We start from the raw sequence: 439,202 nt of genomic DNA, 5'->3' as shown, positions 1-439,202 counted from the left end.
TCACCCTCATGGATCAAGCCAAGAAGAATGTGCTCAGTACCGATGTAGTTGTGGTTGAGCATCCGAGCCTCTTCCTGGGCCAGGACGACAACCCGCCGCGCACGGTCGGTGAACCTCTCGAACATCTGCACTCCTCGCTGCGGCGTGACCTACAATCGGAGTCTCCACTTCGGTTACAGGCTATGAAGCGGCCGATCCGTGTGTCAATCGAGGCGTGGGGAGAGCCGAGGGATGCCGAAGGACCAGCGCGTTCCCGAGCCGGACATCTCCGGTGCGCCGGCCAGGACGCTGCGCGCCGACGCCCGGCGCAACCGTACGCGCATCCTGGAGGCCGCCGAGGCGGTCTTCGCGGCCAAGGGCCCCTCCGCCTCGACCGAGGAGATCGCCCAGAAGGCCGGGGTCGGGATCGGGACCGTCTTCCGGCACTTCCCCACCAAGGAGTCCCTGCTGAAGGCGATCATGCACGCGGTCGCGGTCAGGCTGACCGAGGAGACCCGGGCGCTCGCGGCCGAGGGCGACCCCGCCACCGCCTTCTTCGCCTTCTTCACCCGCACCGTCGAGCAGGCCGCGGAGAAGAAGACGGTCGTCGACCTGCTCGCGCAGGCCGGCATCCCGGTCACCGTCGCCAAGCCCGTCCTCGCCCTGCGTGAGGCCGTCGAGGTGCTCGTCGGAAAGGCCCAGCAGGCCGGGGCCGTACGTCCCGACGTCCGGGTGCCGGAGGTCATGGCCCTGCTGATCGGCGTGTGCCAGGCGTCTCTGCACACCCGGTGGGAGCCCGATCTGCGGGCCCGTACGCTCGCGATCGTCTTCGCGGGTCTGCGCCCCGCCGCCACGGCCGGCTGACCGCCGCCGATGGGCGGTCACACAAAACCGCAGCTCACCGGCGTGGCGGGCACGCCGTGTGAACCTTCGCGCGCCACAGCCGCAATGATTGGCTGCGCACGGTGCGACAAACCCGTCGACGAAGAGGGGTCCGGTGCGCCGGGCAGCGGTCACCGTTGTCAGAGAGGAGACGACGTGCGGCGCCAGGACGAGGCCGAAGATCTGGTCCAGTTGCTCACGCCCGAAGGCGAGCGTGTCGCGCACCCCGAGTACGACCTGGACCTGTCGAAGAGCCAGTATCGGGGGCTGTACCGCGACATGGCGCTGGTGCGCCGGATCGACCGGGAGGCATTCGCGCTCCAGCGTCTCGGCGAGCTGGGGATGTGGATCCCCTGTCTGGGGCAGGAGGCCGCCCAGATCGGTTCGGGCCGGGCACTGGAGCCGGACGACCACGTGTTCCCCTCCTATCGGGAGCACGGCGTCGCCTGGTGCCGGGGCATCGCTCCGCTCGCGCTCATGGGCATGCTGCGGGGCACGACGAACGGCGGCTGGGACCCCCGGGAGACCCGCTTCCACCTCTACACGATCGTCCTCGGCGCGCAGACGCTGCACGCCGTGGGGTACGCCATGGGGGTCCGCAGGGACGGCGACGACTCGGCCGTCGTGGCCTACTTCGGCGACGGCGCGGCGAGTGAGGGGGACGTCAGCGAGGCGTTCAACTTCGCGGCCGTGTTCAACGCGCCGGTGGTGTTCTTCTGCCAGAACAACCAGTGGGCCATCTCCCACCCCGTCGGGCGGCAGAGCCGGGCGCCGATCTACCAGCGCGCGCGGGGGTTCGGCTTCCCCGGCGTACGGGTGGACGGCAACGACGTGCTGGCCTGCCTCGCCGTGACGAGGGCCGCGCTGCGGCACGTGCGCTCCGGGGCCGGGCCGTTCCTCATCGAGGCGTACACCTACCGGATGGGCCCGCACACCACCTCCGACGACCCGGGCCGTTACCAGCCCGCCGAGGAGCTGGACGAGTGGCGGAAGAAGGACCCGATCGCGCGCATACGGGCGTACCTGCTGCGGGAGGGCATGGCCGACGAGGCGTTCTTCACCGAGGTCGACGAGGAGGGCGACCGCATGGCGCTCGAACTGCGCGACGGGATCATCGCCATGCCGGACCCGCCGGTGGACGCCATGTTCGACCACGTCTACGCCGATCGGCACGCGCTGGTGGAGGAGGAGCGCGCCTGGTACGCCGCCTATCTCGACCGCTTCGAGGAGCCCGGCGCCTGACCACCGGCGGCTCACGCGATCAGGACCCGGCGCGGCACACCGATCCGTACGGCGAGGCCGCCCTTCAGGCCGGTCCGCGTTCCGGCCGGTCCGCGTCAAACCGGCCGAGCTGCGCCGCGCGGTGACCGCGGTGGCCGCCGGCGAGGCGCTCCTGTCCCCCGGCGTCACCCGGCGCGTCATCGAGCGGTTCGCCGGCGGCAGGACCTCGCGCCCGACGCCGGGCGGCGGCTGGACGCCCTCACCACCCGCGAGCTGGAGGTGGTGCGGCTCGTCGCGCTCGGCCTGTCCAACGGCGAGATCGCCGAGCGCCTCGTCATCAGCCCCCTGACCGCCAAGACCCACGTCGCCAGGGCCATCGCCAAGCTGGACGTCCGCGACCGGATCCAGCTCGTGATCCTGGCCTACGAGAGCGGCCTGGTGCGGCCCGGCGGCTGACGCCGGTCACGCCGTCGTGACGGCGGATTCGACGCTGCGGTGCCGGGCGGCGCCGTGCGCGAAATCGGGCACGCCCGGCCTGCCGCCCTCGCGCAGGTCGTCCAGGAACCGCTGGTAGGCGTGGGCGACCGCGTAGGCCGGCGCGTCGGCGTGGGGGTCCAGTAGCGGGACGCGGACGTAGGACTCGGGCACCTCCAGCGGAGCGAGCCCGGTGGCCGTCCCCCGGCCGCCTTCGATCGTGATCGGGCTGAGCTGGAGATGGCCGACCGGGGCGGTGAGGACGAGGTCGCCCTCGGTGCCGTTGATCTCCCACCGGAAGTTGACGCCCCGGGACATGCCTCCGCGGTAGTGGAAGGTGGCCACCGCGCCGCCCGGCAGCCGTCCCGAGGCCACCACCTGGTCGGCGGCGGTCATGGGCACGGGCCGTCCGCTCTCGGTGTCCACGGCCGACGTACGCCGCGACGCCAGATGGATCCGCAGGTCCTCGGGCTCTCCCAGGACGGACGCGAGTCCGTCGAGGGTGTGGGCGAAGGGGACGGTCAGCAGTGTCATGCCGTTGGCGGCGTCGAGCACGTGGTGGTCGCCGGGGCCGACGGTGGCGCCCCAGGCGCCGCCGGAGCCGACGACCGTCGTGGACAGCACCTCCCCCACGTAGCCGTCGGCCACGAGATCCCGCACGTAGGCGAGGGCCGGGTGCGACCGCGCCTGGAGCCCGACGACGGTCGGCACCGCGTGGTCGCGCGCCTGCCGCGCCATGTCCGCGGCCTCCGCGAGCCCGTTGCCCAGCGGCCACTCGCACAGCACGCTCTTGCCGGCGCTCAGCGCCGTCCGCACCAGCTCCCGGTGGTGCGGCACCTTCACCGCCACGACCACGAGGTCCACCTCGTCGCAGGCGGCCAGTTCGGCCGCCGTTCCGAAGGTGCGGGGCACTCCGTGCCTGTGTCCGGAGCGCTCCGCCGACTGCTGCGAACTCGCGCTCAGGGCCCTCAGCTCGTAACCGGGGACGGCGCGCAGGGCCGGCAGGTGGGAGCGCCCGGCCCAGCCTCCGTTCGCCCCGAGCCCGATGATCCCTACTCCGATCGGCTTCCCGGACCGGGCACGTTCGGCAAGCGGTGACGCAGTTGTGTTCATTATTCGCAGCCTGTTCTTTCTGTAGACGGCACAGCGGTGCGTTCGCTGTCCAGCAGGGCCATGAGGGGTGCGGCATAACGGGTTCCGGCCACCGCGTCCGCCGGGACGGCCTCGTCGATCGTGCGGAGGTCCGTGTCGGTCAGGACGACGCCGGTCGCGGCAAGGGCCTCCTCGACGCGGTGCGGCCGGCGGGTACCCAGGACGGCCACGACGGCGCCGCGTTCGCGGCTCTGGGCGATGACCCAGGCGGTGGCGAGTTGCGCGACGCTGATACCGTGCGCGTCGGCGAGCGGCCGCAGCCGGTCCACGAGGGCGAGGTTCGCGGGGAGATTGCCGGGGTGGAAGCGGGGCAGCCAGCCGGCGCGCGGGTCGCCTCCGGCGGGTGGCCGGTAGGCGCCGGTGAGCAGGCCGTGCGCGAGGACCCCGTAGGCGGTGACGCCGATCCCCAGCTCGCGGCAGGTGTCCAGGATGCCGTTGGTCTCGGGGTCACGACTGAACAGGGAGTATTCGATCTGCACATCGCAGATCGGGTGCACGGCGTGGGCACGGCGGATGGTGTCCGGGCCCACCTCGGACAGCCCGATGTGGCGCACGTACCCGGCCCGGACCAGCTCGGAGATCGCGCCGATCGTGTCCTCGATCGGGGTGCCGGGGTCGAGGCGCGCGGGGCGGTAGATGTCGACGTGGTCGCTGCCGAGGCGGCGCAGCGAGTAGGCGAGCGCGTTCTTCACGTGGGCGGGCCGGCCCTCGATGCCGACGAAGGCTCCGTCCGGGTCGCGCAGACCGCCGAACTTGACGCTGAGGAGCGCCTTGTCGCGATCAGCGGCGCGGAGGGCGCGGCGGATCAGGTCCTCGTTGTGGCCCATGCCGTAGAAGTCGGCGGTGTCGAGGAGGGTGACGCCGGCGTCAAGGGCGGTGCGGATAGTGGCGACGGCATCGGCCTCGTCGGCGGGGGCGGTGTGGTCCGACATGCCGGCGCAGCCCAAGGCGAGAGGGGCGGCCCGAGGGCCGCCGGTACCAAGAGGTCGGGTGTGCATGGCGCCTCCAGTGGGCCGAGAAGTATGGACGCCGCCGACGGGGCCGGCGCGAACACGGCCCTCTGTTAGCGTTGATATCTCAACACTAGGAAGAGGAACGTTGATATGTCAACACAGGATGGAGAGACCGCGGAAACGGACGGGTCCGCGACCGGAGCCGCGCCGGAGCCCGTCGACTTCTGGGTCGCCTTCAAGCGCGCCCACGAGGTCGTCCGAGCCCGCGTGATCGCGGACGCCGCCGAGGCGGCGGGCCTGTCCGAGCCGGACCTGACGATCCTCGTCAACCTCAACAAGGCGGGGGGCGCCCTGCGCCAGAGCGAGCTCGCCGCGTCGCTCGGCTGGGACCGCACGCGCATCTCCCACCAGCTCACCCGCATGAGCGCCCGCGGACTGGTCGCCCGCGAGCGCGCCGGCGGCGTCATCGTCACCCTCACCGGCACCGGGCGCGCGGCCATCGCCGCCGTGCACCCCGGCCTGGACGCCGCCGTACGCCGCCACCTCACCGGCAAGCTCTCCGCACAGGAGATCGAAACGCTGACCTCCGTGTTCAGCCGGCTCTGACGTGCCCCCGGGCCCCGAAGACCAGGAGTGAACCGCCGCCCGCCGAACCCGGCCGTCCCCACCGCCGAGGATCAGCGCCGAGGATCACGCGCCCGCTCACCGCAACTCCCGGCTGTCGGCGACAGTGGATGTCGTAGGTCAAGATCGTTTCCTTGCGCACTAAATTCAAGTATTGACCTAAGTATCGAAGGCGATCATTGTCTGGGGCAGGGCTCGCCTCGTTCACCCCCCGAAGAGGAATCGCCATCATGAGACAGCGTTCGAGGATCCATCCCACGCGCCGCGCCCTGACGGCCGCGCTCAGCGCACTGGTCCTGGTCGTGGCCTGCGTCGTCGCCGCGGCGGCCGTGTCCACGCCGGCGACGGCCGCGCCCGCGCTGCTGTCGCAGGGCAGGACCGCGACGGCCTCGTCCACCGAGAACGCCGGCACACCGGCGTCGGCCGCCGTCGACGGGAACACCGGCACCCGATGGTCCAGCGCCTTCGGCGACCCCCAGTGGCTCCAAGTCGACCTCGGAACCTCCGCGACACTGAGCCAGGTCGTCCTCAACTGGGAGACCGCCTACGCCACATCGTTCAAGATCCAGGTCTCCGACAACGCCTCCGCCTGGACCGACCTCTACTCCACCACCACCGGCACCGGCGGCACGCAGACCCTCACCGTCAGCGGCACCGGCCGCTACGTCCGCCTGTACGGCACCGCCCGCGCCACCGCCTATGGCTACTCCCTGTGGGAGTTCCAGGTCTACGGCACGACGTCCGGCACCGCCTGCGGCACGGCCGACGCCGCCCAGGGCAGGCCCGCGACCGCATCGTCCACCGAGAACGCCGGGACGCCCGCGTCCGCCGCCGTGGACGGCAACAGCGCGACCCGCTGGTCCAGCGCGTTCAGCGACCCCCAGTGGCTCCAGATCGACCTCGGCTCGGCCAGGACGATCTGCAAGGTCGTCCTGACCTGGGAGACCGCCCACGCCACCGCATTCAAGATTCAGGCGTCCGGCAACGCCTCCACCTGGACCGACCTCTACAGCACCACCACCGGCACCGGCGGCACCCAGACCCTCACCGTCAGCGGCACCGGCCGCTACGTCCGCCTGTACGGCACCGCCCGCGCCACCGCGTACGGCTACTCGCTGTGGAGCTTCACCGTGAACACCACGGGCGGCTCGACGGATCCGACGACTGATCCGACGACCGGCCCGACGACCCCGCCCGACGCCTTCTGGGGCGACACCTCGACCATCCCGGCGGCCGGGAACGTCGTCATGGTCAAGATCCTCAACCGGACCAACGGGCAGTATCCCGACTCGCAGGTCTACTGGAGCTACAACGGCCAGGTCCACTCGATCGCCGAGCAGCCCTACTTCGACATGCCGGCCAACACGGCGGGCCGGATGTACTTCTACCTCGGCTCCCCCAACAGCCAGTACTACGACTTCATCGAGTTCACCGTCGGGCCGTCGGTGTTCAACGGCAACACGACCCGGGTGGACGCGTTCGGCCTGAAGCTCGCGATGCGCCTGCACGCCCGCGACGGCTACGACGTGGCGGTCGGCGAGGACTACGCCACGTTCGCCGAGTCCCGCGCGGCGACGTTCCAGCGGTTCATCGACGAGGTCCCCACCGAGTTCAAGCAACTGGCCCAGGTGCAGGCGCCGTACCGCATCCCGGCCCCGGGCAGCGCGTCGATCTTCCAGCCCGGCGGGGCGTACGCGAACTACTTCACCGGCTACGCCGCCCAGCAGGGCGTGACGGCGACGACCTCGCAGGTCACCGGGTGCGCCGGGCCGCTCTCCGAGGCGCCGAAGATGTGCGCGGCGCTGAACCGGCACGTCGCCGGGCTGTCCGACGCCCAGCAGTCGGACGCGTCGAACTACTACAAGGCCGCGCCGGCGAACTACTACGCGAAGTTCTGGCACGACCACGCGATCGGCAAGCTCGCCTACGGCTTCCCCTACGACGACTACGCGGGCCAGTCCTCGTTCATCTCGCACGGCGACCCGCAGTGGCTGCTGGTCGCGGTCGGCTGGTAGCGGCAGGCAGGAGACGCCATGACACACCCCCTCACGCTCCGGCGCGGGCTCTCCCTCGTCCTGGCCGCGGCGCTCGCGCTGTTCGCGAGCGTCGTCGCCGGGCCCGCGTACGCCGCGCCCGTCCTGCTGTCGCAGGGCAGGACGGCGACGGCCTCGTCCACCGAGAACGCCGGCACCCCCGCCTCCGCGGCGGTGGACGGCGATACGGGCACCCGATGGTCCAGCGCCTTCGGCGACCCGCAGTGGCTCCAGGTCGACCTCGGGACCACGGCGACGCTGAGCCAGGTCATTCTCAACTGGGAGACCGCCTACGCCACATCGTTCAAGATCCAGATCTCCGACAACGCCTCCGCCTGGACCGACCTCTACTCCACCACCACCGCGACCGGTGGCACCCAGACCCTCACCGTCACCGGCACCGGCCGGTACGTCCGCCTGTACGGCACCGCCCGCGCCACCGGCTACGGCTACTCGCTGTGGGAGTTCCAGGTCTACGGCACGACGGGCACGTCCTCGGGCTGCGCCGGCTCCAACGCCGCGCTGAACCGGCCTGCCACCGCCTCGTCCACCGAGAACGCCGGGACGCCCGCGTCGGCGGCCGTGGACGGCGACCCCGGCACCCGCTGGTCGAGCGCCGCCGCCGACCCCCAGTGGCTCCAGGTCGACCTCGGCTCGGCCAGGACGATCTGCAAGGTCGTCCTGACCTGGGAGACCGCCTACGCCACCGCCTTCAAGATCCAGATCTCCGACAACGCCTCCACCTGGACCGACCTCTACAGCACCACCTCCGGCACCGGCGGCACCCAGACCCTCACCGTCAGCGGCACCGGCCGCTACGTCCGCCTGTACGGCACCGCCCGCGCCACCGGCTACGGCTACTCGCTGTGGGAGTTCGCCGTCCACACCAGCGGCGGCGGCACCACCGACCCACCACCGAGCGGCACGCCGATCTCGGCGTACAAGCAGGTGACGGCCTCATCCTGGGAGGGCGGCAACGCCCCGGCGGCGGCGCTCGACGGACGGACGACGACCCGCTGGTCGAGCCAGTACTCCGACGACCAGTGGCTGCGGGTGGACCTGGGCGGCGCCGGGCACATCACCGGCGTCACGCTCAACTGGGAGTCCGCGTACGCCACCGGCTACCGGATCGAGGTCTCCGCGAACGGCACGTCGTGGACGCCGATCCACACCACCACCGGCGGCAGGGGCGGCGTCGAGAACCTGAACGTCACCGGCGACGGCCGCTACGTCCGCTTCGTCGGCACCGCCCGGGCGACGGGCTACGGGTACTCGCTGTGGGAGTTCCAGGTCTTCGGCACTGTGGACACGGCGGCCACGACCGCGCCCCTGCTGTCCGCGCCGACCAGGGCCCCGGCGACCACCGGTCAGTTCGCGCTGTCGGCCCCCGCCGACAGGGCCATGATCACCGACACCCGGCGGCCGGCGTTCTCCTGGGCGGCCGTCTCCGGCGCGGTGCGCTACGAAGTCTGGCTGAACGTCAGCCGCACCGACTACGACTTCACCGCCTCGGGCAACCTGATCGACCTCTACACCAAGGTCGCCGAGCCGACCGGCACGAGCTACACCCCCACCTGGGACATCCCCGACCGGTGGACGTACAAGTGGTATGTCGTCGCGGTGAGCGGCTCGGGCGGCAGGACGACGTCGAACATCCGCACCTTCAGCCTCTACCTGCCCGACGTCGAGCAGGTCGCCGACGGCGTCGCGATCGTCAACGGCGCCCGCGACCTCAACAAGAACGGCGCGATCGAGCCGTACGAGAACTGGCGGCTGCCCGTCGAAACCCGCGTCAACGACCTTCTCGGCAGGATGACCCCCGAGGAGAAGGCGTACCAGATGTTCTACAACGCCCAGACCTACCCGCTGTCGGGCTGGCACTTCGGCCCGGCGTTGCCGAACGACCTGCACGCCGTGCTGCTGAGCGCGTCCGGAACCCGGCTCGGCATCCCGCCCGTCTCGGCGGGCGACACCATCGCCGGATACCAGACCACCTATCCGCTGCAGAGCACGCTCGCGGCGGGCAAGGACTACGCGCTCGACTACAAGCTCGGCGACATGCAGCGCCGTGAGGAGCTGGAGGTCGGGGCGCGCGGCGTGCTCGGCCCGCTCGCCGAGGTCGGCACCAAGGTCCTCTATCCCCGCATCCAGGAGGGCAACGGCGAGAACGCCGACGTCGCGGCCGCCCAGGTCCGCGCGCTGGTGGCCGGGGTGCAGGGCGGCCCCGAGCTCAACCCCGCCTCGGTGCTGGCGACCGTCAAGCACTGGCCGGGCGAGGGCGCGGGCGGCGAGGCCGGGATCACCTACGACGCGGTGACGATCAAGTACCACATGATCCCGTTCAGGGCCGCGATGGAGGCGGGCGCGGTCAACATCATGCCGGGGTACGCCGGGAGCTCCTACCTCGACCCGGGCGGCTCGGGCGCGGGCGACAGCAAGCCGATCCTCGACTACCTGCGGACCAACCTCGGCTACACCGGTCTCATCACCACCGACTGGCTGCCGTCGTCGGTCTGGGTCAAGGCCGCGAACGCCGGCTCCGACGTGATGGGCGGCGCCGACCCCGGAGCCACCGGGTTCACCATGGCGGCCTTCCTCGCAGGAGTCCCGATCGCGCGGATCGACGACGCGGTCACCCGGATCCTGCGCCTGAAGTTCACGCTCGGCGTGTTCGAGCACCCGTACGGCGACCCGGTGAACGGGCCCTACCGCTTCCACCAGCCGTCGTACGTCGCGCTCGCCAACCAGGCCGCCCGTGAGTCCGTCACGCTGCTCAAGAACAACGGCGTGCTGCCGCTGAAGCTCAAGGCGGGCGACAACGTCGTGGTGGCCGGCCCACGGGCCGCCGACGGATCGGCCTGCTGCATCTGGACGAGCTTCTTCCACCAGGAGTACGGCTCGCAGACCCTCCTCGACGCGGTCAGGGCGCGGGCGGCCACCACGGGCGTCAACGTCTACCAGGACACCGGGCCCTCACCCACGCTCGCGATCGTGGCGGTCGGCGAGCCGACCTACACGCACGCCACCGCCTGGGTGAAGGAGCAGCCCCAGTTGCCCGCCGACCAGCTGGCCGTCATCCAGAACTTCAAGAACCAGGGCGTCCCGGTGGTGGTCGTGCTGACCCTCCCCCGGCCCATCGTCATCAGCGAGTGGAACGGCCTGGCCGACGCCATCGTCGTGACGTACCGGGGCGGTGAGGAGGTCGGCCCGGCCACGGCCTCGCTCCTGTTCGGCGACTACACGCCGCGCGGGCGCCTGCCGTGGCAGCTGCCGCGCAGCCTCGACCAGGTCCTCAAGGCGGGCGGCGGCGACGTGCTCGCCGACGCCGTCGAGGACTGGAACCTCCCCTACGACCTGGGCGCGACCGCCGCCCAGCGGTCGGAGATCCGGGCCCGCATCGACGCGGGCCAGACCGTCCCCACCACCTACGGCAACCCCCTCTATCCGTACGGAGCCGGCCTGCAGGGCTGGTCGTGACGCCCGCTTCAGACTGAAGTGGGCAGCGGCCCGCCGTTCCAGGTCATGGCGTCGCCCAAGGCGGCGAGGAGATCCACCTCGCCGCCTTCGGCTTCGGCGTAGGCGCGGTGCAGGTTGAGCACCAGGCGCTCGGCGTCCGCCCATCCGGCGAACTCCCCCAGGTCCACCGCCTGCGCGGCGGCCAGCGGGGTCAGCCCGTTCTCACGTCCCGCCTGGGCGGTGTCGAGGACGAAGCGGTAGTACCGCTCGTGCGCGGCCAGGACCTCCGGCAGCTCGGAGGCGGTGGCGAGCGGCCCGTGTCCCGGCACGACGTGCTCGGGTGCGAAGGCCGCCAGCCAGTCCAGCGACCGCAGCGCCCCCTCGACCGACCCCATCAGCACCATCGGGGTGAGCCCGTTGAACAGCAGGTCCCCGGCGAACAGCACCCGTTCGCCGGGAAGCCAGGCCACCACGTCCCCGGGAGTGTGGGCGGCGTAACCGGGATGCCGCAGCTCGACGCGGCGCGCCCCCACATGGACGGTCAGCTCGGAGGTGAAGACCACCGACGGCGGGCGGCGCGTCACGTGTCCCCAGTCGGGCACCGGCGTCCACGCCGGCGGGCAGCCGTCGATGATCGGATCGGCCAGCAACGCCTCCCGCATCGCCGCGTGCCCGAAGACGACCGTGTCGGACGGGAGCAGGCTGTTGCCGTAGCAGTGGTCCCCGTGCTGGTGGGTGTTCACCGCCATCCGGACCGGGGCGCCGCCGGTAGCCTCGGCGACCACGCCGAGAAAGCGCCGGGTGCGCGCCTCGGTCGCGCAGGTGTCGACGATCAGGACGCCGTCGTCGTCCGCCACGGCTCCGGCGTTGTTCACCCACCAGGTGCCGTCCGGCTGCACCCAGGCGAAGACTCCCGGCACCACTTCACGCAGCCCAGCCCCGTCGGCCCGCTCCATCACGTTCACGATCCCCCTCGTCGGCGTCCTACCCCAGGGGACCCTATCGACGGAGGCCCACGTCCCCGCTCGGGGGATGGCCTTGCGCTCGCCCGTCAGCTCCGGCCGTACAGAGCCGGGAGGTCGATCAGGTGCACATCGGGTGAGGCGCTCGCCTGGGCCGCCGCCTTGTCGTTGAATCCGGCGCCGCTGAAGCAGACGAGACGGGTACGCGTAGTGTCGTAACGGCCGGACGCGGCGATCAAGTCGCGGATGTGCCGGAGACGTTCGACGTGGGCGATTCCCATCGTGTCATTCCATTTGGCTTCGCCGATGGCCAGGAGCGGCGGCTTGCCGCCGTCAGCGATGCCGATCACGGCCACGTCCACCTCGTGACCGGTTCTGGCCTTGGAATCGTGGACGACACCGTGACCGACGCGGGCAGGCAGCCCGCCGAACAGGTCGGGATCGGCATGATGCAGCGACCACTCCCGGCAGATCTGCTCGAAATGCGGGCCGAGGACATTGCTGACGAAGCGGCGGCGGCTGGCCTGCCAGACCCGGGCGGCGCTGCCCGGTCGCTCCAGCTGGTCCCAGACCGGCCGCATGATGGCGTGGTAGAAGCGGATCAACGGTTCGGAGATGCGGTATGTGGCGCGGTTGTCCCGGAACGCATCCGAATCGCGGTGCAGCAGGCCTGCGTCTTCGAGCACGTTGATGGGATGCGCGATATCCGTCGCCTTGCGTTCCAGGTAGCCGGCCATGCCCCCGCGCGTGGCGTTGCCGTCGGCGACGGCCGCCAGCACGGACAGATACAGGGCGCTGTCACGCAGGTCCGGCTCCTCGGCAAGCAGATAGCGGGCTTCGCGGAACAGGGGTGTCTCCGGGTTGAGCACAGTGCGGACCACCCAGTCGTCGAAGTCTTCCGGTCCCGCCGGAGTGTCACCCCGTGCGAACTCGCGACGATAGGCGGGCGTGCCGCCGACAACGGCGTTGACCTTGAAAGCCAGCGCCGGATCGGAGATCTCCCAGAACTCGGCGGCCAGACGGTGGTCGAGCGGACGGACGAGCAGTTCCAGCCCCGCCCGTCCGCGCAACGGCGCGTTCCCGGACAAGAGCCGGCCCATGAAGGACAGCGCCGAACCACACAACAACAGACGCGTACGGGATGTGGTGCGCTGATCCCGCATCGGCCGGAACGCCTCCTGGATGAGGGAAGGCAACTCCGGGTTCGCCCGTGCGAGGTAGGGAAACTCGTCGATCACGACGGAGGTGGGCCGCTCGGAGCCAAGAGCCAGGAGTGCGTCGAGGGCTTCGGACCAGTCGGCGAAGTGATACGGGGTGGCAGGGCGGGCATGGGCGGTCAGCGCGGCACTCAACCGGCGCAGCGATTCGGCATCGGCCGCCTCGGTCGCTCCGAAGTAGAAGCCGCCTGCGGCACGACACGCCGCGTCCAGCAGGAAGGTCTTGCCCTGGCGCCGTCGCCCGGAGACCACTCCGAGAGTCGCGCCCGGTTGCTCGTCGGTGATGAACCGCGTCAAGGCGGACCATTCGTAGTCGCGGTCGAACATCCCGACCGGCTTGTCCATGGGCACACTCACAGGTATAGGACTACAGTTATATAAACTGTAGTCCTAAAAGAGCCGGGCTGTACGGACGCCCGCTCCGCGGTGTCCAGCAGTGCCGGTGAGCCTCCACGACCTCCTCCAGCGGGAACACGTGGTCCGCCACCGGGCGGAAGGCCTCGCACGCGGGCCCGAGGCAACGAAGGCGACGGCGCGGCGCAGCGGCTCCGAGTCCCTGGCGATCTCCAGCACCGCGACGCGGTCGCCGGGTCAGCCGGTGAGGAAGACCTGACGCTCCGCGGCCCTGTCGTCGAACGCCTCCAGCCGGGCCTGTCCCTCGGCGGCGAGGGTGTCCAGCATGGTGTGCAGCAGCGCGGTGCACAGGACCGTGGGGCCGGCGTGGGAGTCGAACGCGAAGCCCGAGCTCACCGGGGCCAGCAGGACCTCGTCCGCGAGTTCGGTGAGCCGGCCCACCGGCTGATCGGTGACGAGGGCGACCTTCAGCCGGACCCGCCGCGCCCAGACGAGCCCCTCCGCCAGCTCACGCGGATAGCGCGGCAGTCCGATGGCGAGCACCCACTGGGCACCCGACTCCGCCGCCCTGCTCAGCCGGTCTTCCAGGATCGAGCCCGGCACGTCCAGGACGCGTACGTCCGGGAGCACCTTCTCGGCGAGGTAGCCGAACAGATGCGCCAGCGGCGCGCTGATCCGCAGGCCCATGACCAGGAGCGGGCTCGACCTGGCCAGCCGGTCGGCCACCCGCCGGAGCTGACCGGGATCGGCCAGGCCGTCGCGCAGCCGTTCGAGGTCGCGGATCTCGGAGTTGACCAGCTCCTGGATCTCGTTGTAGCCGTCGCCCTTCTCGGCCGGCGGCCGTTCGCCGAACACGGAGGTGCGCAGCGCCTCCCGGAACTCCGGGAACCCGCGGAACCCGAGCGCGGCGGCGAAGCGCGTGACCGACGGCTGGCTGACGCCGGCGCGTTCGGCAAGGTCCGCACTGGTGAAGAAGACGGCCTCCTGCGCGTTGTCCAGCAGGTAGCGCGCGATCCGGCGTTGCGACGGCGAGAGACGGCGCCCGTCGAAGAGCGTGCGCAGGTTCGCGACGATCCGGGAGGCGTCCAGCACGGCGAGCGACCGGCCGGTCTCTGGGACGTGCCTCATCCTGGAACACTTCCCTTCTTCGAGGAGTGGCGAACCCGGCCCTCGGGCCGGTCGCCCTACTCATGAATCGCGAAGCGCCTGCCGGATGCAACGCCGCCGGGCGGCCCCCGCAGGGACCGCCCGGCTACGTCGCGTCGTGATGTCGGTCAGTTCTTCGGGCCGTTGCCGTTGAACCTCGTCTTGCACTCCTGCAGCCGCACGTCGACCTTCTCGCCCCGGTCGACGGTCACGTGCACCGTTTCCAGAACCTCGCCGGTCGGGCGGGCGCAGGTGAGCGTCCAACTCTCCTTGATGAAGTTACCCGGCCCGGTGGCGACGACGCCGGCCTCGGTGTAGGCCGGAGCCGGCCGTACGGACGGGTTGACGTGCCAGGCGAACTTGCCGTTGGTGGGCGCGACCAGCGTCGACTCCAGGTGGGTGGGGACCCTCTGGGGCGGGTCGAGGACGTCGCCCGCCTGCCGGATCGGCGCGGTCCACAGGTCGAAGTCCTTGGTGACCTTCAGGACCGCGCCCTTCGGCGCCTTGCCGGTGATGACGGAGTGCGCCGCCGGATCGGCCGCGTACTCCAGTGCCACCATGAACGCCTCGCGGTTCGACTTGCCCTCGTAGCGACCGGTGCCCGTGTAGTCCTCGATCACCTCGGAGTAGGTGTTGTTGGTCGACTGGGTCTTCATGATCTCGAAGGTGAACCCGAGGCCGCGGGTCGCGTAGTACGACCAGTCAGGGGTCTCGCCGGTCGTCTCGTAGTCGAAGCCCGACTTCATGCCGGTGTAGCCGTTCTGGGCCGTGATCGCGTCGGTCAGGGCGGCGTAGACGGCCTCGTCCGGGGCGTCGCCCGCGCGCTTCTCCAGCGGCGGGCGCAGGACGGTGTGGCCGGAGGTGTGGTTCGTGATCAGGACGGTGACCTGGTTGTTCTTGGTCAGGTCCATGATGTTCTGCACTTCGGGCTCGGAGCCGGGCCCCGGGCCACGCGTCGTCGCGTTGGAGCCGGCGTTGCTGCCCCAGCCGAAGGGGTAGTTGCGGTTGATGTCCACGCCGGCGTTGCTCGCGCACGTCGGGGACAGGCCACAGCTCGTACGCCGGTTGATGACGAACCCGTCGACGTTGACGACCGGGACGAAGATGACCCGCGCCGTGTCGAGCAGACGCGTGATCCGGGGGTCCTTGCCGTCGTTGCCGATGAGGTCGTAGGCGAACTCCATCGTGTGCTCGCCGGAGGGCCACTCGTTGCCGTGGTGGACGCCCATCATCAGCAGGACCGGCTTGCCGTCGGCGGCGCCGACGTCGTGGGTGACCTCGATGCCGTACACCTCCCGGCCCTGGCGGGTCTTGTGCGGCAGCGTGATGTGCTTGACGAGACCGGGATGCCGGGCGCTCAGCGCCAGCATCTCGTCGTTGTAGTCCGTGATCGTCCGGTAGGTGGTCCGCCCGCTGGGCAGGCTCGGCGCCTGCTCCTGGACGACCGCCTGGGGGCCCGGCGCGGCGGCGGCGACATCCGCGCCGGCGGCCGGAATGCCGAGACCTCCCAGAAAGCCGACGCCCAGCGCCAGCGTGACAACACGTTTCCTGACGACAGAGGCAGTGGAGGGGGACGTGCCTCCTGAAGACATACTGAAACCTTTCTCAGCCGCGGACGAGCGGGAAACGAAAACGCATCCTTTTCTCCGAGCCGTCTTTCGGCAGTACGCGACATCTCGCGAACAGTCGCTGACTGCAAAGTTTCAGTAAGTCTGTTGGGTGAATGTAAGCCTGTCAACCGCTGATCGGCGGCCTTCTCCGCACGTACCGACAATGCGTCGGTGATTTCTCGCACCCGGACGAAATACCGAAGGTGCGGGAAGAACCACGGCGGGAGCTCAGTCTCCGTTGAGCGCTGTCTGAGGAAGGCGTGAGACGGCTTTGCCAGGATCAGTGCCGTCCGCCGGATATGAGCCGCAGCACATCGGACCACGCTCGCGGCGCGAGACGGGACAACGCGTGCGGGGCCTCACGGAACGTGCTCTCGACACCATCGAACGACCTCGACAGATGCGACACGCACAGAAGGGCGTACGTATGACGAACGATTCCTCGCAGCAGCTCCAGGCCGACATCTCTCGCATAAAGGAAATCGCATGGGGCCTGGTCTCCACCGCCGCCCTGGTGGCCGCGGTGGACCTCGGCGTCGCCGAAGCCCTTGAGTCGGGACCGCGCGACCACCGCGAGGTAGCCCGCGAGGTCGGCGCCGATCCCATCGCGCTCCGGCAGCTGCTCGACGCCCTCGTCACCAGGGGCGTCTTCCAGCGGCTCGACGACGGGCGCTACACCCACACCGGTCTTTCGCTGCTGCTCAGGGAGAGCGACCCCAACAGCGTCACCTACCTGGTCCGGTGGATCGGCCACCCGTGCTTCTGGACCCTCTGGCCGCATCTCACGGATGCCGTACGCCAGGGCAAGGCGCAGTCCGTCGCCGTCCTGGGCAAGGACTTCTTCAGGTATATCCATGAGGACGACCCCGCCGCCGTGGACGTCTTCAACGCGGCCATGACGCAGGCGAGCAATCACACCTCGGCAGAGGTGGTCAAGGCCCTGGATCTGTCGCAGGCGCAGGTCGTCGCCGACATTGGCGGCGGCCAGGGGCACCTCATCCGGACGGTCCTCGACAGGAACCCCCACCTGAAGGGTTACCTCATTGACCTGGAGGGGGTCGTCGCCAGGGCGCTTCCCGAGTTGCGTCCGAGCGGCGAGTTCGCGGACCGCGTGACGCTGATCGGCGGCGACTGCCGGCAGGAGGTCCCCGCCCAGGCGGACGTCTACCTGCTCAAGAACATCCTCGAGTGGGACGACGAGAGCACGATCCGGACATTGGAGAACGTGCGCCGTAGCGCACGCCCGGGCGCCCGTGTCGTCGTCGTGGAGACACTGACCGACCACACCCCCGAGCCGCAGGTCACGACCTCGCTCGACCTCCTGCTCCTCCTCAACGTCGGTGGCCGGAAGCACTCGTCGGAGCACGTCGCGGAGCTGTTCGCACGTACCGGGATCCGATTCGACCGGGTCCGGCCGACCGGGACCTTCCTGTCCCTCGCCGAGGGCACCGTCGGCGCCTGACCACGATCCCCCTTCACGAGGAGAGGACGGAAATGACGATTCGTCTCGACGACCGGGTCGCAATCGTGACCGGCGCGGCATCGGGAATCGGCGCCTCGGCGGCCGTCGCGATCGCCGCCGCCGGCGCCCATGTCGTGCTGGCCGACATCGCCGGCTGCGAGGAGACAGAACACGCGATCAAGAACGCCGGCGGAGACTCCCTGACGATCACGACCGACGTCTCACGGGCGGACGACGTGAAGTCGCTCGTCGCACGGACGGTCGCCGCGTACGGCAGGCTCGACTACGCCTTCAACAACGCCGGCACGGAGGGCAGGGCCGAGCACGAGATTCACGAGGCGGACGAGGAGGCCTGGGACCAGGCGCTCGCGGTGAACCTCAAGGGCGTGTGGCTGGCCATGAAATACCAGGTTCCCGCGATGCTGGACAGCGGCGGGGGATCGATCGTCAACGGCGCCTCGGTCGCGGCCATGGTGGCCTTCGACAAGAACGGGTCCTACGTGGCCGGCAAGCACGCCATCCTCGGCCTCACCAAGACCGCGGCCCTGGAGTACGCGGACCGCGGGGTGCGCGTCAACGCGGTCTGCCCGGGAGTCGTCCGCACGCCCTTCATCGAGCGGTTCACCGGCAACGTCCCGGAGGTCGAGGCCCGCTACACCGAAATCATCCCGCTCGGCCGTATGGCGGAGCCCGAGGAGGTGGCCAAGGCGGTCGTCTGGCTCCTCTCTGACGAGTCCTCTTACGTGACCGGGCACGGCCTCGTCATCGACGGGGGCCTCGTCGCCCGCTAGATCAGGACGGGAGGCCGCGTCCTTATGAACCGGCGAGTCGTCATCACCGGAATAGGCGTCATGGCGCCGGGTGGAATCGGCACCAAGGAGTTCTGGGAACTGCTGAGCGACGGCCGTACGGCGACCCGGAGGATCTCGCTCTTCGATCCCGCTCAGTTTCGTTCTCAGGTCGCCGCCGAAATCGATTTCGCTCCGGAGGAGCACGGGCTGACGGCACGAGAGGTGCGCCGCATGGATCGCGCCGCCCAACTCGCCGTCGTGGCCGCGAGGCAGGCGCTGGAGGACAGCGGCATCGATTTCGATCGCATGAATCCCCACCGTACGGGTGTGACGATCGGCAGCGCCGTGGGAGCCACCATGGGACTCGAGGAGGAGTACCGGGTCGTCAGCGACGACGGCCGTGAGTGGCTGGTCGACCACCGCTACTCGGTCCCACACCTGTACGGGTACCTGGTCCCGAGTTCGTTCGCGGCCGAGGTCGCCTGGGCGGTGGGCGCCGAGGGGCCGGTGGCCCTCGTCTCCGCGGGATGCACCTCGGGGATCGACTCCGTCGGCCATGCCGTGGAGCTGATCCGCGAGGGCTCGGCGGACGTGATGGTCGCAGGTGCCGCGGACGCGCCGATATCGCCGATCACCGCGGCGTGCTTCGACGCCATTAAGGCGACGACGCCGCGCAACGACGATCCGGAGCACGCCTCCCGCCCCTTCGACGACAGCCGCAACGGCTTCGTGCTCGGTGAGGGGGCGGCGGTCCTCGTCCTGGAGGAGCTGACGGCGGCCCGGCGCCGGGGAGCGCACATCCGTGCCGAGATCGCGGGATACGCGACGCGGTCGAACGCCTTCCACATGACGGGCCTGCGGCCGGACGGGAAGGAGATGGCAGAGGCGATCCGCGCCGCTCTGGACGAGGCGAGGCTGGACGCCGGCGACGTGGACTACGTCAACGCCCACGGTTCCGGCACGAAACAGAACGACCGGCACGAGACCGCGGCGTTCAAGCGCAGCCTCGGAGCCCACGCCTACGAGGTGCCGATCAGCTCCATCAAGTCGATGATCGGACACTCGCTCGGCGCCATCGGCTCGATCGAGATCGCAGCGTCCGCGCTGGCCATCGAGAACGACCTCGTGCCTCCGACGGCGAACCTCCGTCATCCCGACCCGGAGTGTGACCTCGACTACGTCCCGATCACCGCCCGCGAGTGGCGGACCGAGACCGTCCTGACGGTGGGCAGCGGCTTCGGCGGCTTCCAGTCGGCGATGGTCCTGACCAACCCGGATCGGAGAGACCGGTGAACACTTCGGTGATCGTGACCGGCTTCGGGGTCACCGCCCCGAACGGGCTGGGGACGCGCGACTACTGGTCGGCGACGCTGGCCGGGCGCAGTGGCATCGACCGGGTCTCGCGGTTCGACGCCGGCCGCTACCCTTCTCGGCTGGCCGGCGAGGTTTCCGGGTTCGCCGCCGCCGACCATCTGCCGAGCCGGCTCCTCCCCCAGACCGACCACATGACGCGGCTGGCCCTCGTCGCCGCCGAGCTGGCGCTGGCCGACGCGAACGTGTCACCCGGCGACGCGGACTCGTACGGCATGGGCGTGGTCACGGCGAGTTCGGCGGGAGGATTCGAGTTCGGCCAGCGAGAGCTGCAGAACCTCTGGCGGCACGGCAGCAGGCATGTCAGCGCGTACCAGTCCTTCGCCTGGTTCTACGCGGTCAACACGGGCCAGATCTCCATCCGGCACGGCATGCGCGGGCCGAGTGGCGTCGTCGTCACCGACCAGGCCGGTGGGCTGGACACGGTGGCGCAGGCGCGCCGCCTGATACGCAAAGGTACCGACCTCGTCCTCGCCGGGGGCGTCGACGGCTCGATCTGCCCATGGGGATGGGTGGCCCAGATGGCCGGCGGCCGCCTCAGCCGCTGCGACGACCCGGGCCGGGCCTATCTCCCGTTCGACGCCCGCGCGGCCGGCCACGTTCCCGGTGAGGGCGGGGCGATCCTGGTCCTCGAGGACGCCGAGGCGGCGGCGCGCCGCGGCGCGGGGCCGGGCTACGGCGAGATCGCCGGTTACGGGACCGCCTTCGACCCGCGTCCCGGCTCGGGAGGCGCGCCGGCCCTGCCTCGCGCGATGGAACTGGCCGTGCGCGACGCCGGGCTGTCCCCGGGTGACATCGACGTGGTCTTCGCCGACGGAGCGGCGGTTCCCGCGCTCGACCGGATCGAGGCCGACGCGATCACCGCGATGTTCGGCGCCGGCCGCGTCCCCGTCACCGTGCCGAAGACCATGACCGGGCGGCTGTACGCGGGCGGCGCGGCGCTGGACCTCGCGACGGCGCTGCTGTGCCTGCGGGACGGCGTGATCCCGCCCACGATCAACGTGACACCGGAGGCGGCGTACGGCCTCGACCTCGTCACCCGGCGGCCCCGGACGGCTCCCGTGCGGACGGCGTTGATCGTCGCGCGGGGAGAGGGCGGCTTCAACTCGGCGATGGTCGTGCGCCGTCCTGACGACGAATGAAGGAGAGACAGTGAGCCAGGAAAGCACGGCGACCCCTCGCATGACCGCCGAGGACCTGCTGGGCATCCTCCGCACGTGCGCGGGGGTGGCCGACGACATCGTCCTCGACGATAAGGCGCTCGACACCGATTTCGGGAGCCTCGGCTACGACTCGATCGCCTTGCTGGAGGTCACCGCGAACCTCGAGCGGACTTTCCATGTCGATCTCGACGACGACGCCATCAAGGCGAGCGACACGCCACGCGACGTCATCTCCATGATCAACAGTAGGTAGGGTCATGCCCATCCAGAACGCGACCTCGGATACCGCATGGGTGATCTGCCCTGGATGCGGTGAGGTCCTCTACAGGAAACGTCTTGCCCGCGAACTGGACGTGTGCCACGGCTGCGGACACCATCACCGGGTAGGCGCACGGGCCCGCGTCGAGCAACTCCTCGACCACGCCGGCCTGGAATGGGTCGACGTGCCGGAGCGCAGCGCGGACGTGCTCGGTTTCGTCGACACTCTCCCCTACCCCGCCCGGCTGTCCAGGGCGCGGCGGGCCACCGGGCTGGGCGAGGGCGTGGTGGTCGTGACCGGCACCATCGCGGGCAACCCGCTCGTCGCGGCCGTCATGGACTTCGGCTTTATGGGCGGCAGCCTCGGCTCGGCGATCGGAGAGGCGGTCGTCAGAGCCGCCGACCTCGCCCTGCGGCGGCGTGTTCCGCTGGTCCTCGTGTGCGCGTCCGGAGGGGCGCGCATGCAGGAGGGCGCGCTCGCGCTGATGCAGATGGCCAAGACCAGCCAGGCCCTCGCCCAGCTGGACGAGGCGGGCATTCTGACGATCTCCGTCATCACGGACCCGACCTTCGGCGGCGTCGCCGCCTCGTTCGCGACGCTCGGCGACGTGCTCGTCGCCGAACCCCGGGCACGCCTCGGCTTCGCCGGCCCCCGGGTGATCGAGCAGACGATCCGGCAGAAACTCCCGCCGCGCTTCCAGACCGCCGAATTCCTGCTGGAACGCGGGCTCATCGACATCATCCGCCCACGCCGCGCGCTGCGGGCCACCCTCGCCCGGCTCCTGGCGGCCGGTGGCCCGGGGAGGCCCACGCCTTCGGGGACCGGGCCGGGCGGGGCCGGCGCGGCGGCGGAGAGCGTGATCCGCGACCCCGCGCGGCTGCCGTCCGTAGACGCGTGGACGGCCGTGCGGACGGCGCGCGACCTGGATCGGCCGACCACCCTGGACCACATCGCCCACGTGTTCGACGACTTCGAGGAACTGCGCGGCGACCGCGTGTCGGGTGACTGTCCCGCGATCGTCGGCGGCATCGCCGTACTGAACGGATGCCCGGTGATGGTCCTCGGCCATCAGAAGGGACACTCCTTCGGCGAACTCCGGGCCAGGAACCACGGGATGGCCACCCCGCAGGGATACCGCAAGGCGGTGCGCCTGATGCGGATGGCGGCCAAGCTGTCGCTCCCGCTGATCACCCTGATCGACACACCGGGCGCCTATCCGGGCCTGGCGGCGGAGGAATCAGGCCAGGCCATGGCCATCGCAGAGGCCATCCGGTGCATGGGAGGCCTTCCGACGCCGATCGTCTCCTGCGTCATCGGGGAAGGGGGCAGCGGCGGCGCTCTCGCGATCGGCGTGGCCGACGAGGTGCTGATGTGCTCGAACGCGACCTACTCGGTGATCAGCCCGGAGGGATGCGCCTCGATCCTGTGGCAGGACCGGGCGATGGCGCCGGTCGCCGCCGAGGCTCTCCATCTGACCGCGCCGCAACTGCTCCGGCTCGGAATCGCCGACGGCGTGATTTTGGAGCCCGAGGGCGGAGCCCAGCGCGACAGAGCGCTCATGGCGGAGCGGCTGCGCGCGGCGCTGACCGACTCCCTGCGGAACCTGTCTTTGATCGAGCCCGACGAACTGAGAAAGATCCGCCGGGCGCGATTCCGGTCGTTCGGCGAGACGGCGGACATCGGCGAGGCGGCCTTCACGTGACACGGACTGGAGCGACCTTGACCGCACACATCACTCACGATCCCGACGGCCCCGAGGCGACGGCGGGCGCCCGCGATCCTCGGCACGCGCCCGACGACCCCGGCGCGTTGCTGGACCAGGTACGGCACCAGGCCCTCGCGCTCCTCGCCGAGATGCCGGAATCGCCCCGGAGCCTCCGCATCCGGGTCGCCGACGTGGACATCGGCATCGAATGGGAGACGCCGGTCGCGGCCGGGGGCGCCGCGGGCTCCCCCGCCGAGCCCGCGCGACCCGGTGCCGGGGCCGCCGGCCCCGAGTCTCCCGCGCCGTCACGGGTCCACCACCTGACCGCGCCGACGGTCGGCGTCTTCTACGGGGCTCCCGAGCCCGGAGCCGAGCCGTACGTCCGCGAGGGAGACGTCGCCGCCGCGGGACAGCAGGTGGCCATCGTCGAGGCCATGAAGCTGATGATCCCCGTCGAGGCGGACCGCCCGGGGAGGATCGCCGAGGTGCTCAAGACGAACGGCGCCGCCGTCGAGTACGGCGAGCCGCTGTTCGCGCTGGCGCCGGTGGGTGACGAGGCGCCGGACCATGATCGATAAGGTGCTGATCGCCAACCGTGGCGAGATCGCTCTCCGCGTCGCGCGTACATGCCGGGAACTGGGCATACGGACCGTCGCCGCGCACTCCACGGACGACCGCGACTCGGCGGCGGTGCGTTACTGCGACGAGGCGATCCAGATCGGCCCGGCTCCCGCCAGGCGCAGCTACCTCAACATCGCCGCGCTCGCCGAGGCCGCTCTGCGCACCGGCGCGGACGCGGTGCATCCCGGGTACGGCTTCCTCTCGGAGGATCCCGACTTCGCCGAGGTCTGCGAAGACAACGGCATCGTCTTCATCGGCCCGCCGGCCCGAGTGATAGCCCGCCTCGGAGACAAGATCGCCGCGCGTGCCCTGATGGCGGAGGCGGGACTGCCTATGCTGCCGGGGAGTCCCGACCCCGTGTCCTCCCCCGAGGAGGCCCTCAAGGTGGCCGGCGACATCGGCTATCCCGTCGTCATCAAGGCCGCGGCGGGCGGCGGCGGCCGCGGCATGCGACTGGTAAGCGAGAGCGCCGAGATGCCTGTCGCGTTCAACGAGACCCGATCCGCGGCGCAGGACCTGTTCGGAGACGGCCGCGTCTTCATCGAGCGCTACCTCACCGGCAGCAGACACGTCGAGATCCAGGTGCTGGCCGACCGGCACGGCGACGTCGTCCACCTTGGCGAACGGGACTGCTCCGCCCAGCGCCGCTACCAGAAGCTCGTCGAGGAGAGCCCGGCGCCGGCCCTGCCGGCCGGACTTGTGAAAGAGATGGCCGATGCCGCGCTCCGGGGCGCCGCCGCCGCCGGCTACGTCGGCGCGGGCACCTTCGAGTTCCTCGTCGACGACGCGGGACACTTCTACTTCCTTGAGGTCAACTGCCGCATCCAGGTCGAGCATCCGGTCACCGAGATGGTCTACGGCGTGGATCTCGTGCGGGAGCAGCTGCGCATCGCCGCCGGGCGGCGCCTGTCCTGGCGGCAGGAGGATCTGGCGCCACGCGGTCACGCGATCGAGTGCCGTGTGAACGCCGAGGACGTGAGGCGGGGCTTCACGCCCGCCCCGGGGACCCTCGACGTCTTCGCACCTCCGGCCGGACCGTTCGTGCGAGTGGACACCCACGGCTACCCGGGGTACCGCATTCCCGCGTCCTACGACTCCCTGCTGGCCAAGCTCATCGTGTGGGGCCGGCGGCGCGACGAGGCACTGAGCCGCATGGACCGGGCCCTGGCCGAGTTCCGGATCACGGGCGTGCCGACCACGGTGAACTTCCTCCGCGAGATCATCCGCAGCCCGTCCTACCGGGCGGCCCGGCACGACACGAACCTCGTCCAGCACCTCCTCGCCGGCCGGACGGCCGCCGGGCACACGAACGGGAGCGACTCGTGATCGACAACACGCGACCGGCGGCGCCGGGCACCGAGCCGGAATGGCTGCGCCCGCTGCTGAAACCGGACGTGCCCGCACGCGTCAGTTCCGCGGGCTACCTCGATGTCCTGCCCGACCATGACGTGGCCGCCCCCAACCGCTCGCAGTCGCTGTGGCTCAGCGGTCTCGGGCCCAGGATCTATCTCAGCCTGGTCCAGCCGCTCGTCCGTCTCGTCGGCGCCCCGCCCGGCCCGGGCGCGCTCGCGTCCGGGCTGCGCCTGGCGCCGGGTGCGAGCGTCCTCGACGTCGGATGCGGTCCTGGCGTGATCGCCGCCGGGCTGGCGGAGGCCTCCGGCCCGGAGGGCCGCGCCGTCGGCCTGGACGTGTCGGCTCCGATGCTGCGGCAGGCGGCCGCCATGGCACGGCCGAACATGGGCCTGGTCCGCGGCGACGCGCAGGACCTTCCGTTCCGCGACGCCGTGTTCGACGCGGTCTGCTCCACCGCCATGATCATGATCCTTCCCGACCCCTCGGCCGCACTCACCGAGATGACCCGCGTCCTGCGCCCCGGAGGCAGGATCGCGATCGTGGTCCCGTGCCGCGGCGGCGGCCTCGTCGGCACGATCGGCGCGTACGTCGGCCGGTTCGCGGGCGGGCGCATGTTCGGTCCCGACGAGGTCGCGGCGCTCCTGGAGCCGCTCGGCTTCGACCTCATCCGCAGCCACGCGAACGACATGATCAGCACCACTTACGCACGGAAGGCGGACGCGTAGCGGCCGTCGCGATTCGAATCTTGGAGGCAGCCATGACGTCCTTCCAGGCGCTCAGCGAGGGCGTGAACGCCTGCAGAATCGTCGATCTGTCGAGCGACGTCGGCAATCACGCCGACGGCCCGTTCAAGACGGAGGTCGACGCGCTCGAGCCGGTGCCGGGCGCGAGGTTCTTCTGCGAGAACGTGCTCCCGAAGGTCGCGCCCCATGCCGTCGGGCGGCTCAGGCCCGAGAACTTCCCCAAGGGCGCGTTCCTGCGTCACGAAATGGTGCGCGCGTCGGTGCACGCGGGTTCCCACGTCGACGCGCCAGGACACTACGGCCCGGCGGACGACGGATCGCCCGGGCTCATCAACGAGGCCCCGCTCGGGTCCTTCATCGCCCCCGGCCTGATGTACGACGTGAGCCGGCTTCCGGACGACGTCGTCGGCCTGCGGCACGTCGACGTGCCGGGCCGCGGGAGCGAGGGCGCCATCGCGCTCATCAGGACCGGCGGCGGGAAGGCGATCGGGAGCGATCTGGTCGAGGCGTTCCTGGACGCCGGCATCACCGTGCTCGGCACGGACGGAGAGAGCTTCGACGGGCCCTTCGCCCCGATGATCGACAGATATCTCGCGAGCGGGGACGACGCCGCGCTGTGGCCGGCGCATGTCCTCGGCCGCAGCCGCCCCTACTACCAGCTGGAACGACTGCGCAACCTCGAGGCGCTGCCGGCTTCCGGATTCCTCGTCATCGCGTTTCCCGTGCTCATCGAAGGCGCCACCGCCGCGTGGACGCGAGCGGTCGCGCTGCTTCCCGAAGGCGGCGCCACACAGGCGCCCGGCAGAGAGGAGTGATCCATGCCCGTCATCACACGATCGGTGATCGTCAACGCTCCCGTCGAGGTGACCTTCGAGGTCTCCAACCGCATCGACAAGTGGCCCGAGATGATCCCGGAGTATCTGCGGTCCGAGATCCTGCGGCGCGAGGGGCGGAAGATCTGGTTCCGGCTGACCAACGCGGACGGAGCGTCTTGGGTGTCGTGGAGGATGCTCTATCCGCCCCACCTGGCCTACGCCGAGCGGCACGACCCCGTCGCACCGTTCACGTACAACCACCTGACGTGGATCTACCAGGCGCTCCCGGGCAACCGCAGCCAGATGACCTGGGACATGTGCTTCGAGCTCTCCGACGAGCTGAAGGACCAGGAGGAGGGGTGGCGCGAGCGGATGGCCGAGCACACGGCCGCCAACCAGGAGGCCCTCCGCAAGTACATCGAGTCCCTGGTGGAGGGCGCGTGATGCGCGAGGCGGAACACGTACCCGTCCTGATCGTCGGCGGGGCTGTCAGCGGCCTGTCCACGGCGGCCTTCCTCGCGCGTCAGGGGGTCGCCTGCCGATTGGTGGAGCGTCGCGGCCGACCCGCGTGGCACCCCCGTATGAGCGACGTGGGGCCGCGCTCCATGGAGCTGTTCCGGTCCCTCGGCATCGAGGAGCGGCTGCGCGCCCTCGACGAGGGACGCGAAAGCGTGATCATCCGGGTCGACAGGCTCGCGGGCCGGGAGATCGAGCGGCTGTCCATGGGCGGGCCCGAGGAGTACGGCGGGCTCACCCCGACGGGGCAGGTCTGGTGCGATCAGGACCAGCTCGAACCCGTCCTCCGCGCCCGCGCGGAAGAACTCGGAGCCGACATCCGCTTCGGTGTCGAACTGGTCGGCTTCACCCAGGACGAGGCCGGGGTCCGCGCCGTTCTCCGCGACACGGCCGGGGACGGCGAGCACACGGTGACCGCCTCATACCTCGTGGCGTGCGACGGCGCGCAGAGCCCGGTGCGCGAGCGCCTCGGCATCACCTGCGACGGACCGGGCGTGCTGTCGCACCAGGCCGGCATCCTCTTCCGGGCGGATCTCAGCTCGGCGCTGCGGGGCCGGAGCTTCGTGCTCTGCCTCGTCGACGACCTGGTGGACTCCGCGACCGGCGACCGCCTGAACATCCTGCTGGAGCGGAACCTGGGACGCTGGACGCTGAGCGTGCCCTGCGACGCGGCACGAGGCGAGGGCGCGGCGGACTTCACGCGGGAACGCTGCGTGGACCTCATCCGCCGGGCGGTGGGCCAGGACGACCTGAGCGTCGAAGTGCTCGGCACGGACGTCTGGCCGATGCGGGCCCTGCTCGCCGAGCGCTATCGCTCGGGAAGAGTGTTCCTGGTCGGGGACGCGGCCAAGGTCCTCCCGCCGACCGGCGGCTTCGGGGGCAACTCGTGCATCGAGGACGCGCACAACCTCGCCTGGAAGCTGGCCGCGGCGCTCGACGGCACCGCCTCCCCCGGCCTTCTGGACAGCTACGAGGCCGAGCGCAGGCCGGTCGCCCAGCTGCTCCTCCGGGAGTCCGTCGCACGTGCGGGCCTGTTCCTGGCCGGTGCCGCCCAAGGCGGATCCCGGCAGCCCGGCGACGGCCCGTCGAAGGCCGGCGTCGTCCTCGGCTACCGCTACAACTCCGGCGCGCTGATTCCGGACCCCGGCCCGGCGGACCCCGCCCCGGTCGAAGACCCCCGCCGGCCTTCCGGCCGCCCGGGAACGCGCGCCCCTCACGTCGTCGTGGAACGGCACGGCCGGACGCTGTCCACGATCGACCTGTTCGGCCCGGGCTTCGTCCTGCTGACCGGTTCCCGCGGCGCCGCCTGGCAGCGGGCGGCCGCCGAGGTGGCCGGCGACCTCGGGGTCGATATCACGGCCTACCGCGTGACGCCGCCGCCGTCCCCCTCCGCCGGCGGGGCGGCGGGCGATGCCGGCCTGCTCGACGTGGAGGACCGCTGGACCGGCGCGTACGGCGTGGGGGACGGCGGCGCCGTACTGGTGCGTCCCGACGGCTTCATCGCCTGGCGCCGTCCTGCGGAGGAAGACCGGCCGGGCGACGCGCTCAGGGACGCGCTCGTCAGGCTGCTGCGTCCCTCCGGGGCCCCTTCCACGGCCGGGGGTCCGCCACGCCCCCTCACGGTGACCGCGGACGCGAGCGCCACGGCGCCCGCGGCCTCGTGACGAAGGGACCGTCCGGTATGCGTGTGACCGTCTTCGGCGCCAGCGGCCGCACCGGCCGTCTGGTCGTGGAACGGGCGCTGGCGCGGGGACACGACGTGACGGCGGTCACGCGTGCCCCCGCCACGGTCGCCGGCGGAGCCGGCCGCCGTCACCCGGGCAGACTCGAAATCCTCCGCGGCGACGTCGGCGACCTCGCATCGGTCCGCGAAGCGGTACGGGACCGCGACGTCGTCCTCTCACTGGTCGCTCCGCCGCTGGCTCGCCATGTCCTGCGTTCCACCAGCCTCTACTCGGAGGCCGGCCGCAACCTCGTGCGGGCGATGCGGACGGCGGCCTCGGGACGGCTGATCACCGTGTCCTCCGCCGGAGTCGTCGACGGCGACCCTTCCCATCCCCCGCTCTACCGCCTGGTGCTGAAGCCGCTCCTCTTCGACCGCGCCCTGTACCGGGACATGCGGATCATGGAGAAGGAGGTGGAGGACAGCCGTCTGGAGTGGATCGTCGTCAGGGCCTCCGGACTCACGAACCGCCCGCCCACGGGGAAGTACCGCGTGGGACTGGGCCGGCTTCCGCAGGGAGGGTCACGGGTGTCGCGGGCCGACCTCGCCGATTTCCTCATCGCCCAGTTCGACGGCACGACGTACGTGGGCGAGCATCCGACGGTCGCGTACTGATCGCCCCCGGCCCGTCCACCGCCGTCCGGTGGCCGTGATTTCCTAGCAGTCGCCATGACAATCAGTTAGACTGATCGTCCGTTTGACTGTTCCATAGTGCGCCGCGCGCGTGCTTCGCCGTTCCCCACCCCGCCCAGGCCGACATGCCGGGCGGTCCGGGAACTCGCCGCCGTGCGCCCAGAGGTCGGCAGGGAGAGAGCATGCAGGTCGTACAGGCAGTGCGTTTCGGAGGCCCCGGCGTGCTGGAAGTCGGCGAGGCGCCGGATCCGGTCGCTGGCCCGGGACAGGTCGTGGTGGACGTGTCGTTCGCCGACACCCTCTTCCTCGACATCGTGATCCGCCGGGGCGTCCCCGGCCCGTGGGCGGTGCGTCCGCCGTACGTGCCCGGCTTCGGAGTGGCGGGACGCGTCCTCTCGGCCGGGGACGGGGTGGACCGTTCGTGGGTCGGCCGCGACGTGGTCGGGCGGCCGGGCGCGTTCGGCCCGGGGCCGGGCACCGGAGACGTCGAACAGGCGGCCGCCGGCTTCTCGCCGACGGGCGGGTACGCCGAACGGGCCACGCTCTCGATCGGCGCGATGTTCCCCGTGCCGGACGGGCTGGGCCTCGACCAGGCGGCGGCCCTCATCAACGACGGTTTCACCGCCATGCAGATCGCGGAGGCGGCGGGCATACGTTCCGGCGAGCGGGTGCTGGTCATGCCGGCGGGAGGCGGCCTGGGCAGCCTGCTCGTCCAGCTCGCCCACGCGGCGGGCGCCCAGGTGGTCGCGGCGGCCCGGGGCCGCCGCAAGTGCGAACTGGCGCGGTCTCTCGGCGCCGACGCCGCGATCGACTACGCGGAGGAAGGCTGGTCGGAACGCGTACGCGAGGCGACCGACGGCAAGGGCCTGGACGTCGTCCTCGACGGCGTGGGCGGCGAGATCGGCCGCCTCGCGTTCCCGGTGGCGGCGCCGGGGGGCCGCTTCTTCGCATTCGGCTCGCCCAGCGGCTCGTTCACGGAGGTGGACCCCGGCGAGGCGAGAGAACGCGACGTCACGGTGGTCGGTCTGATGCAACTGCCGATGCGGCCGGGAGACGAAAGGCGCCTGCCCGCCCAGGCGCTGGCTCAGGCGGCCGAGGGCCGTATCACGCCGGTCATCGGGCAGAGCTTCCCGCTGCGGGACGCGGCCGCCGCGCACGCCGGCATGGAGGCACGCGGAGTGATCGGGAAGACCCTGCTGTTGCCGGGAGACACCGCCGAGGCCGGCGTGTGACGAGAGCGGAGCGTCCGCGCCCGACGCCGGCGCGGACCGCCTCCGGACGGGACCCGGAGGCGGAAGACGGCACGGCGCGCGGGAGGACCTCCGGGGACGCTCCGCTCGCTACCGGGGCGGAGCGCCGGCGTCGCCGGGCCCCTGGCCCCAGACGGCCCGGCCGAGCAGATCGGTGAGCGTCCGCCGTTCGTCCTCGTCTAGCGTACCGAGGAGTTCGCCTTCCGCCCCGCCCACCAGGCCGCGCCCCTGCTCCCCCGCCCGTACGCCGTCAGGCGTAAGCGTCAGCAGGTAGGCGCGCCGGTCCGCGGGGCTACGTCGACGCTCGACGAGCCCCGCCCGTTCGAGGCCGTCGACAACCGTGACGACGGTGGTCCGGTCGATTCCGAGGCGCTGGCCCAGGTGCTGCTGCGTCATCGGGCCCTCGTCGGCCAGCAGCGCCAGGACGGCCTGCTGCTTCACGGTCACCCCCAGCGCCTCGAGTCGCCGGGCCTCCAGGTCGAGGGCGCGCATGTAGAGCCTGCCGAGCAGGAAGCTGAGACGGCCGGACAACGCCTGGGGCACCTCGGAGGTCATGCTGAGAGATTAGCAGCGGCGCAAATAAACCGTTGTTCTGATTGTCAGTTAAGCTGTTACAGTTGCGTTCGACGAGACCCTGATCCGTGCGGAAGGACGAGCCGAATGACGGAGAGCACCGAGCAGAGGACGGAGTCGTCGCACCCCAATCGCTGGCGATGGTTCGGGCTGGCTTCGGTCGCGCTCGCACAGCTGATGATCGTGGTGGACATGACGATCATCAATGTGGCGTTGCCCTCCATCAACGCCGACCTGGCGATCACGGCGGCCGACCGGCAGTGGGTCATCACCGCGTACACGCTCCCCTTCGCGGGACTCCTCCTGCTGGGCGGGCGGGTCAGCGACTACACCGGCCGCAGGCGAGCGCTTCTCATCGGGCTGGTCGGCTTCGCCGCGGCTTCGGTGGCCGGTGGCGCGGCGACGAGCCTGACGATGCTGCTGGCCGCCCGGGTGGCGCAGGGAGCGTTCGGCGCGCTGCTCGCGCCCGCGTCGCTCTCCCTGGTGGCCACGACCTTCACCGACCCCAAGGAGCGGGGTGCCGCGTTCGGGGTCTTCGGCGGGGTTGTCGCCGCGGGATCACCGATCGGGCTGATCCTCGGCGGAATCCTCACGACATCGCTGAGCTGGCACTGGGTGCTCTACGTCAACGCTCCCATCGCCCTCGTCGCCGCACTCGGCGTCGTGGTGTTCCTGCACGAGTCCCGCGCCGAGGTCAGGACCGGATATGACTTCCTCGGAGCGGTGCTCGCCACGGCCGGCCTGGTGGCGATCGTCTGGGGGTTCACCAAGGCGACGCAGGACGGCTGGACGGCGACGGCCACCATCGTGCCGCTCGCCGCGGGCGTCGTCCTGCTGGCCCTGTTCCTGCTCGCGGAGGCCCGGGTGGGCAACCCTCTGCTCCCTCTGCCGATCCTCCGCCATCGCGGACGCGGTGGCGCCTACCTCGTCGTCGTGCTGATGATGGCCGGACCGTTCGGCGCCTACCTGTTCATCAGCTTCTTCCTGCAGGACATCAAGCACTACTCCGCCCTGCGGACGGGGCTGGCCTTCCTGCCGCTGACCCTCGGCGTCATGCTGGCCGTGGGCCTCGGCAGCCGGCTGATGACGACCGTCGCGCCACGGTTCATCATGGGGACCGGCCTGCTCCTGGGGGCCCTGGGGATGGTGCTACTCACGCGCCTCGACGCCGACAGTGCATACGCGTCCGGCGTCCTTCCCTCCTTCATCCTGATCGGCATCGGGATGGGCCTCGTCCTGCCGGCCGCACTCGACCTGTCGACGTTCGGCGTACGGCCCAGCGAGGCGGGCGTGGCGAGCGCGATGTTCAACGTCTCCCAGCAGGCCGGCGCGTCGCTCGACACCGCGTTGCTGAACACCGTCGCGGCGAACGGCGCGGCGACCTACCTCGCCGCCAACGCCTCCAGCGTGCAGAGCCAGGTTCACGGCTACAACCTCGCGACGGGGTGGGCGGCGGGGATCCTGCTCGTGGCCGCGCTGGCCGCCCTGCTCCTGATCGATACACGGCTGGGAAAGACGGCTCCCATGGCGCCGAGCGCCGAAGCCGACGCGACGATCGCCCCCTAGCAGTCACCTTCCGGTCCTGAAACACCGCGATGAGGCGGCGCCCACCCCGGCACTCCTCATCGCGGCTTTTGCCGTGACCGGGATCATAATCGATCGCACAGTGAGACACCCGTCGCGTGAGGAGTTCGCTTTTGAATGGTTATGGACAGGACCAGTAAACCCCTTGCCACCTTTTAGGGCTGATGTCATATACTAAGGTAGCCTAAGGAAACATTACGGGGCATTCCGGGGAACCGAGCACAGGCCGGAACCATGTAAAAGGATGTCCGAAAACGGGGAGACATCGGCGGCGGGTAGCCCGCTCCATTCATTCGAGCACGTCTCCGTGACGGCATCCAATCCGGCACACGCTCTGAACAGACAGGGGGCCGGCGATGCGCTTTTCGGTGTTGGGAGACTTCTCAGTCACTATAGCAGGAAGAGACGTCACCCCGCGATCCGCGAAACTGCGCAGCATGCTCGCACTACTCACCATAAGGAATGGGCAGACCACCACCGTCGACTCCATAATCATGGAGCTGTGGAACGGCCGTCCGCCGGACCGGGCGATCGGAACCGTTCACACTTATGTCTACGAACTCCGCAAGGCGTTGAGCGCACCCGACGACGAGCCGGGCGAGAGCGTGCTCGTCACGGTTCCGCACGGCTATTGTCTCGACCTGAGCGGGGCGGATTTCGATCTCCGCCGGTTCGAGGAGCTCGCCGCGCGGGGATCGGCGCTTCTGAGCGAGGGCGCCAGGACGCGCTCGCCGGACAAGCTGGAGCCGGCGAGCGCTCATCTGACCGAGGCCCTCCGCCTGTGGCGGGGCGAGCCCCTGGCGAACGTGGCCTTCGGTGAACAGGTGAGGAGCCATGTCGCCTGGCTGGAGGAGCAGCACAAACAGGTTCTGTACATGCATCTGCATGCCGAGATGAAACTCGAGAGATATTCCTCCTTGATCGGCGAGGTCAAGCTTCTCATCGAGCGTCACCCCTTTCACGAGGAGCTCTACGAGATCCTCATGACCGCGCTCTCCCGCTCCGGCCGCCGACTCGAGGCGCTGAACGTCTACCACGAGATGCGCGAGCGCCTCAACAACGAACTCGGCCTGGATCCGGGCCCTTCGCTCCAGCGGCTGCAGCAGGCGCTGATCGCGGGAGGCCATGAAATCGACAGGCGTGATCCTCAGGTCCGCCCCGAACGGATCGCCCCGAAGGACAGGCTCGCCCAGTTGCCGCCGGACGTTCCCGATTTTCTCGGTCGCTGCGAAATCCTCCGGGACATCGTCCGGCGCATCACGGCCACGGACGGGACCGCCGCCCCGATCGTCTGCATACACGGCGCCCCCGGTATGGGAAAGAGCGCGACCGCGATACACGTGGCCAATCGGGTGTCCGGTGAATTCCCCGACGGCCAGATCTACATCGACCTGAAGCGCAAAGAGCCGGCAATGGAATTCGAGAAGGACGTGTTCGCAGAGATTCTGCGAACCCTCGGCGCCGCGGACGAGGAACTCCCGCGGACGTTGCCGGGGCTGGTGGGCGTCTTTCGCGCGCTGACACGCCAGCGCAGGATCCTGCTCGTCCTGGACGGCGCCGAGCCGCACATGGAGATAACGGGCTTCCTCCCTCTCGGCTGCCCGACGATCGTCACGAGCACCAGGCCACTGCACGGCCTGGCCGGTGCGACCATGGTCCAGCTCGACACTTTCACGCCGGAGGAGGGAATCGGCCTGCTGGAACGAATCGTCGGAAAAGATCGGGTGGACGCGGAGAGAGAGACGGCGCTGTGCCTGATCAACCAGGTCGACACGCTTCCGCTGACCATCCGGTTCCTGGGCGAGCGCCTCAGCTTCTCGCCGAGGTCGAGCATCGAACAACTGAGAAAGTCCATATTCAGATGCGAGGCCGACATTTGCCTGTCCCAGTTGGAACGGATAGGGCTTGACCTGTTCTCGCGCCTCGAGTCCGCGTACCGTCAGCTCAGTCCGAAGGAACAGACAGCCTTTCTCGCGCTGTCCTGCTTACGAGCTAATTCCTTCTCTCTCACGGAGGCCGCGCAGGCGTTCTCCTGCGGGGACACCGAGGCCGGCATCATTCTCACCAGTCTTGTGGACGCGGGCCTGGTGAAAGTGCTGGACGATGAGGGCGGGCAGACGTACAGGCTCCCCCGGTTCACCGGACTGTATCTCGTGGAACGCCTGGCCAGGAGATCGGACCAGGTCGGCCGGTGCCTGCCGCTCACCGCCATCTGACCTCCCGCACCACCACACCGCCTCATGCGCCGCTCGGCCCGCGAGCCATCGGCCGAACCGGGCGGCTCCGGGAGTCGGTCGCATCCCGTCGGCCGCACCGGGCGGTGTGGCGAGGCGGTCGCATCAGCGTCCTCCCGAACTCCGGCGGCTTGGTCATTTCGCCGATCCCTCGCGGAGGACCAATGGGCTCAGCGACGCTTGAGCGACCTTCTAGCCGCCGCTCAGTGACGCCGTAGGCCGCACCCGTAATCTCGCGCCCAAAAGCCTGGGAACAGGCTGCCAGGTGAATTGACCAGGAGGGGCGTCCCATGACGGTCGCGTATCTCGACATCGAGGATCCGGACTTCAGGCCCGACTCGGCCGACGTGCACAAGGCCCGCGAAGCCAACTGGTACGCACGGACCCCTCGGGGGTACGCGGTGCTGCGATACGAGCCCGCCGGCGAACTCATCGCCGATCGCCGGTTACGGCAGAGCACCTTGGACTTCTTCCACGCGCAGGGCATCACCTCAGGCCCGCTCTACGACTTCATGCGCCGTTTCCTGCCCTGCCTGGAAGGAGAAGACCACGCCCGGCTCCGTGGGTTGGTCAGTAAAGCGTTCACCCGCCGCTCCGTGGACGCGCTGCGTCCGTTCATGCGCGAGGTGACCCACGAACTCGTCGACACGTTCCACGCCTCCGGCCGATGTGATTTCATCACCGACTTCGCCGAGCCGTACTCCGCACGGATCATCTGCACCCTGCTGGGCGTACCCGAGGAACAGCACGACTCTTTCCGAGGATGGGGCGACGATCTCAGCCTGATGGTCAGCAATTTCGTCGCCCAACATCGAAACCGGATCGAGACCGCTCTCGCAGGTCTCGGAAGAGCCGTGGACGCGCTGCTCGCGAAGCGGCGCGAGGCCCCCCAGGACGACCTGATCTCCAGGCTGATCGCGGCGGAGGAGGCCGGCGACCGGCTCACCTCGGAAGAGCTGCGGGTGATGGTCATCGGACTGATGCTCGCGGGGCAGGACGCGACCCAGCACCAGCTGGGACTGGCGATGACGACCTTCATGAAGCACCCCGAGCAGTGGGCGTTGCTCGCCGAGCAGCCGGAACTGGTGGATCGCGCGATCGAGGAGTCGATGCGGGTGTCGCCGGCCTCCACAGTGATCATGCGAATCGCCGACGAGGACATCGTCTACCGCGATCTCGAGATCAAGGAGGGCACCTTCGTCAGCGTGCTTCTCGACCCCGCGCACAACGACCCGGCCGTCTTCAATGGAGAGGGATTCGACATCACCAAGCACCGGGCGACGCAGCTCACGTTCGGTGTCGGCCTGCACTACTGCCTCGGCGCCGCGCTCGCCCGCGCCGAGATGGGCGAGGCCCTGCCGATCCTCGCGAACAGACTCCGCTCCCCCGAGCCCGACGGCCCCGTCCCCTGGCGCCCGACCGTCGGTGTCACCGGGCCGATCACGTTGCCGATCCGCTTCGTGCCCCACTCCCCCACTCCGGCGCCGACGGCACTGCCGGGGACCCGCGCCGTCTGAGATCTCGGCGCGGTTTCGGCCCGTCGCCGAGCGGCGCCGGCCGCTCCCTCTCCGAAGCGCGGACGACCCGTCCGCGCCGTACGGGTCGCAGGAATCGTCATGACCACAGAAGCCCCTCACCCAGCGCGAGCCCGAGTCCCTCATCGAGTCCGAGCCCCTCGCCGTCCGGCGGAGTGTCCGGCGCATGCTCGGCGACGTAGCGGGTGGTCAACTCCTGGCCCGGCGGCTTCCAGGGTGAGGTCACGGTGCGCGCGGGCAACGCGGCGATCAGCGGCTGGACCGTGAACTGGGCCTGGCCCGGTTCACAGACCATCACCCAGCTGTGGGGAGGCGTGCGCTCGGGCTCCGGTTCGGCCGTGACGGTGCGCAACGAGGCGTGGAACGGCTCGCTCGCGGCCAACGCGACCACGACCTTCGGCTTCCTGGGCGGAGGATCCTCGGCCGCCCCGGCGCTCACCTGCACCAGCCCATGATGTGAAGCGGATCGACGAGGTCCCGTCCGGCCATCGGACGGAACCTCGTTGCGCAACGGGCGAATCAACCCACCTGACCGCGTGAGGACACCAGCGCCGACATCACCGTGAGCGGCAGCGACGGGTTGGCGGCGGCCGCCTCCACCACCTGCCACTCGTCGTCCGCGAGCAACTCGACGATGACCTCAGGTGGCAGGGCCGGGTGTCCCGCAGCGACCGGCCTGGCCTGGCAATCCTGCAAGCACGCCGACAGCGCCAGGGCCGTCGCGTTGGGATGGCGTGCGACCTCACGGAACGCCTTCTTCACCGGCGGCCGGTGCCGCACCAGGTCCTCCAGCAATGCCGCCGATGCGTCCGGATTGCTCGCCACTCTGACGAGAACCCGTACGCCGTGCCGGTCGGCCATGGCCCGCAGTCGCGCTTCGGACAGGCCCGGGTGCGGCGCGATGGACTTGAGCACTTTGGCGTCGGGGTCGGCGGCCAGCGCGTCGCGGATCCCGGACGGCAGGTCGCGCCGTTCGGCCACCAGCGTCCGCACGGCCGGATCCGCCGAGGCGGCCAGTTCTTCGACCTCGGCCGGCGTGGCCGTGACGATCCGCGGCAGCGGGGTGGGACCGATTCTGACGGTTCCGGCCACGCGGGTGAGCACGTCCAGCGGCACGCGCGGGTTGTGAGCCAGGCTGCGCCGCACGTCGTCACAGGGGTCGATGGCCAGCCTCTGCATCAGACGGTCGTCGATCTCGGGATTGTCCGCGAGAGTTCCGCGGACACCGGGCTCCGGGCTGCCGGCGAGGCGTTCGTACACCTCCGGAGGCAGGTCGGTGCGCCCCGCCAGCTCCCATCGCAGCAGCATCGAGGGATGACCGGCGAAGGCGAGCACGGCAGCGGCGGGCGTGGCCGGGTTTCTCAGCGCCTGTTGCTGCATGTCGTGGACCGTGGACTCGTGGGAGCCGTCACACGAGGCACCCGACGGCAGCTCGCAGTCGGGCTCCGCGCAGTCCGGATCGTGGACGAACGGCGGTTCCTTCCGATCGCAAACCAGGCACCGCCGAGCCGGGGGAAGCCCTTCACCGGTGAGCAGCGCGGCCAGCACCGAGGGCGGTGTCGCCTCGTTCGCGGCCACCGCACGGCGGACCTCCGCATGCGGGTGCTCCGCGAGCCGCTCCGCCATGTCCGAGGTCGTCCACAGTGCGAGCTCCGCGACGACCCGGATGGCGGTGTCGGCGGCGAGGGTCTCCGCCACGTCGGTCGGGAGGCCGGGGCAGGCGGCCAGCCGCTCCCGGCAGCCGGCATCCGGATCCGCCGCGACCAGGCGCGCCCACTCCGGGCGGCCTGCCCCCTCACTCAGCAGGGCGAGCGCGGCGAGCGGCTGTGCCACCGGATCGATGTCGGCGGCCGTCAGCAGCCCCCGCTCCGCGAGCCGCGCAGCGCTGTCTTCGACGCGTGAGACCAGCGCCACCGCCTGTGCACGGGTCAGGTCCGCACGCCAGGCCATATTGGAGGCGATGTCCTCGTCGGCAATCGTGACCAGCAGGTCCACCAGATCGCACGGCATAGCCGGATTCTCGGCGAGGCCACACAGGACATGATCCACGGGGACATGCTGCCCTGCCCTGATCACTTCGGCATGCGAGTTCTCGGCCGCCGCCACCCGGGACCGGCCCGGTCAGCTCTCCTTGGTGTGGACGTAGACGACCGCGTGTTTCACGGCGACCGGGGTCCACGGCACGATGACGACGGCGCCGTTCCGCTCGAAGACCCGCGCGTCGTCTCCCTCGGTGCCGTACTTCTGCGGCAGCTGCGCCACCTCGGCCGCCTTGCCGGTGGCGGCGTCCAGGCGGACGAGCCGGGGAGGCAGGTCGCGCCAGTCGCCGACCTCCAGCGCGAGCAGGCCGTGGTCGTCGGCGCGGACGGGATTCAGCATCGTGGGCTGGGTGCCGGACGACTCCCACACCTGCTTGCCGGTCTTGAGGTCGAAGGCGAGCACCTTGTCGCTCGACCGGGCCTTGCCCGGCACGTTCTGCGGGAAGGTCGTGAGGTAGAGACGGCCGCCCTGCACGAGGTAGCGGCGCTGCTCGAACATCCCGTCCACGAAGGCGACCGTGTTCATGGCGAGCATGTCCACCTTGCCGGTCGTGAACTCGCTGACCTTGGCGCCCCGGTCGTCGAGAACCGTGAAGGTGCTCTTGTCGCCTTCCTCCTGCCGGACGATCAGCGGGTCGGCCGACAGCATCAGGCTCATCAAGCTGAGCTCACCGATCTTGGAGCGTAATTCGGTCTTGCCGCTCTTCGGGTCGAGCACCTGCACGAGGCCGCCCGAACCCTCGAAAGTGCAGTCGAGGAGCAGGGCCACCCGGGTGGCCGCCGTGTTCATGTCCTTGATGTGGCAGCCCTGGGGAAGCTGGGCGGTCCACTGCTTCGCGCCGTCCGACAGGCGGTAGCCGGACAGGACGTCGTTCGCGTACACCACGGCGACATCGCCCGCATCCATGATCCGGGGCACCGTGAGCGAGTTGGCCAGCCGGGACTTCTCCGCCGGAATCTTGATCTTCCAGGTCATCTTTCCTGTCGCGGCGTCGACCCCGGCCAGGTGGTCGCACAACTGGTCGCTGCCGTACGCCACGGCGCCCTTGCCGTTCGTCAGGCCGGAGGTGGCGCCGCAGAGCTGGTCGCCGGGCGAGGGGGTGCCCCAGGCACGCTTGCCCGAGGTCAGGTCGTAGGCGAGCACCCCGTCGCGCTGCACCCGGATCACCGTCTTGTCCGTCAGCCAGCCCGCGAACGCGAGTCCCTGGGTGAAGTCCATGCTGTCGGCACTCGCGAGCGGGACGGACCATTCCCCCGCGCCCCCACCGGAACCGGAATCGGTGGCGGAGCCGCCGCCTGCGACGAGCCAGGCGGTCCCCGCGCCCACCGCAAGCAGCACAACCAGCCCGAGCACGACGAACAGCACCGGCTTGCCCTTGCCGCCAGGCGCCTGCGGCTGCGGCTGCGGCTGCGGTGGAAGCCCCTGGGCGGGCTGTCCCTGGGCGCCATAGCCCTGGCCAGGGTAGCCCCCCTGCTGACCTGGATAGCCCTGTTGGCCCGCGTACCCCTGCCCGCCTGGATACCAGGGCGTCTGGCCCTGCCCGGGTGGAGCGGGGGCCGGAGCGGCCGGGCCCGGCTGCCCCCAGGACTGCGGGTACGGCGAGCCCGGGTATCCCTGACCCGGCTGACCCGGACCCGGGTATCCCTGACCCGGCTGGGCTTGGCCTGGCTGGGCTTGGCCCTGACCCGGATGGGCTTGGCCCGGCTGAGGTTGACCCGGCTGAGGTTGACCCGGCTGAGGTTGACCCGGCTGAGGTTGACCTGGCTGAGGTTGACCCGGCTGGCCGTACGGCGCCGGTGCGCCTGGGGCGCCCGGACCCCACGGCGCGCTCTCGCCGGGCGGTCCGTACGCCGACGGAGCCTGCGGGCCCGGCCCGGCCTGCTCACCCCGCTGCCCCTGACCACCTAGCTGCCCCTGACCACCCGGCTGCCCGTACGTCGGCTGAGCCGGTGCCGGGTGACCATAGGCCTGCTGACCGTAGGTCTGCTGACCATAGGCCTGCTGAGCAGACACCGGCTGAGCAGACACCGGCTGACCGGACACCGGCTGACCGGACACCGGCTGTCCGGACGCGGGCTGGCCATAGGCCGGCTGGCCGTACGCCGGCCGAGCGGGTGCGGACTGGTTGAGTGCGGGCTGGCCCCAGCCTCCGGCGTCACCCGGTCGTCCCTGGCCGAGGTAGGGCTGTTCCTGTCCGCCGTAGGCCGACCCACCCGAACCGTTGGGGTGGTACGGCAAGAGCGGTGTGGGAGCTGATGGCGGTGTGGGCGGTGTGGGCCCGCCGTACGGGTCCCCGTTGTGCTGATCCGTCATGCTTCTCCCCCGATCACGCGAACTGGGCGCGGACGTAGCCCGCCCACTGCCGCTCGAAGTCCGCCATCGTCACGCCGAGCACCTTGAAGAGGGCGGCTTCGCTGTCGTCGCCCGGTGCCCGGTAAGCCGCGACCACGCCCTCGACCAGCTTCCGCTCGCCGTACTTCTGCGCGATGAACCGCATGGCCACATGCCCCATGAGGTAGTTGACGCTCGTCATCTGCTTGAAGTCCCAGAGGGCGTTGGACGGCAGCTTCCCGTCGAACGGCATGGCGAGCCGTCCTGCCACGTACGCACGGCCCTCGTCGGCCCGCCGGTTCTGCGCGATCGGCTGGCTGCGGCCGGCGACGTACTCGGCGAAGCCCTCGGTGATCCAGTTCGCCCTGCCGAACAGAGCGAACTGCGCACTGTCGAGCCCGGCGACGAGCGAGTGCGCGAGCTCGTGCTCGGAGATCTCCATGATCCCCTGCTTGTTCCTGAAGAACTCCGACGTCGTGTCCATGACGACGCGGGTGCCGCCGATCTTCACGGTGTCGTTCCCGACCCCCCAGCTCGGCATCGGGATCGAAACGCCGGCCTCGTTCGCCTTGGCCGTACGGAACAACTTGCCGAGCTGGGCCTTTCCCTCGACCAGCGCCACCACGAACCCGGTCGGCACCGCCGCGTCCGGATCGCCGTTCTTCTCCCAGAAGGCGAGGTCGCTCGCGGCGGCAGCGGAGACGGTCGGTGCGACGCGCCGGGCCAGAGCGGCGTCCTGCGGCCTGGCGAGGACGATGCTGTCGCCCGCCTTCGCGACCACGATGTCCGGCCAGACGTCCCACGGCCCGGGGAAGTACATCGTCTTCGACGCCTCGCCGCTGATCGTCGGCGGCGCGCCCTGCACCTTGGTCACGACAAGGGGCGCGTTCGGCGAGGCCTTCTCGATGGTCCAGCGATACCACTCGGACACCGGGCGCAGGTCGATGCCGTCGAACCGGTGGACGAACGCGACGTCCTGCGTGAACTTCACGCCCCGTCCGAAACTGTCCTGAGCCCGGCCTTGGCGGCGCAACACCTGGTAGGACTTCTCGGCCAGCGGCATCTTGCGCAGGTTGGCGAAGACTCTCGCCTGATCGCGGACCAGAGCGGCGTTCTTCTGGTCGAAGATCGAGGTGAATGCCTTGGCGTCACCCGAGGCCAGCGCCCTGCTGTGCGACTGGACCAGCTTGGTGATCTCGTCGTCCTTCACGACGACCGTGTTCGAGTCGGTGGCGGCCTTGCCCGTGGCGTCGTCGCCGGAGTCGCCGGAGCCGCCGCCCCGCAGGACAAGGCCCACCCCCGCACCCACCGCGACGACGAGGACGAGGGACAGGATCCCGAGCGTCACCCACAGCCCGGTCCTGCGTCCGGGCCCAGGAGGCGGAGGGGGAGGCGGAGCCTGCCACTGCTGCGGCGGAGGGCCGTACTGCCACTGCGGTGGCGGAGGTGGAGGCTGAGACTGCCACTGCGGTGGCGGAGGTGGAGGCTGAGACTGCCACTGCGGCGGCGGCTGAGGCGGATACTGCTGGTGATAACCGGGCCCCGTCGTCACTCTTGCCCCGTAAATGCTCAGAGTTACCGAAAGGTGTAAAGCGTATCAGTGGTTAAGAAGCGGGCACCGGCACTTCGCCGGATGCGCCCACGCACACTCTCGATATGTCGCTGACCAGGAGTTTCGAGCCCCTTCACCGAATGTGTCGGACCCTTTCCAGCTATTCGCGGAGGAGTGTGGCCATTTCACCTGGCCCGACATATCGAGGGACAGTCACACTGGAACGATCCATCAATCGCAGCGCCATGCCGTCCACCCTCTGTTCAGCGGATCAGCCGGAGTGAATCCACGCACCTCCAGCTCAATCGGCGATAACGGGCAGGGGCAGTCGCTGATCGGCGACGATCAACATCGCTCACCGACCACGCCGGTCTCAGCGATGCGTACTGTCCGCGGGTGCCGCACCCCCAGGGTCTCCATGCGGAGTGGTCAGTCCTTGACCAGGAGGCCCTGGAAGGTGACATCGCCCTCGTCGCCGTCCCATCGGTAGGCGAGCCCCTCACCGGTCTGGATCAGGGTGATCCTGCCTGGTGCGCACTTGTCCAGCCGGAAGACGAGTGCCGTGCCGGAGCTGCGCGTCAGCGTCAGACTCCCCCGGCATGAGCTGTTGGTGTCCTTCCAGCTTCCGGCGCGTCCGCCCGGCTCCAGCACGATCTGTACGTCGGTCTCGCTGGTTCCCACGAGCTGGTCGGGCTCGAGGTGGCCTCCCCAGGTGCCGGCGAACGCGGCCGGAACCGTTCCGCCCGGCGTCGTCGACGGCACGGCGGTGGCCTTCGGAGTCGCTGTGGCGTCCCCGGAGGAACCGTCCAAGGCGTCGTCCGTCGTCATGGTGTCGTCCTGGCCGGTGTCATCCTGCTCTCCGCCGTCCTGTCCCGTGTCGTCCTGGCCCGTGCCGCCGTAGTCCGTGACGGTCTCCCCCGGCGTGTTGCCGGCGGGCGGCGCCGGTGAGCCGGCGGGGTGCGAGACGGTCGTCGTCGTGGTGGCGTGCGTCGAGGTGCCAGCCGTTTCGCTGGACAGCAGGCGCGGCCCCAGCAGTGCGGCGGCGACCGACACCGCGGCCACGGCTGTCACCGCCCCGGCGACGATCCCGAAACGGGAGGCCTGCCGGCGGCCGCCCGCCCCGGTCGTCTCCGGGCCCGGCGAAAGCGTCCCAGCCGAACCCGAACCCGAACCCGGACCCGAATCCGGGGCCGGACCCGGGGCCGGACCCGGGAAGGCCGGGAGGATCGCGGTCGTCCCACCCCGCCGTACGCCCTCCGGCCTGGTGGTCGCTGCGGCCGCGCCCGCCCGCAGCGGGTCGGGGGCGGATCCGACGAGCTCCAGCAGCAGGTCGCGGGAGGCCGGCCGGCGCGCGGGATCCTTGGCGAGGCATCGTTCGACCACGCCACGCAGCGACCGGGGCAGTGCCGAGGCGTCGGGCTCGGCGGTCAGGATCCGGTGCAGGACGGCGGGGACGCTGGCGGCGCCGAAGGCCGGGCGGCCCGTGGCGGCGAAGACGATCGTGGCTCCCCAGGCGAACACGTCGCAGGCGGGCGTGGCCGGGTCCCCGGCGATCTGCTCGGGAGCCAGGTAGGCCGGGGTGCCGACCGGGCCCGCCGTGATCGTGTCACTCGCGCCGTGCCTGGCGATGCCGAAGTCCACCACCCGGGGGCCGTCCGGCCCCAGCAGCACATTGGCCGGCTTGAAGTCCCGGTGCACGATCCCGGCCGCGTGAACGGCCGCCAGCGCCGTGGCCGTGCCGACCGCGAGGCGTTCCAACTCGCCGCCCCGCAGCGGACCGCCGGCATCGACCCGCTGCTGCAGAGACGGCCCGTCGATGAACTCGCTCACCACGTACGGCATCCGCCCATCGACCACCGCGGTCAGCACTCGGGCGGTGCAGAAGGGCGCGACACCGCGCATCGCGTCGAGCTCGCGGACCAGCCGCTCCCGCACCGACGAGTCGAGCCCCGACTTGAGCACTTTCACCGCGACCGGTTCCCCGCGGGGCGACAGGCCGAGGAACACCACCCCCTGCCCGCCCTCGCCGAGCCGCCCCCTCAGTGCGAACTCACCCAGTACGCGCGGGTCGTCGGGGTCCAGAGGGGTGACCATGGCACCGAACCCTAGCGACGCGGGAGCGCGGGACGATATGCCTCGCAACAGCCGGACGCGGCCACGGAGGCGAGCCCGCACCACCCAGGTCGATCGGAAGAACCCTCATCGAGCGCTTCCGCCGCCCTCCTCTGGGCGTTCGCCCAGGCGGGCCGGCCCGGGCGGCACCTCGCGACGTCGTCGGGCCCTGGTCGAGGAGGTCACGCGCCGTCCGGAAGCGGCTCGCCGGTCTCCAGCAGCGACTTCAGGCTCGCCACCACGTTCGGCCAGCCGTGGCTGACCATCTCGGCCAGGCTCGATCCGGGCTCGAAGCCGTCGTGCACGACGGTGAGCTTCACGACCTGCCCGGCCTCCTCAAGCGTGAAGGTGACCTTCGAGCGGGCCTCGGCGGACAGCCGGGCGAGCAACTCCTCGTCCCAGCCGAAGCGCTTGGCGAGCTCGGGGGTGACGGCGTGCCAGGTGTAGGAGAGCCGGCTGTAGGGTTCGGCCTCCAGCACGACCTGCTCCGGGTCGCTGATCAGTACGCCGTGGTTGTCCCAGGTCATCGGTGAGCCGGCCGACCAGTCCGTGGTGAACTCCGTGGCCCAGTAGCGGCGGGTGAAGGCGGGCTCGGTCAGCGCCTGCCAGAGCTTCTGCGCCGAGGTGCGGATATAGGTGGTGTAGACGAAGGTCGGCGCATCCATCGGGGTCTCCTCAAGGGCGAGTTTCAGGTCCGCCAGGGCTTGGACCCTGGCCCGGTCGTAGCGGCTGATCCACCGATGGGCGATCTCGTGCACGGGCGCGGCGTTGAGGTAGTGCAGCTTCTCCCGGCCCCGCCGTACGGTGGCGACGAGCCCGGCCTCCTCCAGCACCGCGAGGTGCTTGCTGACGGACTGCCTGGTCATGTCGAGTCCGGCGCACAGCTCGCGCAGCGTCTGCCCGTTGCGGGCGTTGAGCGAGTCGAGCAGCGCACGCCGGCTCGGATCGGCCAGCGCCCTGAACACCTCGTCCAGGCCCGCGCTCGTACTCGGATTGCCATCCACGATATGCAGCCTTTCGGTTGCCTGTAACTTAGGCAACCGGATGGTTGCCTGTCAAGACGCGCGGCCACGCAGGCCCTTGTGAGGTCTGATCATCGTCAGCACGGCCTCCCAGGTGCCGGAGCGCACGCGCACCGGACTGGGCGGCGACAGGATCAGCGCGCCACGCGGTAGCGGAGGTAGACGACCTGCGAGCTGAAGGTGCGGGTTTCGACGAGTTCGAGATCCACCTGGCGCTCGCGCCGGGGAAAGAACGGAATGCCGCCGCCGACCAGCACCGGATAGACCCTGACCCGGTACTCGTCGATAAGACCCAGCGCCGCCGCCTCGGCGGCGAGAGTCGCACCGCCGACCGCGATCTCACTCTCCCCCGGCTCGGCTCGCAACCGCTCGATCTCCTCCGCCAGGCCCCCGGAGGCCAGGCGGGCATTGCCCTGCACCGCCGACAGCGTGGTGGAGAACACCGTCTTCGGGAGCCGCTTCCAGATCGCGGCCCACTCGAGCATCAAGTCGTCGAGCGACGGATCCTGGTCGGCGGTCTCCCAGTCCAGCATCGTCTCGTACAGCCGTCGTCCCAGCAGGTGGACGCCGACCTTTCGGATCTCGCCGGTGACGAAGCGGAAGACCTCCTCGTCGGGCGCCGACCAGCCGAAGTCACCGTCCGTCCCGACGATGTAGCCGTCAAGTGAGACGCTCATGGAGTACGTCACGCTGCGCATCAGAGGTCCTCCTCGCCAACGGGTTCGACAGTACGACCCCGGGACGTCCGGCGGCGCCTGCTTGGCGAAGATTGCGGGGCCCCTGAGAGAGCTCACCTGTTCGAGCGGGCCCTGAAAGCGTGGTGCGGTCACAGACCGCAACGTCGTCTACTTCTGGTGTCAATGATCCGAGTTCTGTTCTTTTGGGGCGAAAGTCGTTAATCTCGACGGAATTGGCCCCAGGGGCCCAAGCCGCATCTCCCCGCCCAGGGGTCGTACCGCATGGAGAGCAGAAGTGACGATGGCGCGCTGGTCGGGCAGGTTGCTTCTGCCAGTCGTCATCGGCGTGATGGCCATGGCCACCCTGGCGACGCCCGCTTTCGCCCACGGTCAGCTCGCGATGTCGACACCGGCGAAGGACGGCACGGTGCGCGAGCCGTTGGAGTCCCTCTCCCTCTACTTCACCGAGGCACCCGCCCCGAACGCGTACTTCGCGGTCACCGCTCCCGGCGGCGCCCGGGTCGACCAGCCCTGGACGCATGGTCAGCCGAAGCGTCTCGACAAGCCGGTCCAGGAGTACAACCTGGTCAACGGCTTCTGGGAACCGAGCGTGTACAACACCGGGTTCCCCGCGCAGGTCCCCGTCGCCTACTGGCCGGCGCGGGGCGAGTACGTCGTCCGGTATCTGTCGATCGCCTCCGACGGGGAGCCGGTGCAGGGAGAGCTCCGGTTCACGTACAAGGGCAAGACCTCGGCGCCGCCCAAGGGCTGGCAGGCCCCGGACAACGAGCCCGACCCCAGCCTGCTCGCCTCGGCCGAGCCAGGGAGCAGCCCCCAGTCCAATGAGCCGGCGGCCGGCGGCAGCCTTTCGGCGATGGGCCCCACGGTGCCAGAGGCCGGAGGCAGCCCGGCCTCGGTCACACAGGCCGGCGCAAGCCCGGCCTCGGTCACACAGGCCGGCGGCAGCCCGGCCGCGGCGTCCGAACCCGGCGGCGCTGCGGGCACTGCGGGCACTGCGGGCACTGCGGGCACTGCGGGCACTGCGGGCACTGCGGCCCGGGCAGCGCAGCCGGCCGACTCCGGCACCGGGCTGTCGGTATGGCTGGTGCCCGCGGTCCTCGTCCTGGGAGCGGGCGCCCTGGTGGTGCGGGCTGCGCGGCGGCCCGCGCCCGCCACGACGGCGGCCGAGCGGTCGTCCGGCCGCCCGCAGGCCAAGAAACCCTCACGCGCCCCGGCGCCACGCACCCCCCACCGCCCCAAATCCACCAAGCGACGCTGACACGCCTCGCCCTTTCAGGAGAACCCCCCATGGTGATCGCCCCTGCACGCCTGCGCCCGCTGCTCGCCGTGCTCCCACTCGGTGCGGCCCTGCTGATGGCCACGTCTGCCTGTGGCGGGTCGGATGCCGCCGCTCCCGCCCAGTCGGCCGCATCGGTAACCACCGAGGCCGCCGCACCGGTATCCACCGAGCCGGCCGCCCCGGCTGCTGCCGAGTCGGCTCCCGCCGCCCCCGGCGAGTCCGCCGCAGCCGCCCCCGCCGACCCGGCCGTGAAGGAGATCACCGTCACCATCGCCGGTAAAAAGGTCACCCCGCCGCCGGACCGGATCGAGGTGACCAAGGGCCAGACGGTGCGTATCACCGTCACCAGCGACACCGCCGACGAGGCGCATCTACACGGGTACGACAAGGAGGCCGAGCTGCAGCCCGGCACCCCCGCGAGCATCGAGTTCGTCGCCGACCAGACCGGCCTGTTCGAGATGGAAACCCACGGGTCGGGACTGCAGTTGTTCCAGCTCGTCGTGCGTTAGGCCGCCGGGATGCTGCTGGCTCACGGCGTCGGAGGCCGTCAGGACCTGCCGATCCCGTTCTCGGCCGTGTTGATCGGCGCGGCCCTCGCGTTGCTGGTGTCGTTCGTGGCGCTCGGCGCACTGTGGAAGGAACCGCGCCTGGGCGGCGACTCTCCTGGCGCCCGCTCGCTGCCGGCCGCCGTCCAGACAGCGATGAGCGCGCCCGCCTGGCGGTGGGTCTGGCGGATCGCCGGGCTCGTCGCCGCGGCGTACTTCTGCATCGGACTGATCTTCGGTCCCGATCAGGCCGACAATCCCACCGCTGGGGCGTTCTACGTCCTGTTCTGGGTCGGCCTGGTGCCGCTCTCGCTGCTGTTCGGCCCGGTGTGGCGCCGTCTGAATCCGCTGCGGACGCTGCACCTGCTGGCCTGCAGGGGACTCGGACGCGACCCCGAGCTCGGCCTGCGGCCGCTGCCCCCAGGCGTCGGATACTGGCCCGCCTGCGCCGGCCTGTTCGCCTTCGTGTGGCTGGAACTCGTCGCCCCCGAACGGGCCACTCTGCCGGTCATCGGGGCCTGGCTCGCGGCCTACGCCGTGCTCACGCTCGCCGGAGCCGTCGTCTTCGGCTCCCGGTGGTTCGACCACGGCGATCCGTTCGAGGTCTACAGCGGCCTCGTGGGCAGGCTCGCCCCGGCGGCCAGACGCGGCGACGGCGTCGTGGCCTGGCGCAACTCCCTCGACGGCATGGCCGGGCTACGACCGGCACCGGGACAGACGACGCTGGTGGTCGTGCTCCTGGGCTCCACCATGTACGACAGCCTGTCCAACGCTCCGGTATGGGTGCGCTTCGTGCAGGAAAGCGCGGTGCCGGCCCCGGTCACGGGCACCGCCGGCCTGGTCATCGTCATCGCTCTGGTGCTCGCGGCCTACCGGACCGCGACCGCGCTCGCCGGCCGATGGGGCGCGGCCCGGCCCGGCACGACGGCGGGCGAGATCGCCCACTCGATAGTCCCGATAGCCGTCGGATACATCGTCGCCCACTACTACACCCTGTTCCTCCTGGAGGGGCAGCGGACCATCGCCCTGCTGTCCGACCCACTGGACACCGGCGCCGACTGGCTGGGCACCGCCGGGTGGACCATCCAGGCGCTCGGCACCACCCCCGCGGGAGTCGCCACCCTCCAGGTCACGGTCATCGTCATCGGTCACGTGCTGGGCACCGTCCTGGCCCACGATCGCGCGCTGGCCCTGTTTCCCCGGCGGACCGCCGTCCTCGGGCAGATTCCCCTGCTCGTGCTGATGGTGGTCTACACCGTCGTGGGGCTGCTTCTCCTCTTCGCCGCCTAACAGCGAAGGATCGACGTCAAGGAAGACGGCGGTGCCGGGTCGACGCATGCGAGCCGACCCACCGGCGGCGCTATGCCCAACTCCTCCCGCAGCTCACGGAGCAAAGCGCTGACGGGGGACTGTCCCGCCTCGACGTTCCGCCGGGGCGGCCCATGACACATCGGTTGACGGCACCCCCAACCAGATAGGTTGGTCGGTATGAGCGCTCAGCCTGTGGATCACGTCGGGTTCCGTGATCCCGGTGAGGACCCAGCGGCGATCTTCGAGGCGCTTCCGCCGTCGCACCGGGTCCAGTTCCGCGCAGAGTACGACGAGGCACTGGAAGCCGCGCACGATCTGGCTCGCTTCAAGCAGGTGCAGACGCTGTTGCGCCAGTGGCGCCTGCGCGCGCTCGCCTACGCTCGCCCGGGTTATGAGGAGGCCGTCCAGGACGCCCTTCAGGAGCGTACAGAGATGTTCACTCGCTACACCCCGCCGGAGTGGGAAGACCGGGTGTGAGTTACAAGTTCGATGGCTTCCACGGACGCGCCCTATACGAGCTGAACGGTCTTCCTCAGCCAGGTGATGCTGACGTTCATCCTTGATGAGGAAACCCAGTCCCTGCGCGTCATCGACATCATCTGGGCTGGCTGACCCTGCAGCGCGGACCCGCTCGCCACGCCGCCCATCTGAGCGAGCGGGGCCGGTGACAGCACTCCGATCCGTCCTCGACGTCCGGCCTGCGGTCGAATCGCTTCGCAACACCGTGGGAGTCAATGCCGCCACAGCGACCCACTACTGCATCCGAGCTACGGAAGGAGGCGAATAAGGCCGTCCTCCAGGTAAGCGGTCTGGCGTGCGTCCGCCGCCGAGATCGCCGCATTCATCCTCCGCGCCAAGCCCGGCGGCAGGAGCTTGTCCAGGTCCGCGGGGCGGACGAATGCATATTCGTCGAGCTCCTCGGGCTGCAGCCGGAGCGTCGCGATTTGTGAGTCGGTGAGCACGCCTGCGTCGAAGACGAACATCAGCCCGGCGTCCCACGGCGGCGCCGGTGGCACCCAGTCGACACATGCGAGCCGACCCACCGGCGGCGCGATGCCCAGTTCCTCCCGCAGTTCACGGAGCAAAGCACTGACGGGGGACTCCCCCGCCTCGACGATCCCGCCGGGGATCTCCCAGCCGTCCTTGTAGACCGGATGCACGACAAGCACCCGCCCCTCGTTGTCTCGGAGCAATGCGCCTGCGCCGGCACGAAGGCGCGGTACGGAGGCGACGAAGGCCAGGTATGACGCGGAGTCGCTCATGACGGCTCCGACACTATGAGCCGCGCATGGCCTGACGCCGGTATATCTCCAACCTCAAGCGGAGGCAGCTCGTACAACCACTGAGCCGCATCGGTCGAGTACTCACGATGATGTGCCGTCCAGTGGGAGACGGTGACAGAACCCTTCCACATGGACGAAAGGTGGGATGATTCTCCGTGCGGCCGCGTCGCACCCACGGATGAACGAGGAAGGCAAGGCGCACACCTCGCGGTCACCGCTCTGGCGCTCAGCCTTCTGCCGATGAAAGTTTCATCCAGTTCCCACGAGAGTCGTCGGCCTTCCTGCCAAGCGGTGCCGGGTTGCCGGGCGCGCGCGATTGTTTCTTGACCCGACACATCAGACGTCATACGTTGTACGAAACCGAGCCTATTCATGGGATGTCCTCCGGACGGCCCAAATGCGTTTCTCGCCTTCGGAGGCACTCCTTTTGACCGGCCGCATGCCCTGCATCAGGGTGTCCCGGCGAATGGCGGCCGTACCGCGGCGGCGGACCAGCCGTGGCGGCGCGGCCGGCACTCGGCCGCAGGCATCGCCCCCCGACTCGTCACCAGGAGCTTCAGTGAGCGTGCCGCTGATCCGTGCCGCTGAACCTCGCCGCCTCATCACCACCATGGCGGCGGCCGTCGACGCTGCCGCGCTTCCTACGGCGATCTTCGCTGACCGCGCGGCACCGTCCAGACGACGAGCCTGCCGAGGCCCACGCTCCAGGGCGATTGCCGCGCATGGCGTGAGGGCGGCCGGCCCCTCGGCCCGCAAAGTGCACGGCCCTCCGTTCGACGTCCGCAACCGCACGACAAAGGCGCCCCGCCCGCGCAACGGCACATCCCGATGAGTTCTGTCACGGCGGAGTGATTTCGCGGAAAATCTGCTCGGAACCAGCGAAAGGAACAGAGCGTGAAGTCAGCCCTGTCCACCACTGAAAAGGCGTTAGCAGCGCTCGCGGTGTTCGTTGCCGCTGTGTTGCTGCCGACCTTCGCAGGTAGTACCCCGGCCTCAGCCGCGACCCAGGCAACCTACTACGTCGCCCCCGACGGCAATGACGCCAACCCCGGAACGGTCGCATCACCGTTCAGAACCCTCCAGCACGCGAGGGACGTCGTCCGTACGGTGAACGCCAACATGTCAGGCGACATCTACGTGTACCTCCGCGGGGGAAACTACCCGGTCAGCAGCACAATCGACTTCACGCCGGCCGACTCCGGCACGAATGGTTACCGGGTCATATACGCCGCCTACCAGAACGAGACGCCGATCCTCGATGGAGGCGTCCAGGTAACCGGATGGACGCAGCACAGCGGTAACATCTGGAAAGCCCCGCTGAACCGCAGCAACAAGCTCCGTGCGCTCTATGTCAACGACAAGCGGGCGTACATGGCTTCCAAAACGATAAGTTCACAGGGGTGCTACGGCACCTACACCATCACGGCGGGGCAGGCGTCCTGGGCATGGGAATCGGGTTCGCAGTGCGCGGGGGCGAAGTACAGTCTGAATGATTTTCCCGCTATCGCCGCCAATCAGGACGACATCGAAATAGAGACGTCGACGACCTGGACCACGGCCATCGTGGGAGTCCGGCAGGTCACCGCTGACGGCTCCAACCGTGTCGCCCTGTTCCAGCAGCCGGGAGCGGCCATCGCCCAGGGCGCCTTCAACGGAAACGCCCAGGTCGGCGGCACCCACAAGGTGATGAACGCCTACGAGTTCCTGGACACGCCGGGCGAGTTCTTTTTCGACAAGTCGAGCAAGACCTTGTACTACTACAAGGCAAGCTCGGAAAACATGACGACCGCGGCGGTCTGGGCACCGAACAACGTGTCCACCCTTATCAAGGTCGCCGGCACCTCCACGAGCAACCGCGCCCGCAACATCACGTTCTCCGGCCTCACGGTCCAGCACTCCGACTGGAACCTGTTCAACGTGGCCGGCTCGGTGCTCAAGCAGGCCCAGCAGGGCAACCTCGGCGCAATCGCCTATGCCAAGCAGAACTTCCACGCCTACTACTACCGCAATGTCGACCTGGCGCCAGGCATGATTCAGCTCGAGAACGCCGACGGGCTCGTGCTGCAGAACAACCGGATACAGCACACCGGCGTCGACGGAATCACCATGGCCAACGACGTGGTGAACTCGCAGCTGATCGGGAACTACACCAACGACGTCGCCGGATCCGCCATCTCGGTGGGCCACCCCCAGAATGTCTACATCGGGGACTACACCTCCACCAATCACGAGAAGTATCCCGCCCAGGTCGAAGGGGCGCCCAAGAACATCGAGATCAAGAACAACTACATCTACGACAGTGCCGTGTTGTTCAACGGGCACAGCCCCATCTCGGCGTACTTCGCCGACACCCTGACCATCCAGCACAACCGCATCGAGAAAACCCCGTGGTCCGGTATAACGCTCGGCTGGGGCTGGTGGAACTTCGACGGGTCGTCAGGCTCGATCGCGCCCAACCGGCCGACCACCACGGCGAAGAACAACAACATCAGCTACAACCACATCATCGACACGGTGCAGCGCCTGAGCGACACGGCTCCCATCTACACGCTGGGCAGCCAGCCGGGAACCACGATCAGCAACAACTATCTGCAGGGCGTCCCGTCCGGACACAAGTACGGACTCCACCCCGACGAGGGCTCCGCGTACATAACCTTCCGCGACAACGTCCTGAGCGTGGACAAGAATGTCACGTGGCTCATCAACTCCGACGACTTCGGACGTAAGCACGACCTGAGCATCACGCAGACGTACGGGGCTATCAACAAGGTCTCCAACAAGAACCTGCCGAACAGCACGGTCCAGGACATCCTCGTATCCTCCGACTACGTCTGGCCGTCGCAGGCCTACGGCATCGCCGTGAACTCCGGACTCGAGGACGCGTACAGGAACATCATCCCCCAGAGCAATCTTTCCCTGCCGGACTACGTCCTGCCCGCCAGCACGTTCACCAGCGCCGGTGTGACGTCGATTCCCATCCGCAGCACCGGCGACGCGAGCAAGACGGTCTGGCTGGCTCCCTCGGGCACGACCTCCTTCACCGCCGGCAACACGATGACCCGTGCAGGCGGAACCGCGACCTCCATCGCCGTTCCGACGTCGGCCGGTGAGTATCGGCTCTTCGTGGTGGACGCCCAGGGCAACCGATCGGCTGAGTCGAAATCGCTCGTCAGGCAGGGCAACGGCGGCGGGACCGGCCAGCAGAGCGGCTCGATCGTCGGCGGCCAGTCCGGCCGATGCGTCGACGTGCCGAACTCCAGCACCACCAACGGCACCCAGGTTCAGCTGTACGACTGCAACGGACAGACCAACCAGCGGTGGACGTACACGTCCGGCAAGCAGCTCCAGGTGTTCGGCAACAAGTGCCTGGACGCCTACAACCAGGGCACCTCGAACGGCACCCAGGTGATCATCTGGGACTGCAACGGGCAGAACAACCAGCAGTGGAACCTCAACTCCAACGGCAGCATCACCGGTGTGCAGTCCGGGTTGTGCCTGGACGCCAACGGCGCCGCCACCGCCAACGGCACGAAGCTCATTCTGTGGTCGTGCAACGGCGGCACGAACCAGCAGTGGAGCCTGCGCAGCTGATGTGAGGCCTCTACCGGGCCGCGGGCGGTCGTACGCACCGTCCGCGGCCCCACTCTGCCGACAGTCGGGATTCCCTCCGAGGCGTCGCAGCCCTCGTACACGATGGGAACGGCGATGCGGTCTCAAGGATCGATCTCGTCGCCGCGGATACCCCCGATCAGCTCCCGCGAGCTGTAGCGAGCCCCGATCATCGGCCCCACCCGCAACTACTGCCGCCGACCTGCGGGACCGTCGGCTAGGGCCATGCGAAAGCGTGTTCCGAGGCGGCCCAGCACGCCCAGGCCACGGTTGACCGATGCTTCTCACGCAAGCGGTAGGAATGCGTTCCTACTGTTCGCTATCGTGGAGCCATGACAGCTCGGAAGCTATCGATCTCAGTGACTCCCGAAATCGAGGAGACGATCAAGGCGGCAGCTGCCGAAGAGGGCAAGCCCGTGTCGGCGTGGCTGGCTGAGGCCGCCGTCGAAAAGGCTCACCTTGCCGCCCTGCAAGCGGCGGGCCGGGCGGCAGCCCGAGAGCTGGTGGCGGAATATGAGAGCTTGCACGGCGCCCTGCCCGAGCAGTCCCGGCAACGGGCCCGGGAGTTCCTGATGGAGGCGGGACTTCTCGAGCACGACACCTGGCCAGAGGCCGGCTGATGCGCGCCATCGTCTACGATGCGGGCGCCTTGCTGGCCGCCGAACGGCGCAACCCGGACTTCCTTGCCCTGCATGGTGAACTGACCGCCGCCCGTATCCGTCCACTCGTGCCGGTGGTGGCCCTTGCCCAAGCATGGCGCGGTGGCCCGCAGCACCAGATCTCCCGCGTGCTGAAGGGCTGCGACATTCGCCCGGATGACGAGCACGTCGGTCGTGCAGCGGGAATTGCGTGCGCTGCCGCAGGAACGGCCGACGCCGTCGACGCTATCGTCGTCGTGACGGCCGTCCGATACCAGGCCTCTGTGGTCACCAGCGATCCCGACGACCTGAAGCACCTCGCCGACTCCCTCGGCGTCAAGCTTCGGCTCTTCACGGTCTGACCACGTCAAACCGTCACCGAGAAGGTGCGCATGGCGGCTCTGAACGCGTCGAGTCGTGGCGTCGCACAGTAACTGATGGCCCACGTGCGAGGCTGCCACCCGACCCGGTGCCGCTGGTTCACCAGCGGCACACAGTCGTCACCCTGGGGATCGGCGGCCGGCTTCGCCACATCGGCATCGGACGAACCCATGTCATCCTGCTCATCGGACCCCACCCGCGACCACCAACCCAGTACACAAAGAAACCCCCGAACCCGTAGGTTCGAGGGTTTCCGATGTCTTGCGACATCAAATTGGTGCCCCCTGTAGGATTCGAACCTACGCACCCGGCTCCGGAGGCCGGTGCTCTATCCCCTGAGCTAAGGGGGCTCAACCGCTGATAAGGCTACCAGCACTGGAAGGCCGTTCGTGACATCAATACGGCCTCCGGAGGACGTGAGCATGTGGATCAGCGAAAACCGCGCGCCCACCCCGTCTCATTGGCTAGCTTTGCCGCCGTGGGCGAGCTTCTGGGACGCGTGCTGGTCGTGGATGACGACGAGGTCATCCGGCAGCTCATAGCGGTCAACCTGACCCTGGAGGGGTTCGAGGTCGAGACCGCGTACGACGGGCAGGACTGTTTGGACCGCGTCCATGACGTGGATCCCGATGTGATCACGCTCGACGTGATGATGCCGCGCCTGGACGGCTGGGAGACGGCCACACGGCTGCGGGAGGACCCGAGCACCCGGCACATCAAGGTCATGCTCATCACCGCCCGGGCCCAGGAGGACGATCGCAGGCGGGGGTACGACATCGGCGTCGACGCCTATCTCACCAAGCCGTTCGACCCGGCCGAGCTGATCCAGATCGTACGGGACCTCGCCACGGGCGCCGAGACGCTCTGAGCGCATTGGTCCACGGACACGGGCACCGATTGGCCCGGGCGCGCGTGCCGCGACGCTTCTAGCGTCGGCAAGCGTGATCGATACCTCGACGTTACTGGTGTACGCGGCCACCTCTGCGGCGGTGGTGGCCGTGCCGGGCCCCAACCATCTCTACATCGCCGCCCGGGGTGTGGCCCAGGGCCGCCGGGCCGGGGTCGCCTCGGCCCTCGGCGTGGAGACGGGCACGCTGCTCCACATCGCCGCGGCGGCGGCGGGCCTGTCCTATCTGCTCGCGCGGTCCGCAGAGCTGTTCGCGGCGGTGAAATGGGCCGGCGTCGCCTATCTCGCCTATCTCGGCGTCCGTGCCCTGACCGGCCGGGGCTCTTCCGGCGACGAGCCGAGGGCGCAGCCGCTGCGCCGGGTCTTCCTCGAAGGTGTCGTGGTCAACGTGCTGAACCCCAAGACCGTGCTGTTCTTCCTGGCGTTCCTGCCGCAGTTCGTGGATCCCTTCGGCGACGTGCCCGCGCAGGTCCTCCTGCTCGGGCTGGTCCTCGCCGTCATCGGACTGGCCTCCGACCTCGCGTACGCGCTGACCGCCGGCTCGCTCGGCCGCCGCCTGCGCGCGAGCACGCTCAGGTACGCCTCCGGGGTGGTCTACCTGGCGCTCGCCCTCGTCGCCGCGCTGAGCGGGGCCGGGCGTACGGCGCGGGGCTGATCAGGCCGCGCGGGCGGACACGTCCTCGGCCGCCTCGTCGATGAAGCGTGCTCGCCGGCGCGGTCTGGTTGCGGGTGGTATTCCGGCAAGTGCCTCTGGACGATGGCTTTACCGAGCGGGCGGTGAACGCCGTACTCGATGGGGTAGGGCGGCCAGGGGATCCGAAGGCGGGCCGACCGGCGCGGACCGGTGGCTGATCGGGCGGATCGACCCGGCTTTCGCGCACATCCCGGCCGCGCCGGCCACGTCAGGCCGCGCCATGTCGCAGTCCACACCGCGTCAGTCCACACCGCGTCAGGCCACACCATGTCACGTCGCACCGTGTCACGTCACACCTGTCGTGCCGTGTCATGTCGTGTCCCGGCGCCGAGTGGAGGGAGCACACCGATGACCATGTCCAGCAAGCCGCCCAAACCGCGCGGCAAGCGGCCCCGGCTTCTCCTCGGATTCGCCGCGGCGCTCACCCTCGCCACCGGCGCCGGCCTCGCCGCCGCGGGCGCGCCGGGCCACGACCAGCCGCAGTACGCCCAGGGGGGACAGTTCCGGCCCGGTCCGGAGCAGTTCGGCATGACCGAGCTCGGCCTGCTCCAGTTCGGACAGGCCCGGCAGCCGCGCACCTCCAGCGACTACCAGACCTTCACCAGCCAGACGGGCGCGGTGGAATCGGTGCAGAGCGGCACCCTGACGGTGGACGGCCGCGCCTACACGGTCGACGAGTCCACCAGGATCGTCGCGGACTACAAGGGTCTGCAGGGGATCCAGCAGGGCGACCAGGTCTGGGTCGTGGGCACGACCGGCGACAGCCCGAAGGCGATCATCGTCGCGGACGCCAGCCGCCCGGCGCTGCCGGGGCACGGCGGAGGCGGCGCGCCCCCGGGGCAGACGCCGCAGACGCCGCAGACCCCGACCGCACCCGCCACGCCCGGGGAGTCCGTGACGCCCAGCGAGCCGGCGGCGCCGGAGACGGTTTCACCCACCGAGTGACGTACGTCCGGCCGCGGGCGGGGACCCGCAGCGGCCCCGCCCACGGCGTGACGGTCAGGACGTGGCGAACGTGAACCAGTTGAGGTTGACGAAGTCGGCCGGCTGGCCGCTGCTGAAGGTGATGTAGACGGTGTGGGTGCCGGTCGTCGGCGTGATGTTGGCAGGGACGGTCGTCCAGCTCTGCCACCCGCCGGTGTTGCCGACGGCGAAGTCGCCGATCGGTGTCGCCGTCGGGCTGTCGAGCCTGACCTGTACGAGGCCGCTCACGCCGGCCGCCGCTCCGGACGCCACCCTGGCCTTGAACTGCCGCGCCGCGGTCGAGCCGAAGTTGACGCCGTCGAAGCGCAGCCAGTCGCCGTTGGAGATGTAGCCGACGTCCTGGCCGCCGCCGCTGTCCTGGGTCGTCTCCACCTGCGTGCCGCTCTGCGCCTGGTAGTTCTCCGCCTGGACGGTGGAGCGGGCGTCCACGCCGCCCGCCGGGGGTGAACTCGGCGACGGGCTGCTGGTCGCGCCGCCGCTCTGCCACACGGCCACGTAGTCGACCACCATCGGCCGCCCGGACACCGTGGCGGAGGTGGGCGTGGAGAACCCGGCCACGCCGTTGGGGAAGCCGCCGCCGACGGCGACGTTCAGCAGGATGAAGTATCCGGCGTGGGAGGTCATGTTCGACCACGTCGTCGCGTCGAGCTGGCTCTGGCTGATGCTGTGGAACTGCTGGCCGTCCACGTACCACCGGAGCTGGTTGGGGCTGACGCTGCGGTCCCACTCGAACCGGTAGGTGTGGAAGGCCGACTGGCAGGTCGAGCCGGGGCAGGCCCTGCTGGCGCCGATGCCGTTGGTCTCGCCGCACGCCCCGCCCGGGTTCACGCCGCAGTGGAGCACGCCCCAGACCGAGTTGATGCCGTTGACGTTCTCCATGATGTCGAACTCGCCGATGGCCGGCCAGTTCTGGTAGTTGCCCCGGTAGGGCGCGCCGAGCGCCCAGAAGGCCGGCCAGTAGCCGAGGGCGGCGTCGCCCGTGACGTTCGGCATCTGGATGCGGCCCTCGATACGCAGAACGCGGCCGTCGGCCGGCTTGAAGTCGGTGCGGCGGGTCTCGATCCGCGCGGAGGTCCAGTTCTGGCCGCTGCCGATCGGGGTGATGCGCAGGTTGCCGCTGCCGTCCAGGCTCAGGTTGGCGGTGTTGGACGTGTAGTTCTGAATCTCGCCGGTGCCCCAGTTGCCCGGGCCTCCGGGGTACGCGTGGCCGGTGTCGATGATCCAGTTGGTGGACGACGGAAGCGTTCCGGCCGTGCCGTTGAAGTCGTCCGACCAGACGAGCGACCAGCCGGACGGCGTCGAGGGCACCGACGCGTCGGCGGGCCGTACGGCGAGGGCCATGACGGCGGCGGCCACGGCGAGCAGCGCCAGAGCCGAGCGCCGCCATGGGGAGTGGAGCACACGCATGAGTACCTCTCTCCTCGGTCCGGTCGTCGCGGCGAGGGGATTGGGGGGTGCGGGCGGCCTCACGGAACGAAGACGGTGGACGTCTGAGAGCCGGACGGCGGCGTCCGGAGAGGGTCGTGAGGGCCCGCGCACCGCGATCGCGGACCGCTTGAGCGACACTTTCCCTCTGGATCTCACTCGCGTCAATAGGATCTGTGAAATCCGAGAGAGCGTTCTCAGCGACTGCCCCCCGGTGTGAGCAGTGATGAGAGAGCGCTCTCCAGTCCGCCTCCGGAAGAAGACCGCGTCCGCACAGGACGAGCGTGGTGAGCCACACGGGCGTGTCCGGCGTGAACAGTGCCATCGAACCGGTCATCACCGTCAGGAGCACCATCCGGAGCGGCGGTCAGGAGCCCCGGCCCCAGCGGTAGACGCCGTAGCCCATCAGCAGCAGGCTCACCGCGCCGGCCGCGGCCCGCCAGGTGTTCCAGGTGGTCCACCGGGCCGAGTAGTCCTGCCAGATCCGGGCGGCGGCCCCGGCCGGGTCGCCGTGGGCCGCCGCGGCGGCCAGGGCGTCGTTCATCGGCACGTTCACCGCGGCTGTGATCAGGATGACGCCGACGGCGTACACCGCGGCCGCCGCGAAGAACGGCCAGGCCGCGCCGGAGCGAGGGGTGGCCAGCAGCAGGGCCCCCGCCCCGGCGGCGGCGAGCGGGGCCAGGACGAACGCCGCCAGGAACACCGGGTTCTGGATCTTCACGTTGACGGCGATCATCGCGTCGATCGCCAAGGGGGCCGGCGCCGCGTTCAGGCCCGGCATGACCCCCACGGAGAACCCGAAGAAGGTGCCTGCCATCCCGGCGGTCATGAGCATGGACAGGGCCGCCGCGGCAGCGGCCAGGAGGTACGTCATGACGCCTCCGCCGCGGCCGGGGCGCCGATGCCGGCGGTGGTGACCAGAACGTTCGCTGTCGTCGTCATGGCGATCAGTCAACCGGCGGGCCGCCCCGGGCGACATCGCCGAGACGCTCGACCGCATATCCGGCCGTCTACGATCTGGGGCATGGACGCGCTGGCCGACCTTCTCGACGGGCCCCGGGCGCGGGGGGCCTTCCTGCTGCGGGCGACCCTGAGCCCGCCCTGGTCGGTCCGGATCCAGGACGAGGCGCCGCTGTGCCTGGTGGCGATGGTGCGCGACGAGGCGTGGATCACCCCGGACGAGGACCGCGTCTCAGAGGACAGGGCCGTACGGGTGGGCCCCGGCGACGTGGCGGTCGTGCGCGGTCCCGCTCACTACACGGTGGCCGACGACCCGGCGACCGCGCCGCGGGTCGTGATCCATCCCGGGCAGGTCTGCACCACGCCGGACGGCCGCGCCCTGACGGCGGAGATGGACCTGGGCACGCGCAACTGGGGCAACGACCCGGACGGCTCGGCCGTGATGCTCATCGGCACCTACCAGATGCGCGGCGCGGTCACCCAGCGGCTGCTGGCGGCGCTGCCCACGCTGCTGGTGCTGCGCGGCGACTCCTGGGACGGCTCCCTCGTCACGCTGCTCGGCAGGGAGATCGTCAAGGACGAGCCGGGCCAGGAGGTGGTGCTCGACCGCCTGCTCGACCTGCTGCTGATCGCCGTACTGCGGACGTGGTTGTCCCGCCCGGACGCGCGGGCCCCCGGCTGGTATCGGGCGCACGGCGACCCGGTGGTCGGGCCGGCGCTGCGGATGCTGCACGCCGACCCGGGCCACCCGTGGACGGTCGCCGAACTGGCCGGCCGTGTGGGGGTCTCCCGCGCCGCGCTGGCGCAGCGGTTCGCGAGACTGGTCGGCGAGCCGCCGATGGCCTACCTGACCGGGCTGCGGCTGGCGCAGGCGGCCGACCTGCTGCGGGAGACGGACGCGACGCTGGAGGCCGTGGCCCGGCGGGTCGGCTACGGCACCGCGTTCGCGCTGAGCTCGGCCTTCAAGCGGGAGCGCGGCGTGAGCCCGCAGCGATACCGGGAAGGCCTGGGCCGCCCGGCCGGCTGAAATCCGGGAGAGCTGAGATCCGGGAGAACCCTCTCGCGGTCCTGCCGCCCCCATACAGCGCCGACCGGCTGTGGGAGCGCTCTCACCAGCGACTACGACGTTCCGTCATAGCGGGAATCGTTACTGATAGACCCCTTGACGTCCGCAGTGACAGTTCACAATCTTGTGCGAGAGCGCTCTCTACCTCGTCACAACCCTGCCGTGGTCGCGGCGCTCGGCTTCTTCGTCCTGCCCGGCAGAACAGATCATCGGAGGCATCATGCGGGGAGCTGTGCAGGGATGACCGCGACGACCATCGCTTCTCGGGGGTCCGGATCGTCCACGTCGGTCTTTCCCGACGGCTTCGTCTGGGGCGCCGCCACGGCGGCCTACCAAATCGAGGGCGCCGCCGCCGAGGACGGCAGGAGGCCCTCGATCTGGGACACCTTCTCCCAGGTCCCGGGCAACGTGGTCGACGGCCACACCGGCGACGTCGCCTGCGACCACTACCACCGGTACGCCGAGGACGTCCGGCTCATGGCGGGCCTGGGCCTGGCGGCCTACCGGTTCTCGGTGGCCTGGCCGCGGATCCTGCCCACCGGGGCCGGGCGGGTCAACGCCGCCGGCCTCGACTTCTACGACCGCCTCGTGGACGAGCTGCTCGGCCACGGCATCACGCCCTACCCCACGCTGTACCACTGGGACCTGCCGCAGGCGCTGGAGGACGCGGGCGGCTGGGCGGCAAGGGACACCGCTGACCGCTTCGCCGACTTCGCCGCCGTCGTGCACGACCGGCTCGGCGACCGCGTCGGCACCTGGACGACGCTGAACGAGCCCTGGGTGGCCGCCTTCCTCGGCTACTGCTCCGGTGTCCACGCCCCGGGCAGGCGCGACCCGGCCGCCGCCTTCCGCGCCGCCCACCACATGCTGCTCGGCCACGGGCTGGCGGCGCGGGCCCTGCGCGCGGCCGGGGCCGCCGAGGTCGCGCTCACCCTCAACCTGTCGCCGGTCATCCAGAGCGGCGACGGCCACGAGGAGGCCGCACGGGTGGACGCGCTGATGAACCGGCAGTTCCTCGACCCGGCGCTGCGGGGCCGCTACCCGGAGGAGGTGCTGGAGATCGCCGCCCGCCACGGCGGCCTCGGCCACATCAGGGACGGCGACCTGGCCGTCATCCACCAGCCGATCGACCTGCTCGGCATCAACTACTACAACCCGTCCTTCGTGTCGGCCGCGCCCGGTGAGCCGGCCAACCCCGCCTTCCCCGGCACGGAGGGCATCCGGTTCGACCCGCCGACCGGCCCGACGACCGCGATGGACTGGCCCATCGAGCCGTCCGGCCTGGAGACCCTGCTCGTACGGCTGTCGCGCGACTATCCCGAGGTCGGGCTGCTCGTCACGGAGAACGGCGCGGCCTTCGACGACCACCTCGTCGATGACGTCGGCGGAGACGCCGTCAAGGGGACAGTGCACGACGACGACCGGATCGGCTACCTCGACGGCCACCTGCGGGCGGCGCACGCCGCGATCTCCGCCGGTGCGGACCTGAGGGGTTATCTCGTATGGTCGCTCCTGGACAATTTCGAGTGGGCCTACGGCTACCACAAGAGATTCGGCATCGTGTACATCGACTTCGAAACCCAGCGGCGCGTTCCCAAGGACAGCGCGCTGTGGTACCGAGACGTCATCGAACGCAATGGGCTGAGGAGTGCCTGACAAAATGCTGCCCGTCGCGAGCGTGGTTCCGGGTGGATGCGTCGTAAGGCGGAGGAGGAGCCGATGACAGCGTTGTCGGCGACGACGACAACGCAGCGAGGCGCCGCCTGGATCCACGCGCAGCAGGGCTTGATGTCAGACACGACTAGGGGGAATGAATGAAACGACCCACTCTGGAGGCGGTGGCGGCGCGGGCAGGGGTGTCCCGCGCCACCGTCTCCCGGGTCGTCAACGGGCAGATGACGGTGACACCGCAGATCAGGGATGCCGTGATGCGTGCCGTGGACGAGCTGGGATACGTCCCCAACTCGGCGGCGCGCAGCCTCGTCACCCAGCGGACCGACTCGATCGCGCTGGTCGTTTCGGAGCCGCCGACCAGGGTCTTCTCCGAGGACCCGATGTTCTCCACGGTGATCCGCTCGGCCAGCCTGGAACTCGAGGCCGCCGACAAGCAGGTCGTGCTCATGCTCGGCGGCTCGGCCCAGAGCCACGCGAGGATCGAGCGCTACATCGCCAGCGGCCACGTCGACGGGGTCATGCTCATCTCCATGCACGGCGCCGATCCGCTGCCCTCCGCCGTCGCGCGGATGGGCGTCCCCGTCGTCTCGTACGGCAGGCCGGCCGTGCCGGTGCCCCTGCCGTACGTGGACAACGACAACGTGGGCGGTGCGGAGAAGGCGGTGCGCCACCTGCTGGACGGCGGACGGCGGCGCATCGCCACGATCGCCGGGCCGCAGGACATGATCGGCGGCCAGGACCGGCTCAAGGGCTACCGCGACGCGCTGCGCGAGTCCGACCGGCGGTCGATCGTCGCCGTCGGGGACTTCACCCGGGAGTCCGGCGCCGTCGCCATGCGCCACCTGCTGCAGGACGACCCGGACCTGGACGCCGTGTTCGTCGCCAACGACCTCATGGCCGTCGGGGCGCTGCAGACCCTGCGCCAGGCGGGCCGCCGGGTGCCGGACGACGTGGCGGTCGTCGGGTTCGACGACATCGAGGCGGCCCGCTACACCGAGCCCCCGCTGACCACGATCAGGCACCCCATCGTCGAGCAGGCCGCCGCGATGGTCCGGCTGCTGCTGGACCTGTTCAAGGGCGGCCCGGCCGACCCGGTGATCCTCCCCACCGAGCTCGTCGTCCGCGACTCCGCCTGAACGCCCGCGACGATCAGGCCGCCTCCCGGCTGCCGGGGCGGGAGGGATTCGGGGCGGCAGGCGACGACATGCTCAGGCGAGCGCGTCGGTGATGCGGCCGAGCGCCTCGAAGGGCGCCAGGCCGTACGCGTAGAAGTCGGCGGCCCCGGCCCCGGCCGTACGGGCCACGCGCACCTTGGCGGCCAGCCGGTCGGCGGAGTCGGTGTCCGGGGCGCCCGGGCGCAGCACGACCCGCAGCTCCGGGTTCTTGCCCACCGAGCGCCGGTAGGCCGCGACGTCGTCGGCCACCCGGGCGGGGTCCCTGGCATACCCGAGGACCGCGAACGACGGGACCAGGTCGCCGAGCGCCACCAGGTCGATCCCGAGCTGCCAGGAGTCGTGCGCGGCCAGAGCCGCGGAGGGCAGCCCGTGGGCGTGGCCCTTGGCCGCGCCCGTCGCGTCCATGAACGTCAGCCGCGCGCCTTCGGCCGTCACCGCCGCCGCGACCTCGCCCACCAGTGACGTGACGCTCTCGGAACGGGCCCGCGCGTACGCCACCGTCTCCGGGCCGGCGTAGGCCGTCAGGGCCGCCCGCGTGACCTCGCCCTCCGCGGGAGGGTCGCCGTCGAGCACGCCTCCGACGATCCTGGCGCACTCCTGCCTGGCCACCTCGGCGTTCACCCCGAGGTCGGCGGCCCGGCGCATGCAGTGGGCGCAGAAGCACAGGCCGAACAGGAAGGCGTCCATCGGGCCGAGCGCCACGACGCACCGCTCGTAGGCGAAGGCCCCGAAGTGCAGCGACTCCGCGACGACCGTGTCCACCCCCTGCCGGGCGACGGCCCGGGCCAGCGCCACCGCGTACGCCCGCACGTCGGGATGCGAAGGGCACAGGTCGGCCGGGGAGCCGCGGTCGCCGAAGCAGTTCTCCACCGTCACGTCGGGGTGGGCCAGGCCGAGGGTGGCGTTGTGCAGGAACACGGCCCAGCCGTGCAGCCGCATCCCCCGGTCCGCGCAGGCGCGGCGCAGCTCGTCGAGCGGCCGGTCCTGCGCCCCCGGCTGCACGGGCGGGGTCAGGCGCAGCCCGTCGAACAGGTCGTCCGGAGGCGGGAAGTGCACGCCGTCGCGGCGCAGCGTCAGCCGCGACGCGCCGTGCGGCGTCACGTCCCTGGCCTGGTGGTAGGCGGCGGCCACCGCGACGCCTCGCACGCCGTACGCCGAGGCCCGGTCGAGCAGCCCCCGCACTCCCTCGGCGCGCAGGTCCTCGACGAAGACGTACAGGGCGCTGTCCATCGTCAGCGGCCCGCGTACGCCACGACGTCGATCTCGACGAGGATGTCCATGAGATCAGAGCCCACGGTGGTGCGCACCGGGGAGGGCCGGGTGAAGTAGGACTGGTAGACCTCGTTGGACGCGGCGAAGTCCTCCCTGTCGCCCACCACGAGCCCCTGGGAGTACGCGCCGATCGGCGGGGCCCCCGCGGTCGTACGGATCTCCTGCTTGCCAGCCATTGTCACCGCTCCATCAGAAACACGTATTGATCAGATCGATCACGATGTCGTCGTCGTCCACCACGGGGATGACGCGCCATTTGTCGAAGGCCGTACACGGATGGGACAGCCCGAACGACACCAGGTCTCCCGGGCGCAGTCCGGCGTCGCCGTCGAGATAGGCGTGCTGGTCCTGCACCTTGACGACCGTCACCCCGGTCAGCGGCTCGGCCGGACCCCGGCCGCCGCGCCGCACGGCCCTGGGAAACGGCAGGTGGATGTCGTGGGGAACGTCCCGCTTCCCCATGCCGGCCAGCACGAGACCTGGCTCGGGCACGGACAGGACCTGGGCCCAGACCTCCAGCGCCGGTCGCAGCTCGCCCTCCAGCCGGTTGTACGGCGTGTGCTCGGCGTAGTAGCCGTCGTCGTGGGCGATGTAGGCGCCGCTGCGCAGCACCACGGTGACGCCCGGCTCCCCGGTCAGCGGCGCGAGCTCCTCGGCCACCAGGTCGAACCACGAGCTGCCCCCGGCGGAGACCACCATGGGGCCGGCCGTCTGCGGAGCGAGCGTCCGGGCCGCGCGGGCCAGGTCGCGCAGGAACCCGCGCACCTCGGCGGCCTCGTGGTGGGTCCCCTCGTAGCCGGCGACCCCGGCCAGCTCGGTCCCCTGAGCCTCCCGCACCGCGCGGGCCACCGCCAGCAGCTCGTCCTGGCCGCGGCAGCCGGTCCGGCCACCCGGGTGGCCCAGCTCGACCAGCACGCGGAACGGCACGTCGCCGGCCATCTCGTCGAGCACCCGCACGCCCTCGACCGAGTCGGCGTAGCAGAGGAAGTCGAAGCACCCGATCTCGCCGGCCAGCAGGCGCAGCGCGCCGCGGTCGAAGATCTCGTTGGCCAGCAGCACGCGGGGGACGCCGAAGGAGCGGAGGGCGAGCACCTGCCCCGGCGTGGCGGCGCTGATCCCCCACGCTCCGGCGTCGAGCTGGGCGCGGACGAGCTGCGGCGACATCGTGGTCTTGGCGTGCGGCGCGAAGGCCAGGCCGTGCCGGTCGGCGAAGCGCGCCAGCGTCGCGATGTTGTGGTCGAGGGCCGAGCGCCGTGCCGTCATCACCGGCCAGGTGAACGCCCCGTCGAACAGGGAGTGCCGGGCCTCGGCGAACTCCCGTCCGCCGATCGGCTCGCCCGGCCACAGGAAACCGCGCGTACGCGCGTCGACGGCGATCTCCGGGAGCCCTCGTGGCGGCGTCGGCGGGTTGCCCCATGCGCCGTCCTGCGGGGGGCTGTCCGCGAAACCCACGCCGCCCCCTCGTTGTCCCGGTTCAGACCACCTTGTGGATCGTACTGGACCACCGCCTCGGAGGTAGACTCGCGACCTCACAGCGTGATGATCATGATAGGGGCCGGGATGCGCGGCGACGTACGACTCGAACGGGCCGGAACCCTCTACGAGCAGGCGGTCTTCGGCGGTGACGCCTCGGCTCTCACCGAGGCCGACCGGGAGCTGGACGGGGTGGAAGCCGACCTGGCCACGGCGGGAACCGGACAGGACGTCGGCGTGGTCGAGGCCGGGCTCGCGCTGGCCCGCGGCCGGATCGCCCACGCGCGGTTCCTCGAACACCACGAGGAGGACCCCCGCGAGCTCGATCTGTTCGAGCGGGCCGCCGATCTCTATCGGCGGCTCGGCGACGAGCGCGGCGAGGGCGAGGCGCTCTTCTGGACCGGCTGTTTCCACCAGGTCGTGCGGCACGACGACGAGGCGGCCGGGCCCGCGCTGCGGCGGTCGTACGAGCTCGCGGCGAAGGCCGGCGACCGGCTGACCATGTCCTACGCGCTCAGGCATCTGGGCATCGCCGAGCACGGGGCCGGGCGGCTGGAGGCGGCGCGGGAACGGCTGGAGGAATCGGTCCGGCTGCGCCGGGAGCTCGGTTTCGACGCGGGCGTCGCCGCCAACCTGGTCGGGCTGGCCTACATCGCCGCCGCCGAGGACCGCCGGGACGACGCCCTGCGCCTGCTCGACGAGGCGGCCGCGCTCGCGGAGGCGAGCGGGGCTCTGGGCATCGCGCGGCAGGTGGAACAGGCGCGTACGGCGGTGTGACGACGGCCGGACGGCGGCGGGTCACATCGCGGCCACCGGTTCCGCGAGTCGGCCCGCATTCGATGACACGTTCGAGATAGGGTGTGACCGCCCTCACCGGGCTCCGTGGTTCGCAGTTCAGACAGAGGAGCGCTCCCATGATCGAGCCCAGGACCCACACCCTTGAGGTGCCCGGCTGCGTTCTCCACTACGACGTGCGCGAGGCCGGGGCGACCACCGAGCCGATCCTGCTGCTGATCGGATCGCCGATGGGCGCCGCCGGGTTCGCCGCCCTGGCGCGGCACTTCCAGGACCGTACGGTGGTCACCTACGACCCGCGCGGAAGCGACCGGAGCACGCGGACCGACGGCGCCGCCGAGTCCACCCCCGGCCTGCACGCCGACGACCTGCATCGGCTGATCGACGCGCTCGGAGGCGGGCCGGTGGACATCTTCGCCAGCAGCGGAGGCGCGGTCAACGGGCTCGCGCTCGTCGCCCGGCACCCGGAACAAGTGCGCACGCTCGTGGCGCACGAGCCGCCCGCCGCCCAGACGCTGCCGGACCGGGAGCAGGCGCTGGCCGCCGTGGCGGACATCCGGCGGACCTACGACCGGGAGGGTTTCGGCCCGGCGATGATGAAGTTCATCGCGGTCACCGGCCACCAGGGCGAGATCCCGGCGGACTTCGCCGATCGGCCCATGCGGAGCCCGGCCGAGTTCGGGCTGCCGACGGAGGACGACGGTGCGCGCGGCGACGTGCTGTTCGAGCAGAACCTCATGACCTGCACGCACTACGAGCCCGACTTCGACGCGCTCCGCGCGGCTCCGACCCGCGTCGTCGTCGGCGTCGGCGTCGAGTCGGAGGGCCAACTGGCCCGCCGCGCGGGTGAGGCGGTCGCCGAGCGGCTCGGTACCAAGCCCGTGATCTTCCCCAGCAACCACGGCGGGTTCCTCGACGACACGTTCGGCATGCCGGGCGATCCGGACAACTTCGCCGTCACGCTGCGCCAGGTCCTGGCCGAGTAGGCCGGCGAGCCCGTCGACCCGGACCCGGGCGACGCGCCCCCGGGCACGCCCGTGCATGGGCTGTGCGCGACCCACGGCTGTGCGCGGCCAGGCCGGTGCTGGTCGAGCCGGGGGCGCGAAGGTTTCAGGCGTGTGCGGCCGGCGCGCGCCGGTCGCCTGCCGCACCCTCAGCACCCTCAGCGCCCCCGGTGTCTGTCGCACGCCGGGCGCCCGCAGCGCCCCCAGCGCCTGCGGCACTCCGGGCGCGGACCGCAGACGCGAATGCGAGCAACAGCAGGAGCGCGCAGGCCCAGGCGAACCAGTCGCCGAACCGTGTGTAGGGCGTATCGGCCGAGCCGGTGGGCAGCGCGGTGAGGGCGGACACGAGCGGCGCGTCCGCGCTGTGCGCCTCCATCCGGATCCGGCCGAAGGCGTCGCTCACGACCAGGTCGCCGTCCCGCGCCGCGCGCGCCACGGTGAGCCCGGTCTCGACACCCCGGGTGACCGCCATCCTGCCGTGCAGCCAGCGGTCCCGGTCGAAGTCCCAGGCGGGCACGAAGAGCGTCGTGGCGCCGCTCCTGCGGTAGTCGCGCACCAGGCCGGGCAGGTCCAGGTCGAAACAGATCGCGATCCCCCAGCGGGAGCCGGAACCGGGCACGAAGGCCTTGCGGTTGCCGGGCTGGAAGTCGCTTTCCAGTCCGGGGATGAGGTGGTGCTTGAAATACTCGACCGGCCGGCTCCCGTCTGCGGGGAAGTCGACGGCGGCGTTGCGGAGGCTGCCGGACCGCTTGAGGATCAGCCCGACGATGATGTCGACGTGGTGGTCGGCGGCCAGCCGCGCCAGCGGCGCCGCCAGGACGGGCAGCGTCGCGTCGTCGGCGACGAAGACCTTCTCCGGCATGACCACGACCCGCGCGCCGCGCGCGGCGAGGCCCGGAATCCGCGCCGTGTACTGCCCGAGCAGGGCACGTCCCTCCGCCGAGGCGACGGGGACCCAGCCGTCCCGGTCGGTGGCGAGCAGCGCCACCTTCTCCGAGCTCTCACCGTACGGCGAGCGCAGCCGCCAGGCGCCGTAGCCCAGCGCCAGGGTCAGGACGGTCACGGCGGTGACCGCCACCCGCAGCCGCCCTGCGCGCCCTGTCTCCCGCTCTGCCTCCCGGCCTGCCTCCCGGCCTGCCTCCCGGCCTGGCGCCCGCGGCGCGAGGACCGCGGCGATGGCCGCGGGAACCCCGAGGAGCAGGAAGGTGATTCCCCACGGCCCGGTGACCGAGGCGGTCTGCAGGACCGGAAGGACGCCGGCCTGGGTGTAGGCCAGGCTCCACCACGCCCCGTTCGGCGACAGCACCGAGAACGCGTACTCGACGGCGACCCAGGCCGCCGGCACGACGGCGACGGCCGTCAGCGGACGCCCCCTCAGCAGCAGCGCCCGCGACAACAGGACGATCAGCCCGAACAGCAGCGCCGACCCGATGATCAGCGACACGACCATCGGCGGCGGGATTTGCACGGTGTCGAGGAAGTAGCCCCACATCATCGTCTGACCGCCGAGCCAGGCGGCCGACGCCGCGAGGAACGCGGCCCGGGCGCCGACACGGTGAGCGAGGACGAGCACCGGCAGCGGTGCGAGCCAGGTCAGCCAGGGCACCGGCGTGAGCCCGGTGCCGAAATGGAACAGCGTCGCCGACAGCGCCGTGGCGGCGAGCGCCACGGCCGGACGCCGAATCGGTGAGTGCATCGTGCAGCCTCCTTCTCCAGTCGCCCCGACCCTCCCGGCTCCGGCCTGGACGCACATCACCGGCGGGAGCGATCCGGGCACCACTCGCAGGGACCGGGACCGCTCGGAGACTCGTGGCACCGGGTTTCACTCGAAGGAGTGAGACGGCCGTCAGCCGAACGGCGGAGGCGTGGGAGGGTGGCGCGCGCATAGTCTTGCCGGGTTCCCTCCGACAACCCCGGAGCCGGTCATGCGGGCGAGCATTTTCAGTCCATCAAGGGCCGACGTCACGATCGCCGCCGTCGTCACCGTGATGACGGTGACGCCCGTCCTCGTCCCTCACCCGCAGCCGTGGTGGGCCGTGGCGCTCGCCGCCCTGATGTCGGTGCCCGTGCTGTGGCGGCGCCGCGCCATCCTCTCCGTCGGGGCGGTCGTGGGGTGCGCCACGACGCTCATGGCGATCACGGCGAAGTCGCTGCCCCACTCCGGGGCTCTGGTGCTGCTGCTGCCATACGGCGTGCTGGTGTGCACCTACACGTTCGCGGAAACGAATCTCTCCCGGGCGCGGCGCGCCGTGGGCATCGCGGGTCTCGTCGCCGGCGTGGCCGTGTCGCTCGTCGTCCCGCACGAGAATCTGGAGACCTACCGTTACCTCCTCACCGCGATCGTCGCCGCGTACGCCCTCGGCGTGGGCGCACGGGCCCGGCGGGCCGGCCGGGACGCGGAACGGGAGCGCGAGGCCCGCATCCGCGAGGAACGCGCCGCCGCGGTAGCACGCGAGCGCACCCGGATCGCCCGCGACATGCACGACATCGTGACCCACTCGGTCGGCCTCATGGTGATCCAGGCGGAGACCGGGCCGCTGGTGGCGCGCGATCATCCGGAGAAGGCCGAGGCGGTCTTCGAGGCGATCGCGGCGGCCGGGCGGGACGCGATCGGCCAGCTCCGCCTGATCCTCGGCGCGCTGCGCGGAAGCGAGGCGCTCGGCGGCCCGGCTCCGGCCCGGGGGCCGCAGCCGGGGCTTGACGCCCTGCCCGGCCTGTTGGACAACGCCCGCCGGGCGGGCCTAGACGTCCGCGCCGACGTGCGTGGCGAGCCGCGGCGCCTTCCCTCCGACGTGGACATCGCCGCGTACCGGATCATCCAGGAGGCGCTGACCAACACGATCCGGCATGCCGGAGCGAGCACCGTCCGGGTAGGGCTCCGCTGGTCCGGTGACACCCTGGACGTCGAGGTCGCCGACGACGGCCGGGGAGCGCGGGAGCTACGGGAAGGACACGGCATGATCGGGATGCGGGAGCGGGTCACGGCGTGCGGCGGCCGGCTCGCCGTCCGGCCGGGAAACCCGGGTCTCACCGTCACCGCGACCCTGCCGATCGGCTGACGGCATGCTGCGCGTACTCGTCGCCGACGACCAGGACCTGTTCCGCGGCGGCTTCGCGATGATCCTCGACGCCCACGACGACATCACCGTGGTCGGCGAGGCGGCCGACGGCGCCGAGGCCGTCGCGAAGGCGGTCGAACTGGAGCCGGACGTGGTGCTCATGGACATCCGGATGCCCGGCCTGGACGGTGTGGAGGCCACCGCACAGGTGTGCCGCAGGACCGACGCGAAGGTGCTGGTCCTGACGATGTACGACGCCGACGAGTACGTCTACGACGCCCTGCGCGCCGGGGCCAGCGGCTTCCTGCTCAAGGACGTACGGCGGGACGACCTCGCACGCGCCGTCCGCCTGATCGCCACGGGGGAGTCGCTGCTGGCACCCGCGATCACCCGGCGCCTGATCGCCGACTTCGTCGGGCGCGGACATGCCCGGCCCGGGCTGCGGCAGCGACTCGGTGAGCTGACCGACCGGGAGATGGACACGCTGCGGCTGCTCGCACGCGGCCGGTCCAACGCCGAGATCGCCGCGGATCTGGTGGTCACCGAGCACACGGTCAAGAGTCACGTGAGCAACCTGCTGACGAAACTGGACCTGCGCGACCGCGCGCAGGCCGTCGTCTTCGCGTACGAATCCGGCCTGGTCGTGGCCGGCGACCAGGACGGGTTCCGCACCGATCGGCGGCGATGACCCCGGCGCCCGACCAGTGGCACGCATGCCCAGGGGTACGCATGCCCAGGGGTACGCCGCGGCTGCGGGCCGGGCATGCTGAGGCGCGGCGAACCGGCGGCGGACCGGCGGCGCTCCCGGGCTTCCCATGCCGGGCACGGCGCCGGCCCGCTTGCCGGTCCCTGCCGCGCTCGGGCCTTCAGGCGGGGCGCAGCGCGCGGCCGGGGGTGGCGCCGGTGAGTTCGCCGGAGCGCAGCACCGGCACACCACCGACGAGCACGTCGTCCACGCCCACGGCGAGCGACCGGGGCCGGTCGTAGGTCGCCGTGTCCGCCACCGCGGCCGGGTCGACGACGACCAGGTCCGCGACCTGGCCACGGCGTACGAGACCGCGGTCGGGCAGCCGGAAGCGGCGCGCCGGGTGTGAGGACAGGTGCACGGCGGCCTGTTCCCAGGTGAGGTCGCCGAGTTCGCGCACGTGCCGGCCCAGGTAGCGGGCGAACGCGCCGAAGCCGCGCGGGTGCGGATGGCCGCCCACGTAGATGCCGTCGGAGCCGCCGGTGTGGCCGGGGTCGCGCATGACGGCGCGCACCGACTCCTCCCCCGCCGGGCCCTCGTCGGGGCGGGCCTGCACGCAGCCCGCCTGGAGCCGGGTCTCCACCAGGAGCACCCGGCAGAACTCCGCGGGGGTGGCGCCGTACTCGGCCGCGGCGGCGGGCAGGGTCATCCCCTCGGCCCACTCGAACCCGGGGGCGTGCGAGAGGGTGATCCGCGGCCACAGGTCGTCGCGTCCGGCCCACTCCCCGGCGAGGCGGTCCCGCTCGGAGGACTGCTCTGCGGACAGCATCAGCACGGCGCGGTCGGGGTCGGCGGCGGGCACCCACGGTGGCAGCGTCACCATCGCCAGGATCGTGCTGGCGCGCAGGTAGGGATAGGTGTCGAAGGTCAGGTCGACGTCCTGCCGCCGGGCGTCCTCGACCAGCGGCAGCAGGATGGACGCCGGGCCGTGGAGGTGCGAGACGTGCACGGCCGCGCCGGACCGCTGGGCGATCTCCACGACCTCCGTCATCCCCACCTGCGCGGACGCGCCGTAGGCGCGCATGTGGGTCACGTACGGCAGGCCGCCCAGCGGTGCGCACAACGCCGCCAGTTCGGCGGCGTCGGCGTAGCGGCCGGGGGCGTACTCCAGGCCCGACGACAGTCCGGCCGCCCCTTCGGCCAGGCCCGTCTCGACCGCGCGCAGCATGGCGCGCAGTTCGTCGCCGTCCGCGGCGCGTTCCGCGGGGCCCATCGCGTCGAATCGGATCGTCGCGTGCGGCAGCAGGTAGACGGTGTTGAGCGCGGTCCCGCCGTCGTATCCGGCGAGCAGTTCGGCGACGCGCACCGGCCCGTCCACGTGCGGGTGCGGGCCGTTGACCGCCGCGAAGTAGCGGCTCGCGTACGCGAAGGCGGCCGGGGAGGTGGCCGGCGCGAACGACAGCCCGTCCTGTCCCAGCACGAACGTCGTGACCCCCTGCCGCAGTGCGGCGTGCTGCACGAGCGGGTCGAACACGGCCGCGTCGCCGTGCGCGTGGCAGTCGACCAGGCCCGGCAGCACGAGTCTGCCCGCCGCGTCGATCCGCACCGCCGCCTCGGCCTCGCCGAGTCGGCCCACCGCTTCGACCCGGCCCCCGCGCACGCCGACGTCGGCGCCGAACGCGGGGGCTCCGGTGCCGTCCACGACGCGGCCACCGGTGATCAGCATATCGAAGGTCACCTCCCCGATTAGATCAGTCGTGCGGGCCGGGCACACGTGACGAGACGGGGCAGTGGCCGGTCCGCACGACGGGCCGCCGCTCCAGCACCTCGCGGGCGCGGGCCCTGGCGAGGTTCCAGCCGTTCCAGGGGTCCGGCCTCCACAGGTCGTTGACCGCCACCACGTCGCTCAGCACGCAGCTGCGGTCCGGCTCGGGCAGGCGGTCGAGGATCGGCACGGCCTCCGCCCCCAGCTCGCTCAGGTAGCCGTGGTCGAGCCGCTCCACACCCCGGACCGTCAGCTGGGTCTCGGCCACCCGTGCGTCGGGGTCCCACACCGCGAACGCCAGCAGCGACACCCCGGTGAGCAGCACGAGCGCGCGGAAGAACCAGGACGTGCCGCCGCCGGACAGGCGCACCGCTCCCGCCGCCAGGACCAGCACGAACACCGCGGCGAGCCACCAGATCGTCGCCTCCACCGAGGCGCGCAGCCGCGACAGGCCGTACGCGTCGGTGTAGAGGCCGAGCCGGTGCAGCGCCGAGGCGAGGATGACCAGCGTGAACGCGCACAGCAGGCCGAGCAGCACGGCGAGCAGCCAGCGGTCGGCCCGGCTCTGGCGGCGCAGCAGGGCCACCGCGCCCGCCACGATGCCGAGCACGAAGAGGCTGACCGTGACGAGTTCGAAGAAGCCCGACCTCGCGTACTGCGCGTAGGTGAGGCCCGCCGTCGTCAGCACCCTGCGGCTCCCGCCGAACAACACCGTGATCTGCACGGTCACGAACGCCGCGAACAGCAGGTTCAGCCCGAGCAGCGGGATCACCCAGACCTGGCGGCCGAGGGACATCCGCAGATCGGGTGCGGCGGGCTCGGCCACCGGCCGCAGGCCCACCAGCACCGCCGCCCCTGCCAGCGCAGCGAACACGCAGAACACGAAGACCCGGTAGGGCAGGCTCCGCGCCCATTCCGGCGCGCGCAGCAGGTCGGTGAGGAATGCCGAGAAGACGGCGTCGGCGGAGGAGAACAGCAGGCCGAAGACGGCCAGCAGAACGATGGTCACCACGGCGCTGACCAGCGTGGGCAGCATCCGGCGCCGCCGCGTCAGCGTCCGGAGCGGCCCGGCCAGGAACCACGGCAACGGCAGCACCGCGAACAGGACCGAGACCCCTCCCCTGATCACCGCGAGCCATCCCCGCCCGCCGCCCGACACCGCGAGGGACCCGACTCCGAACGCGGCCAGCAGCACCGGCCCGACCAGCCAGTCGGCGTCGCGGAACAGCGCCACGGAGACCAGCGCGTACGCCAGGAGGCCGAAGGCCACCGTCCACGGCGCGATCCGTCCTCGCCGGAGCGGCAGCACCGCCGGGAACGCCGCCGCACCCATCGCGACCGCCGTCAGCGCGAATCCCAGTCCGGGCGACGCGTCCGGCAGCGCGACGGCGGCGACCAGGCCGGCCGCCGCGGCGGCGGGCAGCAGCCACCGGGGCGCGTCCGGCAGCTCCGGCCTCGGGAACAGCGGCGGCGGCACATACGCGGGCGGCGGCGGATATCGCCCCGGCCCCTGCGGGCCGGTCGCGGGCGGCTCCGGGGAGACCGGCCGCTGCTCCGCGGCTGCCGGGGTGGTGAGCACCGCGGGCGGCGGGGAGACTCCCACGCCCCGGGCCGCGGCCTCGGCGGAGCCCATACGAGCGACCGGCACGGGCATCGGCGCAGGCATCGGCCCGCGTGTGGGCCCGGACACCGGCGCGGACATCGGCCCGGGAACAGGCCCGGACATCGGCCCGGGAACAGGCCCGGACATCGGCCCGGGGGCGGGCCAGGGCGACGGCCCGGGGGCGGGCCAGGGCGACGGCGGCGCGCCCGCCGTCGCGGCTCGGTGGGCCGATGACGAGCCGCGCATCATTCCCGCGATCGTGCCGGCGACGGTGAACAGCAGCAGCGTCATGACGCCCAGGCCGAGGATGACCGAGACGATCAGCCCGGTGAGGAATCCGGCGAACATGCCGACGCCCGCCCCCAGCGCCACCCGCGCCAGGTGCCCGGCGCGGTCGTAGCCAGGAGGTGACATGGGCATGGGCGACCCGGGCACGGGCGACCCGGGCATAGGCGATGGGGACATGGGCGGCGCGGGCATCCGAGGGCCGGCACCGTCGGCCGACGCGGCCGCGGACTGCTGGTCCGCTCGTGCGTGGACGAGGTCGGGCCGCCGGGACTCCTCATGGTCCTCGCCGTCGCCGACGGCACCGATGCCCTCCGGAGAGACGCCCTGGTCACCGATCCGGGCGGCGGCGGCCTGCGCGCTCTCGGCCCACGGGGACGGAGTCTGGCCCTCGCGGAGGGACTCCGACCTAAGAGACTCCGACCCGAGCGACTCCAGCCTGCCGGACTCCGGCCTCTCCCCTGGGCTGTCCTCCGATCGCTCACCACCGTCCGAGCTCCCGGACGGCCGGGCATCCTCGTCCCGCGCGCCGCATGCGTACCGCTCCGCACCGCCGCCTGTCGGAGCGGGCACGGCACCGGTCTCCCCCCGCTCTTCGGCCACGACGAGAGCGCCTTCGGTGATGTCGGCACCGTCCACGGCACCGTCACCATCACCGCCGAGCTCGACACCGCGCAGCTCGGCACCGCGTAGCTCGGCACCCTCCAGCTCGGCACCGTCGCCCCCGGCTGAGTTCTTCCCGCCGGGCCGACCGGCGGTGCGGCCCGCGCCCGCTTTCCGGACGTCCATGTGTCCCCTTCCGGTGAGGGCGAGTCCGGCCGAGATCTCCCTGGGCGTGCTCTCCCCGGCCACGGTCTCCCTGGCAGTGCTCTCTCTGGCCGCGGCCTCCCCGTGACGTGGCAGCACGACGACCATCCGGCACCCCGGGGCCGTCCTCCGGCCTCCGCCTGCGGCCCGTCCCGCGGCGGGGATCGCGGTGGTGATCGCGGCCCGCATCGCGGCGTTGATCGCAGAGGGGACCGGGTCCGTCACCGCGATCGACCCGCCGTGCAATTCGACGATCTCCTGGGCGATGGCGAGCCCGAGCCCGGCCCCGCCCGCGTCGGCGGCCCGTCCGGCATCGAGCCGCGAGAAGCGTTCGAACACCCGGGCCCGCTCCGCCGCCGGGATGCCAGGGCCGTCGTCGGTCACGCTGATCTCCAGGTTCGGCCCGGCCGGCCGCGCCTCGACCCGGACCGTGCCGCCGGGCGGGCTGTGCCGTACGGCGTTGTCGAGCAAATTGGCCAGCACCTGGGCGAGCAGGGCCGCATCGGCGGACAGCACCGTCCCCGGCGTGACCGCGCTCGACACCGTCACGTCGTCACGCGCGAGAGTCGCCTCCGAAACGGCCTGCCGGCACAACGACGCCAGGTCCAGCTCCTCCGGCTCGATCAGCCGCGCCCCCGAGTCGAGCCGCGACAGGTCGAGAAGCTGGGCCACCAGGCGGCCGAGCCGCTGCGTCTGGGCGAGGGCCGTGCCCAGGGTGTCGAGGTCGGGCGGCGTGACGCCGTCCACGATGTTCTCCAGCACGGCCTGCAACCCGGTGATCGGCGTGCGCAGCTCGTGGCTGACGTTGGCCACGAGTTCGCGCCGTTGGCGATCGACCTCGGCGAGGTCGGCCGCCATGGCGTTGAAGGCCCGCGCCAGCTCCCCCACCTCGTCCCGGGAGGTCGCGCTCACCCGCAGGCCGTAGCGGCCCTTGGCGATCGTCTGCGCGGCGGCGGCCATCTCGCGCAGCGGCCGGGTCATGCCGCGGGCGAGGAGCTGCACCATGATCAGCGCCAGCACGACGGCGATGGCGATCCTGAGGTCCCGGGACAGGCCGGAGGTGATGCCGACCTCGTTGACGACGAACGCCGCGACCACGGCGAGCACGATCACGATGCCGAGCTTGACCTTGATCCTGCCGAGGAAGTCGAGCGGCCTCAACGCCTGGCTCTCCCTAAATAAGCGTCACGGACGGACGAGCGCGTATCCCACGCCATGGACGGTGCGGACGACCTCCGGGCCGAGCTTGCGGCGCAGCGCGCGGACGTGACTGTCCACGGTCCGGGTCGCGGCGGCCTCGGAGAAGCCCCAGATGTCCGACAGCAGCCGTTCGCGCTCGAAGACCTGGCCGGGCCGCTCGGCGAGACGCCGCAGCAGGTCGAACTCGGTGCGGGTGAGCTGGGCCTCGGCCCCGCGGACGAACACGCGGCGCTCGGCCGTGTTGATCTCCACCTCGCCCACCCGGATCACGGTGTCCTCGTGAGCCAGCAGGCTGGCCCGCTCCACCCGCCGCAGCAGCGCGTGGATCCTCGCGACGAGTTCCCGCATGCTGAACGGCTTGGTGATGTAGTCGTCGGCCCCCACCCCCAGGCCGACCAGCACGTCCGTCTCCTCGCCGAGCGCGGTGAGCATCAGCACCGGAACCGGCCGGGCGGCCTGCATCCTGCGGCACACCTCGAGCCCGTCCAGTCCCGGCAGCAGCCGGTCGAGGACGACGACGTCGGGCTCCGCCTTCGCGTAGGCGGCGAGCGCCCCCTCCCCGTCGCCCTCGACACGTACGTCGAAGCCCTCCGCCGCGAGGCGGAGCCGTACGGCGTTCGCGATGGTGTCGTCGTCCTCCACCACCAGGACGCGGCGTTGCTGAGGGGTAGCCATGGAGGGAAGCGTAGATGCCCTCTGTGCAGAGCTGTCGTCCGGAAGTGTGCAGATCCCGTGCATCGGTGAATATCCGCCGCCCACGCCGCCCACGCCGGGGCGCCGCGGACCATGGCATCGCTTCTGTGAGCCGGATCCGCAGGTCAGGGGTTTCGCTTCCCGGTTGCGGGTAGCCCCGATATGACCAGATAGGAGGCGCTATGGACCGCCAGTCAAGGCCGGAGACCATGCGGGAGAACGACGTGATCGATCTCCTAACACAGCAGCACGTGCTCATCCGCGAGTTGTTCGACGAGGTCGACAGATGCCAGGGGGAGCAGCGCAAGGAGGCGTTCAGCCGCCTCGTCCGCCTGCTCGCCGTCCATGAGACGGCGGAGGAGGAGATCGTCCACCCCTACGCGCGGCGCAAGCTGGTCGGCGGTGACACGATCGTGGACAACCGCCTCCAGGAGGAGGAAGAGGCGAAGGAGATGCTCAGCCGCCTCGACGACATGGACGTGACGACGCCGGAGTTCTCCCAGGAGTTGGAGAGGCTGCGGGCCGCCGTGTTCGCCCACGCCGCCGCCGAGGAGCGCTACGAGTTCTCCGAGCTCAAGGCGAGCACGTCCGAGGGCGAGCGCAAGGCGATGGCCGTCGGCGTCAAGGCAGCCGAGGCGATGGCTCCCACGCACCCGCACCCCGGGGTCGAATCGGCGACGGCGAACGTACTGATGGGGACGCCGATCGCGATGATGGATCGCGCTCGCGACGTGATCCGCAAGGCGATGGGCAAGTCGGAGTCCGGCGAAGGCTGAGTCTGCGGGCGGGCCGCCGTGCGGGAACAGAGTTCGTCCCGTCGACGTCGGGAGCGCGGCCCAGCCGGAGATCAGAGACCGGAGACCGGAGCGGAGAGCGTCGCGGCGCCGCGGAGCCGGGCGGAGGCGGCCACTCGTCTCCCGGGCGCCGCGGCGCCGCGACGCGAAAGGGCGCCGGCCGGGATCGCCGTCTCCTCGCGGGCGTTCGCGGAACTCCGCCGGGACTTCGGACGTTCTCCCAGGCGACGCGGGACGACGTCCCGCGTGGGACCCGACGCGAAAGGCCTGACGATGTCGCCACTGGGCAAGTACTACGTGGGCGCGGCGGTGGTGGCCGTGCTGGTCTTCATCCTTCCGGTGCCGACGCTCCTGGCCTGGCTGATCGCGATCGGCGCGCTGGGTGCGCCGGTCGTCGCCTACTTCATGCTCGACGAGTCGCAGCGGGCGCGGCTGCGGCGCATCCGCCGCCGCCAGATCGGCGGCTGAGACCCCGCCAAGACCCGCGAGGGAACACCGGCCGGGCGGCCGTCGCGGCGCCCGGCCGTTTCGCGATGCTCAGGAGGCGGTGGCGATCCTCCTGCGGACCCGCTCGGTGACGCTCCGCTCCAGGACGAAGGACAGGAACGGGATCGTCCCCGCGATGAGCACCAGCAGCAGGTAGCCCACCGACCAGCGGGCCTTGATCAGGCCCAGGTTGATCGCGGCCACGAGGTAGATCATGTACAGGAAGCCGTGGATCGGCCCGACGACCGCGACCATGGTGTCGCTGTCGAAGCCGTACTTGACGACCATGGCGGCACACAGCACGAGCAGCATCACGCCGACGATGTACGCCATGACGCGATAGAAGTTGAGCGCGGATTCCACGTCGATCATTACCTCTGCTGGGGAAACGGTCACCACACGATATCCGTGCCACCTGGTGGTCCAGGCTCCAGGGCCGCTCAGGCCTCCACCTGCGCGGCGGGCCCGGCGGGCTGCGGCTCCTCACTCTTACGCTCCCGCTGCCCGCGCAGGGCGTCGCGTACGAAGTGGAACCACATGTACACGGCGAACAGCGCGAAGATCCACCACTGGAGGGCGTAGGCCAGGTTGCGCCAGTTGAAGCCGCCGCCTTCGGTCGGCGCCGACACGGCCACCGGCGTGACGCGGGACGGCGGCTGCTGCGCGGTCGCGACGAGGAACCCGTCCCGCACCCGCGCCTCCGGCCACACGTTGATCAGCTCCGCCGTCGACACCGTCGCCACCTGGCCACGTGGCAGATTCCCACTGCGCACCACGTCGTCGGTCTGCTCGGCCGGCCGCAGCCGGCCCATCACAGTGACGGTGCCCTCGGGCACGGCCGTGGCGGGATCAGCCACCGTGGGGACCCAGCCGCGTACGACGGAGACGACCGTGCCGTCCGTGAGCCGCAGGGGCGTGAGCAGCCAGAATCCGCTCCCCCTGGCCGCCCGGCCGCCGGGGGCGGCGACGTCCGCGACCCGGTCGGCCACCAGCAGCTGGTTCGCGGCGTCGTAGGTCCCTGTGGCGGTCACCCTGCGGCTGATCGCGGTGCCGCCGATGTGCTGTCCCACCTGGGTCAGCTCGGTGACGGCCACCGGCGCGGGGTCGGGGGCCCGTCGCGGGCCGCCCGACGCCTCGAAGACGCCGAGTTGCCAGCGGCCGAGGAAGGTGAAGGACACGAGCACCCCGATGACCAGCAGGTGCAGGGCCACCAGCCGGGGAGCCAGGAGGGTGCGGAGCATGGATACAACGCTATCCGCCGCCCACACCGGTCCGGTATTCGCGCCGGTGCCTCGGGGGAACACCAAGCCACCACCAGGAGAGGGCAAAGTCCGACAAATCACAGCCAGGGCGCACCATGTGTCGCTAGAGTCATGCCCATGTCCGACCCTCAAATCGACCCGGCCGGAAACACCCAGGCATTCCGGGCGTTCGCGCACCAGCAGGACACAGAGGCCTCCACGGAGCAGCCGTCCTCCCGCCTGCCGATCTGGATCGCCGCCGGTGCGGCGGTCGTCGTGATCCTCGCAGTGGTGGCCTACCTGCTGGTTCGCTGACATACCTGTGCCAGCCGCCGACGACCGCGCCCGTCGGCGGCTTTGTCATGCCCGCCGACGACTCGGCGTACGTACAGTGAGGGGTGCCAAGGGCGTCCCCATGACGGACCTCCCCGGCCGCTCCGGCCGGACGCACCGGCCACTGGACCCGGCCCACGCGCCGGAATACGTTGGATAGATCTTCCAATAGGACGGGGAGGACGCATGCCCAGTCCGGGCGTCACGATCATCGGTTCCGGGTTCGCCGGGCTGTGCATGGCCATCAAGCTCAAAGAGGCCGGCTATCACGACTTCGTGATTCTGGAGAAGGCCGACGAGCTCGGCGGCACCTGGCGGGACAACACCTATCCCGGCTGCGCCTGCGACGTCCCCTCGCCGCTGTACTCCTTCTCCTTCGAGCTCAACCCCGGCTGGTCGCGACTGTTCTCCCCGCAGGAGGAGATCTGGGACTACCTGCGGGCCTGCGCCCGAAAGTACGGCCTGGAGCCCCACCTGCGGTTCGGCACGGAGGTCTGCGGGCTGGAGTACGACGACGAGCGGGCCCTGTGGCGGGTGTCGACCGGCGACGGGCAGACCTTCGAGACCCACGCCGTCGTCTCCGGCATCGGCGCCCTGCATGTGCCGTCGCTCCCCGAGATCCCCGGCCGTGAGCGCTTCACCGGCACCGCGTTCCACTCCGCCCGGTGGGACCACTCCGCGGACCTGAACGGCAAACGCGTCGCGGTCGTCGGCACCGGCGCGTCGGCGATCCAGTTCGTCCCGGTCGTCGCCGAGCAGGCGAGCCGGCTCACCGTCTTCCAGCGCACCCCACCGTGGATCCAGCCCAGACCGGACCTGCCGATCGACGGACGGCTGAAGCGGGCCATGGAGACGCCCGGCGGCGCCCGCCTGCTGCGCGACGCCGTCTACTGGCTGCTGGAGACCCGTGCCGTGGGCTTCACGATCGATCCCCGGCTGATGAAGGTCCACCGGGCGATGGCCGAGCGGCACCTGGCCCGGCAGGTGCCCGACCCCGGGCTGCGCGCGAAGCTGACGCCCGACTACACCATCGGCTGCAAGCGGATCCTGCAGTCCGACGACTACTATCCCGCGCTGACCAGGGACAACGTGGAGCTGGTCACCGACGGGATCACCGAGATCACAGAGCGGTCGGTCGTGGACGCCGCGGGGCGCGAACACGAGGTCGACGCGATCGTGTACGGCACCGGCTTCCAGGTGGTCGACTCCCTCGACGCGCAGCGAATCGTCGGCAGGAACGGCGTCAAGATCCAGGATGCGTGGCGCGACGGCATCGAGGCCTACTACGGGATCACGGTCGCGGGCTTCCCCAACCTGTTCTTCCTGCTCGGCCCCAACACCGGCCTCGGGCACACCTCGGTCGTCTTCATGATCGAGTCGCAGGTCCGGTATGTCATGGACTGCCTGCGGCTGCTGTCGAAGACCAGGGCGAAGGCCCTGGACGTACGGCCGTCGGCGCAGCGGGCCTTCAACGACCGCCTGCAGCGGCGGCTCGACCGGCTGGTGTGGAGCGCAGGCGGCTGCACGAGCTGGTACCTCGACGAGCACGGCAGGAACCGCACCCTGTGGCCCGGCTTCACCTTCGAATACTGGGCGCGGACCCGGAAGGTGAATCCGGCGGCCTACGAGCTCATCGGCGCCCAGGCCTGACCGAGGCGCCGACCCGGGGCGCCGACCGTTGGGGCGGCTGGGGGCCGACCGGGGGGCTGAGCGGTGGGCTGAGCGGTGGGCTGAGCGGTGGGCTGACCCGGGGAGGCCGACCGGGGCTGAGCGAATCAGCGGTGCGGACTGACCACGAGAGCGCTGCCTCCACCACGCCTGCCGGGCTCGGCGACCGCCTGGACCCGCCCGTTACGCAGAAACTCCAGGCCGGTCGCCGCGCCGATCTCCCCCACCGGCGACCCGGGGACGCTCGTCAGCGTGTGACCGAGCGCGGTCAACTCCGCGCCGTACCGCTCGGCGAACGCGGGCTCGGCCTGGGTGGCGGCGGTGTTGCGCTGCGAGGCGCGCGGCGCGGCCACGGCCTCCGGGAGCGACATGCCGAAGTCGAGCCGGTTCACCAGGATCTGCAGCACGGTCGTGATGATCGTCGCGCCGCCGGGCGAGCCGACGGCGAGCAGCGGCCTGCCGTCCTTGAACACGATGGTGGGAGCCATGGACGACCTCGGGCGCTTGCCGGGAGCGGGCAGGTTGGGGTCGCCCGGCGCCGGGCCGAAGGTGAAGTCGGTCAGCTCGTTGTTGAGCAGGATGCCGCGCCCCGGCACCACGATCCCGCTGCCGCCGGTCTGCTCGATCGTGATGGTGTAGGCCGCCACGTCGCCCCAGCGGTCGGTCACCACGAGATGGGTGGTCTCCGGCCCCTCCTTGTCCTCGGGGACCGACGCCTCCGACGCCCCCGACGCCCCCGGGATCGCCGAGGGGCACGGCGCGTAGGAGCCGTCGGGCGAACCCGGCGCGGCGGGGTGCGCCATCGCCCGCGGGCCGATCAGGCAGGCGCGCTCCTTGGCGAACCCGTCGGACAGCAGCTGATCCAGCGGCACGCCCACGGACGCCGGGTCGCCGACGTAGGCGTTGCGGTCGGCGAAGGCGAGCCGGGACGCCTCCAGATATTCGTGCGGGCCGATCTTCGGAAGTGCCTCAAGGATATTCAGCGCCTCCCCCACGGTGGATCCCCCGGACGACGGCGGCGCCATGCCGTACACGTCGAGGCCCTTGTACGTGACCTTGGCGGGCGGCCGTTCGATCGCCTGGTAGGCGCTGAGGTCGGAGACCTCCATCAGGCCGGCCCTGACGTTCCTGGTGGTTCCCCTGCGCACCGGCGGCTTCTTCACGGTGGTGACGATCTCCCGGCCGAGCGCGCCGCCGTACAACCAGGCCGGGCCGCGGATGCCCAGCTCACGGTAGGTGCGCGCGAGATCGGGATTGCGGAAGACCGAGCCGACCGGCGGCGGCTGCCCACCCGGCAGGTAGAGCGAGGCGGTCGAGGTGAAGTCGGCGAAGCGGACGGAGTTCTGCTGCGTCTGGTCGCGGAACGTCTGGTCGACGACGAAGCCCTTCTCCGCGATCTCGATCGCGGGGCGCAGCGCCTGCCGCAGCGGCATCGTGCCGTACCGGCGCAGCGCCATGTCCCACTGCGCCACGCTGCCCGGGACGCCGACCGACAGCCCGCTGGTGACGGCCTCGTCGAACGGAATGCCCTCGAACGCCGTCGAGGTCATCGCCCGCGGGGCGGTCTCCCGCCCGTCGATCGTGGTCACCTTTCGCTTGCGGGCGTCGTAGTAGACGATGAAGCCGCCCCCGGCCAGCCCGGCCGAGTAGGGCTCGGTCACGCCCAGCGCCGCCGCCCCCGCCACCATCGCGTCCATCGCGTTGCCGCCCTGGCGCAACACCGAGAGCGCGGCCTTGCTCGCGTCCAGGTCCACGGTGGCCACGGCCCCGCCGTACCCCTCCGCGACCGGCCGCTTGACCTCCGCCGCCGATCCCACCGATGCGGCGTGGACGGACGGCGCGAGGAAGCCCGCGAACGTGACCAGTCCCAACGACGCGACGACGACGCTCCTCATGCCCCGGCACCTCCACCACGACCAGACCGATTACCCCAGCATGACTCAACGTAGTCAATATTGCTGCTGGATTGTCCGCTTTTGGACGCCGGCGCACGCTACTCCTTCCGTCGTACGGCGGACTGCCGCGACGGGGGGATGCGGTGACCAGCGGCGATGGCCTAGCGTGCGGGGGTGCGTTCCCGTTCCGCGATGTATCACCGCATCGATCCCGTTCTACCGGTCATCATCGGGATCCTCCAGGTGTTCCTGACGATAGGCGCGCAGTACTGGCAGTTGCGGAACCCGGACCTCGGACGGGTGCCGCTGACCTGGTGGGGCTATGCGCTGCTGGTGGTCGGGCCGCTCGCGATCGCGCTGCGCCGCCGCGCGCCCGTCGCCGTGCTGGTCGTCACGCTCACGGCCACCTCGGTCTACATGCTGTTCGGCTACGCGTACGGGCCGGTGTTCCTCAGCCCGATCATCGTGATCTTCAATGCGGTGCTGTCGGGGCACCGGCGCGCGGCGTGGCTGTCGTCGGGGGCGTTCTTCCTGTTCGTGGTCGCCTACGCCACCTGGCTCATCCCCCATCGGGCGAGCCTCTTCCACCACACCGCGGTCGCAGCCTACCTGCTGCTCACGCTCACCGTCGCGGAGTTCCAGCGGGTGCGCCGCGAGCGCCTCGCCGAACGCGATCGGGTGGCGCGGGAGGAGGCCCGGCGGCAGGCGAGCGAGGAACGGCTCACCATGGCCCAGGAGCTGCATGACGTGCTCGCCCACAACATCTCGCTGATCCACGTCCAGGCGTCCACCGCCCTGCACATCCTGGACGACCACCCCGAGCAGGCCCGCACCGCGCTGACCACGATCAAGCAGGCGTCCAAGGACGTGCTGACCGAGATGCGCGGCGTGCTGAGCCTGCTCAGGGACGGCGCGCCGCGCTCCCCCACGGCCGGGATGGCCCACCTGTCCGACCTCGCCGAGCGCAGCGGCCTGCCGGTCACGCTGGAGGTCACCGGGCAGGCGCGCCCGCTGCCCGCCGGCATCGACCGGGCCGGCTACCGGATCGTGCAGGAGTCGCTGACCAACGTCTCGCGGCACGCGCCCGGCTCGCGGGTGACCGTACGCGTGGCGTACGCGCCGGAGGAGCTGACGGTGGTGATCGAGGACGACGGCGCGGGAGCGGCGCGGGCCGAGGCGGGCCTCGGCAGCGGCAACGGCATCCCCGGCATGCGTGAGCGGGCCGCGGCGCTCGGCGGATCGCTCGCGGCGGGCCCCCGGCCCGGCGGCGGCTTCCGCGTCGAGGCCCACCTCCCCCTGCCCGCCTCCGCCAACCAGAAGGAGACGAATTGATACGCGTCCTGCTCGCCGACGACCAGGCACTGGTCCGGGCCGGGTTCCGGGCCCTGCTCGACGCACAGGAGGGCATGACCGTCGTCGGCGAGGCCGGCGACGGCGAGCAGGCCGTCCTGCTCACCCGGGACCTGCGCCCCGACGTGGTGCTCATGGACATCCGCATGCCCGGCACCGACGGCCTGACGGCCACCCGCCACATCGGCGACGACCCCGCCCTCACCGACGTGAAGATCGTCATGCTCACCACGTTCGAGCTGGACGAGTACGTCTTCGAGGCCCTGCGCGGCGGCGCGAGCGGCTTCCTGGTCAAGGACACCGAGCCGGCCGAGCTGATCCAGGCCGTCCGGGTGGTGGCCTCCGGCGAGGCCCTGCTGTCCCCCGGCGTGACGCGCAGGCTCATCGCCGAGTACGTCGCCCGCGCCAAGGAGCCCGGCATCGTGACCCGCCTCGACCCGCTCACCGAGCGCGAGCGGGAGGTGCTCGCGCTCGTGGGCACCGGCATGACGAACGACGAGATCGCCGCCAGGCTCTACATGAGCCCGGCGACGGCCAAGACCCACGTGAGCCGCACGATGAGCAAACTCCACGCCCGCGACCGGGCCCAACTCGTCGTCATCGCGTACGAGTCGGGCCTGGTCAAACCCGGCTGGCTCTGAGACTCCGGCGTCCTTCAGCCGGCGAGCGGCTCCTGGAGTTCGGTGACCCACCGGGCGGGATCCTCCCCGGCCTCCAGGTAGAGCTCCCTGGCGTACCCGGCGGAGCGGTGGCCGCCGTCGGCGATCCAGCGGGCCAGCGTCTGCTCGGTCGGAAGGATGTCGTCCATCGGGCCGCGATGCACGATCGTGGCCGCCCGCTCGATCGCGGGCAGGTCCACGACCGCGAAGTCGTGACCGTCCTCGGGCGCGACCGCGACCGGCATCGCCACGTGCGCGAGGATCCCGTCGCCGCCCGGGGCGTCCTCGTAGTAGGCGATCGCCGGCCCCACCGGGGGCACCCCGGCCTCGTCCAGCCTGCGGCACAGCTCCTGGAACAGCGGGCCGACGACCGGGCTGATGTCCTCGGGTTCGTAGCTGCGCGCCACTCCGCTGAGTTCCGCCACCCGGACGGCGGGGATGCGCTTGATCACCACATCGTCGGTCTTCATGTGTCCCTCACTCTCGATCGTCCGGAGCCTCACCTCGACCTGGGCCAGCCGGGCCGCCGCGGCGGCCATCGCCGCCTCCAGCTCCGCCTGCCGCAACCGCAGCATCCCGCGCAGTTCCTCGGCGCTCACCTCCTCGTCCAGGACTTCCCGCACCTGTCTGAGCGTGAAGCCCAGGTCCTTGAGCGCGGTGATCCGGTTGAGGCGGGCGAGCTGGCCCGCCTCGTAGAAGCGGTAGCCGCTCACGGGATCGACGTGGGCCGGGCGGAGCAGCCCGATCGCGTCGTAGTGGCGCAGCATGCGGACCGACACACGGCCGTGCCTGGCGAAGTCTCCGATGCTGAACATGATGTGGCCGATTCCAGCGCCTCACACGGTGTCAGGGTCAAGCGGCGCCTGTCAGGCAGTGGGTGGCAGGGGCGGCAGGGGTGGCAGGGGCGGCAGGGGGCGCGCTCCCTCGGACCGCAATCCGTCGAAGATCAGGTGAAGGTATCGGCGCCAGGCCCCCGTGACGTCCCGCTCCGGCGCGGCGGCCTGGCAGGCCGCCGTCAGCATCCGGATCACGTCCTCCCCGGTGATGTCACCGCGGATGGCGCCCTCCCTACTGGCTCGGCCGGTGAGCGCCTCCGCGACGCCGGTCAGGCGGTCGGCGGCGGCGCGAACCACCGGATCCCCGCGGACGTCCGTGGTCGCCGCCTGGCAGAAGGAGCGGTCGCTCACGTGCAGGGCCACGCCCGCCGTCATGAACTCCAGCAGGGCCGCCTCCGGGTCCGCGTCCTCCAGCAGCGTGCGCCCCGTGGCCGCCAGCTCGTCGAGCCGGTCGGCCACGATCGCGGCCGCCAGCGACTCCTTGGTCGCGAAGTGGCGGAAGACCGTGCCCTTCCCGATGCCCGCGCGCTGCGCGATCTCGGAGATCGACACCTCCATGCCGTGTTCGGCGAACGCCTCACGCGCGGCGGCGAGCAGCGCCTGGCGGTTGCGGACGGCGTCGGCCCGCAGGCGGTGTGTCTGCGATGGGGTCGGCACGTGGCACCTCGCCTCCCAACTGGTGTTTCCGGCGACCCTAGCACAAGTTGACCGACCGGTCCGGTTATGCCAGATTCAACCTGACCATACGGTCCGCTTATCGGCCCGGCCCGCTCGACGTCGCCACGGCCGGGTGAGCGGCCGCGCATCGAGATGGACAGGAAGGTCGGATCATGGACGACAGACGGCATTCGGTCCTGGTCGTCGGAGCGACCGGCACCCAGGGATCGGCAGCGGCGCGCGGCCTGTTGCGCCGCGGCCACCGGGTCCGCGCCCTGACCCGCGAACCCGCTCGCGCCCGCCACCTGACCGAGTGGGGCGCCGAGGTGGCCGCCGGCGATCTCGGCGACGCGGCCGCGGTCGAAGCCGCACTCGACGGTGTGACCGCCGTGTTCGCGGTGCCGCTCCGCGATCCCGGCGACGACGGCGCCGAGCTGGCGAACGCCACCTTCCTCATCGAGGCGGCCAGGCGCTCAGGCGTCCGGCACTTCGTCCAGACCTCCGTGGCCGGCACCGGCGATCTGTCCCGCATGCCCCGCTGGGGCACAGGCCACTGGAACGAGGCGTACTGGGAGACCAAGCACCGGATCGAGGAAGCCGTTCGCGACGGCGGCCTGCCCGCCTACACCATCCTCAAGCCGTCGTTCCTCATGGAGAACCTCCTTCCGCCCAAGGCGCCGCTGATGTTCCCCGAGCTGGCCCGGGGCGAGATCGTCACCGCCGTCGGACGGCACGTCAGAGTGCAGATGATCAGCGCCGACGACATCGCGGCCTTCGCCGCCGCGGCGCTCGAACGGCCCGGCCGCTTCTCCGGGCAGAGCATCGAACTGGCCGCCGAGGCGCCGACCATGCACGAGGTGGCCGCCACGATCGGCGCCGCCACAAAGCGGACGGTCAGGGCGGTCTCGCTCACCCCGTCGCAGGCCGTCGCCGCGGGTCGTCCACCGGCGGTCGTCCGCGGCGAGGAATGGCTCAACGAGGTGGGATATCACGCCCCGATCGACGCGCTCGCCTCCTACGGCGTCGCCCTGACCGGCTTCCGACAATGGGCGCGGACGCACCGCTCCAGGCTCGGCCAGACCGGCGGCTGATCAGGACGTCCGTCTCCGATCCCGGCGCCTCACCCGGTGCCCGGCGCGACGGCGCTCATCTGGAGGCGGCGGGGCGGCAGGTCCAGCGGTTCCGGGAGCCGCAGCGGCCCGCGGCCCGGGGTGACGGCGCCGAGCACCCGCGATCCGGCCGCGCCGGTGCAGGCGGGCACCGTGCCGGGCAGGCCGTGCGCGGTCAGCCAGCCGAGGTAGGAGAACGCGACGGCCTCCTTCGCGTCCGAGGGCACGCCGAGGTCGTCGCTCGGCGGCAGCCGCACGCCTCGGGCCCGCTCGCGCAGCGCGCTCATCAGGGCCGGGTTGCGCACGCCGCCACCGGAGACGACGACCGTGCCGAGCCCGTGCCGCCGGATCCGCGCCGCGACCGTCTCGGCGGTGAGCGCCGTTAGCGTCGCCACCAGGTCCGGCAGGCCCAGCGCGTACGGCCCGGCGACCCGGTCCAGGTAGCCCGCGTGGAACAGCTCCTTGCCCGTCGTCTTGGGCGGCGGCCGGTGATAGTAGGGCTCGGCGAGCAGCTCGGTCAGCAGGCCCTCGTGCACCTTCCCCGCCGCGGCCAGCCTGCCGTCCTCGTCGTACGGCATTCCGGTGGCGGCGCGCACGGCCGCGTCCGTCAGCGCCGAGGCCGGGCCGGTGTCGTAGGCGAGCGGGGGCTCGCACACGGTGAGGTTGGCGATGCCGCCGAGGTTCAGCGCGCCGGTCCGGCCCGCCGAGGCGGGCAGCCCGGACAGCAACGGCAGGTCGAAGGCGGACACGAGCGGCGCGCCCTGCCCGCCTGCGGCCACGTCGCGCACCCGCAGGTCCGACACGACCGGCACGCCGAGCCGTTCGGCGATCCAGGCCGGCTGCCCGAGCTGCAGCGTCCCGCGCACGCGGCCGTCCTCCACCCAGTGGTACATCGTCTGCCCGTGTGAGCAGACGAGGTCGGCGGCGGGGCAGGTCGCCGCCGCCTCGGCGAACGCCCGGCCCACGAGCGTGTCGAGGCGGCAGACCGCGCCCATGTCCGTGCGGTTCGGCGGCAGCGCGGCGACGATCGCGGCCCGCAGGTCAGGCGGGTAGGGCACCGTGCCGGTGTGCTCCACGACACCGGTGAGCAGGTCGCCGTCCCGCGACCATTGGACGAGCGCGCAGTCGATCCCGTCGTGGGAGGTCCCCGACATCAGCCCGAGTACGCGCACGCCTGCCTCGCAAGGGTTCTTCAGCCGGCTCTCGGCGGGAGGCCGACGAGCTTGGTGAGGAAACGGTCGATCTGCTCCTCCGCGGGCGGCCAGGGCAGGTCGGGCTCGTTGATCCGCTGCGACAGCATGCCGTTCACCGCCGTGCGCAGGTCGATCGCGACCGTCGCCGCGTCGTCGCGCGGAGCGACCCCGGCGTCCATGCAGCGCTCGACCGCCTCCGCGGTCCTGACGAACAGCACCTCTTTGAACGGCATGCCGAGCCGGCGGTGGACCGCGCTCTCGTGCAGCACCTTGTAGAGGCCCGGATGCTCGTGCGCCCAGGCGACCTGCGCGAGGATGCGCGCCCGCAACCGCGCCGCGGGGTCCTCCTGCGCGGCGTCCGCCTCGTCACCGGTCCGCACCAGCTCCTCGTGGCAGCGCCCCAGCACCGCGAGCACGAGCGCGTCACGGTCGGGAAAGTGCAGGTAGACCGAGGTGGCGGCGATGGACACCTCGCGCGCCACGGCCCGCAGCGACAGCGCCTCGTCGTCGGCGAGGTCGTCGAGCATGCGCATCGCCGCCGCGACGATCTCCTCGCGCAGCCGCTCGCCCTGCCCCCGCGCGTTCGGACGGCGGCGGGCGGCGGGCGTCGGGGACGGAGTGGCTTCCATGACCGGCCTATTGTATGAGGACGACCATCGGGCTACAGTCGTAGCGCTACAGCCGTTCACCAAGGGAGCGATTCCTGTGACCGTCCACGCTTCGACGGACTTCGACACGATCAACGAGATGGACCCGGTGTTCGCCCAGATGGCGGCCGCCAGTGCCGGTCACTGCTGGGCGGTGCCCGAGCTGACCGACCGCGAGAAGGTGTTCCTGGCCCTGGTGGCGGACGTCTGCCAGCCGTCCCTCGGTCTCCCGTTCGAGAGGCACGTTCGCGCGGGCCTGCGGCTCGGCGTCTCCACCGCGGACATGCGGGCGCTGCTGCGCCTCATCTCCTATGACAGCGGGTATCCCGCGGCGCTGGCCGCGCTGGAGCGGCTCACCGAGATAGAGGCCGCGGCCGGGCTGTCCCGCCCGGACGCCGAGCCCCTGCCCCAGGAGCTGCTGGAGACCGGTCCCGGTGCGGCGCCGACCCCGCTGCCCGAGCCGGTCCGGGCCGAGCTGACCGAGCTCGACCCCTACTTCCTGGAGTACTTCGATCTGCAGTCGCGGATGCGGGGCGTCCAGGGTCCGGGCACGTTGAGCGTCCGCGAGCGGGCGTTCACGACGATGAGCGTCGACGTGCACTACCAGACGCTGGACGAGACGTTCCGCATCCACGTGGGCCGCGCCCTCGGGGCCGGCGCGTCACCCGAGGACGTGCGGGCCGTGCTGCGCTTCAACGCGCAGTTCGGGGCGACGCGGGCATGGCAGGCGTGGAAGGCGCTCAACGCCTGCCTCACCCCCGTCCACTGACGCCGCGTACGCCACCGGCCCGCACCGCCTGACCGTGCGGACCGGCGGGACCGGCGCTCAGCGGCCGATCTTGTCCAGCTCGGCGAGGTCCTCGTCGGAGAGCGAGAGCCCCGCGCCGGCGACGTTCTCGCGCAGGTGCGCCACCGACGAGGTGCCGGGGATCAGCAGGATGTTCGGCGACCGCCGCAGCAACCAGGCCAGGGCGACGGACATCGGCGTCGCGTGCAGCCTGGCGGCGACGGCCGACAGCGCGGAGGACTGCAGCGGGCTGAAGCCGCCGAGCGGGAAGAAGGGCACGTAGGCGATGCCCTGCTCGGCGAGCTCGTCGATCAGCTCGTCGTCGTGGCGGTGGGCGAGGTTGTACATGTTCTGCACGCACACGATCGGCGCGATCGAGCGTGCCTCGGCGACCTGCTCCGCCGTCGCGTTGCTGACGCCGAGGTGGCGGATCAGGCCCTGCCGCTGGAGGTCGACGAGCGTCTCGAACGCTTCGGCGAGCGACCCGGGCCGGGGGCCCTGGGCGTCGCCGAGCCGGAGGTTGACCACGTCCAGCGTCTCGAGGCCGAGGTTCTCCAGGTTCTCGTGGACGGCGCGGCGCAGGTCTTCGGGTCGGCGGGCCGGGGGCCAGCCTCCCTGCTCGTCGCGGGTCGCGCCGACCTTTGTCACGATGTGCAGCGAGTCGGCGTACGGGTGCAGCGCTTCGCGGATCAGCTGGTTGGTGACCCGCGGCCCGTAGGCGTCGGCGGTGTCGATGTGAGTGATGCCGAGGTCGACGACCTCGCGCAGGACGGCCAGTGCGCCGTCGTGGTCGGTGGGCGGGCCCATGACCCCGGGGCCGGCGAGCTGCATGGCGCCGTAGCCGAACCGGGTGACGGTCAGGTCGCCCAGGGTCCAGATGCCGCCGGGAAGCGAAATGGAGAGCGTGCTCATGCCTCTGTCTTTCGTCGTGAGCTGAATGGTGGTGCCTCACGGCCCCCTTGCTGCATTTTGGAGGGGTAACATCCTGACGGGAAGTACGCACTTCAGAGTGTGTAAGGCACCCCCGGGTCAGAGGAGCGGTCGATGGCGACGATGACGGCGGCCCAGAAGAGGGAGCAGGCCAAGATGGAATATGACGCTTTCCTGGCGGCGTGTCCCAGCCGCCAGCTGCTCGACCGGATCTCCAACAAATGGGTCACGCTGATCCTGGCCGCGCTGGGCGGAGACTGCGACGGTGAGCCCCGGCCGATGCGCTACTCGGAACTGTCCCGGCTGCTCGCCGGCGTCAGTCAGAAGATGCTCACCCAGACGCTGCGCTCCCTGGAACGTGACGGCCTGGTCGCCCGCACCGCGACGCCGACCGTGCCCGTCACGGTCACCTACGAGCTGACCGACCTCGGTCTCTCTCTGCGGCAGATGATGCGCGGCCTCAAGACCTGGGCCCAGGCGCACATGGACGACGTGCTCGCCCACCGCGCGACGTACGATGCCCGCACCGCCTGAGATTGCGTACACCGTCTGACGGCCCGTGGGCCCTGCTCAACGCGTCCCGCTGAGTGCACCCCCTCAACGCACCCCGCTCAACGCACCCTGCGTTCGCGGCTCGGCTCGCTGTGCCGGGATGCCCGGTCCACGGCCGTGACGTGGTAGCGGTGGCCGGGCGCGCCGTCCGGGTCGACCCAGCGGACGTGCCCGGCCGCCGGGACGACCGCGACCAGGTGCGCCGCGTCGGCGAAGTCCTGCCGCCGGGCGGGCCGGTCGAACCGGAAGACGGCGAACTGGAACGGGGCGCGCGGCCCCGTGGCCTCGACCTGCAGCTCCACGCCCCCGCTCACGCGGTGGGCCGAGGCGAGCACGGGACGGCGCGGCGGCTCGCCGCCCGCGAGCCTGGGCAGCAGCGGCGCGAGCGCCGGACGCGTGTAGTGCCCGCTCACGACCGCGCCGATCGACCCGAGCCGGTCGTCGCGGACGTCGGCCGCGTTGTACCAGATGTCCCCGCCGACCTCCGGATGGTCGCGGTTGAGCGTGAGGTGCCGGGACAGCTCGTCCGGCTGGAACCACTCGTCGGGCTGCCCGGCCGTCCCCGCCTTGTACGCCGCCTGGCCGATCCACAGCTGCACCCCGGTGCCGGCGGTCACGCCCGACCACCAGGGGACGAGCTTGGCGTAGTCGGCGTTCGACTGGCCGATGTACCAGTAGAGCTGCGGCGCGATGTAGTCGAGCCAGCCCTTCTTCACCCAGCCGCGGGTGTCGGCGTGCAGGTTGTCGTACGACTGACCGCCGCTGGTGTCGGAGCCGAGGGGGTCGGTCGCCTCGTTGCGCCAGATGCCCGACGGGCCGATGCCCCAGATCACCTCGGGCTTGGCCTGCCGTACGCGCTGCTGCATCTCCCGGACCAGCAGGTCGACGTTGCCGCGCCGCCAGGCGGCCAGGTCGGGGAAGCCCGCGCCGTACGCCGCGTAGGCCGCGCTGTCGTCGAACGCCGTCGTGTTGACCGGGTAGAAGTAGTCGTCGAAGTGCACGCCGTCGATGTCGTAGCGGGTGACGGCGTCCATCATCGCGTCCTGCACGAACGCCCGGACCTCGGGGATGCCGGGGTTGTAGTAGAGCTTGCCGCCGTACGGGACGATCCACTCGGGATGCCGCCGGCCGGGGTGGCCGGGGTGCAGCTTGGCCGGGTCCGCCTGCATGGACACGCGGTAGGGGTTGAACCAGGCGTGGAACGCCAGGCCCCTCCTGTGGGCCGCCTCGACGGCGAAGCCCAGCGGGTCGTAGCCCGGGTCCTGCCCCTGGACCCCGGTCAGATACTGCGACCACGGCTCGTACGGCGACGGCCAGAAGGCGTCGGCGGTCGGCCTGATCTGCACGAACACGGAGTTGAGCCGGCGCGCCACGGCGAGGTCGAGCCAGGCCGTGAACTCGGCCTGCTGCTGCTCGGGCGTCAGTCCGGTCCTGGACGGCCAGTTGATGTTGACGACCGAGGCGATCCACATGCCGCGCATCTGGCGCAGCGGCGGGACGTACCCGGCGGGAGAGGCGGAGAGGGCGGAAGCGGGGGATGCGGCGAGGGCGGAAGCGGGGGATGCGGCGAGGGCCGGCAGCGGGACGGCCGACGCCGCGGCGGCGAGGGCCAGGCCGCGCAGCACGGCACGCCGGGAGGGGGAGCTCAATCGGACCTCCGAAGGCCGGGGATGCGGCGATCACGAGACTGACAGAAACTTACTTTCAGATCAATGCGGATAAAAGAAAGTGTCATCGACGTGTAATCTGCCCCAAGAGCTCCTCATGTAGAGACAGCGGCGGGCGTCCAGGTCACGCCGTACATGTCTCGACATGTGGACTTCTGGTCCCGTTGTCCCGCACCGGTGGGCGCATGGATCTAAGCTGATCGCGCGACAGGAGAGGCTGCAGGTGATGAACGAGAACGAGGGCGCCGCACCGGTCAACCCGATCGCGACGGTGCGTGCGGTGCTGCCCTCGCTCACCCCCGCCGCCCAGACCATCGCGCGCCTCATCCTCGACGACCCCGCCATGGTGGCCCGCAGCACCATCACGGAGGTCAGCGCGGTCTCGGGGATCAGCGAGGCGACGATCGTGCGGACCGCGCGGGCGCTGGGCTTCGCCGGCTACTCCCAGCTGCGGTTCGCCCTGGCGGCGGCCGTTGCCAGGGACACCCCCGAGCGGCTCGTGCCCGGCGACCTCGCCCCGGACGACCCCCTGACCGACGTGATCGCCAAGGTCACCCGGGCCGAGTCGCAGGCGCTCGCCGACACGGCGGCCCAGCTCAACCCCGACCGGCTCGGCGCGGTGGTGGACGCCGTCGCCGGCGCCCGCCGCGTGGACGTGTACGGCGTGGGCGCCTCCGGCCTCGTCGCGGCCGACATGGCGCAGAAGCTGATGCGGATCGGGTTGCCCGGCCACTCCTACACCGACGCGCACCTCGCGCTCACCAGCGCCGCGCTGCTCCGCGAAGCAGACGTGGCCGTCGGGGTGAGCTGCACCGGCGAGACGCCCGACGTGCTCGGCCCGGCGCGGATCGCCCGCAAGGCCGGCGCGACGGTCGTGGCCATCACGAACAACCCGCGCTCGTCGCTGGCCGGGCTCGCCGACCACGTCCTGATCTCCGCCGGACGCGAGACGGCGTTCCGGCCGGGCGCGCTGGCCAGCCGGATCAGCCAGCTGCTCATCGTCGACTGCGTCTTCGTCGGCGTCGCGCAGCGCACGTTCGACACCTCCGACGCCGCCTTACGCGCGACCCGCGACGCGCTCGCCGACTACCTCGGCGACGCCCACCGCCGCGCCCGCTCGGCCTGACCCACCCGCAGGACGCCGTCCACTCCGCCCGGCACTCGTCAGGCGGCGCCTCCGGTGTGGCGGGCGGCCTCCAGCCGGTCGCCGTTGGCCTTCAGCAGCGCCCGGGCACCGTCCGGGCCGAGGTCGCGCTCGATCATCAGCACGGCCACCTTGACGTTCCAGTCCGCCGTCTCCAGCGCGGCCCGCGCGGCGGCGGGCCCGGCGCCGGTGATGTCGCCGACGATCCGTGTCGCCCTCCGCGCGAGCTTCTCGTTCACCGCCGAGACCTCGATCATGGCGTTCCCGTACGTCCTGCCCAGCCGGATCATCGCGATCGTCGAGATCATGTTGAGCACGAGCTTCTGGGCGGTCCCCGCCTTGAGCCGGGTCGAGCCGGCCACCACCTCGGGACCGACGACCACCTCGATCGGATGCTCGGCCCGCTCCGACAGCGGCGACCCCGGGTTGCAGGACAGGCTCACGGTCAGGGCACCGCGCCGGGCGGCCTCACCCAGCGCCCCGAGCACGAACGGCGCGCGACCGCTGGCGGAGATCCCCACGAGCGAGTCGAGCGGGCCCAGGCCACGGCCGGCGACGGCCGCCGCCCCGCCGTCGTGGTCGTCCTCGGCGCCCTCGATCGACCGGGTCAGCGCGGCCTCGCCGCCCGCGATGACACCCTGCACGAGTTCGGGGTCGGTGCCGAAGGTCGGCGGGCATTCCGAGGCGTCGAGGACGCCCAGCCTGCCGGACGTCCCCGCCCCCACGTAGAACAGGCGCCCGCCCCGACCCATGCGGCCGGCGATCGCGTCGATGGCGGCCGAGACGGCCGGAATGGCCCTGGCCACCGCGCCCGGCACCGTGGCGTCGGCCGCGTTCATCAGGCGGGCGATCTCCTCGGTCGGCAACCGGTCGATCTCGCGGTAACGCGGATCGCTCTGCTCCGTATAGAGCTCGCTCTGCTCTGTGTCCAGGCCGCTCTGCTCTGTGCCCAATCCGCTCTGCTCTGCGTCGAGACCGCTCCGCTGTGTGGACAGGCCCGTCAGTGGGTCAGTCATCTTGTCCCTGTCATCGGTTTCCAACTCCGGCCTCCCCGATCGCCGTACGTGTCCGAAGCGACTCCTCACCGGCGGCTCACCGGCACCGCGACCACGCTGCGGCGCTCGGGATGGAAGCAGGCGTGCTCCTGCGGCATGTCGCCGTTGCGGCTCAGCGCGGGCCGCTCGCGTTCACACCGCTCGGTTCTGAAGGGGCAGCGCGGCGCGAACAGGCAGCCGTCCGAGTACTCCCCCGACGCCCCCACCGACGCCTCCACCGGCACGACCCGCTGGTCGCCCGGCGACTCCAGGCCGTGCAGCACCGGGATGGCCGACAGCAGCGCCTGCGTGTAGGGGTGCACCGGAGCCGAGATGACGGTCTCGACCGGGCCGCGTTCGACGACCTGGCCGCGGTAGATGACGTACAGCTCGCCGTCCGTGCCGATGTAACGGGCGGTCGCCACGTCGTGGGTGATGAACAGCACGCTCACCCCGAGCCGCTCGCGCAGGTCCTTCAACAGCGCGAGGATGCCCAGGCGCAGCGACACGTCGATCATCGAGACGGCCTCGTCGGCGACCAGGACCTCGGGGTCGACGGTGAGCGCGCGGGCGATCACCACGCGCTGGCGCATGCCGCCCGACAACTGGTGGGGATAGCGCGGCAGCACGTAGCCCGGGTCGAGCCCGACCAGCCCGAGCAGCTCCCGGGCCCGCCCGTCCGCCCACGAGCGCGGGCGGCCGGTCTGCCTCGCCCGCAGCGCGAGCGGTGCGGCCAGCGCCTGGTGGATCGTGCGCGTCGGGTTCAGCGCGGAGTAGGGGTCCTGGTGGATGAGCTGGACCCGGCGGAAGTACGGCTGCCGCCTGCGGTGGCTCAGCGACGACATCGCCACGTCGTCGATGACGATCTCCCCGGAGTCGCAGGTCTCCAGCCCGGCGACGATCCGGCCGAGTGTGGTCTTGCCGCAGCCCGACTCGCCGATGAACGAGACGGCGCCGCCCTTCGGAACGGCGAAGTCCACGCCGCGCAGCGCGGGCACCTCCCGGGCGCCGAGCACGCCGCCTCGCTGCCGGAACGTCTTCGTGATGCCGGTCCCATTGATCATGCCTGCTCCTCCCCCGTGGCGGCGGCCACCACCGGCCCGTCCCCGTCGTCGTGCCCGTCGTCGTCGCGCAGTGCGTGGCAGGCCGCCGACCGGGAGCCCGAGACGACCACCGGTGGCCGGCCGGTCTCGCACACGTCCATGCGCAGCGGGCAGCGCCCGCGGAACACGCACCCGTCGGCCGGGATGTCGGCCAGCGTCGGCGGGCGGCCTGGCAGGGCGTGCGCCTCGCCGATGTCGCCGACGAGACGCGGGACGGCCCCCAGCAGCCCCCGCGTGTACGGGTGGCGCGGCCCGGCCAGCACCTCGCGGGTGGGACCCTGCTCGGCCACCCGGCCGCCGTACATGACCGCGAGCCGGTCGGCGACCTCGGCGACCACCCCGAGGTCGTGGGTGATGACGAGCGTGGTGAGGCCGCGCTCGGCGTGCACCTCCCGGACGATGCGCAGGATCGTCGCCTGCGTGATCATGTCGAGGGCGGTCGTGGGCTCGTCCAGCACGACGAGGCGGGCGTTCAGCACCAGGGCCAGCATGATGCCGACCCGCTGGCGCATGCCGCCGGACAGCTCGTGCTGGTAGGAGTCGAGCACCCGGGCCCCGTCCAGGCCCATCCGCCCGAGCAGGTCGCGGGCGTCCGCCAGCAGTCCGCGCGGGTTCTCGACGCCGTGCGAGCGACCCAGGTCGAGCACCTGTTTGCCGACCGTCTTGAGCGGGTTGAGGGAGTTCTGCGCCGCCTGGAAGACGTACCCGACGTGCCGTCCCCGGGCCCGGCGCAGCCCCTCGCCGCCGAGCGCGACGACGTCGCCGAGTCCGTCGATCTCGACGCTGCCCGCCGCGATCCTGCCGGGCGGCTGGACGGCGTTGAGCAGCGACAGCGCGAGCGTGGACTTGCCGGATCCCGACTCGCCCACGACGCCGGTGATCGTGCCGGGCGCGAGGTCGAGGTCGACGCCGGAGACCGCCGGCAACTCGCCGGCCGCGGTGCGGTAGACCACGGTCAGCCCGCGGATCCGCACGCCGGGAGGACCCTGCTCGGGAGCCATGCTCACTCCTCACGCAGCCGGGGGTTGAAGATCTCGTCCATGGCGTCCACGACCAGCACGATGCCGAGCGTGAGCAGCAGGATCGCCAGCAGCGGCGCCAGCAGGTACGGCAGCGCGGCCGTCGTGGTCAGCGCGCCCCCGCCGAAGACGGCGAAGTTGAGCATGACGCCCCAGTTGTTCGACTCGAACGGCAGCACGCCCAGGAAGAACAGGCCCACCTGCGCGTAGACCGCGCCGGTCACCGCGATGAGCGCGTTCATCGCGATGTACGGAGCCATGCCGGGCAGCAGTTCCCTGCCGACGATGTGCGTCGTGGACAGGCCGAGCCCCCGGGCGGCCTCGATGAAGCCGCGCTCGCGCAGCGACAGCGTCTGCGACCGCACGGCCCGGGCGATGCCGCCCCAGCCGAGCAGCCCGAGCACCAGGCCCATCTCGACGGCGCCGGTGAACTTCCACACCGTCGACAGCACCAGCAGCAGCGGCAGCCCCGGGATGGTGAGCTTCATGTCGGTGAACCGCATGAGCACGGTGTCCCAGCGGCCCCGCCGGAACCCGGCGAACAGCCCGACGCCCGCGCCGACCACGACCGTGATCACGGCCGTCACGACGGCGGTCAGCAGGACGTACCGGGAGCCGGTGACGACGAGGGCGAGCACGTCCGTGCCCTCGAAGTCGGTGCCGAACGGATGCCGCAGGCTCGGCGAGGCGTAGAGCGCGCTCGTGTCGCGGGGCAGGGGGTCGGGATAGAGCATCAGCCCGAAGATCCCCATGAAGGCGAACACCGCGAGGATGACCGCGCCGGCCATCCGGCTCGGCTTGCGCCGCATGACCCGCCAGACGCCCCGCCAGAAGTTGCGGCGGACCGCGGCGGCGCCCCCCGCCTCCGCCTCCGGCACAATGGTCGAGCTCATGCCGCCTCCCCTCCGCTGCGCACCCGGGGGTCGATGACCGTGTAGAGGAGGTCGGCGGCGATGTTCGCGACGACGACCGCCGCCGTGATGAGCAGGAACGCCCCGCCCATCAGGGAGTAGTCGCGGTTGTTGACGCTGTCGATGAGCATCAGCCCCAGGCCCGGGTAGTTGAAGATGCGCTCGATGAAGATCGCGCCGCCGAAGAGCAGGCCCAGCGAAAGCGCCAGGATCGTGAACAGCGGCAGGATCGCGTTGCGCGCCACATAACGGAAGACGATCGACCGCTTCATCCCGCGCAGTTCGGCGGCCAGGATGAAGTCGTCGCCGAGCACGGTGACCACGCTCGACTTCATCGCGAGGATCCACCCGCCGTAGCCGGCCAGCGCGTACGTGACGACGGGCAGGGTGGCGTGCTGGACCAGCGAGCCGATGTAGCCGGCGGTGAAGCCGGGGTCGATCATGATGTCGGCCGTCCCCCCGGCGGGGAGGATCGGGACCAGCGTGGTGAAGATCGCCCCAAGCAGCAGCGCCAGCACATACTGCGGGACACCGTGCAGCAGCGATCCGGAGACCGCGAGGAGGTCGCCCAGCACGCCGGTCCGTCTGATCGCCGCGTAGACGCCCATGACCACGCCGGCGAGGAAACTCAGCAGCGTCCCGGCGAGCACCGGGATCACGGTCCATTTGGCGGCTGAGAACAGCACGGTGGACACGCCCGCGCCGGGCACGGACAGCGACTGCCCGAGGTCGAGGTGGGCCAGCCCGCCCATGTAGTCGACGTACTGCTCCCAGAGGCTGCCCTTCGGCGTGAAGCCGTACAGCGCCTCGACCGCGCGCTGGGCGGCGTCGGGGGCCATGCCCTGCTCGACGAGCTTCTGGTAGCGCGCCGCGAGTGGGTCACCGGGGACGCTTCTGATGATCAGGAAGCTGATCGTCGTGACGACAAGGATCATGACGAACCCGCGGGCCACATGACCCGCGAACCGCCGGAGGAGAACCGCCATGGACTACTGCTTCTTCTTGATCATGCCGAGCTGGATCCAGACGCCGGAGGGCTGGCGCAGCAGGTCGCTGTCGTCTTCGGGGAAGCCGGTGAAACGGTTGGTGTTGACGAACTGGGTGTTCACGTAGTCCCAGAGCTGGATCACCGGCAGGTCCTGGTTGGCCGCCTTGGCGAGCTTGGCGATGACGGCCTTCTGCTCGTCGCCGCTGACGCTGTTGAGCTGGGCGGTCAGCTCACCGGGGTTGACCGCGCCGACGCCGTCGACGTCGATGGTCTCGGGGCCGCCCATCCAGTTGCCGTCCTTGCCGGGAGCCGAGTGCTTGACCTTGCCGCCGAGGATGTTCCAGCCGTTGGAGGAGCCGTACAGGCGCTGGAAGATGTTGTACGGCGCGGGGCCGAGCGCGATGAGCCAGAAGCCGAGGTCGTACTTGCCCTCGGCGAGCTCCGACAGATAGAGCGGATAGTCGGCGGTGGTGACCACCTCGGCGTCCACGCCGGCCGTGGTGAGCTGGCTGGTGATGGCCTTGGCCGCGGAGACCCAGTCGGAGAACGGCGCCGGGATGTGGATGGTCACCTTCCACGGCTTGCCGTCGGCCAGCGTCCACTTGCCGTCCTTCTTCTGCAGACCGGCCGCCGTGAACTCCTTGTCCGCCGTGGCCGGGTTTAGCGCGTACGGCTCCAGCGCGCCGAGTTCGGCGCCGAGCCATTCCGTGGCGGCCTTCTGGTGGATGCCCGAGGTGGTCACGGCCGCCGTGCCGCCCTCCGGAGAGGCGATCCGCGTGACCTCCTCGCGGTTGATCAGGTAGGCGAGCCCGCGCCGCACGTGCACGTTGTCGTACGGCTTGTTCGCCTGGTTGAACGCCAGCGAGACGGCCACCGGGGAGTAGCCCTTGACGACCTGGTTGCCGGGCGTCGCCTTGATACGCGTCATCACGTCGGCGGGCACCGCGGTGAACGGCGCGTTGTCGAGCGTGCCGGAGGTCAGGTAGTTCCAGATCTGCTCGTTCCCGGTGGTGTTGAGCAGTTTGAGCTGGTCGGGCGCGACGTTGGCGGCGTTGTAGAAGTTCGTGTTCTTCACCAGCAGCGCCTCGCCGGGGTTCATCCGCTTGAGGACGAACGGCCCCGCCGACACGTCCTGGGCCGGGGCGAACGCGAGCACCTTCTCCGAGAGCGCCTTGACCTGCCCGCGCGCCGCCTCCGCCTCCGGGCCCTCGCCGCGGGCGGCCGTGAGCGTGTCCCAGAAGCCGGCGGGGACGACGCTCTGCCACACGTGCTGGGGCACCACGAAGGCGTCCATGACTCCGCGCACGAACGTGACGCTGGGGTTCTTCATGTCCTGGGTGATCTTGATGGTCGTGTCGTCGACGACTTCGACGTCCGAGGCGGCGCCGGCCGCGCCGGGATCGACCGCGAAGGCGGTGCTGCCCTGGGTGTAGGCCAGCGCGATGGAGAACTTCACGTCCTCGGCGGTGACCGGCTGCCCGTCGGACCACTTGTTGCCCGGCTGCAGGTGCAGGGTGATGGAGGAGTTGTCGGGCGCGATGTCCCAGCTCGCCGCGATACCCGGATAGAACTGGTTCGGGTCGGTGAGGGTGTTCTTCGCCCAGGCGATCCTCATCGCGTTGTAGCCCCAGAACGCGTTGCCCTTGGGGTTCCACGGGTTGATCGGCGCGTTGACGTCGAGCGACGGCTTGTTGAGATCGACCGTGGTGTAGACGCCGCCACCGCCGCCGGTGGAGTTCCCGTTCGTGCCGCCGCCACTGCATGCCGCGACGGCCGCGAGGCTGAGCAACGCCGCGACCGCTGTCAGACGTTTCATTGACCGCTCCGGGGGGTTGTGCTGATGCGGATCTTGCCCGGACCTTATGCGGCCATCCAAGTGTCGGTCAATAATCTGCAAAGCTCGTGAAGGTTCTGCAACTTTCCTTCATCTCGATCCCGGCGAAACCGAGCGCCGCCATCGCTCGCCGGGAGTCGCGGCCTTCTCTCCGACCGGCCAGCAAACTGTTACTGGTCGCTTCCATGCGATCACATTACGTTGCGATCAGAAGGCCCCCGCAGGAGGAGGACTGGCGTGAAGTCCATCGCCCGATTCCGTGGCAGCCGCGGCTGCGGCTGCCACGAGCTGTTCGTGGACACGTCCGCCCCGGCGGAGCGTCAGGTCGTCATCACCGACGACTTCGGGCAGAAGGTGGAGATGAGCCTCGACCGGCTCGGCTCGCTCGTGGAGGCGGCGAAGACCGGCGCGCTGGACCTCGCGCTCACCGGCTGACCGTGAACCCGGCCGCTCTGTTCGCCGGGGGCCTCGTCGCCGGCCTGGCCGCGGGCACAGCGTCGTGCGCCGCGGTCCAGGGAGGTCTCCTCATCGGCCTGGTCTCCCCCACCGGCAACCGGCACGGCCCGTCGCGCGGCCTCCCGCCGGTGGCCGCGTTCCTGACCGGCAGGCTCGCCGCCCACACCGCCCTCGGGGCGCTGCTCGGACTGGCGGGCGCGGTCGTCCAGGTCGGCCCGCGCACCCGCGCAGCGCTGCTCGTCGCCGCCGGAACCGCGGTGGTCGTGCTCGCCGTACGGATGCTCCGCCGGCGCCGCGAGGCGGGCTGCGCACCGGCGGGGAAGGGGCCCGCCCCGGCCGGCGGCGACCCGCGCGGATGCCCGTGCCCGGACGGATGCCAGTGCCCGGACGGCGGGCGCGAGGATCACGCGCCGGTGCGTGGTGCGGCCCGGGGCACCGGCCCCCCGGGCAACGGCGCCCGTTGGCCGGTTCTCGCCAGGGCGGCGGCACTGGGCACGGCCACGATCTTCATGCCCTGCGGTGTCACGGTCGGCATGGAGGTCGTGGCCGTCTCCTCGGGGTCGGCGTCCGGGGGCGCGGCCGCGCTCGCGGGGCTCGCCCTCGGCACGGCGCCCGCCTTCGCCGCCCTGGGGCTGCTGCTGCGCACGCTCGCCTCGACCAGGCTGGCCGCCCTGGCGGGGATCGCGGCTCTGGCCGCCGGGCTGTTCACCGTCGGCTCAGGCCTGCGGCTCGGCGGCTGGCTGCCGGACTTCTCGCCGCCGCAGTTCGGCTCCCCCGCCGCCGCCGCGGGGCGCGCCCACACCGGGACCGACGGCGTCCAGCGGCTCACGATATGGGCGACCGCGGAGGGTTTCCGGCCCGGCATCGTCGTCGCCGCGGCCGGCCGGCCCGTCGAAATCGCGTTCAGGACCGACGGCAACCGGGGCTGCACGCGCACGCTCGCCATCGACGACCGCGACGTCGTGCTCCCCGTTACGGGCGAGCGCGTGGTGCGGCTCGCCGCCCATCCGGAGGGACGACTGCGCTACGCCTGCGGGATGGGAATGTACGTGGGCTTCGTCAGGTTCGAGCGCGTCCCTTGACACCAACGTCTCACCAATAACCCTCCGTGACGACTCGGTTACGTGTCACCCTGTCTCCCATGACACTAGTGGGAGCGACGGAGGCGACCGCGTGGCCCGGGATACCGGTCCCGCGTACCCCTGAACCCCTGGACCCGGCCGAGGCGTACCTGGTCGACAGGGCCCGCGACGGCGACCGCGACGCGGCGCACCGGCTGGGCCGGCTGTGCGCGGAGCGCGACGACCGACTGGGCGCCCGGCACTGGTGGGAACGGGCGGCGCGGGCGGGCAACGTCGACAGCGCCTACAACCTGGGGCTGTGGCACCGCACGCATGGGACGACCGAGGAGGCCATCGGCTGGTTCGAGCTGGCCGCGGCCACCGGCGACGCCGACGCGGCGACGAACCTGGCCTCGCTGCTGCTGGAGCGGCGTGGTGACACCGACGGAGCGCGCACGTGGTTCGAGCGGGCGGCCGAGGACGGCTCCCGCCACGCGGCCCGGCGGCTTGCCCTGCTGTGCGAGGACCAGGGCGACGGGATCGCCGCCCGGCGCTGGCACTTCAGGGCCGCCGTGGACGGCGACCTGCGCTCGGCCCACGACCTGGGCTTTCTGGGCTACGCCGCGGGTGACGAGCCCGAGGCGCTGCACTGGTGGGAGTACGCGGCGCGCGGCGGCCACGCGGAGGCCGCCTATCACATGGCCCTGCTCCTGCACGCGGCCCGCGACGAGAACGGCGCGGAGGCCTTCTACCGGCTCGCCGCCCGCGCCGACCACCCGGGCGCGGCCTTCCGGCTCGGTGACATGGCGCTGTGCCGGGGCGACCTGCACACGGCGCGCGTCTGCTTCGAACGGGCGGCGGAGACCGGGCGATCGGACGCGCGGCGGATGGCCGGCCTCGTCTGCGCCCGGATGGACGACAAGGCGGCGACCGCTCACTGGTACGGGCGGGCCGCGGCCGACGACCCCGAGGCCGCCTTCCGGTTCGGGCTGCTGCTCGTCGCGGAGCACAACGACCTGAAGGGCGGGCGCCACTGGTTCAGGCGGGCGGCCGAACGCGGGCACCACGGCGCCATGGTCGAGCTGCGGACGCTGCTGCCCCTGCTGGGCGCCTCGCCCGAGACCGAGGAATGCCTGCTCGACCCGGCCGCGCCGTACTGGAGCCGGCCCGCGGAACCCGGGCAGGCCGCGCGCGCGGAGCTCGCCGTGGCGGCGGCGCGCAGACGCGGCGATCCGGCGGCGGAGCCCGCGGACCTGGTCGAGATCCTCGGCACGTGGGATCTGGTCACCGGCGACCCGGTCACAGGGGACCTGATCACAGCAGATCTGTTCACAGGGGGTCTGTTCACAGGAGGTCTGGGGGCGGGCGACCCGGTCACCGGGGATCTCGGCGCCGGCAGCCTGTCGAGCGCTGACGTCCCCAGCGGGCCGTTACCCGCCGGCAACCAGGTGGGCGCGGCGGACACGGTGGGGTGGCTCGCCAGGGCGAGCGGGGTGCACCGCGCCGCCATCGAGCACCTCGGCCTGGTGCGCGCGACGCTGCTGCGGCCGGGCACGGCCCCATGGCCCACCCCGGCCGAGGTCGAGCACGTGCTCGGCACCGCGAGGGACCTGCGCAGACGCCTCGGACTGCGCTGATCCCCCACATCCTCCGCGGATGCGGTCAGGCGGCGAGGATCTCCGCGACCGGCGTGTACCGCAGGTCGTGCGCCGCCGCGACCGGCTCGTTGGTGAGCACGCCGGCGTGGGTGTTGAGGCCCAGACCGAGCGCCGCGTCGCCGCGCAGCGCGTCCTTCCAGCCCTTGTCGGCGAGCTTCACGGCGTAGGGCAGGGTCGCGTTGGTCAGGGCGTAGGTGGAGGTGTTGGCCACCGAACCCGGCATGTTCGCCACGCAGTAGAACACCGACTCGTGCACGCGGAACGTCGGCTGGTCGTGCGTGGTCGGGCGGGAGTCCTCGAAGCAGCCGCCCTGGTCGATCGCGATGTCGACGAGCACGGAGCCCGGCTTCATGCGGGAGACCAGCTCGTTGGAGACGAGCGTCGGGGCCTTGGCGCCCGGGATGAGCACGGCGCCGATGACCAGGTCGGCCTCGAGCACGGCCCGCTCGATCGCGTACGACGTGGAGACCAGCGTCTTGAGCCGGCCCTGGTAGATCGCGTCGATGAAGCGCAGCCGGTCGATGTTGACGTCGAGGATCGTCACCTCGGCGCCCATGCCGACGGCGATCTGCGCCGCGTTCAGGCCGGAGACGCCGCCGCCGATCACGACGACCTTGGCGGGGGCCACGCCGGGCACCCCGCCGGGGAGCACGCCGCGACCGCCGTTGAAGCGCATCAGGTTGTACGCGCCGACCTGGGGCGCCAGCCGCCCGGCGACCTCCGACATCGGGGCCAGCAGCGGCAGGTTGCCGCCGACCTGGACGGTCTCGTACGCGATGGCGGTGGTGCCGGCGGCGAGCAGCGCGTCGGTGCAGGGCCGCGAGGCGGCCAGGTGGAGATAGGTGAACAGGATCTGGTCCGCGCGGAGCCGGCGGTACTCCTCCGCGATCGGCTCCTTGACCTTGAGGATCATCTCGGACTCGGCCCACACCTCGTCGGCGGTCTCGACCAGCTTGGCGCCGGCCGCGAGGTACTCCTCGTCGGTGATGTGGGAGCCGAGTCCGGCGCCGCGCTGGACGTCGACCTCGTGGCCGTGGCGGACGAGCTCGTGGACGCCGGCCGGGGTGGCGGCGACGCGGTATTCGTGGTTCTTGACCTCGGCGGGCACGCCGATCTTCATGAGTGGTGTCCTTTCAAACGGTCACTCGTCACGGTCGCCCCCCTACCCGGCCGCACGAGCTCCATGGTCTACAAGCGGGCCCACGCTTCGGTGAGCACCGCACGGAGGATCGACTCGATCTCGTCGAACTCCTTGGGGCCGCAGATCAGCGGCGGGGCGAGCTGCACGACCGGGTCCCCACGGTCGTCCGCCCGGCAGTACAGGCCGGCGTCGTACAGCGCCTTCGAGAGGAAGCCGCGCAGCAGGCGCTCCGACTCCTCCTCGTTGAAGGTCTGCTTGGTGGACTTGTCCTTGACCAGCTCGATCCCGTAGAAGTAGCCCGAGCCGCGGACGTCGCCGACGATCGGCAGGTCCGTCAGCCGGTCGAGGGTCGCCTTGAACACCGGCTCGTTGGCCGTGACGTGCTCCAGCAGACCCTCCCTCTCGAAGATGTCGAGGTTGGCCAGGGCGACGGCGGCCGACACCGGGTGGCCGCCGAAGGTGTAGCCGTGCGCGAAGGTCTCGGTGCCGCTCTTGAACGGCTCGAACAGCCGCTCCGAGACGATCATGGCGCCGATGGGCGAGTAACCGCTGGTCAGGCCCTTCGCACAGGTGATGATGTCCGGCACGTAGTCGAACTTCTGGCCGCCGAACATCGTGCCCAGCCGGCCGAAGGCGCAGATGACCTCGTCCGACACGAGCAGCACGTCGTGGGCGTCGCAGATCTCGCGCAGGCGCTGGAAGTATCCGGGGGGCGGCGGGAAGCAGCCGCCGGCGTTCTGCACCGGCTCGACGAAGACGGCGGCCACGGTGTCCGGGCCCTCCATCTCGATGGCCTTGCCGATCTGGTCGGCGGCCCAGCGGCCGAACGCCTCGGGGTCCTTCTCCAGGCCGGGGAAGCCGGAGATCTCGTCGGCGCGGTAGAGGTTCGTATTGGGAGCCTTGATCGCGCCGGGCACCAGCGGCTCGAAGATCTGCTTGAGCGCCGGGATGCCGGTGATCGACAGCGCGCCCTGCGGGGTGCCGTGGTAGGCGATGGACCTGCTGACGACCTTGGTCTTCAGCGGCTTGCCCTTGATCTTGTAGTACTGCTTGGCCAGCTTCCAGGCCGACTCGACGGCCTCGCCGCCGCCGGTGGTGAAGAAGACGCGGTTCAGGTCGCCGGGGGTGAGCTCCGCGAGTCGCGCGGCGAGTTCGGCGGCCTTCGGGTGCGCGTACGACCACAGGGGGAAGAAGGCGAGCTCCTGGGCCTGCTTGGCGGCTGCCTCGGCGAGTTCGGCGCGCCCGTGGCCGACCTGGACCACGAACAGGCCGGCCAGCCCGTCGAGGTACCGCTTGCCGTGGATGTCGTAGACGTAGGCGCCCTCGCCGCGCACGATCATGGGCACCTCCCCTCCCTCGTAGGAGGAGTGGCGCGTGAAGTGCATCCAGAGATTGTCCTGTGCGGCCTTGAGAACGTCGGGGCGCGTCATCGCAACCTTCCCTCAGGTGATCCGTCGCTGTTGGACAGTCTGCATGCCACTTCCGCGTTTTGCCAAGTGATTACGTGGCGTCACTGTGAAAGAAGTTCGGATTCCGCGACATCGTCATGTAACGGCAACGAAATCCGTCACGGTAGATTGAGGCCGCCCGACCCCGGGAGATGGGTCGGCCGGACCTATGGTCAAATGGGGTCCACCCAGCCGGGAAGATCCGCGTACATCCGGGAGAACGCCGTGACACCAGAGGAGATCGAGCGCGCCGTCGAGGAGGGCATGCCCCAGACGGTCGAGGACCTCAAGCGCCTGGTCGCCATCCCGTCCGTCGCGTTCCCCGGCCACTCCGAGGCCCCGGTCCTGGAGGCCGCGGCGCTCGTGGAGCGGCTGCTGCGCGCCGCCGGTCTCCCGCACGTCCGGCAGATCCCCATCGAGGGCAGCTTCCCCGCCGTGTTCGCCGAGGCGCCCGCCCCCGACGGCGCCCCGACCGTGCTGCTCTACGCGCACTACGACGTGCAGCCCTCCGGTGACCTCGCCCTGTGGCGCAAGCCGCCGTTCGAGCCCACGGTCGCCGACGGCATCATGTACGGCCGTGGTGCGGCCGACGACAAGAGCGGCGTCATGACCCACGTGGCCGCGCTGCGCGCCTTCAACGGCCGCTTCCCGGTCGGTCTGAAGGTCATCATCGAGGGCCAGGAGGAGTACGCCGGCGAGCGCCTGGAGGCGTTCGTCGAGGCCAACCCCGACCTGCTGCGCGCCGATGCCATGGTCATCGCCGACGTGGGCAACCCCGAGGTGGGCGACCCCGCGATCACCACGTCTCTGCGCGGCATGGCCGCGTTCACCGTGGAGGTCCGCACGCTCGCCGAGGCCGTGCACAGCGGCTCGTTCGGCGGCGCCACGCCCGACGCGCTCGCCGCGCTCATGCGCATGCTGACCGCCCTGCACGACGACCAGGGGACCGTCCGGGTCCCCGGCCTCGAACCGGGCACCTTCCCCGGCGTGGCGGCGTCCGAGGAGGAGTTCCGCTCGCTCGCCGGGGTGCTCGACGGCGTGTCGCTGATCGGGAACGGCTCGCTCTCCGACCGGCTCTGGGCGTCGTACGCGATCACGGTGACCGGGCTGGACGTGCCGACGGTGACCGGCGCGATCAACGCGGTTCAGGCGGTGGCCCGGGCCCGCGTCACGATCCGCATCCCCGCGAGCGGGAACGCCAGGCAGGCGCTGAACGACGTGACGGCCTTCCTGGAGAAGGTCGCGCCGTGGGGCGTCAAGGTCTCCTTCAGCGACTTCGTCAGCGGCTCGGGCTTCCAGATCGAGCCGGGCGGCCCGGCGATGAACGCCGCGGAGCGCGCGATGGAGCGCGCCTTTGGGCGGGCGCCGCGCCAGGTCGGCCAGGGCGGCTCGATCCCGCTGGTGGCGGCCCTCGCCCGGCAGTTCCCCAAGGCCGAGATCCTGCTGTACGGCGCCGAGGACGACGGCGCCTCGATCCACGCTCCCAACGAGCGGGTGGTGCTGGAGGAACTGCGCCGCATCATCACGACCGAGGCCCTGTTCCTCGCCGACTACGGCGGCTGGAACGGCACGGCCTGACGCCGATCGTTCAAGCGGAAAGGCCCGGTGGCTGGGGAAGCCACCGGGCCTTCCGTCCTTTTCACACCGCCGGCACACGTGGCCCCGGAGATCTCGGGACCGGGTGGGGGCGTCTACTGGTAGTGGATGTCGGATGAGCTGTAGATGCAGTTCGTCCCGTCGGCGCCGCTACCGATCTCCGTCGGCTCGCTGCCCTTCGGCACACCCTTGTACTTCAGGCACACGATCATCTTGTGGTTGGGGTCGTTCTTGATCGTGATGTTGGAGAAGCGCGCGGTGTCGCCCCAGTTGGTGTTGATGCCCGCGAGCGCCTTGCCGGGGTAGGTCGCCACGATGTTCGACATCTGGACGTGCCGCTGGTAGGAGTTCGTGCAGTTGCCGCAGGCGCGGTAGAGCTTCCCGAAGTTGTCCACCTGGAAGTTCTTGATGACCATGGTGCCGGGGCCGTTGTGCTGGAACACCTTGTCGGAGGCGCTCTTGGCTCCGCCGCCGTCGATGGTCATGACCTGCGACGACGAGCTGCCCAGCAGGGTCGCGGCGTCCTCGCCGACGTCCTCCCACCAGACGTTCTGCAGGGTGCAGCTGCCCAGGCAGTGGATGCCGTCGGCGCCGGGCGAACCGATGATCACGTTCTTGAGCGTCGCGCCGTTGGCCAGCTCGAAGATCGGGTCCTGGCTCTCGCTCTGCCCTCCGTCACCCATGGCCCCGCCGGCGTAGTAGCGCTTCAGGCCGCCGTCCATGGTGCCGGAGACGCTGATCGTGCTGGTGACCGCCTGCGAGCCGTTCGCGCTGGGCCAGCCCGACGGCGACGTGGGGTTGCCGGTCGGCGTGGGCGACGGGCTTCTCGTCGGTGTGACGGTGGGGGTGGAGGACGGCTGGGATCCGGCGGGCTGGAGCGACCATTGCTTGGTGGACACCGAGTCGCAGGAGTTCTGCTGCGCGAGTGCGCCGGAGGAGGTGGAGTTGTCCTTGGTGTTGAGGCACTTGTCGCTGTTGGCGTTGACGAGGCGGTAGTTCGAGCCTGAGGCGGTCGGCTCCCAGGTCTGGGAGGAGGCGCCGGTGCAGGACTCCTGCTGGACGGCCTTGCCGGCGGAGGTGGAGGCGTCCTTCACGCCGGCGCACTTGCCGCTGTTGCCCGCGGCCAGGCGGAAGCCGCTGCCCTGGGCCGACAGGTTCCAGGTCTGGTTGCTCGCGCCGTTGCAGCTGGAAACCGTGAGTTGCACGCCGTCGGAGGTGCTGCCGCCGGGAACGGTGAGGCACAGACCGCTGGCGCCGTTCACGATGCGATAGGCGCCCGCGCTGGGTCCCGCACTGGGCGCCGCGTTGGAGACGCCGGCGAAGACGCCGCCGACCAGGGCGGCGACCCCGGCAAGGGTGCCGATCACCCCGACTCCGGTTCTGGTTCTCCTTCTCAAAGCCGAGCTCCTCGCAGGTCGTGCAGGACCCCTGACCGAGGCGGTGGCCGGCGCCACTCCTGGTCCCGCTGGGAGTTTCATGAATGTGAACAACATCCATGAGTCGGAACACGGCCAAAAGTACGGACCATGGGAACCCGGGTCAATGCTGCGTACCGACCGGCCGGCGGGTGAGCCGGGCACCCGCCGATTCGGGCAGGTGAGAGCCGACGCACCCCCTGGCCGGCGGTGAAATTTTCATGAAACACGGACACGCCGGAGGAGCCCCCCACGGAGCTTCGCCGCCACGACCGTCGAGCACCACGACCGCGTCCGCGCGGTATTCCACGGGGGCCAGTCGCGTGGCGTCCACCGCCTCCGCCGTGGCCATGGCGAACTCGGGCGGCTCGATGCCGCCGACCTCGCGCAACAACTCCACGGCGGCCATGGGCTGCTCGTGGAAGCAGTCAACGGTCTGCTGATGGATGAGTTTCGGCACCCGATGGGCTTTACTCTTTGTGTTCGATTGATTACGGGGAATTACCCTGCCCTGTGGATGGGCGTGGGAACGGCGCTGGGGCGTTAGCAGGACGAGATGATCGGCAACTAACGTGATCCGCCGTTCGTCGGGATACATGCAGGTATCCCGTGACAATGGAGGAGACCGGTGTATCCCCCACCGCAGCAGAAGCGCCGCCGCAGCGTGGCGCCGTTCGTCATCGCGGTCATCTTCGCGGGAGCACTCATCGTCGGGCTGAAACTGCTGTTCGGCGGAACTTCGGGCGGCGGGAACGCCGGTGACGAGAACGGCGGCAGTGCAAGCAGGCGCGCCTGCGGCGACGACGGGATCACGCTGACCATCGCCGCGTCGAGCGAGAAGGCCGAACTGCTGCGCACGATGGCCAACGACTACAACGGCCACGAGGTGGACGGGCAGTGCGTGGACGTGGTCGTGAACTCCAAGGCGTCCGGTGGGGCGATGCAGGCCCTGGCGCGCGGCTGGGACGAGCGGCAGGACGGCCCTGAGCCGGACGTCTGGACACCGGCGAGCACCGGCTGGGTCACCCTCCTGCGCCAGCGCGTCGAGGGCGGCGACCAGGCGTCTCCGGTGGCCGCGGACAATCCGACGATCGCCACGTCTCCGCTGGTCATCGCGATGCCCAAGCCGATGGCGCAGGCGCTCGGGTGGCCGTCGAAGAAGATCGGCTGGTCGGACGTCCTGGACCTCGCCAACGACCCCAAGGGCTGGGCGAAGTACGACCACCCGGAGTGGGGCGCGTTCCGCCTCGGCAAGACGAACCCGAACTTCTCCACGTCCGGCCTCAACGCCACCGTCGGGGCGTACTTCGCGGCCACCGGCCTGTCCGGCGACCTGACGGAACGGGACGTCGCCGCGGCGAAGACCCGCGACTTCGTGAGGGGGGTCGAGCGGTCCATCGTCCACTACGGCGACACCACCCTCACCTTCCTGTCCAACCTCCAGCACGCCGACGACTCGGGAACGGCCATGTCGTACATCTCCGCCGTGACGGTGGAGGAGAAGTCGGTGTGGGACTACAACCAGGGCAACCCCACGGGCGATCCCACGACGCTCGGCGACCACGCCAAGCCGAAGGTCCCGCTGGTGGCGATCTACCCGAAGGAGGGCACGCTCCTGTCCGACCACCCGTACGCCGTGCTGTCCTCGGCGGACGCCGCGAAGAAGGCCGCCGCGGCGGACTTCCTGAAGTATCTGCGGGAGCCCGATCGGCAGCGGGAGTTCGAGAAGTACGCCTTCCGGTCGTTCGACGGCAAGCCGGGCGACCTCATCACGACCGCCAACGGCCTCGACCCCAAGCAGCCGGCGACCACACTCAACACCCCGACTCCCCAGGTGCTGGACCGGATCCTCAAGAGCTGGGCCGAGCTGCGCAAGCCCGCCAACGTGCTGATGGTGATGGACGTCTCCGGCTCGATGGGCGCCGACGTCGCCGGCACCGGCAAGACCAAGCTCGACCTCGCCAAGCAGGCCGCCATCAACGCGCTGTCGCAGTTCGGCCCGAACGACCGGGTCGGGCTGTGGCTGTTCAGCCTCAAGCAGGACGGCGACAAGGACTACCGCGAGCTCGTCCCCCTGGGCAGGGGCAACCAGTCGCGGCTCAAGAGCCGTATCGGTGGCCTCATCCCCAGCGGCGGCACCGGGTTGTACGACACGGCCCTCGCGTCCTACCAGTACGTGACGCGGCACCAGAGTGACGACGCGATCAACGCGGTCGTGTTCCTGACGGACGGCAAGAACGAGGACAACAACTCCATCTCGCTCGACAACCTGCTCCCCGACCTGCGCCAGGAGGCCGGGCAGGAGACCGTGCGGATGTTCACCATCGCGTACGGCGCCGACGCCGACCTCGACGTCCTGCGGCGCATCTCGCAGACCACGGACGCGGCGGCCTACGATTCGCGCAAGCCGGGAAGCATCGACGAGGTGTTCACCGCCGTGATCTCCAACTTCTGAACGACCGCCACCTTCCGACCCGGGAGCCCCCTTGTCCCGCTTCACCGAGGAACTCCGCGACCCCTGGGCGCTGCTCCTGGGCGCCACCGCCGCGGGCGCGGCCTGGGCGGTCGGCGTCCCTCCTGTGGGGGTGCCCGTCGCCGGGGTCGCGGTCTGGCTCATCAAGGCGTTCGCCTCCGCGTGGCAGTCCACCGGAGGCGAGAGCCGTACGGAGCCGGCGCGGCCGGTCGCAGCCGGAAGCGCCGTAACACCGGGCAGCGCGGAGGAGGCGTGGCTGCGGCGGGCGGAGCGGGCCGCCGCGTCGTTCGCCGACCTGACCGCCTCGATGCGCGGACAGCTCCTGCTCGACCGGATCGCGGCGATGCGCCCCCAGGTGGACGACACCGTCGGCACGCTGCGCCGGCTGGCCGGACACGCCTCCGTCACCGCCTCGGCGCTGGCCCGCTTCGACCCCCGGTTCCTGGAGCAGGAGCGCGTACGGCTCGCGCAGGCGCGGCAGACGGCCCGGCAGGAGGTCGCGGGCGACCTCGACCGGTCGATCGCCGCCCTGGACGCGCAGCGCGAGGTGTACGACAGGTTGTCGGGCGCGCGGGAGCGGGTGCTGGCCCGGCTGCAGTCGGGCGCCATCAGCCTGGAGGGCCTGGTCGCGCGGGCCGTCGAGATCTCCGCCATGACGACGGCCTCCGACGGCGTGGGCGTGGGCGACGGCGCCCACGCACTCGACGAGCTGACCTCGGAGCTCGATCTGACCCGGCAGAGCCTGCACGAGGTCGAGAAGGCCGCCCGGCACGACATCGGCCCCTGAACCCCCTCGTTTCCCCGCTCAGCCCGGGGAGGCGGCCGGTCGTCTAATTCAGCGTGCCCAGAAGGCGGGCGAGCTCGGCCGGACCGGCGTTGCCGCCCGTGCAGACCACGGCCACCCTGCGCCCGGCGAACTCCTCGCGCCGGGCCAGCAGTCCGGCGAGCGCGGCGGCCCCCGCTCCCTCCGCCAGGGTGTGGGCCTCGGTGAGCAGCAGCCGCTGGGCCCGCAGGATGTCGTCGTCGTCCACCAGCACGAAGTCGGCCAGACCGTCCCGCATCACCGCCTGCGGGAGCGCGAACGCGGAACCGGTGGCGAGCCCCTCCACGACGGTCTTCATGGACCTGGTCACCGGTGTCCGCAACCGCCATGAGTCGTGCGCGGCCGGAGCCTGGGCCGACTGGACGGCGATCACCCGGCAGCCCGGCGCGAGCGCGGCGGCGGCGAGGCACGCGGCGGCGGCCCCGCTGCCGCTGCCCACCGGCACGAACACCACCTCCAGGTCCGGCCGTGCGGTGAACATCTCGACGTAGAGCGTGCCCACCCCGGCCAGGATGTCCGGCTCGTCGGCCGGGCTGATCAGCCTGCGTCCCGTGCGCTCGGCGAGGTCGCGCGCGTGCTCGGCGGTCTCCACCATCGTCGCGCCCCGGACCTCGACGGTCGCCCCGAGCGCCTCGACCGCGGCGACCTTGGCGGGGTTCGGGTTCTCCGGCATCAGGACGGCGCACGGCACGCCGTACAGGCGGGAGGCGTACGCGACGGACTGGGCGTGGTTGCCGGTCGAGTACGTGACGACCCCGCGACGGCGATCCGCCATGCGGGCCAGCAGGGTGATGCCGCCGCGCACCTTGAACGCCCCCGTGGGCTGGACGTTCTCGTGCTTCACGTGGACCTCGGCGCCGACCGCCGCGTCGAGCACGGGATAGGACCACATGGGAGTCTCGGGCAGGTGCGGGGCGATGAGCCGCCGAGCGTCCAGGATGTCGCGAATTTCGGTCATGACGCTCAGCCTGGCCGCCGACGGGACAATAGGTCCAACTGAAGTTCCGAGGCGAACCCATAGACGGGATCGATGAATGCCGCTCGACGTCGTACGACTGCGGGTGCTCGTGGCCGTGGCCAGGACCGGCACGGTGACCGCCGCGGCGCGGGAGTTGCACTACTCGCAGCCCTCGGTGAGCCACCACCTCGCCCGGCTGGAGGCGGAGACGGGCGCGAAGCTGGTGCAGCGCGCGGGGCGCGGCATCCGCCTCACCGAGGCGGGCCGCCTGCTCGCCGAGCGGAGCGCGGAGATCCTCGGCCGCCTCGACGCGGCGTCCGAGGAGCTCGCCGCGCACGTCGGGCTGCGGGCCGGACGCGTACGACTGGCGGCGTTCCCCTCCGCCCTCGGCACGTTCGTCCCGGACGCCGCCGCGCGGCTCGCGCGGGACCATCCGGGGCTGGACCTGCACCTGATGGAGGCCGAGCCGCCCGAGGCGCTGCGCCTGCTGCGGGCCGGCCGGGTGGACGTCGCCGTGGTCTTCCACTACGGCGAGAGCGCGCCCGAGGACGACGGCGTCCGCCTCGTTCACCTGCTCGACGACCCGAGCTTCCTTGTCACCCCCGCGGCGTACGGCGGCGCGGGGGATCTGGCGGCGTACGCGGACGGGCCGTGGATCGCGGGGTGCGAGCGGTGCCGCGCGCACCTGCTCGCGCTGTGCGCGCAGGCGGGCTTCGCGCCGCGCGTCTCGTTCACCACGGACGACTACGTGGCCGTGCAGGCCCTGGTCGCGGCCGGGCTGGGCGTGGCGCTCCTCCCTCGGCTGGCGCTGTCGGCCCACCGCCGCCCGGACGTGCGGGTGTCCGAGCTGCCGGGGTCGGACCGCGGGGTCTACGCCGCGACGTACGGCCGGCCGCCCGACCCGCCCGCCGTGGCCGCCCTGGTCGCCGCTTTGCAGGCAATCACGTGAATTGTCTGCGCGGCGAGTCAAAGATCCACTAGAAATTGGGACATGTGGAGAACGCCGCCGTACATGTCCGTATCTGAGGATCAGGGAGGCCTGAGCAGGAGGAGCTTCCTCCAGATGGGCGCGCTGACGGTGCCCGCCCTCACGTTCGGTGCGCGGGCGCTCCCCTCGCCCGTCTTGGAGACCACCGGAGTGGTGCCCACCGCGCTCGCCGGGTTCGACACGCTGATGAAGACCTACGTCAAGGAGCGGGGCATCACCTGCGCGCAGCTCGCCATCACCAAGAACGGCAAGCTGGTGCTCGCCAGGGGCTACCGCTACTCCGACGGCAGCCGGTACATCCCCCCGGTGTCGCCCACGTCACTGTTCCGGCTCGCGAGCCTGAGCAAGCACATCACCGCCATCGCGATCATGAGGCTCGCCCAGGACGGCAAGCTCAGCCTGACCGCCTCGGCCGCGACACTTCTGGGCCTGTCCACCACGGCCGACCCGCGGCTCGCGAAGGTGACCGTGTGGCGGCTGCTGCAGCACACCGGCGGGTGGGACCGCGACGTCTCGGGCGACTACCTGTACATGGACCACGAGATCGCGGCCGCGCTCGGCGTCCCGCTGCCGATCAGCCAGGACCACATCATCAAGTACGCCTGCGCCCGCCCGCTCGACTTCGACCCCGGCACGCGGTACGCCTACAGCAACTACGGCTACATGCTGCTCGGCCGCATCATCGAGAAGGTCTCGGGCATGAGCTACGAGGCGTACGTCAAGCAGAAGATCCTCGCGCCGCTGGGGATCACCCGGCTCCGCCTGGGCCGCACGCTCCGGTCGGAGGCCGCGCCCGGCGAGGTCGTCTACGAGTCGCGGTACACGAGCAAGACCGTCACCGACGCCTCGGGCACGATCGTGCCCACGCCGTACGGCGGGTTCAGCATGCCCAACCGCGCGCCCGGCGGGGGCTGGCTCGCCTCCGCCGTCGACCTGGTGCGCCTCGCGATGGTGCTCGACGCGCCGAACACCGTGCTCAACTCGACCTCCATCGGCAGGATGATCGCCAAACCGGAGACCGGCGTTACCAGCAGCGGCTCCTGGTACGGCGCGGGGCTGTGGGTCCGCCAGGTCACGGGGCACGTCAACACCTGGCACGACGGCTCGCTGCCCGGGACCTACACCTACACCGCCCGCCTGCAGAACGGCTTCACCTACGCCGCGCTGTTCAACCGCCGTGAGGAGACCGGCTCGCTCGACTTCGACGTGCTCAGTCCGCTCGTCAACGCGCAGATCGGCAAGGTGACCACATGGCCGGCCACCGACCTCTTCCCGCGCTACTTCTGACGCCGCCCGCTCATGACTCCGGTCAGCTCGGGCTCGGTGCGGGCGACGGCGTGGGCGCGTCGTTGTCCAGCTCGATGGCGCTCCACACGGCGACGCCGCTGCCCGGCAGCTGACTGATTTTGGACTCGAACGTGGCGGTGCCGTCCGTCGCGTCGTCGTCCTCCTCGGCGAAGACGAGGAGGGACTGCCATTCGCTGTACCGGTCCGCGGGGAAGAGCAGCCGGGGGCCGATCGACAGGTCCGAGTCGCCGGACAGCCGCTGGCTGTCGACGGTCACCCAGCCGTACGACGGCCTCTGGCTGAGCCGTACGTAGATGAGCGCCGAGCCTCCTTCGGGCACGACCACCTGGGCGGGCGTGACGATGACCCTCGGCGTGGCGCTCACACTCGGCGTGGGAGTGGGAGTGGGAGTGGGAACCGAACTCGGCAGCAGGCGGACCACGCCGGCCGATCCGCGCGGCGCGGCGTCGGCCGTGCCCGGGACGAGCCCGGTCACCGCGGACGCGGTGGCCACGACGGACGCGAGGACGGCCGAGCGACGTAACCGGCCGTGGGGGAATCGCATCGGCACCTCCATGGTGAGCTGACCAACCGCCTCGGGCCGGCTGCCGTTGATCGCCGGCGATGATCCCAGGTGATCCCAGGCGATCCCAGCGTCCGGTCTGCGTCGCGGCCTGTACAGCAAGCGCCCCACTGCGGCGACCCGGGGCCCCGGGCGTACGACCGGCGGCCGGTCGTTCACCTGCGGCTAACGCCACCCGGCACGAGTCGCCGCCCGGCGACGACCGGTGAAAGATTCAGAGGCAGGAGTCAGCCGGCTTGGCGGAATTCGCCGGCCTGCGCACCCTCTGCGCAGGCGGCGGCCAGTTCGTCCAGCGACAGGCCGAGCGCGGCGGCGAGCGCGGCGACGGTGAAGAAGGCCGGAGTCGGCGCGCGGCCGGTCTCGATCTTGCGCAGCGTCTCGGCCGACAGCCCTGCCGCCGCGGCGACCTCGACCATGCTGCGCTCACCGCGCGCCTGCCGCAGCAGGGCGCCGAACCGCTCCCCCCGCAGCCGCTCCTCGGGGGTCAGGGGCACTCTCACCATGACCGTGATACTAATACCGGTATTGTTATTGGTGCCACTTGGGAGGGCCGTGTCATGGTGGAAATCAAGACCGACGCCGCGCTGGACGCGATGCGGGAGGCGGGGCGCGTCGTGGCCCGCGCACTCGACGCCGTACGGAAGGCCGCGGCCGTGGGGGTGCGGCTCACCGGCCTGGACGAGGCGGCGCGGGCGGTGCTGCGCGAGGCCGGGGCGAGCTCCCCGTTCCTCGGCTACCGGCCGCCCTTCGCGCCGACCCCGTTTCCCGCCGTGATCTGCGTGTCCGTCAACGACGCGATCGTGCACGGCATCCCGACGGACTACCGGCTGCGTGACGGTGACGTCGTCGGCGTCGACTGCGGTGCCGAACTCGACGGCTGGACGGCCGACGCCGCCGTCACGTTCATCGTGGGCACGCCACGGCCCGGCGACCTTGAGCTCGTCGACACCACGCGCCGGGCGCTGGACGCCGGGATCGCCGCCGCCACCGTGGGCAACCGCATCGGGGACATCTCCGCGGCGATCGGCGCGGTCGCCGCGAATGCCGGGTACGGCATGCCCAGGGACTTCGGCGGCCACGGCATCGGCCGCCGCATGCACGAGGACCCGTCGGTGCCGAACCACGGCCGGCCCGGCCGGGGCTACCCGCTGCGGCACGGCCTCGCACTGGCCATCGAGCCGATGTTCGTCGCCGGAGGCCGGGACGGTTACCGCACGGCGGGCGACGGCTGGACGCTGCACAGCGTCGACGGCAGCCGGGCCGCGCACATGGAGCACACCATCGCGATCACCGAGGACGGCCCCCGCGTGCTGACCCTGCTCTAGAGACCTCGGGTGGACGACTACCCGGGACATTTGTACTGCCGCAATCGGGATCGCTGCATCTGCCCGGCTCCTCCGGCTTTCGAGACGCTAGATGCGCACACGGAGACGCGATGGAGGAACCGATGGCCCAGACCCTGACCGCCCCGGCGACGGCCGCGCAGCCCCGGCGGGGCAACCTCCGCACGGTGCTCATGCCGCTGGTGCTCGACGTCGCCGCGCCGATGGCGTGCTACTACCTCCTGCACGGCGCGCTCGGCATGAGCGAGGTCGCCGCGCTGACCGTGAGCGGCGTGATCCCGGCCGTCCGGGTGATCGCCGGGATCGTCAGGGACCGGACGCTGAACGGGCTTGCCGGGCTGACGCTGGCGGTCAACGTGGCGGGCATCGCGCTGAGCTTCGTCACCGGCGACGCCCGCTTGATGATCGCCAAGGACTCGGCCCTCAGCGGCGTGATCAGCCTGTTCATGATGCTCACGGCGTTCACCGCGCGCCCGGTGATGACGCCGGGCATGCGCGCGTTCATCACCCGGGGAAACGCGGTGCGGGAGGCCGCCTGGGAACGGCTCGCGAGTTCCACCCGGTTCCGCCGCGCCGAGCGCCGCTTCACCGGCATCTGGGGCGCGGCGATGCTCGCCGACTGCGTGGCCCGGCTGATCGGCGCGTTCACGCTGCCGGTGTCCACCATGGTCTGGCTGTCCAACGTGCTGCTGATCGCCGCCCTCGCGGTGGGGCTCGTGGTGGCGGGCGCGTTCGGCTCCGGCCAGATCATGTGGATGATCAACAACGAGACGAGGGACGCCCGATGAGGGGCAGGGGCATCAACTACGACACCGGATTCCTTCCGGGCGGGCACACCAGCCGGGAGACGTTCGACCCGGAGACGGTCCGCGCGGAGATGCGGGTCATCGCCGAGGAGCTGCACTGCACCGCGGTCCGCATCACCGGCGGCCATCCGGAGCGGCTCAGCGTCGCCGCTCGGCACGCCGCCGACGCCGGTCTGGAGGTGTGGTTCGCGCCGTTCCCCTGCGAGATGACGACGCGGGAGCTCGCGCCGTTCTTCGCCGAATGCGCCGAGCGGGCAGAGCAGGTGCGGCGCGACGGCGCGGAGGTGGTGCTCGTGACGGGGTGCGAGCTGAGCTTCTTCGCGGCCGGTTTCCTGCCAGGAGATACCTTCTTCGACCGCATGGCCGCGGTCGTCAAGAAGGATCCCGAGCTGTACGCCCGGTTCGCCGAGATCCCCGCGCGGCTGAACCCCTTCCTGGCGGAGACCGCCGAGGCCGCCCGCACGCTCTTCGGCGGCCGGGTGACGTACGCCTCGGGCGACTGGGAAGGCGTCGACTGGGGCCCGTTCGACATCGTCGCGGTGGACGCCTACCGCGACGAGCGCAACACCGCGTCCTACCGCGAGGAGCTGCGCTCCCGCTTCCGGTTCGGCAAGCCGGTGGCGGTCACCGAGTTCGGCACGTGCGCCTACACAGGGGCAGGCGCACGCGGCGGCATGGCGTGGGCCATCGTGGACCACACCGCGAATCCGCCCCGGCTGGACGGCGACTACCGCCGCGACGAGGGCGAACAGGTCCGCTACCTGCGCGAACTGCTCGGCGTCTTCGAGGAGGAGGGCGTGGACACCGCCTTCTGGTTCACCTTCGCCGGCTACAACACGACCTACGACCCGGACCCGCGCCGCGACCTCGACATGTCCTCCTACGGCGTGGTCCGGCTGCTGAAGGACGGCGGGTGGGAGCCGAAGGAGGTCTTCCACGCCCTCGCCGCCGCCTACTCCGGCTGACCCTCCCCACAGCTGACCCTCCCCACAGCTGACCCGCCCACGGCTGACCCAGCCCGGCGGCCGTCTCAGGGCCGGGCCTGGACCATGGCGTGAGTGCCGCCGGTACGCCAGGAGTTCGCGCTCCGGGGGCGGCCGGCCGCGTCCAGCTCGGCCAGCGTCCGCTCGGGCACGCCGGCGAGCGCGTCCGACTTCAGCGTGCGCAGCGCGACGACCGGCCCGGGAAAGTAACCGGTGACCGCCGCGAACGGTGTGCTCGCCGGCCACATCCGGTCGCCGACGAGCCGCCGGTAGTTCAGGTCGCCCTTCATGACGGTCAGCGAGGCCGACGCGAACTCCTCCCGCAGGTCGTCGGGCATCTCGGAGTAGGGCAGCGGAGCGCAGGCGAAGGGATGCGCCCGCAGCGAGAGGCGTCCCTCCTCCATCGCGCCCCAGAGGCGGGTGCCCGCCTGTCCGGCCGTGCCGGGCGCCGCGGCGAGCCGCCGCAGGCACGCGAGCACGTCGGCGGGGGTGGCGTCGGACACGAAATACGGGAAGGGCTTGACGTGGAGGACTACCTCGGCGGCGAGCCCGCGGTCGAGGAGGTGGTCGGCCAGCACGAGGTCCGGCAGCAGTTCGCGCCCGGCGTTGTCGGCGACCAGGCAGATCCTTCCCGGTGCGGCGGCCTCGATGAGCGACCACAGCAGCGGCCGGTCGTCCACCACCAGGTCCGCCACCCTCTCCTGGTCGCCCTTGAGGGTGACGCCGAAGGACAGGTCGGCGCGGTTGCCCCACAGCGAGCCGAGCAGCAGCGCCTCGGCCCGCTCGGCCGCGGAAAGCGTCTGCGTCTCGTCGAGCGCCGCCAGCTCCCCGTCCACGACCGGGCCGTCGAGTTCGGCCTGCTTCATTGGGCCGAACGGATCGACCCCGCGCCACGGGCCGTCGCCGAAGTATCCGGTGGCCTCAAGCAGCTTGCGGTAGAAGTAGCTCTCCCCCCACAGGAACGGCACGTCGACGTAGCGGCCTCCGATCTTGCCGCGTCCCCACTCGGCCCAGGCGGCGCCGTCGTACGCCGACGGCTCCAGCGGCTCCATGACGTCGTCCACGACCTCGTCGAGCAGCCGGTCGAGCGCGCGCCGACGGTCAGGCGGGTACGGCAGCGCCCGCGCGACCTGGCGGACGAGCACCGGATGCCGCTCCCTGAAGACGCTCAGGGCGTACGAGCCGGGGACGTTCCCCATGATCGGCGGGGCGTCCGCCACGGTCTCGTCGCGGGCACCACTCATCCCCGGCATCCTCCCTCGGCTCACGGAACGACACCGCCAGTAAATCGCAGCGGCCGAGCGACCGAGGGAGGCGGGGCGGCGGGCGGGCCTGCCGGTCCCGGCAGTGGCTGAAGGCGAAGACAGGGGACCCGATACCCAACAAGTCGGTGACACGTGTCCGCACGCCTCGACCGTACGACGCCCTCATCGAACGGAAACACGTTCTATCGAGCTCCGCCGGACAGGTCGCCGCCAGCCAGTGATCACCCGTAAACAAGCGGCCGACCGCCGAACGAGAACACGTTCTGCACAATGGCCGCCTCCCGGACGCGGCCCATCCGCACCAGGCGTCACAAGGGTGACGAGAGCTCACGGGTTAAAGTCAGATTTCATGACAATGCGGGATTGCGGCCATATCACCAGGGTCGTACCGTCCCTCTATGGATCTGGAGATCCGCCACCTGAGAATCGTGCACGCGGTCGCCGAAGCCGGGAGCGTCACGAAAGCGGCCACCCGGCTCGGCCTCGCCCAACCGTCGCTCACCGCGCAACTCAAGCGCATCGAGCGCTCACTCGGGGGCCCGCTGTTCGAACGCGACCGCAACGGCGCCCGCCCCACTCCTCTCGGCGAGATGGTGCTCGCCCGCGCCCGGGTGCTGCTGCCCGCCGTGCGGGACCTCCAGGAGGACGCGGTCCGGTTCGCCAACACCTCCGTCAAGCTGCCCGGCTACCGCCTCGGCGCGACGAACGGGCCGATACTCGGCGGGCTCGTCGAGCGTCTGACCGCCGACCAGCGGGGCGTCCCGGTCACCACCCGCACCTCGTGGTCGGCAGGTGAGCTGACCGCGCTCTCGGTGGCCGGCCGGCTCGACTTCGTGCTGCTCGGGACGTGCGGCGACAGCCCGCCTCCCCCGGCCGAGGCGATGATCTGGACCACGGTCGGGACCGACCCGGTCTTCGTGCTCCTGTCCGAGGACCACCCCCTCGCGGAGGAGAAGGAGCTGGAGCTGTCCAGGCTCGCCGACGAACGCTGGACGGTCGCCCCCGGCGACGGCTGCTTCGCCGACTGCTTCGCCGCCGCCTGCGCCCGGGCCGGGTTCGTCCCCGAATCCATCTACGAGACGGATGTGGCGACCTGCCTGCACCTGGTCGGAGTGGGCAAGGCGGTCGCCCTGTGCCAGGCCACCTTCCGGCTCACCTCCGGGCTGGTCATGATGCCGCTGGCCGGTGCGCCGCTGCGCTGGCGGCACCTGCTCGGCTGGCATGCCGACTCGATCGGCGCGCGGGCCGCCGCCCCCGTCGTCGCCGCCCACGCGCGGGCCGCGTACGCCGACGCGGTGCGGCGCAGCGCCCGCTACGCCGACTGGCTCGTCACCAACCCCGAATACGGAGCGGTTCCCCAGCCGTGAGCCGTGCGCAGGCGGCCAATTTCGGGCCAGCGAATCTTCAGACGAGGGCGGTTCCATAACTCGGTGATAGGGGCGAACTGATAGATCCACGTATCAGCGGAGGTCGGTTACGTTGACGGCACCCCCCAACGACAAGGAGAGCCCCACATGCTCCACAGACGCACCGTACTCGCCGGATGCGCTCTGGCCGTCACGGCCCTCGCCATGGTCGCCACCCCTGCCATGGCCGAGCCGAACGACTCTCCCGCCTCCTCCGCCGTCAAGCCTCCGCCCGCGATGATGGACGCCATGCAGCGCGACCTCGGGCTCACCCCCGCCCAGGTCGACGCCCGTCTGGCCAACGAGGCGAAGGCCATGTCCACCGACGCCAAGGTCCGTGTCGCGATCGGCGACGCCTACGCCGGATCCTGGGTCTCCGGCACCACCTCCGAGAGCTTCATCGTCGCCACCTCCGACGCCTCCAAGGCGAGCGCGGTGCTGGCCGCCGGCGCGCAGCCGAAGATCGTCAGCCGCAACCTCGCCGCTCTCGACGCCGCCGAGGCCGCGCTGGACCGGGCCGCCGCCGGCGCGCCCGCCTCCACGTCCGTCTGGTACGTCGACGTGCGCAGCAACAGCGTCGTCGTGCTGTCCTCCGACACCGCCGAGGCCGCGGCGTTCGTGGCCGCGAGCGGCGCCGACACCTCGGCCGTACGCGTCGAGCAGTCGAACGAGCAGCCGCAGACCTTCTACAACCTGCAGGGCGGCGACGCGTACTACATCAACAGCTCCGCCCGCTGCTCCATCGGATTCCCGGTGCGCAGGGGCAGCACGCCCGGCTTCGTCAGCGCCGGCCACTGCGGCCGCGCCGGCAACACCACGACCGGCTACAACCGTGTCGCGCAGGGCACCTTCCAGGGCTCCTCGTTCCCCGGCAACGACTACTCCTGGGTCTCGGTCAACAGCAACTGGACGCCCACGAACATCGTGTCGTACGGCAACGCGAGGGTGAGCGGCTCCAGTGTCGCCGCCGTGGGCTCCTCGATCTGCCGGGCCGGTTCGACCACCGGCTGGCACTGCGGCAGCGTCCAGCAGCTCAACGCCAGCGTCCGCTACTCACAGGGCACGGTCAGCGGGCTGACGCGGACCAACGTCTGCGCCGAGCCCGGTGACTCCGGCGGCTCGTTCATCTCGGGCAGCCAGGCGCAGGGCATGACCTCCGGCGGCTCGGGCAACTGCTCCTCCGGCGGCACCACCTACTTCCAGCCTGTCAACGAGGCCCTGTCGGTCTACGGACTGACGCTCGTCACCAGCTGACCCCAGCTGATCCCCGCCGACCAGAAGGCTCCCCCGCCGGTCCGTTTCCGGGCCGGCGGGGGAGCCTTCGCCGCGAGGGCCGGGGCAGCCGCCGCTCACACGAGGGTCACTTGCCCGGCTCGGGATCGCGGGGCAGGCCGAGCATGCGCTCGGCGATGATGTTGAGCTGCACCTCCGTGGTGCCGCCGTAGATCGTCATCGCGCGGGTGGCGAGCACGGCGCGGTTCCAGTAACCCGCGTCGCCAAGCTTCCAGTCGGCCGCGGTGACGGCGGCCGGGCCGAGCAGCGAGACCGCCACCTCGGAGACGTGCTGCGCGTGCGCGGTGGACAGCAGCTTGCGCACCGACGCGTCGGCGCCCGGCTCGCCGCCGGCGAGCTGCTTGAGGGTCACCCGCAGCGACAACGCGTTGATCGAGTGCGCCTCGCAGGCCACGCGGGCCAGGTCCTGCCGCTCGGCGGCGGTCAGCTCGCGGCCCAGCCGGCCGGCCAGGCCGAGCAGGTCGGGGACCGAAGCGCCGGTGCCGCCCGAGCCGGACGACAGCGAGACCCGCTCGTTCGACAGCGTGTTCCTGGCGACCCGCCAGCCCTCGTCGACCTCGCCGACGACCAGCTCGTCCGGCACGAAGACGTCGTCGAGGAACACCTCGTTGAACAGGTTCTCCCCGGTCATCTCGGTCAGCGGGCGCACGGTGACGCCGGGCCCCTTCATGTTCACCAGGAAGTAGGTGATGCCGTCGTGCTTCGGCTTGGAGGTGTCGGAGCGGGCGATGCAGATGGCCCACTCGGCGACGTGCGCCACCGACGTCCAGATCTTCTGTCCGTTGAGCTTCCAGCCGCCCTCGACCTTCTCCGCCTTCATCTGCAGCGACGCGAGGTCGGAGCCCGCCTCCGGCTCGGAGAAGAGCTGGCACCAGATCAGCTCGCCGCTCAGCGTCGGCGGCAGGAACCGCTCCTGCTGCTCCGGCGTGCCGTACGCGACCAGCGACGGCACCACCCAGGCACCGATGATCATCTGTGGCGGCTTGATCTTGGCCGCCCTGACCTCCTGGTGGATGAGCACCTGCTCCAGCGGGGAGGCCCCGCGGCCCCAGGGCCTGGGCAGATGCGGCATGACGAAGCCCGCCGTGGCCAGGGCCCGCTTCTGCTCGACGCCCTCCAGGGCGGCGATCTCGGCGAGCTCCGCCCGGATGGACGCGCGCAGCGGCTCCGACTCCTCCGGCAGGTCGATCTCCATCTCCCGGGCGACGCCCCGGAGCGCGAGCGCGGCCACCCGGTCGGACCACTCGGAGGAGGAGCCGAGCAGCGCGCGGACGGTCAGCGCCCGGCGGTAGTAGAGGTGGGCGTCGTGCTCGAAGGTGTAGCCGATGCCGCCGAACGTCTGAATCGCGTCCCGGGCGCACTGCACGGCCGCGTCGGGCGCCATCACGGCCGCGATCGCGGCGGCGTAGTCGCGCTCGGCGCCCTCCGCCCGGGTGGCGTCCCAGACCGTGGCCCGGGCCTGCTCCAGCGCCACCAGCATTCGCGAGAGCTTGTGCTTGATGCCCTGGAACTGGCCGATCGGGCGGCCGAACTGCACCCGGACCTTCGCGTAGTCGGCGGCGGCGGACACGCACCAGGCCGCCACCCCGGCCGCGTCCGCGCCGAGGACGATCGCGGCCACGTTACGCACCTCGGCGCCGGTCAGGCCGGTCAGCACCCGCTCGGCGGGCACCCCCGCACCGTCCAGCTCGACCTTGGCCACGCCGCGGGTGAGGTCGAGCGACTTGACCGCGGTGACCGTCACCTGGGCGGCGTCGACGGCCACCCACTCCTCGCCGGCGTCCGTGGCCACCGGCAGGACGAGCACGTCGGCGACCGCCGCGCCGAGGACGTACCCGGCCGTGCCGCTGATCGTCAGGACGTCGCCGTCGCGGACACCGGTGATCTCGCCGTCGAGCGCCACCGCGCCGGTCAGCGAGCCGTCCGCGAGCCCGGGCAGCAGGTCGGCCTGCGCCTTGCCCTCGGAGGCGAGGATCACCGCGCTGGCGAGAACGGTCGGCACCATCGGACCGGGCGCCACCCGCTCCGACAGCGCCTCGATCGCCACGGCCGCCTCCAGAAGGCCGTAGCCGGACCCGCCGAACTCCTCCGGGACGTGCAGTCCGAGCAGCCCCTGTCCGGCGAGAGCGGGCCAGAAGGCCGGGCGCTCCTCCGTACCCGGTTCGGCGAGGACACCCACCGCGCTTCGCACCAGGTCAGCGGGCACGGCACGCTCGGCCCATCCGGTCACCGACTCGCGAAGCGCCTCGTGCTCCTCGCTCAGCCCGATCGCCATAAGATCCTCCAGCACTCGGTCGTTTCCGCACATCAAGCCCTGCTGCGCGTGGCCCGGGCGGCGCCTCGCGACGGGCGGCATCCGCTGACGCTCCCCAGGTTCATGTAGAACCATATTCTAGAGGAATATTCGCTGGCTAGGCGCACCGGTGGACTCGGTCACGGCTCCGGCCGCTACGCCGGTGAGGACCGGGGCGGCGATCCGCCGGCCGGCCCCCGTTCGGTGCTCCCCTTGAGCCGGTATGACGCGTCCCGGGCCCCCGTCATGACCTGCGCCTGGCGCGGCGTGCCGCCTTGCGGCGGCCGTTCCCGCAGGTAGACAGGGGAATATGCAGCTCTCACGGAAGGTCCTCCGCACGGTCGCCGCCCCGGCCGTGGCCGTGCTGGTCGCGGGGGGATGCGCGCCCGGAACCACCCCGGGCGAGACCTCCCCTACGGCGACGCCGCCGAAGACGGGGACGGCCGCGCCCCTGCCGACCCGTCCGCTCGAGCTCGAGACGGCCTATGAGCAGGTCATCAAGAGGGTCCTTCCGTCGATCGTGCAGATCACCACAGGACAGGCGCTGGGCTCGGGCATCGTCTACGACACCGACGGCCACATCCTGACCAACGCCCACGTCGTGGGCGCCGCCACGGACTTCCAGGTCACGCTGGCCACCGGCGGCAAGCCGAGGAAGGCCAGGCTGGTGAGCTCCTATCCCCCCGGCGACCTGGCGATCATCCAGGTCGAGAACAAGAACGGACTGACACCCGCGACATTCGGCCGCTCCGCGAACCTCAAGGTCGGGCAGATCGTGCTCGCGATGGGCAACCCGCTCGGCTTCTCCGGCAGCGTGACCCAGGGCATCGTCTCGGCCCTGGGCCGCACCGTGACGGGCGAAAGGCACGCCGGCGGCGGGGCCGCGACCATCGCCAGCGCCATCCAGACCTCCGCGCCGATCAACCCCGGCAACAGCGGTGGCGCGCTGGTGGACCTGTCCGGCCAGGTCATCGGCATCCCGACGCTGGCCGCCGTCGATCCCAACCAGGGAACCGCGCCCGGCCTCGGCTTCGCGATCCCGAGCGACACCGCGACCGACATCGCCCGCCAGATCATCCATTACGGCCGGGTCGTCAACAGCCATCGGGCGGCCCTCGGCGTACGGGTCGGCACGGCGGTCGACGCGGCCGGCAATCCGGTCGGCGTGGCCGTCGGCTCGGTGTCCCCCGGCGGCGGCGCGGCCAAGGCGGGCATCCGCCCCGGCGACGTGATCGTGAAGGTCAACGGCACGTCCACTCCCACCGCCGGCGCTCTGTCGCAGATCCTGGCGACGCTCAAACCGGGCGACAAGGCCCGGGTCGAGCTGACGCAACCGGACGGAACCAGGAGCACGGTCACCGTCGTGCTCAGCGAGCTGCCGGCCGGTGGATAGCGCCCGATCCTGACAAAGTGGTGTGAGATACCACGGAATCGCTTGGTGGCGGCTCCCACTCGATTGTTACGTTCTGTCGGTGACCTCCCTGGAACTCAGCCGGTTCATCGCCGGGTTGCCCAAGGCCGAACTGCACGTGCACCACGTGGGCGCGGCGTCGCCGCGCATCGTCGCCGAGCTCGCCGCGCGGCACGAAGGACTCACACCCGTGCCCGCCGATCCCGCGCTAGTCGAGGAGTTCTACGACTTCCGCGACTTCCCGCACTTCCTGCAGGTCTACCTGCAGGTCGTGGACCTGGTGAGGACGCCCGACGACCTGTGGACGCTGATCCACGGGGTGGGCGGCGACATGGCCGCCCAGCAGGTGTGGTACGCCGAGCTCACCATCACACCGCACCTCCATCTGGTCCGCGGCTTCGCCCCGCAGGAGTTCTGCGAGGTGATCGAGGACGCCCGCCACAGGGTCGAGGCGGACTACGGCACGGTCCTGCGCTGGTGCTTCGACATCCCCGGCGACTTCGGAGTCCCGGCCGCCGACCAGACGCTCTCCCTCGCGCTCGACGAGCGGCCGGACGGCCTGGTCAGCCTCGGGCTCGGCGGCGGGGAGCACGGGGTGCCCCGCTCGCTGTTCGCCCCGCACTTCGCCGCGGCCCGCGCCGCCGGGCTCCACTCGGTGCCGCACGCCGGCGAGGTGACCGGCGCGCAGTGCGTCTGGGACGCCGTACGCGAGCTCGGCGCGGAGCGGATCGCGCACGGCATTCACAGTGTGGAGGATCCGGCGCTGCTGGAGCACCTGGCCGAGCACGAGATCACGCTGGAGGTCTGCCCCACCTCCAACGTCCGCACCAGGGCCGTGCCCAGCCTGGCCGAGCACCCGCTGCCCGCGCTGGTCGCGGCCGGGGTGCCGATCACGGTGAACACCGACGACCCGCCGATGTTCGGCACCGACCTGAACCGGGAGTACGCCGTGGCGGCCGAACTGCTCTCCCTCGACGAGCAGGGCGTCGCCGACCTGGCCCGGGCCGCGGTGAAGGCGTCCTTCCTCGGCGCCGAGGGCAAGTCGGCCCTGCTTGCAGCGATCGACGCCTACGCCGCTCAAAACTCGTCGGCGCCGCTCACCTGAACGATGTCGAAGACGTGCCGGGAGGCGGCGCAGACCGTCTCCAGCACGTGGATCGGCAGGTCGTCGGCCGAGTAGGCGGCCCGCACGATCTGGACCACCCACTCGCCCGCTTCGCCGCCGGGATGAGCGTCCAGTTCCAGCGTGGCCGCCTCGTCGCCCCGGGGTGGCCGGGCCACCAGGTGCTCCTCCGCCCGCCCGAACCGGTGGCCCAGCTCCTCGATGCGCGCCTGCAGGCTCGGCGCGAGGAAGCCCGGCTCGCACAGCGGCGTGTCCGCGAAGAGGTCGAGCCGCAGGAAGCTCGTGGCGACCCGCACCGGTACGTCACCGGCGAGCAGCAGCTTGCGCCGGGCCAGCACCGGCGTGCCGGGCTCGACCCGCAGCCCGGCGGCCACGTGCTCGGACGCGGGCTCCGGGCCGACGTACAGCATCCTGCGCCCGGCTCGCACCCCCTGCCGCTCCGCCTCGGTCAGGAACAACGAGGCCGAACCCCGTACGGCCGGCTCCGACGGCAGCGACCGCCGCACCACTGTCCTCGGCTGCCCCACGGCAGACCCCCTCCCACGTACCGCCTTCGGAAAACGACGGAAGGGCGGGGAGGAAGCGAACGCTTCCTCCCCGCCCTTCCGTGGAGATGTGGAGGTGGCGGGAATCGAACCCGCGTCCTTCAACACCAAGACAGGACTTCTCCGGGTGCAGCCTGTTACGTTTTTCTCGGCCCCGGCAATCTCACAGGCGAGTCGCCGACGGGCCCAGTCACTGTTTGGTTTCCCGTACGGTCCCGTGACCGGGCCGGACGGTTGAGCCTTCTAGCGATGTCAGTTCCGGGCCGAAGGCACTCCCGGGCTGACAGAGGTTTTTCGCTGCTTAGGCGGCGAGAGCCAGGGAACCCTGGCTCACCTCAGTGCTCTTCTTATTGGCACTTGTTGTTTGCGGTCACAGTGTTGACGGGGTTATGTCCGCAGTCCCCGACCCGCTTCCCCTGACTTGCAATGCCGAAGTCGAAACCGGTCACCCCCTGTGGAGTTTTCAACCCAGACCCGAGGGCCTGGTACATCCAGCTTACCCGTGACAGCACCGGCGACGCGACTCGAATTCCCTCGGCCGGTACGCGGGGGGCCGGTGAGACGCCGAAGCCCCCGGGGAACGCGGCCTCTGGCGCGCGCCCCCGGGGGCCGACCGGCAGGGTCGAGCCGGTCCGGACGGGCAGGGCTCCCCCCGAGATGGAGCCCTGTCCTCATCACGGTGACTGGGCCCGCAACCCCCCGAGCGGGTCCCAGTCACCTAGAAAGACGCCGGCCGCCGCCCTGATGGTTGCTCGGCTCCGAGCATTTTTCAGGTCTGGGGCTGGGCGTCGCGGAAGAAGCTGCCGGCGATCACGGAGGCGGCCGCCGTGTCACCGCTCTCCGCCAGCACCGCGACCGCGATGTCCCCCTGCCAGCCCACGAACCACGAGAGCCTGGTGCGCTCCTTCTTCTCCGTCTGCGTGACCTCGGCGGCCACGCCGTACACGGGGTCGCCGGGGGCGGAGGCGGCGGAGGCCGCGCCGGACGTGACACCGGCCCGCATGAGCGTGCGCAGCTTCGCGATGATCGCGGGATCGAGCGTCACGGGCTGCGTGGGGGCCTGCGTGACGGCGTCCCCGGCCGCCGGGTCGGGAGCGACGGGCGAGGTCACCAGCACCGGCGGCCGCCACGTGCCGGACTTGACGGCCGCGGCGACGAGGGCCATCGCCAGCGGGCTCACTCGGGCGCCCTGCCCCGCCATGATCTTCGCGATGGCGGCGTCCCCGTCAGGCGCGTCCATCGACCCGCTGAACGTCCTCAACGGCAGCTTCCAGTCGCCGCCGATGCCGAACTGGGTCGCGCTGGCCGACAGCCGCTGCCCGCTGATCCGCCGCGCCAGCGACGCCAGGGCGGTCACGCAGCCCTGCGCGAAGTCGGTCTGGAAGGTGGGCGTCGTCACACCGTTGACGCCGGGCTGCTGGAATCGGGCTCCGCCCACGGTGCGGTCGGCGCTGCACGGCACCTTCTGCTTCGGGTCGAGGCCCGACTGGAGCAGCCCTTCGGCCGCGACGACCGAGAAGGCGGTGCCGGCCGCGAACTTGCCGGCCAGCGCGTCGTTCTCCTGGTGCAGCTGGTTGGTGGAGACGGCGAGCAACTGGCCGGTGGACGCCTGCACCGCGACGAGCGCGGCCGGGCGGGGCCCCGCCACCGCGGCGTCCCCCACGCTCTGCAGGCGGCTGTCGATCGTGGTCTGGACCGACGAGTTCTCCCGCCCCGGCCACGCCTTGAGCTCCTTGACCTGTCGCCCGGTGGCGTTGTCGAGGATGACGACCCGGGTCTCGGTCGAGCCGGTGAGCTGGTCCTGGTAGGCCTTCTGCAGGCCGTCCCGGCCGAGCGTGTCGCCGGCCCGCTGCGGCCCGCCGAGCTTCTGCTCCGCCTCCGGGGTGATGGCCGTGACCACCCCGACGATCTGGGTGGGCGACTTGGGGGCGACCGGCGGATTGTCGACCTGGAACTCCAGACCTTGGATGGCCTCAAGCTTGGACCTGATCTGGGCGAACTTCGTCCGCCCGAACGTCGCGAGGGGGACGAAGTCCTGCGGGGGCGACGACAGGATGCGGCTCAGCAGACGGTCCTGGGCGAAACCGGTGACCTTCGACAGCTGGTCGCAGAGCCGGCCGGGGTCCTTGACCTTGGCGGGGTAGACCCCGGCCACGTGCAGGACGGTCTCGTCCTGCAAGGGGTTGCCGTTCCGGTCGAGGACCGGCCTGCGGCCCTTGGGGACGGTGGCGACCGCGAGCCGCTGCCCGGGGTGCAGGTCGGGGTGGATGACGCTCGGCGACCACCGCACCTTCCACTGGCCGCCGACCAGGTGCAGGGGCAGGTTCCCGTCGTACTGCCAGAGGGGGTTGTTCTCGCCGAGGTCCACCTCGGCGTGGTAGCCGGCCTGCGCGGCGTCGCCGTCCTGGCTGATGCCGCGCAGGGAGAAGCGGATCGAGGCGGCGTCCAGTTGCAGCCGGGCGCCCTCAAGCGCCTTGCGCACCGCCGCCTGGTCGCCGTCGGCCCGCCGCGCGGCGGCCGCGTAGTCCCCCGTCTGCCAGCCGACGAGGAAGTCGCGCACCGCCTCGTGCGGCGACGGCTCCTCGAAGCAGCCGGTCAGCAGGGGCGCGGTCAGCCCCAGCGCGAGCGCGGCCCGTACGGCTCTCGCCCGGACGACCCCGAATGATCGGAAGGACACCGCCACGGCCTAACGGCCCCCCCGGCGGCGGACCGCGTTCGACATGGCCCGTGCCATCTCCCGGCCGGCCTGCTTCTCCATGAGCGTCTGCCGCTTGTCGTAGTCCTTCTTTCCTCGGGCGATGCCGATTTCGATCTTCGCCCGGCCGTCCTTGAAGTACATCGACAGCGGGATCAGCGTGAGGCCCTTCTCCTTCAGCGTCGCGTCGAGCTTGCCGATCTCCTTGCGGTTCAGCAGCAGCTTGCGCGTGCGCCGGGCGGCGTGGTTGGTCCAGGTGCCCTGGCTGTACTCAGGGATGTACACGTTGATCAGCCAGACCTCGCCGCCCTCGACCGAGGCGTAGCCGTCGGTCAGGTTGGCCTTTCCCGCCCGCAGGGACTTGACCTCGGTGCCGGTCAGGACGAGCCCGGCCTCGTAGGTGTCCTCGATGAAGAAGTCGTGCCTGGCACGCTTGTTCTGGGCGATCAGCTTGCGCCCGGTCTCACGTGGCATAAGGGGAGCCTACCGTCGCCGCGAAGGGCGGAAACGAGCTGCGCGGCGGTGCGGGATCACACCCGCAGGTAGCGGCGCAGGGTGACGAATGAGGCGAGCACACAGATGAGCACGCCGACGGCCATGGTGCCGGTGATCACGCCGGCGACCGTGTCCCAACCGAGGGGCGCGGCCATGTAGGTCTGGATCGACTCGAAGATGAAGACCTTGACGACGATCAGGATCACACCGGACAGGACGCCGCCGATGAGGCCGGCGATCAGGCCCTCCAGCACGAACGGCAGCTGGATGTAGATGTTGGAGGCACCGACCAGCCGCATGATGCCGGTCTCTCTTCGGCGGTTGTACGCCGACAGCCGGACCGTGTTGCCGATCAGCAGTGTGGCCGCGATCACCATGAGGATCGCGATGCCGAGCGCCACGTTGCGCAGCGTGTCCATGAAGCCGAAGACCGACTGGAGCAGGTCGCGCTCGTTGACGACGTTGGAGACGCCGGGCTGCCCCTTGAGGCTGCTCGCGACGGCCGTCGCCTTCTCCGGGTCCTTCAGCTTGACCCGGAACGACTCCGGCATGTCCTCGGGCTTGGTCACCGACAGCAGCAGCGTGTTGCTCTCGGTGCTCTGGAAGTTCTTGAACGCCTGGGCCTGGTTCTCGAACTTCACCTGCTCGACGTCCGGGAGCGCCTTGATCGTCTGTTCCAGGGTGCCCTTCTCCTCCTGGGTGACCGCGCCTCTGTTCTTACAGGGCTCGAAGGGCGAGCCCTTGGTGCACAGGTAGACCGACAGCTCGACCTTGTCGCTCCAGAAGCCGGTCAGCTTCGAGACCTGGGAGTTGATCATCAGTCCGACGCCGAGCAGCGCCATGCCGACCGCCACTGTCACGATCACCGCGATGGTCATCGTGAGGTTGCGCCGAAGGCCGATCCAGACCTCGGAGAAGATGAAGTTGGCCCGCATGGTCCCAGTTACTCCTAATACGCCTGGCCGTACACGCCGCGCGACTGGTCACGGACGATCTTGCCGTCCTCGAGCTCGACCACGCGCTTGCGCATGGAGTCGACGATCGCGGCGTCGTGTGTCGCCATGAGGACGGTCGTGCCGGTCCTGTTGATTCGGTCGAGCACCTTCATGATGCCGATGCTCGTGGCGGGGTCGATGTTTCCCGTGGGCTCGTCGGCGAGCAGGATCATCGGCCGGTTGACGAACGCGCGGGCCATGGCGACCCGCTGCTGCTCGCCACCGGACAGCTCCTCCGGCATGCGGTGCGCCTTGCCCTCCAGGCCGACGAGCTCGATGACCTCGGGCACGACCTTGCGGATGAAGCGGCGCGGCTTGCCGATGACCTCCAGGGCGAACGCCACGTTCTCGTAGACGTTCTTGTTCGGCAGCAGCCGGAAGTCCTGGAACACGCAGCCGATGCGGCGGCGCAGGTGCGGCACCTTGAAGTTGGACAGCTTCGACAGGTCCTTGCCGGCCACGTGGATGGAGCCGTTGTTGGGTCGCTCCTCCTTCAGGACCAGCCGGAGGAAGGTGGACTTCCCCGACCCTGACGGACCGACCAGGAAGACGAATTCGCCCTTGTCGACATCCACGCTCACGTGGTCGAGGGCGGGCCGGTTTTGGTTCGCGTAGACCTTGGTGACATTATCGAAATGGATCACGGGCGCATCACGGCTAGCCAGTCTAGGGGGTGGGACGGCCGGTCCGGGGGTCGCCGGTCACTTTGCTCTGGATCGACGTTCCGTTTGGCCAGAGGCCAGTCTAGGGGTAACACTGGCATGGAACGTCCATAACGGAAACAAAACGATTAGCCCTTGGGCGATGGGGCGGTAAAGCTGCTATGAGCTGCGAACATCTGATCTGCGCCGCGTGCGCGGGCCCCGTGGTGGAAGGGCGCTGCCCCGTCTGCCGTGAGGGCCGCGCCAAGGTTCACCACCACGGGTTCATGGGGCTGTCGCCCCTGACCATCGCGCTTGTCGTGCTACTGGTCGTGGCGCTGGTCGCGCTCACGCACGTCAGCGGTTACTGATTGTCACCCGACTCCTGGCGGCGCGACCAGCGGATCTCACCTTCGATGAACTCGTCGAGGTCGCCGTCCAGCACGGCGGTGGGGTTGCCCGCCTCCACACCCGTGCGCAGGTCCTTGACGATCTGGTAGGGGTGCAGCACGTAGTTGCGGATCTGCGTGCCCCACGACGTCGTGGTCTCGCCGCGCAGCTCGTTCATCGCCGCGGCCTCCTCCTGACGCTTGCGCTCCAGCAGCTTGGCGGACAGGACGGCCATCGCCGTCGCCCGGTTCTGCAGCTGAGATCGCTCGTTCTGGCAGGAGACCACGATCCCGGTCGGCAGGTGGGTGATCCGCACGGCCGAGTCGGTGGTGTTCACGCCCTGGCCGCCCGGCCCGGACGACCGGTAGACGTCGATGCGCAGGTCGTCCTCGTTGATGTCGATGTGGTCGGTCTGCTCGACCACGGGCACCACGTCCACGCCCGCGAACGAGGTCTGCCGGCGGCCCTGGTTGTCGAACGGGCTGATCCGCACCAGCCGGTGGGTGCCGTGCTCGCCCCGGAGCGTGCCGTACGCGTAGGGGGCCTTGACCGCGAAGGTGGCGGACTTGATGCCGGCCTCCTCGGCGTAGGAGGTCTCGTAGACCTCCGCCGGGTAGCCCTTGCGCTCGGCCCACCGCAGGAACATGCGCAGCAGCATCTGGGCCCAGTCGGCCGCGTCGACGCCGCCCGCCTGCGCGTTGATGGTCACCAGTGCCTCGCGGGCGTCGTACTCGCCCGACAGCAGCGTGCGGACCTCGAGCGCGCCGACCTCGGACCTGAGCGCGGCGAGCTCCCTTTCGGCCTCGGCCAGCGCGTCCTCGTCGCCCTCCTCGGCCGCCAGCTCGAACAGGATCGGCAGGTCCTCCAGGCGGCGGCCCAGGCCGTCCACCCGGTTGACCTCGGCCTGCAGGTGGGAGAGCCGGCTGGTGACGCGCTGCGCCTGCTCGGTGTCGTTCCACAGGTCGGGAGCGGCAGCCTGGTCCTCCAACTCGGCGATCTGCTTACGCAGGGCGTCGAGGTCGAGCACGTCCTGAATGCCCTGCAGCGTGCCGCTAAGCTCGTTGATCTCTTCGGCTGGATCGATGACTGCCACGTCTGTAAAGGGTACGCGAATCGGAGACCCGGTCAGGCAGCACGCCTCGGTAGCATGTGAATCGATTGCATGGGGAGGCTGGCGTGAACGGGGTCGTTCGGAGTGCGCTGGCCCTTGCCCTCGTCACCTGTGCCGCCGCCGCCTGCTCGGGCGGGGAGCCGGCCCGGCCGACGGCCAGCCCGGCGGCGGCCACCTCGGCCCTGCCGAGTCCCGGCGACAGCCCGTCGCCGTCGCCCAGTCCCCCGGCGGTGACGCTTGAGGAGGCCTCGCAGGCGCTCGACGCGTTCCTCGACACCGACGACGTGCTGCGGCTGGCCGGGGCCGACCGGTGGGAGCTCCTGCTCACCCAGGACGGCCAGCGGCCCATCACGATCGCCGGCATCCACTCCCAGGGGAGCAAGCCCGCCCGCTACACCTGGGATCGCCGTACGGTGCTCGTGCCCCGGCAGAGCGGCCGCTCGACAGTCTGGTTCGCGGCCACCGCCCGGCGGCGCGACGCGTCCGGCGAGGTCCGCACGGGCGTGTTCACGTTCGTACGGCAGGGCCGGGACGGGCGGTGGCTCAACAGCTTCGCGTCCCTGCTCTACTCCGGCGAGCAACCGCCCGCGGTCGCCCTCGACGCGGACGGGTACGCCACGGCGCTGGAGCCGCGCGACGCCTCGGTGGCCATCAGCCCCAACCTGATGGGCCCGCTGCACGCCACGGTCGCCGAGGAGGGCCCCAAGGGGTACGCCTCGGGGCTGATCGCCCCCGGCCCGCAGACGACGGGCTTCTACGACGAGATCAGCGAGACCAAGGAGACGGCGAAGGCCGACGACTGCATGAACTACGAGTCGATCTTCGCCTCGGCCCCCAACTATCCGATCTTCGCGCTGCGCGCGCGTGACGGCGGCGCGATGATGCTGTACACGCTGATCCGCACGTCCTCGTGGACCCCCAGCCCTCAGGGGCTCAAGTGCGGCGAGGGGCGCCCGGTGACGCTCCCCGCGGCGGCCCGCTGGCTGCTGAGCCCCACCAAGGACCTGTTCATCCGGCAGAAGCGGCAGATCATCGAGACCCAGCAGTACGTGAGCGCGGTGCCGCCCAAGGCGTCCACCGCGCCCGCGCACGTCGTCGGCTACGAGGGCGTCGTCACCGGCGGCTCCAACCGCTGATCGCCGAGCGTCATCACGCCTGCGCGTGCGGGAGGTTGCTGGTGGAGACCAGCGTCCGCACCGCGCGCAGCGCGACCGACAGCGTCGCCAGGTCGAAGGTGTCGCTCTCCCAGATCTCCGACAGCGTCTGCCGCGACCGCGTCACCGCGGCCTGGTTGGCCTCCGTCCAGCTCGCCAGGCGCTCCTCCGGCGACAGGCCCGGCCGGCTGTGGATCAGCACGTCCCTGGTGAGCGTCGCGTGGGCCGCGTACAGATCGTCGCGCAGCGCCGACCTGGCCATCGAGTTCCACCGGCTGTCGCGCGGCAGCGCGATCACCCGCTCGCGCAGCCGGGCGAGCTGGAGCCGGTCGGCCAGGTCGAAGTAGACCTCGGCCACCTCGGTCACCGGCCGGCCGGTGTAGGCCGCGATCTCCACGAGGTCGAAGGTGGAGTAGGCCGGCACCATCGCGGCGACCCGCTCGGCCAGCTCGCCGGGCACGCCCCTGGCCACGAAGGAGTCCCTGCGCTCCTCGTACGCCACCAGGTCGGGGCCGGTCAGCAGCTTGGGCAGGTGGGGCAGCACTCCCCCGGCGCCCTCGATGAAGTAGCGGGCCGTAGAGGCGAGGTCGAGCGGAGGGCGGCGGTTGCCGAGCAACCAGCGGGTGCCGCGCTCGGACAGCTTGCGGCCCTCCATGAGCATGGCGAGCTGGGTCGAGGTGTCCACCTCGTTGTCCAGCTCCTCGACCTGGCGCATGAACGACGGCAGGTCGAAGACCTCACGCGTCACGAGGTAGGCCCGCACGATGTCGGCCGTCGAGGCGCCGGTCTCCTCACCGAACCGGTAGGCGAAGCTCGTCCCGCCGAAATTCACCACGTCGTTGACGATCCTGGTGGTGATGATCTCCCGGCGCAGCGGGTGAGAGTCCATGTACGGCCGGAAGCGGTCGCGCAGGGCCGAGGGGAAGTACGACACCAGCCACGACGCCAGCGACGGGTCGTCGGGGATGTCCGACTGCAGCAGCTCCGCGTCCACCACGAGCTTGGTGTAGGCGAGCAGCACGGCGAACTCGGGGTTGGTGAGCCCGAGCCCGGCCTGGCGCCGCTCGGCGAGCACCTTGTCCGACGGCAGGAACTCCAGCTCCCGGTTGACCAGCCCCTCGCGCTCCAGCCGCCGCAGGTAGCGGGCGTGGATGTGCAGCATCTCCGGCGCCTGCGCCCGGGCCGCCGCGAGCACGACGTTCTGGGCGTAGTTGTCCTCCAGCACCAGACTGCCCACCTCGTCGGTCATGTCGAGGAAGAGCTGGTTGCGCTGCTTGTCGGTCATATCGCCGTCACGGACGACCTGGTCGAGCAGGATCTTGATGTTCACCTCGTGGTCGGAGGTGTCCACACCGGCCGAGTTGTCGATGAAGTCGGTGTTGATCAGCCCGCCGTTCAGCGCGAACTCGATCCGGGCGCGCTGGGTGAAGCCGAGGTTGCCGCCCTCGCCCACCACCCTGCAGCGCAGGTCGGCGGCGTTGATCCGCAGCGCGTCGTTGGCCTTGTCCCCCGCGTCGGCGTGGGTCTCCGACGACGCCTTGACGTACGTGCCGATGCCGCCGTTCCACAGCAGGTCGACGGGGGCCCGCAGGATCGCGCTGATCAGGTCGTTCGGCGCGAGCGCGGTGACGCCCCGCGGCAGGCCGAGCGCGGCGCGCGTCTGCGGCGAGACCGGGATCGACTTCGCGGTGCGCGGCCACACGCCGCCGCCCGCCGAGATGAGCGACCTGTCGTAGTCGTCCCAGGAGCTTCTGGGCAGCTCGAACAGCCGTCGCCGCTCGGCGAAGCTCCGCGCGGCGTCCGGGTCGGGGTCGACGAACACGTGCCGGTGGTCGAAGGCCGCCACGAGCCGGATGTGCTCCGACAGGAGCATGCCGTTGCCGAACACGTCCCCCGACATGTCGCCGACGCCGACCACGGTGAAGTCGGTGCTCTGCACGTCCACGCCGAGCGTGCGGAAGTGGTACTTGACCGACTCCCAGGCGCCCCTGGCGGTGATGCCCATCGCCTTGTGGTCGTAGCCCACGGACCCGCCGGAGGCGAAGGCGTCGCCGAGCCAGTAGCCGTACTGCTTGGCCACCTCGTTGGCGATGTCGGAGAACGTCGCCGTGCCCTTGTCGGCGGCCACCACGAGGTAGGTGTCGTCGCCGTCGTGCCGCACCACGTCGGGCGGCGGCACGACCTCCCCCGCGACCAGGTTGTCGGTCAGGTCGAGCAGGCCGGAGATGAACTGGCGGTAGCAGGCCACGCCCTCGGCCAGGAGCTCGTCGCGCCCTGCCCCGCCGTTCTTGAGCGCGGGGGGCCGCTTGACGACGAAGCCGCCCTTGGAGCCGGTCGGCACGATGACGGTGTTCTTGACCATCTGCGCCTTGACCAGGCCGAGGATCTCCGTGCGGAAGTCCTCCATGCGGTCCGACCAGCGCAGGCCGCCGCGGGCGACCTTGCCGAAGCGCAGGTGCACGCCCTCGACCCGCGGCGAGTACACGAAGATCTCGTACTTCGGCCGGGGCAGCGGCAGCACACTGATCGACTGCGAGTCGACCTTCAGGGAGATGTACGGCTTGCGCCTGCCGGTGACGAACTGGCTGCCCGCGTCCCCGGCGTCGCGCCCGTCCGCGTCCTTTCCGGAGGGCGCGGCCTGGAAGACGTTGGTGCGCAGCGTCGCCTGGATCATCTCCAGGTAGGCCCGCAGGATGCGGTCCTCGTCGAGCGAGGCGACCTCGTCCAGCGAGGCGAGGATCTCCTCGGTCAGCGCGTCGCAGACCTCCGGCCTGCCGTCGTCCGGCCGCCGCGGGTCGAGCCTGGCCTCGAACAGCCGCACCAGGAGCCGGGCCAGCCGCACGTTGCCGCGCAGCACCCTCTCGATGTACGACTGGCTGAACGTGGTCCCGGCCTGCCGCAGATACTTGGCGTACGCCCGGAGGATCTCGGCCTGCTCCCAGGTGAGCCCGCCGGCCAGCACGAGCGCGTTGAAGCCGTCGTTCTCCACCTCGCCGCGCCACAGCACGGCGAACGCGTCCTGGAAGAGCCGCTTGAACTCGTCGCGGTGCACCTCCTCGGAGGGCGTGTACCGCAGGCCGAAGTCGTAGATCCAGGCGTCCCGGGTGTCGGGGTCGTGGTCGCGGTCGATCTCGTACGGCCGCTCGTCCACCACCTCGACGCCCATCCGCTGCAGCAGCGGGAGCACCCGCGACAGCGAGATCGGCGCGCCCAGCCGGTAGAGCTTGAAGCGCCGCTCCCCCTCCGCCGCGCCGTACGGCTCGTAGAGGTTCATGCCGATGGCGTTCGGGTCCTCGCCGAGCGTCTCCAGCCGCTTGAGGTCGGCGACCGCCGTACGCGCGGGGAAGTCGGCCTTGTAGCCCTCGGGGAAGGCGCTGCCGTAGCGGCGCAGCAGCCGGGGCGCGTCCTCCTCCGGGCACAGCTCACCGATCGCGGCCCCGAGGTCGTCCTCCCAGGTGCGGGTGGTGGCGGCCAACCGCGCCTCCAGCTCGTCGACGTCGACCGGCGTCTCGCCGAGGGGCGTGCCGCGCTCGCCGCGGATCACGATGTACAGCCGGGCCAGCGCCGACTCGCCGATCATCGTGCTGTAGTCGAGCGAGGTGCCGCCGAGCGCCTTCATCAGGATCCGCTGCATGTGCAGGCGGACCTTGGTGGTGTAGCGGTCGCGGGGCAGGAAGATGAGGCAGGAGATGTAGCGGCCGTAGTCGTCGCGGCGCAGGAACAGCTTGACCTGCTTGCGCTCGCGCAGCCGCAGCACGCCGAGCGCGATGGGCAGCAGCTCGTCCACGGACATCTGGAAGAGCTCGGTGCGCGGGTAGGTCTCCAGGATCTCCATCAGATCCTTGCCGTCGTGGCTGTCGGGCGACAGCCCGGCACGCTCCAGCACCTCCGCGAGCTTGCGCCGCAGGACCGGGATCCGCGAGATCGACTCGTTGTACGCCACGTGGGTGAACAGTCCGAGGAACCGCCGCTCGCCGATCACCTCGCCCTCGGGCGAGAAGACCTTGACCCCGACGTAGTCGAGGTAGTGGGGCTTGTAGACGGTGGCCCGGCTGTTGGCCTTGGTGACGATCAGCAGCTGTTTCTCCCGCGCCTTCGCGCGCACCTTCGGCGGCAGGGCCGCGAAGCTGGCCGATCCGGCCTTGTCGGCCCGCAGGATGCCGAGCCCGGTGCCGGGCAGGCCGCGCAGCGCGACGCCGCCGTCGGTGTCCTCAAGCCGGTATTCCCGGTAGCCGAGGAACGTGAAGTGGCCGTCGGCCAGCCAGCGCAGCAGCTCCATGCCGTCCTCGGCCTGCGCGGGGTCGAGCGGCGGCGGGTTGGCCGCGAGGTCCTCGGCGGTCTGCACGGCCAGCGCCCGCATCTTCGCGAAGTCCTCGACCGCGCAGCGCACGTCGAGCAGCACTCGCTGCAGGTCGCTCTCCAGCTCCTTGAGCACTGTGTGATCGGCCTGCCGGTCGATCTCGATGTGCATCCACGACTCGCGGATGACCTGCCCGGTCACGTTCTCCCTGTCGGGGCCGAGCAGCTCACCGGTCATGTCCCTGCGCACCCGGATCTGAGGGTGGACGATCAGGTGGGTGCCGATCTCGTGCCGGTCCAGCTCGGTCGTCACCGAGTCGACGAGGAACGGCATGTCGTCGGTGACGATCTGGACCACCGAGCGGCCCGGGTCCCAGCCGTGCTCCTCAAGCGTGGGTGTGTAGACGCGGACCAGCGCGCGCCCCTGCGGCCGGTGCTGGGCCAGGTGGCGGTGGGCCATCGCGGGGCCGTACACGTTGACCGGGTCGCGGTCGGCCAGGTCCTCGACCGGGACGCTGCGGTAGTACTGCCGCAGAAAGGTCAGGGGGTCTTCGCCCTCCACCTGCAGCGCTCCCGGCGCGTGCGCGCACCTCTCGGCGGCGGTGCGGAGAAGTTCGTCCAGCACTTCTTCCGACTCCTGCCGATTCAGCGCCATTTCGAGCGGCATGTCGCTACTCACTCCCTTGTGAGAATTCAAAGCCAGGCCCGGAGTTCCCAAAGCAGGGGAAAGAAGTGCAAACGCGTCCTTCCCCTCAAGTACGGTGCCCCGGACGAGCCTCCCGTACCGGATTTCGTCCCGATCTGGCGCTCCACCATTTGCACGTGCCGCATCCGCCAGAGCGCGGTCGTCTCGTCATGAGTGAGGAGATCTTCGGCCAGGTCCCACAGATCGTCGTACGATCCGCGTTGGCGGGCCACGGCCAGCAGGGACTCCATGATCTCCTCGTCGGAGACCGGCAGACCGCGCCCGGACAGGGCGGTGAGGTAGGCGTCCCACAGCGTCGGCTCGGCGAGCCGCCGCCGCAGCCTGGCGAGTTCCGCCTCGCTCGCGTCCCTCAGCCGGCCGAGGTACGCCGGGTCCTTGGCGCCCGAGAGGAACTCGAGCTCGCGGAACTGCACCGACTGGAAACCGCTCGCGGGGGCGAGGACCGACCGGAACTCCAGGAAGTCCTGCGGCGTCATGGTCTCCAGCACCTGGACCTGGTCGACCAGGACCTTCTCCGCCGCGTGCACTCGGCGGAACAGTTGCCTGGCGCGCCACAGCGCGCCCTCGATCATCGCGTCCCTGATCCGCTCCAGCTCGTGCAGGAGCAGCTTGAACCACAGCTCGTAGACCTGGTGAACGGTGATGAACAGCAACTCGTCGCCGGCCCCGGACCGCCGCTCCTGCTGGGCGAGCAGCTCGGGCAGGCGAAGGTAGCCGCCGTAGGACAGACGCCCGCCCTCCTCGCCGAAGCTGCGCGAGGGGGGCAGCCTGTCCCCGGACCCGGCTCGGCCGTACGGCGTCGCAGGCATGCGCCACTCCTCCACGATGGGCGCGGCCCTCCCGGTCCCCATTGACCGAAAGCCCGGCACCACCGCCCCCGATACCACCCCATAACGGCACAAACGTCAACTTCGTCGCGCGCTCGCGATCAGGGGGTTGACCTTGTCACATTTAACCAGCCAGGCCTCCTCCGAGGGGTCTCATGCGCATCAGCCACCAGGACGACCACCCGCCGCCGGGAGGACCTCGCACCGGGCATCGGGAAATCGCGAATGCCTGATCACAAAATGGCCCGGACTTCTCGAAGCTGCTTTCGATTCACGTACGATCATGCGTCGTGGAAGATCGACGTCCGGAGCGCGCGGCCGTCTTCGTGGACCAGAGCGGGCGCCGGGCAAAGATCTTGACAGCCGCCGCGGTCGGCGGGGCGATCGTCGTCCTCGCGCTGACCCTCACGCTGGTGAGCGGAGCGCTGGCGGGCCCGGAGCTGCCCCCGATGAGATGGCCCGGCACGCAGGTGCAGCCGGTCGTGGAACGCTCCCCCGCGGGCTCCACCACTCCGTCCCGCGGGTCCGAGCGCAGGCGTGCCCCCCGGGACGAGGCGGCGGCGAACGGCACGCCGCGCGCGACGGCGCCCCCGGCGCGGCGGACTCCCTCCGCGCGCAGGCTGCCGAGCAGGGCGCCCTCCCCCTCCGCCCGGAAGAGCCCGAGGCCGAGCAGGACGCCTTCCGCTTCCTCGCTCCCGGAGCCGGATGTGGAGATCTCCGCGCCCGGCGAGCCGACGCCCGCGCCGCAGGTTTCCGAGGTCGTGCAGTCCACGGCGCCCGCCGAGGAGGCGACGCGGCCCCCGGCGTCGGAACCCGGCACCGTCCAGACGCCTCCGCAGCAGCCCGGGGCCGCCCAGTGACGCGTCGATGAGACGACAGCGCAGACCGGCAGAGCGCAGAACGGCAGAGCCGCGCGGCCACTGGTTCCTCGTCGCGATCGCCGCGCTACTCATGGCCGGGGCGCTGCTGCTCGACGCGTACGCGCACAACGTCGTCGGCGAGACCCAGCCGCCCCCGGCCGACTTCGGCGACTCCGCCGAGTTGGAACAGATCCGCTCCGGCGGCCCCCTGGTCAACGTCTCGGGGTCCCGGCCGCTCAGCGCACGGCCCAGGCCCCGCCGGGTGGCGCTCACCTTCGACGACGGACCCGATCCGAGGTGGACGCCCCTGCTGCTCGACCTGCTCCGCGAGCACCGCGCGAAGGCGACCTTCTTCGTCCTGGGAGCCCACGTCGCCGAGCACCCCGAGCTCACCCGCCGCATGGTCGCCGAGGGGCACGAGATCGGCAACCACACCTACACCCACGCCGACCTGGGCGCGGTGCCGGCCTGGCGGGCCCGCGTGGAGATGTCCCTGACGCAGAAGGCGCTGGCCGCGGCGGCGGGGATCCACACCCGCCTCGCCCGCATTCCGTACTCCTCGGGCCCCGGAGCGGCCGGATACCGGCAGCTCGCCACCATGCGGCTGCTCGGCGACGAGGGATACCTCGTGACGTTCACCGACGTGGACACCCAGGACTGGAGCCGCCCGCCCGTGAACGAGATGGTCCTCGCGTCCCTCGCGCGCACGGTCGAGGGCGAGGGAGCAGTGATCATGTTCCACGACTCGGGCGGCGACCGCGCCCGGACGCTGGCCGCCGTCGACCGGCTGCTCACCCGGCTGGAGAAGAAGGGATACGCCGCCACCACCCTCACGGACGCCGTCGGGCTCCCCACGGCGCACACCGCCGCCTCCGCCGACGAGCGCGTCCTCGGCGCGATCCTGGGGTTCGCCCAGCGCGCCTCCTTCGCCTTCGTCGAGGCGCTCGGCTGGTTCCTCGCCGCGGCCGGCGTGCTCACCCTGCTCCGGCTGGCCCTCTTCGTCGCGCTGGCGTGGGCGCACGCCCGCAGGACGCGCGGGAGATCCGCCAACGCCGTCGTCCCCCACGGGACGGCCGCGCCGCCGGTCTCGGTGATCGTGCCCGCGTACAACGAGGCGGCGGGGATCGAGGCGACGGTCCGGTCGCTCGTCGCGACCGACTACCCCGGCCCGGTCGAGGTCGTCGTCGTGGACGACGGCTCGGCCGACGAGACGGGAGCGATCGCCGCCTCGCTCGGCCTGCCCGGGGTCCGGGTGATCCGGCAGCCGAACGCCGGGAAGCCCGTCGCGCTCACCACCGGCATCGCCCACTCCGCCCACGGCATTCTGGTCATGGTCGACGGCGACACCGTCTTCGAGCCCCCGACCATCGGTCACCTCGTACGGCCGCTCGCGGACGGAACCGTCGGCGCGGTCAGCGGCAACACCAAGGTCGGCAACCGGCGCGGCATGATCGGCCGCTGGCAGCACATCGAGTACGTCGTCGGGTTCAACCTGGACCGCCGCGCGTTCGACCTGCTCGGCTGCATGGCGACGGTGCCGGGGGCGATCGGCGCATTCCGCCGCGAGGCGATCGCGTCGGCCGGCGGGGTCAGCGCGGACACGCTCGCCGAGGACACCGACCTGACCATGGCGATCAGCCGCGGGGGCTGGCGGGTGGTCTACGAGGAGCGGGCGCGCGCGTGGACCGAGGCGCCCGCCTCGCTCGGCCAGCTGTGGCGGCAGCGGTACCGGTGGTGCTACGGCACGCTGCAGGCGATCTGGAAGCATCGCGGGGCCGTCGCGGAGCGCCGTCCCTTCGGCCGGCGATGCCTCGGATATCTCACCCTGTTTCAGGTGATCCTGCCGTTGCTGGCCCCCGTCGTCGACGTCATGGCCCTCTACGGGCTGTTCGTCGGCGACCCGCTGCCCGTGGTCGCGGTGTGGGCCGGCTTCGTCGCGGTGCAGGCGCTCACCGGCTGGTACGCGCTGCGCCTGGACGGCGAACGGGCCTCGGTGCTGTGGGTGCTGCCGTTGCAGCAGTTCGTCTACCGGCAGCTGATGTACCTGGTCGTCATCCAGTCGGTGGCCACCGCGGTTCTGGGGGCCCGGCTGCGCTGGCACACGGTCCGCAGGGAGGGCACGTTCACCCTGGCGGGGCCGTCCACCCCGAGACTGTCCGCCCCGAGACCGCCCGTCCCGAGATCGCCGGCTTCGAGATCGTCCGCGGGCCGCCGGCGCCGGGCGGTCACGGATGGAAACGCTCCGAGGAGGAGACGGAGCCGTCCGTGACGACGTCGGGCACGCCGGGCGGCCCCCGGGTCTCCGGCGCGGCCCTTCCGCACCGGGGCGACGTGACGACCTTGTAACCAACCGGATCGATTCCATGAGCGTCTCAACGAGGTAGATCACCACCTCGGGAGTACGACCATGATCGACAGACGGAGTTTCCTTCGCGTCTCGGCCCTTGCCGGGGCCACCGCCCTTTCCGGCACGGCCTTCGCCGCCGCGGGTCCCCGTCCCGCCGACTGGTCCGCGCTCGGGCGGGGGCTGGACGGCAAGCTGATCCGCCCCGGCGACGCGTCGTACGACAACGCGCGCCGCGTGTTCAACTCGGCCTTCGACTCCGCACGGCCGGTCGGGGTGGCCTACTGCACGACGGCGGCGGACGTGTCGGAGTGCCTGGCGTTCGCCCGGCGGTACGGCGTGCCGGTGACCTCCCGGTCGGGCGGCCACAGCTACGCGGGCTGGTCCACGGGCAGCGGGCTCGTCGTCGACGTGTCGCCGATGAGCGGCGTGTCCTCCTCGGGCGGCCACGCCACGGTCGGCGCCGGGGCGCGGCTGGTCGACGTGTACGCCAAGCTGGCCGCGCACGGCGTCAGCATCCCGGCGGGGTCCTGCCCGACGGTCGGGGTGGCCGGGCTCACGCTGGGCGGCGGCATCGGCGTGGTGTCGCGGCAGTACGGCCTGACCTGCGACGCGCTGGAGTCTTTGAAGGTCGTCACGGCGGACGGGAAGGTCGTGACCTGCTCGCCGAGCTCGCACCCGGACCTCTACTGGGCCTCCCGGGGAGGCGGCGGCGGCAACTTCGGCGTGGCGACGTCGTTCACGTTCCGGACCCATCCGACGCGTTCCGTGACCCTGTTCTTCCTGCACTGGCCCTGGTCGAAGGCCGCGGCCGTGCTGAAGGCGTGGCAGGCGTGGGCGCCCGCCGCGCCTGACGCGATGTGGTCCAACTGCCATCTCGACCACGACCCGTCGCTCGACGTGATGGTGGGCGGCCTCTACCTCGGTGGCAGGACAGCGTGCGAGAACCTGCTGCAGAAGCTCGTCGACCGCGTCGGATCGGGCCCGTCGACCCGCTACGTCGCGACGTCCGCCTACGACCACGCGATGATGGTGGAGGCGGGCTGCGCGTCGATGTCGGTGGCCCAGTGCCACCGTCCGGGCACGCTTCCCGGGCAGAACGCGAGGGGCAAGCTGGTCCGCGACTCGTTCTCGGCCAAGTCGCACTTCGCGTACACGCCGCTGTCGTCGGCCGGGATCAAGGCGCTGCTGGCCCGGGTCGCCGCGCCGGGTCGGCACACGGTGATGCTCGACGCGCTCGGCGGCGCCGTCGCCCGGGTCCGGCCCGACGCCACCGCCTTCCCCCACCGCAAGGCGTTGTTCAGCGTGCAGTACTACTCCCACTTCTCCGGCGCGGCCGCCTGGGCCCGGGCCGCCCACGCCGCCATGCGGCCGTATTTCGGCGACCACGCGTACGTGAACTACATCGATCCGGAGCTCAAGAACTGGCGGCAGCAGTACTACGGCGCCAACGCCGCCCGGCTGGCCCGGGTCAAGGCGGCGTACGACCCCGGCCGCCTGTTCCGCCTGCCCCAGGGCGTCTAGGGAGCGGTCCCGAGCATCGGCCGGGAGCACGCCTTGCTTCTTCCTATCGATTATCGATAGATTTCTATCGTGCTTCGATTGAAGGAGAGACGATGAGACAGCTGACAGTGCTCGCGCTGCGTGCCGTGCTCGTGGCACTGCTCGCCGGCTCGGTGTTCGTGCAGGCCGTGATGGTGCCGCTCCTCGCCTCCGACCTGGAGAGACTCGACCCGGACTACGCCTACCTGCGCTCCCCGTTCCTGGCGATCACGTTCCTGGGCGTCGTGACGGTCGAGGTCGTCCTGGTCAGCGTGTGGCGTCTGGTGACGATGGTGCGGCGAGGAACGGTCTTCTCCCACGACGCCTTCCGATGGGTGAACGTCGTGATCGGCGCTTTCGTGGCGGCCGCCCTCCTGATCTTCGCGCTCGGGGTCGTCCTGGCTCCGGGCGAAGCCGTCCCCCCGGGCGTGGTCCTCCTGGTGGGCGGGGCCGGCGTGGCGGTGCTGGGGGTCGCGCTCATCGTGCTCGTGCTGCGGATGCTGCTCGCCCAGGCTGTCAGGCGCGACATCGAGGCGGCGCGGATGCAGGCCGAGCTGGACGAGGTGATCTGATGCCGATCGTCGTCGAGATCGACGTGCTGCTGGCCAAGCGGAAGATGTCCGTGGGCGAGCTCGCGGACCGCGTCGGGATCACACCCGCCAATCTGGCGGTGCTCAAGAACGGCCGCGCCAAGGCGGTGCGCTTCTCGACACTCGCCGCGCTCTGCGAGGCGCTGGAGTGCCAGCCGGGAGACCTGCTGCGCTGGGAGGACGGGGACGACGCGGATGACGGGGACGACGCGGACGCGTGACCTCGACCGGTTGCCGATCGGGCCGTGGTGCGCGAACCTCGCGATATGACCGAGGAGCGGCGGAGAATGCCCGGCCCCGGCGGCGTCCCGGTGTTCAGTTATCTGGAAGGCGTCCGCGACGGCCGCCCCTGGGCGTACGCGATCGAGGACGTCGGCCGGGGAGCCGCCGACGCGATCACGTCGCGGATGCCCGGCTGGGCGGTCTCCGCGCCGGTCGATCTCGGTCAGGCCCTGCTCGACCGAGGCGCGCGGCTGCTGCGGCACATGCACGTGATGCGGTGCGATCTGCCGCTCGCCCGGCCGGTCACCGACACCGCTCCGGACGGCTTTCTGATAGTCCCCTGTGATCGGCCGCCCGCCGAGATCCTCCCCGCGTGGTTCGCGGCCTACCCGCCCGGCCATCCCGACCACCGCCCCCGCGACCCCGAGAAGGCGTTGCAGGAGGAGCTCGTTCCGCTCCTCGGCGGCGAGGAGATCGGCCCCCTGCTTTCCTGCAGCGTCCTCGCCGTGCGGGACGGCTCTCCTGGGACGGGCGAGGTCGTGGGGGGAGTTCTCGTCACCGGCTCGAACCGGGGACCGTGGATCGCGGACGTGTTCCGGCATCCGGACCGGTCGCCGCGAGGTCTCGGCGCGCTCATGCTGTCGGTCACCCTGGCCCGGGCCGGCGCGGCCGGGCTGGACGGCATGGGCCTGGCGGTCACCGAAGGCAACCCCGCCCGCCACGTGTACGAGAGGCTCGGTTTCCACGTCGTCGAGACCGTGATGACGGTAGCGATCTGAGCCGAACCGCCGGGTCGCCACACTTTCATCGCCGTGACCGCGAGGGCGGAGGCCGGCTTCGGCTTCCGCCTCCCAGACGGCGCCCTGATCGGGAGCCCCAGGAAATGTAACCGACGACCCACGGGCCCCTTCGCGGGAAGTCTGAGGCTCGGCTACATGTCGTCCGGCAACAGCCGGAATGCCTTGTGCGGTGTCAGAGGGCGCACCGCCCGGAAATCACGCCGGTCCAGCGTGAGCATGGCGTCCGTCCGGAACTCCGCGGCCAGCACGACATTGACCGCGTCGGCGAGGTCCAGGTCCATTGATGCATAGCGGTGCCGCACCGCACATGCCGCCTCCAGGACTTCGGTCGAGACTTCCGGGACCTGAAAGCGCAGACGCCGCGCATTGGAGAGGATGAAGGCGATGATCTGCACCCGAGCGGCAGAGCCGAAACGGACCTTGGCCAGGTGATCGACTTCCGCCAAAACCAACGGAGAGATGACTACGGTCCCGGCCTCACGGAGAATGCTCTGACACTCGGTACTCTCGGCCGCATTCCTATCAGAGGCGGCGATGATGCCGGAGGTGTCCGCGATGACGATCACCTGTTGGCAGCTCCCTTGGCCACCACCGAGGTTATCTCTTCGTTGGTGACCGGCTCGCCGCCGCCTACGAAGGTCGGCCAGTCCAACGGCTCGTCCCACACACGGTTCGCCATTGCAGCCAAGTGGATTCCCTCACGGATGATCTCCGCCTCCGGAATGCCCCTGCGCTTCGCCGCCTCCTTGATGAGGGCAAGGTCCTCAGGATCGGCGTAGACGTTCGTCCTCTTCATAGACATGTACCAACGCTAACACACGTACCGGGTCGACCAGGGGGTACGGCGGGTGACCCGTCTCGACTCACCGGCCCTCCCGTTACCGATTGTGATAAGTAGATTGCCGACAGCAATCATTCGGGGGGAAGTCCATGAACGTATCTCGATCTCGCGCGTACCTGGCCGGCGGTCTCGCCGCCGCCGCGGCGGGTGTGGTGGCCCTGGCCCTGACGGTCGTCCCGTCGGTCGCCGAGGGCGCGTCGGGCAGCGCCGGCGCGCGCACCAGGCCGGTCGCCGACCCCTCGCCGAAGCAGCAGGGCGGCCACACCGTGCTGACGTGCGCGATGAGCACGAGCGCCGCCCAGCCGATCACCGCCGACCCCGCGGTGGGCAAGGAGGCCCGCGCGGTGACCGCCAAGGGCGTCCTGACGCTCACCGGCTGCGTCTCTCCCGACAAGAGCTTCCCCAACCTCCGCTCGGGGACGGTCACCCTCCAGGGCAGCGCGCAGGCGTCCTGCACCGGCCTCCAGAACGTCGCCGGCACAGGCACCGTCACCTGGAAGGACGCCCAGGGCCAGAAACTGGGCACCTCCACGATCCGGCCCAACATGGACGGAATCGCCTCGTACAACCCGGGCGACATGATGCTGGTCGGCGAGGTCACCCAAGGGAAGCTGAAGGGCAAGCGGATCGCCGGGAAGGCCGCCCCCACCTCGGACATCGGCCAGTGCTCCACCAAGGGCGTGAGCAGCGTCCAGGGCAGCGGCACCGTCGCGTTCATCGCCGTCGACGCACCCAAGTAGCACACAGGTAGCACACAGGTAGCGCAGTCAGGCGGGACCGGGTCGGAGGAGGTGGCGCATGCCGTCGGATGAGCCCGTGCTGCGGGTGCGGGACGTACGGAAGGGCTACCGGGGTGGCCCGGTCCTGCGTGCGGTGAATCTCGATCTGCCGCCCGGCCGGGTGGTGGGGATCGTCGGGGAGAACGGCGCGGGCAAGACCACGCTGCTGCGCGTCCTCGCGGGCGACCTGCGGCCGGACGGCGGGTCGGTGCGCCACCGCGGGCACATGGGTCACTGCCCGCAGGAGACGGTGCTGCACGAGGCGTTCACGGTCGAGCAGCACCTGCGGTTCTTCCAGGTCGCCTACGGCCTGGAGAGTCTGCGCCGGGCCGAGGAACTGCTCGACGCGCTGCGGTTCTCCGGCTCCCGCCGGGCCCGCCCCGCCACGCTGAGCGGCGGCACGCGGCAGAAGCTCAACCTCGTCCTGGCCCTGATGCACGATCCGGACGTGCTCCTGCTCGACGAGCCCTACCAGGGCTTCGACTGGGAGACGTACGTCCGGTTCTGGGACCTGGCCGAGGAACTGCGCGCGCGTGGCCGCTCGGTGCTGGTCGTCTCCCACCTCGCGTACGACGCCGCGCGCCTCGACACGCTCCATCGGCTGGAGGGCGGCGTGCTGCGGGTCGCGGACAGGACCGGTGCCGCGTGAGAGGTCACTGGGCCTGCTACGCCACCGCCGTGCGCATGACGTTCGTGGAGCATCTGCGCAACCGGCTGGCTCTCGTGATCATTGTGGTCTTCATCCCGGTGTGGGCGATCCTCATCTACGCCCTGTCCCTGGAGGTCGCGCTCCCGTTCCACGTACGCGCCGCGGCGCGGGTCGTCGCCCTGCCGGCCAACGTGCTCAACCAGCTCGCCGGGGCGCTGCAGATCCTCGCGTTGATCACCGGGTTCATGATGTTCGTGACCACGTTGAACTCGGCGTCCTTCGATCGCCGGCTGGTGCGGTCGGGCTTTCCCCGGCTGTGCCTGATCGCGGCGAAGCTCACCGCCCTGGTGGTGGTCGCGCTCTGCGTCGCGGCGTACGCGACCGGTCTGATCTGCCTGACCCATCGGCCGGCGCAGCCCGTGCTGCTCGCCACCGCCCTCTTCGCCGGGGCGCTGATCTACGGCGGGATCGGCATCGTGCTGGCCGCCGTGCTGACCAGCGACCTGGCCGGCCTGGTCCTCGTCACCGTGATCTGCTCGGTCGATCTGGCCCTGCAGAGCCCCCTCGCCACTCCGGCCGCGGCCGGCGCCCTGGTGCGTTACCTGCCCGATTACGGGCCGATGCAGGGGGCGGTCGCGGCGGTGGCCCTGGACACGGTGCCCTGGAGCGCCGTCGCCCCCGCCGTGTGCTGGGCCGTGGGCACGGCGCTCTTCGGTGTCTCCGCTTTCGCCGGCCGCACGCGCGTACACCGGCCGGTGGGCGGGCCGGCCACGCTTTCCGCCTGAATCCCCCGTCAGGAGCATCCATGACAACTGAGATCGTTTCCCGTGTCTTTCCCGCCCTGGAGTCCGACCTGGAACGGGTGCGCGAGATCGTCGGCCTGGCGGACGTGCCGAGCCGCGCCGATCTGACGGCGCTGACCAGGCAGCCGGCCGGTCACCGCCACCTGATCCGGCCAACCTTGGCCCTGCTGTCGTACTACGTGCTCGCCGGCCCGGAGCGGGCCGCCGGCGTCCGTGCCGTCAAGGCCGCGGCGGCCGTCGAGCTGCTGCACATGGCGTCGCTGCAGCACGACGACGTCATCGACGACGCGCGGCAGCGCAGGGGCAGGCCGAGCGTCAACAGCGTGTGGGGCGCACGCCTGGCGGTCCTGGCCGGTGACCTCCTGTTCGTCAGCGGCAGCCGGATCGTCGCCGAGCTGGGCGAGCGCGAGGCACTGGTGTCCGCCGAGGCCGTCCAGCGCATCTGCTCGGGGATGATCGCCGAGACCGCCGACCGCTTCCTGCTCTCCCGCACCGAGGAGGCCTATCTGGAGGTGACCGGCGCCAAGACGGCCGAGTTGCTGTCCCTCGCCTGCCGGCTGGGCGCCATGCAGGCCGGGCGGGACCCGGAGGCGGAGGAGGCCATGGCGCGGTTCGGCTGGCATCTCGGCGTGGCCTACCAGGTGCGCGACGACATCCTGGACCTGACCGCCACTCCCGGAGAGCTGGGGAAACCCACCAACTCCGACCTCGTCGAAGGCGTCTACACACTCCCCGTGATCAGGGCCCTGGCCCGCGACCCCGCGCTCGCCCGGCTGCTGCGTCGCGGTCTGCCGACGGCCGAGGCCGAGCGCGCACGGCAACTGGTCCTGTCCTGCGGAGCCGTGGAGGACGCCCGGAAGGTCGCCGGCGAGCAGGCGGAGGCGGCCCTTCTGCGGCTGGAGGGCGTCGGCGATCCGGAGTCGCGAGAGGCGGTGGCCGACTACGTGCGGTCGGTCGTGGGCTCCGTGAGACAGGCCGGCCCGGCTGCCGTCGCCGTGCCCGCGCCCGCGCCCGCTTCGGCCCCTTCCCCCGCTTCCGTTCAGGGCGACGTCCTGGTCCGGGTGGTGCAGGAGCGGTTGGACGCCTGGTTGCTGGACTCCGGGCTGGCCGCCACGCGGGAGGAGAGCCGTCACCCGCGCTGGAGCGGCATGGCCGCGGCCACCGCGCTGATGTGGCCGGGCGCCGACGCCGAGCAGCTCGAAACCCTGGCCCGGTGGATGCTGGTGTGCGTCGTGCTCGACGACCTCTTCGACGAGCCGGGTCTCGCCGACCACGCGGAGTCCGCCCGGCTGCGTCACCGGCTCGCCCTCCTCATCGGCGGGCTCGACGACACCCCGCCGACCGGTGGCGCGGTCGCCACGGCCCTGGCCCAGGCGTGGGAGCGGATCCGCCTGATCCAGCCGCCGTCATGGCGGACGCGGGCCATCGGCCACCTGCTCGACTGGCTGGACGCGGCCGAGCGCGAGGCATGCCACCGGCTCAGCGGCTACGTCCCCAGCCTGCGCGACCAGTTCCCGCTGCGCCTGGGGAGCGCAGGGGTGCCCGTCTTCCTGGACGCCTTCGAGATCACGTGTGGCCGGGAGTTCGAGCCGTCCGTACGCGATCACCCGCTTCTGCGGCGGTTGCTGGACCTCGGCTCGGCCACCGTGCTCGCGGAGAACGACCTGCGGACCGTGGACCAGGACGAAGCCACCGGCAGTCCCTACAACCTCGTCAGGGTGCTCCGCCACGAGACAGGCTGCACCAGGCAGGAGGCGATCGACGAGGTGACCCGCCAGGTCGAGGACGGCTACGCCCAGGTGGACGCCATCCTCACGTCCGGGCCGACCATCCTGCGGCCCGCCTCGGGTGGCGTGGGCTCGGGTGGTGGGGGCTCGCTGCCGGTCATCGGAGTCCTGCGAGTCGTCAGGGATCGGCTTGCGGGCTGGCGCGCCATCCACGACATCGACCGCTACAGCTCGTCGGCCACCGACAGCGGGACGCACCTGGCCCGGCTGCGCCGGGAACTCCTGCTCGAACACGCCGAGGCCCGCGTGGCGCGCTGATCCCGGCCCGCTTCATATCGGCCCGCTGGTCCCGGGCCGCTCATTTCGGCCCGTTCTTCTCAGCCCGTTCTCCCCGGCCCGTTCTTCTCAGCCCGTTCTTCTCAGCGGGGTGCCGGGACCTCAGCCGGATCCGTCCGCGGCGAGGCGGTCGAGCCATTCGCCGAGCACGTGCCGTTCTCCGTCGGTGAGAGCGGTGGCGTCCGGGAGCGCGGCGCGCAGCGCCATCGCCGCCGCGGCGGGTCCGGGGGTTTCGACCACAGGAGCGGCGGTGGTGATGGCGGCTATCGCCGCGTCGCGGGCCACCTCGGAAAGGCGCGGGTCACGCCGTTCCTCGGGCAGGGCGAGCAGCGTGAAGACCGTGCCGCAGCCCGCGGCGTGCACGAGGTCCGCCGCCAGGCGCTCGCCCACCTTCAACCGGCCCGCGGCGGCGATGGCGCGGATGCGCTCCCCCAGCATGCGGAAGGCGGCGACGGCGGCGGGCGACTGCCGTCCCGGCGTGGGAGCGCCGTACATGAGCGAGAACAGGGCGGGGTTCGCCAGCCCGAAGCCGACGTGCAGCTCCCATCCGGCCCGCAGCGCCTCGACCGGCTCGTCGGCCGGCGGGCTCGCCTTCTTGTCCTGCAGATATGAGCTGAAGCCATACTCGGCGACCGCGTCGAGCAGGCCCTCCTTGTCGCCGAACAACCGGTAGATCGTCGGCGCCTGGGTTCCCGCCGCGGCGGCCACCGCTCTGGTCGAGAGGGCGTCGCGCCCGCCGCTCGCGAGCAGCCCGGCCGCGACCGACACGATGTGCGCCCGCGTCCTGTCCCGGCCGCTCGCCGCCTCGTTTTCCGGATCGCTCATGCTTCCAACGATATCAGCGTGTTGCTATCGTCGATTTTCCAGTGTTAGCGTTTAACCGATATCAGCGATAGCAAGGAGTGAATCATGATCATCATCACCGGAGCGACCGGTCAGCTCGGCCGAGGCGTCGTCGAGCGCCTGCTCACCCGTCTGCCCGCCGACCGGATCGGCGTCAGCGTCCGCGACCCCCTCAAGGCCCAGGACCTCGTGGACCTCGGCGTACGGGTCCGTCAGGGCGAGTTCGACGATCCCGCGAGCCTGGCGTACGCGTTCGAGGGCGCGTCGCAGGTGTTGATCGTCTCGGGCCCGGCGGACGCCCGCCCGCACCGTACGGCGATCGAGGCCGCCACCGCCGCGGGGGCCGAGCGGGTCCTCTACACCAGCCACATGGGGGCGAACCCGGCCTCCCCCTTCGTCCCGATGCCGTCCCATGCCGAGACGGAGCAGGACCTGGCGGCATCCGGGGTCGCGTTCACCGCGCTGCGCAACGGCTTCTACGCGACCACCGCGGTCCATTTCGTGCGTCAGGCATTGCAGAGCGGCACGCTCGTCGCCCCCGAGGACGGCCCGGTCTCCTGGACGGCCCACGCCGACCTCGCCGAGGTGGCCGCCGTCGCGCTGACGGAGGAGGGCCGGCTCGACGGGATCACCCCGCCGCTGACCGGTCCCGAGTCGCTCGACCTCGCGGACGCCGCCGCGATCGCCGCCGACCTGACGGGACGCGAGATCACCCGCGTCACCGTCCCGGACGAGGAGTGGGTCGCCGGCATGGTGTCGCACGGCACGCCCGAGCAGCAGGCCCGGTTCTTGCTGGGCATGTTCGAGGCGAGCCGTAAGGGGGAGTTCGCCGAGGTCGGCCCCGCCCTCGGGGAGCTGCTCGGTCGTCAGCCGGCCACGTTGCGCGAGCTGCTGGCGGCCACGCTGACGAACTGAGCTGTGCGGCGTCCGGCCCTTCTACGCCTGATTTCGCGACTGGTCCATCTACGACGTGACCGTTTCCGCACCGTCTCCACACCGTCTCCGCATCGTGTCCGCATCGTGTCCGCTCGCTGCGTCATTCTCTGCGTGTCTCCGCGTGTCTCCGCGTGCGGTAAGAGCCGAGCCCCCGCTGCCGGCGATCCGCGGCATTATGAGGAGAAAATCCCTTCAGGCGGCCTCGTTTCCCGGGCCGATTTCCCTTTCGGAACATCCGGCGACCTCATCACAGCCAGATATAAAGTGTGATGAAAACGCGTGAGGAGGCCGAAAATGCTGGTCGAATGGCTGTCAGCGGTGGCCGCGGCCGGCGGAACCGCGGTGGTGCAGGCCGCGGACACGGACATGTGGGTAAGCGTGCGGCAGCGGGTGGCGCATGTGCTCGGCCATGACGATCCCGGACGTGAGCGGACGGAATTGATGCGGCTGGATCTGACCGCGACAGATCTCGCCTCGCTCGCCCCGGGGGAGGCGGCACTGATACGGGCCCGGCAGGAGGCGTCCTGGACGGCCCGATTCGAGATGCTGCTGGAGAGTCTCGGCGAGGCCGAACGCGAACGGGTCGCCTGCGAACTGAACGACATCGCCGACCAGGCGCGCCACGCATCAGTGGGGGGCGTGCCGAGGAACGTCTTCCGTGGACCGAGCTCGACGGCCTGACCAGCCGATGACCTGACCGCCAATGACCTGACCGCCGATGACCTGACGCCGGATGACCTGACCGCCCAGATCGAAGCTCATCGACCATCGGCGGTGGACTCCCTGAAGGTCGACGGCGACCCGCGTCTGTTCGACCTGCTCCAGGCCTGGGACCCGGATCAGTAGGACCCGGCTGCCGGGAGTCGCCCACTCTCGGATCAGGCCCTGGAGGGGCGTTGTCTCCGGGAGCCGTCGGCCGCTATCGGGAAACTGCGCAACGACAGAGCACTCGGCGGAGGCAGGGCCCCGTGAGCCGCCTCGGCGCGGAACGACTGGAGCAGATACGCCACCAGGCGCCGGGACGCGGCACTGTCATGCGGCAGCGCGGTGACCAGACCACAGTGGGCCAACAGGGCCACGGCGAGGTCGGAAGGGTGGAAATCGGCCCGCAGCGCGCCCGCCGCCTGGGCTCTGCGGACCAGGACCATGAGGTCCCGCTCGACCCGCCCTCGGGCCTGCGCGTGTTCCATCATGCTGTGCGGGAAGGCCGCGACGAACGCGGCGGGGAAACCCTGCTCCTCCCGCTGAAGCTCGCAGACCGTCTCGACCAGCCGCTGGAAGCCCTGCCAGGGGTCCGGGTCGGCCAGCGCCTCGGTAAGCGCCCGAGCGCAGGTCTTCATCTGCTGCGCGAACGCGGCCCGCACCAGGGCGTCCCGGGTCGGAAAACGCCGATACAGCGTCGCCACACCGACCCCCGCCCGGCGGGCCACGGTCGCCATGGGCGCGTCGATCCCGTGCTCGGCGAAGACCGCACGGGCGGCGACGAGGATGCGGTCCAGGTTGCGCCGGGCGTCGGCCCGCAGCCCCGGGCCCGCGTTCCGAGAGGATTCCTGCACCACTGTCTCTCACTTCCTACCTAAGCGGACGATCGCGTCCAGTTAGGAGCCTACGCTCGGGGCCGGATTCCCCGTACGGCCACTGATGGCGAAGGTGAGAACGATGGACGATCGCACGATGAGAGCAGTGCTTTTCGACCGCTACGGCGGCCCCGAGGTGCTGTACGTGGGCCGGGTGCCACGCCCTGAACCGGCGCCCGGCGAGGTGCTCGTGCGGGTGCGCGCGTTCAGCGTCAACGGCGGCGAACTGGCGGCCCGTGCCGGCGACCTCCGCCTCCTCACCGGACGGAAGTTCCCGCAACGCGTCGGGTTGGACTTCACCGGCGAGGTCGCCGCGCTCGGCGCCGGCGCGACGGGTGTCGCGGTCGGCGACCGGGTGTGGGGCGTCCTCGGCCGCACCGGATTCGGCAGCGCCGCCGACTATGTGACCGTCCGGGCCGAGCGGCTCGGCCGGGTCCCGGACGGGCTGGATCTCGTGGAGGCCGCCGCACTGCCGGTGGCGACCACGGCCATCACGGCGCTGCGTGACAAGGCCGGAGTGCGCCCCGGCGAGCGACTGCTCGTACGCGGCGCCGCGGGCGGCGTCGGCAACGCCGCCGTCCAACTCGGAAAGGCCTACGGGGCCGAGGTCACGGCCCTGGCCCGCGCCGCCAACCTCGACTTCGTCCGAACGCTCGGCGCCCACCACGCCATCGACCACCGGAGCGTCTCGCCGGCGGAACTGGGCCCGTTCGACGTGGTCCTCGACACCGCGGGCACCGACCTGCGGGCCTTCCGGCGCCTGCGGTCGCCCGGCGGCCGCATGGTCACCATCGCCTTCGACCAGACCAGGCTCGCCGCCTCACTCGGCTACATCGCCGCCAGCGCCGTACACGGCCGCGGCCGGGTGCGCTTCTTCAGCGGCAACCCCAAACGGGCGCTCTTCGACGACCTCGCCCGTGAGGTGGCGGAGGGGAGACTGCGCCCTGCGGTGGACACGTGCTTCCCGCTGGAGGAGACAGCGGCGGCGCACCGCGCGTTGGAGGCGGGCGGGGTGCGGGGCAAGTACGTGGTCAGGGTCGACTGAGTGCGGTCCGGCCGAGGGGGTGGCGCTGCGCCGACTCGCTTCTCGGCTCACTTCTCGGCTTACGTCTCAGCGGAGCCGGCCTTGCGGAGCCGGGAGCGTACGGTGCGCCGGACGATCGGGCCCATGTCCTCCAGGACGGCGACCAGGCCGGCGAGCTGCTCCAGGCTGTCGAACGCCTGCTCCGCGCCGTCCTTGTCGACGCCCTCGTACAGTTCGAGGCCGACGAAGGCGGCGGCGGTGGCGCGGGCGAGCCCGGCGACGTCCACGAACTCCGCGAGCGGGCTGCCGGCCAGCACGCGGCCGAGGACCTCCTCGATCTCGGTGACCCACATGCCGAGGCCGGCAGCGGTGGCGGGGGCGAGTTTGTCGTCCATCTGGCTGCCCGCGAGCATCTGGGCGAGCACGGTCAGGTTTCCCGCGGCGCGCTCGTCGGCGTGCAGGGAACGGCCGAGGTCGAGTAGTTCCTTCAGGGTGTTCACGGCCGCGAATCGGGCCCGGTAGACGGCCACCCGCTGCTCCGACCCGTGCCGCAGGGCCGCGGCGAGGAGGTCGTCGACAGTGCCGAAGTGGTAGAAGACGAGCGCCTGGTTGACCCCGGCGGCGGTGGCGATCGCCCGCGCCGAGGCCCCCGCGATGCCCTGGGTCCGCAACGTCTCCAGAGCCCCTTCGAGCAGCCTCGTCCGGGTGTCGCCCATCGTCTCCCCCTTCGTTCCTCTTCGCGGCTTCACCGTAGCGGCACGTGTTCGGCCATGGCCGCGCCCGGCGGCGGTCAATAGGATCCGTAGTGACCTGACCTTCCGGACATCCCAGCGGGGGCGTTGTGAACGGCGGCAGCGAGGCGGGGGACTTACCTGGGCAGCATGAGTCCGGCCTGCGCGCCGGTGACCCGGCCCAGGTGGGGCCTTACCGGCTGGTGCGCAGGCTGGGCGAGGGCGGGATGGGCACCGTCTACCTGGGCGAGGCACCGGACGGCACACGCGTGGCGGTCAAGCTGCTCCACCACACGATCGCCGCCGACCCCGACTTTCGCCGCCGGTTCCGCCGCGAGGTGGAAGCGGCCAAGCGAGTCGCCCGCTTCTGCACCGCCGCCGTCCTCGATGCCGAGGTGGACGGAGAAACCGTCTATCTGGTCACCGAGTACGTCCCAGGGCCGACCCTGCGGGAGGCCATCGAACGGGACGGACCGCTACGCGGCTCAAGCCTGGACGGGCTCGCCGTCAGCATCGCGACCGCCCTACGCGCCATCCACGCCGCCGGCATCATCCACCGCGACCTCAAACCCGGCAACGTCCTGCTCTCCCCCATCGGCCCCAAGGTCATCGACTTCGGTGTCGCCCACCTGACCGACATGGCCGGACACATGAGCAGCGCGGTCGTCGGGACACCCTCGTTCATGTCCCCAGAACAGTTCGACGGCGGCCCTCTCACACCCGCCTCCGACATCTTCGCCTGGGCGAGCACGATCGCGTACGCCGGCACAGGCCACGCCCCCTTCGGCAACGGACCGCTCCCCGTCGTGCTCAACCGAGTCGTCAACGGGGAACCCGACCTGACCGGCCTCGACGGACCGCTGGGCACGCTGGTGGCACGCGCCCTGGCCAAAAACCCGGCACAACGACCGGCCGTTCAGGACATCCTCGACACGCTCACCGGTTCTTCGGCACCTTCGGTCGCCACTCTTCCCGGGGGTGGCGGGAGACGCCGCCGCAGCCTGGTGATTGGGACCGGGGTGGGCGCGCTTGCCCTGGTCGCGGCGGTGACCGCCACCTGGCTCGGCACCTCGTCGGGCCCCGCCGCATCCGGCTCGTCCGCCACCTCATCCGCCACCTCGGCTGCCACGTCGGCTGCCACCGTGGCCGCCGCGCTCCCGTCCGCTTCCGCCGCCGACACCGGCGGCAATCCGCTGCGGGAGCCCGCCGTAGGGTTCGCGTACAAGCAGGAGCCCGACCCGCAGCGCCAGGCGGACGCCTGGGAGGCGCAGGGCAGGAAGGTCGACGCCGCGCTGATGCGCGCCCTCGCCGCGGTGCCACACACGGTGAACCTGAACGGACCGGCCACCGAGGCCGAGGACACCGTCAGGTCCACGATGCGGCTCGCCGCGGCCCACGACGCCGTGCCGGTGTTCCTCACGGATTACATCCCGTTGACGGACTGCTCCGATCGCGGGGCGCCGAACGAGCAGGAGTACCGCGACTGGATCGACCAGGTCGCGGCCGGCATCGGCGCGGGCCGGGCGGTGGTCGTGCTCGAACCGAACAGCCTGACCAAAGTGCCCGGCACCGACAACTGCCCGACAGGCGGCACCGCGGGGACCGCCGAGCGCTACCGCGAGCTCGGCTACGCCGTCGACCGCCTGGGGGCGCTGCCGCACACGGCCGTCTACCTCGACGGCGGCATCCAGGGTTGGCCCGAGTCCGTCGCCGATATCGCCGATCGGCTGGTCAAGGCCGCGATAGGGCGGGCTGATGGCTTCTATCTGAACAGCTCGGACTTCCAGGACACCGACAGCCTCCTCCTATATGGGGAAAGGCTCTCCCGCTGCGTCTACCTCGTCGCCGCCAAGGGCGGAAGCGCGTGTGCGGACGCCGAGATCGACGCCGTGCCGGCCGACGCGCCACTGACCCACTTCGTCATCGACACCAGCCGCAACGGCAAGGGCGTGTGGGATGCCCCCGAGGGCAAGTACGCCGACCCCCAGTTGTGGTGCAACCCGCCAGGGCGGGGCGTCGGCCCCCGCCCGACCACCGACACCGACAGCGAGCTGGCCGACGCCTTCCTGTGGATCCGCGATCCCGGCCAGTCCAACGGGCGGTGCCTCCGCGGCGGCTCCGGGCCGGAGGATCCGGTGCATCACCAGGTGGACCCCGTTGGCGGCACCTGGTGGCCCGCCCTCGCCCTCGAACGCGCTCGCAACGCCGTGCCCCCGCTGCGTTGAGCTCACAGGCGTGCCTCTTCGCGCCGCGGCATCACCGTAGCGGGCACGCCGTGCTCGGTGACGTCGACGTAGTGGACCTGGAAGGCGCCCCAGTAGCCGAACATGGGGCCCAGCCTGGGGTGGGAGACCGTCACCCCGATGCGGAACTCCCCCGCCTCGTCGTCGTACGACTCCCGGACCACGGCGGTGCCGGTCATGAGTGCGGGGAGACGGCAGGAGAGCCGGCCCTCGTGGAAGCGGAACCCGCCGGACCGGATGACCAGGCCCCCACGCTCGTCCACCTGGAAATCCAGGTCAACGGCCAGGTGCTGGTGCGAGCCCAGGTAGTCGATGATGCCTTTGGCAGGGTCGTGCACCATCTGTGCGTCGAACCGCCGGGGGCGGCCGGGCAGGTCGAAGGTGCGGACGAAGCTGACCGTCTCCCGGCCGTACGTGTCGACGTACGGGTAGTTTTCGATGGTGAACGGCACCTGCCGGCCCTGCGCGGGGACCAGGATGTTGCGGGTTCCGCCGAGGGCGAGGAACGGCCGGGTGAATCCCGCGTGCCAAATGTGCTCCATGACCCCCGTGCCGACGCAGGCCCGCCCGCCGACGACGCTGACGCCGAAGCGTCTTTGGAGTTGCGGGTGCAGGCGGGCGAAGTCCGCGCCGAGGGCACGTTGGAAGATCGACGTCATCGGGTCTCCATCAGGGTGTGCGGGGGTTGCACCGTCTGCCGGTCGGGCGGACGGCGCAGGCAGCGGCGGGCCGCCGGGGTCGACGGCAGCGGCGGCAGGAGAATGGCCGCCGCTCCCACGAGGCAGGCGACGGCGGCCGGAGTGGTTGTGACGGCGATGGCGGTCGCGAGGGTGCGCAGGCAGATTTCGGCGAGGGCCTGCCACAGGGAACGCTCCGGCGTACGGCCAGTTTCCAGCCAGAGGCGGAGCCGGTCGAAGGACCAGGCCGTCGCCCAGCCGATTAACGGCCGGAACACGAGGTCGACGGCCCTGCCCCAGCCGGGGCGATAGCCGTACCGAGTGATGAAGCGCACGCCGTCGTCGGTGGGGACGTACCGCCAGTAGCCGGAGCCGGAGCGGATCAGCGAGAGCGGATGGTCCGAGGCGAACCGCAACGCCGACGTCCTGCCGCCGGTGTCGTGCCGGTCCCCCGTCGTGATGCCGATGCCGTTGATGACAAGCCCGGGCAGGAGCTTGAAGGCGTACCGGAACCACTGCGGCCCGTCGTCGGCACGCGGCAGGCAGTCGATCTCCGTGAACCGCAGATCCCACCGTTGATGCAGCTCAGGCCGTTGCGTCCACTCCCAGAGGGCGTCCATGTCAGCCCTGATCAGGCACTCCACGTACACAAACCGAGCCATGCACACCCTCCAGCCATTGAGCGTTCGCTCAAACTTGAGCGTAGGCCGATTTGAGCAGACGCTCAAGCTTCCTGGTCAGGGCATCAGCACTGGTCGTTCACCCCTGACTTTCCGAGCGATGGCGATGCCGGCATCTCACGCATGCACTCCCGACTGACGGATGACTGCATCAGGGTGGCCGCGCCGCTCAGGGAGGCTGCTCCTGACATGGCCGCACCTGTTTGGTTCTGTCCTCGACAGACGGCCTGATCACATCGTCGAGGTTCAGGCGGACGCACCGGAAGAGATCGATGGTCTCATGTTGCGCTATGACCTGCAGGAGATGAACGGGCTCAGCTTGAGCTTGCCCAGGTCACGGCGGGACTGGCTTGATGCACGTGCGCTTGAGGAGCGCCACGAGGAGTTCCGGCTGACGGCGTAGGTCAGCTCGACCGCTGGCCAAGCGAGACGATTATCTCTGCGGACAACCACAGGTCACGAATGCATCCACGGCTTCCCCCCTTCCCTAGCACCGAAGTGTTCGCCAGAATGCCGGCATGGCGAAGGTCAGGGAATTTTTCGAGGACAAGAAGGGCTCTAGCTCGCACCCCACGGTCGTGGACTGCGGTTATCAGATGGTTCGCACAAGCGAGGGCGTATTCTTGCAGCTCAGCACCTATGGGTCGGACCAGCGGCAGACTCAGAAGAAGACCAGCCAGACCCTCCAGTTCGATCGCGAACATGCTGAGCAGCTCCTCCGCCTGATCATTTCCACCTTCCCCGACCTTCGAGGAACGGCGACGGGAGAGCGCCCCTAACCTGCGACCTGGCCGTCCAGGCGCTGCGTACAGCCTGCCAAGCACAACTCGTTCACGTAATGAGTGACGCAGTAGTAGCGCCGACCTGCTCCTCGGCCGCCCGATAGATTTCGCCCCTGCGAGGCAGCACTGTCTCCACCCGTAGGGGACATGGCTCATGTCATTCAACGGCTGATGACAGTCACTCAGCGTGCTCCGCTGAGTAGACAGCGCCCACCGTCTTCCGCACCCCGCAGTTTGACCGCTACCGCACCGCACGGCGGAGGCAGTCCTTCCACCCGCGATGCCTGAGCCGGTTGAGCCCCCGGCCGGTCGCACTACTACGACAGTTGCGACGTTACCTCTCTGTTATCAAGAGAAGTTGCCGCCTATGCAGCACTTACGAGCGGGCGATTCATCCCCATAAGGCCTACTTTCGCGCGGCTATTGACAAGAGGTAGCATTAGTTCGGGTTGTGCATCAGCGAGGCGGTCGCTAAAGTGCCGGGGCAGGCCTGATCGGTGTTGAGCACGGACACAGGATGGCCTTTCAACCGAGAAGCCGTCCCGATAGGCCATCAGATATGAACCTCAAGGCACGGAACCTTTGGGGCGCTCTCGCCACAGCTGGGCTGGCCGTTGTTGTGAACCTCGCCACCGAGTGGAAGCACAACCTGCTTGCATGGGTTGCAGTACCTGTCCTAGCAACCCTGGCGGTATTACTCGAACCGACGATTGACAAGGGGAGACGGCACCGGGCAACCAGCCACCATAGGCAGCCACTGCTACTTGTCCTGCACTGGGAGGAGCGGAACGGAAACGCACGCAGGACAGTGTCAACAACCAGCGAAAAAGTTGCGACCGAGTTCCTCAGGCGCGTTCCTCCTCCGCTGGAGACCCCTCTCGATTCAACGAAACCCCAGCTCAAGCACCTTTAGACAGGGAGATTCCCATGGCCAAGTCTCGCTTCCAGTACGAACTTCCGGATCACCGAGTTGAGTATGGCGTTGAGGTCGAAATCGACTCACTTAAGATCGATGAAGATGCACAGCGCGGGCTCAATCAGAAGCGGGCGAAGGGCATCGCTGACACCCTCATCGTGGACGCTCTCGGCTCTATCGTGATCTCCGAGCGTGGTGACGGCAACCGGTACGTGGTTGATGGCATGCACCGCACTGAGGCCTGCAGACTCCGAGGTCTTCGGACAATCAAGGCAGAGATTCACTATGGCCTCAACCAGCAACAGGAGGCGACTCTTTTCCTCATCAAGAACAGGGAGTCGGCTAAGGTCAGCACGCTGGATGAGTACAAGGTCGGTTTAACCGCCGGTGACGCTCTCTGCGTGAGCGTCGACCAAGTACTCAAGAGCCATAACCTTGGTCTGGGTTCAAGCTCGACGAACAGCGTCGGCGCAGTATCGGCCGTACTGCGTATCACCAAGCAGTACGGCTGGGAAATCCTGGACCGAACCCTGACGGTGGTTGAAGCAGCCTGGGGTAGAGACAAGGAGTCCTGGGATGGCGTAATCCTGGGGGGCGTAGCCATGTTCCTTCACCGCCATGGCGCCAACGTCGACGACTACGAACTCGCAAAGAAGATGCTCAAGCGGGGGTTGGCGGCACGCTGGCGCTCCGAAGCGTTGACGCGAGCTTCAAACGGCGGCTATAACAACAGCGGCACTGGGTCGAGGGAGAGCCAGTGCTACCAAATGGTCGTCGAAAGTTGGAACAAGGGACGAAGCGCCGCCAACCGTGTCGGCTAACCTGATTAAATGACGGTCCGCCGGGCAAGCGCGTAGCCCGACGGACCGTTCCATACGGCAGAGGAACCCAATGAAATCTCTGCGGGGGCGCCAGTTCCATATATGGTCGGGTTGTCCTGGACAATAACGTTGATACGGTCTGTCGTCATCGATCAATTTGATAGGTGACGACCCAGGACCGCGATGACGGGAGCGGCAGGCTGTTCCGCTACTCGACGACTGTCACGTGAGGCAACGGCGTCGAGCATCGGCGTCAGGACCTTCGCTGGACGCGCTCCTAGGGCGACCGCCGCAGGGCGGGAGAGCATATAGCCGAGCGTCACGGGTGATGGGCTGCATATCCGCCAGGCGTTCCAACGCCTCGGCGATCGGCACGACGAGCCGCTCCTCTGTGATCTCGTCCGTCAACCCGACGATGATGGTCGTCAGGTGCAGCCCCTCGTACGACACGGGGTCCAGCCCCGTGAATCCGGCCAGTCGTCGATGGGCCTCGCTCGCTATCGCCCGGACCTCTGGGTGATCGCCCAACAGGACGTGCCAGTAATCCAGCCCTTCGGGAGGGAGCATCTCTCGTTTCTCCCAGCGGTGAGCCAAGAACTTCGGCGAAGAGCTTAAGTGTCTTCCCTGGCGCCAACCACCCCAACGGCGGCTGAGGTGACCTCGCCGGAGCGCGCTGCGTGACGGCAACCAGCAAGAAGAGGCATGGATTAGACCGCGCTGAGTTCGGCGGACGATACTCATCTCGCTTTCGTGTCTAGCCAGATGTCGCGGCCGGCCGACCACAGCTCGTCCACGTGGTAGGCGAAGCGGTCGTAGAGGCCGTCGTCTTGGTGGCGCTTCAGGTGCAGGAGCGGCGAGTCGTGGCCGACTAGCTTGGCCAGGTGCGGGGTGACGAGCATCTCGTCGTCGAACTGGAACGCCGACAGGGCGATGTGCTCATCACCGAACCGCGCCTCAATTCCCGGCACGTCCTTGAGGTGATCGAGCTCGGCTAGCGTGATACGGATCCGAGTGGACACCGTGAGCGGGACCGCTTCGGCTTCCTCGCGGCGGCGGGTTACCTCGCTGTCGGGGTCGCCGATCAGAAAACGAACGCGGCAGCCCTGCTCAGCTTTGCGCTGGAGCACTTTTGCCAGATTAGGGTGCTCAAGCCAGAGAAAGTAGTTCGTGTATCCAGCCAGCGTGATTGTTGACTTCGCCTCGGTGATGAGCGCCCGCCACACACTCTTCGGGCAGGCTGATCGGTAGGGGTAGACCGACACCACTTCCCGATCGGGGCCGGTCTTGACCGTGTTCCTTATCGCCTCGGGCCACAACACGGACTCATCCACTCCCAACGCTGCGGCAGCGGCCCACCGATGGCGTGGGTGCGGCACGCGTGCCTCGTCAGCCAGCCAGCGGGACACCGTCTTAACGTCCACCTCGCACCGGAATGCGAGGTCCCTTTCGGTAAGTCTCGCACCGGACATGGCTTGGCGTAGAGAGTGATTGGTCATCGGCGACCTCGAATCGGGGGACGTTGAGGACGTATCCCGACGGTAACGCAGAACGTCCCGCACGTCCCGAGAACGCGGTGTGAATGCCCTGACACGCTAGGTCACGCTGTCGCCATGTCCACGACGACAACCTTTGAGGATCTGCAGGCCGCGTTCCCCCGCTGGACGATCTGGCGGAGCTCAGCGGATCGCCTATGGGCCACACGTAATCAGCGACTCACCGACGCGCAGTTGAGTCACGGGTTGAGCCACACCATCGACGCTGACGACGCCGACCAACTCGTTGCGCGGCTCCGCGACCAGGAAGAGCTCGCCGCAGGGTTGTCGCCCCAGTGAGTGGCGGCGTATCTGCCCTCCGAGCATCCGCCGTCCGGGCGCTCGAGTCTCTGACCCAGGCGGACTCCACCTGTCCCGGGTTGCATGTGGCTCCGGAGCAGCCGGGGCGTGTCGCGATTCGGTGGATGGGCGAGACCAGGCGCAGTGTCCGGGCCCGGGTTGTCGCCCACACCTGCGACCACTGCTCGCCGCTGGCGTACGAGCTGTGCGCGTCGGGCGGGGTGCTGTTCGTCCGCCGTACGCACCGAAGCGGCGACCAGCCGAAGACCAGGGAGAGCGAACGACTGCCCGATGCGCGGGCGCGTCGCATGTGGATGGACCTGCTGCTCGGCAAGGCCCGATAAGGCCCACAGGGCGCCCGCCCTGCGCACCGTCCAAGGCGGGACCACCGACAGGAAGGCGCGCCATGGAGCTGTACGACCGCGACCTCGCCGGACTGCGCTTCCGGCGGCTGTGCGGCGGCAACCAGCAGGAAGAGGGCATGGAGTCCTGCGTCGAGCTGGCCCCGATTCCGGGCGAGGCCGACGCCTTCGCCCTGCGTGACAGCAAGAACCCGGATGCCGGGACTCTCCGGTTCACCGGTGCCGAGCTTCACGCGGCCAGCCTGACCACACTGTAGGAGCACGGTGGCCCCTGCCCGGTGATAGCGGGCAGGGACCACCCCCACTCTACGGAGCGCCATGCACCTGCACTGCTACGTGTGGAGCGGCATAGGGGCGGAGCTGCGCAACGAGGCCGAGCGACGGCCGCCGCTGCCGCCCGCCGACCCCGGCCCGTTCACCGGCTCCCCGCTGCCGCCGATGCGTACGTGCGACTGGCTGCTGAAGCCGGCCCGCCGGATCGACGCCTCCCCGGCCTCGCCCGACGACGCGCTCGCCTGGCTCGCGGAGCGCTACCGGTCGATGGAAGGCTCCTTCCTCCGCCCGGCCGACGAGGCCCGGATCGGGCTGGGGTTCCGCCTGGAAACCGCTCGCGAGGCACTTCGCAACGGCGTGGACGTGCAGTGGGGCATCTGGCTGACCGGCGGCCGGTTCCTCACCTGCGGCGTGGTGTGCTGCTCCCCCAACCGCCATGCCGACTACCGCTGCCCCGCCTCCTGACCCTTCTGATCAGTCCAGGACGAGGAACTGCTTGCCGTCGATCAGCTCACGGACCGCGTCGAGGTGGCCGGCGTGGGTCGCCGTCTCGACGAGGACGTGGAGGATCGCGTGACGCAGGTCCTGCGGCGGCCGGTCGTCGCGGTAGTCCGGCCACCAGCGCGGCGCCTGGTCCGGGTCGCTGGAGGCGATCACCTCGTCGGCGCGCGCCGTCTCCTCGCGGTAGAGGTCGAACACCTCCGAGGCGGGCCGGTCGCCGGGCACCTGCCATGCGTCCGTCGGGGTGGCGAACCAGGCCACCGCCTCGGGGTCGCCGCCGAAGACCGCGCGGAACCAGAAGCGCTCCACGTCGAGGGCGAGGTGGTTGACGAGGCCGGCCGGGGTCCAGGCCGACGGAAGGACCGGGCGCCGGAGGTCGGCCTCGTCCAGACCGTCCAGGATGTCGAGGACGTGCTGCCGCTTCCAGTTCAGGTAGCCGAGGAGGGAGGAAACCTCACTCGATGCCGGTGACGGGCTCACTTGCGATCTCCCCTTCGGTCAGTCTGTGGCGAGGGCGTCCAGCAGCCTCTGGAAGGCCGCGCGGTCGCCGGTGATCTCCAGCGGCTCCCCGGCCTGGTCGAGCGGCGTTCCGTCGATCACCAGGGCCTTGAGGACGGCGGGGTCGGTCCGCAGCGCCGCGTCCTGCCGATCCGGCTCGCCCCGGCGGATCGCGAGTTCGCCGCCGGACACGCGGAGGGTGAAGACGTCCCCGCCGACGTCGACCAGGAATGTGGCGTCGAGGTCGCCCAGCCGGGCGGGCTCCAGGTGGCTCTTCACAGCGAGCATCAGCGAATCGGTCCCCAGAGGCGTCGTCGTCTCCTTCAAGGGGGAGTGACGACCCCATCGGCCCAGGTGCACGAGGATCGGCTCCAGGTCGTGGCCCCACTCGGTGAGCTCGTAGACCCACGCCCGCGCCGGCGGGCCCAGCCTGCGCCGCCGGATCACCCCGCCCTCCTCCAGATCGCGCAGCCGCTGCGAGAGCACGGTGGGACTGGCGTTGGGCAGGCCGCTCTGCAGGTCGCTGTAGCGCTTCGGGCCGAAGAGCAGATCCCGGACGATCATCAGCGCCCAGCGCTCGCCGAGCAGGTCGAGAGCGCGCGCGGTGGCGCAGGGATCGCCGTACGTGCGTGCCGTGCTCACCCGCCCATCCTATTCATCCCGGAGCGGATGCTTGCTTTCCCGTAGTGCAACGCGTGGGTGAGGCGGCGACGGTCCACCACAGCTTCACCCACAGGGCAGCGGTCAGCCGGACAGCCCCGCCGGGGAGCTGTGATACGCCTCGACGAGCCATTCGCCGCCGCGCCGCACGAGCGTCCAGGTCGCCAGCTCCCAGCGGTCGGCCGGGGGCTCCACCTCCCCCGCGAAGGTGGTGACGCTCCGTGTGACCACGACCGCCACGTCCGGGCCGAGGAACCGGACGGTTTCCGTCGTGTGGATGCGCCTGGACCCCTTGAGCGGCCCCGCGAAGGCGGCGCCCATGGCGGACCGGATGCCGTCCCTGTCCCGCAGATGGACCCCGGGCAGGATCACGGTCGCGTCCTGCGCGTACCGGCCGACGAACGCCCCGGCGTCACCGTCCGACCACGCGGCCGACGTCGCCTCGAACAGGGCCCGTATGGCGCGCTCCTCGGCCTGCCCGGAGGCGGCCTCGTGAACTTCCGAACTCATTCCATCCTCCAGAAATAAAAGCGGTCTAGAACACCAGGAGTGGTTTGCCTCCGTGGCCGGGCGCCTCGGCCAGGCGGACCGCCTTCAGCACGCGCTCCACGGGGATCGCCTGCCCCTCGGGGACGGTCATCGCCGACTTCTCGACCAGCGCGATCACCTCGCCCAGCTCGCGGCGCGCGACCTGGGGAGGCGTGGTGGCGAACCAGCGCGAGAGGAAGAACCCGCGCATACTCCTGCCGCCGAAGATGATCGCGTCGGCGGGCACGGGGATGCCGAGCATGGCCGGGTCGGTCTGGCGGTGCGTGGACAACGCCCCGTAGACCACGAGTTCCCCGCCCGGGGCCAGCGCCCGGAGGACGTCGGCCCCCACTCGCCCGGCCACGCAGTCGATCGCCTTGGACATCGGGTGGGCGGCAGTGAGCTGGGCCAGCCGTTCCGGCAGGTCCTCGTCTTCGGTGCAGACCACCTCCGTGCCGCCGAGAGCCCGGATCCGGTCCACCGCGGCCCGGCGGCGCACGACGTTCACCGTGCGGAAGCCCAGTCGGCGTGACAGGTCGAGGACGAGCTGCCCGACCGTGGAACCGGCGGCCGTCTGCACGAGCCAGTCGCCGGGCCCGAGGCCGAGCCCGGTGACCAGCAGCCACGCGGTGAGCGGAGAGACGATCAGCTGGGCCGCGGTGGAGACGCTCAGCGAATCCGGCACCGGAAGGACCTGCGCGGCGTCCGCGACCACGAACTCCTGCCAGGTTCCGGTCACACCGACCGTCGTCACCCGCTGCCCGAGCCGCAGCCCGTCCTCACCGTCCTCACCGTCCTCACCGTCCCCGGCGCCCGGCCCGAACGCGGCGACGGTGCCGGCGCACTCCAGTCCGGGCACGGCCGGGAACGGCGGCGCGTAGCCGTACCGGCCTCGGATGACGTGCAGGTCGCCGGCGTGCACCGGCGCCGCGTCCACCCGCACGAGGACCTGTCCCGGTCCGGGCTCGGGCACCGGCACGCGGCGAACCGTGAGCACGTCGCCCGGCTCGCCGACCTCCCGCGCGACCACGGCCCGCATCGTCGTCACCGCTCGCCGCCACCCGCCTGCCCGAGGAACGCCGCCGCGTGGTCGCGGGCGAACTCGGCGAAGCTCGTGGGCCGCACTCCGAAGGTCCGGTGGGTCTCCAACCGAACGTGCGACTCGGGACGCCGCCCGCGCTCGGCGAACAGCTCCCTCAGGATCCGGATGGACGGTTCGGGCATTCCCGCCTCTTCGCACTCGCGCAGCTTGTCCTCCAGAGGCAGCTCCACATGGCGGAAGGCGGTTCCCGTCGCCGCCGAGATGTGCTCGACGACCTCCTTCATCGTCAGCGCCTCCGGGCCGGTCATGTCATACGCCCTGCTCTCGTGGCCGTCGGAGTTCAGCAGCGCGACCGCGACCTTCGCGACGTCCTCGATGGCGACGGGCGACAGTCTGCTGTCGCCGATGGACATGCGCAGCTCCCGCCGGTGCGGATCCACGCCCGTGAGGGTGCCGGGCAGGTAGAACTCCATGAACTGGCTCGGGCGCAGATGGGTCCAGGCCAGGCCGGAGGCCTCGAGGTGGCGCTCGATCTCCAGATGCTCGTGCGTCCCGATGAAGCTGCCGGGATCGAAGCCGACGCCCGACTCCTTTCCGGAGTACTTCACGATGTGCGGCACGCCCGCGGCCCTGGCCGCGTCGACGAAGGTGCACTGCGTCTCCACCATCCGCTCCCTCGGGGAGGAGATCATGAGCACGCGTTCCACGCCGCGCAGGGCGGCCGTCAGGGTCTCGGGGCGCAGCATGTCGCCCTCCACCAGTTCCACACCCGGCAGCCCGTGGAGCTTCCGGGCCTTGTCCGGGTCTCTGACCAGCGCTCGGACGGGAGCGTTCTGCCGGGCGAACTCCTGGACGACGATCGATCCACTGAGCCCCGTCGCTCCGGTGACAAGAATCATGGCTACGACGCTAGTACTCACTACTACTGAAAAACAAGTAACTAATACGAGATGCGTATCTGGATGCGTACGAGCGAGAGGGGTCTGTTGCCGCGCCGGTCGGGCTCCGCCGGCCGGCGCACCGGCCTCCTTCGCGCCGTCACCCGTTGAACGGGCCATCAGCCTTCGGCGGTCCAGTAGCGCTGGAGACGGGCGAGAGCCTGGTCCTTCGGCATCCCCGCGACCTCGGCGTCGGCCAGCCCGACCCGATGGACGACCTACGGACCCGGCCGGCCCCAGCCGGGGAGCAGCAGGGCTCAGGTGTCGCGGCCGGTTCTCGCCGACTGCGACGCGGCACGATCAGCCGATCTGGCGCGGGATGCCTTTTACCGGAGCGCTGTGTGGTTTCGCGCCGGGATCGGGGGTACGGGCCAAGGAAATCAAGGTGGCCGGGTCGCGGACGCGCCGTCGGGCCATCCGGCACAGACGGTGCCCGCGGTTCCCCCCGGGTGCCCGGAAATCCCGTTCCCACTGGTGAAGGAGCATTTCCATGCTGACCCTGACCGACAACGCCGTCGTGGCGATTCGTGATCTGACGGTCGGTGAGAACATCCCCGACCAGGCGGGCCTGCGGCTGGCGCCGAAGCCCGGCGAGGAAGCCTCGCTCGAACTGTCTCTGGTGAGTGCGCCGCTGGCCGGCGACCAGGTGATCGAGAAGGAGGACACCAGGGTCTTCGTCGAAGCGGGGGTGGCACCCGCGCTCGACGACAAGACACTCGACGCCGAGATCGGCGCCGAGGGTGAGCACACCTTCAAGCTGATGCGCCAGTAGATCCAAGCGCCAGCGGTACTGCCCACGGGGTATGGGCCCGCAGGTCGTCCGGCGTCGAATCGACCGGCGGCCCCCGCGGGCGCACATCGGGTCACCCTCGCGTACAGGAGTCAGGCTCCGCCGGTCACTTTGACGGCCTGTCCGGTGATGCCGGTGTTGGCGGCCGAGCCCAGGTAGACGACGGCGCTCGCGACCTCGGCGGCGTCGAGCAGGCGGCCGATCGGAGCCCGCGCGCTGTAGTGACCGCCCGCCTGCTCGACCATCGCGACGTTGGTCTCGGTCCTGGTGAAGCCGGGCATGACGACGTTGGACAGGATGTCGCCGTCCTTCCCGAGCCCGAACGCGGCGGACCTGCTGAAACCGTGCAGTGCCGCCTTGGCCGCCCCGTAGTACTCCCCGCCGGGCATGCCGTCGACCGCGATGCTCGACGAGATGTGCACCATCCGGCCCCATCCGCGCTCCCGCATCGACGGGACGACCGCCCGGCTGAGCCGCAGCGCGCCCTCGATGTTGGCCCGGATCACCGTCTGCCACCTCTCGTCGGGCACGGCGTCGAAGGGGAGGCCGGCATCCGGCTCGGTCGCGCCCCAGTGCACGGCGTTGTTGACCAGCACGTCGATCCGGCCGGACCACCCCAGCACGCTCTCGATCAGGCCGCGGGCCGATCCGCCGCCGTCCAGCTCGTACGGCGCGACGAGCGAGCGTCCGCCGATCTCCTTGGCGAGCCGCTCCGCGCCCGCCTGGGAGTGGTGATACGCGAGCACCACGTCGGCCCCTTCGGCGGCGAACCCGCGGGCGATCTCGCGCCCGATGCCACCGGAGGCTCCCGTCACGATGACCGTACGGCCGGTGAGTCCCAGATCCATTTCCGCGCTCCTCACAAAGTAGGAAAACCTTGAGCAGCGCCAAGGATCCGGCGACCGGGACCACCGGAGGGAGGCCGGGCCGAGACTGGCCCCCGCAGGGCCACGCTCGGAGACGAGACCGCTCGATAGCCTGCGAATCGTGAGCGACACCACTTTGGGCGAATTTCTGCGGGCCTGCCGCGAGGCCGTCACCCCCGCCGACGTCGGGCTGCCCGGCGGCGGGCGGCGCCGCACCCCCGGCCTTCGCCGTTCCGAGCTGGCCACGCTCGCCGGGATCAGCGTCGAATATCTCACCCGGCTTGAGCAGGGGCGTGATCGTCATCCCTCGGTGCCTGTGCTCGCCGCCCTCGCCGACGCGTTGCGCCTGTCCGCCGACGAGCGCCTCCATCTGCTCCACCATTTCAAGGCGGCCGATGGCGCCGGCCGGCTCGTCGGCCCGTGCCAGGGACCGCCCGCGCAGTCGGTCCGTCCCACCGTCCGGGCGCTGCTCGACCGGCTCGAACCCGCCCCGGCGTTGGTGGTCAACCGGCTCGGTGACGTGCTCGCGTACACGAGCGGCTACGAGCGGCTCGCGGGCCCCATCGGGTTGCTGGACCGCCGGCCGCCCAACCTGGTGCGGTACGTCTTCGCCGATCCCCGGGCCAGAGCCGCCTATCCCGAGTGGGACCGGGTCGCCGACGAGCGGCTCGCCGGGCTGAAACCGGGAGTTTCCCGCGAGGACCCGCACGTCGAGCACCTCGTCAACGAACTTGCCCTCGCCGTCGGCGCGCCCTTCACCGACCGGTTGACGACCCCGCCCGGCCCGCCCGGGCGCACCGGCGTCGAACGACTGGCGCATCCGGAGGTGGGCGAGCTACGGCTGGCCTACGAGACCCTCGGCCTGTCCGGCGACGACAGCCAACTCCTGATCGCCTATCTCCCCGCGGACGACGCCACCGCCGCCAGGCTCGACCGCCTCACCGGCCGCCGCCCCGGCGCCCTACGCGCCGTCACGGGCTGATGATCTCAGCGCTAATGTCGAGAAGAGCATCGAAGGGAGAACGAAGGGAGGCGGCACGGTGGGCGCGCTTGAGGTACGACTGCGACCGGTGGCGGAAGGCGATCTCGCCATGCTCCGGCGTTTCGTCACGGAGCCGGGATTGATCGGCCTCGACTGGGCGGGGTTCCGCGACGCGCAGGCACCGGCGCGGCGCTTCGCCGTCGACGGCTATCTGGGCGTGGACGACAGCAGGGTCATCGTCGAGGCCGACGGCACGGCCGCGGGCATGATGAGCTGGTCGGTGCGAGGGTTCGGAGTCTCCCGATACTGGGAGATAGGGATCGCCCTGCTGCCCGACTGGCGTGGGCGCGGCGTCGGCTGGCGCGCCCAGGCGATGCTGTGCGACTACCTGTTCACCCACACCCCGGTCGAGCGCATCCAGGCGTTCACCCACCCGGAGAACATCGCGGAGCAGAAGTCGCTGGAGAAGGCCGGTTTCCGGCTTGAGGGCGTCTTGCGCGCGGTGGAGTTCCTCCGCGGTCAGTGGCGCGACGGCTGGATGTACAGCAGGCTGCGCAGCGATCCGTACCCGCCGATTGTGTGAGCCGCCCGCGCGCTCATGCGGCGCGGTGCTCGTCCACTCTGTCGAGCCATTCGGCGATGAGCGCGGTCAACAGCCCGGTCTGCTCGTGCGGCAGCGCGTGGCCGGCCCGGTCCAGGACGGCGTACGTGGCGTGCGGATACCGCGCCACCAGGTCCCACGCGCCGGCGTATCCCACCGTGGCGTCCTGACGCCCGGCGAGGATCAGAGTCGGGCCCGCGTACGCGGACGTGTCGCTCAGCCGCCATTGGTCGAAAACCCGCCCGAGGCCGTCCCGGTCGACGAGGGGCAAGGCCGGAGCCACGTACTTCCGGAACCGCTCCACGGTGGCGGGCGTCTGCACGACGAAGTAGTCCCGGAACGAGGCCTGCTCGGCCGGGCTCAGCGCATCGGCCACGTCGGCCGAGGCGTGCAGCACCGCGTGTGCGGGCACGTCACGCGGCTCCTCGCCGAGGGGGCAGATCAGTGCCAGCCCCGCGACCTGGGCCGGGCGCCGGGCGGCGATACCCCTGGCCAGGTATCCGCCGAACGAGTGGCCGACGATCACGAACTGCTGGTCGCCGACGACGGCGTCGATCAGACCGAGCAGGAGATCGAGGACGTCGTCGGAGCCGCGGAGCCGGTCGGGCACCGGAGTGCGCCCCATGCCGGGCAGGTCGGGGTAGACGCGCCGATAACCCGGCCGGCCGCGGAAGACCGGCTCCAGAGCGCCGGCCATCTCGCGATGGTCCACCCCCGCTCCGTGCAACGCCAGAACGGGAATCCCGTCGCCGTGCTCGACGTAATGGACCACTGCGCCGCCGATCTCTGCCTCCATGCCGGCAGCCTAACCACGCGTGGCCGGTTGGGAGGCGAGCCACTGCTCTCGGGTGATCGCGTACTCGACCTCGCCGAGATCACTGCCGGGGAGCGGTTCCTCCCAGTCCGCGTGGAACGTACGGATGTGCTGCATGCCGATCGAGGTCATCGTCGCGCGGGAGGCGGCGTTGACCGCCATGGTTTCGGCGAAGACGCGGGTCAGCCGGAGGTCCTCGAATCCGTGGCGAAGAAGCTCGCGGGCTCCCTCACTGGCCAGGCCCTGGCGCCAGTAGCGCCGCAGGAGCCGGTAGCCGAGTTCGGCCTGTCCGTCGACCGGGCCCTGGTCGGCACGCGTGGGTGGCTCCAGAAGCCACCAGCCGACGAACCGCCCGTCCACGAAACCGACCCAGAAGCCGAGCCCCGCGACGGGGTCCGCGGCGGCGAGCCGCTCACGATGGAGGACCTCCACTTCCGCACGGCTACGCGCACGGCCGGTGAGATAGCGCATGACCTCGGGATCGGCGTCGAGCTCGATCTCGTGGTCGAGGTGTTCGTCGGACAGCGGGACAAGCGTGATGCGGTCGGTGCGCAGTATCTGCTGGGACATGGGGGCGATTGTCGCGCTTGAGCCGCGTGCCGGTCATTCGCTTTTCCCGCGACCTCCCGCGACCTCCCGCGACCTCCCACGACCTCCCACGACCTCCAGTGACCGCGATGACGGTTCACGGCGATGACGGTTCAGAGCCAGCCGTGCTCGTCGGCGATGCGGGCGGCCTCGGCGCGGGTCCCGGCGCCGGTCTTGCCGATCGCCGCCGACAGGTGGTTGCGTACGGTCCCGGCCGACAGGTGCAGGCTCCGCGCTATCTCCGCCACGGTGCCGCCCTGCCGGGCCGCGCGCAGCACGTCGCGCTCCCGCCCGGTCAGCGGACTCGACCCGCTGGCGAGCGACTCGGCGGCCAGAGCGGGATCGACCACGCGCAGGCCGGCGTGGACCCGGCGCACGGTGTCGACCAGGTGCTCGGGCGGCGCGTCCTTCACGACGAAGCCCGAGGCGCCGTTCTCCATGGCACGGGCGAAGTAGCCCGGCCGCCCGAAGGTCGTGCAGATCACCACCCGGCAGGACGGGAGCGCGGCGCGCAGGTCGGCGGTGGCCTCCAGCCCGTCCCTGCCCGGCATCTGCACGTCCAGCAACGCCACGTCCGGCCGGCTGCGCCGCGCCGCCTCGACGACCTCCTCACCCGAGCCGACCTGGGCCACCACCTCGATGTCGGGTTCCAGCGCGAGCATCGCCGCCAGCGCGCCGCGTACGAGCGCCTGGTCGTCGGCGAGCAACACCCTGATCACGCGCGGCTCGCCCGCAGCCGGAAACCGCCCGCGGGCACCGGGCCCGCCTCGACCCGCCCACCGACGGCGCGCAGCCGTTCGGCCAGCCCGGTCAGGCCGTTGCCCGGCCTCGCCGCGTTCCGCCCGGGGCCGTTGTCGCGCACCTCCAGCCAGCCGTCTCCGAGCAGCACCTCGCATCGGGTCGCGCCGCTGTGCCGGATCACGTTGGTGACTCCCTCCCTCAGGACGTACGCGAAGGGCTCGGCCAGTTCGGCCGGGACACGGTCGGCGGACGGCGGCAGAACGGCGCTGATCCCGGCGGCCCGCAGCGCGGCGCGGGCCCCCGCGAGCTCGACGGCGAGGGACGGCCGGCGGCGGCCGGACACGGTCAGGCGCACCTCGCTGTGCGCCTGCCGGGACAACCGCTCGACGTCGCGCAGCTCGGCCAGCGCGTGTTCCGGGTCGCCACCGCTCTCCAGCATCCGGCGGGCCAGACCGGTCTTCACGGTGATCGTGGTCAGGCTGTGCCCGAGCACGTCGTGGAGGTCCCTGGCCAGCCGGTCGCGCTCCGCCGCCGCGGCCAGCGCCTCGATCTCCTCGCGGGCCTGGCCGAGCTGGACGACGAGCCGGATCAGCAGCACCACGGCCACCGGGATCACGACGGCGGGGAAGAGGCCTCCCATGAGATCCCAGTGGACCGGCCCGGGCGCCGCCCACTGCAGGAGTGCCTGGGCCGTCCCGATCCCCAGCCCGAGGAGCACGGCCCACAGCGCCGGGAACAGCCAGGCCGCCGCCGCGAGCGCGAAGCTGAACAGGCCGGCGTGGCCGAGGTAGAGCGGGCCGTCGCGCAGCAGCGCCGCCACGACCGCCAGCGCGAACAGCGACCCGACGAGCAGGATCCGCCGCCGGGGCGACAGGCGGGGCCCGATGGTCATGGCGGCCAACCAGCCCGCGCCGTACAGGGGGAGGACGGCCCCAACCGCCGCGTCCAGCCCGCCGCCGTCCGGGCGCAGGATCTCCCAGAGCGGCCACAGCAGGAAAAGCGACAGCACGACGACACCGCGTACGCGAGCCGCGCGGGAGCCGGACCCGGCCGGGTTCCACGCCGGCCAGGCGGAACGCCCCCATACGCCCTGCTCACCCACGTCAGTCACCCTAGGCCCGAGCCGTGTCCCGGCGATACCGGACGACCACGGCGGCGCCGAGCACCAGCGCGTACAGCGCGAGGACCAGCGCGGCCTGCCAGCTGTCAGCCCCGCCGCCGAGCGCGGTGGCGTGCCCGACCTGCGCGAGCCAGTAGCTCGGCAGGACCTTGGCCACCACCGCGAGCGCCTGCGGGAACGTGCTCACCGGAATGAACAGCCCGCCGATGAAGCTGAGCACCAGCACCACCGCCCCCTGGTAGGCCTGCAGGTTCTGGGCGGTGGCGAACTGGCCGATCAGCAGGCCGAGCAGCGCGAACGGCACCGTGCCCGCCCACACGCCGAGCACGGCCGCCGCCCACCCGGCGGCGGACAGGTGCACCCCGCTGACGAGCCCGGCGACCAGCGACACCCCGGCCACCGGCGGCAGCGCCACGACCATCGCCACCGACGCCTTGGCCAGCAGGTAGCCGCTTCCGCTGAGCGGGGTCAGCCGCAACTGGCGCTGCCAGCCGATGCCGCGCTCCACCGCCGTGCGGGCACCGACGTCGAGCGCCGCCTTCATCGCCCCGAACGCCGCCACGCCTCCCATGACGTACGACGCGGGAGCCCCCTGGTCGATGAAACGGTCGGCCATCAGCAGGTAGAGCCCCACCGGCAGGGCGACCGCGAACAGCAGGAACTTGGCGTCCCGCAGGGTCCGCCTGATCTCGAAGGTGAGGTATCCAGTCATCACACGGCCTCCGAGGCTCCGGTCAGGCGCAGGAAGGCGTCCTCCAGGCCCAGCGCGCCCACCTCGGCCATGACCGCGGACACCGGCCCGTCGGCCACGACCCGCCCCGCGTGCATCAGCACGACCCGGTCCGCATACGCCTCGGCCTCCTCCAGGTAGTGGGTGGAGAACAGCACGGTCCGGCCGGTCTCGGCGAAGGCGTGCATCGACTGCCAGAACTCCCGCCGGGCCGCCACGTCCATGGCCGCCGTCGGCTCGTCGAGCACCAGCAGGTCCGGGCCGGACACCAGTGCCATGGCGAACCGGACCCGCTGCTTCTGGCCGCCGGACAGCAGCGCGGCCCGCCGGTCGGCGAGGTCGGCCACCCCGGCGCGGCTCAGCACCTCCTCCACCGGCAGCGGCGTCCGGTGCAGGGACGCGATCAGCGCCACGGTCTCCCGGACGGTCACGTCGTCGAGCAGCGCGCCCTCCTGCGGCATCACACCCACCATGCCGCGGCGCACCGCTTCGTGGGCGGACGCGCCGAAAACGGCGATCTCCCCGGCGTCCGGGCGGGCCAGCCCGACGACCATGTCGATCGTGGTGGATTTGCCCGCGCCGTTGGAGCCGAGCAGGGCCACCACCTCCCCCCGGGCCACCACCAGGTCGATGCCGTCGACCGCACGGGTCTCGCCGTACGTCTTGCGCAGCCCCGCCACGGACAGGGCGGGGGCGCCCTCATGAATGTTCATACAGCAAGCCTCCGCCACCATCCCGGTGCGGACCTGCGCCGTCTGTCACGACCCACCCACGACAGATGTCACGGTCTTGTCGACACGCAATATTTCGGTGACACTCCGAAACATTCGCCCACATTCGCGGTTCCGTCCCGCGCCCGCCCGGGGATCGGGATCCGCAGGAGGAAGGACGGACGCTGTGAAACCCCTCACGGTTATGGCACAACCCCTGGGGCGGCCCTCCCCCGCCGTCCGCCGCACGCTCGTCCTCGCCGCCGTCGCGGCGCTGTCGATGGGCCTCGCGGTGGCCGAGATCCCCAGCGCGAACGCCACCGCCGACGCCCCCGGCACCACGCTGGGCGCCGCGGCGGCACGCAGCGGACGCTACTTCGGCACGGCGATCAACGCGAGCAAGCTCGGCGACCCGGCGTACACCACGATCGCCGGCCGCGAGTTCGACATGGTGACGCCCGAGAACGAGATGAAGCTCGACGCCACCGAACCCCGGCAGGGGCAGTTCGTCTTCACCGCCGCCGACCGGATCGTCGACTGGGCCGCGGAGAACGGCAAGCGGGTCCGCGGCCACACCCTGGTCTGGCACTCCGGGCAGCCGCAGTGGCTGCAGAGCCTCAGCGGCAGCGCGCTGCGCCAGGCGATGGTCGATCACATCAACGGCGTGATGGGCCATTACAAGGGCAGGATCTACGCCTGGGACGTGGTCGACGAGGCCTTCGCCGACGGCACCGGCGGCCGGCGCAACTCGAACTTCCAGCGCACCGGCGACGACTGGATCGAGGTCGCCTTCCGCGTCGCGCGGGCCGCCGACCCGGACGCCAGGCTCTGCTACAACGACTACAACATCGAGAACTGGACCTGGGCCAAGACCCAGAGCGTCTACAGCATGGTCATGGACTTCAAGCAGCGCGGCGTGCCGATCGACTGCGTCGGCTTCCAGTCCCACTTCAACAGCGGCAACCCCTACGACGCCGGCTTCCGCACCACGCTGCAGAAGTTCGCCGCCCTCGGGGTCGACGTCCAGATCACCGAGCTGGACATCCAGGGCGCCCCTGCCGCGACGTACGCCGCCGTGGTCGGCGACTGCCTTGCCGTCCCCCGCTGCGCCGGCATCACGGTGTGGGGCGTGCGCGACCCCGACTCCTGGCGCAGCAGCGACACTCCACTGCTGTTCGACGGCAACGGCGACAAGAAGGCCGCCTACACCGCGGTGCTCGACACCCTCAACGCCGCCGTTCCCAGCCCCTCGCCCAGCCCCTCGCCCAGCCCCTCGTCCAGCCCGGTGCAGTCCCCTGCGGGAAGCTGCGCCGCGACGCTCTCCGCGGGCGCGAAGTGGCCCGACCGCTACAACCTGGGCGTCACCGTCACGGGTTCGGACGACTGGGTCGTGACCATGACCCTGCCGTACCCCGAGAAGATCATCGCGACCTGGAACGTCAGCGCCACGTGGAACCCCGCCAGGAACGTCCTGACCGCCCGGCCCAACGGGCACGGCAACTCCTGGGGGGTGACGATCAAGCACCACGGCAACCGGACCTGGCCCACGGTCTCCTGCCGTGCCGCCTGACGAACCGCGCCCGCAGGGCCCGCTAGATCGGATCTAGCGGGCCCTGCCCCGCGTCTGGCGCCTCTTCCGCGAACGGCTGGACGGAACGGAGACGACATGCGAGACCTGGCAGTAGAGACATCGGGCCTGGTCAAGATATTCGGCAAGAACCGCGCGGTGGACGGGCTCGACCTCGCCGTGCCCGCGGGCACGGTCTACGGCGTGCTCGGCCCCAACGGGGCGGGAAAGACCACCGCGGTCAAGATGCTGGCCACCCTGCTGCGCCCGGACGGCGGCGAGGCCAGGGTGTTCGGCCACGACGTGCTGCGCGAGCCCGACGCCGTACGCAGCCGGGTGAGCCTGACGGGCCAGTACGCCTCGGTGGACGAGGAGATGACCGGGATGGAGAACCTGGTCCTGCTCGGCAGGCTGCTCGGCCACCGGCGGGCCGCCGCCAGAGACAGGGCCATGCGGCTGCTTGAGGCGTTCGGGCTGACCGAGGCCGCCGGCCGGCAGGTCAAGACCTACTCGGGCGGCATGCGCAGGAGGCTGGACATCGCGGCCAGCATCCTCAACACGCCCGACCTGCTGTTCCTGGACGAGCCCACGACCGGCCTCGACCCGCGCAGCCGCAACCAGGTCTGGGACATCGTCAGGATCGTGGTCGCCCACGGCACGACCGTGCTGCTCACCACGCAGTATCTGGACGAGGCCGACCGGCTCGCCGGGCGTATCGCCGTCATCGACCACGGCAAGGTCATCGCCGAGGGCACGCCGGGCGAGCTCAAGTCGTCGGTCGGCTCGGGGTCGGTGCACGTGCGGCTGCGGGACGCCGCGCGGCGGCCGGAGGCGGAGCGCGTGCTGGCCAGGGAGCTGAACACGCCGGTTCAGCTCGAAGCCGATCCCGTGGCCCTGACCACCCGCATCTCCGGACAGGACGCGGACGCCGGAGCCGAGCGGGCCTCGCGCGCCCTCGCGGCGCTGGCCGCGTCGGGCATCGTCGTCGACGACTTCTCCCTCGGCCAGCCCAGCCTCGACGAGGTCTTCCTCGCGCTGACCGGCGCGCCTCCCGGCGAACGCGGCCCGGCCCGCACCGACCACCCGGCGACCGGCCGGAACGCGCAGGAGGAGGCGGCATGAGCACCACCACCGAAAGCACCAACACCCCCGGAAGCACCACGACCACCCAGAACGGCACGACCACCGAGAACGGCACGTCCTTCGCCCCCGCGTCCGAGACGCTGGGCGCGGTGCTGGCCCCCGGCACGCGCCCACCGCGCCCCAGTGCCCTCTCAGCCTCGCTGACGTTCGGCTGGCGGGCCATGCTGAAGATCAAACACGTGCCCGAGCAGCTCTTCGACGTCACCGCCTTCCCGATCATGATGACGTTGATGTTCACCTACCTGTTCGGCGGTGCGCTGGCGGGCTCCCCGACGGAGTACCTGCAGTTCCTTCTGCCGGGCATCATGGTGACGAGCGTCGTCATGATCACGATGTACACCGGGGTCGAGGTCAACAAGGACATCGAGAAGGGCGTCTTCGACCGCTTCCGTACGCTGCCGATCTGGCGGCCGTCGACCATGGTCGGCTACCTGCTCGGCGACGCGTTCCGCTACACGATGGCCGCGACGGTCATCCTCGTGGTCGGCCTGGTGCTGGGCTTCCGCCCGCAGGGCGGGGTCGCCGGCGTGCTGGGCGCGATCGCGCTGCTGGTGGCCTTCTCGTTCGCGTTCTCGTGGATCTGGACGATGTTCGGGTTGCTGCTGCGCAGCGAGAAGTCGGTGATGGGGGTCAGCATGCTGGTGCTGTTCCCGCTCACCTTCCTCAGCAACGTCTACGTGGACCCGCAGACGATGCCGGGCTGGCTGCAGGCGTTCGTCGGCGTCAACCCCATCTCCCACCTGGTCAGCGCGGCGCGTTCGCTGATGGCGGGCAGCCCGGACACCGGGGAGATCACCTGGGTGCTGGTCTGCGGGGCGGTGTCGATCGCGGTCTTCGGCGCGCTGACCATGCGCCTCTACAACCGCAAATAGATCAAAGGCGCCAGGTGATCTCGTGGTCCGGCCGGTAGCGGCAGGTGGCTCCCGTGGAGACGGCGGCGCGCAGATGGGCGGCCATCGCGGGATGAAGCCGGTCGAGCTTGCGCAGCACGTCGCGGATCCGGGCGGTGACGGCCTTGCGGGCGCGCTCGGCCTCGTCGCCGAGGCGGCGGTCACGCCCGCCGAGCCCGGAGGCGGAGCGCAGCTCGGCCAGCAGGGCCGCCCGCTCCCTGTCGAACTCGGCCGCCCGGCCGTCGTCGCCCCGCTCTGCCGCCCGGTCGATCTCCTCGTCGAGCAGAGCCAGACGGCGCCGGTATCGCGCCTTGGCCTCCTCGTCGAGGACCGCGTCGCCGCCCATCCCCCGGGCGGCGACGACCAGCTCCCCGCCCTCCGGGGCGAGGAGCCGTACGGCGGGCAGGTCGGCCCCGGGGTGGTGCAGCAGGCAGTGGAGGTCGCGCAGGCCCTTGGCATCGGGCAGGTGAACGGTGTGACCGCCGAACCCCAGGGTCCAGACCGCGCCGTCCCGCCGGAACTCGGCTTCGGGACCGGGCGTACGGCTCCTGCGGACGCGCTCCAGAACGTGCCGCATACCGAGCTGCGCCGCTTCGCCCTCCACGTCGTCCAGCAGCTTCCCGGCCTCCTCCGCGTCGCCCGGGCGGCCCCGGCGCAGCAGCGCCTCACCGAGATGCGCCCGCGCCTCGACGGACCACGGGCGGGCGAGGAGCAGGTCCGCGGAGTGCCAGGCGGCGGTGAACCCGTCGACCGCCTCGTCCCAGCGTTCCTGCGCCGCGTCGAGGAGAGCGCGCAGGAGGACCACCGGGCCGCCGATGTCCCAGCCGTACATCGACACCACCCAGCTGCCGAGGTGGGGGTCGAGCTCAGCCCTCGCCTTCTCACACAGCTCCGGGTCGCGCGACCACGCGGCGACCATGGCCTGGAACCGCAGCCACAGGGGCCGTATCGAACGCCGCGGTTCGCCTCTCGCCACGGTGTCGCGCAGGTGGCGCAGTGCGGTCGCGCCGTCTCCCCTTCGCAGCGCGGTCATCCCCTCCAGCAGGCTCGGGCAGGGGTGCCGGCTCCTGCGCAGCGCATGGTGGACCTCGTCCAGGCCGTCGTCGCGGCCCTGGAGCATCCGCACCGTCCAGCGGTGGTGGTCCAGCATGTACGCGAAGTGGTCGTGCCCGTGCTCGAACCGGGTGAGCTCGTCGAGCAGGGTCTCCGCCTGGCCGAAGTCGCCCGTGAGCGCGGCGATGATGCTGCGGTCGGTGGCCGTGGCCATGTCGATGCGCGGCACGTCGACACGTCCGCCGAGCGCGACGAACTCGCGGAACTGGCCGAGATAAGCGGGGTCGCCCTGCTCAAGCAGGGCCACCCAGCGCAACGCGGCGGCGATGCTCTCCATCTCCATGTCACCCGTGCGGCGGGCCAGGGTCAGCAGCTCTCCGGTGAGTGCGGCCCTCTCCGGTGCGGTGCCCAAGCCCCAGATGGCGTCGTGGAAGGCCCACAGGCTGAAGGCCAGCGCCTCGTCGTCCTCACCGCGCCGGGCGAGCAGCGCCACATGGATGGCCAGCTCCCGCGCGAGGTGGTCGAGAGAGAGCTCCTCGTCGGGGCGGCCGTCCCGGACCAGCTCGCCGTGCGCCTCCCGCAGCAGGTCGGCGACCAGCCGGCCGTCGTCGCCGCCACCGCCGTCGCCCCAGTCCGGGTAGACGGACAGCGCCACCCGGGCGACCAGCTCGGGATCGCCGGTCTCCCGCGCGACGGCGGCCGCCTCCTCGACCGCGCGCCGGCCGCCGTCGCGGTCGTCCCCGTGGTACAGCTCGCGGCCGAGTTCGAGTGCGATAACGACGCGCCGGTGCGGCTCGCCGCCGGCGGCGGCCAGTTCGAGCGCCCTGCGGTAGTGCCCGAGCGCCTCCTCGGCGGCCAGGCGAGCGGCGGCGGCCCGGGCCGCGGTGAGCAGCCGGTCCACCGCATGGGCCGGCTCGACGTGGTCACCGGCGAGGTAGGCGTGCCGGGCCACGTCGGCGGAGAGCACATGCTCGGCGAGGGCGGGCGACCGGTCGACGGCATGGACGACCGCGGCGTGCCGGCGGGACGCCGCCTTCTCGTCGAGAGACTCGTAGAGCGTCTGGCGAACCAGATCGTGCGCGAACGCGAACTCCTCCCCGCCCGCCACCCCGTCCTTGGCCACCACGAGCCGGGCGGCCACCGCCTGGTCGAGCAGCCGTTCCACCTGGACAACGGGAGCGGCGGCGACGGCGGCCAGCACCTGGCGATGGAACTCACGCCCGAGCACCGCGGCGGTGACGAGAAGGTCAACGACCGGCGCGGGCAGCAGGGACAGCCGCCGCAACAGGGTGTCGCGGACACCGGGAGCGATCGTCGTGACGGAACCGCCGCTGCGCCACAGCCGCGCCGTCTGCTCCACGAAGAAGGGGTTGCCGCCGGTGCGCCTGTGCACCTCGGCGACCAGGTCGGCGGACGGATTCCGGCCGGCGGCGCGGGTCATCAGCGCGCCGACCTCCTCGCGTTCGAGCCCGGTCAGGGTGACCGTGGTCGCCCGCGTCACGAGCGGAAGCACGAGGGCCCGCAGCGGATGGTCCGCCGACTCCACCTCCACGTCGCGGTAGGTCCCCATCAGCAGCACCCGCTCGAACCAGGTGTGCTGTGCCGCGAACTCCAGCAGCCTGAGCGACGCGGTGTCCGCCCAGTGCAGGTCTTCCAGCACGACCACCAGGGGGCGGCTCTGCGACACCGCCACCAGGGCGCTCGTCACCGCGTCGTACAGCCGGAAGCCCTCGGCCGCGTCGCCGCCGGGCGACTCGCCGAGCAGCGCGGCGAGGCCGGCTCCTCCGGCCTCCTCGGCCGCCGCCCACTCCCCCGGCGCGGCACACCGCCGTATCCCCCGCAGGACCTGCACCCACGGCCAGTAGCCCGGGGCGTTGTCGGAGTCCCAGCACGACCCGCTGAGGACCAGCGCGCCCAGCCGCCTGGCCTCCTCGGCCGCGCTGGTGACGAGCGTGGTCTTGCCGATGCCCGCCTCACCGGCGACCAGCGTCAGGCCGCCGTGGCTGCCGACCGCCCGTGCGATCTCGGCGTGCAGCACCGCGGCAGGATGCTCCCTGCCGATGAGCCCGGTGTTGATCAGTTCGGTGCCGATCAGCCCGGTGGTCGCGTCGTCGTTTCGCATGCCGACTCGAAGGTATCCGCCCGCTCCGACAATTTCCCGCCCCCGGCGTGAGCGCGTACCTCAGCCGAAGAACGTCGTGAGGATCCGCGCCAGCGCCGCCGGCCGCTGCAGCACCCCGTGGTCCTCTCCGGGCATCACCGTCAGCTCGGCGCCGGGCACGGTCGCCGCGACGGCCTTCGTCGCCTCCGCGAGGTTCGGCGCGGTCTGGTCGCCGTAGACCGCCAGCACCGGTACGCCGATCCCGGCGAGCCGGTCGAAGGGCATCAGCTGCCAGGGCGCGCTCACCAGCACGTCGTACGGCAGGCTGGGCGCCTTGTCGGCGAGGAACGCCCACCCCGCGCCGGCCTTCATCCCGGCGATCGCCTCGGCCGGGACCCCGACCCCCTCGTGGAGGAACAGCTCCACCGCACCGTCGCGGTCACCGGCGGCCACCAGCGCCTTGAGCCGGTCGTAGACGTCGGCCGCCGGCCTCGGCTGGTTCTCGTCGGCGCAGTACGGCGGCTCGTAGACGGCCACCCGGTCGACCGGCAGCCCGCGCATGACCCCCTCCAGCACGAGGACGGCGCCCGAGGAGTGCCCGAACGCCGAGGCCCGGCCGCCCACGTGCTCGACGACGGCCGCCAGGTCGTCGACCTCGTTGGCGACGGAGTAGTCCTCGCTCCTGTCGTCGCTGCCCACCCGGCCTCGCCGGTCGTAGGTCACGACGGTGAACGCCGACGCGAGTTCGGCGCCGAGCCCGGCCACGGTCGAGCGGTCGTTGAACGCGCCGCCGACGAGGACCACCGGCGCGCCCTGGCCGATCACGTCGACGGCGAGGGTCGTGCCGTCCTTGGAGGTGATGTTCTCGGTCATGTCTGTCAGCCTTTCAGCGGTCTACCGTCGTGTGAAGGTCATGTGGGTGACGCCGCTCGGGGTGGTCACGGACTCGATCTGGAAGTTCTTCTCGAGTCCTTCGAGCCCGTCCCACAGGCGTTCGCCACGGCCCAGGATGATCGGGACGACGGCGATGTGCATGTGGTCGACCAGGCCGGCGGCCAGGAACTGGCGGACGGTGCTCGGCCCGCCGCCGATCCGCACGTCGAGGCCGCCCGCGGCCTCGCGGGCCTGACGCAGGGCCTCCTCGGGCGTGGCGTCGACGAAGTGGAACGTGGTGCCGCCCTCCATCTCCACCGAGGGCCGGGGGTGGTGGGTCAGCACGAAGACCGGCGTGTGGAACGGCGGGTTCGGCCCCCACCATCCGGTCCACGCGTGGTCCTCCCACGGGCCGCGCTGCGGCCCGAACTTGTTGCGGCCCATGATCTCGGCGCCGATGCCCGAGTCCCATGTGCCGGTGACGGCGCTGTCGACGCCGGCGCCGCCGCCGGCCTTCCCCTGCATGGCGTGGAAGGTCCGGGTCGCGAAGAACCACTCGTGGAGCCGCTCGCCGGCGTGGCCGAACGGCTCATCCAGGCTCTGCCCCTCGCCCGTGGCGAAGCCGTCCAGAGAGACGGAGAAGTTGTGCACCCTGACACGAGACATCGCTGATCTCCTGGGTTCGACTAGTGATTGCGGATTGCAACTGCTGAAGATGAGCGTAGGCTTAGTAGTAGCAAAACGCAATCACTTTGGAGGTGGCCGTGCGAGAAGGACCGCGATCCGGCTGTGCGATCAACGCGGCGGTGGAGGCGCTCGGCGACCAGTGGAGCCTCATCGTGCTGCGGGACGTGATCTTCGGCGGGCGGCGGCACTTCCGTGACCTGCTCGCCAACTCCGACGAGGGGATCGCGTCGAACATCCTCAGCAGCCGACTCAAGGCGCTCGTCGCCGGTGGCCTGCTGACCCATGAGGACGCGGGGCGGGGACGGCGAGGGACCTACAGCCTCACCGAGGCGGGCATCCAGACGGTTCCCGTCATGGTCGCGCTCGGCTCGTGGGGGCTGCGGCACCGGCCGACGACCCCCGCCCTCGCCATCCGGGCGCGACTGCTGGAGGAGGGGGGCCCGCCCCTCTGGGACAACCTGATGGACGAACTACGCGAGACGCACCTGGGCATCCCCCGCCCCGACCCCGATCGCCCGCGCGCCTCCCGGCTGCTCCGGGAGGCGTACGAACGGGTCCTGGCGACGTCGTCGACAATGGAAACGTGACATCCCAAGTCGTTGAACTCAGCCATGTCGTCCGGCACGGCATGATCACCTATCCGGGCCTGCCCGGCCCGGAGATCGGCGATCACCTGACGCGCGAGGACTCCCGGGGACGGTACGCCCCGGGCACCGAGTTCCAGATCGGCCGCATCACGATGGTGGCGAACACCGGCACCTACGTCGACACGCCGTTCCACCGGCTGGCGGAGGGCGAGGACCTGGCGCAGATCGACCTGACCCGGCTGGTCGACGTCCCCGGTCTGCTGATCGACGTCTCCGGCTCCCCGCGGCGCGGCATCGGCGTCGACGCGTTCGAGGGCCACGACGTCGGAGGGCGCGCGGTCCTGCTACGTACGGGCTGGGACAGGCACTGGGGCGGCCCGGCCTACGGCGACCCGGACCACCCCTTCCTCACGGCGGACGCGGCCGCCCTGCTCGCCGACCGGCAACCGGCCGTCGTCGGCATCGACAGCGTCAACATCGACGACATGGCCGACGGGCTCCGCCCGGCCCACACCTCCCTGCTCACCGCGGGCGTTCCGATCATCGAGCACATGCGCGGGCTGGAACGGCTGCCGCACACCGGGTTCCGGCTCCACGCGGCGCCCGTCGCCGTGTCCGGCATGGGCACCTTCCCCGTCCGGGCGTACGCCCTCGTCCCCTGACCCGCCTCACCCGTACGCGACGTTCGCGGCCCCCAGGAACGGCAGCAGGCGCTCGGCCTCCTCCGCCACCGCGTCCCTTTCGGCCGCCCGCAACGGCCGGAACGGGACGAGCCGCAGCGTGCCGTCCCTGACCGACCAGCTGCCGTGGACGAACCCGTCCACGAGGAAGGTCGGCAGCACCATCGCCGCGCCCGGCATCACCCGCTTGCGGTCGGCGTCACTGATCACGCGGGCCCGGTCGGCGTGGCCGAGCAGCAGGTTGTCGAAGGCGGGCAGGAACCGCACGGGAACCGGTGCGCCGGGGTCGGGTAGCTCCGGCGCGGTCTCCCGGTCGAACGGCAGGTCGTACAGCTCCCTGCCCTCGGGGTCGCGATAGCAGCGCAGCTCGCCGCGCATGGCGTGGATCACCTCGCGCAGCCGCGTCAGCCCCGACCACGCCTGCACGTCCATGACACCGGCCGGGCCGTAGGCCGCCAGATAGCGGCGGACGAGTTCCTGGGCCGGGGCCGGTGTCATGGGCGCGCCGAGGCAGTCCTCGGCGCGGGTGACCGAGACGGCGTTCCGGGTGCCCCAGCGGCCCCACGTCGCGGTCTCGGGGGTGTGGACCAGCGGGGTTCTCAGCTCCACCTCCCCGGCCAGGATCTTCCCCTCCCGGCCGGGGTAGCGCAGCGCCAGCAGCCGGGCCAGCTCCCGCCGGGGCAGCGTCCGGCCCGCCAGGATCCGCGCTCCGGCCGCCGTGAGCGCGCCGGTGTCGAGTCCCCCGCTCACCCGCCTGAAGTACGACGTGCTCGCCGTACGGTCGAGAACCGGTTGCAGCACGGGCCGGAAGCAGCGGAAGTCGCCGGCCACGGCCAGGTGCTGGGTGCTGCGCAGCAGCGCCGAGCGGACCACCGTCCGCTCCTCCAGCAGGACGCTCAGCTGGGCCGGGGTGAAGCCGTCGACGCGGCTCCACAGCCCGACGTAGGGCCAGTTCGGCTCCTGGGCCTGCATGGCGACCAGGTGTCCGAGCACCTGCGGCACGGTGCGGCGGGTGCGCTCCATCAGGAACTGCCGGTGCAACAGCGCCCGGTTGAGCGCACGCGGGGAAAGCACGCTCACGCCAGCCGCACCGCGACGTTGCCCCGGTAGGAGCCCTTGAGCAGGGACAGGAACGCCTCCGGCACCTGCTCGATGCCGCCTTCGACGACCGTCTGCGGAAAGACGAAACGGCCTTCCGCCAGCCAGCGGGTGAAGTGCTCGCGCCAGGCCGCGACCTGTTCCGGCGTGTGGTGACAGGAGAACGGCAGCAGCTCGATGCCCCTGGCCCCGGCCGCCGCACGGTCCGGCTCAGGGAAGCGGTCGGCATCGCCGCCGAGCTGGTGGGACAGGGAGCCGCACAGCGCGAAGCGGGCGCCGGGACGTGCCGCCCGGACCGCCGCGTCGTACTGCTCTCCGCCCACGACGTCGAAGAAGACCGTGATGCCCTCGGGCGCGAGCTCCCGCAGCCGGTCGGCCACCGGACCGTCGTGGTAGTCGAAGGCGGCGTCGTAGCCGAGCTCGTCGACCAGATAGGCGGCCTTCGCCGGGCTGCCCGCGCTGCCGATCACCCTGGCCGCGCCCCGGCACTTGGCGATCTGCCCGGCCAGCGAGCCGACCCCGCCGGCCGCGCCCGAGACGAACACCACATCCCCCTCCCCTACGGCGGCGACGTCGGCCATCCCGTGGTAGGCCGTCACGCCCTGGCCCAGGTGATAGGAGGGGTCGGGGAAGAGCCCCCGGTCGAGCTTGACGTACTGCGCGGCCGGGCCCGCGGAGTATTCGCTCCAGCCGGTCATCGACTGCACCAGATCGCCGACGGCGAGATCCGGGCTGCCGGACCGGACGACGGTGCCCACGACGGCGGCTCCCACGCGGTCACCGGGCTGCCAGGCGGGCACCGGGATCCGGCAGTCGGCCCGCATCAGCTCCAGGTAGGTCGCGGCCAGGCCCACGTAGTCGGTCCTGACGGTCACCTCGCCGTCCACATCGGTCTCGGCGACGGTGAAGTGGCCGGGGCCCGGCTCGCCGGTGACGGATGCGGCCAGCCGGATCTCACGAGTGATCATTCCTGTTCCTCCTGCTCAGGGCTTCGAGATCCACATTAGGGAGGCTTCCGGCCACTTTCTGACCGGAAATCCGGACAGACTGGGCACCATGGCGAACACGAGCTCACGCACCCTCCGGCTGCTGTCCCTCCTGCAGACCCACCGCCGCTGGGCGGGCGCGGAGCTGGCCGACCGGCTCGGCGTCTCGGAGCGGACGCTGCGTCGTGACGTCGACCGGCTGCGGGAGCTGGGATACCCGGTGGACACCTCGCGCGGGACCGACGGCGGGTATCAGCTCGCGCCCGGCGCCGTGCTGCCGCCGCTGGTGCTCGACGAGGAGGAGGCGGTCGCGCTCGCCGTCGGAATGGGCGAGGCCGCGCGGAGCGCGATCACGGGCATGGAGACGTCCGCGATCCGCGCTCTCACCAAGGTCGTCCAGGTCATGCCGCCCCGGCTGCGCCGCCGCGTGGACGTCCTGAGCGAGGCGATGGTCTCCGCGACCTCGGCGCAACCGGTCGTCGCCGTGGACGTGCTGACCGTCGTCGCCCAGGCCTGCCGTGACGAGGAGCGGCTGTGCTTCTCCTACGCCGCGCGGGGCCGCGAGCCCTCCTCACGGGAGGTCGAGCCCTACCGGCTGGTCACCGTCGGCCGCCGCTGGTATCTGGTCGCCTACGACCTGACGAGGCTGGACTGGCGCAGCTTCCGGCTCGACCGCCTGACAGAGGCGCGGCCGGCGGGAGCCCGCTTCCGCCCGCGCGACCTGCCCGCCAGGGACGCGGCGGCGTTCGTCAGAGCGGCCGCCGGCGTGCCCGAGCCGTACGCGGTCGAGGCCCTCGTGCACGCGCCCGCCGCACGGGTGCGTACGGCGGTCGGGCAGTGGGGGACGGTCGAAGAGGCCGGCGAGCATAGCTGCGTGCTCACGATGACCTCGACCTCACTGGACTGGCCGATTCAGGCGCTGGGCACCGTGGGCGCGGAGTTCGAGGTGCTCGGTCCGCCGGAGTTCGCCGCGTACGTCCGCGAATGGGGCGAGCGCTTCGTCCGGGCCGCATCCCCCGGACCAGCCTCACGCTGAGCCGTACAGCATGGGCAGGTCGACCAGGAGGATCCGGGGATCGCGGGCGGCGGCGTCGGTGAGTGCGGCGTCGAAACCGGCGCCGCTGTAGAGGGCGAGCACGGTGTCGCGGGTGTCGAGCCCGCGCGTGTGCAGTTGGTCTCTGGCCTGCTCCAGGCGCTTCAGGTGGCCTACGTTCATGATCTCCGACCACTTCGCCTCGCCGACGGACAAAAGCCAGCGCGTGTGGTTGTCCTGAGGCGCGAGGGCGATCACGTCGACCTCGATGTTCTGTCCCCTGCCGCCGCCGGGGGCGATCCCCGCGGCGACCTCGGCGGCGAACTCGCCATCCCAGTCACGGGCGAGCGCGAACTCCCGGCACACGTGCTCGAAACGCGGGCCCACCACCTGGGACGTGAACCTCGGCCTGGCCGCCTGCCACACCCGGTCGGCCCAGCCCCTTTCCAGCAGGCTCCAGGACGGCCGCATGATCGCTTCGTAGAACGTCACGAGCGGCTCCGCGACACGGTAGAGCGAGCGCTTGCGAATCGGGTCGATCTCCTTGCGGATGAGCTGACAGTCCTCCAGCACGGCGAGCGGATGGGCGATGTCCGTCGTCTTGCGCTCCATGTGTCCCGCGATACCGCCCCGCGTGTTGTTCCCGGCCGCGATCGCTCCGAGGACGGCGTGGTAGAGCGCCTCGTCCCGGATCTCCATCTCGTTGGTCAGCAGGTATCGGGCCTCCCGGAAGAGCGGCGTCGCGGAACCGAGCACCCGCCGGACGACCCAGTCGTCGAGATCGTCGCCCGGACTGTCGTGGTCGACGAAGCCGGTTCTGTACGCCGGAGTCCCGCCCACGATGGCATTCAGCCGGAGCGCGAGCCGCGGATCCTCGATCCCCCAGAACCGCCTGGCCACGCGGTAATCGAACGGCTGTACCACCAGGTCGAGTGACGCCCGCCCGCGTAGCGGCGCCTGCCCGGCGAGGAGTTTCCCCATGACCGACATGGCGGATCCGGCGAGCACCAGACGCACCCGGCTGCCGGTGCCGCGATGCGCGAGCCGGGCGTCGATCTCCCGCTGCAGGATCGAGGGGATCGACAATATAAGTGCACTTCTAAGAAGCCGGCTTCTTAGAAGTGCACTTATACACGTCGCCGTCCTACTGCTGCGGCGCGAAATGGGTGAGGACCTCGGGGTTGGCCATGGCGTCGAGGTTGGCGGCCTTCTCGATCGGGGTGCCGAGCAGGATCTTCCGTACGGGGACCTCCAGCTTCTTGCCCGACAGCGTCCTCGGAATGCCGGGGACGACGTGGATCTCGTCGGGCACGTGCCGGGGCGACAACTCGGTGCGCAGGACCGTACGCAGGCGAGAGGTCAGCTCGCCGGAGAGAGACGCGCCCTGGGCGAGGGTGACGAACAGCAGCAGCCTGCCCTCCCGGCCGAGCTGCCCGGTGTCGATGACGAGGCTGTCGGCGATCTCCTCGAAGCGCTCCACGACGCGGTAGAACTCGCTGGTGCCCATCCGTACGCCGCCGCGGTTCAGGGTGGAGTCCGAGCGGCCGTAGATGACGCAGCCGCCGTCGGGGAGGATCTTGATCCAGTCGCCGTGCCGCCAGACGCCCGGGTAATCGGCGAAGTACGACTCCCGGTAGCGGTCACCCGAGGGGTCGTTCCAGAACATGACCGGCATGGACGGCATGGGCCGGGTGACGACGAGCTCCCCCACCTCACCCACGATCGAGGCGCCCGCGGGGTCGAAGGACTCGACGGACGCGCCGAGGCAGCGGCACGGGATGACGCCGGCCCGGATCGGCAGCAACGGCACCGCGCCGACGAACCCGGTGCACACGTCGGTGCCGCCGGAGAACGAGCCGAGCTGCACGTCCGGCTTCACATCGGAGTAGACCCAGGCGAACCCCTCGGGCGGCAACGGCGAGCCGGTCGAGCCGATCCCGCGCAGCCGGTCGAGACCCTCCGGCTTCACCCCGGCCTTCATCGACGCCATGATGTACGGCGCGCCGGTGCCGAAGTAGGTCACGCCCTCCTCGGCGGCCAGCCGCCACAGGGCGCCGGTGTCGGGGTGGGCCGCGCTGCCGTCGTACAGCAGGATCGTGGACCCCACCAGCAGGCCGCCGATGAGGTAGTTCCACATCATCCAGCCGGTGGTGGTGTACCAGAAGAACACATCGCCCTCGCCGAGGTCCTGATGGAAGGACAGCGACTTGAGATGCTCCAGCACGATCCCGCCGTGACCGTGGACGATGGGCTTGGGCAGGCCGGTGGTGCCGGACGAGTACAGCACCCACAGAGGATGGCCGAACGGCACCCGCTCGAACTCCAGCGGCGCGGACTCGGCGCGCAGGTCGTCCCAGCTCAGCGCCGTATCGGGGGCACTGTCAGAGGCGTCGTCGGGCGCGCCTTCGCGGAGCACTGGAATCCAGACGGTGGCCTGCAGCGTCGGCAGCCTCCCGGCGATCTCGCGCACCACCTCCGACCGGTCGTACGCCTTGCCGCCGTAGCGGTAGCCGTCCACCGCGACCAGCACCTTCGGCTCGATCTGGGCGAACCGGTCGGTCACGCTGGGCGCGCCGAAGTCGGGCGAGCAGGAGGACCAGACCGCCCCGAGCGAGGCGGTGGCCAGGAAGGCGATGAGGGCCTCGGGGACGTTCGGGACGTAGGCCGCGACCCGGTCACCACGCCCGACGCCCAGCCGCGCGAGGCCCGCCCGGACCCGGGCGACCTCCTCGCGGAGCTCGCCGAGCGAGTACTGCCAGCGGCTGCCCGACTCGCTGCGGAAAATCACCGCCGCACGGCCGGGGTGGCCGCGCAGCGCGTTCTCGGCGTAGTTCAGGGCCGATCCCGCGAACCATTCGGCGTGCGGCATCGTTCCCTGGATGACGGGCCCGTCGCCACGCGTACCGACCACGCCGAAGTAGTCCCATATGGACGTCCAGAAGTCGGCCGGAGACTCGACCGACCACTTCCAGACGTCCTCGTAGTCCCCCGTACGGCCCAGTCGTTCCATGTAACGGGTGATCCGGGCCGCACGTACGACGTCGGGCGTGGGTTCCCAGAGCAGAGCGCCTTCCTCGACCATGCCCCCATCTTTGCCACGCTTGGGCCGCATGTCACCCTCCCCGCCCACATAGAGGGGGTCTGTCATATGTGGGTGCTGAGCTGGTCGATCGCCATCCGGGCGGCGGCCCCGATCGCGGCGTCGGCCCGCGGCTGGTTCTGCGCCGTGCTGAGCGACCGGGTGAACACAGCCACGGCGTAGCGCCCGCCGTCGGGATATTCGACCACCCCGACCTCGTTGCGGAGCGTGGGCAGCGTGCCCGTCTTGCCGCTCACCGCGACCTCGTCAAAAGGGAACCCCGAGGCCAGCCGGTGCGGCCACACCTGCAGGGCCATGAGGCGGCGGATCGCCGCGCAGGAGGCCGGTCCGGCCGCCTCGTCACGCCAGATCGCGGCCAGCAGCCGGGTCATCTCGCGCGGCGTGCTCCGGTTGCCCCAGGCCGGGTCGAGCGCGCGCAGCCGCGCCACCACCTCGGGGTCGGTGCACGCCTGGGTCACGGCCGACTGGTCCGCTACGCCCGCGTCCACCCACAGGCTGGTGAGCATCTCGCGGCAGTCCTGCACCACCCGGGTCGCGGTCAGCCCGAGGCCGTCGAGCAGCGTGTTGACCGCCTCCCGGCCCACCCGGGCGAGCAGCACGTCGGCCGCGGTGTTGTCGCTCACCGCCATCATCAGGTAGGCCAGGTCGCGCAGCGACAGCGTGGCGTCGTCCAGCATCGCCGCCAGCCCGGTGCCCCCGCCCGTACGGTCCGCCGCCGGCACGCCGACACGTTCGGTGAGGTCGAGCAGCCCGCGCTCGGCCTGGCGGTGCAGTTCCAGCAGCAGGGGCACCTTGAAGACCGACGCGAGCACCACCGGCTCGTCGGCCCGCAGGCCCACCTCGCGCCCGCCGTCGATGTCGACGGCGTGCAGCCATCCGGTGACGCCGGCGCTGCGGAAGACCCGCTCCACCGGATTCATGCCGGGATTCGCACCGGGGCTCATCCCGGGGTGCACACCGGCGCTCATGCGAGGAACCCTGTCGCGGGGCGCGGCGTCACCCGCGGCGCGGGCGGCACGCCTTCGTCCACCATGCCGGCGCTCTGTTTCAGCACCTCTACGGCCACGGTCGTGAAGTCTCGCACGTACGGCCCCGGCTCGGCCCGCCAGGCCGGGGAGCAGCGCCAGGCCAGGGGCGCACCCGCGAGGGGCCGCCACACCACGCCCGGCACCTCGGCGGGAGCGCCGAACGCGACAGCCGTGCCGGACAGGACCAGGCCGAGGGAGAACTCCACACGGTCAGTGCAGATGATCTCAGTCGGGACGAAGCCACCCCGGCGGCACGAGGTCAGCGTGTCGTCGTACAGGCCGGGCTCGGCGTCCCGGGGAAACAGCACCAGGTCTCGCCCGGCCAGGTCGCCGAGGTGCACGGCCGCCCAGGCGGTCAGCTCGTCGTCCTCCGCCAGCAGGACGCCCGGATGCCGGACGAGCACCGGCCCGTACGCGAGCCCGTTCGCGGCGACCGGATGGCGCAGCAGCCCGACGTCGAGCCTGCCCTCCAGCAACGCGGCGACCTGCGCGGCCGTGCCCATCTCGGTCAGCGACAGCCGTACGTCGGGGCGGCGGTCGCGGAACCCCGCGATGAGCGCGGCCAGCACGGCGGCGCCGAGGTCGGCGGGGACGCCCGCCCGCACGACCGCCGCATCGCCGCGCGCCAGGTCGGACATGAGGTCGCGCATCCGCTCGACCCTGGCGACGATCTCGCGGGCCTCGGGCACCAGCAGCCGTCCCGCCTCGGTCAGCGCCACCCGCCGGCTCGACCGCTCGAACAGGCGCACGCCCAGCTCCTCCTCCAGACGCCTGATGCGCTGACTCAGCGGCGGCTGGGCCATCCCCAGCCGCGCGGCCGCGTTCCCGAAGTGCAGCTCTTCCGTCACGACCAGGAAGTAGCCGAGGTGCCGGACAAGGTCCACGAGCTGGGAGCATATCCGAATCGCACATGAAGCGCGTTGATATCCATATTGGACATACTTCCTGCCGGTCTGCTGCTCTTGACGGGCACTCGACTCGAAGGGGGACGCATGCGAGAGCGAAGGCGCTGGCCATACGTCACGGCGGCGGTGCTCGTGCCGGTGGTGGCCGCGGGGGTCACGGTGTGGGCGCTGCGGACGAAGGGATCGCCTGAGGAGACCGCGCGGAACTTCCTCGCGGCCTGGTCACGCGCGGACTACGCGGCGATGCGCACACTCGCCGCGGACCCGCCGGCCGGCTTCGAAAGCACATACCGCCGCTTCCACGACGACCTGAAGCTCACCGGGCAGCGATTCCAGGTGACGAGCGTCCAGGACGACACCGTGCGGTTCCGCGCCCGGCTGACCGGACCGCTGCCCATCGTGTACGACGGGAGACTCCGCCTGGTCGAGCGCGACCGCGCCTGGAAGGTGGCGTGGACGCCGGCGGCCGTCCATCCTCGGATGACCGACGGCATCCGGGCCAATCTCACCACCGTGCCCGCGGAGCGCGCCCCGATCACCGCCGCCGACGGCACCCGCATCGACACGCCGGACACGCCCGGCTCCGTGCAGCAGATCGTCGAGGGGCTGCGCGAGCAGTACGCCTCCCGCCTGACCGGCACCTCGTCCGCCCGGGCCGACCTGGTCGACAGCCGTACGGGCTCGAAGGTCGCCACGCTCGCCGAGGGCGGGTCGAAGCCCGGCAAGGCCCTGTCGACCACCCTCGACCTGCGGGTGCACCGGGCGGGAGCCCAGGCCCTGGAGGGCGTGGACAAGCCCGCCTCGCTCGTCGCGCTGCGCCCGTCCACGGGCGAGGTGCTCGCGGTGGTCAACAAGCCGGGCGGCTACAACCGCGCCCTGCTCGGCACGTATCCTCCCGGATCGACCTTCAAGATCGTGACGGCGTCGGCCCTGGTCGCCGGTGGCGTCACGCCCGGCGAGACCGTCGAGTGCCCGGCCGAGAAGACGATCGGCGGCTTCCCGTTCCACAACGCCGAATTCCACGACTACGGCACGCTGCGCTTCGTCGACGCCTTCGCCCACTCGTGCAACACGACGTTCGGCGACATGGCGGTGCGGCGCCTCGGCGCCGACCGCCTGTCCAAGGTGGCCGCCGACTTCGGTTTCGGCGCCAGCATCAAGATCGGGGTGCCGGCCGTGGACGCCGCCTTCCCCGCGCCGCATGACGACACCGACCTCGCGTCCGCCGCCATCGGTCAGGGACGTGTCCTGGCCAGCCCGCTGAACATGGCCGCCGTCGCCGGCGCCATCACCGCGGGCACGTGGCGGCAACCCCGGCTGGTCCCGGCCTCGCTCGTCCCGGACGGCGGCACGCCCCCGCGCCCGCTGGAGCCCGCGGTGGTGTCCGCGCTACGCCGCCTCATGCCCGCCGTCGTCAGCGAGGGCACCGCGAGCGGCGTCTCCTTCCCCGCCGGCACGGGCGGCAAGACCGGCACCGCCGAGTACGGCTCGGCCGAGAACGGCGAGAACCCTCCGACGCACTCGTGGTTCATCGGCTACAAGGGCGACCTGGCCTTCGCCGTCGTGGTCGAGGGCGGCGGCACCGGAGCGCAGGTCGCGGCCCCCGTCGCGGCCCGCTTCCTCAACGCGCTGTGACACCAATCAGTAGGGCCAGCCGGGGACGTTCAGCCGGACGCGGTACAGGCCGAAGTTGCCGCTGTTCCCGCCGCGGGAGGGTGTGCCCGAGGTGATGTACAGCGTCTTGCCGTCAGAGCCGCCGAAGGCGAGGTTGGTGGTGTTCTGCCCGGCGGAGATGGTGCCGAGCTGTACGCCGGACGGCGCGTACACGTGGACCTTTCCGTCGTTGAAGGAGGCCTGGTAGAGATTGCCGGCACAGTCGATGGTCGCGCCGTCCGAACCGTTCAGGGACGCGAAGTCGGCGCGGGAGCCGACGCTGCCGTCGGAGTTGACGGGCCACTTGTAGATCCGGCCCGTGCCGTTGCCGCCGACGTAGAGCGTCCTGCCGTCGGGGGAGAGCACGATGCCGTTCGGCTGCCGGATGGTGTCGTCGATCAGCGAGACGACGCCGTTCTTGACCCGGAACACGCCGGTGCGGCCGGACATCTGGTCTGGCCGGTTGGCGCGCTGGAAGTCGGGATCGGTGAAGTAGACGGTGCCGTCGGCGCCGACGGTGAGGTCGTTCGGTGAGTTGAAGACGCGACCCTGGTAGGAGGAGGCGACCACGCCACGCGTCCGGTCGGGCAGGTGGAAGGAGGAGACGCTGCGCTGGTCGTGCGTCGCGGCCAGGAGGGTGCCCCCGTCCCGGCTGAGGGCCAGGCCGTTGCTGCCGGAGCCGGAGATGAAGGTCTGGAAGGTGTCCGGCTCGGTGAACCGCAGTACGTCCGAGGGCTGGACGCCTTCTGATCCGGTGCCGTCGCGCATGAGCGACAGCAGCAGGGTCTGGGTGGTGGCGTCCCAGACCGGGCCTTCCAGGAAGTTGAACCCGTCCCGGATCTTCGTGGCGGTCACCGACGTCGACGGCAGCGGGTTGGGGTAGGTCGCGCCGGGCGTGCACGGTCCGACGCCGGGGCGCGGCGTGTCCGGCGAGGGGGTGACGCTGGGCGTGGGTGTCGGAGACGGCGTCGGCGACAGTGACGGCGACGGCGTGGGGGTGGGCGACGGCGACGGCGTGGGGGTGGGCGTGGGGGTCGGTGACGGCGACGGCGACGGCGTGGGAGTCGGGCTGAGGGTCACGGGACCGCTGCACATGACACCGTTGAGCCAGAACGTGGTGGGCACCGGGTTGGCGCCGGTGAGGTTCGCGGTGAACCCCATGCCACTGGCCGTGGCGTTGGTGGCGATGGAGCCGTTGTAGGACATGCTGGTGGCGGTCACGCGCGCGCCGGACTGCGTCCAGGTGGCGTTCCAGCCGGAGGCGATCCTCTGGCCGGAGTCGGGGAAGTCGAACTCCAGCTTCCAACTGCCGATCGGGTCGCCGAGGTTGGTGATGGCCACGTCGCCTTGGAAGCCGCCGCCCCATTGGGAGACGATTTTGTAGGTCACCTTGCACCCGGCGGCGGCCGCGGCCGGCATCGTCGTCGTCGCGGCTCCACCGACGGCGACCAGCGCGGCGGCCAGTCCGGTGGCCGCGACGGTGGCGAGACCTCGTCTCATCAGGAAATCCTTTCGCGAGACGGCGGGCGACTGCCGCCCACGTCAGGGTGGCGGCCGGAGGCGGGAGCCCACGGACACGCCACGCGGCGCACCGCCGGCCGCGCGTTTCGAAATTAGGCGACCAAACGAACGGTCGCGATCGGTCGCCGGACCCGGTGTTCGCCTGGTGAGACCCGCTGTGATCATCACCGCCGCGGCGAACGGTCGTGCGCAGCGCGGTTGGCGCCTCAGCCTGGGTGAACGCGACCGCCCGCCCACCCGGCGAGCCGATCGGCGGCGGAAAGGAACGTGGCCACAGCGCTGAAACGTTCAGCCCGCGTCGGGCGGGGATGACCGCCGGCCTCCTGCTGTCAGGTCGCCTGTCATACCCTGCGGCGCGTCACCGTCCTCGGTACGGCCGGAGCTCGCGGAGCCCGAGGTCAGGGGGCTGTGCGGTCGGCCGGGGTGGTGAGGCGGGCGACGGCCGCGACGACCTCAGAGGGGTTGGACAGGTCGGACAGCACGATGTCGGCGCCCGCCTCGCGCAGTTCGGCGGCCGTGGACCGGCCCGACGCCACGCCGATCATGGCCGCGCCGCCGATCTTCGCCGCCTGGACGTCGCGCGTGGAGTCGCCGATCAGGACGGTGTTGCCCGCCGTGAAGACGGCGCCGTACCGGGCCTTCGCCCGTCCCTGTGCGACCTGCAGCAAGGTGGCCTTCGGATAGACCTCCTCGCCGTAGCCGCCCACCTCGACGTCGACCCACTTGTCCAGCCCGAACGCCTTGAGCTTGTGCACGGCGTTGCTCTTGATGGTGCCGGTGAGCACCGACTGCACGGCGCCGTCGAGGCGCGACACGGCCTTGAGCGCGTCCTTGGCGCCGGGCAGCGCGCGGCCGTCCTTGGCCAGCCGGCCGCGCCGCTCGGCGAAGCAGACGGCCAGCGCGTCGAGGAACCTCGGCAGGTGGTGGTCCTCCACGGCGATGCCGTTGACCGCCAGGGTCTCGAAGATGATCTCCGAGTCGGGACGGCCCAGTGCCGGCGCGAGCTTCACCAGCGGCCGCCCCGTCACCATCCGGAACGCGTCCACGTAGGCGTCGCGGGTGACGATGGCGACGTCGACGAGTGTCAGGTCGATGTTCCAGAGAACGAGGCGGTTGATCGCGACCTCCGTGGGGGTGCGGTGTGGATCGTGCTCAGCGTACGGCCCACGCGGGGCACCCGCCGCATCCCCCTGCCGCATCCACCCGGCGCCACCCACCGGCGCCATCCACCCGCTGCATCCAACGGCCTCGGCAGGCCGGTACGCGGGGCCAAGCCCCGGTGGCTGCTGGAGGAGGAGGAACGCCAGGCCCGCTGACGCGTCAGACGAGGTCGAGGGCGTCGGCCAGCGAGTCCACCACCGGGACCCCGACGCCCTCCAGCTCCGACCGCCTGGTCATGCCGCCGGTGTAGAGGACGGCGCGGGCGCCGACGTGCAGGGCGGCGTGCGCGTCGTCCACGCTGTCGCCGATGACGACGACCTTCGCCGAGTCGATGCCGAGCGCGCGCAGGTGCTCCACCATGTGCTCGGCCTTGTGACCGCCGGTCGCGTCACGCGAGCCGTCGATCCGGGTGAAGTGGCCGTCGATGCCGAACTCGCCGGTCTTGCGGACCAGCCGTTCGTGGCCCCACATGGACAGCAGCGACTGCGTGCGGCCCGACTCCTGCCAGGCGTGCAGGCTCGACAGCGCCCCATCGGCGAGGCTGCACGCCTCCATCAGCCGGTGGTAGTGCTCGTGGAAGCCTTTGTCGAGTAGTTCCCACTCGCCCTCCCCGAGCGCGCGGCCGAGCATCCGCTCGTACGCCACCCAGATGGGGCGGGTGTACACCTCGCGGAAGCCCTCCGCGTCGTACGGCCCCAGGCCGTACGGGAGGAAGAGCTCGTTGGTCGCGCCGACGACGGCGTCGATGTCGTGGAAGAGCGTCCCGTTCCAGTCCCAAACAATGTGTGTCATCTTGCTCCCCAGCTTAGACGCCGGGTGTGACATATCCATGAACTCCGCGCGTCAGGCGAGCAGATCCGGGATCTCCTGTGTGGCGTACCAGAGCAGTTCGTGGTCCTCCGCGCCGTCCACGGCGAACCGCGCGTCGTCGTCCCCGCCGTCGGCCGCGGGCAGCGCCGCGATCGCCGCCTCCACGTCGGGTGCGGCGTCGGGGTCGTCCACGTGGACCGCGGCGACCAGCCGCATCGGGATCGGCTCCAGCACCCGCACGCGGGCGCGCTCCTCCAGGTCGGCGCCGGACTTCACGGTCTCGTCGGGCACGTCGGCCGCGATGACGACCCGCCGGGCGGCCACCTCGACGCCGTCCTTCCGGTCGGCGGCCAGCATGCGCAGGGAGGTCCGGGCGGCCTCGGTCAGCGCGACGTACTCCAGCTCCTCGGTGTCGCCCGAGACGTACCACTCGATCAGCGCGGGGGTGACCGCGAAGCCGGTCAGCGGGGCCGGGCCCAGCTCCCCCGCGGCGACGACGCGCGCCAGCGCGGGGATCGTGGACGGCAGATAGACGCGCATGCGTTCCTCGACTCGGTCTCTCGTTGCGGCTATACGGGCGGCTACAGACGGCGCGTTCTACGGATGGGCGGCGGCGCCGGGCTCGCGCAAGTGGACGCCGAACAGGCGCTCCATCTCGGCGATGGTCTCCGAGGGATCGCTGTGATGGACCCCGACCAGGCCGATCGCGCGGGCCGCCACGATGTTCGCCTCGATGTCGTCGACGAACACGCACTGCCCCGGGTCGAGCCCCAGCAGGCCGAGCGCATGACGGAAGATCCGCGCCTCGGGCTTGCGCATGCCGACCTCCCCCGAAATGACGACCGCGTCGAAGAGTGCCTCCCAGCCCTCACGCGCGTAGTGGTCGCCCCAGGAGTTGGACACCAGGCAGGTGCCGAGCCCGGCCGTCCGGGCCTGGCGGAGCATCTCGTTCATCTCCTCGACCGGCCGGAACCCGGCGAACATCCGGGCCAGCATGCCGTCGGCCTCCGGCGGGCCGCCGTCGAGGGTCACCAGCCGGGCCGCCAGGGTGCGCTCGAACTCCAGGACCGGAATCTCGCCCCGTTCGAGCGCGTGGATCGGGTTCTCGCCGTCCGGTTCGACACCGGCCCGGTACGCCTGCGTGACCAGCGCCCGCATGACCTCCCGGTAGTGCCGGGGGTCGATCCGGTCCGCCTCGATCCACTCCGCGACGGACTCGGCCAGGCTCGTGGTCAGAACCCCGCCCCAGTCGATCAGCACACCCTTGAGCACCGCGCCTCCCACCCGACGTGCCTACAAATATAGGGAGTGGTCACTCCGGCCGCTCGAACGGCTTGAGCACGCCGCCGAACCACTCGTCGACGGCGTCCGGGCCGAACGACTCGCCGGGCGCCAGCTCCCGCAGCGCGTCACCCACCATCCGGCGGGTCTGCCGTTCCGCGTCCTGCTGCGCCCGGCGCAGGGCCAGCAGGAGTTCCTCTGCCAGCGTCCGGCTGGGCAGGCGCATGGCACGGGGCTCGATGACGACCTCCCGCACCTCCCCGTACGCCGTCGTGACGACCTTGATCCGGCCGTCCGCCGCCCGGCCGTGACCGGTGACGGCCTCGATCTCGCGCTGCCCGTCCTCCAGCCACGCCTCGATCTGTGCGGCCCGTTCCGCGTCCTGGTCCAGGTCGCCGGAGTGCTGGTTGATAGAGCGTGGGCCGAAGGCGTCCGCTCCCGCGTCCAGCTCCTGGGCGAGCTGGTCGAACCGATAACGCACGAACGTCTCGTCGAGCGGGGCGGCCAGCCCGCTCAGCCTGCTCTGGGCTGCGGCGACGAGCTCGTCCGTCCTCTCCTTCGCGGCGTCCTGGGCGGCCCTGATCGCCTTCGTCACCTCCGCGCTCAGGGCGGCCGCGTCGAGCCGCATGACCCGCGGATCCAGTGTGACCGAGGTGACCTCTCCCCGGCCGTCGGCCCTGGCCCGCACCAGGCCGTCGGCGCCCTCCCCTTCGCCGGTGACCTGCCGGATCCCGGCCTGGACGTCCGCGAGGCCGCGCATGACGTCCTCGGCCTGGCGAATCATCTGCTCCAGGAGCTCCAGGTCACTGCCCCCCGGAAACGACAGAGACAAGTATTCCTCCACAAAAAGGACAAAAGGCTTTTACTGTGCAATTCACCCGTCCATAATTCGCCGGTCATGCTAACGTGCCGCGCATGTCCGGGGAACTAGGCATCGAGCACGGCGAAGTGGAAAGGGCCTCCTCTCGCCTGGCGGAGCACGGCGACGAGTTCGTGACCGCCCTGCAGTATCTGCGCGGGCGGGCGGGCGCCTCCTCGTGGGGCGACGACGGCCTGTTCGGCGCCTTCGTGGCCGCCTACAACCGCTCCGCGCTGACCGCCGTCGAGGCGTACGCGCAGCTCGGAGGGACGGTGGGCGGCACGGGGGACGCGCTCTCGGTGGCGCGCCGGCGGGTCTCGGACGCCGAGGGCGACGCGGGACGCTGGATCGCGGGGGCGCACGACGAAACGGGCCCTGCATGAGCGAGCGTAGCGAGCGAATCAGTCAGCACAGTGCCTGGCGCATGCCGCTCCGAGCCGAAGGCGAGGAGGTGGCATGGGCCTGATGCCGCCGGACTGGGCGCAGCCGATCGCGAGCCTGGTGAACTTCCCGAAGATCGACGAGGCCGACATCCGCGCGGAGATCCGCCCGTGGCAGGTCGTGCAGGCCGGCGCCGCCTCCGGGGGAAGCGGCGCGGAGGGCGAGGTCAGGCGACTGCCGGGCGTGTACCAGGGCGTGTCCGCCGACGCGATGCGCACCAACTGGAACACGGCCGGCACCGCGGAACACCTCCGCACGGCCGTCCGGGCCGCCGCGTACGCGCCCGCGGTGCTCGAAGGCACCGCCACCGCGGTGACCGCCACGAAGGTGGCCATCATCACGCAGGCCATCGCGGGCGCGACCAGGCTGGCCTCGACCCTCGTCGCGGGCGGCCCGCTCGCCGCGGCCTCGGCGACGGCGGGGCTTCTCGCCACCCGGTACGCCATGCGGAAGATCCTCAAGGAGGCCGAGGAGGGCGGTGCCCGGGTTCTGGCCCCGGCCGTCACGCGGCACATCACCGAACCGCTGGAACGCATCCTGAAGAACACCCGCGGCCCCTTCGGGGGCGGCCCGTCCCTGGCGGGGGCGGGCGGCCCCCACGTTCCCCTGAGGGGCGCGCCGGTGCGGACGGCAGGTGAGACGGGGCCCCGCGGCGGCCTCAAGCTCGACATGGGCAGGAGCCGCAAGCCCTATTCACGGCAGAGCGGCCCCGAGCTGTCCTCCGCGGAGCAGGCGGCGCTGGACGCGAAGAAGGCCGGTCAGCCGTACGACAGGAAGGCCGCCAGAGCGGCCGAGCAGAAGGTGAAGACCGGCGAGAAGCTCGACGGCGAACGCAACGCGCAAAAGCGCGGCACCCAATCCGGCCAGGGCAACGAGAACCAGCAGCAGGGCCAGCAGCAGGCCCAGCAGCAGGGCCAGCAGAATCAGAACACCCAGGGCAAGAAGAAAAGGCGTTTCCTGTAGGGACTTGTCATGACCAAGCCAATTTCGAGCCAGATGTACCACTTCACCCAGAACAATCCGGAAGGGATCGGACAGGACAGCGTGCCTGCGCTGCTCCGCCGGATCGCGACCACGATCGAGGAACTGGGCCAGGTCGAGGTGTACGACCTGATCATGCACAACGAGGTCACCGACGACGGGTCCGACTGGCCGTCGATCACGGTGTACTTCGACTACACCCAGGCCGAGGAGGCAGAAGAGGTCGAGGAGGCAGAGCAGGACGAGTCCGAAGGAGACGCGCCCGGCATCACCTGACGGCGGCGAAGACGCGCTCCGCGACCTTGCGGTGCGCGGCGGACCTCAGCGCGCCGGGGTCGGTGCGGATCGGGCCGAAGACGCCGCGCTTGTCCTTCAGCCGCAGGATCCGCAGCACCGACTCGTCGATCCTGCGCTCGGAGATCCGGCCCGACTTCACCGCGCCGAGGACGGCGTCGTACGCCTTGGGCAGGTTCGGCGGCATGAGGAGCATGTCGGCCCCGGCGAGCACGGCACGCACGGCGACCTCGGCGTCGCCGTACTTCTTCCGCACCCCGGCCATGTCGAGCGCGTCGGTGCTGATCACGCCGTCGAAGCCGAGTTCCTCGCGGAGCAGGCCGGTGAGGATGCGGTGGGACAGCGTCGCGGGGTCGCCCGAGGGGTCGAGCTTCGGCATCACCACGTGCGCCGACATGATCGCGTCCACGTCGTGCGCGATCGCCGCGCGGAACGGCGGCGCGTCCAGCTTCCGCCACTGCGTCTTCGAGTGCGTGATGACCGGCAGGCCCGTGTGGCTGTCGACCGAGGTGTCCCCGTGGCCGGGGAAGTGCTTGGCGACGGAGGCCACGTCCGCCGCGTGGAAGCCGTCGACGGCCGCCCCGACCATCGCGGCCACCTTCCCCGGGTCGGAGCCGTACGCGCGGGGCCCGATCACGGGATTGCGCGGGTTGATGTTGACGTCGGCGACCGGCGCGAAGTCGAGCGAGATGCCGAGGTCGCGCAGCTCCTCACCGGTCGCCCTGGCGACGTCGCGCGCGTTCGCCGTCTTACCGGTCTCGCCGATCTCCGACGCGCCGGGGAATTTGGTGACGAGAGACTTGAGCCGGGAGACGAGGCCGTTCTCCTGATCCACGCCGATCAGGAGCGGCGCCTCGCCGGACCGGGCCGCCGCCTGGCGTAGGCCGGTGGTGAGCGCGGCCACCTGGCTCGCGCCGGAGACGTTGCCCGCCCAGTCGAACAGGATGACCCCGCCGGGGCGGAACTTCTCCACCACCTGCGCCGGCGTCGCCACGCCGTACCGCGCCTCGTTCTCCTTGCTCGCCGCCCCGGCCTTCTGTCCCCACACGACGATGGTGAACAGCTGCGCCACCTTGTCCCGCAGGCTCATCGCCGCGAGCGTCCGCTCGGCCAGGCTCCCCGAGGGGCGGGCCGAGGGTGACAAGGACGGCGACGGGGACGGCGGGGACGCCGCCGGAGACACGGCGGACACGCGCGGCGAGGGCGCCGAACTCGCGGCGCCGATGCCGGACGAGCATCCGGTCGCGAGCAGGGCGGCGATCATGACGATACCGTGTCTGATTCGTGGCACGTTGTTTACCGTATCCGTGCCCGGCCGTGACCGGGCCCGGAACCCGGTCGCGACCTGCTGCGGCGGTCAGAGCGCGAGTGCCTCCAGGCCGGGCAGCTCGGCGTATGCGGCGGCCTTGGCCGCCCGCGCCGACGTGACCGAGCGCGCCGCGGCGGCGGCGTCGCGGCACTGCGCGAGCGTGTGCCGCGACAGGGCGGCGCGCACCCAGGGCAGTGCGGGCGCGCCCATGGACAGCGAGGTGATCCCCATGCCGACGAGCACGCAGGCGAGCACCGGATCGGCCGCGGCCTCGCCGCAGACCCCGCAGCCCTTGCCCGCGGCGGAGGCGGCCGAGGCCGCCGTCGCGATCAGGTCGAGCACGGCCGGATGCCACGGGTCCTGCAGCCCGGCGACGGCGCTGACCTGGCGGTCGGCCGCGAGCGCGTACTGCGTGAGGTCGTTGGTCCCGATCGAGAAGAAGCCGGCGACCCGGATGAGGTCCGCCGCCCTCAGCGCCGCCGACGGCACCTCGATCATGACGCCCGCGCCGTCGAGCCCCGCCGTACGGCAGGCGTCGGCGAACCACTCGGCCTCCTCGACGGTGGCCACCATCGGCGCCATGACCTGGACCTCGGCCGAGACGCCCGCCGCGGCCCGGGCCAGCGCGCCGAGCTGGGCGGTCATGATCTCCGGATACCTGCGGAACATGCGCAGGCCGCGCTCCCCAAGCGCCGGGTTCGGCTCCTCCTCCGGCGGCGGCAGGAACGCCAGCGGCTTGTCGGCGCCGGAGTCGAGCGTGCGCACCACCACGCGGCCCTGTGGGAACGCCTCGAACACCGCCCGATAGGCCTCCTCCTGCTCGCTCGCCGACGGTGCGGTCTCGCGGTCGAGGAAGAGGAACTCGGTGCGGTAGAGGCCGACACCCTCGGCGCCGTTGGCCAGCGCGCTGTCCAGATCGCGGGGGCCTCCGATGTTGGCGAGCAGCGGGACGGGGTGCCCGTCGGCGGTCGCACCGGGACCGGTGGCCGCCGACAGCACCGCCCGCCGCGCCTCCTCGGCGGCGCGGGCCGCGGCCACGCGGGCCGGGTCCGGTGCGAGCAGCACCTGCCCGGACGCGCCGTCGACCAGCACGGACGTGCCGGGGGCGATCGCCGTCGCGCCGGCGCAGCCGACGACGGCGGGCACGCCCATCGAGCGGGCGAGGATCGCCGTGTGGCTGGTCGGCCCGCCCTGCTCGGTGACGAACGCGGCGACCACGTCCTTCGACAGCAGCGCGGTGTCGGCCGGGGCGAGGTCCTTGGCGACCAGCACGAACGGCTCGTCGGCTCTGGCCGGCACGCCGGGCATGGGCAGGCCGGTGAGCACGGCGATCACCCGGTCGCGGATGTCGTCGAGGTCGGTCACGCGCTCGGCCAGGTAGCCGCCGGCCGCCGCGAGCAGGTCCCGATACTTGCCAAAGGCGTCGAAGACGGCGCGCGGGGCGGCAACGCCGCGCTCGATGAGCTCGCCGACCTCCGCGGCGAGGCTCGGGTCGCGGGCCATCAACGCCTGCGCGCCGAGCACCTCCTGGGCCTCGCCGCCCGCCCTGGCGCCCCGCGCCTCCAGGTCGGCGGCCACCTCCTCGACCGCCCGCTCGGCGCGGGCCCGCTCGGCGGCGGCGTCGCCGTCGTGGCGCGCCTCCTTGTCGGGCTCGGGGATCTCCCCCGCGAGCACATGGGCCGGGCCGTACCCGGCGCCGGGGCTGACCCCCGTGCCGGCTAGCGAGGTGCCGGCCAGCGACCCCGTGCCTGCCGACGACCCCGCGCCGTTCTCGTCCCCCGGCGTCATCGCCGTCTTCCGCTGTCCGTCCACTGGCGTCAGGAGGCCGCGGCGGCGATCTGGGCGAGCTCGTCGAGCAGCTCTTCGGCGCCGTCGCCCTCCGCGCTGATGACGATCGACTCCCCCTGCCGCACGTCGAGCGCCAGCACCGACAGGATGCTCTTCGCGCTCACCGGCGAGCCGCCCGCCTTCGCGACGGTGACGTCATAGGGCGCCTTCACCGCGGTTTGCACGAACATCGCCGCCGGGCGGGCGTGCAGCCCGACCTCGGACGTGACGCTGACTGTGCGCTGGGCCACGTTTCCTCCTCCTGCAGCGGTGGTCTAGACCGCCGGTAGTTCGGTCAAAGGCCAGTCAATACCCGACATATCGGGTATTACCAGATCTGCGTGTGACAGTTCATCCGGATGATGGGTGGTGGCCACCGCGACGCAGGCCATACCCGCGGCGCGTGCCGCCGCTATCCCGGCGAGCGAGTCCTCGAACACCACACACGTGGCCGGATCCACGTCGAGCAGGCCGGCCGCCATGAGGTAGCCGGACGGATCCGGCTTCCCCACGGTCACGTCCTCGGCGGAGACGATGGTTCGCACCACCTCCAGGACGCCGATCTCGGTGAGCCGCTCCACCGCCCACCACCGCTGGGCGGAGGTGACCAGGGCCAGCGGAGCCCCGTGCGCCGCGACCCGGGACACCAGCTCCGCCGCCCCCGGGACCGGCACGATGTCGGGCAGGTCCGGATGGTCGTAGTAGGAGCGGATCTCCTCCATCGCGACCTCGGGATCCATGCCGGGCAGCACCTCGGGGACGACGTCCACCCCGCGGCGGCCCATGACGCGCCGCAACAGCGTCTCGTCGCAGGTGATGCCGCGGTCGTCCAAGAACATCCGCCACAGGGCGCGGCTGCGGAGCTCGGTGTTGACCAGGGTGCCGTCGAGATCGAAGAGCGCGGCCGCCATCACCTGAGCATCACGACCACTCGAAGAGCGGGTCACCCGCGTTCACCCGGCCCTCGGCGACCTCGCCGACCGAGCCCGCCACCGCGTCGAGCGCCACCACCGGGCAGACCGGCGAGCGCCCACCGGCCTCGACCGCCGCGGGGTCCCAGGCCACGACGGGCTGCCCGACGCCGACGCGATCCCCCTCCGACGCGAGCAGACGGAAGCCCTCGCCCTTGAGTTGCACGGTGTCGATGCCGAGATGCACCAGCACACCCCTGCCGTCGTCCCCCACCACGACGTACGCGTGCGGGTGCAGCTTCACGATCGTGCCGCTGATCGGGGCCAGGGCCTCGACGGGCTGCCGGAGGGGGTCGATCGCGGTTCCCGGGCCGACCATCGCCTGCGAGAACACCGGGTCCGGCACGGCGGCCAGGCCGATGGCCGCCCCCGCGACCGGGGCGAGAACAGTCGTCAATGAAGAGCCCTTCTCTGGAATCCGGGCAGGCGTCGCCACAGGTCCGCCCACAACCAGCGGACCCGCGACGATCTCCCGGGTTCAGCCGATGATGTCCTCGATGTCGCTGGCGATGGTGTCGGCCTCGGGGCCCACCACGACCTGGACGACGTTGCCCGCCGCCATCACTCCGTGGGCGCCGGCCGCCTTGAGCGCGGCCTGGTTCACCTTCGAGGCGTCGTGCACCTCGGTGCGCAGCCGCGTGATGCACGGCTCCACTTCGACGATGTTGTCGGCGCCACCGAGCCCGGCGATGATCGCCTCGGCGTCTGCAGCCATGAGGGTCCTCCTGTTGTTCGGCCGGTCTGTCGTCAGTCGGTCTGCGTGACCTTCTTCAGACCGCGGGGGGAATCGGGGTCGATACCGAGCCTGCGCGCGAGCGCCTCGGTGAGCAACTGCCCGGGGACGATGAGTCCCAGCGGAGCCACCCACTCGGGCAGGTCCGGACCGTTCAGGGCGGCGGTCGAGGCGGCGGCGAGCCGCCCGCCGCCCCCGACGCCGAAGGCGGCGGCCCCCGCGCCGGTGACCCGCTCGGCCAGCGCGACCGTGCCCGCCAGCGTCGGGCCCTGCCCCGCCGCCACCAGGATCGCCGGGGTCTCGGCGTCCACGACCGCGATCGGGCCGTGCAGCAGGTCGGCGTACGACAGGCCCATGGCGTGCAGGTAGCACGCCTCCTTGAGCTTGAGCGCCAGCTCCAGCGCGGTCGAGAACGCCAGGCCGCGGCCGGAGACGACGACACCGGGCTTGTCGGCCAGGCCCTCGACCACGGCGTCCAGGTCGCCGGGGTCGGATATCAGCTTCTCGACCGCGTCCGGCACCCGGCGCAGGTCATCGGGGTCCACGTCGGCGCCGAGGCCGATCGCGAGCACGGCCAGCGCGGCGAGCTGGGTCGTGTAGGTCTTCGTGGCCGGGACGGCCTTCTCCTCGCCGGCGAGCGTGCACAGCGCGAGGTCGGCGGCCTGGGCCAGCGGCGACTCCTCGCCGCCGTTGGTGATCGCGACGGTCTTCGCGCCGCAGTCCTTCGCCCACTGGAGGGTCTCGACGATCTCCTCCGTACGGCCGGACTGGGACAGGCCCACAGCCAGCACCCCGTCGAGGTCGAGCCTGCGGCGGTAGGTGGTGGCGACGGAGGGGGCGCCCATCGCGGCCATCCGGCCCGCCCGCGCCTCGATCAGGTAGCGGCCGTAGACCGCCGCGTTGTCCGAGGTCCCGCGGGCGACGAACAGCAGGTGGCGGGTGCCCCGCGCGACCGCCTCGACGTCGCCGGTCCTCGGAAGGAGGGCGTCCAGCGTCGCCTGAATCGCCGCGGGCTGCTCGGCGATCTCACCGCGCATCCTGGTCGTCATCGATGATCATCCTCTGCTTGGCGAGATTTGTCCGTTATCGATCCGTCGCCGACCCATACATTGACACATATTTCTCAGCTGTGGTCTAGTCCGGACTAGACCAGTAAGAACCTTAACTTATTCGGACGATTCAGAGTGAGAGGGGGGATCAGTGGCCCAGATCGATCCGGACAGCCCGGTGCCCAAGTATTTCCAGCTACGGGAGATCCTGCTCGACCTCGTCGAGAGCAACGAGCTGCCGATCGGCGCGGCGATCCCCTCCGAACGCGACCTGAGCCAGCGTTTCGACCTGTCTCGTATGACGGTACGGCAGGCCGTCGACCACCTGGTGTCCGAGGGCCGGCTACACCGGGTCCCGGGTAAGGGAACGTTCGTGGCCCGCCCGAAGATCGAGCTGGCACTCCAGCTCACCTCCTTCACCGACGACATGCGGGCGCGCGGCATGGAGCCGGGCTCCCGCGACCTGGACCGGCGGGTGGTCCGGGCCAGTGCGCACCTCGCGCGGCAGCTCGGCATCCAGCCGGGAGACGCCGTCCACTTCATCGAGCGGCTGCGCACGGCGGACGGGGAACCGCTGAGTATCGAGCGCGCCCACATCCCGGTCGCGCTCGCACCCGATCTCGATGCCTACGACCTGACCGGACGATCCCTGTACGCCCTGCTCGAGTCGCGTTACGGACTCGTCATGGACGCCGGGGAGCTGACCATCGACGGCGGCCTCGCCGATCCGAGCGACGCCGACCTGCTCAAACTGCCCCGGGGCGGGGCCGTGCTGCTGCTGCAGCGCCGGTCCTTCGCCGGCGGGGTGTGCGCCGAACTCGGCGTCTCCACCTATCGCGCCGACCGCTACCAGCTCCGGACGCTCCTCGGAGCCCCGGCCAGACGCCTCTAGTAGTCCCCCCATCCTGGAGGAACACCCGATGAGTTCCACCTCCGCCGACGCGGGCCTGCCCGCAGCGCCTCCCAGTCAGAACGCGGTGATGACCGCGCTGTCCCGCATCGGCCGTTCTCTGATGCTTCCGATCGCGGCGTTGCCCGCCGCGGCCCTTCTTCTCCGGATCGGTCAGGACGACCTCCTCGGCCGTACGGACAACGCGACGCTCGACAAGATCGCACAGGTCGTCGGCGGCGCGGGCGGCGCCCTGTTCGACGCGCTGCCGCTGCTGTTCGCGGTGGGCGTCGCGGTCGGTTTCGCCCGGCGGGCCGACGGCTCGACCGCTCTGGCGGCCGTGGTCGGCTACCTCGTCTGGGACCGGGTCACCCACCTGATGTTCTTCGACGCCTCCGCGGACGCGGCGGTGCACCAGAAGGTGGCGCAGTCCATCGTGGGGGCGGACGGCAAGCCGGCGGAGGCGCTCAACCTCGCGGCGGCCAACCCGACCGGAGTGCTAGGCGGCATCCTCATGGGCCTCGTCGCGGCGATCCTGTGGCAGCGGTACTACCGGACGAAGCTGCCGGCCTACCTGGCCTTCTTCGGTGGCCGCCGCTTCGTCCCGATCCTGACCGCGCTGGCCGGGCTCGTCCTCGGCGTCGTCTTCGGCCTGGTCTGGCAGCCGATCGGGCAGGGCCTGACCAGCTTCGGCGACTGGCTCGCCGGCAACTCCACGATCGGCGCCGGCATCTACGGCATCGTCAACCGCGGTCTCATCCCCTTCGGCCTGCACCACTTCGTCAACTCGATCGTCTGGTTCACCGTGCCGGAGTGCACCGTCGGCGCCACGCACGCCGCGGGCGACCTGAACTGCTACTTCGCCGGGCAGGACGGCGCCGGCGCGTTCATGGCGGGCTTCTTCCCGGTCATGATGTTCGGCCTGCCGGCCGCCGCGATCGCCATGTGGCGGGCCGCACCGCCGAACCGCCGCGCCGCCATCGGCAGCATCATGATCTCCACGGCCCTGATCTCGTTCGTCACCGGCATCACCGAGCCGATCGAGTTCGCGTTCATCTTCGTGGCCCCCGTCCTGTTCGCGGCGCACGCGCTGCTCACCGGCGTCTCGATGGCCGTGGTCGCGGCCCTCGACGGACGGCTCGGCTTCGGGTTCTCCGCCGGCGCGATCGACGCCGCCCTGAACGCGACGAAGGACAACACGCACAACTTCTGGCTGATCATGCTGATCGGCGTCGTGTACTTCGTCCTCTACTACGTGATCTTCAGCTTCCTCATCAAGAAGTTGAACATCATGACGCCCGGTCGCGAACCCGAGCCCGATGTGGACTCCGGGGAGAGCGCCGACACGGCGCGCGCTCGCGCCTGACGCGTCAGGTTCCCCTCTCAGGGAGCAGGGGCGCCCGGTGATCCCGGGCGCCCCTGTTGTGTTTCCTGCCATTGCGGATGCCGCTAATCGCCGATCGACCCGTGCTCAAATCCGAGGCGGCCGCGCCAACCCGGAGGGATCTTCCTGGACGAAGGCCGGCACAAAGGCGCGCGACTCGGCAAAGTTGGCGTATCCCCGTATCAGAGCGGATGACCGCAATCTCTATTAGGCGTCAGGTTCACGGCGCACGAGAGCGGAGTCCCCGATGCCCAAGCCCGTCCCCCTGCCCCGGCTCGCGTCCGTCCCCCCGGCCGACCCTCCCTACGACGAGCGTGACGGCGGCGGCCATGTCACGCGGCCCGGCACGTACGGCGCGCTCGCTCTGGCTCCCATTCCCCGCCGGGCGGCCACGCCCATGGACGAGCGCCGCCTGCGGGGGCTCGGCCAGGCGCTCGCGGAGATCCTGGCGGGCCGCAGGCCACCCGAGACCGTCCAGGACCGGCTGACCGAGCGGGCCTACCGCGAACTGGTCCGGGCCGGGAAGATGATCGACACCGAGCGGCCGCCCCTGACGGGCCTCCCCCACGTGCAACGGCCCCGCGACGGGGTCATCGAGATGTGCCTGCTCGTCCACTGCGGGCCGCGCAGCCGCGTGCTCGCCGTACGGCTGGAGCGGCAGGGCGTGCAGTGGCTGGTCACCGACTTCGAGACCGCGTGACCGGAGGCCGCGGACGTGAAGAACCCCGCCGGAGCATCGCCCGGCGGGGTTCTTCTCAGGTCATCTCACGCCTGCTGGTTGCGCGGGTCGCCGTGGCAGCGCTTGTACTTCTTGCCCGAGCCACACGGGCAGGGCGCGTTGCGCTCGACGTCGCCGTAGGCGGCGCGCTGCTCGGGGGTCGACCGCACCCGGCTGACCTCCACATCGCCGCTCTCGCCCGGCGCGGTGTAGACCATCTCGGTCGGCCGCGACGGCTGCCGCAGCGCCCTCGCGATGATCGAGCCGGTCTCGGAGAGCGTCGCGTCGTCCTCGGCGTTCTCCTCGACGATCGGGTTGGCCTGCACCTCGACCTCAAGGTTGAACAGGTAGCCGACCGACTCCTCCTTGATGCCGTCGAGCATCGCGGTGAACATCTCGAAGCCCTCGCGCTGATACTCGATCAGCGGGTCCTTCTGGGCATAGGCGCGCATGCCGATGCCCTCCTGGAGGTAGTCCATCTCGTAGAGGTGCTCGCGCCACTTGCGGTCGAGCACCGAGAGGATGACCCGGCGCTCCAGCTCGCGCACCGCCTCGGAGCCGAGCTGCTCCTCGCGGCGGCCGTAGGCCGCGAACGCGTCCTCCTTGACCTTCTCGGCGATGAGCTCCGCCGTCAGCTCCTCCCGGTCGCCGCCGACCTGCTGGATGAGCTCGTCGACGGTGAAGGAGATCGGGTAGAGCTGGCCGAACGCCTTCCACAGCTTCTCGAGGTCCCATTCCTCGGCGAAGCCCTCGGCGGTGGCGCCCTTGACGTAGTCGTCGATGACGTCGGTGACGAAGCCGCGGACCTGCTCGTGCAGGTCGGCGCCCTCCAGCACCCGCAGCCGCTCGGCGTAGATCACCGTGCGCTGGCGGTTCATCACCTCGTCGTACTTCAGGACGTTCTTGCGGATCTCGAAGTTCTGCTGCTCGACCTGGTGCTGCGCGGAGGCGATCGCCTTGGAGACCATGCCCGACTCGATCGGCACGTCGTCCGGGATGTTCAGCCGCGTCATGATCATCTCGACCCTGGCCGAGTTGAACAGCCGCATGAGGTCGTCCTCGAGCGAGAGGTAGAAGCGCGACTCGCCGGGGTCGCCCTGACGGCCGGAACGGCCGCGGAGCTGGTTGTCGATGCGCCGCGACTCGTGCCGCTCGGTGCCCAGCACGTAGAGCCCGCCGAGCTCGGTGACCTCCTCGTGCTCGGCCTTGACGGCCTCCTTGGCCTTCTCCAGGGCCTCGGGCCAGGCCTTCTCGTACTCCTCCGGAGTCTCGGACGGCGACAGGCCGCGCTGCTGAAGCTCCAGGTCGGCGCGGAACTCGGGGTTGCCGCCGAGCATGATGTCGGTGCCTCGGCCGGCCATGTTGGTCGCCACGGTGACCGCGCCCTTGCGGCCCGCCTCGGCGATGATCGTGGCCTCACGGGCGTGGTTCTTGGCGTTCAGCACCTCGTGCTGCACGCCCCGGCGCTTGAGCATCCGCGACAGCTTCTCGGACTTCTCGACGCTGGTGGTGCCGACGAGAACCGGCTGGCCGTTCTCGTAGCGTTCCTTGATGTCCTCGACGCACGCCTGGAACTTGGCGTCCTCGGTCTTGTAGACCACGTCGGCCTGGTCCTTGCGGACCATCGGCCGGTTGGTCGGGATCGGGACGACGCCCAGCTTGTACGTCTGGTGGAACTCGTTGGCCTCGGTGGCGGCCGTACCGGTCATGCCGGCGAGCTTGTCGTAGAGGCGGAAGTAGTTCTGCAGCGTGATCGTGGCGAGAGTCTGGTTCTCGTCCTTGATCTTCACGTTTTCCTTGGCCTCGATGGCCTGGTGCATGCCCTCGTTGTAACGACGGCCGTGCAGGACGCGCCCGGTGAACTCGTCGACGATCAGGACCTCGCCGTCGACGACGATGTAGTCCTTGTCCTTCTTGAACAGTTCCTTGGCCTTGAGAGCGTTGTTGAGGAACTGCACGAGGTGGGTGTGCTCGGGCTTGTAGAGGTTGTCGATGCCGAGCCAGTCCTCGACCCTCTCCACGCCCGCCTCGAGGATGCCGACGGTGCGCTTCTTCTCGTCGACGACGTAGTCCCCGGTGCTCTCCTCGCCGTCCTTGCCCTCGGTGCCGCGCCGCAGCCGGGGCACGATCTTGGCGAACTCCTGGTACCACTTGCCCGACTGCTCGCCCGGGCCGGAGATGATGAGCGGCGTCCTGGCCTCGTCGATCAGGATCGAGTCGACCTCGTCCACGATGGCGAAGTTGTGGCCGCGCTGGACACACTCCTCGATCGACCACGCCATGTTGTCGCGGAGGTAGTCGAAGCCGAACTCGTTGTTCGTGCCGTACGTGATGTCGGCGTTGTACTGCTTGCGGCGCTCCTCCGGCGGCATGTTGGCCAGGATGACCCCGACCTCCAGGCCGAGGAAGCGGTGGACGCGGCCCATGGTCTCGGCGTCGCGCTTGGCCAGGTAGTCGTTGACCGTGACGACGTGGACGCCCTTGCCCGAGATCGCGTTGAGATAGGCGGGAAGCGTACAGGTGAGCGTCTTGCCCTCACCGGTCCGCATCTCGGAGATGTTGCCCAAGTGCAGGTTGGCGCCACCCATGAGCTGCACGTCGAAGTGACGCTGCCCGAGGACCCGGCGGGCGGCCTCGCGGACGGTCGCGAAGGCCTCCGGCAGCAGGTCGTCGAGGGTCTCGCCCTCGGTGTGACGCTGCCTGTACTCGGCGGTCAGCGCGCGGAGCTCGGCGTCGGACAGGCTCTTGAAGTCCTCTTCGATGGAGTTGACCTGCTCGGCGATGCGCTTGAGCTTCCGCAGAGTCTTGCCTTCGCCGGCGCGAAGGATCTTGTCGAGAATGGCTGGCACTTTTAGTAAAGCTCCTCGCAGGTCTACCCCGGTTGATCGCCCGGTGTGAGGACGAGACAAACTTCCCCGCTAGCTATCGTAGGCGGTTCCCGTACCAGACACACCCACCTGCAATCGACGGAGCGCCGCGGCACAATCGTGTAACTCATAAGGGGGAAACCGCCCCCAAGGATCCCCCGATGTTCCGACCACCTCCGCCATCAGGTAGAAAACGGGGTATGGCACAGAGCGGACACCAGGGCAGCCACGCGGGAAGCGCCAAATCTTGGCTCGCCGTCATCATCATCCTCATCGGCTTCACGATCGGGGGTGTGTCGCTGACTCTCGGCCCGAACTGGCTGTTCGTCTGGATCGGCGTGGGCATCTGCGCGGTCGGCGGGCTGCTCGCACTCGCGTTCGACATCTTCTCCGACGTGATCGTGGACGCGCCCCGGGACATCTCGGTCCAGGAGCACCACTCGCCGTTCGAGCACCGGTCCATCACCTCCTGAGGGGTCCCGGGCCCGTGCCCGAACCGTCGTAAGCGTTTTGTCGGTCACGGCGTCTAGCATCTACGGCTGTGACCGACCTCAGCGCCGGCCTGACCGCCGACCTCACCGCCGACGAGGCCCGCAGGATCATCCTCCGGGCGCAGGGCTTCCTCGGCGCCCCCGCCCGCGGCGGTGGCGTCCCCGCCATGCTGCGGCGTGTCGGCGCCGTCCAGCTCGACACCATCTCCGTCCTCGCCCGCTCCCACGAGCTCGTCGCGTACGCGCGCCTCGGGCCGGTCGGCCGCTCCGCGGTCGAGGGGGCCTACTGGGACGCCCCCGCCCGTGCCTTCGAGTACTGGTGCCACGCCGCCTGCGTCCTGCCCATCGAGCAGTGGCCGCTGTACGCCTTCCGCCGCCGCGCCTACCGCGAGCGGCGCTACCGCTGGCACGAGGTGCCGCCGGTGGTCGACAAGGTCCTGGAGCAGGTGCGCTCGGACGGCCCGCTCACCACGGCCGACATCGGCGGGGCCAAGAATGGAGGCCCGTGGTGGGACTGGTCGGACACCAAGATCGCGATCGAGTTCCTGCTCGACATCGGTGAGGTCGTCTGCACCCGCCGCGTCGGCTGGCGGCGCGTCTACGAGCTCGCCGAGCGCGCGGTCCCGGCGGACCTGCTCGCCCAGGACCTGTCCGACGACGAGTGCGTGACCCGGCTGACCACGATCGCCGGGCGGTCGCTCGGCGTGGCGACCAGGGGCGACCTGGTCGACTTCACCCGCGTCAAGGGCAGGCACGCCGCCATGCTCGACGAGGCGCTGCTGAGCGGCGCCGCCGGCCTCGTGCCCGTACGTGTGTCGGGCTGGCCCGCTCGGCGCGGGGCGCCGGGCCCGGAGACTCCGAACGCCTGGGCGGACCCCGGCGCGCTGGACAGCGAGCCGCGCGGGCGGCACCGCACGACGCCGCTGTCGCCGTTCGACTCGCTCGTCTGGGAGCGGGCGCGGGCCGAGCGCGTGTTCGGCCTCAACCACCGCCTGGAGGCCTACGTCCCAAAGGACAAGCGGGTGCACGGCTACTTCGCGATGCCGGTGCTCGCGGGCGGGCGGATCATCGGCAGAGTCGACCCGGCCCGCGAGGGCGCCACGCTGGTCGCCCGGCAGGTCGGTTTCGAGCCGGGCGGCGGCCGGGCCAGGGCCGTGGAGGCGATGAGCGACGCCCTGTGGGAGGCCGCGAGCTGGGTCGGCTGCACCGACGTGCGGGTGGAGCGGGTCGGCGCACCGGACCTGGAGGCCCCGCTGCGCGCCGCGGTGGCCCGCGGCCCTCGCCGCCCGACCAGGTGATCAGGTGATCAGGTGATCTCCAGCAGCCGCTCGCGCACGGCGTAGACCACGGCCTCCATGCGCGAGTGGAGCTGGAGCTTCTCCAGGATGTTGCGGACGTGGTTCTTCACCGTGTTCTCGGAGATGAACAGGTCCTTGGCGATCTCGCGGTTGTTCATGCCCTTCGCGACGAGGCGCAGGACCTCCATCTCCCGCTCGGTCAGGCGGGGGACCGGGAGCTGGGGGGGCCGCTCGGCCTCCTTGCGGCTCATGTTCGCGAACTCGCTGATGAGCTTGGCCGCCATGGCGGGGTTGATGAGCGACTGGCCCTCGTGGACGCCGCGCACCGCGTCGGGCACCTCGTCGATCTGGACGTCCTTGAGCAGGTAACCGGTCGCACCGGCCTTGATCGCCTCGAAGAGGTCCTCCTCCTCGTCGCTGACGGTGAGCATGATGATCCGGGTGCTCGGCACCGACTCCTTGATCTTCCGAGTCGCTCCGATGCCGTCCAGCTTCGGCATGCGGACGTCCATCAGGACCACGTCCGGCATCAGCCGGTCCGCGAGCTCGACGGCCTCCCGGCCGTCGCTCGCCTCGCCTACCACCTCGATGTCCGCCTCCGCGGCCAGCGCGAGCTCCAGGCTGCGGCGGATCAGTGCGTGATCGTCGACGATCAGCACACGGATCGGCTCGCTTCGACCGGCTGCTCGGGCGGCCTCGTCGGGTCGGGTCACGGAACCTCCTTGCGGGGGCCAAGGACGCTGTCGCTCCGCCCGGCGAACCGTGGCGGTTAGCGCGCTGATCGCCATCATGACACGGTTCCGGAACCGGTGCGGATCTTCATTGAGGCGTTACTACCCCCGGCACCAGGACATACCTGGGCGAACGGCACCTGATGCGGACGCGCCCTTCTTCCTCACGATAGGTGCCCGCACCCCCGTTCACGCGCTCCGCTTCGATGCCGCAGGCCTGTGCCCAGCCTCGTACGGCCCGGCTCCGTCACAGGACGCCGTACCGGGAGAGCACGTCCGAGACAACGGGACCCACGGGGCTCATCTGACGGAGGACCCGTCTCAGCAGATCCTCCGGAGACGGCGGCTGCGGGATCCCCGGCGTGAGTGTTCGGGGGACGGCCGCCGCCGCGCCCCTGAGGAGCACGGCCCGTTCTCGCAGGCTGCCGCTGACCGTCCCGGTGCCGCGCCGCATCGCCCCCAGCTCGGCCTGAACCCGGTCCCGATGCGGGCCCTTCCAGTGCATCCGGTCCATCAGGGCGCTGACCGGCTGAAGCACTTCCTCAATCGCCTCGGCCAAGTCCTCATGTTCATGTGCCAACCGGCTCAAATCATCATGCAGAGACATCCCCGTTATTCCATCCGATCGAGTCGGGCGGTGTGAGAATACTTCCACATTGTGTAAAGACGGGCTAGGTTCTATTCCCGTGGAGCCGGAACGGGTGGTCGACGCCGACGATCTGGAACGACTGGCCAAGCTACTCACCGACAAACGACAACTGGCCGAGCAGTACTACGCACGGGCATGCCGGCTTGTGGGGCAGGCCCAGGCCACCCCGCTGGCGGCCATGCTGCGGTGGGCCGGGGATACCGCCACAGAACTGGGCAATCGAGCCGCGATCGTCCGCGCCGCGGAAAAGGGTGGAGACCCATTCGGCGCGTTGTCGGCATTCGGCCTCAGCACCGCGCTCGGCACAGTTTCCGGCGAGGATAGAACACGGCTCACAAAAGACTTAAAATCAGTCATCGCTCGCGGTGCGACAGCCCGTCCGGAACAACGCACAGCGGCGATCCGGAAATTCTTCGAAAAACTGACCGCGGCCGAACGAGCCTTGCTCGCCATCGAACAGCCCGACGTGGTCGGGCGACTGGACGGCGCTCCGGCCACAGTGCGCTACGCCGCCAACCGGCTCCTGATCGAGCGCGCCGTCGCCCATGAACAGAAGGACCTGGCCGCGTTGAAGGCCACCGACCCCAAAAATCCCCAGGCGACACTCCTGGAGGATCGGGTGGCCCGCATGACGGAATTCCTCCGGCCCCGGGTGACCGGCGACGGCCGGTCCGTCCCGCGCCAGTTCCTGCTGTTCGATCCGGCCGGCGACGGCCGCGTCGCGGAGGTCTTCGGCAACCTCGCCACGGCCAAGCACGTCGCCGTCATGGTGCCGGGCATCACCAACCGGCTCGACAACTACAACGACATCGCGCGAGATGCCACGCTGCTCATGATCGATCCCGAAACCAAGAAGGATCTGCCGGAGAGCGCGGTCATCACGTGGCTCGGTTATGACACGCCCGAGTTCGGCGACTCGGTGCTCCCCGCCAAGGCCGAGGCTGGTGCTCCCGCTCTCCACTCCTTCCGCGCGGGGCTGGAGACGGCCAAGGGGGCGAAGGTCGCCCTGTTCGCCCACAGTTACGGCACGCTGCTGTCAAGCAAGGCCCTGCAGGAGGGCACGCCGTTCGACTCGGTCGTGTTCATGGGGAGCCCGGGACTCGGCCCCACCATCAAGAGCGCGGCCGATCTCAAGCTGGGGCCCGGCACCCAGGTGTTCGCCATGCGTGCCCCGGGCGACTGGGTCTCCTACACGGAAGCACACGGGAGGGATCCCGCGGAGATGGCCGGCATCCGACGGCTGGCCACCGGCCGGTCGTCCGGCCACTCCGAGTACTACATGCAGAAGAACACGGGCTTGAATAATCTACAGACCATTCTCACCGGCGACGGGTGCGTTCAGACCTTCATAGGGTCGCCGAAGCTGGATGACGAGCAGTTCGGCGCCGCCAACGTACGGGTCCTGGTAAAGGAACTGCAGAGCAGGGTGCCGCAATGGAAGGTGGGCGAACTCGCCACCGCCTTCGAGCCGATCATCACAGAGGTGATGAGCGGCGGCACCGACATACCCACGCTCACGGCATTGACAACGAAGACGCTCGCCGACTCCGGCCTCGGCGGCTATTTCGCCCCACAGGACGTCGCACAGATCGTCGGCAGATCCCTCACGGAAGCCGGACTCGACCAGAGATGACCTTTCCACTCAGGCTTCGCCTCCTTGCCGCCGTGTTGGCCTCGTCTGCGCTCGTGAGCGCCTGCACAAGTGAACCGGAGATGAAAATGACCCCTGAGGAATCCCGCCAGGTTCTCATCACCGAGGCCAAGGCCATCATTCACGCAGTTTTCCCTGACGCCGACCCTCTCGTCGCCGTGCAGGTGACGGATGCACCGTGTGGCGGGCTGGTCGGTACCGACGACACGAGCGTGACAAGTGTCCTCACGGTTCGCAGCAACACCGCGGACGACACATCAAATCCGGACAAGGTGTTTCAGGAAGTTCTCACAGTGTTGCGGCAGCGCGGCTGGACCATCAACTATACGAAAGGTCGCGTAGCCGGCGCCGAACGCACCGGCGTGGGCGGCATCAGCGTAGGGGTGGCCGATTCCCCTGTCGGAATCAACATCGGCGGCGACACGGAATGTGTGAAGAACCCGGAACGAGCGACCTGACCTCAGAAATCAGACGAGCGTGGGCCGGGCCCCGCTGGGCGAGGTCCGGCCCACGCTCGTGGACGAAGTGCTAGCTCTCCACGAGCCTGAGGACTCCGTAGTCGTAGCCGCGGCGCCGGTAGACGACGCTCGGCTGGCCCCCTTCCTTGTCGCGGAAGAGGTAGAAGTCGTGACCCACGAGCTCCATTTCCAGGAGCGCCTGGTCGATCGTGATGGGGTCGGACTTGTGGAACTTCTCGCGTACGATCAGCGGTCCTTCGCCGTCCATCTCGATGGGCACGAAGGGGTCGGAACTCTCGATCCGCCCCCCGGCGGTCTCCGCCGGGATCTCCGCGACCGGCTCCGGCTCTTCCCGGACGGTCTCGACCACCCCCTGCGCGCTTTCGGCCACCGCGGTGAGCTCCGCCGTCGAGGGAGGGCAGTTCTTGCCGTGATGGATCTTGCGGCGGTCGGCGAGTCGCCTCAGCCGCTCCTCCAGCTTGCCGATGGCGATGTCCAGCGCCGAGAACCGGTCGTCCGCGCAGGCCTCCGCGCGGATGGCGGGGCCCCGTGAGTGGATCGTCAGCTCCACCCGTTCACGTTGCCCGCTCTGCCGATGGTTGGGTTCCTTCGAGACCTCTACGTCGATCTGGATGAGCTTGTTGTTGAGCTTCTGGATCCTGGCCAGCTTGGACGTCACTTGATCGCGGAACCGGTCACCCACAGTGGTGTGCCGTCCCTTGACGATGATTTCCACGCAAAGCCCCCCTTCGCACATCGACGGTCGCGCACGCGCTCCTGGGCACCCGTCCGGCCGACCTGGTCTTCGTCCCCACATCCGCCTGCTGAGGGGTTCGCGGCTCACTCGCCACTACTGCCCTTCTCCTCTTACGGGGGACATCTGGACCCCCGGGAGGGCAGGACTTACCTCTAAGCCGCACCGTGATCGGTCGACCAAGAGTCGCCTTACGTGGGCCGTTTCGCCTGCGGCTGGCATCGGCTAGCCAGGCCGGACCCCATGAGGGGGTCGGCCCGGCGCAACCACGGACCCGGACGGGTGCCATGCCTGAACGCTAGTCGCTACCGTCTCGAATGTCAGCCAGGAGATCGGCTAAACGATCACTTTGCGTGATACGGGTTGCCGTCTGGCCGTCGGAAAATTCGTGGTCATGTTCTGGGAATCCCCGCAACCACGACGCCCACACCTGCATTGAGCTGGCAAGTCGCCGCGAAATCGGCGTGCGGTCGCCCCTCGGCGGCACGCCCTGCCCTTACCAAAGTCTTTACTGTCCGTGATAATCTCCAATCCGACATCTCCGGCGTGTCGCAGCGATGGTCACCGCCGCGGACGGCTCCGCGCCCGCGGCGCGCAGCGCCCTGGCCGCCTCCGCCAGCGTCGTCCCCGTCGTGACGATGTCGTCCACCAGGACCACGGCGACACCCCCCGGACCGCGGCCACAGGGCCGTGGCCGCGCCACCCGCCCCGACACGGCCTCGAAGGCCCCGGACAGGTTGACGGCCCGCTCCGCCGATCCCAGCCCCGCCTGGTCGGCCACGCGGCGGCCCTGCCGCAGCAGGGGTGCGAGGACGGCGGGCCGGCCTCGCCTGCACAGCTCGCGGGCCGCCGCCGCGGCGACGGCCCGGACGGGGTCGTGCCCCCGGCGGCGGGAGGCGGCCCGTGCGCTCGGAACCGGCACCAGCCACACCTCGCGGCGGACTTCCCCACCCGCCGCCCACGCGGCCACGCATGCGCTCACGGCGGCCGCCAGGACCGGCACCAGAGCCGTTCTGCCGCGTTCCTTGCAGGCGAGGATCATCCGGCGGGCCGCGCCGTCGTAGGCGGTGGCCGACCAGCAGTCCGGCAGGCCCGGAGGCGGCGGGTCCGGCGGCCGGGGAGCCGGCTCCCGCAGCAGCTCGGCCCTGCAGGACGGGCAGGCCGGGGCGCCCGGGGCGCCGCAGCCGGCGCAGCGGGGCGGGAGGATCAGATCGAGCAGGGCGGGAGGCACGCCCTCAGCATGCCGTCCGTCACCGACAGTTCGCTGTGCCCTCCGGCCGGCTCAGCCGAGGGGATAGACGGGGTTGCTGGAGCCGTCGTCGGCGCGCGGGGTCCAGGCGTGCTTGTCCGCGCTGTAGGTGAGCACCTGGCCCTCGTCGGCCGCCGCGAGGACGTGGTCCGGGACCGCGACGATCGACTTGATCTTCGAGTCGAGCTTGATGGGGCCGTCGTTGGGGACGACCCCCTCCATCACCGACCAGGTGGCGAGCTCCTGGCCGCTGCTGCCTTCGGACAGCACGAGCAGATCGGCGGCGTCCTGCCAGGCGATGTCCTTGATTTTGCGCGCGTCGCGCGGCTCGATGAGCGTCCGCACGGACTCGATCCGCGTCTGCTGGCCATTGCGGACGATCGTGCCGATCTTCACGGAGGTGCCGAGGCCGTCGTCGATGATCACGGCGACCCTGGCCCCGTCACGGGCGACCCGCAGCTCCAGGATCCGCCCGTACGACAGCTCGTCGTCGATCTCCACACGGCGGGCCCGGCCGTTCTCGGCCGTCCAGATCCGGCTCTCGTGCGGGTTCACCCTCTCGGCCGACCAGACGGCCCCGTAGCGGTCCCAGGAGGGCGGGCTCATGTCCCCGCCCGCGATCCACCGCTGCCACTGGCTGCCGGGGGCCATCGGGGCGGCGTAGACGCCGTCGCCGTTGACCAGCGCGGCCACGAGGGGCGGGAAGTCGTCGGTGTTGGAGACGGCCGGCTGGGAGAACTTCGCGGCCTGCTCGCCGGCCGCGCCCGGCACCGGGGTGCCGTCGCCCTTCTCCTTGAACTGCAGCAGCCTGCCGCCCTGCATGTAGTAGGCCTGCAGGGAGCCGGTCAGCACGTTCGGGTCGTAGCGGGCGTAGTCGGCGGGCCGGAACCGCATCCCGGAGTCGCCGTTCATGCGGATCTCGACGGTCCGGCCGGTGACCAGTTCACCGAGCGTCCACACGAGCTGGGCCTTGAGCGCGTCGAGGCGGTTGGTGGGCACCGTCTCCAGTTCCGAGGAGAAGTCGACCACGACCGTGTCCCCCTCGACGCTGATCCGGTTGAGCTCGGTGCCCGGCGGGAACGCGCTGCTCACCGCGTTCCTGATGGACGAGGTCGGCCCGGCGAGCAGGCGGCGGACCAGCGTCTCGGGCACGCCCCTGCCGGGTTCGATCGGCACCCACACCCGGTCGGCCACGAGGCCGATCTCCCCGGTGGCGGGCGGGTAGTACAGGTCGACCTTCCGGTAGGCACGCCACAGGTCGTCGTACGACAGCAGGCGGGCGTCGGGCGGCACGTCGATCCGCCACTCGCCGTTCTGCTTGACCAGCGTGAACGGCTCGACGAGGTTGCCCGCGGCCGGGGTCGACCTGCCCTCCGCGTCGATCGTGGCGACCGCCGCGCCCTTCAGCGTCACCGTCGTCCGCGTGGCCTTCTGAAGATCCTGGGCGCGGTCCGACTCGATCTTGCCCTCGTAGATGCGGGTCTGCCGCCACGGGTTCCAGTGCTTGGCCGCGCCCGGGGTGAGGTATTCCCGGGCGACGGCGAGCTCGGGGTCGTCGAAGGCCGCCATCGCGGCCTGGAAGCCCTTCACGATGTCCTCGGGCGGGGCGCCCTTCTTGGGCGGGGTCGCGATGAGCCGCACGTACGGCTGGCTGAGCGTGTCCTTGCCGTGGTCCTCCTGGGCGGCGCGGGGGCTGCCGCTCGTGGGCACGGTGGCGCACCCTGCCCCGCCGGAGACCAGGACGAGCGCCGCACCCGCGGCGGCGGTGAGACGGCGGGCACCGAGCCGCTCACTCCGCCGCTCACTCCGCATCGAAGGCCCCCGCATCCACGTTCTCGCGCGCCCTCGGCGCCGCCTCCACCGGCGCCGGGGTCAGGACCGGCGTGGCGTGGCCGCGCCAGGTGCGCCGCATCTCGACCTCCGGCGGCACGAGCGGCAGCGGCGACCCGCGCAGCGGAGACCCCGCCGCGCGCGGCAGCGACAGGCGGAACTGGCTGCCCTCCCCCGGCGCGCCCCACGCCTGGAGCCAGCCGCCGTGCAGCATGGCGTCCTCCCGCGAGATCGCCAGGCCGAGCCCGGTGCCGCCGATGGTCCGGGCGCGCGAGGGGTCGGCGCGCCAGAAGCGGTCGAACACCATCGTCTCCTCGCCCGCCTTGAGGCCGACCCCGTGGTCGCGTACGGCCACGGCCACCGCGTCGCGGTCGGCGCCGAGCGTGACGACGATGTCCTTGCCCTCGCCGTGCTCGATGGCGTTGAAGAGCAGGTTGCGCAGGATCCGCTCGACCCTGCGGCTGTCCACCTCGGCCATGCACGGCTCGTTGGGCAGGCGCAGCTCGAAGCGGGTGGCCTGCCGCTCGGCGAGCGTCTCGGAGTCGCCCACCGCCCGCATGACCACGTCGCGCATGTCGACGGGGTCGAGGTCGAGGGTGGCCGCCCCCGCGTCGTAGCGGCTGATCTCCAGCAGGTCGGCCAGCATCGACTCGAAGCGTTCGAGCTGGTTCTGCATGAGCTCGGCGGCCCGCGCGGAGGAGGCGTCGAAGTCCTCACGGCCCTCGTAGAGCAGGTCGGCGGCCATGCGGACGGTCGTCAGCGGCGTGCGCAGCTCGTGCGAGACGTCGGAGACGAACTGCCGCTGCACCTGGGAGAGCTCCTCCAGCTGGTGGATCTTCACGGCGAGGTTGGACGCCATCTCGTTGAACGAGGTCGCCAGCCGGGCGAGGTCGTCCTCCCCGCGCACCTTGAGCCGCTCCTCCAGCCGACCGGCGGCGAGCCGTTCCGCCGCCTGGCGCGCGAGCCGTACGGGGGTGACCACCTGCCGGGTGACCAGCGAGGCGACGCCGGCGAGCAGCAGCACGAGCGCGGCTCCCGCGCCGAAGACCATCTGCTGGACCGTGAGCAGCGTCTTCTCCTCCTCGCCGAGGGGGAAGACGTGGTAGATCTCGTAGGTGCCGTTCACCCGGCCGCCGACCACCCAGGCGCTCTCGGGCTGCTTGGCGCCGATGTACCGGATCTTCACGGTCTGGTCCCAGAGCGACTGCTCCTCGCTGCTCTGGACCTTCTCGCGCAGCAGGGCCGGAATGCTCGACCAGTCGATCTGCCCGGACGCCCGGCCCTCGCCGACCGAACCCTCGTTGAGGATGACGACGTCGTAACGGCCGCCGGAGCGGTCGGTCAGCGCCCTGGCCGCCGCGTCGACGGGGTTCATCGTCTGCCCCTGGGCAGTGGCGTCCTGCGTGATGTCGGTCGAGTCCGCGGGCTGCGTGAGATAGCCGCTCGCGGTCGCGATGTTCGCCCGCGACTCCTCGACCGCCGACACCTCGGTGCTGGTCAGCACCGAGGCGACGATCGACTGCATCAGGAAGACGCCGAGGACGACCACCACGGCCATCGACAGCACCAGCGTGCTGGTGACGACGCGGAGCTGGAGCGAGCGCCGCCAGACGTGCCGCAGCCGGCCCGCGAGGCGGCGCGCGCGCCTGCGGACCCCGCGGGCGATCTGGCCCGGGGTCCGGCGACGGCGTTTCCTCGCGGGGACCGGCATGACGCTGACGTCCGGCTTACGCCGGGCCGGCCTTGTAGCCCACGCCCCGGACGGTGACGACGATCTCCGGGTGCTCGGGGTCCTTCTCGATCTTCGCCCGCAGGCGCTGGACGTGCACGTTCACCAGGCGGGTGTCCGCGGCGTGCCGGTAACCCCAGACCTGCTCCAGCAGCACCTCACGGGTGAAGACCTGGCGGGGCTTGCGGGCCAGCGCGACCAGCAGGTCGAACTCCAGCGGCGTGAGGTTGATGGTCTCCTCGCCGCGCTTGACCGAGTGACCGGCCACATCGATGGTGATGTCGCCGATCTGCAGGATCTCGGGCGTGGGCTCGTCGGTGCGGCGCAGGCGGGCGCGCACGCGGGCGACGAGCTCCTTGGGCTTGAACGGCTTGACGATGTAGTCGTCCGCACCGGACTCCAGGCCGAGCACCACGTCGATGGTGTCGCTCTTGGCCGTGAGCATCACGATCGGGACCCCGGACTCGGCACGGATGCGACGGCAGACGTCGATGCCGTCGGCGCCGGGAAGCATCAGGTCGAGCAGGACGAGGTCCGGCCTGGTGTCCCTGAAGGCGTCGAGCGCCTTGTCTCCATCGGACACGAACGACGGCTCAAAGCCCTCCCCGCGCAAGACGATGCCGAGCATCTCGGCGAGAGCGGCGTCGTCGTCGACGACCAGCACGCGTCCTTTCATGGCCCCTCATTCGTACGCGTTTGGGAGATTTGGGCGTTTGTCACAGTTTCCCCCGCAGGCTACCGTGGCCACCGCTTTGGTGTTACACGACCACGACAGAGGTTGGAGTTTAGGCGCAGCAGACGAAGCGCGCGATTATCTGACCAGATGCGGTCACACCGTCGGGAATCCCGTGGTGCGGTCACGTTCCAAGTGTGCGCCCGCACCCCCTGTTTCGGCCATCCCTTCCGAGCCCTCCAGTATGGCCGCGCGGCGCGCGCGTACATCATGCCAGGATTGGGACATGACAGACGGCCCCGGCTCCACCCCCGACATGCCCTCCGGCTGGGCGGCCGATCAACCTCCCCCGTACGGCGGGGCCGCCGGGGCGTCCGGACCCTCCTGGGCCTCCCCCGGCGCCGGCGCGCCGCAGGGCGCGAACCCGTCCGCGCCACATCCGTCCGCGCCGCATCCGGCCTCCCCTTATCCGGGCACGCCGCATTCGGCCACGCCGTACGCGCCCTATGCGGGCGGGCAGTACGGGTACCGGGCGCCGGACGCGCCGCGGCCGGGCATCATCCCGCTGCGCCCGTTGACGCTCGGCGACATCCTCGACGGCACGATCAAGCTGATCCGCTCGAACCCCAGGGCCACGCTCGGCCTGTCGGCGATCGTGGCGGCCGTGACCGGAATCCCGGCCGCGATCGGGCAGGCCATCTCGTTGGGCTCGCTCGGCGATCTCATTGCCGACCCGTACTCCGCCGACACGGTGAACGTGCCGATCGCCGGCCTGGCCGCGCAGTACATCGGCGCGATCCTCAGCTACGTCATGACGTTCGTCGGCACCACCGTCCTCACGGGCGTCCTGACCCGGGTGCTGGGCCGCGCGGTGTTCGGCGGGCGCATCACGGTGGGCGAGGCGTGGCGGCTGGCGCGGTCGCGGGTGCTCGCGCTGTTCGGGCTGGTGCTGCTGCAGGCGCTCATCCTCCTGCTGCCGCTGCTGGCGCTCGCCGCCGTGTTCGTGGTGCTGGCCGCGGCCGGCGCGTTCGACTCCATGGGGGCCGCCACCGCCGGGATCGGAGCCCTCTTCGGCCTGCTGTTCCTCCTGGCCTACATCTCCTATCTGCTGTTCTTCTACACGCGCCTGTCGCTGTCGGCCCCCGCCGTCGTGCTGGAGGGCCGCGGGGTCACCGACGCAATGAGCCGGTCGTGGCGGCTGGTGAAGGGCGACAGCTGGCGGGTGCTCGGCATTCTGCTGCTCACCGCCATACTCGCGGCCATCATCAGCAACGTGCTGGCGATCCCGTTCACGTTCGGCGGCTCGCTCCTCGGCATGCTGAACAGCGGCACCACCGCCGGGATGGTGATCGCGGCGCTCCTCCTGGCGGTCGGCCAGGTCATCGCCTCCATGATCACCTACCCCTTCCAGGCGGGCGTGACCGGGCTGCTGTACGCCGACCGGCGGATGCGGGCCGAGGCGTTCGACCTCGTGCTGCAGACGGCGGCGGCGCAGAACCAGTCGCAGGGCTGGATCCACGCCGGGGTCGACGACCTGTGGCACCCGAGCTACGCCGCCGGGACGGGGGCGGCCTCCGGGCCGCAGTCCGGGCCGCAGTCCGGGCCGTATCAGGGGGCTCCGCCGTATGGGCCGTACGGAGCGTCCGGCCCGTCCGGACCGCCGTACGGGCCATACGGGCCTCAGGCGTGACGACCGTACGGGCGGCGGCGGCGCTGCTCGCCTCGCCGCTCGACGTCGGCCGCGACCAGGCCGCCCGGGAGGCCGCGCGGGAGCTGTCCCGGGCGGGCTACCAGCACGAGCCGTTGTTCGACCGGCTGCAGCGGGAGATCTCCCAGTTCCTCGGCGACATCATGAGCGGCGGCGGGACGGGCGGAGGCGGCGTGAGGTCGATCGTCGTGATCGCCGTCGTCCTCGCCGTCCTGGCCGTGCTGCTCTTATGGGCGCTGCGCCGCTTCTCCGGCGGCCGGCGTACGGACAGCGGCGCCGTGTTCGGGCAGCGTGAGCGGACGGCCGCCGAGCATCGCGCTGAGGCCGAGCGCCTGGCAACCGAGGGCGGCTGGGCCGGGGCCATCCAGGAGCGGCTGCGCGCGATCGCCCGCGACCTGGAGGAACGCGCGATCGTCACCCCGATGCCGGGCCGCACCGCCGTGGAGCTCGCCGAGGTCGCCGGGCAGGCGCTGCCACCCCACGCGACGGACCTGCGCGCGGCGGCACGCCTGTTCGACGACGTGACCTACGGCGGGGCGGGCGGCACCAGGGAGGGCTACCTGACGCTCACCGCCCTGGACGAGCGCCTGCGGTCGGCCCGCACGGGCGCGGCCGCATGACCGCCACGACGATGGGGCGCGCGCGGCAGGCGGCCCAGGTCACGTTGCTGGTGGTGCTCGTGCTGGTCACGGCGGTGCTGCCCCTGCTGCTGACGGGGGAACAGTCCGGCGGCCGCACCCTCGATCCCGCCGACACCTCGCTGAACGGCAGCGGCGCACTCGCCCGGCTGCTGGAGGCGCACGGGGTGGAGGTGGTCCGGGTCGAGACGCCCGGCGCGGCGGTGGCCGCCGCCGGGCCGCAGACCCTGCTGCTGGTCACCGAGGCGAGCTTCCTGAACCGCGACGCCGCCCGCCGCATCGCCGAGGCCCCCGGCGACCGGCTCGTGGCCGGCGCCGTGCCGCACCTCGACGTGCTCGCCCCCGGCGTACGCAGGCAGGGCCCCGTGCGCGCCCGGTCACGGGCTCCGCAGTGCGCGCTGCGGGAGGCGGTGCGGGCAGGCGACGCCTACACCGGCGGAACGTCCTTCACCGGGCCGCCGGGGGCCACGGGCTGCTATCCGGCCGACGACGGGCACGCCCTGGTCCGCTACACCGCCGACGGGCACACGGTGACCGTGCTGGGCGACGCGTCGTTCATGACCAACCTGCGCCTCGCGGAGGACGGCAACGCGGCGCTCGCGCTGAACCTGGCCGGGGCGCGGCCGAAACTCGTCTGGCTCGCCGAGCCCGACGATCCGGACGAGGCGGGCGACCCCGGCGCAGGGGCGGACGGGCAGGCCCGCTCGCTCGGCGACCTCATCCCCGGCGGCGTGAGGTGGGCGGTCCTCCAGCTCATCGTCGCGGTGACCCTGGCCGCCCTTTGGCGCGGGCGCAGGCTCGGGCCCGTCGTGATCGAACGCCTGCCCGTGGTCGTGCGGGCCGCGGAGACCGTGGAGGGGCGCGGACGCCTGTACCGGTCCCGCCGGGCCAGGGACCGGGCCGCCCTCGCGTTGCGGGCCGCCGCGACCGACCGGCTCGCCCCCCGCCTCGGGCTGCCCCGCACCGCGACCGCGGAGGAGGTGGCCGTCGCCGCGGCCGTACGCACCGGCCACGACCCGGAACCGGTGCTGGCGCTGCTGTGCGGCCCGCCGCCCGGGGACGACACCGCTCTGGTGACCCTCGCCGCCCACCTGGACACACTCGAAAGGCAGGTACGAGATTCGTGACCACACCTGAATCGGACGCGGACGCCGCCCGCGAGGCGCTCGCCGCGCTGCGGGCGGAGGTGGCCAAGGCGGTCGTGGGCCAGGACCCGGTCGTCACCGGCCTGGTCATCGCGCTGCTGTGCCGGGGTCACGTGCTGCTCGAAGGCGTGCCCGGCGTCGCCAAGACCCTGCTCGTACGCACGCTGTCGGCCGCGCTCACGCTGGACTTCAAGCGGGTGCAGTTCACCCCCGACCTGATGCCGGGCGACATCACCGGGTCGCTGGTCTACGACGCGAGGACGGCGGAGTTCGAGTTCCGCGAGGGGCCGGTCTTCACCAACCTGCTGCTCGCGGACGAGATCAACCGCACACCGCCGAAGACCCAGGCCGCCCTGCTTGAGGCCATGGAGGAGCGGCAGGTCAGCGTCGAGGGCACGGCCCGCGCGCTGCCGGATCCCTTCATCGTCGTGGCGACGCAGAACCCCGTCGAGTACGAGGGCACCTACCAGCTGCCCGAGGCGCAGCTCGACCGGTTCCTGCTCAAGCTGACCGTGCCGCTGCCGCCGCGCGAGCAGGAGATCGCCGTCCTCGAACGGCACGCGCTCGGCTTCGACCCCCGCGACCTGACGGAGATCAAGCCCGTGGCGTCGGCGGCCGGCCTCGCGGCGGGACGCCGGGCGGTCGCGCAGGTCCACGCGAGTGCCGAGGTGCTCGGCTACATCGTGGACGTCGCACGGGCCACCCGGCAGTCGCCTTCGCTCCAGCTCGGCGTCTCGCCCCGCGGGGCGACCGCGCTGCTGGCCGCCGCGCGGGCGTGGGCGTGGCTGTCGGGGCGGTCGTACGTGACGCCGGACGACGTGAAGGCCCTGGCCCGGCCCGCCCTGCGCCACCGCGTGGGACTGCGCCCGGAGGCCGAGCTGGAGGGCGCCACCCCCGACGGCATCCTGGAGGGCATCCTGGCCACCGTCCCCGTTCCCCGGTGAGGGCGGCGTGGCGCTGACCGGACGCGCGGGACTGCTCGCCGCCCTCGCCGCGATCGTCGTGCTCCTCGCCCCCGAGCCCGGCCTGGTCGTGCTGGCCGCGGCGCTCGTGCTCGTCGTGCTCGTGGCGGCCGACCTGCTGCTCGCGGGCGCCGTGCGCGGGCTGCGCTTCCAGCGCGACGGCGAACGGCGGGTGCGGCTCGGGCAGTCGGCGGCGATCGGCCTCGTCGTGGACAACCCGGGCCCGCGGCGGATCCGGGGCGTGCTGCGCGACGCCTGGCAACCCTCGGCCGGGGCCGCTGCGCGCCGGATGACGCTCGACGTGCCGGCCCGCGAGCGGCGGCGCCTGGTCACGACGCTGACGCCCACCCGCAGGGGCGACCGGGAGGCCGTCGCCGTGACGGTCCGTTCGGTCGGGCCGTTGGGCCTGGCGGCGCGGCAGCGGACCTTCCACGTGCCGTGGACCGTCAGGGTGCTGCCGCCGTTCCTCAGCCGGCGGCATCTGCCGGCGCGGCTGGCCCGGCTGCGCGAGCTCGACGGACGGCATCCGGCGCTGGTGCGCGGCCAGGGCACCGAGTTCGACTCGCTGCGTGAGTACGTCGTGGGCGACGACGTCCGCTCGATCGACTGGCGGGCGAGCGCCCGGCGCAGCGACGTCGTCGTGCGCACCTGGCGACCCGAGCGCGACCGCCGTGTGCTCATCGTGCTCGACACGGGCCGCACCTCGGCGGGCCGGGTCGGGGAGGCGCCCGTGCCCGGCTCCGGCCCTTCCGGCTGGCCACGGCTGGACTGGTCGATGGACGCCGCGCTGCTGCTGGCCGCGCTCGCCGCGCGGGCCGGCGACCGCGTCGACTTCCTCGCCTACGACCGGGCCGTACGGGCCCAGGTGTCCGGCGCGTCGCGCACGGAGCTGCTGTCGTCGCTGGTGGACGCGATGGCGCCGATCGAGGCGGAGCTGGTCGAGGCCGACGCCGGCGGGATGGTGGCGGCCGTGCTGTCCCGGGCCAGGCGGCGCTGCCTGGTGGTGCTGCTGACCGACCTGAACGCCACGGCGATGGAGGAGGGGCTGCTGCCCGTGCTGCCCAGCCTGTCGTCCCGGCACATGGTTGTGGTGGCCTCGGTCGCCGATCCACGGGTGGCCGGCATGGCGGCCGGGCGCGGCACCGCCGAATCCGTCTACGACGCCGCGGCGGCCGAACGGCTGCGCGGCGAGCGACGTGAGATCACCGCGGTGCTGCGCCGCCACGGCGTGGAGGTCGTGGACGCCCTGCCCGAGGACGTCGCCCCGGCGCTCGCGGACGCGTACCTCGCTTTGAAGGCCACCGGCCGGCTCTGATCAGGCTGTGCGGGTTCAGGTTGTGGGGGCGAGGTCGGGAGCGTGCTCGATGTCTCCTGTCTCGTTCGCGCGTTCCGCCCGGCGGCCGAAGAAGATCACGTACGCGAGGAAGAGCGCCTCCGCGAGCGCGCCGATCGAGATGCGCGCCCAGGTCGGCAGGCCCGACGGGGTGACCCCCGCCTCGATGAGCCCGGAGACGAGCAGCACCACGACCAGGCCGAGCGCGACGCTCATCACGGCCCTGCCCTGCTCGGCCAGCGCCTCCGCGCGCCGCCTCGGGCCGGGGTCGATCGCGGTCCAGCCCAGCCGCAAGCCCACGGACGCCGCCAGGAAGACCGCGGTCAGCTCCAGCATGCCGTGCGGCAGGATCAGGCCCCAGAACACGTCCGCCTTGCCGTGCGCGTGCATCAGGCCGCCCATGAGCCCCACGTTGGCCGCGTTCTGGAACAGGATCCAGGGGATGGGCAGGCCGAGCAGGATCGCCGAGATCACGACCTGCATGGACAGCCAGGCGTTGTTCAGCCACACGTGGCCGGCGAACGACGCCGCCGGGTTCTCCGAGTAGTAGTCGGCGAAATCGTGCTCGACGATCTGCCGGATCTCCTCCGGTGTGCCGACGAGGTTCTGCACGGCGGGATCGCGCGCCACCCACGCGCCCACGACGTACGCGACTGCGAGCGAGGCCACTGTGACACCGATCCACCACCGGCGCGCCCGGTAGGCCACCACGGGGAACGACACCGTGAAGAACCGGGCGACCTCTCTCCAAGCGGGGCTGTGGGCGCCCGTGACGGCCGAGCGCGCTCTCGCCACCAGCGACGATAGGCGTCCGACGAGAAGGGCGTCGGACGACGCCGACCGCACGATGGACAGGTGGGTCGCCGCCCGCTGGTAGAGCTCGACCAGCTCGTCGACCTCCGCGCCGCGCAGCCTGCGCTGCCGCCGTACGAGGTCGTCCAGCCGGTCCCAGGACGGCTTGCTCGCGGCGACGAACGCATCGATGTCCACGGATCGGACCTTATCGGCGGGGGGCAGTAGGGTGCGCAGTGTGTCCGAAGTCGTGACCGGCGAAGCGGTCGTCGTAGAGGTTCGCGTCGCCCAGCTTCCCAGCCGCGCCCTGGCCTTCCTCATCGACTGGGCCGTGCAGTGGGCCGTGATCATCCTGGCCGTCGTGCTGGTCTCGCAGGCATCCCTGGTGACCGACGAGTCGCTGGCCACCGGCCTGCTCATCCTGTTCGTCGTGCTGGTCACGGTGGGTTATCCGGTCGCGTTCGAGACGATCAGCAGGGGCCGCTCACTGGGCAAGCTCGCCCTCGGCCTGCGCGTGGTGAGCGACGACGGCGGGCCGGTGCGCTTCCGGCAGGCGCTGTTCCGCGGGCTCGCCGGGTTCCTGGAGTTCTGGACGTTCCTCGGCGCTCCCGCGCTCATCACGTCGCTCCTCAACCAGCGCGGCAAGCGCCTGGGGGACGTGTTCGCCGGGACGACCGTCATCGGGGAGCGTTCGCCGCGCCAGGCCCCGCCGCCGGAGATGCCTCCGGCGCTCGCGTCGTGGGCCGCGACGCTGGAGCTGTCCGGGCTGTCCGACGACCTGGCCAACACCGCCCGGCAGTATCTGTCCCGGTGGCACGAGCTCAGCCCGCAGACGCGCGACGAGATGGGGCTGCGCGTGGCCGGCCAGATCAGCGCGCGGGTGGCGCCGCCGCCCCCGCCCGGTGTTCCGCCGCACGCTTATCTGGCCGCCGTGCTGGCCGAACGCAGGCGCCGTGAGGAGATGCGGCTCGCCCGGGCTCGTTCCACGCCCCCGCCGTACGGTCCGCAAGGGTACGGCGTGCAGGGGTACAGCCCGCAGGGGTACGGCATGCAGGGGCAAAGCGTGCAGGGACAAGGCGTGCCGGCGGCGCCGCCGCGGGAGGCGGGTCCTCCGCGTGGAGACGGCCCGACGACATCGGGAGGATTTGTTCCACCCATTTAGGTGTAGACCCCGATTTGCAGGGCACCTGTGGTCCTTGCAGGTCATGGGGCATACCTGCAGTGGGGTTGAGGCGGGCATCGCCGGTGCGTTGAGGGAGAGGTCGCACCGGAGGTGCCCGCCTCCGTGTTGTGTGGCCGATGCCTGCCGTACTCACGGTACGAGCCCTGACTCCGCCTGCATGGGCCACGGATGTGAGACGGATGCGACACGGGTGTGATCGCCGAACAGACCGCCGGGATTCGGCGGGTGCGCGAGACGCACGGGACTGGGTCTCCCCGCCCTTCACCTCCCTGCCCTTCACCTCGCCGGTCGCGTTACTTCACCGGTAATCGACGCATCGCGCCCGAGCCGACAAGAGTTGCGGCATGAGTAATGACACTTATGACGTCGTGCAGGAGTTGCTGCGCCGGATGACGGAAGGCGATCACGACCGTACGGCGGAGCTTTTCGCCGAGCCCGTCGACTGGCGGCTCTCCTGGCCTGCCGAGGGGCACTCGGCGGTTCCGTGGATTCGGCCACGGTCCAGCCGGGCCGAGGTGGCGGACCACTTCCGGTCGCTGGAGGCCCACCATGTGCCCGAACTCAACGGCACATCGGTGACGCGGATCCTGGTCGACGGGACGCACGCCGTCGTGCTCGGAGAGATCGCACAGACGGTCCGGGCCGGAGGCACCGCCTACACCTCACCTTTCGCGCTGCACCTCAGCTTCGAAGACGGACTCATCACCCGTTATCACATCTATGAGGACAGCCTTACTGTCACGCGAGCCCTCAGCACTTAGGCCGGGACTTACAACGCATAGTTGGCGAAAAGTCCCGCCTTTCCTGTGGCTCCAGGAAATCGTCTACCGAGCTTGCCTCTCATTCCCAGAGCATGACACGATTGATACAAGTTTTCGAATTCGTGGCTGACTCTTAGCTGGGGGTGTGATGGATAAGTCCATGTTCGATCCTGATCACCATCGACGTTCGAACAGCACTGATGACGGCTGGTGGGATCAGCTGACAGCCCGTTCGCCATTGTGGACATCCGACGGTTCTCTCGCCCGCGACGACTGCCGCCCTGAATATTTTCCGATCGCGAACGATCAAGCCGAGTGCACCGAAAGTGCGCACAGCGATTGTGGGGCGACGGGCGCCGGCGCCGAGACGGGAGCCGATGGTTCCGGAGCCCCGGATGCTGCTACTGGTGCTGCTCGGGGCCGGTCGTCGTGGGTGCTCGTTGCTTCGTTGCGTGAGTCGGCGCAGGCGTTGGCGCTGGCGGCGTCGCCGGGCGATGCGGGCATCTGTGTGGCTGAGGCTGAGGATTTGCTGTTCGCGCGGGATCGGATCACGTGCGCGTTGGCGGATCGGGTGGGGCAGGTGCATCGGGCGGGGCAGGCCAAACAGCATGGGCATGCCTCCACCCGCAGCTGGCTACGCACCGCCGCCGGGATGAGCGTGGCCGGAGCGGGCCGTCTGCTGACCCTGGCGGTGGAGTTGGCCCGCCTGCCGAAGGTGCGGGAGAAGTTCGCCGCCGGGGTGTTGTCGGCGGGGGTGGTGGAGGCGATCTGCACCGCCACCGCGCGGTTGAGTGATGAGCATGCGGGGCTGGCCGAGCCGATTTTGCTGGAGTTGGCGGGCAAGGCGGGGCCGGCGGAGGTGGCCAAGGCCGGGCGGTATCTGCGGGCGGTGTTGGACCCTGATGGTGAGGAGCGGGACGAGCGGGCCGATTACGGGCGGCGGTTTTTGCGGGTCCGCCCCACTGCGGGTGGGGGCTTGGAGGGGGAGTTTTATCTGCCGCGTGAGGCGGCGGCGCGGTTGCGGGCGCTGTTGGATGCTTATGCCAAGCCACGCGCGGAGGGCGATGATCGGCCGCTGCGGGTCCGCCAGGCGGATGCGTTCATCGCGTTGATGGAGCAGAAGATCGTCGCTGAGCTCCTGGTCCTGGTCAACGCCGAATCCCTGCCCGCCGACCCCCAACCCGACCACCCCGCCCCCGGCCCCGACCACCCCGAAGACGCCGAGGCCCCCGAGGCCGCCGAAGACGCCCAGGACACTGGGGATGCCCAGAGTGCCGAGGACGGCGAGAACGGCGAGAACTCTGAGGACCCGCAGGGTGCCGAGGACACCGAGAACGCCCAGGACGCCCAGGGTACGGACAACGAGGACGGCGAGGGCACCGAGGACGCGCAGGGCGGCGAGGGTGCCCGGGACGGCCAGGACGCTCAGGATGCGGAGGGCGCGGCCAGTGCCGGGGATGGCTGCGACAGTGAGGACACCGGCGCCTTCGGCGGCACCGGAAGCGTTGACGGGCCCTGCCCTGTGGAGAAGGGCGACGTCGAAGACGCCATCCCCACCGACGCCGACCTCGGCAACTTCAGCGACGCCGACCCCGGCGACGTGAGCGACGCGGGCATAACCGACGCAGCCGCGGACGCCGCCACCGGGAGCGCCGACCTTGATCTTGCCGGAACCGGCCCCCGCGATGAGGAGTCTCGCGACCCCGAAGCCAACGAGCACCGACCCTGCAAAGGCGGGACCGGTGAGCGCGGGACTTGTGAGCGCGCTGCCGGTGGTTGCGGGGGTTGTGAGCAGCGGGCCAGCGATCACGACACCGCGAACGCCGCCCCGGCCGAGGGCAGTGGTGCTGGTGATGGTGACGTGAGCATGGCCTCTGCCGCAGGCGACGTCACCGCACCACGTAGGGGCGCAGACCGCGACCATGCGGCGGCCCAAGCTGAAACAGACCCCGAGCGCGCAGCAGCACGGCCTGCCTACGGCGGTGGCACGCCTCCAAACTCAGCGCCACCACATGCGGTGCGTCCCCGCGCGGCGCATTCTCGCGCGGCGGAATGGCCGGACCCTCCTCCCGAGGACGCCGCCGCGCATCACACCCACGCTGGGCACCAGCCTGCGGGGGACTGCCGGCATGCGCAGGGCACGCCCGAAGGCCACGGCGACGTACACCATGAGCAGCCGTCAGCAGGGACGGCGCGAGGCGCGGCACCGAGAGCGCCCAGACCGGAGCCGGAGACACCGCCGGGCGAGCCGGGGCCGAGGACGCCGCCGGGCAAGCCACTGGGGGCAGCGCTGGGGGCGGTGCCGGGGGCTCTGCTGGGAGCGGCGCCGGGGTTGTTGCTGGCGACCGGGCAGATGCTGCCCCTCGCCAGTGTGCATCGCCTGGCCCGCACCTCCGCGCTGGTGCGGCTGGTGATGGACGCCGAGGGGCAGGTGCTGGACATGGGCCGCAAGGTCCGCCTGGCCACCCCCGCCCAACGACGAGCCGTCTACGCCCGCTACGCCACCTGCTGGATCGACGGCTGCCCCCTGCCCGCCACCATGTGCCAGATCGACCACGCCGACAACTGGAGCACCGGCGGCCTCACCGACCTGAAACTCCTCGGCCCCGCCTGCCAGTTCCACAACCGCGACCGCTACCAGCACCCCGACCGCTACACCCGCCACCAAACCGGCACCGACCGCTGGGCCTTCACCTACCACCGCCAGATGGGAGCCCGGCGACTGCGGGTGTGAGGGAACGGTCGAGCCGGGGAGGTCAGGACCCGAGGCGCCAGGAGTGGAGATACTCCTCCTGCTCGCCGGTGAGCGCGTCGATCGAGATCCCGGCGGCGGCGAGCTTCAGGCGGGCCACCTCGGCGTCGATGTCGGCCGGGACGTCGTACACGCCGGGATCCATCCGGACCGACTCCCGGACCAGCCATGCGACGGCGAGGGCCTGGGCGGAGAACGACATGTCCATCACCGCGGCCGGATGGCCCTCGGCGGCGGTCAGGTTGACCAGGCGCCCCTCGGCGAGCAGCAGCAGCCTGCGGCCGTCCTCCAGGACGTACTCGTCGGTGCTGGGCCGGATCCCGAAGCGCACCTCGCGCGCCATCTCCTCCAGCGCCCGTACGTCGATCTCGACGTCGAAGTGGCCCGCGTTCGCGAGGATCGCGCCGTCCTTCATCAGGGCCAGATGCTCGGCGCGGATGACGTCTCGGTTGCCGGTGACGGTCACGAACACGTCGCCGGTCTCGGCGGCCAGGCTCATCGGCCGTACGTCGTAGCCCTGCAGGGCGGCGTCCAGGGCCTTGACCGGGTCGATCTCGGTGACGATGACCCGCGCGCCGAGACCCTTGGCCCGTTCAGCGACGCCCCGGCCGCAGAAGCCGAAGCCCGCGACGACCACGGTGCGGCCCGCCAGCAGGACGTTGGTGGCCCGCATGATGCCGTCGAGGGTCGACTGGCCGGTGCCGTAACGGTTGTCGAACATCCGCTTGGTCCGGGTGTCGTTCACCGCGACCATCGGGAAGCGAAGCGCGCTCTCCGATGCCATCTGGCGCAGCCGGATGATCCCGGTCGTGGTCTCCTCGCAGCCACCGATGACGCCGTCGAGGAGCTCGACCCGCTCGGTGTGCAGGGTGTTGACGAGGTCGCATCCGTCGTCGAGCACGACGTTCGGCGCGATGTCGAGCGCCTGGTGGATATGCCGGTAGTAGGTCGCCTTGTCCACCCCGGCGCGGGCGTGCACGACGATGCCGTACGTTCTCAGCGCCGCGGCGACGTCGTCCTGGGTGGACAGGGGGTTGGACGCGGCCAGGGCGATCTGGGCGCCGCCCTCCCGGAGCGCCCCGAGGAGCACCGCCGTCTCGGCGGTCACGTGCAAGCAGGCGGCGATGCGCAGGCCGTCGAACGGCCGGTCGGCACCGAAACCGGCGCCGATCGCCTGGAGGACCGGCATCGACCGGGCCGCCCACTCGATGCGCCGCTCTCCGGCCTCCGCGAAGCCCGCCGCGACGTCCGCCGCGTTGTCCGGCTGAATCACGCCGTCTGCCTCCTGACGGGGGGCGCGGGCCGGGCCCACGCCCCCGTCGTCGTGCGAGTGACCGTCAGTAGCGGTAGTGGTCCGGCTTGTACGGGCCCTCGACGTCGACGCCGATGTACTCCGCCTGCTTCTTGCTCAGCGTGGTCAGCTTCACACCGAGCGCGTCGAGGTGGAGGCGGGCGACCTTCTCGTCGAGGTGCTTGGGCAGCACGTACACGCCGATCGGATACTCGTCGGTCTTGGTGAACAGCTCGAGCTGGGCGATCACCTGGTTGGTGAACGAGTTGGACATCACGAACGACGGGTGGCCGGTCGCGCAGCCCAGGTTCATCAGGCGGCCTTCGGCGAGCACGAGGATCGAGTGCCCGTCGGGGAAGACCCACTCGTCGACCTGCGGCTTGATGTTGTTCTTCACGATCCCCGGGATGCGGCCCAGACCGGCCATGTCGATCTCGTTGTCGAAGTGGCCGATGTTGGAGACGATCGCCTGGTGCTTCATCTGCGCCATGTGCTCGGCGGTGATGATGCCGAAGTTGCCGGTCGTGGTGACGAAGATGTCGGCGATGCCGACGACGTCCTCCAGGGTGGTGACCTGGAAGCCGTCCATGGCGGCCTGGAGCGCGCAGATCGGGTCGATCTCGGTGACGATGACCCGGGCGCCCTGACCGCGCAGCGCGTCGGCGCAGCCCTTGCCCACGTCGCCGTAGCCGCAGACCACGGCGACCTTGCCGCCGATCAGCACGTCGGTGGCGCGGTTGAGACCGTCGATGACCGAGTGGCGGCAGCCGTACTTGTTGTCGAACTTCGACTTGGTCACCGAGTCGTTGACGTTGATGGCCGGGAAGAGGAGCGTGCCGGACTTGTGCATCTCGTAGAGACGGTGCACGCCGGTCGTGGTCTCCTCGGTGACGCCCTTGATGCTCTCGGCCACGCTGGTCCACCAGTTGTCCTCGGAGACCGTACGGCGGAGCGTGTCGAGGATGACCGCCCACTCCTCGGGGTCGTCCTCACCGGCCACCGGCACGGCGCCGGCCTTCTCGAACTCCACACCCTTGTGCACGAGCAGCGTGGCGTCGCCGCCGTCGTCCAGGATCATGTTGGGGCCGGAGCCGTCGGGCCAGCGGAGGGCCTGCTCGGTGCACCACCAGTACTCCTCCAGCGTCTCGCCCTTCCAGGCGAAGACCGGGACACCGGAGGGGTTGTCGACCGTGCCGTCCGGGCCGACGACGACCGCGGCGGCGGCGTGGTCCTGGGTGGAGAAGATGTTGCAGCTCACCCAGCGGACGTCGGCGCCGAGCGCGACCAGCGTCTCGATCAGCACGGCGGTCTGGATCGTCATGTGCAGCGAGCCCATGATCTTCGCGCCGCGCAGCGGCTGGGCCGCGGCGTACTCCTTGCGGGTCGCCATGAGGCCCGGCATCTCGTGCTCCGCGAGGCGGATCTCTTTGCGGCCGAATTCCGCAAGCGTAAGGTCGGCGACCTTGAAGTCCATGAGTGTCTCCTCCGTTGTCCGTCGGTGCGAGTTTAGGCGGCGCGGACGCAGGAACGCATGCGCAGGCCCGCAAACCTGACACAAGATTGTGAGATTCCCTCGCTGACGGGTGCAGGAGGGCCGCTGGAGTGTCTAGCGTGGACCCCAGGAACGGGGACCGGAGGCACGATGCGCATCACCGAGGCGGCCAGGCGGCTCGGCATGTCCCCCCGGATGTTGCGCTACCGGGAGGCTCTCGGCCTGCTGCCTCCCGTACGGGACAAGGGCGCCCACCGGCGCTTCGGGCCCGACGAGCTGGAGGCGGTGCGCCAGGCGACGGAGCTGGAGCGGCGGTTCGACGTCTCGCCGGCCGAACTGGCCTTCGCGCTCCGGGCGCTGTCCGAGCCCGCGGTGGCCCAGGCCGTACGCGATCTCGGCGTGCGGATCGGGCGCATCCAGGCGCCGCGCCGGGCGCTGGACTTCGAGAAGGAGAAGGCCCTGCGGCTGCTGCGGCACCGGTGAGCCAGGCACTCAGGGATCAGGCGCCGACCACGAGGTGCAGGTCGTCCGCCCGCAGGGAGTCGGCCGTGACGTACGGCTGCTCGCTGACGACGTCGGTCATCGTCAGCGGGACGTTCAGGGACGGCACCAGTTTGAGCGCCCTGACCAGCAGGTTCGGGTGATCCGCCGTGAATTCCTGAGGCACGCCGAGGAGCTTGGCGGTCATCTTCGTCGTGCAGATCACCACGTTGCCCTCGAAGGTGAACGTGCTGCCGGTAAGCGTCGTCGGGCCCATGGTCTGCCGGGGCTGCTCCAGCACCGCCTTGTCCATGGTGAAGCGGAGCATCTTGACGGCGCCGGTCGCGGTGGGCATCTCGACCACACCGGTGAACTTCATCCCGGTCATGGTCAGCGAGGGCGCACGGACGGCTGCCGTCTCGGTCGCGACCGTCACCGCCCCGGGCGGGGACGAGGCCCCCGGTGTGTCCTGACCGTCTTCACCGTCCTCGCCGTCCTTCCCGGGCGGCGGCGAGGGGCTCTTCCTGCCGGTGAGCGACCCCACGGCGTCCTTGAGGTCAGTGGGCAAGCCGGTGGGCAGGGCCGTGGGGACCTCGCTGGGCAGGACGCCATGGAGAGCGTCGGACAGGCCGCCGGGAACGGCGCTCGGGACGACGCCGGGCAGGAGCGAGCCGCCCTGCCCGCCCGTTCCCGGGTCCTCACGTGCCATGCCCGTCCCGGCGGCCAGGATGACCGGCAGCACGGCGATGGCCAGCGCCTTGGCGGCGGGACCCGGACCCTGGTCTCCCCGCCCGCCACCGCCCGGCCGTGCGCCCCCGTCGTCAGGATCCTCACCAGGGTCGTCGAGATCGCCGGAAGCGGGCTTGGACGGGGGCTCGGCTTGGCGGCGGACCCGGGCGACCAGGATGCGCGGGCCATCGTCGGCGGGTTCGGCGGGCCGCTGCGGCCGGGTGGCCTCCAGGCGCTCGTCACCGCTGACCACCCGCCGCTCCGTGAAGGTGATTCCCCCTTCCCCCGGCACGGGCGGCGCCGCGGGCTCGATCGGCGCCGCACCGGCCTCGGTGGTCTCGGCGGGCGCCCAGGCCACCGCGAGCGCGCCACCGACCAGGCCGAGCAGCATGCCGATCAGGAAGCCGCCCAGGTTGGCGTAGACGAACGACGCGATCGAGACCAGCACGGCGACCACGCCGAGGAAGGCCCGCTGGCCGGGCTGGAGCCAGATCATCAGGCCCAGGATGATCAGCACCAGTGCGATCAGATAGGTGGCGCCGACCGTGCCCGACTGGATGACGAGCGGCAGGGCCTGGGTCGCGAACGGGATGCTCAGCAACTCCAGGCCGGCCGCGAGCACCAGCAGGCCGCCCCAGAACGGCCGTGACCGCCGCCATTTCACCGGCCGCTCCATCAGAAGCACTCGTGCTCGCCGGGCTCCACGGCCAGCTTCAGCCCCGGCAGCTTGAACGTGGCGGCGTTGACCGCCCAGGAGACCTGCCGGAAGTCCTTGATGGTGACCCCGGCGGCCTGCTGGCCGAACATACCCGCCGCGCCCTGGGCACCGGGCACCTGGTCGAGGGAGCTCGCGTCGCGGCCCGCCTCCAGCTTCGTGAAGACCGCGTTGCCCTCGATCTGGGTGGCATCGACGATCATGTTTTCGGCGATCACCGGGTCCTTGCCCGTGCCGGCGGTGATCCGGATGGTCACGGCGCCGACGGGCGACTTCACCAGCACCGTCTGACACATGTTGGTCAGCGTGGCCTTCCGGATGCCGGAGACGGCGACCGGGATCTTCTGGCCCTTCTTGTTCTCGACCGTGCTGCCGTACTGCACGAAGCCCTGGCCCTGCAGCGTGTCCGCGGAGACCTTGAACGTGTCACCCGAGACCACGAACGACGCGCCGATCGCCCCCTCGGCGGTCGCGCCGACCAGAACGGAGGCGACCGCGAGCGCGGGCACGAAGACGAGGGCGAATCGTTTCCACCGCACGCGTCCCTGAATCATGAGTCACCTCCGGGGTCAACCAGCCGTAATGTAAGGGTAAAGTTACCGACCGGTACCACCAGCACTGAAGTGACCGTGCATCACATTTCAATTACGGCGCGCAAGGAAATGTGGCCGCCCGTAACGGGGGTTATGCGCCGGCGTGCTGCTCCGAGACCGCGTCCGCCCGGTAGAGGTCCGGCTCCAGGTAGATCACCCTGGCGATCGGGACCGCCTCGCGGATGCGCCGTTCGGCCTCGTCGATGCCCCGCGCGACCTCGCCGGCGGTGTCATCGTGCTCCACGGCGATCTTGGCGGCGACCAGCAACTCCTCCGGGCCCAGGTGCAGGGTGCGCAGGTGGATGACCCGGCTGACCTCGGGGGCGGCCTCCAGCGCGGCGCAGATCTTCTCCTCCACCTCGGGAGTCGCACTCTCGCCGATCAGCAGCGACTTGGTCTCGGTGGCCAGGATGATCGCGATCACCGCGAGCAGCACGCCGATGGCGAGGCTGCCCACGCCGTCCCAGGCCCCGTCGCCGGTGACCACGGCCATCGTCACCCCGAGCAGCGCGAAGACCAGGCCGATCAGCGCGCCGAAGTCCTCCAGCAGCACGACCGGAAGTTCGGGGGCCTTCGCCCGCCGGATGAACGCCACCCAGGAGTGGTCGCCCTTGAGCGCGCGCGACTCCTTGATGGCCGTGCGGAACGAGAAGCCCTCGGCGACGATCGCGAAGATCAGCACCGCGAAGGCCCAGATCGGCGACTCCACGGGCTCCGGGTCGGCGATCTTGTGCCAGCCCTCGTAAAGGGAGAACAGGGCACCGATCGTGAACAGCACCACGGCCACCACGAACGCGTAGAAGTAGCGCTCCCGGCCGTAGCCGAAGGGGTGCTTGCGGGTCCTTCCCTTGGCGGCCCGCTTGCCGCCGAGCATCAGCAGCGCCTGGTTGCCGGAGTCGGCCACGGAGTGGACCGACTCGGCGAGCATCGAGGACGACCCGGTGAACAGGAACGCCACGAACTTCGCCACGGCGATCGCCAGATTGGCGCCGAGCGCCGCAAGGATCGCCTTGGTACCGCCACCCGCACTCACGATGAACTCCTCAATTCAATCGGCCGAGGCGATCCTATTGGGAAATCCTGGCCTGGAGTTCCGTCGCCGCCGCGGCCGATGCCGGGTCCGTCCCGTACCCGAGAGCGAGGTAGACACTCGCGTAGTCGCACAGGCCGATCAGGGCCGCGAGCCGGTCCAGCGGGTGCACGCCCTCGGCCAGGATCTCGGACACCGGAACCCCACGGTCCTCGGCCATCCGCACGGCGGCCATGCGGGACCTGGTCACCTGCGGGTGCTCCTCCACGTCGCGCAGCAGGAACAGGCGCAGGCGCGTGGCCTCCCCCGGCTCGTCGGCGAACGGGTCGGCGAAGACGTCCCGCCCGGCGAGAGGGCCGTCGAACGTCACGATCTGGTTGTGGGCGGCCTCGGGCAACTCCCCCCAGATCGCCGGGTAGCCCGCGTCCTCGTTCAGCCGAATGGCCAGGCGGTGGGCCGCCACCGCGGCCAGCGGTGAGGTGCCCCAGATGACCGGAAGCGTCCCGGCCAGTTCCATCGCCAGCGTCTTGCCGGGGTTGATGAACGACTCGCTGGACGGGCGACACCGATGGGCCAGGTCCTCCAGCCGCTTGGCCACCGACTCGAACTCGCTCTCCCCGGCCGGGACCAGCCCGAGCGCGGCCGCCACCAGGATCGGCGGCACCATGAGCGACCACAGCGTGGCCATCGGCTGCCCGGCCACCCCGGTCGCCCCGCCCACCGGCACGTACGGCCCGCCCGCCCGCTCGACCAGGGCCGACAGCGGCGTGTCGGGTGTGCCCGCACCCGCGAGCGCGCACCCGCGCCGTGCGGCCTCGGCGGCCACGGCGACGGTCTCCTCGGTCCTGCCGGAGCGGGAGACGGCGATGACGAGATCGGCGGCGCCGACCCAGCCGGGCAGCCGGTGGCCGCGCACCGTCACCACCGGGACCGGGGCGCCATACCGGCACAGCGCCTCGATCACGTCGCCCACGAGGGCGGAGGCGCCCACGCCCGCCACGACGATCGCCCGGGGCCGGCCCTCCCGGCCGGCCCGGCCCACGCCGTTCTCCACCGCCGATCGGTAGGCCGCCCGCACCTGGGCGGACGCCGACGCGACGGAGCGGAGCATGCCGGAGGGGTCGCCCTCCACCAGGTATGCCTGGTCGTCGAGCCGATCGGCCTCGAACCGGACCCCTCCGGCACTGCTCATGCCTTACGGGCCTCGTCGACGAGGAGCACCGGGATGTCGTCACGCACCGGATAGACCAGCCCGCACGACTCCGACGTGCAGGCCAGCTCGTCCGCGTCCGGCACCGCGCGGAGCGGGGACTTGCACGCCGGGCAGGCGAGGATGTCCAGCAGCCAGTCGTCGATCTTCAACTCGTCAGCTCCTTACAACGGCGAGCACTTCGTCTCGAACTGCGGCGACCTTCTCCTCGTCGGCGGCCTCCGCGTTGAGCCGGAGCAGCGGCTCGGTGTTGGACGGACGCAGGTTGAACCACCAGTCCGGACCGCTGACGGTGAGTCCGTCCAGCTCGTCGAAGGTAACACCCTCCCGGCCCGCGAAGGTCTCGCGCACCCGGGCCAGGGCGGCGGCCTGGTCCTCGACCCTGCTGTTGATCTCCCCGGACGCGGCGTAGCGCGAGTACTGGGACAGCACCTCCGACAGCGGCCGGTCCTGCTCGCCCAGCGCGGCGAGCACGTGCAGGGCGGCCAGCATGCCCGAGTCGGCGAACCAGAAATCACGGAAGTAGTAGTGGGCCGAGTGCTCGCCGCCGAAGACCGCGCCGGTGCGGGCCATCTCCGCCTTGATGAACGAGTGGCCGACACGGGTGCGGACGGGCTTGCCGCCGTGCTCGCCGACGATCTCCGGCACGCCCTTGGAAGTGATCAGGTTGTGGATGATCGTGGCGCCGGGGTTCTTGGCCAGCTCTCGCACCGCGACCAGTGCCGCGATGGTGGACGGCGGGACCGACTCGCCCCGCTCGTCGATGACCCAGCACCGGTCGGCGTCGCCGTCGAAGGCGATGCCGATGTCCGCGCCCTGCGAGACGACCGCCTTCTGCAGGTCGCGCAGGTTCTCCGGCTCGATCGGGTTGGCCTCGTGGTTGGGGAAGCTGCCGTCGAGCTCGAAGTAGAGCGGGGTCAGCTCGATCGGCAGGCCGTTGAAGACCTCCGGAACCGTGTAGCCGCCCATGCCGTTACCGGCGTCCACGACCACCTTCAGCGGCCGGATGCCCGACAGGTCGACCAGCGTCTTCAAGTGGGCGGCGTAGCCCTCCAGCAGGTTCCGCTCGGTCACCGTGCCCGCGCCCGGCGTGCCGCCCAGCTCGGTGGCGAGCAGTTCGGCCGCACGGTCGCGGATCTCCAGCAGGCCGGTTTCCGAGCCCACCGGCACGGCGCCCGCCCGGCACATCTTCATGCCGTTGTACTTGGCCGGGTTGTGGCTCGCGGTGAACATGACGCCCGGCAGGCCGAGACTGCCGCTGGCGTAGTAGAGCATGTCGGTCGAGCCGAGCCCGGCGTTGATCACGTCGGCGCCCCGGGAGGCCGCGCCCCGCGCGAACGCCGCCGCCAGCGGGCCGGAGGAGGTGCGCATGTCGTGCGCCATCACCACGGAGGACGCGCCGGTCAACTCGACGAAGGCCGCCCCGACGGCCTGAGCGATCTCCTCGTCGAGCTCGTCCGGCACCACGCCGCGCACGTCGTACGCCTTGAAGATCCTGCTGAGGTCGGCCACTGCACGCCCCTAAAAGTCGTTAAGTCTTCGCACCTGAGCCTATAGCGCCTGATTGCCCACACAATGAGCGCTTCAACGCGCCGTACGCGATCTCCTCGCGGGGTGTCATCGCTCCCTATTCGGCTGAGCGGACTTGAGCACCCTCAGGTGACCTCGGCGGCCCACCTCGACCGCCTGTCCGACGGGCTCGCCGGCGGCGGGAGCGGGGCGCGCGGCCTCGCGGACCGCGTTCGCCAGGGCCTCCAGGTCGTCTCCGTTCGGGGCGCCGGGCTCGGACGGAAGGCGCACGACCTCCCATCCCCTGGGTGCGGTGAGCCGTTCCGCGTGCTCCGCGCACAGGTCGTAACAGTGTGGCTCGACGTACGTCGCCAGGGGGCCGAGTACAGCGGTCGAGTCGGCGTAGACATACGTGAGTGTGAAGACGGCAGGCTGCCTGCAGGCGGTACGGGAACAGCTGCGGACGGGGCTCACGGAGGGACCGTATCCGGTCCGCGTTCACATTGCCACCACCCTGCCGCTCTTATTGAACGTGTCGCCACAATTCCGCGATCTCTGAAGTCGACATGACGTTGTTGGGCAAAGCGGACACAACCGACGGGATCCACCGCACCGGTGGGCCGGGCTCTAAGCTGACTGCGTGAGCGATCGGAACGGCGACAGGCCGGATCGAGGGCGGCGGGTGCGCCGGCGTGACCGGCACGGCCGCGGCATGCGCGGCCCCCTCGCGCCCTCGCACGTCCCGATCGCCAAGTCCCGCGGCGAGCGGTTCGACGACCTGGTGATCGACGCGGTCGACCGGCTCAAGCCGCGGTGGGGCACCCAGCTCGCGTCGGTCGAGTTCGCGGTCGAGGAGGTGCCGCCGGCCGCCGAGCTGGTGGACGGTCCCGCCCGGCTGTCCTCCGACCCGATCCCGCTGGGACGGGCGGAGCCGGCCTCGGGGGACGAACTCGCCACCGTCGTGCTGTACCGCCGTCCCCTGGAGGCCCGGGCCCGCGACCGCGACCAGCTCGGCACGCTGGTCCTCGACGTGGTCGTCGAGCAGGTGGCCAGCCTGCTGGGCCTCACGCCGGAGACGATCGACCCCGGCTACGACGACCGCCACTGAGGTTCAGGGCAGCACGGCGCCCGGCTCGTCGACGGTCGGGGGCACCAGCGCCCAGGTCCTGGCCATGGCCAGCGGCTGCGCGGTCAGCAGCCGGCCGTCCTTGACCCCCTCGTCGAGGACGCGCCCGCCGTACACAGGACCCGAGCCCGGCATCGGCCGCACGACCACGCTGAAGCCGCCCTTGCTTCCCTTCGGCGGCGTGAGCCTGAGCTCCTTGGTGCGGGCGGCGGGCACCTTCACCTCGACCGGGGCCGGCGCCGCACCCTTCGAGGGCACCAGCTGAACCTCCGCCACGGCCGCCCCGAAGGGCGCGGACAGCACCAGCCAGGAGGTCTGCTTGCCTTCCGCCCGGCCGTCCGCGACGACGCTGCCGAGATCGACGGAGGCGGCGCCGGCCGTGTAGGCGACGTCCTGCCTGGCCCCCGTTCCGGTGATCTTGAGGCCCGCCACGATCGGGACGTCGGACTCCAGCACCAGCGCGGCCGGCTGCCCGCCGATCCCGGTGGACAGGTCGAGCGAGGCCGCCGATCCGGCCGGCACCTCGATCGTCTCCTTGTTCTTCAGCGCGTAGGAGCCGTCCTCCAGCACTGCTTTGATCCGCACGACGGTGTCCCGCTCCCCCGGCGCGGCGACGTACAGCTCCCGCTGCCCGGCGGTTCCGGGGATGCCGGGGACGACGACCCGGGTGGCGGGGGCGGCGGCGACGGGCAGCCAGTCGACGCCCCTGCCCTCACCCAGGACGGCCTTCACCGCGGCGGCCACCCGGCCGCTGCGCGTGCTCACCTGCAGGGCCATGATCAGCGGGGAGGGCGCGAGGTCGCGCAGCCTGATCACGCGGTGCTGGCCGGGCTTGACGACGACGCCGTTGCCGCGCTCGCTCAGCACCGGGCCCTCTCCGGAGTAGACCATGAACGAGACGTTGGCCGGGGCCGCGTCGGGGTTGGCGAGGTAGAGGGTCATCTCCGCGGCGGCCGGCCCCGGCCCGACGAACCAGCTCTCCGCGCCCGGCTCGACGCACCGCACTCCGGCCAGACCCCGCTGGGTGCCCGACGTCTCCCTGGCGGTCTGGGCGCTCTCCAGCCCGGCGGCCATCGCACCGGTGGCGTCGACCACGAGCGGGCCGCCCCCGACGGCGATCTCGCGCTGCCACAGCAGGCCCGGCCTGTCGATCACGTCGTCATTGCCGCCGGCCTTCTCCTCCGGCGTTCTGATCGCCGACAGGGTGGCGCTGCCCGGCTTCTGGTCCTGCTGTCCCGGGTTCCGCTGGTCCTGGGCGGGGGTCACCACGCTCACCCTGCTGCCGGACGGCGCGGGGCACACGGCGGTCACCGACTCCACCGGCGCCCTGACGGCCTGCGGACGCACCTGAGCGGCGGGCGCGGGCCGGCTGACGAAGGCCACGCCGTACAACGCGCCCAGGGCGACCAGCACCAGAGCGAGCAGGCCGAAGCGGTTCTCGATCAGTCTCCTCACGCGGGCACCCGATCTTTCCTGCCCTTGTTCTCCTTGGCCCGGCGGCGGCCCCGCGGCCCCTCCTCGACGGGCGCGTCCGCGTAGTCGACGTCCGGCTCCTTCGTACGGGCCCCGGGCGAGGCGAGGATCAGCACGAGCACGAGCAGCCCGCCCTGGGCCCACAACCAGCCCCGATGCAGCCCGCCCGCGGTCGCCGGCGGCGGAGGCACCGTCACCTGGCCCGCCACACGCCACAGGCCGCCCGTCTCCGACAGGCTCACCCTGACCAGGGCGGGCTGCGAGTCGAGCGCCCGTCGCAGGGCGGGGTCGACGGAGCCGGGCACCGTCACGAAGCGGACCCCGGACGCCGCGAGCGTCTGGACGTACGTGCTGCCCCGGCCCGAGGCGAGCCCGGCGACCGCGGTCGTGAAACGCTCGGTCGTCTCCCGGGGCGGCGTGAGGTCGGACTCGCCGATCAGCGGACCCCGGCCGCGCATCAGCGTGTAGCCCACCGTGCCGTCCTTGGGACGCAGCAGGAGGGTGCCCTCGCCGGGCTCCGACTGCAGTTCGGCGAGCACCGGCACCGGATCGCTCAGGTCGCTTCGCAGCGGGTCGTCCGCGCCTCTGGTCACCCACAGCGCGGCGGCGGCGAGCGGCGTCGCGAAGGCGACCACGACGATCAGCATCGCGCCCAGCCGGCGCAGCCCGCCCGAGGCGCGGAACTCGGCGATCCGGTGCGCCTGGTGCCCCGCGGCCACCAGCAGGCCCGTCGCCGCGAACGCCAGCGGCACCCCCGGCCACGCCGCGTCGTCGACCCGGCTGACCACGATCGCCACCAGGAGCCCGAAGAGCATGACGCCCCAGCCGATGGCGACGATCATCTGGTGACGCCGCAGCAGCAGTGCGGCCAGCGCGACCGCGATCAGGCCCGCCGTCGCCCACACGGGCGGCACCCCCGGCCCGCCGGGGCTCAGCATGAGCAGGGAGTCGGCGGCCAGGCGGGGGGTGGTGAGGCGGCCGACATGCAGGCCGGACTCGTGCAGGCCGGACTCGAGCAGGATCCGGCCCGGCTCCCTGGCGATCTGCACCAGCCACGGGAACAGCAGCACGACCGGGGTGCCGAGGCCGATCACGAGCGACCGCCTGACGCCCCGGCGAATGCCTCCGAACGACACCGCGGCGAGCCCGCCGAGGATCGCCACCAGCACGTACGCGAGCGGGACGAAGGCCGTGCCCACGGTCAGGAGCAGGCCGAGGCCCCAGGCCGCCCGCCGCGACCCGGCCATCACCCGCGTGGCGAGCGCCGCGTAGACGGGCAGCAGCACGATCACGATCGCGGTGCCGAGCCGCCCGCCCGCCACCACGCCCGTCGCGACGGGCAGCAGGGCGTAGGTGGCGGCCAGCCAGACCCGCGCGGGCGCGTAGGAGATCATGCGCTTGGTCGCCGCGTACGCCGAGATCCCGGCCAGCGGCACGCAGCCGAGCAGCACCACGGCCACGGCCAGCCACGTCTTGCCCAACGCGACCGCCGACAGCCCGGCCAGCACGGCGACGTACGGCGGGGCCCAGGTCTGCGAGCCGAGCCCGGCGGCGTGATGGTCTTCGACGTAGAGCCGCCACAGGTCGGACGCGCCCCCGGTGACCGGCACCAGAGCGCCGCCGCCCAGGTGCCCGTCGGAGGACAGAAGCCCGGGCAGCAGCGTCCTTTCGGCAACCAGCGTGATCACCGTCAGGATCAGGAAGAGCGCCACCCCCGGACTGCTGAACACGCGCTGGACGCCGCCCGAGTCGGTCAGCAGTTCGTCGCCGTCGTCCTCCTGGGCGCGGTCCGCGGCGGCGTGGTGGCGGCCCGCCGAGTCCACCGGGCCGGCTCCGGCGAGGAAGCCCTGCACCATGTCGGCCAGCCGCCGAAACGCCGCGCCCGGCGGGGTGAGCTTGCGCCGGATCGCGGGCCAGCCCTGCTTCCTGCCCTGCTTCCTGGCCTTACGTGCCCGCCGCAGGCGCATCGGATGGCCGATGACCGAGCCGAGCGCGGCCAGTTCGTCGAGGGCGTTGGCCGGCTGCTTGGCCAGCAGGAACAGCAGGGCCCGCAGCACGGACCCGAAGACGTTGCGCAGCACCGATCGCACGAGCGCGCCGAACGGCAGGTTCGCCATCAGGACGAACAGACCGTTGCGCCGGTCGAGCCTGCGCGGGTGCTCCTCGCTGGTGGCGATCCTGCGGCGCCGCCGCGCCGACGCCTCGGCGTGCCAGGCCACCGCGTCGCTCACGTTCAGCACGCGGTGCCCGGCCGTACGGGCCCGCCAGCACAGGTCGAGGTCGTCGCGGAACAGCGGCAGCGCGGTGTCGAGGCCGGACAGCTCGTCCCAGACGTCCCTGCGGATGAGCATGCCGGCCGTGGAGACCGACAGGACGTCGGCGATCCCGTCGTGCTGGCCCTGGTCGTACTCCCTCGGCTCCAGGCCGGTGTCGCGCCGTCCCGACCTGCTGACGGTGACGCCCATCTCGAGCAGCACCCGCCGGTCGAGCCAGTCACGCAGCTTGGGGCCGAGGATGGCGGCCTTGGGATCCTGCTCGGCGGCCCACAGCAAAGCCTGCAGCGCGTGCGCGTCGGGCACGCAGTCGTCGTGGAGCAGCCAGACCCATTCCTCGCCGGGCGCGGGCGGCAGCCGCCGCAGCACTTCGTGGACGGCCTCGCCGAACCCGGTGGACCGGGGCAGCGCCAGCACGTTTCCCGGGCCGAAGGCCTCGGTCAGCAGCGCCCCGCTGCCGTCACGGCTGCCGTTGTCGACGCCGACGACACGGTCGAGAGGCCGGGCCTGGCGCAGCACCGCCGCCAGCGTCTCCTTGAGCCAGCGGGCGCCGTCGTGAGCGACGACGATCGCGGTCACCGAGTGCACGTCGAGTCCTTGGGGGGTCGTACGGCTGAGCGCCGACCACGATACGGCAACCCGGACTCACCCGATCACATCCAGGCGAAACAGGATGTCAGCAACAACCCAGACATAAGCGTGGGGCCGTGCGCCGAACGCACGGCCCCACCCGCGTCGATGTCAGGGACACGACCTAGACGGCCTGGCGCTTGATCTTGCGCCTTTCCCGCTCGGACAGGCCGCCCCAGATGCCGAAACGCTCATCATGCTGAAGCGCGTATTCAAGGCATTCGGCGCGCACCTCACACGAACGGCACACCTTCTTTGCTTCCCTGGTGGAACCGCCCTTTTCAGGAAAGAACGCCTCAGGATCAGTCTGCGCGCACAAAGCGCGCTCCTGCCACCCGAGATCTTCACCGTCGCCATCGAGCGCCTGTGCCATGACCAGATCGGTCATTGCACACCTCCCTGTCGCTCGCCCGCCCACATGGAGCCCCCCATAAAAACGCCTGCCCTGTACCCACCCTTGGGAAGGCGTAACAACATGTCTGTAATTACACGCGCGTGGCGCGTGTGGCGTCAAGCGGCATACCGATACCCGGGGAAAGACCTGCTCGCCCCGGTTCGTACGCCCCGATCTACGGTCCTATCAGCGTTCGGAACCATACCAAGGGAGGTTGGGGTCGGTTCCGCGGCCTGCCTGATCGGGGGCGGAACCTTCCTCATACTTTGCCTGCGACCGATCAGGCGTGTAGATGGCCGTCGGGTCGAGCGGCTCCTCCCTGGGCAGCGGGTCGCTGAGCGGGTCTCCGTGATAGCCGGAGGAGTCGAAACGGACCGTCTGGTCGGCGGGGCCGGCCACGGGAGGCTGGAACGGCGCGGGCTCGGACTGGGGGTGGCCGAGCGGGTTGTCGTAGTACTCCGGCATGTCCTGCGGACCGGTGGGGTGGTCGGGCAGGGCGCCCTTCTGGTAGCTCTGCGCCTGCTGGTAGGCCTGCGCGAGCTGCTGCTCCCGCGGGTCGGCCGGGCCTTCGTACGCGGGGGGAGCGTCGAAGGCCGGGCCGCCGGCCGGGGCCTGCTCGGCGGCATGGCGGGCGAACGCCTGACCCGAGTAGCCGGAGAACGGGGAACCCTGTCCGTACGACTGGTCCTGCTCGTACGGCCTGGCCTCCGAGACCGGGGCGTAGGAGGACGGCTGACCGTAACCGCGAGGGTCGGGAGCGGCGGGGACGACGGGAGCGACGGGAGCGACGGGAGCGACGGGAGCGACAGGGGTATCGGGCACGGCGGGGGGAGCGCTCGGGAACTGCCCGTAGCCACCGGAGTCCGTCTGCTGGCCCGCGTAGCCGTACTGGTCGAACACCGGGCCCTGCGGCGGCGGGGCGTAGTCGGCGCGCTGGGGCGCCGCCGCCTCGGGCTGCGCGCCGTACGGGCCGTAGTCGGGGTAGTGCGCGCCGGTCTGGACGTCCTGCAGCGACGGCCGGGGCTGCTGCGCCTGCTGCATCTGTCCCTGGCCGGGGCCCTGAGAGGAAACCGGAGCGGGAGCCGGGGAGCCGGGCTGCCCGCCCTGCCCGCCGAAGGGCGGGGACTGCGGGGCGGTCGGGGCGGGCGCGTAGGAGGGCTGCGGCTCGTATTCCTGGCCGTACTGCTGCTGGTCGGGGTAGCGGTGCTCCGCGGGCGGCAGCTGGGGGTGAGCCGGCGCCGGCGCGTTCTGCCCGTACGCGGGCCCCTGCGGCTGGCCCTGTAGCTGACCCTGTGGCTGACCCTGTGGCTGACCCTGCGGCTGGCTCTGGTGGTCGCCCGGGGCGGGGTGGCCGAACTGCTGCTGATTGGGCACCTGCTGATGAGGCGCCTGCTGAACAGGACCGGGGGCGTGGGCCGGCGCGCCCTGCGGCGCGTGCGGCTGCTGCGGTGCGTGAGGCGCCTGCGGGTTGTGCGGCAGCGCCGGAGCGTACGGCTGGGGCGGGTAGGCGTCCTCGCGCCTGCCGAAGAAGTCGCCCGCCGGTTCCCTGACGGGCTGGAGCGCCGATGCCGTGCTCAGCGCGAACAGCGCACCGAAGACGGCGAGCGCGACCAACGGCAGTCCGGTGATCAGGTATTCGAACCGGTCGCGGAACGAGGCCAGCTCGCCCACGAGCACGCCCAGCACGGCGATCACGCCGAAGACGACGCTGAGACCGAGCGACCCGGCCGCGCCGAGCGCCACCAGGCGGGCCCGGGGGGTGGGCGTCCCGGCCTTGGCGACGAGCAGCACGGCGCCGAACGCGAGTGCGGTCGAGACCGGGGACACGAGAGAGTACAGGCTCGTCGCCGCGCGGACGCCGAACGTGCTGCTCGACGAGGAGCCGATCAGCAGGTGCGCGATGCTGACGAGGACGGTGGTGATCACCGCCGCGAGCATCGTCCACGCGGCCGGCTCTCGGAGCCGGCCGGTATCGACCTTGAGCACGACTACCCCCATCGGTCCAAACGGCACTCGGGGAAGTTTTGCACAAGACTGACTTAAGCGTCGGCAGACCCATGAACCTCACAAGCCAAACAGACCCTACATATCGCCGTTCATCCCGTTCCTGGGGTGGGTGTCGGCGATCCCGCGGACGGCCGGTGGAAGACTGGCCGCATGCGCATCGTGTCCCTCGCCGGAGGAATCGGCGGCGCCCGGTTCCTCCGAGGTCTCAAGGCGGCAGCCCCCGATTCCGAGATCACCGTGATCGGCAACACCGGCGACGACATCACCCTGTTCGGCCTGCGCGTGTGCCCTGACCTCGACACGGTCATGTACACGCTGGGCGGAGGCATCAACGAGGAACAGGGCTGGGGACGGGCCGCTGAAACGTTCACGGTGAAGGAGGAGCTCGCCGCGTACGGCATGGAACCGCAGTGGTTCGGCCTCGGCGACCGGGACTTCGCCACCCACATCATCCGCAGCCAGATGCTGGCGGCCGGTTATCCGCTCTCCCAGGTGACCGAGGCCCTGTGCGACCGATGGCGGCCCGGGGTGCGGCTGCTGCCGATGTCGGACGATCCCACCGAGACCCACGTGGTCATCTCCGACGAGGCCGGCAGGCGGGCCGTCCACTTCCAGGAGTGGTGGGTGCGGCTGCGCGCCTCCGTGCCGGCCGAGCAGATCGTGCTCGTCGGCGCGGACGAGGCGCGTCCCGCGCCCGGCGTGCTCGACGCCGTCGCGGCGGCGGACGTCGTCATCCTCCCGCCGTCGAACCCGGTCGTCAGCATCGGCACGATCCTCCAGATCCCGGGCATCCGGGCCGCTCTGGAGGACAAGACCGTCGTCGGCGTCTCCCCCATCATCGGCGGCGCGCCGGTGCGCGGCATGGCCGACGCCTGCCTGACCGCGATCGGCGTGGAGACGAGCGCCCAGGCCGTCCTGGAGCTGTACGGATCCGCGCTGCTCGACGGCTGGCTCGTGGCCGAGGAGGACAAGGGCGTGGCGCTCGACGGCGTCGCGGTGGAGGCCCGCCCGCTCCTGATGAGCGACCCCGAGGCCACGAGGGACATCGCCGCCGCGGCCCTCGCCCTGGCCCGGTCGCTGAAGGCCTGAATGCCGATGCCAGAACAGACGTCAGAGGAGCCCATGCCCCAGATCACTGTCAGCGGCGTGCCCGGCCTGCCCGAGGTGCGTCCCGGCGACGACATCGCCCTGCTCGTGGCGCAGGCCGCGCCCGACCTCCGGGACGGCGACATCCTGGTAGTAACCTCCAAGATCGTGAGCAAGGCCGAGGGCCGCATCCGGCAGGACGGTAGTCGTACGGCCGCGATCGGGGAGGAGACCGAGCGCGTGGTCGCGCGGCGCGGCGACACGGTCATCGCGCAGACGCGGCACGGCTTCGTGATGGCCGCGGCCGGCGTCGACGCCTCCAACACCTCCCCCGGCACCGTGCTGCTGCTGCCCGAGGACCCGGACGCCTCGGCGGGCCGGATCCGCCGGGGGCTGCGCGAGCGGCTCGGCGTGCGCGCCGGGGTGATCGTGTCCGACACCTTCGGCCGGCCCTGGCGGCACGGCCTGACCGACGTCGCCATCGGCGCGGCCGGCGTGCGGCCCCTTGAGGACCTGCGCGGTGGCACCGACGGCTACGGCAACCCGCTCAACGCCACCGTCACCGCGCTGGCCGACGAGATCGCGGCGGCGGGCGACCTGGCGAAGGGCAAGCTGTCCGGCGTTCCGGTGGCCGTCGTCCGCGGGCTGGCCCACCTGGTGACCGACGAGGACGGCCCGGGCGGGCGGGTCCTGGTCCGCCCCGCCGACGAGGACATGTTCCGGTACGGCTCTGCCGACGTCGTCTTCGCCCGCCGCACGATCCGGGAGTTCTCCGCCGCCGAGGTGGACCCCGCGGCCGTACGGCGGGCCGTGGCCGCCGCCGTCGCCGCGCCCGCCCCGCACCACACCACGCCGTGGCGGTTCGTGCTGCTGGAGACCCCGGGGGCGCGCGCGGAACTGCTCGACGCGATGCGGGACGCCTGGATCGAGGACCTGCGCTCCGACGGCTTCTCCGAGGAGTCGATCGCCCGGCGGATCCGGCGCGGCGACGTGCTGAGGAACGCGCCCTACCTGGCGGTTCCGTGCCTGGTGATGGACGGCTCGCACACCTACAGGGACGAGCGCAGGAACGCCGCCGAGCGGGAGATGTTCGTGGTGGCCACCGGCGCCGGCGTGCAGAACTTCCTGGTCCAGCTCGCCGTGCAGGGGCTGGGCTCGGCGTGGGTGTCGTCCACGATGTTCTGCCGTGACGTGGTGCGCAAGGTGCTCGGCCTGCCGCAGAACTGGGACCCCATGGGGGCCGTGGCCGTCGGCCATCCCGCCGCGCCGCCGAAGGACCGGCCGCCGCGGGACCCGGCCGACTTCTACGTCACGAGGTGACCGGCGGCCGGGAGACGGGTGAGACCGTGAGCAGCGGCCCGCGGACCGACTGGCACACCCCGTCGCTGCGCCGGGCCGCCTCGGCCCGCTCCTCACCCGGCCGGCCGTACGACGTGGTGCGCTGGCGCAGCGGACGGCCGGTCGGCGCCACCATGGCCGCGATCTCACTGATCGTCTTGTAGGAGCCGTTCTCCGAGCCGGCCATCCGGCTGATCGTCTCCTCCATGAGCGTGCCGCCGAGGTCGTTCACGCCTCCGGCGAGCACGTCCCGGCACAGGTCGTCGCGCAGCTTCACCCAGGAGCACTGGATGTTGCGGATCGCGCCGTGCAGCATGATCCGCGCCAGCGCGTGAACGGCCCGGTTCTCCCGCGCGGTCGGTCCCGGCCTGGAGATCCCCGCCAGGTAGATCGGGGCGCTGTGGTGCACGAACGGCAGCAGCACGAACTCGCTGAACCCGCCCGTCTCCTCCTGGATCGACCGGATCAGCCGGATGTGGCGCACCCAGTGCTCGTGGGTGTCCACGTGGCCGTACATCATGGTCGAGGTCGTGGGGATGCCGACCCGGTGGGCGGTGGTGATGACCTCGATCCACTCCCGGGCGGGCAGCTTGCCCTTGGTCAGCACCCACCGCACGTCGTCGTCGAGGATCTCGGCGGCCGTGCCGGGCAGCGAGTCGACCCCCGCCTCCCGCGCCGCGTGCAGCCACTCCTCGACCGACAGGTTCGTACGGCTCGCGCCGTTGACGACCTCCATCGGCGAGAACGCGTGCACGTGGATCTCGGGGCAGCGTTCCTTCACCGCGCGGGCGATGTCGAAATAGGCCGTGCCGGGCAGGTCGGGGTGGATGCCGCCCTGCATGCACACCTCGGTCGCCCCGGCCTCCCACGCCTCCTGCGCCCGGTCGGCCACCTCGCTCAGCGACAGGGTGTAGGCGTCGGCGTCGGTGCGCCGCTGGGCGAAGGCGCAGAACCGGCAGCCGGTGTAGCAGACATTGGTGAAGTTGATGTTCCGGTTGACGACGTAGGTGACGTCGTCGCCCACCGCCTCGCGGCGCAGCCCGTCGGCGATCCGGCACAGCTCCTCCAGGCCGGCGTCGTCGGCGCCCGCCCCCGACTGGTCCCCGGCGAGGTCGAGCAGCGTCAGCGCCTGCTCGTCGGTCAGCCGCGCCGGGTCCGCCTCGGCCTGCCGCAGCGCCTCCCGCACATCCGCCCCGACGGCGTGGTTCCGGACGGCCCCGTCCCGTCCGCCGCCGGGCAGGCGTTCGCGCAGGGCCTCCCAGTCGCCGTACACGCTGTCGAAGTCGGCCCGGCGGTCGCCCGTCCGGCCCTCGGCGTCGACGGCGGTGTGCAGGTCGGCCCGTCCGCCGGTGACCAGGCCGCCCAGGCCGCCGTCGGGCTCCTGCCAGGGACGGCCCCGAAGCACGGCGTCCTCACGCGCGAGCCCGGTGGCGGGGTCGGCCAGCGCCGCGACGTGCTCGGTGAGCCGGGGATCGAGCCACGGCTCCCCCGCGAGCACGTACTCGGGATAGATCGTGAGGCGCTCGCGCAGCGTGAACCCGGTCGCGGCGGTGCGGGCCGCGAGGTCGTCGATCTGCGGCCACGGGCGCTCGGGGTTGACGTGGTCGGGCGTGAGCGGGGACACTCCGCCCCAGTCGTCGATGCCCGCCCGCAGCATCAGCGCGTACTCCTCGCCGATCAGGTTGGGCGGCGCCTGCACGCGGACCTTCGGGCCGAGCACGAGCCGCGTCACCGCGATCGTCGCGGCCAGCTCGTGCAGGTCGGCGTCGGGCATGCCGCGCATGGCCGTGTCGGGCTTGGCGCGGAAGTTCTGGACGATGACCTCCTGGATGCCGCCGTACTCCCTGGCGACCCGGCGGATCGCGAAGATCGACTCGGCCCGCTCCTCGATCGTCTCGCCGATGCCGATCAGCAGGCCCGTCGTGAACGGCACGCTGGAGCGGCCGGCGTCCTCCAGCACGCGCAGCCGCACGTCCGGGTCCTTGTCGGGAGAGCCGTAGTGGGCCTCGCCCTTCTCGGTGAACAGCCGCCGTGAGGTGGTCTCCAGCATCATGCCCATCGAGGGCGCGACCGGCTTGAGCCGCTGCAGGTCCTTCCAGGTCAGCACGCCGGGGTTGAGGTGGGGCAGCAGCCCCGTCTCCTCCAGCACCCGGATCGCCATCGCCCGCACGTACGAGAGCGTGTCGTCGTACCCGTGGGCGTCGAGCCACTCGCGCGCCTGGTGCCACCGGTCCTCCGGCCGGTCGCCGAGCGTGAACAGCGCCTCCTTGCAGCCCATCGCCGCGCCCTGGCGGGCGATCTCCAGCACCTCGTCGGGCGACAGGAAGGCGGCGGGCAGCTTGTGCGGCGCGGTGGCGAACGTGCAGTAGCCGCATCTGTCCCGGCACAGCCGGGTCAGCGGGATGAACACCTTGCGGCTGTAGGTGATGACGCCGGGCCGGCCGGCGGCCTCCAGTCCCGCGTCCCTGACCCGTGAGGCGTGCGCGAGCAGGGCGTCCAGGTCGTCGCCGCGGGCGCGCAGCAGGATCGCCGCCTCGCCGGGGTCGAGGGTCTTGCCGTCCCTGGCCCGCGCGAGTGCCCGGCGGGTGCCGCTGTCGGAGCTGGCGTTCGGAGGTCGCTTCGCCGTCATACGCCGCACCCTATGAGGCGTGGGTCCGTCCGGCGCACCCAGCCCCCGGCCGCCCGGGGGAAGTCATGGCGTACGCCCGCCGGGCGGTTTGCGGCCGCTGGGTATGAGCGAGGGAGCGGAACAGACAACGAGCGAGGAAATAGTGGCCGTTATTGGGGCGAATAGTGCGTTTTGTCTAGCTTTGAGAGTCCGGTCCCTGGCCATCGCGACGATCGTCATCGGGTTGTCGGCGCCGGCGGCCGAGGCGCTCGCGGCGCCGTACGCCGGGCACGGCGGCGGATCGGGCAAGGGCCACGCCAAGCAGGTCACGGACGGCCGCAACACGGCCAACACGCCCGCGATCGCCAGCGCCCCCCTGCAGGTGTCCGCGGGCAGGCGCAACGTGAACGCCCCCGCCGGCAACAACGGCATCGCGTTCGCCGGCCTCCAGCAGGTGACGAGCGTCAGCGACTTCACCAACACCCTCAGCGGCAGGTGCCGGGACGGGGTCGAGCACTGCGGGATCAACCAGAACCTGAACGGACGTCGTCAGAAGGCCCGGTAGTCGCGCGGAGCCATGCGCGGTCCGCGCGCCGGCGGCCTGACGCCGCTGAGCTCGATTAGCTTGACCACGCGGTGGCGGTGCCCCCGGAACGGATCGAGCAGTTCGAGCATGCCGTCGTCGTCGGTCTTCCGGCCGGTCAGCGCGTAGCCGACGAGCCCCGGAATGTGGAAGTCGCCCACGCTGGGGGCGTCCGGGTCGCCGTGGGCCCGCTGGCGGACCTCGGCGGAGGTCCACACGCCGATGCCCGGCAGCGCCCGCAGCAGGCGGTCCGCCTCCGCCGACGCCTCCACCGACGCATCCGCGGTGCGCTCCAGCTTCTCGGCGTGCCGGGCCGCGTTGCCGATCGTCCTGGCCCGTACGGCCTCCGCGCCCGCCCGGTGCCAGTCCCACGACGGGATCGCCCGCCACACCTCCGGCGGCGGGATCACGTACATGCCCTCGGGGGCCGGGCCCGGGGCCGGCTCGCCGTACCGGCGCAGGAGGAACCTCCAGGCCCGCCACGCCTCGCTGCCGACCACCTTCTGCTCCAGCACGGCGGGCGCCAGCGCCTCGAAGACCCGCAGGGAGCGCCCGATCCGCAGCCCGGCGGCGCGGCCGGCCAGGCCGGCGACGAACGCGGCGGCGCGGGCCTGCCGGGGATCGCCGGCGCGGGTGAGCCGCGCGAGCATCGCGGCGAAGCCGGCCACGTCGTCGTCGGCGCCCAGCAGCGACGGAAGCGTCTCCAGCAGCCAGCCCGCCCCCGGCCCCCACGCCTGCCCGAGGACCTCGCCGCCGCCTGCCGCCACGCGCAGGGTGCCGGGCCCTTCGGGGGTGCGCGAGGCGCGCCAGATCGCCCCGTCCGGCGTGGACCGCCAGGCCGGGTCGCCTCCCCCGTGCCGGTGCGGCGACAGCGTCAGCGCGAGGTCGAACGGCGCGGACGGCCGCCAGCGCCGCTCGCTCCGCCGTCCGGTGGAAGCCGTGCAGATCATCAGACGTCGCTGGAGAAGCGGACCGCGCACTCGGGCAGATTTACACCGGGCCAGACGCGCATACCGGAGGTGAGCTCGTTGCCGGGGCCGATGAGCGCGCCGTCGCCGACGACGACCTCGCGCAACATGGCGCCGGAGGCGACGCGGGCGCCGACCCCGACGACCGAGTCCACGACGGTCGCGCCGGACGCGACGTGGCAGTCCTCGGACAGCACGCTGCCGCGCACGCTCGCGCCGGCCTCGACCGTGGCGCGGGCGCAGACGACCGTGCCACCGGTGACCTTGGCCTCGGGCGACACGACGGACCCGTCCAGCAGGAGGCTCTCGCCCACCGGACCCGGCAGCGCGGGCGAGCCGAGCTTGCCCAGCACCAGGTCGGCCGAGCCCTGCACGAACGCCGCCGGCGTGCCCACGTCCAGCCAGTACGACGTGTCGGCGTAGCCGAGCACCAGCTCGCCGGACGCGATCAGCCCGGGGAAGGTCTCCCGCTCGACCGAGACCACCTGGCCCTCGGGAATCGCGTCGATGACCGAGCGCTGGAACACGTAGCAGCCGGCGTTGATCCGGTTCGTCACGGGATTGGGCGTCTTCTCCAGGAAGGCGCTGACCCGGCCGTCGTCGTCGGTCGGCACGCAGCCGAACCTCGACGGGTCGTCCACCTCCGTGAGGTGGAGGGTCACCGCGGCCCCCCGTGAAACGTGCAGGTCCACCTGCGCGGCGATGTCGTGACCCGACAGGATGTCGCCGTTCAGCACGAGCACCGGCGCCTCGGGCGGGCAGGTGAGCGCCCGCGCGGCGTTGCGGATCGCGCCACCGGTGCCGAGCGGGGTGTCCTCGGTCATGTAGACGATCTCCAGGCCGAAGCCGGAGCCGTCGCCGAAGGCCTCGGCGAACATCGAGGCCCGGTAGGACGTCGCGAAGACCACCCGGCGCACGCCGTACGCCCGTGCCTTGGCCAGTTGGTGCGCGAGGAAGGGCACCCCCGCCGTCGGAAGCAGCGGCTTGGGCGTGCTGAGCGTCAGCGGTCGCAGCCGCGTGCCCTGGCCGCCCACGAGAAGGATCGCCTCAAGCCCATCGGGCGACCGCACAGAACTCTCCCTCACAGCCGCGAGAGTAGCCTAGCCGGGCCCTCCGCGGCCGTCCGTTGTGCCGACGTTTCACGACAGGGGCGCGATCCCCGTTCACCGGCCTCGGACCGGGCGATACGGGAGCCGATTTCGTCCCAGCACGAGCGGTGAAACCGGATGCCCGAAACCGGAACGCCGCCGCCCTAGGCTTCGACGGCCCGTTGATAGGCGACGAGGTGGGCCTCGGCGGAATGCCGCCAGGTGAACTCGCGCGAGCGGGTGACGCCCGCCTGTGCCAGCGACTCACGCCGCTCCGGCGACTCCAGCAGGGCGCGCAGCGCCCGCGCGATGCTGTCGGCGTCGGGCTCGGTGTAGACCACCGCGTCGCCGCCCACCTCCGGCAGCGAGGCACGGTGAGTGGTCAGCACGGGCGCCCCGCAGGCCATCGCCTCCAGCACCGGCAGCCCGAACCCCTCGCACCGCGACGGCGAGGCGACCACGAGCGCACCGCCGAGGAAGCCCGGCAGGTCGGCGAAGGGCAGGAAGCCGGGACGCACGACCTTCACCCGGGGCGGCAGCGCGGCCACGGCGGCGTCCACCTCCTCGTCCCAGGCGGGACCGCCCGCCAGCACCAGCGCGGGCGGCGAGGACAGATGCCCGACCGCCCGCCCGAACCCGGTCACCAGGTTCGGCACGTTCTTGCGCGGCTCCAGCGCGCCCAGATAGGCGACGTACGGCCGGTCGTGCAGGCCGAATCGCCCGGCCACCCGGCGCACGTCCTCCGGCGCCGGCGGGTGGAACAACGTGGGGTCCACTCCGTGGTAGGCGACGTCGACCCGGGTGGGGTCGGCGTCCAGCACCCGGACCAGCTCGTCCCTGGTGGCCTTCGACGGCACGATCACCCGGGTGGCGTGGCGTACGGCGGTGCGGGTGGCCGACCGGAAGAACGAGGCTCTGACGGGGTCGTGCTGGTCGGGGTCGGTGAACGAGGTGAGGTCGTGGACGGTGGCCACCGTCGGCAGGCCCGAGCCCAGCGGGATCGAGTAGTAGGGAGCGTGGATCACCTGGGCGCCGGCGTGCCGGGCCAGGATCGGCAGCCCGGTCTGCTCCCAGGCCAGCCGCTTGTTGCGGTTGGTGATCGCCGGCGGTCCGGGGAGGATCCGCGCCGAGGGGACGAGAGCGGCGTAATGCTCGGCGTCCGCGCGCTGGCAGATCACCGCGAGGTCCGCGCCCGCCTCGTGCAGGGCCGCGACCAGTCCATCGACATACCTGATCAGGGCGCCGCGGTCGGCAGGGACCGCGGCGGCGTCGACGAGCACCCGGGGTGTCAAGTGAATCGCTCCCCTCACTGGGCCCGCTCAAGGCCGGGAGGATCGCTCCCCGCCCGCACGGTCCCGCTGGTTCCGGCGGTGTTCGGGCAGGGGCCAGGGGCCCCGCGCCACGAACTGACGCCTTCCCCCACTTCCCTCCCTGTCACTCTATTTCCGGCGTCCCCCGAAACGTGAGTGATATCACATCAGGAGCATCTCGAAGGGTGGGCGACCCGCGCCCATTCCACGGATTCAGGCCCGTGGTACGGGTTCCTCCCGCGTACGGACCGCGCGCCGGGAGGCCAGACCGGCGGCGCCGGCGCACACCAGGTCGCCGACGGACACGATGAGCCGGGAACACAACACGGCGGCGGTCGCCGCGGGCCGGTCGAGCACCGGGGCGAGCGCGGCCACCATCGCGACCTCGCGCACGCCCACACCGGCAGGGGCGATCACGAACACGAACCCCAGGCACCAGGCGAGCGCGAACGCGCCGAAGCTGAGGATCACGGCCGAAGGCCCGCCCGCCCCGAGGCCGTGCACGATCAGCGCCAGGTGCACGCCGTAGGCCGCCCAGCCCGCCAGGGCCCAGCCGCAGGCGACGAGCACGCCGCGCCGGGTGAGCGGCCGTTCGAGCGGCGGGCGGCGCAGTTTGCGCAGACCGAAGGCGATGACGCCGTTGACCACCTTCGGGTGCAGGGCGGCGGCGACCACGGGCACGAGCAGCAGCAGCCAGGCGTATCTCGCGACCGACTGCCCGGCGAGCACCGGCAGCGTGACGAGGGCGACCAGCAGGCCGGTGCCCAGGTAGATCGGATAGGTCAGGAAGAAGGCGGCGGCGCTGCGCGGCCGGGGGATGCCGTGGTCGCGGCCCATCTCCATCTGCGCGAGCATCGGCCACACCGACCCGGGGATGTACTTGCCGAGCTGGCCCACGAAGAAGATCTTTGACGCGTCGGTGAACGCCAGCGGGGAGCCCAGGTCGGTCAGCAGCGCCCGCCACATGAACATCCCGGCGAGCAGCGCGCCGAGCACCGCCACCAGCGAGCCGGCGAGCTCCGCCCACGACAGCCGGGCGAAGCCGTCCGCCACGGCGGTCCACTGGCTCGCCACCGCCCAGACGCCGAACCCCAGCGCCACGAGCAGGAACAGCGCGCGAACGGCCTTGCGGCGGCTCATCGGGACGTACGGACCGGCTCGGGCGGCTGCGGGAGCGCCGCGCCGAGGGGGCGGCGGGGCGTCTTGGTGGCGACCCACAGGTAGGTGGGGACGACCGGCAGCAGCGCCCGCAGGGCCGGGCGCGGGGTCCGCTCCAGCGTGGCCTTGGCGGTGCGGCCGGCCGCGCCGGGGAAGAGCTCGCCACCGGCGAACCGCTCGGGCGCGGCCAGCACCGGGAACGTGTAGTCCCACACGTGGAAGTCCGCCAGCATCCGCCGCAGCCCGGGCCGGGTGCGGAAGCGCTCGTAGTAGTGGTCGGCCCGGCCGAACGCCCGCACGTACCGGTCGGCGGCGGCGGGCGGCAGGTAGGACAGGAAGGGCAGCTTGTAGTGCGGCTCCATGACCCCGAGCCGGTTGCCCAGGCCCAGGTAGAGGACGCCGTCGTCGGACAGCACCCGGTGCATGTCGGCGAGCACGGCGTCGGGGTTCACCACGTGCTCGTAGATGTGGTTGAAGACCAGCACGTCGACCGAGCCGTCGGGAAACGGCAGGCGGGAGCCGTCGGCGCAGACGAACCCGACCCGCCCGCCGAAGCGGTCGGACGCCTTGCGCAGGCCCGGGACGTCGATGTCGAGCCCGAGCGTGCGGCGGGCGCCCGCGGCGGCGAGCTCGTCGGCGATGAACCCGGCCGAGCACCCGACGTCGCCGACCGTCAGCCCCGACAGCGCCTCGCCGGGCTTGGCGGCGTCCCTGCCCAGGAAGTGCGCGAGCACGGCGATGATCTTCGCGGCCTTGCGCCTGCGCTTGTCCTCGTCGAGCATCGCGGCCTGGAACTCGGAGTATTCGAGCTGGGCCGCGCGGTCCGCGCTCATTCCCGGCCCCCGCTCATTCCCGCCCCCCGCTCACCCATGTCTTCACGCTGCCCAACAGTACCCGTGCCCGCCCCGCCCCCGTCTCCCGATCAGCCGACACCCCCACCCTCCTCGCGTGATCTTGCAGTTTGTCGCAGAGACCCCCGATGAGCAGGATAGATCCCCTTCGTGATCTTGCACTGAATCGACTGATCACCGCACCCACCAGCCACAACGCGATCCGTGATCATGCAATTGCAAGATTACGAAGTGCGTTCGCGCCGGTCGGAGCCCATCAGCACGAAATTGTGCATGATCACGAAAGGTGGAAGGCCAGGTCAAGGACCCCGCGTGCGACAAACTACAAGATCACGCGGGGTTGTTTGGTGGGGGGAGGAGGGTGTCGAGGTAGACGGCCCAGTGCGGCTCGGGGTCGACGGGCGCGACGCCCGCCCGCAGCCGCTCCGGCGTCCCCGGCTGGTAGAACCGCTTGACGGCCTCCGCCAGCGCGCCGGCCGAGCCCGGCTCCGCCAGGAGGCCGTCCACGTCGTCGCGTACGTTGTCGGGCAGCGCCCCGACCCGGGTGGCGATCACCGGCACGCCGTGCTCGTGACCGAGCCACACGTTCTGGCTGGCGGTCGCCGACCGGTAGGGCAGCACCAGCGCGTCGGCCCCGGCGAACAGCCCCGGCACGTCCTCCGCCGCCACGTATCCCGGCCGGATCTCGACCCGGCCGGCCAGCCCGAGCCGGGCGATCAGGGCGCGGGTGTCCTCCAGGCCGCCCCAGAACTCGCCGGCCACCGTGAGCCGTACGTCGGGCACCTGCGCGAGCGCCTCAAGCAGCAGGTCGAGCCCCTTGTAGGGCCGGACGATGCCGAAGAACAGCAGCCTGCCCCGGGGTTCCCTGCCCGCCGCCTCCCGCGCTCCGCGCACGGGCAGGTGCGGGGCGAGGGCGGCCACCCGCACCGGCGCGCCGGTGAGCGCGCGGGCGAGGTCCGCCTGCTGCTCCGAGTGGGCGAGCACGCTGTCGACCCGGCGCAGCAGCGCCTTCATCAGCGGCCTGTCGTACGGCTTGGTCTCGTGCGGCAGCACGTTGTGGCACAGCGCCACCACTCGCGCCCTGCGGCGCAGGCCGTACAGGATGCCGAGGTACGCCGGCACCTGCACCGGGCTGAGCACGGCGAGCACGACCAGGTCGGCCCCGCGCAGCCGCCGCCCGCAGGCCACCCAGCCGTCCGGCCGCCGCCAGTCGAGGTCGCGGCGGGTGCCCGGGTAGGGCTCGCCCTCGGGGCTGTCGATCGTCTGCTGCCCGGGGTACAGGAACGAGGGGTACTGCGCCCGCCACGACTCGATGACCACGTCGTGGCCCCGCGCCCGCAACCGGTGGGCCAGTTCCGTCGTGTGCTGCGCCCCGCCTCCCTTGTACGGATACGTCGGGCCGACGATCGCGATCCTCACACATCACCCCGGGATCGCACGATCAGGTCGGCCAGCAGGGCCACCGACCCGATCAGCATGCCGGATATGAAGATCACGATGGTGTTGCTGGTGAGGTAGAAGCCGTAGCGGACCACGTCGTACAGGCCCTTGACGAAGCCGATGCCGACCAGCCAGAGCGCGGGCGGCATGAGTACCTTGAGCGGGTTGAAGTACATGACCATCCGCAGCACCTGAAGGATGTAGCGGTAGGCGTCGGAGACGAAGTTGAACTTCGACTTCCCGGCCCGCTTCGCGTACTCGATCGGCAGGTAGTGGACGTCGTGCTGGTTCGACATGAACGCCAGCGTGATCGTCGTGACACAGGAGAAGCCGGGGGGCAGCAGCCGCAGGTACGGCCTGGCGACCGACGCGCGGAAGGCCCGCAGGCCCGAGTTGAGGTCGGGGATCTTCTGCCCGGCCAGCCGCTCGGCCACCTTGCGGATGAACCACTTCGCCGGCACCCGCAGAACCTTGTGCGAGCCCTCCTCGGTGGTGCGCGCTCCGACGACCTGGTCGATCGTCTGGTCCTTCTCCAGGATCTGGACCAGCTCGGGGATGCGCTCGTTCGGGTAGCTCATGTCGGCGTCGGTCCACACGACGATCTCGCCGCGGGCCTCCTGGCTGCCGATCCTGCGTACGGTGCCCGAGCCGCCGTTGCGGTGGAACGCCCTGATCCGCATGCGCGGGAAGCGCGGCGCGGCCTCGTGCAGACGCGCGAGCGTCTCGTCGGTGGAGCAGTCGTCCACGGCCAGCAGTTCATAGGTGTACCCGCTGGCGTCCATGGCCGCGCAGATGCGCTCGACCTCGTCGATGACGTGGTCCTGCTCGTTGTAACACGGCAGAACAATCGTGACGTACGGGGTTTCTGCGGGAGTCACGGCGCTTCCAGAGGTCTCGGGCTGGGTCACGTCGGGCTAGGGTACTCTGCCCGGTCAAATCACGGTCTCACTTCCCGGACGCCGTCGTCACAGCCGCTTGTCCTTCGTGGTCGCGTCGACAGCGCCCACGAGGAGCACCCCGGCCGCGCTCCGCAACGCCCGCTTGACCTCGCGCAGCACCGGCGGGGTCGTGAACTTCACGTAGAAGACCTCGGGAAGGTAGGCGTCGAAGTCTTCCTCCGGCACTAGGCCACGGACCGTCCGGGCCGTCATCTTCCGGCTCCGGGACTCACCGCGAATCGCCACTGCGCCGGCGCGGACACCTCGACTACGGCGGTGACGCCCGGCATCCGTCCGAAGATCTCTCTCAACTCGCTCAACCTGCCCGGCCTGTCGAGCTTGAGCCAGAAGCTCTCCGGCACGACGAGCGGGTCGATTTCCGTCCCCTCCCACACGATGCGCCGCCTGTCCTGCAGGGCGTGGGCGAGATCCTCGAAGTAGACGGCCTCCACCCCGTCGAGGTCCTCGATCCGGCCGAGCACGGCCGCCTTCTCCTGCGCGGAAGCTCTCGTAGTCCGCTCGCATCGCTCGAAGGCGCCGCCGCCTCTGTCCGGACAGAACTCGATCGCGATATCAGCCCTGCCACGCCATGCGGTGTCCCCGACGACGAGGACGTCCCAGACACCGGGCAAGCTTTCCAGGCGACGCTTGACCCCCTGCCAGTCCCCCGGGCCGAGCGCGCCGTGATAGGCCTCCGGCATGTCGGCGGGCTCGTAGGCGCCCGCGACCCCGGAACCTTCCCCCGGCGTGGCCCATTCCTGGAAGTCCTCCCACCCCTGCTCCCGGGTCCGGAAGCGGAAGATCCGAACCTCCGGTAAGGCTTTGAGCGCGGCCTCAAGCCCCCGTTTGTCCTCTTCTGTCGCCGCGCCGTCATGACAGGTCGGAAGATCGGGCGTCGGGTGCAGACACATGTAGACCGAGAAGAACCCCGACTGCGGCGCTGACTCCGCCGGCGGGGGCAGCGGCCAGCGGGACCGCTCGTGGATCCGCCATCCGGCGATCCCGAGCCCCGCGAGGAGCACGATCACCACTCCGGCGACGACCAGCGGCCTCCGGAGAAGGCCCGTCCTGGGTTCCGGTTCGCGACGATCGTCGCCGAAGGACAATTCCTCCATCTCAGGGGAATCCACATGCCGAACCCTAGATCCATCAGATCGGTACGGTCATCCAGACGTCGATGGTGAGCGACCAGGTGCCGTTGGGCGGGTCCACCAGCGAGCGTTCGTCCTGCCGGGTGCGCAGGCTCATCACCCGGGTCGCCGGGCCGTACGCCATGAGCTGCTCGGGCTCGGCGGCGAGCAGCACGGGCACGCGGCCGGTGCGGCGGACGGCCTCGGCCAGGCGCAGCACGTCGGCCCGGAGCGGCACGTCGGACTTCTGGGGATAGACCACCCGGGCCGTCGGCAGCCCGCACTGGCCGCGCAGGACCTGCGTCAGCCGGTCGCCGGTGACCCGTTCGGCGATGAGCACCGAGGCGTTCGGCGGGATCGCCCGGCACAGGCCCGCCACCGCGGCGGCCTCTCCCCTGTTGACCGGCGTGAACGCGGTGCCGATCGAGGTGATCGCGGGCGGGACCGCCAGCAGCAGCGCCCCCGCCGCGACGGCGGCCCGCGAGCGGCCCGGACGGCCGGCGAACCAGCGCGTACGCGCGAGCCGCCGCGAGAGCCACCGCAGCCCCCAGACGGCGAGCAGCACCAGACCGGGGATGACGATCGGCACCAGCCTGCGGGAGGCGAAGGGGTGGTCGGGGGTGATCGCGGGACGCCAGAGCGTCGTCACCGTCGTCCACCCGATCACGGCCAGCGGCAGCAGCCAGCCGAACTCCTCTGTCAGGCCGCCCCTGGTCAGGCGTCGGACGAGCACGGCCGCCGCCACGGTCGCCAGCACGACGGCGGGGATCCCGACGTACCAGAAGACCCAGTCGAGGGAGTGCTCGTAGTACAGCCGGGACATGTCCTTCGCAAGGCCGTTGGCGACCTGCGTCTTCTCGATGAAGTCGGCCGTGAGGCGGTCCTCGGGCGTGACCGCGTCGCGACGCACGGTCTGCACCCAGGGCCGTACGGCGAAGCCCGCCATGACCAGCACGACCAGGACCGCGGCGGCGTTCGGCAGCCACCCCGCTCCCCTGAGGAGCCGGCGACCGCGGACGGCGATCCGGGGCGCGAGAGCCGTGCCGGCGACCGTGAGCGCCACGACGACGGCGCAGATCGCGAGCAGGGGAATGAGCGAGCCCGACAGATACTCCAGATAGGGCCGGGCGAGGACGTAGCCGCCGGCGAACCCCCACAGGCCGCCCACGACCAGGCCGGTCAGCAGGGGCACGCCAAGCCGCCCCTCGGGAAGGGGCCGCACGCGAGGTGTCCGCCGGAGCGCGATGAGCATCCCGGCGAAGGCGAGCACGGGCAGCACGTCGCGCAGGCCGTCGATGCGCACCAGCAGCGCCAGCCCGAACGACAGCCCCGCGAGCGCGGCGGAAGGGAAGCCCGCGCCCGGCAGTGCCGCCCCGAGCCGGGCCCGGGCGTCGAGCAGCAGGTTCATCCCGCCGAACAGCAGGATGAGTGAGGGGATCTCGCTGAACGTCGTCCGCGACGTGTAGAGGATGGGCAGGCTGACGGCGAACACGAGGGCGGCGAGGGGCGCCCACCGCGCGCCCGCGAGCCGCGCGGCGGTCCCGGCGACGGTGAGCACCGCGAGCGCGCCCAGCACGGGCGGCACGAGCAGCAGGCCCGGGACGCCGCCCAGCCAGTGGCCGATCGCATAGGTCATCGGCGACCCGGCCATGAACTGGGGGACGATCCCGCCGCCCGTCATGTAGACGCCCATGCTGTCGAAGCGGAGCGCGGGGTCGGGACCGCCGAAGTCCCCCACCGGGATCGGCAGCGACCCGTGCCGGGCGAGCCAGACGGCGTACTGCGCGTAGGTCGACGGATCACGCCGGACGATCAGCTGCTCGCCGTGCAGCAGCCCGTTGAACACCCCCGACCCGAGCGCCACGGCGAGCGTGGCCGCCGTCGCCCAGCGGTGCGGGGTGGCGGTCGCTGGCAGGCGGCGCAGGCCCGCCGTGCACAGCAGCAGGGCGGCGGCGCCGCCGAGCAGCGCCATGGGCAGCGGCCGGAAGGAGCCGAGCAGCAGCAGCGGCAGCCCCGCGAGCAGCCACCCGCTCAGCGCGAGCGCGGGCACGACGGAGACGGCCGCGAGCGCCCTGCCCGCCGCCTCCCGCTCGGACGGCAGCCGTGTGCGGCCACGCGAGTGGCCTGATCTGTGCACAGGAATGCCCCCGAGACTAGCGGCCCGCCCCGGCGCCCCGCCTTCATCGGGCAGCCCGCCCGCTGCGCGCGTCGCGGTTGTCCACAGGCGCGTGCGGTCCTCGCACAGGGGTCCGAGGGAGCCGGTAGCGTACGCCGGGAGGCAGGCAGGGGGGCATATGAGGGTGTCGGACAGCCGGGGCTCGGCGCCCTGGCCGGAGGGGGACGGGCACCCGCACGCACGCCCCGCACCCGCCCGGCCCGGCGAACCGCCGTTCCCGGGACCGCCCGCGCCGCCCACGGGCGGTCAGCTCGTGAGCGGTCAGCTCGTGAGCGGTCAGCTCGTGAGCGGTCAGCTCGTGAGCGGGCGGCTCGGGCGGTGGCTGCGCGAGCGTGTGGAGCCTCGCGATCCGCTGCATCCGGTCGCCTGGGCGCGTGCCGGCCTTCCGGGGTGGGCGCGCCGGCACCGGTGGTTCCTCGTGGTCTTCGGGCTGGGGGCGCTTCTGCGGCTGGTGACCGCGCTCGGCTACCGGCCCGCGCTGTGGTTCCCCGACTCCTACACGTACGTTGTGACGGCCATGCGGCCGAGGCCCGACCTCGTCCGCCCGGCGGGCTACTCGATGTTCCTGAGGCTCCTGGAGGCGTTCCACAGCTTCGCCCTGGCCGTGACCGTGCAGCACGTGCTGGGGCTGCTCGTGGGCGTGATGGTCTACGTGACCGTCCTGCGGCGCGGCGGTCCTTCGTGGGCGGCCGTCCTGGCCTGCGTCCCGGTGCTGCTCGACGCGTACCAGATCGAGCTGGAGCACCTGCTCGTCTCCGACTCGCTGTTCACGTTCCTGGTCGTGGGCGCGGTGTGCCTGGCGATGCGCCCGCCGACGCCGCGCTCGGCCGCCGCGCTCGGCCTCGTGCTGGCCGCCGCCACGCTGACCAGGACCGTCGGGCTGCCGCTGATCGCCGTCTTCGCGCTCGTCCTGCTCGCGCACGGCGTTCGGGGCGCGGGCGCGCCGGCCCGCCCGGGCCGGGCGGTGGCCAGGCTCACCGTGCCCTTCCTGGTGGCCGCGCTCCTGCCGGTCGCGGGCTACGCGGGCTGGTTCTACGCGACCTACCAGCGCGTCGGGCTGGTCGGCTCCAACGGTGTGTTCCTCTACGCCCGCACGATGGCGTTCGCCGACTGCTCGGTGATGAAACCGCCGGCCGACCTCGCCGTGCTGTGCGACTCCCGGCCTCCCGCGTCCCGGCCGGCGTCGCAGGAGTACATCTGGAACGCCGAAGCCCCGTTGCCCCGGCTGCCCGGCATCACGTTCACCAAGGAGACCGACACCCTGGCCGGGAGGTTCGCCTCGCTCGCGATCCGCAGCCAGCCGCTCGACTACCTCCGGAGCACGCTGACGGAGCTCGGCAGGTCGTTCACGCTCGGGCGGCCCGTCTATCCCGACGCCGAGACGTACGGGTACTACGAGTTTCCGGACACCGTGCCGCCACCGCCCGGGCGCAACCCCGCCGTGGTGGGCAAGGAGTTCGCGCAGCGTTACGAGGGCGGGCCCGTCACGCTGCGCATCTCCGAGCCGTTCGCCGGCCTGATGCGGGCCTACCAGGACGTCGCACGACTACCGGGAACGGCGCTACTGGTGATCCTCCTGGCGCCCCCGGCCGCCTGGCTCGTCCGGGCCGGGTCGGCGCGGACACGACGGCCGCCCGCGAGACGAGCCCACTCGAACCGCGCTTCCTCGAACCGGGCCTCCTCGGACTGGGGCATCGCCTGGGCGACGGCCTGGGCGCTGCTGCTCGTCCCGCCCGCCACGGCCCAGTTCGACTACCGCTACGTCCTGCCCGTGGTGCCGCTCGCCTGCCTGGCCGCCGCCCTGTCCGTCCGGAGGCTCCGCCGGCGGACAAGACCTGCCGCCCCGATCGACCGGCCCTCGAACATCAAGTAAAGGTAAAGAGAAACTCATTCTCATACCCAATATGTCGGTGTTTAGTATGCTCTGCGCCTGGATCAGGGGGACGTGGCACGGCGTGATCGCGGCCCGGATCCTCCCAATCGCGGCGCCCGCAGAAGCTCCGGTGACCTACCCTCGGAGCGCGATGTGTGATCGCCAGGCAAGGAGGACAAGTGGGCGAGCGAACAAGTAATCCTTCCGTCCCCTCGCCCACTCGTCCGGCCGCCACACTGTGCCGTACGGCCGTCGCCCGCCGGGCAGGCGTGCGGTGAGCGAGCGCAGGCGCGTCGGCGCGCGTTCCGGTCCTCCGCAGGCTTCGTCCGACCAGAGGGTCTGGAGTCCCCCGGAAGACGGCTCGTACGACGGCGCCTTCGAGCCACCCCGGGGCGGCAGAGGCGCTCCCGCGCCCGCCGGATACGCCGACATGCCGGTGGCCACCGCCCCCGCGGGCTACGCGGAGATGCCGGCGAGACGGGGCGGGCGGCGACCGGCCCGGGACGACTACCCGCCCGAGGCGTACGACGAGGGACGTCGCCGAGGCGGGCGGCGCGCCGAGCCGAGCGAGCCACCCGATCCCCTCTACGAGGAGGAGGAGCCGCCGCGGCGGCGCGGCCGCAGGCGCGGGGGCGACGAGGAGACCGGCTACGGCCCGGCCCCCACCCCCCCCGGGCCGCGCGTCCAGGGGCGGCGGCGATCTCCCCCCTCCGGACGACAGGCCGTCCCGCCGGCGCGGCGGGGGCGGCGGCCGGCCCGGATTGGGGATCGGCGGCTGGATCAGCGTCGTGCTCACGTGCGTGATGGTCCTCGGCACGCTGGCGGCCTACAAGGTCTACCGGAGCACCTTCGGCCTGATCAACAGAGGCGCGTCCACCGACGACCTCGACAAGAACCGCCCCGTCAACGAGACCGGCGCGATAAACGTCCTGCTCGTGGGCTCGGACAGCCGCGCGGGAGACAACAAGAAGTACGGCCAGCATCTGGTCAACGACGGTGAGCGCACTGACACGATCATGCTGCTGCACGTGTCGCCCAACCGCGACGCGGCCACGCTGCTCAGCTTCCCCCGCGACTCCATGGTGATGATCCCCGCCTGTTACAACAGGAACAGGACGCTCGTTCCCGCGCATCTGGGCATGATCAACTCCGCGTTCTCCGACGGCGGGATGATCTGCACGCGCCGGACCATCGAGAGCCTCACCAATATCAGCGTCCAGCACTACGTGAAGGTCGACTTCACCGGCTTCAAAAGCATCGTGAACGCACTCGGCGGCATCGAGATCTGTCTGCCGCAGGCCGTCAACGACAAGAAGTCGAAGCTCATGCTGCCGGCCGGCAAGCAGATCGTGAAGGGCGAGGCGGCGCTCGGCTACGTGCGGCTGCGCTACGGCCTCGGCGACGGCAGCGACATCTCCCGCATCAAGCGCCAGCAGGTCTTCATCTCCCAGGTCGTGAAGAAGGCGACCAGCAGCGCCCTGCTCACCGACGTCGGCAAGCTGCAGAACTTCATCGCCGCCGCGGCCAAGTCCGTCACCATGGACGACGCGCTCAACGCCGAGGAGCTCATCAAGGTCGCGCAGAGCGCGCAGAAGCTATCGGCGAAGGGTTTCAAGGCCACCACCGTGCCGTGGGAGCCATACGTCGCCGACAAGAACCGCGTTCAGTGGAAGCAGCCGGCCGCGGACAACCTCTTCAAGGCCATCGCGAACGACACCGAGGTGACCCCCACCGCGTCCCCGAGCGCGGCCGCTTCGCCGACAGGGCCGGTGGTCACCAAGCCGCAGCAGGTCAAGGTGCAGGTGTTCAACGGCACCAACACGGGCGGCCGGGGCAAGGAGGTCGCCGAGGAGCTCGCCGGGCTCGGCTTCAACGTCGTCGGCGTCGGCAACGCTCTGCGGCCCGACGGCACCGACCAGCCGAAGACCCTTGTTCGTTACACCGGTCAGGGCTGGAACTACTCGAAGATGCTGGTCGGCAAGCTGGTCAACTCCGTCAGCCCGGAGACCGGGAAGGTGGCGAGCGGCGTGGTCACGCCGTTCACCCCCTCCTCGCCCCCGCCGGACGCGCCCAAGGGCAAGGTGCGCGGGCCGGTCATCCAGCTCGTCATCGGCGCCGACTGGAAGGGCGTGCGCGTCCCCCTGCAGGTCGGGGACAACGCGGTGACCTCCGAGACCAACATCTGCGCGAGCTGACCCGCGTCACCCCCTGCCCGCCTCCTGCCCACCCCCCTTGCGGTACACAGCCCGGCCGGGGCTCCCGAGCCGTCCCACGAGGACGCGGGGCCCCGGCCCGGCCCGGCTCGGCTCCAGCGCCCTCTGACAACACGGCCGACAGGTGTCACAGCAGTCGAGTTCGGTCCCAGAGGCGACATCAGTGGCCAAGACCGTTAGGGTGAACACCTGGCGAACGCGCCCTGTTCGCCCGTTCGGGCTGATGCGCCGGGGCGCCTTCGCTAGTGTCCGAAAGGACACGGCGACGCTACGTCAGGCGTGGCCGTTCCCCCCGAGCCTCCGACAGATAGCTGAGCGTTTCTCCCGTGAGTGACTCCCGCCATCACGCCCCGGTTCCCGGATCCCCGCAAGGCAACGACCCCGATGCCGAAGAGGCTCCCACCGGAGTGATAGGCCGCGTCACCGGAGACTGGCCCCCTCCGGACGGCGGCCTGCCACGGCGGGAGCCGAAGACCGCGGGCGGTGCGGAGGCGGAGCAGGGCGTCGGCCGGCCCGGCTTCCAGACCCAAGAACGGCACGAGCACGGGCGCCATGAGGGGGCTCTTCCGGCTCCCGGCGACGAGAGCGCGATCGCACCCGCGCACGGACGCCACGAGGGCGGCGAGACGGCCGGCACGGCCGCCGAAGCGGGGCGTGCCGACAGCCCCGGCGCCGTGCCGAACAACGCCATGCCGAACACCGGCGTGCCCAACACCGGCGTGCCCAACACCGGCGTGCCCAACAGCGCCGCGCCGACGGGCTTCACGCCGACCGGCTCCGCCCCCTCCGGCGCCCCGCCGTACGAGAAGCAGCCACTGCCCGTGCGCAAGCCGCGGAGCGCCGGTGAGCCCGGCGTCTCAACGAGCGGCGCAGCGCTGACCAGTTCCATGCCCTCCGGTGCCCCGCCGTACGAGAGGCAGCCGCTCCCCGTACGCAAGCCGCGCCAGCCGGGCGCCTCACGCATGGGCATGCCGCCCGCGTCCGCCCCGCAACCGGAGGGCTTCGACTACTTCTCCGCAGGCCGGGGCCCGGAGCTCAGGGACACCGAGCGTCAGGACACGGAGCGTCCCGCGGCGGGCGAGGGCACCGCCGACGGCCCCGCGTGGCCGCAGACGTTCCCCGAGCACGGTCCCCGCAACCTGGCGGACGCCTTCCCCGGCGCCACCCGGCGGTCGTCGGCGCCCAGCCCGCAGGACGGCTCCGACGTCCCCACGCCTCCCTTCGGCGAGTCGCCGGCCTTCCCCACCCCGGCCTTCGGCTCCGGGCCAGAGTCGCTGGGGACGCCGTTTTCCGGCTTCCCCGAACCTCCCAGCTTCCCCGAACCTCCCGGCTTCCCGGAGCCACCGGCGACCGCCGCCGGCAGGTCGGCGAACCCTTTCCTCGACACTCCCCCGTCCGGCGCCGGCCCCGCCTTCACACCGGACGACCCCTTCGGCGCCACGCCGTTCCCCGAGACCACCCGCGGCCAGCGCGGCGGGCGGGGTTTGCCTGACGCCTTCTCCGGGGCCGCCCCGAACGCGGCGTTCAGCCCCGCGCCGGACGCGCCGGCTCCCGCGTGGCCCGGTCAGGAGGCCGGCGACCCCGCCCAGTGGGACCCCTGGCGGCGCTCGCAGGACGGCTCCGGCGGCGCGGACCCCCGCCAGACCGGTCCGCTCGGCAGGCCGCTGCGCGCTCCGCTTCCCGCCTGGGCCGAGGTGCCCGTCCAAGCGGACGCCCCCTCCGCCCGGGGTGCGGGACAGCGCGGCGACCTGGAGAAGGAGCCCGAGCAGGAGTCCGCGCCCCGGGCCAGGAAGCCGCGCGATCCCTACCTGGACAACGTGAAGTTCGTCGGCATCGCCCTGGTGCCGATCGGGCACTCGCTGGTCCCGACGGTGGCGGTCGACTCCTCCCGGGCGGCGTACCTGTTCATCTACGTCTTCCACATGCCGCTGTTTGTCATCGTCAGCGGCTACCTGTCCAGGAACTTCTGGAACTCCAACGCGAAGACCAACAAACTGGTCGACACGTTCCTCGTGCCGTACGTGATCGTCGAGCTGGGATATGCCGTGCTGCGCACCGCCTTCGGGCACAAGTTCAGCATCACGATCACCGACCCGGCCTGGTTGAACTGGTATCTGCTCGCGCTGCTGTTCTGGCGACTGTCCACACCCGTGTGGAAGCGGATGAAGTATCCGTTCCTCATCTCGATCGCCGTGTATCTGTTCGCCGGGTTCTCCCAGCTGTCCGGCGACTTCAGCATGGACCGCTTCTTCGGCCTGATGCCGTTCTTCGTTCTCGGCCTCGTGCTCAAGCCGGAGGTCTTCGACTTCCTCAAGCAGCGCTGGGTGCGAGTGCTGTCGGTGCTCGTCCTGCTGGGCGCGGCCGGTGTGGCGATCTTCCTGGTGAAGAACTACTCGATCAAGCTCGGCCCGATCTACTACAAGAACAGCTACAAGGACCTCCACCTGGTCTGGTGGAAGGGCATGATGCTGCGCACGGGCCTGCTGGTGGCCGCGCTGGCCATGTCGGCGGCCGTGATGTCGCTGGTTCCCCGGCGCCAGACGTGGTTCACCGACCTCGGCACCCGCACGCTCTACTGCTACCTGCTGCACGGCGTGCCCGTGATGATCGCCAAGGAGATGGGCTGGCTCAGCTTCTCCTGGCTGCACGGCCCGCTCGGCGTGGCGGCAATCGCGTGCTCCTGCTTCGCCCTGGCCATCGTGCTGTGCCTGCCGGTCACCCGTACGGCGTTCAAGTGGCTGCTCGAACCCCGGCTGACCTGGCTGTACCGGAGGCCCGGCGGACGGACGCCACAGCCGGCGAACACCGGAAGTTAAGCGGCATTTCGAGGGGCATTCACCCGGCGCATCCGGTCATTTCGGACGGTGCAGTCAGCCTCCCCATATGAGGGTATGCGTCGGCACGACAGTCCATCACCCCGAGGACGCCCGGATCACCCACCGGCAGATCCGGGCGCTCCTCGACGCCGGGCACGAGGTCACCTTCGTCGCGCCGTTCACGCACTGCAACGTGACGCCGCGGCAGGGCATCCGTGCCGTCGACGTCCCGAGGGCCGTGGGGTTGCACCGCGGCAAGGCGCTGCGGACCGCCGCCTCCGCCCTGCGCACGGCGGTGCGAGACGCCGACCTGCTGGTCGTGCACGACATCGAGCTGCTGCTCGCGCTGCCCCGCAAACGTCCGCCGACGGTCTGGGACGTGCACGAGGACACGATCGGCGCGCTGAACGCCAAGACGTACCTGCCGGGGCCGGTGCGGAGCGTCCTGCCGCCGCTGATCCGCGCGGTGGAGAGCCGGGCGGAGCGGCGCCTCCACCTCATCCTCGCCGAGGAGTCCTACCGTGAGCGCTTCCCCGGCGCGCACCCCGTGGTGCCCAACCACACGTACGTGCCGCGGACGCCGCCCGCGCCGCCGGGGGACCACCGGATCGTCTACGTGGGCCAGATCTCCCTCGCGCGCGGCGCGGCCGAGATGGTGGAGATCGCCCGGCGGCTCCGGCCGTACGGCATCCGCCTGGATCTGGTCGGACCGGCCGACGCCGCGGTGCGTCCGATGCTGCGCGACGCGCAGCGCGGGGGGCTGCTCGACTGGTTCGGGTACGTCCCCAACAACCACGCGCTGCGGATGGCCGAGGGCGCCCTGGCCGGGCTGTCCCTGCTGCACGACGTGCCGAACTACCGCGAGTCGACGCCCACGAAGGTCATCGAATACATGGCCCGCGGCATCCCCGTCGTCACGACCCCGCTGCCGGGGGCGGCGTCCCTGGTCGGGCGGGTCGGCTGCGGGACGATCGTCCCGTTCGGCGAGGTCGGCGCGGTGGCCGACGCGGTCGTGCAGTGCGTGCTCCACCTGCGCGCGGACGCCGAACGGCGTGCCGCGATGGGCGCGCGGGGTTACGTCGAGGCGCTGAACCACTACCACTGGCCCGCCGTGGCCGGGGAGTTCGTCACCCTGCTCGAACGGTGGGCCCAGGCCCCCAGCCCCGTCGCCGCCCTCCCGGACCGTTCTCCCGCCGGCCGCCTGGCCAACCTGTCGGGGCAGAACGTCTAGGACCGCCGCGCCCGCCCCCGTGGGCGCGGGCGGCCCTGCTCTACCTCGACTCCCTCACCTGACGCAGGCGGCGGTCGAGGAAGGCCCACTCGGCGGCGTTGCGGGTGCGGGCGATCGCCTTCTCGTACGCCCGCGCCGCCTCCCCGGCCCGGCCGAGCCGCCGCAGCAGGTCGGCTCTGACGGCGTGGAACAGGTGGTAGCCGTCCAGGCCGAGTTCGTCCAGGAGGGCGAGCGCGGCCTCCGGTCCGTCCACCTCGGCTACCGCGACGGCGCGGTTCAGCGCGACGACCGGGCTCGGGGCGAGGGCGAGCAGGTGGTCGTACAGGCTCAGGATCTGCCTCCAGTCGGTGGCGGCGGCGATCGGCGCGTCGGCGTGGACGGCGTTGATCGCCGCCTGGATCTGGTAGGGCCCCGGCCGGCCGCGCCGCAGGCACGCCCGCACGATGTCCTGGCCCTCGGCGACAAACGCGCGGTTCCACCGGCCGCGGTCCTGCTCCGGCAGCGGCACGAGGTCGCCGGCCGGGCTGGTACGGGCGTCGCGCCGCGCGTGGACGAGCAGCATGAGCGCGAGCAGCCCCATCACCTCCGGCTCGTCGGGCATCAGCGCCGCCAGCAGGCGGCCGAGCCTGATGGCCTCCACGCACAGGTCGTCGCGGGCCAGCCGGTCGCCCGCGCTCGCCGTATGCCCCTCGTTGAAGATCAGGTAGACGACGGCGAGCACGGCCCGGAGGCGGTCCGGTAGGTCGGCCTCCCGCGGAACGCGGTACGGGATCCCGGCGTCTCGGATCTTTGCCTTGGCCCGGACCAGCCGCTGCGCCATGGTCGGCTCGGGGACCAGGAACGCCCGCGCGATCTCGACCGTGGTGAGACCGCCGAGCAGGCGCAGCGTCAGCGCGACCCGAGCGGCCGGGGCGAGTGCGGGATGGCAGCAGGTGAAGATCAGGCGGAGCCGGTCGTCGTGCACGGGACCCTCCTCGGCCGGTTCGTGGTCGGCGCCGTCGGGGGCGTGCAGCAGGGCCGCCCGCGCGTGCCTGTCCGCACGCACGGACTCCCGCCGGTGGCGGTCGATCAGCCGGTTGCGGGCGGTCGTGATGATCCAGCCGGCCGGGCTCGGCGGCGTCCCGTCGTGCGGCCAGCGCCGCACCGCCTCGGCGAACGCGTCCTGGACCGCCTCCTCGGCGACGTCGATATCGCCGAAGTGGCGGACCAGGACCGCGACGGCCCGGCCGTACTCCTCGCGGAACACCCGCTCGACGTCGGGGTCCCTACCGGCGGTCGTCATCGCCCTCCACGACGCCCGCGAAGGGGCGCACCTCCACGGGGAGCGTGGTCGCGCGGGCGAGCCTGCGACCCCATTCGAGCGCCGCGTCGAGGTCGGGCGCCTTGATGATCGTCACCCCGCCGACGTGCTCCTTGCCCTCGGTGTACGGGCCGTCGGTGACGAGCTCCTCCCCGTCGCGCACCCGCACCACGGTCGCCGTGCCCGGATCGTGCAGCCCGCCGGAGAAGACCCACGCCCCCGCGGCGCGCAGTTCCTCGTTGAGGACCGCCAGGTCTCGCATGATCGGCTCCAGGACCTCCGCCGGGGGCGTCCCGCCGCCGGGCTGCTGGATGCTGAGCAGATAGTGCCTCATGGTCTCCTCCACCTCCTCGGGAGGCCCGCGGCGCGGGCCCGTCCACCCTCTACACGAACGGCCGCCCCGGATGTCGACATCCGCCGGAAAACAGGTGTGGGACAACCTTGCCCGCCGTACGGCTGTCGCCCGGCCGCCGGGCTTTGCTGTACTGGAAGCATGGCAAGCCACGTCGTCCAGGGGCGCAGGGTCGAGACGCCGGTGGAGGTTCGCGACGCATCGGTCTGCCTCGCCGCCTACCTGGTGCGGGCCGACGCCGCCCGTGCGGTCCTCGCGTACTCCAGGATGGACGTCACCGAGGTCCTGCCGGGCAAGGCCCTGTGCTCGCTGGTGTTCGTCCGTTATCGCGATTCCGATCTGGGCTCCTACAACGAGTTCGGGGTCACCTTCCTCGTACGGCCGGCCGATGCGGGCCCCCCGCCGAGGCGCGGGCCGCTGGCCGGGCTGAAGGACCTGCGCGGAGCGGGGTCGGGCGCCTTCGTCCACTGGCTGCCGGTCGACCAGGCGTTCACGCTGGAGGCCGGGCGGAGCATCTGGGGCTTCCCCAAGGAGCTGGCCGACGTGGATCTGCGGCTCGGCTCGCCGTACAAGCGATGCCTGCTGCGCAGGGACGGCCGGATGGTCGTCGACCTGCTGGTCAGGCCGGGCATCGCGGCGACGCCCGCGCCGCTGCTCGGCGGGGTGCTGCCCCTGCCGGACGCCTACGCCCACCTGGACGGGGTCACCCGCCGCATCCCCTGGACGGTCCGGGCCCGGGGCATCCGCTGGCGGCCGGGCGGCGCGCTCATCCGCCTCGGCAACCACCCGATCGCCAAGGAGCTGAGCGAGCTCGGTCTGCCCCGGCGGGCCCTGATGACGGCCGCGGCCGAGCACGTGTCGATGGCGTTCGAGGAGCCTGGACCGGCGTGACCGTCCGAGGGCGCCGCGGCTCTCGCACATCCGCCTGTGGGTGCGTCACGGATCTTGGCCGCAGGAGCAGCGATCCCCTCCTGAGGGGGCGTCAGCCTCCGCGGGAGGGGCGTCCACGGGCATCGGCAGGACGGCCGCCAGCCGGTCGACCCTTTCACTCAGCGCCCTGATCTCGTCCATGACCGCGGTGTGCTGCTGCAGTTCCAGCTCCTGGTCCTCCTTCCACCGCTGGGCGTTGACCTCCGCCTCCATCGCGGAGACGATCACCCCGATGAGCAGGTTGAGGACGAAGAACGCCGTGATGACGATGAACGTGGCGAAGAAGATCCACGCCAGCGGCTCCTTGGCCATCACGTCCTCGGCCACCTGCGGCCAGTTCTCGACCGTGAGCACCGTGAACATGGTGAACAGCGACCGCCCGAGATCTCCGAAATACTGCGGGGCCGCTTCTCGGAAGAGCTGTTCGCCGATCACGGACGCCGTGTAGAGCGACAGCAGCAGGAGGACCACGGCCGAGGCCAGTCCCGGAATCGCGGTGAACAGCGCCGAGACCACCCGTCGCATGCCCGGCACCACGGAGATCAACCGCAGGACGCGCAGGAACCGGAAGAGCCGCAGGATCGACAGCGACTCCGAGGCCGGCATGAGAGCCGCCCCGACGATGATCAGATCGAACCAGTTCCAGGGGTCGCGGAAGAACGCCTTACCGTACGCGACGATCCGCAGGAGGATCTCCACCACGAAAACGGCGAGGATGACCCGGTCGATCACGAGGAAGGCCGTGGCGTGGCGGTCGGCCAGCTCGGGCGACGTCTCCAGCCCGAGGGCGATCCCGTTCAACGCGATGACGGCGATGACCGCGCGCTGGAAGACCGGAGAGTCGACGACGACGCGGAACCGTTCGCGATGGAAAGGGGGCAAACCCACACCTCAGAAGATCAGGCCGAACAAACGCCCGAAATCCTACATGCGAAGTTGACTCCGGTTTCCGAACGTGTCGGCAGCCCCGCGCTCCGGCGGCGTGCCCCGGTCACCCCGCGCACGCCGCCGGGCGGGACGACGAACCGCTAGACGATGGGCGGGCGGCCGAGGCGGAGCATGCGCCAGGCGGTGCGCCAGGCCATCGGACGGCGCTCGCCCGCGGGCTCGCGCAGCCCTTCGAAGAAGCCGCGGAACCACGACTTGATCGCGGGCATCGAGCGCTCGCGTACGAGCGTGAGCACGACCCAGTTGAGCAGGTAGAACATCGCGAGCGGCCACGGCAGGTTGCGCCGGGCCAGCCAGACGCGGTTGCGGGCGTTCAGCCGGAAGAAGTCCGTGTGCCGGGACGGCAGCACCAGCGGGTGGTACATGACCGTCTCGGCGTCGTACTCGATGCGATAGCCCTCGCCGAGCAGGCGCCAGGCGAGGTCGGTCTCCTCGTGGGCGTAGAAGAACTTCTCCGGCAACCCACCGACCTGCAGGAACGCCGACTTGCGGATCGCGCAGGCGCCGCCGAGGAAGGTCGTCACCGGGGAGGAGCGCTCGGGATCGCCGGCCCGCAGGCGGGGCACGTGCCGCCGCTGCACCGAGCCGCCCTCGGGGTCCATCACCCGGAAGCTGACCACGGCGAGGTCGGGTTCATGCGTGAACCGCTCGCGGACGTGCGCGGCGACCTTGGAGTTGGCATACCAGCCGTCGTCGTCCAGGAACAGGACGATGTCACCCGAGCACTCCTGCACGCCGCGGTTGCGCCCCTCGGGGATGCCCGCGTTGTGTTCCAGCCGTACGGTCTTGATCGTCGCGGCGGAGCCGGGGAACGGCCGCGCGGTCAGATCCGGCACGTCCGCGCCGTTGCCGACGATGACGACCTCGATGTCGCCGTCGGTCTGGGTGAGCGCGGATTCCACCGCCCGGTCGAGCTCGGCCATCCTGTTGCCCATGGTGAGGATGACACAGGAGATTTTCACCGCGTCATCGCCTCGACGTGGGGCGCGCTACACACGACTTCATGATCACCGAGTCTGTATGGCCGGGCAATCCGGAATCTGCCTGGTTCACCGTGGGACAAGGGTATCGGAACTGCCACCAAACCCCTACCCAACCGCGAATGTACGGCCGATCGGCATGCCGCGCGGGAGACGACGCGCTCATGACAGCCGCCGGGAGGCGAGGATGCTGACCAGGTGCAGCAGGAGCTGGACTCCCGCGATGACGACGCAGGCGACCATGAGGATGCGGGTGGCGGAGAACCAGTTGTCGAGCAGCGCCGCGACCACGACGATCAGCGACAGCTCGACGGCCTGGATCACCCGGTGGAACCGCAGCACCGCCGCGGCCCTGCGGGCCAGCGCGAGCCGCGGCGAGGTGAACTGCTGCGCGGCCGCCTCGGTCGTCGCCAGCAGGCCCGACCGGGCGCGGGCGACGTCGACCAGGTCGGTCTCCGACTTGATCAAAATCGCGCCGAGCGCCGCCGCCACGCCTATCACGGTGTACCAGTCGGGCAGGGTCTCCGAGGCCCGGAAGCCCAGCCCGATCAGCAGCGCCGCCTCGGCGAAGTAGTGCCCGACCCGGTCGAGGTAGACCCCGGTGATCGAGGTGCGGCCGGTCCACCGGGCCAGCTCCCCGTCGGAGCAGTCGAGCAGCAGGTAGATCTGGATGAGCAGGGCCGCGCCCAGCGCCGCCCAGAAGCCGGGGAGGGCGAGCACGGCGCCCGCCCCCACCCCGCACACGATCATCAGACCGGTGACCTGGTTCGGCGAGATCGGGGTCTTGGCCAGCAACCAGGTGGCGTAGATGGACAGGCGCCGCATGTACAGCAAGCCGGCCCAGTGCTCGCCGCTGCGGCGGTCCATGGTGGTCTGCGGCTGGGCGACCGCGCGAAGCTCAGCGACCGACGGCGCGGACATAGTCCTCAACTCTTTCCCGGACCTCGTGCTCCGACAGCCGGAGGTGCTCAAGGATGGTGTAGCGGCCGGGCCGCGTGCTGGGTGCCAGCATCACCGCGGCCGTGAATTGTTCGGTCGTGAGGCCGACGTCGCCGGGCGCGACGGGCAGGCCGTGCCGTTCGAGGCAGGCGGTCACCTGGCCGAGCCGGTGCGCGTCCTCACGGAGGAAGTAGCAGAACGCGGCGCCGATGCCGGCCAGCTCACCGTGATTGGAGGTGCCGGGGAAAAGCTGGTCCACAGCATGAAGGATCTCATGATCGCCGCCACTCGCCGGACGGCTGGACCCCGCGATGACCATCGACATCCCCGACAGGATCAGCGCCTCGGCGAGCACGGTCAGGAACGCGTCCGACTCGATCGAGTCCGGCCGGCCGAGCACGGCCTCGGCCGCGGTGCGCGACATGGAGATCGCCAGCCCGTCGATGGGCTCGCCCCGCTCGGTGTTGCCGAGCTGCCAGTCCTCGATGGCCGACAGGTTGCTGAGCACGTCGCCGATCCCGGACCGGACGAGTGAGGGCGGCGCGTCGTGGACGAAATCGAGATCCACCATGATCGCCAGCGGCATGGGAACGCCGAACGAGCCCTTGCCGCCCTCGTGCATCAGCGAGGCCACCGGCGAGCAGATGCCGTCGTGCGAGAGGTTGGTGGCGACGGCGACCATGGGGATGCCGGCGAGCGACGCGGCGTACTTGGTGGCGTCGATCGTCCTGCCGCCGCCGACGCCGACCACCGCCTCGTAGTTGCCCTTGCGCAGGTCGGCGCCGAGCGACACGGCCGCGTCCACGGTGCCGTCCGCCACCCGGAGCACCTCGGCCTCACCCAGCGACGGCGCGATGACCTCCGCGATGCGGTCGCCCTGCCCGACGCCGACCGCGACCGCGACTCTGCCGGAGGTGGCCACCCTGCTGTCGGCGAGCAGGGTGCCGAGCTGCGCGATCGCGCCCCGCCGCACCTCCATCGTGAGAGGCGCGGGGAGCATCCTTGCCAGAATCGGCATGCGAACTCCTCAGAAGGCCGCGGAAATCAGTAACGGCATGCGATCTCACGTGCCTTCGCGAGGTCGTCGTGGTTGTCCACTTCGACCCACTCGACCTTGCCGATCGGCGCCACGGCGATCTTCTCGCCGCGCTCGACCATCTCCTGGTAGCCGTCCTCGTAGTAGAGCTGCGGGTCGCGCTCGAAGGTGGCCTTCAGCGCGTCGGCGAGCCGCTCCGCCGCGCCCGGCCGGATCAGCGTGGCGCCGATGTACTCGCCGTACGCCTCGGACGGGTCCATCAGCTTGGTGATCCGCTTCAGCCGTCCGTCCTCCAGTGTGACCTTCATCTCCTCGTCCGCCAGCGACTTCACGTCGTCGACGGCGAGCAGGATGTCGGAGGTGTCCTCGGCGGCCAGCAGAGTCCGCTCCACCGACACGGGGTGGACGGTGTCGCCGTTGACCAGCAGCGCGCCCTGGGAGAAGTAGTCGCGGGCACACCACAGTGAGTAGGCGTTGTTCCACTCCTCGGCCTTGTCGTTGTGGACAAGCGTGAGCTTCACCCCGTGGCGCCGCTCCAGGTCGGCCTGCCGTTCCCGTACGGCCTGGGCCTGGTAGCCGACGATCACCACGACCTCGCGGAGGTCCACGGCTGCCAGGTTACGCAGGGCGATGTCGAGGATCGTGGTCTCACCGTCGACCGGCACCAGCGCCTTCGGCAGCGTGTCGGTGTACGGCCGCAGGCGACGTCCGGCTCCGGCGGCCAGCACCATTCCGAGCAATTTCCCGCACTCCTTGAGGTCGAGCATCAGACAGTAACCCCAAAGGTTAGTTGGCTCAGCGCCCCTGTTGGGTAATTCACCGTTGGTCTGACGTTAGGGAGTGCTTGATAAAGGCCGCCCGTCGCGAGCGTGGATCCAGGGTTGATGCGTCGCAAGGCCGACGAGAACGCGGCCAGGCGCCGTCTGGGCCACGTACAGCAGGGCACGTTCTGCCGGGCACGACTAATCCTGGGGTGCCGGGTCCACGGCCTCGTCGGGCGTGCGGGGAGCGGCGAGCCAGCAGGTCAGGCTCTCCCAGCCGAACAGGGCCCACAGGTAGACCGCGAGCAGCACGAACACGGCGGTCATCACGTCGAGCAGGCCGCCCAGGGCGACGATGAGCATCCGGCCGTCCCAGCCCAGCCCGGCGGTCGCCAGCCACGGCGGCGCGTACACGTGCTGGCGCAGCCGGTAGACCGTGTCGTAGTGGTGGAAGGCCATCGCGCCAAGCAGCGCGACGATGAGCGCCGGCGGGACGGAGCGGGCGAACCCGGCCGAGGCGATGAAGCCATACTCGGTCAGCCGCAGGATCGGGGGCGCCAGCCAGTCGAGCCGGCCGTCGTGCCGGTGCGCGCTGCCCGCCCCGGCCAGCAGCAGGGCCACCGCCGGGGCGAAGACCGCGAAGTCGTCGGCCCCGGCGATGCCGAGCACCAGCAGCACCCCGGTCACGAAGGCGCCCGCGAGCGCGGGCGGCAGCGGCGGAAGCTGCCCCGCCACGAGCAGCCCCATCGCCTTCGACAGCGGGCCGTCGTCGCGGTAGGCCACCACGGCGCCGCTCGGCACCGGGGTCATGTGCACGGAGATCGCGCCCCGGGCCTTCCCGCCGGCCTCGCGCGGGCGGCGGCTACGCTCGCTCATGCGAAGGACCTCGCCATCCGCCCGGCGGCCGTGTAGGCCAGGGCCACCGCGCCCCAGACCAGCAGCGCGAGGAACGTCACCCGCGCGTCGAACAGCGCGGCCGTCACCGAGATCAGCGCCATTCGCTCCCCGATCGGCAGCACGATCATCTTCTTCGCCCAGTAGGCCACGCCCCTCGCGCCGCTCAGCGCGTCGAGCCGTCGCGACAGCGCCAGCACCGATCCCGTGCCCTTCGCGGCGGCCGCCGCGGGCGCCTCGTCCCAGGGCACGGCCATCGGACGCGGGGCCGACGCGCGCGAGCCGGCCGCCCTGACCCGGTCGGCCGTCGCTCCCGCGTAGGCGAAGTCGACCATGTGGCGGATCGTCTGGAGGATCATCGCGCCCACCGCCAGGGCCCAGATCTCCCACGGCTCCCGGGAGCCGGCCAGGTATCCGGCCGCCAGCCCCACGTACACCAGGTATTCCTTGAGCCGGTCGCAGATCGCGTCGAGCCAGCTCCCGAGCGGGGAGAACCGGCGCGTGTATCGGGCGAGCTGCCCGTCCAGGCAGTCGAGCACGAACGACAGGTAGAGCGCGACGGCGCCGACCACGAGCCCCGCCCGGCGGCCGTCGGAGAACCAGATCGCGGCGATGGCGGCGAACCCGACCGAGATGCCGGTGACGGTGTTCGGGGTCAGGCCGAGACGGGCGGCCGGACGGATGAGGTGACGCGACCACGAGCTGACGCAGTAGGTGGTGAAGAAGCCGTCGCCGCTCTTGACCGCGGCGTCGAGCTTGGCCTGCGCCTCGTCGACGTCGGCCAGCTCGCGCACCGCGCGCTCGGCGGCCGGGCGCGTGCCGGTCCGCCCGCAGTGCAGGGTGTTCAGCGCGACGGCGTGCACCTGGACGCCGGCCCGCACCAGGCCCGTGAGCAGCAGCTCGGGAACCTCGCCGTCGCCGACGCGCCCGAGATGCCGGCGCTGGGCCAGGTCGGCCAGCTCCTCGGCGATGTCGGCGAGCCCGGCCAGGTGGGCCTCCCCGACCTGGAGGACGCCGCGGAACGTGCCGTTGGCCCACTCGACCTCGTGGAAGGACGTGCCCGCCGACACGACGCGGCCCCACTCGGTCCGCACCGGCGGCCGCAGCGGGGCCGGGTCGCCGCTGGCGACGATCGCGCCGGTCGGGCGCGCGGGATGTTCGAGCAGCAGCGACAGCGCCTCGGTGTGCGCGACCACGTCCGCCGCCAGCACCGCGACCGGCGAGGTCGAGGCGCGGGCCGTCTTGGCCACGATCCGCAGGTCCTCGGCCAGCCCGTCGCTGACGCAGATCTGGTGCCGCGAGCCGCTCTGCGCGCCCTTCTCCCACCCTCCCGCCTGGGCGTCCTGGCTCCGCACCACGACCAGCACCTCGCGGACCGGCAGCGTGAGGAGCTGGGCGGTGAGCCGCTCCAGGATGCTGCCCTCCGACCGGGCGCCGTCGGACCAGGGCAGCCCTGCGGCCGGCGAGGTCGCGAGGACGACCGCCACCGTCTCTGTGTCCCGTGACGTACCGGGCTTACTCGGATCCGCCCCCATATGGAAACCCGCTTCACGTTGACCGCACGTGCTCACCTCGCAAAGTAACCGAGTGATCACTAGGTGGCAATCACCTTCTCCGGCTTCCGGCACGGGTAGGGTCTCCTCCGGGGAGGACATCATGATCGCCGAATCGCGTCTGCGCAGGGTGGGGGTGGTGCTGGCCGGCGGTGTCGGCCAGCGCGTGGGCCTCAACACCCCGAAACAGCTTCTGAAGATCGCCGGGAAGACGATCCTGGAGCACACCCTCGACGTGTTCGACGGCCACCCGGAGATCGACGAGGTCGTCGTGCTGATGGCCCCCGGCTTCGTCGCCGAGGCCGAGGAGCTCGTCAGGAGGAACGGCTACACCAAGGTCGGCCGGGTGCTCGAAGGAGGCGCGAGCCGTACCGAGACGACCTGGCGGGCGCTGAGCGCGCTGGGCGAGCAGGAGTGCGACGTGCTGCTGCACGACGCCGTGCGGCCGCTGATCGAGCCGCGCATCATCAGCGAGTGTGTGGCCGCGCTCGAACGCTACGAGGCGGTCGAGGTGGCGATCCCCTCCTCCGACACGATCGTGGTGGCCGCTCCCGGCCCGCGCGGCGACATCATCCGCGACATCCCCGACCGCTCCCGGCTGCGCCGGGGGCAGACCCCGCAGTGCTTCCGGCTGTCGGTGATCCGGGCGGCGTACGAGCGGGCCCTGGCCGACCCCGAGTTCCCCTCGCTGCCCACCACGGACGACTGCGGCGTCGTGCTGCGCTACCTGCCCGACGTGCCGATCTACATCGTGCCCGGCAGCGAGCACAACATGAAGGTCACCCATCCGGTCGACGTCTTCATCGCCGACAAGCTCTTCCAGCTCGCCGAGAACGCGGCGCCCGCGCTGGACGAGGAGGCCTACCGGGCCGGGCTCGAGGGCCGCACGCTCGTGGTCTTCGGCGGCAGCTACGGCATCGGCGCGGACATCGTCGCGCTGGCCGGGAGATACGGCGCGAGCGTCCACTCGTTCTCCCGCAGCCAGAACGGCGTGCGCGTCGAGGACGTCGCCGCCGTGGAGGACGCGCTCGCCCGGGTCTACGCCGAGACCGGCCGGATCGACTACGTCGTCAACACGGCGGGCGTGCTGCACATGGGCAAACTCGGCGAGGCCGGGCAGCACACGATCGAGGAGACCATCGGGGTCAACTACCTCGGACCGGTCAACATCGCCCGCGCGTCCGTGAAGTACCTGATGGAGACCCACGGCCACCTGCTCCTCTACACCTCCTCGTCCTACACCCGCGGCCGGGCCGACTACAGCCTCTACTCCTCCACGAAGGCCGCCGTCGTCAACCTCACCCAGGCACTCGCGGACGAGTGGTCCTGCCAGGGTGTCCGAGTCAACTGCGTGAACCCCGAGCGCACCGCCACCCCCATGCGGCTGCGCGCGTTCGGCGACGAACCCGCCGGAACGCTTCTCTCCCCCACCGCCGTCGCCCGCACCAGCATCGACGTGCTGCTGTCCCGCCTCACGGGACAGGTCGTGGACGTACGGCTCATCCGATGACCGCAACCATGTACGGAGGGACGGGCGCTCGCCCATGGGGGGAAACAACAAGGGGCGCACGGCCCCGAAGGCACTTGTCGCGATAGTCCGGCGACCGGCGCTGAGAAGCCTGGCCGGTGGACGCAGGAGCGCGTTCACGGCGCTCACGCTCGCGTCGTACCCTGCCCTGCTCGCGACCGCCGTGTGGCCGTTGCCCGCGACCTTCGCGGTGCTCGTGCCGCTGTCGTACGCCGCGGAGGCCATGCTGCCCGGCCGGGCGGCGCGGGCGCTGAGCCGGGCCCACCTCGGGGCCACGGTCCGCTTCCTGTCGCGTGAGACGGCCGCGGTCGTGCTGCTGGCCCGGCTGACGCCGGGCCGGCCGCTGTGGTTCGCGGCGCTCGCGGCCGGGCTGTTCCTGTTCCACGGCCTGCGCGCCGTGCAGACGTGGCTCGCCGAGCACGTCGACCGCCGGCACAACCAGATGCCGGTGGTGACCCGCAACATCGGCCTGTCCGCGCTGCGGATCCCGCCCGCGCCGCGCCGCGCGCTGCTCAACTGGCGGGGCGCCCGGCTGCTCTACCTCGACGTGCTCGCGGTCGTGCCCGCGGCGGCGACGGCGCCCATGGGCCTGGGCTGGACGGGCGTGGCGGGCGCCGCCGCGGCCCTGATGCTGGAGATCGCCGCCGTGGTCGCGCTGCTGGCCCACGCGAGGCGGGCCAGGCACCTGGGCGACCGGCGGCGGGTCCTCGCCGCCGTGGACGACTGGGTCGCGGCCTACCGGCCCGAGGTCGTCATGTACTTCTCGGGGCCGGTCACCGCGGTCTACCAGGCCACCATGTGGCTCGGCACGCTGGAGCGGATCACCCCGAGGACGCTGGTGGTGCTGCGTGACCGGCCGCTGGCCGCGGCCCTCGGCGCGACGACGCTGCCGGTCGTGTGCATCCCCTCGTCGGTCGACCTCATGAACTTCCGCGCGTTCGACGGCGTGCGGGTCGCGCTGTTCCCCGCCAACGTCGGCAACAACATCCACATGCTCCGGGTGCCGGGCGTGCGGAGCGTGTTCATCGGCCACGGCGACAGCGACAAGGAGGCGTCCTTCAACCCGTACACCAAGGTGTACGACGAGGTCTGGGTGGCCGGTCCTGCCGGGCGGGACCGCTACCTGCGCGCCCAGGTGGGCGTGCGGGACGAGGCCGTCGAGGAGGTCGGCCGCCCCCAGCTCGCCGGGGTGCTGCGCACCAGTCCGTACGCCGAGGGGACGGCGCCGCACCGGACCGTCCTGTACGCGCCCACGTGGGAGGGGTGGAGCGACGACCTGTTCCACAGCTCGCTCGTCGCCATGGGACCCGCGATCGTGCGCGCCCTGCTCGCCCGGCGGGTACGGGTGATCTACAAGCCCCACCCGCTCACCGGTCACCGCTCGGCCGCGGCCAGGGCGGCGCACCGGAAGATCCTGGCCCTGCTGTGCGAGAGCACGGAGATGCCCCACCTCGCCGTGACCGGCCGGAAGCCGTCGCTGTACGAGTGCTTCAACGAGGCCGACGCGCTGGTCTCCGACATCTCCAGCGTGGTGTCGGACTTCGTGGCGAGCGGCAAGCCGTACGTCGTGGCCAACGTGGCGGGCCTTCCCGCGGACCGGTTCCGCGAGCGCTACCCGGCCGCGGGGGCGGCATATCTGCTCGGGCCCGACCTGGCGGAGCTTCCCGACATCATGCGCCGTATCGGCGGGCCCGGGGAGGACGACATGGCCGCCGCCCGGTGGGCGCTGCGCGCCTACCTGCTCGGCGCCGACCATCCGGACCCGCTGGCCCGCTTCGAGGAGGCCGTACGGCGTGCCGCCGCACGGGCCGAGGCGCGCGCCCGCTCCCTCGGCCTGAACGCCCTCGATCCTGTCGTTCACGAGTGAGATACTGTCCGCGTCAACTCAGCGTATCGACGCGGACACGAAGGGACATATGCCCATGGTCGCGACCTCGCGCAAACCCCACGGTCCCGCTCTGGCCCCGGTGCCCGAGCGGCCGCTGCCCGGCACTCCTCGTGAGCTGTTCGATTCGCTGCCCCCACTTCCGGGTCTGCGGACCGAGATCATCGACGGGAGACTGATAGTGAGCCCTGCGGGCACCCCCGAGCACGGCTGGACAGGCACCCTGCTCTACGAAGCGTTTCGTTCGTTCTGCCGAGAGCGTGGTTGGCGCGCGTGGATGGGCGGCAGCGTGGACGTGTGCATCGACGGCAGCCGGGAGCCGGTCGAGCCGGACTTCGTCCTCGCCCCCAAGGACTGCCCACGCTGGGGGGAGCGCGAACTGCTGTCCTCGGGGCTGATGCTGGTCGCCGAGGTGGTCTCGAAGGGGAGCGCGGAGGACGGCCGCCTCAAGAAGCCGGCGATCTACGCCGGTGGCGGCGTGCCGGTGATGCTCCTGGTGGACTCGCTGACGAGGCCGGCTTCGGTCACGGTCTACAGCGACCCGAAAGAGGGTCAGTACCAGGTGACCTCGACGGTGCCGTTCGGGCGGGAGATCCACGTCCCCCACCCGATCGGCTTCACGCTCGACACCTCAGTCTTCGAAGAGGTCCTCTAGCCGCGCGCGTTCGGGCTTGGGACGGGGCTTGCTGAGCTTCGGGGGGCTGGTCAGGAAGCCCGTCCCCCACGAGATGTGCATGGCGGCGTACACCACCGGCAGGCGTACGAGCGCGGCACCGGACAGCCCGCGACCGGTGAGGACCGAGCCCGCGAGGATCGCGGCGAGGTAGCCCCCGGGGATGATCAGGCCGGGCCAGAAGAACGGCGAGACCACCAGGCCCAGCGCCATCGCCGCCACGGCGGCGGGCGGGGCGAGGTAGCGCAGGTTGATCGTGCCCTGGTGGGTGCGGGAGACGACCCGCCGCCAGCGGCCGTAGTGGAAGTACTGCTTGGCCAGGGCGCGCACGTTGGGCCGGGGGCGGTAGGTGACGCGCATCCTCGGCTGGAACCACACCAGCCCGCCGGTCTCCCGGATGCGGTGGTTCATCTCCCAGTCCTGCGCGCGCAGGAAGTGCTCGTCATAACCGCCCACCCGGTCGAGGGCGCTGCGGCGGAAGACGCCCAGGTAGACGGTGTCGGCCGGGCCCGCCTCCCCACCTGTGTGGAAACGCGCGTTGCCCACGCCGATCTTCGAGGTCATGGCACAGGCCACCGCCTGCTCGAACGGCGTGATGCCCTCGGCGGCCATGATGCCGCCGACGTTGTCGGCGCCGGTCTGCTCCAGCGTCTCCACGGCCGTACGGAGGTAGTCGCGGGGCAGGATCGCGTGCCCGTCGACCCGCGCGATGATGGGGTTGCGGGACGCCGCGATGGCGGCGTTCAACGCGTTGGGGGTGCGTCCGGTGGGGTTCGGCACGACGACGACACGGCGGTCCGCGGCCGCGATCGCGTCGGCCACCTCCTGCGTGCGGTCGTGAGAGGGGCCCACGCTGATGACGACCTCGAGCGGGCCCTCGTAGTCCTGTTCGAGAACCTGCCGCACAGCGTCGCGCAGGTGCCGTTCCTCGTTGAGCACCGGCATGATCACCGAGATCGGCGGCCAGTTCCGCGCGGGATTCTGGCTCGCCTGTCGCGAGTCGGGAAAGGGCTTCATGGCGGCGCTCACGCTACTGTACGGAGGGGTGGAGAAGGCAACCGGAGGACGGGAATGCCCGGCGACGATGGGGAGGACTCCGGCGTCCGTGTAGGGGGCGACGGGTACGGCGGGGTGAGGCTGACGGCGCAACGCGCCCGCCGGCGGAGGACGAACCTCCGTTCCCTGGTCATTTCGGGCTCGCTGTCCGGAGTCGTGCTGATCGGCTCGGGCGTCGCGTGGGTGACGTCGAACTACGCGGCGGGGCAGATCCAGGCGGTGGACGCGGGCACGAGCGAGGCCGAATCCACGGGCGCGATGAACATCCTGCTGGTGGGCGTCGACAAGCGCGACAACCTGACCAGGCGCCAGCAGAACCAGCTCCACCTCGGTCGTGACGTCGGGCAGCGCACGGACACGATGATGGTGATGCACCTGTCGGAGGACCACCGCAGGGTGACCGTGGTCAGCCTGCCGAGGGACACCTGGACGACGATCCCCGGCAAGGGCGAGCACAAGATCAACTCTGCCTACCAGTTCGGCGGCGCGAAGCTGGCCGTGAAGACGGTGGAGCAGGTGACGGGCCTGAGCATCAACCACTACGTCGAGGTCAACGTGCTCGGATTCATCGACGTGGTGGAGTCGCTGGGCGGTGTCACCGTCTGCACCCCGGTGCCCATCGACGACCCGAAGACCAAGCTGGACCTCCAGCCGGGGACGTACACGCTGGACGGTGTCAACGCGCTCGCGTACGCCCGTACGAGGGCCACGGCGCGCTCCGACCTCGACCGCATCGACCGGCAGCAGCAGGTCATCTCCGCGCTGCTGGGCAAGGCGCTCAGCGGCGGCACGCTGGCCAACCCGGTCAGGCTGAAGGGGTTCCTCGACTCCACCTTCAAGACGCTCACCGTGGACGCCGCCCTGCAGAAGAACCTGCTCGGCATGGTGAACCAGTTCAAGGACGTCTCGACCGACGACGTGTCGTTCGCGACCGTGCCGCTGGCCGACGTGAACTACCACGCGCCCACGGGCGAGTCGGCGGTGCTGTGGGACAAGGACGCCGCGCGCGACCTGTTCAAGCGGATCGACGCCGACCAGCCCCTCGTCAAGCCGTCGGCGAAGGCCTCCGCGTCTCCCACGGGCAGCCCCACGGCGTCGGCGAGCGCGGCGTCGGCGAGCACGGCGCCCTCCGCGACGGCCTCTCCGACCGCGCTCACGATCCCCCCGGCCCGCATCTCGGTCAAGGTGCTCAACGGCACGCTCATCACCGGCCTGGGCGCGACCACGAAGGCCCGCCTCGTCGAGGCCGGGTTCATGGTGCCGTCGCCCCCGGGCGACACGGCCCGCCGCGACTTCACCACCACGGTCGTCCGCTACCCGCCCGGCCGCGAGGACTCGGCGCGTACGGTGGCCGCGGCCATCCCGGGGGCCGAGTTGCGCGAGCAACCGGACGTGACCGGCATCGAGGTCGTCGTGGGCCAGAAGAACCACGACGTGAAGAAGGTGACGGTGGCCGCGCCGGAAGGCTCCGCCACGCCGGCGACGCCCACGCCGCAGGCGACCCCCTCCGCCCGCACCGCCACGCAGAACATCTGCAAGAAGTGACCTCCCGGCCGGAGACGAGCCGCGGCACCCGAGGTCACGACAGTCCGAGACCGAAGCGGTAAACCGGTCGATGGACAACAGGTCCATCGACCGGTGGGTACACATTCACGGCCCTCTCGAAAATCCTTGACTCATGCGCTGGCGGGCCCAAGCCGAATTTGGGCCCGCCAACGCATGCACCTTACTTCGCGGGCACGCTGCGGCTTGACGTGCCGGTCGTGACGTGTGCCGCGGACCCACCGAGAGGAGACCCCCTTGTTTCTCACGATCCGCCGACGATGGGCAGTGCCACTGCTGGCAGCGGTGACGGCATTCGCCGTTGCCGTCACCTCGTCGTCCGTTCACAGCGCCTCCGCCGAGACTGCCCCGGTCCCCCGGTTCTCCGCGGTCGACCTCGTCGACGCCATCGCCTTCGGCCAGGGGCCGGCGGTGCGTTATCTGCACCCGTCCAGGCAGGAGCCGTTCCCGCTGGACGACAAGCTCGCGAAGGTCAAGCAGCTGGTGGACCAGAACGTCGCGCAGAACGGTCAGGTCGCCGCCGATCTCGCCGCGAAGCTGCAAAGCGGCAACCGCGTGGCCGTCACGGGCGCCGTCGCCACCCTCGCCAAGATCGCCCAGACGGCGATGAGCAAGGTGTACGGCGCCGATGTCGTCGACCGCGCCATCAGCCGCACCAAGGCGCAGGTCAGCGCGTCCGTCGACGCACAGGGAAACGGGGCGGCGGCCTACCAGGTCAACACCAGCTACCAGATCAACACCAACTATCTCTACGCCTACGCGGCCCTCTACGGCGCCGCCGCCGTTCTGATCATCATCGTCCTCCTCCTGCCGGTCGCCCCGGCCAACGGCGCCCCGGTCCTGGACAACGTCGACAACTCGGCCAGGCTGGCATACGAGCAGTTCATCGACCAGATCGCCGGCAATCTCCGCGCGGCGTAGGACGCACGCGCCCGGCATTCCCAAAGAGAGTTAAGAGGAATTCGTCCGATGGGGCTCAGGTTTTGGCAGAAGGGCGAAAGATCCGTCACCACGACTCACGATCACTCCCACTTCCGTCTGCCTGAGCCCCAGCCCGGGGCACGCGCGGACATACGGCGGGGAGGACGCTTTCTTATGATCGCGTCGGTCGCGACGGCCTTCGTGACCTATGTTCTCCATGCGGCTCTCCCTGTGAACGCGGTGGAGCTGCCCTTCGAGAACAGGGACGTCATCCGGCAATTCATCCCCGAGGGATGGGCGTTCTTCACCGCCAGCCCTCGTACCGTCTATCCCCAGGTTTACGAGAACGCGGCCGGCGCGTGGCGGTTGCACGGCGGAACTCTCGTCGTACCGTCCGGGCTGTTCGGACTGAACCGGTCGCAGCGCGCGGAAGGCACAGAGGCGGCCCTGCTGGTGTCCTCGATTCCCAAGGACACCTGGCAATCGTGCGACACGCTGCCCACGAACTGCCTCAACGGAATGCAACCGGCCGTCGCGTTACGCAATACATCGACGCTGCGTCATATTTGCGGAGACATCGGATTTGTCAACCAGGAAGTCCTGCCATGGGCATGGAGAAGGTCCAGCACGGTCATGCCCTCGACGGTGGTGCGGGTGAGGGTCACATGCTGACAGGTCAGCTTGAACGACTGGGCGGCTGGGTCAGGCCGTACGTCGCGCGACCCCCCTGGGGGACGGTCCTGGGGCTCGCGCGCACGCTGCTCGCTCTCGGTACTTTGGGCACCCTGCTCGCGACTCCCGCGTCCGTCCTGCTCTCCCCGCTCGCGGGTGGTGTCCGGCCGCCGGTGTGCTCGGGCGCGGGCTCCTTGAGCCTCTGGTGCGTCCTGCCCTCCGACCGGCACGAGCTCGCCAAATGGGTGTCGATCGGCGTGCTGGCCGTCGTGGCCAGCGGTTGGCGTCCGACGCTCACAGCGATACCCCACTGGTGGATCTCGTGGAGCTTCATCACCTCCGTCACCGTCCAGGACGGAGGTGATCAGGTGACCGCCGTGCTCACCCTGCTCCTCATCCCCATCGCGCTCACGGACCCCCGCCGATGGCACTGGACTCCCACGGCCTGGAGAGGCGTCTCCGAGACCCGGCGACTCGTCGCGGTCACGGCGTTCTTCCTCATCAGGGTGCAAGTGATGGTGATTTATCTGCACGCGGGAATCGCCAAGCTCGGGGTTCCGGAATGGGTGGACGGAACCGCCATCTTCTACTGGTTCCGAAACGTCGCTTTCGGCGCACCGGAACTGCTGCGACCGGTACTCGACGCAATGACCGACGTTCCTCTGCTGGTCGCTCTCATCACGTGGGGCTCGATCGTCCTGGAGGTCCTCATCGGCGTGGCGCTCTTCCTGCCGAGGCGGGCACAGGTCGTGCTGCTGTTTTCCGGACTGCTGTTCCATGACGCGATTTCCGCGCTCATGGGCCTGTGGAGCTTCGACGCGGCGATGACGGCCGCACTGGTCCTCTACCTGTCTCCCATCGGCGCCAACCTGGCGGGGGTGAAAAATGCGACCAGGCTCTGGCGGAAGCGGAACCTGTCAGGCGGGCCCGGTCAGCCCGCCACCGCGGAGTCCGCAGAGCCGCCGAAACCAGAATCGTCTAGCATGATTGTTTCCGGCGGCACCGGCAGAGAACTTGTCCGGGAAAGTGAGGCGGGCTGAATGTTTTCGGAGCTCCTGCAGGTCATGTTGCCGCTTGCGGTGATTCTGGGAGTGGTCCTTCACGGAGTGACTCTCGCGAAGACGGGCGACCTGGCGGAGATCTCCGTCTCGGAACGAGAGATTCTGATAAGCCCGCGCAGCGTATTCAAGATCCTCTCGCTGCGCTGGAACATTCGCCTTCCCTCGGAGGCCATCACAAGTGTGTCCGTCGTCCTGCCGGGAGGGGTCCAAGCGCCTGGCCTACGATACGGCGCCGTCTTCTTTCCGGGGCTGACGGCAGGCACCTACATGGCTCCCGACGGTATGTCGTACTGGCTGACCGGCCAGCGTCTGCCCGCATTGGAGATCACCTTGCGTGAGGGGCCTCTGTCGTACGTCGTCGTCCAGGTGCGCGATCCGGAGGCCGTGGCCACGCGCATCCGCAACCGCGGCAACGCGCCTTCGGGCGGGCCGGGACGGGGATGACGGACCATGGCTTTTTCGCCCGCCCGTAGGGATCTGCTGATCTTCCTCGGTGTCGCCTTCGGCCTCTCCTGGCTGATCGCGCTGCCGCTCTGGCTGGGAGAAGGCCTGGGGTCGCCGCTGGCCGGGCCGATCATCACCGTGATGTCGTTCACCCCGGCCCTGGGCGTGCTGGCGGTCCGGCTGACGCACCGCGGATCGGCCGCCGGCTTCCGCGAGGCCATCGGCCTCACGATGGGCCCGAACAGGAAGCGGACGATCGGACTGATCGTGGCCGGCTGGCTGGGAGTCCCGCTGATCGCGGTGGTCGCCACCGTCGTCAGCGCGATGCTCGGCCTCGTCTCTCTCGATTTCGGAAGACTCAGCCTCCTGCGGGGCGCCGTCGAATCGGCCACTCCCGCCGGTGCGGACGTGCCCAACCTGACTCTTGTCGCCGCCTCGCAGGTCGTGGGAGCGCTGACGATCGCCCCACTGATCAACTCGATCGTGGTCCTAGGCGAAGAACTGGGGTGGCGGGGTTGGCTGCTGCCCCGTCTCGCCGAGAGCCAGGGCGTTCTCAAAGCGCTGGCGGTGACCGGGTTCGTCTGGGGACTGTGGCACGCGCCCCTGACGCTACTCGGCTACAACTATCCGGATATCGGTCCGTGGGCAGCCCTGGCGTTCACTGGATTCTGTGTGCTGTTCGGCATGCTGGTCGGCTGGTTGCGCCTGTCTTCCGGCAGCCTGTGGCCGGCGATACTGGCCCACGGCTCGCTGAACGCCTGTGCGGGGCTGCCGCTGTTATTGGGAGACGCGACCGAGCCGCCGAACATGCTCGTCGTGGGACTGCCGGGTTTCGTCGGATGGGCATTCCTGGCCGTTCTCGTCGTGGTCGTCCACCGGTGGTCCCCCATCCGATTCACCGACGTCGAAGGCCGGGTGAACTCGTGAACGGATCCACTCCGTACGATCTGCCGCTGCTGGTGTACGACGGTGACTGCGGTTTCTGCGCCACTTCGCTTCGCGCCCTGCGGCGGACGCTTCCCTCCTGGCCTCAGGCGACCGCCTGGCAGGCAGTGGACCTGGGCCGTCTGGGTCTGTCCGCCGACCAGGCCCAGCGCGCCGCGTGGTGGGTGACCGGTGACCGGCCGCCCCGCCGCGGAGCGATGGCGTTCGCCGCGCTGCTGGCCTGGCAGCCCGCGCGCGGCTGGCGACTCACGGGCTGGTTGCTAGCGCACCCGCCCTTGTCGTGGGCGGCGGTCGTCGTGTACGCACTGGTGGCCCGGTACCGCCGCCACCTGCCGGGCGGCACCGCGGCGTGCTCGGTATCACCGAGAATCAATCGGCCGAAGATCAGATCAAGCCCCACCTCAGCGCGGCGGTGACCGCCGCCGTCCGATCGGAGACGTCGAGCTTGCCGAAGATGCGATTCAAATGCGTCTTCACGGTGCTTTCGCCGATGATCAGCGACCGTGCGATCTCGGCGTTGGACCGCCCCTTCGCCACCAGGGAGAGGACCTCCGCCTCTCGAGGAGTCAGGGGTTGCGTTTCCGGCACGCTCATCCTGGACACGAGTTTCGTGGCCACCGGCGGAGCGAGAACCGTGCCTCCCTCGACAACCGTGGAAATCGCCGAGAGCAATTCGAGCACGCTGGTTTCCTTCAACAAGTAGCCGGCGACGCCCGCCGAAATCGCTCCAAGGATGTCCCGGTCGTCCGCGGAGCCGGTCAATACGACCACCCGGGTCTCGGGGCGGTCGTCCAGAATGCGCGCGACGGTGTCCGCACCATCTCCGGATGACATCCGCAGATCCATCAACACGACGTCCGGGCGCAATTCCCTCGCCCGTACGACGGCCTCATCCCCCGAGGAGGCCTCGCCTGTTATCGCGATATGAGAGTCGGCGAGGACGGCGCGCAACCCTTCCCGGAAGATCGGATGACTGTCCGCTATGATCATTCTGATCATTGAAATCCCCGTGATGTAAATTATTCAGCTGGTGTCGGCGCGCGCGTCTTCTTCGTTCCCACCGAAGCCAGGCCGGTGCGAGACCATCCCCATCGCCGAGGACGCCGCCCGCCGGATTACCCCGTTTCACGTTTTCCCGCTCAACGAATGCAGCCGTCGACCACTGCGGTAATCACAGGCCGTCACGACCTTTTCGACCGATCCCCGTTCAGCCCCATTCATGCATCATTGATGCATAGACCACTTTTATCCCATCTTCACATCGCCCACAAGATCCCGTAGAGGAAATCTGCGTACCAATTCACACCCGGCCTCGGTGCCCGCGGCTCGCGCGAGGCCTCGAGTACGGAACACCGGCGCGGTCCCAGGACGGGCCCGCACGTATCCGCGCCGCCGGAATGGGCGGTACGGATCCGGGGCCGGGCGGATGGGGTGCCGTGCTGACGTACGGCAGGCACCGACGGGAGATTCACGGCGGCGAACCGGAGACTACCTAGGACCGCATGGACCTTCTCGCGGTCGTGCGGGCGCTTGAATGCCTGCTTCCGCGCACTGGAACTGGGAGTGATGGTGTCGATCACGAACTGCGCCGCCGGCGCGGCGTACATCGGCTCCAACTCGGGGATGTCGGTGGCGTCGGAGAGCCACCTGTGGGTGTAGAGCGCCGGATACTCCGGCTGCCTGCGGCAGAAGTCGATGTATCGGTCGAGGAGCCGGTGCAGGGCGACGATCTTCTGTTCGGGCGAAGCTCCGACGATGTCCTTGACCCCTTTCTCCAGCACGGCGTTGTGCGCGCTGTTCATGCGGTCCATGACCTCGAGATAGATCTCCCGCTTGTCGCCGAACCGCCGCCTGACGTAGGCCACGTCCGTGCCCGCGGCGTCGGCGATCTGCCGCATGTCCGTGCCGTCGTAACCCAGCCCGGCGAACAGGCGGGTCGCCACCTGGAGAACCCGGTCGGACAGCCCCCCGTCGTCCGTACCCGTCATGGGTAGCCGGTTCCCGCCTGGTCTGCCCCAATCGCGCGCTCGCCCCGGTAGGCGCAGTCCGGAACTGTTCCGGATGCTCGCCGACCTTGTGAGGGTTCGTGGCGGACAGGGATCTTGGTAGGGATTCCGACACTTATGGAGATCCTTCGTGTACCGATCATGCGGTTGGACGCGTACGTCAGCACCCTCGGGCTTCCGGAGGATGGATTGAGCCTCCGGTTCGGGTTGCTGGGCCCGATCGAAGTCAGGAAGAACGGCAGGCCGGTCCCGCTCGGCTCGCCCAAGCAGCGCGCCCTGCTGACCGCGCTGCTGCTCGAACCCAACCGGGTCGTGTCGATCGACCGGCTGGTCACGGCCGTGTGGGACGAGGAGCCGCCCCACTCCGCCGTCGCCAACATCCGCACCTACGTCAACCGGCTGCGGTGCACGCTCGGCGAAGGCGACCGGCTGGCGGCCCGGCCGCCCGGCTACGTCCTCACCGCGCACTCCGGCGAGCTTGACGTGACCGAGTTCGCCGACGCCCTGCGGCAGGGCAGGAAGGCGCTGGCCGCCGGACGGCCGGAGGCGGCGCTGCGGCACCTGTCGGCGGCCCTCGCCCGGTGGCGAGGCGCACCGGCCGAGGACGTGCCCAGGTCGGCGGCGCTCGGCCCGCGCCTGGACGCGCTCGCCGAGCAGCGCTGCCTGGCCCTGGAAGTGCAGGCCGAGGCCCGCCTCATGCTGGGCGAGCACGCCGACGCGGTGCCGGAGCTCCGTGAGACGGTGGCCGCCCATCCCACCAGGGAGCGGCTGTGGAGCAGCCTCATGGTCGCGCTGTATCGCACCGGCGACTCCGCGGCCGCGCTGTCCGCCTACGGGCAGGCGCGCACGTTCCTGGCGGAGGAGCTGGGCGTCGAGCCCGGGCCGGAGCTGGCCGAGCTGCACCGGAGCATCCTCAATCGGGACCCGGCGCTCTGCGCCGTTCCCCGGCTCCCCGCCCCGGGCCCGCCCCACCCGGTGCCTGAGCCGGTGCCGGTGCCTGTGGCGAGAGCGGAGCCGCCATTGGTCGCGGGTTCCGGACGTCTCCTGGGCCGGGATCTGGAGCTGAATCAGATCATGGCCGCGATCGCCACCTCTCCCCCGCGGCCCGTCGCCGTCCACGGTCCGGCGGGTGTGGGCAAGTCGGCCCTGGCCCTGCATGCCGTCCGGATGGCGGCGCCGGACTTCCCCGGCGGCGTGCTCCACGTCGATCTGCGGTCCCTTCCCCGGCCCGGCGCGTACGAGACGCTGGCGCGGCTGCTGAGCCTGCTGGGGCCGGCGGGCGACCGGATCGCTCCGGACCTCGACGACGCGGTGCTCCAGTTCAGGGCCGCGACGACCGGCAGGCGCGTGCTCGTCCTCCTCGACAACGTGACCGACGAGGGGCAACTGCGTTCTCTGCTCTGCGCCTGCCCGGACTGCCGGTTCGTCATCACCAGCCGGCGGGTGCTCGCGGCGCTCGACGACGTCGACCATCTGTCGCTCGCTCCCCTGACGGACGACACGGCGTACGAACTGCTGGTCCGGGTCTGCGGCCGGGACCGGGTCGACCCCGAGCAGGTGAGAAGAGTGGCCCGGCTCTGCGACAACCTGCCACTCGCGCTGCGGATCGCGGGCAAGCGACTGGCGGTCAGACGGGAGTGGACGCTGGCGGCGTTCGCCGACATGCTGGCCGGCGAGGAGCACCGGCTCGACCTCCTGACCTGCGGCGACCTATCCGTGCGGAGCGCCCTCGACCTCGACTACCAGGCCCTGCGGCAGTGCGGGGGAACGGCGGACGGCAGCGCACTGGCCCTGTTCCACCGCCTCGGCGAGCGGGGAACCGCCGACTGCGGGTCGGCGACCGCGGCGGGGCTCCTCGGATGCGACCGGCGCACGGCGTGGGCGGCGCTCGGCAGGCTGGCCGATCTCCGCCTGATGAAGTCGATGGCCCCGGACCACTATCGGATGAACGACCTCACCCGCCTGTACGCCATGGAGATCGCAAGAACCGCCGGAAAGAACGAGAGCGGGAATTCGGCGGAATTCGCGTAGGCCGGCGAAGCGAGAGCGGAGCGCCCTTTGCGCGAGGGAAATTCGCGCAAAGGCCGCTCCGCCGTACCCGTTCAGCAGGTGTACTGCCATGGAGTGCAGTAGCCACTGGGGACGCCCGAGCCGGTGCAGCAGTAGCGGCGAACGCAGGTGCCCGAGTACTCATACCAGCAGTTGACCGCCTCCGCGCGGGTGGCCGGGACCAGCCGGGCGACCATCCGGTCCGCCAGTCGCTGCATCGTCCGTGTCATTCGGCTCCTCCTTCTGAAAAGGCTCCTTTTCGATGACCGACATTAGGAGCGGCGTCGATCACGGACGTACCGCTCCGATACACGACTTCCTGTATCGGCTCGGCCTGGTTCACGCGTTCAACCGCCGGAGCACGACACCCGTGATCCTGCTTTCCGGAAGGAGCCCCCACTGCCGCGAGTCGGTGCTGCGCGACGGGTTGTCCCCGAGGACGAGCAGCCGCCCCGGCGGCACGCGGGTCTCCCCCAACGCCTCGAATCCCGGAGGGATCGGGTCCCCGGCGACGGCCGCGGCCCGCTTGATCACCAGGTTCGTGCCGCCGTCGAGCGCGACGCCCTCCCCCGGGCCCACGCGGGAGATGACCACGATGTCCCCGCGCCGGACCCGCCGGACGAACAAGCCAGGCCTGCGGGGCCGCACTCTGCGCACGAGAACCCGGTCACCGGACCACAGGCCGGGCTCCATGCTCTCCCCGTGCACCTCGACGACGCGCAACGCCCGGCCGGCCGCCACGACGCCGCCCCCGGCCCCGAGCGCCGACGCGAGCAGGACCAGCAGGACGGCTGTCATCGTGCCTCCGAGAACCGGTCGCGCGGGGCGTCGGCGTTCCGGTCCCCCCGCTGCCGGTATCCCTCCGCCTGCAGGGCGAACAGGTGAGCGTAGATCCCGTCGTGCGCGAGCAGCCCGGTGTGCGTGCCCTGCTCGGCGACCTGCCCGCCGTCGAGGACCACGATGTGGTCCGCGTCGCGTACGGCGCCGAGCCGATGGCTGATCAGCAGGCTCGTGCGACCGTGGCGGTGCGCCCGCAGGCCCTGGTGGATCTCGTGCTCCGCCTCGGCGTCCAGGCCCGAGCTGGGCTCGTCCAGGATCAGCAGGTCCCGCTCGCCCCGCAGGTAGGCGCGGGCGAGGGCGAGCCGCTGCCACTGCCCGCCCGACAGGTGGACGCCCACGCCGCCGCCGTCCTCTTCGAGACCGGCCCCCGCGAGACCGGCCTCCGTGTCAGCGGCCTCCCCGGCACCGGCCTCCCCAAGGCCCGGCTCCCCGAGACCGGCGAAGATACGCGACAGCATGGTGTCGTACCCCCGGGGCAGACCGCTCACGACGCCGTGCACGCCCGCCCGCCGCGCCGCCGCCTCGATCCTCCCCCGGTCGTCCATGGCGGCGAGGTCGCCCAGGCCGATGTTCTCGGCCGCGGTCATGTCGTACTCCATGTAGTCCTGGAACACCGCCCCGATCCGGGCGCGAAGCTCCGCCGGGTCCAGCTCTCTGAGATCGATCCCGTCCCAGAGGACCGAGCCGCGTTCCGGGTCGTACATCCGGCACAGGAGCTTGACCACCGTGCTCTTGCCCGCGCCGTTCCTCCCGGCGAGCGCCACCGCGCTGCCGTACGGAATGGTCAGGCTGACGCCGCGCAGTGCCCATGGATGTCCGGGCGAGTAGCGGAACCACACGTCCTTCAGCTCGATCCCCCGGCGCAGCGGACCGGCCCGCCGTGGCCGGGCCGCGACCGGCAGGTCCGGCTCGGCGTCCAGGACGGCGAGGTAGTGGCCGAACAGCAGCACCTGCTGGTGCGCGGTGACGAGTTCGACCACGAGACCGCTCGCCGCGGCCTGGACTCCGGCGACGGCGGCCACGAACAGCGCCACGTCGCCGATCGCGCCCATGCCGTTGGCCGCGGACACGAGAACCCACAGCAGGCCGGCCCCGGCCGCCAGCGCGGCCGTCGTCGCGGTCACGGCCTGGACCCCCAGCTCGCGCCGGTCGGTGCGGCTCCGCTGGGCGTTCGCGGCGCGCCGCTGGGCGTTCATGAGCCCGCGCAGATGCGCTCCGATGCCGAACAGGCGCAGCTCCTTGGCCGCCTGGACATTGACGAGAAGCTCACCGAAGAAGAACTCGCGGCGCTCGACCGGGCCGATGCCCCACAGCATCGCGGCACGCCGCCGCGACAGCCAGAGCTCCGCGGCCAGAGACGGCACCGCGGCGCCGACCACGAGGGCGGCCATCCACGGGCTTATCGTCGCGAGGGAGACGAGGAACCCGGCACCGGTCATCGCCGTCCTGGCCGTGCCCAGGGCGGCGGAGACCACCATGCCCGGGGTCGCTCCGCCGTACTGCTGGGCCATGCGGATCCGGTCGAGGAACGCGGGGTCCTCGAATCTGGCGAGGCCGACGAACCGCTCGGTGGCCCTGAAGAGGCTGTCCTGCGCGACGAGCCCGATCCTGCGCCCGCTCTCGTCTTTGACGTACTGGACGATCTGCGGCCCGAGCGCCGTCAGGACCCCGCACCCGGCGAGCACGCCGCCCAGCGCCGCCGTCACACCGGCGCCGGGCCTGCCTCCGGCGATCTCATCGAGGACCAGCTTGGTGCACCAGGCGATCGTCACCGGCAGGACGGCCATGAGCATGCTGAGGACGGCGAAGGCGATGGTGAGCCTCCTGCTCGCCCGCCAGGCCATGCCGAGAGCGACAACCACTGCCCGCACTCCGGCCATGCCGCGCACCCGCGCCTTCACGCGTGTGCGGGAATCTTGTCGAGGTCCTCGATCGTGCTCCCGCTGGCGACGACCTTCCCGTGCTCGTCGACCAGCGCGAGGGACGGGAAGCCTTTCACCTGCAACGCCTTCGTCAGGCCGGTGCCGTACTCCTCGATCAGCACCAGGGCGACCGGCTCCAGCGTCCGCCGCTCGTCCGCCACCTCCTCCTCCGCGCCGACGAGCACGGCGAGCACGTTGCCGCGTCCTCCGGGGAAGGATCGCGCGCGCTCGGCGAACTGCGGCAGGCGGTCGTGGCAGGCCGGGCAGTCGGGCGAGAAGACGCCGACGAGGACCGGCTCGGTCAGCGTCTCGCCGGAGACGGGGACGCCGTCGGTGCTCACCGCGGAGAAGCCGCCGATCTTCGCCCCCGCGGGGAGCACGATCGACGGGGACACCGCCGGCCTCGCCGACAGCATCTCCTCGTGCGCCCGCAACCGCCGGATCACGCCGACCGTCAGCACCAGGTCGATCAGGCACAGGACGCCGACGCCCAGGACGAGCGCTGTCAGGAACGGCATGAGGGACTACCTCCGTCAGGGTGAACTGGTGAACAGACCGGCGATCTCGCCGATCGCGGACAGCAGGACCGCCGCGGCTCCGGCCGCCAGGGCGGCCCCGGCAAGCCCGGCGGCCCCAAGGTCCGCGGGGACGGCTCCGGTCCCGGCGTGCACCGCTCCGGCCGCCGCTGCCACGATGAGCACGGCGTTGCGCGCGAGATGGCCCGGGCCCACCGGAACGGCGGAGGCGCCGAAGCAGCGGCAGGGGACCCGCCTGCCGCGCCGCAGGGCGACGACGACGGCCACGCTGAACGCCGCCAGCAGCCCGAGCGCGACGCAGAAGCCGGCGAGCATGGTGGGCGGCCAGGCCAGCAGCGGCGCGACGGCGACCTCGGCGGCGACGACGAGCGCCGCGACGGGCCGGGCCGGCAGCCGCGTGAGGGCGCGAGTGGCCACCGTGAACTCCTCGTACGCCGCCCGCCCGCGCAGCTTGCTCACCGCGGACATGAGGAAGACGATGCCCGTGAGCAGCCGGCAGAAGGCGAAGAGATAGGCCACGGACGTCCTCATCCCCGGTCGGACAGGCGGGTCGCCCACCACGCTAGGAACCGCCGTGAGACGCCGGGTACACGACGGCTACACGAGGCGATGTATCGGGGACGAACGCCAACGCCCCCGCCCACCCCGCTCGCCCGACGCCCCGATATGCGACAGGCCGGTGTCCGCGGGGGGGGCGAACGCTTCCGATGTCCATCGGATCGTTCATCGGCGGGGCGGAAAACGTATTAACGGCATGTCCCTCGGGGATGACAGCGCGGCCTGTGGCCGTCATCAGCGAAATCACTCCGTCGAGAAATGGGTGCGGAATTTGCCGGTGTGATTCCGGGACTGCATCATGGGGTGAACGTTTCGGGCCGGTGAGGCAATCGGAGCATGGCGGAAACGCGGCCTAATGCGACCGAAGGGCGACGATGAAGGCATTTCTGGGTTTCCTGGGCGTCGCCACGCTGGGTGCGGTGGTCGCGGTTTTCGTGTTATTACGAAGCCCGGCGGGCGGCAATGGCGACAAGGAGCCTGTGGCCTCGGTTTCCATCGCCGCCGCCTCCGCTTCCCCAGCGGCCCGCAAAAGCGTGCTGCTGGATGCCGAGGGCGCCGTCATCGAGGAGTTCTCCGGCGACTGCACGGACAGCCGATATCCCTACCTCTGCCGATACGTCGAAGGGCGGCTTCTCGCCGAGGACCCGCAACTGCTCACCCGTGACGGCCTGACGATCCAGACGACGATCGACCAGCGGCTCCAGCGCACGGCGCAACAGGCCGTCGACGCCTACGTCCACCGCGACGACCCGCAGGTCGCCACGCAGGTCGTGATCGTTCCAGGCGAAGGGGTCGTCAAGGCCATGGTCACCAGCCGTGATCCTGCCGATGGGCCAGGTCTCCAGCAGGGCACGACGGCGATGCCCTACGCCCTGGCCGCCGCGCTCGCCGCCGGTTGGCGATACGACGACGGCTTCTTCGTCGGGGAGGCGTACCGACCCCAGAGGTTCTCGGCGTTCAAGGACTGCGCGGGCCGGTCCGTCGCCGACATGGCCGTCAAGATCCACAACCGGAAGAAGGTCGGAGCCCGGTTCGTCACCCTGCGGTCGGGCACCCGGGACGCGGTGAACACCTTCTTCATGCAACTGCAGGAGAAGGTGGGCCTGTGCGAGACCATCCAGATGGCCCAGCGGCTCGGGCTCAGGAGCGCGGACGGGAAGCCGCTCCAGGAGTTCGAGACCTTCCCGCTGGGCATTGCCAAAGCCGATCCCGTCTCGGTGGCCAACTCGTACGCGAGCCTCGCCGCCCGCGGGCGCTTCTGCGAGCCGAGGGTGATCACGGAGATCCAGGACGGCTCGGGCGCCGTGCGCGCCTTCCCGGCGCACTGCGAGCAGGTCCTGGACCCGGCGGTCGCCGACGCGGTCACCGGCGTGCTGAAAGATGTTCTGGCCAAGAGCACGCTCAAGGGCATCGGCCGCGAGGCGGCGGGCATGCCCGGCCACGGCGACATCTTCCGCACCGCCTGGTTCGCCGGTTACACCCCCGGCCTGGCCTCGGCCGTCAGCCTCGGCGACTCCCGTGATCCGCTGCGGCACCCACTGGTGGACGTCACCATCGGCGGCCGCCGCTATTCGCGGGTGGACGGCACGTCGGTGCCCGGCCTGATCTGGAAGAAGGCGATGACCGAAGCGCTGCGCGGCACGCAGGAGACCCGCTTCGTCCGGCCGGACGCCGAGCGCTTCGGCGGCTGCCGCGACGCCTGCCCGCCTCCGGTCCCCCGGCGACGGTGAGCGGGGCGTTCGACCTCAGCCGCGCATGCTCTCGTCGCTCAGCTCGTCGAGCGGGGTCAGCGCGGCCGATGCCTCGTCGTGATCCATGCCGGTCGCCTCAAGCAGATCGACGGCGATGGAGCGCAGCTGCGCGATGATGACGTTCGCCGAGAAGCCGAGGTTCTTGGGCCGCTCCCGCGCGGCGACGGCGAGCAACGCCTGCCTGGTCAGCATCGGCTCCCGTCCAGCCCCCAGTTCGAGCTGGAGCAGCAGCGCCGCCTCCGAGACCTCGCGCAGCACCTCGGCCAGGGCGATCGGTGGCGGGCTCGCCTCCCCCATCGCCGCGAGTGTGCGGCGGACCAGGACGCGTGCGTTGCGCAGCGCCAGATCCACTGGTAAGGCGGCGGTCGTGTACCCGGCCAGTCTGGCCCGGTGATGCCAGCGCAGCGGCGAGATCCTGATGATCTCCTTGCTGTTCTCCAGCGCCGCCGCGAACTCCTCGACCGCGGTCTGGGTCCTGCGGCCGCACTCCAGCGCCTCGGCGGCCAGGTCCATATCGCCCTTCTCGATCGCCTCCGCCGCCTGCTCCAGCACGGTCGAGAAGGCGTCGAGCACGCCGGACAGATGTTTGCCCGCGATGGTGAGCGGACTGGCGGGCAGCAGCGCGACCGCGGCGAGGCCGACGATGCCGCCGGTGAGCGCGTCGGCCATCCGGTCCAGCCCGCCGGCGTCCGCACCCGGCACCAGCATGGCGACCAGCACCGCGGACGACCCGGCCTGCGACACGAACAGCTCGCGGCTGTTCAGCAGCCACGCGATGGTCATGGCCAGCGCGATCACGAGCGCGAGCTGCCAGGGGCCGGAGCCGATCCAGGACACCAGCAGGTCACCGATGCCCACGCCCAGACTGACGCCGACCACCAGTTCGACCATCCTGCGCAGCCGCTGCCCGAGCCCCAGGCCCACGCAGATCAGCACAGAGATGGGCGCGAAGAGGGGATGGGCGTGGCCGAGCAGATGAACGGCGGCGATCCAGGCCAGCGCGGCGCCCACGGCGCACTGCGCGATAGAGGGCGCGATCAGGCCGAACGTGCCCAGCCGTTTCCTCGCCTGATCACCGAGCCACGTTCGCACTCCTCCACGATCGCGGATCTTTATGACATTTGGATCACATTTGCCCCGAATTCTTCTGGTTCGAACCATTTGGCGAAGGCCGGGCCTTTCAGGTGTGGCGATCACCCTGTCACCGTCGCCCCGCACGGCTGTCCAGAGGGATGGGCCACCACCCGGGGCCGTCGTCACCGACCGATAAGGCGGCGCTACCCGGCCAGCGTCTAGGCTCTGCCGGACACGACCTGACCCGCCTCGGCGCGGCGGGTCGTGCCGAACCGGCGTTGGTAGGCGGCGGGGCTGATCGACAGCTTCCTGGCGAAAACCCGTCGCATGCTTTCGTAACTGGGGAACCCGGCGAGGGCCGCGGCCTGCGTCGCGGTGTGTCCTTGGTCGAGCAGCGCCCTGGCCATGTCGAATCGGATGTTCTCCACGTAGCGGGCCGGTGTCGTGGACAGCTCGTCGCGGAAAAGCCGGGTGAGATGCCGGGTGCTCACGTTGAGATGTTTCGCGAGTTCACCGAGAGAGTGGTTCCCGCAGGGGTCCGCCGTCACCAAGTCGGTGATCTTACGCAGAGCCGACGAGCGGGGCGGCGGTCCTTGCAGCGGCGCCGAGAACTGGGACTGGCCGCCCGCACGCTGCATGTACACCACCAAGGCGCGGGCGACGTCGCGCGCGAGGCCGGGCCCGTGGTCCTCCTCGACGAGGGCGAGCGCCAGGTCGATGCCGGCCGTCACCCCTGCCGACGTGTACATGGCGCCGTCACGAACGTAGATCGCGTCGGGCTCGACACGGCACGTCGGACACCGGGCGGCGAGCTCGTGCGCGACCTTCCAGTGCGTGGTCGCGCGCTTGCCGTCAAGGAGACCGGCGGCGGCGAGGACGAACGCCCCGGTGCAGATCGACGCGACCCGGCCGGCCATTGCCGCCGGTGTCCGCGCGGCGTCCGCCAGGTCGGCGGGGACACGGGTGCGCGGATAGAGATCGGACCCGGCCACCACCAACGTGCCGAAAGCCGGCTCCGAGGAGACCGCGCCGTCCACCGCGATCCGGACCCCGAGGTTCGACGTGACGTCGGCACCGGTCGGCGACAGCAACACGATCCGGTAGTCGGCGCCGAAGCGGTTCGCCTCCTTGAACACCTCCGCGGGACCTGCGACGTCCAGCAACGTCACTCCGTCGTAGACGAGGATCGCGACGCCATGAGGGGTAGCGTCCGCCACTCCGGCCCCTCCGGAGCCGGAGCCGTGCGGTGACGGGCCCGGTGCCGCCGGCACTGACCGCTGTCGGATCGGCGATGCGGAAGGCATTGACACCGTTCATTGGTAGCACATCGTTATCGCAGATCACGGGCGCGCCCTGTCCGGATATAGGGGATTCCTGGCCAGACGAGGGCGGCACCGCACGCCGACCGGCGGGGAGCATGGAAGTCGGACATATGGTCCATAGTCCGACGTAAATCCTGGAAGGTCAGGGTCATGCCAGAGGTCATCGCGGGGTTGGAGATTCCTGAGACAGCGGCGGTCGCCGAAGCGACCAGGCTCGTCCAGGAGACGACCAGCCCCCTCATCTACCACCACTCCCGGCGGGTCTTCTTCTTCGGCCTGATTCACGCACACGCGCTCGGTGTGGAGCCGGATCGGGAACTGCTCTATTTGGCGGCCATATTCCACGACACCGGCCTCCTGACTCCCTTCTCCGACGTCGAGCAGCGCTTCGAAGTGGACAGCGCCGATCACGCGCGCAGGTTCCTCCTGGAGCGTGGTTTCTCGACGACCGCCGCCGACACCGTCTGGACGGCGGTCGCGCTGCACACCACGCCGGGGATCCCCGACCGGATGGCCCCCGAAATCGCGACCACGTACCTCGGCGTCCTGACCGATGTGATCGGCTTCGGCCTGGACGGACTGGAACACGATCGGCTGGGCGAAATCCTCGCAGCCCACCCACGGGGGGACTTCAAGAACGAGTTTCTGCGAGCCTACGTCGACGGGCTCAAGGACCGTCCGGAAACCACGAACGGCACCGTGAACTCCGACGTGCTCGAGCACTTCATCCCCGGCTTCCAGCGCACGACGACCGTCGAGCGCATCCTCGGCTCGCCCTGGCCGAGCTGACCGGACATCACCCGAGGCCACGCGGCGAACGGTGTGAGGCGCTCCGACGACGAGCAGAGCGCGCCGTCCCCGATCCACCCGCATTCCGCAACGGCCTCCGCGTTCGCCCGCCACCGCCGCACGCCAGGAAAGACGGTCATTCAGGTCGCGACGGAAGCGGATGCCTGTCCCGGCACCAACGAGATGACGTAGGGAGCACCATGAGGGAAACACCAGAGACAGCGCCAGGACACGAGGACGCGGCCCTTGAGCGGGAGCGCGACTTCGGCAGGCTGCTCCAAATGATCACCGGCCACGGGGTGGCGCAGATCGTCCGGACGGCGGCAACCCTGTCGATCATGGACCATATCGCCGCCGGGGCACGTACAGCCGATGAAGTCGCCGAACGGGCATCCACCCATCCGGCCACGACCTACCGCCTGATGCGGGCGTGCGCCTCCATCGGGCTGCTCGCCTACGAAGGCGACGGCAGGTTCGCCCCCACCCCGATGGGAGAACTGCTGCGCGAGGGGGTCCCCGGTTCACTGCGCGACACCACCCTCCACCTCGCGGGTTACTCGACCTGGGTGAGCTGGGCGCACCTTCCCGAAGCCGTGCGCGAGGGCAGAACGCAGGTATACAAGGCGCTGGGCATGGACCAGTTCACCTACTTCGCCCAGCATCCCGAGGAGGGCGACGCCTTCGCCTCCAGCGGGTCGAGCATGTCGGAGATCGTGGCCGCCGAGGCGGCGAGCATGCTCGACCTCTCGGGTGTCTCGTCGGCCGTCGACGTGGGCGGCGCCAACGGCCGGCTCGTCCTCGGGCTGATGCAGGCCAGCCCCGCTCTGCACGGCATCGTCCTGGACAGGCCGGAGGTGACCGTCGCGGCTGCCCGTGCCGCCGAGGAACTCGGCCTTTCCGACCGCTTCAGTGCGGTGCAGGGCGACTTCTTCGAAGAGGTCCCCGCAGCGGACCTGTACCTGCTGAAGTGGATCCTGCATGACTGGGACGACGAAGCATGCGTTCGCCTTCTTCGCAACTGCCGTGCCGCCGCCCGGCTCGGAGCGCGTGCCCTCGTCTTCGAACTCGTGCTCGGCGAGGTCGGCACGCCGGACTTCGGCGCTGTGGCGGACATGAACATGCTGTCCGTCACCGACGGGGGCCGGGAACGACACCTGCACGAGTACGACGCCCTGTTCACGGCCGGAGGATGGCGCCGGGTCTCCGCTCGGCCCACTCGTTCGCCACTCTGGATCATGGAACTCGAGGCCGCCTGACGCCGGCACCCCGCCTGTCCCTCCACCAGCACGACAGGCGGGGTTCTCGCTGCTCAGGGGCTACTTGAGGAGCTGGCGGGCCATGACGACGCGCTGGATCTGGTTGGTGCCCTCGTAGATCTGGGTGTTCTCCGCCGTACTCCTGAGCGAACTGGGCTAACTCCTTGATCTAGCCTCTGACCTGGGCATAAGCCTCTGGGTACCTGTCATGGTTTCTCGCTGACTTACGGGCTCTCACGGAACAGCCACGGAACAAAATCCGCATTATCGGCAATCCACCGCTCTTGATCACTCGCCCGAAGGGTGACTCACAGTAGCCATTCGGATGGAGGGTGAACATCGGATTTGGTGTTGCCGTCGACGCGCGCCACATCTCAGCCCACCATGATCGCCTCGTCTGCCGTCGTCCCAGGGCGACCCGAAAGCGGGCCGACGACGGAGACGCAAGCCCGGTCTCGCGTGTACCTGTCCCCGGCGCCCTTCCTCCTCTGCTGGTTGCCCTGCAGAAGGGACCGGGCTTGTGTCGGAGGAGTCGGTCTGCTGGGCTCCGCCTGGGCGACGTCAGGTGAGTCGATCATGGCCCTCAGCCACACCACAACCGGAACCCTTGCTCCTCGATCCCCTCGGAGCCAGACTCCCCCGCCGGAGGCCCTTGGACCTTCTGTTTACAAGCCGGAAGAAGATCGTCTACTCCTGTCCCTCAGCGTCTCTTCCTGCCTGCTCAGCGGGCTGATTGGCTTGATCGTTAGACATCTCGCCGGCTACCCCTGGCCGCAGGGCGGAGCGGCCAGGGGTAGCGGTCGACGCCGCGGCAGCAGGCGAGAACCGGGTCGTCCGGTCAGGTCTGGTTAAATTGCCATTGCTGGTTGGCCCCGCCGTTGGCGGGCCACTGCACGACCTGTGCCCCGTCGCTCGTCGCCGCACCGGAGACGTCCGCCAGCAGTCCGCTGTTGTGGCTGACGATGGTGTAGTAGCCGTTGCCGGTGGATCGCAGATACCACATCTGGTTGGTGCCGCCGTTGGCCGTCCACTGCTGCAGTTGCAGCCCGGCCGTGCTGCTGCCGGCGTTGACGTCGAGCACCTTTCCACTCGGGACGTACTTGAGGGTGTAGGAGCCGTCGGAGGTTGTGGCGATGGTCCAGGTGGCGGTGCCGCTCTGCTGGACCACCTTGGCACCATCGGCGGTGGAGTTGCCCGCGACAGCGAGCGGCTTGCCGCTGTTGCGGTTGACGATGCGGTAGGTGCCCGGTGCGGGTCCGCTTCCGCTACTTCCGCCGAGGTTGAAGTACTCCACCGCGTCGGTGAAGACGGGGCTATCGGACTTCGTGGTCGACAGCTGCAGGTACACGCGGTTGCCGGTGTCCGGGGTGGTGAAGGACACCGGCTGGGTGACCCGCGAGCCGAGCGGGACGGTCAGGGTCGTGCTTCCGGACGCGACGACCGCGCCGTCCGGCGCGTCGAGCCGCGCCGTCCAGGTGAAGCCCACCGAAGTGTCGGCGAGGTCGTCGTTGAAGACGGTGATGTTGCGGGTGACCGTGGCGTTCCGGGCGTAGGTGGGCACGGCCTGCGGCAGCGGGAAGCTGCCGTTCGAGTCCGAGGCGCCGGAGGCGGACCAGTACGGGAGGTCGACCGCTGCCACCGGGTTGAACCCCGCCTGCACACGCTGGATCTGCGGGTTGCTCCAGGGGTCCGAGAGGTTGTCCGCGCCGTAGAGCGGATGACCGCCCTCCTCCGGGGTGAAGTCCGTGGAACGCACACCGGGCACGAAACCGGCCCACGCGGACAGCAGCGTGTACGGACGCAGGTCGGTGGCGTTCTTGCCGCGCTTGGCCAGGGTTGCCGTGGCGAACCACTCGAAGCCCTGCTTGGTGTTGCATGCCGGCCAGATGTACTCGCCCTCGCCGTCGGGCCGCCCATTCACGGTGATCAGGCCCTCCCCGTACCTGCCGAAGCCGTCGACGTAGTGCGAGATCACCGCGAAGTTGGCGTACGTCATCCCGGGATACATGTTGAGATTCGCGCCGACGCCCAGCTCGACAATGACCGGCCGGGTGCCGTCGGCGCCGTTCATCGCCGCGTACAGGTCCTTCTCGAACTGTTCGGAATCCTGGCCGCTCTGGTTCGGCTCGTTGTTCTGACTCCAGCGGATGACCGCGGGGTGGTTGCGGTCGCGCAGGACCAGCGCACGGGCGTGGTTGACCATGTTGTCGTGCCCGGAGATCCAATCCTGCCCGGACTGGGAGCCGCGAATCGCGGTCTCGTCGATGATCATCAGGCCCATCTCGTCGGCGACATCCAACATGTACGGGCTGGCCGGCTCCTGGTGGATGCGCACCACGTTGAAGTTCAGCCGCTGGTAGTTGTCCACGGCCTGCGGCCAGCCGCCGTTGCCCGACGAAGGCGGAAGGAAGCCGGGCAGCGTGTCGTAGGCGTCGCCCTTGCCGCCGTTGTTGATCCGGTCGTAGTCGGCACCCTGGAGGTTGTCGCCGCGGAAGTTCACGCGCACGCCGTTGAGGTAGTAGTACTCGCCGTTCTGGGTGGCCTCCCGGAACCCGAACCGGTACGCGGCGTCGCTGGTGTGCCCGTCATCGGTGACGGCATGCACCGTCAGCCCGTGCAGCTGCGCCCGGTACCCCGACCGGTACGGCACGTTGGGCCACCAGTACGAGGTGCTGTCGAGGTTCCACGCGACCGGCCCGACGGTCACGGTCCCGGTCGAGTGGGCCGCCACGGTGACCGTACGGCTGGGCAGTGCCGGGTAGCTGAAAGCCGTTCCGCTGTCAGACGACAGCGACCCGGTCAACGTCACCGACCGGGAACTGCCCGACGTGTTACGCACCGACACGTCGTAGCTCAACGTCTTGTTCGCCACCGACGTACGCACGAATGTGTCGCTGACGTACACCGCCGGGTACACCCGCAGGAACGCCGAACGGTAAATCCCCTGGGGGACCGCCTCGGACCACTCGGCGGCGTCGGGCACCAGGTACCGGCCGTTGGATGCCTTCAACGCGCCGCGGCCCTTCACGTCGACGCTGATCGTATGAGTGGTGCCCGGGGCGGCGTAGGCGCTGATGTCGAACTTCGAGGGAGTGAAGGCCGTGGTCTGCGTCGCAACCACCCGGCCGTCCACCGACAAGGTCGCCTGGTGGTTCACGGCGCCGAACTCGATCCACGTCGACTGCGGCTGCCCCGAGTCCGGCACCGTCACCGTACGCGAGTACACCGCCTGGGACACATCGGTGAACCCCTGCTTGTACCAGCCACCTCCGGGCACCTTGATCGACGTCGTCGACCGGCCCGCCGGAGTGAAGCTCCACGTCCCGGCCAGATCGACCGAGGCGACCGCGGCATTGCCCGCGGTGAAGCCGTCGATGTCCCCGGCGGCGGCGACCGAGGCGGCGGACTTCGACACGGTGGATTCCGACGATGCGGACCGCTGTGCCGCCACAGCCGGCTGAGCCCCGATCAACGCGACCAGCAAGGCCGCCACCACAGCCGGCCACCTGCTCGCCGAACGTCGAGGACGGGAGGAGGGATCGCTCCGCTTCATCGGTAATCCTTTCGGGTGAATCCCGTGTGAGGCACTTTTCGGGTCCGGCTGCCCCTCCGCGGGCGCCACTGCCCGGCCGTTCAGGCCGTCGCCGTTCGTCGGCGAAAGCCGACGGCTTGAGGGGGGCATCCTGTCTCCTCGTCAATGGGAGCGTCGTATCGGTTCGACGGCATGGCCGGACATCACGCTTAAGGCCCAGGCTCCCACCTGTCAATGCTCAGGGGTCCACAGAGATCGGTTCACTTCGGCCGTCTGGCTCCCATCACGCCCGATGAGAGCACGCGGTCCCAGACGTCGTGTAATTTTCAGGCTGCGTTGGACGCCTCGAACACGGTTCCAAGATCGAGAAGCGGCATGCTCAGGACCATCCAGACCTGTGTCGAACTTTCACAGTTGACGGATCGATTCGATGCCGTCGGGCGCCTGGTAGAGGAATGGGCCCACCTACGGCCCTACGCCAGCAATGACGAACGCACCGATGCCCTCGGAGACTTCCTGCACCGCTACAACAGCGGCGACAGCGGTTGCGTCTTCACCGCCGAACTCGGGCGACCGTTGCGTCCACAACACGTCGGCGACCAGTTTTCCTGCTCGCCTGCCAGGCAGGGCTCCCGCCTACGGCATGCGGAGTTCGACCGCACGCCGGGCTATGCCGGTGAGGGACCGCCGAAGACGAGTTCGCCACCAAGCTGGCTGTATAGCCCCAACTGGTCGTAATAGATCCGATGAATGATGATCTTGTCGTTGCCGACGGAGCAGGGAGCGGGCACGGTGGTTGTTAGGTGTTGGCCTGCATCTTTCGGCACTGGGCCGCCCGACCGACGCCCTGCCCTGCTCGCTGCCCTGGGAGAAGCTCAACGGCCCTCTTCGTACGCACAACCTGCTCTTCCGCTGGACGGACGACAAGTTCATTCGGGCGCGCGGCTACAGCGAACTCGTCTGGAAGCCCGCCCTCGTCGCGGCCGGCGTCATCCCGCACGCCGAGAAGGACGCCCGAGCAAGGAAGCGCTTCACGACCTCCCGTAGGGAAGGCCTCCACCAGCTCCGCCACTACTACGCCAGCGTCATGCTCGCGGGCGGCGTCTCCGTGAAGGAACTCGCCGAGTATCTCGGCCACGCCGACCCCGGCTTCACGCTCCGGGTGTACGCGCACATGATGCCGGGCTCCCATGACCGCGCCCGTAAGGCGATCGACGACCGCTTGTTCCGGCCTCGTGCCGTCTCCGGCGATCAGGGCGCCACGGGGTAGCCCTCGAAAGCACACGAGCCACCGGCGACGACAACCGCCCGGTGGCTCTTCGCTTTCATGATCCGTGATCGTCACACTAGGTGAGCGCGAACGCGTCCCACTGGGGGACGTTAACGATCAACGGGGCACTCGCTCGGCAACTCTCACGGAACAACCACGGAACAAGATCTCTGAGAGGCTCTCAACCGGACACGACGAACCCCGCCGCCCCCACGAGGGAAGCGGGGTTTACGCACGTCAAGGGCTACTTCAACAGCTGGCGGGCCATGACGACGCGCTGGATCTGGTTGGTGCCCTCGTAGATCTGGGTGATCTTGGCATCGCGCATCATGCGCTCGACCGGGAACTCCCGCGTGTAGCCGTACCCGCCCAGCAGCTGGACGGCGTCGACGGTGATCTCCATGGCGGCGTCGGAGGCGGCGCACTTGGCGGCGCTGGAGAAGAACGTGAGGTCCTTGACCGGGGTGCCGTGCATGGCCAGCTCCGACTTGGCGGCGGCGGCGTAGGTGAGCTGACGGGCGGCCTCCAGCTTCATCGCCATGTCGGCGAGCATGAACTGCAGGCCCTGGAAGTCGGCGATCGGCTTGCCGAACTGCTTGCGCTCCTTGACATAGCCGACGGCGTAGTCGAGCGCGCCCTGGGCGATGCCGAGCGCCTGCGCGGCGATCGTGACGCGGGTGTGGTCGAGCGTGGCCAGCGCGGTCCTGAACCCGGTGCCCGGCTCGCCGATCATCCGTGCGGCAGGAATCCGGACGTTCTCCAGGATGACCTGACGCGTGGGCGAGCCCTTGATGCCGAGCTTCTTCTCCTTCGGACCGAACGAGACGCCCTCGTCGTCCTTCTCCACCACGAACGCCGAGATGCCGCGGGCGCCGGCCGAGGGGTCGGTCACGGCCATGACCGTGTAGTACTCCGACACGCCCGCGTTGGTGATCCACATCTTGGTGCCGTTGAGCACGTAGTGGTCGCCGTCGCGCTCGGCCCTGGTCTTCATCGAGGCGGCGTCCGAGCCCGCCTCCGGCTCCGACAGGGCGTAGGAGAACATCGCCTCCCCGCGCGCCACCGGCGTCAGGTAGCGCTGCTTGAGCTCCTCGGACGCCGACAGCAGCAGCGGCACGGTGCCCAGCTTGTTGACCGCCGGGATCAGCGAGGACGAGGCGCACGCGCGGGCGACCTCCTCGATGACGATCACGGTCGCGAGCGCGTCGGCGCCCGCCCCGCCGTACGCCTCGGGGATGTGGACGGCGTGCATGTCGGCCGCGACGAGGTCCTTGTAGACCTCCCAGGGGAACTCCTCGTTCTCGTCGGCCGCCGCGGCACGCGGGGCGATCTTCTCGTCGGCGAGGGCCCGGACCGTCTCGCGGAGCATCTCGTGCTCCTCAGCGGGGGCGTAGAGAGGGAAGCTCATAGCGCCGATACTAGGACGTCCGACTAGAAAGTTACCAGTCAGTACGGTGTTTTCCCTGACACATCCCCCTGACAGGGGGTGAGGAAGTGATGGCGTGGCGTCGACCGGGCACGTCCAGAGCCGTACCGTGGGGGCCAAGGTGCCGGTTTGCCCAGGTGGCTCTCAGGGCAGTTGACCGGGCCGGTACCATGCCAGATCACAAAGAGTCGGTAAGAGGGGAGCATGCCGTGCCGTACCGCCTCACTGTTCTGGGGACCGGATACCTGGGTGCTACACACGCGGCGTGCATGGCCGAACTGGGCTTCGAAGTGCTCGGTCTGGACGTGGACCAGAGCAAGATCGAACGGTTGCAGCGCGGGGAGCTGCCGATTCACGAGCCCGGTTTGCAGGAGCTCCTCCGCCGCAACCTCGACTCGGGCAGGCTGCGCTTCACCACCTCCTTCGAGGAGGCGGCGAAGTTCGGCGACGTCCACTTCATCTGTGTGGGCACACCCCAGAAGAAGGGCGGGTACGCCGCCGACGTCTCCTACCTCGACGCGGTCGTCGAGTCGCTGGCCCCTCACCTCGACCGCGAGTGCCTGGTCGTGGGCAAGTCGACGGTGCCGGTCGGCACCGCCGAGCGCCTCGCGGACAAGCTCGTACGGCTCTCGCCCGCCGGAATGCAGGCCGAGCTGGCCTGGAACCCCGAGTTCCTGCGTGAGGGCTTCGCCGTGCAGGACACGCTCCGTCCCGACCGGATCGTGCTCGGGGTCGCCTCCGAGCGCGCCGAGAAGGTGCTGCGGGACGTCTACGCGCCCCTGGGCGAGGTCCCGATCGTGGTGACCGACTTCCCCACGGCAGAGCTGGTGAAGGCGGCCGCGAACGCGTTCCTGGCCACGAAGATCTCGTTCATCAACGCCATGGCCGAGGTCTGTGAGGCCGCCGGCGGCGACGTCACCCAGTTGTCGCAGGCGCTGTCGTACGACGAGCGGATCGGCGGCAAATACCTCAACGCCGGCCTCGGCTTCGGCGGCGGCTGCCTGCCGAAGGACATCAGGGCGTTCACGGCCAGGGCCGACGAGCTCGGCGCCCACCAGGCGCTCGCCTTCCTCCGCGAGGTCGACGAGATCAACCTGCGCCGCCGGTCCCGGACGGTCGAACTCACCCGTGAACTGCTGAGCGGGGCGTTCGACGGGCGCAGCGTCGCGGTGCTGGGAGCGGCTTTCAAACCCAACTCCGACGACATCCGCGACTCGCCGGCGCTCGACGTGGCCGTGCAGATCGCCGAGCAGGGCGGGCAGGTCACGGTCTACGACCCGGCCGCCCTGTCGAACGCGCGGGCGGCCCATCCCCACCTCGGGTACGCCGAGTCGGCGCTGGAAGCCGCTCAGGGGGCCGAGGTCGTGCTGCTGCTCACCGAGTGGCAGGAGTTCGTCACCCTCGACCCCGAGGAGCTGGGCGCGGTCGTGACGGCCCGCACCATCGTCGACGGCCGCAACGCGCTCGACGCGGACTCCTGGCGCGAAGCCGGCTGGGACTATCGCGCCCTCGGCCGCCCCTGACCCCGGCTCCGGCCGCCCCGCCGATCACGGGATCGGTGGGACGGCTGTCCACCCCGCCGCGGGCGGCCGCGGGGGGACGAGAACTACCGGCTCAGTTGTGACGCCTCGGCGCGCAGGCGCTCGCCCTTGGCGTGCGCCTGGTCCCGCAGGGTGACCTGGAACTCCTCCATCCGCCGCCGCAGCCCCTCATCCGAGGCCGCCAGGATCCGTACGGCGAGCAGTCCCGCGTTGCGGGCCCCGCCGACGGCGACGGTCGCCACGGGCACCCCGGCCGGCATCTGGACGATCGACAGCAGTGAATCCATGCCGTCCAGATACTTCAGCGGCACCGGGACGCCGATCACGGGCAGCGGGGTGACCGAGGCCAGCATGCCCGGCAGGTGGGCCGCGCCGCCGGCGCCCGCGATGATCACCTTCAGTCCGCGCCCGGCGGCGCGGGAGCCGTACTCGATCATCTCCGCGGGCATGCGGTGCGCCGACACCACGTCGGCCTCGAACGACACGCCGAACTCCGCGACCGCCTCGGCGGCCTGCCGCATCACCGGCCAGTCCGAGTCGCTCCCCATGACGATCCCAACAGCTGGCCCGACGTCAGGCATCCACAGGTCCTCTCAGGCAGGTGACGGCGTGGTGAGCGCGGGCCCGCACCTCGTCGAGGTCGGTCCCGAGGGCGGTGACGTGCCCGATCTTGCGGCCGGGCCGGACGTCCTTGCCGTAGAAGTGGATCTTGATGCCCGGGTCGTTGGCCATCACGTGCTCATACCGGGAGTACACGTCGGGGTCGGGGCCGCCGAGCAGGTTGGCCATGACGACGACCGGCGCGGTCATCGACGGCGACCCGAGAGGCAGGTCGAGCACGGCCCGCAGGTGCTGCTCGAACTGCGAGGTGCGGGCGCCCTCGATCGTCCAGTGGCCGCTGTTGTGGGGGCGCATGGCCAGCTCGTTGACCACGAACCCGGACTTCGTGACGAACATCTCGACCGCGAGGAGCCCGGTCACGCCGAGGTCGCGGGCGATCGTGAGCGCGACACGCTGGGCGACCGCCGCCTCCTCCTCCCCCAGGCCGGGCGCGGGCGCGATGACCTCGACGCAGATGCCGTCCTTCTGCACGGTCTCGACCACGGGATAGCTGACGCCCTGGCCGTGCGGGGACCTGGCCACCAGCACGGCGACCTCCCGCTCGAACGGGACGAACGCCTCGGCCAGCAGGGCCACACCGGTGGCGAGCACCTCGCGCGCCTCGGCGGGGGTCTCGCACACCCACACGCCCCGGCCGTCGTAGCCGCCGCGCACGGCCTTCAGCACGACCGGCCAGCCGTGCTCCTCGGCGAACGTCTCCACACCCGCCAGGTCCTCGACGCGGGCCCAGGCCGGGCAGGGCGCGCCGATCGCGGTGAGCCGCTCCCGCATGACCCCCTTGTCCTGCGCGTGGACCAGGGCGTCCGCCCCGGGGTGTACGGCGTGGCCGTCGGCGGCCAGGGCCTGGATGTGCTCGGTCGGCACGTGCTCGTGGTCGAAGGTGACGGCGTCGCACCCCTTCGCGAACTCCCGCAGATCGGCGAGGTCGCGGTAGTCGCCGAGCCGGGTGTCCACGATCACCTTGGCGGCGCTCTCGTCACGGGTGTTCGCGAGCACGCGCAGGTCGATGCCGAGCGCGATCGCGGCCTGCTGTGTCATCCTCGCCAGCTGGCCCGCGCCGACCATGCCCACCACGGGCGCGGTCACGGGTGCGGAAGGGGGAACGTTCGGGCTGTTCACGACACGTCAGCCTACCTATTGCGCGGCGAACCCCCGTCAGCCGGACCCCTGGCCGGAGCCCTCGGCGATGTCGGCGAGGACCCGGCGCATGCCGACCGTCGTCATCGTGTTGTCCTTCGCCACCCTGGTGGCCAGCACCAGGATCTCGCTGCCGGTGACGGTCGTGGCCGCGCCGCCGGTGAAGGCGCGTACGTCGGCGGCTCGGTAGCGGGGATGAGCGAGGGAGGCACGGCCCGAGCGCGGTTTCTGCGTGAAGACGACACGCAGCGCGTGGAACACCAGCGAACCGCCGCCGGGCAGCGCGAGCGCGCGGGCCGGTCCCTCGATGCGCACGTCGGTGGACAGGTGATCGGGACGGACCCTGCCGGGGGCGCGGACCAGTTCCGCGAGAAGGCGGCGCATGGGATCGCCGGAGGCGAAGCGCACCCCGCTGACCCCGTTCCCGTTCACTCCGGTGGGATCGGTCAGGAACGCGACGTGCCGGGTGGGCGCGAGCCGCGCCCCGACGGCCGCGCGCGGGTCGGAGACGGCATCGACCGCCGTGCCGTCCACGCCGCCCTCCGCCTCGGGCGCCTTGCCGACGAGCGGAATCGGCCCGGCGCCGAGCCGCCATCGGCCGTCCGCCCGTACGAAGACGAAGTAGGCCGGCGCGGGCTTGCGGGCCAGCACGGCGAACCAGGCGCCGTCCTCGCCGTCCTCCCCGGCGGGCAGCAGGAACTCCGGATCCCCATAGGCGCGGAGGGCGGGCGCCGAGCGGCCCTCGCGCGCGGCCGCGCAGACGCGGCTCCCGACGGTGCGCTCCATGCCGGTCGTGAGCTGTTCGATCTCGCCGCAGTCCCGGTCCTTCCAGGCGCCGGACAGGTCGCCGAGGCCGTCGAAGGCCGCCAGCGCGTCGGCCGTGCCGATCTCGACCGTCGCCGGGGACGTGGCACCGGGCTCGGGCGGGGTCTCACGCACGCCCTCGGTCCCACACCCCGCGAGCAGGACGAGGCCGAGACCGAGGGCCGTGAGTCTGCGCAACACGAGAAAGGCCACCCCTCCAGAACGCGCGCGTCCCCGAACGAAGTGATCCTGGTCGGGCGAGAGCGTAGTGCGAAGAGCGCCCGCTCATCCTAGATAGCAGGATTTTTCTTGAAATGTTCTTCAATGACCTGGGACGAAGCGGGCGAAGGTTGCGGCAAGACCCCGATTTGTGCCTGCGGCCGGTAGCCTGAGAAGACCTCGCCGCCGACCGAGGCCGCTGATCAGGAAGGACCGTGCGGGACGTGCAGCTTCTACGACGCGCCTACGAGCGGTTCGCCGCGCTCATCCACGAGTTGATCAAGTTCGGTCTGGTGGGCGCGATCGCGTTCGTCATCGACTTCGGCGGCGCCAACCTGCTGCGGTTCGGCATCGGCATGGGCCCACTGTTTTCGAAGGTCGTGGCCACGATCGTCGCCGCCACGTTCGCGTACATGGGCAACCGCTTCTGGACCTATCGGCACCGCCAGCAGAGCGGCCTGGCACGCGAGTACATTCTGTTCTTCCTGCTGAACGGCATCGGCCTGCTGCCCTCGCTCCTCGCCATCGGTTTCGTGACGTACACGCTGGGCCTGCACGACACGCTGAGCTACAACGTCGCCCAGGCCGTCGGCCTGGTGCTCGGCACGCTGTTCCGCCTCTGGTCGTACAAGAAGTGGGTGTTCCTGGCGGCCCCGGAACTGGCCGAGGACTCCGTCGAAGGGGCCGGCGCGCGACCCCACCCCGATGTGAAGGCACAGGCCGACCCCCTCACCACCCCCTGAACCATTCGTCAGGCGGGACCGCTCACGACGCGGTGATGACGCCCGCTGTCACGGGTGTGACGTAAGAAGATGGCGAAGGTCGCCGGGCGGCGCTTGACCAGCTCCAGCCGCCCTCCGTCGGCCGCCACCAGGGCACGCGCGAGGGTGAGCCCCAGGCCCGTGCCGCCTCCCCCGCTCACGCTCCGCTCGAACACCCGGTGGCCGAGTGCCTCCGGGATGCCCGGGCCCTCGTCGGCCACCTCGATCACCACAGACCTGCCCGTACTCGATGTGTTGATCGTCAGCACGCCGTCGCCGTGCTTGAGGGAGTTCTCCAGCAGGGTGGACAGCACCTGGCTGAGCCCGCCGGTCGTGCCGAGCGCGCTGAGGCCCCGGTCGCCCGCGAGCACCAGCGACCGGTGGGCCCGGCGGAACGCCGGCTCCCATTCGACGATCTGCTGCCCCACCACGTCGTCCACGTCGATCGGCGCCGCCTGGGCGTGCCGCTGCCTGCGGGCGGCGGCCAGTAACTCGTCGATCACGGCGGTCAGCCGCTCGACCTGCACGACCGCGGCCTCGCCCTCCTCGCGGACCACCTCGGGCTGGTCGGCCGCCGCGACGATCTCCTCCAGGCGCATGCTCAGCCCCGTCAGCGGCGTGCGCAGCTGGTGGGAGGCGTCGGTCGCGAACTCGCGCTCCCGCGCGAGCAGGTCGGAGATCCGCAACGCGCTGCGGTCCAGCACCTCGGCCACGAGGTCCAGCTCGGGGATGCCGTAGCGGTGCCTGCTCGGCCTCGCGTCGCCCGAGCCGAGCCGCTCCGCGATCCTGGTGAGATCTTGGAGCGGCAGGCTCAGGCGACGCGAGGTGACGGTGGCCAGCCCGATCGCGGCCCCGAGGGCCACGACCGCCAGCGCGATGATGAGCACCAGCCGCGCCTGGGTGTCCTGTTGGATCTGGGCCGCGTCGCGGCTGACGCGTACGTAACCGTTCTCGGAGCGCGCCTCCTCGGTCAGGTCGCGGCCCACGAGCGGAGGCGAGCCCACGACGATCGGCGGTTTCCCGCGGACGAACACCTGGAGGTATCGGTCCGGGTAGTTCCGTGCGAGCTGATCCGGACTGATCCCCTGACCCTGGCTGAGCGAATACTCCACTCCCAGCAGCAGCCGGTTCGCGTCCGTGCTGAGCTCCTGGGCGACCTCGTCGTTGAACAAGCGCACGACGACCACACCCAGGGGCACGCCTAACAGCAGTACCGCGATGACCGCGACGAGCAGCATGGAGGAAAGCAGGCGCCGGCGCACGTGCTAGCCCCTCCCCCGCAACCGCCCCACGGCGGCTACTCGCGCTCGAAACGGAAGCCGACCCCTCGGACGGTCGTGATGTAGCGCGGCTTGGCCGCGTCGTCGCCGAGCTTGCGGCGCAGCCACGAGATGTGCATATCGAGTGTCTTCGTCGACCCCCACCAGTTCGTGTCCCACACCTCGCGCATGATCTGCTCGCGGGTGACGACCTTGCCCGCGTCCCGTACGAGCACGCGCAGCAAATCGAACTCCTTGGTGGTCAGGTGCAGTTCCTTGTCTCCCATCCAGGCCCGGCGGGAGTCGGCGTCGATGCGGACGCCTTGCACCACCGGGGTCTCCGATGTTCCGCGCCGGAGCAGTGCCCGCACCCTGGCGAGCAGTTCTGCGAGGCGGAACGGCTTGGTGACGTAGTCGTCGGCCCCGGCGTCGAGTCCGACGACGGTGTCGACTTCGTCGACGCGGGCGGTAAGGATCAGGACCGGAGTCCCGTGTCCCTCCGCGCGAATGCGGCGCGCGACCTCCAGCCCGTCCATCTCTGGAAGGCCGAGGTCGAGAACAATCAGGTCGACGCCCCCCGACAAGGCCCTCTCCAGGGCCTGCGGGCCATCTGGGCTCACCTCCACCTGATAGCCCTCCCGGCGCAGGGCACGCGCCAGTGGCTCGGATATCGAGGTGTCATCCTCGGCGAGAAGTACGCAGGTCATGGTGCGATCGTAGGACCTTGTGCGATCGTTTCCCGGCTACAGCGCGCCTTTTGACTTGTCGTTGACCCATCAATTGACCTGGGCAAACACTGATAAATCCGGGATAGTCAGCACGCAAGCGACGCGATCTTCCACCCAATTTTCGACCATTCCGAACTTCGTCGCTGGAAAGCGGATAATGGCACGAAAAACGCCCGCCGAGACGATGACGGCGGGCGTTGTCCATCTGATTTCGTGTCCGTCCGGAAGCGACGGACCGCGTCGGCGGCCCCAACGACGACCCCACGGCGGCCCCTGCGGCGGCCCGAGCGGCGACACGAAGCGCCAGCCCGAGGCGACGGCCCGAGCGGCGACACGGAGCCCCGGCCGGAAGGCGCCGGCTAGGAGGGCGACGGCGGCTCCGCGTACCGCTGAAGGTACAGCTGCTCGCCCAGGCTCTCCAGGAGGCCCAGCTCGGTCTCCAGGTAGTCGATGTGGTGCTCCTCGTCGGCGAGGATGCGCTCGAAGAGCGTCGCCGAGGTGATGTCTCCCCGCTCCCGCATGAGGGCGATGCCGGGCCGCAGGCGCTTGACCACGCCCAGCTCGAGATCCAGGTCGGCCTGAAGCTGCTCCCTGACGGTCTGGCCGATGTGCAGGGTGTTCAGCTTCTGGTAGTTCGGCAGACCCTCCAGGAACAGGATCCGGTCGGTGAGTTCCTCCGCGTGCCGCATCTCGTCGATGGACTCCGCCCGCGTGATGGCGGCGAGCTTCGTATATCCCCAGTTCTCCTGCAGCTTGGCATGCAGGAAGTACTGGTTGATGGCGGTCAGCTCGGAGGTGAGCTGCTCGTTGAGCAGCGCGATGATCTCTTTGTCGCCCTGCATAAGCTTCCTCGATCTATGCGCTGGTGACCAGGTCCTCTGACCGTTTCAGGATCGCACAGATCTTTCGAACACAAGACGCGCAGTCCCCCCCTGCACCGGTGACGTCCCGCACCTGGCGAGCCGTCTTCGCCCCCTCGGCGATGCAGTCGTGCACCTCGCTCTCGGTGACGGCGCGGCAGACGCAGACGTACATGTATCGCCTCTCTGGGATCTTGAGGAAGGTTAGGCATACCTAAGATAACCCACTTTGGTAAGGCTTGCCTATGTGTTCCACGGCACAGAAAGGGGCGGCACTCCGCAAACGGAAGCGCCGCCCCTCGCGTGAGCGCCCTCGTGCGAGCGTCAGAGCACCACGACCGACCTCAGCACCTCCCCGCGGTGCATCTTGCCGAAGGCCTCCTCGACCTGGTCGAGGCCGATGGTCTCGGAGACGAACCCGTCGAGGTCGAGCCGTCCCTGCAGGTAGAGGTCGATCAGCATGGGGAAGTCACGGCTGGGCAGGCAGTCGCCGTACCAGGAGGACTTGAGCGCGCCGCCGCGGCCGAAGACGTCGAGCAGCGGCAGTTCCAGCTGCATCTCCGGGGTCGGCACTCCGACGAGCACGACGGTCCCGGCCAGGTCGCGGGCGTAGAAGGCCTGCTTGTAGGTCTCGGGACGCCCGACCGCCTCGATCACGACGTCGGCGCCGAACCCGCCGGTCAGCTCACGCACGGCCTCCACCGGGTCGGTCTCGCGCGAGTTGACCGTGTGCGTGGCGCCGAAGCCGCGGGCCCATTCGAGCTTGCGGTCGTCCACGTCCACCGCGACGATCGTCCGGGCCCCGGCGAGGTGCGCGCCCGCGATGGCGGCGTTGCCCACGCCGCCGCAGCCGATCACCGCGACCGTGTCGCCGCGGGTCACCCCGCCGGTGTTGATCGCGGCCCCGAGGCCGGCCATCACGCCGCAGCCGAGCAGGCCGGCGACGGCCGGCTTGGCCGCCGGGTTGACCTTCGTGCACTGCCCGGCCGCCACCAGCGTCTTCTCCAGGAAGGCCCCGATGCCGAGCGCCGGGGACAGCGCGGTGCCGTCGGCCAGGGTCATCTTCTGGGTGGCGTTGTGGGTGTTGAAGCAGTACCACGGCCGGCCCCGCAGGCACGCGCGGCACTGCCCGCACACCGCCCGCCAGTTGAGGATCACGTAGTCGCCGGGCTCGACCTCGGTCACGCCGGGGCCGACCGCCTCGACGACGCCCGCGGCCTCGTGCCCGAGGAGGAAGGGGAAGTCGTCGTTGATGCCGCCCTCGCGATAGTGGAGGTCGGTGTGGCAGACCCCGCAGGCCTGCACGTTCACGACCGCCTCGCCGGGCCCCGGGTCCGGCACGACGACCGTCTCCAGCGTCACCGCCTCGCCCTTGCCGCGCGCCACCACACCCTGGACTTCGTACGGCATGTCCCGCACCTCAACTTTCTCGGCTGGATCTTCTCAGAACATACGGCTCCACCACGCCGAGCCCGCGGGCGGGACGGCGGCGGAGCTTGACCAGGTCGACGCCGGGCGCACCGGCGAGGCCCGCGGCCAGCTCGCTGTCGGCCAGGATCGTGCCGGGCCTGGCGATGGCCGTCAGCCGGGCCGCCAGGTTGACGGTCGTGCCGAAGACGTCGCCCATCGCCGGGAGCACCGGGCCGTACGCCAGCCCGACCCGCACGTCGGGCCCCTCGACGTCCCGTTTGAGCTCGTCGAGCAGGTCGAGCGCGATGAGGGCCGCGGTCCTCGGGTCGGCGGCGGTGAAGAGCACCTCGTCGCCGAGCGTCTTGACCAGCCGGCCGTCATGGGCGGCGATCACGTCGGAGGCCCGCGACTCGAATCCCTCCACCAGGTCGGCCAGCGCCAGCTCGTCCAGATCCCGGGACACGCGGGTGAAGGCGACGAGGTCGGCGAACCCCACCCCGAGCCTGGGCCGGGTCGGGGCGGCGTCCCCGTCCGGCTCGTCGGGCTCGGCGAGGCTGACCAGCCGGCTCGCGGTCGCGGCGAGCTGTGACCGCCAGACGTGCACCAGCGTCTGCTCGAAGTCCGGCAGCAGGCGGCTGACCGTGTCCATCACCTGCCGGAGCCGCTGCTCCCCCGGCCGGGCGCCGGGCTCGATCAGCGCGTCCACCATGATCTCGGCCTGCCACTCCGCGAGTCGCGCGGTGTTGCGGCCGAGGGCCCTGGCCATGCGGATCACGGACCGCTCGTCGAGCGTCTCCGCGTCCAGCAGGTCGCGGATGCGGTGCAGGGCCTCCAGATCGGCGTCGGTGAACGCCACCGCGTCGTCGGCGAACGTCGCGAAGCCGAGGGCCCGCCAGATCCGGGCGGCGAGGTCCTGCGGGATCCCGGCCGCCTCGGCGACCTGCCGCCGCGTGTACACCGGCGGCGGCCCCAGGAACAGCCGCCGCATGTCGTCGGCGCCGGGCCGCCCGCTTGTCTCCACGTCTCCCTCCCCGTACGGCACGTGGTCCGCGCCGCGCTAGTCCCCGTCGATGTTCCCGTCCGCGGCGTCCTCCACCAGCCGGAACAGCTCGTGCCGTACGCGCTGGATCTGGGGGATGTCGCGGTAGTCGATGTCGCCCTTCTCCGACGCCGACTCGACCCGGAGTGTGCCGCATCCCAGGATGCGCTCCAGGAGCCGCTGGTCGGAGCTCACGCTGCTCACCTTGGCGAGTGGGATGTCGTCCTCCGACTTGTTCAGCACTCCCGTGCTGATCGCGAAGCGGTGCGAGGTCAGCGTGTAGGACGTCGTCACCCAGCGCAGATAGGGGATGATCGTCCACAGGACCAGCGCCACGAAGGCGACCACGGCCACCGCGCCGCGGGCGTACCCCGCGTACTCGTAGTCGCCGGGGATGAAGATGAAGGCCACGACGGCGGCGGCCAGCACGACGATGAGGGCGAGGACCGGAAGGATCAGCCGCTTCCAGTGCGGATGGAACGATAGAACGACCCGCTCGCCGTCGGCCAGGTATTGATCGGGAAGACCCATGGCGCAAATCGTGACACGATCGCCGGTCGATTGCATGTGTTCGCCCGTTCACCCCGGCAGCCCCGTTCACCCCGGCAGCCCCGATCACCCTGGCAGCCCCGATCACTCGGCAGCCCGATCACCCGGCGGCTCAGGCCGGCGGGCCGGTCTCCGGCGACGGACCCTTGCGGACGTGGACGACGTCGCCCGCGCTGAGCGAGTGCTCTCCGTCGCCGGCGCGTACGAGCAGGTGGCCGGACGCGTCGACCCCGGTCGCCAGGCCGGTCAGCACCCGCTCGCCGGGCAGTTCGATCCTGACCTCCTGCCCCACGGTGGACGACCGGGCGAGGTAGGCGGCGCGCAGGCCCGAGGCGTCCGCGTCGCCGTCGGCGGCCTTCCAATCGCGGTAGTGCGACTCGACCTCCCGCAGGATCGCGCGCAGCAGCGGGTCGCGGTCGGTGCAGGCGGCGTTCTCGACGGCGAGGGACGTGGCCCGTTCCACCGGCAGCTCCTCCGGCCGCAGCGAGACGTTGAGCCCCATGCCGACGACCACCATGCGGTCCACCCGCTCGGCCAGGATCCCGGCGAGCTTGCGCTCCCCCACCATGAGGTCGTTGGGCCACTTGAGCCGCACGTCGACCTCCGCGATCCGCCGTACGGCCGAGGCGGCGGCGATACCGACCAGCAGGGCCAGCCAGCCCTGCCGGGCGAGCGGCACCTCCGGCCGCAGCAGCATCGAGAACGTCAGCCCCGAGCGCGGCGGCGCGGTCCACGGGCGCCCGAGCCTGCCCCGCCCGGCGAACTGCGACTCCGCGACCAGCACGGCGCCCTCCGCCGGGCTCTCGCGCACGGTCCTGGCCAGGTCGGCGTTGGTGGACCCGGTCCGCTCGACGACGCGTACGGACGACCACAGCGAGCCCGGACGCACCAGCGCCAGGGTCAGCGCGGTCTCGGACAGCGGGGGCCGGTCGAGATCGGCGTACGGCGAGTCGGGCACGCGCCCAGGCTATCGGCTGACCTCCTCGGGCTGCTGTCTCCCCTGCTGCGTCCGGTGCGCCGCGACCCGCCTGTGCGCCGGTCGCCCTGATCTCCCCGTTCTTCCCGGGCGCCACCCGGCGGACGATCACCGGCCCGCGGCGTGGCAGGCTGCGTACGGGAAAGAACGGCAGCCATGCCGCCAAGGAGGTTGTGATGGAATGGGACGGCGTGGCGCGGCCCACCGCCCGGTTGGGACCCGTCACGCGATCACGCGTCCGGACGGTCTCCGGATCGGCCGTGCGCGACCGGCGTGACGACCTCGCGACGGAGGAACCGCTGGAGATCCGGCTCCTGGCCGGGGGCGAGAGCCGTACGGTGGCGATCACGATGCGGACGCCGGGCGCGGACTTCGAGCTCGCGGCGGGGTTCCTGCACGGTGAGGGGATCGCCGGTCCCGGCGACATCGCCGCAATCGGCTACTGCACGGACGAGGATCTCGATCCCGAGGCGCGCTACAACACGGTGACCGTGCGGCTCGCCGCCCCGCGACTGCCGGACCTCGCCACGGCGCGGAACTTCCTGACGTCGAGCGCGTGCGGCGTCTGCGGCACCGCGAGCCTCGACGCGTTGCGCGACCGCTGCGCCGTGCCGGCCGTGCGCCCGCCGGTCGCCGTGCCCGCCACGACCCTGTACGGCCTGCCCGACCGGCTGCGGGAGGCCCAGGGGGTCTTCGGCAGGACGGGCGGGCTGCACGGCGCCGGGCTGTTCACCCCCGACGGCGCACCGCTGGCCGTGCGGGAGGACGTGGGGCGGCACAACGCCGTCGACAAGCTCGTCGGCTGGGCGCTGCTCGGCGGCCGGACCCCCCTCGACCGGCACGTCCTGCTGGTCAGCGGCCGGGTCGGCTACGAGATCATGCAGAAGGCCGCGAGCGCCGGGATCCAGATCGTGTGCGCCGTGTCCGCGCCCTCCTCGCTCGCCGTCGACCTGGCGCGCGAGTTCGGCATCACGCTCGTGGGGTTCCTGCGCGAGGAGCGCTTCAACATCTACGCCTGCCCGGAGCGGATCGACGTCGAGCAGGTGGCCGGGACCCCGTGATGCCGGGACCCCGTGATGCCGGGACACCGGGATCCGGACCGGCGGCCGAACCGGGCGGGCGCTCGGGTTCGAGCGCCCGCCCGGTTCGCGCTGAGCAGCCAGCGGGCCGTCAGCCGGTGTTCTGCAGACCGGCCGCGACGCCGTTCACGCTGAGCAGCAGCAGCGTGGACAGGCGCTCGCGCTCCTCCTCCGACAGGTCGCCCGCCGCCCGCAACGCCGACAGCGCCCGCAGCTGGAGGTGACTGAGCGCGTCCACGTAGGGGTCGCGCAGCTGCACGGCCCGCGACAGGACGCGCCGGTTCTCCAGCAGGCGGGCGTGGCCGGTCACCTCCAGCACCAGCCGCCTCGTCAGGTCGTACTCCTCCAGGACCTGCTCGGCGAAGTCCCTCCGGCTGCCCAGGGCCAGGTAGCGGGACGCGATGGGGCGGTCGGTCTTGGCCAGCGACATCTCCGCGTTGTCCAGCAGCGCGGCGAACAGCGGCCACTCCTGGTAGGCCGAGCGCAGTTCGGCCATGCCGCCGTCGGTGACCACGGCGGCCAGGCCGCTGCCCAGGCCGTACCAGCCGGGGAGGTTGACCCGCGTCTGGGCCCACGAGAACACCCACGGGATGGCCCGCAGGTCGTCCAGGGAGCGGGGCGCACCGAGGCCGCGCCGCGCGGGCCGGGAGCCGAGCCGCAGCAAGCCGAGCTCCTCCAGCGGGCTGACCAGCGCGAACCACTCGGGGAAGCCCTCGGCCTCGGTCAGCGACCGATAGGCACGCTCGGAGGCCACGGCCACCGTGTCGGCGAGCCGGCGGAACTTCGCCGCCGCGGCGGCCGTGCTCGACTCCACCCCCGAGGTGGACGCGAGCAGCACGGCGTTGGTGACCTGCTCGATGTGCCGCTTGGCGATCGCCGAGTGGCCGTACCGCGCGAAGATGACCTCGCCCTGCTCGGTGACCTTGAACCGGCCGGCGACCGAGCCGGGCGCCTGCGCGAGCACGGCCCGGTTGGCCGGGCCGCCGCCCCGGCCGAGCGCACCGCCCCGGCCGTGGAAGAGCGTCAGCGTGATGTCGTTGGCCGCGGCCCAGGCGGTGAGGGCCGCCTGCGCGTCGTACAGGCGGAGAGTGGCCGCCGCCGGGCCGAGCTCCTTGGCCGAGTCGGAGTAGCCGAGCATGACCTCCATACGCCGCCCGTTCTCGGCGAGCCGCCGGCGCACGGGCTCCAGGCCGACCATGCCCTCCAGCACGGCGGGGGAGTTGTCGAGGTCCTCGCCCGACTCGAACAGGGGGACCACGTCGAGCACCGGGGCGCGCTCGCCCAGGGCGTGCCTGGCCAGTTCGTAGACCGCCGCGATGTCGTCGGACGAGCGGGTGAACGAGACGACGTAGCGGGAGCAGGCGGCCACGCCGAAGCGCTCCTGGATCCAGCCGATCACCCGGATCGTGGCCAGGACCTCCTCGGTGCGCTCCGAGAGCGTGCCGGAGGCGATCTCCTTGAGCGCCGCCGCGTGCACCGCCGAGTGCTGGCGCACCTCCAGCTCCGCCAGGTGGAAGCCGAACGTCTCGGCCTGCCAGACGAGGTGCTGCAGCTCGCCGTAGGCCTGCCGTACGGCGCCGGCCCCGCGCAGGGAGTCCTGCGCGAGCCGCAGGTCGGTCAGCAGCTCGGCGGGCGCGCGGTAGGCGAGGTCGAGGTCGCGGCGGCGGGTCGCGGCGATCCTGGCCGCCACGAACATCAGCCACTGGCGGTGCGGCTCCCGCGGCGACCGGGTGGCCATCTCCGACACCAGGTCGGGGTGGTCGTCCTCGGCCTGCGCGAGCGCGGCCCGCAGCTCCGCGGACGGCGGCGTGAAGACACTGGCGAGGGTGAGCGACCTCCCGATCCGGGTGGTGGCGTTCTCCAGTGCGATCAGCACGTGCTCGGCCTGGATCTGGATGGCCTCCCTGGTCACCTTGGCGGTGACGTTGGGGTTGCCGTCGCGGTCGCCGCCGATCCAGCTTCCGTAGCGGATGTACGCCTTGGCCAGCGGCTCCCGCGTCCCGGTGCCGGACCCGAGCGCCGCGTCGAGCGAGCGGTAGATCAGTGGCACCGTGCGGAACAGCGTCTCGTCGAACGCCGCCATCGCCGTACGGACCTCGTCCAGCGGGTCGAGCTTGGTGTGGCGGAGCTGGGCGCTGCGCCACAGGATGTCGATCTCCTCAAGCAGCCGCCGGTGGGCCTCCTCCCGCTCGGCGGTGCCCCGTCCGGGCGTGTTGTAGGCGTCGAGCTGGGCGCTGATCCGCTGGATGGCGGTGACGATCGCCCGCCGCCGCGCCTCCGTGGGATGGGCGGTCAGCACGGGCCGGAACTCCAGCCCGTCGATCAGGTCGTGGAGCCGGTCGTCCCCGCGCAGCCGTTGCACGGCCTCCGCGAGGGACTCGCGCAGCGGCACGTCGTCCTTGTCGCGCTGCCGCAGGATGCGGATGCGGTAGTGCTCTTCGGCGAGGTTGGCGAGATGGAAGTAGCAGGTGAAGGCCCGGGCGATCTGCACGGCGCGGTCCACGGGCCATTCGGCCACCAGGGCCGCGACCTCGTCGGCCGTCGTCTCCCGGCGCCGGGCCGCGATCACGGCCTTCCGGAGCCGTTCTACGTCGGCGAGGAGGTCGGGGCCGCCGTGCTCGGCGATCACCTGACCCAGTAGTCCACCCAATAGGCGCACGTCAGCGCGGAGTTCGTCCGGCATCTCCGCTACGGCGTTGTGTCGTTCGGCAGGAGCGATGGCGGCCATGTTTGGAAGGCTAGCGAATCGCGCTCGGGAGCCCGAGGGCGGTCTCACCAATTGGACTAGACCACTCAAACATGTAGCAGACGGTCAGGCGTCCGGACCGCGGAGCACCGTCAGGTGGGGCGGGAGATGGCGGCGAGTATTTCGGGGAGGCGGGCGAAGCCGACGCCGGCGGCGATCCTGCGGCCCGCCCAGGCGGCCGCCACGCCGTACGGCACGGCGAGCACGGCCCACCAGGTCAGGCCGAACAGGACCGGCAGCACGACCGGCAGCATGAGCACGCCGGTGACGAGCGTCGTGGCGAAGGAGATGGCGAACGCCTGCCCGCCCTGCCCAGGAGCGGCGCCGCTGAAGGCGTTCAGGCGATCGGGATAGGTGTACGGCGAGGTCACGCTGGTGAGCGCGCCGACGCCCATGGCGACCCCGAGCACGCCCCAGGCGATCGGGGCCGCGACGAGGGCCCAGACCGCGTCGCCCGCCACCAGGGCGGCGAACAGCGACACCAGGGCCAGCATCGGCACCCCGATGACCGCCATGGCCAGGTGCCGCCCGGCCAGGTCGGTACGCATGTCGCGCGGGGTGGAGAACGCCACGGCGTTCATCCACAGCGACCTGCCGTCGATCCCGAAGGAATTGGCCGCCTGCAGCCCGATCATGACGGCCGCCATGCAGGCGGGCCCCAGCACCGAGCCCAGCCCGGCCCGGCCGTCCTGCCCGTGCAGGGAAAGCGTGATGAGCACGGTGACGAACAGCGCGATGATCCAGTTCACCCGGCCCCGCGGCTCGCGCCCGGCGTACTTCAGTTCCTTGGCGACGACGGCGCCGAGCATGCCGTCGGGCAGGAACCTGCCGATCGAAACCCGTCCGGGCCGCCGGACGGAGCCGCCGCTCCGGGTGGAGGCGTCGGGCCGCACCAGCGCGTGCCGCAGCGCGACGATCCACAGCCACCCCAGCACGACGACCGACATGGCGACGACGATCAGCTCGGCGGCCCCGACGAGGCCGCCGTCGGCGATCGCGTGCGCGGCCAGCCCCGGCGGCGTCCAGCGCAGGACGTCACCCACCGACGCCAGGACCCGCGTGGGGTCGCCCGACAGGCCGCGGTTGACCAGCAGATTCGGCAGCTGGACGAGCAGCACCACGAAGATGGCGGCGACCGCGAGCAGGTCCCGCCCCCGGCGGGTGCGCAGCACGCCGGACAGCGCGGTGGTCACCAGGCGGGAGGCCGTGAGACAGAAGGCGAACTGGAGGACCACCGCGGGCACCCCGAGCAGCACTCCGCCCGGCCCGTGGGCGAGCGCGACCATGCCGCCGAACAGCGCGGCCAGCGAGGCGATCGGCCACGCCCCGGCGGCCGACGCGGCCAGCATGCCGGTCGCGAGCTGCCGGGTGGTCAGCGGGAACACGGCCAGCCGGGCCGGGTCGAGCGTCTCGTCCAGCCCGAACGCCGTCAGCGGCACGATGATCCAGCCGACGGCGAACATCGCGAACGCCGCCGCCACGAGGTCGAGGGCGACGCCGGACGGCGCGAGCCGGATGAGGGACAGCAGCGCGAACCCCGCGACGGCGGCGAGAAGGGCGGCGGCCAGCGAGAAGACGAAACCGGCCTGCTTGCCGGCGTCGCCGCGCAGGCCCCCGCGCACCAGGCTGAGCTTCAGCCGGACGAACAGCCAGGTCATGCCGGCGACCCGAGCCACGACAGGCCCTCTTCGCCGTTGCCGCGCGCGCCGACGAGGTCGAGGAACGCCTCGTTGAGCGTGCGGCCCCGCCGCACGTCGTCGAGCGGGCCCTGCGCGACGACGAGGCCCCGGTTCATCACCGACACCCAGTCGCACAGCCGCTCGACCAGGTCCATCGCATGGCTGGAGAAGACGACGGTGGAGCCCGAGGCGGTGTATCGGCGCAGCACCTCGGTGAGCGTGTTGGCGGAAACGGGGTCGACGCCCTCGAAGGGCTCGTCGAGGAACAGCACGCCCGGGTTGTGCAGCAGCGCCGCCGCGAGGCCGATCTTCTTGCGCATGCCGGTGGAGTAGTCGACCACCAGCTTGTCCTGCGCCTCGACCAGGTCCATGACCTTGAGCAGCTCGTCGGCGCGTTTGCCGACCTCGTCCATGGGGATGCCGCGCAACCGGCCGCCGTACATCAGCAGTTCGCGGCCGGACAGCCGCTCGAACAGCCGCAGGCCCTCGGGCAGCACGCCGATGTGCGCCTTGACGCTGACGGGGTCGGCCCACACGTCGTGGCCGTCGATCTCGATCCGCCCGCCGTCCGGACGCAGCAGCCCGGTGACCATGCTCAGCGTCGTCGTCTTGCCCGCGCCGTTGGGGCCGACCAGGCCGGCGAAGCTGCCCCTCGGCACGACCAGGTCGACCCCGCCGACCGCCGTCTGCTGCCCGAAGCGCTTGTACAACCCCTGCGTACGTACGGCATCCGCCATGGAGCCCCCATTTGTATGAAGCCGTCGTAAAGCCGAACGAACGGCGCACGGGCCGCGTTCCTGTGGACGGTTCCCGCCCGGGCAAATGCGATCCCGGTGAGCGCGACCCGGCGCGACCGCGCGGCGCCGTTCTGGTTAACCTGTCGCCCATGGATTCGACGCGACCCGGCGCGGCGTTCGGGGCCCGAGGGCCGCTGAGCATACGAGGAACGGTGAGCGGGCGATGAGCGCCGAACACGCCCCCGAGATCGACATCCACACCACCGCCGGCAGGCTCGCCGACCTGGAGCGCCGCCGGAGCGAGGCGGCCCACGCCGGTTCCCGGCGCGCGGTGGAGAAACAGCACGCCAAGGGCAAGATGACGGCCCGCGAGCGGCTGGCCGCCTTCCTGGACGAGGGCTCCTTCGTGGAGTTCGACGAGCTGGCCAGGCACCGGGCGACCGCGTTCGGCCTCGACCGCGAACGCCCGTACGGCGACGGGGTCGTGACCGGCTACGGCACCGTGGACGGCCGGCCGGTCGCCGTGTTCGCGCAGGACTTCACCGTGTTCGGCGGCTCGCTGGGCGAGGTCTTCGGCGAGAAGATCGTCAAGGTGATGGACCACGCCCTGAAGACCGGCTGCCCGGTGATCGGCATCAACGACTCGGGCGGCGCGCGCATCCAGGAGGGCGTGGTCTCCCTCGGCCTGTACGCCGAGATCTTCAAGCGCAACGTGCACGCCTCCGGCGTGGTCCCGCAGATCTCGCTGGTCATGGGTCCGTGCGCGGGCGGCGCCGTGTACTCCCCCGCGCTGACCGACTTCGTCCTGATGGTGCAGGAGAAGTCGCACATGTTCATCACCGGGCCGGACGTCATCAAGACCGTGACCGGCGAGGAGGTGACGTTCGAGGAGCTGGGCGGCGCGCACACGCACAACTCGAAGAGCGGCGTCGCCCACTACGAGGCGTCCGACGAGCAGGACTGCCTCGACTTCGCCAGGGCGCTGCTGTCGTATCTGCCGTCCAACAACATGGACGACGCGCCCGCCTTCGACGCCGAGGCGGACCTGGAGACGACCGACGAGGACCGCGAGCTCGACACGCTGATCCCCGACTCGGCCAACCAGCCGTACGACATGCTCACGGTCATCGAGCACGTCCTCGACGACGGCGAGTTCCTGGAGATCCACGCGGGCTTCGCGCCGAACATCGTCGTCGGCTTCGGCCGGGTCGAGGGGCGTTCGGTGGGCGTCGTCGCCAACCAGCCGATGAGCTTCGCCGGGACGCTCGACATCGACGCCTCCGAGAAGGCCGCCCGGTTCGTGCGCACCTGCGACGCCTTCAACATCCCGGTGCTGACCTTCGTCGACGTGCCGGGCTTCCTTCCGGGCACCGGCCAGGAGTGGAACGGCATCATCCGCCGCGGCGCCAAGCTGCTCTACGCCTACGCCGAGGCGACCGTGCCGCTGGTCACCGTCATCACCCGTAAAGCGTACGGTGGGGCATATGACGTGATGGGGTCCAAACACCTCGGCGCGGACGTCAATCTGGCCTGGCCCACCGCCCAGATCGCCGTGATGGGAGCGCAGGGCGCGGTCAACATTCTTTATCGGCGCGAGTTGGCCGCCGCCGACGATCCGGAGGCGGCGCGGGCCCGTTTCATCAGGGAATATGAGGACACGCTGGCAAATCCGTATCTCGCGGCCGAGCGCGGCTACGTGGACGCGGTCATCCGGCCCTCGGACACCCGGGTTCAGATCGTCCGCGCGCTGCGTGCCCTCCGCAACAAGCGGGCCACGCTGCCCCCGAAGAAGCACGGGAACATTCCGCTATGACCAGCCGCGAGCCGTACCTCAGCATCGTCCGGGGGGACGCCACCCCCGAGGAGACCGCCGCCCTCGTCGCCGCGCTGGCGGCCCGAACGGCGGCCCAAACGGCGGCGGGCGATTCCCGGCCGCCGGCACCGCGAACGCGCCCGGGCAACTGGAGGAATCCGGCCCATCGGCTACGTGTGGGGCTTCCGCACGGCCCGGGAGCCTGGCGCGGGGCCGTGTTCCCCGGCGGGTGACACTCTTCCGACGCCATCCGCGACGACTACGGACCGATTACATCGCCGGAACAGGGTGTCAACTGGCTCAAGAGTTGGGACTATCTAGAAAGCGGGGGAATATAGTCAGCCGATCAACTAGTGACGAGTCCAGGAGGACACCATGGCCATCCCGGACTTCAGCGCACATGGCATAGCCGCAAAGTATGCCGTTCTCGTGGACGTCGGTTACCTTTACGCGGCCGCCGGTGAAGTTCTCTTAGGCGCCAAGGAGCGTAAGGAGTACCGCGTCTCCGCGGACGAGCTGATCCAGGCGCTCCAGAAGCACGCGCTCGAGCGCATCCCGGGCGAACTGCTGCGCGTCTACTGGTATGACGCCGCCCGCGACCGCGTGCCCACGGTGGACCAGCGTGTGATCGCCCAGCTGCCCTGGGTCAAGGTCAGGCTGGGCAACCTGAACGCCCGCGGCCAGCAGAAGGGCGTGGACGCGCAGATCCGCAGCGACCTTGAGGCCCTCGCCCGTCACCACGCCGTGAGCGACACCGTGCTGATCGCCGGAGACGAGGACATGGTGCCCGCCGTGGAGGCCGCGCAGGCATACGGCGTGCGCATCCACCTGTGGGGGGTCGAGCCGCCGTTCGGGACCAACCAGGCCGAGCGGCTCGTCTGGGAGTCGGACACCGTCGAGATCCTGAGCGCCGACTTCCTGCGTCCGTTCTTCACGCGCGCACCGGTGCCCGTGCCCGTCGTGCCCACGCCGTCGCCCGCCCAGGTCTTCGCGGGCCGTACGGTCAAGCCGATGCCGCCGAAGTCGCCCATCGGCCAGGTCGCCAAGCTGGGCCCGGGCCGGCCCCGCGTGGAGGAGGTCGGTGAACACGTGGCGCAGAAATGGATACTGACCAGGGGCCGCGACAACATCCGGGACCTGCTGCCGGGTCCGCTGCTGCCCACGGTGATCGACACCGAACTGCTCATCGAGGCGGAGAAGGAGCTCGGCCACTCCCTGCGGCCCTACCCGGAGGCGCGCGTCTGGCTGCGCGACGGCTTCTGGGCCAGGGTCTACCGCGAGTTCGACCTCGGGGTCGGCATCTCCAGCAAGTGACGTCAGGCGTTCCGGTCCAGCACCCGAGCTCGCGCGGGAGCACTCCCGGCTCAGCGTCGTCTCCGTGCCCGGTCCCGCGCGAGGCTCCTCCGCACCGCCGCGGCATCCGCACGGCCGCGTCCGATTTCCGCCAGCCCGCATCGGTGGCCAGCGCATAACGTCGTGTGCGTGACCACACGCCAGCTCGACTTCGACGCGTGCTACCTCGCCGTCTCCGCGCGGGACTCCCGCTTCGACGGGCGTTTCTACACGGCTGTCACCACCACCGGCATCTACTGCCGCCCGATCTGCCCCGCCCGCACCCCCGCCCGAGGCAACGTCCGCTTCTACCGGCACGCCGCCGCGGCCGAGGCCGCCGGGTTCCGGCCCTGCCGTCGCTGCCGTCCCGAGCTCAGCCCCGGCGACCCCGGCTGGGACGTACGCGCCGACCTGGTCGGACGGGCGCTGCGGCTGATCGACGACGGGGTGGCCGACGAGTCCGGCGTCGCCGGGCTGGCCCGCCGCCTGCATGTGACCGAGCGGCACCTGCACCGCCTGTTCGCCGCCGAACTCGGCACCGGGCCGCTCGCCGTCGCCCGCACCCGGCGGCTGCTGCTCGCCAAGCAACTGCTCACCGAGACCACCCTGCCGATCACCGATGTCGCGTTCGCCGCCGGGTTCGGCAGCGTACGCCAGTTCAACGCGGCCCTGAAGGAGTCGTACGGCTTCGCGCCGGGAGAGCTGCGCAGGACCAACGGGCCCATGCACGAGAAGGGGGGTCCGGTCGCCCTCACGACCGGGCTGACCCTGCGGCTCGGCCACCGGGACCCGTACGACGCGCAGCCGGTGCTGCGCTTCCTCGCCGCCCGGGCGATCCCATCGGTGGAGGCGGTCTGCCGGTCGGGGGACGACGTGACGGCCTACACGCGGGCCGTGCCGGGCGGCTCGATCACGCTGCGGCCCGCCGCCGGTCACGTCCGGCTCACGGTGCGGACCACCGAGACGCACCTGCTCTCCCGGCTGGTGGCCCGCTGCCGCCGCCTGCTCGACCTCGACGCCGACCCCGGGGCGGTGCGGGAGATCCTCGGTGCGACGTCGCTCGCGCCGCTGGTCGCGGCCCGTCCCGGGCTGCGGGTGCCGGGAGCCTACGACGGGTTCGAGCTGGCGGTCCGGGCGGTCGTCGGGCAGCAGATCTCGGTGGCCGGGGCCCGCACCCTGCTGGGCCGTATCGCCGCCCGCGCCGGCGTCCCCGCCGTCGCCGACCGCCCTGCCGACCATCCCACCGACGAGGGCGGGAACCCCGGCGCGGCCGTGACCGGACACGTGCCGCTGCTGTTCCCCACGGCCGACCGGCTGGCCGCGGCCGACCTGGACGGCCTCGGGCTCACCACCCGCAGGGTCGCCACGATCAGGGCGCTGGCCGAGGCGGTGGCCTCCGGCGCGATCGACCTCGACGGCGCGGGCGACCCCGCCGACACCACCGCCGGGCTGCTGGAGATCCCCGGGATCGGCCCGTGGACGGCCGGCTACATCGCGCTGCGCGCGCTGCGCGACCCGGACGCGTGGCCTGAGGGCGACCTCGTGCTGCGCAGGACGATGGAACGGCTCGGCATCGCCGCGGACGAGGCCGAGCGATGGCGGCCCTGGCGCGCGTACGCCGCGCTCCACCTGTGGAGCCACGCCTCCGACAATCCAGACACCACACCACGAGGACGCAACAGATGATCATCACGCAGACCGTGCCCACCCCGGTGGGACCCCTCGCGCTGCTCGCCCGCGACGGCGTGCTCGTCGCGGCCGGTTTCACCGCCGACCCCCGCGAGATGTTCACCCGGCTCGCGCCGTCCTTGCAGGCGCTTTCCCTGCGGGAGGGCGATCTCGGCGACGCGGCCGAGGCCGTGCGGGAGTATCTCGGCGGGAAGGTCGGCGCGCTCGACCGGATCCCCGTCGAGCAGCCCGGCACCCCCACCAGGCAGCGCCTGTACGAGGCGCTGCGCGCGGTGCCCGCCGGGACCACCGTGTCGTACGCACAGCTCGCGGAGAAGGCGGGGCTGCCCAGGACGGCCGCGCGGGCCGCGGGGTCGGCCTGCGCGCAGAACCTGATCGCGCCGTTCGTGCCGTGCCACCGCGTGGTGCCCTCGACCGGCGGTTACGGCAGTTACTACTACGGCACGCCGGTCAAGGAGTGGCTGGTCGCCCACGAGTCCCGCGCCTGACCTGCCGGAGCGCGGCATCGGGTCCTCCTGGACGACGGCGCGGCTCGCTGGACCTCATTCCTTGACGATGCTCTGGACCTCGCCGACGGGCACGTCCCTGGTCGCGGCGACCTGGATCGGGTCGTACGCGAACGGGACGGCCTCGCCGCCCTGGTTGCCGTTGCCGACGACGGTCCAGACGCTCGTGACGGTGAGCGTGTAGACCTTGCCCGGCAGGTCGACGGAGGAGTGCCGGTAGATGACGCCGCACTCCGGTTCGCCCTTCCCGTCCTTGTCGGCGCCCTTGACGTACGGCTTGCCGGTGGTGCCGCAGTCCTTGAACACCTGGGCGCGGTCGTCCTCCTTGGTGCCGGGGTCGATCTCGAGGTGGTCCGGCGTCGCCGTGACGGTGGCGGTCATGACCCCGGGCAGCGTGGCGGTGACGGACCGGGGGGCGGCCTCGGCTCCGTCCAGCCACACCCAGGTCCCCAGGTTGACGTAGCTCTTGGCGTCCGGGCTCAGTTTGATCTTCGGCTCCGGCACGGTCAGCGCGGCCCGCGCGATCTGCATGAGCTGCTCCAGCGTGATGCCTCCGGCGGGGGCCGTCCCTTCGGGCACCCAGATGAGCGGCTCGAGTCCGGCGGCGCACGAGGCTCCGTCCGGGTTGCCGGCGTCGTAGGCGGCGCCCCACCACTGGCCCTTGTCACCGATCTTTTCGCCGAACCTGTCGAGATCGACGTCGTAGTCCAGCCCCGCCTCCACCGCCTGCTTCTTCTGCTGCGCCTGGAGGCCGCGCATGTCGTCGGCCGAACTGTTCGGCTCATACCAGCAGGGGCGGGGCATCCGGTAGCCGTCGCTCTTGCCGCCGAGCCCGTTGCCGGACAGGCCGATCTTGGAGTTGGTCAGCTTGACGCCGGCCGTGTTGCCCTTCTGGAACGCCTCTCCGTGCGCCCCGACGTCCGGGTCGGCGGCGGCGGGCGGCGCGCACACCGCGAGCAGGGCCCCCGCCAGCAGGGACGTCACAGCAATGGCCCTCATCTCAGGCACTCCTTCGCGCGCTCGTCCGGATAGTCCGCGTGGCGGTAGAGCCGGATCCGCCAGACGCCGTCGTCGCCGTGCCCCAGGCCGGCGGTCTGCAGGAAGACCGCCTTCGGGGGTTTGAGCCAGGCGGGCTGACGGGCCAGCGGGGTGCCCTCCTGGTCGGTCAGCCGCACGCCGGTCAGATCGACACAGCCGTCGGCCTCCGCCCCGCGTCCCATGACGGAGGGCACCCGCAGGGCGTAGAGCCTGGCCACGCCCCGGGCCGACTGCCTGTCCTTGAGGAATCCCTGCACCCAGGTGACGGCCTCCATGTAGGCGGACGACTCGGCATCGATCCCCTTCGCGTACGAGCGGTCCCCGCCGGAGGTGCCGACGGCCCGCCACTGCGCCGTGAAGTCGCCGGCGAACGCCTTGATCACGGCCGACCGCTTCGGGTCGGGCTCCAGCGGCCACTCGATCTCGATCGTCAGTCCGGGCGCCGCCGTAACCGTCTCGGTGCCCGGCTGCGGGCCCGGCGTCCCGGAGGCCGCCGCGGCCGGCTCCACGCCGCCGCCCGGGGTGAAACCCCGGTCCGCGTCCGGCACGGCGCACGCCGACAGGAGCAGCAGGCACGCCGTCAGGAGCGGCGCGCGGGAGGACGTCCCTGGCATTGGGGCTCCGATCAGGCGAGACGTGAGGTTCTGAGGTCCGCCGGGTCTCCGGCGGCCCGGTCTGCGGCGGCCCGGTCTGCGGCGGCCCGGTCCGCGGCGGCAGGGTTCCTGAGCGTCGGGCTCCTGAGAACCGGGTTCCGAAGATCAGGGGAGACGGTCCGGCGCCAGTCGGGCAGCAACTCGTCGATCAGCGCCTCCGTCTCCGGCGCCATCCCACCGCCGTACGGGTGGGAGGTGGCGCGGCGCAGCAGGCCGTCGACGACCGCCCGCAGCCGCACGGGCTCCCCGGTGGCGTGCGCCGCCCGGAGCAGATCGCGCCACAGCCCCTCGTCGTCGGCCGCGAGCAGCAGCCCGGCCCTGGCCGCCGCCACCGCGCCGTGCGGGTCGTGACGGGCCAGCCGAATCTCGCACAGCGCGTGGGCGGCGTCCGCCACCCAGGCCGTCACGTCGTACTCCAAGGGGTCGGCCGCCAGCCAGGCGTACCGGTCGGGCGGCCTGCCGTTCAGCAGCGGGCCGCGCACCAGCGTGAGCGCGCGCTCCAGCAGGCCGGCCTCCATGTCACCGGGCCTGCCGTCCGCGGGAGCGGCGGCGTCGGCCCATTCGCCGGCCTGCCGTACGAGGTCCTGGAAGAGCCGCCAGTCCGTACGGATCTCCGGCCCGAGCCGCAGCCGCCCGGACCGGTCGAGGAACAGGTGGGGGCGTCCCTCGCCGTCGCGCCCGAGCCACTCGGCGACCCTGGCGATCGTGGCGTCGCGCACCGCGAGCTGCACGCCACGCGGCCACAGCACGCCGGTCAGCACGGCCGGGTGCACTCCGTCCGGATGGGTGGCCAGGTAGACGACGAGCTCGTGGGCGAGGGCCGCCCGGCCCTCTTCGAGCGGGTTCACCGGGCTGATCTCGATCGGGCCGAGGATGCGCACCTCGATGGAGGGCGGCTCCTCGCTCAGCCGCTCCACCACCGGGGTGAGCGGCTCGCCCTCCTGCTGCCGGGCCGTGCGGAAGAGGCCGATCACGGCGTCGTAGTGCCGGCGCGGCAGCAGGTGGGCATCGATGTCAAGGCCCAGGGCGTCCACACGGGCCCGGCCGTCGTCGGTGACCTCCCACGTCCAGGTGGCGTGCGGCACCTCGCCCGCGATCACGAAGCCGCTCGCCGTCCGCGTGCCCTTGCCGAGCAGCGCCAGGCGGCGCGCCTCGTCCTCGTCGGGGCGGATGGCCGACAGGAGGTAGTGCGGGGTGTAGGCGGGGTCGGCCACGCGGCTGTGGATCCGGCCGGTCAGCACGTCGCCGTCGTGGCGGGCACGCTCCTCGAACTCCGGCAGCACCTCGGCCAGGCTGCTCGCCGTCCTGATCCGGTCGGGCGCGAGCAGGGTCAGCTCCTCGCCGAAGCCGACGAGCGTGATGCGCATCTGGTCGGACCACCGGTTGGTGGCCAGCTCGACGGCGAGCGCCGACAGCGCGGCGACGGTGTGCGCCCCGGTGATCGAGATCACGCCGTGGGCGGCCTCCAGATCGGCCAGGACCCGGCCGCCCTGCCCGGTGCCGAGCGAGACCAGCCCGGGGTAGGGCGCGGGCACCCCCGCCAGCACGTGCTCGTCGATGCGGCGTCCCTCGTGGGCCGGAAGGCGCCACACCTGCCCGTCGTCGCAGGACTCCCAGGGCTCGGGCGCGTCCTGTTCGGACGGGTGGATCCACAGGTCGAGGCCCCGGTTGGACAGGTGGACGGCGTAGATCGTCGGAGGGCGCCGGCCGGCGTCGGCCAGCAGGCGGCCGAGCAGGCGCAGGCCGAGGTCGAGCATGCGGCCGCCGGGGGCGTCGGCGCCGAGGCGGATGGCGACCTCGGCCTCGGCGGCGTCTCCGCGCGGCCTGGCGATGCGCCATCCGAAGGCCCGGCGCCACAACTGCTCCCGCCGCCTGCGACCGAGCAGGGCCAGCAGCCCTGCCGCCGCCAGCGACGAGGCGGCCAGGTAGTCGGCGAGGACCGGCCCGCCCTGCTGCTCCCCTGCCTCCTCGCCCGCGGTCTGGTGGCCCGCTTCCGCCGGCGCGATCGCGGGCTGGACGGTGGTCGTGATGATCGGACGCGGGGTGGGCGTCGCGCGGGTCGTGGCGGGCGTGTCCTTCGCATCGCCGGTGCGGCCCTTCGGCTCCGACGGCGTGTCCTGCGGCATCGCGGGCGGCGGCAGCACGATCCCCGGCTTGCCCGGCTCGGGTGTCACCCTGCCCCGCTCGTGGCCCGCGTCGCCGGACCGCCCGGCTTCGCCCGGCTGAGCGCCGTCGGGGCGGGTGGTGTCCGCCTCGTCTCCCGCCGGCTTCCCCGTGTCCGCACCGGGGTGCGAGCCCGTGTGCGAACCCGTGTGCGAGCCGGCGGTGGGACGCGGGTCCGGCGTCGCGTGCCGGTCCTCCGCGCGCCTGTCCTCCGTCGCGTGCCGGTCGGCGTGGGCGTCGCCGCCGGTCGCCCCTCCCCCGGCGTACCGGGTGTCGCCGTCGAGTTCGGCGGGCGCGTGGCGGTGCTCCTTCAGGGTCTCCGGCCGGTCCTCGTCCACCGGCACGATGTGGACGTTCCTGGCGTCGTCCGGCATGTCGAGCACCCAGCCGGGACGGATGAGGTCGGCCATGTGCAGGCGGCTGCCGTCGGGCTGCTCCTTGTGCTGGTTGAGCCGGTAGATCTCCGGATAGCGGCGCCCGTCCCCCAGGCACTTGTCCGCGATCTCCCACAGGCTCTCGTGGTGGCGCCCGTGCGGGGGCTGGACCACGTAGACCTTCTTGACCTCCCTGGCGTGCAGGGCCGGTCGCTCCGCCTCGGTCTGCGGCACCGGCGCCGACAGCGCCGCGACCTGGGGCCGGATCGGGGCGGGGGCGCCCGCGCGGACGATGGGGATCGCCACGGCGGTCGCGGTGAACAGCAGCAGCACGGCGGAGACCAGGCGGTTCGCGAGCGCCTGGGTGCCGCCCGACAGCGGCACCCGGGCCGGCATGCCGACCCGCCGCAGCGCCGCGTAGACCTCGACGACCACGCACAGGAACAGCTGCAGCCAGGCCAGCCACACCAGGAGGATCAGGATCGCGATGATCGTCTCGGGCCCGACCTCGCTCGTGAACAGGTCCGGGTTCAGCAGGTCGCCGCTGATCGGGGGGCCGGCGAGCCGGAGCAACGCGTACGGCACGCCGCCCACCAGGCCCACCAGTGCGACCAGGGCCCCAAGGCCGGCGAGGACGTCTCCGGCCGTGCGCCGGGCCCGCAGCCGCACGGGCCGGTCGTCCTGCCAGTGCTCGGGCGCCCGCTGCGGCCCCAGCACCGACGGCATGCCCTCCGGGCGCGGTCGCGGGCCCCGGCCCGGCACGCCGCCCGCCGTCGCATCGGAATCGGCCCGCGGGTTCCGGCCGGGGGCTTCGCCTCCCTGGACCCCGCGCGCGACCTCCCACCCGGGCCCCCGCCGGGCCTCGCGGTTGAACTCCTCCCGCCGGCCGCCCGGCGGCCGTGGCCCGGTCACGCCTCCCCCGGATCAGGAGCGGCCGTGGCCTCGGCCTCCATGTCGGAGCCCGCGAAGCCCAGCGCGGACAGGAAGAAGGCGTCCCAGTGCACCGACACCGCCACCGTGACGTCCGCCTGGCCGCCGCCCACGGTGCACTCGGTCATGCGTACGCCGTCGGCCCCCTGGTCCGCGGTGATCTTCTCGGCCGCGCCGCACACCGCGCCCTCGTCGGCGAGCAACCGCACCTCGCCGGTGGCGCGCAACGTCTCGACGTCGATCTGGTCGGCGGCGGCGCGGGCGGCCTGCTCGGCGATGTCGGCGGCCTTGAGGCGGGCGTTCATGGCGGCCCCGCCGTCCACCAGCAGCCCGGCCAGCAGGAACACCACCCCCGAGAAGAGGACCACGAACACCGACATGGAACCCCGCTCGCCCGCCCGCCCGCCTCCGACCGGCGGCGGCACCCTCACTTCACCCTCCGATACTTCTCGAGCGGCACGACCGAGGTGCCTGACATCTGCTTGGCGGCGCCGAACCCGAGGAAGTCGAGGTTCAGCTCGCAGGTCACGGTCATCCGGACGACGCCGTCCATCTCCCACTCGCTGCCGGACATGTCCACCTGCGGTGAGCAGTCGCCGGAGAGCGACGCCTCGGCGGCCTCCTTCGCGGCCGACTCGGCCTCCGCCTCGGTGCGCTGCACGGAGGCGGCCCGGGCGGCGTCCCGCGCGGCCCCGTTGACCTCTCCCTGGGCCTCCACGATCCGGCCCGCGCCGACGAGGAACATCAGGAAGAGCAGGAACAGCGGGGCCAGCATGACCGTCTCGGCCGTCATCGAGCCGCGCTCCCTCCCGTGCTCCATCCCGCGCCTCATCCCGCGCTCCGACCGGGTCATTCGCAGCCGTCCGAGCCGTCGTCGGGGCGGAAGCACTCGATGGGCCCGCCGAAGCGTGACGTGATCGTGAAGGTCATCGCGGGCAGCAACGGCACCACCTGGACGGCGCTGCCGGTCACCTCCACGCCGCGCTGGTCGCCCTGCTCCCACGCCTGTGCCTGGGCGTTCTTCAGCAACTGCGGTCCGATCGCCTGCACGATCTGCCGCGCCTTGCCCTCGGCCGCCTCCTGCCAGCCGTCGGAGCCGCCCGCACGGGCGATCCGCGCGCCCTCCCGCGCGGCGGCGTCGGCGACCTGGCGGCCGTGGAACCAGAGCGTGACCTGGACGATCAGCAGCACGACGGCGAGGACGATCGGCATGAGCATGGCGAGCTCGATGACCGTCGCACCCCGCTCGCGGCGCACGCCGGCCGGGGCGCGGGGGCCGGTCACGCCCTGAGCGGTCACTCCCCGGCACCTCCGCCGGCACCCCCGCCACCGCCACCATCGCCGCCGCCGCTGAAGCTGTTCTGGATGTCGGACTGCTTCTGCTCGACCAACTGCTTGATCAGCGTGGCCAGGCCGAGCGCGACTCCGGCGATGATGGCGGTGATGATCACCCATTCGACCGCGGAGGCTCCCCTGGACGGGGCGTTCCTGGCGCGGTCCAGCCGTACGTGGAGCACGGCGATCAGATAGTGGAACCAGAGCATCAGGCCCCCAACATCTTCATGGCTGCAGGGAAGGAAAGGAAGATCACGAAGCCCGCGCACAGCAGGAGCTGGGCGACGAGCATCGACTGGGACCGCTCACCCGCCTTGCCCTCGACCTCCGCGAGTTCGCGGCGGCGGAGGGTGGCGGCGCGGGCCGTGAGGGAGGCCCGGACCTTGGCGCCGTCGTCGGCCACGAGCCCGAGCGCGGCCGACAGGTCCCGCAGCTCGTCCACGTTGATCTCGTCGCCGAGCCGGCCGAGGGCCTGCCAGGGGGTGATGCCGACGATCCGGGCGTTGGCCAGCGCCTCGCGGATGCGCTCCATCGCCCAGTTGGCGCCCGGGGCGGGCCCCGCGCCGTTCGCGGCGCTGTTCACGGCGCCGTTCACAGCGCTGTTCACGGTGCCGTTCAGCGCCCCGGGCGTGGTGACCGGACTGCCCACGGCCACCGCCATCATCAGCGCCTCGGGCACGCCCCTGCCGCCCGCGAGGTTCATCGACACGAGGTCGAGGAAGGCGCCCACGGCGTGCCGGAAGTCCCGGCGGCGTACGGCGGCGTCCCGCCGGATCTGCGCGTCGGGCAGCAGGAAGAAGATCACGCAGACGACGAGGGCCGACCAGAGCGGCACCTGCACCGAGACGCCCCATCCCATCAACGCGAGCCAGCCGACGAGGAGCGGGAACGCCAGCAGGCCCGAGACCCCGAGCAGCAGCTTGGTCGCGAGGAACCCCTCGAACGACTTGCCGAGCAGCGCGAGGTCGGCCTTGATCGACCGCGCCTCCCAGCCGCGCGCCGCGTAGAACCGGGCGAGTCGCAGGCCGAGCATGCGGCGCAACTCGCTGACGTCCTCCTCGGGCGCGATCAGCGGCGCCAGCGGCACGCCCTTGCCGTCGCGGGCCTGGTCGAGCGCGGCGAGCCGGGCGGTCAGGCCGGGCCGGGGCGGGAACAGCGCCCGCGCCAGCAGGAAGAGCCCGAGGCCGAGCACGGCTCCGCAGAGCACCGTCGCGATCATCTGGCCACCTCCGCCGCCGGCTGCTGCGCCTGCGCGGCCACCTGGGACCGTGGGCGGTGGTAGGGGGCGAGGATCCTGGCCGGCTTGTCGAAGCGGGCGAGCCGCCGCATCCAGGCGAACCCCGCGCCGAACAGGCCCGCCACCACGACGAGCACGGCCTGGCCGAGCACCGAGTTGTATTCCTCGACGTAGGAGCGGTTGAAGACGACCAGTGCGGCGGCGAAGGCGAGGGCGGTGCCGACCACGATCTGCACGCTCTTGCGCGTGGACCTTCGCTCGGCCTCCACCCGCCGGCGCATGTCCAGCTCCTCGCGGGCCGAGACCGCCAGGGCCGACAGCACGTCGCGCAGGCCCGGCCCGCGCAGCCGCGAGTTGAGGATCAGCGCCGCCACGACGAGGTCGGCCGAGGGGTCGTCCAGCTCGTCGGCGAACATCCGCAGCGCGTCGGCGAGCGGCATCCGCGTGTGGAGCCGGTCGACCAGGGCCCGCAGGTGCGGTTGCAGCATGGGGGCCGCGGCCCGGATCGAGGAGGGGATGGCCTGTTCGAGCCCGGCCGCGCCCGCGATCGTGTCACGCAGCGACTCCGTCCACGCCGCCAGGCCCTCAAGGCGCCGCATGGCGGCCCGCTCCTCCGCCGCGCCGCCGGTGAAGCCCCGCCAGGCCAGGACCAGCAGCACGGCTCCCGCCGCGATGACCGGCCAGCCGGTCACCACCAGCACCACAACCCCCGTCACCGCCGCGATCGCCGACCGCGTGGACAGGGTGCGCAGCAGGCGCATCCGCTCGGCCCGGCCGTCCGGCGTGGCCGGGCGGGGGCGCAGGCCGTAGACGGCCAGGGCGAACAGGAAGAGCCCGCCGCCCGCCGCGGCCCCGGCCAGCAGCACCAGAGGGTCGAGGACGCCGGGAGGCAGCGCCGGCAGCAGGCCGCTCATCGCCACGCTCCCCGCGCCGGGTCGTACCCGTGGGCGGCCAGCTCGTCGGCGCAGGAGATCGGCGCGTGCGGCACCAGGTAGTCGCCCGCCATGGCGAACACCTCCGAGGACAGCACCCGCCCGTCGCAGCCCGTGACCTCCCGCACGCTGGACACGTAGCGCCGCAGGGTGCCTCCCCGGTGGTAGTCGTTGCGCTTCTCGATGAACACCACGAAGTCGATGGCCCCGGCGATGAGCATGTGGGTGGCCTCGATCGGCAGCCGCTCCGCGGCCTGCAGCGCGTAGGTCGCGATGCGGTTGAACACCTCCATGCTGGAGTTGGCGTGGATCGTCGACAGCGACCCGTCGTTGCCCTGGGTCATCGCGTTGAGCATCGTGACGATCTCGTCGCCCAGCACCTCGCCGACGATCACCCGCGAGGGGTTCATGCGCAGCGACCGCCGCACCAGCTCGGCCATCGTGATCTCGCCCTGCCCCTCGGCGTTGGGCAGGCGGTGCTCGAAGGCCACCGCGTTCGGGTGCAACTCGGGGAACTGGTCCAGCCCGAGCTCCAGCGCCCGCTCCACCGTGATCAGCCGCTCGTGCGGCGGGATCTCGTTGGCCAGCGCCCGCAGCATCGTCGTCTTCCCCGCGTTCGTCGATCCCGCGATCATGATGTTCTTGCGCGCGGCGACGGCGGCGTTGAGGAACCGGCCCAGCTCGGGGGTGAGCGTGCCGTTCCCGACGAGGTCGCTGAGGAACACCTTGCCGAGACGCGCGCGGCGGATCGACAACGCCGGCCGCACGGTGACGTCCATGACGGCCGACAGCCGGGAGCCGTCCGGCAGGCGCAGGTCGAGCTGCGGGTTGGCGGTGTCGAACGGCCGCGACGACAGGCCGGAGTACGCCGCCAGGATCTGGATCAGCTCGATGAGCTCCTCGTCGCTGTCCGCGACGGGGTCCTGCATGAGCTCCTGGCCGTCGGCGTAGCCGACGAAGACCCGGTCGCAGCCGTTGATGTCGATGTTCTCGACCTCGGGGTCGTCGAGCAGCGGCTGGAGGCGGCCGACGCCGAACAGCGCCGCGTGGATGCCCGCCGCCAGCGCCTCCTCCTCCTCGGCGGTGGGCGGGGTGCGTCCGACGCCGATCTCGCCGCGCGCGTGCTCCTCCAGCACCTGCGCGATCAGCGCCCGGGCGAACTGCCGCTCGTCCTCCCCCGACATCGGCGGCACGCCGCTCGCCTGGTCGAGCCGCCGCTGGTGCGCCAGCCGGTCGCCGACCTCCTGCCGGAAGCGCTTCACCAGGCCGTGGTCGATGGGACGCCGCTGGGAGCTCACGACCGCACCTCCGGCTCCCTGGTCGCCCGTCTGACGACGGGAGGCGCCGCCGTCTCGCCGCCCGCGGCCAGCTGCGTGGCCAGGCGGGTGGCCAGCTCCCTGGCCGTACGGATCAGGAGGCTGCGGTCGAGCCGCCCGCCCCACTGGCCGCGCAGCAGCTCGGCGCCCTTCGGGTCGTACGCGAGACCGCCGACGAAGGCGACGTCCCAGCCGGAGACGATGCGCCGGATCTCCTCCAGGGACGACCGGTACGACCGGGGGTCGGCGATCACCACGATCCCGACCTTCCGCCCGATGAGCGACAGCCGTTCGCGCAGGTGGGCGACGTGGTCGAGGCTGGCCCGGGTGAACAGCACCACCTGGTCGGCCTCGGCCACCAGGTCGCCGATCTGGGGGTGCAGCCCGAGCCTGCCGCAGTCGGCGAGCACGTCGGCCTGCGGCAGGGCGGCCAGCGCCCGGCCGAGCGGGCCCCACAGCCAGGTGAGGCCGGCCGCCTGCTCGCCGCTGGTCAGGCCGGCCAGCACGTCGAGGCCGCCGACGAGTCGCTGCGTGTGCTCGTAGATCAGCTCCGCGTGGAGCCCGCGCCGCGCGACCGCGCCGAGGCTGAGCAGGCCGCGTCCCGGGTTCAGCACGCTCCCGTCGTCGCCCGGCAGCCGATAGGCGAGATCGCCGCCGGAGGGATCACACTCGGCCAGCAGCACGGGACGGGGCCACACGGCGCCGAGGGCGGTCGCCGCGGTGGTCACGCCGGGCGCCCCCTTGTCGGCGGCGAGCACGATCAGCGCCACGTCACTTGACCCCCGGGAGCGTGACGAGGGCGATCTCCCCGCTGGAGGCGTACTGGGCGATGGCGGGCGCGATCGACGTGTCGACGACGATCGTGACCAGCCCGCCCCCGGACCGCCCGGAGGACGCGCTCTCGACGCGGGCTGCGGTGGCCAGCACCTTCTGCTGGGCGCTGCCCGACCCCCGGCCCGCCGCCGGCACGTAGATCACCTGGACGATGTCGCTCCACTTGAGGTCGGTGGGCATCTGGCCGGCCTTCAGGGACAGGCCCACCTTGGCCCTGCCCGGCCCGACCTGGTCGGTCGTCGTGGCGGTCATGCGCTGGGTGAGCAGCGTGCCCGGCAGCAGCGTCACGGCGGCGTACGTGGTGGCCACCTGTTCCCTGAACCGCCAGGGGACGTAGTCGACGCCGGTGTCGGCGATCTGCACCTCCCGCATCGCGGACTGCGGAATGCGCTGCCCGGCCCCCACCTGCTGGGTGATCTGCACGGCCGAGACGCGGTCGCCGCTGCGCATGACCAGCAGCGTGGTGGCCAGCGCGCCGCCCAGGATGAGGAGGACGGCGAGCGCGGCGAGCGCGGGCTTGCGCTCCCTCGGCGGAACGGGCAGCTTTCGTGCGGCCGGTCCGGACAGGCCCGGCCGTGCGGGTGCCCGGCCGTCCTGCGACGTCTTCTCGCTGGTCCTCATGGGTGGGGGACTCCCAAGGGATGAGGGCGCCCATCTGTTTTCGGGCCGCTCGAATCTGTTTATGGTCTTGCCGTTTGTTGCGAATTCACTCCATTATGGCCAGCTCGCGCCGCCATAAGTGCCGCGAAGTGGCGACCCATGCTTATCCGTTAGGAATACGCCTGTCAACGGGAGTGGATCTATCGTCATATCGATACACGGGTTTACTGACACGATATTTCGTGATAGTACGTTTGCACTTCTTTCTCGATTGTCACACCATTCACACTGTTCGTACCGCGGCATCCGGGCGAGCCGGAGGGGTGCGCCGGTGTCGCGCGGGCGACGGGTAGACGCGGGGGGCATGTTCACGACGGCGTCGTACGAAGCGCGCGATGACAGGCACCTTTACCTCTTCCGGGAAACGCCCGGATGAGCGCGGGAGTCGCGGCTAGCGTGGCCCCGCGGGCCACGCGGCCCGCGCACCCGGAGATCTTCACGGGGACGCCCCGGGATGAAACGCTTTCCGCGAGGCCGCCGCACAACCGCCTTCTGGGAGTTCGCGCATGCGGATAACGCTCACCGTGGTCGGCGGGGACGGCCGCCGCGACGTGCTGGTCGAGGGCGACGAGAGCACCACGATCGCCGCCCTCGCCACCGCGCTCGACGGCGGCGCCGCCGCCCGCCCGGCCAACGTCGTACGGCTCCCGCACGCCCGCGCGCCGTACGACCTGGACCGAGGGGACCGGAGAGACCGCGGAGACCGGGGAGACCGGGGGGACCGGCCGTCCGATGAGGTGAAGCTGTGGGTCGACGGCCGGCCCGTCGATCCGGACGCGCCCGTGTTCGGCCTGCTCAGGGATGGCGACCTGGTGGCCGTGGACGGCCACGCCGCCGGGGCGACGGTGACCGAGGAGCCCGGCGGGCCGGCGGAGCTGCGCGTCGTGGGCGGCCCCGGCGCGGGGGCCGTCCACCGGATCGGGCTCGGCGCGCACACGATCGGCGCCGACCCCGCGTGCGCGATCTCCGTCCCCGATCCGGGGATGCCGCCGGTCGCGCTGGTGGTGCGGCTGACCCCTGGCACGGCCACCGTGGAGCCGGCGGCCCCCGCGGTCTCCGGGGGCGACCCGGTGGCCCGGCTCGCGGGCGAGCCGCTCACGGAGGCGGCGCCGTGGCCGGCCGGGGGCATGCTCGCCTGCGGCGGCTCGGTGTTCGCTCTCGGGCCGGTCCTGCCGCCGGACGCCCACCTCGACGCGCTGCCGGACGGCGGGCTCGCCTACAACCGGCCGCCCCGCCTGCAACGGCCCGAGCGGCAGCGGCGGTTCACGGTCCCCACGGAGCCGAAGCGGGCTGAGGGGATGCGGCTGCAGTTGCTGGCCGCGCTGCTGCCCGCCGTGCTCGGTGTGGTCATGGCCGTCGTCACCCACACGTGGTACTACCTGCTGATCGCGTTCATGACGCCGCTGATCATGATCGGCCAGTGGGTGAGCGACCGCAGGCACGGCAGGAAGAAGCACCGCCGGGCGGTCAAGGCGTACCGCGAGCGGCTGGCCGCGTTCGAGCAGGAGGTGGCCAGCGCGGTGCGGCAGGACGAGGAGGCCAGGCGCGGCGGCGCGCCCGATCCGGCCGAGGTGCTGCTCACCGCGACCGGGCCGCGCCGCCGGCTGTGGGAGCGCCGCGTGCACGACCGAGACGCGCTGCGGCTGCGCGTGGGGCTGGCCGACCTGCCCGCCGACCTGGAGTTCGAGCCCGAGAGCGGCACGCCCCAGGACGCGCCCCGCCGGGAGCCGCCCACCTGCCACGACGTCCCCGTCGCGCTGGTCATGCGGCGTCTCGGCGTGGCCGGGCTCACCGGCCCCAGAGACATGGCACTCGGCTGCGCCCGCTGGCTCGTCGGCCAGGCCGCCGCCCTGCACAGCCCGCGCGACCTGGCCATCGTGGTGCTGTCCGCCAACGCGGACGGCGCCGGGCAGTGGGGCTGGGTCCGCTGGCTGCCGCACTGCGCGCCCGACGCCGCCGCCCGCGGCGGCGCTCTGTCGTCCGACTGCGCCGCGCTCGTCGGCGCCGACCCCGAGGCCGCCGCCCGCCGGGTCGCCGAACTCGCGGCCCTGGTGACCGAGCGGCTCGACGCCGAGAACGGCTCGGGGCCCTACCCCGGGGCGCCGCGCGGCGCCCGCCTGTCCGGCGGCCCGGCCGGCTGGGACGACCTGGGCCGCGCGAGCGGCAACCGGCCCGCCGAGCCGGCCTTCGCCACCTACGACGAGCGGCCGTTCGACGTGCTCGTCGTGCTCGACGGCGCGCAGGTGCTGCGCGGCCTGCCCGGCATGCCGCAGGTGCTGCGGCAGGGTCCGCGCGCCGGGGTCTACACGATCGCGATCGACGACGACGAGCGGCTGCTGCCCGAGGAGTGCGCGACGGTCGTGTGCTGCGACCGCGAGGGCGGGGTGCGCCTCCACGGCGGCGGGCTCGACCCGATCACCGGCATCCGCGCCGACCAGGTCTCGCCGTCCTGGGCCGAACGCCTGGCCCGCGCGCTGGCCCCGCTGCGCGACGTGAGCCGCGACGACCCCTCGGCCGCCCTGCCCGACGCGGTCCGCCTGCTCGACCTGCTGGAGGTGTCCCTCGATCCCGCCGCGCTCGCCGAGCGGCAGGGCCGTACGACCCGGGCCCTGATCGGCGTGGGACCGGAAGGCCCGTTCGAGGTCGACCTGAGCAGGGACGGGCCGCACGCCCTGGTCGCGGGCACGACCGGCGCGGGCAAGTCGGAGCTGCTCCAGACGCTGATCTGCTCGCTCGCGGTGGCCAACCGGCCCGACGAGATGACGTTCGTGCTCATCGACTACAAGGGCGGCGCGGCCTTCAAGGAGTGCGTACGGCTCCCGCACACGGTCGGCATGGTGAGCGACCTCGACGGCCACCTGACCCAGCGGGCCCTGTCGTCGCTGGCCGCCGAGATCCGGCGCAGGGAGCGCCTGCTGCTGGACGCGGGGGCCAAGGACATCGAGGACTACCAGCGGGCACGCGGCGCCACCTGGGTGCTCGGCGCGGGCGGCGTCCGGCGGGCGAGCGGCGGCGGCATCTTCGCCGCCCCGGTGCCGGAGACCGCGGGGAGCAAGGACCTGCCGCCGCTGCCCCGGCTCGTGCTGATCATCGACGAGTTCGCCGCCCTGGTCGCGGAGCTGCCCGACTTCGTCGAGGGGCTGGTCGACATCGCGCGCAGGGGCCGCTCGCTCGGCATCCACCTGATCCTCGCCACCCAGCGGCCCGGCGGCGTGGTGACCGCCGACATCCAGGCCAACACCTCGCTCAGGATCGCGCTTCGCGTCACCGACGCCAACGAGTCGGCCGACGTCATCGACGTGCCGGACGCCGCCCACATCTCGCGGACGACTCCCGGCCGCTGCTATGTGCGGGCGGGCTCCGGCGCGCCCGTGGCGGTGCAGACGGCCAGGATCGGCGGCCGCACCCCACAACCGCGCGGCACGGGGGCGGCCGACGCGGGACAGGACGTGCGCGTCCTCGACCTGCCCTGGCAGGCGCTCGGCCACCCGCTGCCCGCCCCACCCGCGCAGACGGCGAGCGGCAGCGACCTGGCCCTGCTCGTGGACGCGCTGCGGGACGCCGGGAGCGACGTGCCCCGGCAGCCGAGCCCGTGGCTGCCGCCGCTGCCCGACCAGGTCGTCCTCGACGTCGGGGCCCCGGACTCCCCCGGCGGCCTGCTCGCGGGCGCCGCGCCGTACCGGCCGGGGGCCGAGGAGGTGCCGCCGCTGCCGTTCGGCGTGACGGACCTGCCGTGGCAGCAGGGCCGGCGCCCGCTCACGCTCGACCCCCGGCACGGCGGCCACCTGCTGATCGCGGGCGGCGCGCGCAGCGGCCGCTCCAGCGCGCTGCGCACGATCGCGGGCTCGATCGCGGCCGGCGCCTCCCCCGAGGACGTGCACGTCCACGCCGTCGACTGCGGGTCGGGCGCGCTGCTGCCGCTGGTCGCGCTGCCGCACTGCGGGGCGGTCGTCACCCGCGACCAGCTCGACCGGGTGGAGCGCCTGCTGACCCGCCTGCGCGCGGAAGTCGGACGCCGTCAGCACCTGCTGGCCGAGGCCGGGTACGCCTCGCTGGCCGAGGCGCGCGCCGCCGCCCGGTCGCGGGCCGCCCGCGACCGCATGGGCGTGGGCGCGCTGCCCTGGCTGGTCCTGCTGGTGGACCGCTGGGAGGGGTATGTCGCCGCGTTCGAGAACTACGACTACGGGCGGCTGGTCGACGCCATGCTGCAACTGCTGAGGGAGGGGCCGGCCGTGGGGCTGCGGGCCGTGGTCACCTCCGACCGGTCGGGCCTGCTCGGGCAGATCTCCACCGTCTTCGAAGACCGGCTCGTGCTGCGGCTCGCCGACCCCGCCGACTACGGGCTCGCCGGGCTGCCGATGCGCGACCTGCCGAGCGTCATGGCCCCGGGCAGGGCGCTGGCCGTCGGCGAGCACGGCCTGGCGGAGAGCCAGATCGCGCTGCTGTGCGACGACCCCTCGGGCCCCGCGCAGGTGGCCGTCCTGCAGGAGCTCGCCCGTACGGCGGCGGCGCGGTTCGGGGGCCCGGACCTCCTCGGCACCGGCACCCCCGGCACCGGCACCCCCGGCTCGGACCTCCCCGGGACGTGGGCCTGGCCGTCGGAGCCGCCGCTGCGGGTGGACGCGCTGCCGATGCGGATCACGGCGAGGCAGGCGCTCGACCTAGCGCCGTCGCACCGGCCGCCGTCGGCCCTGTGGGCGCTGCTCGGCGCGGGCGGCGACGCCCTCACCCCGATGGGCGTGGACCTGCAGGGCCAGGGACCGGCCGCCGTCATCGCCGGGCCGCCACGCTCGGGACGGTCGTCCGCGCTGGTCACGGCAGCGCGCTCACTGCTCGACCGGGGCACGCCCGTGCTCGTCGTGACCCCGCGCCGCAGCCCGCTGCGCGACCTCGCCGGGGCTACGGGGGTGCTCGCCGTGCTGGACGGCAACGCCAGAAGCGTGACCGGGGGCGGCGCCGACGACTTCGGCGGCCTGCCGGGCGCCCTCGATCCGCTCGCTCTGGTCGCCGGGCACGAGCGCTACGTGGTGGCCGTGGACGACGCGGAGCTCATCTCCCCCGACTCCGCGCTCGGCCTGGCCCTGGACGAGATCCTGCGCACCGGGCGGGACGGCGAGCACGGCCTGCTCGTCGCGGGGGCCACGGGCGACCTCGCGACGGCCTACCGGGGGTTCGCGGCCGAGGCGCGCAAGGGCAGGACCGGCCTGCTGCTCAACGTGCAGAGCCCCGCCGACGGCGACCTGTTCGCCGTACGGCTGCCGCGCGGCGCCGTCGGCGGGCCTCCGGGGCGGGGCCTGCTGGTCGTCTCGGGCGCCGCGACCCCGATTCAGGCCGCGGTGCCGGATTGATCACAAAAAGGCCGCCGGTCCGCCGATGGCGGTCCGGCGGCCTTCTGGTGCCGGTCAGCGGGTGGCGGACTCGATGTTGCCGCGGTAGGTCGTGATGACCCGGGACGCCTCGTTGAGCTCTTCTGTCATGCGCTGGAACGCCGCCCGATAGCTCTGCCAGGCGTCGTGGAAGCGCTGCGCGCCGGGGCCGGTCCAGGCGGTGCCGACCTTGGCCGCCTCACGGTCGAGGTTGGCCATCGTGGCGCGAACCTGGTCCGCCTGCTGGCTGAACTGCGCGGCCATGCTCTGCATCTCCGCGGGGTCGCCGCCGAGCAAGCTGTTACCCATTCAGTCACTCCTTCATCGACAAAGGGGCCGCCCTCACCGTAAATCGATTGTCAATCCTGTGAACCCCTTATGCCGATCGGCTATATCCAGAGCTGGGAAAACCTGGCTTTTCCCCCACTCCATTCCCCTTTTTCCTAACGTCCGGAACCGGCTCCGCCCCGCAGGAGACCGGCGGGGCGGAGACGGCGGCGGAGATCACAACGGCGCCGGAGGCCAATATGCTGGCTCCCATGCCCTCGGACAGGGAGAGGTGACGTGCAGACCCGGAAGGACCTCTACCAGGCATACCGGCTGATGCAGCAGCGTCTGGGCCAGGCCCTGCTGCAGGGCGAGCCGGACGTCGCGGAGTCGCCGATGCGGCGGCACACCATCGCCACGTTCTGCGGGGTCCTGCTGTCGGTGCTCCTGCTCGCCGTCTTCGGCATCTGGGGTGTGGTCAAGCCGGGCGGCGCCACAAAGCTCACCGAGCCCGGTCAGCTCCTCGTCGAGCAGGACACCGGCGCGACCTACGTCTACAGCCAGCAGGAGCGCGTGCTGCTTCCCGTGGCGAACTACGTCTCCGCCCGGCTGCTGCTCGACACCGCCGACGTGACGGTGCGCGACGTCTCCGCCGCCTCGCTGGCCGAGCTCCCGCGCGGGCCGCTCGTCGGCATCCCCGGCGCGCCCGACTCGCTGCCGGCCAAGGACAAGCTGGTGCACGGACCGTGGTCGGTGTGCGTGGTGGACGGCCCCGACGCCACCGGGGCGCCGCGGCCGTACGTCACCTTGGTGGGCGGCGTGGACCTCGGCGGCAAACCCCTCGGCGGCGGCGCCATGGTCGTGGACGACGGCCGGCAGAAGTGGGTCGTCTGGGGCGACCGGCGGATGCGGGCGAGCTCCAGCGCGGTGAGCGCCCTGAACGCCCAGCCCAGGAAGGTGCCCGCGACCTGGCTCAACGCCATTCCCGAAGGCACCGACTTCAGCGGCCCGAAGATGCAGCACCTGGGCAGGAAGGTCCGGGGGCCCGACGGGAAGGTCACGGCGGCGGTCGGGCAGGTCTTCACCGTGCCCGGCATCGGAGGCGCCCCCGCCCGCTGGTACGTCCTGCTGTCCGACGGCTTCGCGCCGATCACCCTCACCCAGGCGACCCTCCTGCTGGCCGACCCGGCCATCAAGGCGGCGTACGGCAGGCGGCCTCCGCAGGCCGTCCCGATCGACGCGGCCACGGCCAACGCCTCGCTGTCCAAGCAGAGCGTGGTGGGCGGCGGGATGCCCGAGACGATGCCGACGGTGACCTCCCCCGCCTCCACCACGCCGCTGTGCGCGGTCTACTCCGGCACCCGCGGCGGCTCGACACGGGCGACGCTGACCGTCGGCGCCTCGATCGCGATCCCCACGCCCAGGACTCCGGGCGGCCAGGACACCTTCGACCAGGTGCTGCTCCCGCCGGGGACGGCGGCGGTCGCCGGTCTGCTGCCGGGCGAGGGACAGCTGGGGTCGATCACGAACTACTTCCTGGTGACGGACCAGGGCCGCAGGTTCGCCGTCGCCTCGGCCGACCTGCTGCCGAAGCTCGGTTACGACGCCTCCGACGCCACCCCGGTGCCCGCGCACCTGCTGCATCTCATCCCCGAGGGCCCGCCGATCGACCCGGCCGCCGCCCGCGTGCCGGTGCCGCTCGGCAAGTGACTCAGCCGTTGAGGTGGCGGAAGTCGTCCAGATTCTGCTGGTAGAAGGCGATGTCCTCGACCAGCCGGTCGCGCAGGAAGCAGTCGGGCTCCGCCTCCCGGGCGGCCAGCCCCGCCGCGGTCCGGAAGGCCTCGGCGGGCACCTCGTCCTCGCCGGGCGGGATGAACTTGAGCGCCTCCCCGAGCGCGTCCCTGGCCGTCTCCCAGCCGCTCACCACCCGCTGGAAGAGCCTCTCGTCCCCCGGCTCCTCGCTGTATTCGAGGTCGTCGGCGAGCGCGAGGCGCGCGTAACCGGCACCGGCGAGCCGCCACTGACCGGGGTCGATCAGCTCGGACGGGCCGATGCCGAACCGCTCCCCCTCGTCCCTGGCCTCCGCCTCGCTCGCGTACGGCACGAGCACCTCGGCCCCGCCGGACCGGACCGTCCACGCCTCGGGCCCCTCGACCGGCGGCTCCTCGCGTCCGGCCCCGTCCACGGTGAGCGCGAGATACAGCCGGGCCTCCGCGAGTGTCCGCGCCTGCGGAATCGGCACTGCCTGCTCCATTTCTCTTACTCTAGGCTCCGGCGAGCTCCCGGTAGGTGTCGCGTACGACGAGCAGCCGGTCGAGGCGGAACCGTCCCGGCTCGGCGGCGCGCACGGCGCGTCCCCGCTCCGACCAGAACGCGTCCTCGGGCACCTCGTCCTGCCCCGGCGGGACGAACTTGATCACTTCCTCGACCGCGGCCCGCGCGATGGACAGCGCCTGCCGCTCCCCGCCCTCCGGGACGTTGCCCGCCGTCAGGTCGGCCACCCACAGCCACTCGCCGGGGTCCAGCAGCTCGGACGGCTCCGCGCCGCCGAACGTCGGGAAGCCCGTGGGCGTCACCTCCCGTTCCGGGAGTCCGAACAGGTGCTCCCGCTCGGCGCCGCACGCCGCGCACCGCCCCTCGTAACAGGTGACCAGCTCCCCCTCGACGCTCGCCAGGCCGCTGTCCCAGCCGGTGTCCGCCGAGCCGCAGGCGCAGGGGTTGAGGTCGAGATAGAGATGCGCCTCGTCCCTGCTCCTGGCGATCGAGTAGGGCATCACACGTTCCTCGCGTTCCGCTGTCCGGTGTCCTCCGGTGCGGGGACGGTGTCGTCCTCGTCGGGCGGCTCCCAGCCGGAGGTGTTGCTGAGCCTGCGCATCCGCTCCCACAGGTCGGGGACCGGCGCCTGGGGCGGCACGGTGACCCACGGCGGCGGGGGCGCCACCTGGCCCCGCGCGCCGAGATCGCGGGCGACCGCCTCGATCTCGTGCCGCAGCCGCGCCCGCTCCTCGTCCGAGGTCGTCGCCCGCCATCTGCGCGACAGGTAGGCGTGCTCGTTGTAGCGGGCGGAGGCACAGGCGTCGTAGCCGGGATCGAGGGCGTTCAGGAACCGGCGCACCGTCCCCTGCTCCGCCGCCGACCGCTTCTGCAGGGTGTCGCTGATCTCGTGCAGCAGCACCCGGGCCACCACGTCGGGGGCCAGCCTCGGCGCCAGCCGGATCACGTGCGGGCCGGCGCCCGCGGCGACCTCCGTACGGCCCGGGCGTCCGCCGCCGGGATCCTCGGGCAGCACGGTGAAGCGCTGCGTGCCGAACCGGGCGGTCTCGACGGTGACGACCGTGCCGTCCGGCGTCGCGGTCACGGCGTGGACGCCCCGGCCGAAGTCCGCCGGGCGCAGGTCGGCGACGGCCGCGGGGATCTCGGCGTTCGACAGGCCGGGCAGGTGCGGGGCCCGGCCGTCGGCCACGAACGCGGTCTTGGGGATGGGCTCGGCCGTCACGCTGCCGGGCGGGGCGGTGATGAGGGTGGTGCCGCCCCAGGTGGCGTCCGCGGCCGTCTCGGGCACCGGCCAGCCCGGGTCGGCCGGCGCGGGCCTGGCGACGCCGAGGGCGTCGAGCCGTTCGCCGATCCGGTCGGCGAACCCGTCGGACCGCCCGCCGTACAGGTCACGCAGGTCGAGGCCGTGCCCCTCGGCCAGCGCCACCAGATCGGGCGGCACCGTGCCGAGCGCCTCGGCGAAGGACTCGCCGGACAGCTCGCCGGCGGGCGTGGCCAGGTAGCGCTCGACGCTGCCGTCCGGCCGCCTCAGGTGGAGGTGGACGTCGGCGCCGAGGTCGCGCGCGAGCAGCCTGGCCTCCTCCACGAGAGCCATCGAACCGGGCGGCGTCGCCGGCGTCGCATTCGTCTGCGTGGGATTCGCCGGCGTCGCATTCGTCGGCGCCGCATTCATTTGGCCGATGTCGGCGACGATGCCCACCGGCAGCGTCCCCGTGCGTCCTCTGAGCGCCGCGGCCATCGCTCTGCTGGGTGCCGCCGGGTCGTACGACGGCTGCCTGGCGGCCAGCGCGCGCACGGTGTCGTGGGAGAGGAAGACGCCGGGCGTGGCCGCCCTCTGCCGGTGGAAGTCCCACAGCGGCCGGGTCGCGCCCGCGTCGCGCCGTGCCAGCATCTCCTCCAGCGCGTACTGGAACATGATCAGATGGGCCGTGCCGGTCGCGCCGTGCGGGATGTCCTCGGTCCGCAGCACCGTCTCCGCGCCGCCGCGCGCCACCTGGCGCACCTCGAACCGGAGGTCGAAGTCGACCCGGAACCGCACCTTGGCCCCGGTGCTCTTCGCGAAGACGCTGGTCTCGTCGCGGTTGCCGCCGCTGCCCGAGCTCGACTGCGCGGTCTGGTCGCCGGCGCCGAGGTCGGCCCCGACCCCGGCGGCGTGCCCCCCGCTGTACGTGCGGCCGAGCGGCAGCATCTGCCCCCGGTCGGTGGCCGTTCCCGCGGTGTTCTGCTCGCGGTCCACCAGCCCGAGTTCGGTGTCGTTCAGGCCCAGGGCCACCGGGTCGGGTTCGGACAGGCCGGCGTGTATCCGCACGTCCACCACCCGGCCGGGTCTGCCCGGCATGGGCAGCCGGATGAGCCGGTGCCCGTCGGGGCCGGTCATCCGCTCCAGCCGGGTCGTGAGGCCGTTCCCGGTGAGCGCCTTGGCCAGTTCGGCGTAGTGCTCCATGGTGGCGGCCCCGCCGAGCAGGTCCTTGCGGGAGAGCCGGTCGAACACGGCGCGCAGCAGCCCGTCGGCCCTGAGCCCCTCGGTCGCGAAGACCTCCGGCGGCACGACCCTCCGCACGTCGGGCCGGGCGGGCGGCCGCGCGGCGACCGTGCCCTCCTTCGCCACCATGCCGTCCGGCAGCACCCGGGTCATCGTGCCGTCCAGCGTGACACGGCCGGCCCGGGGGACGCGGGTGGCCTTCGCGACGGCGCCGCGCAGGCGGCTCGAGGTGCGTTCGACCTCGATCGTGACGGTCAGCGGATGCTCGACGAGTTGCCCGCCGCGGAATGCCGCGTGGCGCTGGATGCGGGTCCGCTGCGTGCCGGTGGTGGCCGTGCCGGTGTGCGACCTGTCGGTGGCGACCGCGCGACCGCCGCTGCCGGCGTCCTGTCCCGCTCCGGCGTTCGCGTTGCCGCCGAACGTCTTGCCCGACGACTCGGCGTGGTCCTCCTGCGTGTACGTGTAGTCCTGGAGGATCTGGCCGAAGTTGTGGACGTTTCCGCCGTACGTCGCCTCGTCGCCGTGGAGCACCGCGCTGATCCTGACCGTGACGTCCTCCGTGAGGTGCGGACCGATCCTGAGCGAGTACGTCTTGACGAAGCCCTCCGTCCCGCTCATGTCGTCGATCTTGCCCCACCAGCGCTTGCCGGCGAAGTCGCCGAACAGGCTGCGCAGCAGGACCGGGTCCCGCTTCAGCGCGCCGGGCGCCACCTTCCCGATCTGGTCGAGCACCTGGTCGATCAGGCGGGTCGGCGTGCCGTCCGGGGCCGTGAGCTCGGCCCTCTTCACGGTGCTCTCACCGAGGGAGTCACGGTAGAGGTCGGGGACGTCCACACGGCTGGCGAGGTCCGGCAGCCTGTCGTGCATCTGCTTGAGCCGGTTCCCCTCGGCCGCCACGCGCATCGGGAAGTCCTTGGCGAGCCGCTCGGTGAGCACATCGCGGGGGTGCTTGTGCTCCAGGTCGGGCCGGGGGTGACCGTTCCTTCGCGCCAGCGCCCGGTCGGCCAGGTATCTGCGGACCAGCGGCACCGCCGTACGCGGGTCGAGCCGGAGGTTGCCGTCCAGCAGTCGCGTCACCGCGTCGGCCACCTGGTCGAGGGGCAGCTTGAGCCGGCCCGTGCCGTAGAAATCGAGCGCGTCGCGCTCGGGAAGGGAGTAGACGACCGTCCTGTCCCGCAGCGGCGCGGCGTCGGCCCGCCGGTTGCCCGTCTCGTCCCCGGAAACCGTGATGTCCGCTTTCATCTCGAACACGTAGTGCTTGCCGGTGTCGATGGCCAGCCGTTCCCTGCCCCAGATCGCCGTGTCGGAGATCGCCGACGACCTGCTCCCCGCTCCGGACGCGCCGGCCTCCTCCTTGCCGCCGAGCGGGCCGGGCAGCGCCTCGCTCACACCGGTCGAGGCGTCCACCGACCGTCCGCCGCGCGTCTCCGTCCGCGTGGTGTGCGCACCCATCGTGAAGTTGATGTCGCCGACCACCAGGTCGGCCGCGGTCACGAACGTCGACTCGCCCAGCCGGGCCGTGACCCACGCCGACGCCCGGTGCGTACGCAGGCCGCGCGGGCGCACGGCCAGGGCGGTGCTGTACGTCGTGGCGGGTTCGGCGGGGTCGGCGAGCAGCCATTCCGGGTGGGAGATGAGGTTGCGCATGGTGAACGCCTCGGCGAGGTGGTGGAACGACACCGAGCCCGGCCGCATCGCCTTCGGCAGCACCGACCGGAGGGAGCCGAGCACGCCGGTTCCGTCCACGTGCAGCAGGGTGGCCAGGCTCAGCGCCTCCGGGGACGTCGGGTGGCTGGGCGAGGGCTCGGCCCGCTGCTCCGGCAGCAGGTCGGAGGGCAGCAGCACCCGCATCCACACGTCGCCGCTCCGGGCCAGCAGCGTGGCCGTACCGTCGTCCTCGATCAGGTCCACGGTGAGCCTGTGCGGGACCTCGAAGACCGCCGCCGGAGCGGTGCCCTCCGCCAGCGTGACCAGGTTGCCCGTGTCGTTGAGGGTCGTGGAGAACGTGTGCCCCTTGCTCCAGTGAGCGCCGAACCCGCCGCCGGTCGAGCCGCCCTGGCCCGGCTTCGTCTCCAGGCCGAGACCGGGGCCGACGTCCCGGGACCGGCCGCGCGAACGGCCGACCGAGCGGCCGGAGGTCTCCGACGAGATGTCGAGGTCGGTCACGACGTCGGCGGCGCTGGTGCCCTGGAACTCCTCCTGGCCCGACTGCGCAAGCCGGATGCGCACGGTGAGGTGCCGGCTGGCCCGGCCGATGCCCTGGGTCACCAGGTCGAGGAGGATGCCGTCCTGCATGGCCTGGTCGTACGCGGTCTGCAGACGGGCCGGGGAGAACTGCTCGGCCAGCTCGATCATGTTGGCGATCTGGCTCGCCCGGGTCAGCGGGTCACGCGACAGCCGGCCGTTCTCGCCCGGCAGCAGGCCGCGCGCCCGCAACGCCACCTCGACCTTCGTCCGCACCTCGTCGAGGTTCCTGACGCTCTGCGGCCGCTCGCTGGCCTGCACGAGCGCGGGCCCGGCGCCCGTGGCGCCGCCCGCCGCTCTGCGCGACCAGCCGGGCAGCCTGGGCAGGCGGCCCTCCGGGGTGCCGGGCGTCGGATCGTCCCTGAGCCTGCCGTCCTTCTGTACGGCCGACCGGTCGACGGGAAGGCCGTAGCGGTATGCCTGGGGCTCCGGCATGCGGAACAGGCCCCTGCTCTGGCCTTCCACAGGGGTGTGCGGGGCGTCGTCGGTGTTCAGCCGCACGGTCACCGTGTGTTCGAGCTCCAGCGCGTACGCCTGGGTGTGGCCCGCCCAGCGCTGCACGCTCGGCCGGATGGCGGTCCCGCCGGCGCTCATCGACCGCGACCGCGACCAGGAGCGGCCGAGCCCGCCCGTGAGGCGCGGTGTGGCGGTCTTGTAACCGTCGAGACCGGCGGCGCGGAGCATGTGCCGATTGCCGACGGGAAGCTGGGCTCCCGCGGTGCCCCTGATCTCGAAGGACCGGCCGGCCGAGCGCGAGCCCGACGCGCCCGAGAACCCCACACGCAGCCGTTCCAGGCGGTGCTTGGTGCTCGGCGTGCCGACCGGCCGCGCCGTGTCCATCATGACCTCGGTGTGAATCTGCACATAGCCGATCACCCGCCCGTTGACGGTGATCGGGCGGCGCAGTCCCTCGGGGTCGTTGATGGCCTCACCGAGCCGGGCCGGCAGCTCCTTCGTCATGATCGTGAAGATCTGGTCGCGAGTCATGCCGCCGACCTCGGAGTGGCCGATCCGCGCCGCGGTGCGCTCGGCGAGGTCCTGCAACCCGGTCAGCCCGGTGACCGCGTGCTCGGGGAACGGCGTGCGCTGCCGCTCTTTCGGGTGAATCCGGGTGACCTCGGCCGGCCCCCGCTGCGCGTGCGTGTGCGGCAGATACATCCGAAGGCTCCCGGCGTCGCCGGCCGTGCCGCCGTCCACGCGTGCCGTCTCGGCGCCGGTCGCGGTGCGCAGCTCCACCTCCGCCGAGGCGAGCCCGTCGAGCACCAGCGCCTCGCCCGCGTTGTCCTGCACCGCGCCGGCCAGCGCGAAATCCGACGCGTTGCCGTTGAACGACTCGCTCCTGCCGAAAGTGGAGCCGATCCTGAACACGCCGAACTTCATCAGCATCCCGAGCCAGTGGGTGTCCTGCCACGGCTTGGTCAGGGCGTTCAGGTCGAGATTCGGCGCCAGGCGCACCGCACGGTTGGCGGTGGCGGAGGCCGAGCGGCCGCCCTGCGGCAACTGGCCGAGCATCGACTGGGAGTGCCGCACCGGATGGCCGAAGACCTCGACCAGGTCCGTCACCCTCAGCCGCAACCGCAGCTCGGCCCGGGTGCCGCGGCCCACCCGCAGCAGCACCCCGTCCTGCGACACCACCCACCTGAAGTTCGACCGCAACACGTGCGACAGCTCGTCGGGCGCGTAGCGGTGGTCGACCCCGGCGCGTTCGAGCATGTCGTTGACGACCTGCGTGAGCCGTTCGAGATGGGGCAGCCGGCCCGCGGGCGTCGCCTCCGACAGGACCTCGGGCGCGGGCAGGGCCTCCGCGAACGCCTCCTTGTACGCGGTGTGGGCGGCCTCCGCCTCCCGGGCCAGCCTGGCGATCTCCGCCGGCGGCGTGCCCGTCCGGCCCGCGGGGACGGCGTTCAGGGCGCTCTCCAGCGTCTGGTACGCCCTGCGTGCCTCGACCGCCTGCCGCACCGCCCGCGCGTACGCCTCCTTGCTCTGGCCGGCGCGCTCGGCGCTCGCCCGGTGGGCGTCGCGGTCCGCCAGCGCCTTGCGACGGCGTTCCCCGGCGCCGCGGTCCTGTTCCTGCGACGCCTTCTCGGCGGCCTCCTCGGCCTTCTTCGCGTCGGCCGTGGCCGCCTTAGTGCTGTCGATCTTCCCCTTGACCGCCTTGAGCAGCTCGTCGGCGGCTTTCGTCAGCGTGTCCTGCTGGGCGCGGGCCAGCCCGAGCAGATCCGCCACCGGATCGGGCGCGGCGGGGCTCTGCGGGGCGGGGCTCTGCGCAGTGGAGGTCTGCGCGGTGGAGGTCTGTGTCGCGGGGTCGGGGGCCGGCTGGGGTGCGGCGGATGGCCGGGGCGCCGACCAGGGCGATGCCGGGGCGGCGTGCCCGAGCCTCTCGATCTCACGCCCCAGTTGCTCGATCTCGTGCACGATGGCGGGGCGCTCCTGTGCCGGCGCCGCCCGCCACTGCCTGTCCAGGAGCGCGTGCTCGCGATAACGGGCCGTGACGCAGGCCGTCGCGTCCGGCTCGGCCGTCCGGCTCAGGAAGGAGCGAATCACGCCCTGCCGGGGGCCGGACATCCGCTGGAAGACGTCGCTGATCTCGTGCAGCCACACCCGGGGCAGGATGTCGTTCGCCAGGCGCGGCGACAGCCGTACGACGTGGGGGTCTGCGGCAGTGCCGGACCGGACCCCGGTCCTGGCGAGACGGCCGCCGCGTACCGGGCCGACCTCGAACCGGAAGTGCTGCGCGCCGAGCCGGCCCGTGTCCACCACGACCGTCTGCTCACCGGCTGTTCTCAGCGCCGTCACATCGGGAGCCACGTCGGACGCGCGGAGCGATAGGAAGCCCCGCTCCGCCTCCTGCTGCGACAGGTCGGCCAGGTGCGGCGGCCTGCCGTCGGCGACGAACAGGCTCCGCACGATGGGCCGGGCGGTCACGTTCCCCCGCCCCCGGGTCGTACGGGGTCCCGGCCGCGTGCCGGGCCGCGCCGGGTTGGCCGTTTGAGCGGAGTTCGCCGCCGGAGCGGCCCCCGTGTTGGAGTTGGCCGTGTTGGAGTTGGCCGTGTTGGGCGAGGCCGCGGCGTTCGACGACGCCCCGGCGGAGGCCGCGACGGCCTGGCCTCCGCTCGCCGGGTTGGGTGTCCCGTTCGTGCCGGAGGCGGACGCGATCCCGGCGAGGCTCTCGGCGCGCCGGACGATGTCCGCAGCGATGTCGGAGGAGCGGCCGACGCGAAGGGCGTGGTCGAGTCCGTGCGGCGGGACCACCGCCTCCTCCACCAGTCCGGCCCCCGCGTCGCTCAGCCGGTCGGGCCGCCAGCCGCGTGGGTTGTCCTCCAGCACCTCGCCCGCCACAGCAACTGCGGCGGCGCGGCTGTCCGGCGTCGCGTCGGCGAGCCGGGCGAGCGCGTCGAGGGCCCCCTCGACCGGGAGCCCCTGGCTCTCCTCAGCGATCCTCGCCCCCAGCAGGGCGGCCGCCTCCGCGCGGAGCCGAGGTGTGTCCACCCCCTCGGCGGCACGCGCCGTCAGTCGATCCGCGAGGGCCTTCATGTCCTCGCCCGGCAGTTGTATCGACCTTCCGTCGGGACCGGTCAGCCTGGCGCCCTGGCCGTCGCGCAGGAAGAGCACGTCGGGCGCGATCGTGAACAGCACGTCGGAGACCGCGGTACGAGCCGAAGCCTGCAGCGCGGCGCTGCCGGAAGTGGTGCCGGCGGTCGTCCCGGAGGACGCCGAGGCCGAGGCAGCCGGGGCCTGAGCACCCGGGCCCGGGGCAGCCGCCGCAGCCGGTGACGCCGCGGCGGATGACGTGGCGGGTGAGGTGGCGCCACCGGGAAGAGATGCGGCCGACGGCGCGACGGAGGGCGTCCCCGTGGACGCGGGGGCCGACGTGGGGCTCGCGGCCGGAGTGGGGCTCGCGGTGGAGGTGGCGGGTGTGGCCGGGGCGGGCGTGCCGGAACCGGCCGTGCCGGGGGCGGCACCACCCGCGTTGGCGGCACTGCCTATGCCGGGGTTCGTTGGGCCCGCGCCGGACGGTGCGGGGGACGGCGCGGTGCTCGCCGCCTGGGTGGACCCGCTCGGCGTCGCGGCCCCCGCCTGGCCGACCCCGGTGGCAGCGGGCTGGCCGGCGGTGGCCGACGGAGCGCTGGTGGCGGAGGAAGCGGCCGTTGCCTGGCCGGACGCTGCGGGGGACGGCGCTGTGCTCGCCGCCTGGGTGGACCCGCTCGGCGTCGCGGCCGCAGTCTGGCCGGCGCCGGATGTGGCGGGCTGGCCGCCGGAGGGCTGCCCCGCGACGGACGCGGGGCTCGTGCTCCCCGAGCCCGTGGACCCGCCGGTGCCTGTGATCTGGCCGCCGCCGGCCGTGTTCGTGGACGCGGCCCCCGGATCGCCGCCCGAAGGCTGCCCGGCGGCGGAGGCCGGAGACGTACCGGAGAGGGCACGGGTCAGGTCGGTGCGCAGGCTGGTGTCGTACGCCGAGGCCAGGGCGGTACGCGGGCTGATACCCGCCTCGATCGCGTCCAGGTTGAACGGGCTGATCGTGTTCGTACGGGCGGCGCCCGACAGGGCGGCTCCGAGCAGCGACTCCCCGTCGGGCATCTCCCACTGGCCGTACACGAGCCCGTTGGCGAGGACGCTTCCGGCCGGAGAGGCGATCACATTGGTCAGGCCGGTCGTCAGCGCCCGGCCGGGGAAGCGCTTGAACGCGTTGCCGAAGCCGGGGGCGTCGGTGTTCAGCCTCCTGAGCAGGGGCGTCCTGTTGACCAGGTTGCTGACGGGGCGCGCGGCCCCCATGCCGACGGCCGCGCCGCCCGCCGCGCCCAGGGCGGCGGCGCTCGTCATCTTCCACTCCCAGCCGTCCCGGGTGCCCATCTTCCCCTGCTGGAACTGGGCGATGCCGTCGCCGGCGATCTCCTCGCCGATCTCCTCGACGATCTCCCTGCCCAGCGGGTTGGCGAGGATGCGGCCGAGCAGGCCGGCCCGGACCGAGGCCAGCGCGGTCCCTCTGGCGAGCGCCCGGGCCGCGGCGGGACGGCCTGCGGCGAGGGCGAGCTGTTCGAGGATCCTCTCCATCTCGGCGCGGGCGCGGGCGGCGATCGGCCCGACCAACCGGGTGGAGGCCCCGGCGGAGTAGAAGGCCGCCACGAGTGCGATGAACGTGGCGATCAGCGCGATCCAGAACATCACGTTGTTGGACAACTTGGAATACTGGGTCGCGCGGGCGTAGTCGTCGGCCTGCGCCGCGTAGGCGAAGTGGTTGTTCGCCACCCCGAGCAGGCCCGACTGCTCCGAGTAGTGCTCGCCGAGCCGTGCCAGGAACGCCTGCATCGACGGGCCCTGCATCCCGCTGAGCACGGCGACCGCGGCGGCTCCCACCGGATCGATGGACTGGACGACGCTCACGGTCGCGGACCGATGGGCCCGGGCGAGCTGCCAGAGCAGGCTCTCGCTCGCCTCGGGCCATGTCTGGCCCGCCGTCAGCATGGCGATGAGGTCGTCGGCCCAGGCGGGCAGCGACTCGCCCCAGGCGGGGGTGACGTCGGCGACAGAGCCGCCGCCGTCGGCGAAGCCGGGCAGCCCGTCGCCGGTCGAGGTGACGTCGCCGTTCGTCGTGGCCGGCTTGGCACCGGAGCCCGTACCGGTCGTGGAGGAGTGCGTCATCGTCAGACCCGTTTCAGGATCTCGCGTACCTCTCTGGCCCGTTGGGCGTCCATTCCCCGGGCGTTCTCGGCGCTGCGCCGCACGGTCGGGCCGAGCTCGACCACCTTCGCGGCAAGGTCCTCACCCTGCTTCATCACCGTGTCGGGCCCGTCGCCCTGCATGTAGGCGGAGCGGAAGGCGGCCCCGGCCTTGTCCTGCCCCCACGGCTCGGCGGCGTTGAGCCGACGGATCTCCCCCAGGCTGGCGGCGTAGCCGCTCTCCGTGTCGGACGAGGCGGCGTGCCACTGCGACAGGCCCTTCGCGAGCTGCTGGGGACGGATGTCGACGTAGTTCACCTCGAACAGCTCACTCATGGCCCCTCCGGTGTCCGCCTCGGCGTCTGCATCGGCATCTGCATCGACATCTGTTCGAGCACCGCGTCGAGGTCACCGCCGATGTGTGCCCTCATCTGCTCGGCGGGGATGAGCGGCGCGAAGATCTCGACGACCCGGTCCTGGGCCTTGGCCACGGCGGCGTGGATGGTCCGCGTGATGGCGTCGGCCAGGCCCCGCGCGTCCTGCCGCCGGTAGATGCGCGGGTCGAGGTCGAGCCTGATCAGGTCGCCGTTCGCGCCGACGGTGGCCGCCACGAGCCCGTCGCGCGACTTCTCCGTCACCTGCACGGCACGCGCCTTCTCGTGCAGCGCGGGCGCCTCCTCCTGCAGGCGCATGAACGTGGCCCGCAGTTCCTCGGCGTACGCCCGCATCCCGGCGGCGTCCGGCGTCTGTCCCCCGGTCGTGTTCATCACCCCGATCGACCGCGTTCACCTCGATGATGATCTATGTCCAATATGCGGGATTATCACACCTCGCTTTGACATTCGGCTAGTGATGTCGGCAGAGGCGGCGAAGACACCGATCGGACACGCAGGGCACCGTTCTAGCCGGAGAACCTCTTCGCGAAGTCCCGGGCCCATCGCGCGGCCCTGGCGGCCTGGTCGCCGGTGACGGGCGCGCCGGGCATCCGGCTCAGACGCTCCACCTGCTCGGCGTAGCGCAGGTACTCCCGGTGAGCGTGTTCCCGGCATGCGAGGCAGGTGACGCTTTCCGGGCGGGTCGAGGTCATCGCATAGGGCACCGGGAGCCCGCAACCAACGGTGACGACATCCGGCGCATCGGGTGCGTGCCCCAACGACGAGGCGATCAGATTGCGGTAGTCGGCTCCGGCCTGCATCACCTTCTGCTCGACATGAATGTGCGGATCGGTCTCGCTCATCTGCGTCCGCTCCTTCGATCCGAATGGTCCCGGAATCAGGCTGGTTCGTGGAGCCCCAGGTCGAGGGGCTCGGCGTGCTCGTGTAACCCGCTCGCCTCGGCGCGGGCCACCCAGCGCCGGTGGACGCCCCGCTCGATCCGCTCCAGGCCGAGCGCCCGTGCCACCGGCAGCCGCCCGCCGGTGTATTCGAGCAGCAGCTCGCCTTCGCGCTCGTCCCGTACGAGACAGGGTGCGCCGCGCCACTCGCACACCCGCGTGACGTGGAAGACGGCCTCGCACTCCCCGGCGGGCACGGGCCGCACGAAGCGGCCCGGAGCGCGCTCCTCGAACCCGTCGGCCGGCCCGTCGCCTAGCAGCCGGATCAGCAGCCCGTCGTGTCCCGGATCCGGACTCGCCGGGAAGTCGGCCCCCCGCCAGCGCGCGCGGTAGGAGCTCAGGGAGGCGGCGGCCGGCTCTCCGGGCCCCCAGCGGCCGAGGTCGCCGTCGTGAACCGCGCGCACGACCTCGGTGCCGGCCGCGGTCAGCTCGACGACCTCCGAGCCGTGCGGCAGCCGTACGGCGTCCACCTTGTATTCGCGGACCAGGAAGTCCACATTCGGCGCGAGGCCCATGCCGGCGAACGGCGGCTCCTCGACGACCCAGCCCGCCACCGCCTCCATGCCCGCCTCGTCGGTCCCGCCGTACGGCGTGCGGTAGAGGTTGAGCCCGACCGTGCGCCACCGCAGCAGGAACAGTGAGCCGTCGCCGCTGAGCAGGCCGTCGTCGGCGCCCCGGCCGAGGGCGTCGGCGAGCACGGCGGGCGTCGCCACGTGCGCCACGTCGAGCGCGTGGTGACAGTAGCCGGAGACGCGCGACTCCCCGTCGCCGAGGTAGCCGTGCACCTCCTCCGGCGTCAGCGGCTTCTGCACGACGGGCAGGGCGGGCTCGGGCTCCGCCATGCGGTCCTGCGCGAGTGTGGGGACCGCCAGCCTGGCGACGGTCCCCGGTTCGAGCAGGAAGCGCACCGGCAGGCCCGGGTTGACGGCGAGGCCCCAGTGCGGGTCGGGCCAGCCGGCGGCCAGCTCGGCCAGCGAGGTGATCCGGGCGCGGGACAGGCCCGTGGCCGCCGTCATGGCCTCGAAGGAGGTGTAGGCGGGCAGCCACACCCGGTCGGGCGCGGTGATCGTCGGCCAGGCGGCGTCGCCGTCCGGCGGCATGGGCAGCGCCAGCTCGGTGTCCCTGAGCATGCTCAGGCAGACCGCGAGATCGCCCGCGTCGTACGCCGCCCCGAGCCGCCGCTCGAACGCGCCGGCCGCCCACTCCATCAGATGCCGATCGGCGGCATGAAGGACGGCGTCTTCCCGATGTCGCCGGGGTCCGGGAGGGGCTCGGTGAGGCCTCCGCTGGTCGGATCGAAGGCCACCTTGGCCTTGGTGAAGTCGGGCGCCTGCATCGTGACGGCCTGCATGCCGGGGAACTTCTGCTGGGCGCCGCCGGCGAGGTAGGCGACCCCTGTGAAGATCGCGGCGACCTTCCAGTTCAACCTCGCCAGGACCGCGAACACCTTCTGCGCGGTCCTCGACATGGTGGCCATGATGCCGGTGACGGTGGGCTGCACGGCGGCCATGGAGATGGGGTTGGTCTTGGCCGCGACGCTGATGTTCGCCAGCGTCAACGCCACCCCGCCCATCGACAGCGCGATGACACTCGCCACCGTGTAGAGCTGGGACGCGGAGTCCAGGCTGGCACCGACCCCCTTCATGCCCTGGTCCAGTCCGTCGAGCTGACTGTCCAGCTCGGCGAACTTCTCCTTGACCGTGGTCAGCATCCGCCCCTTCAGATGCCCGTTCGACTCGAGCGCGGTGAGCTGCCCTTTGAGATCCGCCCGCAGCCCCCCGATGTCGACGGGCGCCTGGCCGCCGTCGCCTCCCTCGTTGCGCCACTCGCGCGCGCCCCGCGACATGGCGTCGGGGTCGGCGACCATCGTGGCCAGCAGTCCCGCCAGCGGCAGCGCGCTCGGCTCCAGGATGGCGGCCATGCCGGCCATGCCGGCGCCGGCGATGAAATTGTTCCGCGCGTCCCAGATCTCGACGTTCCCGATGCTCACCATGGCTTAGACGTCCTCCTGCATCCCGAGGACGGCAGGCGCCACGTCCTCGTCGCCGAACCAGGTGCTCTCGTCCTCCGGCACCGCGGCGCCCCGCTCACGCTCCTTGTCCTGGTCGCCGCTGCCCGCGCCCGCGCCCATCGGGGCGTACGGCATGGCGGGTATCCCCCCCGCCCCGCCGCCGCCGCCGGCACGACCGGCGGCGCCCGGGCCCCCGCCCGAGCCGTACGCGCCGGAGCCGTTTCCGCCCGAGCCGTAGGCGCCCGAGCCGTAGCCACCGCTCCCCGGCCGGTTCACGGAGTGGTCGCCCGGCCCGTAGCCGGTCGTGCCGAGGTCGGGGACCGGCGGCGGCGTCGGCAGGGACAACGGGTTCGGGGTGTACGACGACAGGGCGGTGTCGCCCGGCAGTTTGGGCGTCTCCAGCGGATTCACATTGTTCTGGCCGAGCCCGTCCAGGCCCGTACGGCCGAGGCCGTCCTGACCGAGGCCGCCGCCGTTCGGGTCGTCGAGCCCGCTGCCGCCGAGGCCGTCGCCGTTCACGTCACCGGGGCCGGGCAGGCCGTCGCCGTTCCCGCCGGGGCCGGGCAGCGTGCTCCCGTCGGGCAGGTCCGGGTGCGACAGGCTGTCGTCGATGTCGGTGCCCAGTTTGTCCTTCGGAAGCGTGAGGTCGTTCCCGAGGCCGGAACCGGGGCCGGTCTTGGGCAACCCGTCTCCGCCGAGTCCCAGCTTCTTGGGGTCGAACCCGGGGACCTTCGGGCCACCCGGCAGGCCGTGCTGACCGCCCTTCCCGGTGTCGCCGGAGCTCTGCTTCTCGGCTTCCTTGGCGTTCTTCACCGCCTGGTCGACGGCCGCCTTCCAGGACTCCAGGACCTCCTTGCCCTTCGCCACGGCATCGGCCGTCGTGTTCCGCACCTGGCTGTGCACGCCGTTCAGGCTGCCGCCGATCACGCCGAAGGTCAGCATCGGAAGGTGGATCTTCTTGATCCGGTCGCTCGTGTCCGCCAGGACCTGTCCCCGGCCGGCCACGTCGTTGCCGAACTTCGTGACCTCGGGGTAGTCCATCTTGAACTCGGGGTCCGTCAGGCGGGGGTCCACCGCGCCGCCCGTGTTCATCGTGTTCGCCAGGCCGGCGAAAGGATTCCCGCCGCCGCTCGTATCGGTCACAACACCCTCCAGCCGATTGCCGGCAGATTGCGTTTTCAACTACTTACGGCCGAGTCACCACAAAGCTCGCAAATCGCACAAAGCTCCTAACCGGCCGCCTGACAAAAGCGCAATAGACGTGACAAAATCTTAATCTCGGACAGCCCCGGCAAGTCCCCTGCTGATCCATTACTGTGACTTTTGGGTCATCACCCGACCCGCCTGGTCGGGGGTAATTGACAGGATCAGTGGAGGTGGCCATGTCGCACTCTGGCGCAAGCCAGGCTCAAGTCAGCCGGCACGACCTGGACGAGGCGATCACCTGGATCGGCGACGCGGCCGAGAACATCCGCGGCATCCAGCGTTACCTGGACAGTGCCGGCGAGAACCTCAGGACCCACTGGCAGGGCGAGTCGCACCACGCGTTCGACAAGGTGCACCTGCTGTGGCACGAGCGCATGGACGTCATCCTGGGCAGCCTGCAGACCCTCGCGGAGAGCATCCGGGCGAACAACAAGAACTACGCCGAGTTCAACGCGCAGGCGACCACCGAGATCAACAAGATCGAGGCGCTCATCAACCAGGCCCCGCCCGCCTCGTACAGCCGCTGAGCCCGAGACGACCACCAGGAACGGACGGAGAGCGCGATGGTGGACTTCGACATCACCAAGGTCAACTTCAGTGGTCTGGACTCAGGCGAGACCGAGTTCCAGAACGCCTTCAACCGGTTGGTCACCGAGCTGGAGAACCTGGAGAACAAGCTCAACACCAAGACCGCCATCTGGCAGGGCGGCGCCAAGGACGCCTACGACCAGACGAGGCGGATCTGGCAGCAGGAGGCCAAGGGCCTGGCGGACATCGTGTCTCTGCTGGCCAAGAACATCAACATCACCAACATGAACATGCAGGACGTGGAGCGGATCAACGCGGCCATGTTCGACGGCAAGTGAGCGGACGTCCGACGATACGGCCGGAGGCGCCGGCGCTCGTACGCCGGTGCCCGTCACGGCGTTGACGGGAGTGTGACGCATGGCTCGCGACGGTGGCATGGAGGTCAGCCGCACGGCCCTCAGGAACGCGCGCAAGGACTTCGAGGAGGCGCTGGAGCTGCTGGCGCCCGGTGCGTCCAAACGCGAGGTGACTCCGGTCGCCTTCCACGAGGGCGGCGCGGTGAAGCGCCTGCTCACGCAGCGTGATGCCGTCGGCGGCTTCTGGGAGGCCGCGATGGGGTTCCACACCAGCGTGACCGGCGCCGAGAGCGCGGTCACCGCCGTCTACGCGGAGATCGCCTCGACCCTCGGCATCGCCGCCGAACGCCTGGAACTGGCGGTCAGGAACCTCGACGCCGGAGAGCAGGCGGGCGTGCGGCATGTCGGTGTGGCGGACGTCTAGTCGCATGCGGAGTGGTTGAGGAGGCGCCGTGGCGGAGCGGAAGATGCCGATCAGGGCCGCGATCGACGCGTCCGATCCGGGCGTCGTCATGCTGGAGACGCTGCGCACCTCGCTCGAGAAGACCGACCCCGAGCTCATCAGGGCGGCCTCGGGCGAGTTCAAGAGCGTGCACGACAAGCTCAAGTCCGTGGTCGCCACGCTCGACAGGCACCTGGACTCGCTCGACAAGCACTGGACGACGGGTGAGGACGCCAAGCAGGTCAAGGAGCAGCTCCACCGGCTCAGGGCCTCCACGGTCGCGGTGATGACCGCGATCGTGGACACCTCCGCTCCGGCGGGGCAGTCGGGGTCGCCCTCGGCGCGCGGCGTGGTGCCCGCGCTGGACGTCTACGCCAGTTCCCTCAACCAGTTCCGGGGCGAGAACGTCCCCGAGCCCACGAAGAGCGACGTCGACTGGTACGACGCGGCCGTGGAGGCGGGGGCGGTCGGCGCGGCCGGCGGCGCCATCGCCGGCTCTCCCTTCGCGGGCGTCGGAGCCATCCCCGGCGCGGTCATCGGCGGCGTGGGCGGGTTCATCGTCGGCGGCCTGGCCGGCGCCATCGGCTCGGCCTTCGGCGACGGTCCCTTCCTCAACCTCTTCGGGGAGTCGAAGGAGGAGAAGGACATGAAGGCGGCCGAGGAGCACCTCAAGAAGCTCACGCAGGCGACGCAGGCCGCCAACGCCCTCTTCCCCGCCTCGCTCGACACCGACGTGCCGAAGTTCGACATGACGCCCCCGACGTTCACGCCGGTGACCGGTCCCGGGGCGACCTTTCCGAACCCGACGCTCCGTACGGACATGGGGAACTGGCAGAACCCCGCCTCGCTCGGCGATCTCGGCACGGGCTCGACCGGCACCACCGGCCTGGGCGACGGCGGTTTCCCGGGCTGGAACGGCTCCGGCGATCCGTACGGGCCGGGCACGGGCGTCCCCGGCGGTGGGACCGGACTGGACGGTGCCGGCGGCGGGTTGGACGGCAACGGGCTGGACGGCAACGGGACGGGCGGCGACCCCAACGGCGGCCTCGGCGGCACGGGCGCGGGCGGCGGCACGAACGGCGGCGCCGGCGCGAACGGCACGCGGCCGGGCGACGCCGGGCTCGGCGGCACCAGCCTTTCCGGCCACACCCCGCAGACCGCCGTCCCCAACGGCCTGACCGGCGGCACCGGCTCGGGCACCGGCACGGGATACGGCGGCGGGTACGGCGGTGGAGGCTACGGCGGTTCCGGCGCGGGCGGCGGTTCCGGCGCGGGCATCGGCGCCGGGGGCGTGGGCGGGGCGGCGGCACGCGCCGGCGTGGGCAACGGCATGGTTCCGATGGCCCCGCACGGGGCGGGCGGGGGCGGCGAGCGCCAGGAGCGCGAGCGCACCACCTGGCTGCTCGAAGACGAGGACTTCTTCGTCAGCGACCAGACGACCACGTCGCCCCGCATCGACAGGGCGTAAGGCGAGGGAGGCAAGAGGTGGGCCAGGATCCCGGCGGCGGGTCGCCGCCGCCGAAGCTGCCGCTGCCCGAGACCTGGCCGGGTCTCGGCGCAGGTCCGGGTGAGGTGTACATCGACCACACGCGGGTCCGGCAGATCCTCAAGGGGCTGCGGGACGAGCTCGGCACGCTGCGCGGGCGCGCCCCCGCCAGCATGAGCGCCACCTGGAGCGGCCCGGGAACCGCGGGCGAGGTCCAGGGACTGACCAACGTCGGCCCCTCGGAGACCGGCCCGTGGGAGGCCGCGAAGTATTTCGGGTTGAACGCCGAGCAGGCCCACGAGGTGCTCGGCGGCAAGTATCAGCTGCTGATCGACCGCATCGAGGCGATGGTGAGCGCGGTGGAGCAAGCCGTCGTGAACTACGAGAAGGGCCACACGAGCAGCAGCGCGTGAGTCGCCGAGGGCAAGGGGAAAGATCGCGATGGGGGCCGAAGCCGGCTGGGAGCCGATCAAGGTATACACGAGCGTCGACGGGCTCGACCCGGACAACCTCTCCCGGGAGCAGATCAAGCAGAAGCTGGACGCCGCGAGTCCCGACACGGTCCGCCGGGCCGGTCAGGCGTTCATCGACGCCGCCGACCTGGTGGGCGGGAAGGTCGGCGGCAGCGGGCCGTCCGAGGTGGGCATCCAGGCGGCCCTGAGCAGGACCGCAAAGGAACTCGCCGCCGTCTGGCGCGGTCCCGCCGCCGAGGAGGTGCAGTCCGCCCTCCGCGCGCTCTACGCCACGGCGGGCGCGCTCGGCGACGCCATGACCGCGAGCGGGGCGGCGATGTCCTGGTACGCGGACGTGGTCAGCGACGCGAAGACGAACTTCCCGGCCGGCCCGAGTGGCTCGGGCGGCTCGAACGAGGGCGCGGGCGGCGGCACGAACGGGACCCCTTCTCCGTACCCCTCGCCTCCGCTTTCCTCCTCTTCCTCGTCCCGGAGCTTCTCCACGCCCGCCCCCTCTCCCGGCGCCATGCCCTACCCCGACGGGGACGAGGCGGCGAGGGCCCACTTCCGCAAGCTCAACCAGCAGATCCAGGAGGCCAACAACGCCTTCGCCGAGGGGCTGGCCTTCGAACTTCCCGCCGTCGAGCCGCTGCACATCGACCTCGCGAACTCCCCGCGCATCCATGTGGGCGGGACGGGCGCACCCACCACGACCTCCGACGGCGTGTGGCACGGCGGCTCGTACGGCGACGGCACGACCGGCTCGGGCTCGACCGGGTCCGAGTCCGGCGGCTCGGGATCCGGCGGAGGCGGCCAGTCGGGCGGCGGCTCCGGCGGCACGGATGGTTCGGGCACCGGTGGCTCGGGCTCCGGCGGTTCGGGCTCCGGTGGCACGGGCGGCGGTGACACCGGCTCCGGGGGCGGCGGCACGGAAGGGTCCGGCGGCACGGGCGACCCCGGCACGAGCGACCCCGGAGCGGGCGGCGCACCGGGTGCGGGACAGCCCGGCACGGGACAGCCGGGCGGCTCCGGCGACGGATCGGGCACGGCTCCGGCCGTGATCGGCGGCGGCTCGACGGAGCTGGCGACCACCCACCCCCTGCCCGGCGCCACGGCCCCCGCGGGCACCACCCCCCACGCGCTCACCGGCTACCCGGACCCGCGGATCCCCCTGCCCACCGCCGGGCCGACCGGCACGCTGCCGCCGGGCGGCGTGATCGGCGTGTACGGCGGGGCGCGCACCGGCTATGGGGCGGGAGCCGCCGTGGAGGGCGGCGGCCTCCTGGGCGGCTACCGGGCCGCCCAGGGCGGTGCTGGCTCGTCCTTCCTCCCCTATGCTCCGGCGGCGGGCGGCGCCGGGACGGGCGGCCAGGACGAGCGCGAGCGGGAGATCTACGACCCCGAACCGGACGTCTGGCGGGTGACGAGCACGATCAGCCCCGACCGCATCGGCTAGGGAAGTCGCGCCCGTTCGCGTGGTCTCCACCGGACGGGCGCGCCGCCCGTCAGAGGTTCAGCCTGCGGCTGATCCGGTCGAGCTCGCCCAGCACGTCCTCCGTGGTGCGGTCGAAGGCGGACTCCGCCTCCCTGACCTGCTTGAGCACGGCCTCGGGGTCGTTCAGGAACCGCGTCTGATCGCCCTCCTGCCCGAGGACCTCGGCCATGGCCCGGTTCATCTGCCGGTACAGGTCGTCGGACGCGGCGCCCACCGTCTCCTTGATCCGCTCGGCCAGCTCGCCCGAGCTCAGCCGCATCGCCTTGGGGTGAAGCTTCAGCTCGCTCAGCCCCCGGCCGGTGAACTCCACCTCGACCAGGCCGTCCTCGTCCCGGGCCCGGCCGACAAGCGAGGACAGGGTCTCCTGGAGTCGTTCGACGGCCGCGATCGTGGCGTCCGCGCGCCGGCCGAACCGCTCCACGTCGAAGTCGTCGAATCCGCTGCCGGCCATTCGAGCCCCCTTTTGCCGTTATTCCGGAACATCGGCACGCTAACGCATCAAAGGCGGGCGTACGGGGGTTTGCGAGCTCGCCGTTACACGCCAGTGAACGGGCCCCGAATTTCCGCTGTCCACCTGCGGAAACGTCACCACTGCGCATGGCGGGGGCGCGGAGCCCGGTGATAGGCAAGATCAGTGTCGTACGGCGCATCTCCCTCCAGCGGGCCATCCGGGACGTCCTCCCTCCCGGCCTCCTCCGTCTCCCCGATGGTGAGCCCCTGCCCGCACACGCCTCCGTGCCCGGCCGGTCCCTGCCTGCCTGACTCGATACGCGGGCGGCGGCCGGGAGAGGCCGCCGTGATCCCGGTGCGGGCCCCGGTGCGGGACCCGGTGCGGGACCCGGCGCCGGGCGGCGGCTCGTCCGGCCTGCCCGGCTACGAGGTGGCCGCGAGCTTCATCAGGAAGTTCGCCGACACGGTGGACGGCTCCGCGGACGGCGTGCGGCGGATGAAGGACGCCGCGCCCCGTTTCGAGGGCGGGAACCTCGCTCCGCTCGCCGGGGTCCCCATCGTCGGGCTCGCCTTCGTCCACCGGTTCAACACCGTCTCCGACACCTGGTCGGGCGCGGCCGGCATCCTCGGCGACGCCCTGCGCAGGGACGGCGAGACGCTGGTCAGGGCGGCCGACAACTACGTGGCCGCGGAGAAGGCCGGCGCGGCGGCCATTCAGAAGACCCCCATCTGAGAGGATCCGCATGACGACCTCACCCGGCGAGCCCGGCGAGTTGTTCGTCCCCGGCCGGTCCGCCCCCGGCCCCGGCCCCGGCCCCAAGAAGCTTTACGTCACGGACGCGAGCGGCAACGTCCGGCGAGCCGTTTCCGTGGCACCGGCCGAGACGGCCGGCACGGGCGGCACGGCCGCCGCCTCCGCCGCCACCCGCACCGATCCGGGTTTCTTCCGCAACCTGGTCAAAGGGCTGAACCCGCTGCGGCAGCAGACGCGTACGGCGATGGCCATGTCCGGGCTGGGAGGCGCGGCCCTCGCCCTGGACGTGGCGGCCACGCTGAACCTCGGCAATCCCTTCCTCTTCTACGACCGGCGGGAACTGTGGAAGGAGATGGGGGGCCGGCTGGAGAGCGGCCGGTCCGACATCTGGTTCTCCTACTTCCAGGACGTCGGCCCGAACTGGAAGGGCCACGCGGCCGACCTGCTCGGGCGGCGGGTCCGCTTCAACACCACGGTCCTGTACGAGAAGCTCCACGGGGTCACCGGTGAGATGAGCGGCGCGATGCACAACCAGTTCAAGGAGGTCCTGGAGTACGACCTGTCGGTGTTCGGCCTCTACGCCGCCACGGCGCCGATCCTCCGTACGCTCGCGGCGATGAGCGCGCACCCGGCCGGGCGGGTCGCGCTGATCTCGCAGGTGGGCGTGTTCGCCAGTGCGCTGGGCAACCTCGTCAAGCAGTTCGCCGACGTCTACATGGCCTGCGAGGGCGACCTCAACAAGGCGGAGCAGAAGCTCAACGACCTGCGAGCCGCCTTCTACGAGGATGGCGACCCGGCGCGGGGCCGCCGTGACCTCACGCTCACCCCCGCCGTGGCGGACCGCGCGCACATCCACGACTACTGGCAGCCCGTGATCGAGGAGCCCCGGTGAGGAACACGGCCGCGTTCAACGAGGGCAGGGAAGGCGACGTCGCCGGGCTGGTGCGAGAGGTCCAGGGCCGCGTCGGCGCGCTCGCCGACCTGCTCCACGGGCTGAGCGAGGAGGTGGTCGAGGGGGCCGACGCCACGGGTGCCGTGGTGGCCCGGGTCTCCGGAGCGGGCCACCTGCTCGGGCTGACCGTCGACCCGCGGGCGATGCGCGACCTCGACCACGTCGCGATGTCCGCCGCGATCCAGGGCGCGATCGGCGCCGCGCGGAGCGAGGCGGGCGAGCGGCTCGCTCGGGCCATGGCGGGCCTCACGCCGGGCCTCACGCCCAACCTCGCGCCGGACCTCACGGCGGACGCCGACGCGGATCCGCCGCCCGGCGATCCGCTCGCCCCGTACGTCCTGGCCCTGCTGCGGGAGGAGTGAGCGTGGACGAGATGCGTGAGCTCCGGGCGCGCATGGAGCGGCTGTCGGCGGCGGCCGCGTGGATGGACGAGGTCGCGGCCGAGTGGAGCACGCGCGAATACGCCGGGAGTGCCGACGGGGGCCGGATCACCGCGACCGTCGACGCCGTCGGCACGCTCCGCGCCGTCGACATTCACCCGCTCTGCATGCGCAGGCTCGACAGCCGCACACTCGCCGAGGCCGTCCTGACGGCCGTACGGCGGGCCGAGGCGGCCGCGGAGGCGGCGAAGGAGGAGATGCTGCGCGGCGGGCTGGAGGCCGCGGGCCTGCCCCACGTGGCCGCCCTCCTCGGCGACGCCCGCCGCGCCTTCGACGAGCGGGCGTCGCCCGAAGGCGCCGGCCGGCTCCAGGCCGGCCCTGCCCGGCGATAGGCCCGCGGGAGGGGCTCGGCTGCTCCGTCCGGCCCGCTCCGTCGTCGTCATCGCCGTCATGGTGACCGTGTCGGTGGCCCGTCCGCATGGCTCGGCTCCCTCTCCGGGTGATGCACGGATCGCGCGGACCGGCGCATCCGGGAGATGCCGTCAGGCGATCCGAGAAGTCAGCCCGACAGGCCGCGCACCCAGGAGTACAGGTCGAGCACGCCCAGCGTGAGCGGGACCAGTGCGACGATCAGCAGCGCGTCGAGGATGTCGGCCGCCCGCCCCCAGAACGGCGACGGCCGGCCCGTGGGCAGCCAGAGACCGAGGCCGAGCACGAGCAGGGCCGTCCACAGCACCCCGATCGTCACGGCCACCTCGGCGACCGCGTCGGCGCCCGTGCCCAGTGCGAACGCCAGGGCGGCGGCCCCGGCCGCGGCGGTGAGGACCATCCACAGCCGCTGGGCCACCCCGGCGAAGACCCTCGCCCGCATGGCCAGCGCCAGCGCCAGCGTCGCCGCCGTCACGCGGGCGACCCAGCCGCCGTGCTGGACGAGCAGCAGCTCCCCCGCGACGCCGGCGAGCGCGATCGCGATGACCATGCCGGTGGCGTACCGGTGGGCCTGCGCGGTCCGCTGGAGCACCATCGGGCCGTCGATCCGCTGGTTGTCGCTGCGCAGCTCCTCGGCGCTGGTGGGCAGCGGCGGCAGCGGCACCCTGGCCATCCGGAACGACAGCGTGGGGATGAGCGGGCTCAGCGCCAGCAGGGCCGTCGCCACCACGGCCGCAGCCCCGGCGCCCGATCCCCCGAACACCATCACGCATCCGGCTCCGACCGCCCCGGCGACGGACGCGACCGCGACGCCGAGGAAGCCGGCCACGCCGTCGGCGATCAGCACGCCGCCGACGGTGGCCAACAGCGCCGTGTACGCGAGCGCGGCCAGCAGGTTCGGCGCCCCGAGGACCAGCACGGCGCCCGACGCGCCCGGCGTGAACAGGCCGGCGAGGAAGCCGTGCGGCAGGGCCGCGTAGCCGACCAGGGCGCCGGCGGTGGGCCGGCCGACGGCCCTCGACACCACGGCCCCGGCGGCGAGGAGCAGCACCGCGACGGCTCCGGCCACTCCGGCGGTGAGCCGCGGCGGAGCCGCCGCCAGCGCGAGGACGACGGCGCCGAGCGCGAGCAGCCCGGCGGCCACGCCCATGCCGAGCAGCCTCGTGTGCCGCGGCTCCCACCTGCCGCCGCCTTCCTTGGTCCCGGTGGCGACGACGTCGGCCACGTCGTCGTACACCGCGGGCGGCAGCACCGCGTCGCGCGGGCGCAGGTAGAGGACCTCACCGTCCAGGACGCCCAGCGCGCCCAGGCTCTGGCCGAGGTCGAGCGGCGGGCCGCCGAGACGCTGGAGCACCCAGCCGGGGGCCGCGGCCGCGTCGCCTCCCGCCTCGCCGACCGCCCGGAGCAGTCCGGGCATGACGTGCGGCAACGGGATGTCCGACGGCAGCGCGAGGTCCGCCTTCCTGCGCGGGGCGACCACGGTGATGTGGCACAGGGGCGGCAGCGGGGCGGTCATCTGTGGCAACGCGCCCTGCTGGGCCGCTCCCTGATGACCGGGGCCGTGCTGGACCATGCCCTGCTGGACGACACCCTGCTGGATGTGAAGGGGGGCCGGCGATGACACAGCGGGAATCCTCTCCCGGAGATCTCTCTGACAGCCCGAAAATATCGGCAAACCTGGTAGAAAAGTCAGTCAGATGAGCATTGTCGTGGTTTCGCGTCCCGAGCGCCGCCCGGGCCCCAAGCCCCCCCGTGGCGAGATCCTCCTGGAATCCCCGCCGGAGATTCCCGAGGTTCAGCCGCAGGGTCTGATGTCCATGCTCACGTACGTGCCGATGCTGGCCGGCGGCGCCGCGATGGGGCTGATGTTCACGGCGGGGGGCAACGGCAACCCGCTCATGTACGTGGCGAGTGGGCTGTTCGCCGTCTCCATGGTCGGCATGAGCGTCGGCCAGCTCGGCCGCAACGCCGGTGAGCGCAGGAACCGGCTCAACGGGCTGCGCCGCGACTACTTCCGCTACCTGTCGCAGATCCGCAGGAAGGTCCGCAGGGCCGCCGTGCAGCAGCGGGAGGCGCTGGAGTGGAGCGGGCCGCCGCCCGACTCGCTGTGGTGGATCGTGATGGGGCCGCGTCTGTGGGAGCGCAGGCCGCGCGACGACGACTTCGCGACCGTACGGCTCGGCACCGGCGTGCAGAAGCTCGCCATCCAGCTCGTCCCGCCGGACACCAAGCCGGTGGAGGACCTCGACGCCCTGTCGGCGGGGGCGCTGCGCCGGTTCGTCCGGGCGCACGCCACGGTGTCGGAGCTGCCCGTCGCGGTCGCCCTGCACTCCTTCGCCCGCATCCACCTCACCGGCGACGCCACCGCGGTGCGCGAGCTGGTCCGGGCCGTGATCGCTCAGCTCGTCGCCTTCCACTCCCCCGACGACATGCGGATCATGATCTGCGCGAGCAAGGAGTGGATGCCCCAGTGGGAGTGGGTGAAGTGGCTGCCGCACGCCCTGCATCCCGAGCAGGCCGACGCCGCGGGCCAGGTCAGGCTCATGGCGGAGAACCTCGGGCACCTCGACGCGCTGGTCGGGGAGGAGCTCAGGGAGCGGGCCAGGTTCCGGCCCGGCGCCTCCACCGAGGCGTTGCCGTACCACGTGGTGATCGTGGACGGCGGGCACGTGCCGCACGACAGCCAGCTCGGGTCCGACGCCATCCAGGGCGTGACCGTGATCGATCTGTCCGGCGTGACCGGAGCGGTCCCCGAGGCGATCACGCTCCGGCTGGACGTCCAGCCCGAGGGCTTCCACATGGTCAAGATCGACCACGCGGGACGGCAGTCGAGCACCCGGCTCGGCGACCCCGACCGCCTCGGCTATTCCGAGGCGGAGGGGCTGGCCCGGCAGCTCGCGCCGCTGCGCGCCTCCGCCGGCGCCCAGGGCGAGGCGCAGGACGTGCTCGGCGTCAACACCTCGCTCACCGACCTGCTCGGCGTGGGCGACCCCGCCCATCTCGATCCCTCGGTGATCTGGCAGCCCCGGGCCGGTCGCAACCGGCTGCGGGTGCCGATCGGGCTGGGCGCGGACGGGCGGGTGGTCGAGCTCGACATCAAGGAGTCGGCGCAGGGCGGCATGGGGCCGCACGGCCTGGTCATCGGGGCGACCGGCTCCGGCAAGAGCGAGCTGCTGCGCACGCTGGTGCTCGGCCTGGCCATCACGCACTCCTCGGAGATCCTCAACTTCGTGCTGGTCGACTTCAAGGGCGGCGCCACGTTCCTGGGCCTCGACTCCCTCTCGCACGTGTCGGCGGTCATCACCAACCTGGAGGACGAGCTGCCGCTCGTCGACCGCATGCACGACGCGCTGCACGGCGAGATGGTGCGCCGCCAGGAGCTGCTGCGCGCCGCGGGCAACTACGCCTCGCTGCGCGACTACGAGCGGGCCAGGGAGCAGGGCGCTGATCTCAAGCCGATGCCGACCCTGTTCGTCGTGATCGACGAGTTCAGCGAGCTGCTCACCGCCAAGCCGGAGTTCGTCGACCTGTTCGTGATGATCGGGCGGCTCGGCCGCTCGCTCGGCGTGCACCTTCTGCTGGCCTCCCAGCGCCTGGAGGAGGGCCGGCTGCGCGGCCTCGACACCCACCTGTCCTACCGGATCGGCCTGCGCACGTTCTCGGCCATGGAGAGCCGGGTCGTGCTCGGCGTCGCCGACGCCTACGAGCTGCCGCCCGCGCCGGGCAACGGCTACCTGAAGTACGACACCACGGGGATGACCCGGTTCAAGGCCGCCTACGTGTCCGGGCCCCACCACGCCGACCCGGCGCGGTCCGCGGCCGGCGGAGCCGGCCGGCCGGTGCGCGACGTGGTGGAGTACGGCACCGCCTTCGCGCCCGTCGAGGTGACCGAGACGACCAGGGAGCTGGCACCCGCGGAAGAGCCCGGCGGCCCGCGCCACAGCCTGCTCGACGTCGTGGTCGGCCGGCTCACCGGCCACGGCCCGCCGGCGCACCCGATCTGGCTGCCCCCGCTGGCCGAGTCGCCGACGCTCGCCCACCTGCTGCCGCCGCTGTCCGTCACCCCCGAGCTCGGTCTGACCACCGCGGGCTGGGGCGGCCGGGGGCTGCTCCACGCGGTCGTCGGCATCGTCGACCGGCCGTTCGAGCAGCGCCGCGACCCCTACTGGCTGGACCTGTCCGGAGGCGCGGGCCACGTCGGCGTCGCGGGCGGCACGCAGAGCGGCAAGAGCACCGTGCTGCGGACGCTGATCACGAGCATGGCCCTGATGCACACGCCGCGCGAGGTGCAGTTCTACTGCCTGGACTTCGGCGGCGGCTCCCTGGCCTCGCTGGAGGCACTGCCGCACGTGGGCGGCGTCGCGAGCCGCCTCGACGCCGACCGCGTCCGCCGTACGGTCGCCGAGATCTCCACGATCCTCGAGCGGCGCGAGGCGGACTTCGCCGAGCACGGCATCGAGTCGGTCGCGGCCTACCGGCGGATGCGGGCCGAGTCCGGCCGCGACGGCGACGGCTGGGGCGACGTGTTCCTGGTGGTGGACGGCTGGCTGACGCTCAGGCAGGAGTTCGAGTCGCTCGAACCCGTCGTCACCGACATCGCCGCCCGGGGCCTCGGATACGGCATCCACGTGGTGGCGGCCACCAACAAGTGGTCGGAGTTCCGGGCGAGCATCCGCGACCTGTTCGGCACCAGGGTCGAGCTCAAACTCGGCGACGCGTACGAGTCCGAGGTGAACAGGAAGGCGTCGCTGGCGGTCCCCGAGGGCGCGCCGGGACGCGGCCTCACCAAGGAGGGGCTGCACTTCCTGTCCGCGCTGCCGCGGATCGACGGTGTGCAGAGCTCCGAGGACCTCGGCGCGGGCGTCCGCGGGCTGGTGCACGCGGTCAGGGACTCCTGGCAGGGGCCGCCGGCGCCGGCGATCCGGCTGCTGCCGCCGGTGCTGCCCGCGGCCTCGCTGCCCGGCATCGAGGAGACGGGACCGAAGATCCCGATCGGCATCGACGAGGCTACGCTCTCGCCCGTGCTGCTCGACTTCGACGCCGACCCGCACTTCGTCGTCCTGGGCGACACCGAGAGCGGCAAGTCGAACCTGCTGCGGCTGGTCGCCGAGGGCCTGGTGGCCAGGCGGCAGCCGCACGAGGCGATGATGATCGTCATCGACTACCGCAGGTCGCTGCTCGACTCGGCCGCGACCGCCCACCGCATCGGCTACGCGGCGTCGAGCACCGCCGCCCAGGAGCTGATCAACAACGTGCGCGGGGCCCTGCTCAAGCGGCTGCCCCCGGCGGACCTCACGCCCGAGCAGTTGCGGGACAGGAGCTGGTGGCAGGGTTCGGACGTCTACGTCGTCGTGGACGACTACGACCTGGTCGCCACCTCCTCCAACCCGCTGCTGCCGCTGGTGGACCTGTTGCCGCAGGCGCGGGACATCGGGCTGCACCTGGTCCTGTCGCGTCAGATGGGCGGCGCCGGCCGGGCCATGTACGACCCGGTCGTCCAGAAGCTGAAGGACATGGCCAGCCCCGCCGTCATCCTGTCCGGCAACAAGGACGAGGGCTACCTGTTCGGCAACGTCCGGGCGCATCCGCTGCCGCCCGGCCGGGGCTACCACGTCGACAGGAGGTTCGGCGCGCGGCTCGCCCAGACCGCGTTCCTGCCTCCTCCCGGGGAAGAGTGACAGGCGGAGAGGAGCGGTACGTGGCCGGTTTCGACATCCACTTCCAGGCGCTCGAAAGCTGCCGTACGGCGGTGAGCAAGGCCTGGGGCCAGTACGAGAGCCTGCACGGCGGTCTGCCCGAGACGCCCGGCACCCGGGCGGCCTCCTTCGGGCACGTGGACGGCGCGGCGGCGCTGGCGGCGGCCGTCGACACGGCCTACGCCGCGCTGACCGCGGAGGTGGCCGACGCGAGGACCAAGCTGAAGGGCGTGGAGCGGGCGCTGGAGAGTGTGCAGGACAACGTCCGGACGGCCCACAAGGCCACGTCCACCTCGATGCGGGTATGAGCGAGCGAAGCGGGGTCTCCGACCTGCCGGGTGGCGGTGAGCTGGCCGCCATGGCGCAGAAGGTGAACGGCGATCCCGGCGGGATCCGCGACATCGCCGGGAAGTGGCGCGGCGCGGCCGGTGACGCGCAGGACTACGCCGGTGGCGTGGGCCGGGCCGTGCGCACCGTGGACGCCGCGTGGCAGGGCCGCTCCGCCGATGCCTTCGTCACGTACATGAACAGGTACGGCAAGGCGGCCGACGGGCTCCACGACGCTCTGGTCGCGTGCGCGGGCGCGCTGGAGAAGGTCGCCACGGCGTTGGAGAGCGCCAAATCGAAGATCGACGGCATCTGCGCCGACGTGGTCGCCGAGGCGGCGGCCTACCGCGGCCGGAACCAGGACGCCGGGGACAAGGAGCTGGAGAACGGGCTGCGGGCCATCGTCTCCCGGGGAATCGAGGACGCCCGGCCGCACCTGGAGCAGGTGAACACGGCCGTCGGCGACGCCACGAAGACGCTGGGCTCCCACCTGGGCGGCGACTACCGCGACGGCGCGCTCACCTTCGCCAAAATTCCGGACCCGGGCAAACAGGACTTCGTGCCCCGGCAGGGGCACACCGTCGACTGGCAGCGCACCCCCGGCTACACGGGAGCCCCCGGTGACAAGGCGCACCCGACGTACGCCTCGTACGGCGGGACGAGCCTGAGCGGCGTGAGCGGCGTGAGCGGTTACGGCGGCTCGGGCGGGAGCGGCGGCTACGGCCCGAGCGGTCCGCCGCCGGCCGGCGGCGGACCCGCGCCCACCGGCCAGGTCAAGGAGTGGATCGAGCAGGCCATCGAGATCCTCACGGCCCAGGGCTACCCCGCCGGGAAGATGAACCGGGACGACATCTGGATGATCATCCGGCACGAGTCGGGCGGGAACCCGCACGCGATCAACAACTGGGACTCGAACGCGGCCGCGGGAACCCCCTCCAAGGGGCTGATGCAGACCATCGACCCCACGTTCAACCGCTGGTCCCTGCCGGGGCACAAGGACATCTGGAACCCGGTGGACAACATCGTCGCGGGCGTCCGCTATGCCATCGAGCGCTACGGCTCGGTCTCGGCCGTTCCCGGTGTGGTGGGCATGAAGACCGGCACCGGCTACCGCGGATACTGATCGTTCAGCCGGCGGGAAAGCCGGTGGCGGGCTCCGGCACAGGGCTCCGGCACAGGGCTCCGGCAGCGGGGGCAGGCAGGGGGGCCAGGCGGCGGGGCCGCGCAGACGAAAGGCCGGGCGGGTGCTCCCGCCCGGCCTTCGTGTGTCCGGACCTGCCGATCCGGCCTTCCCGTGAACCGGTCAGCCGCAGTTGTCCCAGTCGCCGCCGGCGCCGGCCGAGCCGACGCTGCCGGAGAACCTGACGCACTTGCCCTTGGCCTGCAGCTTCGCGGGGCCGGCGTAGTACTTGTAGTTACCGCTGTCGGTCTTGGACCCGCCGCCCTGGACCTCCAGGGTCGCGGAGACCGGCGTCTCCTTTCCGACGTCGGCCGTCTTGATCGTGACGGCGCAGTTCTCCCCCGTGCCGGCGTTGTACAGCTGGTAGGCGACGCCACCCGCCAGGGGGCTGCTGCGCTGCACGGAGAAGCCCGGACCGCAGACCTGGACCGGACCGAAGGGGTTCCGGATCGGCGCCGCGGTCGTCGGCTTCGGCGCCGGAGTGGTCGGCTTCGGCGCCGCGGTCGTCGGCTTCGGCGCCGGGGTAGTCGGCTTCGGCGCCGGGGTGGTCGGCACCGGAGCATTGGACGGGCTCGGCCGCGCGGGCGCCGTCGGGGCCGCGGTGGGCTTCCAGGTAGGCCTCCTGGTGGGCCTCCAGGTGGGTTTCCAGGTGGGCCTCTTGGTGGGCACCCAGGTGGGCACCTCCGTGGCGTTCTGGGTGGGCTTCTGGGTGGGGCCCTGAGCGGGGCTCTGAGTAGGGCTCTGAGCGGGGTCCTGAGTCGGATTCTGGGTCGGGTTCTGGGTGGGCTGGGTGCGCCACCGACCCCGTCCGTGCTCCTGCCTGTCCGTGGGCGCCGGGCTCGGCGACTGTGTGGGCGGGGGCTCGGGAGTCGGCTCCGTCGGCACCGGGCTGGGTATGGCGGTCACCGTGGCGGTGGTCGTCACCCGGGCCGTCGGCTGCATCGTCCGCCCGTTCGTCTGACCGGGCGGCTGACCGGGCGGCTGCGCCGGCGGCGGGACCACCGGCTGGGTCGGCACCGGCACGATCGGGCCCGGCGTCGGGACCGAGGTGAGCTCCGGCGTCGCCGGAGTGTCCGTGGGCCACTCGCTCGGCAGCACCAGCGGCTGCACCGGCGAGTCCGGGTCCTCGGATGACAGCGCCCACGGCACCGTCACCTGCGGCGCCGCCGTCGGCGCCTGCCCGCCGCCTCCGGTCGCGCCTCCCGTGGTCCCGCCGCCCACGTTTCCGCCACCCACGTTTCCGCCGTCCGCGTCACCGGCGTCCGCGATCACGCGCCCACCGGTCCCGTGCCCGCCTGCGGCGCGCTCCGCCGCGGCCGGCGACAGCCGGACCTCGGCGTAGTGGCCGGCGCCCCACAGACCCGCTCCGGAGAGCAGGACCACGGCACCGACCGCCGCCGCGAGGCCGACGGGGAACGGCCTGCGCCTGGCCGTCTCGACCTGGCCCTGGGTGGTCGGCCGCCCCCACGTCTGCTGCTGGATCTGCTCCTGCGGCATGGCGGGCGGCTGCCAGGCGGTGGTGGACGACTGCTGCGGCTGCTGGGGCACGGGCGGCGGGCCCCACGTCTGCTGCGGAGCCGGTGGAACGGGGGCTCCCCCGACCGGCTGCTGCGGCGGCTGCTGCGGCTGCGCGGGCAGCACCATCGCCGTGCCGGGGCCCGCCGCCGGTTGCGCCCCGGCGGCGCCGCCGCCGAGCAGTTGCAGCATCGCGGCGTAGGCGGTCGGCCGCTGCCCGGGCTCCTTGGCCAGCGCGGGCAACGCGACCTGGCGCAGCCGCTCCTCAAGTCCGCCGAGGTCGGGCTGCGCGTTCAGCACCGCCTGCGGCTCCTGCGGGAACGGCGGACGCCCGGTCGCGGCGAAGACCACCGTGGCGGCCCAGGCGAACATGTCCGCGTACGCGTCGTACCGCTCGCCCCTGATCTGCTCCGGAGCGCGGTACGCCGGCTCGCCCGCCGGGGGCCCGGCGGCGACATCGGTCAGCTTGACGCCGTCGTCCGCGACGATGACGTTGTGCGGGGTGAGCGAGCCGTGCGCGAGGTCGGCGAGGTGCACGGCGGTCAGCGCCGTGAGCACGCCCACCGCGACCCGTTCGAGCGCCTCCCCCGAGAGCGGCCCCTCGGCCGCCACGGCGGCGGCCAGGCTGCGCCCCTCGACGTGTTCCCTGACGACGTACGGTCGATCACCGAAAAGGCCCGCCGTGATCGTGCGGGCCACATATGAGCTGGACACTCTTGTGGCGACAGTGAGCCGGTCGAGGACGGTCTGCCCCGAACCCGGCTCGGCGGCCAAGAGCTTGATCACCCGCACAGGGGCGTCGTCGCCGGTCTCCTTGCCGACATAGACGTCGCCGCGGGGCCCCTCGTCCAGCCGTCCCAGGATGGCGTACTCGCCTATCTGCTCGGGATCACCCGGCCGTAAAGGGTGCATCTCAGTCCTTTCTGGAAGTGACCTGATTAGGATCATTCAACCAAGAGGACCCGGCACAAAGCAGCTGTTTCCGGCAGGCCAAAACATTTAACCGTCAATTACTCAAAGCCGACGAGTCAACGCTCGCGGCCGGGGCGCCACCTTCTGCGCCTGCCCATCGGCACGAACACCCGCACGGCCACGATCAGTCCCACACCGCACAGCGCCGCCGCCGCGATCGTCAGCGCCAGGTCGATCGCCTCCCGGTCCACCGGAGCCGCCCTGCTCACCGCGTTCCGCGGCAGCGGGGCCGGCGCCGGCGGCGCGATGACGGGGGCGTCGACGGCCTCCAGCGGCAGGATCGCGGTGACGGCGAGCATCGGGTTCACCATCCCCGCGCCCGTGCCCGTTCCCACGCCGCCGTCCGCCGTGGCGGTGATGCGCCACCGCACCCGCTCCTGGTCCAGCTCCGGATGGCGGGCGCGCACCAGCGCCGCCACCCCCGCGACGTACGGCGCGGCGAAGCTGGTGCCTTCGAGCCCGCTCATGTACGACCGTCCGGGCCAGGTGGAGGTGATGTCCTGGCCGGGCCCGAGAACGGAGACGGGAGTGATGGTGTTGGAGAAGTCGGCACGCCTGCCGTCCGGGGTGGCCGAGCCCACGGCGAGCACCCCCGGGTAGGCGGCGGGGTAGGAGGCCTCCGGGGTGCCGTCGTCCGCGGTCGTGTTGCCGGCCGCCGCCACGATCACCGCGTCCTTGCCGAGCGCGTACGCCACGGCCTGCCTGAGCTTCGGCTCGTCGTGGGCGTCGATCGACACGTTGATCACGTCGGCGCCGAAGTCGGCCGCGTCCGCGATGGCCCTGGCCAGCGCGTCCGGGTCGCCGTTCTCCTCGTTCGTCTGCTTCAGCGAGATCAGCCGCACTCCCGGCGCGACGCCGACGAAGGGGACGCCCTTCACGTACTGGGCGGCGATGATCCCGGCGACGGCGGTGCCGTGGCCGACGCAGTCGCGGTGGCCCGTCCCGGTGTAGTCGACCTCCTTCGCCACCCGGATCTGGGGGTGGGTCAGGTCCACCCCGCTGTCGATGACCGCGACCGTGACCCCCTCGCCCGTGGTGAGCGGCCACACCCGCTTCGGGTCGAGCCTGCGCTGCGCCCACGGCTCGGCCACCCCCATGCCGCCCTTGCGCGGCGCGCACCGCACCGGCGCCGTACGCGCCTGAGCGGGCGGCGCGGGCGGCGCCACGAGAAGCAGCGCCAGCACGGTCGCCAGAAGGCCGGGTCCCCGCATAAGTGATCAGCCTAACGAACCCGACCGGCGATGCCGCTTCACAACATGCCGCTTCAAACCCGGGCATACCGGTTATAGGGCCGGGGAAGCGGTGAGGACGAGGCGCGCCGGCCGCCCCACTTGGTAAGGGGGCGCACGCCGTCCGGCGTCGGCAGGTGCATAAAATCCACCAAGGCTCGTAACCCGGGGGTCCGACGGAAGGATGGACGCGGTGCACAAGGTCCTGATCGCCAATCGCGGCGAGATCGCCGTACGGATCGCGCGGGCCTGCAGGGACGCCGGGCTGTCCAGCGTCGCGGTCTACGCCGACCAGGACCTCGACGCGCTGCACGTGCGGGTGGCCGACGAGGCGCACGCGCTCGGCGGGCAGAGCCCGGCCGAGACCTACCTCGACATCGGCAAGATCCTCTCGGTGGCGGAGAAGACCGGCGCGGACGCCGTCCACCCCGGCTACGGCTTCCTCGCCGAGAACGCGGGCTTCGCCCAGGCCGTGCTCGACGCCGGCCTGATCTGGATCGGCCCGCCGCCCTCGGCGATCACCGCGCTGGGCGACAAGGTCCAGGCCCGGCACATCGCGCAGCGCGTGGGCGCCCCGCTCGTGGCCGGAACCTCCGACCCGGTCTCCGGAGTGGACGAGGTCGTCGCCTTCGCCGCGGAGCACGGCCTGCCGATCGCGATCAAGGCGGCGTTCGGCGGCGGCGGGCGCGGGCTCAAGGTGGCCCGCACCATGGAGGAGATCGGCGACCTGTACGAGTCCGCGGTGCGCGAGGCCGTCACCGCCTTCGGGCGCGGAGAGTGTTTCGTCGAGCGCTACCTCGACCGGCCGCGTCACGTCGAGACCCAGTGCCTGGCCGACGCCCACGGCAACGTCGTGGTCGTGTCCACCCGCGACTGCTCACTCCAGCGCCGCCACCAGAAGCTGGTGGAGGAGGCCCCGGCCCCGTTCCTGACCGGCGAGCAGTTGGAGCTGCTCTACTCGTCGTCCAAGGCGATCCTGCGCGAGGCGGGCTACGTCGGCGCCGGCACGTGCGAGTTCCTCGTCGGCCAGGACGGCACGATCTCCTTCCTGGAGGTCAACACCCGGCTGCAGGTCGAGCACCCGGTCAGCGAGGAGGTCGCCGGCATCGACCTGGTCCGCGAGATGTTCCGCGTCGCCGACGGCGAGCCGCTGGGCTACGACGACCCCGTGCTGCGCGGCCACTCGATCGAGTTCCGCATCAACGCGGAGGACGCGGGCCGGGGCTTCCTGCCCGCGCCGGGGACGATCACGTCGATGCGCGTCCCGTCCGGCCCCGGCGTGCGGCTGGACGGCGGCTACGAGACCGGCATGAGCGTGCCGCAGGCGTTCGACTCGCTCGTGGCCAAGCTGATCGTCACCGGCGCGACCCGTGAGCAGGCGCTGGAGCGGTCGCGCCGCGCCCTGGCGGAGTACGAGATCGGCGGCATGCCGACCGTGCTGCCGTTCCACCGGGCCGTGGTGGACGATCCCGCCTTCGCCGGCGAGCCGTTCTCCGTGCACACCCGGTGGATCGAGACCGAGTTCGTGAACGAGATCCCCCCGTACGAGGGGGCCGTGGGAGCGGCCGAACCGGCGGAGCGCGAGCGGATCACGGTCGAGGTCGGCGGCAAGCGCCTGGAGGTCGTCCTGCCCGCCGGGCTGGGCTCGTCGGGTTCGGGGACGGCCGGCGGCGCCCAGGCCAAGAAGGCGGCGCCCCGGCGATCCGGCGGGCGCGGCGCCGGGAAGGCCGCGGCGAGCGGCGACTCCCTCGTCAGCCCGATGCAGGGCACGATCGTGAAGGTCGTCGTCGCCGACGGCGACACCGTCGAGTCCGGCGACACGATCGTCGTCCTCGAAGCGATGAAGATGGAGCAGCCGCTGACCGCCCACAAGGGCGGCACGATCACCGGCCTCGCGGCCTCCGTCGGCCAGACGGTCACCGCCGGGGCCGTCCTTTGCGAGATCAAGGACGCCTGAGCCTCCCGGCCGGCCGGCCGTGGAGGCGACGCCACCGTCATTCACCGGCGGAAGGACGCATGCCGCCCCCCGGGTGCGGAACGATAGGTTTTTGTGGAGGAACCATCGCGCCCTGCCGTTCGTCCAGTAGGGCGAAGGAGGCTTGAAGCCGTGACCATGAAGACACCGCTCGGCCGGGTGGTGGCCGCCCTGGCGGCGCTGCTCGCCGGACTCATCACTGTGCTCGCGCTCGCGCCGTCCGCAGTGGCGGCGGCTCCCCCGGACCCGACCACGGTCCTGTCGTCCTGGAAGAACGCCCAGGACCCGCTGTTCGTCCAGAGCGGGTCTCCGCTCTCGTCGAGCCAGCAGAACGAGATCCGCCAGGCGCTGAAGGACTCGAAGTCCAAGATCTACGTGGTCGCCATGCCCGACGGCACCGTGAGCACGAGCCAGGTGAGCACCTACATCCCGCAACTGCTGTCCGAGCTCGACAAGGCCGGCCGGTCGAGCGCGACCGTGGCCCTCCTCGACGGCAACAGCCTGTTCGCGGGGTCGACCGAGCTGCCCAGGAACGCGCCGGGCGTGCTGACCCGGCTGGCCACCAGCGCCAACGGCGACGTGGTCACCGGCATGAAGGACTTCGTCAACCGGGTGAACCTGGTGCGCGAGGGCGACGTCAACGGCGCCCGCGCCAAGGGCAGCACGGTCGGCGGCGGCAATGGCACAGGTGTGCTCGTCGGCATTCTGGGCATCGCGGTCGTGGGAGGTGCCGGTTTGTGGATCATCGGACGCCGCAGCAAGCGCAAGCGCGAGGAGCGCGAGGCCGCCGAGCTCGCCGCCGTCAAGCAGACGGTCGAGGAGGACGTCACGAAGTTCGGTGAGGAGATCACCGAACTCGACGTGGACGCCCGGATGCTCCCGCAGAGCGAGACGACGGGCGACTGGCAGCGCGCCCTCGACTCCTACGAGCGGGCCAAGGTCGAACTGGACGCGATCAAGCGCCCCGAGGACCTGCGCACGGTGACCTCGACACTGGAGGACGGCCGCTACGCGCTGGCCTGCGTCAAGGCGCGCGTGAACAACCAGCCGCTGCCCGAGCGGCTGCCCCCGTGCTTCTTCAACCCGCAGCACGGCCCGTCGGTTCGCAACGTCCGGTGGGCGCCCCCCGGCGGCGCGGTGCGCGACGTCCCCGCCTGCGCGGCGGACGCCGAGGCGGTGGAGCGCGGCTTCGACCCGCAGATGCGCGAGGTCATGGTGAACGGCCAGCGCAGGCCCTACTGGGACGCCGGTCCCGCCTACCAGCCCTACGCGTACGGCTACTACGGCGGCTTCGGCGGCGGCGACCTGCTGACCGGCATGCTCGTCGGCACCATGCTCGGCGGCGCGTTCGGCGGCTGGGGTCACGGCGGATACGGCGCCGGCTACGACTCCGGATACGCCGCGGGCGCGGATGCCGGTGGCGGCGACTGGGGCGGCGGCGGCGGCGGTGGCGACTTCGGCGGCGGAGGCGGCGACTGGGGCGGCGGCGACTTCGGCGGAGGGGACTTCGGCGGCGGCGACTGGTAACGCCTGAGCGCTTCGGCGCGGCATCGACGAGGGGGCGGGCCCGACGGTCCGCCCCTTCTCATGTCCGGGGGCCGTCCGCTGTCCGGGACCGTCCGCCCCTCATGTCCGGGGGCCGTCCGCCCCTTCTCATGTCCGGGGTGCCGCGACCACGGGTTCCGGCGGCGTTCGCCACTCCGCGGATGCCGGCGGCCACGCGTTCAGCGACCCGGGGTGGTCAGCGGATTGCAAGTGCGATTCAAGATCGCGTGGAAGACTCGGGGCGTTCCCTTCAGGAGGCCCCCCGTGCGTCGCTTCGCCCCCCGTTTCCTCGCCGCCCCGTTCCTGGCGCTCGCGTTCCTGTCGCTCGTGTTCCTGTCGCTCGTGTTCCTGTCGCTCGTGTTCCTGGCACTTCCTGCGACCCCCGGTCACGCGGCGTCCACGCCCTGCAAGCCGGGCAGCGGCGTCGACCTGCGCGGCAGGGACCTCACCGGCGCCGCGCTGCCTCCCGTCATGCGGTGCGCCGACCTCACCGGCGCGAAGCTGGACGGGGTGGACCTCACGGGCAAGGACCTCACCGGGGCCGTCCTGCGCAAGGCGTCTCTGAAGGAGGCCGACCTGGGGCAGGTCCATCTCGACTACGCCGACCTGCGCGGCGCCGACCTCAGCGACGCCGACCTCGGTCAGTTGCAGGCCAAGCAGGCGAACCTGCGCGGGGCGATTCTCACCGACGCGGACGCCGTGCAGGCCGAGTTCCCGCACTCCGACCTGACCGGCGCGGTCCTCACCCGGGCGGTGCTCACCCAGGCCGACCTCACCGACGCGAGACTCGTGGACGCCGACCTGAAGGACGCCACGCTCGGGCAGATCAAGGGCCGCAAGGCCGACTTCACCCGGGCCAAGCTCGACGAGGCCAAGCTCGGCCAGGCTCACCTGGAGCACGCCACGCTGAAGGACGCCGACCTGTCCGAGGCGGAGTTCACCCAGGCCGAACTCGACGGCGCCGACTTCCACGGGGCGAACGTCGACAAGGCCTCTTTCATCCAGGCCGACGACGTGGACCTCACCGGGGCCCGGGGCACGCCGGTCAACCTCCCCGACGACGCCGTCGCGCCCGGCGGCGCCGCCGGAGACGAACCGGCCGCGGACAGGACGACCACCACCACCTGGGAGCGGGACGTGCCCGGGAACGCCGTCCGCCCGAAGGGCCTGTCGCCCGCGCTCATCCTCGTCATCGTGTCCGGACTCGGCCTGAGCCTGACGCTGATCCTGTGGGGCGTGGCGCACCGGCGCAAGGAGCGCTTCGTGGCCGAGATGGCGGTGGCCAGGCACGCCGCCGAGGAGGACGTGACCCGCTTCGGCGAGGAGATCGACGCCCTCGACTTCGAGATGAAGATCAACCAGATCAGCGGCCCGACGCATGAGTGGCGCGCGGCGCTCGACGCGTACGAGGCGGCCAAGCAGGCGCTGAACGTCGCCCAGACCCCCTACGACCTGCGGGCGGCGGCCACGGCGGTCGCGCGGGGACGGTACGCGCTGCACGAGGTCAGGTCACGGCTGTCCGCCACGGGCGGCCACCGCTGACCTCTGCGGGCGACCCCGGCGGGTGAGCCGGCGGTTGACCTAAGCGGGTGACCTCGGCGAGGTCACCGGCGGCCCTGCCCGAAGACGGCGTCGCGAGCGATCGAGAGGGCGGTGGAGACCGCGCCCCTCAGTACGGGATTGTCCGGGATGGCGCTCACGCGTACGTGCACGGGCACGGGCGAGACCTCCGCCAGGCGCTCGGCGACCAGGGCGGCCAGGGGGTCGCCGCCCGCCAGGCTGGTGGCGCCGCCGAGGACGACGAGGCCGGGGTCGAGCACGGCCACGAGCGCGAAGGCGGCCGTCACGACCCTCTCGGCCAGGGCCGGGAGGTCCAGTCCACGTACGGCCTCCGGGCCCAGCGCCTCGCACACCCTGATGTCGAGCCGGCCGAGGAAACCGATCTCGCCGGCTCCGCCGGAGGCGCCCCGGCGGAGCCTGCCGTCCAGCACGACGGCCGCGCCGACGCCGTCGTCCAGCCACAGCAGGACGAAGTCGTCCCGCCCGGCGGCCGCCCCGGTGGTGTGCTCGGCGACGGCGGCCAGGTTGACCTCGTTCTCCATGGTGACCGGCGCGTCGACCAGGGTGCGCAGGGCCGGGAGGAGCCCGGGCCGCCAGGCGGGCTCCACGTTCCCGGCCGCGAGGTCTCCGGTCTGCGGGTCGACCATGCCGGGCGCGCCGATCACGACGGCGTGCAGGGGACGTGAGCCGGCCGCCTCGGTGAGCGCCTGCGCGACCAGCGCGGGAAGGTTCTCCCCGAGCGGCCGCGTCACCGCGCCCACGGTGGCGCCGGTGATGTCGGCGACCGTGACGCCGACCACGTCGCGCCGCACGTCAACCCCGCCCACGAACGCCCGGTCGGCGACGATCCCGTAGAGCCGGGCGTTGGGGCCGCGCCGGTCGCCGCCGCTCTCCCCCGTGACCCGGATCAGGCCCTCGACCTGAAGGCGCTCGATCAGGTCCGACACGGTCGGGCGGGACAGGCCCGTGAGCGCGCGCAGCTGGGGTGCGGTCAGCGGGCCCCGCTCCAGGAGCAGATCGAGGGCGAGCCGGTCGTTGATGGCCCTCGCGAGCTGGGGCGTCGCGGTCTTCATGACATTCCCACTTTCTATCAGGGAGCCTGCCTGTTAATTTATCCCCATGCGAGACAGACATCAGCGGGCCATCGCCCTCGTCTTCGCCGTCCACGGAGCGGTGGCGGGCACCATCGCCACCAGGATGCCCTGGTTCCAGGACCACTTCGGCCTGAGCACGACCGCTCTCGGGCTCATCCTGCTCTGCCCTCCTGTCGGCTCGTTCCTCACTATGCCGGTGACCGCCCGGCTGGCCTACCGGTTCGGCGCCAAGGCCACGACCCGGGCACTGCTGGCCCTGTGGAGCGTGTCGCTGGCCCTGCCCGTGCTGGCACCGGGACCCCTCTGGCTGGCCCCCGTGTTCCTCCTGTCGGGCGCCGCCGCGGGCATGTGCGACCTTGCCATGAACGCCCAGGGCGTGCTCGTCGAGCGGCGGCTGGGCCGCTCGGTCATGTCCGGCCTGCACGGCATGTGGAGCGTCGGCAACCTGGTCGGTGCGGGCCTCGGGGCCGCGGCGGCGCAGGCGGGCCTGGACGCGCGGGCGCATCTCCCCCTCATGGCGGCTGCGCTGATCGCCGCGGGCGCCGTGGGCAGCCGGGCGCTCCTCGACGACAGGCCCGCGCCGGAGGAGAAGCCGCCGCCGCGATTCGCGCTGCCGCCGAGGGCCGTCCTGCTGATCGGCCTGATCGGCTTCTTCGCCACCTTCGCGGAGCGGGCCAGCGGCCAGTGGGCGGCGATCTACCTCACGAACGTCGCCGGGGCGGGAGCGGGCGTCGCCGCGGCCGGATACACCGTGTTCACCGCGTGCATGGTCGCGATGCGGCTCGGCGGGGACTTCGTGGTGCGCAGGCTCGGGCCGGTCGCGACCGTGCGCGCCGGGGCCGCCGCCGCCGTCCTCGGCGGCGTGATCGTGGTCGCGTTCCGCACGCCCGTGCCGGTGATCGCCGGGTTCGCGTTGTTCGGCGCCGGCATCGCCGTCGTCGTGCCGTTGGTGTTCGCGGCGGCGGGCCAGATCACCCGGACGCCCGCCGAGGGGGTGGCGGGGGTCGCGACGATCACCTGGATGTCGGGTCTCGTGGCTCCGTCCGTCACCGGCTGGCTGGCCGGCGCGTTCGCCTTCCCGTTCGCGTTCGCCCTGGTGACGTGCATGGTCGGGGCGATGATCTGGCCGGCGCGCGCCCTGCGCCCACGCCCGGCGCCCGGCGCCCGCGTCCCCGTGGGCGCGGCGTGCGCGGACTGATCCGGCCGTGGCAGGGGACGGGTCAGATGCCCCCGGCGGTCAGCGGGGACATGAGACGGCGGGCGGCCTCGGTGACCGAGCCCGACAGCGACGGGTAGACCGCGAAGGTGTGGGCGAGCTGGTCCACGGTCAGGCGATGCTGCACGGCCACCGACAGGGCCAGGATCAGCTCCGACGCGCGCGGGGCGACCACGACGCCGCCGAGCACGATGCCGGTGTTCGGACGGCAGAACAGCTTCACGAAACCGTCGTTGAAGCCCTGCATCTTGGCCCGGGCGTTGGTCGCGAGCGGCAGCTTGACGACGTTCGCCTCGATCTCGCCCGCCTCGATCTGCCGCTGCGACACGCCCACGGCGGCGATCTCCGGATCGGTGAAGATGTTGGCGGCGACGGTGGCCAGCCGGATCGGCTGCACGGCCTCGCCGAGCGCGTGCCAGACCGCGATCCTGCCCTGCATGGCGGCGACCGAGGCGAGCATCAGGACGCCCGTGCAGTCCCCGGCGGCGTACACGCCGGGCGCGGAGGTCCTCGACACCTTGTCGACCTCGATGAAGCCGTTGCGGTCGAGCCGCACGCCGTTGTCCTCCAGCCCGAGCCCGGAGGTGTTGGGGACCATGCCGACGGTCATGAGGCAGTGGCTGCCCTCGGCGGTGCGGCCGTCCTCCAGGGTCACGACGACGCCGTGCTCGGTGCGCTTGACCGAGGCGGCGCGCGAGCGGCCCATGACGTTCATTCCGCGGCGCCGGTAGACCTCCTCCAGCACCTCGGCGCCGTCGGCGTCCTCGTTGGGCATCATCCGGTCGCGCGAGGAGACCAGCGTGACCTCCGACCCGAGCGACCGGTAGGCGCCGGCGAACTCGGCTCCGGTGACGCCGGAGCCGACCACGATCAGGTGCTCGGGCAGCTCCTCCAGGTCGTACAGCTGCCGCCAGCTGAGGATGCGCTCGCCATCGGGCTCGGCCCCCGGCAGCACGCGGGGGTGGGCGCCGGTCGCCACGATGACCACGTCGGCCCGGACCGTACGGTCGCCGGCGCGCACCACCTGGGGATCGACGAGACGGCCCCGCGCGCGGATGACCTCGACGCCCTCGGCGGCCAGCCGGGCGGCGATGTCGTTCGACTGCGCCAGCGCGAGCTCCTTGACGCGCTTGTTCACGTCGATCATGTCCACGGAGACGCCGCCGGCGTCGTGGTCAAGGCCGCCGTCGAAGCGGACCCCCAGCGTCGACGCGTCGAGAAGCGCCTGCTTGCGCACGGAGGAGGCGATCAGCGTCTTGGACGGCACGCAGTCGGTGAGCACGCACGCCCCGCCCGGTCCTTCCTCCTCCACGACGGTGACCTGGGCACCCAGTTGCGCGGCGACCAGGGCCGCCTCGTACCCGCCGGGGCCCCCACCGATGATCACGATCCTTGTCACATGCTCCATTGTCCCGCATTCTGGCTTCGTATTCCCGGCGAGGTGCGCGTAACGGATTAACTACGCGGATTTGTGTCGCCGCATCCCCGTCCGCGCGCTACCCGTCCAACTTTGGGGATCTTGGTTTAGGCTTGTGTACCGTGCCTGTTTACGCGGCCTACGGCAGCAACATGGACCCCAAGCAAATGGCGGAGTGGGCGCCCCACTCGCCCATGCGAGGAACGGGCTGGCTCCCGGGCTGGCGGCTCACCTTCGGCGGCGAGGACGTCAGCTGGGAGGGCGCTCTCGCCACGATAGTCGAGGACGCCGACGAGCAGGTATTCGTCGTCCTGTACGACGTGCCGGAGTGGGACGAGGCGTCCCTCGACCGCTGGATCGGCACCGACCTCGGCCTCTACCGCAAGCTCCGGCTCCGCGTCGCGACGCTGGAGGGCGACGTGCTCGCCTGGTCGTACGTGCTGAACTCCTATGAGGGCGGGCTGCCGTCGGCGCGATACATCGGCATCCTCGCCGACTCCGCCGAGAAGGCCGGCGCCCCCGACGACTACGTCGCGCGGCTTCGCACCCGCCCCTGCAAGAAGCTCGGCGACTGACACGGGCCCGGCTCTTATCCGCCGGGTTCATGCTCTTCTGTACCCTCAGCAAAGTGACCCCATATGACCTGGCGGCCGAGGCCGCGACCACGCTGAGGAACCTCACCGGCATCCCTTCCTTCGACGTCGCCCTCGTCATGGGCTCGGGCTGGGTCCCGGCCGCGGACGTCATCGGCGAGACGGTCGCCGAGCTCGCGGTGACGAAACTGCCCGGGTTCTCCCCTCCCGCGGTCGCCGGTCACGCGGGCACGGTGCGCGCGGTGCGCACGGGCTCAGGGCTCAACGCCCTGATCTTCCTTGGCCGTACGCATCTGTACGAGGGCCGCGGGGTCGAGCCGGTGGTCCACGGGGTGCGCACGGCAGTCGCGGCGGGGGTGCGCACGGTGGTGCTGACCAACGCGGCGGGCGGGCTGCGGCCGGAGACCCAGAAGGTCGGTGACCCGGTCCTGATCAGCGACCACATCAACCTCACCGGTGACAACCCGATCACGGGCGCGACGTTCATCGACCTCACGGAGGTGTATTCCAAGCGCCTGCGCGACCTCGCCCGCGCGGTGGACCCCTCGCTGGCCGAGGGCGTCTACGTCGCCTTCCGCGGCCCGACGTACGAGACGCCCGCGGAGATCCGCATGCTGCGCACGCTCGGCGGCGACCTCGTGGGCATGTCCACCGTGCTGGAGGCGGTCGCCGCCCGGGAGGCCGGGGCAGAGGTGCTCGGGATCTCCCTGGTGACCAACCCCGGCGCGGGCCTGGTGGGCGAGCCGCTCAACCACGAGGAGGTCCTGCAGGTCGGCCGGGCCACGGCCGCCCGCATGGGCGTCCTGCTCGCCCAGGTCGTCGACAAGCTGTAGGGAGCCCATACGTGACCGACGCAATGACCGACCTCGTACGGCTCGCCGAACAGTGGCGCGACCAGGACCCCGACCCCGAGACGCGGGCGGAGCTCGACGCGCTCCTGAAGCGCGGCGGGTCACACGGGCATGCCGATCCGGCCGCCCTGGAGGACCGTTTCGGCGCGAAGCTCGAGTTCGGCACGGCGGGCCTGCGCGGCGCGCTGGGAGCCGGCCCGAACCGGATGAACCGGGTCACGGTGATGCGGGCGGCCGCCGGGCTGGCCCGCGTCCTCGGGCCGGGACGCCACGTGGTGATCGGCTACGACGGGCGGCACAAGTCCGACGTCTTCGCCACCGACACGGCCCGCGTGCTGACCGGGGCGGGCCTGCGCGCCTCGGTCATGGGCGGCAGGTGGCCCACCCCCGTCCTGGCCTTCGCCGTGCGCCACCTCGGCGCGGACGCGGGCGTCATGGTGACCGCCTCGCACAACCCTCCCCAGGACAACGGCTACAAGGTCTACTGGGGCGACGGCGCGCAGATCGTGCCGCCGATCGACCAGGAGATCTCCGCCGCCATCGACGCGGTCGGCCGGGTGGACGCCCTCCCGCTGGGCGAGGACTGGCAGACCCTCGGCCACGACGACATCGTCGTGCCGTACCTGCGGGCCCTGGCCGCGCTCCCCATCGGCGACGCCCGCGAGATCGCGGTCGCGTACACACCCCTGCACGGCGTGGGCGGCGCGACCGTGTCCGAGGCGTTCCGCGTGGCGGGCTTCGAGGTGCCGGTCACGGTGAGCCGGCAGGCGATGCCCGACCCGGACTTCCCCACCGTGGCGTTCCCCAACCCGGAGGAACCGGGCGCCATGGACCTCGCGCTCGAACTCGCCGCCGCGACCCGCGCCGACCTGGTGATCGCCAACGACCCGGACGCGGACCGCTGCGCGGTGGGCGCCCCGCTGCCGGGCGGCGGCTACCGCATGCTGACCGGCGACGAGGTGGGCGGCCTGCTGGCCGAGCACGTGCTGCGGCACACCTCGGGCGGCGACCGGCTGGTCGCCACCTCGATCGTGTCGTCGTCGCTGCTCGCCAAGATCGCCGCCGGGCACGGCGTGCGGCACGCGGAGACGCTGACCGGCTTCAAATGGATCATGAAGACGGGACCGGGGCTGGTCTTCGGCTACGAGGAGGCGCTGGGCTACAGCGTGGGATCGGACGCCGGGCTGCCGGTGCACGACAAGGACGGCGTGGGGGCCGCCCTCACGGTGGCCGGGATGGCCGCCGCGGCCAAGCGGGACGGCAGATCGCTGCTCGACCTGCTGGACGACCAGGCCCGCCGCTACGGCCTGCACGCGACCACCCAGCTCTCCGTCCGGGTCGAGGACCTGTCGCTGATCGCCAAGGCCATCGAGCGCCTGCGCACGCACCCGCCCGTGGAGCTGGCGGGCCGGACGGTGGAGTCGGCCGAGGACCTGTCCCAGGGGGTGGCGGGGCTGCCGCCGACCGAGGGCCTGCGCTACCGCCTGTCCGGCGGCGCCCGGATCATCGTCCGGCCCAGCGGCACCGAGCCCAAGCTCAAGTGCTACCTGGAGGTCGTCGTACCGGTCGAGGGCGACGACGTCGCGCCCGCCCGGGCCCGGGCCGCGCAGGACCTGGAGGACCTGAAGAAGGACCTCGCCGTCGCCCTCGGCCTTTGAGCGCGCCTACCTGCAGATCGTGTCCCGGGCCGGCCGCCTGCCGGTGACCAGGAACGAGGTGACGGTGTCGTCGCCACAGGCGTTGCCGTTGACCAGGTAGGACCCGTGCCCGCCCGAGTCGACGGCGACCATGCGCGCCCGGCTCCCGAAGGCCTCGCGCATCCGCAGGGCGCCGCTGTACGGCGTCGCCGGGTCGCGCAGGTTCTGCACGAGCAACACGTTGGACGGTCCCTGCGACGTGACCCGCACCGGCGCCTCCGCCGGCCGGTAGGGCCAGTAGGCGCAGGGACCGATGTTCACCGGCATGCCGCCGGTGAGCGGGTGGGCCGCCCGGTCGCGGGCCACCAGCCGCCGGTGCAGGCCGGCCGAGCTCGGCCACTCGACGTCGTTGCAGATGGTCGCGGCCACCGAGGCCGCGCCGTTCTGCAGCGCCGCGTCCGGCGCGCTGGAGGGCTCGGGAAGGGGACCCGAGCCGAGCGCCGCCCGCATGAGCCCGGCCAGGCCGGGGAACCCGGTATCGGAATACAGCGCGTTCAGCATGGTCTCCCGCAGGGCCGCGCCGTCGAGCCGCGGCGGGTTCGCGCCAGGCCATGCGATCGGAGCGTGGTCCAGGCGCTCGGCGAGGTCCAGGAAGGTGCGGCGGACCGCGCCGGCGTCCGTCCCCAGGCCGTACTCGTCGTCACGGGCGGCGGCCCAGGCGGCGAAGTCGGGGAAGCGGTCCTCGACGCCCAGCGAGTAGTTGGCCAGCCAGACCCGGGCGACCTGGCCAGGGTCGGGATCGTCGTTGCTGTCGAGGATCACCCTGTCGGTCCGGCCGGGGAACATCGTGGCGTAGACGGCTCCGGCGTACGTGCCGTAGGAGACGCCCCAGTAGGACAGGCGCTCCTCCCCTAGGGCCCGGCGGATGACGTCGATGTCCCTGGCCTCGTTGCGCGTGCTGATGCTGCGCAGCACGGGGCCGCCGTTGCGGGCGCAGGCCTCGCTGAACCTGCGGGCGTACGCGACGTTCTCGCTGATGTCGCCGCCGGCCGAGGGGTAGGGCTTGAGCCGGGAGGGCGCCAGATCCTCGTGCGCGAGGCCACAGGAGACGGGCGAGCTCTGGCCGACGCCCCGCGGGTCGAAGCCGATCAGGTCGTAACGGTCGAGCACGGCGCTCGGCAGGCGCTTCACCATCGTGCTCGGCCTGCTCAGGCCCGGGCTGCCGGGTCCTCCGGGGATGAGTAGCAGCACGCCCCTGCGCAGTCCCGGCCGCGCCGTACGGATCCGGGAGACGGCCAGGGAGATCGTGCCGCCGCCCGGCTTGCCGTACGTGAGAGGGACCTGGAGCGTCGTGCACTCCTGGCGGGGGTCCAGCCCGCCGGTGGCGCCGCAGGAGGTCCAGGCCGTGGCGGCGTGAGCCGCGACCGGGGTGGCGGACAGGGAGATCAGGGCGGCTGCGCCGATGAAGGCGATGCGGTTCATGGTTCTCCGCTTTCGTTTCGTGTGGGGGTCGGCGGCGGCCCGGCTACTGGCGGGCGCCGATGGTCTCCGCCGGGCGGGCGCGCAGGGCGAGACGCGCGGGGAGGCTCGTGGCGATCAGGGCGAGCGCGGCCACGGCGGCGATCACCAGCGCGTAGCCCACCGGAGGGACGTACGGCAGGGCCGACCCGGTCATCCCCCTGCTGAAGGCCGACAGTGTGATCAGCGCGATGCCGGTCCCGGCGAGCACGGAGACGGTCAGCGCGGTCAGGGTCTCCAGGCGGAGCATGCGCAGCACCTGCCGCCGGGTCGCGCCGACCAGGCGGAGCAGGGCCAGCTCCCGCGACCGATCCGTGGTGGACATGGCCAGCGTGTTGACGACGGCGATCGCGCTGAAAGCGATGATCAGGCCCATGGCCACGTAGTTGACCTCGGCGTTCGGTGTCTGCGTCCCGATCCCTTCCGTCGGCGACACCACGGGCGCCACGGCGGCCACGGCCTCACGCCGGACCGAGGGGGCCTCGACCAGCAGGGTGCCCGAGGGATCGTCGACATGATCTGCGACCAGCGCGTACGGCAGGGTCAGGTCGCCGAACCCGAGGCCGCGGGAGTAGACGGCCACGACCTTCAGCTCCGCAGGGGTGCCGTCGCCCAGGGTGAGCCTGACCGCGTCGCCGATCGACAGCCCGAGCCTGGAGGCCGCCGACTCGCTCAGCGCGACCGACCCGGCGCCGAACCCGTCGAGCGAGCCGGACACGACTCCGAGGTCCACGGCCTGCCGGAGCGGCCGCTCGCCGCCGTCGACGCCCTGCGCGGCGTACTTGTCCAGCCCGACGCGCACTGAGGTGCGCACCACCGAGGTGACGGCCTTCACGCCCGGCACGCGGCGCACCGCGTCCGCCGTCGCGCCGCTCACCACGTAGTCGGCGTGGGTGCCGGCGGCGGCCTGCGCGGCCGACGCGTGTCCCATCGTGGTCTGGGTGAACAGGATGGTGCAGGTCATGGCGACCAGAAGGGTCAGCGGCGCCATCACGGAGGCCATCCGTCCCGGGCCCGTCCGCAGGTTGCGGGCCGCCAGGTATCCGGCGCTGGAGGCGCGCAGCGCGACGCCGAGCAGGACGGTCGCGACGCGGGCGAGCACCGGCCCGAGCAGGGTGACGGCCACCGTCCAGACGAGCGCGGTCAGCATCGTCACGGGGCTCGACGCCGCCTCGGTCTCGAGGCCCGACAGCACCAGCGTCAGCACGATCCCGCCGGCGACGCAGAGGACGCCCGCGATCGACCGGCCGAGGGGCAGGCCGCCCCCGCCCATGGCGGCCTCGCCCAGCGCCTCGACGGGACGGATGCGCGCGGTGCGGCGGACCGAGAGGCGGGTCGCGGCCCAGGCCGCCGCCACGGCGGCCAGCAGGGCGGCCGCCGCCGGGAACGGGCTGACCACCAGGCGCAGGTTCTCCGGCATGGCGCCCAGCTCGACGAACCGGCCGCGCAGCCAGAACCCGAGGGCGATGCCGGCCGCCGATCCGATGACGCCGGCCGCGAGGCCGACCAGCAGCGACTCGCCGCCCAGCAGCCTGCGCACCTGCCCGGGCGTGGCCGCGACCGCACGGAGGAGGGCGATCTCGCGCCGTCGCTGCTGGACCGCGAGGGCGGAGGTGCCGGTCACGACGAGGATCGCCACCAGCAGGGACGTGCCGCCCAGCGCGCCGCCGAGGCTGATCAGCCGCACCCGCGCCTGCTCCGCGTCGAGGAACTCCACCGTGCCGCGCTCGTCCCCGGTGGAGGCCACGAGACGCTCTCCTGCGGAGAGCACCGGCGACACATCCACCCGCATCCCCACCCTGGGGAACACGCCGATCGCGGTCACCAGCCCCGGGCGTCCGGCCAGCCGGCGGGCCTCGGACGTCGAGAAGAACACCGTGTCCTGGCTCGGCAGGGCCTGCGCGGTGACCCCCACGACCTGGTACGCCTCGCCACGCACGTGCAGGGCCGCGCCCACGGACAGGCCCGCGCGGGCGTCCACGACCACCTCGCGGTTCTCCCGCGGCGGGCGTCCCTGTGCGACGGTGAACGGCGTGAGCCCCGCCGACTCCCACCCGTGCCCGAGAGCGTGCCCGTTCACGGGGAACGTCACCTCGGTCAGCACCTCCGAGACGCCCGGCAGGCCGCGCAGCCTCGCGGCCGCCGCCTCGGGGACCCAGACCCGCTCCGAGAGCGGCTTGGCCTTCGTCTTGACCTTCCCGGAGGACTTGGTCACGGTCTCGTGCACGTTCTGGTCGCCGGCGACGATCAGCGGCGCCGCCGCGTAGCGTTCCGGCGCGACCCCGCCCCGCAGGCCGGTCTCCAGCAGCATCAGGCACGCGCAGACCAGCGCGGCGGCGCACACCAGCGCCACGAACGCCCCCGCGAACGCCGCCCTGCGGTGCCGCAGGGTCTTCAGAGCGAGTCCCATGATCATGCCGCGTACGCCCCCAGCCTCGTCATGCGCTCGGCGACCTTCTCGGAGCTCGGCGCGGCCATCGCGTCCACGATCCGGCCGTCGGCGAGGAACAGGACGGTGTCGGCGTAGGAGGCGGCCACCGGGTCGTGGGTGACCATCACCACGGTCTGGCCGAGGCCGTCCACCACCTCCCGCAGCAGCCGGAGCACGTCCTGGGCCGTCATCGTGTCGAGCGCGCCGGTCGGCTCGTCGCCGAAGACCACCTGCGGCCGGGTCACCAGCGCCCTGGCGATGGCCACGCGCTGCTGCTGCCCGCCGGACAGCTGGGCGGGGCGGTGTCCGACGCGGCCCGCCAGCCCCACCCGCCCGACGATCTCCTCAAGCCACGCCCGGTCGACCCGCGCCCCGGCCAGCCGCATCGGCAGCGTGATGTTCTCCAGCACGGTCAGGGACGAGACCAGGTTGAACGCCTGGAACACGAAGCCGATCCGCTGCCTGCGCAGCTCCGTCAACCGGGTCTCGTCCATGCCGGACAGCTCCGTGCCGCCCAGCCGCACCGAACCGGAGGAGGGCGTGTCCAGCCCCGCCGCGCAGTGCAGGAACGTGCTCTTGCCCGAGCCCGACGGTCCCATCACGGCGGTGAAGCTCCCGCCGGAAATGTTCACCGAGACCTCGCGCAGGGCGGCCACCGCGCCCTGTCCCTTCCCATACACCTTGCTCACCGCGTCAAGCCGAAGCACCTCTGTCATGTGCTCAAGCCTGGCGATCAACGGACATGCGGCCCAGAGACCGCCTCACCTCCTGCCCATGACGTCCTCATGATCCGGACACTGGTAGACATATGGGCGTGATTCGCGTACTCCTTGCCGAGGACCAGCACGTCATCAGGAGCGCCCTCGCCGCCCTGCTCGGGCTGGAGGAGGACCTGGAGGTCGTCGCGACCGTGGAGTCCGGAGAGGCCGCCCTGGCCGCCGCGCTGGTCCACCGCCCCGACGTCGCCGTCCTCGACATCGACATGCCCGGGAGGCTGGACGGCCTGGCGGCCGCCGCCGAGCTCCGCACGCGCCTGCCCGCCTGCCGCGCTCTGATGCTGACGGCGTACGGCAAGCCGGGGCACCTGCGCCGCGCTCTCGGCTCGGGTGTCGCCGGATACGTGCTCAAGACGGCGCCGCCGGACGAACTGGTGACCGCCATCCGCAAGGTCGCGGCCGGGGAACGGGTGCTCGACCCCTCGCTCGCGGTCACCGCCTGGGACCTGGCGGACAACCCGCTCACCCCGCGCGAGGCCGACGTGCTCCGCCTGGCCGCCGCCGGCGCGGACGCCACGGACATCGCCGCGCGGCTCCACCTGGCCGCGGGCACCGTGCGCAACTACCTCACCGTGATCGTCACCAAGCTCAACGCCCGCAACCGGACCGACGCCGTGCGCATCGCCACCGAGGCCGGCTGGATCTAGGGGCCGGCTGGATCCGGAGGCCGGCTACATCTGGGCGGGCACCGGCGCGCGGTGCGGCACGCAGGCGTCCAGCGTGAACCGGTCGCCGTCGACGTGCGAGGCCAACCGGCCGTCCAGAGCGGCGAGGCGGGTGGTCAGGTTGCCGATGCCGGACGACCCCCGCCGCGTCTTCCCCGCACTCACCCCGTCGTTGCGCACCCGCAGCCGCAGCCCACGCTCGTCGGCGCGCATCGTGATCGCGCAGTGCCGGGCCTCGCTGTGCCTGAGCACGTTCGTCACGGCCTCCCTGAGCACGGTGCCCAGCACGGTCTCGACCTCGGCGGGCAGGTTCAGCTCGACCGGCTCCACGGTCACCCGGATCCCGGCGGCCGACAGCACCGTGCGCGCCGACTCCACCTCGGCCGCCAGGGACAGCTCCCGTTGCTCGCCCGACACCGAGCGCAGGTCCGCCCGCGCGCCCTCCGCCATGGCGGCGATCTCCTCGATCCGCTCGCGCGGGCACTTCAGGCGGCGGGCCAGCTCACAGGTGAGGAGGATCGCGGCCAGCGAGTGCCCGAGCAGGTCGTGCAGGTCGCGGGCGGCGCGCAGGCGCTCCTCGACGATCGCGGAGCGGGCCAGGCTCTCCCTCGCGGCCTGGAGCTCCTTCACGATCTGGGCCAGGCGGAGCAGGGCGTAGACCACCAGCCCGGTGACGAGCGCGCTGAGCGTGCTGTTGGCGAGGACGGGGGCCGGCAGGCCGAACAGCATTCCGGCCGCGGCGACGCTCGCCACGATCGCCGCCGTCGTCGGCCACGCGGCCCGCCATGGAAACGCGAGCAGGACCGGCCCGGCGAGGAAGCCCGCCGCTCCGAGCCAGACGGGTCCGAAGACCGGGATGGGCGCGTACGTGAGCACCGCCATCACGGTGAGCGCCACCATGTGACGCCCGTTGACGGAGCGGAGCTGCATGACGACGATCACGGCGAGGCACGCCGCGGCCGGGATCGCGAGGGGGCCGTCGAGCTGGAGCAGCGTCTTGGCGCTGAAGCCCACGAGGACGGCCGCGAGCACCGCGACCGACATCGCGTACGACGCGTCGTGGGCGAGCTTCGGCAGGGGCCATCGCCGCCTTCGGCCCGCCGGGAATTCCGGAGCGTGAGCGTCGCCGGCGCCCGTCCCACCAGCGCCCGCCTCACCAGCGCCCGCCTCACTGGGGGCCGCCTCGGTGGAAGGGCCGCGAGGAAGCGTCGCCTCCACCACGAAACGTCCGGAGGGGGACAGACCGGTGGTCAGGGTGCCGCCCGCCTCCTCCAGCCGGAGCCCGTCGAAGTCGGGGCCCTCGGCGGTGCGGTGGCCGTCGTCGACGACCCGCAACCGCACGGTGTTTCCCCGCTCGTCTCCCTGCTCGCTCGTCTCGATGACGCACAGCCGGGGGGTGCCCCGCCGTACGACGTCGGTGACGGCCTCCCGCAGCACGTTCGCCAGCAGCGCCCCGCCGGGGCCGAGCGGCTCGGTGTGGCCGCCGCGCACCTCGACGGCGATTCCCGCGGCGTCGAGCATCGCCCGCGCCGTGACCAACTCGGGAGCGAGGGAGGTGGCGCGGTAGTTCGCGGAGGCGGCGCGGGCGTCGGCCAGTGCCGCACGCGCGGTCGCGGTCACCGAGGCCAGCACCTCGGCCGCGCCGTCCGGCTCCGCGAGCGCGCGGCGGCCGCCTTCGACGATGACCTCCAGGCTCCGTCCGAGGCCGTCGTTCAGCTCGGCCGCCAGGCGCAGCCGCTCAGCGGCCACGGCCGCGGCGGCCAGCGAGAGCCTGGCGGCGTGCATCTCGCCCGCGCGCTCCACGAGCCGGGTGAGGCCGAAGACGACAAGCGAGACCAGTATCACGGTGATCGTCGCGTCGGCCGTCGCCCCGCCGCGGGCGGCGTCGATCAGTGCCGCGCTCGCCACCACGAACGGCGCGAGCACGCGCGCGGTATCACGATGGGCAGGGGTCAGCAGCAGCGAACCGGCCAGGAATCCCAGGATCCCGGTGGAGACGCCGCCGGCGAGGCTCGCCGTGTAGACGAGGACGGCCTGCGCGGCGAGCAACCACCACGTCCTGAGCTTGAGCAGGTAGAGAACCTGCACGCCGAACACCGCCAGCGCGATCGGCGCACCCGCGATCACGTAGACGCTCGCGAGCGCGGCGAGCACAACGACGACGATCACTCGCGCCAGACGCACTCGAATCCCCTCGGCAAACGATTACGGGTTCGGCGCCGCACAGCGCCGCACAAGGCCTCTCTCCGTGGTCAGGAGAGGGCGAAGGCGGCCACGACCAGGGCGAGCGCGGCGGCGACGGCCGCCAGGGCGGACGGCGACCAGGTGACCCCGGTCTCGCCGGAGGAGCTCTCCCGGCGGGACCGGCTCATCTCCGTGAGCTGGTCGGCCACCCAGTCGGCATGGGTGCGGGCACCGACGGCCTCGGCCGCCGCCCGCTCGGCCTTGTTCGCCGACCTGGCCGCCTTCGCGGCCCGCCCGGCGGCCCTGACCCGCTCACGGGCCGTCGCCTGGGGCGCCCAGCAGCGCACGGTGGTGTCCCCGGACGCGATCATGATGGCGTTGGTCACGGACACGTCGTCCACGCCGTTCCACGGGATGTAGGCGTTCCTGAACACGTTGCGCACCCGGACGCCGCCCTCCTCGGCGACGACGGCGGGCCGCAGCGCCATCACGAAGACCAGCGCCGTGATGACGCCGAGCACCGCGCCCGCGATCAGCGCGCTGGGCAGACGGCCGTGGGCCGTCAGGTCCCACACGTTCCAGGCGGCGAACAGCATCCAGGCCCAGCCGAGGAGCCAGGCCACCTTCGACCGGAAGACCTGCGGCTTCATGCGCCCCACTTCATCTGCGCGTAGCCGGGTTTGATCACGCCGTTGATCAGCGCGAGCCGTTCGTCGAACGGGATGAAGGCCGACTTCATCGCGTTGACCGTGAACCACTGCAGGTCGTCCCAGTCGTAGCCGAAGGCGTCGACCAGCGTGGCGAACTCCTGCGACACGCTCGTCCCGCTCATCAGCCGGTTGTCGGTGTTGACCGTCACCCGGAAGTACAGGCGGCGCAGCAGGCCGATCGGATGCTCGGCGATCGACGGGGCCGCCCCGGTCTGCAGGTTCGAGGTCGGGCACATCTCCAGCGGGATCCGCTTGTCGCGGACGTACGCCGCCAGCCTGCCGAGCTTGGCCTCGCCGTCGTCCGGCACCGTGATGTCGTCGATGATCCGCACGCCGTGGCCGAGCCGGTCGGCGCCGCACCACTGGATGGCCTGCCAGATCGACGGCAGCCCGAATCCCTCCCCCGCGTGGATCGTGAAGTGGGCGTTCTCCCGCTGGAGGTACTCGAACGCGTCCAGGTGCCGGGTGGGCGGGTAGCCGGCCTCGGCTCCGGCGATGTCGAACCCGACCACGCCGAGGTCCCGGTAGCGTACGGCGAGCTCGGCGATCTCCATCGAGCGGGCCTGGTGGCGCATGGCCGTGAGCAGGGTGCCCACCCGGATCCGCGGCCTGCCGTCGGGCCCGGCCGAGCCGAGCCGGAAGCCTTCGAGCACGGCCTCCACGACCTGGTCGAGCGACAGGCCACGGGAGGTGTGCTGCTCCGGTGCGTACCGGACCTCGGCGTACATCACGCCGTCGTCCGCCAGGTCCTCTGCGCACTCCGCGGCCACCCTGACCAGCGCCTCGCGGGTCTGCATCACCCCGACGGTGTGCGAGAACGTCTCCAGGTAGCGCTCCAGCGAGCCGGAGTCCGCGGACTGCCTGAACCAGATCGCCAGCTCATCGGGGTCGTACGTCGGCAGCGTGTGGCCGCATTCGCGGGCGAGGTCGACGATCGTGCCGGGCCGAAGCCCGCCGTCGAGATGGTCGTGCAGGAGCACCTTGGGCGCCCTGCGAATCTCCTCCAGCATGGGCAGCCTGGTCATGCGCCCTCCTCGCCGCCGTCGTTGTTCCGGCAATCCTAAGCCTGGCCGTCCTCAGTCCTCGCGGTTGGCGGTGTCCGGGGAGAACGCGGGCAGGCAGACGGCCACGTACTCCGCGCCGGACGGCCCGGAGCTGTAACGGATCTTCTCGCCGGGCTCGCTGACGAACGCCTGGCCCGCCTCCACCACGGTCGTGCCGCCCGCGTGCTCCACGACGACCGACCCCTTGAGCACGAGCGTGTACTCGGCGAACTCCGGGGTCTGCGCGGGCTCCTCCCAGCCGGGCGGGGCCACCATGCGCGCGATGGAGACCTGCTCGTCGCCGCTGTTGACGCGGCCGACGTACTCCTCGATGACCTTGCCACCCGGCACCGGAATACGGGTGGGGCCCTCAATCCTCCTGACCATGCCGCCCAGTGTGTCAGTTGATCCGGAATCACGTCATATGCGCATATCCCCACGCCGCTTCGGCGGCGTTCCGTCACAGGCCGGGGCACCCGGGGGCGCTACCGTCGGAGGGCCGTCGAGGGAAAGGTGCCCATGAAGCCAGCAGACCCGTCCGCCCTGCCCGTCCGCCGCCTCGGCCTCGCAGACCTGCCCCACTGCATGGACCTGGCACAGGACCGCTCCTGGCCGAGGGAGGAGCGCAAGTGGCGGCTCCTGCTGGAAAGCGGCGAAGGTTTCGGCATCGACGCCCCGGACGGCGGCGGACTCGTGGGAACCGTCGTGCTCACCCGCTACGGCAGGACGGCGGCCGCGGTCGGCATGATGCTGGTCGCCTCCCGTTACGGCGGGCGAGGGCTGGGGCGCCGTCTCCTGGGCCACGTCCTGGCGGAGGCCGGCGACGCGACCCTGTTCCTGTACGCGACGGAGTACGGCCGGCCCTTGTACGAGAAGCTGGGCTTCGAGACGGTCGGCCTGATCGAGGCGCGGACCGGCCGCTTCGACGCCGGCGACGAGCCGTACGGCGGGCCGGGTCCCGGCCGGAGCTCCTCGCGGCCGGCCGAGCCCGGGCGGGACCTGGCCGCGCTGTGCGCCCTCGACGTCGAGGTCTTCGGGGCGGACCGGTCGCGCCTGCTGGCCCGCCTGTTCACCTTCGCCGAGCAGGTCAGGGTCGCCGAGCGGGACGGCGCGCTCACCGGCTACGGGGCGGCCTGGCGGAGCGGTGACCGGCTGTTCGTCGGGCCGATCGTCGCGGAGGACGACGAGACTGCCCGCGCCCTCATCACGGATCTGGCCCGGGACGCCGACACCCGGATCAGGATCGACCTCGGCCACCACCGCCGGGAGCTGACCTCGTGGCTGGCCGGGCACGGCGTGCCGCAGACCTCCACGACGTCGTTCATGGTCCACGGGGGGCGGGCGCTCCCCGGCGACCGGTCCCGTCTCGTCGCCTCGTTCATGTCGGCGCTCGGCTGAGCGGACAGGGGCGGGCGCGGCCTCGCGGAGTCCGGCGCACCGCGCCGCGTCGGCTCCGGCGGCCATGCGGACGGCGTCAGGGGGCGCCCCGGCGACCGGGACGCCCCCTCATTCGAGGACGGCGGGGAACCGCGGAAGGGTCAGACCACCTCCAGCACCGTTTCCTCCCGTGCCTCGACCGGCCGCCGCCCGGATCGCCGCGCGGATCGCCGCCCTGGCCGGAGCCCGGTGAGGGCGACGGCCAGGCCGACGAGGGCGAACCCGGCCGAGACCACTATCGCGGCGCGGAAGCGGACGATCGGGTCACCGCCGCCCGCCCCCGAGGTCAGGACGGCGGTGACGATCGCCAGCACCACGGCTCCGCCGACCTGGCCGGAGGTGTTCAGCAGGCCCGAGGCGAGCCCCTGCTCCTCGTCGCTCACCCCCGCGGTGGCCTGGATGTTGAGCGAGGGGAACGACAGCGCGAACGCGATGCCCAGCAGGACCATTCCCGGCAGCACCATCGTGAGCAGGCTGGGGTGGAGGTCCACCCGCAGGAACACCGCGTACCCCGCGAGCAGCGCCACCGAGCCCACCACGATCAGCCGCGCGGTGCCGAAGCGGTCGGCGAACCCGCCCATCTTGGTCGAACTGATCGCGACCAGCAGCCCGGACGGCAGGAACGCGAGGGCGGTCTCCAGGGCGCTCCAGCCCAGCAGGTTCTGGAAGTACTGCATCGCCACGAACTGGAAACCGACGTACGAGCCGAACAGGATGACCAGACCGAAGTTGGCCCGGGCGAGCGGCGCGGAGCGCAGGATGCCGAGCCGGACCAGCGGATGCCGCACCCGGCGCTCCAGCCAGACGAACAGGCCGATCAGGGCGGCGGCCCCGGCGAGCGACAGCACGGTGCGCACCACGCTCACCTTGGGCGCCTCCACGACGGCGAAGACCAGGAGCAGCATGGCCGCGGTGATGGTCGCGGCGCCGAGGAGGTCGTGGCCGCCCTCGCCGCGCTCCTCGCTCCGCTGGAGCAGCCGCGTCCCGGCCACGAGAGCGATGATCGCGACGGGCACCGGCATGAAGAACGTCCAGCGCCATCCGATCTCGGTGAGCAGGCCGGACAGGACCAGCCCGAGCGAGAAACCGCTGGCACCGCAGGCGGTGAAGATGCTCAGGGCCCGGTTGCGGGCGGGCCCCTCGGCGAACGTCGTGGTGATGACGGACAACGCGGCGGGCGCGGTGAACGCGGCGCTGACGCCCTTCACGAAACGGGCCGCGATCAGCAGCGTCCCGTCGCTCATCAGCCCGCCGAGCAGCGAGGCGACCGCGAAGACGGCCAGGGCGATCAGGAAGACCCGGCGGCGGCCGAGCAGGTCGGCGGTCCGGCCCCCGAGCAGCAGCAGACCGCCGTATCCCAGCACGTAGCCGCTCACCACCCACTGCAGGGATGAGGTGGACATTCCGAGATCGGCCTGGATGGAGGGGAGCGCCACCCCGACCATCGACACGTCAAGGGCATCGAGGAACACGACGGCGCAAAGGACGGTGAGGACACCCCACAGGCGGGCCCCCCAGCGCTCGTCCTGAGTGGAAGAAGTCATGGCACCGAAACTTACATGCACATGCATTCAATGCACAAGCAAATAATGTGAATGCATCTAATGTGCGCGCATGGTATGGTCGCGACGAGAAAGGCGGTCTCGCATGAACGACATCGACACCGGCTTCGTGGTCATGGCCTGGCGCGAACTGCTCGCCCGGCACGCGGAGGTGTCGTGCGTGCTTGAGCGGGAGCTGAGCGACAAGCACGGGCTCGGCCTGAGCGAGTTCGAGGTGCTGGAGCGCCTCGTGGAGGGCCAGTCCCTCCATGCCGAGCCGGGGACGGTCAAGTTCCGCGTGCAGGAGCTCGCCCACCAGGTCCACCTCAGCCAGAGCGCCCTGTCACGCCTCATCGCCCGCCTGGAACGCGAGGGACTCGTCACCCGCGCGCTGTGCGAGGCGGACCGGCGCGGGGTGTTCGTGCACGTCACCGAGGAGGGCCGGCGACGGCACGCGGAGGCGATCCCCACCCACCGGGCCGTCCTGTCCGCGCACCTGTTCCCCCACCTGGTGAACGCCGGCTACGCCCCGCCCGTCCCGGATGAGGCGCCTCGCCCCGTCTGATCGTGAGCCTCGCGCCGGCGCGCGAGCAGGCCGGACGCGCCGGCTCCCGGGAAGGCGGCGGGGTCGGACGAGCAGGGTCGGATGAGCACAGTCAGACCAGCGCAGTCAGACGAGCGTGAGGGGCACGCCGTCCGCGTCCACCAGCACATCGTCGGGTGCCACCCTCGCGCCCGCCTCCGTCAGCCGCAGGGCCGCCTCCTCTGGGTCCTCGACGGCGAGGGCGACGCGCCGGAACCCCCTCCGGCACGGGTCGGGGGTCCACGGGCTCGCGGTCGTGGGGGCGGCGAACGTGAACACCTCCAGGACCGCGTCCCCGGCCAGCAGGTACGTGATCAGGAAGCCTCGCGGGTCCTGGTCCTGCGTGATCTGGCCGACGACCTCGTAGCCGAGTGTGTCGCGGTAGAAGGCCAGCGCGACGTCGAGGCCGGCGGACGTGACCGCCACGTGGTCGAAGACCGGCGGGGCCGTACGCGGCCTGCTCAGGGCGGCGAGGCGCTCCCGCTCGGCCAGTTCCGGTGAGGCGACCCGGTGATACCGCAAATAGTTGTCCGTGATCTCCAGATGGGTGCCGTCCGGGTCCTGGAAGAATGCGATGCGCACGCCGCCGACCGCGTCGAGCGGCGGCAGCGTGAAGGGCACCCCGGCGTCGCGGACGCGCTCGGCCCGCAGATCGACGTCGCCGACCTTGAATCCGATGTGCCGGATGCCGCGCTGGAGGTCGTCGTTCACCCAGCCGCCGAGATCGCCGTCGCCCGTCTCGACCAGTTTGAGCAGCACGGACCCCGCCGCCAGCCAGGCGACGCCCGGGCCTCCCACCGGCCCCTGCGCCGGGGCGAGATCGAGCAGGTCGCGGTAGAAGCCGAGCGAGCGGGCCAGGTCGGCGACGCCGATCTCGACATGCCGGATGCCCCGCTGATCGGACATGGCTCTCCCCTCTGCGCGTCCGGCCGGTCCGGCGCGGCAGGACCACCCTGGCACACCGTCTCGTACGGCCGATCACACCGCCCTCCCGGCAGGCGCGGAGGAGCGGGCCTCCCCCGTCACGCCGGCCCGCAGGCCGGGCGCCAGCGCGAGGGTGACCACGACGGAGGCCACCGCCATCACGCCCATCGCGGTCGCGGCCGAGGTGAACTGGGCCACCGCCCCCGCGACCGCCGCGCCGGCCCCCTGCATGGTGAGCATGCCGGACGACTGCAGCCCGAGCGCCTGCCCGCTCATCTCCTCCGGCGTGACGGCCATGAGGCGTTCCTGGAGCAGCAGGCTGGCCGAGTATCCGGCCGAGGCGAGCACGACGGCGGCGACCGCGACCGGCAGGGACGGGTGGAGGAGGAAGACCAGGTACGGCACGGCGAGCAGCAGCCGCAGCGGAGCGCCCAACCGCTCGCGCCACCGCTTGGGGACGAACCGCCCCATCAGCGTGTCACCGGTGAGCATCCCGACGGCGGCGCAGGCGAACAGTGGCCCGGCGTGCCGCGAGTCGTAAGCGACGTACAACGACTCGCAGCCCACGATCAGGCCGTTCGGCACCCACAGAGCCAGGTAGAGGCGGCGGCGCAGCCCTGACGACCAGAGCGCGCGGTTGATCCGCCACGTCTGCGCGGGCGAGGGCCGTCCCTGCGCGCGGGGCGGGCGGTCGGTGAGCCCCCACCGGGCGACGGCCGCGGCGGCGAGGTACAACCCCGCCCCGGCGAGCAGGGTGCCGCGCGGGGACAGCGCGGTCATGAGCACGCCTCCGGTGACGAAGCCGATGATCTGCTGCACGCCGACCGACATGCTGAGCACCGAGCGGCCGAGCAGGTAGCCGTCCCTGGGCAGGATCTCGTTGAGCAGCCCGAACCGGACGCCGCCGCCGAGGGAGGCGGCGAGCCCCACGCCGAGGACGACGGCGAACACCGCCCACAGCGGCAGCCCGGGCACGGCGAGCGCGGCGGTGCCGGCGCAGTGGACCAGCGCCAGCGCCGTCATCGCGGCGCGCGGAGGCAGCCGGTCGGCGGCCGACAGCAGCACCGTCGCCCCGACCACCTGCGCGAAGGACGAGCCGAACATGCTCAGCGCCGACAGCAGCGGCGACCCCGTCGCCCCGTACACGAGCGTGCCGAGCGCCAGGCCGCTCACTGTCGAGGCCGCCACCTGCGCGGACGCGAGGGTGAACAAGGGCGTGTATTCAGGGGTGCGGAACAGTTCCCGATAGGTGCGCATGGCGGGAGCCTCGATCACCGCCGCGCTGCGCCGTTATTGTTTCGCGGGGAGGCGAAACATGGGCTGGTGGCTGGTCGACGCCGACACTCTCGCGGAGAGCCGGTTCGTGATCTCTCCGCTGGCCGAGGCGACCGCCTGCCTGTACACCCTGGAGAGGGCGTCGGCCGGGCACCCGGGCGAGCGGGCATGGCTCGACGCCCACCTGCCCGCCTTCCGGGCCCTCCTGGCCGGCGACCCGATCACGGCGTTGCTGCTGAGGGCCGCGCGGGGACGCAATTGGACCGCCGACTTCCTCACGCCCGCTCCGACCGGCGAGGGCGAGCCCACCTTCGAGGAGGAACTGGCCGTCGTCCGCGCGACCCCGCCCGAGACCGCGTACGCCGACATCGAGGTGGCGCTGCGCGGCCCGTTGCCGGAGCGGCTGCGCCGCCCCGACCTGTCCGAGCGCGCGGCCGGCCTGCTGGAATGGGTGTGGACGCGGACCGTGCTGCCCGACTGGCCGCGCCGCCGGCGGATCATGGAGGCCGACATCGTCGCCCGCGTGGGCCAGGTCAGCCAGGGCGGCTGGGCCGCCGCGCTGAACGACATGCGCAAGGGGATGCGCTGGCTCGGCGGCGATCGGCTGCAGATCAACACCTACGACTACCCGCCGAGGCGGATCGGCGGGGCGAGGCTGATGTTCGTCCCGGTCACCCCCCGGCAGGCGTGGGCCGCCTGGACGGCGGGCCGGCACTACGCACTGATCTACCCCTGCTCGGGAACGCTGGCCGAGCCGGACCGGGCGCCGGTGCCCGAGGCCCTCGGCAGGCTGCTCGGCCCGGCGAGGGCGCGGGTGCTCGTGCTGCTCGCCGCTCCGAAGAGCACGACCCATCTAATGGCGCTGACCGGCCAGGGCCTGGGATCGGTGGGCCGGCATCTCAAGGTGCTCCTCGACGCCGGTCTCGTACGGCGTCGACGGGCGGGGCGGTCGGTCCTGTACTACCGCACGCCTCTCGGCGACGCCCTCGCGGCGAGCGACGCGGACCATCGTTCGTTATAGTGAACGTATGGTTCCGTTGAAGATGCCGCCGTGAGTGGAACGGCGGCGGCGATCGGCGCCCAGATCCGGCTGCGCCGGACGCAGCGCGGGATGAGCGCGGCCGAGCTCGCCCGCCGGGCCGGTCTCGGCAAGGCGACGCTGTCCAGCCTGGAGGCGGGCACCGGCAATCCGACGATCGAGACGCTGGAGGCCGTCGCCCTGGCGCTGCACATCCCCCTGACCGACCTGCTGACCAGGGACACCGACGCCGGTCCCGTCCACCTGCCCTCGACGCCCGCCGCCGGCGACGGGCCGACACGCGAACTGCTGCGCCGGATCGGCAGCGGGCACAGCCTGGAGCTGTGGCGGCTGCGCGTGCCCCCGCACACCGACCTCGACGGCGTCCCGCACGCGCCCGGCACGGTCGAGCACCTGCTTGTCGCCGCGGGCGAGATCACGGCCGGGCCGGACGACGACCCGCGCCTCCTCGGGCCGGGTGACCTGCTGGCCTTCGCGGGCGACCGCCCGCACCGCTATCGCACCGGCGACGCCCCGGCGGACGTCACCGTCGTCATCGCCTCGCCCGTGGCCGGCTGAGCCCGCCGCCGTCTCCCCATCCCTGCCCTCCTATCCCAGCCCCCCGCCCCCGGCCCTCAGCCCCCAACCCTCAGCCCTCTGACTTTCCTGCCCCGAACCGTCCGTCGGCCGGCCGAGCCCGGCCAGGAAGGACCCGCCATGTCGTGGCTGCCGTTGTTTCCCCTGCTCGGCGTCTGGATCCTGGTGGTGATGAGCCCGGGCCCCGACTTCCTCATCGTGCTCAGACACTCGGCCGGCGGGTCGCGGCGCAGCGGCGTGCGCGCGGCCGCGGGCGTCGTCACCGGCCTCGGCGTCTGGGCCGTCGCCGGTCTGTTCGGCGTCACCGTGCTCGTCCAGCGGTTCGAGTGGCTCTACTTCGCCGCCCGCGTCGCCGGAGCCCTGTTCCTCATCGTGTTCGGCGTGGCGACCATCCGCGCCGCTCGCAGGCGGTCGTCCCCGGCCGGCGACGACGCGGCGCCGGCCGTCGCCATGCACGGTCCGGGCAGGCTGCGCGAGTGGCGCGCCGGGCTGCTGACCAACCTCGCCAACCCCAAGGCCCTCGTCTTCTTCGGCGCCCTGTTCGCCAGCCTGCTCCCGCACCGTACGGACCTCGCCATGCGGGCGGTCACGCTCGGCGCGATGCTGGCCGTGGCGTTCGCCTGGTTCTCGGCCGTCGCGTTCCTGGCCGGCAGCCCGTGGATCACCAGGGGCTACCGGCGGCTGCGGAAGAGGCTCGACATGCTCACCGGCGGCCTGTTCGTCGGCATGGGCGCACTGCTGATCACCCGCTGATCACCCGCTGACCTCTCGGTGACCTCTCGGTGGCCGAGCACATCGGTGAGGTGCGTCAGCCATTCGAGGAGATCACGTCCCGGCCGTCCACGGGGTCGGACGAAGTCGCGCCCCGGGCCGGTCAGGCGGTGAGGCGGTCGATCACCAGGGGGAGCAGCTCGGCGCCGTCCCCCTCGCCGATCTCGTACGCGCCCTCCAGAGCCTGGAGGGCCCGGTCGAACCTGGCGGCCTCGTCGGCGTGCAGGGTCATCAGCGGGGCTCCGGCGCGCACCGTCTCGCCGGGCTTGGCGTGCAGGACGATGCCCGCGCCGGCCGACACCGGGTCCTCCTTGCGGGCGCGGCCGGCCCCGAGCCGCCAGGCGGCCACCCCGACCTTGAGCGCGTCGAGCGTGCGCAGCGTGCCCGAGGCGGGGGCGGTGACCACGGCCGACTCGGCGGCCGTCGGCAGCGGCGCGTCCGGGTCGCCGCCCTGGGCGGCGATCATGCGCCGCCAGGCGTCCATGGCCGAGCCGTCCTTCAGCGCCTCCTCCGGGTCCCTGGCGCCCGGGACGGCGGCGGCCTCCAGCATCTCCCTGGCCAGCCGTACGGTGAGTTCGACCACGTCGGCGGGGCCGCCACCGGCGAGCACCTCGACGGACTCCTCGACCTCCAGCGCGTTGCCCACCTTCAGGCCCAGCGGCCGGTCCATCGCGGTGAGCAGGGCGACCGTGCGCACCCCGGCGTCGGTGCCGAGCTCGACCATCGTCCGCGCCAGCTCCCGCGCGTCGTCCACGTTCTTCATGAACGCGCCGGAGCCGGCCTTCACGTCGAGCACGAGCGATCCCGTGCCCTCGGCGATCTTCTTGGACATGATCGAGGAGGCGATCAGCGGGATCGACTCGACCGTGCCGGTGACGTCGCGCAGCGCGTAGAGCTTCTTGTCGGCGGGCGCGAGACCCGCGCCCGCCGCGCAGACGACCGCCCCGGCCGAGCGGATCACGGCGAGCATCTCGTCGTTCGACAGCGACGCCCGCCAGCCGGGGATCGACTCCAGCTTGTCCAGCGTGCCGCCGGTGTGCCCGAGACCCCGCCCGGACAGCTGCGGCACGTACGCGCCGCAGGCGGCTACCAGCGGAGCCAGCGGCAAGGTGATCTTGTCGCCGACCCCGCCCGTGGAGTGCTTGTCGGCCGTGGGCCGGTCGAGGGAGGACCAGTCCATCCGCTCCCCCGACCTGATCATGGCCTGGGTCCAGTCCGCGATCTCCCTGCGGTTCATGCCGTTGAGCAGGATCGCCATCAGCAGCGCCGACATCTGCTCGTCGGCCACCTCGCCCCGGGTATACGCGTCGATCACCCAGTCGATCTGGGCGGTCGGCAGCTCACCCCGGTCGCGCTTGACGGTGATGACCTCGATCGCGTCGAACCCCACGCTTCCCCCTCTATCGCGACAGATCGTCGGGCCCGAAGGCGAACGGCAGGAAGTCGGCCATCCGCATCGGCCCGTCGGGCGTCTCCACCAGCAGGTCCCGCCCGCCGTGCTCGAACAGCAGCTGGCGGCAGCGGCCGCACGGCATCAGCAGCTCGCCGTGGCCGTCCACGCAGGTGAAGGCCACGAGCCTGCCGCCGCCGCTCGCGTACAGCGCCGAGACCAGCCCGCACTCGGCGCACAACCCCACGCCGTACGACGCGTTCTCCACGTTGCAGCCGGTCACGACCCGGCCGTCGTCGACGAGGGCCGCGGCTCCCACGGGAAACTTCGAATACGGCGCGTACGCGTGGGTCATGGCCTCGCGGGCCGCGACCTGCAGCGCCTCCCAGTCGATGCTCATTTCGCCTGCCCCCTTCGATACGGGACGCCGTCGGCCGCCGGCATGCGCAGGCGTTGTGAGGCCAGCGACAGCACCAGCAGCGTGGTCAGATGGGGGGTGAACGAGGTGAACTGCTCCGGCACGGTGTCCGTCACGGCGAACACCGCGAACACCGCGATCGCCACGACCGCGGTGATCAGTGCCGCGCCCCCGCGCCGCTGCCGTACGAGCTGGTAGACCGCCACGGCGGCGAGCAGCAGCGCGACGACGAGCAGCAGCGCGTGCACCGAGATGCCGCCCTGCCGGAGCTGGAGCGCGTCGGTGTAGCCGAACAGCGCCGCGCCGCCGGCGAGCCCGCCGGGACGCCAGTTGCCGAAGATCATGGCGGCGAGGCCGATGTAGCCGCGTCCGCCCGTCTGCCCGTCGCGATAGATGCCCGCGGCCACCAGCGACAGGAACGCGCCGCCGAGCCCGGCAAGCACACCGGAGACGAGCACGGCGGCCCACTTGTACAGGTAGACGTTGACGCCCAGCGACTCCGCCGCGACCGGCCGCTCGCCGCACGCCCGCAGGCGCAGGCCGAACGGCGTGCGCCACAGGAGGTAGAACGACAGCGGGACCAGCAGGATCGCCAGGATCGTGAACCAGGACACGCCCTGGGTGATGCCCCGCAGCACGCCCGCGAAGTCCGACACCACGAACCAGTGCCCGGCCTCGACCGTCCGCAGCGGATCGTCGAGGAAACTCAGGCTCACCGTGCCCATCTTGGGCAGCGGCGGCGAGTTCTTCGTCCCGCCGCCCGGCATGCCGTCGAAGACGAGCTGGGACAGGTACTGGGTGAAGCCGACGCCGACGATGTTGATCGCCACGCCGGAGATGATGTGGTCGACGCCGAAGGTCACGGTCGCGACGGCGTGGATCGCCGCGCCCAGCGCCCCGCCGACGGCGCCCGCGACCACGCCCGCCCAGGGGCTGTGGAACTGGAGGGCGCCCCAGGCGGCGAACCAGGTGCCGAGCACCATCATGCCTTCGAGGCCGATGTTGACCACCCCGGCCCGCTCCGACCAGAGGCCGCCGAGACCGGCGAGCCCGATCGGCACGGCGAGGCCGAGCGCGGCGCTGACCGTGCCCGCCGAGGTGATGTCGTTCGCCCCGGTCACCAGCCGCGCGACCGACAGCAGCACCACGAGCCCGGCCAGGCCGAGCAGGAGCACCGGCGCCGACAGCCGCAGGCGCCGCGCCGGGGGTGTCTCGACCGGGCGGTCGACCGGGAGGTCCGTCGCCGTCATGCCGTCTCCTCGATTCCGTCCGGCCCGCCGCGTCCGCCGTCTCGCGCGCTTCGCTCGCTCATGCCGCCGCCCCCGCCTTCGGCGCCTCCTGTGGCGCGGCGAGCTCTCGGCTGACTCTGCGCTGCTCCGCGACGATCCGGTAGCGGTGGACCAGCTCGTACGCGATGATCACGGACAGCACGACGACGCCCTGCATGATCTGGACGATCTCCTTGGAGATGTCGAGCAGCTGGAGCTGGTTGGACGAGTTGTCCAGGAAGCTCCACAGCAACGCGCCGACCGCCATGCCGACCGGGTTGTTGCGGCCGAGCAGGGCGATCGCGATGCCCGTGAAGCCGAGACCGGCCGGGAAGTTGTTGCTGTACTTGTAGGAGGCGCCGAGCAGTTCCGGCATGCCGATCAGACCGGCGACCGCCCCCGACATGACCATCGTGACGACGATCATCTTCTTCACGCTGACGCCGCTGGCCACCGCGGCCGACTCGGACTTGCCGGTCGCCCGCAGCTCGAAGCCGAACCGGGTGCGGTTGAGCACGACCCAGTACGCGACGCCGAGCACGACCGCGACCACGATGAAGCCGTTGACCAGCACCGGCGTTCCGGCGATCAGCGGGATGCCCGGCATGTGCGCGTCGTCGGGGATCGGCCTGGTGCCGAGGTCGTTGCCGGTCAGCACGCCGAAGTGCTCGCTGACCAGCCACGACCCGAGGCCCGTGGCGATCGCGTTCAGCATGATGGTCGAGATGACCTCGCTCACACCCCGGTACACCCGGAGCAGACCGGCGATCGCGGCCCACAGGGCGCCGACGATCACCGCGACGACGACCACGAGGACGATGTTGAGCACGCCGGGCACCACGGCGGCGCCGCCGAGCCCGGCGGCGACCACGGCCGCGAGCCGGTACTGACCGTCCACGCCGATGTTGAAGAGGTTCATCCGGAAGCCGACGGCCACCGCGAGTGCGGAGATGTAGTACATGACCCCCGTGTTGAGGATCATGGCCATCGACCGCGGCTGGGTGCCGTAGTCCGCGAGGGTGGTGAACGCCTCGACCGGATCGCTGCCCGCGATGAGCAGGACCACCGAGGTGATCAGCACCGCGAAGGCGACCGCGATGACCGGCGCGGCGACGGCGAGCCAGCCGCCGAGGCGCACCCGGCCGAGCAGCCGGTCGACGAACCCGTTCATACGCCCTCCCCGGCGCCGGTCATCGCCGAGCCCAGTTGCTCGGGGGTCACGTTCGCGGGATCGACGTCGGCGACGATCCTGCCGCGCAGGATCACCTTGAGCGTGTCGGACAGCCCGATCAGCTCGTCGAGGTCCGCGGAGATCAGCAGCACGGCCAGCCCGGCGGCGCGCGCGGTGCGCAGATGGTCCCAGATGGCCGCCTGCGCGCCGATGTCCACGCCGCGGGTGGGGTGGCTGGCGATGAGCAGCACGGGGTCGCCGCTCATCTCCCGTCCCACGATCAGCTTCTGCTGGTTGCCGCCGGACAGCGTGGCCGCGTCCACGTCGATGCCGGGCGTGCGCACGTCGTACTCCTCGACGATGCGGCGGGTGTCGGCCCGCGCGCCGGCGCGGTCGATCCACGGGCCCCTGACGTTGGGCCGGCGGGTCTGGTGGCCGAGGATGCGGTTCTCCCAGAGCGGCGACTCCAGCAGCAGGCCGTGCCGGTGGCGGTCCTCGGGGATGTAGCCGATACCGCCGGCGCGCCGCCTGAGCGTCGACCACTGGGAGATGTCGGCCCCGCCGAGCGTGAGCGCGCCCGCCTCGCAGGGGCGCATGCCCATGATCGCCTCGACGAGTTCCGCCTGGCCGTTGCCCTCGACACCCGCGATGCCGAGGACCTCGCCCCTGTGGATGTCGAAGCTCACGTTCTCGACCACCGGACGCCCGTCGCCGGTGCGCACGGTCAGGTCGCGTACGGACAGAGCGACGACGTCGGTGACGGTCGACTCACGGGTCTCGGGGCTGGGCAGCTCGCTGCCGACCATGAGCTCGGCGAGCTTGCGGGAGGTCACGTCCTTCGGGTTCACGGTCGCCACGGTGGTCCCCCGCCGGATGACGGTGATCTCGTCGGCGACTCGCAGGACCTCGTCCAGCTTGTGGGAGATGAACAGGATCGTCAGCCCCTCGCGGACCAGGCCGCGCAGGTTGTCGAACAGCTCGTCCACCTCGTGGGGCACGAGCACGGCGGTCGGCTCGTCCAGGATCAGGATGCGGGCGCCCCGATAGAGCACCTTCAGGATCTCCACCCGCTGCCGGTCGCCGACCCCCAGGTCCTCGACCTGCGCGTCCGGCCGTACGCCCAGGCCGTACGCGTCGGAGATCTCTTTGATCTTCTTACGCGCGGCGGCGAAGTCGAGGGCGAGGCCGCCGCGGCGCGGCTCGCTGCCCAGGACCACGTTCTCCAGCACGGTCAGGTTGTCGGCCAGCATGAAGTGCTGGTGGACCATGCCGATGCCCGCGGAGATGGCGTCGGCGGGGGTGTGGAAGCCCACGGGCGACCCGTTGACGCGGATCTCGCCCTCGTCGGGGCGCTGCATCCCGTACAGGATCTTCATCAGCGTGGACTTCCCCGCGCCGTTCTCGCCGACGATGGCGTGGATGTGCCCTTTGGCGACGCGGAGGTGAATGTCGCTGTTGGCGACGACTCCCGGGAACCTCTTGGTGATCCCGGCGAGCTCTACTGCAGGTTCCGTAACGGTCGCGGCGGTAATGTCGGCCTCCTCCTCGCGGAGTGCCCGGTGACGGTCAAGTGGTAGTGAGAGTAGAGCAAAGGGCCCGGGGCGGGTACCCCCGGGCCCCTCGATTACGCAGGTCAGGACGTCGGGACCGTGATCTCGCCGCTGATGATCTTCTGCTTGTACTCGTCGATCTGCGACTTGATGTCGTCGATCTTGCCGCCGGTCGTGGAGTAGTCCACGCCGCCCGCCTTGAGGTCGTAGACCGACGGGCCCGACTTGACCGCGCCGGTGGTGAAGTTCTTCAGGAAGTCGAAGACCGCGACGTCGACCTTCTTGGTCATCGAGGTGATGATCACGTCCTTGAAGTCGGCGTACGCCGGGAGCGCCGCCTGGTCGGAGTCGACGCCGATCGCCATCGCGTTCGCGGCCTTGGCCGCCTCGAAGACGCCCGCACCCGAACCGCCGGCCGCCTGGTAGACCACGTCCGCACCGGCGTCGTACATGCCCTGCGCGGCCGTCTTGCCCTTGGCCGGGTCGCCGAAGCCGCCGAAGTCCGGAGGCTGGGTGAGGTACTTGCTCTGGATCTTGATGTCCGGCTTGACGGCCTTCGCGCCGGCCTCGTAGCCCGCCTCGAACTTGTGGATCAGCGGCACGTCGACGCCGCCCACGAAGCCGATGTTGCCCTTCTCGGACTTCAGCGCCGCCGCGACCCCCACGAGGAACGACCCCTGCTCCTCGGCGAACATCAGGTTCGTGATGTTGTCGCCCTTGGCCGCGTCGTCGTCCACGATGGCGAACTTGACGTCGGGGAACTCCTTGGCGACCTTCGCCACGGAGCCGGAGTAGGCGAAGCCCACCGCGACGACCGGGTTGTAACCCCCGGAGGCGAGCAGGCGCAGCCGCTCCTCCTTCTGGGCGTCGGTCTCGCCCTGGGTGGCCTCCAGTTCCTTCTTCTCGACCTTGAGCTCCGACTCGGCCTTGTCCAGGCCGGCCGCGGCCGCGTCGTTGAAGGAACCGTCGCCGCGGCCACCGATGTCGTACGCCAGACCGACCTTGACCTGCGCGGCGGCGGGCGCGGAGGACGCGCCGGCCGAAGCTCCGGTCGTGGTGGTGTCGTCGCCGCCCCCACACGCGGCGGCGGCCATGAGCAAGGCCCCGCCCACAGTGGCAGCGGCCAGTTTGCTAACTCGATTGTGGAGCAAGGTCGTGACTCCCCTTCCGTTCCCCGCCCGTCTGACTCCCGTCGCACGCACGCAGGAACGCACGGCAACCCTGCACGGAAGATAGTTGTTTGACCTGCATAGACCAAACCCGCACACCAGTCCGCAACATG

389 protein-coding genes, 1 tRNA gene, 1 other RNA gene and 1 pseudogene are annotated in these 439,202 nt (G+C 71.5%); 179 read left to right on the top strand and 213 right to left on the bottom strand.

Translation table 11 applies throughout. The annotated features are described in order from the left end of the window. Positions 1 to 125: Clp protease N-terminal domain-containing protein (locus tag FLX07_RS38830; RefSeq protein ID WP_139578418.1), on the bottom strand; the 125-nt coding region annotated here is incomplete at its 3' end. A gap of 106 nt (positions 126 to 231) precedes the next feature. Here FLX07_RS38830 and FLX07_RS10250 point away from each other — a divergent pair. The 3 genes and pseudogenes from FLX07_RS10250 to FLX07_RS38975 form a co-directional block, all read left to right on the top strand. Then, positions 232 to 843, top strand: a complete 612-nt coding sequence (locus tag FLX07_RS10250) for a TetR/AcrR family transcriptional regulator (RefSeq protein ID WP_142569880.1) — start codon at positions 232 to 234, stop codon at positions 841 to 843. Between the two features lie 174 nt (positions 844 to 1,017). Next, a complete protein-coding gene (pdhA, locus tag FLX07_RS10245) occupies positions 1,018 to 2,103 on the top strand; it encodes a pyruvate dehydrogenase (acetyl-transferring) E1 component subunit alpha (RefSeq protein ID WP_229689558.1) in 1,086 nt (361 codons plus the stop codon). A 100-nt stretch (positions 2,104 to 2,203) separates the two neighbouring features. Next, positions 2,204 to 2,538: pseudogene (locus FLX07_RS38975) on the top strand (response regulator transcription factor); the annotation flags it as partial. Between the two features lie 6 nt (positions 2,539 to 2,544). Here the strand turns inward: FLX07_RS38975 and FLX07_RS10235 are convergent. Then, positions 2,545 to 3,669, bottom strand: coding sequence for a Gfo/Idh/MocA family protein (locus FLX07_RS10235; RefSeq protein WP_142569876.1), 1,125 nt, complete (start codon positions 3,667 to 3,669; stop codon positions 2,545 to 2,547). Continuing rightward, positions 3,669 to 4,706: an aldo/keto reductase gene (locus FLX07_RS10230; protein WP_142569874.1), complete on the bottom strand. Its 1,038-nt coding sequence runs from the start codon at positions 4,704 to 4,706 to the stop codon at positions 3,669 to 3,671. Before FLX07_RS10230 ends, FLX07_RS10235 begins: the two co-directional genes overlap by 1 nt. A 105-nt stretch (positions 4,707 to 4,811) precedes the next feature. Between FLX07_RS10230 and FLX07_RS10225 the strand changes: the two genes are divergently transcribed. From FLX07_RS10225 to FLX07_RS10215, 3 genes are all read left to right on the top strand, one after another. Beyond that, entirely contained in the window at positions 4,812 to 5,267 is a 456-nt protein-coding gene (locus FLX07_RS10225; protein ID WP_142569872.1) for a MarR family winged helix-turn-helix transcriptional regulator, read from the top strand. A 248-nt stretch (positions 5,268 to 5,515) separates the two neighbouring features. Continuing rightward, positions 5,516 to 7,300 (top strand): discoidin domain-containing protein, encoded by a 1,785-nt coding sequence (locus FLX07_RS10220; RefSeq protein ID WP_142569870.1) that lies wholly within the window; start codon positions 5,516 to 5,518, stop codon positions 7,298 to 7,300. A gap of 18 nt (positions 7,301 to 7,318) precedes the next feature. Further along, positions 7,319 to 10,795 carry a discoidin domain-containing protein gene (locus tag FLX07_RS10215; protein WP_142569868.1) on the top strand — a complete coding sequence of 1,159 codons (3,477 nt, stop codon included), beginning with the start codon at positions 7,319 to 7,321 and terminating at the stop codon, positions 10,793 to 10,795. Between the two features lie 8 nt (positions 10,796 to 10,803). Here FLX07_RS10215 and FLX07_RS10210 read toward each other — a convergent pair whose 3' ends face one another. From FLX07_RS10210 to FLX07_RS10195, 4 genes are all read right to left on the bottom strand, one after another. Further along, positions 10,804 to 11,730, bottom strand: a complete 927-nt coding sequence (locus tag FLX07_RS10210) for an MBL fold metallo-hydrolase (protein WP_142569985.1) — start codon at positions 11,728 to 11,730, stop codon at positions 10,804 to 10,806. Positions 11,731 to 11,825: 95 nt separating this feature from the next. Further along, the gene (locus FLX07_RS10205; protein ID WP_142569866.1) at positions 11,826 to 13,298 is read right to left on the bottom strand and encodes an AAA family ATPase; all 1,473 of its coding nucleotides are present in this window, start codon (positions 13,296 to 13,298) and stop codon (positions 11,826 to 11,828) included. Positions 13,299 to 13,544: 246 nt separating this feature from the next. After that, positions 13,545 to 14,435 carry a MurR/RpiR family transcriptional regulator gene (locus tag FLX07_RS10200; RefSeq protein WP_142569864.1) on the bottom strand — a complete coding sequence of 297 codons (891 nt, stop codon included), beginning with the start codon at positions 14,433 to 14,435 and terminating at the stop codon, positions 13,545 to 13,547. Positions 14,436 to 14,581: 146 nt separating this feature from the next. Continuing rightward, complete coding sequence (locus FLX07_RS10195; RefSeq protein ID WP_142569862.1) at positions 14,582 to 16,045, bottom strand: zinc carboxypeptidase; 1,464 nt, start codon at positions 16,043 to 16,045, stop codon at positions 14,582 to 14,584. A 445-nt stretch (positions 16,046 to 16,490) separates the two neighbouring features. Between FLX07_RS10195 and FLX07_RS10190 the strand changes: the two genes are divergently transcribed. From FLX07_RS10190 to FLX07_RS10125, 14 genes are all read left to right on the top strand, one after another. Next, positions 16,491 to 17,525: a methyltransferase gene (locus FLX07_RS10190; RefSeq protein ID WP_167748186.1), complete on the top strand. Its 1,035-nt coding sequence runs from the start codon at positions 16,491 to 16,493 to the stop codon at positions 17,523 to 17,525. A gap of 32 nt (positions 17,526 to 17,557) precedes the next feature. Beyond that, positions 17,558 to 18,316, top strand: a complete 759-nt coding sequence (locus FLX07_RS10185) for a glucose 1-dehydrogenase (RefSeq protein ID WP_142569858.1) — start codon at positions 17,558 to 17,560, stop codon at positions 18,314 to 18,316. A gap of 24 nt (positions 18,317 to 18,340) precedes the next feature. Beyond that, positions 18,341 to 19,609: a beta-ketoacyl-[acyl-carrier-protein] synthase family protein gene (locus FLX07_RS10180; RefSeq protein WP_142569856.1), complete on the top strand. Its 1,269-nt coding sequence runs from the start codon at positions 18,341 to 18,343 to the stop codon at positions 19,607 to 19,609. Continuing rightward, positions 19,606 to 20,829: a ketosynthase chain-length factor gene (locus FLX07_RS10175; RefSeq protein WP_142569854.1), complete on the top strand. Its 1,224-nt coding sequence runs from the start codon at positions 19,606 to 19,608 to the stop codon at positions 20,827 to 20,829. Before FLX07_RS10180 ends, FLX07_RS10175 begins: the two co-directional genes overlap by 4 nt. A gap of 10 nt (positions 20,830 to 20,839) precedes the next feature. Next, positions 20,840 to 21,103: an acyl carrier protein gene (locus FLX07_RS10170; protein ID WP_142569852.1), complete on the top strand. Its 264-nt coding sequence runs from the start codon at positions 20,840 to 20,842 to the stop codon at positions 21,101 to 21,103. Positions 21,104 to 21,107: 4 nt separating this feature from the next. Then, positions 21,108 to 22,811 carry an acetyl-CoA carboxylase, carboxyltransferase subunit beta gene (gene accD / locus FLX07_RS10165; RefSeq protein ID WP_142569850.1) on the top strand — a complete coding sequence of 568 codons (1,704 nt, stop codon included), beginning with the start codon at positions 21,108 to 21,110 and terminating at the stop codon, positions 22,809 to 22,811. 17 nt (positions 22,812 to 22,828) lie between these two features. Further along, positions 22,829 to 23,392: an acetyl-CoA carboxylase biotin carboxyl carrier protein gene (locus FLX07_RS10160; RefSeq protein ID WP_208762135.1), complete on the top strand. Its 564-nt coding sequence runs from the start codon at positions 22,829 to 22,831 to the stop codon at positions 23,390 to 23,392. Further along, a complete protein-coding gene (locus tag FLX07_RS10155) occupies positions 23,382 to 24,761 on the top strand; it encodes an acetyl-CoA carboxylase biotin carboxylase subunit (RefSeq protein WP_142569848.1) in 1,380 nt (459 codons plus the stop codon). Before FLX07_RS10160 ends, FLX07_RS10155 begins: the two co-directional genes overlap by 11 nt. Next, positions 24,758 to 25,513, top strand: coding sequence for a methyltransferase domain-containing protein (locus FLX07_RS10150; protein ID WP_142569846.1), 756 nt, complete (start codon positions 24,758 to 24,760; stop codon positions 25,511 to 25,513). Before FLX07_RS10155 ends, FLX07_RS10150 begins: the two co-directional genes overlap by 4 nt. Positions 25,514 to 25,545: 32 nt before the next feature. Continuing rightward, positions 25,546 to 26,346, top strand: a complete 801-nt coding sequence (locus tag FLX07_RS10145; RefSeq protein WP_142569844.1) for a cyclase family protein — start codon at positions 25,546 to 25,548, stop codon at positions 26,344 to 26,346. A 3-nt stretch (positions 26,347 to 26,349) separates the two neighbouring features. Continuing rightward, the gene (locus tag FLX07_RS10140; protein WP_142569842.1) at positions 26,350 to 26,790 is read left to right on the top strand and encodes an SRPBCC family protein; all 441 of its coding nucleotides are present in this window, start codon (positions 26,350 to 26,352) and stop codon (positions 26,788 to 26,790) included. Then, entirely contained in the window at positions 26,790 to 28,526 is a 1,737-nt protein-coding gene (locus FLX07_RS10135) for an FAD-dependent monooxygenase (protein WP_142569840.1), read from the top strand. Before FLX07_RS10140 ends, FLX07_RS10135 begins: the two co-directional genes overlap by 1 nt. Before the next feature lie 17 nt (positions 28,527 to 28,543). Continuing rightward, positions 28,544 to 29,200, top strand: a complete 657-nt coding sequence (locus FLX07_RS10130; RefSeq protein WP_142569838.1) for an NAD(P)-dependent oxidoreductase — start codon at positions 28,544 to 28,546, stop codon at positions 29,198 to 29,200. Between the two features lie 200 nt (positions 29,201 to 29,400). Beyond that, on the top strand, positions 29,401 to 30,450 hold the full coding sequence (locus tag FLX07_RS10125) for a zinc-binding dehydrogenase (RefSeq protein ID WP_142569836.1): 1,050 nt from the start codon (positions 29,401 to 29,403) through the stop codon (positions 30,448 to 30,450). A 108-nt stretch (positions 30,451 to 30,558) separates the two neighbouring features. Here the strand turns inward: FLX07_RS10125 and FLX07_RS10120 are convergent, their stop codons facing one another. Beyond that, entirely contained in the window at positions 30,559 to 31,023 is a 465-nt protein-coding gene (locus tag FLX07_RS10120; RefSeq protein ID WP_142569833.1) for a MarR family winged helix-turn-helix transcriptional regulator, read from the bottom strand. A 105-nt stretch (positions 31,024 to 31,128) separates the two neighbouring features. On the opposite strand from FLX07_RS10120, the gene FLX07_RS10115 reads away from it, so the two are divergent. From FLX07_RS10115 to FLX07_RS36945, 4 genes are all read left to right on the top strand, one after another. Next, positions 31,129 to 32,607 carry an MFS transporter gene (locus tag FLX07_RS10115; protein ID WP_142569831.1) on the top strand — a complete coding sequence of 493 codons (1,479 nt, stop codon included), beginning with the start codon at positions 31,129 to 31,131 and terminating at the stop codon, positions 32,605 to 32,607. A gap of 374 nt (positions 32,608 to 32,981) precedes the next feature. After that, a complete protein-coding gene (locus FLX07_RS10110) occupies positions 32,982 to 34,841 on the top strand; it encodes an AfsR/SARP family transcriptional regulator (RefSeq protein WP_142569829.1) in 1,860 nt (619 codons plus the stop codon). A gap of 308 nt (positions 34,842 to 35,149) precedes the next feature. Further along, a complete protein-coding gene (locus FLX07_RS36950) occupies positions 35,150 to 36,376 on the top strand; it encodes a cytochrome P450 (RefSeq protein WP_142569827.1) in 1,227 nt (408 codons plus the stop codon). A gap of 203 nt (positions 36,377 to 36,579) precedes the next feature. After that, positions 36,580 to 36,849, top strand: coding sequence for a cellulose binding domain-containing protein (locus FLX07_RS36945; RefSeq protein WP_208762134.1), 270 nt, complete (start codon positions 36,580 to 36,582; stop codon positions 36,847 to 36,849). Between the two features lie 64 nt (positions 36,850 to 36,913). On the opposite strand, the gene FLX07_RS10095 is transcribed toward FLX07_RS36945, so the two are convergent. Both FLX07_RS10095 and FLX07_RS10090 read right to left on the bottom strand, forming a co-directional pair. Continuing rightward, a complete protein-coding gene (locus FLX07_RS10095; RefSeq protein WP_208762133.1) occupies positions 36,914 to 38,404 on the bottom strand; it encodes a hypothetical protein in 1,491 nt (496 codons plus the stop codon). A 111-nt stretch (positions 38,405 to 38,515) separates the two neighbouring features. Next, positions 38,516 to 39,799 carry an outer membrane protein assembly factor BamB family protein gene (locus FLX07_RS10090; RefSeq protein WP_229689556.1) on the bottom strand — a complete coding sequence of 428 codons (1,284 nt, stop codon included), beginning with the start codon at positions 39,797 to 39,799 and terminating at the stop codon, positions 38,516 to 38,518. Positions 39,800 to 40,189: 390 nt separating this feature from the next. Between FLX07_RS10090 and FLX07_RS37620 the strand changes: the two genes are divergently transcribed. Beyond that, entirely contained in the window at positions 40,190 to 40,342 is a 153-nt protein-coding gene (locus tag FLX07_RS37620; protein ID WP_223853156.1) for a hypothetical protein, read from the top strand. 418 nt (positions 40,343 to 40,760) lie between these two features. Here the strand turns inward: FLX07_RS37620 and FLX07_RS10080 are convergent, their stop codons facing one another. The 4 genes from FLX07_RS10080 to FLX07_RS10065 form a co-directional block, all read right to left on the bottom strand. Then, positions 40,761 to 42,113 carry a hypothetical protein gene (locus FLX07_RS10080; RefSeq protein ID WP_142569819.1) on the bottom strand — a complete coding sequence of 451 codons (1,353 nt, stop codon included), beginning with the start codon at positions 42,111 to 42,113 and terminating at the stop codon, positions 40,761 to 40,763. A 633-nt stretch (positions 42,114 to 42,746) separates the two neighbouring features. Beyond that, the gene (locus FLX07_RS10075; protein WP_142569817.1) at positions 42,747 to 44,411 is read right to left on the bottom strand and encodes a serine/threonine-protein kinase; all 1,665 of its coding nucleotides are present in this window, start codon (positions 44,409 to 44,411) and stop codon (positions 42,747 to 42,749) included. 200 nt (positions 44,412 to 44,611) lie between these two features. Next, the gene (locus FLX07_RS10070) at positions 44,612 to 45,433 is read right to left on the bottom strand and encodes an ArsR/SmtB family transcription factor (RefSeq protein ID WP_229689555.1); all 822 of its coding nucleotides are present in this window, start codon (positions 45,431 to 45,433) and stop codon (positions 44,612 to 44,614) included. A 152-nt stretch (positions 45,434 to 45,585) separates the two neighbouring features. Further along, entirely contained in the window at positions 45,586 to 46,149 is a 564-nt protein-coding gene (locus FLX07_RS10065; protein ID WP_142569815.1) for a dihydrofolate reductase family protein, read from the bottom strand. A gap of 280 nt (positions 46,150 to 46,429) precedes the next feature. Between FLX07_RS10065 and FLX07_RS38335 the strand changes: the two genes are divergently transcribed. From FLX07_RS38335 to FLX07_RS10045, 4 genes are all read left to right on the top strand, one after another. Beyond that, complete coding sequence (locus FLX07_RS38335; RefSeq protein WP_263407611.1) at positions 46,430 to 47,407, top strand: copper resistance CopC family protein; 978 nt, start codon at positions 46,430 to 46,432, stop codon at positions 47,405 to 47,407. 29 nt (positions 47,408 to 47,436) lie between these two features. Continuing rightward, positions 47,437 to 47,937, top strand: a complete 501-nt coding sequence (locus tag FLX07_RS10055) for a cupredoxin domain-containing protein (RefSeq protein WP_142569811.1) — start codon at positions 47,437 to 47,439, stop codon at positions 47,935 to 47,937. Positions 47,938 to 47,946: 9 nt separating this feature from the next. After that, positions 47,947 to 49,263, top strand: a complete 1,317-nt coding sequence (locus tag FLX07_RS10050; protein ID WP_142569809.1) for a hypothetical protein — start codon at positions 47,947 to 47,949, stop codon at positions 49,261 to 49,263. A 198-nt stretch (positions 49,264 to 49,461) separates the two neighbouring features. Continuing rightward, positions 49,462 to 49,761: a DUF6247 family protein gene (locus FLX07_RS10045; RefSeq protein ID WP_142569807.1), complete on the top strand. Its 300-nt coding sequence runs from the start codon at positions 49,462 to 49,464 to the stop codon at positions 49,759 to 49,761. A gap of 290 nt (positions 49,762 to 50,051) precedes the next feature. On the opposite strand, the gene FLX07_RS10040 is transcribed toward FLX07_RS10045, so the two are convergent. Next, the gene (locus FLX07_RS10040) at positions 50,052 to 50,546 is read right to left on the bottom strand and encodes an NUDIX domain-containing protein (RefSeq protein WP_142569805.1); all 495 of its coding nucleotides are present in this window, start codon (positions 50,544 to 50,546) and stop codon (positions 50,052 to 50,054) included. A gap of 915 nt (positions 50,547 to 51,461) precedes the next feature. Between FLX07_RS10040 and FLX07_RS37605 the strand changes: the two genes are divergently transcribed. The 3 genes from FLX07_RS37605 to FLX07_RS10025 all read left to right on the top strand — a co-directional run bounded on the left by FLX07_RS37605 (position 51,462) and on the right by FLX07_RS10025 (position 55,176). Then, complete coding sequence (locus tag FLX07_RS37605; protein WP_142569803.1) at positions 51,462 to 54,158, top strand: ricin-type beta-trefoil lectin domain protein; 2,697 nt, start codon at positions 51,462 to 51,464, stop codon at positions 54,156 to 54,158. 350 nt (positions 54,159 to 54,508) lie between these two features. After that, a complete protein-coding gene (locus tag FLX07_RS10030; RefSeq protein ID WP_142569801.1) occupies positions 54,509 to 54,796 on the top strand; it encodes a type II toxin -antitoxin system TacA 1-like antitoxin in 288 nt (95 codons plus the stop codon). Beyond that, positions 54,796 to 55,176: a PIN domain nuclease gene (locus tag FLX07_RS10025; protein ID WP_142569799.1), complete on the top strand. Its 381-nt coding sequence runs from the start codon at positions 54,796 to 54,798 to the stop codon at positions 55,174 to 55,176. The genes FLX07_RS10030 and FLX07_RS10025 overlap by 1 nt, the downstream gene beginning before the upstream one ends. A gap of 294 nt (positions 55,177 to 55,470) precedes the next feature. On the opposite strand, the gene FLX07_RS10020 is transcribed toward FLX07_RS10025, so the two are convergent. Then, a tRNA-Arg gene (locus FLX07_RS10020) sits at positions 55,471 to 55,545 on the bottom strand. A 128-nt stretch (positions 55,546 to 55,673) separates the two neighbouring features. Here FLX07_RS10020 and FLX07_RS10015 point away from each other — a divergent pair. The 3 genes from FLX07_RS10015 to FLX07_RS10005 all read left to right on the top strand — a co-directional run bounded on the left by FLX07_RS10015 (position 55,674) and on the right by FLX07_RS10005 (position 57,741). Continuing rightward, positions 55,674 to 56,063, top strand: coding sequence for a response regulator transcription factor (locus tag FLX07_RS10015; RefSeq protein ID WP_229689554.1), 390 nt, complete (start codon positions 55,674 to 55,676; stop codon positions 56,061 to 56,063). Positions 56,064 to 56,136: 73 nt separating this feature from the next. Further along, on the top strand, positions 56,137 to 56,757 hold the full coding sequence (locus FLX07_RS10010) for a LysE family translocator (RefSeq protein ID WP_142569798.1): 621 nt from the start codon (positions 56,137 to 56,139) through the stop codon (positions 56,755 to 56,757). A gap of 387 nt (positions 56,758 to 57,144) precedes the next feature. After that, a complete protein-coding gene (locus FLX07_RS10005) occupies positions 57,145 to 57,741 on the top strand; it encodes a DUF5666 domain-containing protein (protein ID WP_142569796.1) in 597 nt (198 codons plus the stop codon). Between the two features lie 54 nt (positions 57,742 to 57,795). Here FLX07_RS10005 and FLX07_RS10000 read toward each other — a convergent pair whose 3' ends face one another. Together FLX07_RS10000 and FLX07_RS09995 are read right to left on the bottom strand one after the other, a co-directional pair. Continuing rightward, complete coding sequence (locus tag FLX07_RS10000) at positions 57,796 to 59,187, bottom strand: glycoside hydrolase family 16 protein (RefSeq protein ID WP_142569795.1); 1,392 nt, start codon at positions 59,185 to 59,187, stop codon at positions 57,796 to 57,798. A 385-nt stretch (positions 59,188 to 59,572) separates the two neighbouring features. After that, positions 59,573 to 60,079: an anthrone oxygenase family protein gene (locus FLX07_RS09995; RefSeq protein ID WP_142569793.1), complete on the bottom strand. Its 507-nt coding sequence runs from the start codon at positions 60,077 to 60,079 to the stop codon at positions 59,573 to 59,575. A gap of 150 nt (positions 60,080 to 60,229) precedes the next feature. Here FLX07_RS09995 and FLX07_RS09990 point away from each other — a divergent pair, with 150 nt between their 5' ends. The 3 genes from FLX07_RS09990 to FLX07_RS09980 all read left to right on the top strand — a co-directional run bounded on the left by FLX07_RS09990 (position 60,230) and on the right by FLX07_RS09980 (position 64,041). After that, entirely contained in the window at positions 60,230 to 61,192 is a 963-nt protein-coding gene (locus FLX07_RS09990) for an AraC family transcriptional regulator (protein ID WP_142569791.1), read from the top strand. 279 nt (positions 61,193 to 61,471) lie between these two features. After that, on the top strand, positions 61,472 to 62,887 hold the full coding sequence (locus tag FLX07_RS09985) for a GH1 family beta-glucosidase (RefSeq protein WP_142569789.1): 1,416 nt from the start codon (positions 61,472 to 61,474) through the stop codon (positions 62,885 to 62,887). Positions 62,888 to 63,045: 158 nt separating this feature from the next. Then, on the top strand, positions 63,046 to 64,041 hold the full coding sequence (locus FLX07_RS09980) for a LacI family DNA-binding transcriptional regulator (protein WP_142569787.1): 996 nt from the start codon (positions 63,046 to 63,048) through the stop codon (positions 64,039 to 64,041). A gap of 72 nt (positions 64,042 to 64,113) precedes the next feature. Here FLX07_RS09980 and FLX07_RS09975 read toward each other — a convergent pair whose 3' ends face one another. The 3 genes from FLX07_RS09975 to FLX07_RS09965 are packed head-to-tail and all read right to left on the bottom strand — an operon-like array spanning position 64,114 to position 66,699. Beyond that, positions 64,114 to 65,310 carry a hypothetical protein gene (locus FLX07_RS09975; RefSeq protein WP_142569785.1) on the bottom strand — a complete coding sequence of 399 codons (1,197 nt, stop codon included), beginning with the start codon at positions 65,308 to 65,310 and terminating at the stop codon, positions 64,114 to 64,116. A gap of 2 nt (positions 65,311 to 65,312) precedes the next feature. Next, positions 65,313 to 65,528, bottom strand: coding sequence for a RidA family protein (locus tag FLX07_RS09970; protein WP_142569783.1), 216 nt, complete (start codon positions 65,526 to 65,528; stop codon positions 65,313 to 65,315). A gap of 13 nt (positions 65,529 to 65,541) precedes the next feature. Next, on the bottom strand, positions 65,542 to 66,699 hold the full coding sequence (locus tag FLX07_RS09965; RefSeq protein ID WP_223853148.1) for an alanine racemase: 1,158 nt from the start codon (positions 66,697 to 66,699) through the stop codon (positions 65,542 to 65,544). A 198-nt stretch (positions 66,700 to 66,897) separates the two neighbouring features. Here FLX07_RS09965 and FLX07_RS09960 point away from each other — a divergent pair, with 198 nt between their 5' ends. Together FLX07_RS09960 and FLX07_RS09955 are read left to right on the top strand one after the other, a co-directional pair. Further along, complete coding sequence (locus tag FLX07_RS09960) at positions 66,898 to 67,602, top strand: hypothetical protein (protein ID WP_208762132.1); 705 nt, start codon at positions 66,898 to 66,900, stop codon at positions 67,600 to 67,602. 137 nt (positions 67,603 to 67,739) lie between these two features. After that, on the top strand, positions 67,740 to 68,606 hold the full coding sequence (locus FLX07_RS09955; protein WP_142569779.1) for an alpha/beta fold hydrolase: 867 nt from the start codon (positions 67,740 to 67,742) through the stop codon (positions 68,604 to 68,606). Between the two features lie 124 nt (positions 68,607 to 68,730). Here the strand turns inward: FLX07_RS09955 and FLX07_RS09950 are convergent, their stop codons facing one another. Then, positions 68,731 to 70,320 carry a nitrilase-related carbon-nitrogen hydrolase gene (locus FLX07_RS09950; RefSeq protein WP_167748183.1) on the bottom strand — a complete coding sequence of 530 codons (1,590 nt, stop codon included), beginning with the start codon at positions 70,318 to 70,320 and terminating at the stop codon, positions 68,731 to 68,733. Between the two features lie 229 nt (positions 70,321 to 70,549). Between FLX07_RS09950 and FLX07_RS09945 the strand changes: the two genes are divergently transcribed. Both FLX07_RS09945 and FLX07_RS09940 read left to right on the top strand, forming a co-directional pair. After that, entirely contained in the window at positions 70,550 to 71,683 is a 1,134-nt protein-coding gene (locus tag FLX07_RS09945; RefSeq protein WP_142569776.1) for a sensor histidine kinase, read from the top strand. A 4-nt stretch (positions 71,684 to 71,687) separates the two neighbouring features. Continuing rightward, positions 71,688 to 72,371 (top strand): response regulator, encoded by a 684-nt coding sequence (locus tag FLX07_RS09940; RefSeq protein ID WP_142569774.1) that lies wholly within the window; start codon positions 71,688 to 71,690, stop codon positions 72,369 to 72,371. A 178-nt stretch (positions 72,372 to 72,549) separates the two neighbouring features. Here the strand turns inward: FLX07_RS09940 and FLX07_RS09935 are convergent, their stop codons facing one another. Genes FLX07_RS09935 through FLX07_RS09920 form a run of 3 tightly spaced genes read right to left on the bottom strand, consistent with a single transcriptional unit; the run spans position 72,550 to position 78,703 of the window. Next, positions 72,550 to 74,106, bottom strand: coding sequence for an N-acyl-D-amino-acid deacylase family protein (locus tag FLX07_RS09935; protein WP_142569772.1), 1,557 nt, complete (start codon positions 74,104 to 74,106; stop codon positions 72,550 to 72,552). Positions 74,107 to 74,119: 13 nt separating this feature from the next. After that, positions 74,120 to 77,989 (bottom strand): DUF4153 domain-containing protein, encoded by a 3,870-nt coding sequence (locus FLX07_RS09930; protein WP_223853052.1) that lies wholly within the window; start codon positions 77,987 to 77,989, stop codon positions 74,120 to 74,122. 24 nt (positions 77,990 to 78,013) lie between these two features. Then, on the bottom strand, positions 78,014 to 78,703 hold the full coding sequence (locus tag FLX07_RS09920; protein WP_142569770.1) for a response regulator transcription factor: 690 nt from the start codon (positions 78,701 to 78,703) through the stop codon (positions 78,014 to 78,016). 200 nt (positions 78,704 to 78,903) lie between these two features. On the opposite strand from FLX07_RS09920, the gene FLX07_RS09915 reads away from it, so the two are divergent. Both FLX07_RS09915 and FLX07_RS09910 read left to right on the top strand, forming a co-directional pair. Continuing rightward, positions 78,904 to 79,497 (top strand): hemerythrin domain-containing protein, encoded by a 594-nt coding sequence (locus FLX07_RS09915; protein ID WP_223853051.1) that lies wholly within the window; start codon positions 78,904 to 78,906, stop codon positions 79,495 to 79,497. A 291-nt stretch (positions 79,498 to 79,788) separates the two neighbouring features. Continuing rightward, positions 79,789 to 79,983, top strand: coding sequence for a hypothetical protein (locus FLX07_RS09910; protein WP_142562628.1), 195 nt, complete (start codon positions 79,789 to 79,791; stop codon positions 79,981 to 79,983). A 69-nt stretch (positions 79,984 to 80,052) separates the two neighbouring features. Here FLX07_RS09910 and FLX07_RS09905 read toward each other — a convergent pair whose 3' ends face one another. Then, positions 80,053 to 80,373 (bottom strand): DUF3817 domain-containing protein, encoded by a 321-nt coding sequence (locus tag FLX07_RS09905; RefSeq protein ID WP_142569768.1) that lies wholly within the window; start codon positions 80,371 to 80,373, stop codon positions 80,053 to 80,055. Between the two features lie 68 nt (positions 80,374 to 80,441). Continuing rightward, entirely contained in the window at positions 80,442 to 81,242 is an 801-nt protein-coding gene (locus tag FLX07_RS09900) for an SURF1 family protein (RefSeq protein ID WP_142569766.1), read from the bottom strand. Between the two features lie 138 nt (positions 81,243 to 81,380). On the opposite strand from FLX07_RS09900, the gene FLX07_RS36380 reads away from it, so the two are divergent. Together FLX07_RS36380 and FLX07_RS09895 are read left to right on the top strand one after the other, a co-directional pair. Next, entirely contained in the window at positions 81,381 to 81,557 is a 177-nt protein-coding gene (locus FLX07_RS36380) for a hypothetical protein (protein ID WP_167748182.1), read from the top strand. A gap of 204 nt (positions 81,558 to 81,761) precedes the next feature. Then, positions 81,762 to 83,225, top strand: a complete 1,464-nt coding sequence (locus FLX07_RS09895) for a flavin-containing monooxygenase (RefSeq protein ID WP_142569764.1) — start codon at positions 81,762 to 81,764, stop codon at positions 83,223 to 83,225. A 125-nt stretch (positions 83,226 to 83,350) separates the two neighbouring features. On the opposite strand, the gene ggt is transcribed toward FLX07_RS09895, so the two are convergent. Next, positions 83,351 to 85,138 (bottom strand): gamma-glutamyltransferase, encoded by a 1,788-nt coding sequence (gene ggt, locus FLX07_RS09890; RefSeq protein WP_142569763.1) that lies wholly within the window; start codon positions 85,136 to 85,138, stop codon positions 83,351 to 83,353. 174 nt (positions 85,139 to 85,312) lie between these two features. On the opposite strand from ggt, the gene FLX07_RS09885 reads away from it, so the two are divergent. Next, positions 85,313 to 86,470: a sensor histidine kinase gene (locus FLX07_RS09885; RefSeq protein ID WP_229689553.1), complete on the top strand. Its 1,158-nt coding sequence runs from the start codon at positions 85,313 to 85,315 to the stop codon at positions 86,468 to 86,470. Continuing rightward, positions 86,467 to 87,129 carry a response regulator transcription factor gene (locus FLX07_RS09880; RefSeq protein ID WP_142569761.1) on the top strand — a complete coding sequence of 221 codons (663 nt, stop codon included), beginning with the start codon at positions 86,467 to 86,469 and terminating at the stop codon, positions 87,127 to 87,129. The genes FLX07_RS09885 and FLX07_RS09880 overlap by 4 nt, the downstream gene beginning before the upstream one ends. 14 nt (positions 87,130 to 87,143) lie before the next feature. Here FLX07_RS09880 and FLX07_RS09875 read toward each other — a convergent pair whose 3' ends face one another. Both FLX07_RS09875 and FLX07_RS09870 read right to left on the bottom strand, forming a co-directional pair. Continuing rightward, complete coding sequence (locus FLX07_RS09875; RefSeq protein ID WP_142569758.1) at positions 87,144 to 87,962, bottom strand: MerR family transcriptional regulator; 819 nt, start codon at positions 87,960 to 87,962, stop codon at positions 87,144 to 87,146. Between the two features lie 51 nt (positions 87,963 to 88,013). Next, positions 88,014 to 88,640 (bottom strand): TetR/AcrR family transcriptional regulator, encoded by a 627-nt coding sequence (locus FLX07_RS09870; RefSeq protein WP_142569756.1) that lies wholly within the window; start codon positions 88,638 to 88,640, stop codon positions 88,014 to 88,016. Between the two features lie 173 nt (positions 88,641 to 88,813). On the opposite strand from FLX07_RS09870, the gene FLX07_RS09865 reads away from it, so the two are divergent. Beyond that, positions 88,814 to 89,731, top strand: a complete 918-nt coding sequence (locus FLX07_RS09865; RefSeq protein ID WP_142569754.1) for an NmrA family NAD(P)-binding protein — start codon at positions 88,814 to 88,816, stop codon at positions 89,729 to 89,731. Between the two features lie 29 nt (positions 89,732 to 89,760). Here FLX07_RS09865 and FLX07_RS09860 read toward each other — a convergent pair whose 3' ends face one another. Together FLX07_RS09860 and FLX07_RS09855 are read right to left on the bottom strand one after the other, a co-directional pair. Next, positions 89,761 to 90,921 (bottom strand): anhydro-N-acetylmuramic acid kinase, encoded by a 1,161-nt coding sequence (locus FLX07_RS09860; protein WP_142569752.1) that lies wholly within the window; start codon positions 90,919 to 90,921, stop codon positions 89,761 to 89,763. Positions 90,922 to 90,941: 20 nt separating this feature from the next. Further along, positions 90,942 to 91,571, bottom strand: coding sequence for a TetR/AcrR family transcriptional regulator (locus FLX07_RS09855; protein ID WP_142569750.1), 630 nt, complete (start codon positions 91,569 to 91,571; stop codon positions 90,942 to 90,944). A gap of 76 nt (positions 91,572 to 91,647) precedes the next feature. Between FLX07_RS09855 and FLX07_RS09850 the strand changes: the two genes are divergently transcribed. Then, positions 91,648 to 92,358: a carboxymuconolactone decarboxylase family protein gene (locus FLX07_RS09850; protein WP_229689552.1), complete on the top strand. Its 711-nt coding sequence runs from the start codon at positions 91,648 to 91,650 to the stop codon at positions 92,356 to 92,358. Positions 92,359 to 92,415: 57 nt separating this feature from the next. On the opposite strand, the gene FLX07_RS09845 is transcribed toward FLX07_RS09850, so the two are convergent. Continuing rightward, positions 92,416 to 93,288 (bottom strand): aldo/keto reductase family oxidoreductase, encoded by an 873-nt coding sequence (locus tag FLX07_RS09845; protein ID WP_142569748.1) that lies wholly within the window; start codon positions 93,286 to 93,288, stop codon positions 92,416 to 92,418. A gap of 132 nt (positions 93,289 to 93,420) precedes the next feature. On the opposite strand from FLX07_RS09845, the gene FLX07_RS09840 reads away from it, so the two are divergent. After that, positions 93,421 to 93,840 carry a winged helix-turn-helix transcriptional regulator gene (locus FLX07_RS09840; protein WP_142569746.1) on the top strand — a complete coding sequence of 140 codons (420 nt, stop codon included), beginning with the start codon at positions 93,421 to 93,423 and terminating at the stop codon, positions 93,838 to 93,840. Positions 93,841 to 93,917: 77 nt separating this feature from the next. On the opposite strand, the gene FLX07_RS09835 is transcribed toward FLX07_RS09840, so the two are convergent. Further along, a complete protein-coding gene (locus FLX07_RS09835) occupies positions 93,918 to 95,507 on the bottom strand; it encodes a glycoside hydrolase family 10-like protein (protein ID WP_142569744.1) in 1,590 nt (529 codons plus the stop codon). Positions 95,508 to 95,751: 244 nt separating this feature from the next. Between FLX07_RS09835 and FLX07_RS09830 the strand changes: the two genes are divergently transcribed. Beyond that, positions 95,752 to 96,651 carry a MurR/RpiR family transcriptional regulator gene (locus FLX07_RS09830; protein WP_142569742.1) on the top strand — a complete coding sequence of 300 codons (900 nt, stop codon included), beginning with the start codon at positions 95,752 to 95,754 and terminating at the stop codon, positions 96,649 to 96,651. 38 nt (positions 96,652 to 96,689) lie between these two features. Here FLX07_RS09830 and murQ read toward each other — a convergent pair whose 3' ends face one another. The 7 genes from murQ to FLX07_RS36375 all read right to left on the bottom strand — a co-directional run bounded on the left by murQ (position 96,690) and on the right by FLX07_RS36375 (position 103,745). Then, entirely contained in the window at positions 96,690 to 97,685 is a 996-nt protein-coding gene (gene murQ / locus FLX07_RS09825; protein ID WP_142569740.1) for an N-acetylmuramic acid 6-phosphate etherase, read from the bottom strand. Between the two features lie 65 nt (positions 97,686 to 97,750). Continuing rightward, positions 97,751 to 98,767 (bottom strand): ABC transporter ATP-binding protein, encoded by a 1,017-nt coding sequence (locus tag FLX07_RS09820; protein ID WP_142569738.1) that lies wholly within the window; start codon positions 98,765 to 98,767, stop codon positions 97,751 to 97,753. Next, a complete protein-coding gene (locus FLX07_RS09815) occupies positions 98,764 to 99,807 on the bottom strand; it encodes an ABC transporter ATP-binding protein (protein ID WP_142569736.1) in 1,044 nt (347 codons plus the stop codon). The genes FLX07_RS09820 and FLX07_RS09815 overlap by 4 nt, the downstream gene beginning before the upstream one ends. A gap of 2 nt (positions 99,808 to 99,809) precedes the next feature. Beyond that, on the bottom strand, positions 99,810 to 100,718 hold the full coding sequence (locus tag FLX07_RS09810) for an ABC transporter permease (RefSeq protein ID WP_142569734.1): 909 nt from the start codon (positions 100,716 to 100,718) through the stop codon (positions 99,810 to 99,812). Further along, on the bottom strand, positions 100,715 to 101,722 hold the full coding sequence (locus FLX07_RS09805) for an ABC transporter permease (protein ID WP_142569732.1): 1,008 nt from the start codon (positions 101,720 to 101,722) through the stop codon (positions 100,715 to 100,717). The genes FLX07_RS09810 and FLX07_RS09805 overlap by 4 nt, the downstream gene beginning before the upstream one ends. 3 nt (positions 101,723 to 101,725) lie before the next feature. Further along, complete coding sequence (locus tag FLX07_RS09800; protein ID WP_142569730.1) at positions 101,726 to 103,540, bottom strand: ABC transporter substrate-binding protein; 1,815 nt, start codon at positions 103,538 to 103,540, stop codon at positions 101,726 to 101,728. Positions 103,541 to 103,607: 67 nt separating this feature from the next. Next, a complete protein-coding gene (locus FLX07_RS36375) occupies positions 103,608 to 103,745 on the bottom strand; it encodes a hypothetical protein (RefSeq protein ID WP_167748180.1) in 138 nt (45 codons plus the stop codon). Positions 103,746 to 103,795: 50 nt separating this feature from the next. On the opposite strand from FLX07_RS36375, the gene FLX07_RS09795 reads away from it, so the two are divergent. Genes FLX07_RS09795 through FLX07_RS09785 form a run of 3 tightly spaced genes read left to right on the top strand, consistent with a single transcriptional unit; the run spans position 103,796 to position 106,712 of the window. Continuing rightward, positions 103,796 to 103,993, top strand: coding sequence for a hypothetical protein (locus tag FLX07_RS09795; protein WP_208762131.1), 198 nt, complete (start codon positions 103,796 to 103,798; stop codon positions 103,991 to 103,993). 2 nt (positions 103,994 to 103,995) lie between these two features. Then, positions 103,996 to 105,096, top strand: coding sequence for an urease accessory protein UreH domain-containing protein (locus FLX07_RS09790; protein ID WP_142569726.1), 1,101 nt, complete (start codon positions 103,996 to 103,998; stop codon positions 105,094 to 105,096). Positions 105,097 to 105,155: 59 nt separating this feature from the next. Then, on the top strand, positions 105,156 to 106,712 hold the full coding sequence (locus tag FLX07_RS09785) for a tetratricopeptide repeat protein (RefSeq protein ID WP_142569724.1): 1,557 nt from the start codon (positions 105,156 to 105,158) through the stop codon (positions 106,710 to 106,712). A 25-nt stretch (positions 106,713 to 106,737) separates the two neighbouring features. On the opposite strand, the gene ald is transcribed toward FLX07_RS09785, so the two are convergent. Together ald and FLX07_RS09775 are read right to left on the bottom strand one after the other, a co-directional pair. After that, the gene (gene ald, locus FLX07_RS09780) at positions 106,738 to 107,853 is read right to left on the bottom strand and encodes an alanine dehydrogenase (RefSeq protein WP_142569722.1); all 1,116 of its coding nucleotides are present in this window, start codon (positions 107,851 to 107,853) and stop codon (positions 106,738 to 106,740) included. Between the two features lie 68 nt (positions 107,854 to 107,921). Then, positions 107,922 to 109,304 (bottom strand): aspartate aminotransferase family protein, encoded by a 1,383-nt coding sequence (locus tag FLX07_RS09775; RefSeq protein WP_142569720.1) that lies wholly within the window; start codon positions 109,302 to 109,304, stop codon positions 107,922 to 107,924. 243 nt (positions 109,305 to 109,547) lie between these two features. On the opposite strand from FLX07_RS09775, the gene FLX07_RS09770 reads away from it, so the two are divergent. Next, positions 109,548 to 110,900: a M20/M25/M40 family metallo-hydrolase gene (locus FLX07_RS09770; protein WP_142569718.1), complete on the top strand. Its 1,353-nt coding sequence runs from the start codon at positions 109,548 to 109,550 to the stop codon at positions 110,898 to 110,900. Between the two features lie 113 nt (positions 110,901 to 111,013). Here the strand turns inward: FLX07_RS09770 and FLX07_RS09765 are convergent, their stop codons facing one another. Then, positions 111,014 to 112,315: a pectate lyase gene (locus FLX07_RS09765; protein WP_142569716.1), complete on the bottom strand. Its 1,302-nt coding sequence runs from the start codon at positions 112,313 to 112,315 to the stop codon at positions 111,014 to 111,016. A 142-nt stretch (positions 112,316 to 112,457) separates the two neighbouring features. Beyond that, complete coding sequence (locus FLX07_RS09760; protein ID WP_142569714.1) at positions 112,458 to 112,931, bottom strand: hypothetical protein; 474 nt, start codon at positions 112,929 to 112,931, stop codon at positions 112,458 to 112,460. Positions 112,932 to 112,961: 30 nt separating this feature from the next. On the opposite strand from FLX07_RS09760, the gene FLX07_RS09755 reads away from it, so the two are divergent. Both FLX07_RS09755 and FLX07_RS09750 read left to right on the top strand, forming a co-directional pair. After that, positions 112,962 to 114,788, top strand: coding sequence for a substrate-binding and VWA domain-containing protein (locus tag FLX07_RS09755; RefSeq protein ID WP_142569712.1), 1,827 nt, complete (start codon positions 112,962 to 112,964; stop codon positions 114,786 to 114,788). A 31-nt stretch (positions 114,789 to 114,819) separates the two neighbouring features. Continuing rightward, on the top strand, positions 114,820 to 115,593 hold the full coding sequence (locus tag FLX07_RS09750) for a hypothetical protein (RefSeq protein ID WP_142569710.1): 774 nt from the start codon (positions 114,820 to 114,822) through the stop codon (positions 115,591 to 115,593). A gap of 43 nt (positions 115,594 to 115,636) precedes the next feature. On the opposite strand, the gene FLX07_RS09745 is transcribed toward FLX07_RS09750, so the two are convergent. Then, positions 115,637 to 116,587 carry a threonine ammonia-lyase gene (locus FLX07_RS09745; protein WP_142569708.1) on the bottom strand — a complete coding sequence of 317 codons (951 nt, stop codon included), beginning with the start codon at positions 116,585 to 116,587 and terminating at the stop codon, positions 115,637 to 115,639. 76 nt (positions 116,588 to 116,663) lie between these two features. Here FLX07_RS09745 and FLX07_RS09740 point away from each other — a divergent pair, with 76 nt between their 5' ends. Then, complete coding sequence (locus tag FLX07_RS09740) at positions 116,664 to 117,536, top strand: LysR family transcriptional regulator (protein ID WP_142569706.1); 873 nt, start codon at positions 116,664 to 116,666, stop codon at positions 117,534 to 117,536. 114 nt (positions 117,537 to 117,650) lie between these two features. Beyond that, entirely contained in the window at positions 117,651 to 118,862 is a 1,212-nt protein-coding gene (locus FLX07_RS09735) for a serine hydrolase domain-containing protein (protein ID WP_229689551.1), read from the top strand. A gap of 22 nt (positions 118,863 to 118,884) precedes the next feature. Here FLX07_RS09735 and FLX07_RS09730 read toward each other — a convergent pair whose 3' ends face one another. Next, entirely contained in the window at positions 118,885 to 119,427 is a 543-nt protein-coding gene (locus FLX07_RS09730; RefSeq protein WP_142569702.1) for a hypothetical protein, read from the bottom strand. 245 nt (positions 119,428 to 119,672) lie between these two features. Beyond that, a complete protein-coding gene (locus tag FLX07_RS09725) occupies positions 119,673 to 119,948 on the bottom strand; it encodes a helix-turn-helix domain-containing protein (RefSeq protein ID WP_142569700.1) in 276 nt (91 codons plus the stop codon). Positions 119,949 to 120,002: 54 nt separating this feature from the next. Between FLX07_RS09725 and map the strand changes: the two genes are divergently transcribed. The 3 genes from map to FLX07_RS09710 all read left to right on the top strand — a co-directional run bounded on the left by map (position 120,003) and on the right by FLX07_RS09710 (position 122,559). Next, a complete protein-coding gene (gene map / locus FLX07_RS09720) occupies positions 120,003 to 120,770 on the top strand; it encodes a type I methionyl aminopeptidase (RefSeq protein ID WP_142569698.1) in 768 nt (255 codons plus the stop codon). Positions 120,771 to 120,892: 122 nt separating this feature from the next. Then, complete coding sequence (locus tag FLX07_RS09715) at positions 120,893 to 121,576, top strand: VC0807 family protein (protein WP_208762129.1); 684 nt, start codon at positions 120,893 to 120,895, stop codon at positions 121,574 to 121,576. Then, complete coding sequence (locus tag FLX07_RS09710; RefSeq protein ID WP_142569697.1) at positions 121,573 to 122,559, top strand: hypothetical protein; 987 nt, start codon at positions 121,573 to 121,575, stop codon at positions 122,557 to 122,559. The genes FLX07_RS09715 and FLX07_RS09710 overlap by 4 nt, the downstream gene beginning before the upstream one ends. Before the next feature lie 65 nt (positions 122,560 to 122,624). On the opposite strand, the gene FLX07_RS09705 is transcribed toward FLX07_RS09710, so the two are convergent. Further along, on the bottom strand, positions 122,625 to 123,821 hold the full coding sequence (locus FLX07_RS09705) for a damage-control phosphatase ARMT1 family protein (RefSeq protein WP_142569695.1): 1,197 nt from the start codon (positions 123,819 to 123,821) through the stop codon (positions 122,625 to 122,627). Between the two features lie 419 nt (positions 123,822 to 124,240). Here FLX07_RS09705 and FLX07_RS09700 point away from each other — a divergent pair, with 419 nt between their 5' ends. Together FLX07_RS09700 and FLX07_RS09695 are read left to right on the top strand one after the other, a co-directional pair. Then, the gene (locus FLX07_RS09700) at positions 124,241 to 125,209 is read left to right on the top strand and encodes a LysR family transcriptional regulator (protein ID WP_142569693.1); all 969 of its coding nucleotides are present in this window, start codon (positions 124,241 to 124,243) and stop codon (positions 125,207 to 125,209) included. A gap of 147 nt (positions 125,210 to 125,356) precedes the next feature. Then, a complete protein-coding gene (locus tag FLX07_RS09695; protein WP_142569691.1) occupies positions 125,357 to 126,502 on the top strand; it encodes an alpha-lytic protease prodomain-containing protein in 1,146 nt (381 codons plus the stop codon). A gap of 106 nt (positions 126,503 to 126,608) precedes the next feature. On the opposite strand, the gene FLX07_RS09690 is transcribed toward FLX07_RS09695, so the two are convergent. Next, positions 126,609 to 128,816 carry an acyl-CoA dehydrogenase family protein gene (locus tag FLX07_RS09690; protein WP_142569689.1) on the bottom strand — a complete coding sequence of 736 codons (2,208 nt, stop codon included), beginning with the start codon at positions 128,814 to 128,816 and terminating at the stop codon, positions 126,609 to 126,611. A gap of 328 nt (positions 128,817 to 129,144) precedes the next feature. On the opposite strand from FLX07_RS09690, the gene FLX07_RS09685 reads away from it, so the two are divergent. Both FLX07_RS09685 and FLX07_RS09680 read left to right on the top strand, forming a co-directional pair. Then, on the top strand, positions 129,145 to 130,227 hold the full coding sequence (locus FLX07_RS09685) for a S1C family serine protease (RefSeq protein WP_142569688.1): 1,083 nt from the start codon (positions 129,145 to 129,147) through the stop codon (positions 130,225 to 130,227). A gap of 79 nt (positions 130,228 to 130,306) precedes the next feature. Continuing rightward, on the top strand, positions 130,307 to 131,350 hold the full coding sequence (locus FLX07_RS09680; protein ID WP_229689550.1) for an adenosine deaminase: 1,044 nt from the start codon (positions 130,307 to 130,309) through the stop codon (positions 131,348 to 131,350). On the opposite strand, the gene FLX07_RS09675 is transcribed toward FLX07_RS09680, so the two are convergent. From FLX07_RS09675 to ftsE, 6 genes are all read right to left on the bottom strand, one after another. Next, on the bottom strand, positions 131,323 to 131,895 hold the full coding sequence (locus tag FLX07_RS09675; protein WP_142569686.1) for a UTRA domain-containing protein: 573 nt from the start codon (positions 131,893 to 131,895) through the stop codon (positions 131,323 to 131,325). The two genes, FLX07_RS09680 and FLX07_RS09675, sit on opposite strands and share 28 nt — an antisense overlap. Before the next feature lie 86 nt (positions 131,896 to 131,981). After that, positions 131,982 to 132,366, bottom strand: a transfer-messenger RNA (tmRNA) gene (ssrA, locus tag FLX07_RS09670). 316 nt (positions 132,367 to 132,682) lie between these two features. Next, entirely contained in the window at positions 132,683 to 134,590 is a 1,908-nt protein-coding gene (locus FLX07_RS09665) for a penicillin-binding transpeptidase domain-containing protein (protein WP_142569684.1), read from the bottom strand. 9 nt (positions 134,591 to 134,599) lie between these two features. Beyond that, positions 134,600 to 135,082: an SsrA-binding protein SmpB gene (gene smpB, locus FLX07_RS09660; RefSeq protein ID WP_139573262.1), complete on the bottom strand. Its 483-nt coding sequence runs from the start codon at positions 135,080 to 135,082 to the stop codon at positions 134,600 to 134,602. Between the two features lie 56 nt (positions 135,083 to 135,138). Beyond that, the gene (gene ftsX, locus FLX07_RS09655) at positions 135,139 to 136,038 is read right to left on the bottom strand and encodes a permease-like cell division protein FtsX (RefSeq protein WP_142569682.1); all 900 of its coding nucleotides are present in this window, start codon (positions 136,036 to 136,038) and stop codon (positions 135,139 to 135,141) included. 14 nt (positions 136,039 to 136,052) lie between these two features. Continuing rightward, positions 136,053 to 136,742, bottom strand: coding sequence for a cell division ATP-binding protein FtsE (ftsE, locus tag FLX07_RS09650; RefSeq protein ID WP_142569680.1), 690 nt, complete (start codon positions 136,740 to 136,742; stop codon positions 136,053 to 136,055). Positions 136,743 to 136,921: 179 nt separating this feature from the next. Here ftsE and FLX07_RS09645 point away from each other — a divergent pair, with 179 nt between their 5' ends. Further along, positions 136,922 to 137,110: a hypothetical protein gene (locus FLX07_RS09645; protein WP_142569678.1), complete on the top strand. Its 189-nt coding sequence runs from the start codon at positions 136,922 to 136,924 to the stop codon at positions 137,108 to 137,110. Here FLX07_RS09645 and prfB read toward each other — a convergent pair. Beyond that, positions 137,104 to 138,222 carry a peptide chain release factor 2 gene (prfB, locus tag FLX07_RS09640; RefSeq protein WP_142569677.1) on the bottom strand — a complete coding sequence of 373 codons (1,119 nt, stop codon included), beginning with the start codon at positions 138,220 to 138,222 and terminating at the stop codon, positions 137,104 to 137,106. The genes FLX07_RS09645 and prfB overlap by 7 nt on opposite strands. An 83-nt stretch (positions 138,223 to 138,305) precedes the next feature. Between prfB and FLX07_RS09635 the strand changes: the two genes are divergently transcribed. After that, a complete protein-coding gene (locus FLX07_RS09635) occupies positions 138,306 to 139,376 on the top strand; it encodes a DUF8094 domain-containing protein (protein ID WP_142569675.1) in 1,071 nt (356 codons plus the stop codon). A 13-nt stretch (positions 139,377 to 139,389) separates the two neighbouring features. Here the strand turns inward: FLX07_RS09635 and FLX07_RS09630 are convergent, their stop codons facing one another. Together FLX07_RS09630 and FLX07_RS09625 are read right to left on the bottom strand one after the other, a co-directional pair. Beyond that, positions 139,390 to 144,360: an NAD-glutamate dehydrogenase gene (locus FLX07_RS09630; protein WP_142569673.1), complete on the bottom strand. Its 4,971-nt coding sequence runs from the start codon at positions 144,358 to 144,360 to the stop codon at positions 139,390 to 139,392. A 26-nt stretch (positions 144,361 to 144,386) separates the two neighbouring features. Further along, entirely contained in the window at positions 144,387 to 145,208 is an 822-nt protein-coding gene (locus FLX07_RS09625; protein WP_142569671.1) for a tryptophan 2,3-dioxygenase, read from the bottom strand. Between the two features lie 308 nt (positions 145,209 to 145,516). On the opposite strand from FLX07_RS09625, the gene FLX07_RS09620 reads away from it, so the two are divergent. The 6 genes from FLX07_RS09620 (at position 145,517) to FLX07_RS09595 (ending at position 151,563) form a co-directional block, all read left to right on the top strand. Further along, a complete protein-coding gene (locus FLX07_RS09620) occupies positions 145,517 to 146,086 on the top strand; it encodes a hypothetical protein (RefSeq protein WP_142569669.1) in 570 nt (189 codons plus the stop codon). Positions 146,087 to 146,093: 7 nt separating this feature from the next. Further along, entirely contained in the window at positions 146,094 to 148,355 is a 2,262-nt protein-coding gene (locus FLX07_RS09615; RefSeq protein ID WP_142569667.1) for a bifunctional polysaccharide deacetylase/glycosyltransferase family 2 protein, read from the top strand. Positions 148,356 to 148,493: 138 nt separating this feature from the next. Beyond that, complete coding sequence (locus FLX07_RS09610) at positions 148,494 to 149,954, top strand: FAD-binding oxidoreductase (RefSeq protein ID WP_142569665.1); 1,461 nt, start codon at positions 148,494 to 148,496, stop codon at positions 149,952 to 149,954. A 92-nt stretch (positions 149,955 to 150,046) separates the two neighbouring features. Then, entirely contained in the window at positions 150,047 to 150,544 is a 498-nt protein-coding gene (locus FLX07_RS09605) for a DUF2975 domain-containing protein (RefSeq protein WP_142569663.1), read from the top strand. Then, positions 150,544 to 150,783: a helix-turn-helix domain-containing protein gene (locus FLX07_RS09600; RefSeq protein ID WP_142569661.1), complete on the top strand. Its 240-nt coding sequence runs from the start codon at positions 150,544 to 150,546 to the stop codon at positions 150,781 to 150,783. Before FLX07_RS09605 ends, FLX07_RS09600 begins: the two co-directional genes overlap by 1 nt. 45 nt (positions 150,784 to 150,828) lie before the next feature. Beyond that, the gene (locus tag FLX07_RS09595; RefSeq protein ID WP_142569659.1) at positions 150,829 to 151,563 is read left to right on the top strand and encodes a GNAT family N-acetyltransferase; all 735 of its coding nucleotides are present in this window, start codon (positions 150,829 to 150,831) and stop codon (positions 151,561 to 151,563) included. A gap of 152 nt (positions 151,564 to 151,715) precedes the next feature. Here the strand turns inward: FLX07_RS09595 and FLX07_RS09590 are convergent, their stop codons facing one another. Together FLX07_RS09590 and FLX07_RS09585 are read right to left on the bottom strand one after the other, a co-directional pair. Next, complete coding sequence (locus FLX07_RS09590; RefSeq protein ID WP_142569657.1) at positions 151,716 to 152,150, bottom strand: PIN domain-containing protein; 435 nt, start codon at positions 152,148 to 152,150, stop codon at positions 151,716 to 151,718. Continuing rightward, a complete protein-coding gene (locus FLX07_RS09585; RefSeq protein WP_142569655.1) occupies positions 152,147 to 152,386 on the bottom strand; it encodes a ribbon-helix-helix domain-containing protein in 240 nt (79 codons plus the stop codon). The genes FLX07_RS09590 and FLX07_RS09585 overlap by 4 nt, the downstream gene beginning before the upstream one ends. 128 nt (positions 152,387 to 152,514) lie before the next feature. Here FLX07_RS09585 and FLX07_RS09580 point away from each other — a divergent pair, with 128 nt between their 5' ends. From FLX07_RS09580 to FLX07_RS09565, 4 genes are read left to right on the top strand one after another with little or no spacing between them, the layout of a single operon-like run. Continuing rightward, positions 152,515 to 153,165 (top strand): hypothetical protein, encoded by a 651-nt coding sequence (locus FLX07_RS09580; protein WP_142569653.1) that lies wholly within the window; start codon positions 152,515 to 152,517, stop codon positions 153,163 to 153,165. Between the two features lie 58 nt (positions 153,166 to 153,223). Beyond that, positions 153,224 to 153,853 (top strand): ABC transporter ATP-binding protein, encoded by a 630-nt coding sequence (locus FLX07_RS09575; protein WP_142569651.1) that lies wholly within the window; start codon positions 153,224 to 153,226, stop codon positions 153,851 to 153,853. Next, the gene (locus FLX07_RS09570; protein WP_142569649.1) at positions 153,850 to 154,638 is read left to right on the top strand and encodes an ABC transporter permease; all 789 of its coding nucleotides are present in this window, start codon (positions 153,850 to 153,852) and stop codon (positions 154,636 to 154,638) included. Before FLX07_RS09575 ends, FLX07_RS09570 begins: the two co-directional genes overlap by 4 nt. 20 nt (positions 154,639 to 154,658) lie before the next feature. Continuing rightward, on the top strand, positions 154,659 to 156,701 hold the full coding sequence (locus FLX07_RS09565; protein WP_142569647.1) for a polyprenyl synthetase family protein: 2,043 nt from the start codon (positions 154,659 to 154,661) through the stop codon (positions 156,699 to 156,701). A gap of 120 nt (positions 156,702 to 156,821) precedes the next feature. Here FLX07_RS09565 and FLX07_RS09560 read toward each other — a convergent pair whose 3' ends face one another. After that, positions 156,822 to 157,544 carry a TetR/AcrR family transcriptional regulator gene (locus FLX07_RS09560; RefSeq protein ID WP_142569645.1) on the bottom strand — a complete coding sequence of 241 codons (723 nt, stop codon included), beginning with the start codon at positions 157,542 to 157,544 and terminating at the stop codon, positions 156,822 to 156,824. A gap of 84 nt (positions 157,545 to 157,628) precedes the next feature. On the opposite strand from FLX07_RS09560, the gene FLX07_RS09555 reads away from it, so the two are divergent. Continuing rightward, on the top strand, positions 157,629 to 158,477 hold the full coding sequence (locus FLX07_RS09555) for an NAD(P)H-binding protein (protein ID WP_142569643.1): 849 nt from the start codon (positions 157,629 to 157,631) through the stop codon (positions 158,475 to 158,477). 315 nt (positions 158,478 to 158,792) lie between these two features. Next, positions 158,793 to 159,179, top strand: coding sequence for a hypothetical protein (locus FLX07_RS09550; RefSeq protein WP_142569641.1), 387 nt, complete (start codon positions 158,793 to 158,795; stop codon positions 159,177 to 159,179). Positions 159,180 to 159,376: 197 nt separating this feature from the next. On the opposite strand, the gene FLX07_RS09545 is transcribed toward FLX07_RS09550, so the two are convergent. Continuing rightward, entirely contained in the window at positions 159,377 to 160,057 is a 681-nt protein-coding gene (locus FLX07_RS09545; protein WP_229689549.1) for a TetR/AcrR family transcriptional regulator, read from the bottom strand. A gap of 115 nt (positions 160,058 to 160,172) precedes the next feature. Between FLX07_RS09545 and FLX07_RS09540 the strand changes: the two genes are divergently transcribed. Further along, positions 160,173 to 161,120 carry an NAD(P)-dependent alcohol dehydrogenase gene (locus FLX07_RS09540; protein ID WP_223853048.1) on the top strand — a complete coding sequence of 316 codons (948 nt, stop codon included), beginning with the start codon at positions 160,173 to 160,175 and terminating at the stop codon, positions 161,118 to 161,120. Between the two features lie 59 nt (positions 161,121 to 161,179). Here FLX07_RS09540 and FLX07_RS09535 read toward each other — a convergent pair whose 3' ends face one another. Then, a complete protein-coding gene (locus FLX07_RS09535; protein WP_142569637.1) occupies positions 161,180 to 161,815 on the bottom strand; it encodes a TetR family transcriptional regulator in 636 nt (211 codons plus the stop codon). A gap of 125 nt (positions 161,816 to 161,940) precedes the next feature. On the opposite strand from FLX07_RS09535, the gene FLX07_RS09530 reads away from it, so the two are divergent. Further along, the gene (locus FLX07_RS09530; RefSeq protein WP_142569635.1) at positions 161,941 to 164,055 is read left to right on the top strand and encodes a glycoside hydrolase family 6 protein; all 2,115 of its coding nucleotides are present in this window, start codon (positions 161,941 to 161,943) and stop codon (positions 164,053 to 164,055) included. A 2-nt stretch (positions 164,056 to 164,057) separates the two neighbouring features. Here FLX07_RS09530 and FLX07_RS09525 read toward each other — a convergent pair whose 3' ends face one another. Then, positions 164,058 to 164,732 (bottom strand): DUF4166 domain-containing protein, encoded by a 675-nt coding sequence (locus FLX07_RS09525; protein WP_142569633.1) that lies wholly within the window; start codon positions 164,730 to 164,732, stop codon positions 164,058 to 164,060. After that, complete coding sequence (locus FLX07_RS09520; RefSeq protein WP_142569632.1) at positions 164,729 to 165,412, bottom strand: hypothetical protein; 684 nt, start codon at positions 165,410 to 165,412, stop codon at positions 164,729 to 164,731. The genes FLX07_RS09525 and FLX07_RS09520 overlap by 4 nt, the downstream gene beginning before the upstream one ends. 536 nt (positions 165,413 to 165,948) lie before the next feature. Between FLX07_RS09520 and FLX07_RS09515 the strand changes: the two genes are divergently transcribed. Together FLX07_RS09515 and FLX07_RS09510 are read left to right on the top strand one after the other, a co-directional pair. Beyond that, entirely contained in the window at positions 165,949 to 166,209 is a 261-nt protein-coding gene (locus tag FLX07_RS09515) for a hypothetical protein (RefSeq protein ID WP_142569630.1), read from the top strand. A 930-nt stretch (positions 166,210 to 167,139) separates the two neighbouring features. Continuing rightward, positions 167,140 to 167,949 carry a ParB/RepB/Spo0J family partition protein gene (locus FLX07_RS09510; RefSeq protein ID WP_142569628.1) on the top strand — a complete coding sequence of 270 codons (810 nt, stop codon included), beginning with the start codon at positions 167,140 to 167,142 and terminating at the stop codon, positions 167,947 to 167,949. 737 nt (positions 167,950 to 168,686) lie between these two features. On the opposite strand, the gene FLX07_RS09505 is transcribed toward FLX07_RS09510, so the two are convergent. Then, the gene (locus FLX07_RS09505) at positions 168,687 to 169,418 is read right to left on the bottom strand and encodes a DUF5919 domain-containing protein (RefSeq protein ID WP_223853047.1); all 732 of its coding nucleotides are present in this window, start codon (positions 169,416 to 169,418) and stop codon (positions 168,687 to 168,689) included. A 141-nt stretch (positions 169,419 to 169,559) separates the two neighbouring features. Between FLX07_RS09505 and FLX07_RS09500 the strand changes: the two genes are divergently transcribed. The 4 genes from FLX07_RS09500 to FLX07_RS09485 all read left to right on the top strand — a co-directional run bounded on the left by FLX07_RS09500 (position 169,560) and on the right by FLX07_RS09485 (position 170,881). After that, on the top strand, positions 169,560 to 169,781 hold the full coding sequence (locus tag FLX07_RS09500) for a hypothetical protein (protein ID WP_142569624.1): 222 nt from the start codon (positions 169,560 to 169,562) through the stop codon (positions 169,779 to 169,781). 125 nt (positions 169,782 to 169,906) lie between these two features. Then, positions 169,907 to 170,125, top strand: a complete 219-nt coding sequence (locus FLX07_RS09495; protein WP_223853046.1) for a hypothetical protein — start codon at positions 169,907 to 169,909, stop codon at positions 170,123 to 170,125. Between the two features lie 62 nt (positions 170,126 to 170,187). After that, a complete protein-coding gene (locus FLX07_RS37600) occupies positions 170,188 to 170,400 on the top strand; it encodes a DUF397 domain-containing protein (protein WP_142569622.1) in 213 nt (70 codons plus the stop codon). 61 nt (positions 170,401 to 170,461) lie between these two features. Continuing rightward, positions 170,462 to 170,881 carry a hypothetical protein gene (locus FLX07_RS09485; RefSeq protein WP_142569621.1) on the top strand — a complete coding sequence of 140 codons (420 nt, stop codon included), beginning with the start codon at positions 170,462 to 170,464 and terminating at the stop codon, positions 170,879 to 170,881. 9 nt (positions 170,882 to 170,890) lie between these two features. On the opposite strand, the gene FLX07_RS09480 is transcribed toward FLX07_RS09485, so the two are convergent. From FLX07_RS09480 to FLX07_RS09460, 5 genes are all read right to left on the bottom strand, one after another. After that, on the bottom strand, positions 170,891 to 171,397 hold the full coding sequence (locus FLX07_RS09480; RefSeq protein WP_142569619.1) for a DinB family protein: 507 nt from the start codon (positions 171,395 to 171,397) through the stop codon (positions 170,891 to 170,893). An 18-nt stretch (positions 171,398 to 171,415) separates the two neighbouring features. Continuing rightward, positions 171,416 to 172,057 (bottom strand): winged helix-turn-helix transcriptional regulator, encoded by a 642-nt coding sequence (locus FLX07_RS09475; RefSeq protein ID WP_142569617.1) that lies wholly within the window; start codon positions 172,055 to 172,057, stop codon positions 171,416 to 171,418. A 102-nt stretch (positions 172,058 to 172,159) separates the two neighbouring features. Then, on the bottom strand, positions 172,160 to 172,585 hold the full coding sequence (locus tag FLX07_RS09470) for an SgcJ/EcaC family oxidoreductase (protein WP_142569615.1): 426 nt from the start codon (positions 172,583 to 172,585) through the stop codon (positions 172,160 to 172,162). Between the two features lie 25 nt (positions 172,586 to 172,610). Beyond that, complete coding sequence (locus tag FLX07_RS09465; protein WP_189104906.1) at positions 172,611 to 173,642, bottom strand: zinc-dependent alcohol dehydrogenase family protein; 1,032 nt, start codon at positions 173,640 to 173,642, stop codon at positions 172,611 to 172,613. Positions 173,643 to 173,647: 5 nt separating this feature from the next. Beyond that, positions 173,648 to 174,544 (bottom strand): SDR family oxidoreductase, encoded by an 897-nt coding sequence (locus FLX07_RS09460; protein WP_142569611.1) that lies wholly within the window; start codon positions 174,542 to 174,544, stop codon positions 173,648 to 173,650. Between the two features lie 529 nt (positions 174,545 to 175,073). Here FLX07_RS09460 and FLX07_RS09450 point away from each other — a divergent pair. Beyond that, the gene (locus tag FLX07_RS09450; RefSeq protein WP_142569609.1) at positions 175,074 to 175,355 is read left to right on the top strand and encodes a Fe-S cluster assembly protein HesB; all 282 of its coding nucleotides are present in this window, start codon (positions 175,074 to 175,076) and stop codon (positions 175,353 to 175,355) included. Between the two features lie 110 nt (positions 175,356 to 175,465). On the opposite strand, the gene FLX07_RS09445 is transcribed toward FLX07_RS09450, so the two are convergent. Then, positions 175,466 to 176,221, bottom strand: a complete 756-nt coding sequence (locus tag FLX07_RS09445) for an SDR family NAD(P)-dependent oxidoreductase (protein ID WP_142569607.1) — start codon at positions 176,219 to 176,221, stop codon at positions 175,466 to 175,468. A gap of 139 nt (positions 176,222 to 176,360) precedes the next feature. On the opposite strand from FLX07_RS09445, the gene FLX07_RS09440 reads away from it, so the two are divergent. After that, positions 176,361 to 177,221 carry a helix-turn-helix domain-containing protein gene (locus tag FLX07_RS09440; protein WP_142569606.1) on the top strand — a complete coding sequence of 287 codons (861 nt, stop codon included), beginning with the start codon at positions 176,361 to 176,363 and terminating at the stop codon, positions 177,219 to 177,221. Positions 177,222 to 177,279: 58 nt separating this feature from the next. Beyond that, on the top strand, positions 177,280 to 177,804 hold the full coding sequence (locus FLX07_RS09435; protein WP_142569604.1) for a GNAT family N-acetyltransferase: 525 nt from the start codon (positions 177,280 to 177,282) through the stop codon (positions 177,802 to 177,804). A gap of 13 nt (positions 177,805 to 177,817) precedes the next feature. Here FLX07_RS09435 and FLX07_RS09430 read toward each other — a convergent pair whose 3' ends face one another. The 6 genes from FLX07_RS09430 to FLX07_RS09405 all read right to left on the bottom strand — a co-directional run bounded on the left by FLX07_RS09430 (position 177,818) and on the right by FLX07_RS09405 (position 182,528). Further along, entirely contained in the window at positions 177,818 to 178,618 is an 801-nt protein-coding gene (locus FLX07_RS09430) for an alpha/beta fold hydrolase (protein WP_142569602.1), read from the bottom strand. 9 nt (positions 178,619 to 178,627) lie between these two features. After that, on the bottom strand, positions 178,628 to 179,206 hold the full coding sequence (locus FLX07_RS09425; RefSeq protein ID WP_142569600.1) for a GNAT family N-acetyltransferase: 579 nt from the start codon (positions 179,204 to 179,206) through the stop codon (positions 178,628 to 178,630). A gap of 131 nt (positions 179,207 to 179,337) precedes the next feature. Further along, positions 179,338 to 179,943, bottom strand: coding sequence for a response regulator transcription factor (locus FLX07_RS09420; protein WP_142569598.1), 606 nt, complete (start codon positions 179,941 to 179,943; stop codon positions 179,338 to 179,340). Then, the gene (locus FLX07_RS36930; protein WP_208762128.1) at positions 179,940 to 181,067 is read right to left on the bottom strand and encodes a sensor histidine kinase; all 1,128 of its coding nucleotides are present in this window, start codon (positions 181,065 to 181,067) and stop codon (positions 179,940 to 179,942) included. Before FLX07_RS36930 ends, FLX07_RS09420 begins: the two co-directional genes overlap by 4 nt. Positions 181,068 to 181,077: 10 nt before the next feature. Then, entirely contained in the window at positions 181,078 to 181,797 is a 720-nt protein-coding gene (locus FLX07_RS09410) for an ABC transporter permease (RefSeq protein ID WP_208762127.1), read from the bottom strand. Next, complete coding sequence (locus FLX07_RS09405) at positions 181,797 to 182,528, bottom strand: ABC transporter ATP-binding protein (RefSeq protein WP_142569595.1); 732 nt, start codon at positions 182,526 to 182,528, stop codon at positions 181,797 to 181,799. The genes FLX07_RS09410 and FLX07_RS09405 overlap by 1 nt, the downstream gene beginning before the upstream one ends. Before the next feature lie 202 nt (positions 182,529 to 182,730). Here FLX07_RS09405 and FLX07_RS09400 point away from each other — a divergent pair, with 202 nt between their 5' ends. The 3 genes from FLX07_RS09400 to FLX07_RS09390 all read left to right on the top strand — a co-directional run bounded on the left by FLX07_RS09400 (position 182,731) and on the right by FLX07_RS09390 (position 186,107). Beyond that, positions 182,731 to 184,095: a glycoside hydrolase family 10 protein gene (locus FLX07_RS09400; RefSeq protein ID WP_167748178.1), complete on the top strand. Its 1,365-nt coding sequence runs from the start codon at positions 182,731 to 182,733 to the stop codon at positions 184,093 to 184,095. A gap of 96 nt (positions 184,096 to 184,191) precedes the next feature. Further along, the gene (locus FLX07_RS09395; RefSeq protein WP_142569593.1) at positions 184,192 to 185,214 is read left to right on the top strand and encodes an ATP-binding cassette domain-containing protein; all 1,023 of its coding nucleotides are present in this window, start codon (positions 184,192 to 184,194) and stop codon (positions 185,212 to 185,214) included. After that, positions 185,211 to 186,107 (top strand): ABC transporter permease, encoded by an 897-nt coding sequence (locus FLX07_RS09390; protein ID WP_142569591.1) that lies wholly within the window; start codon positions 185,211 to 185,213, stop codon positions 186,105 to 186,107. The genes FLX07_RS09395 and FLX07_RS09390 overlap by 4 nt, the downstream gene beginning before the upstream one ends. 1 nt (position 186,108) lies before the next feature. On the opposite strand, the gene FLX07_RS09385 is transcribed toward FLX07_RS09390, so the two are convergent. The 3 genes from FLX07_RS09385 to FLX07_RS09375 are packed head-to-tail and all read right to left on the bottom strand — an operon-like array spanning position 186,109 to position 190,818. Further along, on the bottom strand, positions 186,109 to 189,300 hold the full coding sequence (locus FLX07_RS09385; RefSeq protein ID WP_142569589.1) for an ATP-binding protein: 3,192 nt from the start codon (positions 189,298 to 189,300) through the stop codon (positions 186,109 to 186,111). A 60-nt stretch (positions 189,301 to 189,360) separates the two neighbouring features. Further along, complete coding sequence (locus FLX07_RS09380) at positions 189,361 to 190,152, bottom strand: alpha/beta fold hydrolase (RefSeq protein ID WP_142569588.1); 792 nt, start codon at positions 190,150 to 190,152, stop codon at positions 189,361 to 189,363. 21 nt (positions 190,153 to 190,173) lie between these two features. After that, a complete protein-coding gene (locus FLX07_RS09375; RefSeq protein ID WP_142569586.1) occupies positions 190,174 to 190,818 on the bottom strand; it encodes a dihydrofolate reductase family protein in 645 nt (214 codons plus the stop codon). Between the two features lie 98 nt (positions 190,819 to 190,916). Here FLX07_RS09375 and FLX07_RS09370 point away from each other — a divergent pair, with 98 nt between their 5' ends. Beyond that, positions 190,917 to 191,426 (top strand): winged helix-turn-helix transcriptional regulator, encoded by a 510-nt coding sequence (locus FLX07_RS09370; RefSeq protein ID WP_142569584.1) that lies wholly within the window; start codon positions 190,917 to 190,919, stop codon positions 191,424 to 191,426. Next, a complete protein-coding gene (locus FLX07_RS09365) occupies positions 191,423 to 192,088 on the top strand; it encodes a cyclase family protein (RefSeq protein WP_208762126.1) in 666 nt (221 codons plus the stop codon). Before FLX07_RS09370 ends, FLX07_RS09365 begins: the two co-directional genes overlap by 4 nt. Before the next feature lie 6 nt (positions 192,089 to 192,094). On the opposite strand, the gene FLX07_RS09360 is transcribed toward FLX07_RS09365, so the two are convergent. Then, the gene (locus tag FLX07_RS09360) at positions 192,095 to 193,186 is read right to left on the bottom strand and encodes a winged helix DNA-binding domain-containing protein (RefSeq protein ID WP_142569582.1); all 1,092 of its coding nucleotides are present in this window, start codon (positions 193,184 to 193,186) and stop codon (positions 192,095 to 192,097) included. Further along, positions 193,183 to 194,172 carry an MDR family NADP-dependent oxidoreductase gene (locus FLX07_RS09355; RefSeq protein ID WP_142569580.1) on the bottom strand — a complete coding sequence of 330 codons (990 nt, stop codon included), beginning with the start codon at positions 194,170 to 194,172 and terminating at the stop codon, positions 193,183 to 193,185. The genes FLX07_RS09360 and FLX07_RS09355 overlap by 4 nt, the downstream gene beginning before the upstream one ends. A gap of 88 nt (positions 194,173 to 194,260) precedes the next feature. Here FLX07_RS09355 and FLX07_RS09350 point away from each other — a divergent pair, with 88 nt between their 5' ends. After that, entirely contained in the window at positions 194,261 to 195,226 is a 966-nt protein-coding gene (locus FLX07_RS09350; protein ID WP_142569578.1) for a helix-turn-helix transcriptional regulator, read from the top strand. Here the strand turns inward: FLX07_RS09350 and FLX07_RS09345 are convergent. The 4 genes from FLX07_RS09345 to FLX07_RS09330 form a co-directional block, all read right to left on the bottom strand. Then, on the bottom strand, positions 195,218 to 196,309 hold the full coding sequence (locus FLX07_RS09345) for an ATP-binding protein (RefSeq protein ID WP_142569576.1): 1,092 nt from the start codon (positions 196,307 to 196,309) through the stop codon (positions 195,218 to 195,220). The two genes, FLX07_RS09350 and FLX07_RS09345, sit on opposite strands and share 9 nt — an antisense overlap. A 58-nt stretch (positions 196,310 to 196,367) precedes the next feature. Next, positions 196,368 to 198,305: an acetoacetate--CoA ligase gene (locus FLX07_RS09340; RefSeq protein WP_142569953.1), complete on the bottom strand. Its 1,938-nt coding sequence runs from the start codon at positions 198,303 to 198,305 to the stop codon at positions 196,368 to 196,370. 62 nt (positions 198,306 to 198,367) lie between these two features. Beyond that, the gene (locus tag FLX07_RS09335; RefSeq protein WP_223853044.1) at positions 198,368 to 199,291 is read right to left on the bottom strand and encodes a serine hydrolase; all 924 of its coding nucleotides are present in this window, start codon (positions 199,289 to 199,291) and stop codon (positions 198,368 to 198,370) included. Next, positions 199,288 to 200,235 (bottom strand): LysR family transcriptional regulator, encoded by a 948-nt coding sequence (locus FLX07_RS09330; protein WP_142569574.1) that lies wholly within the window; start codon positions 200,233 to 200,235, stop codon positions 199,288 to 199,290. Before FLX07_RS09330 ends, FLX07_RS09335 begins: the two co-directional genes overlap by 4 nt. 108 nt (positions 200,236 to 200,343) lie before the next feature. Between FLX07_RS09330 and FLX07_RS09325 the strand changes: the two genes are divergently transcribed. Next, positions 200,344 to 201,891 (top strand): penicillin-binding transpeptidase domain-containing protein, encoded by a 1,548-nt coding sequence (locus FLX07_RS09325; protein WP_142569572.1) that lies wholly within the window; start codon positions 200,344 to 200,346, stop codon positions 201,889 to 201,891. Positions 201,892 to 201,897: 6 nt separating this feature from the next. On the opposite strand, the gene FLX07_RS09320 is transcribed toward FLX07_RS09325, so the two are convergent. The 6 genes from FLX07_RS09320 to FLX07_RS09295 form a co-directional block, all read right to left on the bottom strand. After that, positions 201,898 to 203,409 carry an SMP-30/gluconolactonase/LRE family protein gene (locus FLX07_RS09320; protein WP_142569570.1) on the bottom strand — a complete coding sequence of 504 codons (1,512 nt, stop codon included), beginning with the start codon at positions 203,407 to 203,409 and terminating at the stop codon, positions 201,898 to 201,900. 419 nt (positions 203,410 to 203,828) lie between these two features. Further along, complete coding sequence (locus FLX07_RS09315) at positions 203,829 to 204,629, bottom strand: HAD family hydrolase (protein WP_142569949.1); 801 nt, start codon at positions 204,627 to 204,629, stop codon at positions 203,829 to 203,831. Between the two features lie 121 nt (positions 204,630 to 204,750). Continuing rightward, positions 204,751 to 205,383 carry an HAD family hydrolase gene (locus FLX07_RS09310; RefSeq protein ID WP_142569568.1) on the bottom strand — a complete coding sequence of 211 codons (633 nt, stop codon included), beginning with the start codon at positions 205,381 to 205,383 and terminating at the stop codon, positions 204,751 to 204,753. 51 nt (positions 205,384 to 205,434) lie between these two features. After that, entirely contained in the window at positions 205,435 to 205,941 is a 507-nt protein-coding gene (locus FLX07_RS09305) for a DUF6912 family protein (RefSeq protein ID WP_142569565.1), read from the bottom strand. 57 nt (positions 205,942 to 205,998) lie between these two features. After that, positions 205,999 to 206,673, bottom strand: coding sequence for an HAD family hydrolase (locus tag FLX07_RS09300; protein WP_142569563.1), 675 nt, complete (start codon positions 206,671 to 206,673; stop codon positions 205,999 to 206,001). A gap of 40 nt (positions 206,674 to 206,713) precedes the next feature. Further along, positions 206,714 to 207,514 carry a YbaB/EbfC family nucleoid-associated protein gene (locus FLX07_RS09295; RefSeq protein ID WP_142569560.1) on the bottom strand — a complete coding sequence of 267 codons (801 nt, stop codon included), beginning with the start codon at positions 207,512 to 207,514 and terminating at the stop codon, positions 206,714 to 206,716. Between the two features lie 83 nt (positions 207,515 to 207,597). Between FLX07_RS09295 and FLX07_RS09290 the strand changes: the two genes are divergently transcribed. From FLX07_RS09290 to FLX07_RS09280, 3 genes are all read left to right on the top strand, one after another. Next, positions 207,598 to 207,924 carry a hypothetical protein gene (locus FLX07_RS09290; protein ID WP_142569558.1) on the top strand — a complete coding sequence of 109 codons (327 nt, stop codon included), beginning with the start codon at positions 207,598 to 207,600 and terminating at the stop codon, positions 207,922 to 207,924. Positions 207,925 to 207,997: 73 nt separating this feature from the next. After that, positions 207,998 to 208,945: a hypothetical protein gene (locus FLX07_RS09285; protein ID WP_142569556.1), complete on the top strand. Its 948-nt coding sequence runs from the start codon at positions 207,998 to 208,000 to the stop codon at positions 208,943 to 208,945. A 9-nt stretch (positions 208,946 to 208,954) separates the two neighbouring features. Continuing rightward, the gene (locus FLX07_RS09280) at positions 208,955 to 209,239 is read left to right on the top strand and encodes a hypothetical protein (RefSeq protein WP_208762125.1); all 285 of its coding nucleotides are present in this window, start codon (positions 208,955 to 208,957) and stop codon (positions 209,237 to 209,239) included. Here FLX07_RS09280 and FLX07_RS09275 read toward each other — a convergent pair. From FLX07_RS09275 to FLX07_RS09245, 7 genes are all read right to left on the bottom strand, one after another. Next, complete coding sequence (locus tag FLX07_RS09275) at positions 209,232 to 210,548, bottom strand: glycoside hydrolase family 3 protein (protein ID WP_229689547.1); 1,317 nt, start codon at positions 210,546 to 210,548, stop codon at positions 209,232 to 209,234. The genes FLX07_RS09280 and FLX07_RS09275 overlap by 8 nt on opposite strands. A 66-nt stretch (positions 210,549 to 210,614) precedes the next feature. Further along, positions 210,615 to 212,354, bottom strand: a complete 1,740-nt coding sequence (gene ptsP / locus FLX07_RS09270) for a phosphoenolpyruvate--protein phosphotransferase (RefSeq protein ID WP_142569945.1) — start codon at positions 212,352 to 212,354, stop codon at positions 210,615 to 210,617. Positions 212,355 to 212,383: 29 nt separating this feature from the next. Then, positions 212,384 to 212,644, bottom strand: coding sequence for an HPr family phosphocarrier protein (locus tag FLX07_RS09265; RefSeq protein WP_142569554.1), 261 nt, complete (start codon positions 212,642 to 212,644; stop codon positions 212,384 to 212,386). Between the two features lie 24 nt (positions 212,645 to 212,668). Next, complete coding sequence (locus tag FLX07_RS09260; protein WP_142569553.1) at positions 212,669 to 213,304, bottom strand: HAD family hydrolase; 636 nt, start codon at positions 213,302 to 213,304, stop codon at positions 212,669 to 212,671. Between the two features lie 10 nt (positions 213,305 to 213,314). Further along, on the bottom strand, positions 213,315 to 213,761 hold the full coding sequence (locus FLX07_RS09255; RefSeq protein ID WP_142569551.1) for a PTS sugar transporter subunit IIA: 447 nt from the start codon (positions 213,759 to 213,761) through the stop codon (positions 213,315 to 213,317). Positions 213,762 to 213,842: 81 nt separating this feature from the next. Beyond that, a complete protein-coding gene (locus FLX07_RS09250) occupies positions 213,843 to 214,079 on the bottom strand; it encodes a PTS sugar transporter subunit IIB (RefSeq protein WP_142569549.1) in 237 nt (78 codons plus the stop codon). Between the two features lie 32 nt (positions 214,080 to 214,111). Then, positions 214,112 to 215,146: an SIS domain-containing protein gene (locus FLX07_RS09245; RefSeq protein ID WP_142569547.1), complete on the bottom strand. Its 1,035-nt coding sequence runs from the start codon at positions 215,144 to 215,146 to the stop codon at positions 214,112 to 214,114. A 151-nt stretch (positions 215,147 to 215,297) separates the two neighbouring features. Here FLX07_RS09245 and FLX07_RS09240 point away from each other — a divergent pair, with 151 nt between their 5' ends. From FLX07_RS09240 to FLX07_RS09230, 3 genes are all read left to right on the top strand, one after another. Further along, complete coding sequence (locus FLX07_RS09240) at positions 215,298 to 216,038, top strand: GntR family transcriptional regulator (RefSeq protein ID WP_030509333.1); 741 nt, start codon at positions 215,298 to 215,300, stop codon at positions 216,036 to 216,038. A gap of 28 nt (positions 216,039 to 216,066) precedes the next feature. Beyond that, on the top strand, positions 216,067 to 217,401 hold the full coding sequence (locus FLX07_RS09235; protein ID WP_142569545.1) for a PTS transporter subunit EIIC: 1,335 nt from the start codon (positions 216,067 to 216,069) through the stop codon (positions 217,399 to 217,401). 265 nt (positions 217,402 to 217,666) lie between these two features. After that, the gene (locus tag FLX07_RS09230) at positions 217,667 to 218,119 is read left to right on the top strand and encodes an Rv3235 family protein (RefSeq protein ID WP_142569544.1); all 453 of its coding nucleotides are present in this window, start codon (positions 217,667 to 217,669) and stop codon (positions 218,117 to 218,119) included. Positions 218,120 to 218,184: 65 nt separating this feature from the next. Here FLX07_RS09230 and secA read toward each other — a convergent pair whose 3' ends face one another. Further along, positions 218,185 to 220,986 carry a preprotein translocase subunit SecA gene (gene secA, locus FLX07_RS09225; protein WP_142569542.1) on the bottom strand — a complete coding sequence of 934 codons (2,802 nt, stop codon included), beginning with the start codon at positions 220,984 to 220,986 and terminating at the stop codon, positions 218,185 to 218,187. A gap of 179 nt (positions 220,987 to 221,165) precedes the next feature. On the opposite strand from secA, the gene FLX07_RS38695 reads away from it, so the two are divergent. Both FLX07_RS38695 and FLX07_RS09215 read left to right on the top strand, forming a co-directional pair. Further along, positions 221,166 to 221,477, top strand: a complete 312-nt coding sequence (locus tag FLX07_RS38695) for an HGxxPAAW family protein (protein WP_308424380.1) — start codon at positions 221,166 to 221,168, stop codon at positions 221,475 to 221,477. Positions 221,478 to 221,545: 68 nt separating this feature from the next. Then, positions 221,546 to 222,793 carry a winged helix-turn-helix domain-containing protein gene (locus FLX07_RS09215; RefSeq protein ID WP_229689546.1) on the top strand — a complete coding sequence of 416 codons (1,248 nt, stop codon included), beginning with the start codon at positions 221,546 to 221,548 and terminating at the stop codon, positions 222,791 to 222,793. A gap of 8 nt (positions 222,794 to 222,801) precedes the next feature. Here FLX07_RS09215 and FLX07_RS09210 read toward each other — a convergent pair whose 3' ends face one another. Both FLX07_RS09210 and FLX07_RS09205 read right to left on the bottom strand, forming a co-directional pair. Continuing rightward, positions 222,802 to 223,506 (bottom strand): response regulator, encoded by a 705-nt coding sequence (locus tag FLX07_RS09210; RefSeq protein ID WP_229689545.1) that lies wholly within the window; start codon positions 223,504 to 223,506, stop codon positions 222,802 to 222,804. A gap of 265 nt (positions 223,507 to 223,771) precedes the next feature. Then, complete coding sequence (locus FLX07_RS09205; protein WP_142569536.1) at positions 223,772 to 224,083, bottom strand: hypothetical protein; 312 nt, start codon at positions 224,081 to 224,083, stop codon at positions 223,772 to 223,774. Between the two features lie 142 nt (positions 224,084 to 224,225). Between FLX07_RS09205 and FLX07_RS09200 the strand changes: the two genes are divergently transcribed. Both FLX07_RS09200 and FLX07_RS09195 read left to right on the top strand, forming a co-directional pair. After that, positions 224,226 to 225,806 (top strand): alpha/beta hydrolase, encoded by a 1,581-nt coding sequence (locus FLX07_RS09200; RefSeq protein WP_142569534.1) that lies wholly within the window; start codon positions 224,226 to 224,228, stop codon positions 225,804 to 225,806. 86 nt (positions 225,807 to 225,892) lie between these two features. Then, the gene (locus FLX07_RS09195; protein ID WP_142569532.1) at positions 225,893 to 226,282 is read left to right on the top strand and encodes a hypothetical protein; all 390 of its coding nucleotides are present in this window, start codon (positions 225,893 to 225,895) and stop codon (positions 226,280 to 226,282) included. A gap of 70 nt (positions 226,283 to 226,352) precedes the next feature. Here the strand turns inward: FLX07_RS09195 and hpf are convergent, their stop codons facing one another. The 5 genes from hpf to mtrA form a co-directional block, all read right to left on the bottom strand. Beyond that, positions 226,353 to 227,018 (bottom strand): ribosome hibernation-promoting factor, HPF/YfiA family, encoded by a 666-nt coding sequence (gene hpf / locus FLX07_RS09190; RefSeq protein ID WP_142569530.1) that lies wholly within the window; start codon positions 227,016 to 227,018, stop codon positions 226,353 to 226,355. 526 nt (positions 227,019 to 227,544) lie between these two features. Next, on the bottom strand, positions 227,545 to 228,267 hold the full coding sequence (locus tag FLX07_RS09185) for a ComF family protein (protein ID WP_142569528.1): 723 nt from the start codon (positions 228,265 to 228,267) through the stop codon (positions 227,545 to 227,547). A 51-nt stretch (positions 228,268 to 228,318) separates the two neighbouring features. Then, positions 228,319 to 230,097 carry an LpqB family beta-propeller domain-containing protein gene (locus FLX07_RS09180; protein ID WP_142569527.1) on the bottom strand — a complete coding sequence of 593 codons (1,779 nt, stop codon included), beginning with the start codon at positions 230,095 to 230,097 and terminating at the stop codon, positions 228,319 to 228,321. Beyond that, complete coding sequence (mtrB, locus tag FLX07_RS09175; protein WP_142569525.1) at positions 230,087 to 231,826, bottom strand: MtrAB system histidine kinase MtrB; 1,740 nt, start codon at positions 231,824 to 231,826, stop codon at positions 230,087 to 230,089. Before mtrB ends, FLX07_RS09180 begins: the two co-directional genes overlap by 11 nt. Before the next feature lie 16 nt (positions 231,827 to 231,842). Continuing rightward, on the bottom strand, positions 231,843 to 232,520 hold the full coding sequence (gene mtrA, locus FLX07_RS09170) for an MtrAB system response regulator MtrA (protein ID WP_030509347.1): 678 nt from the start codon (positions 232,518 to 232,520) through the stop codon (positions 231,843 to 231,845). Positions 232,521 to 232,803: 283 nt separating this feature from the next. Here mtrA and FLX07_RS09165 point away from each other — a divergent pair, with 283 nt between their 5' ends. The 5 genes from FLX07_RS09165 to FLX07_RS09145 are packed head-to-tail and all read left to right on the top strand — an operon-like array spanning position 232,804 to position 238,285. Further along, positions 232,804 to 234,207, top strand: coding sequence for a glycerophosphoryl diester phosphodiesterase membrane domain-containing protein (locus FLX07_RS09165; protein ID WP_223853041.1), 1,404 nt, complete (start codon positions 232,804 to 232,806; stop codon positions 234,205 to 234,207). Further along, entirely contained in the window at positions 234,204 to 234,845 is a 642-nt protein-coding gene (locus tag FLX07_RS09160; protein WP_142569522.1) for a DUF4129 domain-containing protein, read from the top strand. The genes FLX07_RS09165 and FLX07_RS09160 overlap by 4 nt, the downstream gene beginning before the upstream one ends. Next, on the top strand, positions 234,842 to 235,990 hold the full coding sequence (locus FLX07_RS09155; protein ID WP_142569520.1) for a DUF4350 domain-containing protein: 1,149 nt from the start codon (positions 234,842 to 234,844) through the stop codon (positions 235,988 to 235,990). Before FLX07_RS09160 ends, FLX07_RS09155 begins: the two co-directional genes overlap by 4 nt. Then, the gene (locus tag FLX07_RS09150) at positions 235,987 to 236,952 is read left to right on the top strand and encodes an AAA family ATPase (RefSeq protein WP_142569518.1); all 966 of its coding nucleotides are present in this window, start codon (positions 235,987 to 235,989) and stop codon (positions 236,950 to 236,952) included. The genes FLX07_RS09155 and FLX07_RS09150 overlap by 4 nt, the downstream gene beginning before the upstream one ends. 7 nt (positions 236,953 to 236,959) lie before the next feature. Beyond that, positions 236,960 to 238,285 carry a DUF58 domain-containing protein gene (locus tag FLX07_RS09145; RefSeq protein WP_142569517.1) on the top strand — a complete coding sequence of 442 codons (1,326 nt, stop codon included), beginning with the start codon at positions 236,960 to 236,962 and terminating at the stop codon, positions 238,283 to 238,285. Between the two features lie 15 nt (positions 238,286 to 238,300). Here the strand turns inward: FLX07_RS09145 and FLX07_RS09140 are convergent, their stop codons facing one another. After that, positions 238,301 to 239,293, bottom strand: coding sequence for a stage II sporulation protein M (locus FLX07_RS09140; protein ID WP_142569515.1), 993 nt, complete (start codon positions 239,291 to 239,293; stop codon positions 238,301 to 238,303). Between the two features lie 40 nt (positions 239,294 to 239,333). Here FLX07_RS09140 and FLX07_RS09135 point away from each other — a divergent pair, with 40 nt between their 5' ends. The 3 genes from FLX07_RS09135 to FLX07_RS38330 all read left to right on the top strand — a co-directional run bounded on the left by FLX07_RS09135 (position 239,334) and on the right by FLX07_RS38330 (position 243,773). Continuing rightward, positions 239,334 to 240,257 carry an RDD family protein gene (locus tag FLX07_RS09135; RefSeq protein WP_142569513.1) on the top strand — a complete coding sequence of 308 codons (924 nt, stop codon included), beginning with the start codon at positions 239,334 to 239,336 and terminating at the stop codon, positions 240,255 to 240,257. A 365-nt stretch (positions 240,258 to 240,622) separates the two neighbouring features. Continuing rightward, positions 240,623 to 241,039 (top strand): nuclear transport factor 2 family protein, encoded by a 417-nt coding sequence (locus FLX07_RS09130; RefSeq protein WP_142569511.1) that lies wholly within the window; start codon positions 240,623 to 240,625, stop codon positions 241,037 to 241,039. Between the two features lie 160 nt (positions 241,040 to 241,199). Beyond that, a complete protein-coding gene (locus FLX07_RS38330; RefSeq protein WP_167748175.1) occupies positions 241,200 to 243,773 on the top strand; it encodes an HNH endonuclease signature motif containing protein in 2,574 nt (857 codons plus the stop codon). A 22-nt stretch (positions 243,774 to 243,795) separates the two neighbouring features. Here FLX07_RS38330 and FLX07_RS09120 read toward each other — a convergent pair whose 3' ends face one another. Together FLX07_RS09120 and ahcY are read right to left on the bottom strand one after the other, a co-directional pair. Then, positions 243,796 to 245,061 (bottom strand): adenosylhomocysteinase, encoded by a 1,266-nt coding sequence (locus tag FLX07_RS09120; protein WP_373292476.1) that lies wholly within the window; start codon positions 245,059 to 245,061, stop codon positions 243,796 to 243,798. A gap of 67 nt (positions 245,062 to 245,128) precedes the next feature. Next, positions 245,129 to 246,556, bottom strand: a complete 1,428-nt coding sequence (gene ahcY / locus FLX07_RS09115) for an adenosylhomocysteinase (RefSeq protein WP_142569505.1) — start codon at positions 246,554 to 246,556, stop codon at positions 245,129 to 245,131. A 168-nt stretch (positions 246,557 to 246,724) separates the two neighbouring features. Here ahcY and FLX07_RS09110 point away from each other — a divergent pair, with 168 nt between their 5' ends. Continuing rightward, on the top strand, positions 246,725 to 247,057 hold the full coding sequence (locus FLX07_RS09110; protein WP_142569503.1) for a MerR family transcriptional regulator: 333 nt from the start codon (positions 246,725 to 246,727) through the stop codon (positions 247,055 to 247,057). Between the two features lie 16 nt (positions 247,058 to 247,073). On the opposite strand, the gene FLX07_RS09105 is transcribed toward FLX07_RS09110, so the two are convergent. The 7 genes from FLX07_RS09105 to FLX07_RS09075 form a co-directional block, all read right to left on the bottom strand. Beyond that, entirely contained in the window at positions 247,074 to 248,447 is a 1,374-nt protein-coding gene (locus FLX07_RS09105; RefSeq protein WP_142569501.1) for a DUF6114 domain-containing protein, read from the bottom strand. Positions 248,448 to 248,458: 11 nt separating this feature from the next. After that, entirely contained in the window at positions 248,459 to 249,052 is a 594-nt protein-coding gene (locus tag FLX07_RS09100) for a DUF6230 family protein (RefSeq protein ID WP_142569499.1), read from the bottom strand. 130 nt (positions 249,053 to 249,182) lie between these two features. Continuing rightward, positions 249,183 to 250,124: a cation diffusion facilitator family transporter gene (locus FLX07_RS09095; protein WP_142569497.1), complete on the bottom strand. Its 942-nt coding sequence runs from the start codon at positions 250,122 to 250,124 to the stop codon at positions 249,183 to 249,185. A gap of 34 nt (positions 250,125 to 250,158) precedes the next feature. After that, positions 250,159 to 251,313, bottom strand: a complete 1,155-nt coding sequence (locus FLX07_RS09090) for an SIS domain-containing protein (protein WP_142569495.1) — start codon at positions 251,311 to 251,313, stop codon at positions 250,159 to 250,161. Next, complete coding sequence (locus FLX07_RS09085) at positions 251,310 to 251,483, bottom strand: Trm112 family protein (protein ID WP_076432865.1); 174 nt, start codon at positions 251,481 to 251,483, stop codon at positions 251,310 to 251,312. The genes FLX07_RS09090 and FLX07_RS09085 overlap by 4 nt, the downstream gene beginning before the upstream one ends. A 4-nt stretch (positions 251,484 to 251,487) precedes the next feature. Beyond that, complete coding sequence (locus FLX07_RS09080) at positions 251,488 to 252,843, bottom strand: phosphomannomutase/phosphoglucomutase (RefSeq protein WP_142569493.1); 1,356 nt, start codon at positions 252,841 to 252,843, stop codon at positions 251,488 to 251,490. Between the two features lie 105 nt (positions 252,844 to 252,948). Beyond that, positions 252,949 to 253,314 (bottom strand): DUF3499 domain-containing protein, encoded by a 366-nt coding sequence (locus FLX07_RS09075; protein WP_142569491.1) that lies wholly within the window; start codon positions 253,312 to 253,314, stop codon positions 252,949 to 252,951. A gap of 166 nt (positions 253,315 to 253,480) precedes the next feature. Here FLX07_RS09075 and FLX07_RS09070 point away from each other — a divergent pair, with 166 nt between their 5' ends. Next, on the top strand, positions 253,481 to 253,948 hold the full coding sequence (locus FLX07_RS09070) for a metallopeptidase family protein (RefSeq protein ID WP_229689544.1): 468 nt from the start codon (positions 253,481 to 253,483) through the stop codon (positions 253,946 to 253,948). A 3-nt stretch (positions 253,949 to 253,951) separates the two neighbouring features. Here FLX07_RS09070 and FLX07_RS09065 read toward each other — a convergent pair whose 3' ends face one another. From FLX07_RS09065 to FLX07_RS36370, 4 genes are all read right to left on the bottom strand, one after another. Continuing rightward, entirely contained in the window at positions 253,952 to 255,421 is a 1,470-nt protein-coding gene (locus FLX07_RS09065; protein ID WP_142569489.1) for a DUF5719 family protein, read from the bottom strand. Beyond that, positions 255,418 to 258,300, bottom strand: a complete 2,883-nt coding sequence (locus tag FLX07_RS09060; protein ID WP_142569488.1) for a glycosyltransferase family 2 protein — start codon at positions 258,298 to 258,300, stop codon at positions 255,418 to 255,420. The genes FLX07_RS09065 and FLX07_RS09060 overlap by 4 nt, the downstream gene beginning before the upstream one ends. Before the next feature lie 166 nt (positions 258,301 to 258,466). Continuing rightward, the gene (locus tag FLX07_RS09055) at positions 258,467 to 258,730 is read right to left on the bottom strand and encodes a WhiB family transcriptional regulator (protein WP_030509369.1); all 264 of its coding nucleotides are present in this window, start codon (positions 258,728 to 258,730) and stop codon (positions 258,467 to 258,469) included. Positions 258,731 to 258,922: 192 nt separating this feature from the next. Next, positions 258,923 to 260,722, bottom strand: coding sequence for a hypothetical protein (locus tag FLX07_RS36370; RefSeq protein ID WP_167748174.1), 1,800 nt, complete (start codon positions 260,720 to 260,722; stop codon positions 258,923 to 258,925). Between the two features lie 171 nt (positions 260,723 to 260,893). On the opposite strand from FLX07_RS36370, the gene cofD reads away from it, so the two are divergent. Beyond that, positions 260,894 to 261,832 carry a 2-phospho-L-lactate transferase gene (gene cofD / locus FLX07_RS09045; protein WP_142569486.1) on the top strand — a complete coding sequence of 313 codons (939 nt, stop codon included), beginning with the start codon at positions 260,894 to 260,896 and terminating at the stop codon, positions 261,830 to 261,832. A 33-nt stretch (positions 261,833 to 261,865) separates the two neighbouring features. Beyond that, positions 261,866 to 263,149: a coenzyme F420-0:L-glutamate ligase gene (locus FLX07_RS09040; protein ID WP_142569484.1), complete on the top strand. Its 1,284-nt coding sequence runs from the start codon at positions 261,866 to 261,868 to the stop codon at positions 263,147 to 263,149. On the opposite strand, the gene FLX07_RS09035 is transcribed toward FLX07_RS09040, so the two are convergent. Beyond that, positions 263,139 to 265,796 carry a bifunctional FO biosynthesis protein CofGH gene (locus FLX07_RS09035; RefSeq protein ID WP_142569482.1) on the bottom strand — a complete coding sequence of 886 codons (2,658 nt, stop codon included), beginning with the start codon at positions 265,794 to 265,796 and terminating at the stop codon, positions 263,139 to 263,141. The two genes, FLX07_RS09040 and FLX07_RS09035, sit on opposite strands and share 11 nt — an antisense overlap. Before the next feature lie 181 nt (positions 265,797 to 265,977). Here FLX07_RS09035 and FLX07_RS09030 point away from each other — a divergent pair, with 181 nt between their 5' ends. Further along, a complete protein-coding gene (locus FLX07_RS09030; RefSeq protein WP_142569481.1) occupies positions 265,978 to 266,340 on the top strand; it encodes a hypothetical protein in 363 nt (120 codons plus the stop codon). Here the strand turns inward: FLX07_RS09030 and FLX07_RS09025 are convergent. The 10 genes from FLX07_RS09025 to FLX07_RS08985 all read right to left on the bottom strand — a co-directional run bounded on the left by FLX07_RS09025 (position 266,325) and on the right by FLX07_RS08985 (position 277,378). After that, positions 266,325 to 267,308 (bottom strand): DNA-3-methyladenine glycosylase family protein, encoded by a 984-nt coding sequence (locus FLX07_RS09025; protein ID WP_142569479.1) that lies wholly within the window; start codon positions 267,306 to 267,308, stop codon positions 266,325 to 266,327. The two genes, FLX07_RS09030 and FLX07_RS09025, sit on opposite strands and share 16 nt — an antisense overlap. Then, entirely contained in the window at positions 267,308 to 268,396 is a 1,089-nt protein-coding gene (manB, locus tag FLX07_RS09020; protein ID WP_142569477.1) for a mannose-1-phosphate guanylyltransferase, read from the bottom strand. Before manB ends, FLX07_RS09025 begins: the two co-directional genes overlap by 1 nt. A gap of 182 nt (positions 268,397 to 268,578) precedes the next feature. Beyond that, a complete protein-coding gene (locus FLX07_RS09015) occupies positions 268,579 to 269,706 on the bottom strand; it encodes a glycosyltransferase family 4 protein (protein ID WP_142569475.1) in 1,128 nt (375 codons plus the stop codon). A 231-nt stretch (positions 269,707 to 269,937) separates the two neighbouring features. Further along, entirely contained in the window at positions 269,938 to 270,864 is a 927-nt protein-coding gene (locus FLX07_RS09010) for a lysylphosphatidylglycerol synthase transmembrane domain-containing protein (RefSeq protein ID WP_142569473.1), read from the bottom strand. Beyond that, complete coding sequence (locus FLX07_RS09005; protein WP_142569472.1) at positions 270,861 to 271,715, bottom strand: class I SAM-dependent methyltransferase; 855 nt, start codon at positions 271,713 to 271,715, stop codon at positions 270,861 to 270,863. The genes FLX07_RS09010 and FLX07_RS09005 overlap by 4 nt, the downstream gene beginning before the upstream one ends. A gap of 348 nt (positions 271,716 to 272,063) precedes the next feature. Then, a complete protein-coding gene (locus tag FLX07_RS09000) occupies positions 272,064 to 273,152 on the bottom strand; it encodes a glycosyltransferase family 4 protein (RefSeq protein ID WP_142569470.1) in 1,089 nt (362 codons plus the stop codon). Further along, entirely contained in the window at positions 273,149 to 274,081 is a 933-nt protein-coding gene (locus tag FLX07_RS08995; protein WP_142569468.1) for a glycosyltransferase family 2 protein, read from the bottom strand. Before FLX07_RS08995 ends, FLX07_RS09000 begins: the two co-directional genes overlap by 4 nt. A gap of 57 nt (positions 274,082 to 274,138) precedes the next feature. After that, complete coding sequence (locus FLX07_RS36365) at positions 274,139 to 274,297, bottom strand: hypothetical protein (RefSeq protein ID WP_167748173.1); 159 nt, start codon at positions 274,295 to 274,297, stop codon at positions 274,139 to 274,141. 23 nt (positions 274,298 to 274,320) lie between these two features. Further along, the gene (locus tag FLX07_RS08990) at positions 274,321 to 275,241 is read right to left on the bottom strand and encodes a permease-like cell division protein FtsX (RefSeq protein WP_142569466.1); all 921 of its coding nucleotides are present in this window, start codon (positions 275,239 to 275,241) and stop codon (positions 274,321 to 274,323) included. Positions 275,242 to 275,260: 19 nt separating this feature from the next. Beyond that, positions 275,261 to 277,378 carry a hypothetical protein gene (locus tag FLX07_RS08985; RefSeq protein WP_229689543.1) on the bottom strand — a complete coding sequence of 706 codons (2,118 nt, stop codon included), beginning with the start codon at positions 277,376 to 277,378 and terminating at the stop codon, positions 275,261 to 275,263. A gap of 157 nt (positions 277,379 to 277,535) precedes the next feature. On the opposite strand from FLX07_RS08985, the gene FLX07_RS08980 reads away from it, so the two are divergent. The 4 genes from FLX07_RS08980 to FLX07_RS08965 all read left to right on the top strand — a co-directional run bounded on the left by FLX07_RS08980 (position 277,536) and on the right by FLX07_RS08965 (position 285,550). After that, positions 277,536 to 279,290, top strand: a complete 1,755-nt coding sequence (locus FLX07_RS08980) for a hypothetical protein (protein ID WP_189104898.1) — start codon at positions 277,536 to 277,538, stop codon at positions 279,288 to 279,290. Positions 279,291 to 280,078: 788 nt separating this feature from the next. Then, entirely contained in the window at positions 280,079 to 281,485 is a 1,407-nt protein-coding gene (locus FLX07_RS08975) for an LCP family protein (RefSeq protein ID WP_142569464.1), read from the top strand. A gap of 344 nt (positions 281,486 to 281,829) precedes the next feature. Then, positions 281,830 to 284,319 carry an acyltransferase family protein gene (locus FLX07_RS08970; RefSeq protein ID WP_167748172.1) on the top strand — a complete coding sequence of 830 codons (2,490 nt, stop codon included), beginning with the start codon at positions 281,830 to 281,832 and terminating at the stop codon, positions 284,317 to 284,319. Positions 284,320 to 284,386: 67 nt separating this feature from the next. Next, a complete protein-coding gene (locus FLX07_RS08965; protein ID WP_142569461.1) occupies positions 284,387 to 285,550 on the top strand; it encodes a glycosyltransferase family 4 protein in 1,164 nt (387 codons plus the stop codon). A gap of 40 nt (positions 285,551 to 285,590) precedes the next feature. On the opposite strand, the gene FLX07_RS08960 is transcribed toward FLX07_RS08965, so the two are convergent. Together FLX07_RS08960 and FLX07_RS08955 are read right to left on the bottom strand one after the other, a co-directional pair. Beyond that, the gene (locus FLX07_RS08960) at positions 285,591 to 286,832 is read right to left on the bottom strand and encodes an RNA polymerase sigma factor (protein ID WP_142569459.1); all 1,242 of its coding nucleotides are present in this window, start codon (positions 286,830 to 286,832) and stop codon (positions 285,591 to 285,593) included. Next, positions 286,816 to 287,184 (bottom strand): YciI family protein, encoded by a 369-nt coding sequence (locus tag FLX07_RS08955; RefSeq protein ID WP_142569457.1) that lies wholly within the window; start codon positions 287,182 to 287,184, stop codon positions 286,816 to 286,818. Before FLX07_RS08955 ends, FLX07_RS08960 begins: the two co-directional genes overlap by 17 nt. Positions 287,185 to 287,343: 159 nt before the next feature. Between FLX07_RS08955 and FLX07_RS08950 the strand changes: the two genes are divergently transcribed. Next, positions 287,344 to 288,093 (top strand): acetoacetate decarboxylase family protein, encoded by a 750-nt coding sequence (locus FLX07_RS08950; protein ID WP_142569455.1) that lies wholly within the window; start codon positions 287,344 to 287,346, stop codon positions 288,091 to 288,093. Between the two features lie 45 nt (positions 288,094 to 288,138). Here the strand turns inward: FLX07_RS08950 and FLX07_RS08945 are convergent, their stop codons facing one another. The 7 genes from FLX07_RS08945 to FLX07_RS08915 all read right to left on the bottom strand — a co-directional run bounded on the left by FLX07_RS08945 (position 288,139) and on the right by FLX07_RS08915 (position 295,177). After that, on the bottom strand, positions 288,139 to 289,020 hold the full coding sequence (locus FLX07_RS08945; protein WP_229689542.1) for an ion transporter: 882 nt from the start codon (positions 289,018 to 289,020) through the stop codon (positions 288,139 to 288,141). Between the two features lie 140 nt (positions 289,021 to 289,160). Next, positions 289,161 to 290,042 (bottom strand): glycosyltransferase family 2 protein, encoded by an 882-nt coding sequence (locus FLX07_RS08940; RefSeq protein ID WP_142569453.1) that lies wholly within the window; start codon positions 290,040 to 290,042, stop codon positions 289,161 to 289,163. A gap of 180 nt (positions 290,043 to 290,222) precedes the next feature. After that, the gene (locus FLX07_RS08935; protein WP_142569451.1) at positions 290,223 to 290,981 is read right to left on the bottom strand and encodes a CDP-alcohol phosphatidyltransferase family protein; all 759 of its coding nucleotides are present in this window, start codon (positions 290,979 to 290,981) and stop codon (positions 290,223 to 290,225) included. Beyond that, positions 290,959 to 291,999, bottom strand: coding sequence for an iron-containing alcohol dehydrogenase family protein (locus FLX07_RS08930; RefSeq protein ID WP_167748188.1), 1,041 nt, complete (start codon positions 291,997 to 291,999; stop codon positions 290,959 to 290,961). Before FLX07_RS08930 ends, FLX07_RS08935 begins: the two co-directional genes overlap by 23 nt. A 44-nt stretch (positions 292,000 to 292,043) precedes the next feature. Beyond that, entirely contained in the window at positions 292,044 to 292,775 is a 732-nt protein-coding gene (locus FLX07_RS08925) for a phosphocholine cytidylyltransferase family protein (protein ID WP_142569447.1), read from the bottom strand. Between the two features lie 222 nt (positions 292,776 to 292,997). Further along, complete coding sequence (locus FLX07_RS38325; RefSeq protein WP_142569445.1) at positions 292,998 to 293,672, bottom strand: DUF5941 domain-containing protein; 675 nt, start codon at positions 293,670 to 293,672, stop codon at positions 292,998 to 293,000. Then, on the bottom strand, positions 293,669 to 295,177 hold the full coding sequence (locus FLX07_RS08915) for a CDP-alcohol phosphatidyltransferase family protein (RefSeq protein ID WP_268239450.1): 1,509 nt from the start codon (positions 295,175 to 295,177) through the stop codon (positions 293,669 to 293,671). Before FLX07_RS08915 ends, FLX07_RS38325 begins: the two co-directional genes overlap by 4 nt. Positions 295,178 to 295,346: 169 nt before the next feature. Here FLX07_RS08915 and FLX07_RS08910 point away from each other — a divergent pair, with 169 nt between their 5' ends. Genes FLX07_RS08910 through FLX07_RS08900 form a run of 3 tightly spaced genes read left to right on the top strand, consistent with a single transcriptional unit; the run spans position 295,347 to position 299,311 of the window. Beyond that, positions 295,347 to 296,753 carry a bifunctional cytidylyltransferase/SDR family oxidoreductase gene (locus FLX07_RS08910; protein WP_142569441.1) on the top strand — a complete coding sequence of 469 codons (1,407 nt, stop codon included), beginning with the start codon at positions 295,347 to 295,349 and terminating at the stop codon, positions 296,751 to 296,753. Positions 296,754 to 296,787: 34 nt separating this feature from the next. Next, positions 296,788 to 298,638 carry a CDP-glycerol glycerophosphotransferase family protein gene (locus tag FLX07_RS08905; protein ID WP_142569439.1) on the top strand — a complete coding sequence of 617 codons (1,851 nt, stop codon included), beginning with the start codon at positions 296,788 to 296,790 and terminating at the stop codon, positions 298,636 to 298,638. A gap of 55 nt (positions 298,639 to 298,693) precedes the next feature. Next, positions 298,694 to 299,311, top strand: a complete 618-nt coding sequence (locus FLX07_RS08900; protein WP_142569437.1) for a Uma2 family endonuclease — start codon at positions 298,694 to 298,696, stop codon at positions 299,309 to 299,311. On the opposite strand, the gene FLX07_RS08895 is transcribed toward FLX07_RS08900, so the two are convergent. Further along, positions 299,288 to 300,346: a glycosyltransferase family 2 protein gene (locus FLX07_RS08895; RefSeq protein WP_142569435.1), complete on the bottom strand. Its 1,059-nt coding sequence runs from the start codon at positions 300,344 to 300,346 to the stop codon at positions 299,288 to 299,290. The genes FLX07_RS08900 and FLX07_RS08895 overlap by 24 nt on opposite strands. A 54-nt stretch (positions 300,347 to 300,400) precedes the next feature. On the opposite strand from FLX07_RS08895, the gene FLX07_RS08890 reads away from it, so the two are divergent. From FLX07_RS08890 to FLX07_RS08860, 7 genes are all read left to right on the top strand, one after another. Then, positions 300,401 to 301,930 (top strand): LCP family protein, encoded by a 1,530-nt coding sequence (locus FLX07_RS08890; protein ID WP_142569433.1) that lies wholly within the window; start codon positions 300,401 to 300,403, stop codon positions 301,928 to 301,930. 285 nt (positions 301,931 to 302,215) lie between these two features. Next, complete coding sequence (locus FLX07_RS08885) at positions 302,216 to 302,869, top strand: sporulation delaying protein family toxin (RefSeq protein ID WP_142569431.1); 654 nt, start codon at positions 302,216 to 302,218, stop codon at positions 302,867 to 302,869. A 174-nt stretch (positions 302,870 to 303,043) separates the two neighbouring features. Continuing rightward, on the top strand, positions 303,044 to 303,541 hold the full coding sequence (locus tag FLX07_RS08880) for an SdpA family antimicrobial peptide system protein (RefSeq protein WP_167748171.1): 498 nt from the start codon (positions 303,044 to 303,046) through the stop codon (positions 303,539 to 303,541). Further along, positions 303,535 to 304,581: a sporulation-delaying protein SdpB family protein gene (locus FLX07_RS08875; protein WP_167748170.1), complete on the top strand. Its 1,047-nt coding sequence runs from the start codon at positions 303,535 to 303,537 to the stop codon at positions 304,579 to 304,581. Before FLX07_RS08880 ends, FLX07_RS08875 begins: the two co-directional genes overlap by 7 nt. Continuing rightward, complete coding sequence (locus tag FLX07_RS08870) at positions 304,582 to 305,046, top strand: hypothetical protein (RefSeq protein ID WP_142569425.1); 465 nt, start codon at positions 304,582 to 304,584, stop codon at positions 305,044 to 305,046. It begins immediately after the preceding gene. A 6-nt stretch (positions 305,047 to 305,052) separates the two neighbouring features. Continuing rightward, a complete protein-coding gene (locus FLX07_RS08865) occupies positions 305,053 to 305,973 on the top strand; it encodes a CPBP family intramembrane glutamic endopeptidase (protein WP_142569424.1) in 921 nt (306 codons plus the stop codon). Then, positions 305,970 to 306,407, top strand: coding sequence for a DCC1-like thiol-disulfide oxidoreductase family protein (locus FLX07_RS08860; protein WP_167748169.1), 438 nt, complete (start codon positions 305,970 to 305,972; stop codon positions 306,405 to 306,407). The genes FLX07_RS08865 and FLX07_RS08860 overlap by 4 nt, the downstream gene beginning before the upstream one ends. On the opposite strand, the gene FLX07_RS08855 is transcribed toward FLX07_RS08860, so the two are convergent. Then, positions 306,376 to 306,990, bottom strand: coding sequence for a response regulator (locus tag FLX07_RS08855; RefSeq protein ID WP_142569420.1), 615 nt, complete (start codon positions 306,988 to 306,990; stop codon positions 306,376 to 306,378). The two genes, FLX07_RS08860 and FLX07_RS08855, sit on opposite strands and share 32 nt — an antisense overlap. A gap of 257 nt (positions 306,991 to 307,247) precedes the next feature. Further along, positions 307,248 to 307,979, bottom strand: coding sequence for a TetR/AcrR family transcriptional regulator (locus FLX07_RS08850; protein WP_142569418.1), 732 nt, complete (start codon positions 307,977 to 307,979; stop codon positions 307,248 to 307,250). A 159-nt stretch (positions 307,980 to 308,138) separates the two neighbouring features. Here FLX07_RS08850 and FLX07_RS08845 point away from each other — a divergent pair, with 159 nt between their 5' ends. Beyond that, entirely contained in the window at positions 308,139 to 310,028 is a 1,890-nt protein-coding gene (locus FLX07_RS08845; protein ID WP_167748168.1) for an AfsR/SARP family transcriptional regulator, read from the top strand. Positions 310,029 to 310,099: 71 nt separating this feature from the next. On the opposite strand, the gene FLX07_RS36360 is transcribed toward FLX07_RS08845, so the two are convergent. From FLX07_RS36360 to FLX07_RS08825, 5 genes are all read right to left on the bottom strand, one after another. Next, the gene (locus FLX07_RS36360) at positions 310,100 to 310,276 is read right to left on the bottom strand and encodes a hypothetical protein (protein WP_167748167.1); all 177 of its coding nucleotides are present in this window, start codon (positions 310,274 to 310,276) and stop codon (positions 310,100 to 310,102) included. 109 nt (positions 310,277 to 310,385) lie between these two features. Then, the gene (locus tag FLX07_RS08840; protein WP_142569414.1) at positions 310,386 to 310,844 is read right to left on the bottom strand and encodes a S26 family signal peptidase; all 459 of its coding nucleotides are present in this window, start codon (positions 310,842 to 310,844) and stop codon (positions 310,386 to 310,388) included. Continuing rightward, a complete protein-coding gene (locus FLX07_RS08835) occupies positions 310,841 to 312,748 on the bottom strand; it encodes an ABC transporter ATP-binding protein (protein WP_229689541.1) in 1,908 nt (635 codons plus the stop codon). The genes FLX07_RS08840 and FLX07_RS08835 overlap by 4 nt, the downstream gene beginning before the upstream one ends. 35 nt (positions 312,749 to 312,783) lie before the next feature. Beyond that, entirely contained in the window at positions 312,784 to 313,326 is a 543-nt protein-coding gene (locus FLX07_RS08830) for a redoxin domain-containing protein (protein ID WP_142569410.1), read from the bottom strand. 15 nt (positions 313,327 to 313,341) lie between these two features. Then, positions 313,342 to 313,863, bottom strand: a complete 522-nt coding sequence (locus FLX07_RS08825; RefSeq protein WP_167748166.1) for a MauE/DoxX family redox-associated membrane protein — start codon at positions 313,861 to 313,863, stop codon at positions 313,342 to 313,344. Positions 313,864 to 314,276: 413 nt separating this feature from the next. Here FLX07_RS08825 and FLX07_RS08820 point away from each other — a divergent pair, with 413 nt between their 5' ends. Continuing rightward, positions 314,277 to 315,632: a penicillin-binding transpeptidase domain-containing protein gene (locus FLX07_RS08820; protein WP_142569406.1), complete on the top strand. Its 1,356-nt coding sequence runs from the start codon at positions 314,277 to 314,279 to the stop codon at positions 315,630 to 315,632. 15 nt (positions 315,633 to 315,647) lie between these two features. On the opposite strand, the gene FLX07_RS08815 is transcribed toward FLX07_RS08820, so the two are convergent. Next, positions 315,648 to 316,745, bottom strand: coding sequence for an FUSC family protein (locus FLX07_RS08815; RefSeq protein ID WP_142569404.1), 1,098 nt, complete (start codon positions 316,743 to 316,745; stop codon positions 315,648 to 315,650). A gap of 200 nt (positions 316,746 to 316,945) precedes the next feature. Continuing rightward, complete coding sequence (locus FLX07_RS08810) at positions 316,946 to 317,944, bottom strand: GlxA family transcriptional regulator (RefSeq protein ID WP_142569402.1); 999 nt, start codon at positions 317,942 to 317,944, stop codon at positions 316,946 to 316,948. Positions 317,945 to 318,199: 255 nt separating this feature from the next. Here FLX07_RS08810 and FLX07_RS08805 point away from each other — a divergent pair, with 255 nt between their 5' ends. Then, positions 318,200 to 318,838 (top strand): HD domain-containing protein, encoded by a 639-nt coding sequence (locus FLX07_RS08805; RefSeq protein ID WP_142569400.1) that lies wholly within the window; start codon positions 318,200 to 318,202, stop codon positions 318,836 to 318,838. A gap of 200 nt (positions 318,839 to 319,038) precedes the next feature. After that, a complete protein-coding gene (locus FLX07_RS08800; RefSeq protein WP_142569398.1) occupies positions 319,039 to 320,094 on the top strand; it encodes a methyltransferase in 1,056 nt (351 codons plus the stop codon). A gap of 838 nt (positions 320,095 to 320,932) precedes the next feature. Here the strand turns inward: FLX07_RS08800 and FLX07_RS08795 are convergent. Next, the gene (locus tag FLX07_RS08795) at positions 320,933 to 323,509 is read right to left on the bottom strand and encodes an RICIN domain-containing protein (RefSeq protein ID WP_208762123.1); all 2,577 of its coding nucleotides are present in this window, start codon (positions 323,507 to 323,509) and stop codon (positions 320,933 to 320,935) included. Positions 323,510 to 324,001: 492 nt separating this feature from the next. Here FLX07_RS08795 and FLX07_RS08790 point away from each other — a divergent pair, with 492 nt between their 5' ends. Beyond that, the gene (locus FLX07_RS08790) at positions 324,002 to 324,364 is read left to right on the top strand and encodes a hypothetical protein (protein WP_142569393.1); all 363 of its coding nucleotides are present in this window, start codon (positions 324,002 to 324,004) and stop codon (positions 324,362 to 324,364) included. Between the two features lie 58 nt (positions 324,365 to 324,422). After that, positions 324,423 to 324,896, top strand: a complete 474-nt coding sequence (locus FLX07_RS08785) for a site-specific integrase (RefSeq protein ID WP_223853038.1) — start codon at positions 324,423 to 324,425, stop codon at positions 324,894 to 324,896. A 244-nt stretch (positions 324,897 to 325,140) separates the two neighbouring features. On the opposite strand, the gene FLX07_RS08780 is transcribed toward FLX07_RS08785, so the two are convergent. After that, positions 325,141 to 326,304 carry an acyl-CoA dehydrogenase family protein gene (locus tag FLX07_RS08780; RefSeq protein ID WP_142569391.1) on the bottom strand — a complete coding sequence of 388 codons (1,164 nt, stop codon included), beginning with the start codon at positions 326,302 to 326,304 and terminating at the stop codon, positions 325,141 to 325,143. Between the two features lie 227 nt (positions 326,305 to 326,531). Between FLX07_RS08780 and FLX07_RS08775 the strand changes: the two genes are divergently transcribed. Further along, on the top strand, positions 326,532 to 327,845 hold the full coding sequence (locus FLX07_RS08775; RefSeq protein ID WP_142569389.1) for a UDP-glucose dehydrogenase family protein: 1,314 nt from the start codon (positions 326,532 to 326,534) through the stop codon (positions 327,843 to 327,845). Positions 327,846 to 327,928: 83 nt separating this feature from the next. On the opposite strand, the gene purE is transcribed toward FLX07_RS08775, so the two are convergent. The 3 genes from purE to FLX07_RS08760 are packed head-to-tail and all read right to left on the bottom strand — an operon-like array spanning position 327,929 to position 330,626. After that, a complete protein-coding gene (purE, locus tag FLX07_RS08770) occupies positions 327,929 to 328,444 on the bottom strand; it encodes a 5-(carboxyamino)imidazole ribonucleotide mutase (protein ID WP_142569386.1) in 516 nt (171 codons plus the stop codon). Then, the gene (locus tag FLX07_RS08765) at positions 328,437 to 329,603 is read right to left on the bottom strand and encodes a 5-(carboxyamino)imidazole ribonucleotide synthase (protein ID WP_142569384.1); all 1,167 of its coding nucleotides are present in this window, start codon (positions 329,601 to 329,603) and stop codon (positions 328,437 to 328,439) included. Before FLX07_RS08765 ends, purE begins: the two co-directional genes overlap by 8 nt. A gap of 36 nt (positions 329,604 to 329,639) precedes the next feature. Continuing rightward, positions 329,640 to 330,626, bottom strand: a complete 987-nt coding sequence (locus FLX07_RS08760; protein WP_142569382.1) for a hypothetical protein — start codon at positions 330,624 to 330,626, stop codon at positions 329,640 to 329,642. A 242-nt stretch (positions 330,627 to 330,868) separates the two neighbouring features. Here FLX07_RS08760 and FLX07_RS08755 point away from each other — a divergent pair, with 242 nt between their 5' ends. Next, entirely contained in the window at positions 330,869 to 331,387 is a 519-nt protein-coding gene (locus FLX07_RS08755; protein WP_142569380.1) for a GtrA family protein, read from the top strand. 8 nt (positions 331,388 to 331,395) lie between these two features. Here the strand turns inward: FLX07_RS08755 and FLX07_RS08750 are convergent, their stop codons facing one another. From FLX07_RS08750 to FLX07_RS08715, 8 genes are all read right to left on the bottom strand, one after another. Beyond that, on the bottom strand, positions 331,396 to 332,667 hold the full coding sequence (locus tag FLX07_RS08750; protein ID WP_167748164.1) for a sensor histidine kinase: 1,272 nt from the start codon (positions 332,665 to 332,667) through the stop codon (positions 331,396 to 331,398). Positions 332,668 to 332,702: 35 nt separating this feature from the next. After that, positions 332,703 to 333,371: a response regulator transcription factor gene (locus FLX07_RS08745; protein WP_030451323.1), complete on the bottom strand. Its 669-nt coding sequence runs from the start codon at positions 333,369 to 333,371 to the stop codon at positions 332,703 to 332,705. A gap of 380 nt (positions 333,372 to 333,751) precedes the next feature. Further along, entirely contained in the window at positions 333,752 to 334,234 is a 483-nt protein-coding gene (gene bfr / locus FLX07_RS08740) for a bacterioferritin (protein WP_142569378.1), read from the bottom strand. 13 nt (positions 334,235 to 334,247) lie between these two features. After that, complete coding sequence (locus tag FLX07_RS08735; RefSeq protein ID WP_142569376.1) at positions 334,248 to 334,427, bottom strand: (2Fe-2S)-binding protein; 180 nt, start codon at positions 334,425 to 334,427, stop codon at positions 334,248 to 334,250. A 149-nt stretch (positions 334,428 to 334,576) separates the two neighbouring features. Continuing rightward, positions 334,577 to 335,662, bottom strand: coding sequence for an S-(hydroxymethyl)mycothiol dehydrogenase (locus FLX07_RS08730; RefSeq protein ID WP_142569374.1), 1,086 nt, complete (start codon positions 335,660 to 335,662; stop codon positions 334,577 to 334,579). Between the two features lie 10 nt (positions 335,663 to 335,672). Next, positions 335,673 to 336,683: an adenylate/guanylate cyclase domain-containing protein gene (locus FLX07_RS08725; RefSeq protein ID WP_229689540.1), complete on the bottom strand. Its 1,011-nt coding sequence runs from the start codon at positions 336,681 to 336,683 to the stop codon at positions 335,673 to 335,675. A 36-nt stretch (positions 336,684 to 336,719) separates the two neighbouring features. Beyond that, positions 336,720 to 337,232: a PH domain-containing protein gene (locus tag FLX07_RS08720; RefSeq protein WP_142569373.1), complete on the bottom strand. Its 513-nt coding sequence runs from the start codon at positions 337,230 to 337,232 to the stop codon at positions 336,720 to 336,722. A 130-nt stretch (positions 337,233 to 337,362) separates the two neighbouring features. Beyond that, a complete protein-coding gene (locus FLX07_RS08715) occupies positions 337,363 to 338,208 on the bottom strand; it encodes a biotin--[acetyl-CoA-carboxylase] ligase (protein ID WP_142569370.1) in 846 nt (281 codons plus the stop codon). 194 nt (positions 338,209 to 338,402) lie between these two features. Here FLX07_RS08715 and fdhD point away from each other — a divergent pair, with 194 nt between their 5' ends. Further along, positions 338,403 to 339,287, top strand: a complete 885-nt coding sequence (gene fdhD / locus FLX07_RS08710) for a formate dehydrogenase accessory sulfurtransferase FdhD (protein ID WP_142569368.1) — start codon at positions 338,403 to 338,405, stop codon at positions 339,285 to 339,287. A gap of 109 nt (positions 339,288 to 339,396) precedes the next feature. Here fdhD and FLX07_RS08705 read toward each other — a convergent pair whose 3' ends face one another. The 3 genes from FLX07_RS08705 to FLX07_RS08695 form a co-directional block, all read right to left on the bottom strand. Beyond that, positions 339,397 to 342,033, bottom strand: a complete 2,637-nt coding sequence (locus FLX07_RS08705) for a phosphoenolpyruvate carboxylase (RefSeq protein ID WP_142569365.1) — start codon at positions 342,031 to 342,033, stop codon at positions 339,397 to 339,399. A 110-nt stretch (positions 342,034 to 342,143) separates the two neighbouring features. Beyond that, positions 342,144 to 343,727, bottom strand: coding sequence for a hypothetical protein (locus FLX07_RS08700; RefSeq protein ID WP_229689539.1), 1,584 nt, complete (start codon positions 343,725 to 343,727; stop codon positions 342,144 to 342,146). Then, a complete protein-coding gene (locus FLX07_RS08695) occupies positions 343,706 to 344,467 on the bottom strand; it encodes an ABC transporter ATP-binding protein (protein ID WP_142569363.1) in 762 nt (253 codons plus the stop codon). The genes FLX07_RS08700 and FLX07_RS08695 overlap by 22 nt, the downstream gene beginning before the upstream one ends. A 223-nt stretch (positions 344,468 to 344,690) precedes the next feature. Here FLX07_RS08695 and FLX07_RS08690 point away from each other — a divergent pair, with 223 nt between their 5' ends. From FLX07_RS08690 to FLX07_RS08670, 5 genes are all read left to right on the top strand, one after another. Continuing rightward, entirely contained in the window at positions 344,691 to 346,280 is a 1,590-nt protein-coding gene (locus tag FLX07_RS08690) for an acyl-CoA carboxylase subunit beta (RefSeq protein ID WP_142569361.1), read from the top strand. Further along, positions 346,277 to 346,513: an acyl-CoA carboxylase epsilon subunit gene (locus tag FLX07_RS08685; RefSeq protein WP_142569359.1), complete on the top strand. Its 237-nt coding sequence runs from the start codon at positions 346,277 to 346,279 to the stop codon at positions 346,511 to 346,513. The genes FLX07_RS08690 and FLX07_RS08685 overlap by 4 nt, the downstream gene beginning before the upstream one ends. Positions 346,514 to 346,709: 196 nt before the next feature. Then, positions 346,710 to 347,594, top strand: a complete 885-nt coding sequence (locus tag FLX07_RS08680; protein ID WP_229689538.1) for an NYN domain-containing protein — start codon at positions 346,710 to 346,712, stop codon at positions 347,592 to 347,594. A gap of 168 nt (positions 347,595 to 347,762) precedes the next feature. Further along, positions 347,763 to 349,298 carry an Ada metal-binding domain-containing protein gene (locus tag FLX07_RS08675; RefSeq protein WP_142569355.1) on the top strand — a complete coding sequence of 512 codons (1,536 nt, stop codon included), beginning with the start codon at positions 347,763 to 347,765 and terminating at the stop codon, positions 349,296 to 349,298. Continuing rightward, positions 349,295 to 349,789 (top strand): methylated-DNA--[protein]-cysteine S-methyltransferase, encoded by a 495-nt coding sequence (locus tag FLX07_RS08670; protein WP_142569354.1) that lies wholly within the window; start codon positions 349,295 to 349,297, stop codon positions 349,787 to 349,789. Before FLX07_RS08675 ends, FLX07_RS08670 begins: the two co-directional genes overlap by 4 nt. A gap of 54 nt (positions 349,790 to 349,843) precedes the next feature. Here the strand turns inward: FLX07_RS08670 and FLX07_RS08665 are convergent, their stop codons facing one another. Genes FLX07_RS08665 through FLX07_RS08610 form a run of 12 tightly spaced genes read right to left on the bottom strand, consistent with a single transcriptional unit; the run spans position 349,844 to position 361,240 of the window. Beyond that, a complete protein-coding gene (locus FLX07_RS08665) occupies positions 349,844 to 350,806 on the bottom strand; it encodes a hypothetical protein (protein ID WP_142569352.1) in 963 nt (320 codons plus the stop codon). Continuing rightward, positions 350,803 to 351,459 carry a hypothetical protein gene (locus FLX07_RS08660; RefSeq protein WP_142569350.1) on the bottom strand — a complete coding sequence of 219 codons (657 nt, stop codon included), beginning with the start codon at positions 351,457 to 351,459 and terminating at the stop codon, positions 350,803 to 350,805. The genes FLX07_RS08665 and FLX07_RS08660 overlap by 4 nt, the downstream gene beginning before the upstream one ends. Before the next feature lie 11 nt (positions 351,460 to 351,470). Continuing rightward, the gene (locus tag FLX07_RS08655; RefSeq protein ID WP_189104896.1) at positions 351,471 to 354,947 is read right to left on the bottom strand and encodes a bacterial transcriptional activator domain-containing protein; all 3,477 of its coding nucleotides are present in this window, start codon (positions 354,945 to 354,947) and stop codon (positions 351,471 to 351,473) included. Further along, entirely contained in the window at positions 354,944 to 355,396 is a 453-nt protein-coding gene (locus FLX07_RS08650; RefSeq protein WP_229689537.1) for a pilus assembly protein TadG-related protein, read from the bottom strand. Before FLX07_RS08650 ends, FLX07_RS08655 begins: the two co-directional genes overlap by 4 nt. Further along, on the bottom strand, positions 355,393 to 355,785 hold the full coding sequence (locus FLX07_RS08645) for a TadE/TadG family type IV pilus assembly protein (protein ID WP_167748163.1): 393 nt from the start codon (positions 355,783 to 355,785) through the stop codon (positions 355,393 to 355,395). The genes FLX07_RS08650 and FLX07_RS08645 overlap by 4 nt, the downstream gene beginning before the upstream one ends. Positions 355,786 to 355,814: 29 nt before the next feature. Continuing rightward, positions 355,815 to 356,264, bottom strand: coding sequence for a TadE/TadG family type IV pilus assembly protein (locus FLX07_RS08640; RefSeq protein ID WP_229689536.1), 450 nt, complete (start codon positions 356,262 to 356,264; stop codon positions 355,815 to 355,817). Beyond that, the gene (locus FLX07_RS08635; protein WP_142569347.1) at positions 356,261 to 356,509 is read right to left on the bottom strand and encodes a hypothetical protein; all 249 of its coding nucleotides are present in this window, start codon (positions 356,507 to 356,509) and stop codon (positions 356,261 to 356,263) included. The genes FLX07_RS08640 and FLX07_RS08635 overlap by 4 nt, the downstream gene beginning before the upstream one ends. Next, positions 356,509 to 357,519 carry a type II secretion system protein gene (locus FLX07_RS08630; protein WP_142569345.1) on the bottom strand — a complete coding sequence of 337 codons (1,011 nt, stop codon included), beginning with the start codon at positions 357,517 to 357,519 and terminating at the stop codon, positions 356,509 to 356,511. The genes FLX07_RS08635 and FLX07_RS08630 overlap by 1 nt, the downstream gene beginning before the upstream one ends. Then, positions 357,516 to 358,451 carry a type II secretion system F family protein gene (locus FLX07_RS08625; RefSeq protein WP_142569343.1) on the bottom strand — a complete coding sequence of 312 codons (936 nt, stop codon included), beginning with the start codon at positions 358,449 to 358,451 and terminating at the stop codon, positions 357,516 to 357,518. Before FLX07_RS08625 ends, FLX07_RS08630 begins: the two co-directional genes overlap by 4 nt. Further along, positions 358,448 to 359,767 carry a TadA family conjugal transfer-associated ATPase gene (locus FLX07_RS08620; protein WP_229689535.1) on the bottom strand — a complete coding sequence of 440 codons (1,320 nt, stop codon included), beginning with the start codon at positions 359,765 to 359,767 and terminating at the stop codon, positions 358,448 to 358,450. Before FLX07_RS08620 ends, FLX07_RS08625 begins: the two co-directional genes overlap by 4 nt. Further along, the gene (locus FLX07_RS08615; RefSeq protein ID WP_142569341.1) at positions 359,764 to 360,555 is read right to left on the bottom strand and encodes a CpaE/TadZ family protein; all 792 of its coding nucleotides are present in this window, start codon (positions 360,553 to 360,555) and stop codon (positions 359,764 to 359,766) included. The genes FLX07_RS08620 and FLX07_RS08615 overlap by 4 nt, the downstream gene beginning before the upstream one ends. 1 nt (position 360,556) lies before the next feature. Next, the gene (locus tag FLX07_RS08610; RefSeq protein WP_142569339.1) at positions 360,557 to 361,240 is read right to left on the bottom strand and encodes a hypothetical protein; all 684 of its coding nucleotides are present in this window, start codon (positions 361,238 to 361,240) and stop codon (positions 360,557 to 360,559) included. A gap of 545 nt (positions 361,241 to 361,785) precedes the next feature. Between FLX07_RS08610 and FLX07_RS08605 the strand changes: the two genes are divergently transcribed. Continuing rightward, the gene (locus FLX07_RS08605; RefSeq protein ID WP_142569337.1) at positions 361,786 to 366,627 is read left to right on the top strand and encodes an FtsK/SpoIIIE domain-containing protein; all 4,842 of its coding nucleotides are present in this window, start codon (positions 361,786 to 361,788) and stop codon (positions 366,625 to 366,627) included. A gap of 54 nt (positions 366,628 to 366,681) precedes the next feature. On the opposite strand, the gene FLX07_RS08600 is transcribed toward FLX07_RS08605, so the two are convergent. Next, positions 366,682 to 366,954: a WXG100 family type VII secretion target gene (locus FLX07_RS08600; RefSeq protein WP_142569335.1), complete on the bottom strand. Its 273-nt coding sequence runs from the start codon at positions 366,952 to 366,954 to the stop codon at positions 366,682 to 366,684. Between the two features lie 255 nt (positions 366,955 to 367,209). Here FLX07_RS08600 and eccB point away from each other — a divergent pair, with 255 nt between their 5' ends. Continuing rightward, a complete protein-coding gene (gene eccB / locus FLX07_RS08595) occupies positions 367,210 to 368,622 on the top strand; it encodes a type VII secretion protein EccB (RefSeq protein ID WP_142569333.1) in 1,413 nt (470 codons plus the stop codon). Between the two features lies 1 nt (position 368,623). Here eccB and FLX07_RS08590 read toward each other — a convergent pair whose 3' ends face one another. From FLX07_RS08590 to FLX07_RS08545, 9 genes are all read right to left on the bottom strand, one after another. Further along, positions 368,624 to 369,166, bottom strand: a complete 543-nt coding sequence (locus FLX07_RS08590) for a hypothetical protein (RefSeq protein WP_208762122.1) — start codon at positions 369,164 to 369,166, stop codon at positions 368,624 to 368,626. A gap of 10 nt (positions 369,167 to 369,176) precedes the next feature. After that, positions 369,177 to 369,686, bottom strand: a complete 510-nt coding sequence (locus tag FLX07_RS08585; protein WP_142569331.1) for a hypothetical protein — start codon at positions 369,684 to 369,686, stop codon at positions 369,177 to 369,179. Continuing rightward, positions 369,686 to 379,552, bottom strand: coding sequence for a WXG100-like domain-containing protein (locus FLX07_RS08580; protein WP_142569329.1), 9,867 nt, complete (start codon positions 379,550 to 379,552; stop codon positions 369,686 to 369,688). Before FLX07_RS08580 ends, FLX07_RS08585 begins: the two co-directional genes overlap by 1 nt. 2 nt (positions 379,553 to 379,554) lie before the next feature. Further along, entirely contained in the window at positions 379,555 to 379,905 is a 351-nt protein-coding gene (locus tag FLX07_RS08575) for a hypothetical protein (protein ID WP_142569327.1), read from the bottom strand. Next, complete coding sequence (locus FLX07_RS08570) at positions 379,902 to 380,336, bottom strand: YbaB/EbfC family nucleoid-associated protein (protein ID WP_142569325.1); 435 nt, start codon at positions 380,334 to 380,336, stop codon at positions 379,902 to 379,904. The genes FLX07_RS08575 and FLX07_RS08570 overlap by 4 nt, the downstream gene beginning before the upstream one ends. Positions 380,337 to 380,470: 134 nt before the next feature. Next, positions 380,471 to 380,806: a hypothetical protein gene (locus FLX07_RS08565; protein WP_142569323.1), complete on the bottom strand. Its 336-nt coding sequence runs from the start codon at positions 380,804 to 380,806 to the stop codon at positions 380,471 to 380,473. 35 nt (positions 380,807 to 380,841) lie between these two features. Beyond that, positions 380,842 to 382,110, bottom strand: coding sequence for an SseB family protein (locus tag FLX07_RS08555; RefSeq protein WP_223853037.1), 1,269 nt, complete (start codon positions 382,108 to 382,110; stop codon positions 380,842 to 380,844). Then, on the bottom strand, positions 382,110 to 382,895 hold the full coding sequence (locus FLX07_RS08550) for a hypothetical protein (protein ID WP_142569322.1): 786 nt from the start codon (positions 382,893 to 382,895) through the stop codon (positions 382,110 to 382,112). The genes FLX07_RS08555 and FLX07_RS08550 overlap by 1 nt, the downstream gene beginning before the upstream one ends. Positions 382,896 to 382,898: 3 nt before the next feature. Continuing rightward, positions 382,899 to 384,056 carry a hypothetical protein gene (locus tag FLX07_RS08545; protein WP_142569320.1) on the bottom strand — a complete coding sequence of 386 codons (1,158 nt, stop codon included), beginning with the start codon at positions 384,054 to 384,056 and terminating at the stop codon, positions 382,899 to 382,901. Positions 384,057 to 384,295: 239 nt separating this feature from the next. Between FLX07_RS08545 and FLX07_RS08540 the strand changes: the two genes are divergently transcribed. The 6 genes from FLX07_RS08540 (at position 384,296) to FLX07_RS08515 (ending at position 388,839) form a co-directional block, all read left to right on the top strand. After that, a complete protein-coding gene (locus FLX07_RS08540) occupies positions 384,296 to 384,646 on the top strand; it encodes a WXG100 family type VII secretion target (RefSeq protein WP_142569318.1) in 351 nt (116 codons plus the stop codon). A gap of 36 nt (positions 384,647 to 384,682) precedes the next feature. Continuing rightward, positions 384,683 to 384,985, top strand: a complete 303-nt coding sequence (locus tag FLX07_RS08535) for a WXG100 family type VII secretion target (RefSeq protein ID WP_142569316.1) — start codon at positions 384,683 to 384,685, stop codon at positions 384,983 to 384,985. Between the two features lie 79 nt (positions 384,986 to 385,064). Next, entirely contained in the window at positions 385,065 to 385,427 is a 363-nt protein-coding gene (locus FLX07_RS08530; protein ID WP_142569314.1) for a hypothetical protein, read from the top strand. Positions 385,428 to 385,455: 28 nt separating this feature from the next. Next, complete coding sequence (locus FLX07_RS08525; protein WP_142569312.1) at positions 385,456 to 386,913, top strand: WXG100 family type VII secretion target; 1,458 nt, start codon at positions 385,456 to 385,458, stop codon at positions 386,911 to 386,913. A 17-nt stretch (positions 386,914 to 386,930) separates the two neighbouring features. Next, complete coding sequence (locus FLX07_RS08520; protein ID WP_142569310.1) at positions 386,931 to 387,344, top strand: hypothetical protein; 414 nt, start codon at positions 386,931 to 386,933, stop codon at positions 387,342 to 387,344. Between the two features lie 28 nt (positions 387,345 to 387,372). Then, complete coding sequence (locus tag FLX07_RS08515) at positions 387,373 to 388,839, top strand: WXG100 family type VII secretion target (RefSeq protein WP_142569308.1); 1,467 nt, start codon at positions 387,373 to 387,375, stop codon at positions 388,837 to 388,839. Between the two features lie 49 nt (positions 388,840 to 388,888). Here the strand turns inward: FLX07_RS08515 and FLX07_RS08510 are convergent, their stop codons facing one another. Then, the gene (locus FLX07_RS08510; protein ID WP_142569306.1) at positions 388,889 to 389,329 is read right to left on the bottom strand and encodes a YbaB/EbfC family nucleoid-associated protein; all 441 of its coding nucleotides are present in this window, start codon (positions 389,327 to 389,329) and stop codon (positions 388,889 to 388,891) included. Positions 389,330 to 389,674: 345 nt separating this feature from the next. On the opposite strand from FLX07_RS08510, the gene FLX07_RS08505 reads away from it, so the two are divergent. From FLX07_RS08505 to FLX07_RS08490, 4 genes are read left to right on the top strand one after another with little or no spacing between them, the layout of a single operon-like run. Next, on the top strand, positions 389,675 to 390,061 hold the full coding sequence (locus FLX07_RS08505) for a hypothetical protein (RefSeq protein ID WP_142569304.1): 387 nt from the start codon (positions 389,675 to 389,677) through the stop codon (positions 390,059 to 390,061). A gap of 10 nt (positions 390,062 to 390,071) precedes the next feature. After that, positions 390,072 to 390,974: a hypothetical protein gene (locus tag FLX07_RS08500; RefSeq protein ID WP_142569302.1), complete on the top strand. Its 903-nt coding sequence runs from the start codon at positions 390,072 to 390,074 to the stop codon at positions 390,972 to 390,974. Continuing rightward, positions 390,971 to 391,396 (top strand): YbaB/EbfC family nucleoid-associated protein, encoded by a 426-nt coding sequence (locus FLX07_RS08495; protein ID WP_167748162.1) that lies wholly within the window; start codon positions 390,971 to 390,973, stop codon positions 391,394 to 391,396. The genes FLX07_RS08500 and FLX07_RS08495 overlap by 4 nt, the downstream gene beginning before the upstream one ends. Before the next feature lie 11 nt (positions 391,397 to 391,407). Next, positions 391,408 to 391,806 (top strand): YbaB/EbfC family nucleoid-associated protein, encoded by a 399-nt coding sequence (locus tag FLX07_RS08490; protein ID WP_223853092.1) that lies wholly within the window; start codon positions 391,408 to 391,410, stop codon positions 391,804 to 391,806. 167 nt (positions 391,807 to 391,973) lie between these two features. On the opposite strand, the gene eccD is transcribed toward FLX07_RS08490, so the two are convergent. Further along, positions 391,974 to 393,467, bottom strand: coding sequence for a type VII secretion integral membrane protein EccD (gene eccD, locus FLX07_RS08485; RefSeq protein WP_229689532.1), 1,494 nt, complete (start codon positions 393,465 to 393,467; stop codon positions 391,974 to 391,976). A gap of 73 nt (positions 393,468 to 393,540) precedes the next feature. On the opposite strand from eccD, the gene eccCa reads away from it, so the two are divergent. Genes eccCa through FLX07_RS08470 form a run of 3 tightly spaced genes read left to right on the top strand, consistent with a single transcriptional unit; the run spans position 393,541 to position 398,989 of the window. Further along, positions 393,541 to 397,521 carry a type VII secretion protein EccCa gene (gene eccCa / locus FLX07_RS08480; RefSeq protein ID WP_142569296.1) on the top strand — a complete coding sequence of 1,327 codons (3,981 nt, stop codon included), beginning with the start codon at positions 393,541 to 393,543 and terminating at the stop codon, positions 397,519 to 397,521. A 20-nt stretch (positions 397,522 to 397,541) separates the two neighbouring features. Continuing rightward, a complete protein-coding gene (locus tag FLX07_RS08475; RefSeq protein WP_142569294.1) occupies positions 397,542 to 397,847 on the top strand; it encodes a hypothetical protein in 306 nt (101 codons plus the stop codon). After that, positions 397,844 to 398,989: a WXG100 family type VII secretion target gene (locus FLX07_RS08470; protein ID WP_142569292.1), complete on the top strand. Its 1,146-nt coding sequence runs from the start codon at positions 397,844 to 397,846 to the stop codon at positions 398,987 to 398,989. Before FLX07_RS08475 ends, FLX07_RS08470 begins: the two co-directional genes overlap by 4 nt. Before the next feature lie 180 nt (positions 398,990 to 399,169). Here the strand turns inward: FLX07_RS08470 and FLX07_RS38320 are convergent, their stop codons facing one another. Further along, a complete protein-coding gene (locus tag FLX07_RS38320; protein ID WP_167748161.1) occupies positions 399,170 to 401,473 on the bottom strand; it encodes a serine/threonine protein kinase in 2,304 nt (767 codons plus the stop codon). Positions 401,474 to 401,589: 116 nt separating this feature from the next. Next, positions 401,590 to 402,744 carry a type VII secretion-associated serine protease mycosin gene (gene mycP, locus FLX07_RS08460; protein WP_142569288.1) on the bottom strand — a complete coding sequence of 385 codons (1,155 nt, stop codon included), beginning with the start codon at positions 402,742 to 402,744 and terminating at the stop codon, positions 401,590 to 401,592. Between the two features lie 211 nt (positions 402,745 to 402,955). Here mycP and FLX07_RS08455 point away from each other — a divergent pair, with 211 nt between their 5' ends. The 3 genes from FLX07_RS08455 (at position 402,956) to FLX07_RS08445 (ending at position 407,824) form a co-directional block, all read left to right on the top strand. Continuing rightward, a complete protein-coding gene (locus tag FLX07_RS08455) occupies positions 402,956 to 404,719 on the top strand; it encodes an acetyl/propionyl/methylcrotonyl-CoA carboxylase subunit alpha (protein WP_142569286.1) in 1,764 nt (587 codons plus the stop codon). Between the two features lie 156 nt (positions 404,720 to 404,875). After that, positions 404,876 to 406,264, top strand: a complete 1,389-nt coding sequence (locus FLX07_RS36355) for a hypothetical protein (protein ID WP_223853090.1) — start codon at positions 404,876 to 404,878, stop codon at positions 406,262 to 406,264. Between the two features lie 282 nt (positions 406,265 to 406,546). Continuing rightward, positions 406,547 to 407,824, top strand: a complete 1,278-nt coding sequence (locus FLX07_RS08445; RefSeq protein ID WP_167748159.1) for a pentapeptide repeat-containing protein — start codon at positions 406,547 to 406,549, stop codon at positions 407,822 to 407,824. 62 nt (positions 407,825 to 407,886) lie between these two features. Here FLX07_RS08445 and FLX07_RS08440 read toward each other — a convergent pair whose 3' ends face one another. Next, positions 407,887 to 408,915: an ROK family transcriptional regulator gene (locus FLX07_RS08440; protein ID WP_142569282.1), complete on the bottom strand. Its 1,029-nt coding sequence runs from the start codon at positions 408,913 to 408,915 to the stop codon at positions 407,887 to 407,889. Positions 408,916 to 408,961: 46 nt separating this feature from the next. On the opposite strand from FLX07_RS08440, the gene FLX07_RS08435 reads away from it, so the two are divergent. Then, on the top strand, positions 408,962 to 410,134 hold the full coding sequence (locus FLX07_RS08435; protein ID WP_142569280.1) for an MFS transporter: 1,173 nt from the start codon (positions 408,962 to 408,964) through the stop codon (positions 410,132 to 410,134). A 22-nt stretch (positions 410,135 to 410,156) separates the two neighbouring features. On the opposite strand, the gene FLX07_RS08430 is transcribed toward FLX07_RS08435, so the two are convergent. After that, positions 410,157 to 411,551 carry an NAD(P)H-quinone dehydrogenase gene (locus FLX07_RS08430; protein ID WP_142569278.1) on the bottom strand — a complete coding sequence of 465 codons (1,395 nt, stop codon included), beginning with the start codon at positions 411,549 to 411,551 and terminating at the stop codon, positions 410,157 to 410,159. Between the two features lie 140 nt (positions 411,552 to 411,691). Between FLX07_RS08430 and FLX07_RS08425 the strand changes: the two genes are divergently transcribed. From FLX07_RS08425 to FLX07_RS08415, 3 genes are read left to right on the top strand one after another with little or no spacing between them, the layout of a single operon-like run. Beyond that, a complete protein-coding gene (locus tag FLX07_RS08425; protein WP_142569276.1) occupies positions 411,692 to 412,144 on the top strand; it encodes a gamma-glutamylcyclotransferase family protein in 453 nt (150 codons plus the stop codon). Between the two features lie 53 nt (positions 412,145 to 412,197). Then, a complete protein-coding gene (locus FLX07_RS08420; RefSeq protein WP_373292463.1) occupies positions 412,198 to 412,995 on the top strand; it encodes a purine-nucleoside phosphorylase in 798 nt (265 codons plus the stop codon). Between the two features lie 23 nt (positions 412,996 to 413,018). Further along, the gene (locus FLX07_RS08415; RefSeq protein ID WP_142569916.1) at positions 413,019 to 414,671 is read left to right on the top strand and encodes a phospho-sugar mutase; all 1,653 of its coding nucleotides are present in this window, start codon (positions 413,019 to 413,021) and stop codon (positions 414,669 to 414,671) included. Positions 414,672 to 414,677: 6 nt separating this feature from the next. Here FLX07_RS08415 and FLX07_RS08410 read toward each other — a convergent pair whose 3' ends face one another. The 3 genes from FLX07_RS08410 to FLX07_RS08400 are packed head-to-tail and all read right to left on the bottom strand — an operon-like array spanning position 414,678 to position 419,315. After that, positions 414,678 to 416,132 (bottom strand): alpha/beta hydrolase, encoded by a 1,455-nt coding sequence (locus FLX07_RS08410; RefSeq protein WP_142569272.1) that lies wholly within the window; start codon positions 416,130 to 416,132, stop codon positions 414,678 to 414,680. 43 nt (positions 416,133 to 416,175) lie between these two features. After that, entirely contained in the window at positions 416,176 to 418,578 is a 2,403-nt protein-coding gene (locus tag FLX07_RS08405) for an FtsX-like permease family protein (protein WP_223853034.1), read from the bottom strand. A 2-nt stretch (positions 418,579 to 418,580) separates the two neighbouring features. After that, entirely contained in the window at positions 418,581 to 419,315 is a 735-nt protein-coding gene (locus tag FLX07_RS08400; protein ID WP_142569268.1) for an ABC transporter ATP-binding protein, read from the bottom strand. A gap of 98 nt (positions 419,316 to 419,413) precedes the next feature. Here FLX07_RS08400 and FLX07_RS08395 point away from each other — a divergent pair, with 98 nt between their 5' ends. Next, the gene (locus tag FLX07_RS08395) at positions 419,414 to 420,022 is read left to right on the top strand and encodes a response regulator transcription factor (RefSeq protein ID WP_208762121.1); all 609 of its coding nucleotides are present in this window, start codon (positions 419,414 to 419,416) and stop codon (positions 420,020 to 420,022) included. A 24-nt stretch (positions 420,023 to 420,046) separates the two neighbouring features. Here FLX07_RS08395 and FLX07_RS08390 read toward each other — a convergent pair whose 3' ends face one another. The 4 genes from FLX07_RS08390 to FLX07_RS08375 all read right to left on the bottom strand — a co-directional run bounded on the left by FLX07_RS08390 (position 420,047) and on the right by FLX07_RS08375 (position 424,364). After that, a complete protein-coding gene (locus FLX07_RS08390; protein ID WP_208762120.1) occupies positions 420,047 to 422,224 on the bottom strand; it encodes a sensor histidine kinase in 2,178 nt (725 codons plus the stop codon). Positions 422,225 to 422,292: 68 nt separating this feature from the next. Continuing rightward, on the bottom strand, positions 422,293 to 422,874 hold the full coding sequence (locus FLX07_RS08385) for a PH domain-containing protein (protein ID WP_142569264.1): 582 nt from the start codon (positions 422,872 to 422,874) through the stop codon (positions 422,293 to 422,295). Then, positions 422,871 to 423,959, bottom strand: a complete 1,089-nt coding sequence (locus FLX07_RS08380) for an adenosine deaminase (RefSeq protein WP_142569263.1) — start codon at positions 423,957 to 423,959, stop codon at positions 422,871 to 422,873. The genes FLX07_RS08385 and FLX07_RS08380 overlap by 4 nt, the downstream gene beginning before the upstream one ends. 51 nt (positions 423,960 to 424,010) lie before the next feature. Then, complete coding sequence (locus FLX07_RS08375; protein ID WP_142569260.1) at positions 424,011 to 424,364, bottom strand: cupin domain-containing protein; 354 nt, start codon at positions 424,362 to 424,364, stop codon at positions 424,011 to 424,013. Positions 424,365 to 424,496: 132 nt separating this feature from the next. Between FLX07_RS08375 and FLX07_RS08370 the strand changes: the two genes are divergently transcribed. After that, on the top strand, positions 424,497 to 425,375 hold the full coding sequence (locus FLX07_RS08370) for a GNAT family N-acetyltransferase (protein ID WP_142569258.1): 879 nt from the start codon (positions 424,497 to 424,499) through the stop codon (positions 425,373 to 425,375). Positions 425,376 to 425,515: 140 nt separating this feature from the next. On the opposite strand, the gene FLX07_RS08365 is transcribed toward FLX07_RS08370, so the two are convergent. After that, positions 425,516 to 426,958, bottom strand: coding sequence for an MFS transporter (locus FLX07_RS08365; RefSeq protein ID WP_167748158.1), 1,443 nt, complete (start codon positions 426,956 to 426,958; stop codon positions 425,516 to 425,518). Between the two features lie 103 nt (positions 426,959 to 427,061). Here FLX07_RS08365 and FLX07_RS08360 point away from each other — a divergent pair, with 103 nt between their 5' ends. After that, positions 427,062 to 427,520: a MarR family winged helix-turn-helix transcriptional regulator gene (locus FLX07_RS08360; protein WP_142569254.1), complete on the top strand. Its 459-nt coding sequence runs from the start codon at positions 427,062 to 427,064 to the stop codon at positions 427,518 to 427,520. A 105-nt stretch (positions 427,521 to 427,625) separates the two neighbouring features. Here FLX07_RS08360 and FLX07_RS08355 read toward each other — a convergent pair whose 3' ends face one another. Both FLX07_RS08355 and FLX07_RS08350 read right to left on the bottom strand, forming a co-directional pair. Next, the gene (locus FLX07_RS08355; protein ID WP_142569252.1) at positions 427,626 to 428,444 is read right to left on the bottom strand and encodes a VOC family protein; all 819 of its coding nucleotides are present in this window, start codon (positions 428,442 to 428,444) and stop codon (positions 427,626 to 427,628) included. A gap of 72 nt (positions 428,445 to 428,516) precedes the next feature. Beyond that, a complete protein-coding gene (locus FLX07_RS08350) occupies positions 428,517 to 429,719 on the bottom strand; it encodes an MFS transporter (RefSeq protein WP_142569249.1) in 1,203 nt (400 codons plus the stop codon). Here FLX07_RS08350 and FLX07_RS08345 point away from each other — a divergent pair. The 3 genes from FLX07_RS08345 (at position 429,718) to FLX07_RS08335 (ending at position 432,105) form a co-directional block, all read left to right on the top strand. Next, positions 429,718 to 430,758, top strand: coding sequence for an ArsR/SmtB family transcription factor (locus tag FLX07_RS08345; protein ID WP_244311152.1), 1,041 nt, complete (start codon positions 429,718 to 429,720; stop codon positions 430,756 to 430,758). The genes FLX07_RS08350 and FLX07_RS08345 overlap by 2 nt on opposite strands. A gap of 30 nt (positions 430,759 to 430,788) precedes the next feature. Next, complete coding sequence (locus FLX07_RS08340; protein WP_229689531.1) at positions 430,789 to 431,334, top strand: helix-turn-helix domain-containing protein; 546 nt, start codon at positions 430,789 to 430,791, stop codon at positions 431,332 to 431,334. A gap of 138 nt (positions 431,335 to 431,472) precedes the next feature. Next, positions 431,473 to 432,105, top strand: a complete 633-nt coding sequence (locus FLX07_RS08335) for a LysE family translocator (RefSeq protein ID WP_142569247.1) — start codon at positions 431,473 to 431,475, stop codon at positions 432,103 to 432,105. Positions 432,106 to 432,226: 121 nt separating this feature from the next. Here the strand turns inward: FLX07_RS08335 and FLX07_RS08330 are convergent, their stop codons facing one another. From FLX07_RS08330 to FLX07_RS08305, 6 genes are all read right to left on the bottom strand, one after another. Then, positions 432,227 to 433,513, bottom strand: coding sequence for a thymidine phosphorylase (locus FLX07_RS08330; protein ID WP_142569246.1), 1,287 nt, complete (start codon positions 433,511 to 433,513; stop codon positions 432,227 to 432,229). Between the two features lie 10 nt (positions 433,514 to 433,523). Next, positions 433,524 to 433,913: a cytidine deaminase gene (locus FLX07_RS08325; protein ID WP_142569244.1), complete on the bottom strand. Its 390-nt coding sequence runs from the start codon at positions 433,911 to 433,913 to the stop codon at positions 433,524 to 433,526. Then, complete coding sequence (locus tag FLX07_RS08320) at positions 433,910 to 435,181, bottom strand: ABC transporter permease (protein ID WP_142569241.1); 1,272 nt, start codon at positions 435,179 to 435,181, stop codon at positions 433,910 to 433,912. Before FLX07_RS08320 ends, FLX07_RS08325 begins: the two co-directional genes overlap by 4 nt. A 58-nt stretch (positions 435,182 to 435,239) precedes the next feature. Next, entirely contained in the window at positions 435,240 to 436,370 is a 1,131-nt protein-coding gene (locus FLX07_RS08315) for an ABC transporter permease (protein WP_142569239.1), read from the bottom strand. Then, positions 436,367 to 437,902 (bottom strand): ABC transporter ATP-binding protein, encoded by a 1,536-nt coding sequence (locus tag FLX07_RS08310; RefSeq protein WP_142569908.1) that lies wholly within the window; start codon positions 437,900 to 437,902, stop codon positions 436,367 to 436,369. Before FLX07_RS08310 ends, FLX07_RS08315 begins: the two co-directional genes overlap by 4 nt. A gap of 101 nt (positions 437,903 to 438,003) precedes the next feature. Next, entirely contained in the window at positions 438,004 to 439,032 is a 1,029-nt protein-coding gene (locus FLX07_RS08305; RefSeq protein ID WP_229689530.1) for a BMP family lipoprotein, read from the bottom strand. Positions 439,033 to 439,202: the final 170 nt, after the last annotated feature.

This window comes from Microbispora bryophytorum, assembly GCF_006874465.1.
In the GTDB taxonomy this organism is placed as follows: domain Bacteria; phylum Actinomycetota; class Actinomycetes; order Streptosporangiales; family Streptosporangiaceae; genus Microbispora; species Microbispora bryophytorum.
This window is presented reverse-complemented; position numbering and strand designations above follow the sequence as displayed.

Excerpts from the sequence above, each read along its gene's own strand:
- FLX07_RS08735 (WP_142569376.1), bottom strand. The coding sequence starts at position 334,427 with ATGTACGTCTGCGTCTGCCGCGCCGTCACCGAGAGCGAGGTGCACGAC.
- FLX07_RS08370 (WP_142569258.1), top strand. The coding sequence starts at position 424,497 with ATGAAGCCAGCAGACCCGTCCGCCCTGCCCGTCCGCCGCCTCGGCCTC.
- FLX07_RS09985 (WP_142569789.1), top strand. The coding sequence starts at position 61,472 with ATGACCGCGACGACCATCGCTTCTCGGGGGTCCGGATCGTCCACGTCG.
- FLX07_RS08890 (WP_142569433.1), top strand. The coding sequence starts at position 300,401 with ATGCCCGGCGACGATGGGGAGGACTCCGGCGTCCGTGTAGGGGGCGAC.
- FLX07_RS10130 (WP_142569838.1), top strand. The coding sequence starts at position 28,544 with ATGCGTGTGACCGTCTTCGGCGCCAGCGGCCGCACCGGCCGTCTGGTC.
- FLX07_RS09800 (WP_142569730.1), bottom strand. The coding sequence starts at position 103,540 with ATGAAACGTCTGACAGCGGTCGCGGCGTTGCTCAGCCTCGCGGCCGTC.
- FLX07_RS09385 (WP_142569589.1), bottom strand. The coding sequence starts at position 189,300 with ATGCGAAACGACGACGCGACCACCGGGCTGATCGGCACCGAACTGATC.
- FLX07_RS09110 (WP_142569503.1), top strand. The coding sequence starts at position 246,725 with ATGCGCATCACCGAGGCGGCCAGGCGGCTCGGCATGTCCCCCCGGATG.
- FLX07_RS09250 (WP_142569549.1), bottom strand. The coding sequence starts at position 214,079 with ATGGCTGCAGACGCCGAGGCGATCATCGCCGGGCTCGGTGGCGCCGAC.
- FLX07_RS10095 (WP_208762133.1), bottom strand. The coding sequence starts at position 38,404 with ATGCCGTGCGATCTGGTGGACCTGCTGGTCACGATTGCCGACGAGGAC.
- FLX07_RS09335 (WP_223853044.1), bottom strand. The coding sequence starts at position 199,291 with ATGAGCGCCGGTGTGCACCCCGGGATGAGCCCCGGTGCGAATCCCGGC.
- FLX07_RS09575 (WP_142569651.1), top strand. The coding sequence starts at position 153,224 with ATGCCGTCGGATGAGCCCGTGCTGCGGGTGCGGGACGTACGGAAGGGC.
- FLX07_RS10235 (WP_142569876.1), bottom strand. The coding sequence starts at position 3,669 with ATGAACACAACTGCGTCACCGCTTGCCGAACGTGCCCGGTCCGGGAAG.
- FLX07_RS09180 (WP_142569527.1), bottom strand. The coding sequence starts at position 230,097 with ATGCGGAGTGAGCGGCGGAGTGAGCGGCTCGGTGCCCGCCGTCTCACC.
- ahcY (WP_142569505.1), bottom strand. The coding sequence starts at position 246,556 with ATGGACTTCAAGGTCGCCGACCTTACGCTTGCGGAATTCGGCCGCAAA.
- FLX07_RS09540 (WP_223853048.1), top strand. The coding sequence starts at position 160,173 with ATGAGAGCAGTGCTTTTCGACCGCTACGGCGGCCCCGAGGTGCTGTAC.
- FLX07_RS08855 (WP_142569420.1), bottom strand. The coding sequence starts at position 306,990 with ATGATCAGAATGATCATAGCGGACAGTCATCCGATCTTCCGGGAAGGG.
- FLX07_RS08800 (WP_142569398.1), top strand. The coding sequence starts at position 319,039 with ATGAGGGAAACACCAGAGACAGCGCCAGGACACGAGGACGCGGCCCTT.
- bfr (WP_142569378.1), bottom strand. The coding sequence starts at position 334,234 with ATGCAGGGCGACAAAGAGATCATCGCGCTGCTCAACGAGCAGCTCACC.
- FLX07_RS08365 (WP_167748158.1), bottom strand. The coding sequence starts at position 426,958 with ATGACTTCTTCCACTCAGGACGAGCGCTGGGGGGCCCGCCTGTGGGGT.
- FLX07_RS36950 (WP_142569827.1), top strand. The coding sequence starts at position 35,150 with ATGACGGTCGCGTATCTCGACATCGAGGATCCGGACTTCAGGCCCGAC.
- FLX07_RS08910 (WP_142569441.1), top strand. The coding sequence starts at position 295,347 with ATGATCGCCGAATCGCGTCTGCGCAGGGTGGGGGTGGTGCTGGCCGGC.
- FLX07_RS09895 (WP_142569764.1), top strand. The coding sequence starts at position 81,762 with ATGCCCAGTCCGGGCGTCACGATCATCGGTTCCGGGTTCGCCGGGCTG.
- FLX07_RS08880 (WP_167748171.1), top strand. The coding sequence starts at position 303,044 with ATGATCGCGTCGGTCGCGACGGCCTTCGTGACCTATGTTCTCCATGCG.
- FLX07_RS08410 (WP_142569272.1), bottom strand. The coding sequence starts at position 416,132 with ATGAACCGCATCGCCTTCATCGGCGCAGCCGCCCTGATCTCCCTGTCC.
- FLX07_RS10210 (WP_142569985.1), bottom strand. The coding sequence starts at position 11,730 with ATGGAGCGGGCCGACGGGGCTGGGCTGCGTGAAGTGGTGCCGGGAGTC.
- FLX07_RS09700 (WP_142569693.1), top strand. The coding sequence starts at position 124,241 with ATGGATCTGGAGATCCGCCACCTGAGAATCGTGCACGCGGTCGCCGAA.
- FLX07_RS09405 (WP_142569595.1), bottom strand. The coding sequence starts at position 182,528 with ATGAACATTCATGAGGGCGCCCCCGCCCTGTCCGTGGCGGGGCTGCGC.
- FLX07_RS08385 (WP_142569264.1), bottom strand. The coding sequence starts at position 422,874 with ATGAAGCCGCAGGTCTTCCGGTCGAAGGTGGCCTGGCTCCTCGGCTGG.
- FLX07_RS36375 (WP_167748180.1), bottom strand. The coding sequence starts at position 103,745 with ATGGAAGCGACCAGTAACAGTTTGCTGGCCGGTCGGAGAGAAGGCCGC.
- FLX07_RS09815 (WP_142569736.1), bottom strand. The coding sequence starts at position 99,807 with ATGGCTCCCGAGCAGGGTCCTCCCGGCGTGCGGATCCGCGGGCTGACC.
- ggt (WP_142569763.1), bottom strand. The coding sequence starts at position 85,138 with ATGAGGAGCGTCGTCGTCGCGTCGTTGGGACTGGTCACGTTCGCGGGC.
- FLX07_RS37600 (WP_142569622.1), top strand. The coding sequence starts at position 170,188 with ATGGAGCTGTACGACCGCGACCTCGCCGGACTGCGCTTCCGGCGGCTG.
- FLX07_RS09055 (WP_030509369.1), bottom strand. The coding sequence starts at position 258,730 with ATGACCGATCTGGTCATGGCACAGGCGCTCGATGGCGACGGTGAAGAT.
- FLX07_RS10190 (WP_167748186.1), top strand. The coding sequence starts at position 16,491 with ATGACGAACGATTCCTCGCAGCAGCTCCAGGCCGACATCTCTCGCATA.
- FLX07_RS09520 (WP_142569632.1), bottom strand. The coding sequence starts at position 165,412 with ATGGCTCGGTTTGTGTACGTGGAGTGCCTGATCAGGGCTGACATGGAC.
- FLX07_RS09340 (WP_142569953.1), bottom strand. The coding sequence starts at position 198,305 with ATGGTCGAGGAAGGCGCTCTGCTCTGGGAACCCACGCCCGACGTCGTA.
- ptsP (WP_142569945.1), bottom strand. The coding sequence starts at position 212,354 with ATGACGCCGGGGGACGAGAACGGCGCGGGGTCGTCGGCAGGCACGGGG.
- FLX07_RS09695 (WP_142569691.1), top strand. The coding sequence starts at position 125,357 with ATGCTCCACAGACGCACCGTACTCGCCGGATGCGCTCTGGCCGTCACG.
- FLX07_RS09410 (WP_208762127.1), bottom strand. The coding sequence starts at position 181,797 with ATGACTGGATACCTCACCTTCGAGATCAGGCGGACCCTGCGGGACGCC.
- FLX07_RS09980 (WP_142569787.1), top strand. The coding sequence starts at position 63,046 with ATGAAACGACCCACTCTGGAGGCGGTGGCGGCGCGGGCAGGGGTGTCC.
- FLX07_RS10250 (WP_142569880.1), top strand. The coding sequence starts at position 232 with ATGCCGAAGGACCAGCGCGTTCCCGAGCCGGACATCTCCGGTGCGCCG.
- FLX07_RS10225 (WP_142569872.1), top strand. The coding sequence starts at position 4,812 with ATGTCAACACAGGATGGAGAGACCGCGGAAACGGACGGGTCCGCGACC.
- FLX07_RS09100 (WP_142569499.1), bottom strand. The coding sequence starts at position 249,052 with ATGATTCAGGGACGCGTGCGGTGGAAACGATTCGCCCTCGTCTTCGTG.
- FLX07_RS10045 (WP_142569807.1), top strand. The coding sequence starts at position 49,462 with ATGAGCGCTCAGCCTGTGGATCACGTCGGGTTCCGTGATCCCGGTGAG.
- FLX07_RS10195 (WP_142569862.1), bottom strand. The coding sequence starts at position 16,045 with ATGTCTTCAGGAGGCACGTCCCCCTCCACTGCCTCTGTCGTCAGGAAA.
- FLX07_RS09760 (WP_142569714.1), bottom strand. The coding sequence starts at position 112,931 with ATGTATCCCGACGAACGGCGGATCACGTTAGTTGCCGATCATCTCGTC.
- FLX07_RS08705 (WP_142569365.1), bottom strand. The coding sequence starts at position 342,033 with ATGGCCGCCATCGCTCCTGCCGAACGACACAACGCCGTAGCGGAGATG.
- FLX07_RS10055 (WP_142569811.1), top strand. The coding sequence starts at position 47,437 with ATGGTGATCGCCCCTGCACGCCTGCGCCCGCTGCTCGCCGTGCTCCCA.
- FLX07_RS09855 (WP_142569750.1), bottom strand. The coding sequence starts at position 91,571 with ATGGAAGCCACTCCGTCCCCGACGCCCGCCGCCCGCCGCCGTCCGAAC.
- FLX07_RS08980 (WP_189104898.1), top strand. The coding sequence starts at position 277,536 with ATGAGGGTGTCGGACAGCCGGGGCTCGGCGCCCTGGCCGGAGGGGGAC.
- ftsX (WP_142569682.1), bottom strand. The coding sequence starts at position 136,038 with ATGCGGGCCAACTTCATCTTCTCCGAGGTCTGGATCGGCCTTCGGCGC.
- FLX07_RS08930 (WP_167748188.1), bottom strand. The coding sequence starts at position 291,999 with ATGCTCCCCGCGCCTCTCACGATGGAGGTGCGGCGGGGCGCGATCGCG.
- FLX07_RS36355 (WP_223853090.1), top strand. The coding sequence starts at position 404,876 with ATGAAGACACCGCTCGGCCGGGTGGTGGCCGCCCTGGCGGCGCTGCTC.
- FLX07_RS08685 (WP_142569359.1), top strand. The coding sequence starts at position 346,277 with ATGACCAGCCGCGAGCCGTACCTCAGCATCGTCCGGGGGGACGCCACC.
- FLX07_RS08605 (WP_142569337.1), top strand. The coding sequence starts at position 361,786 with ATGCGGATAACGCTCACCGTGGTCGGCGGGGACGGCCGCCGCGACGTG.
- FLX07_RS09155 (WP_142569520.1), top strand. The coding sequence starts at position 234,842 with ATGACCGCCACGACGATGGGGCGCGCGCGGCAGGCGGCCCAGGTCACG.
- FLX07_RS09525 (WP_142569633.1), bottom strand. The coding sequence starts at position 164,732 with ATGACGTCGATCTTCCAACGTGCCCTCGGCGCGGACTTCGCCCGCCTG.
- FLX07_RS08630 (WP_142569345.1), bottom strand. The coding sequence starts at position 357,519 with ATGATCGCGACGGTGCTCTGCGGAGCCGTGCTCGGCCTCGGGCTCTTC.
- FLX07_RS10155 (WP_142569848.1), top strand. The coding sequence starts at position 23,382 with ATGATCGATAAGGTGCTGATCGCCAACCGTGGCGAGATCGCTCTCCGC.
- FLX07_RS09290 (WP_142569558.1), top strand. The coding sequence starts at position 207,598 with ATGTCCGGGGAACTAGGCATCGAGCACGGCGAAGTGGAAAGGGCCTCC.
- FLX07_RS10050 (WP_142569809.1), top strand. The coding sequence starts at position 47,947 with ATGCTGCTGGCTCACGGCGTCGGAGGCCGTCAGGACCTGCCGATCCCG.
- FLX07_RS09920 (WP_142569770.1), bottom strand. The coding sequence starts at position 78,703 with ATGGCTACCCCTCAGCAACGCCGCGTCCTGGTGGTGGAGGACGACGAC.
- FLX07_RS09010 (WP_142569473.1), bottom strand. The coding sequence starts at position 270,864 with ATGAGCCGCCGCAAGGCCGTTCGCGCGCTGTTCCTGCTCGTGGCGCTG.
- FLX07_RS08360 (WP_142569254.1), top strand. The coding sequence starts at position 427,062 with ATGAACGACATCGACACCGGCTTCGTGGTCATGGCCTGGCGCGAACTG.
- FLX07_RS09710 (WP_142569697.1), top strand. The coding sequence starts at position 121,573 with ATGAGGGGCAGGGGCATCAACTACGACACCGGATTCCTTCCGGGCGGG.
- FLX07_RS09350 (WP_142569578.1), top strand. The coding sequence starts at position 194,261 with ATGGCGAACACGAGCTCACGCACCCTCCGGCTGCTGTCCCTCCTGCAG.
- FLX07_RS10110 (WP_142569829.1), top strand. The coding sequence starts at position 32,982 with ATGCGCTTTTCGGTGTTGGGAGACTTCTCAGTCACTATAGCAGGAAGA.
- FLX07_RS09730 (WP_142569702.1), bottom strand. The coding sequence starts at position 119,427 with ATGCGATTCCCCCACGGCCGGTTACGTCGCTCGGCCGTCCTCGCGTCC.
- FLX07_RS09955 (WP_142569779.1), top strand. The coding sequence starts at position 67,740 with ATGATCGAGCCCAGGACCCACACCCTTGAGGTGCCCGGCTGCGTTCTC.
- FLX07_RS09310 (WP_142569568.1), bottom strand. The coding sequence starts at position 205,383 with ATGACACACATTGTTTGGGACTGGAACGGGACGCTCTTCCACGACATC.
- FLX07_RS09960 (WP_208762132.1), top strand. The coding sequence starts at position 66,898 with ATGATAGGGGCCGGGATGCGCGGCGACGTACGACTCGAACGGGCCGGA.
- FLX07_RS09845 (WP_142569748.1), bottom strand. The coding sequence starts at position 93,288 with ATGAGCACGCTCTCCATTTCGCTTCCCGGCGGCATCTGGACCCTGGGC.
- FLX07_RS09945 (WP_142569776.1), top strand. The coding sequence starts at position 70,550 with ATGCGGGCGAGCATTTTCAGTCCATCAAGGGCCGACGTCACGATCGCC.
- FLX07_RS08535 (WP_142569316.1), top strand. The coding sequence starts at position 384,683 with ATGGTGGACTTCGACATCACCAAGGTCAACTTCAGTGGTCTGGACTCA.
- FLX07_RS09595 (WP_142569659.1), top strand. The coding sequence starts at position 150,829 with ATGACCGAGGAGCGGCGGAGAATGCCCGGCCCCGGCGGCGTCCCGGTG.
- murQ (WP_142569740.1), bottom strand. The coding sequence starts at position 97,685 with ATGACTGACCCACTGACGGGCCTGTCCACACAGCGGAGCGGTCTCGAC.
- FLX07_RS08950 (WP_142569455.1), top strand. The coding sequence starts at position 287,344 with ATGGCAAGCCACGTCGTCCAGGGGCGCAGGGTCGAGACGCCGGTGGAG.
- FLX07_RS08905 (WP_142569439.1), top strand. The coding sequence starts at position 296,788 with ATGGGGGGAAACAACAAGGGGCGCACGGCCCCGAAGGCACTTGTCGCG.
- FLX07_RS09400 (WP_167748178.1), top strand. The coding sequence starts at position 182,731 with ATGGCACAACCCCTGGGGCGGCCCTCCCCCGCCGTCCGCCGCACGCTC.
- FLX07_RS08960 (WP_142569459.1), bottom strand. The coding sequence starts at position 286,832 with ATGACGACCGCCGGTAGGGACCCCGACGTCGAGCGGGTGTTCCGCGAG.
- FLX07_RS10125 (WP_142569836.1), top strand. The coding sequence starts at position 29,401 with ATGCAGGTCGTACAGGCAGTGCGTTTCGGAGGCCCCGGCGTGCTGGAA.
- FLX07_RS10180 (WP_142569856.1), top strand. The coding sequence starts at position 18,341 with ATGAACCGGCGAGTCGTCATCACCGGAATAGGCGTCATGGCGCCGGGT.
- FLX07_RS09725 (WP_142569700.1), bottom strand. The coding sequence starts at position 119,948 with ATGGTGAGAGTGCCCCTGACCCCCGAGGAGCGGCTGCGGGGGGAGCGG.
- FLX07_RS09395 (WP_142569593.1), top strand. The coding sequence starts at position 184,192 with ATGCGAGACCTGGCAGTAGAGACATCGGGCCTGGTCAAGATATTCGGC.
- FLX07_RS09905 (WP_142569768.1), bottom strand. The coding sequence starts at position 80,373 with ATGATCGACGTGGAATCCGCGCTCAACTTCTATCGCGTCATGGCGTAC.
- mycP (WP_142569288.1), bottom strand. The coding sequence starts at position 402,744 with ATGCGGGGACCCGGCCTTCTGGCGACCGTGCTGGCGCTGCTTCTCGTG.
- FLX07_RS08355 (WP_142569252.1), bottom strand. The coding sequence starts at position 428,444 with ATGTCCGATCAGCGGGGCATCCGGCATGTCGAGATCGGCGTCGCCGAC.
- FLX07_RS08850 (WP_142569418.1), bottom strand. The coding sequence starts at position 307,979 with ATGACGGGTACGGACGACGGGGGGCTGTCCGACCGGGTTCTCCAGGTG.
- FLX07_RS09970 (WP_142569783.1), bottom strand. The coding sequence starts at position 65,528 with ATGGCTGGCAAGCAGGAGATCCGTACGACCGCGGGGGCCCCGCCGATC.
- FLX07_RS09950 (WP_167748183.1), bottom strand. The coding sequence starts at position 70,320 with ATGCACTCACCGATTCGGCGTCCGGCCGTGGCGCTCGCCGCCACGGCG.
- FLX07_RS09560 (WP_142569645.1), bottom strand. The coding sequence starts at position 157,544 with ATGAGCGATCCGGAAAACGAGGCGGCGAGCGGCCGGGACAGGACGCGG.
- FLX07_RS08315 (WP_142569239.1), bottom strand. The coding sequence starts at position 436,370 with ATGAACGGGTTCGTCGACCGGCTGCTCGGCCGGGTGCGCCTCGGCGGC.
- FLX07_RS09510 (WP_142569628.1), top strand. The coding sequence starts at position 167,140 with ATGGCCAAGTCTCGCTTCCAGTACGAACTTCCGGATCACCGAGTTGAG.
- FLX07_RS38325 (WP_142569445.1), bottom strand. The coding sequence starts at position 293,672 with ATGAGCGAGCGTAGCCGCCGCCCGCGCGAGGCCGGCGGGAAGGCCCGG.
- FLX07_RS09820 (WP_142569738.1), bottom strand. The coding sequence starts at position 98,767 with ATGATCAATGGGACCGGCATCACGAAGACGTTCCGGCAGCGAGGCGGC.
- FLX07_RS09005 (WP_142569472.1), bottom strand. The coding sequence starts at position 271,715 with ATGAGCGCGGACCGCGCGGCCCAGCTCGAATACTCCGAGTTCCAGGCC.
- FLX07_RS08400 (WP_142569268.1), bottom strand. The coding sequence starts at position 419,315 with ATGACAGAGGTGCTTCGGCTTGACGCGGTGAGCAAGGTGTATGGGAAG.
- FLX07_RS09865 (WP_142569754.1), top strand. The coding sequence starts at position 88,814 with ATGGACGACAGACGGCATTCGGTCCTGGTCGTCGGAGCGACCGGCACC.
- FLX07_RS08745 (WP_030451323.1), bottom strand. The coding sequence starts at position 333,371 with ATGACCTGCGTACTTCTCGCCGAGGATGACACCTCGATATCCGAGCCA.
- FLX07_RS08415 (WP_142569916.1), top strand. The coding sequence starts at position 413,019 with ATGACCGACCTCGTACGGCTCGCCGAACAGTGGCGCGACCAGGACCCC.
- FLX07_RS10145 (WP_142569844.1), top strand. The coding sequence starts at position 25,546 with ATGACGTCCTTCCAGGCGCTCAGCGAGGGCGTGAACGCCTGCAGAATC.
- FLX07_RS08965 (WP_142569461.1), top strand. The coding sequence starts at position 284,387 with ATGAGGGTATGCGTCGGCACGACAGTCCATCACCCCGAGGACGCCCGG.
- FLX07_RS09465 (WP_189104906.1), bottom strand. The coding sequence starts at position 173,642 with ATGCGGGCCGTGGTCGCGCGGGAGGTCGGCGAGCCGGGCGACGTGCTC.
- FLX07_RS09505 (WP_223853047.1), bottom strand. The coding sequence starts at position 169,418 with ATGTCCGGTGCGAGACTTACCGAAAGGGACCTCGCATTCCGGTGCGAG.
- FLX07_RS09915 (WP_223853051.1), top strand. The coding sequence starts at position 78,904 with ATGGACCGCCAGTCAAGGCCGGAGACCATGCGGGAGAACGACGTGATC.
- FLX07_RS08665 (WP_142569352.1), bottom strand. The coding sequence starts at position 350,806 with ATGAGGGCCATTGCTGTGACGTCCCTGCTGGCGGGGGCCCTGCTCGCG.
- FLX07_RS09745 (WP_142569708.1), bottom strand. The coding sequence starts at position 116,587 with ATGACCGAAATTCGCGACATCCTGGACGCTCGGCGGCTCATCGCCCCG.
- FLX07_RS36380 (WP_167748182.1), top strand. The coding sequence starts at position 81,381 with ATGTCCGACCCTCAAATCGACCCGGCCGGAAACACCCAGGCATTCCGG.
- FLX07_RS10030 (WP_142569801.1), top strand. The coding sequence starts at position 54,509 with ATGACAGCTCGGAAGCTATCGATCTCAGTGACTCCCGAAATCGAGGAG.
- FLX07_RS09940 (WP_142569774.1), top strand. The coding sequence starts at position 71,688 with ATGCTGCGCGTACTCGTCGCCGACGACCAGGACCTGTTCCGCGGCGGC.
- FLX07_RS09515 (WP_142569630.1), top strand. The coding sequence starts at position 165,949 with ATGGCGAAGGTCAGGGAATTTTTCGAGGACAAGAAGGGCTCTAGCTCG.
- FLX07_RS09325 (WP_142569572.1), top strand. The coding sequence starts at position 200,344 with ATGCGAGAGCGAAGGCGCTGGCCATACGTCACGGCGGCGGTGCTCGTG.
- FLX07_RS08510 (WP_142569306.1), bottom strand. The coding sequence starts at position 389,329 with ATGGCCGGCAGCGGATTCGACGACTTCGACGTGGAGCGGTTCGGCCGG.
- FLX07_RS08830 (WP_142569410.1), bottom strand. The coding sequence starts at position 313,326 with ATGCCGTTCCTGACAGCGCTCGTCCTGGGCGTCGGCGTCCTGTGCCTG.
- FLX07_RS09535 (WP_142569637.1), bottom strand. The coding sequence starts at position 161,815 with ATGGGCGACACCCGGACGAGGCTGCTCGAAGGGGCTCTGGAGACGTTG.
- FLX07_RS10205 (WP_142569866.1), bottom strand. The coding sequence starts at position 13,298 with ATGGACAAGCCGGTCGGGATGTTCGACCGCGACTACGAATGGTCCGCC.
- FLX07_RS08590 (WP_208762122.1), bottom strand. The coding sequence starts at position 369,166 with ATGGAGCAGGCAGTGCCGATTCCGCAGGCGCGGACACTCGCGGAGGCC.
- FLX07_RS09375 (WP_142569586.1), bottom strand. The coding sequence starts at position 190,818 with ATGTCTCGTGTCAGGGTGCACAACTTCTCCGTCTCTCTGGACGGCTTC.
- FLX07_RS08820 (WP_142569406.1), top strand. The coding sequence starts at position 314,277 with ATGAAGGCATTTCTGGGTTTCCTGGGCGTCGCCACGCTGGGTGCGGTG.
- cofD (WP_142569486.1), top strand. The coding sequence starts at position 260,894 with ATGCGCATCGTGTCCCTCGCCGGAGGAATCGGCGGCGCCCGGTTCCTC.
- FLX07_RS09550 (WP_142569641.1), top strand. The coding sequence starts at position 158,793 with ATGCTGGTCGAATGGCTGTCAGCGGTGGCCGCGGCCGGCGGAACCGCG.
- FLX07_RS08555 (WP_223853037.1), bottom strand. The coding sequence starts at position 382,110 with ATGGAGTGGGCGGCCGGCGCGTTCGAGCGGCGGCTCGGGGCGGCGTAC.
- FLX07_RS08840 (WP_142569414.1), bottom strand. The coding sequence starts at position 310,844 with ATGACAGCCGTCCTGCTGGTCCTGCTCGCGTCGGCGCTCGGGGCCGGG.
- FLX07_RS08335 (WP_142569247.1), top strand. The coding sequence starts at position 431,473 with ATGTCGTGGCTGCCGTTGTTTCCCCTGCTCGGCGTCTGGATCCTGGTG.
- FLX07_RS09470 (WP_142569615.1), bottom strand. The coding sequence starts at position 172,585 with ATGAGTTCGGAAGTTCACGAGGCCGCCTCCGGGCAGGCCGAGGAGCGC.
- FLX07_RS09705 (WP_142569695.1), bottom strand. The coding sequence starts at position 123,821 with ATGAGTGGTGCCCGCGACGAGACCGTGGCGGACGCCCCGCCGATCATG.
- FLX07_RS09130 (WP_142569511.1), top strand. The coding sequence starts at position 240,623 with ATGAGTAATGACACTTATGACGTCGTGCAGGAGTTGCTGCGCCGGATG.
- FLX07_RS08585 (WP_142569331.1), bottom strand. The coding sequence starts at position 369,686 with ATGCCCTACTCGATCGCCAGGAGCAGGGACGAGGCGCATCTCTATCTC.
- FLX07_RS09630 (WP_142569673.1), bottom strand. The coding sequence starts at position 144,360 with ATGCCGCTCGAAATGGCGCTGAATCGGCAGGAGTCGGAAGAAGTGCTG.
- FLX07_RS09910 (WP_142562628.1), top strand. The coding sequence starts at position 79,789 with ATGTCGCCACTGGGCAAGTACTACGTGGGCGCGGCGGTGGTGGCCGTG.
- FLX07_RS09585 (WP_142569655.1), bottom strand. The coding sequence starts at position 152,386 with ATGTCTATGAAGAGGACGAACGTCTACGCCGATCCTGAGGACCTTGCC.
- FLX07_RS08515 (WP_142569308.1), top strand. The coding sequence starts at position 387,373 with ATGGGGGCCGAAGCCGGCTGGGAGCCGATCAAGGTATACACGAGCGTC.
- FLX07_RS10005 (WP_142569796.1), top strand. The coding sequence starts at position 57,145 with ATGACCATGTCCAGCAAGCCGCCCAAACCGCGCGGCAAGCGGCCCCGG.
- eccCa (WP_142569296.1), top strand. The coding sequence starts at position 393,541 with ATGAGCATTGTCGTGGTTTCGCGTCCCGAGCGCCGCCCGGGCCCCAAG.
- FLX07_RS08565 (WP_142569323.1), bottom strand. The coding sequence starts at position 380,806 with ATGAGCGAGACCGATCCGCACATTCATGTCGAGCAGAAGGTGATGCAG.
- FLX07_RS09615 (WP_142569667.1), top strand. The coding sequence starts at position 146,094 with ATGAGACGACAGCGCAGACCGGCAGAGCGCAGAACGGCAGAGCCGCGC.
- FLX07_RS09785 (WP_142569724.1), top strand. The coding sequence starts at position 105,156 with ATGACACTAGTGGGAGCGACGGAGGCGACCGCGTGGCCCGGGATACCG.
- FLX07_RS08540 (WP_142569318.1), top strand. The coding sequence starts at position 384,296 with ATGTCGCACTCTGGCGCAAGCCAGGCTCAAGTCAGCCGGCACGACCTG.
- mtrB (WP_142569525.1), bottom strand. The coding sequence starts at position 231,826 with ATGCCGGTCCCCGCGAGGAAACGCCGTCGCCGGACCCCGGGCCAGATC.
- FLX07_RS09040 (WP_142569484.1), top strand. The coding sequence starts at position 261,866 with ATGCCCCAGATCACTGTCAGCGGCGTGCCCGGCCTGCCCGAGGTGCGT.
- FLX07_RS08580 (WP_142569329.1), bottom strand. The coding sequence starts at position 379,552 with ATGACGCACTCCTCCACGACCGGTACGGGCTCCGGTGCCAAGCCGGCC.
- FLX07_RS09230 (WP_142569544.1), top strand. The coding sequence starts at position 217,667 with ATGCCCAAGCCCGTCCCCCTGCCCCGGCTCGCGTCCGTCCCCCCGGCC.
- FLX07_RS09320 (WP_142569570.1), bottom strand. The coding sequence starts at position 203,409 with ATGAGACGAGGTCTCGCCACCGTCGCGGCCACCGGACTGGCCGCCGCG.
- accD (WP_142569850.1), top strand. The coding sequence starts at position 21,108 with ATGCCCATCCAGAACGCGACCTCGGATACCGCATGGGTGATCTGCCCT.
- FLX07_RS08345 (WP_244311152.1), top strand. The coding sequence starts at position 429,718 with ATGGCGGGAGCCTCGATCACCGCCGCGCTGCGCCGTTATTGTTTCGCG.
- FLX07_RS08440 (WP_142569282.1), bottom strand. The coding sequence starts at position 408,915 with ATGAAGACCGCGACGCCCCAGCTCGCGAGGGCCATCAACGACCGGCTC.
- FLX07_RS08780 (WP_142569391.1), bottom strand. The coding sequence starts at position 326,304 with ATGAGCTTCCCTCTCTACGCCCCCGCTGAGGAGCACGAGATGCTCCGC.
- FLX07_RS08490 (WP_223853092.1), top strand. The coding sequence starts at position 391,408 with ATGCGTGAGCTCCGGGCGCGCATGGAGCGGCTGTCGGCGGCGGCCGCG.
- FLX07_RS08670 (WP_142569354.1), top strand. The coding sequence starts at position 349,295 with ATGATCATCACGCAGACCGTGCCCACCCCGGTGGGACCCCTCGCGCTG.
- FLX07_RS08805 (WP_142569400.1), top strand. The coding sequence starts at position 318,200 with ATGCCAGAGGTCATCGCGGGGTTGGAGATTCCTGAGACAGCGGCGGTC.
- FLX07_RS09355 (WP_142569580.1), bottom strand. The coding sequence starts at position 194,172 with ATGATCACTCGTGAGATCCGGCTGGCCGCATCCGTCACCGGCGAGCCG.
- FLX07_RS09805 (WP_142569732.1), bottom strand. The coding sequence starts at position 101,722 with ATGGCGGTTCTCCTCCGGCGGTTCGCGGGTCATGTGGCCCGCGGGTTC.
- FLX07_RS38320 (WP_167748161.1), bottom strand. The coding sequence starts at position 401,473 with ATGCACCCTTTACGGCCGGGTGATCCCGAGCAGATAGGCGAGTACGCC.
- FLX07_RS09580 (WP_142569653.1), top strand. The coding sequence starts at position 152,515 with ATGAACGTATCTCGATCTCGCGCGTACCTGGCCGGCGGTCTCGCCGCC.
- FLX07_RS09875 (WP_142569758.1), bottom strand. The coding sequence starts at position 87,962 with ATGTTCAGCATCGGAGACTTCGCCAGGCACGGCCGTGTGTCGGTCCGC.
- FLX07_RS09445 (WP_142569607.1), bottom strand. The coding sequence starts at position 176,221 with ATGGATCTGGGACTCACCGGCCGTACGGTCATCGTGACGGGAGCCTCC.
- FLX07_RS38330 (WP_167748175.1), top strand. The coding sequence starts at position 241,200 with ATGTTCGATCCTGATCACCATCGACGTTCGAACAGCACTGATGACGGC.
- FLX07_RS08470 (WP_142569292.1), top strand. The coding sequence starts at position 397,844 with ATGAGCGAGCGAAGCGGGGTCTCCGACCTGCCGGGTGGCGGTGAGCTG.
- FLX07_RS09260 (WP_142569553.1), bottom strand. The coding sequence starts at position 213,304 with ATGGCGGCCGCGCTCTTCGATCTCGACGGCACCCTGGTCAACACCGAG.
- FLX07_RS08610 (WP_142569339.1), bottom strand. The coding sequence starts at position 361,240 with ATGAGGACCAGCGAGAAGACGTCGCAGGACGGCCGGGCACCCGCACGG.
- FLX07_RS09430 (WP_142569602.1), bottom strand. The coding sequence starts at position 178,618 with ATGGAGGCAGAGATCGGCGGCGCAGTGGTCCATTACGTCGAGCACGGC.
- FLX07_RS09735 (WP_229689551.1), top strand. The coding sequence starts at position 117,651 with ATGGGCGCGCTGACGGTGCCCGCCCTCACGTTCGGTGCGCGGGCGCTC.
- ald (WP_142569722.1), bottom strand. The coding sequence starts at position 107,853 with ATGAAGATCGGCGTGCCCGCCGAGGTCAAGAACCACGAATACCGCGTC.
- FLX07_RS10000 (WP_142569795.1), bottom strand. The coding sequence starts at position 59,187 with ATGCGTGTGCTCCACTCCCCATGGCGGCGCTCGGCTCTGGCGCTGCTC.
- FLX07_RS08660 (WP_142569350.1), bottom strand. The coding sequence starts at position 351,459 with ATGCCAGGGACGTCCTCCCGCGCGCCGCTCCTGACGGCGTGCCTGCTG.
- FLX07_RS08720 (WP_142569373.1), bottom strand. The coding sequence starts at position 337,232 with ATGGGTCTTCCCGATCAATACCTGGCCGACGGCGAGCGGGTCGTTCTA.
- FLX07_RS09460 (WP_142569611.1), bottom strand. The coding sequence starts at position 174,544 with ATGATTCTTGTCACCGGAGCGACGGGGCTCAGTGGATCGATCGTCGTC.
- FLX07_RS10065 (WP_142569815.1), bottom strand. The coding sequence starts at position 46,149 with ATGCGCAGCGTGACGTACTCCATGAGCGTCTCACTTGACGGCTACATC.
- FLX07_RS08865 (WP_142569424.1), top strand. The coding sequence starts at position 305,053 with ATGGCTTTTTCGCCCGCCCGTAGGGATCTGCTGATCTTCCTCGGTGTC.
- FLX07_RS09090 (WP_142569495.1), bottom strand. The coding sequence starts at position 251,313 with ATGAGCAGTGCCGGAGGGGTCCGGTTCGAGGCCGATCGGCTCGACGAC.
- FLX07_RS08575 (WP_142569327.1), bottom strand. The coding sequence starts at position 379,905 with ATGAGTGAGCTGTTCGAGGTGAACTACGTCGACATCCGTCCCCAGCAG.
- FLX07_RS09740 (WP_142569706.1), top strand. The coding sequence starts at position 116,664 with ATGCCGCTCGACGTCGTACGACTGCGGGTGCTCGTGGCCGTGGCCAGG.
- FLX07_RS08325 (WP_142569244.1), bottom strand. The coding sequence starts at position 433,913 with ATGAGCATCGACTGGGAGGCGCTGCAGGTCGCGGCCCGCGAGGCCATG.
- purE (WP_142569386.1), bottom strand. The coding sequence starts at position 328,444 with ATGCCTGACGTCGGGCCAGCTGTTGGGATCGTCATGGGGAGCGACTCG.
- FLX07_RS10185 (WP_142569858.1), top strand. The coding sequence starts at position 17,558 with ATGACGATTCGTCTCGACGACCGGGTCGCAATCGTGACCGGCGCGGCA.
- FLX07_RS09025 (WP_142569479.1), bottom strand. The coding sequence starts at position 267,308 with ATGATCTGCACGGCTTCCACCGGACGGCGGAGCGAGCGGCGCTGGCGG.
- FLX07_RS10040 (WP_142569805.1), bottom strand. The coding sequence starts at position 50,546 with ATGAGCGACTCCGCGTCATACCTGGCCTTCGTCGCCTCCGTACCGCGC.
- FLX07_RS08875 (WP_167748170.1), top strand. The coding sequence starts at position 303,535 with ATGCTGACAGGTCAGCTTGAACGACTGGGCGGCTGGGTCAGGCCGTAC.
- FLX07_RS09315 (WP_142569949.1), bottom strand. The coding sequence starts at position 204,629 with ATGCGGCAGGGGGATGCGGCGGGTGCCCCGCGTGGGCCGTACGCTGAG.
- FLX07_RS09995 (WP_142569793.1), bottom strand. The coding sequence starts at position 60,079 with ATGACGTACCTCCTGGCCGCTGCCGCGGCGGCCCTGTCCATGCTCATG.
- FLX07_RS09565 (WP_142569647.1), top strand. The coding sequence starts at position 154,659 with ATGACAACTGAGATCGTTTCCCGTGTCTTTCCCGCCCTGGAGTCCGAC.
- FLX07_RS08790 (WP_142569393.1), top strand. The coding sequence starts at position 324,002 with ATGCTCAGGACCATCCAGACCTGTGTCGAACTTTCACAGTTGACGGAT.
- FLX07_RS08570 (WP_142569325.1), bottom strand. The coding sequence starts at position 380,336 with ATGAACACGACCGGGGGACAGACGCCGGACGCCGCCGGGATGCGGGCG.
- FLX07_RS09840 (WP_142569746.1), top strand. The coding sequence starts at position 93,421 with ATGGCGACGATGACGGCGGCCCAGAAGAGGGAGCAGGCCAAGATGGAA.
- FLX07_RS08870 (WP_142569425.1), top strand. The coding sequence starts at position 304,582 with ATGTTTTCGGAGCTCCTGCAGGTCATGTTGCCGCTTGCGGTGATTCTG.
- FLX07_RS09605 (WP_142569663.1), top strand. The coding sequence starts at position 150,047 with ATGAGACAGCTGACAGTGCTCGCGCTGCGTGCCGTGCTCGTGGCACTG.
- FLX07_RS09975 (WP_142569785.1), bottom strand. The coding sequence starts at position 65,310 with ATGGACAGCGCCCTGTACGTCTTCGTCGAGGACCTGCGCGCCGAGGGA.
- FLX07_RS09990 (WP_142569791.1), top strand. The coding sequence starts at position 60,230 with ATGGACGCGCTGGCCGACCTTCTCGACGGGCCCCGGGCGCGGGGGGCC.
- FLX07_RS08350 (WP_142569249.1), bottom strand. The coding sequence starts at position 429,719 with ATGCGCACCTATCGGGAACTGTTCCGCACCCCTGAATACACGCCCTTG.
- FLX07_RS09390 (WP_142569591.1), top strand. The coding sequence starts at position 185,211 with ATGAGCACCACCACCGAAAGCACCAACACCCCCGGAAGCACCACGACC.
- FLX07_RS09425 (WP_142569600.1), bottom strand. The coding sequence starts at position 179,206 with ATGTCCCAGCAGATACTGCGCACCGACCGCATCACGCTTGTCCCGCTG.
- FLX07_RS08645 (WP_167748163.1), bottom strand. The coding sequence starts at position 355,785 with ATGGAGCACGGGAGGGAGCGCGGCTCGATGACGGCCGAGACGGTCATG.
- FLX07_RS09245 (WP_142569547.1), bottom strand. The coding sequence starts at position 215,146 with ATGACGACCAGGATGCGCGGTGAGATCGCCGAGCAGCCCGCGGCGATT.
- fdhD (WP_142569368.1), top strand. The coding sequence starts at position 338,403 with ATGGAATGGGACGGCGTGGCGCGGCCCACCGCCCGGTTGGGACCCGTC.
- FLX07_RS09495 (WP_223853046.1), top strand. The coding sequence starts at position 169,907 with ATGGGCGAGACCAGGCGCAGTGTCCGGGCCCGGGTTGTCGCCCACACC.
- FLX07_RS08500 (WP_142569302.1), top strand. The coding sequence starts at position 390,072 with ATGACGACCTCACCCGGCGAGCCCGGCGAGTTGTTCGTCCCCGGCCGG.
- FLX07_RS08405 (WP_223853034.1), bottom strand. The coding sequence starts at position 418,578 with ATGGGACTCGCTCTGAAGACCCTGCGGCACCGCAGGGCGGCGTTCGCG.
- FLX07_RS09450 (WP_142569609.1), top strand. The coding sequence starts at position 175,074 with ATGCTGACCCTGACCGACAACGCCGTCGTGGCGATTCGTGATCTGACG.
- FLX07_RS09485 (WP_142569621.1), top strand. The coding sequence starts at position 170,462 with ATGCACCTGCACTGCTACGTGTGGAGCGGCATAGGGGCGGAGCTGCGC.
- FLX07_RS10230 (WP_142569874.1), bottom strand. The coding sequence starts at position 4,706 with ATGCACACCCGACCTCTTGGTACCGGCGGCCCTCGGGCCGCCCCTCTC.
- FLX07_RS38695 (WP_308424380.1), top strand. The coding sequence starts at position 221,166 with ATGTTCCGACCACCTCCGCCATCAGGTAGAAAACGGGGTATGGCACAG.
- FLX07_RS10025 (WP_142569799.1), top strand. The coding sequence starts at position 54,796 with ATGCGCGCCATCGTCTACGATGCGGGCGCCTTGCTGGCCGCCGAACGG.
- FLX07_RS08635 (WP_142569347.1), bottom strand. The coding sequence starts at position 356,509 with ATGCTCTGGTTCCACTATCTGATCGCCGTGCTCCACGTACGGCTGGAC.
- FLX07_RS09555 (WP_142569643.1), top strand. The coding sequence starts at position 157,629 with ATGATCATCATCACCGGAGCGACCGGTCAGCTCGGCCGAGGCGTCGTC.
- FLX07_RS09380 (WP_142569588.1), bottom strand. The coding sequence starts at position 190,152 with ATGACCGAGAACATCACCTCCAAGGACGGCACGACCCTCGCCGTCGAC.
- map (WP_142569698.1), top strand. The coding sequence starts at position 120,003 with ATGGTGGAAATCAAGACCGACGCCGCGCTGGACGCGATGCGGGAGGCG.
- FLX07_RS10115 (WP_142569831.1), top strand. The coding sequence starts at position 31,129 with ATGACGGAGAGCACCGAGCAGAGGACGGAGTCGTCGCACCCCAATCGC.
- FLX07_RS09165 (WP_223853041.1), top strand. The coding sequence starts at position 232,804 with ATGACAGACGGCCCCGGCTCCACCCCCGACATGCCCTCCGGCTGGGCG.
- FLX07_RS09500 (WP_142569624.1), top strand. The coding sequence starts at position 169,560 with ATGTCCACGACGACAACCTTTGAGGATCTGCAGGCCGCGTTCCCCCGC.
- FLX07_RS10135 (WP_142569840.1), top strand. The coding sequence starts at position 26,790 with ATGCGCGAGGCGGAACACGTACCCGTCCTGATCGTCGGCGGGGCTGTC.
- FLX07_RS38335 (WP_263407611.1), top strand. The coding sequence starts at position 46,430 with ATGGCGCGCTGGTCGGGCAGGTTGCTTCTGCCAGTCGTCATCGGCGTG.
- FLX07_RS09645 (WP_142569678.1), top strand. The coding sequence starts at position 136,922 with ATGAGCTGCGAACATCTGATCTGCGCCGCGTGCGCGGGCCCCGTGGTG.
- smpB (WP_139573262.1), bottom strand. The coding sequence starts at position 135,082 with ATGCCACGTGAGACCGGGCGCAAGCTGATCGCCCAGAACAAGCGTGCC.
- FLX07_RS09035 (WP_142569482.1), bottom strand. The coding sequence starts at position 265,796 with ATGACGGCGAAGCGACCTCCGAACGCCAGCTCCGACAGCGGCACCCGC.
- FLX07_RS09195 (WP_142569532.1), top strand. The coding sequence starts at position 225,893 with ATGACCCCTGAGGAATCCCGCCAGGTTCTCATCACCGAGGCCAAGGCC.
- FLX07_RS09900 (WP_142569766.1), bottom strand. The coding sequence starts at position 81,242 with ATGCTCCGCACCCTCCTGGCTCCCCGGCTGGTGGCCCTGCACCTGCTG.
- FLX07_RS09685 (WP_142569688.1), top strand. The coding sequence starts at position 129,145 with ATGCAGCTCTCACGGAAGGTCCTCCGCACGGTCGCCGCCCCGGCCGTG.
- FLX07_RS08730 (WP_142569374.1), bottom strand. The coding sequence starts at position 335,662 with ATGCCGTACGAAGTCCAGGGTGTGGTGGCGCGCGGCAAGGGCGAGGCG.
- FLX07_RS09280 (WP_208762125.1), top strand. The coding sequence starts at position 208,955 with ATGACCAAGCCAATTTCGAGCCAGATGTACCACTTCACCCAGAACAAT.
- FLX07_RS08895 (WP_142569435.1), bottom strand. The coding sequence starts at position 300,346 with ATGAAGCCCTTTCCCGACTCGCGACAGGCGAGCCAGAATCCCGCGCGG.
- FLX07_RS08900 (WP_142569437.1), top strand. The coding sequence starts at position 298,694 with ATGGTCGCGACCTCGCGCAAACCCCACGGTCCCGCTCTGGCCCCGGTG.
- FLX07_RS10220 (WP_142569870.1), top strand. The coding sequence starts at position 5,516 with ATGAGACAGCGTTCGAGGATCCATCCCACGCGCCGCGCCCTGACGGCC.
- FLX07_RS09235 (WP_142569545.1), top strand. The coding sequence starts at position 216,067 with ATGAGTTCCACCTCCGCCGACGCGGGCCTGCCCGCAGCGCCTCCCAGT.
- FLX07_RS08695 (WP_142569363.1), bottom strand. The coding sequence starts at position 344,467 with ATGGCGGATGCCGTACGTACGCAGGGGTTGTACAAGCGCTTCGGGCAG.
- FLX07_RS10140 (WP_142569842.1), top strand. The coding sequence starts at position 26,350 with ATGCCCGTCATCACACGATCGGTGATCGTCAACGCTCCCGTCGAGGTG.
- FLX07_RS09690 (WP_142569689.1), bottom strand. The coding sequence starts at position 128,816 with ATGGCGATCGGGCTGAGCGAGGAGCACGAGGCGCTTCGCGAGTCGGTG.
- FLX07_RS08550 (WP_142569322.1), bottom strand. The coding sequence starts at position 382,895 with ATGGTGAGCATCGGGAACGTCGAGATCTGGGACGCGCGGAACAATTTC.
- FLX07_RS08530 (WP_142569314.1), top strand. The coding sequence starts at position 385,065 with ATGGCTCGCGACGGTGGCATGGAGGTCAGCCGCACGGCCCTCAGGAAC.
- mtrA (WP_030509347.1), bottom strand. The coding sequence starts at position 232,520 with ATGAAAGGACGCGTGCTGGTCGTCGACGACGACGCCGCTCTCGCCGAG.
- FLX07_RS09830 (WP_142569742.1), top strand. The coding sequence starts at position 95,752 with ATGAACGAGAACGAGGGCGCCGCACCGGTCAACCCGATCGCGACGGTG.
- FLX07_RS08690 (WP_142569361.1), top strand. The coding sequence starts at position 344,691 with ATGAGCGCCGAACACGCCCCCGAGATCGACATCCACACCACCGCCGGC.
- FLX07_RS08625 (WP_142569343.1), bottom strand. The coding sequence starts at position 358,451 with ATGAGCGGCCTGCTGCCGGCGCTGCCTCCCGGCGTCCTCGACCCTCTG.
- FLX07_RS08600 (WP_142569335.1), bottom strand. The coding sequence starts at position 366,954 with ATGGGTAACAGCTTGCTCGGCGGCGACCCCGCGGAGATGCAGAGCATG.
- FLX07_RS08845 (WP_167748168.1), top strand. The coding sequence starts at position 308,139 with ATGCGGTTGGACGCGTACGTCAGCACCCTCGGGCTTCCGGAGGATGGA.
- FLX07_RS08935 (WP_142569451.1), bottom strand. The coding sequence starts at position 290,981 with ATGTCCGCGCCGTCGGTCGCTGAGCTTCGCGCGGTCGCCCAGCCGCAG.
- FLX07_RS09610 (WP_142569665.1), top strand. The coding sequence starts at position 148,494 with ATGATCGACAGACGGAGTTTCCTTCGCGTCTCGGCCCTTGCCGGGGCC.
- FLX07_RS10120 (WP_142569833.1), bottom strand. The coding sequence starts at position 31,023 with ATGACCTCCGAGGTGCCCCAGGCGTTGTCCGGCCGTCTCAGCTTCCTG.
- FLX07_RS09810 (WP_142569734.1), bottom strand. The coding sequence starts at position 100,718 with ATGAGCTCGACCATTGTGCCGGAGGCGGAGGCGGGGGGCGCCGCCGCG.
- FLX07_RS36360 (WP_167748167.1), bottom strand. The coding sequence starts at position 310,276 with ATGACACGGACGATGCAGCGACTGGCGGACCGGATGGTCGCCCGGCTG.
- FLX07_RS08375 (WP_142569260.1), bottom strand. The coding sequence starts at position 424,364 with ATGGTCAGGAGGATTGAGGGCCCCACCCGTATTCCGGTGCCGGGTGGC.
- FLX07_RS10075 (WP_142569817.1), bottom strand. The coding sequence starts at position 44,411 with ATGGTCACCCCTCTGGACCCCGACGACCCGCGCGTACTGGGTGAGTTC.
- FLX07_RS09775 (WP_142569720.1), bottom strand. The coding sequence starts at position 109,304 with ATGACGCGCCCCGACGTTCTCAAGGCCGCACAGGACAATCTCTGGATG.
- FLX07_RS09285 (WP_142569556.1), top strand. The coding sequence starts at position 207,998 with ATGGGCCTGATGCCGCCGGACTGGGCGCAGCCGATCGCGAGCCTGGTG.
- FLX07_RS08435 (WP_142569280.1), top strand. The coding sequence starts at position 408,962 with ATGCGAGACAGACATCAGCGGGCCATCGCCCTCGTCTTCGCCGTCCAC.
- FLX07_RS08320 (WP_142569241.1), bottom strand. The coding sequence starts at position 435,181 with ATGACGGCGACGGACCTCCCGGTCGACCGCCCGGTCGAGACACCCCCG.
- FLX07_RS09305 (WP_142569565.1), bottom strand. The coding sequence starts at position 205,941 with ATGCGCGTCTATCTGCCGTCCACGATCCCCGCGCTGGCGCGCGTCGTC.
- FLX07_RS08380 (WP_142569263.1), bottom strand. The coding sequence starts at position 423,959 with ATGACCAGGCTGCCCATGCTGGAGGAGATTCGCAGGGCGCCCAAGGTG.
- FLX07_RS10200 (WP_142569864.1), bottom strand. The coding sequence starts at position 14,435 with ATGAGGCACGTCCCAGAGACCGGCCGGTCGCTCGCCGTGCTGGACGCC.
- FLX07_RS09715 (WP_208762129.1), top strand. The coding sequence starts at position 120,893 with ATGGCCCAGACCCTGACCGCCCCGGCGACGGCCGCGCAGCCCCGGCGG.
- FLX07_RS09625 (WP_142569671.1), bottom strand. The coding sequence starts at position 145,208 with ATGCCTGCGACGCCGTACGGCCGAGCCGGGTCCGGGGACAGGCTGCCC.
- FLX07_RS09600 (WP_142569661.1), top strand. The coding sequence starts at position 150,544 with ATGCCGATCGTCGTCGAGATCGACGTGCTGCTGGCCAAGCGGAAGATG.
- FLX07_RS08955 (WP_142569457.1), bottom strand. The coding sequence starts at position 287,184 with ATGAGGCACTATCTGCTCAGCATCCAGCAGCCCGGCGGCGGGACGCCC.
- FLX07_RS10215 (WP_142569868.1), top strand. The coding sequence starts at position 7,319 with ATGACACACCCCCTCACGCTCCGGCGCGGGCTCTCCCTCGTCCTGGCC.